We start from the raw sequence: 461373 nt of genomic DNA, 5'->3' as shown, positions 1-461373 counted from the left end.
GTAATTTAGTTTCATATATTACTATTTTATAAAAACCTTATAATTTATTTTAATCTTGACCATATGAGTCTTTATTAAAACCCCTATGATATTAGCATTAAATATTCACCTAAGAAGTAGCATATTGCTACTTACATTTTAAAGTGAATAATTCAAAACATTCATTTTTGATTCTCTGGTGGTGCATCTTCAAAAAAAATCAGACACAAAAAAACCCAATACATCAAAACCACTAATCCACACATCGTTGTCAAAATGTGATAAATTAGGTAAAATCAATTAGTTGGGTGCTCAAATATAAAGCGATTATTACATCTGCTGATTACGTTTTCAAACTATTAGTTATGCTACTTATTATCATCGACAAACTACACAATATATAACATTTTAAACAAAATGTCTTAACGAAAGTAGCCAAATAACTGAGTGCTTCAAAAAAGAGTCCGCTTTCGCGAAAGCGTACAATTCCAACCTAAATATTAGTAAAATAGCTATCTAAATAGCTTTAAAATACACCCCACTTTCTTTAACACTATATAGTATCTTTACATTCTAAAATATTGAGTGAATTCTATGAGTTTTAAAAAAGAAATAGCCCGTCGCCGAACGTTTGGAATTGTATCTCACCCAGATGCAGGAAAGACAACACTTACTGAAAAACTACTCCTCTTTGGTGGAGCGATTCAAGAAGCTGGGGCTGTAAAATCTAATAAAATTAAAAAAGGAGCTACGAGTGACTTTATGGAAATTGAACGCCAGCGTGGTATTTCTGTAGCCACTTCTGTGCTTGCTTTTGAATATAATGGCATTAAAATAAACATCCTTGATACTCCTGGTCACAAGGATTTTGCCGAAGATACTTTTAGAACACTAACTGCTGTAGATAGTGTTATCGTGGTAGTGGATGTTGCAAAAGGTGTAGAGCCACAGACAGAAAAACTGGTGGAGGTATGTAGAATGCGCAACATCCCAATGATTGTTTTTGTAAACAAACTGGATCGTGAGGGTAAAGACGCCTTTGAATTACTAGATGAAATAGAAGAAAAATTACACCTCTCTGTCACTCCATTAAGCTTCCCTATTGGAATGGGATATGACTTTAAGGGAATTTACAACCTTTGGGAGAAAAATGTTAATCTCTTTAGTGGAGACAGCAGAAAAAACATAGAAGAAACAATCGAAGTTTCAAAGCTACAAGATGAAATACTTGATAAGCTCGTAGGTCCCGAAGCTGCCGATAATCTTAGAGAAGAGATAGAGCTAGTACAAGGAGTTTATCCAGACTTTAATCAGCAGGATTATCTTGATGGTACACAGCAACCTGTGTTTTTTGGTTCTGCTTTGAATAACTTTGGAGTAAGAGAACTGCTTGATTGTTTTGTGAAAATCGCACCACCACCACGACCAAAAAAGAGTGAAGAACGTCTCGTGCACCCAGACGAAAAAGACTTCTCTGGTTTTGTATTTAAGATTCACGCAAACATGGATCCTAAGCACAGAGACAGACTTGCTTTTATAAAAATAGTTTCTGGTGTTTTTGAACGCAACAAGCCATATCTACACGTTAGGAACAAGAAAAAATTAAAATTCTCAAGTCCTAATGCATTTTTTGCAGAGCGCAAGGAGATTGTAGACATCTCATACCCAGGGGATATTGTAGGACTGCATGATACTGGTAACTTTAAAATAGGTGATACACTTACTTCTGGTGAGGAGCTTCATTATAAAGGTATACCTGCGTTCTCTCCTGAGCACTTTAGATATATCAATAATGCGGACCCAATGAAGTCTAAACAGCTTGCTAAGGGTATTGACCAACTTATGGATGAGGGTGTTGCACAATTATTTACGCTAGAGCTTAACGGTCGTAAAGTAATAGGTACTGTGGGAGCATTACAATATGAAGTAATCCAATACCGCCTAGAGCATGAATATGGGGCTAAGTGTACCTACGAACCTTTAAGTGTATCAAAAGCTTGCTGGGTTGACCCAGAAGATCCAAAAAGTGAAGAGTTCAAAGAGTTTTTACGAGTAAAACAACGTTTTATGGCAAAAGACAAAAGAGGCCAACTCGTATTTCTAGCAGATTCTCCTTTTACATTACAGATGACACAACAGAAGTATCCATCTGTAAAAATGCACTATGTAAGTGAATTTAAAGACTAAGGATTTTAAAACTAGATTTTTTTACTCAAAATTCAATTTAAAGGCGCTTAAGAGCATTTTGCAGCAAAAGACAACTGGTTGTGAGACAAAAATCTAATCGTCGCTTAAAATAGGCTTATTTTAATCCGATATTAATTAGTTAAACTTATTGAAATTAAATTTTCTATAGAAATTACGAATACCTATAATCTCTAGCAGAGTATAGTTATTTTAAAAAAGGTGTGTTCATTTTAATAAGCACACCTTTTTAGGTTTCTTAAACGAAATTTAAATTTTAATGCTTAATTAAATAATTACCTACAGCACATGACAGGCATTTATTGAGATCACAGTAGTTAGCTTTTAATTCTAATAAGGCTTGGGTTTCTTGAGCATTTTGTGCGCGATCTCTTAAGGTGTTATACTTCTTGATAATACTGTTACTTTCTGGCTTGATAGCGTGCATCATAGACAGCAGCACCTCACTCTCATCTTTCCCTAGGTATTGATTATAAGAAAACCGTAATGGTATAATTGCATTTATGATGATGATATCTATAAATGACGACGAAAGTTTCTTAGCACGTTTTTTCTGGTCTTTCCCAAAAGAATAGTGTGTATCCCAATACTGAGAAGCCTTAATATCAAATAGAGCATATAACTCAGCGATAGTTGATGCAGACATTAGTTTTTGGAACAAATTCAGGTGTTTATGGTAGAGCTGCGCCACTTGTGACAGTCGTATTGTAGGAAAGTTATCTGGCCTCAACTTATAGAATTGTACGGGTAGCACTCCATCGCTCGCAATCTGAAATTTATGAGAAACAAACTCAAACTCACCTTGTAACTGCATCGGGTATGAGTCTATGGTGTTTTCTGGTAACAATCCGCCTATACCTAATAATAATGCTTCTAGTCTAAAGGGTTCTTGAGCGCATTTACGAATGGTAGAAAAGTCAAGTTTTTCAGCGATGGACTGAAAGGCGTTTGCGTTTACTTTGGTGCCAAAACTGCGCATGAGCAACACAAAAAGTGCCGCTTCCCAGTCACCATTTACCTTGTTAAGCATAGGTGTGATGTGCTCCGTTTTTCGCGTTAAGCGTTCAAAATAGAGACGTTCCAGCCAGTTGCTTTGTATCATCTCTGGAATTTCCCGTATGCTGTTCTCACAATTAATCCATTGTTGTGCTTTGTTATTAAAAAGCTCCTTGTAGCTTCTCAAAGCAGCTTCGGCAACTAGATTTTTGAGGACTAAGGTGGGGATGGCAGTGTTGTCTTTTCTGTAAATCTCTACGTCATGCTCCCACACTACGTGTAAAATTACATTGTCATAAGCAGCATCTACCTCATGATTATGCGCATACCAATCTGAAGATTTTAAGTGTATTTCTACGTTTCCAGCCCACTTTTGATCACCTATTACAAGTGTGGTATTAAAAAAGTCTGGCCCGGCTAGATGATTATGTTGTCCTACGTTGATTAATGTAATGGGCAAGCCTGAGGTTGTTTCTGCTTTCGCGAAAGCGTACTTCTTAAATTTCCATAAGTAATGTAAAAAGTCTTCTTGCATAGGAGCTTATTTCTCAAAGCTAAAATACATCTTTCTGATTACTAACAAAATACGTAATTCACAAATGAAAATAACATCACAATAGCGCACAAAAAAACGCGGGACAATGTCCCGCGTTTTTTTCTAAAAATTGCTATTTAATTACATCGCATTAATAATATCATGCTTTGTAATGATATGATGTTTCCCATCTCCCAGATCTACTAAGACTGCATTGTTCTCTTTTGAGATAAGCTTTGAAACTTCTGCTACTGTAGCATTTTTCTGTACAATAGGATATGCTGCTCCCATTACATCTTTGATAGGTAAGTCTGCCACCTCGTTGTTCTCCATATATGCTCTAAAAAGATCTCCCTCATCTACAGAACCTACAATACCTGTCACATCTTCTACAGGGATTTGTGAGATTTTATAATCACGCATGCGCTCTATCGCGTGTGATACAAGCTCCTCTGTCTTTACAGTCACAAGTGGTTTATCTATATGATTCTGGATCAAATCGCTTGCTACCTTATATTCTTGGTCTAAGAAACCGCGCTCACGCATCCAGTCGTCATTAAACATCTTTCCTACGTAACGGCTTCCATGATCGTGGAAGAGTACTACGACAACATCATCTGGACCAAATTTTCCTTCCTCATTGAGTTGTAACAACCCCTTAATTGCAGATCCAGCCGAATTCCCTAAGAACATCCCTTCCTCTTTGGCAAGGCGTCTTGTGTATACAGCAGCATCCTTATCTGTTACCTTTGTAAATCCATCGATGATGCTGAAGTTTACATTAAGCGGTAATATATCTTCCCCTATTCCCTCTGTGATGTATGGGTAAATCTCATTTTCGTCAAAAATACCTGTCTCCTTATATTTTTTAAATACAGATCCATACGTATCAATTCCCCATACTTTTACATTTGGGTTTTTCATTTTAAGATAGCTTCCTACCCCAGAGATGGTACCTCCTGTTCCTACACCTACCACAAAGTGCGTTACCTTTCCATCTGTTTGATCCCAGATTTCTGGTCCTGTACTATTAAAGTGTGCCTTACAGTTAGAAGGATTATCATACTGGTTTACGTACCAGCTATTTGGTGTTTCTTCGGCAAGTCTTTTTGATGTAGAGTAGTATGATCTTGGATCATCTGGCTCTACATTAGTAGGACACACTACCACCTCACTACCTACGGCACGCAAGATATCCATCTTCTCTTTAGACTGCTTGTCTGATATTACACAGATCATTTTATAGCCTTTAATAATAGCAGCAAGGGCAAGACCCATTCCCGTATTACCAGAAGTACCTTCTATAATAGTCCCGCCAGGTTTAAGAACACCTGCTGCCTCTGCATCTTCTACCATCTGTAACGCCATACGGTCTTTTACAGAGTTTCCAGGATTAAAAGTTTCATATTTTGCTAGCACAAGACAAGGAAGGTCTTTTACAAGTGCGTTCATTTTTACCATAGGAGTGTCTCCTATCGTTCCTAATATATTTTCAGCGTATTTCATAATCTTCTTTTGTGGGTGCAAAGATACTTTTTACAAGACAGATGCGAGAATGCCTTTACAGATTATTGGCAATGTGGTTTTTTACGCTTTCGCGAAAGCTGTCTCCCATTTACTTTGAGAAACATAACTGCATTATTATTTATCTACTATTAAAACATGGGAGATTAGAGAACTACAGCGCATTAAATCAACGAAATTATAATCTACCATATTTTATAAAAATTGTTCATTTTTTTCATCGCCAAAAAAACGTGTGTATTCCTCTCAATCGTACCTCACTCGTCGGATACAAGAAAAAGCTAGGCTTAATCAAACTTTACTAAAAATTTCCCTCGCTTAAGCACAAATTAAAAGCATCATCTTATTAAATAAATATTTTCTTTATCGATATGAACTTATAGTTTAAACCATACACTCAGCTGTAGCTAATTTGCTTGACCTTAAGCTCACATCATTTTTCACGTAAAACTTGCTTAGGCCAATTAAAATGATGAATTGAATTTTAAAAAAATAATTTTATTAGACACATAGCTATAGCGTAGGGTTAACAAATTCACTAATAATTATTCCACGCTGTACTACTTCAATACTGCAATTCACACTACAGCTGCGTCTTGGTTTATATCTAGTCTATATTTTAAATTATTCCTTACTTTTGGATAATCGCATACAAACACACATGGAAACCAATAGCTCACCTTTTACTAGAGAAATGTTGCTTCCTCAAGAGGAATGTCTTGAGGTCGAAAAGAAACGAGGAGAGCTCTTTATTGGGATTCCGCGTGAGACACACTTTCAAGAACGCAGGGTATGCTTAACCCCTGATGCTGTGGGAGCGCTTACTGCAAATGGACATCGCGTGATGGTAGAGTCTAAAGCTGGAAAAGGAGCTCGCTACACAGATAAGGACTACTCAGAAAACGGAGCCGAAATCACCCAAGACACTGCCAAAGTGTTTTCTTGCCCTATGATTCTTAAGGTAGAACCGCCTTCCCTAGAAGAAATAGAGATGATGAACCCGCAAACGGTGCTCATCTCTGCCTTACAAATCAAAACCCAGAAGAAACAATATTTTGAAAAACTTGCTAGCAAGCGCATCACTGCACTCGCTTTTGAGTTTATAAAAGATGAGGACGGCACCTACCCTGCCGTGCGCACACTTTCTGAAATTGCCGGTACCGCAGCCGTACAAATGGCGGCAGAGATTATGTCTAGCCCAGAAACAGGCACCGGTATGCTGCTAGGTAACATAAGCGGCGTGCCACCAGCAGAGATTGTGATTATAGGAGCAGGTACCGTAGGCGAGTTTGCCGCCAGATCTGCTATCGGACTAGGAGCAAATGTGAAGATTTTTGATAACTCAATCACAAAGCTACGCTGCATACAGACTAATGTAGGCAGGCCATTATACACCTCTACCCTACAACCTAAGAATCTTGTAAAAGCCCTCAAACGTTGTGACGTTGTGATAGGTGCTGTGCGAGGTGCAAACCGCGCACCGGTCATAGTGAGCGAGCGCATGGTAGAAGGGATGAAAAATGGCGCCGTCATTATAGATGTAAGTATCGATATGGGAGGTTGTTTTGAAACCTCAGAAGTTACTACGCATGATAAACCTACTTATAAGAAACACGGCATAACCCACTATTGCGTGCCTAATATTCCTGCAAGATTTGCCCGTACAGCATCTCTGTCTCTCAGTAATATTTTTACCCCTTACCTACTTGACATTGCAGAGGAAGGCGGTATAGAAAATAAGCTACGCTACGACCGCGGATTAAAAAATGGATTGTATTTTTACCACGGTATTTTAACCAAAAAATCGGTAGCAGATTGGTTTGACCTTTCTTACCGAGACATCAACCTTTTGATCTTCTAGTTAAGCAATGCATACTCTTAAACGTATAGGATATTACCTCGGTGGCTTTTCCATTGGGCTTGTTTTACTTGCTTTCTTTTTTAGCGGTAAAAAAACCAGCTGTGCTTACTTTCCACAAGAGCGTGTGCTTAAAAACTTGCGCATTAAACCGTATAATCTCACCCCAGAAGCAACACAGTCACTGGCTGCCATGCAACTAGATACGGTCACTATAAACCGTTTATTAAAACTAGGAGATGTAGATTTTGGAGAGAGCGTACCTCGCCGCGAGCCATGTGGTCATTATGTAATCATAGGACAAGACGAAGCAGGAAACAATCTCAAGATGGAGCTAGATAACTGTAAAGAAGCAGTGAGCATCAAGTCCCTTACCAAAATGACCAACTAGCCTCTTTAGTACGCTTTCGCAAAAATGTGATATCATAATACCAAGTCTATTGATAGATTCTTGCGACTTGTAACAAGTATTCAAATAGTCGTTTGCAAACGTGTACAATTGAAAACATGCGTTTATACGCTGAAAATCGAGATTGCTAGGATTAAGTAAAAACATTCGTTTATACACCTGGTATGGGTATGATATATGACTAATATGTAATAACTTGCGTTTATATAAACGTGGACGGCTGATTGCCAAAGGACATGTTTTTCATCTCAAGATAAGCCACATCCAAGGCAGTTGCATACTTGCAAATTCCCGCCATCGTATGGCTCCACTTCAAAATCAGAACACCTATAAAGTCGTTGAAATATCGAAGAGTTGGGTATAGATCGAGTGCGAGTAAATCCGCTAGGATTTTAAAGCTCCCACCCTACCAATCAGCCGTCCACAGGCCACTACTCAAAAATGCCAAGGGCATACATCTCAATTATAGAAAGCTCACACGTAGTTGCAACCAGCCACAACTATTACATAACGCGAATACGACATTTTTGAAAGCTCTACGCGCGGCGCACAACTCCAAAATTCATTGTATATTTAGATCAAACAAACAAGACCGCAAATCAAAGCAAATCAGCAAAATGCCGCACTCGCTTTATGCAGTGGCCTGTTAGCACCAATTAAAAAAACACAACTATGAAAAAATATTTTCTACTATTATTTCTTATTTCTTTTACAGTTTATTCGTTTGGACAAATTAAAGAAAGTCAAGAGATAGATAGCATTTTTACGGAATGGAATAAGACAGATGTTCCAGGATGTGCCTTAGGTATAATAAAAGAAGGAAAACTAATTTATGCCAAGGGATACGGAATGGCAAATATGGAATATGATATTCCAAACTCTGCTACTTCTGTGTTTAGAATAGGTTCAACTTCCAAACAATTTACGGCTGCATCTATTGTTCTGCTTGCAGAAAAAGGCAAACTAAGTCTCGATGATAATTTGAAAAGCTTATTTCCTGATTTTCCTGAGTACGCAGAAAAGATAACAATTAGACATTTATTAAATCATACGAGCGGTATTAGAGATTACTTGCAAATTAGTTACTTAAAAGGATTGGGAGATGATGATTATTATACAGATGACAATATTATGAAATGGCTAATAAATCAAACTGATTTAAACTTTGCACCTGGTGAAGAATATTTATATAGTAATTCTGGATATTGGCTTCTTGGTCAAATCGTAAAAAAAGTATCTGGAATGAATATGGCTGAATTTGCTGTGAAAGAAATATTTGAACCTCTTGAAATGAGTAATACACATTTTCATAATGACCATACGCAAATAGTAAAAAACAGAGCGTCTGGATATGTTCCTGATAATAATGAGAACTATAAAATCAGTATGACTACATTAGATATGATTGGTGATGGTGGAATCTTTACTACAATAAATGATATAAAGAAATGGGATGACGCATATTATGAGTCAGCTGTTTTAAGTAGAGAGTTTTGGAATGTGATGACGCAACAAGGTATATTAAATAATGGAGAAGTTATTGACTATGCCTCTGGTTTAATGATAAGTAAATACAAAGGATTAAAAAGTGTTAGACACGGAGGAGCTTTTGTTGGTTTTAGAGCGGAACTATTGCGCTTTCCGGAACAAAAATTATCCATTGCAATATTTGCCAACAGAGGTGATGCCAATCCGTCAAGAATGGCTAATCAAGTAGCAGATGTATTATTGAAAGATAAACTAATTGAAAAGGTTGTTAAGAAAGATAAAAAAGTAAAGATTGATGTTACAGAAGATGAATTTCAACTAAGCCAAATTGTTGGTAATTATGAAATACAACCAGGTGTTGTTGCTCAATTATCTATAAAAAATGATTCATTAAATGTCCTTCAAACTTGGAATAAATCAACCTATAACATTTTAAAAGTAAGTGGGAATACTTTCCAAATACCCGGAAATGAAAATATAAGTTTTTCATTCTCTAATTTAAAAGATGGTTTTACACAAACACTTAAAGTTTTACAAGATGATAGTGAGACAATCGCAGCAAGAAAAAAAGAAATTGATACTTCAGGAATCGACCTAAAAGATTACACAGGAAGTTATTATAGTAAAGAACTAGATGTGAATTATAGTTTTGAAATAGAAAACGAAATTTTAATTGTTAAAATTGAAAATACACAATCAATTAGTGAATGCACAATTAGTGACTTAGACCAATTTTCAACGGAACTAGGATTAGTACGATTTCAACGAAAGAATGGATTAATTTTAGGTTTCGAATTAGATTCAGGAAGAGTTAAAAATTTGAAGTTTAAAAAATAACTGGTGCTATCACCGTGTATAATTCATTGCTAGTTATAGCCTACTTACGAAAGCCCTCACGGACTTTCTATCTGTGATTTATTTGCTAAATTAGTTGCTGAAACACGCAACGAAATCATACACTAGACCGTGGACGGCTGATTGCCAAAGGACATGTTTTTCATCTCAAGATAAGCCACATCCAAGGCAGTAGCATACTTGAAAATTCCCGCCGTCGTATGGCTCCTCTTCAAAATCAGAACATCTCAAAAGTCGTTGAAATATCGAAGAGTTGGGTGTAGATCGAGTGCGAGTAAATCCGCTAGGATTTTAAAGCTTCCACCCTACCAATCAGCCGTCCACAGGCCACTACTCAAAAATGCCTAGGGCATACATCTCAATTATAGAAAGCTCACACGTAGTTGCAACCAGCCACAACTATTACATAAAGCGAATACGACATTTTTGAAAGCTCTACGCGCGGCGCACAACTCCAAAATTCATTGTATATTTAGATCAAACAAACAAGACCATAAATTAAAGCAAATCAGCAAAATGCCGCACTCGCTTTATGCAGTGGCCTGTTGTGGCACATTAAAATGAACATCCGAATAGACATTAAAAATCTTCTAATTTTCTCGCTTGCTTTCATTCTGTTTACTGCAATCGGAACAGTCAGCCACGAATACGGACATATAATTGTAGCCAAAAGTTTAGGTTATGAAACCACTCTGCATTACGGAAGTATGAACTATGATAGTGGCGAATTAAATGATAATTTAATACAAATTTATAATCAGTACGAAAATGAAATTACAAATAATCTTGATTTTGAAAAGCGGACTGAATACGAAACTGGCATTGAAAAATTAAAATCAAACAGACTTCTAATAACGATTGGAGGTCCTTTACAAACAATACTTACGGGAATTATAGGCTTGATAATATTACTTCGGCGCAAAAAACAAATCCAGCAAAATGGATTGAAAATAATTGATTGGTTAGCTGTTTTCTTGTCTTTGTTTTGGTTAAGAGAAGTTTTTAATCTTTTTATGTCATTCGGTCGGGAAATTTTATCGCCAAATAGAACTTGGTTTGGTGGCGACGAAAAAAATATCTCTCAAGGATTTGAATTATGGTCAGGCACTTTTCCAATTTTATTGGGATTACTTGGATTACTAATATCGCTATTTGTTATCTTTAAAATCATTCCGAATAAAATTAGATTGACATTTATATTAAGCGGATTTACAGGTGGAATAATCGGGTTTATTTTGTGGATGAATATAATCGGGCCGAAACTAATACTGTAGAAATAACGTGCCACAACAACGTATACACCTCACAGCTAGTTACTTGCTTGAATGAAGTTAAGACATATTTGCTAGTCCGCCAAATTTATTAATTTGGCTTATTGAGAAAAAAAATAATAAGAAAAATTAAAAAATTCGGCTCGTGCTTCATCCTAAAATAATTTTATAATTTGCACGCTACGAGCCATATACAGAGACGTGGCGGCTGATTGCCCAAGGGCTCGCAGTTCACGACAAAATAAGCTTCACAAAAGACAGTTGCATACTTGGTTATTACCGCAATCGTATGGCTACGCTTCAAAATCGGTTTAAGAGCGATTGTAAGGGCTATAATCAAGAACCTAGCACAGATAGATTATAGAGCAAATCTGCTAAGATTTTAAAGCTCCCACCCTACCAATCAGCCGTCCACAGGCCACTGCTCAAAAACGTCTAGGGCGTTCATCTAAAGCATAGAAAGCTCGAGACGTGGTTGCAACCTGTGCATTCCTCTCGCTCGTTCCTCACTCGTCGGATGCAAGAACTACAGCATAAAGCGAATGAGACATTTTTGAAAGCTCTACGCGCGGCGCACAACTCCATAAGTCATTGTATATTTAGTCCAAACAAACCAGACCGCAAACTAAAGCAAATCAGCAAAATGCCGCACTCGCTTTATGCAGTGGCCTGTTGCCCACAATTATGAGAAAAATCCGAATATATATCATATTTCTGACTTTTTTGACAATGTTTCTCAATGGATATTCTCAAAATATGTTTGACTATGAGCAGGAAATAAACAATAAAGAAAATTATAACTTTCAAGAATTAGATTTCCAAAATACAGAAGAAAATATCAAACTTTCTGGAACTTTATTAACACCTAAAACTAATTATGATAAAATAGTAATTATAGTTCCTGGAAGTGGACGAGATACAAGATATGCCCATTTTATTTTAGCAGAAGAATTTTTAAAAAATGGAATCGCAGTTTACCGATTTGACGAACGTGGAATTGGAAAATCCGAAGGTCAATTTAATACTTCCGCAACTTCATTAACGGACGACTTGACATTTGCACTCTGGGAATTAAGAAAATTTGATTTCACTAAATCTCATAAAATTGGTGTTTTAGGTCATAGTTTGGGCGGAATCGCCTCAATTGGAGCATACAAAAATAATCAAAATATTGATTTTCTTATTCAAATGGGTGCGCCTGTTGAGAAATATGGTGTGTTTTTCAAATATCAAACAATAAATAATATTAGTGAATTTTATCAAATTAAAGGAAAAACCCAAGATCAAGTTGTGGAATTATTAAACCTAATTTATCCGATAATAGTTAGTAATGATGACTTTAAAACAATAAGAGTTAAAGCAAAGAAAATTGCAAAGGAAAATGGATTTAAAAAAGACTTTTATAAATTTATTAGTCCATCACATATCGACCATGTAAAACAAAATCACGAAGAAACTTATAAAAATATAAACATTCCTGTCTTATATATTATTGGAGGGAATGACAAGTTTGTAAATCCAAAATCTGAAACTGAAATACTAAAATCTTTCAGCAACACGAACATCCAAATAAAAATAATGGATGGACTTAATCATTGGCTAACCGAAAAAAATGCCGATGCAGGAACATCTCTTTACCAAATGGATACAAGTGCATTAAAGGAAATAATAAACTGGACATTGAACAAATAACTGTGGGCAACAACGTGTATAATTAATCGCTTGGTTCTAGCCTACTTACGAAAATTCCGCTGGAATTTTCTATTTGTGATTAGTTTGCTAACTTAGTTGTTTAACCACGCAACTAACCATACACATCAACGTGGACGGCTGATTGCCAAAGGACATGTTTTTCATCTCAAGATAAGCCATATCCAAGGCAGTAGCATACTTGCAAATTACCGCCGTCGTATGGCTCCGCTTCAAAATCAGAACACCTCAAAAGTCGTTGAAATATCGAAGAGTTAGGTATAGATCGAGTTAGCGTAAATGAGCAAGGATTTTAAAGCTCTTTGTGTATTTCTATTGATTATCGGTTATGGCATTACTATGCCGTTCTTTGATGCCTTCCTCTCGCTATGCTCGTCGGAAGCAAGGCTAAAAAATGTCTAAAGAATACATCTAAAGCACAGAAAACTCGAGACGTGGTTACAACCTGTGCATTCCTCTCGCTCGTACCTCACTCGTCGGATGCAAGAACTACAGCATAAAGCGAATGTTGTGCCTTATTGTGAATCTCATCTTGCATCAAGCTCCTTCGTCGATGATGAGAGAGGCAAGTTTGAAAGCTCTACGCGCGGCGCACAACTCCAAAATTCATTGTATATTTAGTCCAAACAAACAAGACCGCAAATTAAAGCAAATCAGCAATCCCGATAGCTATCGGGAGCTGCACTCGCTTTATGCAGTGGCCTGTTACCACACATTAGAAAAAAACAATCGTAATATATGCAAGGATATGAATCTTATAACAAATTCAAGAATAATTTAAAAGATTCAAAACAACTATATGATATAACTTATCATTTATATATTTCTGAGAGACAAAGGCTAAAAAAATTACTTAAATCAAACAAAAAAATCAACCCTACGCTACTGACATCGATAGGTTCAATCGAACATAGCCCTACTTCTTTATACCAAAGATTGGAATCTCTTTATCCATTTAAGTTGCGACAACTTATATTGATTTCTACAATTACAGCTCTTGAAGTTTATTTGACAGATGTAATTTTGGAAATTTTTGAAAGAGATATTTCACCATTTAAAAAAGACGAACCAGCGACATTCCAAAAAAATTATCTTCTAAATTTAAGCTCAATCCAAAAGCTACAAAAAGATATAATAAGTAAAGATTTTAGAAATTTAACGAGTGGTGGTCTTACACAAATAGAGAAGTATTATAAGAAGATGTTTGATATAGATTTAAAGAACTTAGGTGTCAGCTTTAAAGAAATCGAAGAAATACATATTAGACGACATCTGTTTGTTCATCGAAATGGTGTCACTGATAATGAATATGTGCGAAAATTTCCACAATTTGGTTTTCGTGTTGCGGAACAAATACATCTTGAACACGATTACTTAATAGAATCATTAAACAAAATATCTGATTTTGCGGGCAAAGTCAATAATCAAATTATTGCTAAATTTCCAGACAAGACTCGCCAAACTAAATATCATATTGGCACAAAAGGATTCGATACTCAATTAAAGAATTTTATGATTGAAATGAGTATTTTAGAATCGAATTTCGACCACGTAGATTATTTAAATAATATTTCCGTCCGTGGAGTAAATATGTCAGAATATATAGTTCAAATTGCAACTATCGAAAAGACTTGTTTGCTATTTATTTGCGGAAAACAATCAGAATTATCGTCTTTCTTTTATGCAATTAAGGGAAATGAGAAATTATCTATTTTAAAGACCATCGAGCTGAAGAAATAACGTGTGGTAACAATGTATATAAAAAATAGCGCGAGCAGTTGCAAACACAAAGGTTCGGGCATTTTTTCGAGGTCGCCAAATTTTTAAATTTGGCTATTTGGGAAAAGAAAGATAAATAGAAAAATTTAAAAATTCGGCTTGAGTTTAACCGAATCGATAGCGCACTTTTTCAGCGCTACTTTTCATATACTCGACCGTGGACGGCTGATTGCAAAAGGACATGTTTTTCATCTCAAGATAAGCCATATCCAAGGCAGTAGCATACTTGCAAATTACCGCAGTCGTATGGCTCCTCCTCAAAATCAGAACATCTCAAAAGTCGTTGAAATATCGAAGAGTTGGGTGTAGATCGAGTGCGAGTAAATCCGCTAGGATTTTAAAGCTCTTGTATCTCTCTATTGATTATCGGTTATGGCATGACTAAGCGGTTCTTTGATGCCTTCCTCTCGCTATGCTCGTCGGAGGCAGGACTCAAAAATGCCTAGGGCTTGCATCTAAATTATAGAAAGCTCGAGACGTGGTTGCGCCTGTGCATTCCTCTCGCTCGTACCTCCCTCGTCGGATGCAAGAACTACAGCATAAAGCGAATATTATGCCTTCCTCTCGCTGCGCTCGTCGGAGGCAAGTTTGAAAGCTCTACGCGCGGCGCACAACTCCAAAATTCATTGTATATTTAGATCAAATAAACAAGACCGCAAATTAAAGCAAATCAGCAAAATGCCGCACTCGCTTTATGCAGTGGCCTGTTATCTGCAAGCTCAAAAAACAGAATGAAACGACTTTTCACACCATTTTTTATAATCGCAATTGCAGCAATATTATTCTGCGTCTATTTGCTATTTATGGACGAAACTGGTTGGGGAACATTTGCAACTATCTACATCGGGATTTTGGCAATTGTAACATTCTTAATAGACCTTTTACTAAAAAAAGCCAAAATAGGTTTAGGAAAAATATTTTTAGTACAACTCGCAATTATCAACGTAGTTGGATTTATATATTTTTACGGAGAAAGAACTCAAATCTTGGAAATCTCTGATGACTTTGACCAAGACTATGTTTCAATAGTTTATGGAGTTGAAAATGAAAAAGGACTTTCCATAAATCCATATACTTGGACTAAAACTATCGAAATACCTGAAAATGGAATTTTGCTAACGTCATCTGATTTTAATACTAACCTACCTGAAACGGAAATGAAATTTAGTCCAGGAATTTTATTGGGTTCTGAGCAAACGGAGAAACATTTAGTCGGAATTGGCGACTATCAATTGGAACTAAATAATAAAACGTATAAATATCGTAGTTGGAAAATTCAAGAAGGATTTTGCTGTTCACATTCCTCTAACGAAGTTAAAGAACGTGCGGTGGAATTATTAGCTGAACTAAACAGAACGGAAAAAGCCAGCAGATAACAAAACCTATAAACAATACTGGTTTCGAGCTTAATCGCAGGGTTTACGTATTTTTATGAAGACCGCAAAATCTTTGGGATTTTGCTTTGGACAAAAAAAAGAAAAAACAAAACAAAAAGATTTCGCTATGTGCGTGGCGGAAAGCAAACGCTTGTTTGCCCCCGTACTGTTCATAGCTAAACCGTGGACGGCTGATTGCCAAAGGACATGTTTTTCATCTCAAGATAAGCCACATCCAAGGCAGTAGCATACTTGCAAATTCCCGCCGTCGTATGGCTCCACTTCAAAATCAGAATACATCTAAAGTCGTTGAAATATCGAAGAGTTGGGTATAGATCAAGTTAGAGCAAATCCGCTAAGATTTTAAAGCTCCCACCCTACCAATCAGCCGTCCACAGACCACTACTCAAAAATGCCTAGGGCTTGCATCTAAATTATAGAAAGCTCGAGACGTGGTTGCGCCTGTGCATTCCTCTCGCTCGTACCTCCCTCGTCGGATGCAAGAACTACAGCATAAAGCGAATGTTGTGCCTTCCTCTCGCTGCGCTCGTCGGAGGCAAGTTTGAAAGCTCTACGCGCGGCGCACAACTCCAAAATTCATTGTATATTTAGATCAAACAAACAAGACCGCAAATTAAAGCAAACCAGCAATCCCGATAGCTATCGGGAGCCCAACTCGCTTTATGCAGTGGCCTGTTGTACAACATTTAACGAAATCCAAGAATGGGATTAGATTCAGTAGAATTAGTAATGTCTGTAGAGAATAAGTTTGGAATTAGGATTCCTGACGCTGAATGTGAACAAATTTATACAGTTCAAGACTTCGCTGATTCCGTTTATAAACGAATTTCAATTAATCCAACTGAAAAATGTTTAACGCAGATTATTTTTTATCGTTTTCGAAAAGCATTTGAAAAATTAGGTTTTGAAAAAATAGCACTAAAACCTGATACTAAAATTTCAGAATTGTTTACTCAATCGGAATTGAAAATGAATTGGGAAAAATTAGAAACTGGAACCGGACTAAAATTACCTGAATTAGTTGCTCTTGATTTTAATCCGAATTTAGATTCTCACGTCAAATTTATGGGAATTAAAACCATAAAACGGACTTTACCAATATCCAAGGGAACAATTAAACAATTAATCGATTGGACTATATCGTTGAATTTTGACACAGTAATTGATATTGAAAGTATTACTGACAAATATGAAATCGAAAGAATCGTATCGGGAATAATAAGTGAAAATATGGGAATTCCGATAAGCGAAATTCAATTAAAACACTCTATTACAAACGATTTAGGAATAGACTGAGGAAAAGACGTTTTACAACAAAACCTATAAACAATACGGGTTTAGGACTTAAACGCCAAAGTCTGTCTATATTTATGAGGTTGCGAAATCTTTGGGATTTCGCTTTGACACAAAAAAAGAAAAAACAAAACCAAAAGATTGCGCTATGTGCGTGGCGGAAAGCAAACGCTAATTTACTCCCGTACTGTTCATAGCCAAGACGTTAGCGGTAATTTGACCGACGAACTAAATGAGACAAGAAATTTCAGTTAATAAAGCAATAATTAGAGGACACTTAATCGTGAATATTCCTGTCTTTATATGTATTATAGGAATTCCTGCAATATCTCTTTATTTATCAAATCAAAATTTAATTCCTAAATGGGGAATTGGAATTGGATTTATTTTAGGTTTTGTTATTGCTTGGTCAGTTTGGAGTTTTATGATTACAAAATGGCGAATTTGGGCATTTAAAAATGTTAGAAACGTTCACGAATTAAAGAAAAGAGCGATTCAAGAAAAACTGATTTGGAATGACGGAAATATATTTGAGAAAACTGAAATTAGGACTCTTGAAGACAAAGAAGAACTAAAGAAACTTGAAAAAAAATTCGATAAAGAAGATATTTATAGAGAAGATTATTCTCTTCCACCAAGAACTATAATTAAGTATTCTAAATCGTTAGGATTGTTTGAATTAATTATTTCAATTTTAATAATTGGTCTTGGAATATATTTTATTATAAAAGGAACGAATAAAAGTTACATATTGGGAGGAATAATGGGTTTAATTGGAATTTATAGTTCTATAAAAGAATTGCGAAAATTCCTTAACAATAAACCTCAAATAATTATCGATAATAAAGGAATAGAAACAATAACAACTGAATTTAAAAATTGGTCGAATATCGAAGATGAGCAAGTTATTCAGGAAGGATATGGAAAATCCGCAAAATCCTATCTGACTTATTGGTATGACGAAGAAATATTTGAAAAAGTCGAAATTGACCAATTAAATATTACTCAACAACAATTAGAAAATATAATCCGAACATATAGAATACGAAACAATAAAAACTACCGCTAACACCGTGTATAATTCATTGCTAGTTATAGCCTACTTACGAAAGTCCTCGCGGACTTTCTATCTGTGATTTATTTGCTAACTTTAGTGCTTAAACACGCAACGAAATCATACACAAAACCGTGGACGGCTGATTGCCAAAGGACATGTTTTTCATCTCAAGATAAGCCACATCCAAGGCAGTAGCATACTTGTAAATTCCCGCCATCGTATGGCTCCGCTTCAAAATCAGAACAATTCAAAAGTCGTTGAAATATCGAAGAGTTGGGTATAGATCAAGTTAGAGCAAATCCGCTAAGATTTTAAAGCTCCCACCCTACCAATCAGCCGTCCACAGGCCACTACTCAAAAATGCCTAGGGCATACATCTCAATTATAGAAAGCTCAAACGTTGTTGCAACCAGCCACAACTACAGCATAAAGCAAATGAGACATTTTTGAAAGCTCTACGCGCGGCGCACAACTCCAAAATTCATTGTATATTTAGATCAAACAAACAAGACCACAAATCAAAGCAAATCAGCAAAATGCCGCACTCGCTTTATGCAGTGGCCTGTTGTACAACAATATTACAAAAATTTGATTTTGGTTCGATTTTGGTGTAAATTAGCATCAAAACATATTTCTTATGGCTAGACAAAGTATATCTTTCACGCAACCCAATGACGAGTGGTTAAAGACACAAGTAGACAATCAGGAATACTCAAGTAAAAGCGAGCTTGTGAATGATTTAATTAGACAAGCAAGATGCCAGCAAGTCCAAATTGATTGGATTAAATCTAAGCTAGATAAAGCAGAAAATAGTGGGTTTACAAGTGATACCAAATCCGAAATACTAAAGCAGTCTAAAGCCACTCTTAATGGCTAAATATAGATTAAGCAATTCCGCAAAAGAAGACCTTATAAGAATTCATCATTACGGAGTTAAAAAGTTCGGGATGAGTCAAGCCGACAAATATTTTGATTCATTTTTTAAATATTTTGACATAATTGCTCAAAGACCTTATTCGTTTGAATCGGTAGATTTCATAAAAAGCGGATATCGAAGATGTGTTTGTGGGTCGGACAGTATTTACTATCGAATAAATGATGATAGTGCTGAAATAATGGCGATTGTTGGAAAACAGGACTTGAAAAATATACTATAAACTATTCGCAAAAAATACTGTTGCCAACAAAACCTATAAACAATGCGGGCTTCGGGCTTAAACGAATGGTTTGTGTATTTTTATAAAGTTGGCAAAATCTTTAGGATTTTGCTTTAAACAAGAAAAAGAAAAAACAAAACAAAAGATTTTGCTATGTGCGTGGCGGAAAGTAAACGCTAGTTTGCTCCCGTACTGTTCATAGCTCAACGGTGGACGGCTGATTGCCAAAGGACATGTTTTTCATCTCAAGATAAGCCACATACAAGGCAATAGCATACTTGGAAATTCCCGCAATCGTATGGCTCCGCTTCAAAATCAGAACACTTCAAAAGGCGTTGAAATATCGAAGGGTTGGGTATAGATCGAGTTAGAGCAAATCCGCTAGGATTTTAAAGCTCCCACCCTACCAATCAGCCGTCCACAGGCCACTACTCAAAAATGCCTAGGGCTTGCATCTAAATTATAGAAAGCTCGAGACGTGGTTGCAACCAGCCACAACTATTACATAACGCGAATACGACATTTTTGAAAGCTGTACGCGCGGCGCACAACTCCAAAATTCATTGTATATTTAGATCAAACAAACAAGACCGCAAATTAAAGCAAACCAACAAAGCTTGTACTGAGCCTGTCGAAGTATGCCGCACTCGCTTTATGCAGTGGCCTGTTGTAGTACATTTAAGAAAACCCAGAATATGAGAATAAACATTTTTACAATTTTGACATTAATCCTATTTGTTTCTTGTAAAACTGACCCAAATAAACAAGTCGATGAAGGAACGGTTAATGAAAATAAATATCATAGCAATGAAATTGGTTGGACAATCGAGATACCAAAAGGTTGGAATGTTACTCAACGAGGAGAATCACAACAAAGAGAAGATAAAGGACTAAAAGCGATAAATGAGGCGAACGGAATTGACTACGATGCAAGCGGTCTAAAACAACTTATAAGCTTTCAAAAAGATAGACGACATATTTTTGCAGCAACCTCGGAAAAATTTATACTTGAATATGATGGAGAATATGAAGAGCAAAAAGAAATTGTTAAGGAAATACTTTACAATACTTATGCAGAGAACGGAATTAAAGTAGATACGACTTCTTCCAAAGAAATAATTGACAATTTGGAATTTGATTTGTTCAAAATAACAGTTTATGGACCAAAAGGTGAAATTATGCTTTATCAAGATTTATATTGCAGATATATCAATGGACTTGATTTCGGAGTGAACTTAAATTATATAAATGATAAAGAAAAGAATGAATTAATAAATGTGTGGAAGAACTCAACTTTCCAATAAAAACGTGCTACAACAAGGTATATAGCTCATAGCTAATCAGTTGCTTAAACGAAGTTAAGGCATATTTGGAAAGTCGCCAAATTTTTAAATTTGACGACTTTCAATAAAAAAGATAAATAGTAAAACATAAAAATCTGACTTGTGCTTAATCCGAAAATAATTTTCTAATTTGAACGCTACGAGCCATATACAAGACCGTGGACGGCTGATTGCCAAAGGACATGTTTTTCATCTCAAGATAAGCCACATCCAAGGCAGTTGCATACTTGCAAATTCCCGCCTTCGTATGGCTCCGCTTCAAAATCAGAACACCTCAAAAGTAGTTGAAATATCGAAGGGTTGAGTATGAATCGAATCAGGAGGAAATCCGCTAGGATTTTAAAGCTCTTGGTGTCTTTCTAATGATTATCGGTTCTGGGATAACTAAGCCGTTCTTTAATGCCTTCCTCTCGCTATGCTCGTCGGAGGCAGGGATCAAAAATGTCTAAAGAATACATCTAAATCATAGAAAGCGCGAAACGTGGTTGCGCCTGTGCATTCCTTTCGCTCGTACCTCACTCGTCGTATTCAAGAACTAAAGCATAAAGCGTCCCGAAGTACATCGGGATTTCAAAGCTCTATGCGCGGCGACAGAACCACAAATAACTGTATATTTAGACAATCAATTAATAAACAAATAAATACAGGCTATCCAGCAATCCCGATAACTATCGGGAGCCGCACTCGCTTTATGCAATGGCCTGTTGTAAAACATTTAAGAGAAACATTGAGAATTCAAGTTATCATACTGATTTTAATCACAAATTTTACTTTCGGACAAGAAAAAGTTACGATTGAAAAAAATATTGAAAAGTATGAAATCAAAGATGAATTTAACCGATTTGATGATATTGGAAATCCAAAAAATAATTTTGAAAGCCTAAAGATAAACCTCAAATCAAATTCGGAAATAGAAATTCAGAATAGTTATAGTTCTGGATTTACTGGAAATGACATCAAGTTCATTATAGATAAACAACTGAACATCAAAAAAGCGACATATAATTATTGGATTGATGTTGTTGATTTAAATAATTTAATTACTTATAAAGTAAAAAAGGTAAATCTGACATTAAATGAAAATCCTTTTGACAAGACAAATGGACTGCGTGGAAAGTATATTCTTGTAATTGACCATTTCCGAAATGACTCTTTGGTAAAAACTGAACATTTCAAAGGGAAGTTCAAAACTTTCAAAGGAATTGATAAAGAATCTTCTGATTACAAATGGACTCTTAAACAAAATGAGATTTGGTATGGAATCACCAACGAGAATGGTGTTTATCTAAATCCCGACAAAGTGCCAAGTATAAAATCTGATTATAAGATATTAATAAAGGAAATCAAAAAATTAAAAGGTTATAAGCCAAGTAAAATAAAAGCCTTTGTTGTGATTAATGAAAATGGAAAAATTGAAAAGGAACCAATTAGATTTTTAGGGCAATTAGATAAAGAATTGGAAAAGCAAATTACAAAATTACTGATTGAATTAACTGATTGGTATCCTGCTTGTGTAAATGAAAAAGAAGTTAAATCACAAATTCCGATAATAATTGGAATTGAATAAAAAACGTTTTACAACAAAGAACTGAGTTGAAAATAAGTCTACTTCTACAGAGCTCAGCATAAGATTTTAAGGTAATTTCAATCTATAATTCTCATCGCAATGTCTTCTTGATTTTAAGCTTTCGCGAAAGCGTCATCTTTCTTAAAACTTGTATATTTAGACAATTAATAAATAAACAAATACAGGCTATCCAGCACAGCTTGTACTGACCTTGTCGAAGTATGCCGCACTCGCTTTATGCAGTGGCCTGTTGTCATTAATATGAATAAAGTCCTGATTTTCATTTTTATTCTTTCCTCAACCATAGGGTTTTCTCAAGATTCGCTGATTCCTAAAATTGAATGGAATGGAACATCTGAAAACGAAAACCAATATGTGGCTTTACTGAGATTAAGGGACAGAAATTCCTTAATTGTGAAAGTAGCTTACACTGGCTACTGGCTAAAAGGAATCAGCGGGAAATACATTGTTTTTCAAAATGATGGGAAAATAAAACGGTACAATGTTTTCCAGCCAACTGATTCGGATTCAAAAACCAAAATAAAACGAAAAAGAGTTAGGAAAAAGGACTTTGAATATTATAGAGCTCATTTAAGAAATTGCGTTTACGAAAACAAACTCAGTATAATTAAATCAAAGCTAAATATCACAGAAAAACCCGGGGCGAAAAAAGGAACAATGATAACCAAAGTGATTTCAGATGGCGCAAATTATCATTTCGGCATTTATCAAGGAAAAAACTACATCGCATACGGGAGTTACGAGCCAGAGTCGTTTATTGAAGATGAATTTCCTGGATATCAGGAAAGGAAAAAACTTGTGGATTTAATGAGTGGATTTGAAAGCCTGATGGAGAAATACTAATGACAACACAACCTATAAACAATACGGGCTTCGGGCTTAATCGAAAGGTTTGCGTATTTATATGAAGACCGCAAAATCTTATGGATTTTGCTCTGAACAAGAAAAAATAAATCAAAACCCGCCCGTACCGAAAAGGCACGTTCGGGCGGGCAATAAGATTTTGCTATGTACGTGGCGGAAAGTAAACGCCAATTTGCTCGCGTACTGTTCATAGCTAAACCGTGGACGGCTGATTGCCAAAGGACATGTTTTTCATCTCAAGATAAGCCACATCCAAGGCAGTAGCATACTTGTAAATTCCCGCCGTCGTATGGCTCCGCTTCAAAATCAGAATATCTCAAAAGTCGTTGAAATACCGAAGAGTTAGGTATAGATCAAGTTAGAGTAAATCCGCTAGGATTTTAAAGCTCTTGATGTCTTTCTATTGATTATCGGTTATAGGTTGGCTAGGCCGTTTTTTGATACCTTCCTCTCGCTATGCTCGTCGGAGGCAGGGCTCAAAAACGTCTTTATTTGTACATCATACTTACAGAAAGCGCGAAACGTTGTTGCGCCTATGCATTCCTCTCGTTCGTTCCTCACTCGTCGGATGCGAGAACTACAGCATAAAGCGTCCCGAAGTACATCGAGATTTGAAAGCTCTACGCGCGGCGACAGAGCCACAAATAACTGTATATTTAGACAATCAATTAATAAAAAATAAATACAGGCTATCCAGCAAAGCTTGTGCTGAGCTTGTCGAAGTATGCCGCACTCGCTTTATGCAGTGGCCTGCTGTGTGCAATTTGAGAAAATTTAGCTTTTATACCAATTTTTGGTATATTTGAGAAAATTAGTATTCAAATGAACAAAAACACATCAATATCACTAGGAAATTATTTTGACCAATTCGTTCAAAGCAGAATAAGTGAAGGAAGGTTTAAAAACGTTAGCGAAGTCATTCGTGCTGGATTAAGGCTTTTAGAGGAAGAAGAAAGTAAAGTAATAGCTTTGAAAACTGCAATACAAGAAGGAATTGACAGCGGAATAGCTCACGACTTCGACCCAAAACAACATCTTGAATCGCTAAAAGCGAAAAAGCATTCGAATGGCTCAATATAAGTTAACAAACAAAGCTGTAGAGGATTTATCAAAAATTTGGGATTATACGTTTGAGGTTTGGTCTGAACAACAAGCTGACAAATATTACGATGGACTAATTTCTAATTGTCAAGAAATTGCAGAAAATCCTGATTTTGGAAAAAACTACGAAGGAATATCAAAGCAACTTCTGGGAGTTAAGGCAAATCGACATATAATATTTTACAGAACTCTGAATGAAAATTATGTTGAGATAACAAGAATATTGCACGAAAGAATGGACTTAAAGAAAAGAATAACTGAATAAAAAACTGCACACAACAATGGCTATAAGTAATTGCTTGTTCTCGCCTACTTCTAAAAATCCTCGCGGATTTGCAGTTTGGTGTGTACTTGCAAAGTTTAATACAAACCCACGCAACTACTCATAGCTGAGACCGTGGACGGCTAATTGCCAAAGGACATGTTTTTCATCTCAAGATAAGCCACATCCAAGGCAGTAGCATACTTGGAAATTCCCGCCATCGTATGGCTCCGCTTCAAAATCAGAACACCTCAAAAGTCGTTGAAATATCGAAGAGTTGGGCATAGATCGATTGCGAGTAAATCCGCTAGGATTTTAAAGCTCTTGATGCCTTTCTATTGATTATCGGTTATAGGTTGGCTAGGCCGTTCTTTGATGCCTTCCTCTCGCTATGCTCGTCGGAGGCATGGCTCAAAAGTGTCTAAAGAATACATCTAAATCATAGAAAGCGTGAAACGTAGTTGCGCCTGTGCATTCCTTTCGATCGTACCTCACTCGTCGGATGCAAGAACTACAGCGTAAAGCGTCCCGAAGTAAATCGGGATTTCAAAGCTCTACACGCGGCGCACAACTCCAAAATTCATTGTATATTTAGATCAAACAAAAAAGACCGCAAACTAAAGCAAATCAGCAATCCCGATAGCTATCGGGAGCCGCACTCGCTTTATGCAGTGGCTTGTTTTAAGTAATGCAAAAGAACACGTAAATGAAAAATAAAGTAGTCATATCATTGATAGCTATATTAACTTTAATAGCCTGTAAAGCACCTTCATTGACAGTAAGGTATTCAAAAGAAATAAGTCTTAAAAACATAGATTTCGGTCAAAAAGAAGTTTTCTTTATTCCAATGACACATATCGGAGAAGATTCATATTATTCAGATATTTCAAAACAAATTGATTCAATGAAATCACAGGGATTTAAGGTATATTACGAGTCTATTGCTAATCCTATTGATTTAGATTCAACTTCAAATGATCTTAGTTTTCGTAAGTTGAGAAAAATTAACGGTTGGAATATTTTCAATAGATACAACTCTAAAACTGGTGTTTTTCAGAATGGAGTTCAATTAAAAAATGAAAAAGGTTTAAAACTTCAGCGAAATAAGGAATTAGGTATTGATGAATTTGACAGGAAAGTCGATATACCAAATTATAAATTGATTTCGTTATTTGAGCATAAATATGGCGAAATTGAACTTTCGAAATGCGATTACAGGACAAACTTAAATTCATCTGAATATAAATGTAAAAAAATACAGAAAGAGCTTACTAAAAAGTTTAGCAATGAATTTATTTTAAATTTAAGGAATGAAAATTTAATTAATGAAATCGAGACATCTAATGACAAAAAGATATTGGTTTTGTATGGCGCTGGACATTTCAAAGGTCTCAAAGAATTAATTGAGAAATAAAAGTAAAAGGACTACTTACAACAAAGAACTGAATTAAAAAAATATGCCTCAGCCACGCCCAGCATAAGCTATTAAACTAATTTTAATCCATAGTTTTCACCGTAGGGCACTCCTGCCTGACATTGTGATGACAAAGGCTTGTTTTAAGAGCTTATTTTCTACTGCGATGAGCGCTAGTTTTTACTCTTTACTCATACTCAATATGCTTTCGCGAAAGCGTGCTTCCTACAGTCAACTTTGAAAGCTCCACGCGCGGCGACATAATCACAAATAACTGTATATTTAGACAATCAATTAATAAACAAATAAATACAGGCTATCCAGCAATGCCGATAGCTATCGGGAGCCGCACTCGCTTTATGCAGTGGCCTGTTGCCCACATTATAACAATACTACTCAATGAGAAATTATTTATTGATTTTATCGGTTCTTCTATTTCTTTCTACTAAAGCTCAAAATACATCTGTATTTACATATGAAAATTTTGAGCAACAAGTTTTAGAACATAATCCGAAAAATCATTCTAACATCTCAAAAAAAGACTTTAACCTTGTTAATAGAATTTTTGATGAAACAAAATCTGAAACAAAAAATAATTATAAAAATTTCAATGTTGGAGACTATTTTAATATCCTGGAAGCTTTCATTCTACTTAAAGAAAACAAAGCTAATATGAAAATTGCATTTGAAAAATTTTTAAATGCCGAAGGTAGTTGTGAATACGTAATTGACTATGAAAATACTATACGAACCAAATCAAAGTATAATAGTATAAAAAAAAGGTTTTTAAAAAGATATGAGAAATGCAATAACTCATCTTCAAACAAAAATGTATTTGATATAAGAAAATACTGTAAAATCAATAAACTAGATTTTGAATTGGTAAAAAAAATTAATCAGATAAACGTTACTGATTTAAAATACAGAAAGAATAAGGGCTTAAATGCACAACAACAAAATTTAGATAAAAAAAATCAAAAACTTATTGATTCTCTCTATGGTAAATATAACAGCTATATTGGTAAAAGTTTAGTTGGCGATAAATTTCAAACTGTTATGTGGCAAGTTATTCAGCATTCAAATATCGAGATGATGTCTGAATATCTGCCAATCATTCAAACAGCAACTAGAGAAAAAGAAATAGGTATTGTTCCACTTAAAATGCTAATTGATAGATTTTATGGGTTGAAATACGGATATCAAATTTTTGGTACTCAAACCGGATTTGGATTTGAATTAGTAGATGATAATAAAAGAAGAGAAATTAAATTAAAATATGGAATAGAATAAACACTGTGCCTAATAAGAACTGAGTTAAAAAATAAACCTACTTCGACCACGCTCAGCACAAGCTTTTAATGCATAATTTTCATCGTTGTGTCTTCCTAATTTTATGATGGCAAAGGCTTGTTTTAAGAGCTTATTTGCTAGTGCGATGAGGCTAGTTTTTTCCTTACTCGTACTTGTTACGCTTTCGCGAAAGCGTACTTCTTACTGTCAAGTTTGAAAGCTCCACGCGCGGCGCACAATTCCAAAGTACATTGTATATTTAGATCAAACAAACAAGACCATAAATTAAAGCAAATCAGCAAAGCTTGTACTGAGCTTGTCGAAGTATGCCGCACTCGCTATATGCAGTGGCCTGTCAGCTACAAGTTAACAGCACGTGTTTAAATATAAATATTTACACGTATTCAATAGCTATTTTGTAACTTTGTGAACAGTAACTCATAAACTGATCATTATGAACACAAAGTTGACATTAACAATAGAAAAAGAAATAATTGAAAGAGCTAAAAACTATGCGAAAGAAAAAAATCGCAGTTTATCAGATATTATCGAAAACTATTTAAAAACACTCACCAAAGAAGAACGGAAAAACAAAAGCAAAAAGCTTAATCCTGCGGTAGAATCTCTAAGAGGTTCTTTCAAGATGCCTAAAGATATGGATTATAAAAAAGAGCTTAAAAATCGATTAGAAAAAAAATATATTTAAATGGATAAAGTTCTAATTGATACTGATGTTTTACTCGATTTCTTTTTTGATAGAAAACCATTTGCCGAATATTCAGCAGGAATTTTAAATCTTTGCGCTGAAAAAGAAATAAAAGGATATACAACACCAGTTATAATTTCTAATGTTTATTATTTACTTAGAAAAACTGCAAAGCATGATATTATAGTTGAAAAGATTAAACAACTTCTGAACATAATTGATATTATTAAAATGGATAAAAATGCTGTCTTGGATGCATTAAACTCTCAATTTAAAGATTTTGAAGATGCATTGCAAAACTTTTCCGCCATACAAAATGGTCAAATAAAGATTGTTTTAACAAGAAACTTAAAAGATTTTAAAAAGAGTGATTTAGCTATTTTGAGCCCAGAAACTTATCTAAAAGGAAAATCTAGTGACTAACAAAAAACTGAGTTAAAAAAAGCCTACTTCGGCTACGCTCGGCACAAGCTTTTAAGCTAGTTTTGATCTATAATTTTCATCGTAGGTTTTTCTGATTTTATGATGACTAAGGCTTGCTTTAAGTCCTTGCTTCCTACTATTATAAATGCTCTTCACTTATTATACTTGGTTTCGCTTTCGCGAAAGCGTAATAGCCAACTTTGAAAGTGCTACGTACAGCAGCATCTACAAAATTCATTGTATATTTAGATCAGATAAATCAAGACCGTAAATTAAAGCAAACTAGCAATCTCGATAGCTATTGGGAGCCGCAATCGCTTTAAGAGTTATCTTGTGGCATTTACTCTAAAGATTGTACATTGTTCAAATAGTAACCAATTAGAAATATCACAATGAAAAAAATATTGAAGTTTTTGGTGTTTATCCTAGTAGCATTTATTTATTCGTGTGAACCAGGAGACTCTCCAGAAGAACTTGAGGAAATAATAGAAATAGAAGAAGAAGTTTTAGAAATTTCTGATCCTAATTTCAAATACGCTCTTTTAAATACAAATTGTGTTGATACAAATATTAACCAAATTGGAGATATTGATTTGGATTTAAACAATGATGGAAAATTTCAAATAAGCGAGGTAGAATCTGTAGAAAGTTTAATACTTAAAATGGACTTTTATAAAATCGTTAGGTCTATTGATTTGAGAGAAATTAAATATTTCAAAAATCTTAAGTATTTAGAGTTATCGTACACCACATCAGACGGTTTTGTTGAGAATACTAGTTCAGAACGAATAGTATATGATTTTTCAGATTTAAGAAAATTAGAGACTTTGAAAGTTAATTATCTATACACAGATTTTTGTTCTTCTATCAATTTAGAGGGTCTAGAAAACTTAACCAATTTAGACCTTTCCTATAACAGACCTAGTTTTCTAGTCTCCCCTGATGACTGGGAATATCCAATTCATTTTACAGAGATAAACATGAATAACTGTCCTAATCTTTCTGATCTTAGCATAGTAAATAGCTTCCTAATTACTGATTTTTGCGAGATTCCTTCCCTAAAAAAATTAGACATGCAATATTTAGAAGGCGGCGAACCAAATATTTTTGACTTTCACTGTCTAACTCAATTAGAGTATCTTAACATCTCAGAAAATTATATTGAAAATTTAATATTAAAAAACGGATCGGTTCTTAATACCCTTTTAGTAAATGACATAGGTGCTGTAGGGAATTCTAATTATCCTTTTATTGATTATCTCTGCATAGATGACAGTCAAGAAGAATATGAGCAAATTATAAACATCATTGATGATAACACACTAATCAACTATAATTGCACCTTTTAGTTTCAAATACCCATGGCGACTCAACATTAACAAAGAACTCAGGTAAAAAACGAGCCTACTTCGGCTGCGGTCAGCACAAGATTTTAAGCTAGTTTTAATCTATAATTTTCATCTTAGGTTTTCTTGATTTTATGATGGATAAGGATTGTTTTAAGGACTTATTTACCAGTACGATAATAGCTATTTTTTCTCTTCCCTCATACTTATTACGCTTTCGCGAAAGCGTACTTCTTACAGTCAACTTTGAAAGCTCTACGCGCGGCGCACAACTCCTAAATTCATTGTATATTTAGATCAAACAAATAAGACTACAAACTAAAGCGAACTAGCAATCCCGATAGTTATGGGGAGTGGTAATCGCTTTATTTAGTGGCCTGTTAGGAACAACCCTAAAAAAACATTCAGCTAAAATATGAAAGTCATAAAACAAACATTTTACTTTTTAGTTCTAATAATCTTAATACCAATAGCTGTTAAAAGTCAGAATAAATACAATTTAGACTTTAACGACTTTAAATCACAAAAAGAAAAAATGCCCACAGGATGGTTTAAGTGGGGGAATTTTGAAAATTTAACGGGAGAAATTATCAGTGAGGGCAATTCTGCTGGGAAAATTATTTCCGATAAAGATGGGAAATTTGGTTGTATTACTTATAGAATACCAGCAAATTACGTTGGAGACACCATTGTACTTTCTGGTCGAATTAAATACGAAAATGTAAAAGGATTTGTTGGGCTTTTAATGCGGATTGATGGAGATTCAAAAAAACGAAATTTGGCATTTAAATCAATGCAAAATCAAAAAATAAGAGGAACCAGTGATTGGAAAGAATATTCTATAAAACTTCCCTATCCATCTAATGCAAAAGCTATCTATGTAGGCGGTATTTTAGGTAAAAAAGGTGTTGCTTGGTTCGATGACTTTAAAGTGAGTATTGACGGCAAAGATATTCAGGAATTAAAAGAAACAAAAAAGTTAACTTTAGAAAACTACAATTCTAACGAACTTGAGTCGGCTTTATCAAAAGCCTCTAAAAAACTAGACTTTTCTAGCGAAGAAATTCTGCGCAATAGTTTAGACCCTTTGATAGAAAAAATCGGCAACAAAAAAATAGTTGCAATAGGCGAAAGCACACACGGAACCTCTGAATTTTATCGAATTAGAGAAATCATAACAAAAAGACTAATTAAAGAAAAAGGGTTTAGTGTCGTTGTATTGGAAAATCCCTACGATGATATTGAATTCTTGAACAAAGATTTGGATAAAAGGCCATTAGATAGCTTAATGCGTAAACACCTATTTTCAATTTATCAAACCCAAGAAATGAAATCTTTCCTACAATGGTATAAGGATAATAAAACCCAATATAACATTAAGTTTAAAGGTTGTGACGATTCTTATTGGGTTTTCTATGAACTATTAAAAGACAATATTAATCCAAAAAATGATAAAATATTGAATAAGCTTTTGCAGGAATTAGAATCCAATATTGCAAAAAGTTCCACTGATAATTTAAAAAAAGAATACAAGATCAATAATTCTATTTACAATAACATCTTAGAAATTGAAAATTATTTAGAATCGACAAAAAAAATAACTAAATCAATCAGAGAAATTCTATTCAATGGGAAAAACACATATATCAACTATGTAAACATTAAAAACCAAAAACCATTTCAAAGTCGAGATGAAATAATGGCAGACAGAATATCATTTTTGGCTAAAAATTCGGACAAAAAGATTATTGTTTGGGCTCACAATGCACATATTTCAAACGAAATTATCACAGATAATGAAATAGGGATTATGGGCAGAGATTTAAAAAAAGGTTTCAATCAAGAGTATTATACAATTGGACTTACGACCTTAAAAGGCAATTATTCGTATATGGATGAAAAATTTATAAACGGAGACCACAGTTATAAGGAGAAACTCAAAACCAAATCATTAAAAGCTATCGACAGCTTGTTTTGGGAAAATAGACTATCTAAAAATAATAACTCGTTTATTATAGATTTGACGGACTTAAAAAATGAACTAAAAACAGATGAAATAATCGCCCCTACAAGGTTAATCGGTTATGCAAAAGAATCGGAAGAGGATATTTATTATCTTCCATTAATCAAGAATTTTGACGCGTTGATTTTCATAAAAGAAACTAATTCAACTAGACCAATATTCGAGTGAAAAGGGCAGTTGCTAACAAAGAACTGAATTAGAATTTAAGCCTACTTCGGCTTCGCTCAGCACAAGCTTTTAAGCTAATTTTGACCTATAATTTTCATCGTAGGGTTTTCCTGATTTTATGATAACAAAGGCTTGTTTTAAGAGCTTATTTACCAGTGCGATAATAGCTATTTTTTCTCTTCCCTCATACTTATTACGCTTTCGCGAAAGCGTACTTCTTACAGTCAACTTTGAAAGCTCTACGCGCGGCGCACAACTCCTAAATTCATTGTATATTTAGATCAAACAAATAAGACTATAAACTAAAGCGAACTAGCAATCCCGATAGCTATCGGGAGCCGAACTCGCGTTATGCAGTGGCTTGTTATAACCAATTATGACCTTATGAAAAGAGAATTAATATTATTAATGATTTCTATAGTACTTTTAAGTTGTAACAGACGCGAACCGAATGAAACCGAAATAAATATTGTAGATAACATTAAAAAAGCTGTAAATGAGAAGAATTACGATTTAATAAAACCACATTTATCTCAAGAGTTTCATTTTAAAGGCAGTGATATCAATACATCTTTTACTTCCTTATATTCTTACTTAAACTTTAAATCATCTGCGATAATTACGAAAATAGAAATCGATTTCGTGAAGAAAATTAATGACTCAATATTTTCAATTAAAGGAACTAAATTTTATGAAAACTACAAATCAGACAAACTAGAACTCACATACAAACTGACTGACACCGGAGCTAAAATTCAAGTAATTAATAGGCTAGAACCACATAAATTTCCTTTAACCACAAGAGCTTCATACATAAATGAGGAAATATTTGGTGATGACCCTGTCAATAATATCACCAACTTAAATGTTTTAGATAAATCTTCAGCCGATTCAATAAGTAAATTTGGTTACACAATATATTATGATGAAGGGTTAAAAAAAGAAAGTGAAATATCTTTAAAACTGCTTGGTCATTTAGATAGCTTGTTAGTAAATAAATTTCTAGTTCATGAAATTGAGAAAGAAAATCTTTTTTTGACCACAACAAATTCAAACAATACCATAACCATAGGAAAAAGCCGAAATATTCCTTGGACAATACCATTATATGAATTAGACAGTTTGAATATAGTTAAGTTGACTAACAAAATAGGGAACACATTTTCGCATGAAATAATTGAAGGAACTTTACTTCAAAAATATAATCTTAAAGGTTATGAATACAGATGGTTTAGAGATGGCTTATCTGAATACCTTGCTTATGAATTCTGTAAAAAAATCGCACCGCAAGAAGCTGAAAGATATTTCATAGATGATAGACTATCAGCAGCAAATAAGTTCTCTGGAGAAGGAAATCTATTAGATTGGAGAGCAAATGGACCAATTGAAAGTGTGGATAAAGGAAAAATGTATGGCTCAAAATTCATTTATTTTAACGAGGTAGGTCAATACGGAAGATCTTTTAAGTTTTTTAAAGATTTATTTGAAAATGATAAAGATCAGTTAATTGAAATTTTAAAGAAAATCAAAGCGCATAACAATTTAACAGTTGACGATCTTTTGGATATAATGTCGGAGACTACAGGCAATAATATTTCGGAATTAATAAGTAAATATTAAACTAGCTACAACAAAGAACTGAGTTAAAAAAAAGCCTACTTCGGCTGCGGTCAGCACAAGATTTTAAGCTAGTTTTTAATCTATAATTTTCATCTTAGGTTTTCCTGATTTTATGATGGATAAGGATTGTTTTAAGGATTTATTTACCAGTGCGATAATAGCTATTTTTTCTCTTCCCTCATACTTATTACGCTTTCGCGAAAGCATACTTCTTACAGTCAACTTAGGAGCCGCTCAGTGCGGCGCACAACTTCAAAATTCATTGTATATTTAGAGCAAACAAACAAGACCATAATTTAAAGCAAATCAGCAATCCCGATAGTTATGGGGAGTGGTAATCGCTTTATGTAGTGAGCTGTTAGCATGAATTAGAATGAAATACTACCATTTAATAATCATATTACTGATTTTCCAAAGCTGTAATACAGCTACGCTTTCTGAAAAAGAGGCTAATAACATTTCAAATCTACAGGTTGAAATAATTATTGAAGACGGTACAAATCAAAATTCGTTGAATAAGATTAATGCCTTTTTAACTAATGGTGAGAAAAGTATTATTAACGATAACATTCAAATTCGATTAAATGGAAAACCATTAGAGCTATTTGTAAGAACAGGAAATTACTATGATAAATATCCTGTATATAGAACTGATGAATTAGAGCGAAGAGAGTCTTATTATTTTGAAATAATATTACCGGATAGCACCAAATATCCAATAGCTTTTATAAAACCTAGTAAAATAACGTCTAAATTTAATTTCCCTACAAATTTCTCACTGGACAAAGACTATACATTTGACTGGAAAAATAATAACCTAACGGGTGATATGGAAATATGGAAAGGTGTGCATAAAAAAGATAATCCGAATGCACATTCTGGAGGAAGATATGCCGAATCCACAATTCATCATACTATAAAAAATGATAGCGGAAATTATAGTGTACAAAAATCATTTTATAAAGATTCTTTGACTGTTGCCGATTATTTGAAAATACGAATTAATAGTATTGAGAATGGATTGATAAACCCTGAATTAATGATTAATAGTAAAATTACATTTGATTATGTAATGGATAAGACAATATGGGTAGAAAAATAACAAATGCTACCACAGAACTGAGTTAAAAAAGCTTGTGAGACTACACTCAGCACATGCTTTTAAGCTAGTTTTGATCTATCATTTTCACTGTAGAGTCTTCCTGATTTTATTATTGCTAAGACTTGTTTTAAGTCCTTGTTTGCTACTCTAACAAATGCTCTTCACTTCCCATATTTGGGTACCGCTTTCGCGAAAGCGTAATAGCCAACTTTGAAAGTGCTACATACAACAGCAACTTCAAAATTCATTGTATATTTAGAGCAAACAAATAAGACCGTAAATTAAATCAGTAATTCCCCACTCGTTTTATGCACTTGCTTGTTGTACAAAATTTTAGATATTCTTGAATTAACCAATGAAAAAAAACTTCTTATTTTCTTTAGCCTAATTACATGCTTTCTAATTATTGGATGTTCTTCCAATAGAAAAATGAATACGCTAATTTCTAAATTAGATTGTAATAAAACTGTCCATTTTGTTTGGGATGAATCAAGTAATTTTACAAGAATACAATCGCAAGGAACATTTAAGAATGATTATTTTTCTTTATCAAATGGAAAAAAACTCAATTACAGAAGTATTTTTGCAGAGTCGTTAAAAGAACTAGGCAAAAAAACTAAAGCTAAACTTATTCTAAAAAATAGCCATACTTTTCCATCTGATTCAATAATTCAAGTAACTGTGAAGATTGAAAATATTGTTTGGCATAAAGGTTTTTCTAAAGCTATAATGGATACCCATTTAGTGTATAATATATCTAATCAAGTAGTGCCCGTTCTTGGCAAAAGTAAAGCTCAATCTAATGCGAGGGCTGGCAAAAGCATATTTCAAAGCTTTGAACATGGTAATTTGTTGTTCTTGCTTGCATATTGTGACAGATAGCGGCCTGTTACCCACAATTTATGAAAATCGTCAATTATATAATAATTCTGCTTTTAATTGGAACTTCTTGCAAGGGAAAATCCGAAGAAAATAATCGGACTGAAAAACCAAAATCTCAAATTATAAAGACGAACGAATTTGAATTAATCAAAGCCGAAAATCAAAAAGGATTATTGATTTTATTTCCTTGTTTCCCGTGTGATGCAGAAAACACATTATCCGAATTTAATATTTCTGAAATAAGTGTAATAAACGACTTTTCAGTTTTAGCAATGAACTTAAATCAACGTTTATATTTAAGCCAAAAAGAAAAACAAGAATTGGCAGAACAATTGACGAAAATAGTTAAAGGGCAAAACTTATCAGAAGAAAATATTTTCATTGGTGGATTTTCAAGTGGTGGAAATATAAGTCTATTAATTAGTGATTATCTCGTAAAGAATAAAAGTCAAATTCAACCGAAAGGCGTTTTTATAGTAGACTCGCCAATTGACCTTTTAGCACTCTATAATACTGCCAAAAAGAATATGGCATTGAACTTTTCCGAGCCATCTATTCAAGAAGCAAAGTGGATTAAAGACTTTTTTGACAATGAGTTTGGAAATCCAAAAAATGGTATAGCCAATTATGAAAATAACTCACCTTCCACTTACGAAACACAAAATATCCATAATTTAAGAGGTCTACAAAATCTAAAAATCAGATTCTATACAGAACCTGACTTGATATGGTGGAAAGAAAACAGAAAAAACGATTTTGAGGATTTAAATGCCTTTTACATTGAAAAACTATCAGACAAATTAAAAACTGAATTTGGAAAAAAAATATCGAATTAATAAAAACAGAGAACAAAGGCTATAGAGCAAATGGAGAAAGAAATCCACATTCTTGGGCTATTGTAAACGAAAAAGATTTGATAAAATGGATGACGGAATAAAAAATTACACACAACAAAGAACTGAGTTAAAAAAAGCCTACTTCGGCTACACTCAGTACATTCTTTTAAGCTAATTTTGATCTATAATTCTCACCGTAGGGTCTTCCTGATTTAATAATGACAAAGGCAGTCTACAATAACTTATTTGATACTATAATTATTTATTTTTTGCTCTTTCTTTCAGCTCTTTACATTTTCGCGAAAGCGTACTTCTAAAAACAAACTCATGAAAATTGCAATCACACTTCTTTTATTGATTTCTATTGGTTGCAAGAATGAGGCTCCTACTCGAAAGGTTACGGCCTCACTGCAAGAAGAACAAACGCAGGAGCATATAGACAGCAGTGTTTCGGCTATGTGGCGAGATTTTAAACAGGCGCATTCAGAATATGCAAACGAGCCACAACCCAATGCTGACTTTTTTCACGATAATAAGGAAGATGCAAATCGGCTCGCAGGGCTTACGGTGCTAGGTAAAAAGCAAGCTTCATCTAGTTTATATTTCTTGTACAAGAAATATGGCGTAGATCTACCACAGGCGGAAGATTTACAAATAATTACAAACTTTGAAGGAAAAGCGCAGGCAATTATAAAAACTAAAACCGTTGATACGGTGGCTTATAATGATATTTCAAAAGCCTATGCTATCCTAGATATGGGAACAGCATTCAATGCTCTTGGACAATGGGAAAAAGCACATCAAGCGTTTTTTGAGAGTTACACCAAGGAAAGCGGAGTGAAGACCATAGATAGTATGCTCATTGTGTGTGAAACTTTTGAGACTATCTGGACAAAAGACAATCAGTAATCATCTCACTTACTAATTGATTTGAATAGTTTACTTTTAAGTATCCACACTTAAAAATATCGCTATGACCTTCGGCAGAATTACTTTGATTGTATTTTATATAGTGCTACTGCTTAGCATTTCTTGTAAAGAAGCTATACAAACCCCTGTTGTAGATGAAGCTCCCCATTTCGCCTTGAGCGATACCACCTCAGCTACTAAAACAATCATGGGCCCTGGTGCAATTGATCTGGCTCCTCCTCCATTAAGCCAATTTATACGCAGGATCTTTCAAGATTCGCAAGGTAGCTTATGGATGGGAACTAATGGTGATGGCGTGATAAGATATAATGGAACGAGCGTAGACTACTTTTCTATAGACGACGGTTTTAATGGCGAGGCAGTGCGAGCAATTCTGGAGGATAAGAATGGTACCATCTGGTTTGGGACCAATCGAGGTCTGGTAAGCTATGATTTGAATACCACTTCAACTACCGACACACCTTCTTTTAAAAACTACGCAGAAGCGCAGGGACTCACAGGAAATAATATCTGGAGTATGTTACTAGATTCAAAAGGAATCTTATGGATAGGCGCTGTGAGTGGCATAAACACCTATGACGGAACAACTTTTACTCCTTTCCCGCTACCAGAAACCAGCGTAGATAATTCTCGTGGTGTCTCAAGTACGACCATTGTGCATAGCATAATGGAGGATACAAAAGGACAGCTTTGGTTTGCCTCAAATGGTGGTGCTTTTATATGGGATGGCAATACGCTAGATACCTTAAGCTCCAAAGATGGTCTCGCAGGTAATAATGTGAATGATATGCTAGAAGACCGCACAGGCAATATCTGGTTTGCAACACACCATAAAGGCGTGAGCCGTTATGATGGAACTAAGTTTACAAACTTTACTACAGATGGAGCAATTACAGGAGAAGAAGTGTGGAGTATTTTTGAAGACTCAAAAGGAAACATCTGGTTTCCTGCCGAAAATGCTGGGGTATACATATACGATGGAAATAGCTTTACCAACTATAATGAAGACGATGGCTTGCAAAGCAATGCTATCCAGACTATATATGAGGATGCTACAGGTACCATCTGGCTAGGTGGATATCAAGGGCTTTCTAGATTAAAAGGTGATAGGATCATACCCGTTACAGAAAGTGGCCCGTGGAAGGATTGAGCAGGTCAAGATTACTCAAAAACAAAAAAGGCGACCATACGGTCGCCTTTTTAAATAATTATTATCTCGTAATATTACATATTACGTCTGTACTGCCCTCCTACTTCAAAGAGCGCACTTGTGATTTGTCCTAGTGAGCAAACCTTAGTTGCTTCCATAAGTTCTTCAAAAATGTTGCGGTTATTAATCGCTGCATCTTGAATTTTTGCAAGCTCTGCTTCTATCTTATCTGCTTTTTCCTTGTGGAGGTTTTCTAGCATTTCGATTTGATATTGCTTCTCCTCTTCGGTTGCTCTAATTACTTCTGCTGGGCGTACTGTTGGACTTCCTTTTGAACTCAAGAAGGTGTTTACTCCGATAATAGGGAACTCACCGTTATGCTTAAGCGTTTCATAATACAAGCTTTCTTCTTGTATTTTAGAACGCTGGTACATTGTCTCCATCGCTCCTAGTACACCACCACGTTCTGTGATTCTGTCAAATTCTAGTAAGACTGCTTCTTCTACAAGCTCTGTAAGTTCTTCTATAATAAATGATCCCTGTATTGGGTTTTCATTTTTAGTAAGTCCTAGCTCTTTATTGATAATAAGCTGTATTGCCATCGCACGACGTACACTCTCTTCTGTAGGCGTTGTGATAGCCTCATCATAAGCATTTGTGTGTAGCGAGTTACAGTTATCATAAATCGCATACAAGGCTTGCAAGGTTGTACGTATGTCGTTAAAATCAATCTCTTGTGCGTGTAAACTACGCCCAGATGTCTGGATGTGATACTTAAGCATTTGTGCACGTGAGTTTGCTTTATACTTCTCCTTCATTGCTTTTGCCCAAATCTTACGAGCAACACGACCTATGACCGCATATTCTGGATCGATTCCGTTTGAGAAAAAGAACGATAAGTTAGGACCAAATTTATTGATATCCATCCCACGGCTTAGGTAGTACTCTACATACGTAAATCCGTTAGATAATGTAAGTGCAAGTTGCGTGATAGGGTTTGCTCCTGCCTCTGCAATGTGATATCCAGAGATAGACACACTATAGAAGTTACGCACTTTTTGCTCGATAAAGTACTCTTGTACATCACCCATTAAGCGCAGTGCAAACTCTGTAGAGAAGATACACGTATTCTGCGCTTGATCTTCTTTAAGAATATCTGCTTGTACTGTACCACGCACTTGTGTAAGTGTCTCTACTTTTATGCGGTTATACACGTCTGCTGGGAGTACTTGGTCACCTGTTACGCCTAGTAACATTAACCCTAGACCATCATTTCCTTCTGGAAGATCGCCTTGGTATGCTGGACGTGTTTTTCCTTTATAGATAGCTGCAATCTTTGCTTCTACCTCTGCTTCTAGTCCGTTTTCTTTTATGTACTTCTCACAGTTTTGATCTATAGCGGCATTCATAAAGAAACCTAGCAACATAGGTGCAGGTCCGTTTATGGTCATACTTACAGAGGTCATTGCGTGACTTAAGTCAAAACCAGAGTACAATTTCTTTGCATCATCAAGACAACAAATACTCACTCCCGCGTTACCTATCTTACCATAAATATCTGGACGGTGACCTGGATCGTTACCATATAAAGTTACCGAGTCAAAAGCGGTACTTAATCGCTTAGCTGGCATTCCTAAACTCACGTAGTGAAAACGCTTGTTTGTGCGCTCTGGTCCTCCTTCTCCTGCAAACATACGTGTAGGATCTTCTCCCGTACGTTTAAAAGGATAGAGTCCCGCAGTGTATGGGAATTCTCCCGGTACATTTTCTTGTAAACACCAGATTAAGATATCTCCCCAAGCTTGATACTTTGGCAAGGCTACCTTAGGTATTTCTGTATGTGACAATGAGGCACTGTGCGTAGGGATTTTAATCTCCTTGTCTCTTACCTTAAAGGTATACACAGGCGCTTTGTATCTATTTACTTTCTCGTCCCAACCGGTAATAATCTCCCAGTTGTACGGATCGAGATCCATTTTTTTACGGTCAAACTGTGCCAGCAACAACTTGACAAGATCTTTATCTTCTTCGGTAGTTTCGGCGGCAAAGTCTGTGATTTGTAAACCTGCTTTGTCAAGTGCTGGAGTAACTCCTGCTATGGTCTCGATGGTTTTAAATATTCCGTAGAGACGTTGTGCTGTTTCTTGTTGCGCTTTCGCGAAAGCGTCATACCCTCTATTACTCTCTGCAATCTCGCTCAGGTAACGTGTACGCGCTGGAGGTATTACAAAGATCTTCTCACTCATCTCCTGGCTTATCTCAAAAGTACTCGTAAGATCTGCCTCGTTTACCGTGTTTACCTTTTCCATTATACGCTTGTAAAGCGTGTTCATCCCTGGGTCGTTAAACTGGCTTGCAATGGTTCCAAAAACTGGCAACTCATCTTGCGGTGTATCCCACAAGTTATTGTTGCGCATATATTGTTTCTTAACATCACGTAGCGCATCTAGCGATCCACGCTTGTCAAATTTGTTTATCGCAACGAGATCTGCAAAGTCTAGCATATCTATTTTCTCGAGCTGCGTAGCTGCACCAAATTCTGGTGTCATCACATAAAGCGACACATCGCTATGCTCTAGTATCTCTGTATCTGACTGCCCAATACCTGATGTCTCAAGGATGATTAAATCATACTCTGCTGCTTTAAGAACTTCTATGGCTTCGCCTACATACTTAGATAGTGCGAGGTTACTCTGTCTCGTAGCCAGCGAGCGCATATACACACGCTCATTGTTAATCGCATTCATACGGATACGGTCACCTAGTAAGGCTCCGCCCGTTTTACGCTTAGAAGGATCTACAGAAATAAGACCAATGGTCTTCTCTGGAAAATCGATAAGAAATCTACGCACCAGCTCATCTACTAGTGAAGATTTACCTGCGCCTCCAGTACCAGTAATACCAAGTACGGGTGTAAGTGAAGATGCATTCTTTTTATGAATTGCATCAAGCGTATCTTTTGCAACCTCTGGAAAGTTTTCGGCAGCAGAGATTACTCTAGCTATAGCCGTAGGTACTTTATCACTAAGTTGAGACGCTTGATTATCTAGCTTATCTCCTATGGCATAATCAGACTGCTGTACAAGGTCATTAATCATTCCTTGTAATCCCATCGCACGGCCATCATCTGGAGAGTAGATACGGGTAATCCCGTAATCCATAAGCTCCTTAATCTCTTCTGGAAGTATCACACCACCTCCACCACCGAAGATTTTAATATGCCCCGCACCTTTCTCTTTAAGAAGGTCGTACATATATTTAAAATACTCATTGTGCCCTCCTTGATAAGAGGTCATTGCAATGGCATTTGCATCTTCTTGTATGGCAGTATTTACTACTTCTTCTACACTGCGGTCGTGACCTAAATGTATTACCTCTACACCGGTACTTTGTATAATACGGCGCATAATATTTATCGCGGCATCGTGTCCGTCAAAAAGGGAAGCAGCAGTTACTATTCTAACTTTATGCTTAGGAGTATAAGGAGTGGCTTGTTCCATTTGTAATTTTAAGTATGTATAACGATGTAAATTTACGTAATATTCAATAATAAAGCGAGTTGAATATGAATTACACAAAAAAGAAAGTTTATATGTGATTTGCGTTATAATATGTGCAATTTAGAGGTAAGAAAATCAAGCTTATGGCACATCTTACCTTACTTATACACTGCAAAGACCAAAAGGGAATTATCGCCTCGGTGACTAATTTCATTTTAGAAAATGAAGGAAACACCACCTATATAGATCAGCACGTAGATGCGGTGGCAAATGTATTTTTTATGCGCCTTGAGTGTGTTTTTACAAATCCATCTTTTAGCACTGCACAGTTTAAAACAGCTTTTAAAGAAAAGCTGGCAACTCCCTTTGAGATGCAATGGCAACTTTATCCTGCTACACAAAAACTCAAAATGGCCATTTTTGTGTCAAAATATGATCACTGCCTCTATGATATACTAGGCCGCTACAACGCTGGAGAGCTTAACGTAGACATCCCTTTTATCATAAGCAACCATAGTGATCTCGCTCATATTGCGGCAAATTTTGACATCCCATTTTATCACATCCCAGTGACAAAAGACACAAAAGCTGCTGCAGAGCAAGAACAGCTTAAACTACTCAAAGCACATCAAGTAGACTTTATTGTACTAGCTCGCTATATGCAAATCGTAACGCCTACGGTAATAAATGAATTTCCGCATCGCATTATAAACATACACCACTCTTTCTTACCTGCCTTTGTAGGTGCAAAACCTTATCACGCGGCCTTTGCTCGCGGTGTAAAAATTATAGGCACCACCAGCCACTACGTCACAGAAGAACTAGATGCAGGTCCCATCATCGAGCAAGACACCATACGTGTAACCCACAGCCACACCATTCCAGACCTCATTGCAAAAGGTAGGGACCTGGAGAAAATCGTACTCTCAAGAGCTATAAAATTACACGCACAGCATAAATGCTTTGTGTATGGCAATAAGACGATAATTTTTACATAAAATAAATGAATAAGCTGGGTTACGCTTTCGCGAAAGCGTAATTATCAATTATATTTACCACAATACTTAAATGACATTATTATGAAAAAGATCATCGCTGTACTCGTTTTATTTTCACTCATTTCTTGCGCCGAATTACAAGGCGTTATAGATAGTTTACCTACAGAATCTGGAACTTCTGGAATAAGCAACCAGATGATAGGTAGTGGTCTTAAGCAGGCATTAGATTTTGGGATTGATAAGCAAGTAACAAAGCTTACCTCTACAGATGGTTTTTATAAAAATGAGTTGGTAAAAATCTTATTACCAGAAGAGTTACAAAAAGTAGATAAAACACTAAGAGCAATAGGCTTAGGAAGTCTTGCAGATGAAGGTATAAAAGCCCTAAACCGCGCTGCCGAAGATGCGGTAAGTGAGGCTACACCTATCTTTGTAGACGCGGTGAAGCAAATTACCTTTAACGATGTACGCACCATTTTACTGGGAACAGATAATGCGGCAACTCAATATCTAGAAGGAAAAACAAACACGGCATTATATAATAAATTCAACCCTGTAATTAAAAATAGCTTTGCCAAAGTAGGCGCAGATCAAATCTGGACTAACCTCATCACAAAGTATAATGACTTACCTCTTACAAATAATGTAAATCCAGACCTTACAGATTATGTAACGCAACAAGCGCTACAAGGTGTCTACACAATGATCGCTGTTGAGGAAAAAGAAATAAGAACAAAAACACAAAGTAGAACTACAGATTTGCTTAAGCGCGTGTTTGCATTACAAGATTAACAAGATTAATCCTACATTAATTACTTGATTTTTATGCAGTTACAATAGTTTGGTTCGGTTTTTTTTTAATACATTTATTAATAGAAAATAAGTTTAACCCCAAATTAACTAATTGTACTATGAATTCTCAATATAAGCACCAGCGCATTAAGACCTATATGGAGCGCAAACACAAAAAACTTGTTGAAGAAGCTTACAATCTAAAGTACACAGATCATGAACAGAGCGATGTACTTACCTTTGAAGCCCTACAACTAGATTCTAAACTAAAGTTCTTGCAATTCTAGTTGAGATCGTAAATCTCTAAAGTATGCGTATGCATTAAGAAGCCTACTCCCATACCAAGAGAAATACTCACCGTCTACTAATACCACTCTAGCAGTGGTATTTTTTTTGAATAATGCGATATGTTCTTCCTTAAATGGAAAAGGCTCTGATGATAAGAAGATGTAATCAAGGTCAACTAGCTGTTTTGCTTGGACCTCTGGGTATCTACCCTCTACAGAAGTAAAAGCATTTGTAAAACCAGCTTCTTCTAATAGTGTGTTTATAAAAGTATCTCCACCAGCAACCATCATTGGTTCTTTCCAGATAAAGTAGCCTACACTATTTTGAGTAGATTTCTTCATTTCCTTCAAAAAATCAGTACGCTCTTTTGTAATAGCTGTAGCTAGTTGTTGCGCTTCTTTCTCTTTTTTAAAAATTACTCCGTACTGAAGTATAAGCTCAAGAGATTCTTGAACGGTTATAATGTCTGATGTATGTACAGAAGTAATTGCTTGAAGACGCTCTACAATCTCTTTGGTGTTTTCTTCTTTATTACAAAGAATAATATCTGGCTGCAGAGCAGTTATTTTTGCAAAATCTACTTGCTTCGTACCGCCTACTACTTCTTTCTCCCCACGCAAGTGCAGCGGATGAACACAAAACTTTGTTACACCTACAATGTGATCTTCTAACCCTAGGTTAACTAAGAGTTCTGTCTGACTAGGTACTAATGATACAATACGTTGTGGTGTACGATCAAAAGCTAGACGAGTGCCTATTTGATCAGTGATATGCATACTAAATATGTTCCAAAATGAGCTCACTCATCTCTTCTTGCATTTGCTGTGCAACATTGCGCGCAGCAATTGCGAAGTCTTCTCCTTGAGAATTATAGATAATACCTCGAGAAGAGTTAACTAGAAGACCTATATCTTCAGTCATTCCATATTTACATACTTCACGTAAGCTACCTCCTTGGGCTCCTACTCCTGGTACTAGTAAGAAAGCTTCTGGAATGATTGCACGTATATCTGTGAGATACGCTGCTTTTGTCGCTCCTACTACATACATAAGCTGCTCACTATTTGTATATGACTTTGACGTTTCAAGTACGTGCTTGTAAACTTCTTTACCATCGATTTCCTTAGTTTGAAAATCGAATGCTCCTTTATTTGAAGTAAGAGCAAGCAATATCGTGTGCTTATCATCAAAAGCTAAAAAAGGCTCTACAGAGTCTTTACCCATGTATGGAGCAACAGTAACAGAGTCAAAATTGAGATCTTCAAAAAATGCCTTAGCATATCTTGTAGAAGTGTTCCCTATATCTCCACGTTTTGCATCTGCAATAGTGAATTGCTCAGGGTATTTCTCGTTGATATAATTAATGGTTTTCTCTAGCGCCTGCCATCCTTTGATACCGTAAGCCTCATAAAAGGCAGTGTTAGGTTTGTACCCCACACATAAATCTTGAGTGGCATCTATAATTGCTTTATTAAAAGCAAAGATGGGATCTTCCTCTTTTAATAAGTGCTCAGGTATTTTATCAAGATCTGTATCGAGACCAACTATTAAAAAAGATTGCTTCTTTTTAATCTGAGTAATTAAATCAGCTGTTTTCATTTTTGCTTGTTTCTGGTCTAGATAATAATCAGCTCCGTTATGCTATAATTCTCCTTCTGTAAATTTGAGTTTCTCTGTGTTTTCTACAAGTCTCAATTCCTCAAGAATTTTTTGAATATCACCATTTACAATATTTTGTAAATCATATAGTGTTAAACCTATTCTGTGATCAGTCACACGTCCTTGAGGATAGTTATACGTACGAATCTTAGCACTACGGTCACCACTACTTACTTGAGAGTTACGCTTTGCAGCATCTTCTTCTTGCTTTTTTGCAAGTTCAAGATCATACAGGCGTGAGCGTAGTACCTTAAAGGCTTTCTCTTTGTTTTTGTGTTGTGATTTTTGATCTTGACACTGTGCTACAAGACCTGTAGGAATGTGCGTTAATCGTACTGCTGAGTAGGTTGTGTTTACAGACTGCCCTCCTGGTCCTGATGAACAGAAAAAGTCTACACGTACATCTTTAGGTTCTATTTGTACATCAAACTCTTCGGCTTCTGGAAGTACCATTACTGTAGCTGCACTAGTGTGTACACGCCCTTGAGTTTCTGTCTGAGGCACACGTTGTACACGGTGTACTCCTGCCTCAAACTTCATTGTACCATACACATCTTGCCCTGTAATTTCAAACTGGATTTCTTTAAATCCTCCAGAAGTACCTTCTGAGTAGTCTACCGTACTGTGTTTCCAGCCAGGCACGCTATCTACATATTTAGTGTACATTCTATACAAATCTCCTGCAAAGATACTTGCCTCGTCTCCACCAGTACCCGCACGTATTTCTACTACGACGTTTTTGGCATCTTCTGGATCTTTTGGGATAAGCATCATTCTGATTTTTTCCTCAAGTTCAGGAATACCAGTTTTTGCTTCTTCATATTGCATTTTGGCCATATCGACCATTTCGGCATCGCTGCCATCTGCTATGATTTCTTCGGCTTCTTTAAGATTATCTGTAAGCTCTATATATTCATCGCGCACTTCCATCAGTGCCTTAAGATCACTATACTCCTTGTTGAGCTGCACGTAGCGCTTTTGATCTGTTATAATATCTGGCTGTATGATTAGGTCACTTACCTCATCAAAACGCTGTTTTACTATCTGTAATTTTTCTAACATCTACTTTCTCTAATAAGTAGCGAATTTACGATAATTTAAACAAGGAATAAAAGGTTAATGGAGGTCTATATACGCTTTCGCGAAAGCAAAAAAAGTTAGAACAATTAATAGGATTGAGTAAGTTCATTGTTTTCATCTTCATTATTTACAACATCTAAAACTGTATATGTAAAAAATGCCAAGCCTAATGCGGCAGAGACAAAATCAATATAGTAGAAAAAATTAATTCCATAATAATAGCCCAAAAGAGAGGCGACATCAGAAAAAATAAAGCAAAAAACAAAGAATAGGAATGCTAATGATCTATCACTATTAACAACTTGATTATATAAAACTGCTATTGCTCCCAGCAAACTTATAATAACTCCAAAAAGAAAAACAAGACCAGACTGGAAAGATCCTTCATAACTCGCTTTTACCTGAGAGATTAGTTCATTAAGAATAAATAGGTTAAGACCAATAAAGACTAAAGTAAGTATTATGGCTACCCTGTCTTTTAAAAATGTCTGGAACATATCTAGCCGTTTAATAATGATAAGGCTATACGTCACACAACCCAAAAGAATGTAGGCTATCTGCCCAAAATTTTTATAGTAGTAGAAAACCGAAAATTCTCGCATCGATAGCATTACAAGAATTGCAATCACGATAAACCTAACACGAGGTGCTTTGATTATGTAGTAAATGAGAAAGACTAATACTGTAAAAAGTGGCATATACCTTAAGAGATAAACATACTGCCCTGAATAAACAGACAGAATATTTAGAAGTATAAGACCTACGGTGATTAATGGTAAATAATTATCTGCTTTGCGTAATGAAAATTGCATTAGTCAATTGTTAGTTGGGGGGATACTAAAAGCATTTTACTTGTTAATAAAAGTAAGCAAAAGTAAAATTATAACCACCGTAAATAATTGATTTTAACAAAAAACAGTAAACCTAAGTATCTTAAATCAAGATATTTACTAATTGCAACTATACAATTACAACTGCTGTCAGGGATTTTTTATTAAAGGTACTACGGTTAAATTTGAGGTATTTAATTAAAAAACGAACAGGTAGATATTGTATTACCTAAGATAACATATCATATTGCTCTGCCTCTTCAATCTGACTGCTAGTTGCTGTGATGGTATAAGAAAATAGACCTAAGCCTACGGCATAAGCTACACGATCTACATAAAGAAGCATCTCATACCCAAAATAATACGCAAATAAAGAGGTGACATCACTGGTAAGAAAACTTATCATAAATAAAATGTAAGCTAGTGATCTGTTACTGTTATAGACTTGATTATATATTATCGCTGTTGCACCAAAAACAATCATAAATACACCATAAACATAAAAGAGATATGGCTCGAAGGGACCTTGAAATCCAATACTCACTAGTTTTGTTATTTCATTAAGAGCAAATGTATTAAGCACAATAAATACTAAAGTAAAAATCAAAGCGCTTTTATCTCTGCTTATAACTTTGAGTATATCTCCCCGCTCTAAACAAATAGTTGCATAAGCGATTACACCAAGTATAAGGTACATTTTATGCCCCAGATTAGTTTCATAAAACATAACGGCTATATCCCTTGCCATTAAACTTAATAGTATTGCAATCACAATAAAACTCTTTTGGGATGCGCGTAAAAAATAGTAAGCGATATATATTCCTATAGTGATCAAGCGCACCACCCTCATTATTTCTAAATCTGAGGTGATAACGGCAATCACATTAATCAATATTGCAAAACCAATAATTAATGGCAATCTCCTAAACTTTATTGCTGATGTAATTTTCTCCATACGGATAGCTCTTTGACTTATTAGGGGTAGCTAATTAAACATTTGACTTGGGATGAAAAATATACGAAAAAACTATGGCCAACGGATTACTTTAATCATAAAAAAAACCTAAAAACAATAGCTAACTTTCCCAATTACAAATTATTATACTGTGCTAAATAAAGGTTAACGCTTTCTTTTCTAGAATTAAAAAAAGCCTATAAAAAATACAGACCTCTTTTTGCGATTAAAATCATCTTCTTTTCAGAGCGCGATATAAAGTATATCTTAATAAGTAAAAGTTCCTTTATCGCTATGTATTGTAAGTCTCTTTCCACTTGTAGAAGCTTCTACCTTACCTACTATTTGCGCATCAACATTATAAGAAGTTGAGATCTTCATAATATCTTCGGCCACCTCTTGAGGGCAGTAAATCTCCATGCGATGTCCCATATTAAACACTTGATACATCTCTTTCCAGTCTGTACCGCTTTCCTCTTGTATAAGCTTAAAGAGTGGTGGAGTTTCAAATAGATTATCTTTTATAATATGCAAGTCCTCAACAAAGTGTAATATTTTTGTTTGAGCACCTCCACTACAGTGCACCATACCGTGTATACTGTCTGAGTTATATTTAGATAAAATATCTTTAATTATCGGCGCATAAGTTCTTGTAGGAGAAAGCACGAGTTTACCTGCATCTAGCGGGCTACTAGGCACTGCGTCTGTAAGCTTTTTTGAACCACTATACACAAGATCTTCTGGCACTGCTGCATCAAAACTTTCTGGATATTTCTGGGCTAAGTACTTGTCAAACACATCATGACGTGCAGAAGTAAGTCCATTACTTCCCATACCTCCATTGTATTCTTTTTCATAGGTCGCTTGACCGCTAGATGAAAGACCTACAATAACATCTCCGGGACATATGTTTGCATTATCAATAACATCGCTACGCTTCATACGAGCGGTAACCGTTGAATCTACAATAATTGTGCGTACAAGATCACCTACATCTGCCGTTTCTCCGCCTGTAGAGTGAATGGTCACACCGTAAGATTTCAACTCTGCCAAAAGTTCTTCTGACCCATTAATTATGGCCGAAATAACCTCACCAGGAATCACATTCTTATTACGTCCTATTGTTGATGATAACATGATATGGTCTGTCGCACCCACACATAACAAATCATCTATATTCATAATAAGAGCATCTTGAGCGATACCTTTCCACACTGAGATATCACCCGTTTCTTTCCAGTACATATATGCTAGAGCAGACTTTGTCCCAGCACCATCTGCATGCATTACAAGACAGTAATCATCATCACCCGTAAGTGCATCTGGCACAATCTTGCAAAATGCTTTAGGAAATAACCCCTTATCTACATTTTTTATAGCGTTATGTACATCTTCCTTACCTGCAGAGACACCGCGTTGTGCGTATCGTTTAGAAATTTCTTGGCTCATCTATAAATTTTACTCCGCAAAAATAGGGATTATATAATGGGCTTTAAAATTGATTTACAAACAGTTTGATCAAGCTTATAAAATAATTACTTATGTGTTTAATTTTATAATTACGCTTTCGCGAAAGCGTGATAAAAACCATTAAAAATCAGTTATTTCTTACAAACATTTCACCTCAAAACCTCTTTAATCCAGTTATTTACAACTTAATCTAATTGAATTTTTTCTTATCCTTTTTATGGGTATTTTAGTTACTTATTGACCATTTTAAATAACTAACATCTAAGCCTTTGGAGACTACACGCTTTTTCCGAAAGGAATATTTTATGCTCCCCCTATTCCTATTAATTTTAAATAACCCCATATTATGCCAGCAAAAACAATTACCTAACCTTATAGGTCAAGGTTTTGACATACGGTATGTTGACGCTCTAGACTGGCTGTCATCATCAAAGGGCAAACAACTAATTAGGGGAAACACACGGCGCACTTCTATAAACGCTAGACCTACAGAAAGTTTTCATTTTATAACGTCTCCATATGATTTTGAAAAACAAATTTTAAATGCAGATGCGCTGTCAAAACCTTATCAAGCGCTAAATAGTAAAGCACACTATAAAGGTTTTAATAACGATAAAGGAAACAAAACCCTATTAGTTTACACTAAAAAACAGGTGCCTTTATCAAAAAACACACTCGTCACTGCAGGTTCTACCATACTAGATAGTGCCATGGTTGAAGATTTTAAAAGATTAGGCCGTGATATTACTCCTGAGGGATTTATAGATCGATACGGTACACATTATGCACATGAAGTTACTTTAGGAGGTACTTTTTTGAAAAGAAATTTAATTACAAATGATGACTTTATATACTCGCCTTATGACCAGAATCAATTTAAAGAAAAAGTAATTGAAGAGATTAAAACGTCTCATCAATCCCAAAAAAATAGAAATCCATACATCACGACTGGCTCTGGAAGTTTATTTACTCGGGGCGGTGATACCAGCAAACAATGGTTTACAGACTGGCAAACTACCTTAGAAAATAATGTCACCGCAATTGATGTCTCATTAGAACCTTGGACAATAGCGCTCAAAAAAGTTGACTTTCAAGACCTTCAGGATAAGGAAAAGAGAATACAACTACTAGATAGTGTTATTGAACTAGCGATTAACGGCTCAAAAAAACAATTACACGCCCCGCAATCTTCTCAATATTTTACGAAGTACTCATTGCGATTTAAACAGTCTATAGATAAATTAATAAAAAAAAGTGCTGGCGCTACATCAAGTGACGAGCATGCTTACACTGGTGATTTATTCTTTGGAGGGTTTTCAAAAGATGAGGCTATGTTACGTACAGCCCCACTTATAGATCGCGGAGGTATACGACTGGAAACTCTAATTACTGACGAGGAAATAAAACTCAATAAGCAGGTACTTATTACAGTAAAACCTGAGGATTTAGAAAGAGGATATGTTAGTGTATGGGATGACACAAAAAAACTAGTAAAAAGCAAAGAACGTAAGCGTTTGAGAGTTTCTGGACCCGAAAAAGCAAAGACTTTTTACAAAGAAGCACTAACTAAGGATATTTACAAAGATGTAGAGATAACTACTATAGATGGAGATATTTACGAAGTTACTTACGTACTATCTCTTGAGAAAGAGAAAAAATTATTAGAAAATAGCGGACAGCATTACAATACCGCATTACAAACAGAAATAGTAAGAGCTGCAAGTATAGGTGACCTAGCACGCATGAAAATTTTATTAACTCATAATGCAACTAGAAGGATTCCAGGTTTAATCGCCGCTATCATTACCTCAAAACAGTCTTCAGAAATATTAAATTATGTGTTAGACAAAGGATTGATACCAAGTAGCGAAGACCTAGAATTACTATTTCTTAAAGAATACTTTGATGAACAGAAGATATTAATCCTTTTGGAAAGAGGTGCTCCTTTTAAGAATAATATGATTTACAAAGCGGTTGCTTATCAAAGTGACCCTATCATTTATGCACTATTGAGGGAAGGTGCTACCCCAGTTAATAATGATTTATCATTTGCTTTAGAAACCTATCACTACCCATCTGTAAAAGCTTTAATGAGCGTTGATTTTGACGCGTTTGAAGCGGGCAAAAAAGAACTGGCTCTAGCCGTAAAGAACAATGATGCTGATCTCGCTGAAAAATTTACGACACTAGGCGCAACTGCAGATGCATCACTTCTAGATAGCGCTTTAAGAAATGGCAATAACGAGCTTAAAAACATAATCATACCTGTAACTGAAGCAAATGAAAACACCCTCAAAGTCTCATCAATGCTAGACAACACAGAGTTATTCAAATACTTTATCAATAAGAATGCAAGTATAACCAGTAATAAAATCCCCAATACAGCAACAGACAACAATAATTTTGAAATTCTAGACATCTCACTTAAAAATGGAGGGAATGCCTCTGAACTTTTAGAGTATGCTATTAAAAAGGAGAATAAAAAAGCTATCCAAGTAGCACTTAACAATAAGGCACAGCCCGATAGCGCACTATTTTATGCTGCTCAAAAAGATGATGCTGAATTATTTAATGATGTACTTAACCTATATGAAGGAAACCCAGATGTAGCTATGACAGCAGCAATTAAGGAAAATAACCTTCCATTTGCAGAGTCTGTGATTGCTATAAAAAAAGAAGATATGAATGTTGATAATTTATTGCCGCTCGCCGTAGCTGGTGAAAATGTTGACATGGTAAAACTCTTGGTTTCTAATAATAGTAATCCTAGTAAAGGAATCAATAAAGCAATAACTATAGAAAACAAAACAATCAGTCAGTATTTAATCTCTATGGGAGCAGATACCACAGACCCACTTCTTATTGAGTCGGCAATTACAAATGAAAACCTAGGTCTTGTTGAGTTACTTGTGAATCAAGGTGGCATTAACCTTGACAACGCCTTACTTAACGCAACAGAAACTCAAAATATTGAAATAGTAAATTCCTTATTAGACAGCGGTGCAAAAGCAAATGAAGCACTAGCAAATGCAATGGAAACTAAAAACGAACCTCTCATTTTATTATTGATGGATCATGTTTCTAGTTTGGAAGGCGATGAATTCATTCGCAGCGCAGCCCGCAAAGGAAACTTAACCGTGCTAAAAAGATTATTATCTAATGGAGCAAACCCAACCCTTGCTATTGAAGATGCAATCCGCTATAAAATGATAGGTTCGCTTAAAATATTATTACAAAGTGGGGCGAAATGTGATCAAGAACATTTGAGAATAGCTATAGATTATTACTTTACCGAAGGGGTATTAATGCTTTTAAACCGTCCAGAGGTTGATTTGAATATTGCATTTACTAATGGTAGTTACCCTATACACACTGTAAGTAGATCATTAAATGTAGACAGTAAATTAATCATGAAAAACCTCATTGAGCTGGGCGCGCAAGTTAACATTGAAGATCACGCGGGGGATAATGCTTTACACATTCTAGCTAGTCAAAACGAATATGCACTTGATATAATTGAACTTTTACTGGAAAATGGAGCTGATCCCAATCACCGAAACGAAAAAGATAAAAAGCCTATTGACTACGCATTAAATAAAATTACAAGAAGCGCTTTTAAGAAAGCAATGCGAGCGAAATAGATAGAAAGAATATTAAGTAAATAAGAAGAGCGCATTTATATAAATGCGCTCTTTCGTATAAAATTCCTGTGAGTTTATTTATAAACTACATTAATTAATGACCTGTTATTGCTATTCTTTTCTACTCCCAATCTGGCATAAGAGAATTTGTAAACAACTCAGTATCGCCTTCTGTTCCTACATCTGTAACATATATCGACGGTATGGCTCCAGAATTATTATTTACCCTTGTAAAAATAATTTGACCTTCACTAGGAGAGTATGATGGGAATAAATCATTTTGGCCTGCCGCTACGTCTGTAATAATTTGCTGCGTAGCACCAGTGGTAACATTATATTCAAAAATTCGACTATTAAAAACTCTATAGTTTGGATTTTCAGATTGATCGATGTCTCTAGAGTAGATAATTTTTGTACCGTTTGCATCAATGTCTAGTCCAGAAAATCCTCCACCAAATCCAGAAGCAACTTCAAAAAGTTCTGCGCCCGTAGTAAGTGAAATAGCAAAAATTCTTACGGAATAACCATTTACATCGTTTGTTTTAAGTATTGCCATATTACTATTAAAAACAGGTATTGCTACTTCAGATATAATCGCATTATCCGATGCTGAGTAAATTACTACATTCCCACCTCCATCATTATCAATAGTGAGTAATTTATTGAAATTAGTGTACAATAATCGTTCTCCATTGTTAACCCAAGTATATTGCAGATTTTCTTGTCGAAAACCAGCAACAGGAATAAGACTAGTGACTTGAGTTTGATTTACACCAGAAATATCCATGGTAAAAATGTGTGTATCACCACCTACATTACGTAAAAATGCAATTTTATTGACATCATTATTACGTTTTGGCGTAAAGCTGTTAGTACTGCTATTTGTTAAAGGTAAAACGTTAACATCTGTCTCGTCTGTATCGTCTCTAGCTCCAGAATAAATAACATTATTACCATCTATTCTCTTTACAAACAAAAATTCATTGTCCTCTGCATCAAAAGTTGAAAAAGCACTAATAGGAGATATTACTTCTTCATTAAATTCATCTTTTGCAGAAACCTGCCAAAAATAAATGGTTGATAAATTCAAATTACTGACTGTCGCTGTAGTGTCATTTGTAATATCAACTTCTTCCACTTCATTAGTTGTACCATTTCTCAGCTGTAATGTGTAAAAAATATCATCCTCTTCTGTATCATCAGAATTCCAAGCAAAAGTGATTTCAAGAGGTAAATCTTCATCTCCATCACTTGGAAATATTAATTCTGGCACTGAGGGTGCATCATTTTCATCTCCAGCAAGCCTTAAATCAAATGCTACAGAAGATGTTTGACTCTCTAACACCTCTACTGCCTCAAACGCAGTAGTGTACAAATCTAAATCAGCCTGCACAGAGTAATTACCAACAGATACATTTTCTAATAAAAATGTACCGTCAACATCTGTAAAAGTGGTATTACTTGCAGGATTAGTAGTAATCTTTACATTATCAAGAGGTTCGTTATTTTCTTCGCTTATAACTGTACCACTTACGCTTCCTCTTTTTTCTGCCTCAATAGTATCTTCAGAACAGGATGCCATTGCTGTTATAAAAACAAAAAGTAATATGCTTGTATGTAAATTTCTCATTGTTATTGATTTTTAAATTCCTCAGTAATCTCAATATTATCATCCTTTTTAGCTCCCCTAAAATTAAAACCGTAGCTAATTCCAAAACCAAAATTGAAGTAAAAATCATCTCTTCTACCTTGGCTAATATTATCTAACTTATCCGTGAGCATGATGTTATGTTCGGCGAAAACGTCAAAAGTTAACCTTGGTGATAATTTATAATGAATACCTCCTCCGTATTGTAATTTCCCAAAAATGCTACCAAAACTTTTACCATCTGTAGATGAGTCTACTAGGTCGACAACTAAGCCGGGTCCTCCAAAAACATAGGGAGCGAGATCATCGTTTGGTAATAGTTGAATTTCTGTATTAAGTTCAATACTTCCCATAATGTTAGAGAAAGCATCTCCATTATTAAGCTCAAAAATACTTCCCGTAAGTCCTAAACCGAATTTCTCCGTTATTGCTCTTTCATAATTCGCTTTAACTAAAAAACCTAACTTTTTAGGTTGTAAATCCCCATCTATAAGATTTACCCCTGCCGATATGCCTATTTTATTTTTGTACTCATTATCCACAAATAGTCTATCATATAATCCAGTCCCTTCTTCAATACTCTTTTCTTCTAGATATTGATCTACTATTCTCTTATTAGTTTCTCTACCTTCTTTTGAACTCCAGTACTCGTCTATAATTCCTTCAAGAATTAAATCGTGTACAGCTTTCTCTATAGCATCCTTTACTGCAATTTGTACAGGTTCGTTTTGGGTAATTCCCGTTTCTGCCTCTAGCAAACGTTGAAACTTAACAAACCTAAAAAAGTTGGCATCTAGTGCTTGAGAAAGTATTGTTTTTGATACATAGATTGTTTTTAGTATTTCTCCATTACTAGTAGACACTGCTCTAAGATATACTGTGATCCTATCTTGTCGATATTTAGCTGATGCTCCTACTCCAAAATAACGAACACCCAATCCTCCAGTAACGATATTTGTGTCATAAGAAATAATACCTCCCTCAAGTAAAAGGCCTGCATATAATAATGCTGGTAAAGGTGGTTCATTAGGATTAAGATTTTTTATGTACTCCTTTTTAGTATTCCTAATAATATTTCGTTCTGTATAGAGATTACTAAGATTTTCTCTCTCTATGGGTTTAAACCATCCAGAATCTTCTAATGCCTTAATTAAAATGGATGTTGATCCTTGAGTAACTGCCGTGCTAAAGGTACTCCCATTTTCAACAGCTTTGTATTGACCAGTTTGGTCACTAAAGTTATACACCGCAACCTCAACAGGTTGAGCTGCCTCTGGCAAATCTAAGAGTTTGCTTGTAGATTTTGAGTATTCACCAACCCTAGCAGGTTGTTGATCAAATTTTTGATTAAAGTAAGCACCGCAAGAATTGAAAATCAGGAAACTAACAACTATTGCAAGTCTTGAAACATTTTTCATAAAGAATTAATTTGGAACAATAATTTGGGTTTCTTCACCATTAGTTGTGTCTAGTATATTGATAACTAATCCATCAAATGTTTCAAAAACTTCTACATTTAAGTTTCCAAAAGTGAAAGTACCCTCTTCTGTTATATTCAAGTTATCTAGCCGTTGCTGAGCAAGCTGACTATTAATTGTATTTAACAAATCTTGACTTAATTGTTTTCCAAATTGTTCTAATTCTGACTGCTCCTTAACTTCTTCAAGTGGAGCTGTCAAGCTATTTTGTGCTGTTGCAGACGTTATAAGCTGTTGATAGTTAAAAGTATCACCACCAAAAAATGGATTGATAGGTTTATAACTAAATTGTTGAGCATATGAAAAGCTACTTGCTGCAACTAAAACTAGAAAACAAAAAATTCTCATTATTAATTATCTTTTAATTGTTCCGCAGCACTTTGTAAGTTCTGCAATTGTCTTATAACCCTTTCTAGAGCCGCTAATGCCATTTCTTTCAAAAACGCATTATTTGGTCTAGTGAAAAATTGTAATACTAATGTATTCTCCACTTTTACAGTTATCAATGTCGATCTCTGTCTTCCTGGCACTGGGCCTTCTGTGAAATAAATATTTTTATCAGTCTTTATATTTTTTAAGAGATAATTATTATAAAACTCTCTATAAAAATCTTTACCTGATTTTGTGATAAATTTCTTTATCAATAATCCCTCTAGTATAAAACCATCTTGTGGCTTTGCTTCTTCTTGTGCAGATGAAATTAAATTGATTTCTTGTATGTCAATATCAGACTGACTCCCGTTTAATAATTCAACTCTATCCTTTCCAATAGGTTTACCATCTTTATCATAAATAAAGAGTGTAAGCACTACCTTATTAGTTACTGAATTAGACAAATTCAATGTCTGTAATAATTTTTTTTCTTTACCACGAGTTACGTAGCGCTGTCTATCACTATTTCTAGATATAGTTCCATCACTATTGGTTTCATAAATACTAAACTCATATTCTAATGCTAGTTCTAAATCTGTTAGATTCTCGCTTAAGGCGACAAATTGAATAAATTCGCTATTCTTATTTATTCTTATGGACGCTGCTATATCTTTATTATAATATTGCGCGGTTGCATAAGAACAATTCAAATACAGCAAAATAAACCCCAACTTTCTTAGCATAAATCTTTTATCTGCTTTAAGAAACAAACCTTAATTACCTGTACTTTTTACAATTATAGACGGTGATGCCGATGTTTGATTAAATTGAAGAGATTCAATAACGGAATTAGTACCTTCTCTCTGAAAAAATAAATTATCACCAGTTTGTGTCAACTCTAAAGAGACATTTGCAGTAGGATCATTCACAAAGTCAAATGCTATATTTCTAAATCCTTCTTGGCTTATATCTACAATAGCGGTTTTAACATTATACCCTAATGTCACATTATTTTCAGCTCCATTTTGATTAATGTTTAATTCACTCGCATTGGATGTAATAAAGATATCTGCGCTATTTAGTGCACCTACTTGCTGTAAAAAAATTGTGTTCCCTTGAAGTGAATTACTTCTATTATTCTTTTGATTGCTTATTCCAAAACTTTGCAGAGCAGCTGACGTTGTTATCGTATTATTTTTTACTAAATCTGCATTCACAAGAGTTTCAGAATCATCAGAATAAGTCTGTGCTGTTATTGAATATGCCAAGCTCAATAAAAGAATAAAAAATCCATTTCTAATTTTATTTTTCATAGCTAAATAGTTTAATAATTAAAGAAAACAATGGACATACTATAGAGTATGTCCATTGCTTCAAGAATATTGAGATAGTTATAAAACTTCTCAATAAATATCTCTTCTATCAAAGACAGACTATTATAGTCCAGATCCTGATCTTGGTGCAGCAAGTCCAGTAAAGCCAGCTCTACCAACAGACTGTGCTGTTTGTGCGGCAGTACCTAGTGCCCCAGTAGGACCTGTTTGGATAACATCTAGAGAGTTTCCTCCATTAGGAAGTCCACCAGGAACATCCTGATCTGCATGCCAGCTGTGTCCACCATTCTGTGTGATAACCATAGAGTTACCTAATCCTCTTTGAGAAGCCTCTATCGCGTTATGATCACCATTTTGACGTAAATCCATTACATGGTCTCTACCTCTTTGAGTTCCAATAGCACTGTTATCACTTCCCATTTGAGAAACCACTACATCGTTGTTACGACCATTTTGACCCGTAGCTACGTAGTTATCATCTCCCTGCTGAAAAGTATCTGCGCTATTACCTCTACCTGTAGCAGTTCCATAAGCATTTTGAAAAGCATAAGCTTCGTTATCTTCTCCGTCTTGAACTTGCATAGTATAATCTCCATTGATTGCAGATGTTCCTGCTCCAAACTGGTGAGATTCAGCAACGTTATCATGACCTTTCTGATCTTGAATCGCTTGGCTGTAAGAAGATGCTTGGTTTGCACCACCATTCATTACGTTATCGATAGCAACAATGTTTGCATACTCTGCAGAGTTAAAAAGCGAGCCACCTATAGATGCATCTACACCTTGATTTACAAGCGCAGTGTTTCCTCTAGTATTACTATTTGTAGTTTGTGTTTGCTCAGACTGGTTATTGTCTCCAAAACTAAATACACGTGCATAGTTACGACCTTTCATACCATCAGCATTTTGATTAACAAGTGCGCTGTTGTCATTACCAAATTGCTCAACTAAAGCTTCATGACCTTGGCTATTTTCTGGGTCTGCACGTTGGTTTATTTCAACCGCATTACGCTCTCCACTTTGAATTACAAATGCATCACTGTTATCAAATGTTTGAAGTACTTTAGCTTCGTTATCATCCCCAAATTGATCTACAGCAGCAAAATTCTTTTCAGCTTGATCTGCTGTCCCTTGTTGAATGTCTGCACGGTTACCTAAAGTACCTGCAAATGCAGTGTTATCCTGTACCAAGATAGCTTGATTGAAATCACCTTGTTGCTCAAGGCGTCCATCATTTCCAACACCTATTTGCTCTGAGTAAATTTTGTTAGCCTCTCCACTATCTGCAGCGTTACCGTTTACATTACCAGTTTGACGCATAGAAACTAAGTTAGAAGCCCCTGTTTGAAAACCTACGATAGAGTTCTTCTCACCTTCCTGACGTGCTTTCATAGAGTTTCCTGCTGCCGGAATAGTAGCATTCTGTACAGAGTGACCCGTGTTTGAATTTCCAGGAGCAGATCCAGTACCTACTACATCAGCATTTTCAATAGTTGCCGTATTGATAATTGGTGATGTTAAGGGTGTTCCTTGAAAATCTGCTTCGGATGACACAGATGTAGTCTGCCCCAAAGCAACCGCTCCGATCATGAGTGCCGCGGCACTAAAAATTACTTTTTTCATAATAATTGAGTTTAAATTAATATTATATAAATGGTTAATAAATACTTATTTATAAGACACAACAAACCATCGTCATTGTCATCACAAGTGCGTCTTTTAATCTATTATTACGGGGGAGTACATATTACAAAGGGGGGAGGTAATTGCTGTAATACGAGTACTAAATTAGGAAAATCTACCTCTCTTCCAAGAAGTTACCTACTGTTTTCGATGAAACGTTATGGTATTTTTAACATTTTTCGGTGAGCACTAGTGTTTACAGTAGCTAAGCACGCAGGGGTAAACACCCCTTTATATAGGCGGGTATATAAGAATCAGATTTTTCTTACGAGTACACTGACTATAAGAAACTTACAGTCATCTTTTACTTGTACATTATAAAGTCTTGCGTCTTTAATTAGTAAAAACAGCTTAATTTACGAAGAGTAATTCTCTATATTTTGGCAGTGGCCACAGTTCATCCTCTACTAGAAGCTCCAGTTTATCACAATCTCTCCTAATAGCCTTAAAAAATGGCTTCACCTCCTCAGCATAATTAGTTGCCTTGTTTTTAATATCAAGATCGTTTGCTTCTTTGCGAGCATTAATCATTTCTGTTATGAGACTATTAATACTAGCTGTATGATCTGAGATTGATTTAATAATGGATGTTTGCGCTTTCGCGAAAGCGGCAAAATCTTCACCATATATTTCTTTCAAGCCTCTTACATTGTCTATCAATACATTTTGATATCTCAGGGCCGTAGGGATTATATGATTGCGAGCTACATCGCCTAGCACTCGGCTCTCTATCTGTATGCGCTTTACGTACTCTTCTAACTCAATCTCGTAACGTGCTTGAATCTCAACATTATTCATAATGCTTAAAGACTCAAATAATGCTACCGTTTTCTTACTCACTCGAGCTTCAAGAGCAGATACTGTAGTCTTATTATTGCTAAGCTTGCGCTTTTTTGCTTCTTTTTCCCAAGGGGCACCATATCCATCTCCTTCGAATCTAATTTTCTTACTGTCCTTTATATATTCCCTAAGGATATTAAAGATTGCATCATCCTTTTTCATGTCCTTATTGTCTATAAGAGCATCTACCTCCTTTTTAAAAGCTATAAGTTGTTGAGCAACAATAGCATTAAGCACAGTCATAGGGTTTGCACAATTTGCAGTAGCACCTACAGCTCTAAACTCAAACTTATTACCTGTAAACGCAAAAGGTGAGGTACGGTTACGATCTGTATTATCAAGCAAAATCTCAGGGATCTTACCTATTACATTAAGTTTAAGATCTGTTTTTTCTTGTGGGGATAGTTTTCCATCTGTTACTTTCTCGAGCTCATCAAGCACTTGTGTGAGTTGAGATCCTATAAATACTGATATAATTGCTGGCGGCGCTTCATTTGCACCTAGACGATAATCATTACCCGCACTAGCAATAGAAGCTCTAAGCAAAGCTTCATGCTCATGAACCGCTTTAATAGTATTTACAAAGAAGGTGAGGAATTGTAAATTTTTCATTGGAGTGGTACCTGGACTCAAAAGATTCACTCCTGTATCTGTAGCTAGTGACCAGTTATTATGTTTACCACTACCATTTATATTTTCAAACGGCTTCTCATGAAAGAGAACCTTAAAATGATGACGTTGCGCTACTTTTTGCATTACATCCATGAGTAATGCATTATGATCTACTGCTAGGTTTGCTTCTTCAAAAATAGGAGCCATCTCAAATTGATTAGGCGCTACTTCATTGTGCCTTGTCTTTAAAGGGATACCTAATAACAAGCATTCTTGCTCCAGCTCCTTTAAATATGCCAGCACCCTGATAGGAATAGATCCAAAGTAATGATCATCGAGTTGCTGTCCTTTTGCGGCAGCATGACCTAAAAGTGTTCTCCCCGTAAGCATCAAGTCTGGTCTCGCAGCTGCTAGTGATGCATCTATAAGAAAAAACTCTTGCTCCCATCCTAGAGTCGCTGTTACTTTATTTACATTTTTATTAAAATATTGAGCTACTGCTGTAGCAGCTTGATCAATCGTGTTTAGAGCTTTTAATAAAGGCGTCTTATAATCAAGTGCCTCTCCCGTATATGCCACAAAAACCGTTGGAATACACAAGGTGTTGTCATATATAAATGCTGGTGATGTAGGATCCCATGCGGTATAACCCCTTGCCTCAAAAGTGTTACGTATGCCTCCATTAGGAAAGCTTGAGGCATCTGGCTCTTGTTGTGCAAGCTGCCCACCGTCAAATTTATCTATAACGTGACCGTCTGATGTGATTTCAAAAAATGCATCATGCTTTTCTGCCGTGGCACCCGTTAACGGTTGAAACCAATGAGTGTAATGTGTAGCTCCTTTTTCAAGCGCCCAAGATTTCATTCCTGTAGCAATGGCATCTGCAGTTATGCGATCTATGTTATCGCCTTTCCTTATAGCTGTCTGTACACTGTCTATAGTAGATTTAGACAAAAATTGGCGCATGGCCTGCTCTCCAAACACATTAGACTTAAATAATGAAGATGGTCTTCCTAAAGTATCAAAAGTGATGGCTGGTCTATGCTGCACATCATGCAAGGCTTTAAAACGGATTTTTGACATAATTAGTCTAACATTATTAAGGCTACAGTATTTTCAATGAAATGGGAGAGAAACCACTATAACACAATGATTATAAATATTTTATAAGATGTTTAGAAAAAGTTCTTACCAAAAAGCCAATAACACCCCTAAACAAGGGCACAAATATAAGGGAAATATAAAAAATATAGCCAAAAATTACAGACCCCCTAAATTTTAAGGGGTTGTTCACAAAAATTAATATTTTTTAATAACTAAGCCCTAAAATACCAATTGCCTTTTAAAATTATTTTATATTTGCCCTCGTTAACTAAAACATTAAATGCTATTATGAGTAAGTCAAAACTAGAATACATTTGGTTAGACGGGTACACACCCACACAAAATATGAGAAGCAAGACTAAAGTTGTAAACGACTTTAGCGGAAAATTAGAAGACTGTCCTATATGGTCTTTCGATGGGTCTTCTACTAAGCAAGCATCTGGAGGAGCTTCAGACTGTCTTCTAAAGCCAGTAGCTATCTACCCAGATCCACAACGTACTGATGGATTCTTAGTAATGACAGAAGTGCTAAGTGCAGATGGTACGCCACATGCATCAAACCACAGAGCAAAAATAGATGACGATGATAATGATTTCTGGTTCGGTTTTGAGCAAGAATATTTTATCATGGATAGAGAAACTCAACTACCTTTAGGTTTCCCAATAGGTGGATACCCTGGACCACAAGGAATGTACTACTGTTCTGTAGGAGGTCGCCATACACACGGTCGTGATTTTGTAGAAGAGCACGCAGATCTTTGTATCGAGGCTGGTCTTAACTTTGAAGGAATTAACCAAGAGGTTGCTTCTGGACAGTGGGAATACCAATTATTTGCAAAAGGAGCAAAAAAAGCAGGAGATGAAATATGGGTATCTCGCTACCTTCTAGACCGTCTTACTGAACAGTATGGATGGTACATTGAGTATCACCCTAAACCAGTAAAAGGAGATTGGAATGGATCTGGTATGCATGCAAACTTCTCAAATACAACCTTGAGAACTTGTGGATCTGAGGAAACTTACAACACTATCTGTGAGGCTTTCCGCCCAGTAACTAAAGAACACATAAAAGCATACGGAGCTCACAATGAAGAGCGCCTTACAGGTGATCACGAGACCGCTTCTATTACAGATTTCTCTTATGGAGTATCAGATCGTGGAGCATCATTACGTATTCCTATTATTACTGTAGAGCAAGGATGGAAAGGATGGCTAGAAGATCGTCGTCCAGCTTCAAACGCAGATCCATACCGTGTAGCAGGTCGTATTATCGAGACTGTAAAAACTGCAAAAGTTTAATTCTGATTTATATAAATGTGAAAAATGCTCAACTTAGGTTGAGCATTTTTTTTGTGTTACGCTTTCGCGAAAGCGTACTTAAATTTTTAAAGAGATCTATAACAAGAGTAGTAAATATCTAATGCCATTTACCACTGCTCAACATTTAAAAAACGTATTGATTATCCCGCAAATGCAAGCGCTATAAATAATATATAAGCTCCTACAAGGACTAATCCTTTTATTCTACCTATTTGTAGCTTGGCAGGAATAAAAGCAAGTGGCAATAAAATGGCTGCAAAACCTATCATCCAGTAAATATTAGTTCCTAAAATAGCATCATCTACTACGTTTATGTCCTTGATAAGGGATGTAAAGCCTAACACTGACGCAATATTAAAAATATTAGAACCTATAAGATTCCCTAGTGATATAGCTTTCTCCTTCTTTAAAGCAGCAATAACAGATGCCGCAAGTTCTGGAACACTAGTACCTATTGCGATAACAGTAACAGAAATAGCATACTCACTAATACCCACAGCCGTAGCAAGATCTTTGGCTCCAGAAACGAGCCACTCAGAACCAAAATATAACGCTGCACCACCTATAATAAGCCATAGTATTATTTTGAAATAAGACGCCTGTCCCAATCCCTCATCTACCCCATCGCCTTCTTCAAGCACAGCACTTTTTCTTGCTCTACGTAATAAGAAATATAAATATACAGCAAGTGCAACAAGCAAGCCTCCACCTTCGGCAGCGGTGAGCTTTCCATCATTTGAAAGTAAAAAAAACAAGGCGAGAGAAAAGAACATCATCACAGGCCAATTAAAACGATAAAAATCACGGTCTATCGCAAGTGCCGAAATAACCGCAGTGATACCTAGAACGAGACCTATATTTGCAATATTAGATCCAATTACATTACCTAGCGCAATATCAGAACTACCGTCTAGCGCTGCTTGAACACTTACTAATAACTCTGGCGCAGAGGTTGCAAAGGAAACAACCGTAAGGCCTATCACCATTTTAGAAAGATTGAGTTTAAACGACAACCCCACAGATGCTCTTACTAAAAACTCCCCTCCTACCACTAGTAATACTAAACCTACTAGAATATAAAATATGCTCATATATTGTAATTTTACAGGCGAAGATAAGAATTAACAGTCATGTGCACTTAGAATTAATAAGAGAGGAAAGTGGTAATGTTAGTACGCTTTCGCGAAAGCGTTATCTAAAATTTCAACCCCATTTACCTTAATAAGACATCGTTATATAAATCATCTCAAGATGTTGTTATTATATATTGTTCATTTATGAGAAAATGGTACATTTAAGATATCATATGGAATTAACGACAGAATTTATAGAGGCAGAGAATAAGGAGCTGACAAGACAGTATAAAAAACTGCTGCGCATAAGCTATCAAACCTTATCAGAGGATGATAAAAAAATGATTCGCAAAGCATTTGACGTAGCTGTAGATGCTCACAAATCACAACGTCGAAAATCTGGCGAAGCTTACATCTTTCATCCAGTTGCCGTAGCACAAATTGTAGCTAGCGAGATAGGTCTCGATGCTACATCTATAGCTAGTGCATTATTGCATGATGTTGTAGAAGACACGGAGTATACCTTACCTGATCTTGAGCAAATGTTTGGGGAGACTGTTGCTCGCATAGTAGATGGGCTTACTAAAATATCTAGCTTAAAAAAGGATAGAGACGTCTCTTTACAAGCAGAAAATTTTAGAAAAATGTTGCTTACTATTAATGATGACCCACGGGTGATTATTATTAAAATAGCAGACCGTCTCCACAATATGCAAACCATGGATTCCATGCGTCCAGATAAGCAATCAAAAATTGCAAGTGAGACGCTATATATCTATGCGCCCCTAGCACATAGAATGGGACTGTACAATATAAAAACAGAGCTTGAAGACTTAAGCTTAAAATATACCGAACCAGAAGTATATAAAGATCTTTCTGGCAAAATTACAGAGAGCAAAGCACAGCAAGACGACTATATAAAGGAGTTTAAAAAGGTTATAGAAGACTCCCTAGATGAAGAAGGACTTAATTATGAAATTAAAGGACGTCCAAAGTCTATATACAGCATAAGACGGAAGATCCTCGCACAAGGAGTAACTTTTGAAGAAGTGTATGATAAGTTTGCGATACGTATCATCTATAAGAGTGATAAGGCAAACGAAAAATTCTTAGCCTGGAAGATCTACTCTATAGTTACAGACCACTTTAGACCTAACCCTACTCGCCTTAGAGACTGGATTTCTTCTCCTAAAACCACGGGATACGAGGCACTACACATTACTGTAATGGGACTCAAAGGACGATGGGTAGAAGTACAGATTCGTTCTGAACGAATGAACGAAATCGCCGAAAAGGGATATGCAGCTCACTTCAAGTATAAACAAGGAAACGACGGAGATTCTACACTGGACGACTGGATCAATAAACTACAGGAAGCACTAGAAAACCCTGATCAAAATGCGGTAGATTTTGTCGAAAATTTCAAACTCAATCTATACAATAAGGAAATCTTTGTATTTACACCGCAAGGAGAACTCAAATCTCTCCCTAAAGGTGCAACTCCGCTAGATTTTGCTTTTAGTGTACATACAGAAATAGGGCTTCACACTCGCGGGTCAAGAGTAAATGGTAGACTAGTACCACTTAGTCACGAACTTAAAAGTGGTGATCAGGTAGAAATCATCACATCAGAATCTGCGCACCCTACAAACAATTGGCTTGACTATGCTACAACAGCAAGAGCACGCGCAAAGATAAAATCATCTCTTAAAGATGAAAAGAAAGAACTTGCAGATGATGGTAAGGCTATCTTAAATCGTAAACTTAAATCTCAAAAGATACCTCTTAATGAGAAAACTATAAACGAACTAGTTTCTTACTTTAAGTTGAACACAAGTCTTGATTTATTTTATCGTGTAGGTAACGGAACAATAGACAATAAAATGATTAAAGAGTTTGCAGCACAGCGCAGCAACGCTTTAATGTCATTTATAAAAAGTAAAATACGCAAGCCTAATAGTCCGCCAGACGTCAACAAAGATGAGATCACTAACAATTATGACTCATTAGTTTTTGGTCCAGAAGATCAAAAACTCGATTATTCATTTGCAAAGTGTTGCAGCCCTATACCTGGGGATCCTGTATTTGGGTTTACCACAATAAACGACGGGATAAAGGTGCACAAAAACAATTGCCCTAACGCAATATCGATGAGGAGTAACTATGCCTATAGAATTATTAAGGCAAAGTGGGTAGACTCATCAGACACTGGTTATCAAACTGACATTATACTTACTGGTATTGATAATTTAGGGCTCGTAAATACCGTAACCGCAGAGATTTCAAAACACCAGCATGTAGAAATAAAGGGTATAAACTTCACCACGCAAGGAGGTGTTTTCAAGGGAAAAATAACAGTACTAGTGAGAAACAATGAATTGTTGAAAACCTTGATAGAAAATCTTAAAAAAATAGACGGTATCGACCAAGTGACTCGAGTATAAATCCGTAAATTCGTCCTTTACTAAAAACGATGCCACTAAAAGCTACTATTAATAAGGATCAAGACGTTGTAAAAGGCGTTTTTACAGCCTATCTAGAAGAAAAAGGTCACCGCAAAACACCTGAACGTTTTGCAATCTTGCAAGAGATATACAGTAATGAAGAGCACTTTGATATCGAGACGCTCTACATTAGTATGAAAAACAAGAACTACAGGGTGAGCCGTGCTACATTATATAATACCATAGAACTTTTACTAGAATGTGGGCTGGTACGTAAACACCAGTTTGGTAATAATCAAGCGCAGTATGAGAAGTCATACTTTGATAAGCAACACGATCACGTTATACTTACAGATACAGGAGAAGTAATAGAATTTTGCGATCCTCGTATACAGTCTATTAAAAAAACCATAGAAGAGGTTTTTGATATTACCATAGACAAGCATTCACTCTATTTTTACGGAAAGAAAAACACGACTAATTAACATAACAATGGCTGTAGATTTACTACTGGGCCTCCAATGGGGCGACGAAGGAAAAGGAAAAATTGTAGACGTTCTCACGAAGGACTACGATATTATTGCACGTTTTCAAGGAGGACCTAATGCAGGTCATACTCTTGAGTTTGACGGGATAAAGCACGTATTACATACGATTCCTTCTGGAATTTTTCATGACAACGCAATGAACGTCATAGGTAATGGCGTTGTAATTGACCCTGTGATTTTTAAGAAAGAACTTCAAAATCTTGATAAGTTTGAAGGACTAGATTATAAAGCAAAAATGGTGATCTCTCGTAAAGCACACCTTATACTTCCTACACACCGCTTACTAGATGCAGCTTCTGAAGCTTCAAAAGGAAAGGCAAAAATAGGTTCTACTCTTAAGGGAATAGGTCCTACTTACATGGATAAAACTGGTCGTAACGGTATACGAGTAGGAGATCTAGAACTTGCAGACTGGAAAGAGCGTTATGCTACATTGAGAGACAAACATATCTCAATGATTGACTTTTATAATGCAAAGATTGATTACGATCTAGACGAACTAGAAACAGAATTCTTTGCTGCTATAAAAACACTTAAGACACTTAAGTTTATAGACTCAGAAGAGTATTTATACCAAGCACAAAAATCTGGTAAGTCTATACTTGCAGAGGGTGCTCAAGGATCACTACTTGATATTGACTTTGGTACTTATCCTTATGTGACTTCTTCAAACACGACAGCAGCAGGAGCTTGTACAGGTCTTGGTGTTGCTCCTAACCAAATAGGCGAAGTATTTGGAATCTTTAAGGCTTACACCACTCGTGTAGGTTCTGGACCATTCCCTACAGAGCTTTTTGACGAAGATGGTGAGACTATGGGACGCGTAGGTAATGAATTTGGCGCTACTACTGGCCGTGCACGTCGTTGTGGATGGTTAGATCTTGTAGCTCTTAAATATGCCGTGCGTGTAAACGGAGTTACTCAACTTATGATGATGAAAGGTGATGTACTTTCTGGTTTTAAAACCTTGAAAGTATGTACTGCATATAAATATAAAGGAGAGACTATCGAGCACCTTCCTTATAATATTGAACCAGAAAACGTTGAAGTAGTCTATAAAGAAATGGCTGGATGGTCTGAAGATCTTACAGGCATGACTACTGCAGACCAGCTTCCGCAGGCACTTAATGAATATATAGATTATCTTGAGAAAGAACTTGAGACTCCTATTAAGATTGTATCTGTAGGACCAGATCGTACTCAAACGATACTTAGATAAGCTTACAAAAATTCAAATTATAAAAAAGCCTTCAGATTCATATCTGGAGGCTTTTTATATACACTTATCTCAAATAAAATACGTTAAAAGAATACCCTAATGTAGATACAAAGCGGTATCACCTCCTTTTTGATAAAGTGTTATCGATTTCGGGAGGCAATTTGATTATTTTTGACACTGATGAAAAATTACTTTTACATTTTACTTACTGGGATGTTTTTATGTTCTGCTTTCGCGAAAGCGCAACAAAACCAACCTAAAGAAATCCTCATAGAATCTGACATTGAACGCATCAATGAAGAAGAATTTCCTGGCGCAATTATTTTTCAGAAATCAAATAAGCAAGTGTACATACAACACGAAGGTGCCGAAATGTGGTGCGATCTTGCTTTTTATTATAAAGACGAGAACTTCGTAAAAGCATATAGAAATGTACGCTTAAAACAGGGCGACTCAATCTCTATGCGTGGGAGATATATAGAATATAATGGTGATACGAAGTTTGCTTATGCAGCAGGAGATGTCTTCTTAAAGAAGGACACCACTACGGTGACTACAGACACCATGTACTTTAATCGTATAAGCCAGCAAGCGTATTATCGCACAGGAGGAGTTGTAACATCACCTAATAGCAAAATAACTAGCCGCGTAGGTCGCTACTATATAGAGCAGGATAAAATCTCTTTTATTAATGATGTTGTAGTGACAAATACTGAGTACGTAATTAATAGTGAGCAACTAGATTTTTACAGCGTCCCAGAACATGCTTATTTATATGGTCCTACCACAATAACAAGCCCGTCATCTAAGGTTTATTGCGAGCGCGGTTTTTATGACACAGCAAATGACTACGGTTATTTTGTAAAAAACTCGAGAATAGATTACGACAATAGGCAAGTGTATGGAGATAGTCTCTATTTTGACAGAAATAGAAACTTTGCGAGTGCTACTAACAATATTAAAGTTCTTGACACCTTAAATAGAAGCCTTGTAAAGGGACATTATGCTGAAGTGTATAGAGCAAAAGATTCTGTTTTGATCACACAACGAGCTGTTGCTATTACTGTAGAAGACAATGATTCTGTTTATGTACATGGCGATAGACTCTTACTTACCGGCAAGCCAGAGAATCGGATTATTAGAGCGTTTAAAAACGTAAAACTCTACAAGAGTAATATGAGCGGTAAAAGTGACTCCCTACACAGTAACCAGCGCACAGGACTAACGCAAATGATAGGAAAACCTATATTATGGAGTGAGAAAAGTCAAATTACTGGAGATAGCATTCACCTTCTCAATAATCTAGAAACAGAGAAAATTGACTCGCTTAAGGTCTTTGATAATGCTTTTATCGCTCAGAAAGACACGATTTCTGGATTTAATCAAGTCAAAGGACAGAAACTATATGGCTTTTTTGATGATAAAAATCAGCTTAAACAAGTAGACATTATAAACAACGCAGAGACAATAATGTATATGCGTGAAGAAAACGGTGACCTTACAGGCATAGACAGAGGCACCTCTGCTCGTATAGAAATTACTTTTTTTGAAAATACGATAGACGAGATTAATAAACTCAAAAGTCCGGGAGGAACCATTTTCCCCGAATCACAATTTAAAAATGAACCACAAACCTTTGAAGGTTTTAACTGGAGAGGTGATGAGGAGTTGTTGAGCAAGGAGGATATATTTAAAGGAGAAGCACCATTTGTGCTTACTAAGATTCAAGGTATTCCTCTTCCCGAAATAGATGAGGGTTTCTTTTCAACTAATGATGACCCTACAATCAAACCATTATCTGAAAGTTCAGATATTAAAGAAGGAACACTAGAAAACAGAGAAGAAAACAAGCCAAAATATGGTCAAGAAAATCTCGATACAAAAGGTAAACTTGAAAAAGAAGCGTTGTTAGAGCGCAACCAGAATACCTCCACACAACGCCTACAAAATTTACCGCTCAAAAAACAACGAAGACTGTTGAAGCCCACTAAAAAGGATGGGGATTAATAGCTAATATGTAAAGTAAAATACTCTTAAGGATATGCAATTCAAATATGATATTCTCACTAAATAGACTAAATACCAGATCTTTACGCAACAAAAAAAGGTGAAAAATCGCAAAATATTGCGTTTTAACCCAATTTATAAGTCAGTTGGCGAAAATATTTTTCAAGACCTCCCCTCCATCCTATCTTTATAGTCCCAAATCATTAGACTATGAGAAAATTTTTACTTTTACTCGTATTTACAACAGCTTCTAGCCTTACAGCACAAAACTCTCAGATGTTTTTTTCTGAAGCGCTAGACGCTCACCTTCCTTCTTATTTATTACAAGCCGAAGAAGCGATTAGAAATCTTGAACAAGACAAAGTCAAAGTCCTTTTTGACAATCTTGTAGAAGACAAACTTGTAGGATCTTTAATGAATAACTTTAAGGTTAAAAACACTTCAAAAAAAAATAAAGCTCTTGAAGACTATGAAAAGCCTGTAATGCTTCTCACATACTCTAGCTGGAGAATAAGCAGTAAAGGAGAAAAAGCCGCACTAAATGAACTCGCTAATCAATATAGTGATGACGTAGCAGTAGTTCTCTTGTTTTGGGGAGATGTAAAGCAAGTAAAAAAACTAAGCAAAGGATATGATCGTAATATTGATATACTCTACGTTGATGACTCAGAAAATAATTATTCTTTAATCATCAAGAATCTTAAGCATTCATTAGGGCTACCACTTGCTTATACCATTACTTCAGAAAAGGAAATTATTGATATTAAGAGACGTCTACCTAACAAGCTGTCTCAAGATGAAGCAATATCTACTGCCAATAATTTTGAATTGTACAAAGGTATGCTTACAGAGTTATTGTATAACCAGCAGCGATTGAGTGATGAACCAATAGTAATTAACAAATAGTTACTTACCCCACAGCATTTTGATAGAAAGAATAAGGAGTATTGCTCCAAAAATTCTTTTGAGCGTTTTTTGATCAAGATTAACGGCTAGTTTTGATCCTAGAAAGCCCCCTACCACAAAAAAGACAGCGATAACCGCTGCATATTTCCAGTTTACATAACCCTCATTATAGTAGTTGTAAGCTGCAAGAAATGTTACAGGTACAGCAAGTACTGCAAGACTAGTACCCTGAGCTTGATGCTGATTAAAATGTAGTAACATAATCATAAGCGGAATCATAATTACGCCTCCACCTACTCCCATAATCCCACTCAGCACTCCAGCGATAAGACCAATGGCTATGAGCGCTATAATAACTGATGCATTCATTGTATCAAATTTTGATTTATTAAAAATACCATATTACACAGTCTTATAAATAAAAATAGGCATCTCATTTACTAAAATGAGATGCCTATTTTTTTAATTTATTCTGTCGTTATTATCTACCAAGATTGTAAACTCCCTTTTCTGGTATTTCTATGTAATATTTTTTTCTTGAACTATTATTGAGTTTAGTCTCACGCAACCAAGGGTTGTGGAGCTTGAGAAGCTTGTAATTGATACCAAAGCGTTCTGCAAATTTTACAAAGTCTGTCACTGCCGTATCTACTTCTACCTTGTATGTAGGTACTTCTGCATACAAGTCTTCTGCTCTAAAGTTGAAACCATACTTCTTTGGATTACTTAAAATCTCTTTAAGAGCAATAATTCTAAATACATAACGACCGGTTTCCTCTCCCAAAAGCAAATCATAATAGTCTTGCACATTCTGCTCTTTAAATCGGCGAGAAACTCCATAATTACCAGCGTTATAAGCTGCTGCTGCAGCTGTCCAGCTCCCAAATTTCTCTTTAGACTGTTTTAAATATTTACAAGCAGCGCGTGTAGACTTTTCTACATGATATCTTTCATCTACGTTATCATTTACTTCTAGACCATATTCTCTACCAGTTTCTTTTAAAATTTGCCAGAAACCCGTTGCTCTAGCAGGAGAAACTGCTTGTGTAAGTCCGCTTTCTATTACTGCCAGGTATTTCAGATCATCTGGTACACCCTCTTCTGCTAGTATTTTTTCTATGGTTGGAAAGTATTTATTTGCTCTTTTAAAAATAAGCAGCGCATTAGACTGCCAGTAAGTATTCACAAGAAGCTCGCGATCCATACGCTCTTTAATGTCTGGATTTTCTACAGGAACCGCTTCGCCAGCAAAGTTTAACCCATCTGGCATAGGTATAGCATAGACATTATAGTCATTAAGCAATCTATTTGACGTCATTTTTTCATCCTGCACTTCTACTTCGTCTTGCAGTATTTCTTCCTCCTGCGGTGCTTGTGCAGAGTTTATAACCAGGCCTGCGATAGCCACTACCGCTATACCTGCAACTACTTTCTTTATCATTATCATCATCTTTTCTATTTTAAATCAATGTAATCATTTTCAATCAGTTCGATTAAGTTTTTATTAAACCATTTTGCTCGAGTTATCACCATAATGTGAGTTCCTCCTTCAATATTTATACAGGTATCAATATACTTTAACGGAAACACTTTATCTGCGCTTCCATGTATGTGAATTATTCCTTGCGGCGCAGTTTCTTGATCCCAACAGACCATTTCTTTCACTGCCCAACTCAAGTATTTTCTGTCATTCATAGATAGATACTTTTTATAAAGAGCTACTCTGTTTTTTATGGTCTCACCAAAAGCATATTTTGCGAGTGTATCTATATCTTCTACCAATCGCATAGGCAGTAGCTTGTATAACTTTAGCTTTCGCGAAAGCTTCATTCTGCGTGGCAATTCATACTTAGTCTTAACACTACTTACAATGATAAGTTTTGCCACCTTGATGTGCTTAGCCATTTCCTGCACCAAGACTCCACCAAAGCTTACGCCTAATAAAACAATATTATCATGTGCGATGTGAGTGGTCATTCTCAAAGCATAATCTTGTAGTGACTCATCTGGCACTGGCAAAAACCATTCTAGTAAATGTATTTGATAAGAATCATTAGGCAAACTTAAATTCTCAAAAATAGAAGGATTGGCCGCCATACCCGGCATTAAATACACATGCGTCATGTAACTTATAAGTAAGGGTTTAACATAAGCGAAGCGCTCTATTTCGGGAATTTTTTATACATTTGCAAGACTTTCTCAAAAAGAAATTATTAAGATTTGATTATCTTTTAATTTCTACCTCTCAGGGGTTCAAAATTAAGGAGAGATTTCTAATAACCCCGTTAATAATTTTACAAATACTTTAAATATTTTTCAAAATTTATGGAAGCGACGACAGCAGTTGAATTGACAGATAATGAGTTCCAAAGACAGTTTGAAGCAACATTTGCAGGCAAAATGGCAAAAATTGAATACTCATTACAAGAGCGTAAAATCTTCCTGACTAAAATTTTCATGCCAGAAGGCACAGAAGACCACATGAATGAATTTATTATAGCAGTATTTAATGAAGTTGCAGAGAGAGAAATAAACCTCGTACCAACGAGTCCTGAAATTGCAAAATTCATGCGTTCTAACAGACGTAAATACAAAAGATTATTACCTGTAGGTATTAACATATAGGTAATCGTATTCTATAAAAAACCACTCATTGAGTGGTTTTTTTTATGCATTATTGTGAAATTAAACTACCCTAAAGATAAAGCTCACAACATTTAAAACTAGTTATGACAGAAAAACAAATCTCCTACACGCATATAAATACATACTCCACTCTTAATGAGCTATCAGAAAAAACTAAGAATATTTGGTTTGTTGTACACGGCATGGGTTACCTGTCAAGATATTTTATAAATTACTTTAAAGAACTACCCCCAGAAGAAAATTACATTATAGCTCCTCAAGCACCTAGTAAGTATTACCAAGACAAACGTTTTAAGTATGTAGGCGCTAGCTGGCTCACTAAAGAAAACACAGAAACAGAAAAGCACAATGTTTTTAACTATCTTGATGAGTTATGGGCTACGGAACTAGCGCCTATAGATAAAAGTGCCGTAAACGTGATTATGATGGGGTATTCTCAAGGTGTATCTATCGTTACAAGATGGATTGCTTCTAGAAAAATAGACTGCACTTATCTTTTACTACATTCTGGCGCAATACCAGCCGAGTTAAATCCACCAGATTTTGAGCACCTTTCCACCGCTACCCCTGTCACTTATCTCTATGGAGACAAGGATGAGTATGTTACAGAAGCTCGTGTCACAGAACAACAGCTTAAAGGGTCTGCTCTTTTTGGCAATCGTCTTGAGGTAGTAGTATTTTCTGGTATTCATGAGGTTCACAAATCATTCTTCCCAAAAATATTAACTGCCCTAAAAGAGTAAATTAATGGTGTAGATAACGCTTTCGCGAAAGCGTAAAACAAAAAAAAATCGGCAACTCATTGAATTGCCGATTTTGTTATTTAACGAAATGCTTATTAATAGCCAGTGATTTCAAATTCACTACGCCTGTTAAGCTGATGGTCATCTTCTGTACATTTACCTATAGGACAATTAATCACTGGCTGTGTATCGCCATATCCTTGGTATTGTATTCTTGAGGCATCAATTCCTTTACTAACTAGATAATCAAAGGTGCTTTTTCCTCTTTTTTCTGATAGCGGCATATTATATGCTGCTGGACCACGACTATCTGTGTGTGAGCTTATTTTTATTTTGATACGTTTGTATTTAACAAGCTTAGCTGCTAGTCTATCAAGTACAATTCTTGAATCTTCTCGTACTTCATAAAGATCAAAATCAAAATAAATAGGAGCTACAGCCATGTACAGCTTACCTTCTTTCTCCACTACTTGTGGTGCATTTACATCTGTAAGCAATTCAAAACGACTTGGATCTTTCTCTTTAAGGTCCTTAGAAAGATTCTTTTCCTTCATAAGAGCGAGCTCAGTATCTGTAAATATTCTCTTTACTTTGATTACATAAGGTGTTGTCTGTACTCCTCTTATTTGAATATCCATGCGTCCTTCTTCATGATTATCTCCAGAAGCTATAAACGTATAATCATCTACAGTAAGTGGTACCTGGAAAGGTGCAGCATCACTTTTACGGTTTGCATAAACTTCCTTGCCTTGATATCCTAAGATTTGTATTGCTGCATCTGAGATAAGTTCATCTGTATCTGCGTCACGAACCTCAAACTGAGTTTGAAACTCACGAGTTATGATTTCTCCAGTTTGTACAAAACTATAGATATCATCATCTGTTCCATTACGATTAGTGGCGTATAATCCGTTATTATCAGAATAGTAGCTTAAACTAAAATCATCATATTTAGAATTAATAGGTGCTCCTAGATTAATAGGCTCAGTAAATCCTTTTACCGTAAGTGGTGCTACAAAAATATCAAGCAGACCTAAACCTAAACGTCCATCTGTAGCAAAATATAAATCTCCTGTGTTTGAAACAAACGGAAACTGCTCCCTATGAATAGTATTAATTGTAGGTCCCAAATTTACGGGAGTACTATAAGTACCATCTAGTCGTACAGTTACATAGTAGATATCAAACCCTCCAAGGCCTCCTTCCATATCTGAGGCAAAGTACAATCGTTTTCCATCTCTGGTAAGTGTAGGATGCATATAAGAGTAGTTCTCATTTACAAATGATAGGCGCTCAGCCTCTCTCCATATGCCATCTATGCGAACACTTTTGTAAAGATGCACTCTATTAGTTCCTTCCTCATCAAAAATCTTCCCACTATCACCATTTTCATATGCACTACGAGACAAGTACATCTCATCTCCTGCCGTGTTAAAACACAAGTTACCATCATGCAATGGGGAGTTTACTCCTTGCTCAAGCCTAACTGCCTGACCAGCGAGTTCGTTCTTATCATTTACTCTCACCCCATAAATATCTAAAAATGGTCTTTGCGTTGTTTTAAAACGCTTTGCAAATAAAGTTCTAAGCACGTCGTCATTTAATCTATCTGACGTAAAGAAAACACTATCCCCTACTCTTACAGGTCCAAAATCATCTGCTTCTGAGCTTATATTACTCTTAGTTGCGTCAAATTTTGGATTCCTTTTTCTCAACTCTTTGATAAGATCAAGAGCCGTTACTTTATCAAAATCCTCACCTCTATTTTTATAATAAAGATCAAGGTAATCTACCACCTTGTCCGAACTCACCGTAGCATTAAGAACATGGTACATTTTAAAATTGAACTCATTATCATACGTTCTATCTGCATCATTAAATCGCTGTCCAACTAGCTGATTAAGATATATAGATGCGTTTCTATAATCTTGATCTAAATAATAAGCGTCTATAAGCTTTCCTAATATTTCTTTAGAGTTATTTTTTCTTAAAGCTACTTCATAATACTTTGCAGCACCCGCGTAGTCTCCTTTATTAAAAAAACGATCTCCCTTTTGTACTTGCCCAAATGCACTTGCACTTACACAAAGTATAATAAGTAATGTGTATATATTTTTCATCTTAGTAAAATCTTGGTGAGATGTAACGTTTTTGTAAGCCTAGCAAATCAAATGTATATAATAGAACTACCTCGTGACTTCCATTGTTAAAACGATTAAGATCGCTCACATTGAAGTCATAACTGTATCCTATTTTTAAATCATTTGTAATATTAAATCCTGCTAATGCTGCGATAGCATCTTGATGTCTATATGATACTCCTAGTTCAAATTTTTCATCATATAAGGCGTTTAGAGAGAGATCATAAGTTAATGGTGCACCACTTATCCATTTTGCAACTGCAGAAGGCTTAATTTTAAGTACGTCACTAACATCATAAACATAACCTGCCATTAAATAAGCAGTAGGATCTTTCTTATATAGAATAGAGGAATCTCCATTGCCTAAATTATTCTCAATTTTATACGGTATAACACTTGGCGAACTCAACCCAACGTAGTAATTATCTTTAAATAAGAAAGCACCAACTCCAACATCTAGTGAGGTAGTTTGTCCATTTTGAAAAGCCAAATCTCCTCCTACGTTTTGATCTGTAAAATCGAGACTCTGATTATCTACCCCTAACTTTAATCCAAAAGATAAGTTTGTAGTTTCTGCTACATTAATTCTGTAAGCAAAATTTACATTAAAATTGTTTGTAGTAAGTACGTCCCCTATTTGATCATTTACATAGTTTACACCGATTTCTACTCGCTCGTTAAGAGGAATATTTGCAAATACATTTGCAGTTTTCGGAGCACCATCCAGACCTACCCATTGAGAGCGGTACAAACTACCTACTCTTATAAGTCCTGGTTCATTAATCATATAGGCTGGATTTACCACACCTTGGTTGTACATGTACTGAGTGTACTGTGGTTCTTGTTGAGCAAACGTAGATAAACTACAAAATGCCGCTAGTATGAATATTTTAAATTTCATCTTGAGGTTGTTTTTTTATCTACTTAAGTAAAAAGATCCGTCTATTGGTGCTGAGTTTGAATCATTAGGATAGAAGATATAGAAATATACTCCAGTAGGTAATTGATCACCTAACCCAGATCCAGTATTAGAACTTCCATCAAAGAGTGGCGTATTTCTATTACCTCTGTAAACTATAGTTCCGTATCTATTAAAAATTTGAATATCAAAATTTGGAAAGATATCTGGTAAAGTACCTAATTCTAAAAAGTCATTCTGACCATCATCATTATCTGATACTCCATCAGAGATTTCAATCTGACATCTTCCGTCGCTTAGTGGTAAAACGTCTGCTAGATATGGTACTCGCAGAGATTCACATCCATTTTCATTTACGGCACTTACATAATACGTAGTATCATCTACTAGTAATGTAGATAATGGTAATGGATCTCCACCTTCCGCGGAAGCGTACCAAACAAAATCTTCTACACTTACCTCTAGATTCCCTAGAGTAACCCCATCATTAATACAGATAAACTGCTCATTTAACACAACTGTTGGTGCCATGACAGGTGTAATGGTAAAAGTGACAGTTGCATCATCTTGACCACAAGCGTCTGTAAAAACTATATATAGATATGAGAAAGTACCTTCACCTAAGGCTCCTACATCTATTAATCCATCTACTATAGTTTCAGATGTGTCAATATTTATAAATTCTCCAGTAAGCTGGGCATCATCAGATAATAATCCAAATAAAGAAGTGGTGTAATCTCCAGCACATACAAAAGTATCTATATCGCTTCCTGCATTAGAAACCGGCACGATAGTTACTGATATGGTTGCACTCACCGCATCACACGCACCGTTTGCTGCAATGGTATATACATAATCACCACTCACCGCAGTTGTAGGATTAATAGAGCCAACATTACTTGTGGTAGTATATCCTTCTGGACCTGACCAAGTACCGTTACTATCAGGACTTCCTCCTAAAATTGTAAATAAATCTACAGCAGCTCCATCCTCACAAACCTGAAAAGTAGCTCCCGTTCCAGCATCACTACTCTCGAAAACAGTAAACGACAATGTTGCTGCATCTCCACAACCATCATCTGTAGTTGTTGTGTAGGTAAAACTAAATACTTGCTGCTCATCTATCGCAGGAACTGTAAATGGATTAGTAACTACATCGCCAGTGGCAGTGTCTGTCCATACACCCTGAGTTCCTTCATATATTGTATCTGTCCCGTTAGTATCTAATAATGTGATGAGATCTATAGGATTTGTAAAACTCTCGTCACAAAGCTCTACTCCTGTAGTATCTTCTCCTGCATAATTAGTAGCAAAAAATGAAACCGTCACTGTTGCTGTAACCGCTTCACATGCTCCGTTTGCGGCCAAAGTATAAACATAAGCTCCAGCGGCATTTACAGATGGGTCAAAGTTTGCTTCATTATCTGTAGTTGTAAATCCGCTAGGACCAGACCAAGTACCATTAGTATCTGGTGTCCCTCCTAATAATGTAAAGAGATTTATAGTGGTTCCATCTTGACAAGTTTCATAAGCTGCATCTAGTCCTGCATCACCTTGTTCAAAAACCGTAAGAGATAATGTCGCTGCATCTTCACAACCCCCACCACCTGTGGTGTAGATAAATTCAAAAGTTTGAGAATTTGTAATTGTCGGTATTGTAAATGGATTTACTATAACTGCTCCAGAGCCATCAGTCCACTCACCACTAGTATCAATAGTATCTGTACCATTATCTTCTAGCAGAGTAATTAAATCTACAGTGAGCGTTGTATTACATAACTCAACGCCTGTAGTATCTTCACCAGCATAGAGTGCATCTCCTAAAGTTACATCTACCGTTGCAGAAGCCTCTGCACAAGTTCCATTTACTGGCACAGAATAAATATATTCACCCTCCACACTTGCTCCTGGTGTAAATAGGGCAACATTATCTGTTGTTGCAAAACCATCAGGGCCAGACCAAGTACCGTTTGTGTCTGGAGTTCCGCCTAAAAGAGTAAAGAGATCAACCTCAGCTGCATCACTACAAACTGCAAGAGGTCCACTTTCTCCTGGATCGTATTGCTGGTATACAGTAAAGCTTAAGGTAGCACTGTCTTCACATCCATTGTCGGTTATCGTAGTATATTCAAAGTTGAATAATTGAGAGTCTGTAATAGTTGGTATTTCAAAGTTATTATCAACTACGTCTCCATTTGCTGTATTAGTCCATACTCCGTCTTCACCTACATAAATAGGAGCTTCAGTATCATTTACCTCTAATAAGTCTGTAAGTACTAATGGACTCTCTGTTTCACAAATCTCTAGATCTGCAGTATCTTCTCCTGCATAGTTAATTGGGTTAACTATTAAAGTAACTTGTGTAGATTGAGATTCACATGGTTGGTCTCCAGACACGACTACTTCGCAGCCATCTGGACCTATATATGTTTGCGTGATACCTGGACCACAATGATAACTTTCATTTACAATGAATTCAAAAACATAAGTTCCTGCAGAGGTATTGTCGGTCAATGTAGATACATCAATTGTACCAGCACTGGTATAGTCGACATCTCCTACAAGTGAACATATTTCATCCAAGTTAGAGACAAGCCCTAGATTTGATGGTCCAGAGACCAATCTCCAGTTTGTACAACTATTATTTGGGTAATCAAATAATGTAGTACCTTCTTGTGCAAAATCAATATAGTCATATAAATTCAAGGTAGTTAGAGTTTCATCTCCTACACATAATTCTGGAACGTCATTTTGTTCAAAAGGTCTTATATACTCATAGAATGTAAATCTGATTGTACTTTGTTGATCAGAACAAATGGATGATCTACTTTCTACAAAATAGGTGAAGTCATATGTCATACATCCAAATTCTGGAGTAGTAGCTACAAGGTCGTCATAAATTTCTCTAAGATTGATTATAGAATCACCAGGTCCAGATATTTGCCCTGTAGGATCCGTTAACCAAATACCTTCAATATTTTCATTGACCAAATATCCATCGTCACGTAAATTGATATCCATATCAAAATTACCCGCTAATAACTCTGTCTCACAAATCGCAAAAGAATTTGCAAATCCAGCAAATGGCTCTTTGGTCACTGATACTAAGACAGACGTAATTTCTTCTGTTGAGCAAGGAGTAATTCCAGGCACTCGATATTCTAGCTCAAAGGTCTCTTCGTCAACTAGTGGAGGCCCTGCTTGATATGGTATATTAACATTAAGAAACCTATTTCCTGAAATCCCAACATAATTAGGACTTGAACCTACGTAGAACCACTCACCATTACCATGCGGACTTGGATTAGATAACATGGTTTGAAATAAATCAATATTTGTGGTGCTATCACATTCAAACGGTGGTGCACCTTGACACACCTGAAGGTTGATTCCTCCGGCAGTAGTACTTGCTGCTGTTCCTGAGTAAGGACCTAACACCACATTGAATAAAAATTGCACATCATCGGGACAACCTGTTGCTCCGTTAAGGAATTCAAACTGGTAGTCTGTGATATTTTCAGATGAGTTATCGAGATCCCATAAAAATAGATCTCCTGTTACAACATCAAGTGCAAAGTTAAAATTAGGGTCAAACCACATACCATCTGCAGGAGTGATTGTTGTACCAGAAATTGCAGAAAACTCTTCATAAAGATTTATGATTCCATCTGGAATGGAATCACCATTACCATCTACAACAGTCATGTCGCATACAGTAAAAGTCTCTACCTCGGCACACTGGCTAAATGCCGTGACCGTAGAGCATAACAATAAAGTAAGAAAAAGGTATAATTTCCCCATAGTTAAGTTGAATTAAGGTGCAACGAAGATAAATCAGACCGCTTATACAAACCTAATATTATGTTAATTAATATCGATGAAATACACATACCTCTCGTTATAATACCTTGTCGCATCTGATTATCAATCGATTACAAAAGCAAAAAATCTTTGTTACACTTTATAAATATAGAATAAACTGACATTAATGCGCTGAAAATATGACCTTTATGACAGAAAATCATACAAAACGAAACTCATTTTTGATCAAAGCATCCTAAACGGTTATTACTCAACCGTAAATTCATTCATAAAAAAAGCCTCACGACATATGTCGTGAGGCTTCTCTTAATTATAAATTGAAGACTATATGAGATATTACCTTATACGTCTCAAATAACTTCGCTTTCGCGAAATGATTACTTAACTTCTTTGAAGTCTATGCTTCGACTTCGCTCAGCACAGGCTATTTAACTTCTTCGAAGTCTACGTCTTCTACATCGCTAGCGGTATCTGCGCCTGCATCTCCTCCAGCTTGTGCATCAGGTCCTGGTTGTCCAGCTCCTTCGGCTTGTGCTTTGTACATTTCTTCAGAGGCTACTTTCCATGCTTCATTGATTTTATCAAGTGCTGGAGTAATAGCATCTACAGACTTAGTTTCGTAAGCTGCTTTAAGCTCTGCAAGTGCATCTTCAATTGGCTTTTTCTTATCATCAGATAATTTATCACCAAATTCAGTTAATTGCTTTTCCGTTTGGAAAATCATTCCATCTGCTTCATTGATCTTGTCTGCAGTTTCTTTTGCTTTTGCATCAGACTCAGCATTTGCTTCTGCTTCTGCTTTCATCTTTGCAATTTCTTCTTCAGATAGTCCAGAAGATGCCTCGATACGAATATCTTGAGATTTTCCAGTAGCCTTATCTATTGCAGAAACTTTGATGATTCCGTTTGCATCAATATCAAAAACAACTTCAATTTGAGGTACTCCACGTTGTGCTGGTGGAATATCTGTTAGTTGGAAACGTCCTATGGTATTGTTATCTGCGGCCATTGGTCGCTCTCCTTGTAATACGTGGATATCAACACTTGGCTGATTATCTGCCGCAGTGGAGAATACTTGTGACTTCTTAGTAGGGATTGTTGTATTTGCTTCGATAAGCTTAGTAAATACATTACCCATTGTCTCAATACCTAATGAAAGTGGAGTTACATCAAGAAGTAAAACATCTTTTACATCTCCTGTAAGTACACCTCCTTGGATAGCAGCTCCTACAGCCACAACCTCATCAGGGTTTACTCCTTTTGATGGTGCTTTACCAAAGAATTTTTCTACCGCTGCCTGTACTGCAGGAATACGAGTAGATCCTCCTACTAATATAATCTCATCTATATCACCAGTGCTTAATCCAGCCGATTTAAGTGCTGTTTGACATGGCTCAATTGTTCTTTTTACTAGGTCATCTATAAGTGCCTCAAACTTTGCACGGCTCAATGTACGTACTAAGTGCTTTGGCCCAGAAGCCGTTGCTGTTACATACGGTAAGTTTATCTCAGTAGATGTAGATGATGAAAGCTCGATTTTTGCTTTCTCTGCTGCTTCTTTAAGTCTCTGGAGTGCCATAGGATCTTTACGAAGATCCATATCTTCCTCTGTCTTAAACTCTTCTGCAAGCCAGTTAATTATCTTTTGATCTACGTCATCTCCACCTAGGTGAGTATCACCATCGGTAGATAATACTTCAAATACTCCGTCACCTAACTCAAGGATAGAAACATCATGCGTTCCTCCTCCAAAGTCAAATACAACGATTTTTTGATCTGTATCTTTCTTATCAAGTCCATATGCAAGTGCTGCTGCAGTAGGCTCGTTAATGATACGCTCTACTTTAAGACCTGCAATTTCTCCTGCCTCTTTAGTAGCTTGACGCTGGCTATCATTAAAATATGCTGGTACTGTAATTACTGCGCGAGTTACGTCTTGTCCTAAGTAATCTTCGGCAGTTTTCTTCATTTTTTGAAGAACCATTGCACTAAGCTCTTGTGGCGTGTATAAACGTCCATCAATATCTACACGTGGCGTGTCATTATCACCTTTTACTACATTGTAAGCGCTACGTTCTGCTTCTTTAGCGCTACCGCTAAATTTGTTACCCATGAAACGTTTGATAGAAGCAACCGTCTTAGTTGGGTTTGTAACTGCTTGTCTTTTTGCAGGGTCTCCTACCTTAATCTCACCGCCTTCTACAAAAGCGATTACAGATGGTGTAGTTCTCTTACCTTCTGCATTAGGGATTACCGTTGGCTCGTTACCTTCCATTACAGCAACGCACGAGTTGGTAGTACCCAAGTCAATTCCTATTATTTTACTCATTATATATGTATTTAAGTGTTATTAATTTTCAACAAACACAAATAGACAAGGAGTATGCCACTAGACAAAGTATGACAAGGTGTCACAAGCCTTTTTATTTGCACCAGTCATTCACTTCCTTATCTACTAGAAAAAGTACGCTTTCGCGAAAGCGTATAGTAAAACAAAAAACTCCCTCTACATAAGAGCAATCTTCTACGAGAAGCAACTACGTTTCATATAATTTGAAATAATTTTAACTTAACTTTTGTTTAATCAAATCGACATAACGATAAACATAATGTATCTTTACAGCAAACAACAAGTATTATGGCAACTACAAAGACACCGACTAAAAAAACAACTGCCAAAAAGAAAGCAGTAACTTCTTCAACGATTATATCTGCATATATGGATTATGTGTTAGAACACGGAGAGGAGCCGAAAACTATATATAAATTTTGCAAAGACCTAAAGATAGATGAATCCGAATTTTATCAATTCTTTGGATCTTTTGATAACTTAAAAGCGGGCATTTGGAATGCATTTCATACAAATACCTTAGCTGTCTTAAATATGGATAGTGATTATGAAACTTATCCTAACAAAGAGAAAATGCTTTCTTACTTCTTTACGATGTTTGAATTGCTTACCGCAAATAGAAGCTACGTTCTTTACGCCTTAGACAAGCATAAAAATATGCTCAAAAATATGAGCCAACTAAAAGAATTGAGAGGTCATCTTACTTCTTATGCATCTAATCTTATTGAAGCTGGAAATGACGAAAAGAATTATAAGATAACTAAAAACCCTGTTCGTTTATTTAGTGAAGGTGCGTGGGTACAATTCTTATTCTTATTGAAGTATTGGATGAGTGACAACTCTCCAGGATTTGAAAAAACAGATGTTGCTATTGAAAAATCTGTAAATGCAATATTTGACATTTTTGAAACTACACCACTAGAAAGTATTATCGATTTTGGAAAATTTCTTTTCAAAGAAAATTTTGGATCAAAATCATAAAGATTTTATTTTCAAGTAATAAACACAAACACACATCCCTCACGGGACCTTATATATGAAAACTATAGACCACATACCTACTAATAAGCTGCAGCGAGCCTCTAGGCTTGTTACAACTGGTGTAAAGGTAGGAGCAAATTATGCCAAATACTATGGTAAAAAAGTGGTTAATCCTTCATTAACAAAGGATCAACTCAATGAAGACAATGCTGAGGATATTTATGATGGCTTAAAAAGCTTGAAAGGAAGTGCACTTAAAGTAGCACAGATGCTCAGTATGGAAAAAAATATCATGCCTAAGGCATATGTAGAAAAATTTTCCCTATCACAATTTTCAGTTCCCCCACTTTCTGCACCTTTAGTGCGTAAGACATTTAAAAAGTATTTAGGTAAATACCCAGAAGATCTATTTGATACGTTTGCGGCTCAAAGTGTGAATGCGGCTAGTATAGGCCAGGTTCACCAAGCGACATTAAATGGGAAAAAACTTGCTGTGAAAATCCAATATCCAGGAGTCGCAGACAGTATCAGTAGTGATCTTGCATTAGTAAAGCCTATTGCCAAAAAGATGTTTAATCTTCAAGGCGAAGGAAAAGAAAAATTCTTTAAAGAAATAGAAGATAAGCTTCTTGAGGAAACAGATTATAATCTTGAGCTTGCACAAAGTATTGCAATGACAAAAGACTGTGCAGCAATACCTAATCTTACATTTCCTGCTTATTATGAGGATCTCTCTAGTGAACGTATCCTTACAATGGACTGGATGGACGGCGAGCATCTAAGCGAGTTTGTAGCACATAACACAAATCAAGAAGCTGCAAATAAGTTAGGACAGGCTTTATGGGATTTTTATATGTATCAAATGCACGTGCTCAAACGCATACATGCAGATCCTCATCCTGGTAATTTTATGGTAGATAAGGATCATAACCTTATTGCAATAGACTTTGGATGCATAAAACATGTACCTGAAGATTTTTATGTGCCATATTTTGAACTAGCTGAACCTGCAAACATTAACAATCCTGAGATATTTGAGCAAAAGCTTTATCAACTTGAAATACTTAGAGAGGACGATGATGCAGAGACGGTAACTTTCTTTTCGGCACTTTTCCACGAGATGTTGAGTTTGTTTACGCAACCTATGCAGCAAGAGGAATTCGACTTTAGAAATAGTGAGTTTTTTGATCAAATAGCAGTGCTAAGTGAGAAATATAGCAAGGATACAGAAATACGTAAAATGAATGGCAATAGAGGAAGTAAGCACTTCTTGTATATAAACAGAACATTCTTCGGACTTTATAATTTGATGCATGACCTAAAGGCACAGATTAAAGTCAATAATTTTAAAAATTATATAGCTGCAGACTCTGTGGCATAGACGGTAATAAGTGTACCGTAATCTTTTATGGTACTTTATTGGTTAGGTTGTTTTTTAAAAGAGCGCTTTTAGTCGGGCGCTCTTTTTTATGTTTATCTCTCGCTATCTTATGCATGCATAATAAATGATTCATTTACGCTTTATCTCCGCCATGTAAAAAAGTATCTTTACAGCCGATAAATTGACAAGTACGCTTTCGCGAAAGCGTATCTAGTCACAAAACACTCTTTCAAACACACATCACACACTATGTATAATTCTAAAATTACCGGTCTTGGTAAGTACGTTCCCGAAAACGTGGTAACAAACGATGATCTATCAAAACTGATGGATACAAATGATGAATGGATTCAAGAACGCACAGGTATAAAAGAAAGAAGACATATAAAAAAGGGTGATGGCAACTCTACTGCCAAAATGGGCGTAAAAGCTGCCGAAATCGCAATAGAGCGCGCAGGCTTGACAAACAAGGATATCGACATGATTGTTTTTGCGACGCTTAGTCCAGATTATTACTTCCCTGGATGTGGTGTGCAAGTACAACACTTAATGGGTATGGAGACGGTTCCTGCACTAGATGTGCGTAATCAGTGTTCTGGATTCATCTATGCACTGGCTACAGCAGATCAGTTTATTAAATCTGGTATGTATAAAAATGTACTTGTAATAGGATCAGAAAATCATAGTGGAGGTCTTGACTTTACTACTCGTGGGCGCAGTGTTTCTGTCATATTTGGTGACGGTGCAGGTGCAGCGGTACTTTCTCGTGAAGAGGATACTAATAAAGGTATTCTTTCTTCTCACTTACATAGTGAAGGTGAGCATGCACTAGAGCTTTCTCTTAAAGGACCAAGCACAGAGCAATGGGTTCCTGAGCTTATTGAAACTAATCCGCAAGAGGACATACCTTACTATCCTTATATGAACGGCCAGTTTGTATTTAAAAATGCCGTAGTACGCTTCTCTGAAGTAATTATGGAAGGTTTACAAAAGAATAACCTAGAGGTGTCAGATATTGACATGCTTATCCCACATCAAGCCAACTTACGTATCTCGCAGTTTGTGCAGAAAAAGTTTAAGTTGAGCGATGATAAGGTATATAACAATATCCAGAAATACGGTAACACAACCGCAGCTTCTATCCCAATTGCCCTTACCGAAGCCTGGGAAAATGGAAAAATAAAAGAAGGTGACACAGTGGTTCTAGCAGCTTTCGGAAGTGGGTTCACTTGGGCTAGCTCCATTATAAAATGGTAATTAGTTGTAAGTAGTACATTGCTGTCAAATAAAAGTCCCACATAGTTCACTATGTGGGACTTTTTTATGCGTTGTGTGTATTGCTACCAATTACTTCTTTTCATTAAGTTTTCTATATGCGCATAGTGATGACTACTATGCCATGCGTAGTGCCCTAGGTTTTCTTTTAAGGTTACTACCTTATTTCCGTCGGGATGTGTGAAGGTTCTATTGTACTGTTCTTCTGTCATTACCTTAAGTAATTGCACCAGTTTATGATGGATCACCTCAAGATGTCGCAGTGACCACTCTATAGGTGCCCCTTCTAGATCAGGCAGCATTGTCCATGCCTTCTCGTCATACGCCTTGATAATAGGATTATCTTCTGTAAGTGCCCATTTAAAACGTATGTAACTATTGTGATGACTATCTGCTAGATGATGCACGACTTGGCGCACTGTCCATCCTTCAGGTCTATATGGAGTATCTAGCTGCTGGTCACTTAAATCCTTTGTAAGTGCTCGTAGTCTAGCAGGTAATTGGTCTAAAGTTTCAATCCACGCTGTGAGATGTTCTTGAGTAATCTGCACAGGTGCTTGAAATTTTCCTATAGGATATTGTAGTGCTTCCATATCATCAAAAATAGCAAAGCTTTGCGATACAAAACATAATTGACACAATTCCATAAAAAAAGGTCTGACGCAAGTCAGACCTTTTAAAATATGTATCAGAAACTAATTACTTTACAGCAACAAGCTCTACGTCAAATACTAATGTTGCATTAGGAGGAATTACTCCACCTGCACCAGCGCTTCCGTATCCTAAATCTGAAGGAATTACTAAACGTGCTTTATCTCCTACATTTAATAAAGAAATCCCCTCATCCCATCCTGGAATTACTTGTCCTACTCCTAATTGAAAATCAATAGGTTGATTTCTTTTAAATGAGCTATCAAACACAGTTCCATCAGGAAGTGCTCCTTTGTAATGTACAGAAACGGTTTTACCTTTTTCTGCTTTTGCTCCACTACCTTTTTGTATAATCTGGTAGCGCAAACCGCTAGCTGTAGTTTCAAAACCTGTTGCTAGTGCTTCAATCTCTGCTGCCTGAGCTGCTCTTTCTTCTTCAATGCGCTTTGCTCTTGAACCTTCAAAAGTTCTAAAAGCTTCAACAGCGTTCCATGCTTCTGCCTCTGCTCCTACTCTAATGATATCGATTTTTGTCATCTCATCACCTTGAGCCACTGCATTTACAACTTCTTGTCCTTCAACAACGTTACCAAAAACAGTGTGCTTACCGTCTAACCAATCTGTAGGGATGTGTGTAATAAAAAACTGAGTACCGTTTGTTCCTGGACCTGCATTTGCCATAGAAAGTTTTCCTGGAGCATCATGCTTTAAGTCTGGGTGAATCTCATCATCAAATTTGTATCCTCCATCACCAGTTCCCGTTCCTAGTGGGCAACCACCTTGGATCATAAAATCAGGAATTACACGGTGAAATTTTAAACCGTCATAATATGGAGTTCCTTGAGGCTTTTGTGAGTTCTCAAGGTTACCTTCTGCTAGTGCTACAAAGTTTCCTACCGTTCCTGGCGTCTTCTCGTGCTCTAATTTTAAAGTAATTTCGCCTTTTGGCGTATGTATCTTTGCGTAAATTCCGTCTTGCATTATCCTTATTTTTAATGAGCTGCAAAGATACTATTTACTAGTGGGAAGGCAAATATGCTTGCGCGAAAATGTTACAATCCTACAAAATGTAAGCTTCAAGTATTACAATCCTCAATTCAGAAGCCTTCCATATTGAAAATCAACACCTAAGAACCTCAACTATCGCTCCACTTCAATCACCTCAAGATTCTCAATCTTGCCTGCATGAACTGTAAATCTGAGCATAGTGCGCACTTTGTGAAAGCCATGTTTACCTATCGCTCCTGGATTCATATGTAGTAGTCCTCTTTTTTTATCTGGCATCACCTTTAAGATGTGGCTATGCCCGCATATAAAAAGCTTAGGTGGGTTGCTATAAATCTCCTCGCGTATGGCTGGAGAGTATCTTCCTGGATAACCTCCTATGTGAGTAATCAAAACATCTACCCCTTCACACACAAACCTGTTATTAAGAGGAAATTCTTGTCGTGCTTCTGTATCATCTATATTTCCAAAAACAGCTCGAAGCGGTTTTCTTTTTGCTATTGCATCTGTCACTTTTAAGTCACCTATGTCGCCAGCATGCCAGACCTCGTCTGCCCAGTCTACGTGACCCAAGATATGATCATCTATATAACTATGTGTATCGCTTAGTAGGAGTATCTTTTTCATTTGAGTGCGCTTTCGCGAAAGCGTATATTTGCCACAAAAATACAACACAGTGCGTTACTTTATCGAGCTTTCTTACTTTGGAAAACACTACCACGGCTGGCAGCGACAACCTGACGCTGTGACGGTACAAGAAACGATAGAAAAATCACTCTCTACAATCTTGCGAAAACCCGTCCAAATTATGGGAGCAGGACGCACCGACGCCGGTGTACATGCTACACAAATGTATGCGCACTTTGACTGGAATGATGACCAGTTTTCTACTCAGGAAGGCATAGATCATCTTACCCATAAGTTCAACCGATTTTTACCAAAAGATATCGCATTTAAACGCATTTTTAAAGTGGCAGATAAAGCACATACTCGCTTTGATGCCACGAGTAGATCTTATGTGTATCGCATAGGGAAACATAAAAACCCTTTTACGGCAGATTATGCACCTACGCTACGCTATGACGTAGATCTTGACGCCATGAACAATGCTGCGGCAATACTGCTGGACTATAAGGATTTTGAGTGCTTTTCTAAATCAAATACTGACGTTAACACCTATCTTTGTGATATTACTCGTGCAGAGTGGATAGAGAAAGAGGATGAATATCATTTTCATATCACTGCAAATAGATTTTTACGCAATATGGTACGAGCCATTGTAGGAACATTATTAGAGATAGGAGAAGGAAAAAGAGACGTTGCATGGATGCACGAGGTAATCACTGGCAAAAGTAGATCACAAGCAGGAAAATCTGTTCCTGGACGTGGTTTATATTTGACTGAGATTTTATACCCAGAAACAATTTATAAAGATCATGGCAGAGACTAAAGGAAAAGCTTTTGATACGCAATTATTTAAACGTTTACTTGCTTTTACAACACCGTATCGCAGTAGATTATATGTAGCTGCCGTAGCCGCCATTGTACTTTCTCTCTGTGCCGCGCTGCGCCCTTATTTTCTTAAAAACGCCATAGATTTAGGGATATCACAACGATCTAGTGATGACTTATTCTTTTATATAAGGCTTATGGCCGCTGTACTTTTTGGCGAAGTTCTTTTTCAATTGCTATTTATTTATTTTTCTAACTGGATAGGACAACAAGTAATCAAGGATATAAGAGTAAAACTTTTTGATCACATGCTTGCGTTCAAGATGCAATATTTTGACAAGTCGGCAGTGGGGAGATTAGTAACTAGAGCTGTAGGTGATATCGAGACCATCTCAAGTATCTTCTCTCAAGGTCTGTTTATGATTATAGCAGATTTATTAAAGATGAGTGTCGTGCTTGCATTTATGTTTTATGAGAGCTGGAGACTTACACTCATTGTTCTTGCTGTTTTCCCGGTGATTTTATATGCAACTCGTGTATTTCAAAAAGCGATGAAAGTAGCTTTTGAAGAAGTACGCACGCAAGTAGCAAACCTCAACACCTTTGTACAAGAACGTGTGACTGGGATGAAAATCGTCCAGATCTTTAACCGTGAAGCCATCGAGCATAAAAAATTCCAAGCGATTAATAAAAAGCACATGGACGCGTGGAACAAGACGGTGTGGTACAACTCCATCTTCTTCCCTATCGCAGAGATATGTACTTCTGTTACCATAGGTCTCATCGTGTGGTACGGAGGTCTTAAAGCTGCGCAAAGTGATATTATCACCATAGGACTAATCACTGCGTTTATAAGCTACATACAAATGCTTTTTACACCACTTAGACAGATAGCAGATAAGTTCAACACCTTACAAATGGGAATGGTTGCTGCAAATCGTGTTTTTGGCATCTTAGACACCCAATCATCTATTAAAGACGTAGGGACTTTAGAACTAGACAACGTACAGGGTAAAATAGATTTTGAGGACGTTAGATTTTCTTACATAGAAAATGAGGAGGTGCTCAAGGGAATATCACTTACTGCAACACCTGGACAAACCATTGCCATTGTAGGATCTACAGGTGCAGGAAAATCAACTATCATTAACTTGCTTAGTAGGTTTTATGAGATAGATAGCGGTAAGATATTACTAGACGGGACAGACATTAAAAACATAAAACTGAACAATCTAAGAAATGAGATTGCTGTTGTATTACAAGACGTATTCCTATTTGCCGACACTATTTTAAACAATATCACGCTTAACAATCCGGACATTTCTGAGGAAACGGTGATAGAAAGCGCAAAGACTATAGGCGTTCATAAATTTATTTCTAGTCTTCCTGATGGATATCACTATAATGTAAAAGAGCGAGGCTCAATGCTTTCTAGCGGCCAGCGCCAGCTCATAGCATTTTTAAGAGCTTATGTAAGCAATCCATCTATCCTCGTACTAGATGAAGCTACCTCATCTGTAGATTCACACAGTGAGCAGTTAATTCAAAAAGCGATTAATAAAATCACTAAGGGAAGAACCTCTATTGTCATTGCTCACCGCCTTGCTACTATTAAAAAAGCAGATCAGATTATTGTGATGGAAAAAGGTAAAATCATTGAGCAAGGAACCCATAAAGAACTTCTCGCTAAGGAAGATGGACATTACCGTAATCTGTATGAAGTACAGTTTACACAAGCAGAAGCTAGCTAGTTCTCAATGCTAGTCTGTTGAGCACATTTTCGCGAAAGCGCAATCATGCTTAGATCTTAATTCACATTCCCCTGCTCAAAAGTCACTAGCGACACTTCTTCTTTTTTACCTTTAAGAAGCTCATCTCCTACGGGAACGACTCGTGTAGTGCCTGGTAACTTAGGTAAAATGTTTGCAAAAGCTTTGGACGCAAGAATATCTACACCCTTCTCATTACACATGCTCTGTATACGAGCCGTTGTATTAAGTACATCTCCAGAAAAGGCAATATCACGCTTTATTTTGCCCAGTTCCCCTACCGTCACTTGGCCATAATGAAAGCCAACTTTAAAATCGGGTAAGGCGTTATAGCGCTTATAATATTTTATAGATTTCTTGTAAATCGTATTTTTCATACGATAATAGCAGCGCAAGGCATTTGCATTTTTTACGCCGTTCTTCATCTTCCAAGTGATTACAACCTCGTCACCTACGTATTGATATACCTCGCCCTTAGTTTGCATAATAGCTGGAGCGATATCATTAAAAAAGTCTTTTAAGAAATTGAAGTACTCTTGTTCGCCCAGTTTTTCGGCAATTCTGGTGGCGTCTCTAATATCTGCAAACATAAAAATGCGCGTTTCTGTTTTAGGGTGGAAATAACGCCCCATCAAATAATCTGGAAAAACGCCCGGACCATACTTATCATTAATCATCAAAATGATAAGCGTGAACAGGACTATGAATAGCCAAATAACAAAATTCTTTATAAAAATATGCTCTGTATAAAATGAGGAAACACGGTTAAAAAGTGCGTCGCTAGTTAATTGCAATCCTAAATAATCTGCATAATAGTAATAAGCTCCTACGGTGCCCACAATAAATGCAATAACTATGTAGAGTAATGTGATGTAAATAAGCGCTCTCCAGAATGCATATTTACGCAACCACAACTCCATAATATTAACGGTAAAAATACCTCCTATCAAGCCAGCCATGATGGACACTAGCAAGTTTGCCTTAAAAGAAACTTCAAAATCAAAATCTGACGTAAGTGCATCTGCAGATGATAGCGTTGCATAGTCATAAAGAAAAATAATATTTGCCACCAGCATCCACGCAAAGAGTATCCACAAGGCACGCCTTACGTAGAATAGGATCTCATTATTGGTAAATTCTTTTTTAAATAGTTTCATATATTACTTTATGCTGGGTCTAGTAAAGTACCAAATAAAGGCTCACAATCACCACTCGTTTAAGAGATTTTTATGAGAACAATATTGTTGTTACGCTTTCGCGAAAGCGAATACCTACTGAGGTCTATTTTTAATCATATCTGGAGTGATCTCTAGCTCATACTCTAAACGTTTGAGGCTGTCTTTTTTTATGGAGTCTTTGATTTTCTTTTGGCGTTCTTGTTCTTGGGCCATTTTCATAAATTTCCCTATAAAATTGCTGTCGTCTATTTCTTTTTCACCGTTTTGATTCACCTCAATTGCAGACATAAAACCCAGGGCAACTATTGGTAAGCTTAACACACAGGAAAAAACGGTAAATATTAAAAAGAAAAAAAGCGTCTTTACAAGCACACTAGCCATAGTGAGTTTAAACAATCTTTTAAGCACGTAAATAGTATAAATAAGCATTAATAAAAATACTATTACACTTAGAATATTAAGTGCAGTAGGACTCCATATAAATGCAATTTGCATTACAACACTTATCATAGAAAAGTGACTATAGACATATAAATAGATTACAAAATGCTCTACGAGATTATATTTTTTATAATTCCAAAAGATTATTTTGGACATCACCGCAAAAAATGGAATTATCAAAAACATATATAGTGATTGATTTTCCATAAAAAGGGTGGCAATACTTTCTTGAAGCTCTAGCTGCGCTTGCGGCACAGACTCATCATAAACAAGTTTTTGTGCAGTCATATAATTATCCCAAAACCAGCTTTTAAGTAAATAATAATAAACACTCGTAAAAGTAATCGCAATCGCAAAGTAGCTAAAGGCAGGAAGGTATTTCTTGCGCATTCCATTTATGTAACCACCTATCACATCTTCTGGCTGGCGAAACATTGCAACAAACGTTTTGATAAAGGAATTTTCTAGATTAAAAAATCGATCTACAAAGTCTTCTAGTAGATTACGCCACGTGAGTTTATTGTAAATACGCTTACCTCCACAGTGTGAGCAAAACCTTTGATCTAGCGCTATAAATTGCTCGCAGTTTACACAGGTATCCTTTACTTCTAGTTGGTTCTGTTTCTTTTTTAAAGCTTTTTTCTCAGCGCGAGATAACTTAGACATAGGTTGGTTTTAATATTCAAGAGATTAATTGAGCGTATCTTTTACGATTTGCACAGCTGCTTTGATACTATCTACACGTATAGAGTCCTTTGCTTTTACAGCGGCTTCTCGAGCTGCTCTGGTTAACTCTGATTGCTGTTTTACATTTGCTACAAACTCGTCAAGCATACCAGTAGCATACATAATCCCGCCCACAGCACTCATAAAAAGGCATGATAGTGGTAATAGTATGGCTAGAAATAGTATAGTTTTAAGTATAGCCTTTTCTATTGTTAAGTCAAATATTCTATAGAGTACATAAATCGTATAAATTACAGGAAATACAGTAGTCACTACTCCTAAAATCACCTGCGCCATATCTGACCAGATGAAGAGCATACCAAGCACAGACATTAAAATCTGAACCTGAGAATAGGTGTATAAATAGATGACAATATGCTCTATAAAATTATACTGCTTATAGTTCCAAAAAACCAGTTTTGAAATCACAGCATACAGCGGAATACATAGAAAACTAAAGAGACTTTGATAATCAAACACAAAGTCCATGTAATCATTCAATATTGTAGTATCAGGCGATTTGAATCCGCTAGCAAATCCATTTGAAAACTCAGAGAAACTCTCAGAATCAATAAACCAATTTCTAAAGAAAAAAGTATAGATACTCGTGATGGTAAGTGCTACAGCAAAATACCCAAATGCAGACATATACCTTTTTCTAAGACCTTCTACATAGCCATGGATTACATCTTCTGGTGCGGTAAATAATACAATAAACGTTTTTAAGAAGACATTCTCAATATTGAGAAAACGCTCTGTGAAGTCCTCTAGAAGATTACGGGTATTGAGTCTGTTATACATGCGCTTTGCTCCACAATGAGAACAGAATCGCTGGTCTAGTTGTACTGGGGTTCCGCAGTTTTTACAGTGATCAGAAACTACGAGGACATCTCTCCTTTGTTTAGCAGGCTTACTACTCTTTTTATCTATTTTGCTATTATCTGATGGTTTCTTAGACATAGCGCTACATCAATTCTTCTTCTAGTAAAATACGCAACTCATCTATGGTATCAAAGAGTACAAACTCACCATCCTTTATATAGTTAATAGCACCACTCTCTTCACTTACCACTAGGGCAAGTGCGTCTGTCTTTTCTGTAATTCCTACTGCAGCACGATGCCTAAGTCCAAAGCGTAATGGAATATTGCGTTCCTGAGTTACAGGCAAAATAACACGTGTTGCTGTTATCTTATTATCCTCAATAATCATTGCACCATCGTGTAACGTAGAGTTCTTATAAAAAACACTTTCTATAATAGGTCTGTTTACCTCAATCTCCATACGGTCTCCCGTATCTTTTACAAATTCTAGACTTGTTGCTCTCCTTATTATGATAAGTGCACCTGTCTTGGTGTTACTCATATTCTCACAAGCTCCTAGAATTGCATGAATATCTAAATTAAGAACACCTTCTTTTTTTGAAAAATTAAAATTCTTAAAGAGTCCGCCCTTCGTGAGGTTTGTGCTTCCTATGAGTAATAAAAACTTTCTAATTTCTTGTTGGAATACTACAATGAGCGCAAACATACCTACGCCTATAAACTGCCCTAGTATAGTACTAAGCATTTCCATTTTGAGAAGTACTGTGAGCTGCCAAATAAGGTAAATCACCACAATACCTATAAAGATATTTATAGCAACTGTTCCCTTAACGAGCCTGTATAAGTAAAACATCAAAGTAGCAACGAGCAAAATGTCGATACCGTCTAAGATGCGCAGATTTTCTAAAATTTCCAATAGTCTAGGATTTACGTAAAAATAGCAGAAAAAGGGAGAGCAAAAAATCTAGCACCTAAAAACTTAATTTTAAGTGGCACTACTTTGATTTTGCGGTCTTTACTTTCGGCTTACTTCTAGACTGCGACTCTAACGCTTACTGATATTTAAGAATTTTAAAAGATAAATTTATTGAATCACGCTTTCGCGAAAGCGTACTCATCCCACTACACTATTTATGATTTCCACTTGATGTTACAACCCATGCTTGGCTTTTGGAGTGTAGACTGTGGCTTGCTATTAAAAATGTTATCTAGCGCCTCTCTAAGGTCACGTCCATTTACAGGAATTCCATTACCCGGACGACTATTATCTAGCTGACCGCGATACACCAACTTATCATTAGGCCCAAAAACAAAGAAATCTGGCGTGCAGGCGGCGTCATAATTTTTTGCCACTTCTTGAGTCTCATCAAGTAGATAAGGAAAAGTAAAGCTGTTTTTACGAGCATTTTGCCACATCATCTCTGGCCCGTCTTGAGGATATGCAACTATATCATTGCTGCTTATCGCCACAAAACCAAAACCAAGCACTCGGTAATCGTTTGCTATACGCACAATCTCATCAATTACGTGCACTACAAAAGGACAGTGATTGCATATGAACATTACCACAGTACCACGTTCTCCCTTAATATCATGATAACTACACAGCTGATTTGTAACTGTATCTACAAGTTGGAATTCTGGGGCTTTTGTGCCCAGCTCGAGCATATTAGAAGGAGTAAGTGACATAATCTTTATTGTTTATTAATTGTAGTTGTTTGCACAGTAGCGAGCGAAGTTATTACCCTACTATCTCATAAGACGGTAAGCTACTTAAAAAGTTACGCTTTTATAAAATCAAAAAGCCACTTTCCATAAATGAAAAGTGGCTTTTATAAAATTTACTTCTTATTATATATAAATAATATCGAGTAAAATTATTTAATCATCTCGTAAGAACGCTTGATAAAGCTAGTAAGCTCCTCTCCTTTAAGGAGGTTTTGAGAAAGCTTTGCTAGATCAAATGATTGTGTGATTAAACGCTTTTTAGCCTCATCTGTATCTGCATTGAGTATCTCTGTAACCAGTTTGTGGTTACCATTTACTACTAGGTTGTACATCTCTGGCATATTACCAAACATATTCATACCTCCGCCACCACCGGCTTGTTGCATCTCCTTCATACGGCGCATAAACTCTGGCTGTGTGATGATAAATGGTGCAGCATTACTATCCATTGCTTCTACTTGCACCGTGTAAGACGTGTTTGCAATAGCATCTGTAATAGCTGTTTTTACAGTCTCCTTCTCATCGTCAGAGAGTTTTGAGATTTGCTCTTCGTCCTTTTTGATAAGGTTATCTATATGATCACCATCTACACGTACAAAAGTTACGTTTTCTTTGCTAGTCTCTAGCTTCTGGATTAAGTGAGATACAATAGGAGAATTTAGTAATAATACTTCATATCCTTTGTCTTTTGCGCTCTGTATGTATGAGTGCTGTGCATCTGTATCACTTGCATAAAGTACAACAGTCTTCCCGTCTTTATCTACTTGGTTTTCTTTGATTTTTGCTTCAAGCTCTTCCCAAGTAAAGAATGTATTATCTACTGTAGGGTATAGTGCAAACTTATCTGCCTTCTCAAAGAACTTATCTTCAGATAACATCCCGTACTCTATAACGAGTTTGATATCATTCCATTTTTTCTCAAAGTCTTCTCTGTCGTTATTAAAGAGTGACTTAAGCTTATCTGCCACCTTACGAGAGATGTAACCAGATATTTTCTTTACTGCTCCATCTGCCTGTAAGTAACTACGAGATACGTTAAGTGGGATGTCTGGAGAATCTATCACTCCACGTAGCATTGTTAAAAATTCTGGTACGATACCCTCTACGTTATCTGTAACAAAAACTTGGTTTTGATATAACTGTATGCGATCCTTTTGCATATTCATATCCTGCCCTAGCTTTGGGAAGTATAAGATACCTGTAAGGTTAAAAGGATAATCTACATTAAGGTGTATATTAAATAACGGCTCGTCAAAGTTTGAAGGATACAGTTCCTGGTAGAAGTTTTTATAATCTTCCTCTTCAAGGTCTGCTGGTTGCTTTGTCCAGGCTGGGTTAGGGTTGTTTATAATATTATCAACCTCTTGTGTAGGAGCTGGATCTTCTTCCTTTGCATCTTCTGGCTTAGGAAGCGTCTCTGTTTTCATACCAAACTTAATTGGCACTGGCATAAACTTGTTGTACTTAGAAAGTAGTCCCGCGATGCGTCCTTCTTCAAGAAACTCTGTACTATCTTCTGCGATGTGCAAGATAATCTCTGTACCGCGCTCTGTCTTATCTGCCGCTTCAAGTGTAAAGTTAGGACTACCATCACACGTCCAGTGTGCTGCTGGCTCATCTTTATGTGACTTTGTAATAATCTCTACCTTCTCTGCCACCATAAATGCAGAGTAAAAACCAAGACCAAAGTGCCCTATGATTCCTGTATCTTTTGCACCATCTTCATACTTGTTTAAAAACTCCTCTGCTCCAGAAAATGCAAGTTGGTTAATATACTTCTCAACCTCTTCTTGCGTCATCCCTAGACCTTGATCTATAATATGAAGCTTCTTCCCTTCCTTGTCTATTTTTACTTCTATCTGAGGATTTCCATACTCAGCTGTAGACTCACCTATAGAGGTAAGGTGTTTTAACTTAAGGGTTGCATCTGTTGCGTTTGAGATAAGCTCACGTAAGAAAATCTCGTGATCACTATATAAGAACTTCTTAATAAGCGGAAAGATATTCTCTACCGATACATTAATTTTTCCTGTTGACATGTTATATGTGTTTTGATTTGTAATAATTGTTCTTCGCTTAAAGCGAAAAAAGTACCACAACGACATAAGTGACAAACTGACATTTTGCAATCTTCTAAAGGTAGCAGCATACTTTAAATATCAGCTTACTCATCGAGAGTGACAGACTTACTGGTGTGGGTAATTACGCTTTCGCGAAAGCGCATAAAAAAACATCCAGCATCTATACGATACTGGATGTCTTATATTATTATCTAAGCTATACCTTTTAAAGACTAGCTGTTGATTTATTAATGGACGGGTATTTTACTGCTTTTACATTAGACACATCATAACCAGAAAATCGCTTCATATAGCTACGTATGTTAGTACCAAAGGCATCTGCAAAACCAATTTCTCCACCAGATCTTAAAAACTTCTTTACACTGCCAGGTCCAGCAAGGTGAGCTGCGGCAAGTATTCCAGACTCCGTCACTCGTACTCCTGCAATCCAGCGTCCTTCAAAACGCTTAATATCACGTCTAAGAACCCATTTATTACGGGAAGCATTCAATAAAAAGGCCTGTTCTTGAAGTAGCGGATCTGCTAAAAATTCTGATCCATCTGTAATACCTAGAAGATCAAGCGTAGATGCACCAAACTGGTATTTACCCAAATAACCAAAACTGTTTATCGTTAAGTAATCACCTCTCGATTCTTTAAAAGCAAGTGCTTCTTTAAAACCTGTATAATTTTTTCCGGTAAGTGGTGTGGGGTTAAAAACAAATGGAACTTCTTCAGTTTCATCAGGAAGGGCAACACTATAATCTAGAGATGTTCCATCTGTAGCGTAGTGAGTAAAATCATATGTTTCTTCAGATGCTGGGGAAAACATCAGAATACCTAACATAAAAGGTAATACAGTAACTTTAGTCAAGTTTCTTAACATAGGGTCGCTTTTCGATCGCCAAAAGGTTATAATTAAAACCTTTCTTAAGATGCTCTCTATTTCGGCGCGCAAAAATACAACTATCTTGAGTAATGAACAAGCCTCAGCGGCAAATCACCCAAAAGCACTCTTCCGTGCTCATTTACTTGTATTTACGAGGTTATTAACACCTCTCACAACACCTAATAGACTTAAAAACGCTCTCCTCTCTACAATCAATCCCACTCCAAAACGTCAATTTACACCAATAGACGATACAATAACGGTGCAAAAGTAGACCAGAAAACTTCCTCCATAACAAGACATAACACTATTTTAACATAAGGCATTCCACTATAAAGACTCTTAAATAAAGAGCAATAAAAAACCCAGACCTATTAGTGTCTGGGTTTTTAGTAATTATAAAGTAGCTTTTGCCGACGCATTAGCGGGGATAATTGATGTATCAAAGTTGCCAAAACGACTTAGATAAGATGTGAGAGGTACATTATTTGCATCTGCAAATACATCCTCACCACCAGAGTCAAGAAATTTCTTAACGTTTCCAGCTCCGCATAAATGTGCCGCAGCTATGAGACCGCTTTCGGTAACTTTATGACCTCCTATTGTTTTACCATCAAAGGCAGTGATATACTCACGTAAAACATATTTATTCTTTGCAACAAGCGCATCAAATGCACTTTCTTGCATGGCTGGAGAATTCATAAAATCTCTTGCACTGTCTACACCTACCCACTTAAGAGTAGATTGACCAAACTGGTATCTGCCTTTATAACCAAGTCTGTTTACTGCAAAATAATTACCACTGGACTCACTAAAAGCTAAAGCTTCTTTAAAGCCTATATACGATGTTCCCAAAACAGGACTATTAAATCCTCCTGGAAAATCGGGTACAAATGATTCAAGCGTAGGAGTTACAAAAGTATCTGCCTGGTTTTTGAACCACATTGCGGCTATCGCATTGCCATTATCATCTTTTACAATGAAGCCTGTAGATATTATAAATAACACAGGTAGCAATACTACTAATAGTAAATAACGTCTCTTCATATAATGAATCGAATTAAAGTTTACAATTACCGACCACTTAGTGTGATCTAATCTTTAGTAATTCTCATAAGAGCTTGCAAGCGCGGCTTGCCATTATTCTATTGTAATTAAAAGAACATATTCCTGTAACAGGAATTTTCTGTTAACCGCGCTTCTATGAGAATCACGGTAACAACTTCAATATAAGGAGGTTTAGTGTGTTAGAGATATCATTTAATACCTGTTAACATGAAAGTTAACAAGGACTTAACGATTGATGCCTTTATTGTTGATCCAGCGTCTATATGCAGCGCTATTTGCATTGTGCTGTGATAGCGTCTTAGCAAACTTGTGATATCCAAAGTTCTTCACATCTGCTACAAAATAGTAGTAGTCATGCTTTTCTGGATTGAGCACAGCTTGAATAGCTGTAACATCTGGCATAAATATTGGTCCTGGAGGAATACCTCTATTTCTATAAGTGTTATATGGAGAGTCTACTTCTAGATCTTTATAAAGTACACGCTTTATGACCATATCCCAATCATTCTTTTCCTTTTTTACAGCATAGATAACCGTAGGGTCTGCATCTAGCTTAATGCCTTTTTTAAGTCTATTAAGGTAAACTCCTGCCACTCTTGGTCTCTCGTCAGTTTTGGCAGTTTCCTTTTGCACAATGGCTGCTATCGAGTATACTTCTTGCGGAGTTAGATTAAGCGCTTCGGCTTTGGCTAATCTCGTGGCGTTCCAGAATTTTTTATACTCACTGAGCATTCTTGCTCTAAAATCCTCTGCACTTGTGTTCCAGAAAAACTCGTAGCTATTAGGGATATACATAGTGAGTGCAGTGTCATTATTAAAGTCATGTTCTCTCAAGAAGTTTGTATCTAGCATTGCCGTAATAAGCGATGTACTGTCTGCTTCTATTTGGGTTGCTACCCTACCGGCCATATCTTGTAAACGTTCTTGATTATTAAAAGCCACTTTTACAGGTGTGTTTTTAATACGTATGGTATTGATGATCTCATTATTACTCATCCCTTTCTTTATAATGTAATGACCAGGCCTCACGTTATCATTATATCCTTTCTTTTCGGCTACAGTAATAAAGGAATCCTCGTCTTTTAAAAGCGGCGAGAGATCTGCAACCACATCATTAAAAGCAGATCCTGTTGCAATGTATAAATGCGCGCGATCATTATTAAACGCAGTGTTGTCAGAAAAAATAGAAGTGTATACTGTGTAAGCAAATACGCCTCCTATAACAATGCCTATGGCAACTATAAGTAGTAAAATCTTTTTAATGTACATCTAGAATATGTGTTGGTATAGTAATTCGTTTATATATGATTCTTTTCCTGTAGTGAGACTGCGTTTACGTCTCCACTGTTTTTTAATACCTATTAACTCAAAACCTGCTTTTTCAAATAGTGAGATACTTGCCTTATTATCCTCTTCTATATTAGCATACAGTTGGTGTAAATTAAGATGTGTATTGCAGTAATTTTTGAGAAGACTTATACTCTCTGTGGCATAGCCTTTTCTTTTGTGTTCTTCACCAGCAATTACAATACCTATGCCTGCTCTTAAATTATGTGGATCAAAATCAAATACATCAATAAGACCTACAAAACCATGCGAAGTACTATCACATATTACTAAACGCAGTTGACGTACGTCAAAGATATCACGGTGACTATTTGCTAAGTATTCCTTAAGCACATATTTTGAAAATGGAACAAGTGTCTCCCCCACACTCCATAAACCTTCATCATTTTCCACACGATACACGTGATCAATATCTTCTGGTTCTAGTGCTCTTAAATAGCAGTGGGTTCCTTGCAATGTCTTCATTGCCATTCTCCTTTAAAAACAAATGTTGCAGGACCTATTAAATAGATATTAGAATACCCATCATTAGTTTTCTCAAACTGTACAGACAGTTTCCCACCTTGTACATCTAGCGCTACTTTATTGCTAGTGGTTAAGCCATTTGTATGTGCTGCGATTGCAACAGCTGTCACTCCTGTCCCACAGCTCAACGTTTCATCCTCTACTCCACGCTCATAGGTGCGCACTGCAAAATGAGCATTATCTAATTGCTGTACAAAGTTTATATTACTTCCCGCTTCACCATATAAACTACCGTAACGCACTGCTGCTCCTTCTACTTTTACGTTTACTTTTTCTACATCATCTACCATTGCAATATGATGTGGAGAGCCTGTGTCTAAAAATGTGTAAGCAGCATCTTTCTTAATTTCGGATACATCCTGCATTTTCAGCTGCACAGTATCACCTTCTATGCTTGCCTCGTGTAAACCATCTATCGCTTCAAAGGTTGCCTTGTTTTCTATGATAGATAACGCTTTCGCGAAAGCTACCAAGCAGCGTCCACCATTACCACACATGCTACTTTCATTACCATCTGCATTATAGTACACCATTCTAAAATCTGCCGAAGGATGATTTTCTAACAGCATTAATCCATCTGCTCCTATGCCAAACTTTCTGTCACAGAGCTTTGAGATGAGTTTGGTATCATCTTTGGGAAAGTATTGAGTACGGTTATCTATGATTACAAAATCATTACCAGTACCTTGATATTTTGAAAATGGGATTGTCATTTTTAATGCTTTATTACGACAAAAATAGCAAATCTCGATTTCGTTTCTCGTGTTAAATGGCAGTTAAATAGAAACCGTAGAAATACTAAATTTTTAATTTTAACGATTATTGATTAAATGCAACGGACTATGAAAAAAATCGCAGGAACACTTTTAATCGCCGTACTAGCAGGCGCAATAACGCTAGGATCATATAAACTTTTTATTGAGGAGCCAGTACAAGTAGCTTCTTACCCTACCCAGATAGATAATACACCTACCTATAAACCGGTCAATTATGAAGCACTCACTGCTGCTGCAAGTGGTGTAGACTTTACAGAAGCTGCCGAAAGAACGGTAAACGGAGTTGTACACGTTAAAAACGTACAAGAATATAGACAGCCTCGTAATATGATGGAATATCTGAGAGGAGGCGGCCAGGCAAACAAAGGCATTGTAGGTGCAGGTAGTGGAGTTATCATCTCTGGCGACGGCTTTATTATCACAAACAACCACGTGATAGATGGCGCTACAGAGGTTGAGGTAACTTTAAATAATAACAAAACCTTTATGGCAGAAGTGGTAGGTAAAGACGCCAAGGCAGATATTGCTATCTTAAAAATAGACGCGGGTGAAGAACTGCCATATATTCCCTTTGGCGATAGTGATGGCACAAAAGTAGGAGAATGGGTACTTGCCGTAGGAAATCCATTTAATTTAACCTCAACAGTAACTGCAGGGATTGTGTCTGCAAAAGCTCGTGATATAGATGAACGCGATGCAAACTACCAGTCTTTTATACAAACAGATGCAGCTATTAATCCTGGTAACAGCGGTGGAGCTTTGGTTAATATCTTTGGTGAGTTGATTGGTATCAACACTGCGATCACCTCACAAACGGGATCTTACGTAGGATACGCATTTGCCGTACCTTCAAACAACGCTCGTAAGATTATGGAAGACATCATGCAATTTGGTTCTGTACAAAAAGGAATCTTAGGAGTAAGTGGTGGTACACTCACTGCAGAAATTGCCGAAGCAGAAAACCTAAAAACTGCCGAAGGTTTTTATGTAGCTGGTGTAGAGTTTGAAAGTGGCGCAGAAAAAGCAGGATTAAAGACTGGAGATATTATTAAGAAATTAGACAATATTAATATTACAAAATTTTCTGATCTTACTGGATATATCAATTCAAAGAGACCTGATGATGTTGTTCAGGTTGAAATATTAAGAGACGATACTAAAATGACATTACCTGTCAAATTAATAAAGTCAATCACTTTTGATATCGAACGACTAGGCATACAAGTTAAAAATGCTTCACCAAAAGATCTTGCAAAGTATAAAGCCAAAAATGGCGTAGTAATAAGCCAGACGCTCACAGAAGCTATGAAACGTTATAGAATTGAAGGTCTCGTAATCTCAGAGATAGATGACGTGATGGTAAACTCTATTGATGATGTAAAAAACATTTTTAAGAACAAAAGTGTAAATGAGCCTGTAAGTATCGTTTTTGTAGATCGAAAAGGAGAACGCAACCGTTTTATCTTCGATTAATCAATACACACTTAAAAGTGAATGACCCTTCCATACTGGAGGGGTTATTTTTTTACATTAAATTCAATCACGAAATCGTTTGCGTACCCACTTAAAATATATACTTTTGCCGAAAATTTAAGTGAATTTACATTTTCGTAAAACCAAAACAAACCTTTTAACTACATCGTAATGAGTCAATCAGAAACGTACGAAAAAGAACTATCCTTTCAAGCAGATCGCCGTAGAGCAACTGTAGAGTTTATTAAAATTGCTAGTGATTTATGGTACGACAACGCCATAGAACTTGTAGTATTTAGAAATCAAGTAATGGATCGCAACGTGAGTCAGATTCTAGATTTACACGAGTATGCAGGTGCCTTTGTAGGGAAGCCTATCTCCATTTTTGATAGTGTTGAAATTGCAGAAGCAATCAAGCAACTTAACCTTCCTCCATCTAAGTTAGATATAGGTAAACTTACTTATGAGTATCACCTAGAGGATAATGCAAATGCAACTAGTTTTGTAGCGCAGCGCTTAAAGCCTGCCGAAAATGTAACTCCTATCGAGCCTAAGGATGTTGTTCTTTACGGTTTTGGACGCATAGGTCGTCTTGTTGCAAGAGAGTTAATGACTCGCACTGGTAAAGGTAGTCAGCTACGTCTTAGAGCTGTAGTTACCCGTGGTGTTGTAGATCAAACTGTACTTGAAAAAAGAGCAAGTCTTCTTAAAAGTGATTCTGTACATGGTGACTTTACTGGAACTGTGTCTATAGATGTAGAAAACAAAGCACTTATTATTAATGGTACTACGGTAAACTTCATTAGTGCAAATGCACCAGAAGATATCGACTATACTGCCTATGGGATAAACGATGCGCTGGTTATTGATAATACTGGAGCCTTCCGTGATAAAGAACAGTTAAGTAGACATTTAGTAAGCAAAGGAGCTGCTAAAGTACTTCTTACTGCTCCTGGAAAAGGGATTCCTAACATTGTACACGGTGTAAACCACCTAGAGAATAACCCAGATGAAATCAATATTTTCTCTGCGGCTTCTTGTACTACAAATGCTATCACTCCTATTCTTAAAGCGATTGATGACACATTAGGTGTACAAACTGGACACCTAGAGACAATACACGCATATACTAACGATCAGAATCTAGTTGATAACATGCACAGCAAGTACCGTAGAGGTCGTGCTGCTGCACTTAACATGGTTATTACAGAAACTGGTGCTGGAGCTGCAGTAAGTAAAGCGCTTCCACATTTTGAAGGGAAACTTACCTCAAATGCGATACGCGTTCCTGTGCCTAACGGTTCACTTGCGATACTTAATCTAGAACTCAATAAGAAAACAAGCATAAAGGGAATCAACACGCTTCTTAAAAAATATGCGCTTGAAGGAGCTCTTGTAGAGCAAATCAAGTATTCTATTGATAACGAACTCGTATCTAGCGACATCATAGGATCATCTGCTCCTAGTATTTATGATAGTAACGCTACAATAGTACGTAAGGACGGTAAAAACGTTGTGCTTTACGTTTGGTATGATAACGAGTATGGGTATAGCCATCAAGTTATACGCCTTGCTAAGTACATTGCAAAGGTGCGCAGATTTACATATTACTAGGATTATACTTGTAGGTGTTACGCTTTCGCGAAAGCGTGATGTAAAAACAAGATAGTTTACTAGTAAGTAATCTTGAGAACACACATAAAGCCACCTCCCGAGGTGGCTTTATCATTAAAATAACTAACGTCAAAATGCCTTGCAAAAAGTTAAAGTGATTAAGATGATTCTTAATTTTTAATAAAAAAGTCCAAAAGCTATATTTTGACGTATTTTTGTAAACCGAGGCAAGCATTAAAGCTATATTTTAGCCGCAATTATATTTAAACAACAACCTATATGAGATTTTTTACCAAAGCACTTGCTTTTATATTCCTCCTGTCATTTTCTGTGTCACAGGCTCAAGATGCTACCAAAACAATAGACGAACAATTTACCGAAGTCATTGAAGGTTCAAATAACTACCAGCAATTTAAAGTTATTGAAAAGGTAAAAATGAATCGCTTGCAACAAAATGCAAAGGCACGTATTGATGTATTACAAACAGAAATAGAAAATCTAAAGTCTGAAATGAATAAGCAGCAAACAGCTGCCTCAAAAGTAAGCGCCGACTTAGAAAAAATACAGCTCACGCTTGCAGAAACAGAAGAAGAAAAAGATTCTATAAACTTCTTTGGGATCCAAATGAGTAAAGGAAGTTACCAGACTATGATGTGGAGCATTATTGGTCTTTTATTACTTGGACTTGTATTTTTTATATACAAGTTTAGAAGTAGTAACGTTCTTACTAAAGAAGCACAACATAAGCTTGATGAAACAGAGGTTGAGTTTGATGAGTACCGTCGTAAGGCACTAGAAAAAGAACAAAAATTAGGACGCCAGCTTCAAGACGAGCGCAACAAAGCACTTAAGTCTGCAAAAGGATAGTCTGCTTATTTTTAAGAAAATCAAAAAATCTGTACTTTGTAGTACAGATTTTTTTTATGCATATACGCAAAGCAACTTTACAAGATTTAGATATCATAACGCCACTGTTTGACGGGTATAGGCAATTCTATAGGCAAGCTTCAAACCTGGAAGGAGCAAGCGTATTTTTGAAAGAAAGGCTTACAAATAAAGAGAGCACTATTTTCATAGCCTTTTATGACAGAGAAGAAACGGAAGCCGTAGGATTTACTCAACTTTATCCGCTTTTCTCATCAGTGAGTATGGAGCAAATGATGCTGCTTAATGATTTATATATATCTCCTGCGCACCGTGGAAAAGGTATAGGTACATTACTCATAAACAGTGCAAAAGAACTATGCTTATCATTAAAGCAAAAAGGCATCGTTTTACAAACAGAGACTACAAACCCTGCTCAACAACTTTATGAGCGCCTAGGATTTAATAAAGACCCCGATTTACATTACTTTTGGGCTCGCTAGTATAATACCCCAATTACAATAGCTCAACCTTATTAAGATTATGAGAATAGATATCATTACCGTTGTACCAGATTTACTTAAAAGCCCTTTTGAAGCTTCTATCATGCAGCGCTCAATTGCAAAAGGATTAGTAGATGTGCAGTTTCATAATCTACGTGATTACACAGATACAAATTATAAGCAAGTAGACGACTACCAGTTTGGTGGTGGTGCAGGAATGGTGATGCAGATTGAGCCTATAGATAAATGTATCTCTAAGCTCAAATCTGAGCGTGATTATGATGAGGTGATCTATATGACTCCAGATGGTGAGACACTAGACCAAGGGATGGCAAATACCATCTCTCTCAAAGGAAATATCATCATTTTGTGCGGTCATTATAAAGGAGTAGACCAGCGTGTGAGAGATCATTTTATTACCAAGGAAATCTCTATAGGAGACTACGTACTAAGCGGTGGAGAGCTAGGTGCACTTATACTCTGTGATGCGGTGATACGTTTAATTCCTGGGGTGCTAGGTAATGAGACTTCGGCGCTTACAGATAGTTTTCAAGATGGATTACTCGCTCCACCTATTTACACACGCCCAGCAGATTATAATGGCTGGAAAGTTCCTGAGATTTTAACGAGTGGTAACACTCCTAAAATTGAAGAATGGCGAGAAGAACAAGCATATATAAGAACAAAAGAAAGAAGACCAGACTTACTAGATGAGTAATGAGTACGCTTTCGCGAAAGCGTAAAAACCCACATTCTCAACACCTAGAAGTTTATAGCATTTTAAATTACATACCCAGCAAGGGAAGCATATGATTACAACAGACCACATAAAATCACTCCAAGAGCGCGTAGACGGCTTAAGGAGATATCTTTGACGTAGATCGCAAACGCATCGAGATACAAAACGAAGAAGAAAAAACCTTTGACCCTAATTTCTGGAACGACCCAAAAGAGGCTGAAGCCTTTATGAAAACCTTACGTTCTAAAAAGAAATGGGTAACAGATTATGAGGAGGCTCAAACCTTTGTAGAAGACCTAGAGGTGCTCTATGAATTTGCAAAAGAAGGCGAAGCTCCAGAAGAAAATGTACAAGCACGCTATGAGAAAGCGGCTAGTTTTATAGAAGATATCGAGTTTAGAAATATGCTCTCAGAAGAGGGTGATGAGCTAAGCTGTGTCTTACAGATTACCGCTGGTGCGGGTGGCACAGAGAGTTGCGACTGGGCATCTATGCTTATGCGTATGTACTTAATGTATGCAGAAAAACAAGGCTGGAAGGTAAAAGAGCTTAACTTTCAAGAAGGTGATGTAGCGGGTATAAAAACGGTATCGCTAGAGATAGAAGGTGAGTTTGCCTTTGGCTGGCTTAAAGGTGAAAACGGTGTACACAGACTGGTGCGCATCTCCCCTTTTGACAGTAATGCGAAGCGTCATACCTCATTTGCCTCGGTATATGTGTATCCACTTGTAGATGATAGTATTGAGATAGAACTCAATCCAGCAGACTATGATATTGTGACGGCAAGATCTTCTGGTGCTGGAGGGCAAAATGTAAATAAGGTGGAGACTAAGGTCCAACTTACCCACCACCCTACGGGTATACAAATCTCTTGTTCTGACTCGAGATCGCAACACGATAACCGTGCAAAAGCGTTACAGATGCTACGTTCTCAATTATACGAGCTAGAACTACGCAAGCAAATGGAAGCCCGTAACGCGATAGAAGCAGATAAGAAAGCCATTGAGTGGGGATCACAAATACGCAATTACGTATTACATCCTTACAAACTTGTAAAAGACGTACGCACCGCTGTAGAGACGGGTAACACTGATGCTGTACTAGATGGTAACATAGACCTCTTCTTAAAAGGTTACCTAATGATGATGGGACAAGAAGAAGCGAGTGATGAGCTCTAAAGAATATGAAGTATAATTAAAAAAGCCAATCTTTCGATTGGCTTTTTTTCTAATATATAGACTTATGACTTCTATATTTTTTCTTTTTTAAATAAAACTAAGGTTAATAAGAACCCTACAATTACAAGAATACCTCCTACCCAAGGCGTTGCTGCGACACCTGGATCAGATTCCACTACCATTCCGCCTACATAAGCACCAATGGCTATACCAACATTAAATGCTGCGATGTTTAATGCTGAGGCTACATCTTCGGTTCCTGGCAAGTATTTTTCGGCCATTTTTACCACATATAATTGCAATGCAGGTACGTTTGAAAAAGCAAGTATTCCCATAAAAAATAAGGTTACTATGGCAAAAGTCTGACTTGAAGCCGTGAAGTACAATACAAACAACACAATGGCTTGTAATGCAAACATCACCAATAATGCTTTGCCTGGTTTATTGTTTGAAACTTTACCGCCTACAATGTTTCCTATAGCTATTGCAATCCCATAGATTAAAAGAAATATACTAGTCATATCTGAAGAGAAGCCGGTCACTTTTTCTAACAATGGTGTTAAGTAAGTAAATGTGACAAACGTACCTCCATAACCAAATGCAGTAATGGCAAGCACCAATAAAATAGACGGATTTTTAATCACTTTTAATTGGTCTACTAATCTTAATGGAGCCGATTGTTTGATGTTTTTAGGAACCAAAACTAGACTTGCTATTGCTCCTATTAATCCTAATACTGCGACACCAATAAATGTTGCCCTCCATCCAAAATTCTGACCGATGTAAGTACCCAAAGGCACACCAGTTACAATTGCCACAGTAAGACCTGCAAACATTATAGAAATGGCAGTTGCTCTTTTGTCTTTTGGCACCAAACTAGCGGCAATGGTAGACCCAATTGAAAAGAATACACCGTGTGCAAAACCTGTCACGACTCTTGATAAGAGTAACAATTCAAAACTAGGTGAAATTGCTGCTAAACCATTACCAATGATGAAAAGCAACATAATGCCCAACAATAATTGTTTCCTTGGAATTTTACCAGTTAAAGCAGTCAATATGGGTGCACCTATGGCTACCCCAATAGCATAAAGGCTTACTAATAATCCTGCTGATGTTAATGATGTACCTAGGTCATTTGCAACTGTAGACAGCAGCCCTACAATTACAAATTCTGTTGTACCTATCGCAAAGGCACTTATAGTCAATGCCCATAGAGCAGCTGGTAGACTCTTCTTTTTAGTGACCGTTGTATGACTATCTATCGTTGTTGTTTTCATAATAATTTGTTTTTAATTGTTGGATACAAAATTCTATGAAAACAAAGGGGTGTACGAGGACATACCTCACAGTTTTAATGTGAGGTAGATCAATATAAAAATGTGATTTAGATCACTTTTAGCTATTAAAACGACTTAAAGTCTCTCTGGAAACGCCTAAATAGGAAGCTATTAATTTTTTAGGCACGCGCTGTATTAAAGCAGGTAGTTTAGTAATTAGGTATTGATACCTATCTTCTGCAGTCATAGTCAGTAATGACAACACTCTTTTTTGCAGGTTTATATAACCGTGATTTGATTTAACTCTAAAGAAATTAGCAACAGCCGGTACTGCAAGACAAATCTTCTCCCTATCTTCTAATGACAAGCAGAAAAATTCAGAATCTTCTAGACAATCTACAAATATAGTTCCTGGTTCTTGATGCTGAAAAGCACAGTGATCACTCACCCAGTATTTCTCCATTGCAAACTGGAGAATGTGTTCTTTGCCTTTATCGTCTATGTGATAGGCTTTCACAAGGCCATTAATAATCCAGTATTCAAAATCGACAGCCTGCCCTGCTTGAATTAAAAATTGATGCTTTTTTAATGTTTTAAAATGAAAGTGTGGCTCAATAAAATTCCATTCTTCATCTGTCAACGAGTATAACTCTTCAAAATGTTGTCTTAGTGAATGAAACTTGTTTTCCATAGTTCAAAATTACACTATTTACTAGAATCTTAATTAAAGATAAATGCTCATTTCCCATAGATTAACACGCCTCCATCCCTGGGAAGGCAAGCATCTGCCCCATCCCTACTGTAAATAACCAGTTACCGTATAAAGCATGCTCTATAGAAACCAGTGTGGTAGATCTTGTTTTCTTAAAGGTATAAGCAAATAATAACCCGCCTAAAAAAGTAAGCACAATCACTAAAGTGTTACGTAAAAACAAGTGCGCCATTGCAAACACAATAGCGTTTACCACAATAAGTAATCGCTTGTCTTTAAAGAAACTGCCATAACGATTAAAGAAAAAGGTTCTATAAATCACTTCTTGTGGCCATACAGATAAGAAGGTGTACACTAGCAATATCATCACCCATAATTTTGGGTTGCTCTGTGGTACACAAAACAAGCTAGAAGGCTGTAATATATACACGTAAATGGTAGTAACAATAGCTATAACAACAAGCTTCACAGCTGTCTCCTTAAAAAAAGACAGCCAGTTTATTGACCGCTCAACCTTAAACTTTACTGCCTTACTTCTATAAAGCATCACCAGTAAATATGTAAAACCTATTAAAACCGAAGCTACCTTGACCTTAAAGTCATAGGGTAATAATAGACTTAATGGTAGTATTATGAATAATATAAAAAACTCTGTGAGTACATAATACTTACCATTCATCATACCGTGATTGTTGTAGTGTTTTTCACCTCGCTTATAGTAAACGAGCTCTGTGTACTCCCTATATACTTAAGCGTAGTAAGCTTGGTTACCATAAAATTACGAAAATGCTCCATATCTCTTACCAGCACTTTGAGTAAATAATCATAGTCACCACTTACGTGAAAACACTCTAGCACCTCATCTAGCGCGGTCACCTCTTTTTCAAAAGAGTCTATTGCATTTTGAGCGTGCTTCTCTAGCTTTACGTGGCAAAACACCTGAAAACCTAGCCCTACGATATCCTTATTAACAAGTGTAATATACTGTGCAATCACTCCAGAGCGCTCCATCTTTTTTACACGCTCATAAATAGCAGTTACAGAGAGATTAAGCTTTGCAGAAAGCTCTTTATTTGTGATTTTGGCGTCCTGTTGTAGGAAACGCAATATCTTTTTGTCTATCTCGTCTAGTTTCATATTAGAAAAATTATCAGTGAGGGTTATTATTTTACGCTTTCGCGAAAGCTAAATTCTAATTTTAATCAAAAATACAGTTTTAAAATCTATAATCAACCTCTTCTGTTGACTATAAATCTACAATCACATACATTTACTAAACATAATTACAAGCTCCCCAGCTTAATAATTAAATGATAATTACATTGATCCTATAATTCTAACAACCAATGTGCTTGAACACCGAAACAGGTTTCAATTACAAAAACCGATATCAACCATGAAATTTAAACCCGCAAACGAGATTCAAGATTTACAGTATTTTGGAGAATTTGGAGGAGTAAATCCTTCTATTTCAGATAGCTCAACCTACACTTTTTTATCGGCAAAAACAATGTTTGACACCTTTGAAGGTAATGCAGATGGATGTTATTTATACTCGAGACACAGCACTCCATCAAACTTATATCTGGGTGCAGCTCTTGCCGCAATGGAAGGAACAGAAACGGCAAACGTTGCCGCCAGTGGTATGGGAGCCATTACCCCTGTATTACTACAACTCTGTGAAGCTGGAGATCACATCGTCTCTAGCCGTACTATCTACGGTGGAACGTATGCATTCTTAAAGAATTTTGCACCAAGGTTAGGTATCACTACTAGTTTTGTAGACATCACAAACCTTGAGGTAGTGGAGGCTGCTATTACAAAAGACACAAAAGTTTTATACTGTGAGTCTGTTAGTAATCCGCTTTTAGAAATTGCAGATATTGCAGCACTTTCAGCAATTGCCAAAAGGCATAACTTGAAACTTGTGGTAGATAATACGTTCTCTCCACTTTCTATTTCTCCCGTGCAACACGGAGCAGATGTGGTGATACACAGTCTTACTAAATTTATAAACGGTTCTTCTGACACCGTAGGTGGTGTAGTGTGCGGTACACAAGAATTTATAGATGCGTTACGCAATGTAAATGACGGAGCAAGTATGTTACTAGGGCCAACAATGGATAGTTTACGCGCTGCTTCTGTTCTTAAAAATTTACGCACTCTGCACATACGTATGATGCAACACAGTCACAATGCAATGTATCTCGCAGAGCGTTTTGAAAAGTTAGGATTAAGAACGGTTTATCCAGGGCTTCCTTCTCACCCAAGCCATGAAGTGTTTAATAGACACATGAACGAAAAATATGGTTACGGCGGTATGCTTACAGTAGATGTAGGATCACTAGATAAGGCAAATGCACTTATGGAGTTAATGCAAGAAAAGAACCTAGGTTACCTAGCCGTGAGTTTAGGATTTTATAAAACACTTTTTAGCGCACCAGGAACTTCTACTTCATCAGAAATTCCAGAAGACGAGCAAGCAGCTATGGGACTTACAGATGGTCTCATAAGGTTCTCAATAGGCCTTGATGCAGATATAGAACGTACTTATGAGATGATGAAATCTTGCATGGAAGAGATAGGAGTTTTACAATCTGTAGTGGCATAACTTTTTTCAATTTTGTTGATATGCGAGGGTAAAGAACTACAGCTTTATCCTCGCTTTTTTTTAAGAGACTTATTCTAAACACATTAGAACCAAGTAATTTGTGATAACTCAATAAGATAGCACTTTGAGTTATATTTATTTTTAAATCATATAAGATCTCACATCGCTGGTTTTTGCGCATACACCTTGCAGAATACCACCTATTATTGTAACATTACGGGTAGAAATCGCACACTCTCATGAACAAAGAACTGGAAGACCAAAAAAACCACCATATTGTTAACAATCGTGAATTAAATTTATGGGAGTCACTTATTCCAGTGGTAATACTCATGGGGCTTTTGGCTTATAACATTTTCTTTAAAGATGGTGAGTGGCTTGGTGAGTATTCTAATCAATACATCCTTCTTATGGGTGGAGCTGCTGCTGCAGTGGTAGGCTTTCTTAATAAATCTACCTTAAGAATTATGCTTGCCGAAGTTTGGGAAAATCTCAAAAGTGTCTTTGTACCCATCATGATTTTGTTTCTCGTAGGAGCTCTAGCTGGTAGTTGGCTTGTGAGTGGTATCATACCAGCTATGGTATATTATGGCCTTCAGGTTTTAAATCCTACTATCTTTTTACCAGCCTCAGTCATTATTGCTGCCATTATCTCCATTGCAACAGGAAGTTCTTGGACTACCTCTGCCACCGTAGGTATTGCATTAATTGGAATAGGTCAAGCATTGGGTATAGATGCAGGTATGATAGCCGGAGCGGTGATTTCTGGTGCATACTTTGGTGATAAAATGTCACCACTAAGTGATACGACTAACCTAGCCCCAGCAATGGCAGGTACAGACTTATTTACACACATAAAGTACATGACACTTACAACGGTACCTACAATTGTAATTACACTTATTGTTTTTATCATCATAAGTTTAAGTATAGACACTACTGGTACTGCAGATATCACTGCACTCCTAAGTGTTATTGATGACACCTTTAATATCACTCCACTCCTATTTATTGTTCCAGGAGTTGTGATTGCACTCATTGTAACAAAAACAAAACCATTAATTGCCTTAGGAGTAGGGGTTATTCTTGCAGCAGTGTTTGCTTACATTTTTCAGCCAGACATTTTAAACATACTATCTACTTCAAAAACAGATGCTATTCTCACTGCTATCTGGACAGATACCGCTATCGAAACGCCTAACGAAACACTGAACGAGCTTTTTAGTTCAGGAGGAATACTTGGTATGCTATGGACAATATTACTTATTTGTTGCGCCATGGTTTTTGGAGGAATTATGGATGGTATAGGAGCATTAGCTCGTATTACCAAAGCATTATTAAGTGTGGCAGATACCGTTTTTGGACTTTTTGCTAGTACAGTGATTTCTTGTCTTGGTCTCAATGCTATTGCTTCAGACCAATATCTTGCGCTTGTCATCCCTGGTAAAATGTTTAAGAAAGCCTATGAAGACAAAGGTCTTGCTCCAGAAAACCTATCTCGCACACTAGAAGATTCGGGAACTGTTACCTCCGTACTGATACCTTGGAATACTTGCGGTGCTTATCAAAGTACCGTTTTAGGTGTAGGCGTAGCGGAGTACATTACATTTGCCATTTTTAATTGGCTCTCACCTTTTATGACACTTCTCTTTGCCGGGTTTAATATTAAAATCAGGCAAATAAAGAATGCTCGTTCGGCGGCTTAATGTTAGAATTATTTTTAACATTGTTAGTGGATTTTGGGCTTATTTCTGCAGACTATAAGCATAAGAAATCTATAGAAATTGAAGAGAAAGAAGAAGGTAAACGTAAGCCATTTAAAAAGTTCTTTGGTCAACCTACGTTCATAGTAATCTTTATTTCAATATTTCTTCCCGCAACGATTTCCATAATCTACTTTAGTTATAAAGATCGAGTTTTAAATGTTCGGGATACCGAACATGAAATGGCTCAAATCCTCACTCGTATCCATTCATACGAATCTAAAAACCTGCAAACCCCATCTATAGACACTTTAATTAATGGTAGACCGCTACTTAAAACTTGGAAGACGGACTCTTGGGGAACAGCATATCGTTTAGTAAGAAGCAATGGTTTTTCTGTACATTCGGCAGGTAGAGATAGAAGGTTTGGAACAAGTGATGACCTCGTTTCAAAATAGGTTTTTACGCTTTCGCGAAAGCGTAACCACATCACAATACGCACTTAAAACTTAATCATAAGCAAAACCAATACTACTATAAAATTATCCCATTTTACAGTATAATATGACGTTACTTTTCTAAGTACTTTTGCACTCGAATAAAAAAACCTAAAACAATGACTTTAGTTGGTAAAAAATTCCCAAACCTTGCGGTAGATGCAATGGACGAAATGGGAGATACTTTTAAGATTAACATCTTAGAAAAAGCAAAAGAAGAAGGAAAGAAAATCATTCTTTTCTGGTACCCAAAAGATTTTACATTTGTTTGTCCTACAGAGCTTCACGCTTTTGAAGCTGCAAAACAAGCATTTGCAGATCGTAATACGCTAGTAATAGGAGCTTCATGTGATACTCCAGAAGTACACTTTGCATGGTTAAACACTGCAAAAGATAATGGAGGTATAGAAGGAGTAACATACCCTATTCTTGCAGATACTAACCGTAACCTTGCTAACCAACTTGGAATTCTTGACGTGACAAACGAGCGTTTTGATGAAGAGACTGGAACTGTAATGGTAGATGGTGATAATGTTACTTATAGAGCGACTTACCTTATTGATGAGGAAGGTACTGTTTTTCACGAAGGTGTAAACCATATGCCTTTAGGTCGTAATGTAGCAGAGTTCTTGAGACTTGTAGATGCTTACACACACGTACAAGAAAAAGGAGAAGTTTGCCCTGCAAACTGGGAAGATGGTAAAGAAGCGATGAACGCAAACCGTGATGGTGTAGCTAGCTACCTTGCTGCTCACGCAAACTAAAAAAAAATAGAAGCTATGATTCAAGAATTAGATCAAGATAATCTTAATCAGATTGTTGCCGAAAACGAGACCGTTGTCGTACAATACAGTGCTACATGGTGTGGTAACTGTCGTATTATGAAGCCTAAGTTCAAGAAACTAGCTTCAGAAAATGAAAACGTAAAGTTTGTTATTGTAGATGCAGAGAAGAATCCTGAGTCACGTAAAATGGCTACGGTAGATAACCTTCCTACTTTTGCAACATTTACAAAGGGATCATTTACTAATCAAGTACAGACTAATAAATTTGATGTACTTAAAGACCTTGTAAATGAAGTTACCAGTAATTAAGCACCTCGTAGGTTTTATAGAAGAAAATGACCAAGATTTTCTTATTGAAACAGTAGAGACACTTGAGCACCTTACAGAGGTTCCTTCTCTTAAAGATGAAGAGCTAGACGTTATAGGTGAACTTATCTCAAATATGTATGGAGCGCTAGAAGTGCATAAAGATATGCGTAGCGGTACTGCAAAAAAAGAGGCTCTTAACGGCTTTATGAAACGTGTAATGGGGTCTATAGATAATTAAGATCTCCTACACATCATCTTATTAAAAGTACAACCGCCACTGGCAGTTGTACTTTTTTTTATTCTCAATGTAAGTATACCAGAGCAACTTGATAAACTAATGTTAAGCGAGTGGTAAATGATAGTTTTTGTTTTACTTTTACGAGACAACAAAAAAATTAATATGGCAAATATAACTTTAGGCGGAAACGCTGCAACAACAATAGGAGAACTTCCAAAAGTAGGAACAACAGCTCCAGATTTTTCACTTTCAAAAAATGACATGTCTACTGCAAGTCTTGCAGACTTTAAAGGGAAGCGTGTAGTATTAAATATATTCCCATCGGTAGATACTGGTGTTTGTGCTCAATCTGTACGCACATTTAATGAGAAAATTTCTGGTGCAGAAAACACAGAGGTACTTTGTATTTCTCGTGATTTACCTTTTGCACAGGCTCGTTTTTGTGCTGCTGAAGGTCTAGAAAATGTACATACACTCTCTGACTTTAAATCTGGTAACTTCGGAAAAAACTATGGGGTAACTATTGCAGGAGGAGCCTTTGAAGGTCTTCACTCAAGAGCTGTAGTCGTACTCGATGAAACTGGAAAAGTAATTTATACAGAGCAAGTACCAGAAGTAGGTCAAGAACCTAACTATGAAGGTGCAATGAGCGCTCTTAAATAATATACATACCTTTAATGCTGAGTATATCACAAACTGCTATACTCAGCATTTTTTTAACTATACACCTCCACTCCATTGCCTATTAAATTTATTACTGGAAGACTTAAGGGAATGAAATACTCGCTACAAGGAGGTATACAACTTATACGCTCTGAGGCTAGTATTCAAGTACAGTTTGGCGTTGCCATACTAATTACTATTGCTGGATTATACTATAACATCTCACGCACAGAGTGGATTGCCCAAATATTATGCATAGGCCTTGTAATGACTGCCGAAGGTCTCAATACCGCCATAGAAGGCATTGCAGATTTTATACATCCAGACTTTCATGAGAAGATAGGTCGCATTAAAGATATTGCTGCAGGTGCAGTAGGTATCGCAGCACTAGCGTCTGTGATTGTGGCTGGGATTATCTATGTTCCTCGTATTTTTTAGGCTCAATTTTCTATTACTATATTTCTAGATCTTTTATGGTTTAGCCAACTTTATAAGGTTTTTGTGCAACTAAAAAAGCAGCCTCACTTTATTAAAATCCAACCCATTATCAGAGAATTGTTTTCAAAGGTTAAACTCTATTAATTGCGACTATCAAATGACATTTGCAAGTAAATACTATTAACCTCTAGGAGAGGTAGTTATTGTTATCGATATTTACAACTACCTACATATAAAAACATTAAATTCTGCACTATATGAAAATCATTTTCCTACTATTAATTTTATTTTCATCAAATATTCTAGCACAAAAAAAATATGCCTTTGATCGGATAAGTACATACAGTAGAGAAATAGTAAAACCTGGTGAGCGTAAAAAGGACAAAAATGATAGTATTACAAAGCTGCAGGTAATCTATTTAACCCAAGAAAATGACAATAGCTACTTCGCGCTGCTTACTAAAAAGGACTCCCTTAATTTCACTTTCAAGTTGACAGACCGTAATGGAGTTAAAATTACAATGGACATTTCAAGAATTCAATTTGAACAGCTAGAAACACTCGAAGCTCCTTGTAAAAATATCTCTGAGTACGTGAATCCATATAAATATCAAGTTAAAAATTACGATTTTACAGAAATTAAAGATACTATAATAGAAGGTGTATCATATAGCTCATATAAGCTTACTTCTAATAATTCAAAAAGAGCCAAAAGAAAGAAACTAGGAACTAATCTATATATTATTGATAAAAGTACTACTGAGCACTTACCCTTTCTAACATTTGCAACGGCCTATGAAGAGTGGAAAACTGTACGAAACATTCCAAATGGATTATTTATCGAAAAACACATGTTATTTTATTCTGGAAAAACGTTTATGAAAGAAAAAATAATAAGCACTCATAAAATACAAAAGCAAATAATTATAGCGTCTCCTTGCCTTTAATATGATTACTTTTAAATTTCTATACCTCTTATATTAATGGAGATTATTCATCTACCATTTTCAAGTATCTATAATTTACAGACTATTCATGATTGCCAATAAATACGAATCATAAACCAAGAAAACTTCCGTTTCAATATTGTACTTTTATCTCCCACCAAAAAACAACCTTGAACGCTTCTATGGCAAAAAAGAAATCCACGGCTAAAAAAACAAATACTAAGACTCCTAGAAAATCTATCTCCTTTAAATTGACGCGCCAGCAGCAAATCATTTTAGGATGCTTTTTATTCTTACTCGGTCTTGGCTTGCTGTTCTCTTTTATCTCATACTTATTTACCTGGAAGGTAGATCAAAGTCTTATTGCTACAGGAACGAGAGAAGACGAAGCCTCAAACTGGCTATCACTGGTGGGTGCACGCATAAGCCATTTCTTTATCTATAAAGGTTTTGGTGTTCCTGCGCTCGCACTTTGCATCCTTACTTCGCTCACTGGAGTACATTACATTTTTGATTATGCAAAGACTTCATTAAAAAGATTTTGGTTTTGGGGAATACTGCTTATGCTTTGGCTAGCTGTATTTCTTGGATTCTTCCATAAAAAGAATGATATCCTTGGCGGTACCGTTGGTTACGAAATCAATGACTTCCTACAAGATTATTTAGGTCTAACCGGAGCAATCATTGTGATGGCTTTTCTAGCTATTGTCTACCTAGTTGTACGTTTAAAACTTACACCAGAGCGCATATCTACGTTTATCAATAAACAACGTAGCGACCTCGCTGGTGAGTTTTCAGATGATGAAAAGGATCCTGTTATTGTAGATAACTCCTCTACTTACGAAGCCGAAGAGTTTTTAAAAGGAACTAAGGTTGAGGATGAGACCGCTTTCGCGAAAGCGGAAACCGTAACACCTCCTAAGCCATCTGCTTTTGAACAAAACGTTCAAGATTTGCAACCTACACTCACCAAAAAAGAACCTGAACCTACCAGCACTTTCCAAGTAACCGAAGCTCCAGAAGAAGAAGTTATTGAAGTAGAAGAAGTAGCTGTAGAGGTTGAAAAACCTATTGAAGAGGAAGAACTCACAGATAACTTAAGCTCAAAACTAGTTGCAGATTTTGGCGAATTTGACCCTACGCTAGAACTTGGCAAATTTAAATTCCCTCCTATTGATCTATTAAAAGATTATACAAACGGACAAGGAATCACGATTAATCAAGAAGAGCTTGAAGAAAATAAAAATCGTATTGTTGAGACTCTTAACAATTATAAAATAGGAATCTCAAACATAAAAGCTACCGTAGGTCCTACGGTGACATTATACGAGATTGTACCTGAGGCTGGGGTTCGTATTTCAAAAATTAAAAACTTAGAAGACGATATTGCATTATCACTTAGCGCACTAGGTATACGTATTATTGCTCCTATTCCTGGGCGCGGTACGATAGGTATTGAGGTACCTAACAAGAATCCTCGTATTGTGAGTATGCGCTCTGCAGTGGCTAGTAAGAAATTCCAAGAAGCAGAGATGGAGTTACCGCTTACACTAGGTAAAACCATATCAAATGAAACATTTGTGGTAGACCTTGCCAAGATGCCCCACCTCCTTATGGCAGGTGCTACGGGACAAGGTAAATCTGTTGGTCTTAACGCAATTCTAACTTCGCTACTTTACAAAAAACATCCAGCCGAAGTCAAGTTTGTATTAGTAGATCCTAAGAAAGTGGAGCTTACTTTATTTAATAAAATAGAGCGTCACTACCTAGCAAAACTGCCTGATACAGATGAGGCGATTATCACAGATAATTCTAAGGTGATCAATACGCTTAACTCTATGTGTATAGAGATGGATGCTAGATATGACCTTCTTAAAGATGCAATGTGCCGTAATATTAAAGAGTACAATGCAAAGTTTAAAGCTCGCAAGCTTAATCCAGAAAATGGTCACAAATTCTTACCATACATTGTACTCGTGGTAGACGAGTTTGCAGATCTTATCATGACTTCTGGAAAGGAAGTAGAGACTCCTATTGCAAGGCTTGCACAGCTCGCACGTGCGATAGGTATACACTTAATCATTGCAACACAGCGTCCATCTGTAAATGTGATTACTGGTATTATTAAAGCTAACTTCCCAGCTCGTATTGCCTTTAGAGTAACTTCAAAAATAGATAGCCGCACCATACTTGACACCTCTGGAGCAGACCAGCTTATAGGTCGTGGTGACATGTTGTACACACAAGGTAACGACGTGGTACGTATACAGTGTGCCTTTGTTGACACCCCAGAAGTAGAGCGTATTGTAGAATATATAGGTAATCAAAAAGCATATCCAGACGCTCATTTATTGCCAGAATACGTAGGTGAAGAGAGTGGCACAAGTCTTGATATAGATGCTTCAGATAGGGATGCTCTCTTTCGCGATGCTGCCGAAGTTTTGGTAATAGCTCAGCAAGGAAGTGCTTCTCTATTACAACGTAAACTTAAACTAGGATATAATAGAGCTGGAAGAATCATAGATCAACTAGAAGCTGCAGGTGTGGTAGGTCCTTTTGAAGGAAGTAAAGCACGTCAAGTTCTAGTTCAAGATATGGCTGGACTAGATCAACTCCTAAATAATGAATAAATAAAAATGAAAAAGAAACTTATTTTTTGGCTGGCACCTATCCTTTTTAAAAAAGTATTAGTTCCTGTCGCAGTAAAAGGTTACCGCAAATTTGCAAAACGTGCAATGCCAGTGGTATTGTTGTTATTTATGACCGCTTTCGCGAAAGCGCAAACCGCACAATCACTTCTTAAAGAGGTTGACACTAAGGTAAAGAGCTATGACAACATCGCTATTGATTTTAAATATGCCTTAAGCAATGAAGCCGAAGGTGTAAATCAAGAGACTAAAGGAAATGTAGTTATGGCTGGCAATAACTACAAGCTGTCTCTTATGGGGACAACGCAATTATTTGATGGAAATAACGTTTATACCATTGTTCCTGAAGATGAGGAAATCACCATTAGTGCAATGAGTGATCAAGATGAAAATGCAATCACACCTTCAAAAATGTTATCCTTCTTTAATGAAGGTTATACACAGAAGATGGACATTGTACAGAAAGTAAATGGTAGACAAATACAGTTTGTAAAACTTACACCTATGGATTCTAATAGTGACGTAAAATATACGTTACTTGGTGTAGACGCGCAGACTAAGCATATTCACAAGCTGATTATCACACAAAAAAATGGTACTAAAGTGACGATTACTGTAAATTCATTTAAGCCTAATCAACCGCTTGCCAAAAATGTATTTGTATTTGACAAAACAAAATACGCAGATTATTACATCAATAAATTATAATAGTATAATACTAGTAGCAAGGGCGCAGACTTCTTATTTTTGTTTGCGCCCTCAGCTTTTTACATGAAAATACTAGACCGATATATTCTTTTTACGTTCGTAAGAACCTTTCTGAGCATCTTCACTATTTTGATGTTCATTTTTGTTTTACAAAGTGTCTGGTTATATATACAAGAACTGGCAGGTAGAGATCTTGACTTTGACGTTATTGTCAAGTTTTTACTTTTTGCGATGCCTAGTCTTGTGACGCTCGTACTACCCCTATCTGTACTTCTCACAAGTATCATGACCTTCGGAAACTTTGCCGAAAATTATGAATTTGCGGCGATGAAATCCACGGGTATCTCATTGCAACGCGCGATGAAGAGCGTCATTTTCTTTGTGATTCTTCTTGCGATAGGTTCTTTCTTATTTGCAAATCATATAATCCCTGCCTCTCAAATTGAGTTTAGAAATTTACGCAGAAACATAGGTAAACTTAAACCAGCCATGCTCATACGTAGCGGACAGTTTAATGAGATTACTGAAGATTTTAACATGCGTGTGGCTGAGAAATATGGTGATAGAGATCAATACCTTAAAGACATTGTAATTCATCAAGCCGAAAAAGGAAGACTAGGTAACTATACTGTTATTATCGCTTCTGAAGGTGAACTCATAAGCTCCATAGACTCCCCTACACTTTCCTTAAAACTTACAGACGGTAATTACTATACCGAAGTTCAAAAAAAGGATTATAATGAGCGAAAAAGAGAGCCATTTGCAAAGAGCTATTTTGACACCTACACACTTAATATTGACCTGAGTGAACTAGATGCAGTCGATCTTGACGATAAGGATATCAATAATAGCTACCAGATGATGAATATTGTCTTACTAGACTCTAGCATCACAGAGTTATCAAAGCGATATGTGGACGATAGAACTACCTTTAGTGATAAGTATATACACAAGGCAAACTTGACATCACTAGACTCTCTATACTCTGGAGTTGCTGCCCCAGATAAAGTAGCTAAAGACACGCTTTTAGATAATTATGAAGTAAAAGATCGTGTACGTATACTAGAAATTGCAAAATCCAATTTGAATAATACCGTCGCAGATCTTGAGAATCGAAAGAATAAACTCAAAGTAGATGTAAAGCGTCTCAGTAAATTTGAAATATCCCTGCATGAAAAATACGTGTTAGGGTTTAGCTGTATTTTACTCTTCTTTGTAGGTGCTCCTCTAGGCGCAATCATTCGTAAAGGTGGATTAGGGCTTCCTATCGTTATAGGGGTTGTACTATTCCTCACCTTTCACTTTATAGGGATTTTTGCAAAAAATAGCGCCGAAGATAATTCTATAACTCCATTCGTTGCTAGTTGGCTCAGTACTTTTATCCTTTTACCGCTAGGTATTTATCTAACGTATAGAGCAACTACAGATCAAGGTATTTTTGATGTAGATATCGTTCCTGCTCCTATTAAGAGATTATTTGCCAAAAAGAAAGAAAAAACCATTATCGCTCCTACGGTTGATAAATCATACGTTCTTACCGAAGATGAGAAAGAATTATTAGACTCATTTTCTTCTAATCAACTTAAGGATGTTGTAAAGAATTACAAAAATCTTGGATATGCGAGCAACATGCGTTTAGCCGCCATAGACAGACTTGATCAATTAGGCATTACAATAGAACATCTAAGAGTTCAGGGATATTATCAAGACAGCAAATAACTTTTTGCGCTTAAAATTTACACACAAAACAAAGGTGTTCCCGTATCTTTGTACAAAATATTACCTATGCAAAAGACAGCATCTACAAGCGTCCAGCTACATACTATTGAAGAAGCCATTGAAGATATTAAAAATGGTAAAGTAATCATTGTAGTAGATGATGAGGATCGTGAGAATGAAGGAGATTTTCTAGCTGCTGCAGAAGCAGTAACACCAGAAATGATCAACTTTATGGCCACTCATGGCCGTGGTCTTATATGCACGCCCATTACAGAAGACCGTTGTGAAGAGTTACAACTTAACATGATGGTAACAAGTAATACAGATCCTATGGAGACCGCTTTTACTGTTTCTGTAGATCTTAAGGGCAATGGGGTTACAACTGGAATATCTGCCTCAGATAGATCAAAGACAGTACAAGCACTAATAAACCCAAATACAAAACCTTACGATTTAAGTAGACCAGGACATATCTTCCCGCTTAAAGCGAAAGAAGGAGGTGTACTACGTCGTACGGGACATACAGAGGCTGCGATAGATTTTGCAAGGCTCGCAGGTTTTAAACCTGCAGGAGTTATTGTAGAAATCATGAATGCAGACGGGACGATGGCTAGATTGCCACAACTCCTAGAAGTTGCAAAAACTTTTGACCTTAAGATAGTTTCTATTGAAGACCTCGTTGCTTATCGTATGAATCACGATAGCCTTATTGACAAAAAAGAAGACTTTGAGATCAAGACACGTTTTGGAGATTTTAGACTTCGTGCGTATGAGCAAACTACTAATGACACCGTTCACATAGCACTTACTAAAGGTGGCTGGGAAGATGATGAGCCAGTACTTGTACGTGTAAACTCTACTCAAATTAATAATGACCTTTTAGGCACACTTACAAACAATCCAGACGCAAAACTAGACGACATGTTTCGTGCGGTAAATGAAGCTGGAAAAGGTGCAATTGTCTTTATAAATCAAGAGAATGCAAGTGCAAATCTTCTAGGAAGATTAAGCGAACTAAAAACACTACAAAAAGAAGGAGAGATGAAAGCTCCTAACGTAGTTATGGATTCAAAAGACTTCGGCATAGGAGCGCAAATATTACATGACCTGCGTATATCAAAAGTAAAACTAATGACTAATAGTGAAGGGCTTAAGCGCATAGGTATCGTAGGCTACGGTCTTGAGATTGTAGAGCGTGTAGGCTATTAAGCACTCGTACATTATAAATTAAAAAGCCATCTCATTGTGAGATGGCTTTTTTTTTAGAAAAGTAATTACGCTTTCGCGAAAGCGTAAAAAACAAAATCCCAAATTTCAATACCTTATGAAATTTGGGATTCTTTATATATAGTGTCAAATTGCTTGACTTGTGCGCACAAAAAATGGCAAGCTACCTACATCACACCGCTACGACCATCTACCCTTGCTGCGTTCCCACCCTGGGGGATTCGACAGGAGCTGGTTGTGTAGGACTTGCCGCTGCAAAGATATAGCTTCTTTGAGAAGTCGCAAGGTTTTTTTGCCCGATTTTTTGTTTTAAATTGCCTTAAAATTCAACATCACATGACTGCATACGCTAAGCACCTCATTCTATTACTTTTACCACTTCTCATCATAGGCTGTGGTGATAAAGGATCACTAGATGGAAACTTCACAATCGAGACTAGTGCCATTAAAAATTCTATAAAAAATGGTGGAGAGATTGCTATTTCGCTTAAAGCGAAAAAAAATATAGCTATCGATTCTGTCGTTTATGATCTAGATGGACAGCGCTTAGGTAGTAATAAAGACACTGGTAAATACACCACTACGCTTACTTCGCCAAAATTAGGTGGCAGAACCTTAACCGCAACCATCTCTACTCCAGATGGAACGACAACTGCTACTCAAAAAATAAATATACTGCACACTAAAGCTCCTAAAGTATATGGTTATAAAATCATAAATAGATACCCACACCAAACAGATGCATACACTCAAGGACTAGAATTTGTAGGAGACACACTTTATGAAAGTAATGGAAGCTACGGTGAATCTACACTGCGAAAACTAGACTACAAGACTGGCGCAGTTCTCAAAGAAATAAAGCTAGACGACTCTTATTTTGCAGAAGGTATGACGATTATGGGAGACAATATCTACCAACTCACATGGCAAAAAAATACAGGTTTCATTTACAATAAAGATACTTTTGAAAAAACGGGAACATTTACTTACAATAAAAGTAAAGAAGGCTGGGGACTTACAAATGATGGTACCGTAATTTACAAGTCTGACGGAACGAGTAAAATCTGGACACTAGACCCTTCTAACCTTTCTGAGCAATCATATATAGAACCTACACACAATAATGGTATCATGTCTCAATTAAACGAGCTTGAATTTATTGATGGGAAGATATATGCAAACACTTACCAGCGAGAATCAATAGCCATTATTGATCCAAAAACTGGCGCGTTAGAGGCTCTTATAAACCTGAAAGGACTTAATAAAGAGGTTCAATCTGGTTTAGACCCAGATAATGAAGTACTTAATGGTATCGCCTATAAAGCAAATGAAGGTCGTCTTTTTGTTACTGGAAAGCACTGGAACACCTTATTTGAAATAGAGGTTGTAGAAAAATAGTCTGTTCCCTCATTCACAAAGGCGGTTCACTCATTATTACTATTGGCAAGATGCTTGATTAACTAGATTTACATCAGTTAATCTAATCATTATGAAAAAGCCTATCGCCATTACAATTCCAAAGCCATGTCATGAAGACTGGACTGCAATGACTCCTACAGAGCAAGGAAAACACTGTGCTGTATGTAGTAAAGAGGTCGTTGACTTCACATCGCAAACTACAACACAACTACGGGACCGTATAGTAAGTGGAGATTCGATTTGTGGTCGTTTTAGAAAAGATCAGCTGGATACTCCCATCTATGCAACGCGTGATAAAGGCAGGAGCTTTACTCAAGCGGCAGCGGCACTACTAGTCCCTATGGCAATGCTTTCGGTTGCTGAGACATCTGGACAGACCACAACTGAGACAATAATTATGGGTGATATTGCACCCGTTGAATTACCTATTAATGCGTATGATAGTTTAGGAATTGGTTCGCTTTCGCGAAAGCATAAAACTCCGAAAAAATTAATAACAATAACAGGTAAAGTGACCGACATGACTGGCCCATTACCTGGAGTGAACATAACCGTTCATGGAAATTCAAGAGCTTACCAAACTGATTTTGAAGGAAATTATAGTCTCAAAGTGTATCCTGGAGAAACGATTAAGTATAGCTTCTTAGGTTACGAACCGCGTACAATACTCATAGACTCACAACTTGAAATAAACGTGAATTTTAAGGATGAGGATCAAAACATGCTTTTAGGAGAAGTTATCCTACTTGATTACAAACAAATTAAGAAAGAAGAGAGAAGAGAAAAAAGGCGTCTCAAGAAAGAAAAAGGACACTAAAAACACTACACTTAATGCGTTATATTTGTTACAAACTACAACTACATGCGCAGTATATATCTACTCATCATTCTTGCTGGAATTACAACCTTTAGCTCTTGTCGTAATGATTTTGAAACGACAGCAAGCACGGGGAATCTTGAGTTTTCTAGAGATACTATTTTTCTAGATACTGTTTTTACAAACATAGGTTCTAGCACTTATAACCTTAAAGTATATAATCGCAATGATGAGGATGTTTCAATTCCTAGTGTGCGATTAGGACGTGGTGAGTCGTCAAATTATAGACTTAATGTAGATGGAGTGCCAGGGAGAACTTTTGAGAACGTAGAGATTCTTGCAAATGATAGCATCTTTGTTTTTGTAGAAACCACACTTGATATCAATAACATAGGCGATGGCTCTAATGATTTTTTATATACGGATGTTATAGAGTTTAATAGCACAGGTACAACACAACAAGTGGATCTAGTAACCTTGGTTAAAGATGCTATATTTCTTTTTCCAGAGCGTGATGGGGCTACTGGAATCGTAGAAACTCTTACCGTAAATAATGTAGAAACTTCACTTGAAGGACGCTATCTCATGGATGATGAACTTACATTTACAAATGATAAGCCGTATGTAATTTATGGATATATGACTGTAGGAGATCCTAATGGAATTGATGCTAAAACGCTCAATATAGAAGCTGGCGCACGCATACACTTTCACGCAGATAGCGGCTTACTCATTGCAGACAACGCGTCGTTACAAGTAAATGGATTATTAAGTACAGATACCGAGCTTCTTGAAAATGAAGTCATTTTTGAAAGCGATAGACTAGAACCCGTTTTTTCTAATGTTCCAGGACAGTGGGGAACTATCTTACTTACGGATGGTAGTGTAAACAACAGTATCAATTATGCGACTATTAAAAATGCCACCGTAGGGATTCTCAATGAGTCTAGCGCAAACAACTCAGCGACTCCTAGCCTTACTCTTAGCAACACTCAGATTTACAATGCATCTGCTGTGGGGTTACTCAATAGATTTTCGGCTGTGGAGGCTTCTAATACTGTGATTAACAATTGTGGTCAGTTTGCGATGCTTATACAACTAGGCGGTAGCTACAACTTCACACATAGCACCTTTGCAAATTACTGGACGCAAAGCTTCAGAAATACGCCCGCAGTATTTATAGACAATACGCTTCTCAGTGGTGATACCTTTTTAGTAGGCGAACTTGCTCAAGCAAATTTTACAAATTGCATCATATATGGTAATCAGAATGAGGAGTTAGGCTTTAATAAAGATGATAGCGCTCCGTTTAATTTTAAGTTTACCAATACTCAGATTCGTTTTGATGATGATTTTGGAGATTTTGATGAAAATCCGTTATTTGATTTTTCAAACGTAAGTTTCTATCAAGACATTATAAGAGGTGGAGATCCAGACTTCTTTGAGCCAACAGAAAACATGCTTCAAGTAGGAGAAAACACTGCAAGCAACGGCCTCGGACTTCAAAGTGCTTCAAACCAATTCCCGATAGATATTATAGGCACAAGCCGTACGAGTAATTCAGACTTTGGAGCGTATGAAAGTGTTGTGTTTCCTGAGTAACTTTTTACAAACTCAACCCTATCAAAAACGCACCATCATTACCACCTCTTGCTCCTTGACCATACACGTAGTCAAAACGCAATAACCTATATATACCCCACCCTACATTACCTATTCCTACGTTGAATTCTCTATAAAACGAGTTTTCATTAGTACTTAAAACGTGTGCACCTGCAATAAGATTAAAGTTCAGTTTATTTACGAGCGGGATTTTGCCTAGTATCCATCCCTTAAAATTGTGCTCAATGTGCCCTTCTACATACCCTTGATTTGTACTACGTTCATAGTAAGGTAAAACACCAAATCTATTGAGTCTCGATGGTTCTAGAAGTATCGAGCGATTACCATTAAAATGCTGTCTATCTATAAAACTAACGTCTTTTGCAGTTCCTAAAAAGGTGCCAGCGCGTAAGTCATAAGACATTCTTCCTTTATTACTTATATTAAATTCTTGTTCAACAATAAGGCGGAATTGATCAAAATTATAATCTGAAACGGAAGCTCCGAAGCCCTTTTCATATACCAACGTAAGCGATGGATACTTTTCTGAGGTTACATTAAATTTTCCGTTAGGATAACTGTAGTACTTCTGACCAAAATTTGTCGTAGCACTTAGGAGTAACTTTCCTAAGGAGTGCGCTTTAAAAACTCCATTCTCAGTATCCAATGGATTAAGCGGATTGTTACTTGTATACTCACGATCATCGTTCGGGAAGAATGTTTGATCTGTAGTATTAAAAACAGGATTACGCTGTTCGTAAGCAATAATTCCGTTTAGCTGTAAGCCATTGACTATCTCTTGTCCATAGTAGAGTTGCGCAAATTCCTTTTCGTAGTACTTGGCAAAATTTTCTTCCCTAAGGAGTGAGTATGCTGTATTTAAAATGGGAGATATTGGATTTGCATTATTTACTTGTAAAATATCAACTCCTCCCGTGACGCTTAAAGTAGCTCTATTGGTACGATTGAAACGTCTAGTAAATCCTAATGTATAACGCAAACGATCTTCTGAGAATCCATAGTTCGCTTTCGCGAAAGCGGAAAGAGATTTACTATAATCTTCATCACTCCAACTAGAATAAGTCGCTTGCATGGTTCCATTCCAACCTTGAACGGTATTAAACTGAATATTATTAATAGGTGGCGTGATTCCAAATCGCCATTTATTATAAGTATCTGTATAAGAATATCCAAAAATGGGCGAAGTAATCTTAAATCGATTGCCTCGGTCATCTATAGAATCTAGGTACTTCTTTGATTTTCTTATAACCTGTATGCTATCTTTCTTGATATAATCATTTATTTCAAGTGACGTTAAAGGCACGGGACGACTGCGCTCCCAGAATACACTATCTTTTTTATTTGCCTGGTCTGCAAAGGACAAAATCTCTGCCGAAAAAGAATCCTTCGTAAACTGAGGTGCAAACTCATAATCAGAATAAGCTGCTGTAAATCTACCATCACCTTTAAGTCCTAGAAAGCCAAAGCTAAAATCTATGACTTGTGAGATTTTCACCCACTGGCTAAGAGATTCCTCATATTTGAAATTCTGCTTAAAGTTCAGATTTTCTATAAATGGAAATTGAATCGCATTTCCATCTGTTTGCAAGTCGACCCCATAAAGTTGCCATGAGTCTTCTACAATGTATATGGTTCCAGAAAAAACACGATCATTTTCTCTGCGTGGCGTTACCGTTATTTTATTGATGAGTTGGTTTTTTTCATAAAATGTTCCTTCAAGATTATATTTGTAATAAGAAAATGCATTAGTGGCGATAGGCGAAATTATCTGCGCGTTGAGATCTAAGGTGTTTTCATAAAAAGAAAAATTTGCTTCACTCGCAGTATTAAAGCTAAAGCCGTTATCATCACCACTTACTTTACTTGCTACAATCACCTCGCTAAAATTATCCGGGCGTTGATATTTGATGTTCGATATGGTCTCACTTAAATAAAAAACTCCCGTACGAGTAGAATCTAGTCCGCCTCCCAAATCTCCTACCTCTTGCCCTAAAATTTTATCTGGTGCATCTTTTACCTTCCACAATCCTCTGGAGTAAAAGGAGGCTGTATAAGCCCCTATGTTTTGTAAATTCTTTTCTCGTAAAGATATTGCTCCCTGTATAATGCGATCTGCTGGATTTACACCAGCTTGCACGATTACCTCATCAAGGGATGTAGAAGATTCTTCCATTACAACAGAAACTGTCATTTCTGCAGAATTTACTCTTACTTGTTTTACAACAGTAGCGTACCCAAGAAATTGAAAGGTTACATTTAATGTTTCTCCTTGATCTATTGCCAATAATTCCAGAGCGTATTGCCCATCGCCATTAGTCGTGGTACCACGATTAGTATCTTCTATAAACACATTTACGAAAGGAAGTGCCTCACTTTCTTTGTTTACTACGGTGCCTGTAATCTGGGCAGTGGTTGCAAAAGAAAAAAGCAGTATTATAACTAAGGAAAAATATGTGCGCATTTGATTGTCTTAGAAAGTATAATTATGAATTACTAAAGATAATATACTGAGCACAAAGCCATATACGAATCTGGTCTTCATTATCTTTCTTGAGTATTGATGTTATGTCTGGGTGATCTACTAGCTCGTTAAAAAATCGCTCAACCTCTGTATCATCTATCTCAAAACGATTCTTTATAAAATAGGCATGATATTCATATAGACTTTCATACACGGCGATTTGTTTATCTATCTCCACATAACGTTTGAGCCTTTTAGTACGGCCAGTGATGGCATTAATTATAGGATCTACTTGAAGACTCCCGCCTAATAAACCAAGTAGATGAATAGGCTTAAAGTCTCCAGCTGTGTGTAACCTACGTTCATTTGCAGTTGGAATTTTTTGTTCTCCCTGAACAATTCCTACGCTTTGTACTGAAATATCCGGCTGATCTTTTACAACTACCTCATCTAGCTCATTCCTTTTAACTTCTAGCCTTATAGTAAGCAATGGCTCAAGGGCGAGTTTCTCAGAAATAATAGCATACTTATCTGCTGTAGATATGTGTGATACAAGTAATACGTCACCCACATCTACCTGTATCCAGAATATTCCGTTTTTATCTGTAGTGGTACTCCTTTGCGACTTGAGATTAGTCACGTGAGCAGACTCTAGAACATTATCTTCAAGAGTTACCTGTCCTTGCATAGACATAGGGAACTGTGCAACAACTTGGAAGGTGATAAATAATAAAAGTAGAAGTAATCTTAAACGCATAGAGTGTAGTACTCTATAAAAGACGTTATAAAATTATAAATAGTTGCCTAACAAAATGTTAAACTGACAAAATGAATTTTAATTATTAAAAGACTTCTTGATGCGATCTAAGTTTTTCTTGTTATCGCGATCTTTTATAGTCTCTCGTTTGTCGTATGTTTTCTTTCCTTTGGCAAGTGCAATTTCAAGCTTTGCAAATCCCTTCTCGTTTGTAAATAAACGCAGTGGCACTATAGTAAGACCAGATTTATTAACCTCACGTTCCCATTTTTTGAGTTCGCGTTTATTGAGTAATAATTTACGTTGATTCTTAGGTTGATGATTAAAATAAGTAGCATGGGAGTATTCTTGCACTGTCATATTAATCACAAACATTTCTCCGTGATCATTAAACTCACAAAAACTCTCTGCTATGGAGGCTTTTCCTTCTCGTATTGCTTTAATCTCTGTACCCGCAAGTACGATTCCAGCAACGAGCTTATCGAGTAATTCATACTCAAAGCGCGCCTTTCTATTCTTTATGTTAACCGTATTTGACATGATATCAAAGGTACAAAGTTGAAAAGAAATCTGAACTGAAAATAATCTTGAAATCAAAAAATTCACCTCTTGAGTCCTGTTCTTATTTTTAACAACAAAGAGATTGTATTTTTGCAGCCGTAATGCAAGATGTTGTAAGAAGTAATTATTTATAACGACCATACCATTCACAAAAAAACCTATATGTTTCGATCGCTTTCGGCTATTATCATAGTACTATTTATTACGAGCTGCTCTCAAAAAACACCTACTGCACAAGAGATTGTAGATAAGGCTATAGCAGCTTCTGGAGGTGCTCAAATTGAACATGCTAGTATTCATTTCAAATTTAGAGATTTCTACTACAGAGCCACTCGCAATAAAGGTTTACGCACCTTAGAGCGTTGTACGGATGCCGAATGCCAAGTACAACAAGACGTTATAAAAGATGATGGGGAATTTGTACGCTTTCGCGAAAGCGCACCTATCCCAGTAGCAGATAGCATGAAAAATCGTTATGCAAATAGTGTAAACTCTGTTCATTATTTCTCTGTGCTTCCATACGGATTAAATGATCCAGCTGTAAGAAAAAAACTAGTGGATGAAGTCACTGTGAAAGGGGAATCTTACTACCGCATTATGGTCACATTTGCACAAGAAGGTGGTGGTGATGATTTTCAAGATGAATACATGTACTGGATTAACAAAGAAAATTACCATGTAAATTACCTCGCTTATAATTATCAAACTTCTGACGGTGGCACGCGTTTTAGAGAAGCTTACAATGAACGTATTATAGAAGGAATACGCTTTGTAGATTATCGCAATTACAAACCAGAAGAGCAATTTCCTGCGCTTACCACGCTTGATAATCTCTTTGAAAACAACAAACTCAATCTTTTAAGTAAGATTGAGCTTGAGAATATCACTGTAACTATCTGTCCTGATAACTGCTAGTCTACAACAACTGCATTATACTTTTTATCAATCACCTCTCCCGTTTCATCATTAACAACTAGTTGTACATGATAGAGGTGAAAGTATTCAGACTCATCAATATCTTTAAAAGATTTGTCACCTAACGCAGCATTTGCAAAATTAGGAGTGGTATTACTATGCCCTACTACTACAATGTTTTTACCTGCAGTATCAAGTCTAAAATCTTCCGAAAATAAATCTTCCGGATTGTATGTTTGTATCGCAACTTCATTATCTATTGCTGTAGGTTGTGCAGTGCGCATGGTGCGTTTATAATCTGTCGAATAAACAGCATCAATATCTTTACCTGAAAAATAAGCTTTCCATCGCTCTGCTCTTTCTTCTCCTTGAGTTGTTAAGTCTGGATTACGATCACTAGCATCTGTTAAAACTTTTTCTGCGTGACGTATAAAGTAATAATTGGTGGTAATCGTGTTAGCAGGTGATTCCTTCTTTTTCTGACCATCACAGCTTATGGTTGTTGCAGTAACAACAAAGAGAAATAATAGAATGCGCATCATAATAATTTATTTTAAACTCAAAGATACATTTTTGTAAGGTCTCTTATAACCAACCGACATATATAGTGTCTTTCTACTTAGTTTAAGTAGCATAGATAAAATCTGCTATGAAAAAGCAAAATCCGCTTCCATAATTGGGAGCGGATTTTGTGGTTTATAGGTATTGCAAGACGTTGAGTTATGCGCAAAAAAAAACACAACCTAAGTTGTGTTTTTTTATTATTTCTACATAGAGAAATATTGTACTAGCGTGTAGGAAGCAATTAAAAATGAGGAGAATATTACATATACTCCTAAAATTAAGTTTCTTCCTTGTCTCGGATTTTGTGACGATGTTCTTTGTACTTGAGTTTTCATAATGTCGATTTTAATGATTGATTGATACTATAAAGACGACACTATACTCAAAATGTTACAGTTATGACTCTGATGTATCCTCAGTTTCTTCTGTATCGGTCGTTTCTTCCTCCTCTACTTTCTGACTTTCTGTGATTGCTTCTCTCAGTTTACGCAACTTAGATTTCCATAGGTTTAAATCTTCCTTATGACGTGCAATGTTCTTATGAACTTCTGCTACCATAGGGTTATCATCTGCTACATGCTGGAAGAAGCCTAGATTATTTTCTAGTTGGTTAATCTCTGCTTTTACCTCATCTATCTTCTTACGAATAAAGAAACGTTCTCTTTCAATAGCTCTTTCATCATCACTATCAACCATAATACTCATACGGTTCTCGTACTTGATAAGCTCTGCTTCTTTTTTATCTATATCAAGTTGCTTGAAAAGACCATCAAGTACTTTATTAAAGTCCTGATCGATATTTTTCTTAGCATAAGGAACACGGCCTATAGCTTTCCAGTCTTCTATAAAAGCCTTGATTGCTGTGAGATCTGCATCGCGCTCACCAGTCATCTTAGCTTCTTTTACAGTTTTCATTAAAGCTTGCTTCTTCTCTAGATTTTCTTGCTCCCCTGCATTTGCTTGCTTTTTAGAATCTTTCATGCGATCAAAGAAGTGATTACACGCATCTTTAAACTCCTTCCAGATTTTATCGCTATCCTTACGAGGTACGTGACCTACTTTTTTCCAGTCTGCTTGTATGCGTTTCATCACATCTAGCGTTCCTGGAATATCATCACTGTCCTTATGCTCTTGTGCTATTTTTACAAGGGCCTGCTTTTTTGCAAGATTATCGTATTGTTCTTTCTTTTGAGATTTATAAAAATCATTCTTCTTGTGGTTAAATAATTTTGTAGCCTCTTTAAAAGAAGCCCATGTCTCTTCGTTATTTTCTTTAGGTACTTTACCAGCCTTAAAGAACTCATCACGTAAAGCTTCTACTTTCTTGATTTTTGCTTGTACTGTTTTGTGAGCCTTAATATCGTCTTGAGCTACCTCTTTTATCTGGGCGATAATCTCATTTTTCTGTTCAAGATTTTTTACCCACAAAGCTTCTACTTCCTTCTGCTTCTCATCGCGTGCATCATGTATTTTCTTTGTAGCTGCACTAAACTTGTCCCAGATTTCATCACTATATTCACGTGCTACAGGACCTATTTCCTCTTTCCACATGCGGTGAAGCAATTGTAATTCCTTAAAAGCTTTATTAATATTAGGCTCTGCTCCTAGCTCCTCTGCTCTTTCTATAAGAAGTAACTTCTTATCAAGATTTTCTTTGAAGTGCTTATCGCGAAAATCACGATTTAAGTGCAGTAACTCATAAAATGCATCAATATGGAAGTAATAATCATTCCACACCAGATTGTAACGGTCTCTTGGGATGTTACCTGCATTGTTCCAGCGTTCTTGAATATCCTTAAATTTATTGAAGGTAGTGTTTACACTTTCTGCTCCTCCTAGTTCATCTCGTAACGCTTTTACTTCTTCTATTAAAGCTTGACGCTCTCTAAGGTTTGCGTTTTGATCCTTGCGCTTACGCTCATAAAATTCTTGACGTTTATTACGGTATTCGTAATACACTTCATTGAACGCTTTTTTAAGCGGAGAGAAGAATCTAAAATCAATAATATTTCCACCCTCGGCAAGAAATGCTTGTTTAGCCTCCTCTTGCTCTGCGTCAAACTGAGCATTGATTAAGGTGTTAATTTCTTCTACGTGATCTTTTATATCTGTAACTCTTTCATTTTTAATAAGCAATTGCAACTCTGCAATTAACTCCTCTTTTGAAAGAACGGTATAATCTTTTTTTGGCACTTCCTTTTTTTCGACAGGAGCTTCTTTAGTACCCTCTGTTGTTTCTGTAGCCGTGGCATCTGTTGTGGTAGCAGTGGCTTCACTTACTTCCTCTTTAGATAATTCAGTATCATTTGCCTCGGCAGCGAGCGCTTCTATTTCTGCATTCATCGTGCGATCTGCGGCAGGAGCCGTTTCTTCTAGATGCTCTTCAATACTTGGATCTTGGGGTTTCTTCTCTTCAGACATTTCTTTCAATGTTAGGGTTCTATTTGAATATAGGTAAATATACTATTTAGTGCGCACATATGGGCAATATGCAGCTTTCTAGCTGTTCCATATTGACCATGAGGCTTCTGCTTGCAATTCTAGCATGCGCAAACCATTAATTATTGTCGCTCCTTGCTCTCTTGCATATCTTAAAAAAGCAGACTCTGCTGGGTTATAAATCAAGTCAAACGCCACGTGAGTTTCATTTAAATACAGATATGGAATATCTGGAGACTCCTCTACATCTGGATACGTCCCTAGCGGAGTGGTATTCACTATAAATGTCTGACTCTCGATAAGTTCTCTATCTAAATCTTCGTAAGTTATTGTTGATTCTTTACGCTTTCGCGAAACAAAAACACATTGCACACCAAGCTGTTTCATTGCATAGTGTACCGCCTTTGATGCACCACCAGTTCCTAGAATAAGGCATTTTAAGTCTCTACTTACATAATCTGCAGTGCCAAATCCTACAAAAAGAGAATCTACGAAATGTTCTAATAATGTATCTCTAAAACCGATAAAGTCAGTATTGTATCCTGTTAAGCTTCCATCGCTTTCAACTTTTATGGTATTTACAGCGCCAATGGCTTCGGCATCTGTATTTAGATTATCTACTAGTGGTATTACATCTTGTTTGTATGGGATGGTTACATTATATCCTTTCGCGTAAGCGGGAGAAAAAAGATCTTTTAAGGCCTCTTTTTCTGGGACATCAAAATTCACATATGTTGCAGCTATCTCGAGCTTCTCAAATTTGTTTTTAAAATACCCTCTAGAAAATGAGTATCCTATATCTTTTCCTATGAGTCCGTATTTATCCACGAGCTTTTGTTCTTGTTCCATATTTACCTAATGCCACGACCATAAAAATACCCGTAAGGATAAAAAATACCGCGAGCACATTTTCCATATTAATTTCTGTAGGCAAGTAACGATCATAGTTATCTAGTATGGGACTGCCGTTTCTATCTATCGCTATCTCCCCTAAAGAATCCCTTTTAAAAACTTCTAACTTCCAAGGCCACACAACGCCAAGCGAGCCTATAATAAAGCCCAAAATCGCAGCATTAGTCGCCCATCTAAACTTTTTGAGTAAATAACTTAAAAAATGAGATAATGTCACAAGACCTGTAAGTGAACCAAGCGAAAAAACGATAAGAACGGTAAGTAAACGCATATGCTCAGGATCATCTACAAAGCTAAAATCACCTCCGAAAACACTCGTCATTGTGACAAACAGTGCATTTACAGCATCTACAAGAAGTAGTACATAATTACCTAGAAGTATAAGAATAAATGAACCTGAGAGTCCCGGCAAGGTCATCCCAGAAACACCTATAATACCACATAGGAATACAAAAATGAGGTTGTCATTTTCTTGAGCTGGTTCCATAAGACTTATAGCCACACCAAATATAATCCCAGATATGAGCATCACAATATTGCGCCTCGTCCACTCTTCAAAATCCTTTGCTATATAATAAATAGAACCTATAATCATCCCAAAAAAAGCACTCCAAACGAGTAAAGGATAATTGCGAATAGCGATATCTAGCAGTAGTGAAACGCTGAAATAACTAATAAGCATACCTAGAATAAGTAGCCCTAGAAATTTGCCATTTATATATCTCCAGAAACTTTTGAGACGACCTCCAAAAAGCAACTTTAAAGCTTTACCGTTAACTTTTTGAAGCGAGTAAATAAACTCTTCATAAAAACCTGCTACATATGCGACTACTCCTCCAGAAACTCCAGGCACCTTATTTGCAGCACCCATTGCTAGCCCTTTGAGTACTAGCCAGACTTTATCAGAAAGTGATCTAGTCTCAGTCTGCATAAACTGTTTTTTTAACCGCAGCTCTTTCTAATAGTAAAATAAGTGCAAATCCAATTACGGCAAATACCACCGCATACAACACCTGAGGATCACCATCAAAAGAAGATGGTAAAATACTCTCAGCCTCTACAGGAACTTCCTCTCCGTGTCTATCTATTCTAGTAGACAACACTTCTTTCCATGGCCAAATTTTATTGAGCGAACCAATCATAAAACCAGTAAGCACGGCTAATGTGATTTGCTTTTTATGTTCAAACATCCATTTAAGAACTTTTGAAAACAATTTGAGTCCAACAACACATCCTGTTCCAAAAAGTATAATCTTGAATATCGCAGTACGGAGTAGTGCCCAATCTCTAGCTAGCAAAGCATCTTGAGCATCTGTAATTGTACCTAGTACCATACCGTATGACCCTAAGAGTACTAGAATAAATGAACCAGAAACACCGGGAAGTATCATTGCTATAATAGCTATACAGCCAGAAAGAAAATAAAACCACCACACATTAGGCGCCTCTGAAGGTGCTGCAATGGTTATAAAATAGGCTACGGCTACGCCAAGTAACATGGCTATAATTACTGTAGGATTCCACTTAGTGATTTGTTTTCCTATGTATAAAATACTCGCGAGTACTAAGCCAAAAAAGAAGGACCATACCATTATAGGGTACACTTCTAACAAGTATTTAAAAACGCGTGCAAGAGATAATATACTTATGGCAACTCCAAGAAAAAGACTTCCTAAGAATTTGAGGTTGTATTGTTGTATAGCTGCTTTTACACCCTCTTTTTTCCATACTTTAAGCACACCAAAATCTAACTTATCAATTGTTTCAATAAGTTCTTGATAGATTCCAGATATAAAGGCGATAGTTCCTCCAGATACTCCCGGAACAACATCTGCTGCTCCCATGGCCATACCTTTTAAAATGACAAGTAGATAGGAAGCTGATGGTTTAGGCATAGGTATTTATTTTTTCGCGTCAAGCTAAAATACTAGCTTTCATAATAAGCACCTACATTTCTACAAGATTTTAGAATAGTATTAACCTAAGTATTGCTTTACTAGTTCGAGTACTTCCTTTTTACTCGCCGCATATGGGAATAATTCTCCTAGAATAATAGAGAATTCTGGCTCGATTTTCAATCCATTTATGAGGAAATAACGTCCCTGAACATCATTACCGTTACTATAGTTAAGACCAGCAAGTCTAAAGGCAATTTCTGCGCTTTCTGGATAAAACTCCATTGCTTGAGTAAGGTTTGTAATAGACGCATTGGGCTCACCTAGCTGCACGAGAATGTCGCTTCTATATAACCAGGTTTCAAGCTCATAGTTTCCTAATTCTAGGGTACGACGGTAACCCTCCTCTGCCGCTTCAAGAAATTTAAGTTTATGATTTATAGTAGCATATCGTTTCCAATAGAGGACATTATCACTATCAATATTTATTGCTTTATTTATATAAAATAGGGCTTTTTGATAATCTAACCTTTGCTGATAAAAATCTGTGATTGCCATCCAGCCATTATCTAACAATGGATCTTCATGCACACAACGTTCAAAATGCTTAATAGCAAGCTCATCGCTTCCTAGCTTATCATAGCATTTACCCATACGTAATAATGCAAATGATGTAGGATCTTCCAGCTCTAAGGTAATTTGATAATTTTCAAGCGCTTCATTGTATCTCCCTAGCTTTTCTAGCACTTTTGCCTTTTCAAGATAAGCCCCTACAAACCTATCATCACTTATAATTGCAAACTCATAAGATGATAGTGCCTTCTCATAGTTTTTAAGTCCAAAGTATTGTTTCCCTATTTGATGCCAAGCAACTTCACAATACGGATTATTATCTAAAAACATATTTAGATAGTCTATCGCTCCGTCGTGCTCTTCTAAGAAATCAAAACAGTAAATTACATTATACAGCGCGCTATAATCTTGGTCATCTACCTCTAGGCATTTCATGAAGTTAAGCTTTGCATTTTGAAAATCTTCTAGAAATAGGTACTCCATTCCTATGAGAGAATACACATCTGCCGGGTCATCAGTTAGGTCTACAGCTTGCTCAAGCAAATGGATTGCCTTCTCGTGATCATCCTGCTTACTATATATATTTGCTTTTTGAATATAAACTTCTTCGTTATGAGGATCTAACGAGTGTAGCTCCGTGAGAATAGCATCTGCTTTGTCAAATTTATTTTCAAAAATAAATAGTTCGGCTTTAAAGAGTCTTAAATTTGAAGACGTGGGATGCTGGTCTAGACCTAGCTTTACAGCTTTTCGCGCAAGCGCAATCTTACCACTTTCAATGTAATGATTTGCAATATTCTCAAATTCCTCAGCATCAAAGAAAACTACATCATTAGTCTTAAGCATAGACTCAAAGCGCATAAGCGATATACTATTTCCTTCTTGTCCAAAATCCATAAACGACATTTTTGAATTACCATTTAGATAAATGTAATAATACTTATGAGTACTGTTATAAAACTAAAACTTAGTTGTCAACATATTAATGAACAGCCAAAAATCGAGCCAAGTTGAATCAATAACAAAATATTGTCACCATGCTTAAAATCAAGTAATAACAATAAATATAAGGATTAGAAAATTATAGATACAATCTATAATTTAAAATCCGTAATTTCCATTAACACAAATAACGAGCATAATCAATTATGAGTAAAACACATTATAAAGAGACGCAGCCTTTTTATTTGATTGGGATAATATGCGTAATCTCAATTGCTTTTATGACCTATTTCATTATCGAGCAGTGGATAGATAATGATACCGCTGCCTATACGCTAATTGCTTGCTGCCTTCTTTTTGTTATAATTCTCATATTATTTTACAAGCTAGATATTATTATCACTAGTGAGTATGCTATTGCTAGTTTTGGGATAGGGCTACTTTATAAAAAGATCGCTATAAATGACCTAGATATAACCACAGCGAGAGGTGTAAAGATACCTTGGTACTGGGGCATAGGTATAAGGTTCACTCCTGAGGGAACTTTATATAACACTCATACTGGAGGCAATCTCCACTTAAAAACTAAAAATAAAATGAATGAGTTTTTTGTAAGCACTAGCAATGCCCCATCTATAATTGCCTCAATAAAAGAAGTTCAAGTCCCTAATAATACTTAGACTTTCCTAGGTAGGCTTTTATAATGTCATTCCACTCTTTACTTATGCGAGCTGCGGTTGTGTATGGAATTTTATACAACGCCTCATAATCTGTATATCCAGTTTTAAGAAGCTCTTCTAGATAAAACAGTGTAGCATTTACATCCCCTTCCCTTGCACTCAATGATATAGATTGAATAAATGCATCCTGATTATTAGGGTTTACTAGTGACCTCAATACGTTTGCAAATAGCAATTGCTCAATCTTAGTATCCTTACGCTTTAATATTTTATACTGTAATTCAACCTCAGATTGTACAAATCTCTTTAAACGCATAGCCGACTTGCGTTTTATCATTGAATTGTCTGTACTGTCTATTTGTATATCAAGTTCGTCCATCTGGTAACTCCACCACCCTAGATTATTAAAGTAGCTATTACTCATATCCTCTCGGATATTATATTGAAACTCCTCTGCCATAAGGTCTTCACCGTAACTAAACATAGCATATATATCGCGATCTGATCTATAATTCTTAAGTCGCTTGATGTTATCTAAAAGCTCTTTCTGCTCGTCGATGTCAAGGCGCTTTTTATACTTGTCTTTAAGTGTTGATACAAAATCAAAAGCATTAAGACCATCTTGCTTTCGGTACATTGTTTTCCCAAAGGCTACATCACTATTATAATAAGATTGGAGCTTCTGCTCACTCGTAGTTTCATCTATCAAAATAGCCGTAAGAGCCTCTGCTATATATCCTGCGCTAGGCCAGTCTACACCATCATAGGTGTGATAACTGACCAGATTTTTTCTCAGACCATAATTACGACTGTAAGATCTTAACTTGTAATACTGACTGCCCTCATCTGGAGAAAGCAAGGCTATTTTAAGATTCTCATTACTACGAAGACTTTTTTTATCTAAAAATGCATTTCCTATTGCTATGACTCCATAAATAGATGTATCTGCCTGTGCTTGTGATGTTACAATGACACCATCTTTTCCATATCCCGAGAGGATAATTTTATCTTTATCAATTGCGTACGCTTGAGATAGCTTTTCTATAAATTCTTTACTCTGGTTTATAGCTATCGAAAGGGTATCACTTAGTCTGTAATTTGGGCTAGCTATTATACTCTCTGTTAATCCTGCACCTATAGAAAACTGCTGTACCGCACTTGACCCGCGACCTAGCTCATCATAAATTACCACAACCGGATAGTTAACGGCTTCCTTATAATCTGCTGGTAGATATAAAGAATAGTTATCTGTCGAATTATCAAAGGTTACTTGTGGAATAACTACCCCTTTTACAGGTGTTGATTGTGCAACTGCAAGTGATGAAATAAACAAGAAAATGTAAAAGTACCGCATAGCGTTTTTTTGATGAATCTAGCAGGTATCAAAAACCGTGCACAAATAAAGGTAGTACAAAAAACAATATTTTTCAGGCACTGATTGTGCAAAATTTATTTCTGTATTTTTAAAGAACAAAACCAATCCAAATGAAATATAGAATTCTAGTTGTAAGTTTTTTAGTACTCGCTTTCGCGAAAGCGTTATCACCTCAACTACACGCACAAGAGTACTTTACAGGAAAGTACGCACCTTTTGACGCTGCAATCCCTTCTCCAGCACAATTTCTAGGTTATAAGATTGGTGAACAACATACACGCCACGATCAAATAGTATCCTATTTTCAAAAACTAGCCGAATTATCACCTAGAGCAACCTTAAGTGAATATGGAAGAACTCACGAAAACCGCAAACTCGTTATGCTTACCGTATCGAGCATTAACAATCAAGAGATATTACCTACGCTTAAAAGCCAACACCTCGCCTTTGTAGATACCCAGCAACGCGCGACCAATTATGATGATATTCCCGTTTTTATACAGCTAGGTTATAATGTGCATGGTAATGAGCCATCCAGCTCTGAAGCGGCGTTACTTACCGCATACACGCTCGTGGCATCACAACATCCAGAAATCGAAAAATATAGAGAAAACAGTATCATATTTATAGACCCTACCATAAATCCAGATGGCCGTGACCGCCACACACAGTGGGCAAATAGTTATAAAGGCTCACCACTAGTTTCTGATAATATAGATGCAGAGCATACAGAAATGTGGCCACGCGGACGTACTAACCACTACTGGTTTGACTTAAACCGTGATTGGCTACTTGCCGTAAATCCAGAAAGCCGCGGAAAATTAGATTGGTATCACGAGTGGTACCCTAATGTAGTTACAGATTTTCACGAGATGGGTACAAACAGTAGTCACTTTTTCGAACCTATGCTCCCCATTGGCAGTATGGATCCTATTATGCCTAAAGAAAACTACGAAGACCTCAACAATCTTTTTGCTCCTTACTTTTCAAGTGCGCTTGATGAGATAGGTAGTTTTTATTTTACAAAGGAATCTTTTGACGGCACCTATCCCGGTTATGGATCGTCATATCCGGATCTTCAGGGAGCACTAGCACTACTTTTTGAACAAGCAAGTAGTCGCGGGCATCTTCAGGATACAGATTTCGGAACTATAAGTTTCCCATTTACGATTAGAAATCAGTACACTTCTGGAATGGCAACTGTAAAGGCTGCAGTAGAAAATAAAGGTACTTTACGTAAGTACCAGCAAGATTTTTTTAAGTCCGCTTTCGCGAAAGCAAAAACAGATCAAGCAGCCGCTTATGAATTTGGAGATCCTTATGACGCAAACAGAACAAAAGCTTTTATAGACAAACTTCTCAAACATCGCATTAAGTTATATGACAAAGGAGATGGTCGTTATGTAGTCCCTACGCAACAAGCGCAAAAAAGAATGGTGCAGTCCTTCTTTGAAACCTATAAGAAATACAGAGACAGTGTTTACTATGATGCAAGCGCTTGGTCTGTGGGTAATTTTTACAACATGCGTCACAAAGGATTGTCTAGCACACCGAACTTGGGTAACGAAGTTACGTCTACAGATGAGCTCACTAAGGTTCAAATGGTAACAAAAACAGATTATGCATATCTCATCGATTATGATGATTATAATGCGCCTGCTTTGCTTGCTTATTTACAGCGTGAAGGTCTGACGGTGGCGACGGCGTTCAAACCTTTTACTGCAAAAACAACGAGTGGTAATCGTGACTTCAACTACGGAACACTAATGCTGCCTGTAAGTCGTCAAGAAAAAACTCCAGAAGAAGTGTATCGTATTATTACATCTGGACAACAGAAATTCCAAGTGCCAATCTATGCGGCAAATACCGGTTTTAGCATCAAAGGAATTGACTTAGGAAGTCAGAATTTCCGAAAAGTGGATACTCCAAAAGCGCTTATGATTATAGGAGATGGGACAAGCTCGTACGAAGCTGGCGAGATATGGCATTTACTTGATACGCGTGTACATATGCCTATTACAAAAGTGATGAGCAACAACCTTAACAGGGTAGATTTAAGTAAATACAACACTGTAGTAATGGTTTCTGGAAGCTATGGAAATTTATCTAAGCGATTTCAAGAAAATCTCACTTCATGGGTTTCACAAGGAAACACCTTAATTACTTCTGGAACTGCAAGTAGCTGGGCTATCAAATCAAAAATAGCCTCTGGAACGCTCACAAAAGAAAACAAGAAAGACTCTACAAAAACTATGGAGCGCGAGCCTTATGTGAATCAAAGACCTAATCGAGGAAAAGAGCGCCTAGGTGGGGCTATTTTTGAAGTAGACTTAGATCTTACCCACCCACTAGCTTTTGGATACAGGTATGACAAGCTGCCTGTATATAAAAATAATAATGTCTGGTTGCAGCCTAGTAAAAATGAGTATAACACTGTTGCTCAATATTCGGCGATGCCACATATAGATGGTTATATTTCTGAGAAGAATCTCAACACCTTTATGAAAAAGAGTGCATCTCTTGTGGTCTCTCGTAAAGGACGAGGACGCGTCGTGATGTTTGCAGATAACCCTAACTTTAGAGGAAGTTGGTATGGAACTAACAAACTATTTTTAAACGCAATCTTTTTCGGAAGTTTAATTAATTAAAAGCTAGCGCATCTCTTATTATGAAATGGGTTTGTTGTGCTTTCGCGCAAGCGGAATGTTAAAAATCACAATATGTTGCTGTAAGAAACGTTAAGTTAAGATAACTCTTACAAAAAATTAATATTCTCACACGCAACCTTTTACATAGATTTGCATCTATAGATTATAACTAACATTATCCCAAGATGCAAGTAGAAATAAAAAACAAACCTATTCTCATTGTTTCAATAATCGTTCTCTCATTATGTGCGTTGTTTTTCTTCTTTCTTTAAGAACTTGAAATAACTACCTAATTAAAATAAAAAAGCCCAATACTCTTTCGAGTATTGGGCTTTTTTGTTGCTAGCTGTGAGTACTTATGATCTCACTAGTTTTTTATACTTAATACGCTTAGGCATTAGATCTCCACCTAACCTCTTCTTCTTATTCTCTTCATACTCAGAGAATCCTCCTTCAAAGAAATATACTTGGCTATCTCCCTCAAACGCAAGAATATGTGTACAGATACGATCTAAGAACCAACGGTCGTGACTAATTACTACGGCACATCCTGCAAAGTTCTCTAGTCCTTCTTCTAGCGCTCTTAATGTGTTTACATCAAGGTCGTTTGTAGGCTCATCCAGTAACAGTACATTTCCTTCTTCTCTTAGTGTCATAGCAAGGTGCAAACGGTTGCGCTCACCACCAGATAGTGTTGCCACTTTCTTATTTTGCTCACTTCCTGAGAAGTTAAATCTACTTAAATATGCTCTAGAATTTACTTCCTTCCCTCCCATCATGACAAGCTCTTGCTCGTCTGAGAAGTTCTGCCAGATGGTTTTGTCTGGATCTATATTACTGTGACTCTGATCTACATATGCGATTTGAGCAGTATCTCCTACGGTAAAGCTTCCTTTATCTGGAGCTTCCTCACCCATAATCATCTTAAAGATAGTAGTCTTACCAGCTCCGTTAGGTCCTATCACTCCTACAATACCTGCTTGTGGTAAGTTAAAGTTTAAATCTTCATACAGTAATTTATCACCAAAAGCCTTACTTACTCCTGATGCCTCAATAACGTTAGTACCAAGACGTGGCCCGTTAGGTATATAGATTTCTACCTTCTCATCTACTTGCTTCTGGTCTTGACTCATCATCTTGTCATAGTTCTGTAGACGAGCTTTTTGTTTAGTCTGGCGACCTTTTGCCCCTTGACGTACCCACTCCAGCTCGCGCTCTAATGTTTTTTGACGTTTTGAAGCTGTTTTATGCTCTTGCGCCATGCGCTTAGATTTTTGATCTAACCAAGAAGAGTAGTTTCCTTTCCAAGGAATTCCCTCACCTCTATCTAGCTCAAGAATCCATCCTGCTACATTATCAAGGAAATAACGGTCGTGCGTTACGGCAATCACCGTTCCTTTGTATTGCGCTAGGTGGTGCTCTAACCAGTGCACAGACTCTGCATCAAGGTGGTTAGTAGGTTCATCTAGTAATAACACGTCTGGCTCTTGTAATAACAATCTACATAATGCCACACGACGCTTTTCTCCACCAGAGAGCACACCTACTTTTTGATCTGCCGGTGGGGTGCGTAGTGCATCCATCGCGATCTCTAGTTTTGTATCTAGCTCCCATGCTCCACGTGCATCTATCTCATCTTGTAAGACAGCCTGGCGAGCCATAAGCTTATCCATCTTATCTGCATCTGAGTATACCTCTTCTAGACCAAATGAATCATTAATCTTATTGTATTCATCAAGAATAGCAACCGTTTCTGCAGCTCCTTCTTTTACAATCTCAATTACGGTTTTTTCTGGATCTAGCTTAGGCTCTTGCTCAAGATACCCTACAGAAAATTCTTTATCTGAAGTTACATCACCTTGAAAGTTTGTATCTAATCCTGCGATGATTTTCATCAAAGTAGATTTACCAGAACCATTAAGACCTAAGATTCCTATTTTTGCTCCGTAAAAGAAGCTTAGGTATATCTTTTTAAGTACAGGTGTCTGTGCTCCAGGAAACGTTTTTGAAACGCCCTGCATTGAAAAAATGATCTTTTTATCGTCGCTCATAATTTGGCTTTTGGCTCTAAGCTGTATGCTTTAAGCTAGTTGTTTTATTGTTAGTACGCTTTCGCGAAAGCGCACTAGGTATCATATCCTTTGTTGTAAAATAGGATTTTACGATGCAAAGGTAATTAGTTACTCAATCATCCCTTAGTATTAATTGGAATATTATGCTGTGTTAATTGTGTGAGCATTTCTGGGATATCTGCAGGCTCTAAGAATAAGTTCTTTATTTTCTTATTCTTCAACCTTAAAATGAGAGATCTATGTCCTGTAAAGGCTGTTTTATCTTGAACGTAAGCAATTTCTGAAAGGCTAATCTCTTTCTGCCATGAAACGCGAAAAATACTTAAAACACTCAATATTAAAAGTACGCCACCTAAAGACCCTGTTATAATAGTAAGTATATCAACATCAGTATTCTTGAAACGTTTGTAAGCATATATTAAAAGAAACAACGAAGTAGATAAAGTACTAAAGAGCAATAATTCATCCATGCGCTTATCATTAATTGATATGCTTTCCTCTGTGAGCTTTATATTTTCTAATGTATTTGCCATAAGTAGTTTAAAGCACTAATTTACAAATCTCCTTCTAAAACTGCACGCATCGCTTTTGCTTTAAGCAAGCATTCTTCATACTCATTATCTGGGTCTGAGCCAGCAGTGATGGCTCCACCTACGGAGTATGAGATATATTCATTTTCTGCATTGTATAGAATACTACGAATTACGACATTAAAATCAAAATCGCCATCTGGCGTAAAGTAACCTACAGCGCCGCTATACAAGCCACGTTTTGACTCCTCTAGTGACTCAATAATTTGCATTGCTCGTAACTTTGGAGCGCCGGTCATACTTCCCATTGGGAAGGTACTACGTATCACGTCTACCGGTGAGATGCCCACACCTAGTTCTGAAGTTACGGTAGAGATCATTTGGTGCACCTGCTTAAATGGGTATACCTCACACAACTCCTCTACTACAACAGACCCTCTGAGGGCGGTACGGGACAAGTCATTGCGCACCAGGTCTACAATCATTATGTTTTCTGAGCGTTCCTTTGAGTTTTGTTGTAACGCTTTCGCGAAAGCGGCATCCTCCTTTTCATCTACCCCGCGTTTTGCTGTTCCTTTTATGGGCTGCGTGACAATCTTACTCCCTATTTTCTTAATATATCTCTCCGGAGATGCAGAAAGTAAGAACTGATCCTCAAGCTTGAGATAGGTGCCAAAAGGTGGCGAACTAATAGCATTAAGGCGTTTATAGATTTCTAATGGGTTTATAGTTCCTAGCGCATAAAACTCTTGGCACAGATTTGCTTCATAAATATCTCCCCGATAAATATGTTCTAACATGCTGCACACTTTTTCCTTGTACGCTTCTTTATGGATCTTAAGTTGTATGGATAATGGCTGTGCTTGGGATTGAGTTTCGGCAGGTCTGGTAGCTATTATTTCGTTATAATCATCCTCCATCTCATCATCTACCATCCCTAGATATAACATCTCCAGTGTGTCTCCTTTGAGTAAGAACAATTTTTTAGGTTGGAAAAAATGTAGGTCGGCAAAGTCTAGCTTGTCGCTATGTCTTGAAGTAAGACGCTCTGTATCATTCTTAAGATCATAGCTTAAATAACCAAAAATCCAATCCTTAATTGAACTTTGATATTCCTCCAACTGGTCAAAAGCACCTTGATAATCTGTCTTTAAACTAGTAAAAGCATCTACTGCTAAGATGGCTTCATACTCAGGATAATTCTGACGTTCATAGCTATTACTATCAAGCCAGACAACCTCTTCATGTTGTTGAGACCACGATAATAACTGCTCTTTGAGCGTTGTTATATCACTAATAGAAATAATTTTTGAAGTACGATTCATCACTGTAAAAATACATAAGAATCTGTCGCAATTAAATTGATGTTAAAAAACAATTATTAAGTAATTTGCGCATAATCCTACCGACCAAGTAGACTTATAAAAATCTAACCACTAACACACTGATATTATGGTGTCAAAAACATTACAGACCACTTATAGAGAACGCCTTTTTAGACATCTGGATGGTATAGTAACAGCGCCATCTGCGTTTACACTCTATAAAAATGGAGTAACCGACTTTATTTTGCAAGAAAAGGAAGTGAGTCTAACTACTTTAAGCAACACTTTTACTGTAAACGAGGGCTACTTGAACGTAGCATTGCGTGTACTAGCATCTCAGGGATGGATTGAGCAAACTGTGAATAATGAGGATAATGAAGTGGTTTATAAGGTAAACGAATTATCGCCTATTGCATTTGCACTGTTTCCTCTGTATGAAGATGTGACAGCACTGCAAAAGCTTTCTGAGAATTATCATTTTAGAAAATTTGAGGCAGCTCCATTTAAAAAACTCCAAGATATTTTTGAGAAATACAAAGAAGCCTATGGTCTCACCTTATCTTCAACTACCAAGGAGCGCGAAGTGCAAGAGCAAATACTTGCACATATAGAAGGAACTATCTTAGGCCCAACGCTTGTGCACTTATCAATGAATGGTGCCTTTCATAAATATTTTATGCAAGCCAGCTTTAAGCCTGAGGAGTTTCATGCAGATGGAGAAAACTTTAAAAAGCTGCTAGATATGCTCTCCTATTTTGAACTTTTTAATAAGAAAGGACAGACCTACCAGTTTACAGACAAAGGACTATTTTTTGCAAAAAGAGCGAGCTCTTACGGAGTAACCGTATCTTACATACCTACCCTACGTAAACTTGATGATCTTATTTTTGGTGATGCATTGAGTGCAAAACACCATGGCGATGGAAATCAGGAAGGCCATGTAGATAGAGCTATGAATGTCTGGGGAAGTGGTGGTGCTCATGCCACTTATTTTAAAGTGGTAGATACTATTATACTTGATATTTTCAATAAACCTCTAGACGAGCAACCTAAAGGGATATTAGATATGGGCTGTGGTAATGGTGCATTTTTAATTCACCTTTATAACCTCATCGAGCGTCACACTTTACGTGGTAAGCATCTAGATGAATACCCACTCATCCTTGTAGGAGCAGATTACAACCAAGCCGCCATCGACATTACTAAGCAAAACGTAATACAATCTGAAATCTGGGCAAAAGTAATGTGGGGAGATATAGGTGATCCAGAAAGACTAGCGACAGATTTAAAAGAAGAGTATGATATAACACTAGGAGATCTTCTCAATGTACGTTCTTTCTTAGATCACAATCGTGTTTGGAAAGCACCAGAGAAAAAGCTTGAGCATGCAAGTAGATCAACCGGCGCATTTTCATATGAAGGAAAACGACTATCTAACAATGATGTGGAGGCGTCTCTTGCGGCTCACTTTAGTAAGTGGTCACCTTATGTAGGAAAACATGGATTACTGCTTATAGAATTACACAGTATTCCACCAGCGGTTGCCGCTCGTAATATAGGGCGTACTGCAGTTACAGCTTATGACGCTACCCACGGATATTCTGATCAATATATTGTAGAAGTGCCAGTCTTTCATGACACTCTTGCCGCTATTGGAATGAAAAGAGATGAAACCTTGAGTGCTAAGTTTCCAAATACAGAAGCAGCTACGGTAACGGTAAATCTTTTTAGACAATAGTTTCTTTTATCTTTGCAGCCTATGGAAGAGAAAAAAGCCCAACCTAACAATCCGCTGCACGGTGTGAAGCTTGCAGATATACTTGAATTTCTAGTTGAAAAATATGGCTGGAAGGAAATGAGCTTACAGGTAGATATCAATTGCTTTAAAAAAGATCCTTCCATAAAATCTAGCTTAAAGTTTTTAAGAAGAACTCCATGGGCAAGGGAGAAAGTGGAGTATTTATACCTACAGTCTATATAAAGAAATAGCGCACTACTTTATATAGTGCGCTATTAATCATCCACAAAAAAAACACTACTCTTAAACAGTAGTTTGCACACCTGCATACTGCTCTATTAATCGTACCATTAAATCATTAAGTTTTTCTACTTTAAAACTTTCTGTAGTGGCTTCTATGTGATCATTTCCTATACCACTATCATCAGTTAAGAACACATATGTTCCATTAGTTGACACACTAAAAGACCTCATTAAAAACTCTACTTCTTTATTTGCTCCACTGGCAACTACTGGAATAATTTTTATACCCTGCTCTTTTGCTTTTGCAATTTGACTTTTAATCATGGCAACGTTTTCTTGATTAAAATGAGGCGGAGCATCTAGCATCAAAAAGAGTATCCTAGCTTTTGCTTTCTCGTTCCATGACTGTGACAATGATACCTTAAGCGCCTCCTCTACTGCTTCTTCATAATCTCCACCTCCAGCTGCATGCTGCGACGAAAGGAAGTCTTTTACTTCATTTACATCGCTGCTAAAATCTATTGCACGAGTTACATAATCATCACCATGGTCTCTGTACACCGTAAGCGCTACTCTCTTTTGCTCAACACTCGTATCAATCCTATTCATTATATTTTTGAGTTCTGACTTGAGATATGCAATCTCATCACCCATGGAACCTGTAGCATCAACTGCAAATAATATATCGATAGCATTACTAGCTTGATGTTCATGAATTGTAAAAGAGACTTGTTTCTGATTTCTAGAGATTTTCTTTCCTTCTATCTCACCACTGTAATACAGTTGCACTAGATAAGTATCAGTTGGACTATATTTTCCTTTAAACAGCATACTCATTCCTGATGTATCTGTCATTCCTTTCATCAAGAGGTTATTATTTTTATAAAGAGCAACACCTACGTTTGCTACTGGCAGTCCGCTGTTATCCGTTACTTGTATATCAGTTCTACCATCATGATTAAATCCCCACTTCTTTGCAATTTCCTTTGCTTCTCCAGAGTTGTAAATCTTTACAAATTCTGCATATTTCTCTACGTCATTTATTTCACCCGCTGTTAGTTGGCCATACGCAGGATCATTCTGAGAAATTCCAGATAAAGGTTTGCCATCCGTAATATGTATACCAGCAACTTTTCCTTCAAGTTTTGAAGAAACGGTAGAAACAGCATATCCTAATGCTTTCTTCTCTCTTTTTACACCCATGGCTGTAACTACTACTTCATCTAGCTCACCACTGTATTCTAAAATTACATTTATAGTAGTCTGAGAATTAACAGAAATCTCTTTTGAATTATAGCCAACGTAGGTAAAGACTAATGTATCTGTAGCAGCAGCTTTAATCTCGTAGTTCCCATTAAAGTCGGACACAGCGCCTATCTCACTGTTTTTTACGAGAACATTAGCTCCTGGAAGAGGTTCGCCATCATTTGATACGTTTCCTGAAATAATTATTTCTTGTGCTTGTACTCCTAGTATAAAAAGGAGCAGCATTATGAATGTGCTAAGTGTTTTCATATCCTTTGGTTTTTAATTATGAGGTGAAATTAGAGTAGACACCACCTTTTAAAAACCTAGATTGAGGGAACAGGATGTTTGAGTGAGGGAAGTAGACCTCAAGTTGAAGTTGAAGTTGAAGTTGAAGTTGAAGTTGAAGTTGAAGTTGAAGTTGAAGTTGAAGTTGAAGTTGAAGTTGAAGTTGAAGTTGAATATTAATTAAAATTCCTTCCGGAAACATAATACACCAAACTCAAAAAGAAATGTAAACACATTGCTATAAACCAATTACAACTTCTTAGCCTCCTCCCAAAAAGCGTCCATTTCGGCAAGCGTCATGTCTGAAAGGTCTTTATTAAGTTCTTTGGCCTTACCTTCTAAGTACTGAAAGCGTTTTATAAATTTCTTATTGGTGCGCTCTAGTGCGCTTTCTGGATCTACTTTTAAGAAGCGGGCGTAGTTAATCATTGAAAAGAGCACATCACCAAACTCGGCTTCAATCTTCTCTTGATTGTTTTCATTTACTTCGTGCTGTAGCTCCTCAAGTTCTTCTTGTACCTTTTCAAATACTTGTTGTGGTTCTTCCCAGTCAAAACCTACACCTGCTACTTTATCTTGAATTCGGCTGGCTTTTACTAGTGCGGGTAATCCCTTTGGCACACCTTCTAGTACAGACTTCTTACCTTCTTTAAGCTTAAGTTTTTCCCAGTTGCGCTCCACCTCTTTTGCATCTGCAACATCTATATCTCCATAAATATGAGGATGGCGAGAAATAAGTTTATCTGAAATACTGTTTGCAACATCTGCGATATCAAAGTCCTTGGTCTCGCTTCCTATTTTGGCATAGAATACAATATGTAATAAAAGATCACCAAGCTCCTTTTTAACCTCTTCTAGATCATTATCAAGAATAGCATCACCTAGCTCATAGGTTTCCTCAATAGTGAGGTGACGCAAGCTTTCCATGGTTTGCTTTTTATCCCAAGGACAACCCACACGTAGCTCATCCATTATGGTAAGTAATCTATCAAAGGCTTTTAATTGCGTTTCTCTTGTATTCATCGTCCCTTGTGTAAGTGTAGCGGCAACTATTTGCTGTTGTCACCTCTATTTAGTGTTATTTACAGTATTCTGGTTTGGCACATTTTCGCGAAAGCGTAACCACCATTAAAACTAAAAAAGCCTTTACACATAAACTGTAAAGGCTTTTTAATATTATTAAAAGTTATGCACTATTCCTCTTCTTCGCTAGCTGCTGCAGGAGCTGCTGGCGCTTCAAAATTGAGCATATCTTTTGCTTGTAAGATGTTGTACCACTGTACTACCTTTTTGATGTCACTAGCATACACACGATCCTCATCATAATCTGGAACTACGTTAAAGAAAAACTCTTCAAGTTCATCTTTTGACACTTTATGATTAATAGTAGGTGCTCCGTTTTCTTTATCCTTTATAGCTTGTAATACCTCTCTCAGTGGCTTTTCTTCACTTAGGGTATAGATAGCAATTTCTGAAAGTACACTTACATTATGACGAATACCTACAGTAATTCTCTTACCATCTACAAGAGATTCTGCCACAAAACCACTACGTGTTTGCTTCTTTAACTCATATATTCCAGGCTTTCCAGCGATTGCAATTACTTTATCTAAACTCATATGTTATTAAAATTGGGTGGCAAAGATGCACTTTGCGATACTTATTTACAAATTTTGTTTGCAAGGATTTGTTAATCTTCACAGAAGACTTTGAGAATACTAGCGTTTTTTTGATGCAGCCGGAAAACGCATACGATATTCTGCACTGCACTTCCCTTTTGAGATATTTGCGAGCTTCCCTTTTATCAAGCGTTTTTTAAGACTAGAGAGTTTATCTGTAAAAAGTATACCATCTATGTGATCATACTCGTGCTGTATCACACGTGCTATAAGACCATCATAAGTCTCTGTATGCTCTTTAAAGTTTTCGTCTTGATACTTGATGGTTACCGTAGGCTTTCTAAAAACATCTTCGTTTATACCAGGTATGCTAAGGCACCCTTCAGAAAAAGCCCACTCCTCGCCTTCTTCTTCTAGAATCTCTGCATTTATGAAGGTCTTCTTAAAGCTAGATAGCTGCTTTTGCTCCTCTGCTGTAAAGCTCTCATCATCTGCAAATGGGGTTGTATCTACAAGAAAGATGCGTATAGGTAATCCCACTTGTGGTGCTGCAAGGCCGACGCCGTGCGCTCCATACATTGTCTCATACATATTCTCAAGGAGCTCACTAAGATTAGGATACTCTGGAGTAATGTCTTTTGCCTTTTTCTTAAGCACGGGACTTCCGTATGCTACTATAGGTAATATCATATCTATTTATTATACAGGTAATCCTGCAGTATAATGGTTGCACTTATTTGATCTACAAGTGCTTTGTTTTGTCTTTTCTTTTTACCGATGCCGCTATCTAGCATAGTCTGGAAAGCCATCTTTGAGGTAAAACGTTCATCTTGCCTAATGATTTCAAGCTCGGGATGTTTTTTTTCTACGCTTTCGCGAAAGCGTACAATATCTACCTCTACATCACTCGCCTCATTATTCATGCGCTTAGGCTCACCTATCACCATAGCCTCCACTTTCTCTTCTGAAAGATATTTCTTTAAAAATGTAAAGATATCCTTAGTATCAACAGTTGTAAGACCAGAAGCGATCATTTGCAACTCATCTGTCACTGCAATACCAGTGCGCTTTGTTCCATAATCTATTGCAATGATGCGTGCCATCTATAAAATTTGGTGCAAAAATAAGGAAAAACGAGCTATAAGATTGCTCGTCGTAGCGGCTTTCGTTGTTACTTCACATTATCAATATAAAAAATCCACACTCAATGAACTTATATTTGAAGAAGTAAGTGAGCTTCTCTAGCAGGCTAAGGTTTATACCGTTGTTTTATATATAACAACAAACTGCAAACTTGTTTCCTTTTTGACACCTTGGGAATTGTTAAAAAAGCAATTGAAACTTTATCTTTGAACTCCATTAATGACTACTGAGAGACTTATTAATATCTCTCTCGGTGTTTAAAAATTATCAAATGACACAACTTAGAAATATCATCGAAGAGGCGTGGGAAGATCGCTCACACCTTACAAATCCAGTTACTATTAATGCAATACGAGAAGTAGTAGACATGCTAGACCGCGGTACACTACGCGTAGCAGAACCTACTGAAGACGGATGGCAAGTAAATGAATGGGTGAAAAAAGCCGTTGTACTTTATTTTCCTATCCAAAAAATGGAAACACTTGAGGCTGGTATTTTTGAGTATCATGACAAAATTCCATTAAAAAAGGACTTTGCAAATCGTGGTATTCGCGTAGTGCCTAATGCAGTGGCACGTCACGGAGCTTATATCTCTAAAGGCGTAATTCTTATGCCAAGTTATGTAAACATAGGAGCTTATGTAGATGAGGGAACTATGGTGGATACATGGGCAACCGTAGGAAGTTGTGCGCAAATAGGTAAAAACGTACACCTAAGTGGTGGTGTAGGTATAGGTGGTGTTTTAGAACCACTACAAGCATCTCCAGTCATCATAGAAGATGGTGCTTTTATAGGATCTAGATGTATCGTAGTAGAAGGTGTACACGTTGAGAAAGAAGCTGTTTTAGGAGCAAACGTAGTACTTACTATGAGCACAAAGATTATAGATGTAACAGGTGATGAGCCTGTAGAAATGAAAGGACGTGTACCTGCAAGATCTGTAGTAATACCTGGAAGTTACACTAAGAAATTTGCTGCAGGAGAGTACCAAGTCCCTTGTGCATTAATCATAGGGAAACGTAAAGAAAGTACTAACAAAAAGACATCACTTAACGATGCCTTAAGAGAGTATGACGTAGCGGTATAATATGACAACGGAGCAGACTAATGATATTCAAATAGATGCAGTTATTACATGGGTTAATGGTGATGACTTAACATGGCAGCACAAAATCAACACCTATCTTGCTACTAAGATTGATTTCTCTAAAAAAGCAGAAAGCACTCGCTATAATGCGATAGGCGAAGTGCAGATTGCAATAGCATCGATTATCAAGTTTGCTCCGTTTATAAAAAACATATACCTAGTTACCGACAACCAAGTACCACAAGGCTTTGACAGACTATGTACAAAGGCCCAAGAACATGGAGTTAACCTAGAAATTATAGATCATACGGTAATTTTTAGAGGCTACGAGGAGTCTTTACCGAGCTTTAACTCTATCTCTATAGAAGTTATGCTCTATAGAATCCCAAACCTATCTGAGCACTTTATAGTTTTTAATGATGATTTTTTCCTAATGAGAGCTACCGCTCCCGAAGATTTTTTTATCAATGGAATGCCCGTATTGCGCGGCTCATGGGAAAAATTTAATGAAGACAGAACACTTAGAGTTTACTTTCAGAAGCTACTCAAGCTTATAGGGAAAGCACCAGACCCTAATAGAACAAGCTTTAAAAGACTACAGCAACAAAGCGCTATGCTAGCTGGCACAAAGAAGTATGTGAGAAGATATCACACCCCTATGAGTGTAAGAAAATCTACGCTAGTTGATTATTTTAACGAACATGAGGACTTGCTCAAAAAGAATATTTCATTTAGGTTCCGCGATAAGAGTCAGTTTTTACTGTCTTCCCTATCTGAGCATCTCGAAATTAAAAAGGGAACCTTTCACTACTCAAAAGACACGCGACTAACTTATTTCAGATCTTACAAGAAACCTTCAAGTGTAAAAAAGAAGTTGGCTCAATTTCTAGAAGATCCATCTAAAATATTTGTAACCTTCCAGAGCTTAGAAAGAGCAGATCCTGCTTTACTTGCACATATTAAAAACTGGATATCTAGTAGACTAGATCAAGATCTCAGCTAGAAAATTATTTTTTGATAGATAAATGCAACTTTCCATGCAAAGTCATGGAGAGACAAATCCATGATACACAAAAAGATTCCTACTTTTCTTTTAAGTCTATATTAAAATGTAACGCTAGGTTTTCCCACTGTACTCTATTGCGGTCCTCATTAACGTTTGTTTTTTTAAGGGCTACCTTTTGGCTACCTACAAGTGGTATAGGGTCTTCCACAGTATATGGTGCAAATCGAGATAATGTCCCATTTAAAAGCGCCATTGTTTTAAACCACAGATCATCACTTTTGGGAGATAATTCTTGAAAAAGATCTACATTTAAAACTTGTTTATTAAGAGACCCTACAGGATATAAAACTCCACATACTCCCACAGGCATCATTGTCATATCTTCTATGGAAGAAGAGGTTACATGTTTCCATTGCTTATAAGGAAGGACTTCTCCTTGTTCATTGTATGATATACTCCTTACTCTATTTGCAATAATATCCTTTGGATATTGTAGGTGAGACTTGTACAATTGCCCTAATAAATTAGGATGGTACATCACATCATCATCAACGGTCACGATTATTCTATCAGGAAAAAGCTCTAAAGAATGGATAAGCTTACGGTGAGAAAAAGTATAGGGCGAGTATCTTATCTCAAACACATCACCTTCTAACGCTTTGAGTCCTGCTGGCACAGCACTTTCTAAGTATTCGTTAAGCCAAAGAATAACTTTATCTGGCTGAGGATTTGCACAAAGAAGACTCCTCACTGTATATTGAACAAGCTTAAGACGAGAAGGAATTGTAGTAAGTGACACAATCAATGGCACCGTATTCTTGTTTCTTGACTTAACCTTACTAACAGATTTGTTTTTTAACGCAAAACTTCTAAGTATGGATGGAAAATATTCTTTTAACTTCATAATTCAATAAAAATAGCGGCTATCTAAATAGTAACATCATGATTTTTATTGATACCATGAATTGCGTAAGTCACTTTATTGTCACGAGTATTTTTTCTAATAGCGGCATTTTTGTCAAGAGTTTCTTGTGTCTTGTATCCTCTTGCGTGATCTAAATGAACACAAATTGCAGTATAACGTATCTGAATAGATTTTATACCAGAATTCATCAAGCGCTCGCCAAGCTCCCTATCTTGTCCTCCGTACTGCATGCGCTCATCAAAACCATTTACCTTCACAATATCTTCTTTCCAACCGCTAGCGTTGTGACCATTCCAACTAGCATTTGTAGGAGTAAGAAAATTTAGGGCTCTTGAAGTAAATTTGCCAGCCGTAAGCTTTTTGTTTTTAAATGAAGATTTTAAACCACGCTCTTTTAACCAGTTTACATCAAAACAGTTTTGATTCTGGATATCTGCATAATTTATTGAATTTGATATATCTAAAGGAAGTTTGAAATAACCTCCCGAAAGAAAATAACCTTTCCTTCTATGTTTTATATGCTCTTCAACAAAGTTATTTTTTGGTATACAATCACCATCACTCATTAATATGTAATCCGAGTTACAGGCAACTATGGCTTTATTGAGAATACGTGATTTTTGAAAACCTTCATCTTCCTGCCATACATGTACAATAGGAACTGGAAAATCTTTTGAAAAGTCTTCTAAAAGCTTTTTTGTCTGTGGTCCAGATCCATCATCTGCTATAACAATTTCAAAATCGAAGGTCGTTTGAAATTGATATCCCCAAAGTGTTTTTTCTAACCAATCAACAGCATTATACGTGCTTAATATTACGGAAACTGATGGCTTAAGTGATTTCATAGGCAGGAGACAAAACTAGCTAATTATTCATAAAATAGCTAGCATATTTAGTACAATAGAACAACGTACACCATAATACAAAGCATTCACTCTATTGCTAAGTGATGATCCTATTTTAATCAATATATTATTCATAGGAAAGCAAAAAAAAGCCTCTCAGTTTCCTGAGAGGCTTTTAGTATAAGAACTAGATGGTGAGAATTACTCTCCTCCTTCCATTTTCTTTTTAAGAGCTGCAAGAGCATCGTTTGCATCACCTAAAGTAGGTTTAGACTCATCAGATTGAGTTTTAGCTTTCTTAGCTTGTTGCTTAACGATCTTAGCTTCTTCTTCTTTATGGATAACCATATGTGAAGCAACTACACGCTTGAAGTCTTTGTTGAATTCAATAATTTGGAATTCTGCCTCTTCTCCTTTTCCTAATTTAGTACCATCTTCTTTTTCAAGGTGACGAGTAGGAACAAATGCAGTAATATCCTCGTTAAAATCGATAGTAGCTCCTTTGTCTACAATCTCTGTGATTGCAGCTTTGTGAGTAGTACCCATTTTGAACTCATCCTCGTACTTATCCCAAGGATTTGCTTCGATTTGTTTGTGACCTAAAGATAATTTACGTCCATCTACGTCAAGCTCAAGAACCACTACTTCTAGTTTATCTCCTACCTCACAGAATTCTGATGGGTGCTTCACTTTCTTAGTCCAAGAAAGATCTGAGATGTAAATTAATCCATCAATACCTTCTTCTAGTTCTAAGAACACACCGAAGTTTGTAAAGTTACGTACGATACCTTCGTGACGTGAACCTACAGGGTATTTTGAAGTAATATCTGTCCATGGATCTTGCGTTAATTGCTTGATACCAAGGCTCATCTTACGATCTTCACGATCTAAAGTAAGAATTTGAGCATCTACTACGTCTCCTACTTTTACAAAGTCTTGAGCGCTACGTAAGTGCGTAGACCATGACATTTCTGATACGTGGATAAGACCTTCTACTCCTTCTTCTACTTCGATAAATGCACCGTAATCTGCGATTACAACTACTTTACCTTTTACGTTATCACCTACTTTAAGCTCTTCTCCTAAAGCTTCCCATGGGTGCTTAGAAAGTTGCTTAAGACCTAACTGGATACGTGTTTTATCCTCATCAAAGTCAAGGATTACAACATTCAGTTTCTGATCAAGCTCAACGATTTCGTTCGGGTGGTTGATACGTGACCAAGAAAGGTCTGTAATGTGTACCAGTCCATCAACACCTCCAAGATCAACAAATACACCGTAAGAAGTAATGTTTTTAACAACACCTTCAAGTACTTGTCCTTTTTCAAGCTGCCCGATGATCTCCTTCTTCTGCTCTTCGATATCTGCTTCGATAAGCGCTTTGTGAGATACGACAACGTTTTTAAACTCGTGGTTGATTTTTACAACCTTGAATTCCATTGTTTTGTTTACATACTGATCGTAATCACGTATAGGCTTCACATCAATTTGTGATCCTGGTAAGAATGCTTCGATACCGAAAACATCTACGATCATACCTCCTTTAGTACGAGCTTTTACAAATCCGTTTACGATAGTTCCCTCATCGTGTGCAGCGTTAACGCGATCCCAAGCCTTGATAACACGTGCCTTACGGTGTGATAATATCAATTGCCCAGTTGCATCCTCACGTACGTCGATAAGTACTTCTACTTTATCACCTACTTTAAGGTCTGGATTGTAACGGAACTCGTTAAGAGAGATTACTCCTTCAGACTTAGCGTTAATGTCAATGATTGCATCACGATCAGTAAGTGTAATTACTGTTCCTTCTACAACATCGTCATCAAGTGTATCTACAAAGTTACTTGCTACAAGCGCTTCAAATTCTTCAAGTTGCTTGTCATCTACAGTATCGATTCCTTCTTCGTACTTCTCCCAGTTAAAGTCTTTAAGAAATTGTTCTGGGTTTTCTTGAGCTGGAGTTAGCTCAACTTTTGGTGCTGCTACTGCAGCTTCTTCCTGAACTTCAGGATTTTTTGTTTCTTCAGCCATTTGCTAAAATTTACATCTACCTAAAAACAAGCGTTTTATAGACAGATGGGTTTTGTATTTTACGTTTCTGCGAAAGCTTCATAAACCTAGAAACCGTAAAAGGGTTTGTTTTATTTTTTAAATACCTCAATGGCAGCTTTCTAAAGGTGGCCAAAAAGGAGTGCAAAAATACACCCTTTATCTTTATTTACAAAGGGGTTGTGAGATAAAAAAGCGTCTCCATAATTATCCTCCATTCCTAGAAGAACAAACTTACTCTTCTAAGGCTATTAAACCCACTAATTACAAAGATTAAAGCCATATGCCTAAGCTTATTACACACAAGATCTTGTCGTAAATTTTACAAAAAAATAACAAGCCTAAAGGAAAACCGTAAACAAGTGTGAAAATCTATTTGTAGATTCGCTAAGTCCATTTTCACTTAAACACTAAAAAGTATTGATTCTTAGAATTTTAACGCTTTCGCGAAAGCCCATTTCTATAATAATCTACCCATATATTTAGAAAGCCATCGAAATATTAACCAAGTGAGAAATTGCAACAAGATGATAATCTAGGACAGCACTTTAAATAAACTCAATAAAAAATGAAAAACTTTCACATAATCAAATCTATTGTGTGTTTATTATTACTTTCAAACATAAGTTGTGCGGATAATGAGAAACAATCACAAAAAGACTTACAAAATCTCTTCTATAAATATCATTTAAAGAACTCAACTATTGAAAAGTCTAAAAATGAAATTGAAATCATAAGTTCAAAGGAAATTCATTCATACTATAACGGAGTGTTTTACAAGATAAAAGGCACAAATGAACTATATTTTGGAATCACCGATAAAAATAAAATCCTCTCCATTAACCATCTGCAAGGAAAGGAAAAATCTTCATTATTTAATAAAAGTAACTGCATTGTACGTTCCAATAATAAAGGAAATACAAAATCTCAAGATATAGATGATTGCTTTACATTTTTTGCCGGAGAGTTTCCTTATCAAGGTTACACTCAGTTAGAGTTTAAATGGGATTGTTCAAATAAAGATGTAGCTTCAGAGAATCTTCTTGAAGGAAAATATTTCTTCTTTTTAAAAGAAGGTGAAAACCATGAAATTTGTAATCTAAGAGCTAAAAAGGAAGATGGGCAATTTGTCAATATTACTTACAATATAAATGATAAATTATTCAAAAAAACAACCAATATTCTAACCGTAAGTCGTTAATCTTTATTCATAATATTTATTAGTATTACCTAGTTGATAAAAAACATAACTATGAAACTTTTTCTAAACCTCCTTTTAGCTTCTACACTCTTACTTACCTCTTGTGATAGTTATGACGACACCACAAATACAGATAGCCTTTCTACACTTACAGACTTGAATGGTGAAACTGGCTTATCATATGATGAAAGTTTAAGCAAGTGGACAGACTTAAAAAATGATAATGGGAAATCTTACATCTATCAAACAGACATTATCTCCTTTACAGGTGATGGAAGCACTACAGAAATCAAAGTGATAAATAACAGTGTGGTCTCTAGAGTATATCAAGCCTTTACTGTAAACAGTGAGACCGGAGAAAGAACAATTACAGACACCTACTCTGAAAACGAAGCTGCATTAGGAACAAACCCAGAAGGCGCTTCACCACTCACAATAGACGAGTTATATAATTCTTGCGCAAGCGAATACCTCGTAGTAGATCAAGAGAACAATACGATATCCTTACAAACTGAAGTAAATGGCTTACTTACATTATGCGGTTTTACACCTAATGATTGTGCAGATGATTGTTTTACCGGTATTTCCATAAAAGCATTTGACTGGATTAACTAGTCCTATTTAACGCACAGCATGTTTTCGTGAGGTCCATAACTGTCGTTAAGATTCTTTTCCCTTAAGCAATCCTATCGTCCTACTTATAGATTGTATATTTATGCTATAGAACAATGGTAAGATCAGCCGCTACAATCCATTTATTTGTATCAAATCTTATTTGAAAATCCCTATAGCAATAATGAAAACATTAAAAGAACAAACAGACGCCAAAATTGAAGCTGGAAGACAGGCAAAACCTGACTTTATGAAAGGCGTAGATAAAGTTATCGAGGAGGCTAAAGCTTTTTTAACTGGAAAGGATGCGCTCAAACCGATCTCTTAACTTAGGTCTATCAATAACATAAACTGCACAGATACGCTTTCGCAAAACCAAGTCAACAATGCAACTGATTAACTCAACAATTAATATTAAATAATCCAGCAATCTTAAGTGCATATATTTATAGCCCGCCAAAAACAATGATTAGTATTAGAAGAGTATGGATTGGAGCACCTTTGAGATAGACAATAAACCATTTAAATGGGGACAAACATTTAATGACGTCTTTGAAATCTTTGGGCGTGAAAACCTCAACAAGAGCACTAGTTCCAGGAAGCTACACAAAGTACCTTCAAACGGGTTTTTAGGCTTAGATGGTGTTTCATGTGAATTCTATGGACCTTCTTATGACAGACCTATTTCCTCCATTTCATTTGGATTAAAACCTATCAAAAAGGGATGGTTTCAACAGCACCACGCGCCTTATATGAAGCAGCTCATATCTATTCTAGGCGAACCTCATAACATTAATAAGAATCCGCTGCCGGATGGTAAAAAGTATAACGAGGGATATAGCAGCGGCAGTGTTATTTATGCTGCGCACTGGTGGTTTGGCGATATAAGGATTGGCCTCTCTGTCTATGGAGGTATTAGAAATGAGTCATTAGGAAAAACAGCGGCACTCATCTATATAGGTTGGTATAATGAGATAGCAATGGCTCAGCCGTACATCAATGAGTATTATGATAGAGAAACTCGTATAAGCGAGCAGCTCACCCCAATAGAAACCTTTACACTCAGCTATGGCCAGTTAAAAACACTCCGTAGATCTTATGAGCTACCTAGTGATTTACTAGCAGTTAAGGAAGATGAAATTCACGCAGCACAACTCGCTTTGTATCACGCTAAGGTTTATAGAACCCCAAGGGAGCTAGCACAACAAATACAACCGAACCAGCTACGGCTTTTATCTCTAGACACTACCCAGCATTACGCACTAGCCACTATGTACGACTTCACGGTATTTGACTATGATAGCGAGTTCGTCTTTACTAATGTAATACCAGCAAAAGGAGCCGGAGCTACAGAGATTACTGTAAACAACATAACGTATAGAGACAGTCCTAATAGTGTCCCGTTATCTGAACTCAAAACCAAACTTAAAAAACTAGGATTTACTATTAAAACCAATGAATTTTACGATGCTTGATGATTGCAAAAGGTGTTCATAACAGCTTTTGCAAACTATCAGCTTACAGCATATTGTGATTAAAATGAGTGGTGCTACGCTTTCGCGAAAATATGCTCACAATCACTATTTCTAGTAACAATGTAGACTGCGCTAGAATCATAAATAAGTGTATATTTATGCAATCAATTAAAAAACAAGCAATTACAATCATCCAGAAAAGCTATTTAATGTACGCTGGAAAGTAATTTTAAAACTAGTTATCATATCATGTTGAAATTTATAGGAAAATTATGTCTTTTATTAACAGTCTCATTTATTGTGTTTTCTTGTGAAACTGACAATGTGGATGGGGAAAATAATAGTTATTCAAAAAAGATTATTGGAAAATGGCAGCAGGTTAGATCATTTAATTTAGAGGATGATTCTGTGACTCCTGCAGTTTATGTTTGGGAGGAAGTTGACAATGGATTTACATTACAATTAAATGATGACAAATCTTTTATTTATACAAAATTTGAAGACTGCTCTACGGGAACCTATTTTTACAATGATGACCTTTCTAGCATAACATTTGATTTTAACTGTGAGATTAATTTTCACGGAAATTTAGTTAGAAGCTTGACCGAAAGCTTCGCAGAGCATTTGACTAAAAACGATCTTTTATTTTTAATGCACAAAGAAAATCCAGATGGCTGTGTAGAGGGTTGTAATAGTATTCTTGAAAGGATTGAATAATCATAATTAATTGCAACAAATCGCAAAGATGAGTTTATCAATCGTGAACACTTAAATACTCTCACATTCACTATTCCTAGTAGAAATACACACTGCGCTAGATTTACAAATAAGTGTATATTTAGACAATCAATCAAAAAACAATCAACTGCAGGCTGTCTAGCAATCGCAATACTTATCAAGAAGCGTTGCTTTCTTTATGCTGCGCCAGTGGGAATCAATACGAAATATGATAAACTATAAATGGACTAAAGGATTTTTCTCATCAACATCTGAATTATATTCGAGTGAGAAAAAAATAGGAGAGCTCAAAAAAGAAGCATTTAGTACCACTTTCTATGGAATGGTAAACGAATCTCATTATAAATTCATAAAGAAGGGACTGTTTGACTCTGGAATGGATATTATAGATTTAAAATCCAAAAATATAATCGGTAGGATAACATTTAATTCTTGGAATGCTAAGACACAAATATCGTTGGACAATGAAAAGTTTGAATGGAAGTCAGATAGTTTTTGGAATAACAAATGGAGTATACTAGAGGACAATAAGAAATTGATGGAGTTCAAAAAATCAGGCTTAAGCGATGGATATATAAAGTCAAGTATTACAAACGACTTACTTTTAATTACAGGTTTATTATCGATCAATTACTATCAAAAAATAGCAGCTTTTATCATCATAATGACTTCTATAATAATTAATTCTTAGCCTCTATAGTCAAGCTTATTATGTCATAGGGATTGCCTAGTTTTAGGATAAAAATATTTGATGTACGCTTTCGCGAAAAGATTCTCACAATCACTATTTCTAGTAGAGATACACACTGCGCTAGATTTACAAATAAGTGTATATTTAGACAATCAATTAAAAAACAAGCAATTACACATACTATAAGTAATATCAAATTTTCAATGAGACTTCTATGATTTGATCTCTGTTTGCTTGATAAGATTGTTTTTATCCGCTCACAAATGAAAAATTTTTACACAATACTTTTACTTCTTTCGATACTTAGTTGTACCGAAAAAAAGATAAATACTATTATCGAGCCTCTAGTTACCAATAAGGTAACAACTAAAAAGAGAAACGAGGTATTTATAAAAGTAAATGACACTATAGATTCTTTTTTTACCAATTTAACGCTGGATGAGATGCAGGCTATGCCTGACATGTTATACCTAGGTAAACAGGAGAATAAGTCATCTATAACAATCCCTACAGACACTACAGTTTATATAATAGGTGGAGACCCTTTCATTTCAATGTTTTACAAACTTGAAATTGAGAAAGGCGACAGCATTTTAATTAATGTCGAAAACATAAGAATTAATTCTTCTAAGCAAATTAAATATCCAGTCTTTACACACTTAAATAGTGATAAATCATGGAGCGAAACTAACTTTGATTACCTTCTGTTTAAGCAAAATCTAAATAGTGAGGCAATCGTAATCGACGAAGATAAATTTCAAAACAATAAGTTCTCTATAAAACAAATACATGAAAACTCAAACTTGCTATTGGATAGTCTAAAAGCTATTAATAGTATCTCAGATGAGTTCTACAGAAGTACAAAGCTTGACCAGCAACTTAAGTACGCAACATCGAAAGTAAGAGAAGCTAGAAAGCAGCATTTACAATTGGATATTGATAGTTTAGATATAAAAATAAATAGTGAAGAATTATTTGAACGCAATGAATACGTAAGTTTTTTAAAAGCTTTGGTGTTATATAAATATTTTCAAAACGATAAAAGAGTTTCAAACACTGTACAATTTGATGTTGTTACTAAAGAAACAAAGCTATTTAATCAGTCAACAAAGGAAATGTTACTAAGTGCTTATCTTAAAAGCATCTATTTTTTGGAGAAATCAAAATTTCAGAATTACTTAGCAAAATTTCACACTATAAACACTAGTAATAAGTTTAAAAACAAATGGCAGATAATCGTTCAAAACCAACAAGAAAATGCTAAGAAATTAGACATAAACAACCGTACTATTGGAATTTTATCCAATTTGGTTAATGACAACCAATTGACATTTGAAGAAATTCTCTTAAAAGAAAAAGGAAAAATAGTGCTAGTTGATTTTTGGGCAAGTTGGTGTGTACCTTGTAGAAAAGAAATGCCATTTCTAGAAGATTTAAAAGCAACTTTTGATAAAACAGAATTTGAAATTATTCAAATTTCAATTGACAAGGAATACTCAGCTTGGGTTCGTGCAAGTAAATTAGAAAACCTATCAACTCAAGAAAATAATTATATAATTGCAAATTGGAAGAAGTCAAAACTTTATACTAATTACAACATCAAGACAATTCCAAGGTATCTCCTTTTTGACAAATTTGGAAAAATCATTGATGATAATGTACCAAGACCAAGTGATAAAGAGCTTGCATCCTTGATTAAAGCTAACTTATAAGAAATACCATTAATATTTATTGACTCCCGCAGTTGCACGGCGCCACTTCATAATCATGATTATGGTACAGTATTCAACCTAACAACATAAAGATTAATATGATAAAAAGGAATTGAAACTATAAATCAAGATTACTTCTACTTTATTTCCACAAATTAAACCCTCAATTTGATTCACTAAAGCATCAAATCACTTCACATTTTCGCGAAAGCGTACTTATTGTTTTTACCAAGCATCATAGCGCACAAAAATCTCACAACAATAAAAAGGCAGCAATATAGTATTGCTGCCTTTCCTTCTTTGGAGCCCCCTAAACTCCATTCTAGCTCTGCTTTCGCGAAAGCGTAGAAATCTTCAAACCGTTGTTAGTCTACTCCTTGTGCGTCGCTTATGACACGGTCTATAAAGTCTGTATTGATATGTAGCAATCTTGCTAGGTTGTATAGCACGATAATCTCGCTGTCATCTATCTCGCCATCTGCATAGGAGATTATAGATAGGTCACGTAGTAAATTGAGTTTTTGCATGACGGAGAGCACTATGTGTAAATCACGTGTGAGCTCTTGCACCTCGCTTATCATCTCGTCTTCTGTGAGTCCTTTTATGGTCATCATACAGTTTGCAAATACCTTAGGCACTACAATACTGTTCAACGCTTGGATCTCTGAGTCGTCTACCACGCCATCTGCATTAGAAATGAGGTAACCTCCTAAGAACATTAAACGCTGTATTTTTTCTGAATGCTCGCTTTCGTCCTCTAGGTTTTCTGGCTCCATTAATGACATAATGCGCTTGATTTCTAGCTCCATGGCTTCTTCTGTAATCTCACCCTTGATGGTATCGTTAAAGGCTGCATAGGTCTCACTCTTATTAAAAAGCTCGAGTGCCTTAATCCTAAGCGGACTAAAAGGATGTGTGCTATACCAGTCTGAAGGGTCGTGATTTGAGTCGTTTAGTACTTCCTCAAGATCACTAAACTGCTCTATGTATGCATTAAGCTGAAAGTCTAGAGAATCTGTAGTTACTCCAGAAGAAAGCTTAAAGAAAGTGCGTCCTACGGCTTCAAAATCTTGACAACACAGCAGCCCTGCTCTATCTGCGCTTATCTCTGCATTTCTGTTCCACGCAAATAATTTCATCGCGTGTATAGGTGCGAGATCATTCTCCCCGTGATCAAGAATCTGTCTCACTGGGTAGTCAAAGTGTTCAAATAGCACATGCCCTATCTCATGCCCTACTACAAAGGTGAGCTCATCTTTTGAGAAACGCTCTAGTATTCCTGATGATAGAATGATGTATAACTTATTATCATCAGGTGGATAGCATGAGGCATTAAACATATCACTTTGATATACAAAAAACTCAATATCTGCCTTAAGTTTCAAGGTTTGCTTGCAGTGCTCTCCTATCTCATGGAGCATAGGCGCAAGTGTTTTTGTAAGTCTTAAACTAGATTTTAATAGGTGTTTTCTAGACTTAAACTTGCTATTACCTTTATTTACTTTTTCTAGCGTCTTTTGAATCAGCTCGTCTTTTTGAAAAGCGATTACATAGTCTCTATCTCCATCATATACAAGTAGGTTTAAATCTACATCTGCTCTTTTATTTGCATAAATTTCTGGTTCTTGCTCTACAGTGGCTTTGTGATTGAGTGCATTTATTTCTTCTATACGTTTTGCATATGCAGTCGCTAGCTCAGAGGTTACATTTTGAAAATCTACACTTGCTTCTTGCAGTTTTGCATGATCTCCAGATGCTTGCGCATCGCTTAACTCGCTTATCATTTTATCTTGTGCAGTAGCTAGCGCTGTTTGATGTTCTTTTTCAAGTGCTGAAAGTGTTTCTGATGTGTATGACATATTGTTAAGCTTGAACGGTTATTTTTGAATTAGATAGTTTCATGAGTCTTCCCTTGAGGTCGAAGATTCCAAGAATTTGATCTTCGCCCTTTTGAGCAATAATGTTATTACCTGGCAACTCTACCTCATAGCCTTTTTTTTTAAGGTAGAAATACAGACTGTATTTATGTGGGAAGGAATAGTTTGCTGCAATAAATGTGAAGTGAGAGCATAACAAAGCCGGTGCAGTTCTCACCTTACTCTCTACTTCTTCTGAAGTAATAGTCACATATACTGTTATGCCTTTAAAAGGTAACGCGAGGTAACAGCTCTCATTTGCCATTACTGAGGCTATGGTCGCAAAATAAATACCGGGATCTGAGTCAATCTCAAATTTTGGCGCTATAAAATCCTCAATATTACACGCCTTTCCTAATGCTTGTACTGCCTGTGATGTTTGTAAAAACTTTTCTGGTATACCGCTTTGATTATTTGCCCATGCCCACAACCAGCTTTTCTCGTTTTCTGAATAGGTTCCTAATACTTGAATGTCAAAGACCTTATCATCACCAAAGGTTACCTTACCCTCGAGCATATCAAAACTCCATCCTAAATCTTTAACCAGCTCATCAAATATTTCTTGCTTCTCTAGTGAGAGTGCAATAGACTGGTTATACATTTCTTGTATAGTCACTGTAGACTCGCCAGCATCTTTTTGCTCATCTCCGGCAGCTGTGTCTGATGTACTTGCTGTGGCAGCTTCTGTAGTTTCCTCTGCAAACTCTTCTAGTTTTTCTTCAAGAAGTGACGTAATGCGTTCAGCTCTTTCTTCTACTTTGTCTGCGTTAACCACTGGTCCGTGATTTATTTTCAAAATGCCTTCTTCAAAGGTGATAGCGCGTTCTAGATTATGCTCGTCATTTTCATTTACAATCACTACACTTTTTAAGCCTCCCTTTAACAGCTCTACCCCCATAGCGTCCTCGCAAATCACTTTAAAAGCTTCTATTAACGGTAAAAAGTAAATTTTAGGAAATGTATCATTATACAGGTGAGAGAAACGATCTTCCATTAACGTGTTCCACTCTATTTGTAAAGGCACTGTATAACCGGCAGCTCTGTTGATTTCTGTTTCTAATTTTGGAAATACTTCTTTTTGAAATGCTTGAATGATTCTTTTTTCTTTAAGTCCCATAATGTTGTGTTTTTATAATTGATAAAATTGTTTTTATAATAATTGAAGTAATTTTTCTTCTAGTAGTGAAGAAAGGTTTTGAGGCAAGGCTTTGTGTATTGCAATTGATATAGTTAGTGTGCTTGCCTCAATAGTAAGTTGTAGTTTTTCTGCTTGTTGTATGACGATGTTGTCAACACCTAGCCAAGCTTCTTTTCCTAAGCTGTCTTTTGTAATTGACTCTATACAGTTTTTAAATGCTACAAATAGGTCTTGAACATTAAGTCTATTGTTTTCCTCTTTGAGATCTAGTGCTTCTACATTGATATGTTTAATCTGACTTCCTAACTGTGCTTTTTCATTTTTTAACCAGATTTTGAGTTGTAGTACTGTCAACTCATTTGAAGTGGATGATAATGGTCTACTTATCGCTCCTTGTGACAGCTCCACGACCATTTTTTTAGGTTGTTTTACTGTAACCATCGTGATGCTATGCATGTGTACAAAGGATATTTCCTCGTTTTGAGTGCGTAAACAGATAGCTGTAGTGTGATTATCATCTTTTTTAAGATCAATGAGTAACCCCTCTAGGTAGACTCCGTTAGTCAGTGAAATCGCTATTAAAACGTCTTCTTCTTTTTTAAAAATAGACTGTAGGACTCCCTCTAACGTCTGGGCTACAAACGCTTTATAGTATGGTGATGTATTCATAATGTAAGGTGTTTTAAGAATCCTCTATGAGGTATTTGTAGTCATCTGGCAGTTGCTCCATGAGATCAAGAAATATGTTGTCTCGGGAGATGGTTTTATAATCGTAGTATGACATGATTTTTAAATCCAGATCATCATAATCCATTTTTACTAAGAACATCCCAGCACCCTCGGTCAAGTTATTAGGATTTTGAGCTCCTTCACGAGGCTTGTGCTTCTCGATAGCCAAGTACATCGAACTTAAATCTGATTGATGTACCCATATTCGATTCAGATAAACTGGAGCATTAGGTTTTGAAAACTCTTGTTGCACTAGATGATCAATAGTATCGGCTTTTTTTGATCCGTAATTATTGATAATTATGGAGTTAGGATGATATCTATACGACTCCCTACTATCATCATAATTATTAGGTTTTACGATTAGTTCATAAAAACCTTTTCGCTCGGCTTTGAGCCTGAAATCAACACGCGCCTCTCTCGTCCAGGTATTGGGATATTTATCTAATATACTGCAAATTTTATTTGAGAAGAATTGAAAATCATCAAAGGAAGGATCCTTATCTAGTGTGATGTTAATTTCATGATTAAAGACATTTACCTCCATGGCTACTACATCATTATCTAAGGCTTGATGCATCTCTTCCCTCAATACAATTTCTTGCTTTTGATATTGTGTTAAGGCTTCAATACTTCTATCGTCTTCATAAAAATCTGGAACATATACATCCTTGTTTTGCGCATCCCATCTAAAATTAATGACAATCTCTGGGTTTTCTTTAAGGCTTAATTCTACCCAATACAAATTAGGATTCATGGTAGCCGCATTAAAGTTCCTTTTAAAAGTTAAGATATCATATTTGTTATGATGATGCGTGTTCAAATACGTATCAAATCCTTTTTTTGCGTTAGCGCTAGAAACTCCGCAACTTCCTAAGATCAGTAATACTGCTATAAAAATTAATGAAACAATAAATCTATACATACCAATACCTCTTAATAGTTCTACTTAAATGACACCTATGATTACAAATTGTTTTCTAATACGTTAGTAAGCACTTTAACTCTGCTCTCTACGTCATCTGCGTTCAATATTGGGCTGTGATCCAAGATTAACACACCATTAGAAAATGTAAATCCGTTTGTAGGATTATGGTGATCTTTAGTATTAGTAATATGTATTTCTTTTAAGCTCTCGGCTAGCGCTTCCTTACCCATCTCATCTGCTGTGATAGCTTTAAATGCCTCGATGATTGGTAAGAAATAAATTTTTGGATAAGAATCGCTATAAAGATGTAAGAAGCGATCTTCAAATAATGTGTCCCATGCTATGTTAAAAGTAACATCAAAACCTGCTGCTTCAATGATTGCTTTTTGTAGTTCTGGAAACTGCTCTTCTTGAAATGTTTTAGTAAATCTTTTTTCTTTTAATCCCATGATATTTTGTTTTTAAAGTTGTTATCTACTTCAAAACTAAGACAGGGATAAGGGTATTCCAGCAAGCGTTTTACATTCGCTATTTTTGGTTTTATAAGTGCATTTAGAGTGTATCTAGCACTTGTTTTAAGTACGATTTTTTGCGTGTAGCTACTGGTATTTCCTCACCGTTTGTAAGATGTACTGTATTATTAGCATTAATAGTCTTAATGTACTTTATGTTTACTAAGTGTGACTGATGCACGCGTACAAAGGTGTGCTCGCTTAGTATATTTTCATAGTACTTAAGATTACGAGCGCTCATTATAGTTCTATCTACTGTATGAAATACCGTATACGCTCCATCAGACTGGCATCGTACGATATCTTTAGTTTGTAAAAAATATTGTGCTTCTGCTGTTTTAATTAATAGGGTTTTCTCAATCTCTTTTTGATTGATCTCTGAGACTTTATCTACCGCATTTTTATAGACTTGCTCTTTTTTATAAGCAACTCTAAATCTATCTATACATTCTGAAAGCTCATCAGAATCAATAGGCTTCAATAAATAATCTATGGTGTCAAATTTTATAGCTTTTATCGCAAATTCATCATAAGCCGTTGTAAAGATTATTTTAAAATCAATACTATCAAGTGCTTCTAGTATTTGAAAAGCATTTCCTCCTATTAACTCTATATCTAGAAAAACAAGATCAAGACTTTCTGCTTTTAAAAATGAAATTGCTTCTGGGACATTATCAATTTTGGCTATCACATCAATGTCCTTTTGCGTGTACCGTATGAGTTTGTCTAATGTATTTAAGGCATTAAACTCATCTTCTATAATAACTGCTTTAATCATTACTGCTTCAATTTAAATGAGACCTTCGTTCCTGCGGGGTTCTTCTGTTCATCAAAGAGATCTTCAATTATAAATGATTTCTCCTCCCCCATTTTTCTCATTTTTAAACGTTCTTTAAAAATAGCGGTTGCGTGTAACTCTTCGGTCACTTTCTCTTGCTTTGCTTTTGCAGATCTTCCTACTCCATTGTCTACAATAACAAATAATAGCTGCTTTGCCTCTTTTTCTATCTTAATCTCTAGCGCTCCTCCTTCTTTTCTTTCTTTAAGACCGTATTCGATAGCATTTTCAACAAAAGGTTGCAACATCATAGGTGGTACTTTAACCTCTTTAGGATTGATGCCTGGATCATGATGAATTACATAGGTAAATGCATTATTAAAACGCAGTTGCTGGGTTTCTATATAATTAGAAATCATGGCTATCTCTTTATCTAAAGTGATAGACTCCTTCCTTACGTAATCAAAGTTTTGCCTGATGAGCTTTGAGAATTTTGCAATATAATTAGATGACTTTATAGCATTCCCCTCTAGTGTAATATTTTGAATTGCTGCCAGCGTATTAAAAATAAAATGCGGATTCATCTGTGCTCTCAGTAAGCTTTGCTCTAGTGTTGTAGCTTTATTTGCTGCTCTTAACTTTGCGCTATAAACGTAAAAACCAATTGCCACAAGGAGTGCAAGAAATAACAATACGATACTTATTAATAGCCATTTATTTCGAGTATTAATCTCCTGTTGATGTTCAATTTCTGTTTCTTTCTTCTTTATTTCATAATTGACATTTGCAAACTCTAAAAGATTGTCCTGCTCTAACCTACTTACATCTAGCTGCAGGCTATCTCTAATTATTTGATTATTTAAAGCTTGTGCATAATCACCATAAAAAAGCGAAACCGCCACCAGCCTGTCTCTCACATTTATCTCTTCCTTCGCATCCTTATTGGATTGATAAATGCGAAGCGCCTTATCATAATTAACGCGAGCAGAATCAATTTCTGAGGTCAATAAAAATAAATTACCCAGCCCTTTATATGGTGCTGCATTTACGACATTAATATTCTTATTTAACCTGATTGCCCCTCTTAAAAATTGTTCTGCATTCTCATATTTTCCAGCCTCTATATATGTGTATCCTATATTATTGAGCACACTTACTAATATCTTGGGATCACCCTTAGACTGACTCAGATTCATAGCCTCAGAATAGCTATTTAATGCCTTGTTATATTCTTTTAACTCTAGATATATACTCGCTTTATTATTCTTTATCGCTATAATAGAAAGCGTGTCTGCTTGTTTGGTATATAAACTATCTGTAGCTTCTATATAAGACAACGCCTTCTCATAATCTTTTAACTGGTAATGCAGTTTAAATAATTGATTATAAGCCTTCCCTTCTATACGAGTATTATCAATAAGTTTAGATAAATGCAACGCCTTTAGTGCATATGCTTGAGAACTTTCTACGTTACCCATATGTAACGAAGCGCCACTTAACGTGATTAAGGCGCGACCTTCATTATAACTATCATTTAAGTTTACAAAAAGCTTATAGCTTTCCAGCTGAGTATTAAATGCTTCCTCATAATGATAACTTACATATTGAGCTTCTCCTTTTTGAAACAAAAGTAATGCTCGTTCTCGCACACTAAGATCTTCGTGGTCGTTCAGCACGCTATCTAGTATCACAATAGATTGCTCTGGTTGTAATTGTACCAGACTATCCATATTAGCAAGCTTATTTTCAATACTTGGACGAATTGAATTTTCCTTTGTACAAGCAGAAAAAAGAAGTAATAAGCAAATACTAAAACTCCATCTTTTCAGCGTTTTAATTGTTGTCATCATAAATAAAAATCTGGATATTGATTTCGTGTAGTAGTGCAAAGAAGTAATTGTTTTGAATAAATAAGATTGCTATAATTTTCAGAAACAATCATGAGCTTAACAAATATAGCCTTATGATGTAATCTATTAAAGATTATTAGAATGTCATCTGATAAATTATAGCCTTCAAATATGGATGCTGCCATTGTTACGCTTTCGCGAAAGCGTGACTCAAAACTAAAATAGACAGACCTGTCTGTTTTTGAATATTTTGTGCTACATTTGCTCAATGAAACACGCCGAAGTAAAAAGTAGAATTATAGAAACCGCCTCAAACTTATTTTATAAGAACGGTTATAATGCTACTGGTATCAATCAGATTATTGCTGAAGCTGGTATTGCAAAGGCGACCCTCTACAATCATTTTAAATCTAAGGAAGAGATTTGCTTAGCATATCTCAAACATAAAAACGTAAGCTTTCTTGAAAATTTTGAAGCATTTACAACTTCAAAAACACAAGGAAAAGAACAACTCCTTGCTATTTTTGACTTCTTAACGTTATTCTTTAAACAGAAGGATTTTAATGGATGCTGGTGTATAAAAACAGTAGCAGAAATACCAAAAGACAATAAGCTCATAAGAGATGAGATCCAATTACAGAAAAACACCTTCATTGATCTTATCACAAAACTAGTAGCGACCAACTTAGATGAAAAAGATGAGGCACAAACAGCCTCTCTTGCTAGACAAATCTATTTACTTTATGAGAGCGCTGTAGGAGAAAGTCACCTGCACCAACAAGACTGGCCTATCTTAGAGTCAAAAAATATTTGTGAAAGACTGATTGCCTAAAAAAATTTGAATACTAAAAGACAGACTTGTCTGTCTATATTTAATAATTAAATAATTGAACTATGAAAGAATTTCAAAACAAAGTAGCCTTAGTAATAGGTGGAACAAGCGGTATCGGTAATGCGACTACAAACACTTTACTAGAAGGTGGTGCAACGGTACACGTGGTAGGTAGAAACACAGATAAAATAAGTGATGCTCCTAACCTTATCAAACACACCGTGAATATCTCAAACACACAAGAAGTAGATGGTTTAGTTGCTAAAATCAGCGAGCTAGAAAACTTAGATTATCTTGTAAATGCTTCTGGAATCTTTGGCCCTAAGCCATTTTTAGATCACACGATGGAAGATTATAACTCTTACCAAGATCTTAATAGAGGTTTCTTTTTTATCACGCAGAGTGCTGCAAAGAAAATGAAAGCTACTCAAGGTGGTTCTATTGTAAATGTAGGATCTATGTGGGCTAAGCAAGCAGTAAAGGCAACTCCATCTTCTGCATATTCTATGCAAAAAGCAGGATTACACTCCCTCACGCAACACCTAGCAATGGAACTTGCAGATGATAACATACGTGTAAATGCAGTATCGCCTGCGCTAGTAAATACCCCTGTTTATAATAATGTTTTTGGCGGTGAAGAAGAAGCTCAAAAAGCGCTCGTTGGTTTTAACGCTTTTCACCCAATAGGACGTTTTGGTGAGGCTCAAGACATCGCAAATAGTATTACATTTTTACTCTCTGACAAAGCAGCCTGGGTAACAGGTGCAATATGGGATACAGATGGCGGTGTAATGGCTGGAAGAAATTAAAAAGCACACATATTCACTCAAAGCCATAGCTCGTATTGTACGAGCTATGGCTTTTATTGTTTATGAGCACTATGTGTTTTTAAATGAATATTTCTCTTTTTCCACCTCTTTGCGGAAATCCGTAGCGAGATTTTAAAAAGAGTTTGTAGTTTCGTTTTGAGAAGCTATTATACGTACATTGAAAAATTTTACGCCTTTGCTGTTTTACGCTTGCGCGAAAGCTTACTCTCTTTCTATAATTTATTCATCAGCACACTTATATAACTGTATCCTTTCGCTCTTGTTATAGCATCATTTAAAGTTAAAATCGAGCAAGATTATTACACTGAACATAAATTAACAAATTAGTGTATATTTATACAATCATCTATAATAGAACACAGTACACTTACAAATGTGTAAAATACAATAGCTCTACATAGAAGTTTAATATTAACACCTCTTATTCTAATGTGAATTACACACACAATCTCCATGCTTAACAAACTGATTGATTTTAATGTAAGTCCTATAAAAAAGCATGAATTTTATATACTCCTTAAAGATGTATACATAGATGAAATAAACTGGGAAATAACAAAATCAAACCCCTCTAACTTACGAATAGAAAATGGTCAACTTATAGATGACTTTTATGATGATGCTAGTTATTTTGGATTCTGTTTAGATGGAAAACCAGTTTTTGGTTTTAGATTAATTATGAATTCTAAAGAAATCATCAGGTACTCTACAAATCATAACCTACTTGCTATTCAAAAAGAATCTGTAGAAGTTAACAGACTTGTTATACATCCTGATTTAAGAAGAATGGGAAGTGATCTTGTAAAATTAACATCGCGTTTATCTGAAGACTTTATTCATAAAATGAATATGCCGTACTGTGTTACCGCTACTGATCACAAAGCTCTCAAGAAAAGATACCAAACCTATCCTAATGTGAAAGTTCTAGAAAAAGCTATTCAATACCCAGAGGGTTCAAGTGATGCATATATTTTTCCTCCTGGCGGCACTGACTCTAAGTGGAATCTTATTAAAGGAAGTAACCATAATCTTCTTAAGACTGCTTATGACGAAATTGTAACAAATAGCGGATATTTCTGACATCGCTTAAAATGAATATCATAGATAATATGAACGGTCTTAACTAAAACTGAAATAATTATTATTTAGAGTATTTACTTAGCTTAGATTATGTGGGCGTATCCTATTTTCGCGAAAGCATAACTAATTATTATAAAAATAAATCACTTCATCACATTAATGAAACATTCCCTAAAAGCAGCATTTCTACTAATAGCCTTATTTGTATTTCACTCTGCGGTTGCACAAGAAAATTTTAAAAAAACAACACTAGTCAAGAACATCTTCTCTGCATTGAAAAACCAAGATGACACAAAGATCATAGAAAGTCTGGCTAATGAAGAGGAGATCTTATACCTCATTCCTATTATACAAGCAAATTCTAGCGAAAACATTCCTGAAGTAGCAACTATAATAGCCAACTTTAAAACAGAAGCTGCCAAGGATTTTCAAGAAGTACTAAGAAAGGGAACCGCATTTAACGTGCAATGGGAAGACATTAAGTTACAGATGGTACGTTATGAACCTCAACCAGACGATAAGATTGCTATTGAGAAGGGACATATCATTCTAGTATGCAGTAGCAATGACGTTGACTTTGAAGTGATTTTAACAAAATCTGTCAAAATAAAAGACAACTGGCGATTAATGGATAGAATGAAGTTTAGGTTACTATAATTGTATGAATGCATTAACAAAGATTTAATCGTAATAACATTTTCGCGAAAGCGTAATTATCTATCTTTATCTAGCACTTTAAAAACAAGCATATGAAACTTACAGACGATCAAATCAAGAATAGACTAGAAGATTTTCCAGACTGGGAGTATGACGATAACGCGATACACACCACGATAGAGTTTGAGAACTTCCGCGAGGTGTTTGCAACCATGACGCGCATTGCCTTTGAGTGTGAGAAAATGGACCATCACCCTACCTGGACAAATACATATAATGAGCTAGAAATCTCTCTTAACACACACGATGCAGATGGTGTTACAGAAAAGGATTTTGACCTTGCAGCGGCTATAGATGATATTTTAGGCGCATAAAAGACTATAAATTTTAAAGAAATCAACCGATTTCATATTTTTACCGCGGTCAATACTATTTGTATTGATCGCGTTTTTAATTATACGATTACTAAAAAAGAGATTTTTGCTTACGCGAAAATATCTATTACTATATATACATGGGAAGAGCATTTGAGTTTAGAAAAGCACGTAAAATGAAGCGCTGGAGCGCAATGTCTAAAGCATTTACACGCATAGGTAAGGATATTGTAATGGCCGTTAAAGAAGGTGGTCCAGATCCAGACTCAAACTCAAGACTGCGTGCGGTAATACAGAATGCTAAGGCGGTAAACATGCCTAAGGATAATGTAGAACGCGCTATTAAAAGAGCCTCAGATAAGAGTCAAGGCGATTATAAAGAAGTAATCTTTGAAGGGTATGCACAACACGGTATCGCCATACTTGTAGAAACTGCTACAGATAACAATACACGTACGGTAGCAAACGTGAGAGCAGCTTTTAATAAATGTGACGGTAACCTAGGTACTTCTGGGTCTGTAGTATTTATGTTTGATCACACTTGTACTTTCCGCGTAAATGCAGAAGGGCAGGATGTAGAAGAGATAGAACTTGAGTTTATAGATTTTGGTGCCGAAGAAGTTTTTGAAGACGAAGACGGGATACATATCTACGCCCCTTTTGAGAGCTATGGAGCGATACAAAGCGCCCTTGAAGAAAAAGGAATCGAAATCTTAGAATCTGGTTTTGACCGTATACCTCAAGTGACTAAACAACTTACTCCAGAACAAGAGGCAGATGTAAACAAGCTTATCGACAAGCTGGATGAAGATGATGATGTGCAGAATGTGTTTTCAACTATGCAAGCAAGCACAGAGGAAGAAGAGTAAAAGATATAACACATAAAAAAATCCCTCAAGATTTCTCTTGAGGGATTTTTTTATGGATTTATGAGACTACTACTCCTGGTATAAATACAAAGATGAAGCGCCTTCTAATTCGTTGTTTACAGTTGGAGTAAGATCTCCTCCAGCTTCTACATTTGCAAATGCAAGTACTCTACCACCTGCGTTTGCTCTCTCAGCAATATATACAACGTCGTTTGCTGCATCATACTCTGCTGCTACTGGATTACCTAAAAAGGTAGCTGCTCCTGCTACACGTACTTGGTTTCCTGCTACTGCAAGAGTTTCTCCGTTTGCTACGGCAGCAAATTTAGATTCAAAGTTTGAAATCACGTGAAAACCACCATCTGTATCTGATGCTGCATCTCCTACATCTGTAAGAATCATTGTACCATTGCTCTCTGCAATACCGTGTGTTCTTACGATACCTTCTATAGTAATTCTCTTAGTAGGTGTGATTGCCGCATCTGCTGTATTTGTAGCTGTAAAGTTTGCAAATACTGCTACGTCAGATGTTTTATCTACTACAGCATAGAGGTTATCTCCTACAAACTCAATTCCCCATAAGGCAAAATCAGTAGTTACTGTGTTTCTTAGAGTAAATTCGCCATTTGTTTTCTGGAAAATAAATATTCTACCGTCTGCAGTGTCTGGGTTTCCATCTACGTCTGCGTTATCTGCAACAACATAAAGATTACCATTAACAGCAAGATCACGTGGACTTACTAAAACTGCATTACTACTTAAAGTGGCAGTAAGATTAATACCCGCAGTTGAAAGAAGCACGTTTCCATAAGCATTTAATTGTAATCCTGATCTAGATGCTTGAGTTACCTCATCACTAGAACCGTCATAATAAATACCCTCTGCATCTGTAGAAACAGTTCCAAAGCTAGCAGCTGTAATATTTGATGTGTCTCTCACATCATACACTGTTACATCACCATCACTATTACTTGATGCATAAAGTTCTGCACGTGAATCTGCAGTTACGACAGTTGATCCTCCTTCATCATCAGATGAACAGCTAGCAGCTACTAATGCTGCTCCTAATAGTAATCCACAAATTTTTAATGATTTCATAAACGTAATTTTAAGTTAAATTGATTATTGTTTGGGATATGTACGCTGAAAAGGGTTTGAAAGGTTTTCTAAAAAGATAAGATTAACACAGTTTAACGATTAACACCCCTGCTGTGATATTTCTTGAAAGACTATAATTTCTTCATCTAAGGAGTTTTTCACGGCAGTGGATAGCTCATAATCACAAAATTACACGTCATTTTTGTTTGTCAAAAAGTACACACCAAACTTTTAAAGGTTAAATATTTGTTAATTACTTGACAAGCTATTTCACCAATTGAAATTTGAGTTTATGTTTGCTGCGCAAAATAAGTTTGATCAATCAAGCTTATTGCCTACTCTTAATGAAAAACAATTTCATATTCGGGCTTAGGATGATTACAAGATTTAATCCAACAGCTGCTCAAAGATTTGAGAACCGAGTATTCTGGCCGTCTTGTACCATCAATATCGCTCTAAAGCGTCTAGAGGAATTTGCATTCTCTCCATTTACCGTTTTTATTTTCCGTATCTGAGGTTCATAGACTTAACCATTTCTTAAAGGAGATACCTTTCCTATTTCTATACCTTTTTTACCTTTCATTTTTAAAATAAACCAATGAAGACCAAGTACATTGATCTCATCGAGCAAACGTATTATTTCCCACAAGAGGAATTTAATCTCAACAAAAACCATCTTGAGTTTCACGGCATTGACCTAATGAAACTTGTAGAGCAATATGGTGCACCACTTAAGTTTACTTATTTACCTAAAATCTCTGATAACATACAGCGAGCAAAAAAATGGTTTGCAGATGCTATCGAGGCAAATGGTTATGAAGGAAGCTATAACTACTGCTACTGTACAAAAAGCTCACACTTTAAGCATGTACTCAATGAGGCGTTGTCTAATAATATCCACATCGAGACTTCGTCTGCATTTGACATAGATATCGTAGAGAGCTTAAAGGCTGCTGGAAAAATCACAGACGACACCTATGTAATAAGTAATGGTTTTAAACGTGATAGATACGTAGAAAACATCGCTCGCCTAATTAACAATGGTCATAAAAATGCAATTCCAGTAATTGACAATTATGAGGAGATAGAACTACTAAGCAACCAGATCAATGGTAAATTTAAAGTAGGTATTCGTATCGCATCTGAGGAGGAGCCTAAGTTTGAATTCTACACCTCAAGACTTGGAATAGGATATAAAAACATTGTTCCATTCTTTAATAACCAGATCAAAAATAACGAGAAAGTTGAGCTTAAGATGCTTCACTTCTTTATAAATACAGGTATACGCGACACCGCATATTACTGGAACGAGCTCATGAAGTGTATTAAAGTGTACATTAATCTTAAAAAGATTTGTCCGTCACTTGATAGCTTAAACATAGGTGGAGGTTTCCCTATAAAGAACTCACTTGCTTTTGAGTATGATTATGCATACATGATTAATGAGATCATTGCACAAATCAAACAGGCTTGTGATGATGCAGATGTAAAAGTGCCACATATTTTTACTGAGTTTGGCAGCTTTACTGTTGGTGAAAGCGGTGGAGCTATTTATGAAGTACTTTACCAAAAGCAACAAAACGACCGCGAGAAGTGGAACATGATTAACTCTTCATTTATCACAACATTACCAGACACCTGGGCTATAAATAAACGTTTTATCATGCTAGCGGTAAATCGCTGGAATGAGGAATACGAGCGTGTATTATTAGGAGGTCTTACCTGTGATAGTGATGACTATTACAACAGTGAGCAGCATATGAACGCGATTTATATGCCTAAGTACAAAAAGGACAAACCACTTTACATAGGTTTCTTTAATACAGGAGCATATCAAGAGTCTATAGGAGGTTTTGGCGGACTGCAACACTGCCTTGTTCCTTCTCCTAAGCACATCCTCATTGACCGCAATGAAGATGGAGAGATTACCACAGAAATATTTGCAGAGCAGCAGACTAGTGATCAATTGCTAGGCATTTTAGGGTATTAAACACGCTTTCGCGAAAGCAAAACAAAAAATATTAAATAAATTATATAACCACTAACAGTAACAACACCGAGAAAACAACATTCTCACTTTACATCTAACATCTAGTATCACCATGAAAACGTACGCAGGCATACCACAAGAATATGCAGGAGCTGAAAAAGCTAAAATTGTTTTACTCCCTGTCCCTTACGACGGAACTAGTACTTGGGGCAAAGGAGCCGACAAGGGTCCTGAAGCATTTTTACATGCTTCTGAAAATATGGAGCTTTACGACATAGAAACTGAAAGCGAAGTTTACAAACAAGGGATACACCTTGCAGATCCTATCACAGAAAATGCATCACCAGAAGCAATGGTGGAAGCTGTGCACAAGATGGTAAAGAAAAACATTAAACGTAACAAGTTTGTTACCATGTTTGGTGGAGAGCATTCTGTATCCATAGGTGCGATACGCGCATTTAATGAGACTTTTGATAACCTCACAGTATTACAACTAGACGCACATGCAGATTTACGTGAGTCTTATGAAGGCTCTACTTGCAATCACGCATGCGCTGTGTATGAAGCAAACCAAACTACAAATCTTGTACAAGTAGGAATACGTAGTATGGATGCCATAGAAAAAACAGTGATGAATGAAGACAATGTCTTCTTTGCTCACGAGATGGCAACAGATGATTACTGGATGGACAATGCGATTGAGGCAATGACAGAAAATGTATATGTAACATTTGATCTAGATGCCTTTGACCCATCTGTACTTCCTGCTACAGGAACTCCAGAACCTGGAGGATTATTCTGGTATGAAACGCTAGACTTCTTACGTCGCGTGTTTGCAGAGAAGAATGTTGTAGGCTTTGATATTGTAGAACTTTGTCCTAATGGAAATAGTAAACCATCTGAGTTTGCAGCAGCAAAATTATACTACAAAATGCTTAGCTATAAGTTTGAGCAAGAAAATGCTGAAGAAGAATATGAAGTAAGCGGATTACAAGAAAAGAGTAAAAAAATTAATCAAGAAGACGACGACTATAATGACTAATAAAGGAGCAATATCACAATTTATTGAGAAGTACTATCTACACTTTAACTCTGCTGCGCTAGTAGATGCTGCCAAAGGGTATGAAGCTCAACTAGAAAAGGGATCAAAAATGCTTGTTTCCCTTGCTGGAGCAATGAGTACTGCAGAGATAGGAAAAATCTTTGCAGAGATGATACGCCAGAAAAAAGTGCATATTATCTCATGTACAGGTGCAAACTTAGAAGAAGACATCATGAACCTAGTGGCTCACAGCCACTACAAGCGTGTACCTAACTATAGAGATCTTACTCCTCAAGATGAGTGGGATTTACTAGAAAAAGGACTTAATCGTGTTACAGATACGTGTATTCCAGAAGAAGAAGCTTTCCGTCGTATTCAAGAACATATTGTAAAGATATGGCAAGAAGCAGAGGCTGCTGGTGAGCGTTATTTACCGCATGAGTACATGTATAAATTATTACTTTCTGGAGTATTAGAGCAATACTACGAGATAGACATTAAGGATAGCTGGATGTATGCAGCTGCAGAGGCAAACTTGCCTATTATCTGTCCAGGTTGGGAAGATAGCACTATGGGTAACATCTTTGCGAGCTATGTGATGAAAGGCGAACTTAAAGCCACAACTATGAAGTCGGGCATTGAGTACATGACATTCCTCGCAGACTGGTATACAGCAAACTCAGAAAAAGGAATAGGTTTCTTCCAGATAGGTGGAGGTATTGCTGGTGATTTTCCTATTTGTGTAGTGCCTATGCTTTACCAAGATATGGAGCGCACAGAAACTCCTTTCTGGAGCTATTTCTGCCAGATAAGTGACTCAACTACAAGTTATGGATCTTATTCTGGAGCTGTACCTAATGAAAAAATCACTTGGGGAAAACTAGATATGGATACTCCTAAATTTATCATCGAGAGTGATGCGACTATTGTAGCGCCATTAATTTTTGCTTACCTGTTAGATATGTAATTAAGGTGTCTCAACACATCTTTAATAAGAAACGCACAATGAGAAAACCAAGCAACCTAAGACGCGTCATTGTAGACTATACAAAGCTCAATGACGATATATTAAACTTACTAGTAGCAAAGTATCCAGATGGATATGAGTCTCATCATATTATCTCTTTTAAAAATGCTCAAGGTGAGATGGTAGATTGTGTAGAAGTAACTACAGAAGACACCTTATACCTTGTTAAAGTAAGTAAGCGCCTTGTTGTGGCGATGGAGGACTTTGACCAAGATGAATATGATGATGATGACAATCTAGATCTCGATATAGAAGATGAAGATCAAGAAGAACGAGAGGACTAAAAATAATTGCAATTATTTAAAAAAATTGCAACTCCTTTTGTAACATTCTTATCTCCCACTACGTATAAGCTATAGGGTAAAATCCTAGATTGGGAAATCTATTCAATAGTGGTCGCACACGCGGCACTTTTAAATTAACAACAATTTTTAATTTACACTATTATGAAAACAATTTTTATTGCCCTTTTTACAGCGGTAACACTTGCACTTAACCTACAAACAGATAATGTAACAGCTACATTTACAGGGTATGCAGATGGCTCTTATTATTTTGAAGATGCAGATGAGCTTACACATTCTTTTGATGCAATAAGCGAGACTGCAGCAACGCAGTACGACCTTACTACAGACGCGTACAAGGGAAAAACTTTCAAAGTATCTTTTACTTCAACGACAGAGGTAAATGAAGATGACGAGGAGTATGAAGTACTTTCTATTACTGCTCTTGAGTTAATCAAATAAGCTCAATAACCTTATAACCATAGGGCAGTTGGTCATACCTTCTGCCCTATTTTTATGGATTTGATGTACGCTTTCGCGAAAGCGGTATTCCCTCCACACCAAGTAGTACTCCACAAGTTTAAGTTTTAAAATTATGAATCTTAAAGACGGTGTAAAATCATCAGATAATAAAGTATCCTCAGAAGCGATGGCACTTAGTCTGTTTGTAAAAGACACCACAAAATCACTTACAGACCGTTTAGAATCTTACGAAGACATTATCAACTTAGAAGTAGGTGATACAGGTCTAACAAGAGCAAAATCTCTTGAACGTGAGTTTGACATTAGACAGTTATACATCAAATACGAAGGTGATAACCCTACGGGAACACAAAAAGATAGAATTGCCTTTGCACAAGTATATGATGCCCTGCGTAGAGATTTTCATACCATGTCACTCGCCACTTGCGGTAACTACGGTGTCGCAGTTGCACTTGCTGCAAAGTTAAGCGGAATTGCTTGTAACATATACATTCCAGAATCTTATCACACAGATCGTGTTGTAGAGATGGAACGTCTGGGAGCTACGATTTTTAGACTACAAGGTAGTTATGAGGATGTAGTAACTGCTAGTAGTAAACTAGCACAAGAACATGAATGGTATGATGCAAACCCTGGAGGTGCAAATACACCGCTACAGATATCTGCATACTCACAAATTGCTGTAGAGATTGTAGATGAGCTGGGTGATGCGCCACAGTATTGTGCTGCTCCAGTATCTAATGGGACATTATTTGCTGGGATTTATAGAGGCTTTGTGAGTTTATACAAACGAGGTAAAACCTCTCGCATTCCTAAAATGATTGCAGCTTCTTCTACAGGTAAGAATCCTATTATTCAATCTCATAAAGAAGGACTAGACCACTGTCGTGATCTTGATCCAGATAAGATTAAAGAAACTAAGTACAATGAGCCACTTATAAACTGGCACAGCTTTGATGGAGAGGAAGCTCTGTATGCTATCCAGCAATCTGATGGTAAAGCATTTAACATTAGTGATAAAAAAATGCGAGAGATGAGTACGCTCCTACTCAAAAAAGAGGGATTACGCATTCTTCCTGCATCAACTGCTGGGCTTATCGCTCTCTTAGAAATTGATGAAAAAGAAAACCTCGCTCCAGATCGTTTTGTAGCAGTACTTACCGCAAAAAATTAACTACTACCAGCAGTCGCTGGATATAACTTTAATACATACCTGTTTAGTCAGGACACATATATGAAAAAATCAATAGATGGAAATGCTCTTGTATACTGTCAAGGCGCTTTTAACACTCCAAACGGAAAAACTGCTCACGGCTTAGTGCGCTTTACAGAACGTTATAATGTCGTGGGAATTATAGATAGTACGTATACTGGCAAAGATGCTGGCGAAGTGCTGGACGGGAAACCTAATGGAATACTAATTTTTGAAAACATCGAGACTGCTATTTCATCATTACAAGGCGAAAAAGAGTTTCCTAAATCACTTGTGATCGGTCTTGCGCCTGATGGTGGGCGTCTTCCTAAGGAAGCAAGAGCAACTATTGCAACAGCGATTAAACAAGGCTGGAATATCGATAGTGGTCTGCATGATTTCCTTACTAATGATGAGCATCTTGTAGCGCTTAGCAAAGAGTACAATATCCAAATACGTGACGTGCGTAAAACTCCAGATCGCGACACCCTTCATTTTTTCTCTGGCGAAATAGAAAAAGTAAACTGCCTTAAGATTGCTGTTTTAGGTACAGATAGCGCTATTGGTAAACGCACAACCTCATGGTTAATCGTACACGGACTGCGCAACGGCGGAAAAAAAGCGGAGATGATTGGTACCGGTCAAACTGCGTGGATGCAAGGAGCAAAATACAGCATGGTAATGGATAGCTGCATTAACGACTTTGTGTCTGGAGAGATAGAACACGCAGTAGTGAGTGCATACAATAATGAGCAACCTGATGTAATCGTGATAGAAGGCCAAGGAAGTCTTATGAACCCAGCATACCCTGGAGGTTTTGAAATCCTTGCGGCTGGAAGACCAGATTATGTAATCTTACAACACGCTCCTACACGTCTGGAATATGATGGATTCCCTGGCTATAAATTGCACTCATTACAAGAGCAGATTAATGCCATCGAGGTAATCTCTGGCAAGAAGGTCATTGCGGTGACAGTAAACCACGAGAATATGACACCAGAACAAATTGAACCAGCTTGTAAAGCAATTACAGACGAGATAGGCCTTCCCGCTTTTGATGTACTTGCTCATGGCGTAGAAGGCTTAATAAAGGTTCTTGAAAAACACATTAAATAATCCATGAAAATCACAAACGTTAGTTATGAGCGTCTAGAACTTACACTCACTGCACCTTATACGATTGCTTATGAGACTGTATCGCAGGCAACTAATTTTATTCTCAAAATAGAGACAGACAGCAACATCATAGGTTTAGGTTGCGCTGCTCCAGATCTTGAGGTAACTAAGGAAACTGGTGATGATGTGGCTAGAGCGCTAGACCTTGTGATCATTCCATATCTTAAAGGTAAAAATGCACTCAACTATGCGCGCATTTTAGATGAGTTAAAACCACTGCTCAGCGTTATCTCCTCTGCGCTGGCGATGGTGGACATGGCGTTGCTAGACATTGCTTCAAAAAAGATGAATGTGCCGCTTTATCAATTTTTAGGCGGTTATCGTGATAGTATTGCAACGAGTATTACAATAGGTATTTTAAGTGTAGAAGAGACTTTGAAGCAAGCTCAAGAATATGTAGACCAAGGATTTACAATAATTAAGCTGAAAGGAGGATTATCGCTAGAGGAGGATGTAGAAAAAATACACCGCTTGCGCGAAAATCATCCACACCTCACCCTACGTTTTGATGGAAACCAAGGCTACACCGTAGCGCAGGCTGTGACATTTGTTGAAAAAACAAGAGCGTCTCGCATAGAGATACTCGAACAACCTACCCTAGTCGCAGACGAAGAAAAACTAGGAGAAGTAACGAGAAAAGTTCACATCCCAGTTATGGCAGATGAGAGTTTAAAATCACTGAAAGATGCTTTTAGACTTGCTCAAAACAGCCGTATGAATATGGTAAATATCAAGATTCAAAAAGTAGGTGGCATTATGGAAGCAATGCATATCAACTCTGTAGCGAGAGCTGCTGGACTAGAAGCAATGATAGGCTGTATTGACGAGTGTAGACTTGGCATTTCCTCAGGATTGCACTTTGCATTATCTCGTCCTAATACAGTGTATGCAGATCTTGATGGACATCTAGATTTTGAGAATGATCCTTTTAAAGGATTGTTTAGCCTAGAGAAAGGAATCTTAAGACCTAATGGAAAAGCTGGCTTGGGATTGAGTGATTTTTAGGGAATAAATCTAACTGTAAAAATAAGCGTCTATTGTGATTCATACTTATCACGGTAGACGTTTTTCTTATATTGAGATTTACAAATAAGCAGCAACTTATCAATCACTTAAAGATTGATCGTATTGATTATTCGGATTATGTCATAATTGTCAAGTATCAATTGGTAAATATCATTCTTCAATATCATAAAACCTAAGATTCCATAAACCCCACCACATCATGACAGCTTCGGCTATCATTCCTGCGCCGTATTGTGGTGACCATCCGTCTAGTATGGTGCTGACTAACCTACCTCCTGCGAGACCACCCATAAATAGTACATTTACTATGGTTGCAGATTTCCAGTGGTTTTTATTAATAATACCATATATCCAATAACCACCAAAGGCAATGTAGATTCCCATGATTGCTCTAAAAATATTCTTGAGCTCTAAGTCTTGAACTTCAAAACCAAAAATGTAAGGGAGTATAACACTGGGATGCGCTCCATAAACAAATGACATGGCTATCACAATACATGCAGATAGCGCTAGTTGTAAATTTTTAGGGAGCCTAGACATTATGGATTAAACAAGACGCTTTGCTATACGATCTTTTGCCAGTTGTAAGATAGTATGAAACTGATCTTCAATATTAGTTTCTGTATTGTCTATCTCAATAGCATCGGCTGCTTTTACGAGTGGAGAATCTTCCCGAGTAGTATCTATGTGATCTCGCTCTACTACGTTAGAAAGTACTGCCTCATAACTCACTTTATCACCTCTTTCTACAAGTTCATTGTAACGACGTTTTGCACGCTCCTCTGCACTAGCAGTCATAAAAATTTTAAGCTCGGCTTGAGGAAATACTACGGTACCTATATCACGACCATCCATCACGATTCCTTTTTCTTCTCCCATGCGTTGCTGTTGCTCTACAAGTTTAGCACGCACTTCAGATATAGTAGCTATAGGGCTCACAAAGGAAGAAACCTCGAGGGTTCTGATGTACTTCTCGACACTCTTGCCATTAAGACAAACCTCTGCTTTTCCAGAAGCGGTATCTCTTGTAAATGAAATCTCGATATCATCAAGTCGCTTTACTAAAGATTCTTTGTCAAAAAAACCATCAGAGATAAGGCTGTTTTCCATTGCATATAGGGTCACTGCGCGATACATCGCACCCGTATCTACATAAATGTATTCTAGCCACTCCGCAAGTTGTTTGGCTACTGTACTTTTTCCTGTGGATGAATATCCGTCTATGGCAATGGTAATTTTCAAGAGTATGTATTTTACACAAAAATAGGAAAACGTATGCTAGTGCTTACCATATAGATTTAAAGATTATTTCTACTAGTATAGATGAGCATACTCGCTTCTTTAAATAGAAGAAAGCGACACCATGACTCGCTAGCCCCGATTGCAATGAAAATCCCGCAGTGTAGCGATAGCGCAACGAGGAATTGTAATGAAAAGCGGGAAACCACCTTGCAAATATGCTCAAAATGGACTGCTCCTAAAGTTGAAAAGAATTATTGTAAATCGATGCCTAGACCAAAGAAACTACTAGCAGCGGCACTGTTATAACGAGCATATGCATAATTGAAACGCATCTTGTTAATCTTGATCCCAAAGCCTGCACTGATACCCGCAAAACTACGCTGATTGACAATACGCAACTCCTCACTCCTACGGAAGTTGTAGCCCAGTCGTACGTTAAAACCTCCTTTAGGAAACAACTCTACGCCCACGATCGCGTGACGTATTACGTTATCAAGAAGTCCTATCTTTTCTGTGGTGGTATTGCCGTCAAGATCTGTGGTACCTCTAGCTTCATTCTCAAAAGCGATGTTCCATAATTGCAGGTTTTCTAGCGTCACGTGCCAGCGTATAGGCACGTTAGGTAATATCTGAGAAATACCAGCATCAATCTCTAGCGGAAGCTTCTCAAAAGTATCTACATAAGGTGTAAACTGAGTTCCTATATTGCGTACTACCACGGCCGCATTAAGATCCCAATCTTCATAATTATAGGTAAGTCCAAGATCTACCGCTCCTCCCGCCGAAGAATACTCGGCTAGTGTGGAGGTGATTAATTTTACATTTGCACCTACATAAAAATCTGAGTACGGAATATTAATCGCATAACCCAATGAAAGCGATGCCTCACTACCACCAAAATCTCCTGTAGCATTCCCATTCTCATCCCTACCATCAAAGGTTCCATAATTTACGTAAGTGATTCCCGCATGCAAGACTTGCGTGCGTCTATCCCATAAATAGGCATAAGAGGCGGTACCGTAATTGATATCTGCCAGATAGTTTACATAGTTTACAGAAAGCTGATTATCCATCCTGTAATTAATGTTGGCTGGATTATAGAGCGCAGAGTCTGGGTCGTAATCGTAGTTTGTAATGATTTTCCCTCCTAAAGCAGCTTGTCTAGGTGATGACATCAAGTTGAGAAACTGATAGGTAGCACGTCCCCCTAACTGGCTATATGCCGTTAGTGAACACGTAAACAACAATAAAAAGAAGCTCTTTTTCATTAATCAGTACTGCATCATGATACTTAACGATTGCAATGATAGTATATTTTGAGAGGGATGGGAAATAATTAGAACTATAGGATAAATAAAAAGGGAAACTCGTGATGAGTTTCCCTTTTTATGGTTTAACGCTTTCTCGAAAATTTGATAAACTATCCTTAAGCTAGTTTTTTTGCATTTTTTACTTTTTGCTTAGTAAGTGCTAGTTCTAACACCTCGCTCATGTCACTTACGTAGTGAAATGTTAAGCCCTTTAAGTAGTCTTGTTTGATCTCTTCTATATCGCGACGGTTCTGCTCACATAAGAGTATCTCCTTAATTTTAGCACGCTTTGCTGCAAGAATCTTTTCTTTGATTCCTCCTACTGGTAGTACTTTACCTCTTAAGGTAATCTCACCCGTCATCGCTAGATTTTTCTTCACTTTACGTTGTGTGAATAAAGAAACTAAAGACGTAAGCATAGTAATACCTGCACTAGGTCCATCTTTAGGAGTGGCTCCTTCTGGTACGTGAATGTGTACATTATACTTATCAAAGATGGTAGGCTCTAACCCTAGAATCTCGGCATTTGCTTTAATGTACTCCATCGCTATGGTAGCACTTTCTTTCATCACTTTACCTAAGTTTCCTGTGATAGATAGTGTCCCCTTACCTTTTGATAAAGCAGATTCTATAAATAAGATATCGCCTCCTACTCTCGTCCATGCAAGACCAGTAACTACTCCGGCAACTTCGTTATTCTCATACTTGTTACGTTCCATTTTTGGAGAGCCTAGTATCTCGATAACATCTTCATTAGATATTTTCACATTGTACTCTTCTTCCATCGCGAGATTTTTTGCCCCGTAACGCACCATTTTTGCAACTTGCTTTTCTAGGCCACGTACTCCAGATTCTCTTGTATATCCTTCTACAATTTTTTCTAGTTGTGGCTTAGCTATTTTAAGTTGGTCATCTGTCATACCATGCTCTTTAAGCTGCTTAGGTAGTAAGTGACGTTTTGCAATCTCTGTCTTCTCTTCAATCGTATATCCAGTAACGTTTATAATCTCCATACGATCTAGCAAAGCTGGTTGTATGGTATTTAAACTATTTGAAGTAGCGATAAACATCACTTTAGAAAGGTCATACCCCATCTCAAGGAAGTTATCGTGAAACTCACTATTCTGCTCTGGATCTAGTACCTCAAGTAATGCAGATGATGGGTCTCCCTGGTTTCCTGCGCTTAATTTATCTATCTCATCAAGTACAAAAACTGGGTTGCTAGTTCCTGCCTTACGCAAGCTCTGGATAATACGTCCAGGCATTGCTCCTATATATGTCTTTCTGTGACCGCGTATTTCAGACTCATCACGCATTCCACCTAGACTTACTCTTACGTACTCACGCCCTAATGCTTCTGCAACAGATTTTCCTAGCGAGGTTTTACCTACACCTGGAGGTCCGTATAAACATAAAATAGGCGACTTCATATCATTACGTAATTTTAGTACCGCTAGGTATTCTATAATACGTTTCTTCACATCATCAAGACCATAATGATCACGGTCTAGAATCTTCATCGCGCGTTTTAAATCAAATTTATCTTTAGAGAACTCATTCCAAGGAAGGTCTAAAAATAAATCAAGATAATTGCGCTGTATGCTATACTCAGCTACCTGAGGATTCATGCGTTGCATTTTTGAAAGCTCCTTATTAAAGTGCTTCTCAACTTTTGCATCCCACTTCTTTTTCTTTGCACGTACACGCATTTCTTCTAGATCATCCTCAGAGCTTGCCCCTCCCAGTTCTTCTTGGATAGTCTTCATTTGCTGGTGCAAGAAATACTCACGCTGCTGCTGGCTCATGTCATTTTGAACCTTGCTCTGGATATCATTTTTGAGCTCTAGCTTCTGGCGCTCCATATCCATAAACTTAAGCGTCTCAAGTGCTCGCATATGCAAGTCGTCTATGTTAAGAAGCTCTTGCTTCTCTGCAACAGAGAGGTTCATGTTTGAACTCACAAAGTTGATTAAGAAAGAATCACTCTGGATATTCTTAATTGCAAAGGAAGCCTCTGAAGGTATATTTGGAGAGTCCTGGATAATCTTAAGCGACAATTCTTTTATAGAATCGATAACTGCTTTAAAACCTTGATCTCCTGCTTCTGGGCGTACTTCTACATATTCCTTAATAGTAGCCTTCATATAAGGCTCTACCTGCGTTACTTGATCTACCTCAAAGCGTTTTTTACCTTGTATGATAACTGTAACATTACCGTCAGGCATTTTAAGCACACGTAAAATACGTGCTACTACACCTACTTTATGAATATCATCTGCAGTTGGATTTTCTACTTCTTCATCCTTTTGCGCCACTACTCCTACTACTTTCCCTCCCTTATTTGCTTCATCAATAAGCTTTATAGAAGTATCTCTTCCTGCCGAAATAGGAATAACTACTCCAGGAAAAAGCACCGTATTACGTAAAGGTAAAATAGGCAAGCTTTCTGGAAGCTCCTCGTTATTAATTGCCTCCTCATCTTCTGGAGTCATTAACGGGATTAATTCTGCATCTCCATCTATCTCTTGCAGTGACAATCTGTCTAATGTTGTAAATTTTGGTTTTGCCATATATAATGTGTGCCACAATGTCGCATATTCCTATGCGCCCTGTGGATGTATAACTATTAGTATTCTCTTTAAATATAGCGAGTTTAGCCTATTATAAGATAATGGATACCCTCACTGTAGGCTTTAATTCAATTGTTGTGCCAAGCGAGTACTTTGCTTTCGCGAAAATTTGAAGAAACAACACAAATGCGCGTTCTTTATCTATAATGTAATTATCTACTTGTATTAGAGCGATTCAAGATAATGTTATAAAATTTTCACAAAAGTGTAACAAAGAAATAAAACACGCATCTTTACTATAGAATGAACCAAAAGTGAATTTTACCAACCATCAAATAACCGAATTAATAACACTGTGCCAGCAAGGTAATCAGGGTGCTCAAATGGAGGTGTATAACCGCTACTATAAAGCGATGTACAATACTTCGCTACGCATTGTGAAACACGAAGCAGAGGCAGAAGATATTATGCAAGAGTCCTTCTTGAGTGCTTTTACAAAGCTGGATAGTTATAAAGGTGAGGCATCCTTTGGGAGTTGGTTAAAACGTATTGTGGTAAACAACAGCCTCAATGCTTATAACAAAGGAAAGAAGCTCGATGAGACACCGCTAGAAGATCATTTATATAAAATAGAAGATGATGCAGAAGGTGTGAGTGAGGTAGACCTCACAAGTGTGAGAGCACAAGAAGTCGTTCATGCTATGAGTATGCTTAAAGATAATTATAGACAATCACTGTCTTTACATCTTATAGAAGGTTATGACTACGAGGAAATGAGTGAGATTATGAATGTAAGCTATGCAAACTGTAGAACCATGGTGTCAAGAGCAAAAGACAGCTTACGAAAACTATTAAACAATAATGAAAAAGGAACCTATAGATCAAGTATTTAAACGTCTGGAAGGACGCCTGGATACCGCTGCACCTAGTGCAGATCACAAAGCTAATTTTCTAGCAAAATTACAGGCGCAAGCTACAGAAGATATTCCTGCAAAGGACACAAAAACGATACAATGGATGCGACCGCTGTTTATTGCAGCGAGTGTGATTCTTCTTGCAGGATTAATGTTTACACAGTTTAACGCTACACCTAAAGCTAAGGAACTCGCAGATGTTTCTCCAGAAATGGAAAACACGCAAGATTTCTTTACAAAAACAATAGAACGTGAGCTCTTTGAGATTAAGGAGAACATGAATCCAGAAAACCAAGCCATGGTTATGGATGCCATAAAACAACTTGAAATCTTAGAGAAAAACTATGATGATTTAAAGAAAGACCTTTCTGAAAGTGGAGAAGACAAGCGTGTGATTTACGCAATGATAGATAACTTCCAGAATAGAATTGACCTCCTACAGCATGTAGTAGAACAAATGGATGCCATCAAAGAATTAAATGCTATTGAAAAAGCCGTAACGCTATAGTTACTCAAATTATAAACTTATGAAAACGAAAATAATACAACTCTTACTTATAGTGCTCATGATCCCTTCTATCATGATGGCCGCAAGTGTAGATCCTCAGGGGAAATACACTAAGGAAAAGAGAATCAAAAAGGAATATACTGTAAACCCAGATGTAAAACTAGTGATTGACAATAGCTACGGAAATGTCAATATGGTGAGCTGGAACGAAGATAGAATCGTCATTGAAGTTCTAGTAAGGACTAATGGTAATGACGAGGATCGTGTAAAAGAAAAACTAGACGAGATTGATGTCAATTTTGAAGGATCAAGTAGCTATGTGAGCGCAAAAACAAATTTTGAAAAAAGCAGTAGTAGATCATGGTGGAACAGCTGGAAGAACAGCAATGTAAACATGGAAATCAACTATACCATTAAACTTCCAGCAACTAGTGTGGTAGATGTAAGCAATGATTATGGAGGTATAAACATAGACCGCCTAGAGGGTAATGCAAAAATAAATTGTGACTATGGGAAAATCACGATAGGCGAACTGCTAGCAGAAAATAACTACCTCAACTTTGATTATACTAAGAACAGCACCATAGGTTACATGAAAAGTGGACGCATTAATGCAGACTACTCAAGCTTCTTCTTAGAAAGAGGTGGAGATATTGAACTTAATGCAGATTATAGTAAATCTGAATTTGGACGTATTGAAAACTTAAACTACAACTGTGACTATGGCTCTGTAATTACTGGAGACACTAAAGATATTATAGGTCGAGGAGATTACATCTCTGCAAAAATTGGAGTGGTTCACGGAGATTTAAATATCAATGCAGATTATGGAAGTATACGTATAGAGGAGCTGGCAAGTGATGCTGGAGACATCGCTATACAAAGTGACTACACCGGTATTAAAGTGGGTTATAATCCTCAATACAGCTTTACGTTTGCTATTAAACTCGAGTATGCTGGATTAAGCGGTAAGGAAGATCTAACTTTTAATAAGGAGCGTATAGAATCTTCAGACAAGTATTATGAAGGATATAGAGGGAACTCTAATACTAATAATCACGTAAACATCAACTCAGAATATGGTGGTGTTACTTTATTCAAAAACTAATAATCAATCATCAAAACAACAATTATGAAAAAATTAATCGCACTCAGTTTTATTCTTTTAGCAAGTACACAAATCCATGCGCAATGGTGGGGAAAGGGAGTAAAAGGTAATGGTCAAGTAGAAACCGAAACACGCAACGTAGGTGAATATGACGAGATAAGCATTGCAGGTTTCTTTGACGTGACACTCGTTGCAGGTAATGAAGGAGAAATCACATTACAAGGAGAAAGTAACTTACTAGATTATGTTGAAACAGAAGTAAACGGCGATAGACTTACTATCAAAGTTCAAAACAAGCAAAATCTAAAGACGAGCTACGGAAAGGATATTAAAATTAAAATTCCTTTTAGAGATTTAGATCGTGTATCATTATCAGGATCTGGGGAGATTATGAGTGATGATGTAATCAAAGCAAATACTTTTGAGGTTTCTGTCTCAGGTTCTGGAGATGTTGCTCTTATTGTGGAGGCAAATCGCACAGAGAGTCGCGTTACAGGATCTGGTGATCTTATTCTCAAAGGCTACACAAAAGACCATACTGTAAAAGTTACTGGATCTGGTGATATAGAAGCAGGACGTTTTAAAGCAGAAATGGTAGATGCTCAGGTAACTGGATCTGGTGACATACGCGTAGCTTGTGAAAAAAGTATCAAAGCCCGTGTAACTGGGTCTGGAGATATTGAGTATCTGGGCAATCCCACAAAGCAAGACACTAAGGTTTCTGGATCTGGAGATATTACAAGAGGATAGATTTTAAACTCTTCTTTATAACAAAAAAATGCCCTCTTATTAGGGCATTTTTTATTGACTTATGGAATACAACTATTCCTCTTTCTTTAAGATTTTTGAAGTTCCTGTAAAACGTTCTATCGTTAATTTAGGTTCACCATATACTTGAAGTTGTGCTTTATCTGCAAGATCTACAACAATCTCTTGATCTGCAGTTACAATTGTTGTTGTGCTTCCTGCGCCTATTACATTAATCACATCTGTATTAAAAGTTTGGGCTCTACACTCTGCATTATCTTTTAAATCAAGCGTTACCGTTTGAGCATTTCCCATTAACTCTAGGTCTGTTCTTTCAGATGCTGAGAGCGTGAATTTTTTAGTGTTGATATCTGCTTTCGCGAAAGCGTTATCTGTAACACTCACAGTCAGATCATCTCCCATATAATCCATCTCTATTTTTGAATTTGAATTTGCCGTTATGGTAGCTTGGGTTGCTTTTATCTCCCCTTGAAACTGGCTATCATCTAGAAAGTTTCCTGTAAAAGAATCTGCTTTAAGAATGGATTGCGCCTTCACTTTACTCTTAGCATCTAGACTTACAGAATTGAGCGTAACAAAACGCACGGTAATATTAAGACGTTTTGCACTTCTGATATCTTTTCTAGCCGAAACTAACAATAGACTATCACGCACATCAAAGCTTATGAGTTCTATAAGGTTATCATCCATCTCAAGATCATAGCCTGGTTGAGAATCTGCTATAAGTGTTACTTCTAGACCATCTGTTACTTTAATATCTGTAAATGGGCGTAATACTTCAGATACATCTTTCACATTTCTACTTCCTTTTACTCGCTCCCTTTGAGCGCTTACAGTCGCAGTCACAAACATGAGCATAGCAATAGCTATACCTTTCATATATAATTTTTTCATAGAATTAAATGTACAATAAATGAGCCATCATTAATAACAACACATAAAAAAAGCATCTGATTACAGATGCTCTTTAAAATAATGTCGTTTATAGATATTAATAGACAATGTTAATCACTCCGTCTACTGTGAGTACTTCTTCGTCATCTGAATTTGTAAAGGCTCCAGAAAAAGTTCCTACGATTGTAGTACCATCGTTTGCAGTGATATTATTTACAAATGGAGTCGTCGCTTCTATAGATGGTGTGTGCACAACACCTCCTACTGTTAGAATCGTATTTTGCATCACATTATCTCCTGTTTGTTCTAGCACGATATCAAATTTAAAGGTATCTCCCCTATCCATGTCTGTGCTCACTACGCTTAGTAAAGAACCATTTATGGAAACATTCGTTGTATTAAAGTTTATAAACTCGCCTCCTACGGTTCCTTGTACAAAGCCATCTCGCGCTGGTGACGAGCAATCTCCTAAGTCTTCTAGAATAGCTGTAAGACTTCCATCTTCGTCTCCACATGCAGCTATTTCTTCTTCTAATGCTGCCGTATAGATTTGGCATGCAGCTATCAATGCATCTTCATCCTCTGTATCTACCGCATTAAATTCTTCTTGCGCTACTAATGTAGCTTCTTGTGCAGCGGCACAATCACCTCCGCAATTTAGAGAATCAATAGTCAATTGGATATTACCATCTGCATCACCGCAAGCAGCTATCTGAGCAGATAAGGCGTTGCTATATGCAACACAAAGTTGCTCTTCATTATCACTACTAGCATTACTAAAAGCTGCCAAAGCAACGTTTGTGGCTACTCTAGCTTGTAAACACGGGTCTGCTGTTGAGCAGTCGCCTAGACTTGTAAGCATTGATTGTAGTTCTCCAGAGGAGTCTCCACAAACTGCTATAGTTGCCTGCAAGGCAATCGAGTATGCTTCACAAGCCTGAGCATAATTTGAAGCAGTTGCTCCAGAAAATGTAGCCTGCGTTACAGCCAGAACATCAAACGCTGTCTGACATTCTTCACTATCGGGATCTATCGCATCAGGATCAGAGCCATCACCTGTAACGCTAAAAACCCCTTCTAGAGGTTCGTCATCACAAGAGGTCACCGTCACGGCAATCATCATTATAAATAAAAATAAAACGTGTAGTTTTTTCATCGTAGTAGGAATTTCTAAATCTGAAACACAAACATAATCAAATTATTGGACTGTTTTGTGCTTAGGTTATGAGCCATTGCGAGCCTTTAGCAACTTATTTTGCTCTTGCATAAGATGTTCAATATTTGAAAGGAGCTCAATATTTTTAGGAGTTTTTTCTTCTGTATTTTTAGGATCTTCTGCTTTATCCTTAAATCTATTTATTCCTTTAATCACTACAAAAATGGTAATTGCGATTACCAAAAAATCTATGGACACCTCTATAAGCTCTCCATAACCTATTGCTATCTCTGTCACTTCCCCTTCGGCTGCACGTAAAAGGTATTTTCTATCAGATAGGTTTATACCATCTGTTAGTAACGAAAGTGGTGGCATCACTACTTTTTTTACAATAGTATTTACCACATTATTAAAAGCAGTACCTATAATAATACCTACTGCCATGTCAATCATGTTACCCTTAATCGCAAAATTTTTGAATTCTTGAATAAATCCAGCCATAACTATCTCTTATATGCCGTAGCAACTTAAATATTGAATAATAAACTTTAAAGAAACCCAACTACTTCTAAGAATGGGATTTTTCTACGCTTTCGCGAAAGCGTAACCTATGTAATTACCGTTCTGTCTTTAGGCACTCGAAGTAATAGCAAGACACCTGCTGCAAAAAATAAAATTAAAAACACAATCGAATAGCGCATGCTTCCAGTAAGTTCCTCTATGAAACCATATAGAAACATACCGATGATGATCCCTATTTTCTCAGCAACATCATAAAAGCTGAAGTATGAGGTGGTGTCCTCTGTTTCTGGTAAAAACTTAGCATAGGTAGATCGTGATAGTGATTGTATACCTCCCATTACTAAACCTACAAACCCAGCAGTAATGTAAAATTGGAACGGCGTATATACAAAGTATGCCCAGCCACAAATTACAATCCAGATAATATTAATAATTACCAATGCCTTTATATTACCCACACGCGCCGAAAGTCTTGAAGTAAGTATCGCTCCCAGCACTGCTACAAGTTGTATTAAAAGTATACTTACAATTAATCCGGTCGTGCGCTCGCTGTCACTACCCCACTCTAGTTCTTGCTCTCCAAAATATGCTGCAGCAAGCATCACTGTCTGTACGGCCATACTGTATACAAAGAAGGCGATAAGATACTTTTTAAGACGTAGTTGGTCTTGCATAGACGACCAAATAGCTCTTAACTCCTTAAATCCATTAAAGAACACATCTTTGGTAAGCTTTCCTTGTGCTTGATTTCCTTGAGGCAAATAGGCGTAGGTATACTGACTAAAACCTATCCACCAGACTCCAGTAAGAACAAATGATAAACGTGTGGGGAAACCTTCGTCTTCAAAACCAAATGTTTCATACCCAAGTATCATTGCTAGACAAACTACAAGTAGCAGCACGCTACCTATGTACCCTAGGGAATATCCCTTTGCACTTATCTTATCATGCTGCTCCGGATGCGCAATATCTGGCAAGTATGAATTGTAAAAAACTAGACTTCCCCAGAAACCTATAAGTCCCAATGCGTATAACGTAAGACTCAAGTATATATGCTCAAGGCTAAACCAGTATAAACCTATTGTAGAGAAAGCTCCTAGATAGCAAAAGAGTTTTAAAAAGAATTTCTTATTGCCCAGATAATCTGCCACTCCAGAGAGAATAGGAGAAATAATAGCTACTATTAAAAAGGCAACCGCTGTGGTATAAAATATAAGCGGGCTACGACGCAGCATCATCCCAAAAACTTCAATCTCTTCTATACCGGCTCCTCTAAAAAGAGCTCCATAAAATAATGGAAATATAGCAGATGCAATGACAAGACTGTAGGTGGAGTTTGCCCAGTCATAAAATGCCCAAGCATTTAATAATTTCTTGTCACCTTTTTTGAGTTGTTCTTTCATAGTACTAAAATAAAAAAGCTGTGCGAGTGCACAGCTTTTTAAACTATATATTATTGTAATTTCTTATTTGAAGCTCGTCACGCCAAATTTTGCAGCTTCTGCTCTGGCCATTGGCGCTTTGGCAGTAAGATTTGCAATACGACTATCTGAAGATGGGTGCGTACTTAAAATTTGTGGTGGCGCTTGACCTCCACTTGCAGCCTTCATACGTTTCCATAACTCTGCAGCCTCATCTGGGTTGTAACCTGCTATAGCAGCGATTACAATACCTATCTCGTCTGCTTGTGTTTCATGGCTACGTGAGAAAGGAAGCATCCCTCCTACTTGTGAACCTATACCATAAAGTTGCATGATTTGCTGCTGCTTTGCTTGATCTTGACCTCCTACAGCAATAGCAGTGGCAACACCTCCATATTGTTGTAATTGTGCAGCACTCATACGTTGAGCACCGTGATCTGCAAGTGCGTGAGCAAGCTCATGTCCCATTACCATGGCAAGTCCAGTTTCAGATTGAGTAATTGGTAAAATCCCAGTGTACACTACAATCTTTCCTCCTGGCATACACCAAGCGTTTACTGCTTCATCTTTTACTAGATTATATTCCCAGCGGTAATCTTGTAAATATCCAGGCTCTCCTAATGCCGTAAGGTAACGCTCTGCTGCTACGGCTATTTTTTCACCTACACGCTTTACCATATTAGCATCTGCTGTTCCAGTAATCACATTATTTTCAGATAGAAATGCGTCATACTGCTGGAATGCCATTGGAAATAACTGATCGTTACTCACAAAGTTAAGGGTCTTCTTGCCTGTAAACGGGCTTGTCTTACATGCACATACTAGAAGTACGGTCATGATAAGAACAAATGTATTTTTAAGTTTCATAATGATGGTTTTAAATCAGAATATAAAAATACGCAAATGTTAAATACCGCTTAGGTGTAGCTCTGTGAAATCTTTCTTAATGATTAAAGCACAAGCTTTCGGGTCAAAATGCACATCTTCCATAGAAATCTCTTCATTATCTAACTCTATAGTAGTGATTTCAAAAGGTAAACCTATTAAGTGTATTCTAAAAGTGTCATATGTAGTGATAAAGTCCCCACGTTTGTGCTGCTGTATAATCCAGTCTTTCTCTCTACCTACCATTTTGAAGGTGCGGTAACTGTAACGATCTTTTTTATAATCGTATCCATCTTGAGCATCTTCATATAATTTTGAAGCATTTTTACCAAGACCGTAGTACACCTCAAGTTCTACTTGCTCTATCTCAAGCTCTCCTACATATTGCTGTATAGGATACTTAGGTAAGATGGTTCCTTCTTTTACAAACAATGGCATCTCGTCAATATCTGCATCCACCCATTGCTCTTTACCTCCTTGTACAATTTGCTTCGTCCAGTAGTTATACCATTGTCCTCTAGGAACGTACATACGACGTCCTTTAGCATTTGGCTCTAGTATCGGACAAACTAGAATATGATGTCCAAAGATGAACTCGTCTGTACGATAATGCGTTTGCGCATCATCTTGATCAAAATATACAAGCGGCTTTAATAATGGCGTGCCTTTCTTGATATACTCATAAAACATAGTATATAAATAAGGTAATAATCTATAACGCAAGTTGATAAACTTACGAGCGATATCTGTAACACCTTCGTCAAAGGTCCACGGCTCTTGGTCTCCATGATGCCCAGAGGAGTGTGTACGGCAGAAAGGATGAAAAACTCCTAGCTGTATCCATCTTGCATAAAGCTCTCCTGTAGGTTGCTCTGCAAATCCTCCTATATCTGTACCTGTAAAACTCATCCCTGAGATACACATACGTTGTACTTGGATATTTGCTACCCATAAATGCTCCCAGCTAGCCACGTTATCACCCGTCCAAGAACTTGTGTAACGTTGCGCTCCTGAGTATGCAGACCTTGTAATAACAAAAGGTCGTTTAGGATACGCAAATTTCTTCACTCCTTCATAAGTAGCGCGAGCCATTTGAGTACCGTAAATATTATGTGCTTTTAAGTGGCTACAAGGGTGCCCGTCGTAATTATGACGCACATCTGGAGGAAATGTTTTTCCTGGAACCTCCATCACTGCGGGCTCATTCATATCATTCCACACTCCTTTTACGCCTACATCTTGAATAAGCTCTTTGAATAAACCAGCCCACCAATCGCGTACCTCAGGGTTTGTATAATCAGGAAAATTACACTCTCCCGGCCATACTTTACCTTTCATAGCTGGGCCATCTGCGCGCTTACAGAAGTAGTCATTTTCTACACCTTCATTATAAACCCAATAATCTTTATCTATTTTAATCCCTGGATCTATGATCACAATGGTTTTAAAACCATCATCTGCTAGTTCTTTTACCATTCTCTTAGGGTCAGGAAAATGATCTTTATTCCATGTAAAACATCTCCAGCCATCCATATAATCAATGTCTAGATAAATCCCATCACAAGGAATTTTGAGTTCGCGAAATTTACTTGCAATCTCCTTTACATTGCTTTCTGGAAAATAACTCCACTTGCACTGGTGATACCCCAGTGCCCATAATGGTGGCAACTCAGGAACACCTGTAAGGTTTGTATAACTCGCTACCACATCTGGCATTTCAGGACCATAGATGAAGTAATAATTCATCTCACCTCCTTGAGCCCAAAAGCTTGTAACTCCCATACGCTCATGAGCAAAATCAAAATAAGTTTTAAAGGTGTTGTCAAAAAACACACCATAGGCCTTCTTTTGATGTAGCCCTATGTAAAAAGGGACGGCTTTATATATTGGATCTTGATCCTTTGCAAATGCATATTGATCTGTTGCCCAGTTATGTACTCGTTTTCCTCGTAAGTTAGAATGCATAGGCTTATCACCTAGCCCGTAATAGGACTCAGCATGCTGCGCCTTCTTACTCATCTTAACTATATTACCTCCATACTGGAAGCTCTCCTCATAGTGAAAACCTAATTCGTCTTCGTTTATGAGATTACCTTCTGTATCATAAATACTGGTCTGTAGGCTCTCTTTTTCAATACGTATATGAAGCTTTGCGGTGTTTACATGATAATAGTTATCATCATCTGTAAGCTCTAGATGATTGTAGCCACGAGGAGCATCTTCATCTATCGCATAAGAAAAGTCTGGCTCAAAAACGCCACCTGTTGCAAAGCGAAAACGTATCACACTATCTCGCAGCACAGTAAGTTCTAAAATCACCTCATTTGAGGTAGTAAAATATAAGATATCTGTCTCTTGTTTGACATCTACCACCTTTTTAGGAAATTGATTCCCTTTTTGCTCTAATTCGGTATTTACAATCATGGTAATTGTTATTTTACTCTCAAATAAACACTATATCGTGTAAAAATGAAGTTAATTCGTAATTAGTTATTAACGCTAACGTTTTCGTAAGCTCAGAAATGGTATTTATATGACTTTTAGAGGATTTAGAACACACAATCATTGCTCTTTTGCTAGATCTTCATCCCGCTTTACATTACAATTCCTCATCGCGACTTGGGTCAGCTCTTGCGGGATTTTCATTACAATCGGGGTTATAGAGTCCCGCAAGTGTGCATTTATATAAGCCTCATTATTTTCTCTGTTTACCAAATTGAAATGTAGTCACTAACTACTTCTTCAATTCAAAAATCACTCCCGCCAAAGGCCCTATTTTCACCACCGCCGAATAATCTTTTCCATTCCAAGAGGTTTCGGTAACATCTAGTCTTTTGTTATGATAATCACCCGTACCAGCATACTTACTTGCGTCGCTGTTATATATTTCGCGTAAGCTTCCTTTAAAAGGTAACCCTATACGATACTGAGGTTGCGGTGTAGGTGTCATATTAAACACACACACAACTACACTATTCTCATCATTACCCTTTCTAATATAACTTAGTACGGCATTTGTATTATCGTCATGTGAAATCCATTCAAAACCTTCTGGTTCAAATTGCTTCTCGTACAATGCTGGTGTACTTGTATACAGACCATTAATATCTTTAAAAGCGCTTAGTGCTGCTTTGTGAATATCATATTCAAGTACGTACCAATCTAGTTGTTCTTGAAAATTCCACTCTGTACCTTGACCAAATTCGCTTCCCATAAATAGCAATTTCCCACCCGGATGCGTATACATATAGGTATACAGAAGACGAAGATTTGCAAAGCGTTGCCACTCATCACCAGGCATTCTACCTATCATAGAATTTTTACCATAGACCACCTCATCATGAGATAAGGGTAGCATAAAGTTTTCTGTAAAACCATAGGTCATTGAGAAGCTAATCTCATTGTGGTGATGATTTCTATAGATGGTATCCCTCTTGAAATAAGCAAGCGTATCATGCATCCATCCCATCATCCACTTCATCCCAAAACCTAAACCTCCTGAAAATACTGGCCTACTCACTGCTGGAAAATTAGTAGACTCCTCTGCTATGGTTTGGACATCTGGAAAACTAGCATACACCTCTGCATTAAGTTCCTTTAGAAACGAAATCACAGCAAGGTTTTCTCTTCCACCTTGATCGTTAGGCTCCCACTCGCCTTCTTCCCTACTATAATCGAGGTAAAGCATAGAAGCTACAGCATCGACTCTCAAGCCATCTACGTGATATTGCTCTAACCAGTAAAGCGCATTACTAATCAAGAAGCTTCTCACTTCATTACGTTCGTAATTGAATATAAGTGACTTCCAGTCGGGATGCCATCCTTTCTTTCTATCTGGGTTCTCGTAACAGGCTGTCCCATCAAAGTTACCAAGACCATGCGCATCTTCTGGAAAGTGAGAAGGTACCCAGTCTAAAATCACCCCAATATCATTTTGGTGCAACGCATCTATCAAAGTCATTAACTCTTCAGGATATCCAAATCGAGAGGTAGGCGCAAAATATCCTGTAATTTGATAACCCCAGCTAGGATCATAGGGATGCTCCATCACCGGCATAAACTCTACATGTGTAAAGTTTAATTCTTTTACATAAGCCACGAGTTCGCTGGCTAGTTCGGTATAACTAAGGCTGCGGTTTCTTTCTTCCTGCTTTCTTCTCCAACTCCCTAGGTGCATCTCATACACCGAGTAAGGTGCACTAAGACTATTATGCTTGTGGCGTTTTTTCATCCACGCACCATCCTTCCAGTTATGATTTGTTTTATAAACTACAGAAGCGGTTTGAGGTGGGTGCTCTGCTCGTCTCGCGTATGGATCTGCCTTTTCTGTGACAACACCATTGTGGTTGGAGTGAATTTTGTATTTGTATACTTCACCATGAGATACTTTTGGAATAAAACCTTCCCAAATCCCACTTTCATCCCATCGCACATTGAGATTATGCTCGTCCTCGTTCCAGTAATTAAAATCACCAATAACAGACACGCGTTTTGCACTAGGTGCCCATACTGAGAAATAAGTTCCATCTACACCCTCTACGGTTATAGGATGACTACCCATTTTATCATGAAGACGGTAGTGCTTTCCCGATTTAAAGAGATCAATGTCAAATGCTGTAAATAAGCTATGTGCTATTACTTCTGCCATTAAATTATAGTTCCTGACACTATAGTAGCTCCATTCTTTACAACCACGATGCCATCCCGCACTACATAAGTATCTGTTTCTACATCGTCTAGATGCTTTCCTCCAGTAATACGAACATCGTCACCTATTTTTGCATTTTTATCAATAATACAATTAGTTATAAAACAGCGATCTCCTATACCTACGTGTGGGATTCCTTTATCACGAGCCGAGTTAATCTCTTCAAGATCTAAGAAGCGATTACTTCCCATCACGTAACAATTTTCTATAACTGTACCTTTACCTATACGTGATCGTATTCCTATGACAGAATTTGCAATACGACTACCATGTACGATACTACCCTCCGCTACTATAGATTTTTCAAGCGTTGTTCCAGAGATTTTTGTGGGTGGTAATACACGTGGTCTCGTTAAGATACTTTGTCCTTTATTAAATAAATTAAACTTAGGTATATCTGACGTTAGATCTATGTTTGCCTCAAAAAAGGAATCGATATTCCCTATATCTGTCCAATACCCTTCATAGGCATAACTAAGTACCTTATGGTTTTCTATAGATTGCGGAATAATCTCTTTTCCAAAATCCATAGTATCCGTCCCCTCTAGCAGATTAATCAATAAATCTTTATTAAAAATATAAATCCCCATAGATGCGAGATAGTGTTTACCCTCGCTCTTCATTGCTGGTGAAACTTCAGATTCCCATTCTGGAAGAAGTTCGGCAGCTGGTTTTTCTATGAAAGAGTCAATCATATTGTCATCTTTAGTTTTGAGAATACCAAACGATGTCGCGTCTTTTGCATTTACCGGCAGTGATGCAATACTTATCTCTGCTCCAGAAGCCTTATGAGCATCTAGCATTTCATTAAAATCCATCTGATATAATTGATCTCCAGAGAGTATCATAATATAATCAGACTCATAACCTTTAAAGTGGTGTAAACACTGTCTTACAGCATCTGCAGTGCCTTGAAACCAACCTTTATTTTCTGGGGTTTGCTCTGCAGCAAGAATATCTACAAAAGCGTCAGAAAAATAAGAAAATTGGTAGGTATGCTTAATATGCTTATTAAGGGAAGCCGAGTTAAACTGAGTTAACACAAACATCCTTTTAATATTGGAATTCAAACAATTTGAAATAGGAATATCTACTAGACGATATTTTCCTGCTATGGGAACTGCGGGTTTTGATCTTTGTGCTGTGAGTGGATATAATCTTGAGCCTTGACCACCCCCTAATATTATTGCTAGTACTTCCTTATTCATATTTGTGTTGCTTTTAGAGTTTGGTATTTTTATTTATTTATGTTGACTTCCTTAGGTATCATTTCTTTATATAATGAGACATAGGTTTCTGCTGCGTTTTCCCAGCTATGGTCTATCTCCATCATTTGTTTTTGATTTGCACTAAAGGCTTTCTTATCCTTATAAAAAAGAGAAGCGCGCTCTATGCTGTATACAACATCCCATACAGAAGTTTGATCATGACAAATACCATGACCGCCATCCCCTATATCTATAACTGTATCTTTTAACCCTCCAGTGCGTCGCACAATAGGCATGCAACCATATCTCAAGCTATATAACTGATTTAAACCGCAAGGCTCAACCCTACTAGGCATTAAAAGAAAATCTGCTCCAGCATATACTTGATGTGACATCCTTTCTTCATAACCTATATGAGCATTATATCTTCCTTTATACTTGATCTTAAGTTCCTCTAGCTGTCGTTCTACTTCTTGCGATCCGCTCCCTAATAAAATGATATTAATATCAAGCTGTTTTAAAGCAGTATCAATAATCTCAGGTAATAAATCTGCTCCTTTCTCCCAGACCAGCCTACCTATAAACCCGAAAAGTGGTTTTGAGGCGTCTAGTCCAAACTCATCACAAATAGCCTTTTTATTAGCCTCACGGCCTTTAGCTCTCGTTCTTATTGTATAATTTTTAATAAGGTAATCATCTGTAGCAGGGTTCCATGTTTCGGCATCAATACCGTTTAGAATCCCCACGCACTTTGATTTTTCGTCTCTAAGCAAGCCTTCTAGTCCATTTGCTTTTTCTTGTAATTCCACCATATATGATGGAGATACAGTATTCACTCGCCATGCACATTTAATAGCAGCAGCAAGTGGGTTTATATCACCGTACCAATCTAGGAGTCCTTTATCGCTTTCGCGAAAGCGTGGTAACATTCCAACCATATCGTGTGAGAAGTTACCTTGATACTGTGCATTATGTATAGAAAGTAAGGTAGGTACTTTCATAAGGCTATCAAACTCTGGGCAACGTTGCATCATAAAAGGTATAAAGCCTGTATGATGATCATGGCAATGTATGATATCTAGTTTTTTCTTTAAACTTAACACCCATTGCAGCACTACTCTTTGAAAAGCAACAAAACGCAATGGATCATCTTCATATCCATATACCTTCCTTCTATCTGTAAGCTCTGTGATTCTGACTAAAAACAATGGAAAACCCAGCTCATTATCTACATCTATAACTTCGCCAAAATACGTTGTACCCTCTATGACTATGTTGTGAAAAAAGACTATAGAACCTGTCGCCCGTTCCACCCAGCTCGTTTTATAATACGGCATTATCACCGCAGCAGTATGACCTATGCGATTTTGATATTTTGGGAGAGCACCAACCACATCTGCTAGCCCGCCTACTTTTGCAACAGGATAACACTCGGCACTTACATGAAGAATATTCATAGTTTCAGGTAATTAGGTAATATCTTAAATGTAACTATTATTAAGAGTACAACTCTTTATGAGCTATTAAATATAGGTTAAATCATAAATAACTAAGCATGAATTATTCACATTTATAAGGTACAAAATCAAGGGATATCATAATTTATTTATAATATCATTACAATACATGACCAGCATATGTGTATTTTATGTCGTTATATACAAGTTTAAAATTGAGAATACCATGTCATTTTCACAATGCTTTAACGACCAAGTCTACAGTAATGAATTAACTTTACTTAAAAAGAAAATTGATATGAAAAGAATAATAGGAGTATTTGCTTTATTAAGCATTTTTACTAGTTGCACAGGCTCTGCTCAAGAGAGCAAAAAAGAAAGCTTTGAGGTTACAAAAACAGATGCGGAATGGAAAGCACAGCTAACCGAAGAACAATATTATGTATTGCGTTTAGAAGGTACAGAGCGACCTAACTCTAGCCCGCTCAATAATGTAAAAGAAGCGGGAACTTTTCACTGTGCTGCTTGTGACACACCACTTTTTAAAACAAAAAATAAATTTGATAGTGGAACTGGCTGGCCTAGTTTTGACAGAGGTATAGAAGGAAATATAGCATATAGCTCTGATCGTAAACTTGGTTATACAAGAACCGAAGAGCATTGTGCTACATGTGGAGGACATCTAGGACACGTTTTTAACGACGGACCTAAGGAAACTACAGGAAAAAGACATTGTATTAATGGAGATGCACTCGTATTTGTGCCAGAATCAAAATAATATGAGTTACCCAATACAAAAAACGGAGGCAGAATGGCTCGAGGAGCTAGGCCCAGAACGTTATCGCATACTGAGAGAAAAAGGAACAGAACGCCCATTTACTGGAACTTATAATCTACACAACGAAGAAGGCGCTTACCATTGCGGTGCCTGTGACCAAAAGCTTTTTGAAAGCGCATCAAAATTTGACAGTGGGTGTGGATGGCCTAGTTTTGACGAGTCCATCCCAGGAACTGTAGAGTATGTACGTGACAAATCACTGGGAATGATAAGAACGGAAATTCTATGTTCTAATTGCGGTTCTCACCTAGGACACGTTTTTGACGATGGCCCTACTGCAAGCGGACAACGATACTGTGTAAATTCACTAAGTATAGATTTTGAAAAATAAGAATTACGCTTTCGCGAAAGCGTAAAAACAACAATTAAAACCGAAGCAAACACTTCGGTTTTTGTGTTTTATATATGACGGGATAATCCGTATTTTTGAACTACAATAATTAGACTTAAATAAATCTAGATATGAGCAAATATGATGTAATCGTTTTAGGAAGTGGTCCAGGCGGATATGTAACAGCAATACGCGCAAGCCAGTTAGGCTTAAAAACTGCGGTTATTGAAAAAGAAAGCCTAGGAGGCGTTTGTTTAAACTGGGGTTGTATCCCTACAAAAGCCCTTCTTAAAAGTGCTCAGGTATTTGAATACTTAAATCACGCAGAAGACTATGGTCTTAAAGCAACAGGAGTAGAAAAAGACTTTACTGCAGTTGTAAAACGTAGCCGTGGAGTTGCAGAAGGAATGAGCAAAGGTGTTCAATTCTTAATGAAGAAAAATAAAATAGATGTTATAAACGGTTTCGGAAAGATCAAGCCTGGTAAAAAGGTAGATGTAGACGGTAAAGAATATAGCGCAAACCATATTATAATCGCAACGGGCGCTCGCTCACGTGAGTTACCTAATCTTAAGCAAGATGGTGAGACGGTAATAGGTTACCGTAAAGCGATGACACTTGAGAAGCAACCTAAATCTATGATCGTAGTAGGATCCGGAGCTATAGGTGTTGAGTTTGCTAGTTTTTATAACACAATGGGTACAGAGGTTACTATTGTGGAGTACTTACCAAACGTTGTTCCTGTAGAGGATGAAGATGTATCAAAACAATTTGAGCGTTCTATGAAGAAAGCTGGAATTAAAGTGATGACAAACTCTTCTGTAGAGAAAGTTGAAAAAACAAAGACTGGTGTAAAAGCTACGGTAAAGACTAAAAAAGGAGAAGAAATCCTTGAGGCAGATATCGTATTAAGTGCTGTAGGAATCAAAACTAATATTGAAAACATAGGCTTAGAGGATGTAGGTATCGTAACAGATAAAGACAAAATTATCGTTAATGATTTTTACCAAACTAACATGCCGGGTTACTATGCAATAGGAGATGTAACTCCTGGTCCTGCTCTTGCTCACGTAGCATCTGCAGAAGGAATTACTTGTGTAGAAAAAATTGCAGGTATGAACGTAGAAAAAATAGACTACGGCAACATACCAGGATGTACGTATGCAACTCCAGAAATCGCATCTGTAGGACTGACAGAAAAGCAAGCAAAAGAAGCTGGATACGAACTGAAAGTAGGTAAATTCCCTTTTTCTGCGTCTGGTAAAGCAAGTGCTTCTGGTGCAAAAGATGGATTTGTAAAAGTAATCTTTGATGCAAAATATGGTGAGTGGCTAGGATGTCACATGATAGGTGCAGGAGTTACAGATATGATTGCAGAAGCTGTCTTAGGACGTAAGCTTGAAACTACAGGTCACGAAGTATTAAAAACCATCCACCCACACCCTACAATGAGTGAGGCTGTGATGGAAGCAGTAGCAGATGCTTATGATGAAGTGATTCACCTATAAGAGCTACACTTTATTCCTATAAAGTTTTTAGAAAATCCTGCCTAAGGCAGGATTTTCTGTTTTATAACCTCTCAAAATAGTTAGCTTTACTACCGGCACTTAACAGTTGTATTATGAAACATTCCGCTCTCTATAAGTCATTATTCCTTTTAGTAATTTTCTTAGCGCTGGCATCGTGTGGATCCACTTCAAACGTGAATAACTTTTCACCACTTACTACGGTAAATACTGCGGAGTCCTTAAAGAAACCATATGTTATATTAATATCCTTAGATGGTTTTAGACATGATTATGTAAATACTTATAATCCTCCTTATCTAAGTTCATTTATAGAAGAAGGATCTCAAGCCGCTTCCTTGATACCATCTTTTCCCACAAAAACATTTCCTAATCACTACACGATTGCAACAGGAATGTATCCTGACAACCACGGCCTGCTTGCAAACTCATATTATAATTATGAAAAGAAAAAAACATACAGCATAGGTAATCGAGAGACCGTTGTAGATGGGTCTTTTTATAAAGGAACTCCATTATGGGTAAACGCAAATAGTGAAGGTATGGTAACAGCTAGTTACTTTTTTGTTGGCACAGAAGCAGATATTCAAGGTGTACACCCTACTTACTATTATAATTATGATGGGAAAGTAACCAATCAAGAACGCGTAGATCAGGCAATAAAGTGGTTAGAAATGCCCGAACAAACAAGACCACATCTTATCACTCTATACTTCTCTGATATGGATGATACTGGACATCGTTACGGCCCAAACAGTAAAGAGAAACTTAAAGAAGCGCTTTTTAAACTAGATAGTACACTAGGAAATTTATTCAGTCGCGTTGATAACACGGGATTACCAGTAAATATTGTTATTACCTCAGACCATGGTATGGCAGAGCAATCTATTGAAAAACTCATTAGTACGGAGCCACTAATTAACGATGCGCTTTACAACATGATTGACAACGGTGTCATTCTCAATATACACCCTCATACTAGTGCGGAGACTGATAAAATTTTCAATAAATTAAAGAAACTAGAAAACAAATTCACGGTTTATAAAACCAAAGACACACCACATTTTGAGTATGTCCCAAAGAATAAAAACTGGGGACCCATACAAATAATTCCTGATGATGGGTATTACTTTAGTTCAAGTAAAAGTATCGAAAGAAGAAAAGCTGGAAACCAAGAAGTCTTTGGTGTACATGGGTTCACTCCTGCTTTAAAAGATATGCACGGCATTCTTTATGCAAAAGGTCCAGCGATAAACGCGGGAGGAAGATTACCTTCTGTAAAAAACATTCACGTATACCCTATGATATGTAAAATTCTAGGACTTTCTGTACCTAGTAATGTAGATGGCAAATTATCTCACTTAAAAGACATGCTTAGAGAATAACTGCTTTGCATAGCGGTTTAAAATCTCTTTTAATCCTTCATCAAAAAGTTCTCAATGGCGAGATCATAACTTCTAAGACCAAAACCTACAATTACCCCTTTTGCGTATTTTGACAAGTAAGAATGATGCCTAAACTCTTCTCTAGCAAATGTGTTTGAAATGTGAACTTCTATAACAGGCGTACTTATAGATGCTACAGCATCCCCTAGTCCCACAGAGGTATGCGTATAAGCTGCTCCATTTAAAATCACTCCATCAAACGTATCATTTGCTTCGTGCAATTTTGAAATGAGCTCTCCTTCTATATTGCTTTGAAAATAGCTAAGCTCTGTATCCTTATATGCAAATTGAAGTTTTGTAAAATAGTCTTCAAATGTTTGAGTCCCATAAATTTCTGGTTCACGCTTACCGAGCATATTTAAATTTGGGCCATTAATTATAAGTAATTTCATAGGATATAGTTGTTGAGTACGCTTTCGCGAAAGCATAAAAATACAGATTTACAAGGCGTAAAAAAAGCGCCTACAGTGAGGCGCTTTTCACAATTCTTACTAATTCATTTCTAGAATGCAAATCCAGCTCCTAACATAAATACTCTATTACGAGCATCAAGGTCAAAATCTCCTAAATCTTCACTACTAAAAACGTCAGAAAGTCCTAGATTATAACGTGCGTTAAAAAATAAACCATTGTTAAGTTTATATCCTAAGCCACCTACAACAGCAAAGTCTACCGTGTTTATGGCATCGTTATTAAAGCTAATATCTCCAGAATCACCATCAGGATTAGAATCGATCTCGCTATTTACATTAAATCCTATTTGTGGTCCTACTTCCCCATAAAACCCATCTACAAAGTAGTACTTTGCAAGTACTGGCACATTAATATAATCTAGCTGAAACTCAACATCGTCTCCGTTATCAACACTTTGGATATCATACCCTTGACCCGAATAATAAACCTCCGGCTGTATTGAGAATTTCTCTGAGATAGGCACTTCTACAAATCCTCCAAAATGGAAACTTGTTCTTGCATCTGGATCATCAAAATCATCTCCTCCTACGGTTGCAAAGTTAACTCCTCCCTTTGCCCCAAAAGACACCTCGTCTTGTGCTTGAACTGCTACAGTTCCAAATAAGGCTGCGATTGCGACTACTACTATTTTTTTCATGTTTGTGTTTGTTTTTAAATGTTATTCAAAGCTATCCATCATCCTGTTAAATGCGTGTTAGGCACTTTCTAAACTCTTGTTAATTGAGAATCCTTTAATAATTGTATTTTCACTTTCGTGAAATGGGAAACAGGCATATCAAACTATAAAAGCTACTTACGCATAGAACGTGGTCTCTCTGAGAACACTATAGACAACTATGCTCGAGACTTAAAAAAACTAACGCGCCATCTTGAGCAATTAGACAGTGCCCCAGACCCTATTACTATAGGTAAGGATGACATTCAAGATTTTATATATACCATAGCAAAGGAAGTACAAGCTAGATCACAGGCTCGTATTATCTCTGGGCTTAAAGGCTTTTTCAATTATCTGATATTTGAAGATTATAGAAAAGACAATCCATTAGATCTTATAGAATCTCCTCGCCTGGGAAGAAAACTACCAGACACACTCGCCGAAGAGGAAATAGACGCTCTTATATCCGCCATTAATCTTTCTACGCCTCAGGGAGAACGTAATCGCGCAATGCTAGAGACGCTTTATTCCTGCGGTCTGCGTGTCACAGAATTAATAAGCTTAAAACTTTCTGACTTATATTTTGAAGAGGGATTTATAAATGTGATAGGTAAAGGAGACAAACAGCGCTTTGTCCCTATAAGTGAGCATACTCAGAAATACATTGACATATACCGTAATGAAATACGAACGCATATAGACGTCAAGCCGGAGCATGTAGATATTCTATTTTTAAATAGAAGAGGTCGCCAGCTCACACGTGCCATGATTTTTACAATCATAAAAGATCTCGCTGTAAAAGCTGGAATTAAGAAAAGTATTAGTCCGCATACGTTTCGTCACAGCTTTGCTACCCACCTTTTACAAAATGGCGCCGATTTGAGAAGTATTCAGCAAATGTTAGGTCACGAGAGCATCACAACTACCGAAATCTATATGCATGTAGACCGAAGTGATCTCGCTCGTGTGATGGAGCAATATCACCCTAGAAAGGACTCTTAGGATTTTGTTTCAATTTTTCGCAAAAGCGTAATTATATTACTTAACAATAAGTATTTCTTCCTGCCTTCCTGAAACATACCTAAAGCCATCTTCACCCCAGAATCCTGCTTCCTCAAGCATAATTCTAATGTCTTTATTCCACTCCGGAATGGTTACTGTTGTATTAAGTTCTATAGCATATGCCGTGTTCTCGTAGAGTTTGTAATCTCCTGTACCTGGCACCCCTCCTTGAGAATCCCACATCCCGATCGTAGGGCCAGCGGCATGACCGTATAGTCCAAGTGGATGGGTATAGATAGAAGGAACAAGACCTTCTGCCTTAGTTTCTTTTAATGATTTTAAAAGTATCTCATTACCTGTTTTACCTGTTATAAAATTTGAGGCAAGCACATCTTGCACACGATTACCATCTGCAAAAGCCTTACTCAAGAATGCTGGCACTTCTTTCTCGTCATCCTTTAAAACGTATGCGTGCTGCTGGCAATCTGTATTGAGACGTAGGTAGGTAATTCCAAAATCACAATGAAGTAAATCTCCCTTCTGGATTACTTTTCCTTCTGGTCTATTAGAAAATGACACAATATGACTTTCTAACTTCTCTTCAGAACGCTGGATATCAACTGTAGGGTGAAACCATGTTTCTAATCCCATATCTGTAACTCGCTGGCGTAAGTACCACACCACATCATCTGTAGTTGTAACACCTGGGACAATCACTTTATAGCTAAAGGCATCCTTAATAATATCATGCGTCACATCTACTAGCTGTTCAAAATATTTCATTTCAAGTGCCGTGCGTGTTTCTAGCCATCCTACAGCTAGATTCTGTGCAGAGACTACTTTTGCTTGTTGAGCAGATGATAGTTTTGATATAAATGCCTCATAATCTGTCTTTACAATTCCATCTGCAAGACCAAAATCATCAGAATAATTAAGACCAATTTTTGAAGGGTTTCTCTCTTCGATAATCTCTAAGAGACGTGCCCATTGATCTGGTTGTTTTTCTTTATCCCACGCAGAGATGATATTCTTCCCTACGTTATATCTAGCTACTGCTAGCTTTTCGATTGTGTTTTTTTCTTTATTTCTATAAAAAACTAATATGGTTCTTCTTCTCGCATTGAGCCAAGTAGAGGGAAGCATCGTTTTTATAACCGGATCTTCATTATATTCTCTAGAAATCACAACCCACATATCGATATCTGCGCGATCCATTAAAGTAGGTAACAAATTATCAAATCTATCTGCCAAGACCTCATCGATTACGTCTGCTCTATCTCGTTCTGTTAAAATCTGACCGTACATGCATGTAAATGGAAGTAGTAAAAGTAATAGTAATGCTTTCATAGTTAAGTTGCTAGTCCTTAAAAATACTAAAAACAAAAAAGAGTATTCAAATGAATACTCTTTTCTTCTGTAAATTAAAGAATGTCTCTGTTATTCATTCCCTTTATTTTTGCGCCTCTTTTTGCGTTCTTTCTTCTTTTCCTTAGCAACCTTTTTACCGGTTCTTCCAGACTCTTCCTCCGCTATAATTTTTACTACTTGTTCTTCTGTAAGAATATCTCGTAACTGAGATTCAAACTTCTTTTTTTCTAGCTCCGCTTTTTTACGCTTTGCATCGATAGCCATATTCTTATCATCTTGAATAGCTAGTAAAACAGTATAATAATCCTTTAAGTAACTTCTAAGAACCTCCTTCCCAAAAACGTCTAGCTCAAACATCTCTTGGTAAATATTAGAACGGTCTAAACTCAATAAATTAGGATCTGGCTTTTCTGGGGCTGCTTGACTTCCTTGAGGAGGTGCTGGCACTGTGCTTCTTCTTCTTCCTGAATTCCCATAAGGATTACCGTATCCTTGAGCCTCTACACTCGCTAAACATAGCATCATTACTGCTACTATAAAATATCTCATCATCTCGACTATCAGTTTTTGCAAATATGCATAATTATTTTGTGATTACTCATATCCAATAATGATGCCTAAAATCATCAATCCTTAATTACATCAAGGATTTCTAGCAACATCGTTAATGTATTCAAAGTAATGGCACTGCCCAAATTATTTATGCTATTTTCTTTTTTGCCCTCTGTTATTAAAATGAAAAACTTCTGATTTAGGTTTATAGATAAAGGCCCCTTATCAAAAATTAAGATAAGCTAGTGTAGGTATTTACGCTTTCGCGAAAGCGTAGCCTCAAACCTATAAACTATTTAAATACTCTTTTAAGGTTTGACCCCGTTGAATTTTACCTGTTGTTGTGCGCTTAAAGGAAGTTAAAGAAACTGCTATTTTAGGAAGTTCAAAAGGACCAAAATCTTTTATATCAGTAATATGCTCTTTAATAAAAAGAGGTTCTTCTTGCTCTACAAATAACGTTAATTGCTCTCCCAGCTGTTGATCTGGGACTCCAGCGACAAAGTATGGAACGTGTATATATGGCGCCAACTTAGCTTCTATCTGTTCTGGAAACAATTTTACTCCACCACTATTTATCACATTATCAATACGACCTAGCCAGATAAACTTTTTATAGGTTATGAGCTTTACAAGGTCATTTGTAATCACCGGATCTGAGCTCACTTTAGGAGCTTTTATAACAAGGCAGTCTCTGCTATCTGTCTCTACGGTGACTTTATCTAGCACTTTAAAAGGAATAATTCCTTCTTTATTTTTTTTAGGATTAACTCTCCTCGCTGCAATATGAGTAACGGTTTCGGTCATTCCATAGGTTTCATAAACCTTAGTTTTAAGTCCTTGCAGCCTTAAAGAAAGTGCTGGTGATATTGTTCCTCCACCTACAATGAGCTTAGAAAGTAAGTGTAATCTTGATAGTGAATTATCAAGCTGAAAAGGCGTCATCGCACAAAAATCATACGTTCTATACACAGCATCCAGCGGATTGGATTTTGGTTGCGCCATATCTATACGCCATCCCAATGTCATCGCCCTCACAAGCATCATTTTACCAGCGATGTAATGCGCAGGAAGACACAGCAATGCCGTTGTCTTTTCAAAAACATTAAAATGTTTTGCTGTTGCCTTTGCACTATTAATCATGTGCTTCTTGTTTATTTTAATAGGCTTAGGTGTTCCTGTAGATCCAGATGTATGTACTGTCACATACTTCTTAGCATCTAGCCATTCTAAGATAAACTCACCTACAGATTCTTCATAAGGCTCACCTTCTTTAATAAAGGTGTGCGCTTGCTCCTTTAATGAAGCAATAGTAAATGAAGCGCCGTTAAGCTTAAATTTAGGATGTAAGCGCGTATATTTTTCAACAAGCTCCGTCATATTATTTAAATATACGGGTTCCGTGTAAGATTAATATTAAGCAAACGTAAAATGTATGCCTAGGCAACTACTTAGTCAGTAATAGGAGGTTTTACACTTCCTGTGAGTTTCTCTTTCCAGTTGGACCATTTGTATTTTCGCGCAAAAACGAACATAAGAATAGGCAGTATTATAAAGATTGGAACTATTTGGCCTATAGCTGAAGGCTCTGCAACATCCAAGAAAATAGAGTTGGTTTGCAATGCACTCCAATCTGAAGTAACTAGAAGTGCAATAAACATATTATTTGCCGCATGAAACCCTAATGCGAGCTCCATTCCATCATCCATGAGCGTTATAATTCCTAAAAAGAAACCTAGACCTATGTACACAGATAAAATACTATATCCAAGCTTTTCAATTTCCGGATTAAGTGCATGCATGAGTCCAAAAATGAGTGATGTGATAATAAGAGGTACAAACTTATTACCTGCAGCGACTCCTATTCCCTGCATTAAGTACCCTCTAAAAAGAAACTCTTCAAAAGAAGTTTGTAAGGGCAACAATATTAAGGTGATTGCTAGAAGCCCAAGAAAAGGCATGAGATTAAAATTCCACACAAGATCTTCTGGGGCAAAATAGTAGGCCACTACTGTGGATACCACAGAAAATATACCCCAAATGGTAAATGCAAAGAAAAAACGGGACCAATCTATGTTTTTTCTAGCGGTTACTAGCTTTGTAAATCGCTGTTTATGAATATACTTTACCACAACAACGAGTCCAAGTAACCCTCCTAAAAAGGTGCAAAGTGCAAGTATTAAGTAGAGATTACTTTCTCCCTCAAAAAGTGGAAAGAAGTTCTCTTCACCTGCTTCCATAAAGGTATCTATATCGCCAGCTTTCATCCATGACCCTACCGTTATAGGGATTACTCCTAAAAATTGCCATCCTACAAAGAATATTATTAAGAAACCTACTATGTATCTCCACCCCTCGTGTAAACTCTTATACGCCTGCTCTATATACATATATTATATTTTAAAATCCCAAGACTGCTCGGGGTTAATTTTTAAAGTTCCATCCACTACTTCTAGTGGTGAAGGTATATTGTTTGTAAAAAGACTACCTGTACCCAGTCCTTGAGGTCCTTTTGCTCCTATTTTATGCGTCCATTGTGCGATTGCATTAAGCCCAATATTACTTTCTAATGCAGAGGTAATCCACCATTCGATTCCTAATGAATCTGCCACATCAATCCACTCTTGACTTCCTTTAAAACCTCCTACAAAACTAGGTTTTAAAATAATATATTGCGGTTTTATAGTTTCTAGTAGCTCACGTTTTGAAGCGAGATCTGTCACTCCTATAAGTTCTTCATCTAGCGCTATTGGTGTAGGTGTACTGGCACATAATTCTGTCATTTCCTTCCACTGTTTTGTAGCAATAGGTTGTTCTATCGAGTGAATATCTAGCTCGGCTAGTTGGGCTAGAACTTTTTTAGCTTTCGCGAAAGCAAAACCACCATTTGCATCAACCCGCAAGGTAAGCTGCTCTTTACTATAATCCTTTCTTATAGAGGAAAGAATCGCCATTTCGTCTTCAAAATCAATAGCACCTATTTTCATTTTAATGCAATCAAAACCTTGCTCAAGCTTTTCGGCTACTTGGGTTCTCATAAAATCCTCATCTCCCATCCACACAAGTCCATTAATATCTATAGCCGATGTTCCTTTTGTAAAAGAAGATGGAAATAGAACGAACGGATCGCTAGACGCGAGTGATAAGAACGCCATCTCGACACCTGCCTGTATACTTGGATATTCCATTAGCTCATCCCAAAGCGCCAGAGGCCCATTTGAAATATGATTACACACCCATTGTAATTTTTGTTCATAATCTGGCACGTCATCATAACTAAGACCCCTGAGGATACCACACTCACCTACACCAGTTTTACCAGCATCTTGAATAATTATATACCACGTCTCTTTAGTACGTAATATACCTCGCGAAGTACCGCTAGGTCTTTTAAACTCTAAAATATGTTTTTTATACTGTGCTTTCAATAGAATTATATTGGTCTAGTAAAAATACTTAATCATAGGCATACATTACTCATAGAATAGTATTCTCAAGAATTTAAAAAATTACTCTTTTAGTGTACAAGTAAGCGGTTCATCCTCTATTTATTGCCTTACGTCTATGTTTTTTTTCAATAAACATAAAACAACAAAATCATAAATACCTCTAAAACAATTATTTAACTCAAATTTTTACAAGTTAAAAATATTCGAAATATATTTTTTGTAATAAAAAAAATAAGTAGTTTTATATAAATAAACGTCACTATTATGATTGCATATCCTACAAAGGGACATTTATTAGTAGCCGAACCATCAATACTGGGTGATACTTCATTCACTAGGTCTGTTATTCTTCTTGCAGATCATAATGATAAAGGCTCTGTAGGGTTTATTCTTAACAAACCACTGGATGTCAAACTATCAGATTTAATAGAAGGTATAGAAGATTGTGAGATGCCCATATACAATGGTGGTCCCGTAGAGCAAGAGAACTTATATTTCATACATACTGCGCCAGATCTTATAGAAGGTAGTCTAGAGATAGCATCAGGCATTTACTGGGGAGGAAATTTTGAAAGAGCTCTAGAGCTTATCATAAATGAAGAGATATGCTGTGAGAAAATTAAATTTTTTCTTGGATATAGTGGGTGGGACAGTAACCAACTTAATCAAGAGATTATCCAGAACAGTTGGGTAATTCTTGAAAATGAACAGCAAGACGAGCTACTTAAAGATAACCACACAGCACTGTGGAGAGATAAAATTATTGAGATAGGCGGCGATTATGCGTTATGGTCTAATGCGCCTGAGAATCCACAATATAATTAACCCAACCTTACTTTTACATTAAGCTTTTTAAGAAGTGCTGAGGCTGTATCTATCTTGAACTGCTTCTTTCTATACTTTGTAATGGGCTGTATTCCCATAATTGTGTTTGTAATAAAAAGCTCATCTGCCTTTTGTAATTCAAACGGTGATATAGATGCCTCTTCAAAAGTATATTCATCCATCAATCCTATTATACTGATGAGTTGTTTCCTTATAACCCCACGCAAGCAACCATCAGAGAGTGGCGGCGTTTTAATATGAGTTCCTTTTACTAAGAATAAATTTCCTTGAAGTGCTTCGGCTATATTTTTCTCATTATTTACTAGAAGACAGTTATCATATCCATTTTCTTGAGCATAGATGCTCCCTGTAACGTGTACAATCTTATTTGTAGTCTTGAGCGTAGATATTAAATCTGCATTTATGTAATGATCTTTATACAACTCAACTTCATACGGCTCTTCGTTGAGAAGATAAAATGGATTAGCGTGCGCTTTCGCGAAAGCGTAATAGCCCACACCACGCTCCTCCGGAAGATATTTACCACCACCAGATCTATACACCGTAATGCGTATACGAGCAGTTTGATCAATTAAACTTGATGCTTCAAGTGTTTTTAAGAGTTCTTGTTCGAGAAATTCTGGCGTGAATTCCATAGGGATTTCCATGCGGAGAATACGCATAGAAGCCATGAGTCTAAAATAGTGGTCTTCCCAGAAAAGAAGCTTCCCGTTTACTGCCTTGATTGTTTCAAAAAGTCCATCGCCATAAAGTAAACCTCTATTAAATGGATTAAGTTGCGCGTCTTCTGGTGAGAATAAAGTTCCGTTGTGATTGATCATAAAAAAACCGCCTTTTTGGGAGGCGGTGCAAAGATATTAATTAGGCTTTAGTTATGATGAGCCTATTACTTGTTTCAACTCTGAAATTTGATTTTCCCAAAACATTTTACCTTCATCTACTTCATCTTCCTCTGCAAAGTCTGTTACCATAAGTGATACATCCTTTGTAATCTCATCTACTTGTAGGCGTAATTCAAAATAATACTCCTCACCTTCGTCTGCTGCCCACTGAAATTTTATACGATCACCATTCTTTTTAGTAAGAAGCTTTGCTTTTTCTTCACTTCCATCCCAAATAAAAGTATAGTGGTCGCCTCTTAAATTTACATTATCTGCAAACCACTCGCTCATCCCTGATGGAGTAGCTATGTATTGGTATAACAAAGAAGGAGAAGCCCTTACAACAAACTCAATCTCATATTTAATTTTATCGCTCATAGAAATTTCTTAATGGTATGACAATATATTGAAAGTAATTAGGAGAACAAAGTAATTAAATTGATTTTATTTAAGAAAGAGGTTTGCACAACCACTAATATATTTTATATTTGCACCCGCTTAGGAACATTGCTTAAGCAACAACGTAAATTGCTTTCTCTTTAAAACTGCAATTTATAATTATGGCGAGGTAGCTCAGTTGGTTAGAGCGTCGGATTCATAACCCGGAGGTCGGGGGATCGTGCCCCCCTCTCGCTACAACAATAAAAAGGCTTCACAGAAATGTGAAGCCTTTTTTATTATATCAAATTTTGGTTAAAACATAAACTATCCGTATTCAGCAACTCCTCAGCTTTTTATAGAGTTAATTACTCTAGATACTATCAATACAAATAAGCATGACAAAGGTTGTAACTTCACAATTATCTTACTGTATGCAACCTAGGTATGAAATAACGTAGTACGTAACATTATAATCTTCTTTAGACCTTAGTAATTTTTGACACTTAAATTTGTGCAAAATGGTAATTATAAGGCATGAAACAATCAGATATTACTTAATAATAATATTTTTCACCAACACCTCTGTGGTAGGCGCATCTGCTATTCCCTCAAATCCATGTTGCTTTCCACCTACCTCAACAATTATATCTTGTGGCTCAAAAACTTTCTGGCCATCATCATTTATTCGTGCATAGGTCTCAGGAGCAACCTCAAATGAAACCGTTTTAGACGATCCTGCTGCTAATGAAATACGCTTAAATGCAACAAGACTACGATTAGGATTCATTCCCTCTACTCCTTTGTGTTTTACATAAACCTGAACAACTTCATCTCCATCCAAATCTCCTGTATTATGAACATCTACCGAAAATTTGAGTGGTGCTTTTACTCCTATTTGTTCGTTTAGAGTAAGATTGTCATATTTGAAAGTTGTGTAGCTCAGTCCGTGACCAAAAGGGAAAAGTGGCTCTCCTTTGAAATATTTATAGGTTCTACCTTCCATGTCATAAGATTTAAAATCAGGCAGATCATTAACACTCTTATAAAAAGTAACAGGTAATTTCCCTCCAGGATTATAATCTCCAAATAACACATCTGCTATTGCTTGACCACCAAACTCACCTGGATACCAAGCTTCAAGTATAGCGGGCACTTTGTCTGCAGCCCAATTAACTGCAAGAGCACTTCCATTCATCAAAACAACAACGGTTGGTTTACCAAGTGCTTGAACTTTTTTCATAAGTTCTATTTGAGTTTTAGGGAGTGTAATTTCTGAACGGTCACCCTTATCGAATCCTTCTAGTAATACCGGCATCTCTTCTCCCTCAATATCTGGTGAGAGACCCAAACAAAGAATAACAACTTCAGACTTTCTTGCTGCCTCTAGGGCTGGAGTAATTAAATCCTGATTCATTTTTGCCCAGACAAAATGAGCTTGCGGATCTGCATGGTAATTATAATAGTCAATGCGTACTTTACTTACTTCTCCTTTATCAAGTGCTACATCAAAATATTTAGTCTTAGGCTCGTGGTCATCCATAAACTCAAACTGTAAAGAATCATTTACATATAATTTAGCAGCGCTACTCGCTTTCACCCCAATTCTGTAGGTACCACTCTCTGGGGCTGTAAGCTCTCCAGACCAACGTACCGAGAAGGTATCAGTACCTAAACTATCAATTGGCTTTTCTGGCATCCAAATGAAATTTACATTTTCATCTACTCTAGTAAATGCAGGTTTACCTTTCCATGAACGATTAGCAAAATATTCTGCTTTTAAACCAGGCTTACCAGAATGTGATAATGCAGAAGCTGGAACAACATCAAGAATAGGCCAACCTTCAGCAACATCACTTCCTAAAGCGTAATGTACTTGAGCATTTGGAAGTTTTTCTCGTATGGATTTTAGCGGTGTATAATAGTTTGCAGGTGTACCGTGATAATTCCCTAGTAATGCTTGCTTTGAATTTGCATTAGGACCTATAACAGCAATAGATTTTATATCCTTATTCAATGGCAAGAGGTTATTCTCATTTTTGAGTAACACCATTGATTCTCTCGCAACCTTTTTAGACAATTCATAATGCTCTTCACTTGCAACCACATCATAAGAAATATCTGCCCACTTAACATTATCATCAAACATTCCTAATTTAAAACGCGCAGAAAACAGTCTTGTTAGCGCAATATCTAATTTGGACTCATCTATCAGCTTTTTGAGAACAGCTTCCGTAAGAGAAGGATCATAAACGCTTCCACAATTTAAATCTGTACCTCTATCAACTGCTAATGCTCCTGCGGCTGCTGGAGTTTCTGCCAATCCATGTTTTCCAGGTTCCCAGAAATCATTGATTGCCCAACAATCTGAAACAACATATCCTTTAAATCCCCAATCATCTCGTAAAATCCTATTAAGTAATAGATTACTACCACAACAAGCTTCATCTCGATACCTATTATAAGCGCACATTACCGAGTGTACATTTGCTTCTTTGACTGCTGCCTCAAAGGCAGGTAAATAAGTTTCGTATAAATCCTTATCTGTAGTATGATAATTATCCTCATGCCTAGATTTCTCTGGACCACTATGTACCGCAAAATGCTTTGCAGTGGCAACCACCTTTAAGTAATCTGGATCATCACCTTGTAGTCCCGTAATATAGTTTACACCCATACGACTAGTTAAATAAGGATCTTCTCCATATGTTTCTTGCCCACGGCCCCATCTAGGATCTCTAAATATATTAATGTTAGGAGTCCAGAACGTTAAACCCTGATAAATACCTCTTTTACCTTCATTTACAAACTTATGGTGTTTTGCTCGAGCTTCATCAGAAACAGCTACACCCATATCGTGAATTAAGTCCGAATCCCAAGTAGCACCCATTCCAATTCCTTGTGGAAATACTGTTGCTAGTCCAGCTCTCGCCACACCGTGCAAGCATTCATTCCACCAGTTATATTCAGGCACCCCTAATCTCTCGATAGCCGGAGCATCATAACGCATTTGAGAAACTTTCTCTTCTAAAGTCATTTGACTAATCAAATCTTTAACACGATCTTCTCGTGGAAGTTTCTGGTTTTGAAATGCAAACTCATAAGAGATTGCCTTTTCTTCACAACTCGAGAGCAATGCAATACATATTGCTAAAATTGATATAGTAAGTATTCTATTCATTCGGCTACTGTAAAAATTAAACTATTTATAAATGCAAGAATTTTATTCTCAACACTCCCAAATTTAATCTCTTTATCAACATACTGGTTAGAAGACATTAAGCAGTACATACCATTTATGTTGCGATTAAGTGCTTATATGCCCCAAATGCAACATTTGAACTATATCGTGCTTCATTTCTCTTACATGACCGAAACTAGCCAATTGCTAAGGGAGAAATGTATCTAGCGAAGAGATTTGATTGTAAGTGATGTTTTAAAAAATGCTATTATAATGTATTTCTTAAAGGAAATAGAAGATTATATATTAATCAATCTCTAGGCTGAGCCTCCGTAGGTAGAATTCCAAAATGCGCTTTAAAACACTTCGTAAAGTATGAAGGTGAGGAGAAGCCAACTTTATAACAGACTTCACTTACGTTTGCATTTTCAGTTTGCAATATCTGTTTAGCTCGCTCTAATCTAAGCTTACGCACAAATTCATTAACTGTTTGCCCCGTGAGTGATTTAACCTTGCGATAGAGTTGACTCCTGCTAAGGCTAAGTTCTGATGCTAATGACTCGACACTTAAATTAGAATCACTCATATTATTATTTACATAAGTTAGTACCTTCTGTATAAATACTTTATCAATAGAGGTTGCACTAGCATTCTCATCTGATCCACTTATGGCTCCAAAGTATTTATCAAATATCAACTGTCTACTCTTAATGAGCTGCTCCAAACGTAATTTGAGTAGTCTAAAATCAAAGGGCTTTACCATATAGGCATCTGCGCCATACCCTATTCCCTCTATACGATCGTCTATGAGCGCTTTGGCTGTGAGCATTAATAAGGGAATGTGGCTTGTGCGTATGTCATTTTTAATTTGCTTACAGAATTCAAAACCATCCATTTCAGGCATTATCACATCAGTAATAATAATATCTGGATTCGATTCTTTAGCAACATTAAGTCCTTCAACCCCGTTAGCCGCCTGTAAAATTTTATACGTCCCTTTAAGTTCGCTACGCAAGTATTTTCTAAGTTCCGCGTTGTCCTCCACTATCAATAGGGTGTGCGATCTATGTGTAGGTAGAACATCAATTTCTTCTGGGATATTTGTTATGAATGTTTGTGGTGTTTTTTCTTTCTGTATCTCGAGATCTGTTTCTTTTGATATTAATTCTTTCTTTTTAAAATGCTTTTTACCAGAGGGCAATAATATTCTAAATGTTGTTCCTTCCCCATACTTACTATCTACCTTGATTTCACCTCGATGAAGCTGTACCAAGTCCTTTACAACCTCTAAACCTATACCTGTCCCACCATAATAAGTTTTATTGAGATTTTCTACTTGGTAAAAACGATTAAATATACGTTTGAGTTGTTTCTTTTTAAGTCCTGGTCCAGTGTCGCTAATGATGATTTCGACTACTGCAATTTTTTTATCGGGATTAATTAACGGCATTATCTCGCCAGCCTCGTTTAATTTTACCTCTACATTTATTGCTCCGCCGTCTGGGGTTACTTTTATAGCATTTGACATGATGTTGAAAATAACTTTTTCAAGCATGCCTTCATCTGCATATAACTTCACATCTGGGATTGCGGCGTCTACAGAAAGATATATATTACGATTAAATGTTTCCTCTTTAAAATATGAGATAATGTCTTGGGTAAAACTAAGTGCATTAATCTTCTTTGCTCGTATTCGTAATTTGTTCAATTCGAGCTTACGTAGGTCCATCAATTCATTAATGAGCCTAAATAATCGATCGGTATTTTTATAAATGATATGATGCTTTTCCTTTATACGTTGTGGTAAATTGAGTGTTGTGTCATTGAGAATATCCTTCAGCGGACTAATCATTAAAGTAAGTGGAGTTCTAAACTCATGTGAGATGTTTGTAAAAAACTGTAGCTTTTTCTCGTGTAATATGTCTTCTTGTTCACGTTGAGCACGCTCGTTTGAGATTGCCTCTTTTTCGCGTAAGCGTTGCTTTGAAATCTTACTTATAGCGTAAAGGCCTAGTACAAATAACAAGATATAACATACAATCGCTAGATTAGTCTTCCACCAAGGAGGAAGAATTTTAATTTTTAATTCTAGAACATCTTCATTCCAAACACCATCATTGTTAGCAACCTTTACTTTAAAAGTATAATCGCCATTATCTAGATTTGTATAAGTAGCACTTCTTGCATTTCCTACATAATTCCAAGTTGTTTCTAGCCCCTCAAGATAGTAGGCATATTGATTTTTTTCAGGACGTGTAAAACTTACTCCAGCATACTCAATAGTAAATACAGATTGCTTGTGATTAAATATAATTTCACTAGTCTCAGCGATTGATTTTTTAATAGGAGCATCCTCTTGTGAAGGATCTACCTCTTCATTATAGATTTTTAAACCTGTAAAATATAAAGAAGGAACGTTGTTGTTTATTACAATCTCGGCTGGGTTAAAAAAGTCAACTCCCCTATAATTACCAAAATATAATGTACCATCACCATCCTTTAAGACTGCATTAAAATTAAAATCGTTAGAGAGTAAACCATCACTACTGGTGTATTCTGTAAACGTGTTTTTTAATACATCATATTTAGTAATTCCAGAATTACCTGCAAACCACATATTGCCGTCGTTACCCTCAATAATACTTACTACGTTATCATTGCTCAATCCGCTGTTAGTGTTTAGCCAACTGAAGGAATCATCACGTATGCTATAATGACACACCCCAGCACCTCTAGTTCCTATCCACATATCACCATTTGAGCTTTGATATAAGGATAATATATGGCGCGCACTCTTTCTATTTTCGCCTGGCTTTTCCATTCGGTCTACTAATGAAATCGCCCGCCACTCTTTATTTGCAAATTGGTCAATTTTAAAGAGTCCATCTGTAGAACCCAACCATATCGCAGAATCACGGTCTACGAGCACCTTACGCACATCACTAGTCTCAATGCCCAAACTTTTAAAAGCTTCGCCATCTTGATGTACAATTGTCTTAGTGACTGGATCAAGAGTATGCAACCCTCCATAAAAAGTACCTATAATGATTGTTCCATTTTCATCTTCGTCAAAACTCAAAATAGCATCAGAGATAAGGGCTCCATCCGTATTTAGTCTATTAAAATTCTTAAATACCCTAGAACCTTTCTTTAAGAAGTAGATACCATTATCCCAGCTCCCTATCCACACATTCTCTTTGCTATCTATAAAAATTGTTTGAAGATAGTCACTATCTAGACCTTGGTACAAACCATAACCTTCTCCGTTTACGTGTGTTATCTTACCTGAAATGGGACTATAAATATCCAGACCACCACCGTCCATCACTATCCAGATATCACCACTGGCATCTTGTGACATACCAGTAACAGAATCTTCTTTAAGTGAGTTTTCATTATTAGATAAGCTCTCAATATTATCAAACTTATCATATAAGCTATCACTTACAGCTACGCCATTATTGTAATACCCCATCCATACTCTATCATTATCATCCAGAAAAAGTGACCAGATAGAGTTTGATAAAATACTATTATCATCCGTACGATCAGATAGATAATGTTTAATGAGCGTTCCGTTACTTCTCAAATGAAATAAACCATCGTTCTCACTACCGAACAATAAAGAATTATCTGATAAAGTGATTGCAGAAAGTATACGCTTTCGCGAAAGCGGGAAATGCTTCACCTTACTTACTGTGGTCCCATTTTTTAAGGTGAGCTTATAAATACCTTCAGAAATAGTACCTAGCCATAAGTTATCTTCTTTGTCAAAAACAAGCGTCTGAATTTGACTTTGAAAAACCTGAGTGTTTTCTAATTCACTAGAAGGCAATAACACTTGGTTAGTATGTTCATTATAAACACGTAATCCATTTAAGGTTCCTAAAAATGTTTGATGTGATTCACTTTCTAGTTTAAGACTAGATTGTATAATAGTATTTCTGCCATCATAATCATTTATATATTTGCTTTCTAAAGTTTTTGTTTTGAGTACTATCAGCCCCGCCTCTGTTCCTAACAATAGCTCATTGTCTTTAGAGTTTCCTATACTCAATATTGATATATTGGCTAGCACTTCACTACCTAAAAAGACTTTCTCAAATCTATCTAAAGATTTATTATAACGATTAAGACCATCTTCTGTACCTACCCATAGTGTGTTTTCTGTATCTAGATACATACTATAAATAAGATTACTAGATAAAGAAGCAGGGGCATTCACTTCATATCTATATGAAGTATATGTTACACCATCAAATTTGTATAATCCGCTACCGTTGGTACCTATCCAGATAAAACCGTAATCATCTTGTATAATAGACGAAATCCCTACTTTAGATATTCCATCCTTTATGCTTACAAAATTTAAGGATTTTGTAGCATTCTGTGCTTGAGTCAAAAATGACTGAAGACAAAACAATATCGTAATCAGTAAAGGTAATTTTCTGAAAATCATGAAGAAAAAAGTTATTGAAATCTAAAGGTACTGTCTTTCACAAAAACAAACTGACCTCAAGTGCTTCTGCTACCTCATAGTAATAGTTACGATAGTGCTTTTCAGTTTTACCATCTCTTTAATAGATAAGTTCAAGTACACTCTTCTAGAAATTCTGTGCGTTTTGAAGTATAATAATACTTTATATCTTAATTAAAATAGCCTCTCAACAGTTTGAAATACTATAATTGTCACGAATAGTCGCAAAATATTAAATGTATTTGATTTACGCTTTCACGAAAGCGTATTCTACCTCAATTATTTCTTGATCCAAACGTCCTCCATCTCTTCCAGAGTTTTTCCTTTGGTCTCTGGTATAAATTTCCACACAAAAAGCATCGCTAGTACACTCATACCTCCGTAAACCCAGTATGCAAAACCATGATTAAACTGCTCGGTTAGATAGGTATTATCATCCATCATAGGAAAAGTGAGTGATACTAGATAGTTTGCTATCCATTGTGCCGCAACGGCTATAGACATTGCACGACCTCTAATTTTATTAGGAAAAATTTCTGAGAGTAACACCCACGTAACAGGACCCCAACTCACAGCAAAACTTGCCACATAAACCATCATACATGCTAGTGCGAGATATCCAGTAGCACCGGTAAAAAAGACAAATCCTAATGAGAACATTGCAATAGCCATTCCTAACGCACCTATCATCATTAAAGGTTTACGTCCATATTTATCTACCGTTTTTATAGCAACGATAGTAAATAAGAAGTTTACAACACCGACAATTATGGTGAGTAACAGCGCACCGTCCGTATTAGGATCAATCTTCTTGAAGATTTCAGGAGCATAATATAAAACCACATTAATACCTACAAATTGCTGGAGTATAGAAAGTAAGACCCCCACGATAATCACTAGCCATCCAAAGGATAGTAATTTACCAGAGTGCTGTGTGAGCGACTCTTTGATCTGATCTAAAATATGCTGCCCAGCCACTTTTCCGTTCACTTTTTCAAGTACGTTAAGTGCCTCTTGGGGATTGTTACGTAGCATTAATGAGCGTGGTGTATCTGGTACTCCTAATAAAAATATGAAAAAGAGCCCTGCAGGTATAATTTCACTAGCAAACATATAACGCCATCCTAAAGTATTAAGCCACTCGTCAGACCCTCCAGTTTTTGAGATAAAGTAGTTTACAAAATAAACTACCATAAATCCAGCAACGATAGCCAGCTGATTGTAAGAAACAAGCTTCCCTCTAATATTTGCAGGCGCAATCTCTGCAATGTATAATGGTGACATCATAGACGCAAGTCCAACTCCCATACCACCAATAATTCTGTAAACGATAAAAACAGTACTAAATGTATGATCACCTTGTCCTATACTCTCAAAAAACAACTCTGGCATCGCCGAGCCTATGGCAGATATCAAAAAAAGTATAGCCGCAAGAATTAATCCATTCCTTCTTCCTAGCCAGCGACTTACAAAACCACTCAAGGCTCCACCTATAATACAGCCTATAAGGGCACTGGACACTATAAAGCCTTTGAAAGCATTTGCTGCTGTCTCACTAAGCCCTTTAGGTATTACAAAGAAGCTATCCAGAGAACCTACGGTTCCAGAAATAACACCTGTATCATACCCAAAAAGGAGCCCTCCTAGCGTTGCAACTACAGTAAGTTTGAGTAAATAGCCTGATTTTTTATCGTTTGACATCTAATTAAGATTATATGTATTGATTAATGATGTTCTCAAAAAGCTCTTGCTTTCCACTAATTAATGGTAACTCTCCGTTTTCTTGAGCTATTTTGTATAAATCAGTAAGGTCTAGTTTTCCGTTTTCAAAATCCTTTCCATTACCTCCATCAAATGAGCTATACCTATCTGTCACCATCTTTTTATAAGGTGAAGATGTAAGAATTTTATCTGCTGTGATTAAAGCACGTGCAAACGTATCTGCACCGCCTATGTGTGCAAGAAAAACATCTTCCATATCTGTGGAGTTTCTACGCACTTTTGCATCAAAGTTTACACCACCGCCTTGCAGTCCGCCAGCTTGTAAGAATACAAGCATCGCTTCTGTTGTTTCTTGAATATTATTAGGGAACTGGTCTGTATCCCATCCATTTTGATAATCACCACGATTTGCATCGATACTACCTAGCATTCCCGCTTTTGCAGATACTGCAAGCTCGTGCTGGAAAGTGTGTTGCGCAAGTGTAGCATGATTTACCTCTATATTCATTTTAAAATCTTTCTCAAGACCGTATTCATGTAAAAAGCCTATTGCAGTAGCAGCATCAAAGTCATACTGATGCTTCATAGGTTCCATAGGCTTTGGCTCGATAAAGAAATTCCCTTTAAAACCCTGGCTACGTGCATAATCTCTAGCCATTCCAAAGAAACGACCTAGATGGTCTTGCTCACGTTTTAAATCTGTGTTGAGTAAAGACATATATCCTTCACGACCACCCCAGAACACATAGTTCTCTCCATCTAATTTCATGGTAGCATCTAGTGCCAGTTTTATCTGTCCGCCTGCTCTTGCAAGGACATTAAAATCTGGATTACTCACAGCACCATTCATATATCTAGGGTTAGAAAAGCAGTTTGCCGTTCCCCATAATAATTTGATACTAGTATCTGTTTGCTTTTGTTTGATATAGTCTGTAATACCGTGAATTCTTTTTTCACTTTCGGCAAAGGTTGCTCCCTCTTCTACAAGATCAAAATCATGAAAACAGAAGTAGTCAAATCCCATTTTTGTGATAAATTCAAATGCTGCATCTGCTTTCGCGAAAGCGGCATCCATGGGATCTTTTGGTGCATCCCAAGGAAAGTTTTGTGTTCCTGGACCAAATGGATCTGAACCTTGGCCACAGAAGGTATGCCAGTAAGCAATTGCAAATCTAAAATGCTCACGCATAGTTTTACCTGCCACTACTTGGTCTGGGTTGTAATATTTGAACGCAAGCGGATTATCTGAATCTTTGCCTTCAAATTTGATTTTTTCTATGTTGTTGAAATAAGTTTTTGTTGCCATTAGTTATGTTTTTGTACTATGAATTCTAATTCTGTTTTCCAGTCATTATATGCCGCTTCGTAGGGCTCTTTATTTTTAATAGGGATATAGGTCATCACGTGGTCGTTCTTTGTAATACTTTCTCCAAAACGATCAAAATCACCATCTGCAAGTCCGGCAGCTCTTGCTGCACCTACGGCACCCGTAGTATTATAAATCTCTATTTCTTGACCTATGAGGGTTGCTACTGTATTTGCAAATATTTCAGAACGGAATAGGTTATCATTTCCTGCTCTTATAACGTTGATTTCGGTTTGATCATTCTTAAGTATATCCATCCCATAGACAAATGAAAAAGCAATACCCTCCAGTGCAGCCCTATATAAATGAGCGTTGCTATGCTGGTTGAGATTGAGATTACAAAAGTGCGTACCCACATTTTTATTATCCAGCATACGTTCTGCACCGTTACCAAAAGGGATTACAAGAACTCCATCTGATCCTATAGGTAACTTTGAAGCTTTACGATTCATGTTCTCGTATGAATTCTCTACACTATTATTGCGTAACCAGCGATACTGGATCCCCGCACCATTAATATTGAGTAATCTCCCTACAGTGGGATGCTCTTTTGTATAATTTACGTGAGCAAAATGATTTACTTTACGTATTTCTTTAAATTCACTTTGATCTGTTACTGCATAAATCACCCCTGAAGTTCCGCCGGTGGCGGCAACTTCTCCAGGTCTAAAAATGTTGAGTGACAGTGCATTGTTAGGTTGGTCACCAGATCTGTAGGTCACAGAGATTCCCTTTGGCAAACCTGTAGCCTTAGCTGCAGCAGTGTGCACTTTACCTTGATCTTTGAAGTTATCTACAACATCAGGGGTAAGACTGTGATCAATACCATAATAATCTAGAAGCTCTGTAGCGACTTTATTTGTTTTATAATTCCATAAAGTACCTTCGGCTAGACCATTTTTTGTGGTTACTAGTTCTCCTGTAAGTTTATAGGATATGTAGTCTCCTGGTAACATATATTTATGAATCTGTTCATAAATATGTGGCTGGTTATCTTTAACCCATTTTAACTTAGATGCAGTGAAGTTTCCTGGTGCGTTAAGTAACTCTGTGGCACAAAACTCATGACCTAAATCTTGATATGCCTTGTCTCCTATTGCTACAGCTCTACTATCACACCATATGATAGAATTGCGAAGGCTATTACCCTCTTTATCTACTAGTACTAAACCGTGCATCTGGTATGAAATACCGATGGCAGTAATTTTAGTGGCATCTATATTTGCTTCCTGAAGAATGCGTTTTGTCGCTTTACAAATGTAATCCCACCATTGTTCTGGATCTTGTTCTGCCCAATCTCTTTGTATGGCGATAATCTCCATTTCGCCTGGTGGCTCATGCAATGAAGCCAGTTTTTTGCCCGTCGCAGCCTCAACTATGGCAACTTTTACCGACGAACTCCCGATGTCATATCCTATAGTATACAATATATGTTATTTTAAATTTTAATAAGTTTTATCTGTTTCCTATCATTAATAAGGATATCATACACACGATTTTTATGAATGCATACTCAAACTCACCAGTTACCTCATCACATTAAAGAAGAGTTGCTGCTACTTTTTATGTACTCTAGAATGCTAAATGTGGTCATACTCAATTGCATTTTTGCTACAATAAGAAATGCGTGGATAATGTATGTTTAACAAGAAGCTAAAAATAGTCTTAGACCTAAATTGAGCTTAGAACAAATCGAGCATCTTATAGAACAAATGATGCGAATAGCAGTAAAAACAACAATTTACAGCTCTATATTCACACCTCAATTAAGATATTTTATTTCTAGTGACCGATTATCATATTCTAATGAACTAGCACTTTTTGGCCATCAAAATAGTGGCAACAATCGATGATTTAGATAAACTATGAGCAAATTTCTTGTTGAAAAGTAAACCTCAAATTATGTATATAATTCTTTTGAAACTGCTTTAAAAAAAACGTATCCTATTACAAATGTTGTATCTGTGTATTTATGTCCACAATAGACCGCAGGATTTCTTATGTTTATTAAAATTTTAAAGACTACTATGCAGTTATTTCCAGCTACAAATTTTCAAGAATCTTTTGGGTCAAAAAAATCAAGCTTATTTACGATACAGAACTCCAACGGGATGACCGCCCAGATTACAAATTATGGAGCAACACTCGTTAGTTTGTGGGTAAAGAATGCTTTGGGTAAAGAAAACGATGTGGTTTTAGGGTATGAACGATTATCTGATTATCGCAAAATGACTAATCCGTATTTTGGAAGAACTATTGGCCGTTATGGAAATCGCATCTCAAGTAGTCAATTTACCATTGACAATAAGGTTTTTACATTAGAAAAAAATGATGGCCATCATAATCTACATGCTGGAAGTGATGCATTTCACACAGTGATTTGGGATCTTGTTGAACATACTGCAAACACACTAACGCTATCATACTTATCACCACATCTTGAAGGTGGATTTCCAGGAAATCTAGCTGTTTCTGTTATATTTAAAATCACAGAGGAGAATGCTTTAGATATATCTTATAAGGCAACAACAGATGCTACAACCCATGTTAACCTCACTCATCACTCTTACTTTAATCTCAACTTAGATAAAACTGAGCCTATATGCAATCACTTGCTCCAAATACACGGAAGGTCATACCTCCCGATAGATAAAGAATGTATCCCTACAGACCATATAGAAGCGGTTTCTAATACTCCGTTCGACTTTAGAAATTTTAAAAAAATAGGACAAGACATTAATGCTACACATCAACAAGTGGTACTCGCAGGTGGCTATGATCACAATTTTATTCTTGATGGGAAAGATATGAGAGATGTCGCACAAGTGAGTAGTCCATCCTCAGGAATTACGATGACTGTTACTACAGATGAGCCTGGATTGCAGTTTTATAGTGGTAATCACATATCCTCTACTCCTGTTGGAAAATATAATGAAACCTACATTGACAGAGGTGGTTTTTGTCTTGAGACGCAGCACTTTCCAGATAGCCCCAATAGAGCTGATTTTCCATCTACTCTTTTAGAGGCTGGATCCGTTTACACTTCAAAGTGCACATTTACTTTTAGCATAACTAAATAAATATAAGCGCTTTATAGCAGTGCTTTCTGTCTTAACGACATATTCTAAAAATAAATTTAGAACGTAACATTATAATCTTCTTTAGACTTTACTAATTTTTGATACTTAAATTTGTGCAGAATGGTAATTATAAAGCATGAAGCAAAAACTAGCATCACTTATTTATTGGATTAAAAGTTTACTAGTCAAGGTATTTAAAAAATATGATGGTAGATGGGCTTATATTATCACCACAACCATAGCCTTAGCACTCTTTATAGGCGGTATAAAATTATTTATATCCCTTACAGAAACTTTAAAAAGCACCTATCTAGCTGAGTCTGATACGGCAATCTCTAATTATGTAGCTAGTTTCAGAACACCTTACCTCACTAGTTATTTTGTTTTTGTCACAGATCTAGGTGATGCATTAGGTTATGTAATCACATTTATATTATGTACAATTATATTTTACTTTACGTTTAAAAAATGGAGATACGTTGCCCAGCTTGCATTTGTAATGGTACTTGCACTTAGTTCTAATCTTCTCTTAAAACAACTTATCAATAGAGCCCGACCAGATGTAGAACACCTCGTTACGGTAGAAACTCTAAGTTACCCAAGTGGGCACGCTATGATGGCGATGGCTTTTTACGGGACCTTATTGTTTTTAATAAGTAAGTTTCCTATTAAGAGATTCTACAAAGTCCTATTTATCACTTTGTGCTTAATCCTGATTTTAAGTATCGGTATAAGTCGTATTTATTTAGGAGTACACTATCCCTCAGATATTGCAGGTGGATTTATTGCAGGCTTTGTTTGGGTAGTATTTTGTGTGATTGTTTTTGATTTAATTCAGATTTTTAAACGTGACCCAGCTACCTAATATAGGTTTTAAGCTTTCGCGGAAGCAAGAAAAAACACTCACAGTATCTTTAAAAAGAAATCTAATGAACTATAGAAAATATATACCACACCTATTTATTGTCACTCTCGCTATCATTCTTACTATAAGTTGTGCAAATAGCTACAACGGCCAGAGCGATGAAAAAGACAAAACAACGATTAAGAAAAAATCTAAAAAAGATTATACGATTCTAAACACCTGGGAGATGCCGAAGGTTTTAAATGAAGTAAGTGGCATCTCGTGGATTTCAAATAACACCATTGCTTGTGTAGAAGATGAGGACGGCATTATTTTTATATATGATCTGAAAAAAGAAAAAGTCATTCAAGAGATAACATTTGCTGGTAGTGGAGACTATGAGGGTATCGTGATTAATGACAAGGATGCTTATGTGATGCGTAGTGATGGTTTGATTTATGAGGTATCACGCTTTCGCGAAAGCGAACCTATAACAACTACTTTCCAAACAGCATTTACCGCTCGTAATAATATAGAAACACTCACGCTAGATGCCGAAAAAAATAGCTTAGTAGTAACACCTAAAGATCGCGATCAATCTGATGATTTCAAGGGCATATATTACATCCCACTAGATTCAAAAAAGATGGACGCCCAGCCTTTCATACAAATTAATATGAAAGATAAAGCGCTTAAAGATTATAAAAAGAAGAAAGCGTATCGCACCTTTAGTCCGTCTGACGTAGCAATACATCCAGTGACTGGCGATTACTATGTGCTCGAAGGTAAAAACCCAAAGCTCGCGATACTAGATAGCGATGGTACAATTAAAAAAGTATACAAGCTTGATAAAGACGACTTTGCCCAGCCAGAGGGAATTACTTTTAGTCCTGACGGAAAGCTTTTTATCTCTAACGAAGCCAGAAAGGACGAAGCAACTATTGTAGAGGTGGTTTTTAAATAAAAAAAATCTCTTGTCAATTAAAACAATACACTCTTAAAAGAAGTATGATATACTCACCATAAATTTATAGGCATAGCATTTATGTCATTACATGATACTGCCTTTACAGTTTATGGCATCAAATCAAAGGAGATTTTTACTCCTTCTATAATCATCCCCGTACCTATAATACCTATTATTAAACCCATAATTTTACCTATTACAGAGATTACGTTATTTCCTAAAAACCTAACAATAAGATTACTAGCACTAAATGTCATATACATGAGCATACACATAATAGCAAAGATGAAAATCACTACCGCTATCTCTATGTAAGTTGCGTCTGATACTGAGTTCATTGCGGTTACAATCGTACCTGGACCTGCGATAATCGGGATAGCTAAGGGTGAGATTGCTATATTTTCATCTATATCTACTTCTTTAAGATGCTTGACATTGACCTTTTTAGACTGTAGCATATCAAAACCAATAAGAAATACTAGAATACCTCCAAATATCTTAAAAGCCGGTATTGTTATTTGGAATAACTCAAAGATAAACTTGCCTAACAACACAAAACCAGCAACAATAATAAACGCAACTATGTTTGCTCTTTTATTGATGTTTTGCTTTGTCTTTTTATCTGCTCCCTCTGTGAGTGACAAAAAGATAGTCATGTTTGAGATAGGATTAGTTATAGCAAAAAAGCCCGTAAATACGGTAATTGCAAACGTAATTAAGTTATCCATAAATAGTGGGGTTATGTCTGGTTCTACTATATATTACAATTCTCCATAATAATTCATCATAACACTGATGTATATTTAAAAATTGTTTCTAAGACATGATGAATATATGACTTTTTGTTGAAAGAGAATGTGATGAGTATATAACTCAAGAACATTACTATTCTATGTGTCTGCAATTATATTTCAACAAACAGATAATCACTCTTCAACGAGTTATTACAAGATTTAAATAAATCACAAAAAAACAAAGGGTATCTCTCGATACCCTTTGAATACAAACTAAATGTAAATAAACAAACTAATTCAAATAATTGTGAGCCTTATGACGCTCTTATTTACCTCTTATAACTTTTACTAAGTCGATAGCTAATGCTGTCTTTTCTTCTATTTTCTTATAATCCCATGCGCCATTATCATCTACTGCTATGAGTTTTGAGCCTAGGCCTACACAGGTTACTCCTGCTTTAAACCATTCTTCTAAGCTTTCTTTGGTAGGAGAAACACCACCTGTAGGCATCACCGAAGTCCAAGGACATGGTCCTTTTATAGCTTTTACAAACTGGGCTCCATAAATACCTCCTGGAAATAGTTTTACAATCTCACAGCCTAGCTCTTCGGCGCGAGCAATTTCTGTTAGCGATCCGCAGCCTGGTGACCATAGCACTTTTCTTCTATTACACACCATGGCGATATCTTCACGCAGTACGGGAGTCACTACAAAGTTTGCTCCTAGTTGCAGGTATAAAGAAGCTGCTGCTGCGTCTGTGACACTACCTACACCAAGTATTAACTCAGGTAATTCCGCTTTCGCGAAAGCGCACAACTCATCAAACACTTTATGTGCATTATCACCGCGGCTAGTAAACTCTATTACTCGAGCACCACCGTTATAACAAGCCTGTAATATATGCTTTCCTACCTCAACAGATTCATTATAAAACAAAGGAACAATTCCCGTGTCTTTCATTACTTGTGCTACTTCTAATCTTGTAAATCTTGCCATAATTATCTTGAAACTTTTCCTGATTGATCTCCATCCATAAATCGTTCTATATCTTGTAAAGAGACCAAGTTGTAATCACCATAAATGGTATGTTTTAAACAACAAGACGCTACAGCAATATCTACTGCACGCTGCTTGTTCATAGGGTCATCTATGAGACCAAAGGCTAGACCACCCATAAATGCATCTCCACTACCTACGCGGTCTACCACGGGAGTTACTTCTTGTATGTGTGCTCTATACACTTGCTCACCATCATATAATAATCCTCCTATGCGCTGGTGAGATGCACTCACAGAGTATCTTAATGTGGTCGCCACCTGCTTGAGGTTAGGGCATAGTTTAAAAAGCTTATCATACAAAACAGGAAGTGATTTTTCATCCTGATAGTTAGGACCTACTTTGTCCTCACCTAGCATAAAAAAAGCAGTGTCTATATCTCCTAATATTAAATTACTATAATTAAGAAGTTCTGGCATTACATCCTTAGGCTCCTTGCCCCATTTCCAAAGCTTTGAACGGTAATTCAAGTCTGTAGAGATGGTGAGCCCCATCTTACTAGCTACTTTTACAGCCTCTAGACACTCTAGCGCTGCTGCTTCTGATATTGCTGGGGTGATACCACTCCAGTGAAACCAAGTGGCACCTTCAAAAATAGCTTCCCAGTCAAAACATCCTTTTGTGATAGTAGCCATAGAGCTACCAGCGCGGTCATATACCACGTTGCTAGCTCTTGTTCCAGCTCCTGTTTCTAGAAAGTAAATCCCTAGTCTATCTCCACCTCTTTTTATATACTTATCGCCTACTCCAATTTTTTTAATTTCTTGAAGTGCTGTATCGCCTATTTCATTATTAGGAAGCCTAGTAACAAAATCTGCAGAGACACCTAGATTATTAAGTGAGACTGCTACATTAAATTCTCCTCCACCATAGGTTACCCCAAAGGTTTTGGCTTGAGAAAATCTCAAGAATCGCTCTGTAGAGAGCCGTAACATAATCTCACCAAAAGTGACTACTTTACTCATATTCTAAGAATATATATTTTTTTAAATACCTAATGCTTGACCACCACCTACTTGAATTGTTTCGGCAGTTAAGAAGGCTGCATCTTTACTCGCAAGGAATGATACTACACCTGCTACATCATCTGGCTGACCAAGACGACCTAACATGATATTATTTGCCCATGAAGCAAATACTTCTGGCTTAGTCTCCTTAATTTGCTTGTGGAAAGGTGTATCAATAGTTCCTGGTGATACTGCATTCACACGGATACCATATTCTGCAAGATCCTTTGCTAGTGCTCTCGTGATTGTATGCACTCCAGCTTTTGAAGTACCATAAATACCTGCTCCTGGTCCACCTGCATTCCACCCAGCGTTAGAAGTATAATTAATAATTGTAGGGTGATCTCCTTTTTTAAGGAATGGTATTGCTGCTCTAGAAGCAAAGAATACGGAGTCTAAGTTAAGCGCCATTACAAATCTGTAAAACTCTGTAGTCATCTCTTCAAATCTTGAACGACCACCTAGTCCACCAGCGTTGTTTACTAGCACATCAATCTTACCGTACTTCTCCCCTATTTTTTTAATGTTTTCTGTTACCGCTTCATCATTAGTTACGTCAAAGCCATAATACTCGGCAGTAATACCTTCTGCCTTAAGCTCCTCAAGTCTTTTTGCACCTTCTTCATCTTGAATTCCGTTTATTATAACGGTATATCCATCGTTACCTAATCGTTTTGCTACCGCAAATCCTATTCCTCCTGTGGCACCAGTTATAATAGCTACTTTTCCTTTATTACTCATAATATTACTTTTTACTTTTTATTATTATCTATTTGATTTAAGAAGTTCAATTTTTGGGATTAATATCCACACACTCGCAATTACAATAAATGCTAATGCCGCCCCTATTGCAAATGCTGGTGTATAATTACCACCTTCAGTTAATACTGGTACTAATGCTACGAGTCCTGCTCCTGTAAGTTTTGCTGCTGTTCCAGCAAAGCCTGATAGCGTACCTACTGTCTTTTTACCATACAAATCACTTGGTAATGTTTGTACATTTCCTATCGCCGTTTGGAACCCAAATAGCACTACTGCCATTATTAAAACAGCTGCTATAGGTGATCCTGGATTTGATAAAGCAAGAAGCGCAGGTAGCATAATGACACATCCTAGTGTTATTACCATCTTACGAGTCTTGTTAATATTCCATCCTGATTTTAATCTATTTTGTGCTAATAGGCCACCAAACCATGCTCCAAACATAGCTCCTACGTAAGGAACCCATCCGTAGATACCAATGGCTTTTACATCCATACCATACACTTCTGAAAGGTATATAGGGATCCAAAAAACAAACAGCCACCATATTGGATCTATCGCTGCAGAGGCTATAATTACACCCCAGCTTTGCTTTTTAGAAAGCAACTCTCCTACCCCAGGGTTATACTCCGTTAGTTTTTCATCTTCCTCTGTTTCTTCTTTTATTTTTTGCCCCTTTAGAATATGTTGCTTTTCTAATTCTGTTAGCCACGGGTGACTTTTAGGTGGTGCTTTTACTAAAATTAACCAAGGAACTAACCATAACAATCCTATAAGACCTATGATTACAAATATCATTTGCCAGCTAAAATAAACAGTCAAAAAAGCAATGGTTGGAATTGCAACGATACCACCTATAGCTGCGCCAGAATTAAACAATCCTTGTGCAAATGCTCTCTCTGTGGCTGGAAACCACTCTGCATTTCCTTTGGCCGCTCCTGGCCAGTTACCTGCTTCAGAAATCCCTAAGATTGATCTAAAGATTGAGAAACTCAATACTCCATTTGCTAGCGCATGTAGTGCTGTAGCGATAGACCAAAACCCTATTGATAATACAAATCCAAACCTAGTCCCTACCTTATCGAAAATTTTACCAAAGATGGATTGTCCAAAAGCATATGAAAACATAAAAACCACCGATATTAAAGCGTAGATCTCCTTTCTTTCGGTAGTGGTCTTATCTGGATATAAATCTTCTGCTATACTAGGCCATAAAACAACGAGAGCTTGACGGTCTATATAATTAATAACAGTTGCCAGCGCTATAAGTCCTACAACCCACCATCTTAGTCCTTTAAGTTTCATAAACTATAATTTTATATCTAATTAATTACTTTAAATAAGGCAAATAATTACCCTAGCCATGCGTGCATGACTTTTAAATATTTTCAACTTTTCTTTGAGTTTTACGCTTTCGCGAAAGCGTACTTTATACCTTAAATATTATAGCAATATTGATACAAAGCTTTAAAGTGTTTTTTCATCATTGCTTTTGCTTCTTGAGGTTTTTGCTGCTCTATTGCGAGGTATATTTTCTCGTGCTCTTCTATAGCTGATTGTGACATTCCAGAGTCACAAACATGATACTTTTCAAAATTTGTGATTATTTCTGGAGTTATAATGAGCATGAAATTATTCATGGTACTATTACCTGACGCTTTTGCGATGGCTAGGTGAAAGAGTAAATCTTCTTGCACCGCATCTTTACCATTGATTACTTTTTCTGTGTAAGCATCTAGCGCTTGTCGCATTTTTTTGAGATCACTATCTGTGCGTCTCAATGCAGCGAGTCTAGCAGTTTTAAGCTCTAAGAGAATACGTGTTTCAACCAGTGATTTAAAATCTGGATCTTCTAGCTTAAGGATATCATCTATCATCCCATTAAGAGCAATAACCCCAATGTTTGCCACAAAAGTTCCACTTTGTGGTATAGACTTTAGAATTCCATAAAACTCTAATTTTTGAATAGCCTCTCTCACACTACTGCGAGTCACTTCAAAACGCTCAGATAACATACGCTCTGAAGGTAGCTTATCACCTGGCTCCAAATTTTTGAGATTAATAATATCCCTAATTTGACTTATGATTGCCCTTCCCGCATCTTTATTTTCAATTGTCTTTGTACGTGTCTCCAGTTTCATATCGTAACAATTTAATTCCTTAATAGCTCTACTCAACTTTTTCAAATATTAGTTGAGAAGTTATAGAAAGTTATTGATTTATAATAGATAACAATGTGATTTACCATTTTAATTAATGCCTAACTTCTATATCGTAAACTCTAATATCTGCAAAAGCATTCTCATCTCTTGTTTGAAGATAATTACCCACTTTAAAGTAGTTTTCAAAAACTCCCCATCGTTGCATGTGTATACCTTCATAAGTTTTATACTCTTGACCATTGAGAGAGATTACCATTTTACCTTCTTCTACTTCTACCTCAATAGTAAATTTTTTAAAACCTACATTTTGTTCAAAATTAAATCCTTCATCGTCAACCCATGCTTCTTTTTTTAGAATTCCTACAGGTCCAATATTAGGTGTTCTCAACTTTTTTGTCTTTACTCTTATTTTACCATTCTGCCAATAAATCTTTAAAATAGGAGGCGCATTATTATCTTTCTGTCCAATCTCATCACGCTGCTCATTAGTAAGCCTACCGTGTATTTGCGTAATTATTGTTTTGTGATACTTGCCATTCTTATCACGAGAGATTTTATCCATGGCCATTTTCACTTTAAGTTTACCACCCTGCGCAAAAGTCCAGTTTACAGAATTATTACCTGATACTATTTGCTCTCTAAGCTCTGACCTAGAATATTTTGTATTTGTAGTGGTCTGTGCAGGTACCGCATGAAAAACAAGAGCTCCTTTTGTAGAGTCATTGTACATGTAGGGTTTTAAAACTTCATTTGTGGCATAATCCAAAATCTCTGGAGGATCTACTTCAATAATCTTAGGCTCACCTACTGGAATGGTTACTTTCCAATGAGATAGATCTACCTTTGGTAACTTATATTTTTTACGTTTTTTCTTTCTTTTAGATATTTTACTAGCACTAACTTCATCTTTTTCAAGAGATGAGTTACCACTATTTTCTGAAGTTTGCCCAAAGGACAAACTTACAGAAAGTAATAGTGTGCTTAATAATATGAAAGTTCTAAACATAATTGTTCTATTGTACTGCTGCTGTAAAATTATCTACTCTTGCTTCTACATTTGCATTATAGATAAGAATACTCACTGTGCTGCTTACCCCAGAGTTAAAATCAAGTGTCGTAAGAGTGTAATCTTCTGCAGATCCAGTGAACTCAGCAATTGCAGCGTCTTTTGCTACAGTGAGATCTGTGTAACCTCCACCTGGTAAAATAGCAACCGTAGCTTCTCCTCCTGACCCTTCTAGTCTATAAGAATAGGTGATTCTATAATCTGTATTAGGAGTCAGCTCAATTTCTTGGTAAGCAATTCTGCTTCCATCACTTGGAAATTTTGCAGCTTGCCCTCCATCAGGAACAGAAGAACTTGTATTGATCTGGATAACTCCTCCTAAATCAGAGTTTCTCCAAGAGTCGCGTCCATCTCCAGTACCATCAGGTAAAGAATTGTCTTCAAAACTAGCTTCAAGTATTACTGGAATAATAGCATCTGGCTCTTCTGGTTCAATCACCTCTATATCTGACGAAAATGTACTAGTCACACCTAAAGCATCTGAAGCCGTTAATGTAATCGTATATACTCCTTCTGCTGCATATTGATTTTGACCATCAATCGTCGTTGCCGTATTACCGTCTCCGTAATCCCAAGCATATGTTGTTGCGCTTGTTGAAAGGTTTGAAAATGTATAAATATCAAAATTATTTACATCTCTCGTAGCAGAAAAGTTTGCTTCTGGAGGCATTGTATCTGCGCGACTTCCCGCCTCTGGAAGATCTAATTCATTTTCACAAGAAACTGAAATAACCATACCTATTAAAAGAAAAACAAATTTTCTTGTTGTTATAAAATATCTCATCGTATTAATTTTATTGTTAGTAGCCAGGGTTTTGTATTAATAGACCATTACTCAAGTTAACCTCAAACTGAGGAAGTGGTAATAAGAGATCTGTAGCACTAAAGCTATGTCCGTTGGCATTAGAAAAATCAGTTAGTACTTGTTGTGCTGCTCCAAATCTTTTCAAATCATGGATTCTATGATTTTCAAAAGCTAATTCAACACGACGTTCTATTAGTAATTGCTCTGATGTAACTTCTTCTACAATATCAGTTAAGCCTGCTCTGTTTCTTACTTCTTGAAAAGATTCTAAGGCGTTTGATGATTGAGTTACTGCACCTCCAGCTAAAATAGCCTCGACATGCATAAGTAATACATCAGAATATCTAAGAATAATCCAATCATTACCTGCACTTGTAGGATCTGAGCTTGTAGGCTCAATTCCTAAACTCGCATCACCATTAGGTAAATACTTTACCACTTGTGTTTGTGTAGGCTGTCCTGCATCTACTCTCTTTGAATATTGTGCTCTATCTCCTCCAAACTCATCTAATGCGGCAATAGCCTCATCTGTCACATAATTTACACCACTCGTACGACCAACACCGTTAAGCATCTCTGCCGAAAAGTTTTGACTATCAAGTGAAGAACTCGCTACATAACCTACAGTAAAAATATTCTCACCATTTGCTTCATTATAAAACACATCTCTAAAATCAGATTCAAGAGCATATTCTTGACTTGCTATAATTTCCTCTAGTAAACTCTGAGCTTCTCCATAGTTGCTTCTTTGCGTTAAATAAACTTTGGCTAAGATTCCTTGGGCAGCAGCTTTTGAAGCTCTATTTGCAGTTGTTGTACTTCCTAACTTAGAAGCAGCAGATTGTAAATCTGCAACAATGAAGCTGTATATTTCGCTAGTAGGAACACGTGTAAATTGTGTCTCTACATCTTCTATTGAGACTGGGCCATCTATTAATGGTACATCTCCAAAAGAACGCACAAGATTAAAATAAGCTAGTGCTCTCATAAAACGAGCTTCTCCCTCTATACGATCACCATCTGTAACTGCTAGGTCAATATTTTCAAGAACTAGATTTGCTCTTGTAATGACGCTGTACATACTACGGTAGTAATCAAATACAAAACCGTTTGTAGTTTGTACAGTGAAGCTATCAAATTGTCCTGCTTCTCCTTCTCCACTTTTTGATCTTGTGTTATCACTTAACATTTCTGTTACGTAAAACTCTATTTGCTGTCCATGATTAAGATTGTTATCTGTAATTTCAAGACTATTCACTCCTTGTAGCGCATCGTAAACTCCAGTAAGAACAGATTCTAGATCAGTCTCATTTGTTGGAAAAGTATCTCCTACCGACACAGCTGTTGGTACAGGCTCTAAAAAATCGTCACCGCAAGATGTAAAGCTCACAACAACTAATAACATGGTTAAAATTTTATATGTTTTCATAGTTCTGTCTTTTAAATTTAAAATTCTAAGTTTAACCCTAATGAAATAGTACGAGCTATAGGATTTCCTCCACGCTGGTACCCTACATTAAGCGCACCTTCATTTTGATATGATTCTGGATTCCATCCTGTGTAACCATCTGCTGTGAAGTATAAAAGGTTTTGTCCTGAAACATACACCCTAGCCTTACTAAGACCTACTTGACTTATGAGGTCTGCGTCTAATGTGTAACCTAGATTTAATGTACGTAGCGCTACGTATGATGCATCTGATATGATAGCATCTGTAAAGATCTTTTGTTGTAAGAAATTCTGATCTGTAGCTACATTAAGGTTAGTTCCCTCACGACTGCTAAAGTGGTTAAATATGTATTGATCTGCTATGTTACGTACTTCTGCTCCGTAGCTACCTTGAAAGGTGAAGCTAAAATCAACATCGCCAATCTGAAAATCATTTGCTATACTCCAAACGAGATCTGGAAAAGGATTTCCTATGATTGTTTTATCATCATCATCAATTAAACCATCTCCATTCAAATCTCTCACGTAAACATCCTGAGCTTCTCCTCCTACTACTGCGTATGGATCTGTTACAAACTCTACAGGCACTTCTCTATCTACCACAAAACCGTAAAAAGAAGATATAGGCTGTCCCTCTAGTGTAATCCACTCTGCAGCTCGTTTATCATCTACGTTAGTGATAAGTCCGCTTGCCCCAGCAAAGTCAGTCAATTCATTATCATTAGTAGATGCAAGTATTGTAGTTCTCCATGTGAATTTTTCATTAGTGATATTTCGAGTTCTCAATTCTACCTCGATACCCTTATTAACAACCTCTCCACGATTTGCAAGTACTTCCCTAAAACCTGATACTGTAGAGTTAGGCACATTTAACAATAGCTGGTCAGAAACTTTATTATATGCATCTATCGACCCAGAGATCCTACCATTAAAGAAACCAAAATCTAAAGCTACGTTTGCTTCACTAGAACGTTCCCATTGCAAACCTTGATTTGCAATATTTATTGGTGCTAATCCATTAGAAACTTCGTTTCCAAAAACTGCAGAAAGAGGTCCATACAATTGTAAAGAAGGATATAACTCAATATTATCCCCAGTTACACCGCTTCCAAAATTGAGATCTTTATTCCCTGTAAATCCGTAACTTCCTCTTAGCTTTAAATCGCTTATCACATCACTCTCGCTTAAGAAATCTTCTCTAGCAAGGTTCCAACCAAGAGAAACAGCTGGAAAATAACCATACTTATTATTTACACCAAAAGATGAATGACCATCTGTTCTCAAACTAGCAGAAGCCAGATACTTGTCTTCATATGAATAGTTAACACGTCCAAAGAAAGAGACTAGACGTTCTTCTGTGTCATAAGAAACATTTTCAATTACAGAAGTACCTCCACCCAGAGTCTGTATTAAATCATTAGAATATCCATTGACTCCAATTGCGCTATACTCGCGGTCCCACTTCTCTGCAGAGGCTCCAAGAATTGCACTTATATTATGTGATCCAAAAGAGGTATCATAAGATAATAACCCTTCTGTTAAAATGTGAATTTGCTCAAATGTATCAAGATCTAACTGTGCCGCAGAAGCTCCGTTACGACTAGCCTCTACACCTTGCCAGCGTCTTTGTTTTCTGCTTTGATAATCTCCACCTAGAGTGGCTTTAAAACTAAGACCTTTAGCTAGCTTATATTTTCCATAGAAGTTACCGTACATTCTAAATTGCTTATCTGTGCGATGTCTTTCTAATACTTTTGCTGCAGGGTTTTGATTACTTGTAGTACTTATATCAACTAGCTCACTTCCATCTCCAAAAAGATCATAGTTATCAAAGTGACGCTCTCTAGCATAATCACCTATTTGCACATCAGGATATACATTGCGATCTACATATTGTATAGAATTTGCATCATGAAAAATAGGTAACCAAGGTTGTTGTCTCAAAATATCGTGAGTAGACCCGTCAAAACGCCTTCTATTGGTATAAGAAGGAGCTAGATTTGCACCAAAAGAAAATTTGTCATTTACTTCTGTGTCAACTTTTAATCTAAAATTATATTTCTTAAAATCATCTGTAAGAAGAACGCCTTCATCGTGAAGGTAAGAAAGTGAAGTATTGAACTTTGTCTTCTCACTACCTCCTCTAGCGCTTAAGGAATGACTCTCAATAATACCACCATCAAAAATGCGGTCTTGCCAAGACTCATCTATACCTAAAAGCTCTCTATACTGAGAACGTAAAGAAAGTTCGCCAGTTTGTGCAAGCTCTTCTGCATGTGACTTTGCTACACTTATATCATAATCATCGCTTTGTCTAGCTTCTTTAAAACCAGTAAAAGTATTGTAGCTAAAACGTGTTTTACCTTCTTTACCCTGCTTAGTAGAGATAATAATAACCCCTCCAGAAGCTCGTGAACCATAGATTGCTGCCGAAGCCGCATCTTTAAGAACCTCTACAGACTCAATATCATTTACATCTACCGTGTTTAAAAATTCGGCATCTAGTACAACACCATCTACTACAAGAAGAGGCCCACTAGCTCCTGCTATTGACCCAATACCTCTAATGTTGATAGTTGAATTTGATCCTGCTTCTCCTTCTGTAGCTTGTATGTTAAGACCTGCTACTTGACCTACCAAGGCTTCATTTGCGGTTCCTACAGCTATTTGATCAAGATCTTCGTTTTTTACTTTTCCTACAGCACCTGTGATTTTTGTTCTAGATTGAGACCCATACCCAATTACCACAACCTCATCTAATGTCCCGGCATCAATTTTTAAGACTATATCTGCTCTAGTCTGTCCAGTTATCGTTACTACTTGTGGCGTAAAACCTACATAAGTAAACTGTACTATATCGTTTGCGGTAACAGAAATCTCATAGTTACCATCAAAATCAGTAGAAACTCCCGTTTGAGAATTAAGCACCGATACATTCACTCCAGGAATAGGAGAATTGTCTTCCTCAGAAACAACAGTACCCTTTAATAAGTAACTTTCCTGTCCATACAGTAAAACACCGCACAAAAGAAAAAGGACTAAGGAAAACTTAGTTTTTACATTCATAATTAATGATTTAGATTAAATTAATTTGTTTTATTAAATAATCCTCAGAAACCTATTAACTGCTCTCTATTCTGTATGCTATTTCATACATTTACAATAGATAAGCTTACTGAGCTTATTTATACTTCGTACCAGAAGTAATAATAAAGAGGACGGTGTCGAAGCTGTCCTTTTTTTTGGTTTACCAAACTGGTCAACCAAATTGGTTTACCAAATATGAGTATAATATTCTGTTAATACAAAAATTATAGTGTTAAAATATTAACTATTCCATAAAATCTTCTCTTATTGGCGAGAATACGTCAATTAACACCCCTGCTTCAGTACAAATTGCTCCATGTAATTCATGTGGTGGTATGTAAAAAGAATCACCTCCTTTTAATGTTTTTGTCTTACCATTGATAGTTACATCAAAAGACCCACTTTCTACATATGTTACTTGTGAGTGATAATGCTCATGCATAGGTCCTATTCCGCCCTTCTCAAAGTGTACTTTCACAAGCATGATTTTGTCATCATAGCCCATTATTTTACGTTTTACTCCTTCACCTACAACTTCCCACTCAATGTCGTTTCCTTCTATAAATTCTTTACTTGCTCCAAATGATTTCATATTCTTAGTTTTTAATTTGTTTTAATGTATAACTACCCTTCCAGGTGTATGTTTGATTTGATATAGTAATGGAGTGTTGCGCTTTCGCGAAAGCGTTATCTACTAACACCACAAGTTGCTCCTCTCCAGATTGCATAGTGATTTTTAAAGCCACATATCCTTCTGGTGCTTTTTCTTGAGTTATAAATGCCACAGATGCATATGCATCCTGTGCTTTTTCTGTAACCGCATTATATGTACCATGAGACTCTATTACTTGAGCGTACACTGCATTTTTTACTCCCGTTTTACGATGTATAAACATAGGATCTCTACGTAGGTTAAACGATGGGTCATTTGCTCCTACACTTCCAAGAATAAAAGTATCCTTACTATCTGAAAGTGTGGTGACGCTATAAAACTTGTTGTTGTTAAGCCATGTAAACTGGCTACTGACTTCCTTAGGATTACCAGTCGCTTCCTTCCATATATGTTGATAGCCATTTCTAGTTCCCAGCGGTCGTAATTCTCCCGATGCTTCTACATCAAAACCAGTATAAATCACCTGCCCATGATAGTAAAATGGCAAGTCTATTTGATGGGCTTGGTCACTCTTTATTAGGTTAATATCTATGATGTATGGCTTGCTACTACCTTCTGGTGTTAACATCATCATAGTACGTGTAATCTTCGTTCCAGGATAAGCGTTATTTTCTGTAGCGCTTACTACTTGTAGGTTTTTATCATTTGTATCAAAAATGATAATCTCAGGATGATGCTTTGAGCTTTCCTTAAAACTACCTTTAAAATGTGATGTCTCATCAATCACTACCGTATTATGAGCAATCGTCTGTTTTGCCCATGTCGTATTTTCTTTTAGATAACCGCCACCATTCTTTTGTTCGACATTTACAAAACGTGCCAGACCGTAATCCTGTAATATCTCCTCCCCATCCTCGTAAAGAGAATAAGAGAGTTTATCAAAATGCCCATGACTAAGCCCGTGACTCGCGTTCTTCATTACGAGTGCTGTAGTGCCAGACTCATAGTTTGCTCTTAAAATGGCAACACCACCTTGATTGCCTTTTGGACCGTCATGTAGTAAAACAGACTCCTTTGTGAATGGGATTGCTTTACCCGCCTCAATTGCCTGTGCTACTGCAAGACCGGTAATATCAAGCTCTACTTGTCCTTGCTGTTGCGCTACCGAAAGTAAACGTGCGTCTTGATTTCCATAGTAATAAGCAATATCCACTGCAGATACTAAGGAAGAAGTGTTGTAAGACATTCCTTTTTGACCATCATTAAGAGGGAAAAATTCACCATCTTCATCGGTGAGGTTGAGTAATGCATCTACTGCTTTTATTAAGACTCCACCGTTATATTCAAATATTTTAAGCGCTGGTTTTTTGGTTTCTAACGCTTTCGCGAAAGCTAAAAAAGGATACATCGCATATCGCTGATAGTACGGTCCTTCTGTATAATAGCCATCTGGTGAAAAAGGTTCGTCTAGATTTGCAAGAAAACCTGTTTTTTGACCTTCCGCCTTTATGAGGCCGCCATCATTATCCATTGCGGTTGACGAAATACTATCGTTTTTAATGCCGTACAATGCGCGGTCTACAAGCTCCTCATCATCCATCACTAAACCTATCATACCTACAGCGACGGTACCCCAAGTGCTATGATTATGAATACGGTTAAAAAATTGTGGCGTTTCTACAGACAGAAAATCTGCAAAAGGACGAAATAGCTCTGTATCAAGTGTCTCGCGATCTTCTTCTGGTATCCAACTACGTATGGCGTCATACGCCTGGCTCATATGCACTAGCCAGTTTGCATCATTGAGACATTGCCAGAATATCTTCCCACGTGAATAAGAGCGCTCTTGAGGGTGTCGCGGTAAGGAAGGATACATCTCTGCATATTTCATTAATACATCTCTCGTATACTGTGCATATTTCTCTTCTCCCGTGAGCTGAAAAATCACCCCTGCCTTATGAAGTATGGTATAATTTAATTTATGCTGTGTGTGGGTATAACCTCCAGCCATGTCCTTTGGGATAGGCACTTGTATCCCTTTTTCCATTGCTGCATCTACTTCTTGTTTTGCTACAGCTAGCGAATTATCAAACAACGGAACACTTCCCAACTTAGCTCTAATATCATCAACCTCAGTTGCGGTAAGTACTACATTTGGGTTTGCGCCACTTGTAGTAGCGACCGGATTGTCTTGGCTAGTTCCCTGCTCATCACAAGAAACGAATAAAGTCGAAAGTGTGATACCAACTACAAGAGCCGTATTTCTGCTAATTAATTTCATAAAGTCTTACTTAATTTTATATTCTAGCAGAGCTGCGGGAGCTAGCGGCTGAGATATGTTTTGTTTTCCTTGGGTAATCGTAACAGTGCTAGGCTTATCACTTAATAGTGTAATGTATAAACGGTCGTTTTCTACTTGCGTCATAACATCTGCCTCTTGTGAAAAATCAATAATCACATCACCTATTGTTAATTGTGAAGTAGCAAATGATATGTTAGTATCATCCTTAGATAAGGTGATACTATTGTTTTGAGTATCACTAGTAGTGCTAATTGACCAACCGGCAAATACACTACCCATGCTATCTTCATCTATTCTCTTATCGTAGGTATCAAATGGATAAAGCACCGTCACAAAACTGAAATTATTTGTAGCTGCTTTTTGCACAACAGACCATTCTTTACCACGTTTACCGTCTGTAACTACAGTATCTACCGCTTGTAGTTGCAAAATATCTAAGCCGCTTCCATTATCAAAAGTAGCTCTAAGTAGCGCTGGGCTATGCTCACTACTATAATGACCCTGCCATACTTGCTTGTAAGTATGTGGAGCCTCTGATTGAAAATTATCTTTAACAATCCAGAATTCATTCTCAACATTTATGACTTGTCTAGTATAGCTGACTCCTACATTTTCAAATCCGTTGTGAGAACCTACAAAAACATCTGCTGTAGCATTTGCGCTCCATCCTAAGACCTTAGGTGTAGGAAGTTCTTTAAATTTCCCAAAACCGCTTCCTCCTTTATTTGAAGTGTATTGCTTGCCTTGTAACTCTTGATCTACAAGTGCCACATTCTTTACCATGCTATTTTTAAAGAGTTCAAGATCTTCTAGCGAGTAACGTACTTGATAGTTAGGTAATACTACCATTCCATTTGCCATTGCTTGAATACCCAGCATATCCCCATGCTGATGGTCAGGCTTATCTGCATCAAGTCCAGCAGCTATAACAAGCATATTATCTTGGTCATCCCAGCCTTCTCTCATGATATAATATCCCGTATCTTCAAAAGCATAAGAGCCTACTTGAGGTGTCGTAGCTTTAATATCTTTTAAGGCACCTAGTTGTACTTTACTTAAATTCCATAAATACTTAGGTTTTACCGCGCTCTTTGCAAAGTATCCCATCTCAGAATCATCAAACAAAAGATACCCCAAAGTAAGTGTTCCAGAAATATCGTTTTTCTCTGCCCAAGGTGCATCTGTATCATCAGATAATACTGGTGCAGATCCATCTGGAAATGCGATTTTAGTAAGTGTAGTAAAAAGAGATTTTAAACGTTCTTCCCAGATGGCGCTTACTTTCTTATTGCTTTTTTGAGCGAGTTGATAGATATAAAAGTAGTTATCAATATCGCTTTGATGATAGTGAATGGTACGTTCAAACTGGAAACCATCTTCATTGATCTCGCGCTGCAAGTGCTGCTCGAGAATACTCATCGCTCTTTCATACCATAAATCTGCATCTTGAAAATCATTGAATATAATAGCAAGCATAGCCAGCGCACTCAACCCTCTCGTTTGATGATTACCAGATTTAAACTCGGCATTATTCTCATATAGGTGTGAAGCGTGTTGTAATAAGGTGGCGATGGTGGTAAGCTGCTCCTCATCTGAATATGCTTTCTCTCCAAGAAATCCATTATGAATTTGTAGCCAATTGAGAACTCTGTAACCAGACCTAAAGGCTTCGTAAACTCCGTTTCCATCGGGAATGGCTTCATATTCACCTGCGATTAAAGCGTCATTGAGTGACTGCAGCTGTCCTGTGAAGTAATCAATGTATTGTGCATCTTTATCCTTGTAGCGATAAAGAAAGGAAATATCCACCATTTTATGCTGTCTCGCTAGGTGCCTGAGACCGTATGCATTGATAGGAGTATTATTTTTATAATTAAAAGGTAACTTCCAGTGCGTACTGGCGTCAAATTTATCTAAGTGATCTTGAGCACGAGCAGTATGAGAAACTTCCATCGCAGGATACAAGGATTTATACTCCTCAAAACGAGTATCATTCTCTGTCCAGTCGTAAAAGTAACGTTCTTGAAAAACAGTTCTAAAATGAGCAGCAAGCTTCTCTACTGTGTCATCACCAAGCTCATCTTTCACCTCTTTTTTTAGATAAACAGCAAGGTCTTCTACAGCTACCACCTTATCTGATGGTAATTTCTGAGAACAAAGCGTAAGTGAAAATAAACAAAAACACCACTTCAATAAAGGGAACTGTTGTGGCTTATACATTAGTAAACCAGTTTAAGTTTCAGATTTTGAACTACTTTTATTTCACCAGAGTTAGACACTGTATTGTCTACTGGCTCTTGACCTTTTTCTCCCCAAAGAACCGCGACATACTTCACACGATTATTTGTAAATGTGTTATTTGCTAGGGTAACATTTACAATACCTCTTGTTTGTAGTAAGATATTAGCGCTATCACTAGCACCACATTTTGTAAACGTATTTCCCGTAACTACAAGGCTTCCACCTATGGTAGACTCATCATAACCACCTCGATAGTAATCTAACACATCACTGGCTACATTTTCAAACTGAGAATCTTCTATAAATACAAAAGCTGCATTATAATCTCCTTTATCATTTACTTCTTTATTGAGTTGGATGCCACGTTGTGTGTTTTCAATCACACTATTTTTAATCATGATGGTATCTGCAAAAGATGCCTTACTGGTTTCTAACACACTTTTAAATCCGTCTATTTCTACATTATCAAGCCACAGTTCATAAGACTGCCCCATGTTTTTGTCAAGGGTTGCAAAAGCATCAGTAGTTGACGTTCCTTTAAGTGAAATGTTTTTGAGCTTGAGTTTTGCTCTTGGTTGTAGCTCAAAACCTTTGGCAGTGTTACTAAATGTAAGTACTGGTTTTTCTGAAGATGAGGATTGAAGAGTTACCGCTTTCGCGAAAGCGTACTTTTCATTAATCTCATAATTACCAGCGCTAAGCTCTATAGTATCTCCATCATTACTTGTCGCAACAGCCTCTGTAAGCTCTGCTATAGTTGACACTTTTATCGTTTTTCCTGCTTGCTTTTCTGGATGTGGGTTGAACCATGACGTCCCATAATTAGTTATGTCGAGTAAAGCCGATGCACCTGTAGTGGCTCCTAAGATGGCACCTACACTATTGCCAGACGCCCTTTTGTTTCCAAAAATATCTTCATTAATCTTATCAAAACCAAAGCCGTTGTACATCTCAGTCTCTAGTGACTCTGGCGACTGAAAGATTTCTGTAGGTGATGATAATGTTACTTCTTTGGTTAACAAACCATCCGTTTGATAAGCACTTTTATTTTCTACATTAAGGATGTTATTCTTAAAAGTAACCCCAGTGATGCTATCGTAATTTTTGATGATTTCTGTAGTTTCAATATCTCCGTACACTAAGTTATTTGCAACAATCATACGTTCTGCGCGGGCAGAGCGTATTTCTGAAGCCGGAAGGACTTCTGCCTGACTTAGGTTTGCTCCTACTCCAAAATGCCAAGGCGTCTTTGTGTTTATAAATGAATTGTGAGCGACTACCACATCTGTAACCTGATTATAACGATTGAGTGGTGACTTAGGAATACCATTCATTACTGCCAGAGGAGCACGAAATTCATTTCCTTTTAAGTTATAGAAGTAGTTATTTACAATAAGATGACCCGTATTTATAACACGTATACCTCCTATAAACTCAGATGCGTCATTACCTATAAATACATTACCATCTATGGTCGCATAATTACCGTGACGAAGCACTAGCGAACCTTCTGACTCAAAAAAGACATTATTTTTAAAGGTATTATAATTAGACTTACTTGAGATAATCTCTACTTCTCCATTACACTTTTCAAAATAATTGTGTTCTACATTTACATAACCCGGTGTCATAGACGTATAGCTGTCTCCTAGCTGCATAGTCTCTGCACGAGGCCCACCTTTTCTAGGACGTGGTCCGAAATGGTTATCCTTAATCTGGTGATAGGTATTTACATTTTCATTACCCTTTAAAAACACGCGAAGCGTAGGCCCTTGATTTGTTTTACCAGTAATATAATTATGATCAAATGTATTGTGCTGTCCCCATAATTCTATCCAGTGGTTTTTACTATCGCGATCTGGATTTGTAAAATCTTCTATTACACAATCTGTTACTTGCGAGTGATATGCAATCCTCTCATCATCTATTTTAAAACGTATAATGGCATTCTCTGTGGTATAACCATTTTTAAAATAAAGTCCCTCTACTACAAGGTGCTTCCCTCCTAGTTTAAGTGAAGAGTTACCTTCTAAGATTACTTTCCCAGCATTTTCTGCCTTAAGAGTAATTGGATTATCCTCCGTACCTTCTCCGTAAAATTTGATAGCTAGATCTTTCCACACCCCATCTTTAAGACTAATTACATCTCCTGGCTTTGCTTCTTTAATTGCCTCTTTTAATTCCTCTGGGGTAGTGACTGTCTGTGACACTAAAGTAATAGGCTCCTTACAAGAAGTAAAGACAATAAGGCTACAAAGAAGAATAAAGAGATATCGAGTCATAAATATGTTGTGAGTACTAAGAGTACGCTTTCGCGAAAGCAAAAAAAGCAATACACTTACATTATAATTATCTAAAATCAATCACTCGCCACATTGCTATTTAGGAGTGTAATAATTTTAAAATTGAGCTTTAAATAAATTGGTTATCCAAACTGGTTGACCAATTTATAATCTCAAATATATAGATAATTACGATACTCACAATTATTTACACAATTATTTATTGAATTCCCACAAAAATGAAGGCAAACTAAGCGAATATTAAATCACTGTTGTCGTTATGACTCTCAGCATATAAGCTAGATTTCATATTTACCTGTACTAGTACACGAAGATTATCTAATTGCTTAGTTAAAAAGAGTATGATGTGGTTATGAGCGCAACAGCTTTTTACCTGTAGTCACAAAAGAAATTCCTTGCTGGCCGTAGGTACTTATCATAATCGCCTCGATGATAGGTTCATTAGTATCAGGCTGTATTTTCCAGTCAAAGATGAAATTTGCACCCGTGCCTCCTTCTTTATCCACGCCGTCTATAACAATCTGAACGGTCTCCATAGGATTGATAAAAATGGTTTTGTCAAAATACACACGTATTGGCTTGCCGTAGGTGTTATAGTACACTGCCTTGTCCACATACACCTGCGCTTCTCGATTAGGATTATGCAAACTTATGGTCGCCGTTAAGTCTGCCTGATCATTTTCTGTGCGTAGGTAAATTTGAGAGTAAATAGATAAAAAAGTACTCCCCGACTCGAGCGAATCATTTATGGCCCCTTTCACTGTTCGCTTCTCCCAGTTCACTGGGTCTACAGAACTAAGTGGCTTTGGCTCCTCACAAGAAAGAAGTAATAGATATACTAAGACAAAAGGAAGTAAATATTTCATAATAGGGTCGAGATATATTTATGGTGTAGGTACTATAATAGATGCGTACTACAAGATATCAAATTTCTGGGTTTAAATTGGTGTGTGGTGTTTGTATCTCGTGGTTTTGAAAAAAACTTCCGCAAATCTTCTTCTTGATCTTTTACTAAGTAAATTTATGGTAGCACCTCACTATCTCAAGAAGATCACAGTAATTTATCTTTATATCACGCTTTCGCGAAAGCGTAACAACTATTCACTAAGGTTATATGAATTTATAGCATCAGATACTTCATAACCTAGACGTAATCCTTCTGTGCAGTCCATTCTCACATGTACTCCTAGTGGAAGTCTTGAAAAAGCATTTTCTTGAGCCATTTCTGAAAGGGAATTATACTGTCTAGGCGCTCCTCTAAATTCGGTGCTACCTTCGTGTGTTTTGTCTGTAAAATTGATAGTGTTTCCAAACTCATTGATAAATATCCCAGCTGCCGCCGAAGAAAATGCAGAATGGCCCGAGGGATACCCTGGGAATGACGGGTTAGGCCAATTAATAAATCTATATAAATTGGTTTGATAAGTTGGGTCAATATGCGCTTGGATATATACACTAGGGCGCATTACCATATACTCATACTTATCTGCCCAAGTGGAAACAGCAGCATCGTTTAATGAAAAGCCTAACTTTAAAAGTATCATAAGTGATTGCTCATAACTCACATCCATTTGATCTATCAATTGATTTGCAATAGAAATTTGGCGACCAGGAGGACTCATCATAAGACCTTCTACATCGTCAGACCAGAACTCTGCTACCCACAAATCATCATTATCTTCTTCTCTAGCTGCGTTGTTGATGGTATACACTTCCATCATTTCATTATAAAAATCGCTATCTACATTAGTGCTATAATTAATTGCTGGCGGCACACTTGATGTCTCTTCTGAAGATATTACAAATGTTCTTACACTGGCCCAATAAGGAAACCAAGCTCTCTCCTCATCTGCACTGTAGGTCCAGTAGCCTTCACCTGCAGGAGGTTCATAAGCATAGGGTTGTGGTTCTATTATTTGAGATTCAGCTGCGGTATCAGTTTGACTGTATGCAATTACTTCTTCTGCAACGTAGGTTCCCCAGGCTATAGAATTTGCAATTACTTCTGCACTCAAACCTTCTTGAAGTCTAGTTTCTTGGGCATTTTTATGTTGGCCAATTTTCAAATCTACATCTCCTTGCACATTATACATGAAATGATCAAAAACGATTGCATAGCAAGTGTTTAATGCCGTTTTGATGTCTACGCTATCTGGACGCTCACTAAAATCAATGGTTAATCCATCAAGATTATTCACATTAGATTGATAGCCCTCTATATCTGCAACCGCTACTTCATATGCCGCGAGATGTATGTAAGCTAAGGATCTAGCAGTAGCAACTGGTCTCATCCCGTATGCATATTGATCTACATCTAACCAGAGTGTATTCCAGTCTGTGATGAGTTGTGTTGTTTGGTCTGTAACAGCTATTGAAGTATCAATAATATCAGATACTTCTAGATTTTGATTAAGAAGTACATCATCAAGATCATCTTGACACGATTGAAATAATACGAAAACAAAAAGTCCTAAAAGTAACGAATATCTACGTGGGGTTCTCATAATGAATTATTTAAAGAGTATAACAGGCCATAAAAGAGGGCAAATCTCTATGAAATGTACAGATTACAAATAATTTAATATTCCTTTAAATGATAGTTTTATTTCTAAATAATACTAAAAATTTAAGCAAGATATAAAAACACCTTAAAAATCTAACAATCAATAAATTAAACTAACAAATAATTATACTAGTACGAAAATCTAAAATGAGCAAAAATATCGACGAAATGCATTAATAATCTACAAAATACACAATTTAACATTTTTATTAACATTTATCGTAGGTTTTTTTCTAGTTTAGCAGCTTTAAAAATAAACCCCTAATGAATTAAGGTATCCCAAATTCCTTAATTGACTTAAACCTACTATTGTTATGAAGCAAACCTACTTAAAGGTTGTTATCCTCGTTTTTGTGTTTGTATTTGGTGTTATGACTACCTCGCAAGGGCAGGTTAACTTATCACAAGCTGTAAACCACAATCACACTACCTTGAATTCTGATGGTACTGTAAAGCGAGTTATCATTAAGACAAAAAATCCAGAGACATTAAAACTATTATACACGAAAGGCTTTGACTTTACTTGTGGTAGTAAAGGCGTTTCTACAGGTGTACAATTGGATTTAAATGAAAATGAAATTAATATTCTAAAAGAGCTGAATATTCCTCATCAAATTACTATTGATAATTTGACAAAGTACATCAGCGAAAGAAATAATCGTAATCTACCTCAAGCTAAAACTGAATTAAAGAGACTTAAAAGTATTAGCCAAGGAAAGTCTCCTAGCCCTCTTGCTAATTTAGGTCAAACTACAAGATCTTTTAGTCAAAGTTCTGAAAGCATTCCAAGCGCTATTCAATATGACGAATGCAGTGAGGTAGACTGGACTCCTCAAAATTTTACGCTAGGTTCTATGGGAGGGGCTTATAATTACCAAGAAATCTTAGATCAATTGACTCTCATGCAGCAAATGTATCCTAACATTATTTCAGTTGCTAAAGACGCTTCGCCTACTAACCAGAAAACACATGGTTATACTGGAACAAACCCAGATATAGCTCCCCAAACTATGTGGTATGTAAAAATATCTGACAATCCAGATACAGATGAAGCTGGTGAACCTCAGTCGTTAATTACGGGAGCAGCTCACGCAAGAGAGGTAAGTAGTGTGATGAATATCATCTACTACATGTGGTATATTTTAGAAAACTATAATGTGGATCCACTTATCACAAATATGATTGATAATCAAGAGCTTTACTTTATACCTGTTATTAATCCTGATGGGTATATTTATAATGGTATTCAAGCTCCTAATGGTGGAGGAAACCAAAGAAAGAACCTTAGACCAGGCACTGGTAATGGACAATACACTCAAGGGGTTGACCTTAATAGAAACTCTCCATACTATTGGGGAATAGATGATGCAGGATCTTCGCCTAGCGTTATATCTGGAACTTATAGAGGTCCATCTCCAGCATCTGAACCAGAAACACAAATCATAGCTGATTTTGTACAGTCCAAAGATTTAAAAGTAGCGATCAATCACCACTCAGGCTTAAATTCAATTGTAACATCATCATATAATGGAAGTACCTCTGCAGCACCTTCTGGTCGTGAAGATGAGTTCCAAGAGCTTATGCAAAATGTAACCCATTACAACCGTTACATCCATGGCTCCGCTCCAAATACATTATATCCAGCTAATGGAGATTTTAATGACTGGATGCTTGGTGGCCCTCCAGTAACCACCAATCCATCAGGAGGAGGTTCTTACACTAATTCGGGCTCTGGAAAGAATATTATTGCTTTTACTCCAGAAAATGGCGACGAGTTTGCTCCAGACCCTACACATATTGTACCTGTGGCAAAAAGAGCTTTACGAATGAATTTGATTACCAGTCTATCTGCTGGTAGTTATGCTCAGTTACACGACCTTACAAATACAGATATAAATGGATTAAATTCTACACTAGACTTCGCAGTTGAATATATAGGTCAGACACTTGATGATTTGACGCTTACAGTTAATCCAGTAAGCTCAAATATCAATAGCATAACAGCACTACCTCTCAATTCATTGAGTAACATGAGTAAGCTAGAACAAAGAGAAGTAAGCTTACCTATAACTCTACATGGCAGTATTCAACCTAATGAACTTATAGAATATGAAGTTACTTTAAGTAACAGCAATTATGATATATACAAAGCTGTATTTCGAAAATATTACAACCCTACAATTCTAATAGATGCAGATGGTATCTCAAACTGGACTGGTAATTGGGTAAACTATACTAATGGATATAATGGAAGTACTAATGCAATATCTATAGTCTCTAGCGGGTCATATGGGGATAACCAAGTACGAACCACTACCTTAAATACACCACAAAATTTTGACTCTTCAGAGGGTTACGTAATACAATTTAATGCCTTCTGGGATATAGAGCGTAATTTTGATTTAGTACAGCTGGAAGCATCGACAGATGGAACTAACTGGACAGCAATATGTGGTAAGTACAATAAACCTGCTGCACCTACATCTGTTAATAATCATTTTAATAGTACTAAAGGAGGTCCAAATAACCCTAGTAATCATCAAGAATCAAATGGAACCTATGTGTATGATGGTGATCAGATTGTAAATGGCGTTAACAAGTGGATACGAGAAGAAATATTTATCGACTTTGAAAACAACACGACATTATTAGGACAGACTGGAGTGCAACTCCGCTTTAGGTTTGATAGTGATGGAAGCAATATACGCGATGGATATAACACGGATTTTACTGGTTTTATTTTTGATGATTTTAAAATTTTAGCCTTAGATGCTTATACTCCTGAGTTATGTACAGAAACAGCTATCTCAAGTTTCCCTTATAATGAAAGTTTTGAATCCGGACTAGGCGTATGGTCACAAGATCAAGGTGATGATGGAGAGTGGTCAAGAAATTCTAGAGGCACTCCCTCTGGAAGTACAGGTCCAAACGGAGCAAATGATGGAACTTTCTATTTATACACAGAAGCTACAGAAGATCCTGACGCTCCAGGGGAAAACTTAGGTAATAATGCTACAGCAATATTAACAAGTCCTTGTTTTGATTTATCTAATGCCTCTAGTGCGACTTTCAACTTTGACTACCATATGTTTGGAAACAATATGGGTAATTTAATTGTAGAAGTGCTTGATGATGAAAACTTCACATGGACGCCTCTATTTACACAAAATGGAAATACTGGAGCTACACAAAACCAATGGAGTTCGGAAAGTGCAGCATTAACACCATATTTAAATAAAACTATTAAAATAAGATTTGTAGGAACCACTGGAAATGGCTTCAGTAGTGACATGGCTATCGATAATATAGAACTGTTAGCCACTATAGAAGATCCGGATACTGTGCCTCCTACAGCTGTATGTCGAAATATTACTGCTTCATTAGGAGCAGACGGTACGGTAACTATTCTCGCTACACAAATTGACAATGGATCTACAGACGATGGTACAATCGCAAGCTTAACACTAGATGTTGATACTTTTGACTGTTCAAACGTTGGTGTAAATACTGTCACCCTTACCGTGACAGATACTGGAAATAATTCAGATACTTGTACAGCAACAGTTACAATTGAGCCATATACCACAGCTCCAGATGGATTAGTAGCCTCAACTGTAGGATCTACAAGCGCTACTCTTTCATGGAATGAAACAGCAAGTAGCATGTATACTATACGCTTTCGCGAAAGCGGTACTACAGACTACACTACTATTAACACAACAATCAACAGTATTGACTTAACAACATTAGAAGTTGATAAAACATACGAAGCCCAAGTAAAAGCTACTTGTGCAACTGGTGGAGACTCTCCATATAGCGCAAATATTACTTTTACCACACAATTGATATATTGTACATCAGAGGGAAGTACAGAGTTTGCAAATGGAATAACGCGTGTTATTCTCGAAGGTATAGATAATCCATCTGGACCCGAACCTGCATACTCTGACTTTACAATAGCAACAGCAACGCTCGCTAGAGGTTCTTCTCATAATCTCCTAGTTCACCTTAATACTTTAGGGGGTAATAGTCACATCACTACTGTCTGGATAGACTGGAATAGAAATGGAGACCTAACAGATGCTGGTGAATCTTATAACCTAGGTACAGATATAAATAAAAATGATCAACCTAGCGAAAACTCTCCACTTGTAATTGTAGTACCTATTGATGCAACACTAGGGAATGCTAGAATGAGAGTAAGTAATAAATTTAACGGAGTATCAACCCCTTGTGAGGTTGGCTTTTATGGAGAAGTAGAAGATTACACTATTACTATTGAACCTGCAGATTATATATACGACGCAGGAGCTTGGACACCACAAGATCCCAGTGGTATCGCTTCAAGTAATGATAATATCGAAGTACGTTCTGGAGCTCCTACCCTATCTGCAAATACAGTAGTAAATAATGTAACAATACTTGCTGGTGCAACATTAGATCTAGCAGCTACTACTCTGGATGTAAATGGTGACCTTACTAATGCGGGTGACATCTCAGGAGCAAGTGGTACACTTTTAATGACGGGAAGCTCTCCTCAAGAAATTGCGGGTAATGCTCTTGAAATCGCCAACTTAGTTATTGATAATAGTGATACCATTCAAGGTGTTACCTTAAGCACGGCACTTTCAATCAATAAATTATTGACATTAACAGATGGAACTCTTAATACTGGAGATACACTCACCTTATTGAGTAATGCTACAAGAACTGCAATGATCGATGTTATCACTGGAGGTACTATCTCTGGTAATGTAACTACAGAAAGATACATTCCAGCAAGGAGGGCTTTTAGATTACTTTCTAGTCCAGTAACCACAGTGACAAGTATCAATGCAAACTGGCAAGAAGGTGTTCATAATACAGGCACATCTTTTCCTACCGATAACATGAATCCTAACCCAGGTTATGGTACTCATATCTCAGGTTCCGTAACGGGTGAGAGTGGCTTTGATGCTACAGCTTCTGGAAATGGATCTATTTTTAAATTAGACAATGCTTTGCAGTCTTGGCAAGATGTTACCAATACAGATGTAACTACCTTGACTGCTGGTGAACCTATTAGACTTCTAGTAAGAGGTGATCGTAGTGTTAACATTACAAGTAACGCTGCAACTCCTACTGCCACAACGTTAAGAGCGACTGGAACTATCGCTACCTCACCTGTCAGTTTCAGTGGTAGCACACTTAACCATAATGCTGGAGCTTTTAACTTTATAGGAAATCCATACCAAGCTTCCATAAATATCAATACGACACTAGCCTCTTCTACAAATGTGAGAACTGGTGAAGTTTGGGTATGGGATGCTACACTAGGCGCTAGAGGGCAATATGTAACTGTTCTTTTAGACGGAAGTGGTTCTAGTAATGGAGCAAATTCTAAAAACTACCATTACATACAACCAGGACAAGCTATATTTACAGCAACAGACGCTACTGTAACAGATAGCAGTACTCAAATTGTGTTCAACGAGATAGATAAAGTCACAGGTAATGAAGTGCCTCTTTACAGCAACTCATCAAATGCGATTGCAACATCACCACACCTCATAGGTAGATTATACAGAAGTGAACACTATGGTGAAGACGCAGGTCTACAAGACAACTTTGTAATTCTGTATAATGATCGTTATAGTAATGACGTAACTCCAGAAGATGTTTCAAAGTTCTTCAATATCGATGAGAACATGGGCGTTTTAAGAGATGGAGGCTTACTAAGCGTGGATAAAGTAGCTATGCCTACAGAAGACGACCAGATACAACTTTACAATGCTTTATATCGTGCAAGCGATTACACCTTAGACCTTGAGCTTTATGGACTCACAGACATAGAAACATATCTTAAGGATAATCATACAGGTGTTACTACCTTACTAGAAGAAGGATTAAACACTATCTCCTTTAGCGTTGACAGTAATATGGAGACAAGTGTAGATACAAAGCGCTTTGAAATTATATATCAGCGCGAGGTGTTATCAACCACAGCTGAGGAAGCCGTTGATTTTGCAATGTATCCTAATCCTATCACAAATGGAAGATTAACAATCACCTCTACTGCATTTTCCGGAAGCAAGGTAGATGTGGTAATCACAAATTTATTAGGACAAACGATAATGACCAAGGAGGCATCATTCAATGGTAATAAGACTGTAATTGATAATCTTAACCAACTAAGTAGCGGTATGTACATACTATCTATAGAGAATAAAGAAATCAAGATTTCTCATAAAATTGTTATTCAATAAATTAAAAATTTTCATATGACTACATATAAAAAATATATCCTAACTACACTCTTTTTTTTATTCATAAGTGCGGGAGTTCAAGCTCAAATAGTCTTTGCAAATGATGTAAACGACGAAGCTCCAGCTGCACCCATAGATGGATTTATAGCAATTGGTATCGCTGCAGGTGCATATATTGGATTAAAGAAGAGGGCGCAGTCAGAAAAATAATTATTTAGTGTTAATTCAAGGCGAAAGGAGCATTCTTTATAGAATGCTCTTTTTGTTTTTGAGAATTACGCTTTCGCGAAAACTTGAAATTTATCACCCTATCCAATCAAGTTGAAGTTTATCATGAAACCATAATTACCTCAATACTAAAAACCTAATAGCAAGCAAATTACACTCAGCAAAGTAAACAAAATCATCGACGAAATACACATGTACCTCAAAAAACTACAAGTACAACCTGCTTGTTTTTAAGTAAAAACATCGATGAAATACACAATTATCAGCTCAATTACACATTTTTAGTTGTTTTCCTATTATAAATCTAGTTTTTTTCATAATTTAGCCGTCCCAACTCACTACAACACCCACCCCAACGGTTTTGTAGCGACAAATCTGACAAAATGAAAAACCCCTCAATTAGTCGAGTATTACTTCTCGCCTCCGTAATTTTGGTTATTGCACAAGCTGTATCAACCGTTAGCGCGCAAACTGTTTTATTTAATGCAGACTTCTCAAATACCACTGGTGATAATGCCTGGACACAAAGCATAAATACTAATGGATCTTTTACTATAGGGGGTAGTGCTTTTAACAATCAATATCCTGCTTATGCGAATAATGCCCTGTTTGCGCTAGAAAGTCCTGTAATAGATTTAACGGGTTATGGAAATCTAACCCTTGATTTAGATCATTTTTACAAAACTCAACCTGGGAGAGATGGAATTCAACTTCAGTATCGCATAAATGGAGGTCCATGGTCTGTTCTTGGAACAGCAGCTAGTGGCTTCTATAATGATACAGATGTAGATGGCATAGCAAATAATACCGATGGATGGTCTGGCGATAACACACCTACAGGTGGTGATGCCTTCACTAATGCTCCTACGCTAAATCTTAGCGCATTTGACACTAATTTTAATAACGCAGCAAATATTCAAATTCGAGTAGTTTTTGGAAGTGATAATATTGGTGATATTTTGACCGATAATAATGGGGCTGCTATTGACAATGTAATCATCAGGGGATTACCTGCAACTAATTGCATTGATGCAACGTTATATACGGAAAGTTTTGAAACTGGTTTTGGTAGATGGTCACAAACTACCGCAGATAATTTTGACTGGTCTATAGGTTCTGGGAATACTCCAACGAATAATACCGGTCCATCTACCGCATCAGACGGCAATCAATATGCTTATATAGAAGCTAGTAATTCAAGTACAGGTTCAGTAGCCCGATTAATTTCAGATTGTATTGACCTTACTAATTACACCTCTGCTCTTTTTGAATTTGACTATCATATGCATGGTAATAATGGATCACTTAATTTAGATATAAGTACAAATGGAGGAGGTTCTTGGTCGAATTTATTTTCTAGAAATGGAGAACAGCAGGCGGATGAAACATCTCCTTGGTTAACAGAAACAATAAGCCTTAATGCCTACTTGGGCTCCGTTGTTTACTTTCGCTTCTCTGCTACCGACGGTACCGGAAGTAACAACAGATCAGACACGGCGATAGATGCAATATCAATCACTGGGATTAACGGTCCTACACCAGATATTAGTCTATCGGGTAATTCAGTAATTATATCAGATGGTGATGCTATTCCAACACTGGCAGACAACACAAATTTCGGAACAACAACTGTAGGAGCACCTATCTCTAAAATATTTAGAATTTCAAACACAGGAGTTGCAGATTTAATTTTAGCGGGAACACCAACAATAATCGCTGCTGGTACTCCTGGATTTAATTACTTTACTATAACACAGTCACCTGCAACAACAATAATTCCAGGAGGTAATACTACTTTTGAAATCACCTATAATCCGCTACTTACAGGAATACATAATGCAGAAGTATTAATTGCTTCTAATGATCCGGACGAGAACCCTTTTAATTTTGTTATATCTGGCACTACTTTGGATGTAGAACCTGAGATTGTTCTGTCGGGTGATGGAATAGAAATAAGTAATAATGATCTTACACCATCATTAACTGACAACACTAATTTCGGAAGTGTTGAGCTTGGTTATTCTGTAACAAAAACATTTGTAATTGAAAATGAAGGAATTAACGATTTACTACTCACTGGAGGCAGCCCATACATAGATATTGTAGGAGCTGGTGCTTCTAGGTTTCAGGTATCTCTTATTCCAAACAATACGATAGCTGGTGGAAATTTTGTCACATTTCAAATTAAATACACTCCAGATGCTCTAATTACACACCCCGCAACTGTTAGGATTCAAAACAATGACACAGATGAAGGGCTATATTTATTCAATATTCAAGGAGCTGGTATAGTAAATAATAATCTTGATTACACCATCTACTATGAAAATTTTGATACAGATGATGGCAATTGGACGGCTAGTTCAACTTCAGGATCAATCTGGAGATACGGATCAAACAGTGTAGAATTAGGTGCCGAAGGTGACTACTGGTATACAGATAATTATGATAACTACGCAAACAATACAAGGACCTACGTAACAAGTCCTCCTATATCACTGAGTGGTTATTCAAATGTTCGTTTTCTATTAGATATGAGAATTAATACTAATGCAGACCCTGATGACGGTATGCAAGTACAATATCGTCTTAACGGAGCAGGTGTATGGAGTCCGCTAGGTGATAATACGGATACATCAAACTGGTATAACGAAGCCGAGGTTCGTGCCATAGGAATAAATGAAAATGGCTGGTCAGGTGATAATGAATCAGATCTTAATGTTCCCGGAAGATCAGATTTCACGCAACAATTTGTAGATCTACCTAGTAACACAATTGGACAATCCATTGAGTTTCGTATCTACTTCGCATCAGACGGCGGAACAACAGATGATGGGGCAAATTTTGATAATGTATTTTTAATAGGCACCCAAGATAATCCAGATCCAGATCCAGTAATTGCACCAGGAGCTGTTACTCCTAATATGAGTTTATGGCTTAAAGCAAACGACATCGACGCTGTGTCAAGTGGTGATTTACTTAATATATGGCAAGACAGAGCTCGTGATAATGATGCATTTACTGCAGAGCTCGCACCACCAACCTATCATAACAGTGCAGCAATCAATGCTAATTACAACCCTCTAGTTGAATTTGACACATCTGCCAACCAAGTTCTTAAGGGAAAAGGTGGATTTGACACATCAGATTATTGGGTGGTGTTACGAACGCCCCAACTTAATGAATCTGGTGTAATAGAGGGCGTACTATCTGGGCGTGTAGAAAGAGGTGCATTTGCAAATGATGGAACTGGCTTATGGGTTAATCCAGGTTCTGAAAGATTCAACAATCAAGATAACCTCGTAAGTCATATGATAGGAGCAACTCCTCAAAATACATCTGCCGCAGATGGTAGTAATTATGGAAGAGCTTATGTAAGTACTGCAGATGAAATGAATAGCGAACTTATCATACTAAATGTGAAAGCAAGTAGTGATGGACTTACCAGTGAAATTTACAAAAACGGTGTTCGTATTGACAATTATACTGGAACATATTCTGTAAGTGGTAACGACATGCCATACTCAGAAGTAACAAATAGCCAGTTCAATTTAGGAGTAGGAAGAATTACGCTAGTAGGTCATGCTTTCCAATCATTTTTTGAAGGGCAAATCACAGAATTTATTAGTTATAGATTACCAAATTCGCTATTCGACCAAAAGCGAATCCAATCATACTTAGCTATTAAAAATGGTATTACATTACACTCTGTTACAAGTGACCCTACAAACGATGATGCAAATCCCGGAGATGAAAATTACGTTGACAGTGCTGGAAATATTATCTGGAATGCTGTTAATAATAGTGGGTTTACACATGACATTGCAGGAATAGGTAGGGATGATGCGAGTGGTTTAAATCAAAAACAATCTATCTCGAGTCATATTGATGGAGCGATTACAATGGGAATCGAAACTATTTACGATACAAATAGCGATCACATTAATTCTGCTTCAGCGACTATTGATGACAAAAACTTTTTAATGTGGGGTAACAATAATGCATCACTATCTGCGGCCTCGCCTATCGCTGTAGATATGAGTTTAAACATTCCTGGATTATCCACAAATGTGAATTTTATCTCTATAAATCGTACTTGGAAAGTCGTTGAAACTGGTGATTTAAGTGCTGTAAAAGTATCTTTAGAAGAATCCCTATTATCAGCAACTATTACCCCTCCAGGAAATTTCTTTATGTTTATTTCAGACTCTCCTACGTTTGACCCGACGTCAGACTATCGCATAATGACATCTAACGGTTCTAAACTAGAAACTACGTACGATTTTACAGGTGAAAAATACATCACATTCGGTTATGCTCCAGAATATATCTATGAGCGATCAATTACATTTGATGGTACAAGAGATTATATGGATGCAGACGATGTTGCAGATCTTACTGGGCCTTTCACTATATCGACCTGGGTAAAACGAGGAGCAAATGCAAATAATAGCGATATTATTTCAAAAAGAAATATTGGTCCATATACAGAAGGGTATGCACTTCTACTTAACAACGCTAGAAGACCCCGAATTGTATGGAAAAATGCAGCAGGCACTACTGAAGCTTTAAACTCTTCTATTGTACTTCCTCAGGATGAATGGCACCACGTTGCTGTAATATATGATGGAAATAGAGTTACATTTTACATTGACGGTATAGAAGATACCTCTGCTGTGCGCAATGCTCCGGCAAGTTCAAATCAACACTTTCTAGTAGCTGCTGCAAACTACCAGAGCCCTACAAGATTCTTTGATGGAACTATAGATGAGGTAAGAGTATGGAATCAAGCATTATCGCAAGAGCAACTACAATTCATCATGAATCAGGAAATAGAGAAATTTACCGATGACTCTGTTAATGGTAAAATCATACCTCAAAACATCTCTAAAAACGAAGTAGCTAGCATTCCTTGGGCAGACCTAGAGATGTATTTACCTATGAATAAATACACTTTCACAAACGTAAAAGATGAATCTGATAATAATTACGTAGCAGCTATTAAAAATCTTCAAACGGTAGATTTCCAAACGGCTCCACTACCTTATGTTTCGACAGCAGATGGGGTATGGGCAAACACTAACACATGGACTAACGGGGATACACAAGCATTACCAGGAGCGCCTTCAATAGTTGATGGAACGCAAACCATTGACTGGAATATTGTTCAAACAGCTCACAATGTTTCAACGGCTTCTAATAACACTGTTCTAGCACTTGATGTAAATACAGCCGAGTTAACCATTGGGAATGATAGTAAGATAGAAGTATCTCACTATTTAAGATTAGACGGCATAATGGATCTTGTAGGAGAGTCACAATTAGTGCAAACAGAAAATAGTGACTTAGCAGCTACAAGTTCAGGAAGATTAGAAAGAGATCAGCAGGGTACATCAGATACCTATTCTTATAACATCTGGTCATCTCCAGTAGGTCCAATAAATATAACAGACATCAATGAAGCACACACTGTCGCTTCTATTATGAATGATGGTACAGATGAAAACAACCCTCAGTCATTAAACTTTAGTACTGGCTATAACGGGGCTAATTCTACACCAAAGACCGTAAGTGCATACTGGTTATACACATACAGAAATGATCCTGCAGATACGTATAGCGCATGGGAACAGATAGGACCTTATGGAACCCTTGAAACTGGTGATGGTTTTACTATGAAAGGTCCTGGCAGCGGCGCAGTAACAGACCCTCAGAACTACGTGTTTATCGGTAAGCCTAATAATGGAACAGACGCAACATCTATTGATAAAACAATAAATGCCGGTAATGACTACCTTATGGGTAACCCTTTCCCTTCTGCTCTTGATGCAAATAAATTTATTAATGATAATCCGCACTTAACGGGTACACTCTCATTCTGGGAGCACTGGGGTGGAGGTAATCACTTCTTAGCAGACTATGAAGCTGGATATGCACTCTATACTTTAAGTGGGGGTACTCCTGCAGTAAGTCATCCTGCTCAAAATACGAGCGGCGCAAGTACCAATACTCCTACGCAATTTATAGCCGTAGGTCAAGGATTCTTTGTAAGAGGAGCTACTACTGGGACTACTAGTTTTAATAATACACAACGCGTGTTTGCTAAAGAAGCATCTTCTGGTTCGTTTTTCTTTAATGGACAAAACCAACAAACAGAAAGTACTCTTAACGCAGAAGATGAAATTGTACAACACGAAGATCTGAGAGAGAAATTTAGAATAGGTTTTGATTCCCCTAGTGCTTATCACAGACAGCTTTTAATGACTATTGATGAGAATACGACTTTTGGGTACGATAGAGCTTATGATGCAGTGATAGACAATCACCCACAAGAGGATATGATGTGGATGCTAGATGATGAGAAAGCAATAATTCTTGGAGTTCCTAGTATTGAAAATGACAGAAAATTTCCTCTACGTATAGGATTACCTATGGATGGTGAAATCTCTATTGGTGTAGATGCTCTTGAAAATGTAAATACAGATAATACCACTGTATATTTATTTGATGCACTTCAAGACACCTACACAGATATCACTATAGATCAGAAATTCACTCTTACGCTAGAAGCTGGAACTTACTTAGACAGATTCTATATCGTTCTTGAAAAAACTGCAGAGGCAGAAGAAGAGACGGAGGATACTGCAGAAGAAACAGATGAACAAGAAGAAGAGGATCAAGATATCGAGGTGGTAGACACGGAGACTATTGATGATGCTGAGCAAGCAGATAATTTAAGTGTTTACTTCAACAGCCAGTCGCATAACATTATAATAAATAAAAGGGTAGATTATGATGTACAGTCTGTACAGTTATTTACCATGTTAGGACAACTTATTAAAGAATGGACACCAGAAAGCGAAACTACAAGAGTAGAATTACCAGTACAAGATGTAAGTACGGGTGCTTATATCATTAAAGTGCAGAAATTACAAACTACACACACTCAAAAATTAATTATTCACTAACATTGCCCCAAATCGCAACGTTGACAAAACCTCCTTTTTAAAGGAGGTTTTTGTTTTTTGTACGCTTTCGCGAAAGCGTAACCCACTCTATAAAAACTTTAAGAAAATCCTAACATACTTCGCTGTAAGTTTAACCAGTTTTGTGTGACTCTAGATATTTAATAATCTAACCATAATTATGAGATATACATTTCTTACTATAGCAGCTAGCGCACTGCTTACAATTACATCTTGCAAACAAGAAAACACTACTACTCCTACACCAGAAGTAGCTACTGTAAATGAAAACCTTGCAAGAGTTCAAACTTCATGGATTACCGAGCGTGTAGCCAAAACCGAAAAAAGATTAAACAGTACTGAAGCCGGAAAGATTGTATGGCAATCTATGGAAGCTCATGGCGGACTGCAACGATTTTTTGAAAATGGACCACTTTCTTTCCGTTTTGATTATGTCCCTTTAGATGGAAGTACTCGTCGCTATACAGATGAAACACTAGACACGTGGAATAATAAAGCGGTACACTGGAAACCAGAAGACACTACACAACGTTTTGGATGGGATGGAGAAAAAGCTTGGAAGCAAGTAACAGACTCAACAGCATTTCCTTTTGATATGCGCTTCTGGGCACTTACACCCTACTACCTTGCAGGCTCACCTTTTATCTTAGACGGCGAAGGTGTAAATCTTGAAAAACTAGAAGATAAGACGTTTAAAGACAAAAACTATGACGTGGTGAAAATTACCTTTAGTGAAGGTACTGGAGACGCTCCAGATGATTATTATATTATCTATGTAGGTAAGGAAGACCATAAAGTTGACGTTGTGCGTTACATCGTCTCATACCCTAAATACTTTCCTAATGGCGGCGCTGCTCCAGAAAAACTTATGGAAGTTCAAGGAACAACCGTCGTAAACGGCATTGAGCTACCTACAGGTTTCCACACACACTGGTTAACAAAAGACGAAGAAGCTGGAGAGCATATTACTAATATTACAATAGACAACATCCGCTTTAATCCGGAGGTTGAAAAAAGTTTCTTTGACATTCCTGAAGGCGCAGATATTATTGAATAAATAAGCACGCTTTCGCGAAAGCGAACTAATAAACTAAAGCCAACTCGTTACTGCGAGTTGGCTTTTTTATTTAACATAAAAACCACCAAAATATGTTAAGAAACCTAACTTCATGTTAAAAGCAACACCCGCTGAAATCCAAACGATCTCTCTGTCCGTAAAACTATCTCAACTTGATATAGAAACTTGATTCAAAACATATGGACACTACAAACAACCATCCAGAAGAAATAGCATCAACTGCTACCAAGAACCATTCAATTGCAAAAAAAATAGCCGTAAACCCTTGGGGAACCACTGTCCTCATTACAACATTCTTACTGCTAGTGATATCTGCATATATAGCATACATGCTGCGATATGACTTTTCACAACTTGATTTTGAACGTAAAAGCACTGTGTTTGGTTATGCATTTATGACGGTAGCCTCCGTCTTTCTAGCCTACAAAAGTGCTTTCTTTTTATATACTCTTTATAATTATTTCCGTTACAAACCAGTCGCTTCTGTTACAGATGAACAGTTGCCTACCGTTACAGTAATTGTTCCCGCTTATAACGAGGGAAAGCAAGTATATGCAACACTACAAAGTCTTGCAGATAGTGATTATCCCGTAGAAAAAATCCAACTATTATCTATAGATGATGGTAGTCAAGATGACACATGGCACTGGATGCAGGTAGCCAAAAAAGAATTAGGAAACCGTGTTTCCATATGCCAACAGCCTAAAAATATGGGTAAACGTCATGCATTATATCGTGGTTTTCACGAAGGAAATGGTGAAGTTTTCATCACCGTAGACAGTGATTCTATTGTTACTCCAGACACGCTTCGTAATCTGGTAAGTCCCTTTGTTAACAATGAAGACTGTGGTGCCGTAGCAGGTAACATAAGAGTATTAAATAATGAGAAAGCACTACTACCTAAAATGCTTGATGTAAGTTTTGTACTTAGTTTTGAATTTGTGAGATCGGCAGAGAGTAACCTCAATTCTGTATTATGCACTCCTGGTGCACTGGCAGCTTATAGAAGGGATGCTGTTTTTGCTTGTCTAGAAGAATGGATTGATCAAACCTTCATGGGAAAACCATCAGACATAGGTGAGGATCGTGCGATGACTAATATGATTCTTAGCCAAGGTAAGCACGTACTATTCCAAAAAAATGCTTACGCATATACTAATGTACCGGAAAACTATAAAGGACTTTATAAAATGTTCATTAGATGGGGACGAAGCAACGTGCGTGAGAATATTGCAATGGCAAAATATGTGTTTACAGACTTTAGAAAAGGTTCTAAAGCAGGCACAAGATTGCTCTTTCTGAGTCAGTCATTGCAAATTATCATGACATATCCCTTCCTAGCTTTTATGTTATTTTTTATAGCGACTCACCCAGTACTATTCTTAACTTCAACACTTGTAAGCATCCTTGTACTATCTACATTCCCTGCCCTATTTTACGGTAAAAAATATAATATCGGCGAGTCTTTTTATGCATACTCATACAGTTTATTCTATACGTTTGGCCTATTCTGGATCACTCCTTACGCCATTGCAACAGCAGGTAAAAGTGGCTGGTTAACACGTAGCTTACCACAAGCAGCATAATTGACTATAATACATAAGAAAGGCTCAAATTCATATGATGAATTTGAGCCTTTTTGTTGTTATACGGTTTGATACGCTTTCGCGAAAATCTGATTACACTCAAACAAGCAATTGAAACAACGCTGGTTTATCATTAAGATACTCACCATAAAATTTACGCGCACGCATTCTATCGAGAAGCGGCTGTAAATCTTCTGAAGATTTAATTTCTAGACCTACGATTGCTGGTCCCTGCTCCCTACTTGTCTTTTTTGAATATTCAAAATAAGTAATATCATCTGTGGGTCCGAGAACCTCAGCCACAAACTCTTTCAAAGCTCCCGCTCGCTGCGGAAACTTCACAATAAAATAATGTTTTAATCCTTGATGTAACAATGCACGCTCCTTGATTTCGGCGGTACGGGTAATATCGTTATTGCTTCCGCTTACGATACAAGCGATATTTTTACCTTTAATTTCTTCAGCAAATTGATCTAGTACGGCGAGCGTCATTGCGCCAGCGGGTTCTGCTACTATAGCATCTCTATTATATAAATCAAGAATAGTCTGGCATATCTTACCTTCAGACACGGTAACCACCCTATCCACAAACTGCTGAGCAATTGCAAAGTTGCGATCGCCTACTCGTTGCACTGCCGCACCATCAACAAATTTATCAATCTCATCTAGCGTAGTATTTTCCTTTTTTGAGAGCGAAGTCAGCATCGCTGGAGCCCCCGCTGGCTCTACTCCTATAATCTTTGTTTTAGGTGATAGATGATGAAAAACACTAGACAATCCAGCTATCAATCCTCCTCCACCTACTGGAACAAAAACATAATCCAAAGCCTGCTCAGATTGCGTTAAAATCTCTAAGCCTACAGTTGCCTGGCCTTCTATTATTTTTTCATCATCAAAGGGATGTACAAATGTTTTTCCTTCTGTGGTACAAATATGACTAGCTCTAGCAAATGCGTCATCAAAAGTATCACCTTCTAACACGACAGTAATCCAATCTCCACCAAACATTTCTACTTGCTCCACCTTTTGATTAGGTGTAGTAGAAGGCATAAAGATAGTGCCATGAATACCTAAACGTGAGCATGACAAAGCTACGCCCTGCGCATGATTACCAGCACTAGCACATACGATGCCTACTTCTTTTTGCTTGTCTGTAAGCGTGCTTATCTTATTATAAGCGCCTCGTATTTTATAACTGCGTACTTGCTGTAAGTCTTCACGCTTTAAAAAAACTTCTGCATCAAACTTTGTTGAGTAGGTAAAGCTGCGCATAAATGGTGTCTTTATGGCAACCTTCTTTACCCTATTTGCTGCATCAGTAATTGACTTTAACGTGGGAATAAATATTGTTGTTGCTACTGTCATTTACACATAGTATCCATACTTGATATTTTGAACTTTATTACACCCTAATCTTTTACAGATTAACAATGCAGCTCTTTTGTTTAGGCTGTTTTTACTTTCTTCATTGCAACCATAGCTCTTCGTAGTGTAGCTCCTATTTCCTCAACAGGATGATTGCGTATTGCATCGTTTACAGCAATTAATTCTTGATTATCTACATCATTTTCTTTCGCGAAAGCGGAACCTATAATATTAGTATCCACCTTCTTCATAAAGTCGGTCAATAAAGGCTTACAGGCATGATCAAAAAGATAGCAACCATACTCTGCTGTGTCAGATATAATACGATTCATCTCAAAAAGCTTCTTTCTAGCAATCGTATTTGCGATAAGTGGCGTTTCATGTAGCGACTCATAATACGCACTTTCTTCTATAATTCCTGCAGCAGTCATGGTCTCAAAAGCAAGCTCTACTCCTGCTTTCACCATCGCTACCATGAGAACTCCGTGATCAAAATATTCTTGCTCCGTAATCTCTTCTGTAGTGATTTCTTGTTTTTCAAAAGCAGTTTCTCCAGTGGCAGCTCTCCATTTGTGAAGATTCTTATCATCTGCAGCCCAGTCTTCCATCATTGTTTTTGAGAAATGACCAGAAATAATATCATCCATATGTTTTTCAAATAGCGGACGCATAATTTCTTTTAATTCCTCGGCTAGTTGGAAAGCTTTAATCTTAGACGGATTATTAAGACGATCCATCATGGTTGTGATTCCGCCGTGTTTTAAGGCTTCTGTGATGGTTTCCCAACCATACTGGATTAATTTTCCAGCATATGCAGGGTCAATCCCTTTTTCTACCATTTTATCAAAACAAAGGATTGATCCCGTTTGTAGCACTCCACAAAGTATGGTTTGCTCGCCCATAAGATCAGACTTTACTTCTGCCACAAAAGAAGACTCTAGAACACCTGCTCTGTGTCCTCCTGTCGCTGCTGCATAGGCTTTTGCTTGTGCTAGCCCCTTTCCTTCTGGATCATTATTAGGGTGTACTGCAATTAAGGTAGGTACTCCAAAACCTCTTTTATATTCCTCTCTTACCTCAGACCCAGGGCATTTAGGTGCCACCATGATTACCGTTAGATCCTCACGAATTTTCATTCCTTCTTCTACAATATTAAAACCGTGAGAATAAGCAAGTGTTGCTCCCTTTTTCATTAAAGGCATTACAGCTTTTACTACCGAGGTATGCTGCTTATCTGGTGTAAGATTCAACACTAAATCTGCAGTAGGAATAAGTTCTTCATACGTCCCTACTGTAAATCCATTATCTGTTGCATTCTTAAAAGACTGACGCTTATCTGTAATCGCTCCCTCACGTAATGCGTATAAGATATCACAACCGCTATCACGCATATTAAGACCTTGATTAAGACCTTGCGCACCGCAACCTACAATCACAATCTTCTTGCCTTCTATAGCCGCAATTCCATCTTGAAATTCGCTAGCATCCATAAAACGGCATTTCCCTAGTTGTGCCAGTTGATCTCTAAGTGGCAATGTGTTGAAGTAGTTCATTCTAATTAATTTTCGGTAAAGACGGTGGTTAGAAATACGTCTTTATAATGATTAGTTATTGTTTTTTAGACTCTGTATTTGAGGTATTACGCTTTCGCGAAAGCGGTCTCCTGCTCATTTCTTATTTGTTGTAACAATGAAGAGATAGGCATCTCTGTCTTAGTAACTGCAATTCTACCCGAACGAGTAAACTGCATGATACCAAAAGGTTTTAACTCACGGTGTACCAAATCAATTTCAGACCTGCGGCCTGACTTCTCTAGCACAAAGAAATCTTTATTTACTGTGACTATGCGAGCATGACTATCTTTAATGATATTCTGAATTTGAGGCTCTTCAAAAAGCAACTCAGATTTGATTTTAAAAAGTGCACTTTCTGTAAAAATGGTCTCCTCATCAGTATGATAAAAGGCCTTGATTACCTCGACCTGGCGCTCTATCTGACCTTTAATTTTTTCCATTTGATGTTCTGTAACATTTACCACTAGTGTAAACTTAAAAACATCATCTATCTCACTCTCTGAAGCAGAGAGACTCTCAATATTAATCTTACGACGTTGAAATATAGCAGAGATGCGATTGAGTAACCCAATGTTATTCTCACTGTATATGGTAACTGTATATGTTGTTATTTGCTCACTCATACCTATTGAGTTTAAGTACTTATTATTTTTATTGCAGCTAGATTATTTAAGGAATTTCGGCGTAATGTTCTTAATAGAAAAATCCTAAGCTAGGCGTATATCAGATACCGATGCTCCTGTAGGAATCATAGGGAATACATTGTCCTCTTTTTCTACCATCACTTCTAGAAAGAAACTATTTTCTGAAGCAATCATACGAGCAATAGCATCTTCTAGGCCGTTTCTATCACTCACTTTTTGAGCTTCAATATCATAAGCCTCTGCTATCTTACAGAAGTTAGGGTTCTTCATCTCTGTGCTGGCATAACGCTTGTCAAAAAACAGTTGCTGCCACTGGCGCACCATTCCTAAAAACTCATTATTGAGCACTACAATCTTTACTGCAGCACCGGTTTGAAAAATAGTGCCCAGCTCTTGTATAGTCATCTGGTAACCACCATCTCCTATGATAGCTACTACTTCACGATCTGGCGCTCCCATCTTTGCTCCTATTGCTGCTGGAAGGGCAAAGCCCATCGTCCCTAGACCTCCAGAAGTAATGTTACTCTTAGATTTTTTAAAGTTTGCATAGCGTATACCTACCATCTGATGCTGTCCCACATCTGTTACTATAATGGCTTCGCCATTTGTTTTAGTATTGATAAGCTCTATGACCTCCCCCATGGTTAGACCTTCCTTTGTGGGGTGAATGTCGTTCTTTATTACTTTATCAAACTCTATATTATAATGGTCTTTAAATTTTTGATGCCAAGCGGTATGTTCTTTATTTTCTATCAGCGGTAAAATTCTTTCTAGGGTTTCTTTAGAGTTGCCTAATACCGGTATATCTGCTTTTACGTTTTTATTTACCTCAGCTGGGTCTATTTCAAAATGAATCACCTTAGCTTGCTGTGCATAACTTTCAAGATTGCCTGTCACACGGTCATCAAAGCGCATCCCAATTGCTATTAACACATCACATTGGTTAGTAAGTACATTAGGTCCATAATTACCATGCATCCCCACCATACCCACATTAAGCGGATGATCTGTAGGAATTGCAGATACTCCAAGGATTGTCCACGCAGCTGGGATTCCAGATTTTTCCACAAAGGCTTTAAAGGCCTCTTCTGCTTCACCAAGAATAACACCTTGCCCCCATACAATCATGGGTTGTTTTGCACTATTTATAGCTTGTGCAGCTGCTTGTAATTGTTCTTCCTTTACTTCTGGTACAGGCACATAACTACGTATGTGTTCGCATTTTTCATAAGAAAATTCAAACTCTTCAAACTGGGCATCCTTTGTTATATCAATTAATACAGGGCCTGGTCTTCCAGAACGCGCTATATAAAAAGCTTTTGCCAGTACTTCTGGTATTTCCTTAGCACTTGTAATTTGATGATTCCACTTTGTAACAGGCGTAGAAATCCCTATAATATCGGTCTCTTGAAATGCATCACTTCCCAATAAATGCGAGCCTACTTGCCCAGTAATACAAACCATAGGTGTACTGTCTATTTGAGCATCTGCAATACCTGTAATTAGGTTTGTGGCTCCTGGCCCTGAAGTCGCAATAGCAACACCTACTTTTCCTGTTGCTCTAGCAAACCCTTGTGCCGCATGCGTCGCACCTTGCTCATGACGCGTAAGTACATGACGTATTTTATCTTGATGTATGTGCAACTGATCATAAAATGGCATGATCGCCCCACCGGGATATCCATAAATTAAATCTGCTCCCTCTGCCAGCAAGCAGTGTATTAATGCCTCGCTACCGCTCATTGTGATAGTTGTCTTTGCTGGATTTTGTATGGTTGTTGTCTCCATATACAGGTATTTATGTGGCATTATTTTTAAATGTGCCCTTGTTTATTATCTTCTTAAACCTTCAAACCTCTAATATTAAACAGAAGAGAAAAACTTGAAGGTAACTCCTTGTCACTCCACTTTTCTAAAACTCATCTGTAACACAGCCCTCACTTGCAGAGGAAACCATTCTCGCATATTTGTAGAGCGATCCTTTTTGAACTTTAAGAGGCGGTGCAATCCAGTTTGCTTGACGGCTTGCAAGTTCTTCCTCGCTTATCTCCATATTTATGGTATTATTTTCTGCATCAATTACAATGATATCGCCATCTTCTATGAGTGCAATACCACCACCATCTTGTGCTTCTGGAGTGATATGCCCCACCACAAAACCATGTGTCCCACCAGAAAAACGTCCATCTGTAATAAGTGCAACGTCTTTACCAAGTCCTGCGCCCATGATTGCTGCTGTAGGTTTAAGCATTTCTGGCATTCCTGGACCACCTTGCGGCCCTTCATATCGTATTACCACAACATCGCCTTTCTTTACCTTACCAGCACCTATGCCAGCATTTGCTTCATACTCACCATTAAATACACGTGCGCTTCCGCGAAAGTGTAATCCTTCCTTCCCAGTGATCTTTGCAACCGAACCTTCGCTTGCTATATTTCCATACAGTATACGGATGTGCCCTGTAGCCTTTATAGGATTCTCTACGGTATGAATTACATCTTGATGTGCTTTCAGATGATCAACCTCAGCTAGATTTTCTGCAATGGTTTTGCCGGTTACGGTCATACAGTCTCCGTGAAGCATCCCTTGATCAAGCATATATTTTAATACGCCAGGAACACCTCCCACTTTGTGCAGGTCTTCCATTAAGTATTTTCCAGAAGGTTTCAAATCTGCTAGAAAAGGAGTCGTATCACTTATTTTCTGAAAATCTTCAAGTTTAAAATCGATTTGTGCAGCTTTTGCGATTGCAAGAAAATGCAAAACTGCATTTGTAGAACCTCCCAATACAGTGACTAGCTTTACTGCGTTTTCTAGTGACTTACGTGTCACGATATCTGAAGGCTTAATATCATTTTCAATTAAGTTTCTCAAAGCAGCACCTACTCTAGCGCATTCTGCTGTTTTATCTGGAGAAACTGCAGGATTAGAACTCGTATATGGCAAGCTCATTCCTAATGCTTCTATGGCAGAAGCCATTGTATTTGCAGTGTACATACCGCCGCATGCACCAGCTCCTGGACATGCTTTTTTTACTACGGTTTTAAACTCTTTTTCTGTAATGCTGCCCGCCACTTTCTCTCCCCATGCTTCAAAAGCAGAAACAACATCGAGCTTCTTATCTTCATGACATCCAGGTGCTATAGTTCCTCCATAAACAAGTATAGAAGGTCTATCTAAACGTAATTGCGCCATCAAAGCTCCAGGCATATTCTTGTCACATCCCACAACGGTAATAAGCGCGTCATAAGACATCGCTTGCACCACCGTTTCCATTGAGTCTGCAATGATATCACGTGAAGGTAAAGAGTATCGCATACCAGGAGTTCCCATTGATATACCATCACTAACCCCTATGGTATTGTAAATCAAACCTACCAGATCGGATGTTTGTACGCCCTGCTTGATATCTACCGCCAGCTTATTTAAATGCATATTGCACGGGTTACCTTCATAACCTGTACTAGCAATACCCACAAGTGGCTTTTTAAAATCTGCATCTGTAAGACCTATGGCATGTAACATTGCCTGTGCTGCTGGCTGTGTAGGGTCTTGAGTGACCGCTTTGCTGTATTTATTAAGTTCCTTCAAGAGTATAATGTGTTTGGAATGGTTAAAATTATTATTCTAATATCAACTGCACAGTTTATAATAATAAAGCTACCGACAACCAAACCAACTCATTTAGACTTAAAAATCTGAATATCAATTAATTAATACAGAACAAAACATACTTCTACAAGAATCTATCGTCTTATTTAATAGAAAAACAGCGTTATATAATTCATACTTAGTCAATTAAAAAAACTCGATTCTTCACCTTTTAAGTTAATAGCAATATCCTTATGCAATACTTTATATTAAATCTTTCAGAAAATCACCACGGCTCCCTTAATAAGTCCCTATTTTTGGTAAAAACATACCGCCGTGACTATTCCTCAACTACTAGATACACAACGAGATTATTTTGCAACTGGACAAACTAAGGATATTGCCTTCAGGAAAGATTGCTTGGTACGCTTTCGCGAAAGCATAAAAAACCACGAGCAAGAGATTATCAAAGCACTAGCAGATGATTTTAAAAAACCAGCTTTTGAAAGTGTTGCTACAGAAGTGAGTATTGTCATGATGGAACTTAATAAGGCCATTAAAGAAATCTGGAAATGGCAGATGCCAAAAAAGGTTTCTTCTTCGCTTTTAAATTTTCCTTCTAGTGATAAAATCATGTATGAGCCATATGGCACAACGCTGGTGATCTTACCGTGGAATTATCCTTTCCAGCTTGCCGTAGGACCAATAGTAGGCGCAATTGCTGCTGGTAATACGGTTGTATTAAAACCTAGCGAACTCACTGCTAAAACATCAGAACTACTTGCAAAGATAATTTCTGAAGTGTTTGATAATGGACATGTAGCAGTTGTTCAGGGTGATAAAGAGGTAGCACAAGAATTGCTAGCACAACGATGGGATTACATTTTCTTTACAGGAAGTGTTCCCGTGGGAAAAATAGTTTACAAAGCAGCTGCAGAACATCTTACACCAGTAACTCTTGAGCTAGGCGGAAAAAGCCCTTGTATCGTTGAGCAATCTGCCAAAATACAACTAGCCGCAAAGCGAATTGTTTGGGGGAAATTTGTTAATGCTGGACAGACCTGTATCGCTCCAGATTATATCCTAGTGCATACTTCTGTAAAAGATAAGTTGCTCACCGCACTAGATGTGGAAATCACAAATGCTTATGGTGCAGATCCTGCTATATCTCCAGATTTTGCAAGAATCATCAGTGACAAAAACTTTGATAGACTTTCAAGCATGCTTGAAAATGCAACAGTATTTAAAGGCGGAAATACTAATATGGATGAACTTTACATTGCCCCTACGGTGCTTGATAAAGTAACTGTAAAAGACAAAGTAATGCAGGATGAAATTTTTGGCCCGATTCTCCCTGTACTTACTTATGAAAACAAAGAGGACATTGCGAGAATTATAAATGCTATGGAGAAACCACTAAGTGCCTATGTGTTTTCAGAAAAGCGATCTTTTAAAAAATGGTTTAATAATAGCTTTTCATTTGGTGGAGGAGCAATGAATGATACACTTGTTCATTTTGTAAATGACAAGCTGCCATTTGGCGGCGTGGGTCACTCAGGAATAGGAAGCTATCATGGTAAAAAATCATTTTACACCTTTAGTCATGCAAAGGCAATTGTAAGTCGTGGCACATGGATGGATGTGCCCATGCGTTATGCTCCTTACAAAGGAAAAATAGGTATACTCAAGAAGTTTATGAACTGGCTTTAATAACATTACTACATAAAAAAATAGGGCATTTACCCCTACTAAAACAATTGCATCCCTAGTACTTTTACGTATGTTCAATTTTCCCCCCACAATAATATACTTATGGGAAGACCAACTAAAACCGAACGTTTAAAAGAAGCCAGACCAATTATTATGCAATCAACCCTAATTTTTTGCAAACTGAATTTACAAAAAATCTATGCCCGCAGCCGTCGCCTTGAACTTACTCACTGGAACGAGGATCAAGACTACGCGGATTATATCAACAACCTCTGGACAACAATGAAGAAGCACGACGCTATTAGAAAAGATGCTTTAAAACTTGATGAAATGCTAGGTACGGGTGATGCTGTTCAATTATTAAGTGACATCGTCATGGAGCATAGACAATCAAAGAATGGCTAATCTAAACTGACTATCTTGTTGCATTTGTGCTAGCTTATTAAGATCGCTGGCAACTACTTGTAGCACTCGAGGATAACCTCCTGTAGTCTGACAGTCATTCATTAAAATAATAAATTTTCCAGCGGGTGTGAGCTGCACTGTTCCTGGTATAACAGGACTTGTGTATATACTTTTTAGAGCGTTTGGCAATGTCTCAACAAGTTGTATTGCCATCCTGTTCCATAGGTCTGAAACCGTAAAAACACGGTTATTTAATTCTTGCTGCTCTGTGTAGCTGAGTTTTGAAAACTCAGGCCCTTTGTTAGCGTTGATAGTAGCTATAGATGAATATGACACCCCAGATTGTGATTGCATCTTGAGATGTGCATTTTTTGACGCGCCATATCTTGAGACACCTAGCGATAGCTCCATCCCTGCAGTGAGCTTTCCTTGTGGTGTGAGTGGGTAATACCAGCTCGTACTACCTAATATGACTTGAGAATCTAGTCCTCCTGCAAATGCAAGATAGCATCTAGATCCTCCGCTTATTTTAGACATTTTTAATACTTGTTTGGCTTTCGCCAAAACAGGAACGCCTTCCATTACCTGAGCCCCATCTAGCGTAGCTCCTGCATTGCTACCTGTAATTACAAAGTTGACATCATGATTGAATACTATAGTAGGTCCCAGTAAAGTACACTCTAGCATTGCTGAATGAGGTAAATTATTGAGAATAGCATTTGCAATCATAAAAGCATGTTTATCCATAGCACCACTTTGTGGAACTCCTAGATGTGCGTAGCCTGCTCTACCATTATCTTGGACGGTTGTATAAAATCCTGGATGCAATATGGAAATAGAAGGTTTCATAAATTATTAGACGTTACCATCTTCTCATACTCACGCTCGTTTATGGCATAAAATGTAATTGTATCGCCTGCATTAAATAGACTAGGCTTTGCTTTTGTTGCGTCAAATAACGAAATAGGAGTTCTCCCTATTACGTGCCAGCCACCAGGACTATCTTGAGGATAAATACCTGTTTGTGTTCCTCCAATGGCAACACTTCCCCTTGCTATTGAACGTGATGGAACAGATTTTCTATCAAGATGTAATCGAGCATCCAGATTTTCTAAATATGGGAAACCCGGAAGAAATCCTAAAAAGTAGATAGGATACTCTCTATTTGTATGGATTTTTATAATTTCAGGTATTGTGCGTTTTACTTGCAATGCATATTCTTCTAAATCTGGAGCATAGAGACTGCTATAGCAAACAGGAATCTGGTGTACGACGCCATTACAATCATTATTAGATACTGGAACATTGAGTAAAGCTGAGACTTGATTAATTAAAGAATCTATGTTTGTGGTTATAGAAATACAATCTTTAAGAAGCAACTCATTATATGTATGTACTACCTCAGCATTGAAAAGTTTTGACAAATCATCTTTTTTGGTGAGCAGCCAATTCAAAAGATCCTTAGATGGAGTACTAGCTATTTGAATTAACAATGAATAGTCTCCTAACCTACTAATATGAAAATCACACTGGTACATCATTTTATCAAAATATTCTCTTGAGTAAATGCTTTGTGAATTTCTTTTACAATCTGTAATGCATTTTCTGTGTCGCCGTGAACGCAAAGTGTATTTACGTCAAAAGGAAGTGTAAGATTGTTTACTGTTTTGAGTTGGCGCTGCTTTACCATTCGTAATACGTGAGGTAAGATTGTACTATGAGACGTTAATACCGCATCTGGCAGACTGCGAGATACTAGTGAGTAATCATCATTATAATTTCTATCTGCAAAGCCTTCTATGCTTATAGCTAGTTTTGAAACAGCTAGCGATGCAATTACAGAATTATGAGGTACGTAGAGCACAAGACGGTCATCTATCTCAAGTATGGTATCTATAATAAGATGAGCTATTTCTTCATTTTTGGCAGCTTCGTTATATAACGCACCATGTGGTTTTACGTGATATACTTGCTGTCCAGATTGTGCAGCGAGACTAATAAGAAGTTTAATTTGAGAAGTTATCGACTCTTTTAAGAGTGCGTTAGAAATAGCCATAGCCTCACGACCAAAGTTCCTACGATCTGGGTAACTGGGGTAAGCACCAACTTTTACATTAGATATTTTCGCGAAAGCGAGGACCTCCAGCATCGTTGCTGTATCTCCTGCGTGACCACCACAAGCAATATTACAAGAGCTTAAGTACGGCATTAACTGAGCCTCGTTCCCCACACCTTCACCTACATCGCTATTGAGATCTATATGGATCATAGTAGACCAAATACTTTTAAGATAGTGCGCGCACCTAGTACAAAAACGATTAACCAAATAACGATTGAAATTCCATTTTGAAGTGATGTGTTTACATACTTCCCTAATACTTCGCGTTTGTTTACTATCCAGATTAAATAACCAGCAATTATAGGTAATAATACTCCATTTGCTACTTGCGCAAACTGGATAATCTCTACAGGGCTGTACCCAATGGATGAAAAAATGATACCAAGTATAAGTATAGTAAGCCAGACTGATCTAAACTTAACTGATTTGAGATCTCGTTCCCAACCTAAACAACCTTGTACAACATATGCTGCTGCAAGAGGAGCTGTAATGGCAGATGTTAAGCCTGCCGCTCCTAACCCTAACCCAATAAAATACCGTGCATAATCTCCAAAAAGTGGCTCTAGACTTTGAGCAAGGTCGGCTGCATTTTTTATCTCGCTTCCCTGTATGGCCGCAGCACAAATAATAATGGCCATGCTTACCAAACCTCCTAAAACCACAGCAACGATTGTATCGCGTCGCGCAGCTGGTAAATCTGATGTATTATCCCACTTCTCACTGACTAATGATGCATGTAAAAACAAATTATAAGGAACTACTGTTGTACCTACTAGTGCAACAATAGTGAGTAAGCTACCATCTGGAAAAGAAGGAATAAAACTACCTCTTAAAACAGCTATTATATCCGGCTTGGTTACAAATGCCGTTGTAACAAAAGCCATACTCATGATAATAACAAGTGTGACAAGTATACGTTCTAGCACTTTATAATTTCCAATAAATAGGATAATGCTAGCGAGGATTCCTAGCACTAAAGACCAACTATTAATATCCAAAGTACCTAAACTTAATGAGCTCGAAAACCCGAGTGCTTCTATACCTAAAACGCCTCCGCTTATATTACCTGCCTCATATGCCGCATTGCCTATTGCTATAGCGCAAAGCATTAAGATAACTGCAAAAGTTCGTGTAATTTTATTTGATATGGAATCTCTTATAACGCCGGCTAGCCCTTTACCAGAGACAAGACCTATACGAGCTGCCATTTCTTGTAATACTATGGTAGCAATTATAGATAAAACCATAGCCCATAGTAGTGTAAATCCATATGCAGCTCCTGTAATTGTACATACTGTAACAGTGCCCGGACCTATAAAGGCGGCAGCTACTAGTACACCAGGACCTGATAATTTGAATTTATTATCCATCTATTGCGCTCAACATATTTAAATTATATATGATAAGCACAAAGTACGGAGAACACTTGATATATTAACCTACGGTAATTTATTTTTAAAAAGTACGCTAAAGATAGAGCCTTCCCCCTTTACACTAGATACACTTATCTCATCCCCCATGTCTTCTATTTGGTTTTTGGTCATAAATAAACCTAAACCTTTTGCATCTTCATTGCGGTGAAATGTTTTATATAATCCGAATAGTTTCCCTCCATTGGCATTAAGGTCAAGTCCTAATCCATTATCTTCAACAGAGAGTAATAAATCATTGATAGATGTCATCTCTGCATTAATTTTTACAATAGACTGCCTACTACTATCGCTATACTTAACTGCATTTGAGATTAGATTAAATAAAATACTCTCTAAATATGCAGCATTATAAGTAATCTGTATATCGTTAGGAATATCACATAAGATAATAACATCCTTCTCGCTTATTTGAGCTTTTAGTGTATTTATTGTCTTATCTATATATTCTCTCAAGAGAATAAGTTTTGGCTTGTCTGATAAGTTTCTATTTGAAGAAGCTATGTCATTAAGGTTACTAATAGTACCACTAAGACCATCTGAAATATCATAAAGATAGCGTGCTAGTTCTTTCTTCTCTTCTGGACTCTGCGCATCATCTATGAGCTGGAGAATTGTTTTTAAATTACCTGCATGTGTTCTCAAATTATGAGAAACAATGAGTGCAAAGTTCTTGAGACGTCCATTATGACTCTCTATGAGCTTATTTTTATTAAGAATATCTTCTTCATACTCCTTCATTGCAGTGATATCAACGTGAGTTCCTATCATACGAGATGGCTTTCCATTCTCATCCCACTCTACAGCTTTACCTCTATCTTGAATCCACTTATAGGCACCACTTGAAGAAAACACTCGATGCTGTCCAGAATAGTACTTAGTGCGCCCCTCAAAGTAAGCATTCATATCATCAAAATACATTTGCTTATCATCCGGATGAACTTTATCTGTCCATGTACTATCACTTAGTAATAAACTATCCCTGGGAATTTCTAAAAACTCTAATGATTTATCTGAGTAATAAACTTCATCATTCTCAATATCCCAATCCCACACTCCTATTTCTGACCCTTCAAGAGCAAACTCAAATCGATCTTTGACACTGAGTAGTTCTAGCTGAATATTTTTCATCTCAGTGATATCTGTAGCATACCCATGCCAGCTTGTTACATTCTCAGAAAGCTTTTCTGGAGTAGCTTGTATTTTTACCCAGCCATGAGCACCAGATGGTAATAGGAATCTAAATTGTTGAATCCACGGAGTCGAAGTTTTCATAGATTTATAAATAGCATCTAATACTGGCTTTCTATCATCTACGTGTACTAAATCTGAAATAACATGCGCATTATCTTGAAGATACTCTAGCGTAAGTCCGTAGAGTGCCTCTGCATTCTCTGTAATGAAAGGAAAAGAATAACTTTTAGAACGTTTGTCAAACTGAATTCTAAAGAAAAAACCCTCTACCTGATCTAAGAATTTTCTTAAACTATCAAGGCTAACCGCTTCTTTAGAAGTATGATCTGGAGATTTTTTTTTTGATATCATAGTAAGGGGGTTCTATCACGTCAAACAAAGATATTATTAAAAAAAAACGAACAGTCTTACTGTTATCACAAATTAAACATTGTTACAATATTATCGATGAAATACACTTATCGACGATAAAGTGTTCTATTTTATTGTGTAAAATATAGTTTGTTAAGAAAATATTAACCTAACCAACCATCTCGATCTAAACTTCTATACTGTATTGCCTCAGATATATGAGTGCCTGTCACAATAGCAGCACCTTCGAGATCTGCAATAGTTCTTGACACTTTTAAAATACGATCATAAGCACGGGCAGAAAGATTTAAACGTTCCATTGCAGTTTTCAATAATTCTTTAGATGCCTCATCAAGTGCACAATACTTTCTTATTTGCTTCACATTCATCTGAGCGTTATAGTTAGTTTTTACGCTTTCGCGAAAGCGTTCTACCTGCAATTCTCTCGCTGCTGTAACACGTTTACGTATATCAACACTTGACTCTGCCTTAGTCTCATCACTAAGCTTTTCAAAAGGCACAGGAGTCACTTCAATATGAATATCAATGCGATCTAAAAGTGGCCCTGAAATTTTACTCAAATAGCGCTGCATCTCTGCAGGGCTACTCGTAACAGGAGCATTAGGATCATTAAAATAGCCTCCAGGACTAGGATTCATACTCGCGACAAGCATAAAACTAGAAGGATAAGTAACCGTAAACCGCGCTCTGGATATAGTAACTTCTCTATCTTCGAGTGGCTGTCTCATCACTTCTAATACAGAACGCTTAAACTCTGGCAGTTCATCCAGAAATAAAACACCATTATGAGATAAAGATATCTCACCAGGTTGAGGATAAGCACCACCCCCAACTAACGCTACATCTGATATAGTATGATGCGGACTTCTAAAAGGTCGCTCAGACATGAGGCCTTGGTGTTCCTTTACACGCCCCACCACAGAATGAATCTTAGTAGTTTCCAGCGCTTCTCGCAATGACATGGGAGGTAAAATACTAGGTAATCTTTTACTAAGCATGGTTTTACCAGATCCTGGTGGCCCTATGAGTATAATATTATGACCTCCTGCTGCCGCAATTTCCATGCAGCGCTTAATGGATTCTTGACCTTTTACATCTGCAAAGTCAAACTCTGGATGCTCAAGACTTTTGTAGAACTCCGCTCTAGTATCTATAACAGTAGGCTCAAGAGGTGTTCCTTGATCAAAAAAAGCAATTACTTCACTTATATTTTCTACACCATATACATCAAGTCCATCTACAATTGCTGCTTCTTTTGCATTTTGAGCCGGTAAAATAAATCCTTTATATCCTTCTTCTCTAGCTTTGATTGCAATAGGTAAAGCTCCCTTTATGGGTTGTAAACCTCCATCAAGAGAAAGTTCTCCCATAAGGATATACTTCTCTACCTCTTCTCCTTTAATCTGTTCGGTGGCAATAAGTATGCCTGTAGCAAGAGGTAAATCATATGCAGACCCTTCCTTGCGTAAGTCTGCGGGAGACATATTAAGAATAAGTTTCTTCCCTGGTATTTTATAACCATTATTTTGTAATGCTGCTGCAATACGATAGCTGCTTTCCTTGATTGCATTATCTGGTAGCCCTACTAGGTGGTAGCCTACTCCCTTATCTACATTTACCTCTATCGTAATTGTAGTAGCATCTACCCCAAAAACAGCACTTCCATAAACCTTAGTTAGCATCTAATCAATTGTTTGCATAAATATAGTTAATACTCTGGTAATCAACCCCTGCAATTTCAATAAGCTGTTTTAGGGGCAAACACCCCTACAGCTTTTTGTAAAATCACCCTACTTTTACAATAGATTAAAAGAATTTTTATCCATTATAAAACCACTCACCGCAAGTCATATTGAGAATATCATAATAGAATAGACATTATTTAGGGGTGAAAGGCATCTCTGCACTCGCAGAGGTGCTTTTCTTTTTAAATCATTAAAAATTAACTTTTTACCATAAAAAGTTGTCGCTAACTAGAAAATGTACTTTATATTTGGCGCACCTAAGAGATTAGGGGACTGTGAGCTATTTATTTAGCTATCATGAATTTAGGGGTGAAAGGCATCCCTGCTTTGCAGGGGTGTTTTTCTTTTTACAACTATACTTATACAAAAAAGCCTGAGAAATGAATTTCTCAGGCTTTTTTGATTATTGTGATTAGTACTCTTACTTGGTAAGAATATTAAATTCAATTTTTGAAGAGTGGAATACACTATGTGTTTGTTTAGTGAAATCTTCTTCTTTTGCTTCAAAAATATTATCCACATACGTTTGCGGATTTAAATCTATAAGAGGAAACCAAGTGCTTTGTATTTGTACTTGCAATTTGTGTCCCTTTTTAAATGTATGAAGCACGTCTTGTAGCTTAACAAAAACCTCATCTTTCTCTCCTGCAACAAATGGCTGAGGGCGTTCAAAACTCTTTCTAAAACGACCGCGCATTACCTCACTGCGTACCATCTGGTGGTAACCAGCCATCTCTACACCTTCTTCTGTTTCTTGAGTGTTAGGGACATCATCTGGATATACATCTATGATTTTTACAATCCAATCTGCAGATGTTCCGGTGGTTGCTACATTAAGCTTTGCCATTATATCACCTACAAGAGTAAGATCATCTTCTAGCACAGGCGTTTCATAAACAAGTACATCCTCACGAGCCGCAGCAAATCTCTGATCGTCAGACATATATTTACGTGGTGTAAATACCATCTTTTTACCCTCTGCATATGGTACAGGGTTTGCTGGATCACTTACAAACTTTTCTGCATCATATTTTGTAGAAGGACTTCCCGTAAGAGCATTATCTTTCCCTAAAAAGAAAGAAGCTTTCATTGATTTTTTAGGTGGCCATTGCTCAAAGGAGTTCCACTCTTTACTTCCTGAGTCAAAAACGTGTGCTTCTGGTAATCCTGTTGCTCCACCTTTATCACCTCCTTTTAAGAAGTGATTAAAGAATTTTGTCTCAATATCTCTTTGAAAATAGTCTGAAATATTATCGCCAAAATAAACATTACCTACAGCCTGCCTCTTTTTGTTACGTGCCCAGTCTCCGTGACTCCAAGGTCCAAAAACAACCGTATTGTAATTATTACTGCGTTTCTCAATGTTTTTGTACGTCTCCCAAGGTCCGTATAAATCTTCGGCATCATAAAGTCCTCCCACAACCATTACGGCTGGCTCTATATTTTCTAGGTGCTGTATAAGCCCTCTAGATTGCCAGAACTCATCATAGTTAGGGTGTTCTTTTAATTGCGTCCAGAACTCATTAGTCTCATCATAATATTTATCCAAGTTTGATAAAGGACCTGTTTTCAAGAAAAAGTCAAACTGGTCATCACTATCTAAATCTGGAAAATCATACCAAGACTCTGTAGTAGGCCCCTCTTTTTGATAACCAAAAACCGCCGTAGCTCTCCAGTAACTTAACAAGTAAGCTCCGTTATGGTGAAAGTCATCAAAAAAGAAATCACCTATACACGCTTGTGGTGACGCTGCTTTAAGCGCAGGGTGTCCACTCAAGAGTGAGTATGTTGCATAAAAACCTGGGTAAGAAATTCCCCAAGTACCTACATTACCATTATTATTTTCTACATTATTAACAAGCCATTCTATAGTATCATAAGTATCACTTGCCTCATCTACCTGAGTACCTGTTTTATTAGGTATAAATGCGCGCATATTATCATACTTACCCTCACTCATCCAGCGACCACGTACATCTTGATATACAATAATATTACCCTCTTGCATTAAATAAGCATTAGGTGCTATCGCTATGCGCATCTTTCCTTCTCCATAAGGTTTAGAGCTATATGGCGTGCGCTGCATTAAAATAGGATACGTTTTTGAGGTATCCTTTGGCGAGTAAATAGTAGTATGAAGATGCACGCCATCTCTCATTTTGATGCGTACTTCTTGTTTATTATAATGCTCAGAAACTTGATAAGTAGTGTCTAAAATAGTTTCTCGTGATTGTGCAGATGACGCTTTTGCGAAAGCAAAAAAGCATACTACACAAAGTAGTTTGAAGATGTTATTCATTTATTGATTGTTAAAAGTTATGATGGCTTTTTCTAGCCACTTTTCATATTTTTTTGCATTAGGTGTGTACCCAACAGGTTTATTTAGGAGTGTTTCGTCGTGATCTAGCATTACGTAATAAGGCGCCGCAACAATGTTATAACGCTCTATCTGGAAGTTGCTCCACTTATTACCTACCGTTTTAATACGACGGCCAGAAGCACTTACGCCTTGCTCCTCTTTTGGTAACTCCTCTTGTGAGTCTCCATAGAGAGAGATAAGCACAACATCGTTCTTTAGCAGGTTAAGCACCTCAGGCTTAGACCACACAAGCTCCTCCATACGACGACAATTTACACACGCCTTACCTGTAAAGTCAAGTAAAACAGGTTTATTTTCTTGACGCGCATAGGCCATACCTGCTTCATAATCTACAAAAGATAAAAGACCGTGAGGACCTATCTCTGCATTATCTGGAAACTCCTCAGACGAGTTAGACAGTGTGTTTTGTCCTCCTATACCGTAAGGTGACTCGCTATAATTCATAGGTGGCGGGAAGCCGCTTATAAGTTTAAGTGGCGCACCCCAGACACCTGGTATGAGATAAAGAATAAATGCCGTCGTGAGTATACCTAGTAGCAAGCGACCTACCGAGATATGTTTTACTTCTGTATCGTGTGCTAGTTTAATTTTTCCAAATAAGTACAAGGCAAGGCCTATCATTATCGCAATTAAGAGTACTAAAAATACTTCTCTAGGCAAGTAATTACCATCTACTACAAGATCTGCATTTGATAAGAATTTGAGTGCTAGCCCTAGTTCTAAAAATCCTAGAACTACCTTTACTGTATTGAGCCATCCGCCAGATTTTGGCAAACTATTTAACCACCCTGGAAACATTGCAAATAGTGCAAATGGCAAGGCAATCGCACTAGAGAAACCTAACATACTTATGATAGGTGTGATACCACCCTCTGTTATAGACTGCACTAAAGCGACACCTACTATAGGTCCCGTACAGCTAAAAGAAACAATAGCAAGTGCAAGTGCCATAAAAAAGATACCTAGGTAACCACCTCTATCTGCTTTACGATCTATCTTATTTGCCCATTTTTGAGGAAGCATAATCTCAAATGCTCCAAAAAATGAAATAGCAAATACTACTAGTAATACAAAGAATACTAAATTAAAAGTGACACTTGTAGATACCTCAACAATTGCAGTCGCGCCAAAAATTGCCGTGACCGTAAGACCTATTACCACATATATAATAATGATAGAGATACCGTAAATAATCGCGTTACGTATACCAGCGGCTCTAGACTTACTTTGTTTTGTAAAGTAACTCACCGTCATAGGGATCATAGGGAATACACAAGGTGTAAATAATGCTGCAAGACCTCCTAAAAATGATAAGAAAAAGACTGTCCACAACCCTTTGTTGCTTGTGCTTTCATCTTCTTCATAATCATCATCGCTATCGCCTTTATCCTTTTGTGCTGGAGTAGCACCATATTTTTCAAACTCATTATAATCTGTAAAGACCTTTGCCTTTCCAGTTTTTAAGTTGTGAGCAATGTAAAAGTCTTGAGGAATACACACCTCTTTACAGACCTGATAGTTTATGACCGACTTGACAATGGTTATACTCTTATCTGTAAGTGTAATAGGCATTGAGAGCACAGGGTTCTGCCCTACATACTTTATGACATCTTCTTCAAAAATCTCATCAAAGGCAGTCTTTGTCTCACTCTCTTGTGCAAACTTCTCGCGAGTAACTCCTACATCCTTTTGTAAAAACTCAAAATTAAACGGAATACCAGCTGGCGATTTTTGAGCATAAATATACCATCCCTCTTCTATGGTGGCCTCGTAGTTTAAAATATATTCTGTATCAGATTTTTTCTCTACGCTACCTGCCCACTGTACTGGATCTACAGTAACTTCAGAAATCCCAAAACTAAAATCTTGTGCACTTACAGCAGTCGCCATAAGTACTATAAGCGAACTTAATATTATGAATGCTTTACGCGTCATATAGTTGTAAATTTTATCATTTTTTGTGTGTCATCAGCCACCTTAAAACGGTCATCTGCTCTGTGATCTATTACCCACACAATATCTTTACCATTACAAAGCAGCCACACGTGCTCCTTTGCTATCAAAGATACCTTTTCATCTTTTAAATACTTACTCAACTTCTTTTTTCCTCTCATCCCAAAAGGATAGAAAAAATCACCTTCTTCCCACTTCCTTATCGTGAGCGGAAATGTCAACTTTGTCGCATCTACCACTATCTCCTTTCTTGAGGTGCTCTCAAATGTATCACTTGTCTCAAGCCTTAATGTACCAAAGTCACCTTCTATCTTACTCACACCAGATTCCCAGGTATAAGTTGTAGGTTGTGCAACGGCATTTTCTGTAAGTAATAGCACGTCTCTATCTTTTACTAAACGATGCGTTTCAGAAAATATTTGCTTACCAGATTGTGCATCAAGCAACTCATAAACATCGCTCCACGCTGTAAAATCATAAGGCTGTAGTAACTGGTATAAAACCGCCTGTGGCTCCTCGTGTTTCTTGAGCGCTTGTACGTTTATTACTTGTAGTCCATCTTGTGTTGTCACATACGCCTTCCTTAAAGACGCTGTGTAGATTGCTAGTAACTTATCTGTTTGACGTAAATGTTGCTGCGTGGTCTGTAAACCCTGCAAAGTAGCTGGTTGCGCTGCCACCATACTCGGTATAGCGTGATGCCTCAAGTGGTTGCGCACGTAGTTATCTGTTGCATTACTGCTATCCTCACGCCACGCTAGTTTTTCTTGTAATGCATATTCTTTTATACGCTTTCGCGAAAAAGGCAACAGTGGTCTCACAACCCGTCCGTTTATTTCTGGGATGCCAGTAAGACCTTTAACGCCCGTACCGCGACCTAAGTTTATGAGAAAAGTTTCTAACTCATCATTGAGATGATGGGCAGTTAAGATATAGCCCAAACCTTCGGTAGCCGAAAGTTCTTTAAACCACTGATAACGCAGCTCTCTTGCGGCGATCTGGGTTGATGTTTTTTTAATTTTCGCGTAAGCGGAAGTATCAAAACTCTTTATGTAAATAGGAATGTTATGGAGCTTGCAATAGCTTTCCACAAAAGCTTGATCACCATCACTCTCTACTCCTCTTAAATTAAAATTACAGTGTGCTACACGTATCGTAAGGCCTGCCTGACGACACAACAACAATAAGAGCATACTATCAAGCCCACCACTTACTGTGACGAGTATCTTACTATCAAGAAGAAATGGTAAATCTTTTGCGATATGGTGCTTAAAATCCTCAAGCATCCTCACACATTATACACGACCCTTAAGGGCATTAAATACCCAAGCAATGGCAAAGAATCCAACACCTACAGAGGCAAAGCCCCATCCGGCAACATCGGTATATTTAAAAACGCCTAGAGCAATAAGTCCTAAACCTACTAAAATCATTATAAAAGTGGCCCACGCCAAAACGGTATTTTTATTCATACCCATAGTTTTATTTTTAGGGAAAATCTTATGTAATAAGACAAGCTACAAATATCGGTTATTTATTGGAATTTGGGTAGTCGGTAATTTTTACAATTCTCATTTCAAGCTTGTGCTACAATACTTACCTTTATAGACAGAAAAACATTCAAGCACACACACATTTTATGGATTTAAAATTCAATAAAAACGAAGATCATAATAAGCTACTCTTATCAGAGATGAGAAACCGCCTTGCCGAAGTAAAACTAGGTGGTGGGCAAAAACGTATAGATAAACATAAAGCTAAGGGTAAAATGACTGCCCGAGAGCGCATAGATTACCTAGTAGACAACCCAAAAAAGTGTATTGAGATTGCCGCTTTTGCAGGAGAAGGGATGTATGAAGAACACGGCGGATGCCCTTCTGGTGGTGTGGTTGTAAAAATAGGATACGTATCTGGCAAGCAATGTCTCATCGTTGCAAATGATGCTACTGTTAAGGCCGGAGCCTGGTTCCCTATCACAGGAAAGAAAAACCTAAGAGCGCAAGAAATCGCTATGGAAAATAAACTACCTATCATCTACCTAGTAGATAGCGCAGGTGTTTATCTCCCTATGCAAGATGAGATTTTTCCAGATAAGGAGCACTTTGGACGCATCTTCCGTAACAATGCGGTGATGAGTAGTATGGGTATTACACAGATTTCTGCAGTAATGGGAAGTTGTGTTGCTGGTGGTGCATACTTACCTATTATGAGTGATGAAGCGCTTATAGTAGATAAAACGGGAAGTATTTTCCTTGCGGGAAGCTACCTCGTAAAAGCAGCAATAGGTGAATCTATAGATAATGAGACACTAGGAGGAGCCACTACACACTGTGAGATTTCTGGTGTGACAGATTATAAATCTAAAGATGACAAGGACGCTCTTAATACCATTAAAAAGTTAATGGGAAAAATAGGCGATTATACAAAAGCAGGTTACAACCGTATTGAACCTGCTAAGCCTGCAAAAGATCCAGAAGAACTTTTTGGCATCCTTCCTGCCTCTCGTGCAGATCAATATGATATGCGAGACATTATAGACAGACTGGTAGATAACTCTGAGTTTGACGAATACAAGGAAGGTTACGGGCAATCTATACTTACAGGTTATGCTCGCATTAATGGATGGGCAGTAGGTATTGTTGCAAACCAGCGCAAGCTTGTAAAAACTAAAAAAGGCGAAATGCAGTTTGGCGGAGTGATTTACTCCGACAGTGCAGATAAGGCGACGCGCTTTATTGCCAACTGTAACCAGAAAAAAATACCGCTTGTATTCTTACAAGATGTAACTGGCTTTATGGTGGGTAGTAAAAGTGAGCACGGAGGTATTATAAAAGACGGAGCAAAAATGGTAAACGCTGTTTCAAACTCGGTGGTGCCTAAGTTTACTATTGTTATAGGAAACTCTTACGGAGCAGGAAACTATGCAATGTGTGGTAAAGCTTACGACCCAAGACTCATAGTAGCTTGGCCTAGTGCAGAGCTTGCCGTGATGTCTGGTAATAGTGCTGCAAAAGTATTACTACAGATAGAAACTGCCTCGCTCAAAAAGCAAGGGAAAGAAATTACACCAGAGGTAGAAAAAGAACTTTTTGACCGTATTAAGTCACGTTATGATGATCAAGTATCACCATACTACGCAGCGTCAAGAATCTGGACAGATGGTATTATAGACCCACGAGATACGCGTAAGTGGATCTCAATGGGTATCGAAGCCGCAGACCACGCTCCTATCGAGAAGCCCTTTAATCTTGGGGTGATTCAAGTGTAGATTTTTGATTATTTATTTTAGTTAAGACCTTTTTTAATAGAATACTATCATTAGTTGAAGGCAGATTATTGTATAAAACTAGTCCCTCGTTATCAATTATCATATAACGAGGGATTTTTGCATATTTGGGTGGTAAAGTCATTTTGAAAAATGTAGTAATCATACTTTTATGAGGTGGAGCTACGGACCTGAATTGTTCTCTTGGATTCAAATACGCCTGAAATGATCTTACATCTTTTTCCCATCTATCCTCATCGTGATCTAAGGATATAGAAATTCTATCAAGTTTATCAATATCCTCATTTACTGAGAGCTTTTCAAATCCTTCTAAACACGGAACACACTGTTCTCCTGTATAGGATCTCCCCCAAATATTGATAAAATTTGATTTATTTTCTTTATCGAGAATCTCTCCAAACGTAAGAGTGTCACCCTCTAAGGATATCAATTTTTCAGAAAGCACACTTTCAGGTAATTTAATTAATCGATATGCTAAATCTGCTTTAAGCTCACTAACTACAGCTTTATAATCTTCTCTAGCGTCAGTCTTTTCAATTTGTTGAATTTCTCTCAAAAGTATTTCTTGAGATATTTTATCGTTGCCAAAACCTTTGTTATAGTAGTCAGATAAAATCTTAACTCTTGCAAAATTTGCTATTTCCCCTGTGAAATTTTCATTTACAAATTTTAATTCTGCATCTAGATTTTCTTCATTATAATCCAGATACTCGTGATTTACAAAATACTGTCTTATATAAGAGATTAAGCTCCTTTTAAAATAGTCATTATTAACAAAGTCTGGCCTTTTAAAGTCTTCCACACTAATGTCCCCATAATAACTACTAAGGTCGACTACACCGTCACTGCGAAACGCTGGTGTCTTCTTTAATGTTTCTGTCAGTCCATTGACACTATTATAATTCGGTTTTCCTGGTTTACTTTTTTCTCTTGGATTTGATAAGTTGTAGAGATATTCAGATTTTAATTCATTAGAAACATAATTTACAAATTCTCTCGAAACATTATGTTCTACCTGATATTCTTCAAAAATCTTTTTACTGTTCACATATACTTGATCTACCTGATTTTTATAAAGTTCTAAGTCTCCATTGTAGCTGAGCTTACTATAATTATTTCTCTGTGGATCTGCTTTTAAATAAAAATTATAATGAGCCGCGTTCTTTCCCAAAAACTCAAATTTTCCGTTGTTTACTTCTAAATGAATACTGTCGCCAGGAGTTACAAAAACAAGTGTATTATAAAAATCATCTTCACCCCACATCATAAGTTCCATAATTTGGGGTTTTTTAATCTTATATAATTTAGGGAGTGAATCTTTGTGCACTAAATGAATAACATTCTTCTTTGGTCTGGCATTATCTAAAGTCGAATAGTCTATTAGATCGAAATTTTCAAATCCATTATTTTCATCGGTTTTACCAGACAAGTACATCGGTAGAACTTCATTCTCAATTTCTGGTTCTTTTTGGTTGTCTATTGCAGGAATTTTTGAAGTTTTAGTATCATTTGCACAACTAACTAAAAGAAACAGATTTATAATTATTAAAGTGAAATTTAGTTTCATTATTTTAAGTTTTTTTAATTAACCCAACTCCTTAAAGTACCTCCTCGCTTCCTTCATCACTCTTGGTGCGAGGTACAAGGTTGCAATCATCGTTGGTATTGCCATTATGGCAAAAAATCCGTCTATCAAATTAATCATCATACTAAGTGATGTGGTTGCTCCTATCAAGATACTTGCGATGTAAGCGATGTTATAATACTTCTTGTTTTGTGCTCCAAAAAGGAAGCTTAAGCACTTAGTCCCATAGTAACTATATGAGAAAAGCGATGAGATACTAAACACGGCGATGCACAATAGTAATATGTATTTCCCTGCGGGTGATAACGCTTTCGCGAAAGCGGAAGCCGTAAGCGTAACTCCATTTGCATCTGTAGTTTGCCACACGTCTGTTACCAAAATTGCAAGCGCAGTAAGTGTACACACCACAATAGTATCTATTGCAGGGCCCAGCATTGCCACCAGTCCTTCACGTATGGGTTGTGCAGTTTTTGCAGCGCCGTGCGCCATAGGTGCCGTACCTACACCAGCCTCGTTTGAAAAAGCACCACGTTTTATACCTAATAAAATCAATCCACCTACCACGCCACCCAGCAGTTTATCTCCCGTATAAAAATCGGCAGAGAAGGCATCTGTAAATATGAGACCCAGATATTTAGGAACTACATCTATGTTTACAAAGAGTATAGCCATTACTGCTACAAAGTAAATAAAGACCATCGCCGGCACCAGTCTTGATGCAGTTTTAGAAATACGATCGAGTCCGCCTAGTATGACAACTGATGTGATAGCAACAAGCACAAGCCCGATAATCAAGTTAGAGGTAAAACCCACCTCAACACCCTGAGGTACGAGCAATATATCATTTACCGCCTGCGTGAGTTGGTTTACATTAAAAACCGGCAATGCTCCCACGAGTCCCGCAATACTAAAGATTACGGCAAGCGGTTTCCAAGCTTTACCCATTCCTTCTGTGATAAAATACATAGGTCCTCCCTGTGTTTTGCCCTCACTATCTTTACCTCTATACATTATGGCAAGTGAGCCTGTAAAAAACTTTGTTGCCATACCCACAATGGCGCTCATCCACATCCAGAAAACAGCACCTGGACCTCCTATAGCAATTGCTACTGCCACACCTGCGATGTTACCCATACCTACGGTTGCACTAAGCGCTGTAGTGAGCGCCTGAAAGTGTGTGATCTCTCCTTCATCATTTTCTCCATCATACTTCCCTCGCAAGACTGCAACAGCGTGACCTAGATATCTAAATGGCAAAAATCTCGAATAGATGAGCAAAAAAAGACCGCCACCTATAAGTAAGCACACGAGCGGGATTCCCCACATAGCGCTAGAAAAATCTGCTATAAGTTCATTAGCCTGATCGTAAAATGATGGTTGTGCTTGCATACAAGATCTATTTATATGGTGAAGTAACAAAAATTAAGAGCAGTTTACCAAAACGTTCACATATATTTTTGAACAGGCATTTGTTTTCGTCATTAAATTTACTGTTATGACACTCACCGCCAGCCAAATCGAGAATATACTCAGAAACCCAGAGGAAACTGCAGCCGCAGCAAATCTCATTTACGTCTCTGATGCAGACCTCAACATAAGAAGGAAAAAGAAGAAGAAAAACTTTCACTATTACTTTAATGATAAGCCTCTTAAGGACAAAAAAGAATTAGAGCGCATCAATAATCTTGTGATACCGCCTAACTGGGAGAAAGTGCGCATTGCATATCCTCCTAACGGACATTTACAAGTGGTAGGCCGCGATGCTAAAAACAGAAAAGTATACCGCTATCACGACCTATGGTCAAAAATTAGAAACCAAACTAAGTTTTATAAACTAGCCAATTTTGGAAACGCACTGCCTAGCATACGCGAGCGCATAGATGAGGATCTTGACGCTCCAGAGATGTCAAAACGCAAGGTGCTTGCACTTGTCCTCAGGCTTATGGAAGAAACCCACATACGTATAGGTAACGACTACTACGCAAAGCGCAATAAAACCTACGGCCTCTCTACTTTACGCACCAGACACGTAACAACTACCAAGGAAAAAATCCGCTTTGAGTTTGTGGGTAAAAAAGGCAAAAAGCACAACATCACCCTACGAAATAAGAAACTGGCAAAACTTGTAAACCGTTGTGAGGAAATACCTGGCTGGGAGTTATTTCAATTTTATGATGCAAATGGCGAAAAGCACCGCGTAGATAGCACGATGGTAAACGATTACATACACGAGCTAAGTGGCGACTTATTTTCGGCGAAAGATTTTAGAACTTGGGGAGCTACAAAAACTTTTTTTGAAACCGTGCACGACCTAGGCTACACAGAAGACGAAAAAGAAAACAAAGCAAACATACTCACCGCCTTTGATGCCGCTGCAGAGGCTCTAGGCAATACACGCAATGTGTGTCGCAAGTACTATGTGCATCCTCAAATAGTAGATGCCTATGAGTCTGGATCTATCGTCGCTGAGTTTAAAAAGGTAGATGCTCATCAAGGAGCAAGGCCATTCTTTACAGAAACTGAGGAGGTATTACTGCAAATGATTTCAAAGTTTGAATTAGATTTTAGCAAGTGATATAAGTACGCTTTCGCGAAAGCGTAACACAAAAAAAGCCCCTTCGTAACGAAAGGGCTTATTAATTTTTAAGATGCTATGCTGTTATTTTGCAAGGTATGTGAGCACGTTTTTCTCGATACGCTCTTGAATGTTTGAAGTATCCGCTTTCGCGAAAGCGTCACCCGTAATATTCTCGTACAATTCAATATATCTTTCTGATACAGTCTCTATGTACTCATCTGTCATCTCAGGCACCGTTTGCCCCTCTAGACCTTGAAAGTCATTTGAGATAAGCCACTGTCTCACAAACTCTTTAGATAGTTGTTTTTGAGCTTCGCCAGCTGCTTGACGCTCCTCATAACCTTCGGCATAGAAGTAACGAGAAGAGTCTGGAGTATGTATCTCATCTATGAGAACAATCTCACCATCTGCTGTTTTTCCAAATTCATACTTAGTATCTACCAATATAAGTCCTCTAGATGCTGCTATCTCACTTCCTCTTTGAAAAAGCTTGCGTGTGTAATCTTCAAGCACCAAGTAATCCTCTTCTGAAACGATGTTCTTTTTAATAATATCCTCTCTTGAGATATCCTCATCGTGGTCACCCATCTCTGCCTTAGTAGCTGGCGTGATGATAGGTTCTGGAAAGGCATCATTTTCTTTCATTCCTTCTGGCATTGCAACACCACAAAGTATTCTCCTACCTGCTTTATACTCTCTAGCCGCGTGCCCAGACATATAGCCACGTATTACCATCTCCACTTTAAAAGGCTCACATCGCTTCCCTATTGCCACATTAGGATCTGGAGTAGCCACGAGCCAGTTAGGCACTAGGTCCTCTGTATCCTTCATCATTTTAGTAGCAATCTGATTTAAGATTTGTCCTTTGAAAGGAATTCCCTTAGGCATTACAACATCAAAGGCGCTTAGCCTATCTGTTGCAACCATAAGTAATAAATCATCTTCGAGTGTGTAGACTTCTCTCACTTTACCCTTATAGATAGATTTCTGACCAGGGAAGTTAAAATTAGTGTCTGTAATAGTGTTCACTATAGGTTGGTTTGAACGGTTGTATTAATCCTTTTGAGGTATTAAAACAACACGATTAGTTATTCTTCAAAAGTAAAATTCTGAATGATATATTACGAATTAAAAGTATAGAAATATGTTAGTCGTTTCTATTTTCTATCTCGCGATAAGCCGCAATCATTTTCTTTACTAGAGGATGGCGCACCACATCTTTATCATCAAGATAAATCATCCCTACTCCTTTTACGGTTTTGAGGATAAGTAACGCTTCCTTAAGACCACTGGTGACACGTCTAGGTAAATCTATCTGCCCTGGATCTCCAGTAATCATAAACTTTGCATTACGCCCCATACGAGTAAGGAACATCTTCATCTGGGCGTGTGTTGTGTTTTGAGCTTCATCAAGTATCACAAAAGCATTATCAAGTGTACGACCACGCATAAAAGCCATAGGTGCAATTTGTATCACTCCTTTCTCAATAAAGGTCTCTAGCTTTTCACTAGGTATCATATCCCTAAGGGCATCATAAAGTGGCTGCATATAAGGGTCGAGCTTCTCCTTCATATCACCAGGTAGAAAACCTAAATTTTCTCCAGCCTCTACAGCAGGTCTCGTGAGTATAATACGTTTTACTCGCTTCTCTTTAAGCGCTTTTACGGCTAGTGCAACGCCTACATATGTTTTACCGGTACCAGCAGGACCTATCGCAAAGGTTAGGTCGTTCTTTTTTGAAAGCTCTACCAGCTTACGCTGGTTTGCCGTTTGTGGTTTTATGAGTTTACCACTCACCCCGTGTACAAGTACATCACCACTCTCTACAGGCGTCTCATAATCTTCTTTACTCACGCTTGTGAGTACACGCTCTATTGAGTTTTCATCTATCTTATTGTACTTCCCAAAGTGATCCATAAGCATCGTCATACGCCTATCAAACTCTTCTAGAAGATCTTCATCTCCGTAAGCTTTGATTTTATTACCTCTAGCTACTATCTTGAGTTTAGGAAAATACTGCTTGAGGAGTTCTATATTAGCATTGCGCTGTCCAAAAAATTCGCGCGGATTGATTTCTGAGAGTTCTAAGATTAATTCGTTCAAAAGGCAGAAGGATTTAGTGAGTTACGTCCGTAAAATATTTTAGCTTTGTTTACTACTAAAATACGTCTTTTTTAACCATGAATTACTAGGTATATACCTCTCTAAGTTAAGAAATAATGAACATTTTTAGTTTATAACTATTGTAGATTTATATGCTTTTTGGCAAGCATACACTTATAACTCAATGAAAATAATCACTCTTACTACAGATTTTGGAGAGAAAGATCCTTTTGCAGGTGCTGTTAAGGGAGCCATTTATTCAGAGTTAGAAGAAGTGCGCATTGTAGACATCTCACATTCTGTATCTCCTTTCCACCTAATGGAAGCCGCTTATATTATTCAAAATGCGTATCAAAATTTTCCAAAAGGAACTATACACGTTATAGGAGTAGACAGCGAGCTAACCCCAGAGACAAACCATATTGCCGTCAAGCTAGATGGACATTATTTTATATGTGCAAATAATGGCATTATCTCCCTTCTAACTAAGGACATTGTACCTGAAGAAAAAGTAGAAATAAACATTCACGATCGCACACAAACTAACTTTACAGTTCTAGATGTATTTGTAAAAACGGCATGCCATATCGCACGTGGCGGCACCCTAGGCGTGATAGGAAAAAATATAGACACTATACGACAGCTTACTGGAATCTCACCAGTAATAAATAACTCACGAAATCAAATTTCTGGTAATGTAATTTACATAGACAACTATGGAAATGTGATCAGTAATATCACAAAAAAACTATTTGAAGAAGTAGGCAAAGGACGTGATTATAGACTTCAAGCAAGAGGTGCCGATATCTCGAAAATACATAATCAGTATAGTGATGCAATAAACTTCAGTATTGATAAATTAAAACGTGAAGAAGAAGGTAAAAAACTAGCTGTATTCAATTCTGGTGGATATGTAGAACTTGCTATTTATAAAAGCAATCCTAGTACGGTAGGAAGTGCTGCTAGCCTCTTTGGCCTCAACTATAGAGATACTGTAATGATTAATTTTATAGACAAATGATTGTAAGACTGGTAAAATTACGCTTTCGCGAAAGCGAGATACCCTCGTTTTTAAACAATTTTGACAAAGTAAAAGAAAAAATTAGAGCGTCTAACGGGTGTATGTACCTAGAGCTACTACGTGGGGAAGATGACCCTTGTATTTTCTTTACTCACAGTCACTGGACTTCAGACGAAGCATTACAGAATTATCGAAACTCAGAACTTTTTAAAGGAATCTGGGCAGAAACTAAAACAAAATTTAGTGCAAAGCCTGAGGCTTGGACAACATCATCATTAGAAAAACTACTTTAGATTTCTGGATTTCGTCGCAGAGAAGAAGGGCTAATACCATATTTCTCTTTAAATATTTTTGAAAAGTAGCTCCTACTGGATAGTCCAAGTGCATATACTACCTCAGACACGTTTTTATCTTCTGAGGTGAGCATTGTTAAGGCACGTTTTAATCGATACTCTTTTATATAGTCATTTACGGTCATCCCGTAATTACGTTTAAACCCATCTTGTAACCTGTAAGTTTCGATACCGACCACTTCGGCAATTTCTGGGATAGTGACAAGTTCAGATATGTGGTTTTCGATATACTGAACAGCAGCTGCAATGTTGTCTAAATCTGCCAATCGGAGTGTAGGATGCTTTTTCCCTTCGAGGGAATCTTCTTTAAATAACTTAAGCATCAATGATGTACATTCTAATGCCTTTGCACCAAGATAATTTGTTCTCACCAAGCCTTCATCATCATTTGTCAATATATCGTCAATAATATCTGAAATCTGTAAACTGTAGTATCCTTTATAACACACTTGAGTAAGCGCATTAACATCTGCAAATAGCGGATAATACACTTCATCCACCTTAGACAAATCGTAAGAAAGCTGCTCTTGAAACTTTGCCTTGTTGATTTCCAAATAACAAATAATCGCCGGCTTTTCTTTTTTAATTATATAGACCTGATCTTCGTTATATCTAGGTGCTGCAATAAGATGCTCTGCTCTTCTAATGGCCATTTCTTCAGAATCTCTAGAAAATTTATGACCTACCTCACCTTTCATGCAATAGATGAAACGAAGGGAATTCATTCCATTATTCTCAAAATAAAGCTCTGTATCATCTACCATGTCACCATTAATGATATGAAGGCCGATACCATTAGGAAAATTGATGCCTTTTATGAAACCTTTACCTAAGTGTGTAGGGATTTGCATCGCAAATTCTCCAAAGTTGTTTGTGTAATTGACCCCGAAAGCATCTGCGATTTCTGGCACAAAGTCATCTACCTGCTCTATTTTAAGTTTGTATGATTTCATATTTCCTTATGTGAATCATGAAGGTCTGAAATATATTGCTATAAAAAATAAAGCGTACTGTATTTAACCCAGCTTTAACCAGAAAGCATAATTATATGTGAACGCTAGATGAGCTCTTTCTTATAGGCTTTTTTAAAGAGTTTAAAGGTAGCTTTTGCACTTTTTACTGCGGTTTTGATTTCTTCATAGCTAAAGTTTAAAGAATCAACAGCTTCTTTAAATTCATTCCATCTAGATAAACCTTCATTTACATTTCCATTAAAAAAATGGTGATTCTCTACATGAGAAAGATTACTGCAAGATTCAAGCTTTTTACTCATCATCATACCACCTATCATAGATCCTTCTATAACGTATAGCTTACCTACTAAGGTTGCCTCATCCCTAGCTCCAGTTATGCGCATAGGCTCAGGCAAGGGCAAGCTTGAGAAAGAAGTTATGTCTTTTGCAAGGGCATTTGTCTTTTGATAACCTGCAAACGATTTCAATCCAAGTGGTAACATTTCGTAGCGACCATTTATAAAATCTTCGACAGCTTTATATACTTTGAAGTTTTGACGTAATAATGTTTCATATTGATTTTGATCAATTGAACCATCCATGATAAAATTAGTTAAGTTATTTTTTTCTATTTCATCATGAATTGATGCTGTTCCATTCTTAAGTGCTTCTAAAATCATAGGGATGTTTTTATAAGTAAACTATACATATGTTAAATTTAATCTTGCTTATCAACTAGTTAATAGAGAATCAACTAGCTCATCATAAACTATACCAATTAAATACAATTAAGCTTGACCCGTAGGTCCAAAATTTAGGGGAACAGGTTGTTTCTCATAATCCTTTATAACACCATGTGCATTTTCAAAACGTTTAACGTTTTCTGCGAGTGCTTTTGCAAGCCTTTTAGCATGTTGAGGTGTTAATATGATGCGGCTTTTCACCTTACTTTTAGGCGTGCCAGGCATAATATTTACAAAGTCTACTACAAATTCTGAAACAGAATGATTTATTATCGCCAGGTTTGAGTACGTGCCTTGAGCAATAGCCTCATCTAGTTCTATATTTATTTGTTTTTGGTTGTTTTGTGTCTTTTTATCTTCAGCCATGTGGGCGTTTATTGTAATGAGAGTAGAACTCTCAATTCGATTGATTTAGTTTTTAAGTTTCCTTTCTAAGGAAGTCTGGAAAGGTAAGAATTGCCTTGCATTTGCGAAAGCGGAAATCCTCATTACAGTGTTAGATATTCGTTAATTAAAACTTAATATTTCTATAAAAAATTGAATTCCAAGGATTAAAAAACCCGTTCAGTACAACTGAACGGGTGTTAAACAAAATTACATATGTTGTTTAGACAATCATTTTGTAATTCATACTATGTAATGATTTAAATTTTTCTCTTGTTTTAATTCATATTTTTTGAGCACATTATTATTTTTAAGCAAGGTATGCTCTTCATTTTATAATGAATTTTTGATTTTATCAAGATGCTCTCTTATTTTGGCTATCCGATCTTGGTGGGAGATATTTTCTCTATTAATATCTTCCATATACTCCTTTATATCATTTACGAGATCTGTGCTTTGCTTAATACGATTTCTCGTGTTTTGTACAATAACAGGTCTGTTTTTGATTTTATCAATATGTGGTGCAAGTTTTGAAGCAAGCACACTAATATGTCTCTTTAAAATAAAGCCATCTGCACCGTTTAAAATAGTTTCTGCTGCTAGTTCCTCATCTTGAAGTGTGCCTGTAACAAATAAAAAAGTGGCAGTAGGAGTCTTACTTCTAGCCACCTCTAGTACCTCCATACCTGAACAAGTAGGCAAATTATAATCTGAGATTATTAGTTGTGGGTTAAAAGTCTTGATAGCCACTTCTAAGTCTGCAAGATTATCAACAACTTGCACTTTATACGTCTTATCTAACTTGTGAATTTGTCTTGTAATAAGAGCAGCATCTGAGTCTGTATCTTCTACAAGTAGTATATGTACTTCTGTTGACATAGTTATTTATTTAACGTTAACCAATATTTGGCTATAACAGGAATTTGCTCCTTTAATTCGGCATAGTTCTTAGGCTTCTCTAGATAACTATTAGCTCCATAAATATAAGCCTTATCCTTATCAGTTTTTTGATCTGAGGAACTCATCATAACAATAGGTGCATATTTAAAGACCTCTATTTTTCTTATTTCTTTCAATAAGTCTAAACCACTTAGTTTAGGCATTTTTATGTCTAATAATATGAGATTCGGTGTAACCCCAACATCATCATATGCTTTAAACCAAGCTAAAGCCTTCAATGAATCATCAATAAAACAAACATCAACCAAGGGCATTTCTTTTTCAAAAATACGACCCATTAATGCACGGTCTGTAGCATTATCCTCTACAGAAATCACTAATCCTTTCATTATCTAGCGGGTAATTGAAAATAAAATGCAGCACCGTTATCTACCTGACCCTCTGCCCAAATACGACCTTGATGCTTCTCTAATACTCGTTGAGAGATAGCAAGACCTATACCCGAACCTTCAAACTCGTCCTTTACAAGTCTATTAAACACTCCAAAAATTTTCTCATTATACTTATTATCAAAACCTATCCCATTATCCTTCACGTAATAAACTACAGGAGAGAGACTGTTATCACAACCTATTTCTATAATAGGTTTTTCTATAGTGTGAGAATACTTAAGAGCATTGCCTACAAGATTATTGAGCAATTGAAAAATCATAGCTCGATCTCCGTAAGCATCAGGTAATTTTGGGTCAATGATAAATTGAGCACTTTTATACTTTAGATCAACTTGTAAAAATGTAATTACTTCTTCTACGACCTCTTTCATAGAAAAAACTCCCATGGATATCTGATTTTTTCCTATCCCAGAAAAAGCCAAAATATCATCTATAAGCATGTTCATTTTACTTGTAGAGTCTATTATAGTTTGGATAGCTTTTTTACCATACTCATCAAGTGTTTCAAAGTAATCCTCTTTAATTATTTGTGCAAACCCATCTATACCACGTAAAGGAGATCTTAAATCATGAGAAACGCTATAACTAAAAGATTCTAACTCCTTGTAAGCTTCTTTAAGTTTATCGTTAAGAAGTTTCACCTCTTGATATCTACTTATGATTATGTTAGAAATACTTGTTTTAAGCGCTTGCGCAGAAGCGATCTCATAGTCTTTCCAAGGTAGGGAGGTATTTACCTGTTCCTGATTCCATTTTTCAAAAGATTTCCTTGGACTTAGCCTTTTCCCCTTTTCTTCTACTGCCTTTTCTGGATTTCCTCCCCAAGATATAAGTTGTTTGAGTTCTGGTTTAAACCACAGCAAGCAGTCCTTTTCTCCCTTTGCTATAAAGACACAAAGTAATCCCGAGCCTATTTTGACGAAAGCCGACCCCTTTTCATACTCTTCTGCAATATTTTGAGTGGTATATATATCACCCATCTGGGTGTCATATATCCAGTCTATAAGCGCTATAATTTCTTGTTTACTGGGAGTTTCTCCTACAGTTGACACATTATTTTCTAAAAATACGGCTCCACCTGATGCTTCGGTTATTGTGAGCATTGAGGTAGGCTTCTGGGTTAAGCCATTTGCCACATCCCATCCATCACTCATTTGCTCTACGAGCGTAGCTCTTATTGCAGTAGTAGCGTTAATACGAGTAAGCACCTCATTTGAAGCCCTTAATGTGAGCTGCGTAGAAAATACTTGAGTTAAAAACTTAACTGTTTGTCTTTTATAATAGTTTACAAACTTTGGACTATAATGATGACATGCTATCAAACCCCATAATTCTCCATCACTCACTATTGCCGCAGTGAGAGTCGCCCCTACCTTCATATTCTGTAAATACTCTATGTGTATGGGAGACGAAGCCCGAGACTCGCAAAGACCTAAATCTAATGGCTCGTCTTGCAAAGTGAGCTTTGCATAAACGGGAACCGTTTGTGATGCAACATCTGCTATGATACGTACACCTTGTTTTAAAAAAAGTTTACGCGCTTGCTGTGGTATATCTGTCGCAGGATAATGCATACCTATCCAGCTATCAAGTTGTTCTTCACGAGCCTCAGATACAATCTTACCGTTCCAATTTTCATCAAATTTATAGATCATTACACGATCATAACCTGCAAACTGCTTGATAAGCTGAGCCGTTTTATCACACATAGCCGAGACAGATACAGCTTCACTTAAGTCTGAAATAATCTCCGATAACTGGCGCTGCATGAATTGAGCATTTTCTTGCTGCTCTATAGGCTCTAATTCTACATATACTAGTTGATTGTTGTGGTGAGTGACTACCACATAACGATTATCGTTAATAGTAACTTCAAGCGAGTTATTATCTCCGCTCTTGATATATGTTTCTATAAGCGTCCCATTTTCTCCTAGCACATCCTTAAGACGCTTAGAAAAAAAGTCTTCACGCTTTCGCGAAAGCGTAGAAATCACATTTTCAGATATATGTGATATCTCAAAAGATGGATTATCTATCACAAAAAGCATCGCATGAGACTGTATGCGCCCTATGAGATGTATTGGTTCCTTATCACAATTAGTTAGATCTATCTTTTTTGGGTATAAAGCAGATGGACTCCCCATGGTTTACTTACTTTTTAATTTTAAAATAAAACGTACTTCCTACATTAACTTGAGAATCTACCCAAATTGATCCATCGTGAAGTTTTACAATTTTTTCACAATGGGCAAGGCCCACGCCCGTACCTTCATATTTATGCTGAGTTGATGCTCGCCCAAAGATTTTAAATACTTGATCAAGATCTTCTTCGGCTATTCCTATACCGTTGTCATTAATCACAAAAGTCCAATATCCATCATCTTCAAAGGATGAAATACGTACTACAGGACTCACATCTGGCTTTGAATATTTAAGAGAGTTCCCTATTAAGTTCTGGAACAACAATCTTAACTCTGTATTATATGCTTGGATAGTAGGCATTTTACTAAGATGTATTTTACCGCCACACTCTCTTAATCTTTTACCAAGATCATATTTTACGATTTCTAGTAATTCTTGCACGTTTACTTCTGTACGCTCTAGCTCTTGCCCTATGCGACTATGTTCAAGAAGTCCTTTGATTTGGTTTGCCATTCTACCTGCTGCACCATAAATGTACCCTAAGTATTCGGTGGCCTTAGGGTCTAGATCATCTCCAAATTTCTTAAGAATAACATCACTACTAAAGCGTATCGTTCCTAAAGGTTCTTGTAAATCATGCGAGCATATAGATACAAACTGTTCTAAATCTGTATTAATGCGCTGTAGCTCTTCATTCTTATCATACATTAACTGCTGTGCATGCTGTAAGTCTGAGATATTAACTAAGGTAGAACGTGAGTACGAGTGACCTTCTTCTGGAATTACAAGCTCTGAGTTAAGGATAATAGGTATCTCGTTACCTTCTGTATCTACAAGGGTCATTTGCTCACCTTCTATCACTCCTGTTTTTTGAATTTCATCTAGAAGTCCAAGCCCTTTAGCCTTAGAATCATCTGTATAAAAATCAAATATACGCCTGCCTACAACCTCACTTCGAGAATTTAAGCCTATTGTATCAATGAAAATTTTATTACACTCTACGATACGTCCCGTAGAAGGATCAACACTTACGTGCATCACAGGATCATTCTCATAAAAGTCTTTAAACTTCTGCTGGCTTTCTTTTAATTTCTTTTGTGAATCGACCGTTTTTGTAATGTCTACAAAGGTGATTACAGAACCCTCTATCTTATTTGATCCTGTATAAAATGGAGAAATACGCCTTATATACGAGCGCCCACCTTTTTTATTAATTTGTGTTTCATTTACCTCTCCTGTGCTCATCACTGTTTCAATCTTACTTCTAAGTGATGATTTTTTACCAGTACCTAACTGGATCAAGAAGTGATCTATAGGTCTCCCTATATCTTGCTTCATTAACTTAAAATGTTCTTGTATAGAAGGTGTAAATTTTCTAATCGTAAGTTGTCTATCTAGAAAGATTGTTGCTATCTGAGTACTGTTAAGAATATTATCCATATCCGCATTAAGTAATGCTAGATCATCCATTTTTTCAATGTGCTCTACATTCACTGTGTGCAGCTCTTCATTTACACTCTGTAGCTCCTCATTTGTACTTTGCAACTCCTCATTTGATGCTAGCAACTCCTCATTGAGCGTTTGTAATTCTTCATTACTAGTCTCTGCATCTTCCAGTGCTTTTTTAAGTTCCCCCCTTGTTTCCTCTATCTCGTCTATAAGATCTTTGATGCGTTCATCTGGAGCTACTGCAAGATTCATTGTACCACGAGCTATGGCTGCATCAGGATTTAATTCCTTTTCAATAAACGTAATTACGTAATTACAATCATCAGCGTTATTTTGAAAAATGGGTTTTACTAGCACATTTACAACAGTATCTGCTCCTGCTTTTGTAGTAATAACATCATTGTAAATGAAGTCTTTTTTGGAACGTTTTGCTTTTCTTGCCGCCGAGTTTACAGCTGTTTTTAAATTATCAGGAAGCATCTTTAGTAAGTCTAAAGAAAAACCGCTTTCAGGTAATTGTGCATATTTTGAAAAAGAACCCAATGCATCTAGTACTTTAAAATCTGCATCAACATATACACTTGCAGTATCAAATTGAGACAAAAGCGCATTGCTGATACTCATTTTAACGTCACTAGTAAATGTTTCTTTCTTTTGAATCACTGTCTTTTTCTGCTTTCGCGAAAGCATAACATTACTCTTATCTGCATTTGAGGTAAGTAACTCACTATGCATTCTTTCTGATGGATGGATGTTCTTAAAAATTTTAAGCTTAGCATTTATTGTCTCAAAGGAGTTACGCAAGGCAGTTATAGACTCACTTGATCCTAGAAATAAAAATCCATTAAGTTTTAGTGCATAATGTAATGTATGCAATACCGCAGTTTGCACCTCTGGCTTTAAATAAATTAAAAGATTACGGCATGACACCATATCCATATTTTTAAATGGAGGATCTTTTAAAATATCATGATTTGAAAAAATTATTTTCTTTCTAAGGTCTTTATCTATTTTAAACTCCTCTCCATCTTTAATAAAGAACTTCTCTAATTTACTGGGAGAAACACTCTGAACAATAGTATTATTAAAGACTCCTTGAGATGCTAGTGCAATATGCTCTTCAGAAATATCTGTTGCAAATATTTTGAGTTTGATATCCTTCTCTTGACGATCTATTTCTTCTTGAAAGAGGATTGCTAGTGAGTATGCCTCTTCTCCGGTGGAGCAAGCCACATCCCACACTTTTATTGTATCTCCATCTCTTTTATTTCTTACAATACTAGGTATAGTCTCAGCCTCCAATAAATTCCAAGCGTTTGTATCTCTAAAAAATTTTGTAACTCCAATTAAAAACTCCTTGTACAACACAGAAACCTCTTCTGGATGAATTTTTAAATATGCTATGTACTGATCAAAATTCCCCATTTTGAGGTTTTGCATACGTCTTTCTGTACGTCTCAGAATTGTAGGGCGCTTATAATAATTGAAATTTATATTGGTATTAGTATGCAGGATATTTAAAATAGCACGTAAACGTTCATTATCTTCTACAGAGATATCGTCCTTAAAATTAAATACGTCTTCATTATTAAAGTAACGATGTATTTCATCTATCATTTCTCCAGCGGGTACAATATAGTCTACGTCACCACTATTAATTGCGCTTGTAGGCATCCCATCAAAGCTCGCCTCATCTGGCTGCTGTACAAGTACCACTCCTCCATGTTCTTTAATCGCTTGCACGCCTTTTGTGCCATCACTACCCGTACCACTTAATATAACGCCTACCGCTTGCTTCCCGTAAGCCTCTGCAAGAGAACTCATGAATAAGTCTATAGGAAGATTAAGTGTTTTAGCCACTGGTTTATCTAATAATATAAGGTGTCCATTTTCAATAATAAGATTCATTGAAGGAGGTATCACATAGATATGACTACGTTTTATTTCTGAGTCATTAGTAACCGCAACTATAGGAACATTTGTTTTTTTAGACAGCAATTCGGCCATAAGGCTTTTGTGGTCTGGAGATAGGTGCTGTATAATTATATAACTGTAATCGTAATTTTCGACTACATTATTAAAAAAGGCATTAAGTGCCTCTAGGCCGCCAGCACTGGCTCCTACAGCAACAATAACATGCTTTTTATTATCTGTATCTTTCAAAAAAGTAGGGGTTAAAACTGTAATTTTTACTAAAAAAAATAACTGAAGATATGTTTAAAACTTCAAATTAAGTTTTGTTTAAGAAATTTACGATTAAATATTAACATTTTGTTTATGTTCATAGAAAATCAAAAGAAATAATCATTTTTTTAGTCAAAAGCGTTCATAGTCTCACTCAATAAAGCACATTCTACTCATTTTAATAATTACATTATTTCCAGACTATAAGCGCTAGATCTGTTTTTTTGACTTAGAGAGTAAGTAATTTCACAACCTCTTCACTTGCCTAATTGCACTCAACTTTATGAGAATATTTTCTACACATTATTTAATTAATGTTTGACACACTCGTTCATTATACGAGAAATAGTTTCACTTAAAAAAATTATAACAGTCTCAACAACTTTTAGGTGTATGAATAATTCCCATTATTAAATTAAGATGATTAGTTATGAAAATTAGTACGCTTTCGCGAAAGCATAAATCAACACTTATAGTATGAATTGATCATAAAAAGGTTGAAGCCCAACTAAGAAATAAATTCGCTTTTGTCAAATAAAAAACCCGCCCAGCATCGCTGAACGGGTTTTAGATATTTTTCAAATTCTTTTTTCTTAATGAATCAAGAACTTAAATTATATACTAGTTGTAATTTACTTCTTGCTTTTCAGCCATCATATTCTCAAGATCTTCTTTGCTTCCCACGAGTATATTATCGTAACGACGCATTCCCGTTCCTGCTGGAATTTTGTGACCTACAATTACATTTTCCTTAAGACCTTCTAAGTAATCAATCTTACCGCTTACAGCAGCTTCGTTTAATACTTTAGTTGTCTCTTGGAATGATGCTGCAGAGATGAATGACTTAGTCTGTAACGATGCTCTTGTAATACCCTGAAGGATAGGAGAAGCTGTAGCTGGACTTACATCACGAGCTGTAACTTGATTCTTATCTTCTCTTCTAAGTAAAGAGTTCTCATCGCGAAGTTCACGAGGTGAAACTAATTGACCTGGTTTAAGTCTCTCAGATTCTCCTGCATCTTCTACGACTTTCATACCGTACATCGCATCATTTTCTTCAATGAAATCTGCTTTGTGTACCAGTTGATTCTCTAGGAAGATAGTATCCCCTGGATCTTGTATACGTACTTTACGCATCATCTGGCGCACAACAACTTCAAAGTGCTTATCATTAATCTTCACCCCTTGTAAACGATATACTTCTTGTACTTCGTTAACTAGGTACTGCTGTACTGCAGACGGCCCTTTGATATTAAGAATATCATTAGGTGTCACAGATCCATCAGAAAGTGGCATACCTGCGCGTACATAATCATTTTCTTGAACAAGAATCTGATTAGATAACTTCACTAAGTACTTTTTGATTTCTCCAAGCTTAGACTCTACGATTATCTCACGGTTACCACGTTTGATTTTTCCGAATGAAACTACACCGTCTATTTCAGATACTACTGCTGGGTTAGATGGGTTACGTGCTTCAAACAATTCAGTTACACGTGGAAGACCCCCTGTAATATCGCCAGCCTTTGCAGACCTACGAGGTATTTTTACAAGAATCTTACCTTCTTTAATCTTATCTCCATCATCAATCATAAGGTGAGCTCCTACTGGTAAGTTGTAAGAACGTAGCGCGTTTCCTTTGCTATCCTCAATGATTAATGTTGGTATTTTTTTCTTATCTCTAGATTCAGAAATTACTTTCTCTTGGAAACCTGTTTGCTCATCTGTTTCAACACGGTAAGTGATACCTTGCTCAATAGACTCAAACTTAATTTTTCCTGCAAATTCTGAAATAACTACACCGTTAAATGGATCCCACTTACAGATTACATCTCCTTCTTTCACTTTATCACCAGAGCTGGCAAATATTTGTGAACCATAAGGAATTGTATTTGTACTTAAGGTAATACCAGTTTTAGGATCAGATACTTTTGCCTCAGATGTACGAGAGATTACAATTTGAACATCGTTTCCTTCGCTATCTTGACCAGTTACAGTTTTAAGATCTTCGATCTCAAGTAGTCCAGGGAATTTAGCTGTTACACTAGAATCCTCAGACACACCTCCTGCTACCCCTCCTACGTGGAACGTACGAAGTGTAAGTTGTGTACCTGGTTCTCCAATAGACTGTGCTGCTACTACTCCTACAGCCTCACCCATTTGCACCGTTTTATTGGTTGCTAGGTTACGACCATAACATTTTACACAAATACCTTTCTTAGCCTCACAAGTAAGCGCAGAACGTACTTCTACAGTTTCTATTGGTGCAGCACCTATAAGTTCTGCTATATCCTCATCTATCTCTGCTCCTGCTTCAACGATCACTTCGTTTGTAAGTGGGTTGATAACATCATTAAGAGAAGTACGACCTATAATACGCGCACTTAGAGATTCAATAACCTCTTCATTTTTCTTAAGAGCTGCTACCTCTACTCCTCTTAACGTACCACAATCTGTACTGTTAATAATAACATCTTGTGATACATCTACTAGACGACGTGTTAAGTAACCTGCATCTGCCGTTTTAAGGGCGGTATCTGCAAGACCTTTACGTGCACCGTGCGTTGAGATAAAGTACTCAAGAATTGAAAGACCTTCCTTAAAGTTAGAAAGAATAGGGTTTTCAATAATAGCACCACCTCCATCGTTAGATTTTTTAGGTTTTGCCATAAGACCACGCATACCAGTAAGCTGACGTATCTGCTCCTTAGATCCACGTGCTCCTGAGTCAAGCATCATATATACCGAGTTGAACCCTTGTTGATCCTCACGGATACGCTTCATAGAAAGCTCTGTAAGAGTAGCGTTTGTTGATGTCCAAACATCAATAACTTGGTTATAACGCTCTGTATTAGTAATAAGACCCATATTATAAGATCCTGTAATACCCTCTACCTGCTCATTTGCTTCGTCTATCATACCATGCTTCTCATCTGGGATAATAATATCACCAAGTGAGAATGATAATCCTCCACGGAATGCAAATCCATATCCCATAGTTTTAATACGGTCAAGGAAGTCTGCAGTTACAGGTACACTTGTTACTTTAAGAATACCACCAATGATATCACGAAGCGACTTTTTAGTCAATACTTCGTTAATATATCCAGCTTCTTCTGGCACTGCTTCGTTAAATAATACACGACCTACAGTAGTCTCGATTACTTTATAAACAAGCTCTTTGTTTTCATTAAAATCCTTAGCACGTATTTTAATGATAGCATTAATATCTACACGCTTTTCATTGTAGGCAATATTTACCTCTTCTGCAGAGTAGAAAGTAATTCCTTCTCCTTTTACATGAAACTCCGGAGTAGATTTTCTGGCCTTTGTCATATAGTAAAGACCTAATACCATATCCTGAGAAGGTACTGCTACTGGAGCACCATTTGCAGGGTTTAAGATATTGTGAGAAGCAAGCATTAATAACTGCGCCTCAAGTATCGCCTCTGGCCCAAGTGGTAAGTGTACTGCCATCTGGTCACCATCAAAATCGGCGTTAAATGCTGTACATACTAATGGGTGTAACTGTATTGCCTTACCTTCAATAAGCTTAGGCTGGAATGCCTGTATACCTAGACGGTGAAGCGTAGGAGCACGGTTAAGGAGGATAGGATGTCCTTTAAGAACATTCTCTAAAATATCCCAAACCACTGGCTCTTTCTTATCTATTATTTTCTTTGCAGATTTTACTGTCTTTACAATCCCACGCTCAATAAGCTTACGGATTACAAATGGCTTATAAAGCTCTGCAGCCATTCCTTTAGGAATACCACATTCAAACAATTTAAGCTCAGGTCCAACAACAATTACAGAACGTGCTGAATAATCCACACGCTTACCAAGTAAGTTCTGACGGAAACGCCCTTGCTTACCTTTTAAAGAATCAGATAGAGACTTTAATGGTCTGTTAGAATCTGTTTTTACTGCAGATGACTTACGCGTGTTATCAAAAAGTGAATCTACAGACTCCTGTAGCATACGCTTTTCATTACGTAAGATAACCTCTGGAGCTTTGATTTCCATCAATCTCTTAAGACGGTTGTTACGTATAATTACACGACGATAAAGGTCATTTAAATCCGATGTTGCAAAGCGACCTCCATCTAGTGGCACTAATGGGCGTAATTCTGGTGGAATTACTGGAACAACTTTCATAATCATCCACTCTGGATGATTCTCACGGTTTTTATTTGAATCACGAAGAGCTTCTACAACTTGAAGACGTTTAAGCGCTTCCGTTTTACGTTGTTTAGACGTTTCGTTATTAGCTTTATGACGTAACTCGTAAGATAGTTCATCAAGATCTATCCTTTTAAGAAGATCGATCAAACACTCAGCACCCATTTTGGCGATAAACTTGTTTGGATCCTCGTCATCAAGGTATAGGTTTTCTTGTGGTAAACTGTCAAGTATGTTTAAGTACTCCTCTTCAGTTAAGAAATCCATCTTGTTAAGCTCCTCACCTTCTTCACTCTTTGCAATACCTGGTTGTATAACCACATAACGCTCATAGTAAATGATCATATCTAATTTCTTAGAAGGAAGACCAAGTAAGTAACCTATTTTGTTAGGTAACGATCTAAAGTACCATATGTGTGCAACTGGAACCACAAGATTAATGTGCCCCACGCGATCACGACGTACTTTCTTTTCTGTTACTTCAACACCACAACGATCACATACGATTCCCTTGTAGCGTATTCTTTTATATTTACCACAAGCACACTCATAGTCCTTTACAGGACCAAAAATACGCTCACAGAACAGCCCGTCACGCTCTGGCTTGTGCGTACGGTAGTTTATTGTTTCCGGCTTTAAAACTTCTCCTCTTGATGCTCCTAGAATAGATTCTGGAGACGCAAGACCAATCGAGATAGCATTAAACTTCGGCTGTTGTACATTGTCATTATTTCTTGCCATAATTCTGTATATGTCGAATTAATTATTGTTGTGAATGGTTGTTGTTACGCTTTCGCGAAAGCGAACCCTTGAAAGAATCCGCTTTCCAAAAACCATTTACTTTTCTTCTAGACGAATGTCTAGTCCCAGTCCTTTAAGTTCATGCATCAATACGTTGAAAGATTCTGGAAGACCTGGCTCAGGCATAGGTTCTCCTTTTACAATACTTTCATACGTCTTAGCACGACCAATCACGTCATCAGATTTTACAGTTAAGATCTCACGCAATGTTGCCGAAGCTCCATATGCCTCAAGAGCCCAAACTTCCATCTCACCAAAACGCTGACCTCCAAACTGCGCCTTACCTCCAAGAGGTTGCTGCGTAATAAGAGAGTATGGTCCGATAGAACGCGCGTGCATCTTATCATCTACCATGTGCCCTAGTTTTAACATGTAGATAACTCCTACTGTTGCTGGTTGATCAAAACGATCTCCTGTACCTCCATCATATAAGTATGTATGTCCAAAACGTGGAATACCTGCCTCATCAGTAAGTGCATTAATTTGATCTAATGTAGCTCCATCAAAAATAGGCGTCGCATAGGTTCTTCCTAATTTTTGACCAGCCCATCCCAGTACCGTTTCATAAATCTGCCCAATGTTCATACGAGATGGTACACCAAGTGGGTTAAGAACGATATCTACTGGAGTTCCATCCTCAAGGAAAGGCATATCTTCTTGACGAACGATACGTGCAACAATACCTTTGTTACCGTGACGTCCTGCCATCTTATCTCCTACTTTAAGCTTACGTTTTTTAGCAATATAAACCTTAGCAAGTTTGATGATACCAGCTGGTAACTCATCTCCTACTGAGATTGTAAATTTCTCACGACGTAAGTTTCCTTGTAAATCGTTTTCTTTAATCTTATAGTTGTGTAATAAGTCTGCTATAAGTGCATTAGTCTTATCATCTGTAGTCCAGGTTCCTTGTGTAAGGTGCGTGTAATCTTCTACAGAGTTAAGCATCTTAAGTGTGAATTTCTTTCCTTTAGGAAGAACTTCTTCACCTAAGTCATTCATAACACCTTGAGCAGTTTTACCATTTACTAGCTTAAATAATTTTTCAATTACTACCGCCTGTAAATCATCAAACTTATCATCATATTGATTTTCAAGAACAGCGATGTCCTCCTTATCTTTTGCACGCTTACGCTTATCTTTTATTGCTCTTGCAAACAATTTCTTATTGATAACCACACCGTGTAAAGATGGAGAAGCTTTAAGTGAAGCATCTTTTACATCTCCTGCTTTGTCTCCAAAAATGGCACGTAAAAGTTTTTCTTCTGGAGTAGGATCAGACTCTCCTTTTGGAGTAATCTTACCTATTAGTATATCTCCAGGTTTTACCTCTGCTCCTATACGGATCATTCCGTGCTCATCAAGATCCTTAGTAGCTTCCTCAGAAACGTTAGGGATATCATTAGTAAGCTCTTCATTACCTAACTTAGTATCACGCACATCAAGAGAATACTCATCAATGTGAATAGAAGTGAAGATATCATCACGTACTACCTTTTCAGATATTACAATTGCATCCTCAAAGTTATATCCTTTCCAAGGCATGAAGGCAACCTTCATATTACGTCCTAGTGCAAGCTCCCCTTTCTCGGTAGCATACCCTTGACATAGTACTTGGCCTTTTTCTACTCTATCACCTACTTTTACAATAGGCTTCAAGTTGATATTTGTTCCTTGGTTCGTTTTACGGAACTTTATAAGGTTATATGATTTAGAATCTTCGTCAAAACTAACTAGACGCTCATCTTCCGTACGATCATATTTGATAGTAATCATGTTTGCATCTACATACTCAACAGTACCCGCACCTTCTGCGTTAATAAGTACTCTAGAATCTGTAGCTACTTGACGTTCCAGACCTGTTCCCACTATAGGCGCATCTGCCATAATAAGTGGTACTGCCTGGCGCATCATGTTTGATCCCATCAATGCACGGTTTGCATCATCATGTTCCAAGAATGGAATAAGAGATGCAGATATAGATGCAATCTGGTTAGGAGAGACATCTGCATAGTGTACCGTATCTGGGTCTACTACAGGAAAATCACCTTCCATTCGAGCAATTACTTTTTCTTCAGTAATTGATCCGCTGTCATCCATCGGGTTGTTTGCTTGTGCAATTAACATCCCTTCTTCCTCCTCTGCACTTAAATAAAGTGGTTCAGATTTTAAATCGATTTTACCGTTTTCTACCTTCCTATATGGAGTCTCAATGAATCCCATATTATTCACCTTTGCATAAACTGCAAGAGATGATATAAGACCAATGTTTGGCCCCTCTGGGGTTTCAATAGGACATAATCTTCCGTAGTGAGTATAGTGAACATCACGTACCTCAAATCCAGCACGCTCACGAGATAGACCTCCAGGTCCAAGAGCAGAAAGACGACGCTTGTGCGTTATCTCTGCAAGAGGATTGGTTTGATCCATAAATTGTGATAACTGGTTTGTTCCAAAGAATGAATTAATAACAGAAGACAATGTCTTAGCATTAATCAAGTCAATAGGAGTAAAAACTTCATTATCACGAACGTTCATACGCTCACGAATAGTACGAGCCATACGTGCAAGACCTACACCAAACTGTGCAGATAATTGCTCACCAACGGTACGCACACGACGGTTTGATAAGTGATCAATATCGTCAATCTCTGCTTTTGCATTAATTAACTCAATTAAATACTTAATAATAGTAATAATATCAAGCTTAGTAAGCACCTGCTTATCCATCTCAATATCAAGACCTAATTTCTTGTTCATTCTATAACGACCTACCTCACCTAAGTTGTAACGTTGATCTGAGAAGAATAATTTATCAATAATACCACGTGCTGTTTCCTCATCTGGCGGTTCAGCATTACGTAGTTGTCTATAAATGTGTTCAACAGCCTCTTTTTCAGAGTTTGTTGGATCTTTTTGTAATGTATTATGGATAATCGCATAATCTGCCTGCTGATTATCTTCTTTGTGAAGTAATACAGTCTTAGCTCCAGCTTCAAGAATTTCTTCTACATGCTCTTTTTCTAATACAGTATCACGATCAAGCACAATCTCGTTACGCTCGATAGAAACAACTTCACCAGTATCTTCATCTACGAAGTCTTCATGCCACGTATTAAGAACACGTGCAGCAAGCTTACGACCTAAATATTTTTTTAATCCTGTTTTAGAAACTTTTACTTCTTCTGCAAGGTCAAAGATTTCAAGAATGTCTTTATCTCTTTCAAAACCGATTGCACGGAAAAGTGTAGTAACAGGTAATTTCTTTTTACGATCGATATATGCGTACATAACGCTATTAATATCTGTCGCAAATTCTATCCAAGATCCTTTAAAAGGTATTACTCGGGCAGAATATAATTTTGTTCCATTTGCGTGGAACGATTGTCCAAAGAAAACTCCAGGTGAACGGTGTAGTTGAGAAACAACAACACGCTCTGCGCCATTGATCACAAATGTTCCGCTAGGAGTCATGTATGGAATTGTACCTAGATATACATCTTGTACAATAGTTTCAAAATCCTCGTGCTCTTCGTCAGTACAGTATAATTTCAGACGTGCTTTTAAAGGCACACTATATGTAAGACCTCGCTCAATACACTCTTGTATAGAGTATCTTGGTGGGTCAACGAAATAATCTAAAAACTCGAGTACAAAGTTGTTACGAGTATCTGTAATTGGGAAGTTCTCGAGAAAAGTATTATAAAGACCCTCATCACCTCTCTCATCAGACTTTGTTTCCAGCTGGAAAAAATCTTGGAAAGACTTTACTTGAATATCCAAAAAGTCTGGATAATCAGGTCTATTCTTTACCGATGAGAAACTGATTCTTTCTCCTTGTTTTGCATCTTGCATCATCAACGAACGGAATTTGATTAGAACTAAACTTGCCCCTTAGCAAGTTTAAAAATGATTTATTTTGTACGATTAAAACCAAGTAAATATCGAGTCACAAAAAAAGGTAACCACTTTATACGACAAATGGTTTAGGTATAATCATACTCCTTTCGGAGTACAATTAACCTAAACCTTTATCCTGCTATTATGGTAAGCTTACTTAAGCTCAACCTCTGCTCCAGCTTCTTCTAATTGAGCTTTAAGTGCTTCAGCTTCGTCTTTAGAAACACCTTCCTTGATAGGAGATGGTGCATTATCTACAAGCTCTTTTGCGTCTTTAAGTCCAGCTCCAGTTAATTCTTTTACAAGTTTAACTACAGCAAGTTTAGAACCACCAGCAGCTTTAAGGATTACGTCAAATTCTGACTTTTCCTCAGCAGCTTCAGCTCCAGCTCCAGCTGGTCCAGCTACTACTGCAGCAGCAGCAGGCTCGATACCGTATTCATCTTTTAAAATAGTAGCTAACTCGTTTACTTCTTTTACTGTAAGGTTAACTAATTGTTCTGCGAAATCTTTTAAATCTGCCATTTTCTATCGTTTTTGAAAATTGTAATTGTTATATAATAAATAATAGTGCGTACTGCTTAACCTTCCTTTTCAGAAAGGGTTTTGATAATACCAGCAAGTTTCCCTCCACTTGACTTAAGAGCGCTAACAACGTTCTTAGCAGGCGACTGAAGCAATCCAACGATGTCTCCAATAAGTTCTTCTCTAGATTTGATATTTACCAGACTCTCTAGTTGATCATCACCAACATAGACAGCTTCTTCAATAAATGCTCCTTTTAAAACAGGCTTTTCAGATTTCTTACGAAATTCTTTAATTACCTTAGCAGGTGCATTACCCGTCTCAGCAAACATGATTGCAGTGTTCCCCTTTAATACATTAGGAAGTTCTGCAAAATCCTTGTCTGATGCTTCCATTGCTTTTGCAAGCAATGTATTCTTAACTACTGCAAGACTTACTCCAGCTTTAAAACATGCACGACGTAAATTAGAAGTCGTACCTGCATCTAAACCAGATATATCTGCAAGATAAATATTTACATTATCCCCTAACTGCGCAGTTAAATCTTTAATTACTATTGATTTTTCTTCTCTTGTCATAATTTAAAATTTGAACTAGTCAGTAGCGAATCGCTTAGCATCTACCTCTACAGATGGACTCATTGTACTAGACATAAAAATACTCTTTATGTAAACACCTTTTGCCGTAGTAGGTTTAAGCTTTACTAATGTTGTTATTAATTCTCTTGCGTTTCCTGCAATCTTATCAGCATCAAAAGATGCCTTACCTACAGAAGCGTGGATGATACCAGTTTTATCAACTTTAAAGTCAATTTTACCAGCCTTCACATCAGATACTGCCTTTGCAATATCCATAGTCACTGTACCAGTCTTAGGGTTAGGCATTAAACCACGTGGTCCTAAGACACGTCCTAAAGGTCCTAATTTACCCATTACACTAGGCATTGTGATTATAACGTCTACATCTGTCCAACCACCTTTAATTTTCTCAAGGTACTCATCAAGTCCAACGTAATCTGCACCAGCCTCTTGAGCCTCTGCAGCCTTGTCTGGAGTAACAAGTGCAAGCACCTTTACATCCTTACCAGTACCGTGAGGTAATGTCACCACTCCACGAACCATTTGGTTTGCTTTACGAGGATCAACATTAAGACGTACAGCAATATCTACAGAAGGATCAAAGTTTACGTTACTTACTTCTTTAATTAAAGCAGAAGCATCAGCAAGACTGTAGGTTTGACCCGCTTCAATCTTCGTCTGATTTTCTTTTTGCTTTTTTGTTAATTTTGCCATTTTAATTTTGTTTTAAGCTATTAAGCTGGAGCATCTCCACCTTTAACCGTTATTCCCATTGAACGAGCTGTACCAGCCACCATCTTCATTGCACTATCAACTGTAAATGCATTTAAGTCAGGCATCTTGTCCTCTGCAATTGCACGTACTTGATCCCAAGTAACTTTTGCAACCTTCTTACGGTTAGGCTCACCAGAACCACTTTTAACTTTAGCTGCTTCCAATAATTGAACTGCCGCTGGAGGAGTCTTGATTACAAAATCAAAAGACTTATCCTTATAAACAGTAATTGCAACAGGAAGTACCTTACCAGCTTTATCTTGAGTCCTAGCATTAAACTGCTTACAGAACTCCATGATATTTACACCGGCTGCACCTAAAGCAGGTCCTACTGGTGGAGAAGGATTTGCAGCCCCTCCACGTACTTGTAACTTAACAACCTTACTTACTTCTTTTGCCATTTCTAAAAATTTAAACAGATTTGCTCATAATGTGGAAGCATAGAACAAAATCTAAAATATATTAATGTAACAATTAATTTCTTATACTTTTTCCACTTGCATATAGCTAAGCTCTAACGGAGTCTTCCTTCCAAAAATCTTCACCATCACCTCAAGCTTACGCTTTTCTTCGTTAACCTTCTCTACAGTACCATTAAACCCATTAAATGGACCATCAATCACCTTGATTGTCTCACCTATAGTAAATGGTATAGATATACTATCCTGCTTAACAGCAAGCTCATCTACCTTACCTAACATGCGATTAACCTCCGACTTACGCAAAGGAACAGGATCACCTCCTTTAACCTCACCAAGAAAACCAATTACACCATTAATTGACTTAATGATGTGAGGAATCTCCCCACCAAGGTTAGCTTTTACCATTATATACCCAGGAAAATAAACACGCTCTTTATTAACCTTTTTTCCATTACGGATTTGGATAACTTTTTCAGTAGGCACTAACACCTCCTCTATACTATCCTCAAGATTTAAACGAGATATTTCTTGCTCGATATACGCTTTAACCTTATTCTCTTGACCACTAACGGCCCTTACCACATACCACTGCTTTGTGCTGCTTGTCTTAGCCATCTTGCCTGAATTAATTTGTTCCAACTACTTTATCAAAATACAACTTAATCACATTACTAAAAACGGTATCAACACCCCAAATAGCCAATGAAAAAATTATTGAAAACACAGCAACCACAACCATAAGACGTTGCGCTTCTGGAAGCGGCGTCCACGTTACGTGGTTTCTAAGCTCATTATATGATTCTTGAACGTAATTAATTAATCCAGCCATAATAGTTATTTCTTTCTAAACAAACACTAAGCAAGCGCATCAGTGTTTTAATGTTTTCAAAATATAAATTAGCTCTAAAAATAAATCCTAAAGCTAATTTAAGTTGCACGGGATGAGAGACTCGAACTCACGACACCTGGTTTTGGAGACCAGTGCTCTACCAACTGAGCTAATCCCGTATACTTTAAGTTTTGAATCTCAAATTTCAAAAGTGAAATAATCGTTATTATTCAAAAACTTAGGATTTCAAAAGCAACGCTTTCGCGAAAACTAAACAGAACCCCTCTTAACAAAAGTCAAGGCGTCTTGCAAAACAAGACACCTTTCCTTTTTATCTATAGACTAGAAATTAATCTAATATTTCAGTTACCTGACCAGCACCTACAGTTCTACCACCTTCACGTACTGCAAAACGTAGTCCGATACTTAAAGCGATAGGCTGGATAAGCTCAACAGTAATTGTTAAGTTATCTCCAGGCATCACCATCTCAACTCCATCAGGAAGAGCGATGTTACCAGTTACATCAGTTGTACGTACGTAAAACTGTGGACGGTAGTTATTGTGGAATGGAGTGTGACGTCCACCTTCTTCTTTCTTAAGGATATAAACCTCAGCTTTAAACTTAGCGTGTGGTGTTACTGATCCTGGCTTAACAATTACCATTCCTCTAGAAATCATTGATTTCTCAATACCTCTTAAAAGGATACCAGCGTTATCTCCAGCCTCACCTCTATCAAGGATCTGACGGAACATTTCAATACCAGTAATAGTAGATGTAAGTTTCTCTGCACCCATACCAATGATCTCAACAGGATCTCCAGTGTTTGCAATACCAGTTTCGATACGACCTGTAGCAACTGTTCCACGACCTGTAATAGAGAATACATCTTCTATTGGCATAAGGAAAGGCTTTTCAGTCTCACGTAATGGCTCTTCGATCCAAGCATCAACAGCAGCCATAAGCTCTAATACTGTATCAACCCATTTTTGCTCACCGTTTAATGCCCCAAGAGCAGAACCAGCAATTACAGGACCGTTATCTCCATCATACTCGTAGAAAGAAAGAAGATCTCTGATCTCCATCTCTACAAGCTCAAGTAATTCTTCATCATCAACCATATCCACTTTATTCATGAATACAACGATACGAGGAATACCTACCTGACGACCAAGAAGGATGTGCTCACGTGTTTGTGGCATTGGACCATCTGTAGCAGCAACAACAAGTATAGCACCGTCCATTTGAGCAGCACCAGTTACCATATTCTTTACATAATCGGCGTGACCTGGACAATCAACGTGTGCGTAGTGACGGTTTTCCGTAGCATACTCAACGTGTGAAGAGTTTATTGTTATACCTCTTTCTTTTTCCTCAGGAGCATTATCAATTTGATCAAAAGCAGAAGCTTCTGAATAACCCGCATCTGCCAATACTTTTGTAATCGCAGCTGTTAAAGTTGTTTTACCGTGATCTACGTGTCCGATAGTTCCAACATTTAAATGGGGTTTCGAACGATCGTATGTTTCCTTTGCCATAATGTAATTATTTAATCTTAGTTATTATTAGTGTACTAGTTTACTATTGATCGAGTACCTTCTCATTTAAACACGAAAAGTGAGTGCGACCAGCACTCATTGTTATTAATTCTTTTTGAGCCAACGACGGGAATTGAACCCGTGACCTCTTCCTTACCAAGGAAACGCTCTACCCCTGAGCTACGTCGGCGGATTTTTTTTACGCTTTCGCGAAAGCTCAACACCTCAAAGGTATTTAGAGCGGGAGACCAGGTTCGAACTGGCGACATTCAGCTTGGAAGGCTGACGCTCTACCAACTGAGCTACTCCCGCGTTTATAAACTCACCTTATATATGAATACAAAGTGAGATTAAAGGTGTGGGGAGAGCAGGATTCGAACCTGCGAAGTTAAAAACAACTGAGTTACAGTCAGTCCTCGTTGGCCGCTTGAGTATCTCCCCATTGTATTATCAAAATTCAGTGCGCAAAACTACGTATTAATTTTGAATAATAAAACAATATTTTAAAGAACTTTTTAACCTTTTTATTTTGGTTAAAAAAGAGCCGATGGAGGGACTCGAACCCACGACCTGCTGATTACAAATCAGCTGCTCTAGCCAGCTGAGCTACATCGGCTTTTTACTTACATACGACTCCCTAAAGAGACATAAAAAAGTCCGCTATTTCTAACGGACTGCGAAGATAACTAATTTTTATACTTATCCAATTTTTTTTCAAAAAAAAATTAAAAAAATTAAGATCTAATTTTCTCTTTCCTTTTCAAAAGCATCCTTTCCATAGACTGCACACATGTATCTGTGGCCTCTTCAAAAGATTTGGCCATTTTCTTTACAATAAACTCATCCCCTGGAACACTGATCAATAGCTCAACAATTTTATTATCCGGCTTCACATTAGGCTCTAATTTCAAGAACACATCTGCGTGAATTATCTTATCATAAAAATGCTCAAGCTTTCCCACTTTTTTTTCAATAAATTCAATGAGTTTTACATCTGCATCAAATTTTGGAGCTTCTACAGTTACTTTCATAAGATTATATATTTTAGGTTTATAATTCAAACACCTAATAAATAGTGTTTGCTTCTAGTACGCCAAGAATCATTTTTTATTACGCGGGTGTGCTTTAGAGTAAACATCTTTGAGCGCTTGGACGCTATTGTGAGTATATACTTGCGTAGATGCAAGACTCGCGTGACCCAACAACTCTTTTACAATATTCAAGTCTGCACCCTGATTAAGCAAATGTGTCGCAAAAGAGTGCCTTAATATATGAGGACTCGTCTTTAACTTATCTGACGTCTCACTAAAATAACGATTAATTATCCTGTACACAAGGGTGCTATAGATTTTAGCACCTTTATTAGTAACCAAAAGAGCATCTACTCCATCATTAACCACAGAAGATCTAATAGCAGTGTACCTATTATAGGTATCAACAACACTAGAAAGTAATGGAACAACGCGCTCCTTATTACGCTTACCTATAACTTTTATGGTTTTTTGAGTTACATCAACACTACCCATCGTCAATCCAACAAGCTCTGCACGTCTCATTCCCGTCGCATACAACAGCTCAATAATCAACAAGTCCCTTAGCGTAACAAAATTATCAGCTTCTTTTAGTCGTTCAAAAACAGTACCCACCTCTAGCTCAGAGAATGGAATTTGCAACCTTTTGGGTGTTTTTAGAGACTTATGTTTAGCCAGCGGTAAAGCTTCAATGTCACCTATTTTAAGTAAAAACTTATAATATGCCTTTAAGGAGGATATTTTTCTATTGACCGTTCTATTGGAAACTCCATTATCCACAAGAGTCACAATCCAAGATCGGATTTGAACATAATGAATGTCTGCTAAATTACTTTGATCAAAAGTTATTTTGGCGAAAGCCAAAAACTCAACAACATCTTTCTCATATGCTACAACAGTATGCTGACTATAATTTTTCTCAAGGCTGAGATATTCTAGAAAGGATATCAATGACATAAGTGGTGGCTTATAAAATTTTAATGCAAATTTCTTTTATAAAATATACATAAAATAAAAAACCGTTGCACTGTAAAGATAAACTTTACAACACAACGGTTTTATATGATTCAGAGAGGTTTAATCTCCCTGTTAATCCAGATCATGCTGAGCATGACAACGGATTAATAAATGCTAGATATTCTCTGCATCTCTCATCCCTTGGATGTACGATGCTTTTTGAATCTCACGTCTTCTTACTACAGAAGGCTTTGTAAACTGCTTGCGCTCTCTAAGATTACGCATAGTCTTTGTGCGATCAAATTTACGCTTAAAACGTTTAAGCGCTCTATCTATATTTTCTCCGTCTTTTACTGGTATAATTAACATAGTGGGACCTCCTTTCTTTAAATTCTTATTCGGTTTTCAGGCTGCAAATATACGCTTTAAAAGTAACCCTACAACCCTATCCTTTAATTTTTTGAAATTTCTTCAGACTTAGGCTTATAAGTCTTCTTATCGATAACCATTTTTGCAATGATTTCGCGTAATATCTCTGAAGTACCTCCACCTATAGGACCTAGTCTACTATCACGTAACATACGAGCAAGTGGATATTCTTCCATATAACCATAACCTCCTAGCATTTGTAAACAGTCATAAATTACTTCGTCTGCAATTTTTGTCGCAGTAAGTTTTGACATGGTTGCCTCTTTCACCACATATTCACCTTTATTAAGACGGTATGCTACAGTATAATTAAAAGCTTTTGACATCTCCACCTCTGCCTGACGCTCTGCAAGTTTATGACGCAATGCTTGAAACTTATCAATAGTAACTCCAAAGGCCATTCTCTCTTTCATGTAATCTAAGGCATACTCGATAGCATACTCTGCTCTCGCGTGAGCATTAATACCCATAATAAGACGCTCTGATGCAAAATGCTGCATAATGTAACCAAAACCTGCATTTTCTTCACCCATAAGGTTTGCTGCTGGCACCTTCACATTATCAAATGCGATCTCTCCAGTATCTGATGCTCTCCACCCTAGCTTATCAAGTTTTGTAGCACTTATACCAGGCATATCTCTATCTAAAAGAAAGATACTCATGCCCTTTCCTCCTAGCTCAGGAGCGGTTTTTGCCGCAACAATTAAATAATCTGAATATACACCGTTTGTGATAAAGGTTTTAGACCCATTAATCACGTAGTGATCCCCATCCTTTACAGCAGTGGTTCTCATTCCAGCCACATCACTTCCCCCAAAAGGTTCTGTAATACATAAACATCCTATTTTATCTCCAGCAATACTGGCCGTAAGATATTCAGACTTTATTCTTTCATCTCCCTCTACATTAAGGTGTGTCATTGCAAGGTAAGCGTGTGCCCATATTGCCGCTGCAAATCCTCCACTATTAATGCGCTGTAATTCTTCTAATAAAATTACAGTATAGAAAAAATCTAAGTTCATTCCTCCATATGCCTCAGGATAACTAATCCCAAAGAATCCCATATCTCCAAACTTCTTCCAGATAAAACGTTCTATCTGTCCTGTTTTTTCCCACTTATCAATGTGTGGCACTACTTCTTTCTTAAGGAAATCTCTCAAGCTTGCGCGAAAGAGGTTATGCTCTTCCGTAAAATACATGTCTGTCATATTTAAAGTTCTTTTTCAATCCAACCGTAAAACTTTTTCAGCTCCACATTGTTGGAAATTTCATCCTAATGAGTAATTCTCTAAAAAAAGAATAATTACTAAGAATGTGATGTTTATTTATAGCAATTTCAATCAATATGTAAATATAAACTTATTATATCATATTTAAAGTCTGTCATACCATCCAAATTTTTCAATTCTTCTATTGATTTGACACCTTCTCTGAGAATTCGATAATCTACTATCTCTTTGGCTAAGTCAAAATTAAGCAGAGGAACCGTAGATAAGTCTGATGCGGTCGCAGTATTAACATTTACTGGTACAATAGCAGGTTTTTCTTTTACCGTATATTCATCAAGGACTGCGCGCTTTATACTTTTGTCAACACCAAAAACACTGTAAATCTGAAAATCCACCTGATAACCACCGGTTTTGCCGAGATGCCGAAGTACTTTGCTGGCTGCATTGTCATCTACTCCTTTAATAGCAAGTAATTTTTCAAAAGTTACACTATTAAGATCACCTTTTTCTTCGGCAGTTTTCCATTTTCTTTTAGAGTTAAACTTCTTTTTTGGGGTATGTTTTTGCTCTTCAATCCATTTCGGCCATTTAAAGTAGGGCTCTAGAACACCTAGTAAAGAATCTGAAACACCTGATACTTTTTGAAACTGAATGGCGGAGTCAAACCATTTTCCGCTTTCGCGAAAGCGTAACACTCTATCTATCTCCTCTGTGGTCATACCAAGTTTATAACCGTTGAAGTCCGTCAGTAATGTAGGATTGAAAGGAAAAATTTTAGGCTTACGTTTTTCAATCTCTACCAGCTTAAGAGAGTCTATTTCCTCCTGAAATGCCAAAATCTCTAGAACTTCTTCTTGAGATATTTGCACATCTGCTTCTGAGGGATAAAAAATTACCGTAGCAGTACAAGCAATGATTATTGCTATAAAAAAGAAAATCCCATTTCTTTTACGCCTATCGTAAATGAAATGGGATTTTAAAGTTTTCATACTATTTACTATTACTCTATAGCCTGCTCCTTAAGCTTTATAGCGTTAAGGTATCTAGTTAATTGCTTTTTAACAACAGGGAATAGGAAGAATAGTCCTACCATGTTAGGGAAAACCATTGCAAAAATCATTGCATCAGAGAATGCCCATATGGAGTTCATACTTGCAGATGCTCCTACAACTACAAACGTTAAGAATAACAATTTGTAAACTAGATCTGCAACCTTACCGCGTCCAAAAAGGAATTTCCAAGATTGTAGTCCGTAATAAGACCATGATATCATAGTTGACACCGCAAAGAGAACTACTGCGATTGTCAAGAATACGTCAGAATAAGGAATATATTCCGCAAAAGCCTTGGCAGTAATACCAGCCCCTTCAAAAGATTCTCCATCTATCATTACAGCTCCTAGTCCATCACCACCGTATTGGAATGCTCCGCTAAAGTTGAAAATAATAATTACAAGTGCCGTCATCGTACAGATAAGTACTGTATCAATAAATGGCTCTAGTAACGCTACTAGACCTTCACTTGCTGAGTACTTAGTACGTACTGCAGAGTGAGCAATAGATGCAGATCCCGCTCCAGCTTCATTAGAAAAAGCCGCTCTTTTAAAACCTACAAGTAATACTCCTATGAATCCTCCCACACCAATAGCCGTAGGATTAAATGCTTCTTTTACAATAAGTCCGATAGCATCATCAATAAGGCTAAAGTTACTTAGTATAATATATAGACATGCAACCACATACATAATTGCCATAAAAGGAACTACTTTTTCTGTAACCTGAGCAATACGCTTTATACCACCTATGATGATAATACCTACAATCACGGCTAGTACAATACCAACAATAAATCCTGAGGCAGCACTTGTCATATTGAACATTTCTTTAAGAACAATAGTTGCTTGGTTAGATTGAGCTGCGTTACCGCCTCCAAAAGAACCACCTATACAGAAAATAGCAAATATTACAGCTGCAATCTTTCCTATAGTAGCAAATCCTCTTGCTTTTAAACCTTTAGTTAGGTAGTACATAGGCCCTCCGTATACTGTCCCATCTTCACCTACATCTCTAAATTGAACACCTAGCGTACATTCTACGAATTTTGTAGACATTCCAAGAAGACCACAAACAATCATCCAGAAAGTAGCTCCCGGACCACCTAATGCGATAGCAAGTGCAACACCAGCAATGTTACCATTACCTACTGTACCAGATACTGCAGTAGCTAGTGCTTGGAAGTGAGAAACTTCACCAGCAGAGCTTTCATCTCTAATAGTGTCTACGATATCTCCATCTATTGCTAGATTATCATCTACCTCTAGATTTTCTATATGCTCCTCTATATCAACTTTTGATAAGTCTTGGCCTTGAGCAATACCATCTTCACCATAAAGCTCTGCAGCTCCATGCTTTTCAATATCTTCATATTTACCACGTACCGTTTGGATTGCTCTCCAGAAGAAACGGATGTTTGGGAATCCAAAATAAATCGTAAAAAAAGCGGCACTCGCCACTAATAAAATAAGAACAAAAGGTGTTCCTGCAACTTCAAAAAATACAATCGCCGAAAAGAAATCTGAAATTGGTTGAAATGCTTGGTCAATTTTCTGGTCAATTCCTATTTCTTGAGTTTCTTGCGCAAAAGAAAGAAGGGGAATAAAAACAGAAAGAATGAATAAAAGGTATTTCTTCATTAGTATAGATATATTAAGTTATTGTAAATTCAGCTAGCAATATCCAAAAAAATGCCCCTTATTCAAAGGAAACTATCTTAAAATCCTTAACAATATTTAAATACCAAAAGTCTCATGCAATCTTTTGATTTGCTCAGGACGCCCTATCACTATTAATTTTGACTCCTTCTCAAGTCGCATATCTGCTTCTGGATTAACAATATACTTCCCAGATGGAGATCTATATCCTATGATGGTACAACCAGTTTTATAGCGCAAATCAATTTCTTTAATACTAGCCTCTTTACCATCTGCACAGATTTGGTCAAAGCTTATTTCTTCAACATTGATGCTATCTTCCTCACCTACGACTGATAAATTATCTAAAAATTCGATAAGATCAGGTACAACTACAAGTGATGCCATATGATCACCACCTATTTTATCAGGCATGATTACATTATCTGCACCCGCAAGTTTGAGTTTCTTCTGTGACGTCTCGGCAGTTGCACGACTTATAATCTTGAGTTTACTGTTGAGCTGGCGAGCACTGAGTACAATAAAAAGGTTATCTGCATCCTCAGGTAAAGCACATAAAAGCGCAGAAGCTCTTGAGATCCCTGCTTTTTCTAGAATTTCATCTTCATTTGCATTACCATAAACAAAATGAATATTCTTATCCATCTCATAACGCTCTATAACATCTAGATCCATCTCTATAACCACAAACTGCTTATTATAAGCCATGAGTTTTTGCACGGCTTCTTGCCCATTACGGCCATAACCACAAACAATAATGTGATCTGTCATTTTATCGATTTCTTGCTGCACCTTTTTATGTATTAAATCTTTATAAGAACTCTTACTTATTATATACTCTGAGATAACCGTCAAAGCATAACCCACAATCACCACACTTAATAGAATAAGTATCACTGTAAAGATTTTTGCTTCGGGCGTGAGCGGAATCACTTCGCCAAAACCTACAGTCGTAATTGTAATCACTGTCATATATACAGCATCTACCCAATTATAGTCTGCTATAAAACGATAGCCAACAACTCCTAAAAGTAACGTAGTTACTAGAAGTACAATGGCTAGATAAATTTTATTCTTAAAAAAGGAAAACAAATTCATAGGTCAAAAACAGAAGTGCGCTTTGTATATATAAGATCTTTTAACTTAAGCCAAAACGCTACTGTAAGGTATAATGCAAAACCTACTCCTAAAGTTGCAAATGAAACATATATAAAAAATAGTCTCACATTTTTTGCGCGCATTCCTAAACGGTCTGCGAGTCTAGAAGAAACATAAAATCCATGTTTCTCAAAATAATGCCGTATATCGTATACAAATTTCAACATATTGTGAAGGTAATAAATACTAGATGTATAATACTATCAAAGACTAATCTTCAAGAATAATAAAGGTAGAAATCAGGGTAATTACGCTTTCGCGAAAGCGTACTCAAAACCAAACACTCCTTCTATAATTACAATTTAATTTGCCACCTCACTCATAAATTTAATCCTATATAAACGCAGCTCCTCATCTTCATAATCGCCATCAAACTCTTCCATGGCTACTTCGATTTTATCTGTCTCTGCTTCCATAAAGTAATCATGAAGCTCCTCTTGTTGATCCTCGTCAAGTATATCATTAATCCAGTAATCTATATTAAGACGTGTACCACTAAAAACTATTGCTTCCATCGCTTTAATAAAATCTGGCATATCCTTACCTTTTGCAGAAGCGAGATCATCAAGTGGTAATTTGCGATCGATGTTTTGAATAATGTATAGTTTCAATCCGCTATTTGCCCCAGTGCTCTTTACGACAAGATCATCTGGTCTCAAAATATCATTTTCAGAAACATACCTATCAATGAGCGCTACAAATTCTTTACCGTACTTTTTTGCCTTACCATCCCCTACTCCATGCACATTACCTAGTTCCTCAACGTTTACAGGATATTTAATAGACATATCTTCTAGTGAAGGGTCTTGAAAAACGACAAATGGTGGCACATCAAGTTTCTTTGCCACTTTTTTACGTAAATCTTTCAGCATTTCTAGAAGCTTCTTATCGGCTCCTGCCCCAGCTTTTTGAGCAGATACGATGGCATTATCGCTGTTTGCATCAAACACATGATCATCTGTCATCATAAAAGAAACAGGATTCTCTATATAGTCTAGGCCTTTTGGTGTCATCTTTACTACACCATACGTTTCAATATCCTTTTTTATATATCCTGCAACAAGAGCCTGGCGTATAAGGGCAAACCAGTATTCTTTTTTCTGATCATGACCTATACCAAAAAATGGCTGCTCATGGGTTTTATGCGAACTTATAATAGCGTTCTCCTTTCCTCTTAGAGTAAGAACAATCTCTTTACTTTTATAAATCTCATTTGTATCTCTTACTACAGATAATACTTTTACAAGTTCCTCTTTTGCTTCATGTTGCTTTTTAGGATTACGCATGTTATCATCAAGCATCCCTCCTTCTCCGGTGGCGTTATCAAACTCTTCTCCAAAATAATGGAGAATAAATTTACGTCTAGACATACTTGTCTCTGCAAAAGCTACTACTTCTTGAAGCAACGCATGACCAATTTCTTGCTCGGCCACAGGCTTACCGCTCATAAATTTTTCAAGCTTTTCTATATCCTTATATGCATAAAAAGCAAGACAATGACCTTCACCTCCATCTCTTCCTGCTCTACCCGTTTCTTGGTAATAACTTTCTATACTTTTAGGAATGTCATGATGTATAACAAATCTCACGTCTGGCTTATCGATTCCCATCCCAAAAGCGATGGTAGCAACCACCACATCTACATCTTCCATCAAGAACATATCTTGATGTCTCACGCGTGTTTTTGCATCGAGTCCTGCATGATACGGTACTGCTTTTAAGCCATTAACTTGTAATGTCTGTGCTAGCTCCTCTACACGCTTGCGAGCGAGGCAATATATAATACCACTCTTACCTTCGTTTTGTTTTACAAATCGAATAATATCGGCATCTACTTGTGCCGTTTTAGGTCGTACTTCGTAATAAAGATTAGGTCTATTAAATGAAGCCTTAAAAGTGTTTGCATCTGTAATCCCTAAGTTTTTAAGAATATCCTCTTGCACTTTTGGAGTAGCAGTAGCGGTAACTGCTATAATAGGAATATTATCACCTATTCTACCTATGATCTTACGTAGGTTACGATATTCTGGTCTAAAATCATGTCCCCACTCTGATATACAGTGTGCTTCATCTATAGCTAGAAAAGAAACAGTAACTCCTCTTAAAAACTCAACGTTTTCTTCTTTAGTAAGTGACTCGGGAGCCACATATAAGAGTTTTGTTACTCCTCTAGTAATATCTTCTTTTACTTTTTTTATCTCTCCTTTAGTGAGCGAGCTATTAAGTACATGAGCTATTCCTTCTTCTTGAGATATACCTCTAAGCGCATCAACTTGGTTTTTCATTAAAGCTATAAGTGGCGATACCACAATAGCAGTTCCCTCTGCAATGAGTGCGGGTAACTGATAACATAATGATTTTCCACCTCCTGTGGGCATAATCACAAAACTGTGATTACCACCTACGATGCTTCTTATGACTTCTTCTTGCAGACCCTTGAACTGACTAAAGCCAAAATATCTTTTAAGTTCTTCGTGTAAGTCTATTTGCCTTGTCCCCATATGTATTCAAATACATTTTTACATACCTTTGTGTTTTCTAAAGATAGTAATTTCCGCACGTTAAACAAATCTTAACAAAACCCAGTTTTGAACAACTTCCAGCAAATCATTGCTAGCGCACAGAAAACCATTCATATTGAGCAAACTGCGATTGCAAATCTCAGTTCATTAATAGACGAAGAATTTGCACAAGCAGTACAAGCCATCTATAATTCTAAGGGCAGAGTAGTCATAACTGGCATAGGCAAGAGCGCAATTATTGCTCAAAAAATCGTAGCAACCTTAAATAGTACAGGAACTCCTGCACTATTTATGCATGCAGCAGATGCCATTCATGGTGATTTAGGAAGCATATTAATAGATGACATTGTTATCTGTATATCAAAAAGTGGAAATACTCCAGAAATCAAAGTTCTAGTACCTCTTATTAAAAAGACAGAAAACACGCTCATTGCAATTACGGCAAATAGAGATTCGTTTTTAGGTAAAGAAGCAGACTACATATTACATGCTAATACAGAAGAAGAGGCATGCCCTAACAACCTCGCCCCTACCACAAGCACAACAGTACAGCTTGTTCTAGGCGATGCAGTAGCAGTTGCCCTGCTAGACCTAAGAGGTTTTACAGAAAGTGATTTTGCACGATATCATCCTGGTGGTGCTCTAGGCAAAAGATTATACCTTACTGTTAATGATATTTGCTCTACTCATGAAAATCCTCAAGTAACACCAGATGCAAGTATAAAAGAGGTAATTATTGAGATTACTAATAAGATGCTTGGTGTTACAGCAGTAGTTCTTAACGGAGCTATCCAAGGAATTATAACTGACGGCGACTTGCGACGTATGCTATCAAAAAATGATTCTCTTGATGGTCTTACTGCCGCTGCAATCATGAGCACCACACCAAAAACAGTACGCCATGATGCTATGGCAATTGATGCAAAAGAAATTTTAGAAACACACAATATCACCCAGCTGTTAGTTGAAAAAGAAGGAAACTACGCTGGAGTGGTACACATACATGATCTCATAAAAGAAGGAATCGCATAATGGCAAAAAAAGTAAAAAAACACCCAGATGAGATGTCTTTTCTTGACCATTTGGAAGAATTAAGGTGGCACTTAATTAGAGCTACGCTCGCTGTAGTCATTATAGGTACCGTTGCCTTTATATTTAAAGGCACCCTTTTTGAAATTATTTTTGGCCCTCAAAATCCCGACTTTGTCTCTTATGATATTTTATGTAAGATTTCTCAATTTTTTGGGGCAGAAAAAGGATGCATTGCAGATGGAGACATGGATTTTATCATCCAAAGTAGAAAAGTAGCTGGCCAATTTAGTGCGGCTATATGGACCTCTATCATGGCAGGTGTCGTCATAGGTTTTCCTTATATTCTTTATGAATTTTGGAGATTTATTTCTCCAGGACTGTATGAAAATGAACGTAAATCAAGTAAAGGCTTTATTGTAGTTGCCTCTTTACTTTTCTTTTTGGGAGCAGCATTTGGATACTTTGTAGTAGCACCATTATCTATCAACTTCTTAGCAACTTTTAAAATATCTGACGCAGTTCAAAATGAATTTGACATCGATTCTTTTATAGGCCTCGTGCGAGCATCAGTACTAGCTTCTGGATTTATATTTGAATTACCTATCATCATGTATTTCCTTACAAAAATAGGTCTTGTGACTCCTGAATTCCTTAAAAAGAATCGTAAGTACGCATTAGTTATTGTATTAATTTTGGCAGCAATTATAACGCCTCCAGATATTTCAACCCAAGTAATCGTTGCTGTGCCTATCATTATCCTGTACGAAGTAAGTATTTTTATTTCTAGAGGTGTTATCAGAAGAGAAAAACGCCGACTTAAGAAACAAGGACTTGCATAACATTACTTAACTAATATTTAATTTTTTTACGCTTTCGCGAAAACGTAAAACCACTATCCCCACAACTATGAGCAATAATATAATAGACGATTTTAATAGCTACCGTTCTACAATGAACGATAAAATACTTGCCGACAACAACAAGATCGTCAAGCGTATTTTTAATCTAGACACTAATGCCTTTACAGAAGGTGCATTAGATAAAAAGACAAAAGAACTTTTAGGTCTTGTTGCCTCTACAGTGCTACGTTGTGATGACTGTGTAAAATATCACCTCGAGAGCTGTCATGATGAAGGTGTAACTAAGGAAGAAGTAATGGAAACATTAAGTATAGGTACTCTTGTAGGAGGAACTATTGTGATACCTCACTTGCGCCGTGCATATGAATACTGGGAAGCACTAGACGAGAGAAAAGCAGGTAAATAATAACACTGCGCACAATGATGAGATTTTGTAAATTTTTTATATCCTTCTTAGTTGTGCACAGCATTATACTCACCGCTTTTCGATATTTAAGCAATTACAAAATAAGCTGGTTTGGAATTTTATTTCAAGGTTTATTTTTTGGTCTCATAATGGCTTTCACTTTTACACGTTATAATACGGTCAAGACAAAGGATTAAACAATTTGTATATTTACTTACTATGAAACTACGTGCTGAAAATTTAATGAAATCCTATAAGGGCCGACAGGTGGTTAAGGGAATTTCTGTAGAGGTAAATCAAGGAGAAATAGTAGGTTTACTAGGGCCTAACGGAGCTGGAAAAACCACCTCTTTTTATATGATAGTAGGTCTTGTGAAGCCTAATGGTGGTAATATCTATCTAGAACAACAAGATATTACAAAATACCCTATGTACAAACGCGCCCAAAACGGGATAGGCTATCTAGCTCAAGAGGCATCTGTTTTTAGAAAACTAAGTATTGAAGATAACATCTTGAGTGTGCTACAGCTCACAAAATTATCAAAGAAAGAGCAACTTCATAAAATGGAGGAACTCATAGAAGAGTTTAGCTTAGGTCATATACGTAAAAGTCGTGGTGATTTACTTTCTGGAGGTGAACGTCGTCGTACAGAGATTGCACGAGCACTAGCTACCTCTCCATCTTTTATATTACTTGATGAGCCTTTTGCTGGTGTTGACCCCGTAGCTGTAGAAGATATACAACGTATCGTGGCACAACTCAAAGACAAAAATATAGGAATACTTATAACCGATCACAATGTCCAAGAAACACTTGCCATTACAGATCGCACTTACTTAATGTTTGAGGGTAGTATTCTTAAACATGGTGAGCCAGAAGAACTCGCAGCAGATGAGATGGTACGTAAAGTCTATCTAGGTCAAAACTTTGAACTGCGTAAGAAAAAACTATTTACCTAGCCTACCATTAAACAAATCTCTAGGTGGGTTTTCTTGTACATCTCACTTATTAAACAATTGCCCTTTTGAAAACAACATTTACAATCATACTCGTCTGTTTCCTTTCTGTTTTTTGCAAGGCACAAACCCCTATCCCTACACAGACTCAAGACACCTTAAGTGTTATAAAACTAGCAATGTACGATACTAAGGTCATGCTTAAAGGCATAGGTCACGCTTATACCGGGCCACTGCGATGGAAAAAAGATGACTGGATTGTAGCTGGTACCATTGCTGGGGGAACGGCACTACTTTACTTTGTAGATGATGACGTAAATAATTTTTTCTCAAAAAGAAGTGACGATTTACCTACAGTATTAGACGAGGTTGGAGAACGTGGCGGAAGTCCGCAGGTAATTTATGGCCTAACGGCTGGAACTTATTTATTTGGGTTATTTACTAAGAACCAAAAAGTACGTAGAGCGGGAGCCTTAATGACATCATCGGCAGTGACGGCTGGACTTTTACAAACCATTCTCAAGGCCTCCACAGGTAGAAGTAGACCAGAAAACGGTAAGGGAAAATTTGAATTTAACCCCTACAGTGGAATGGCAGGCTTTAGATCATTCCCTTCTGGACACACGATACTATCTGTAACCATGGCACACGCAGTTGCAAAACAATTTGATAACGCCTGGGTTAAGGTTGGAATATATGCCTTAGGATCTATTGCACCTTTACAAAGAATCTGGGGTGGAGCCCACTGGCTTACAGACGTGGCCCTTAGTGCTGCACTTAGTATTGTGATTGTAGATTCTATAGATAACTATATGAACAAGGCAAATGTATATCCCGACGGCTCTAAGAAAAACAATAGCATTTCTTGGAAATTTAATGTAGGCTTAGGTCGCGCCGGGCTTACTGGTACTTTCTAGATTAACTTACTGGTAAATTTTCTTGCTTCTGTGCTTTTATAGTAAGCACAAGCATTGCTACCCTGCTTATCACAAAGCATAGCAAACCAAAAACGGTACATAGCAAGGCCACCTTGAGCCCTCCTGCCATCATAGGCTGTGAGATATTTCCATTTCCCTCTATAGCATCAAAAGCTGTAATAAGACCTATAGTAGACCCGAGAAGTCCCCACATAAGTGCAAAAAGACTGAGATGACCTATGAGCTCTAGTGTATTTCTTACACGCTTTTTACCTACAAGTGCTAGAATAAATAAGACTAGTACTGCAAGTAAAACAATTAAAATAGGCACCATAAATAACGGCCCTCCTTCATTAATACGATCGATAATTTGTGACATAACTTTAGTTTTTAAGATTAATGTGATGTAAATCTAGAGAGATAAAACACTTCTTAATATTATTTGCGACGAGTACCAGTTTATACTTCCAATATAGCAATTTAAAATCCGTCAACGAATAACCACCAGCCTGTTAGGTAATAGACAGCATATAAAGCGTTATTCATCTCAAAATAAATTAGGGCTATCATTTTTTTGTCATCTTTGTGAGATGCTAGCATCTTTGCTTAAAAAAACCATTTACTTCCCTATACATATTATACTGTGGGTATTAGTATGGTTATTTTACATTTATTTCTTTAGCTATGCGGCAGATAATGATCAGTTTGTCATACACTTTGCAACTAGCCTCTTACCTATTACTATCGTAGTAACCTACATTATTGCATACTATCTAATACCACGTTTCCTTCTCAAAAAGAGATATATTGTTTTTACTGCATACCTATTATACACTGTAGTAGGATCACTGTTTTTAATAATCATCATCACCTTCATAAACTTTATCTTCTTATCTAATTATGATATGAAGCAAATGCCCTTGCTCACGCGTAACTTTGTTTTTGTTTTTATACTTGTGTACCTCGTGGCTGGATTAGTCTCACTTGCACAACTGCTCAAACACAACTACAAGGCAATACATCGCAATAGTGTATTAGAAAATAAAATACTAGAAGGGCAATTACTACTTAAAGAAAAGGAACTCCATTACCTTAAAGAGCAAATACACCCACATTTTTTATTTAACACACTTAATACGATTTATGGAGCGGCCCTGAAAGAATCTAAGCACACTCCTGACCTGATTCTCAAATTATCTAACTTACTCGATTACTCACTTAATCAAATAAAGAAAAAGACCGTTGCCATATCTGAAGAGACTGGATATATAGATTCTTATATAGGTCTTGAGCAAGTGCGTTTTAGGGAGTCTCTAAGTGTCACCTTTACAAAAAACATACAGAGAGATATTCAAGTCCCGCCTATGTTATTTATCGCCTTTGTAGAAAATGCTTTTAAACACGGAGGGCCTATTGATGAGTTCCTTATTATAAACATACATCTTGAGGTGGTAGATAAGCGATTACATTTTACAATAAAAAATACAGTGAAAGCTGCTCAAAACAACACGCTTAATCATGGTCTTGGGCTTAAAAACAGTAAAAAAAGACTTGATGTGCTTTACCCAAAGAAATACACACTCACAAGTGAGCTAAAAGACAACTGGTTTTACCTAGATGTAAACATTACATTAGATCAATGAGAACGTACAATGCAATCATAATAGACGACGAGCCCATGGCACGTGAAATTTTAGAAAGTCACCTTTCAAAAATTGAACAAATAAGCGTGGTAGCCTCTTGTAAAAATGCCGCACAGGGTTTTAGCGCTCTAAGTGCTCACGATGTAGACCTTGTATTTTTAGACATAAATATGCCAGAGGTTACAGGTCTTATGTTTGCCAGAGCAATACAAGGTAATACTAAGATTATTTTTACCACCGCTTACCGTGAGTATGCCATAGATGGTTTTGATCTTCAAGCAGTAGACTACCTACTTAAACCTATCTCATTAGAAAGATTAATGAAGGCCCTACAAAAATTTTATAACGAAGTAGATAAGCCAGCGCAAAAAACAATTACAGATACCTTTACATTTTTTAGATCTGACCGTAAAATGGTTAAGGTAGACTTTGACAGTATTCTTTATATAGAAAGTCTAGGTGACTATCTAAAAATTCACACGAACAATGAAATTATTGTTACCCGAGAGACACTATCATCTGCTATAGAAAAATTGCCCACAAAAAAATTCTTAAGAACCCATCGCTCATACATAGTTGCTGTGCAAAAAATAAATAGCTACACAAATGAGCACATCACTATAGATAAAACCGTTATCCCTATAAGTAGAAGCTATCGAGATACAACGCTTCAGTCATTAAGTTCTATAAAATAACGCAGTTTATTGCGTACCTTTGCAAGCCTTTAAAAGTCTTAACGACTGAGGTAAAAATAATGTGTTGATTACGCTTTCGCGAAAGCGTAAAAGACCCCATTAAAAGGAGTACCGCATACTATGAAAACAGAATTAGAAAGACAATTAGACCAAATTGAAGCAATAGGTGATGACCACATAGGGACCAGCGCGGTTACCCCATTGCGTGCAGATGCTTTTGAAATGAGCAATGCAGATAAACTTGCAAGCATCCAGAAGGACGTCGCTCACATTATGGAAACCCTAGGGCTAGATATGACAGACGACAGCCTTAAAGGAACACCAAAACGTGTGGCAAAGATGTTTGTAAACGAGATATTTTCTGGTTTACATCCTGATAATAAGCCTAATGTTTCAGTATTTGATAATAATTACAAATACGGAGAGATGCTAGTTGAAAAAAACATCACAGTATACTCTACCTGTGAGCATCACTTACTACCTATAGTAGGTCGTGCACACGTAGCATACATCTCAAACGGAACAGTAGTAGGGCTTAGTAAAATGAACCGCATTGTAGACTACTATGCAAAGCGTCCTCAAGTACAAGAACGACTCACTATGCAAATCGTGCAAGAATTACAACGTGCTATGGGCACAGAAGATGTAGCCTGCGTTATAGATGCAAAGCACCTTTGTGTAAACAGCCGTGGTATACGTGATATAGAAAGTAGCACGGTAACTAGCGAGTTTGGCGGGAAGTTTAAAGAAGAAGCTACACGTAGAGAATTTTTAGACTACATCAAGCTAGACACAGATTTTTAAGAAGCTATAGCTTGCTTATACATACCTATAAAAAAGCGGTTTCTTTTTAGTGACCGCTTTTTGAGTTTTACAATTAAGATATTTACCTTCGTTACACACATAAATAGCACATAAAATGCCTTTATACCAAGATCAAGAACTCACAGTTTACAATTCGCTTTCTGGAAAGAAAGAAATCTTCACACCCCTACTTGAGGGTTATGTAGGTATGTATGTGTGCGGTCCTACGGTATATAGTAATGTACATTTAGGTAATGTGCGCACCTTTATGAGTTTTGATATGATATTTAGATATCTCAAACACTTAGGCTATAAAGTGCGCTATGTGCGTAATATTACAGATGCTGGTCACCTCACAGATGATGCAGATCAAGGAGAAGATAAGATTGCAAAAAAAGCAAGACTAGAGCAAATTGAGCCTATGGAAGTTGTACAGAAGTACACGCTAGACTTTCACGACATTCTCAATAAATTTAATTTCTTACCTCCTAGTATAGAACCTACAGCTACAGGTCACATCATAGAGCAAATAGAAATAATCAAAAAGATTATAGACAACGGGTATGCTTATGAGAAAAATGGCTCTGTATACTTTGATGTAATAAAATTTAATGAAGACCACGAGTATGGTAAACTTTCTGGCCGGAAGCTAGAAGATATGATTACAAACACTCGTGCCCTTAGTGCGCAAGATGAGAAGAATAATCCTCAAGATTTTGCACTTTGGAAAAAAGCCGAACCTGAGCACATAATGCGCTGGCCTAGCCCGTGGGGTGATGGCTTCCCAGGGTGGCACCTAGAGTGTACTGCAATGAGTACAAAATATCTAGGAGAACAGTTTGATATACACGGTGGTGGTATGGATCTTAAGTTCCCTCATCACGAGTGTGAGATTGCTCAAAATGAAGCTGCAATAGGTACAGAGCCTGTAAAGTACTGGCTACACGCAAATATGCTCACTCTTAACGGCCAGAAAATGGCAAAGAGTACTGGTAACAGTATCAACCCAGGTGAGATTTTTACAGGAGACAGTCCACACTTAACAAAAGGATTTGCTCCTAGCGTTGCACGGTTTTTCATCTTACAGAGTAGCTACCGTAGCATTATGGACTTCTCAAACGATGCATTACTAGCGAGTGAAAAAGGTTTTAACAGACTAATGGAAGCGCTTAAGATTGCAAAAAATCTAGACACATCTAAAGAAAGTAGCTTTAATGTAAACGACTGGAAGGCGTCTTGCTACGCCGCGATGAATGACGATTTTAACACTCCGATACTCATTGCACATCTTTTTGATGCAGTAAAGCGAATACACCTTATTAAAGACGGAAAAGTAACCATAACTGCAAGTGATCTTAAGTTATTACTTGAGACGATTAATGCTTTCGTTTTTGACGTACTTGGACTTGAAGACAATAACGCTTTCGCGAAAGCGGACGATTCAAAATTAAGTGGCACGGTAGAGTTACTTATAAAACTTCGTAAAGAAGCACGTGAAAACAAAGATTTTGCACTAAGCGACAAAATACGAGATGAACTTTTAGAGCTAGGAATTCAACTGAAAGATGGTCGTGAGGGTACTACCTTTACTGTAAACTAATGGCTTCTGCAAAGAAAATAGCAATTGCTCCCTTTTTAGGAATCATCTGGTTTTACCAAAAATTTATCTCCTCGTGGACACCTAGCACCTGTCGCTACTCACCCACTTGCTCTCATTACACCAAGACGGCTTTACAAAGGCACGGACTTTTAACAGGTGGAAAGCTGGCATTAAAACGTATTTTATCTTGCCATCCTTGGGGTGGCCAAGGATATGACCCAGTTCCCGAAAAAGAAGAAGTAAATAATATGTAATCCCTTTTAAAATCTGCTATTAAGGTTTTAAATTGCTTACTTAAATAAACAACACTTACTCAGTCATAATTGGAGTAATTAACAAATATTCTGAGTAGCCAATAATCCCAACATATGCTCGCATTAAAATTTACGTGGAATCCAGTATCAGGACTAGATCTAGGCTTTATTACCATCCATTTTTATAGCTTAATGTTTGTAGTTGCATTCTCATTGGGTTTCTATTTAATGAAAAAAATGTTTCAGCGTGAGGATGTTGCTATTGAGAAACTAGACAGTTTATTTATTTATGCTGTAGTCTCTATTCTTTTAGGAGCACGACTAGGTCACGTTTTCTTTTATCAAACAGAATTACTTTGGGAAGACCCGCTTTCTGTGTTGTTACCATTTAGGTTTGTCCCAGAATTTGAGTTTACCGGTTTTAGAGGTCTTGCCAGTCATGGAGCCGCAATGGCCACCATTTTCGGGCTATACTTATATAACAAAAAAGTGTTGCACAAATCAGTTTTATGGATCTTAGATCGTGTAGTAATCACTTGTGCTTCTGGAGCTGTGTTTGTGCGCATAGGGAACTTTTTAAACTCAGAGATGGTGGGGAAGGTTACAGATGGTCCACTAGGCATACAGTTTGTGCAAGATGAGATTTCTGAGCGACGAGCAGTATCACTCACTAATATTCCTAATCCAGCACAAGCATATCAAGCGCTAACTAGCGACCCTCAATTTGCAGATATCATAAGCACTATACCGTTTAGATATCCTGGACAGCTCATGGAGGCTTTTGGGTATGTGTTTGTATTCCTTATCTTATTTATTCTATACTGGAAGACAGACGCCCGCAAGAAATCAGGATTTTTATTCGGTTTATTCTTATTACTACTCATGGGCGTGCGTTTTATAGTAGAAAACTTTAAACGTGAGCAGGTGGAGAATCGGGAAGATTGGATATTTAATTTGAACACAGGTCAGGTATTAAGTATTCCTTTTATACTAATAGGCCTATATTTTGTAATCACATCATTTACTAAAAAAACATCTTATGAAGCTTCGTAACGCTGCTTACATTTCGCTTTTCTCAATTCTTCTTACTGGAGTAAGTTGCAAAAATAATAACAACCCAGATAGCATAATCTCTGTTGAGAAACCGTCTTTTAAAAAAGAAGGAGAGCTTACACTTATAAAAGCTTCTGGACAAGTAATACGTACGATAGATATAGAAGTAGCAGACACTGCATACGAGCAAGAAGTAGATCTTAAAAATAGAGATAGACTTCTACCACATCAAGGAGTCCTTTTTCTATATCCACAAGAAGAATTAAGAGGATATTATATGACTGACATTAGATTCCCTCTAGATCTTATACACATAAACGCAGAGAATGTGATTGTGAGTTTTTCTGAAAACACTACACCGCTAGATGATAAGACATTCTTACCTTCACAAGTACCTTCGCAGCTAGTTTTAAAGATTAACGGTGGCCTATCTGAAGAGTGGGTTATTGAGGTAGGAGATCGGGTAGAATGGAAGCTTCTTTAATACACTGCAAACTATCTTAATTTAATATAAAGCCCTCTAAACAGAGGGCTTTTCTTTTACAGAGTATTACTGAGTAGATCTAGATACTAGAAGCATAGACAACGCCGCTTTACTACAAAAAAGTAATCATGCTTTCCTATTAAGTAGCGGTAGCAGCCTTGTATTATTAACTAAGAATATATCTTATCAAACATTCTGAACAACAAAAAACCCGCTTCTATTGAGAAGCGGGTTTTTATATATTGTAAAGTATAACTTATTTCTTAGCTAAGAAATCGCTTACTTGGTCTGGAGCCATTACTGCTTCCACAAATGTATAAGCTCCAGATTTTGGAGACTTTACCATTTTTATCGCTTTAGTTAAACGCTTTGATCCTGTCTGTAAAGATGCTACTGATTTCTTTGCCATAACTTATTTGATTTCTTTATGAACAGTCATCTTCTTCAATACGTTGTTGAATTTCTTCAACTCCATACGATCCGGTGTGTTCTTTTTGTTTTTAGTCGTGATATATCTTGACGTTCCTGGTTGACCAGTCGCTTTGTGCTCAGTGCACTCTAAGATTACCTGTACTCTATTCCCTTTCTTTGCCATCTCGGTGTTTCTTTATGGGATTATTTAGTTAAGAATCCGTTTGCGCGTGCCTCTTTAACAACCGCATCGATTCCTTTCTTATTGATATTTTTTAACGCAGACGTTGATACTTTCAACGTGATCCACTTATCTTCTGCTGGAAGGTAAAAACGTTTTTTCATAAGATTCACGTTAAATTTACGCTTCGTCTTATTCATCGCGTGGGAAACATTGTTTCCTACCATTGCTTTTTTACCTGTAAGCTCACAAACTCTAGACATTCCTAAAACTTTAAATAGTTATTTCAAAACAGGCTGCAAAAATACGTAATTTTATATCTCACTACAAAACTTATTTGTACTTTTTTTTCTGTTTCTTCAAGTGATTTTCACTTTTCTTTACTTCTACTCTTTTTTATGCACTACGCAAGTACTAGAATGGCACTTTTTCGCGAAAGCATACTTTTAATATAATTTTTACTTAGAAAGTAACTCTTCCTTAAGTAACTCTAAGGCTTTATTTACAGCCTTACCTATTACTCGTTCTCTATGATTACCCATCATAAAATGATGCGCTGTCACGCCCTTCTCTGTAGCTATACCTATATAAACTGTCCCTACCTCTGCATCACTGTCGCCTTTTAATGGCCCTGCATTACCCGTGGTAGAAATACCTATATCAGACTTGTAAAGTTTTCTGGCATTTACGGCCATTTGCTCTGCTACCTGTGCGCTTACAACAGAATGTTTTTTGATAACTTCTGGATCTACACCCAAAATATCAACTTTAGACTGTGTAGCATATGTCACCAGACTTCCTTTTAGGTATCCTGAAGCACCACTGTGTGCTGTAAATCGCTCTACCATCTGCCCTCCTGTACAACTCTCTGCTATTGCGAGTGTTTTACCTTTTTCGACAAATAATCCCGCTACAACCTGCTCAAATTCACCATCACTTTCATATCCAACAAAAATATCGTCTATATACGGTAACAACTTATCTGCTTGTTCTTGCATAGCGGCCTCAACCACTTCCTTATATAAACCTGAGGTTGATAGGCGTAAACGTACTCTACCTAATGAAGGGAGGTAAGCTAGTTTAATTTCATCTGGCAGTTCATTCTCAAAACGCTCTATCCTTTCGGCGATGGCACTTTCACCCATTCCGTAAGTTAAAAACGTTTTATGAAGTATGTAAGGGAGTTTAAACTGCTTTTGTAAACGTGGTAGCACTTCATTTTCCATAAGCCCCTTCATTTCATAAGGAACACCGGGCATAGAGACAAATATTGTATTATCATTCTCAATCCACATTCCCGGAGCAGTACCAAATTCATTTACTAACACCTCAGCCTTACTAGGCACCATAGCTTGTGTTTTATTTGCATCAAGCATTGGCTTTTTAATATATTCTTTAAAAAGATGCGCTACATGATCTAGCACTCCTTGATTAAGCACTAACTCATCATTAAAGTACTTACAAATAGTATGCTTTGTAATATCATCCTTAGTAGGACCTAGGCCGCCTGTAACAATTACAAGATCTGCTCTAGATTGGGCTGCGGCAAATGCCTCTAGTATATGACTCTCATCATCTTGGATAGAAGTAATCTGATAGATAGAAACTCCTATTTTATTAAGAGCCGAAGATATAAAAGCACTATTTGTATCTACAATCTGGCCTATGAGAATCTCATCGCCTATGGTTATAATTTCTGCGTTCATCTAGAAGTCTTCTTGAAGCTCTGCAATTACGGTTCCTAAGGTAGAAGTTATATCATCCAGCTTAGACTGTATTGCAGATGTAGGCTTGTTGCTATCGCTCCACTTCTCCATTGCTTTGATTTGATCCAGTAAATCAATCCCAAACATATCGAGATTAGGTTTCATTTTATGTGCAAATTGATATGCCATCTTATGATTATTATTTTCGATAGCACTTTGCATAGACTCTAAATCTGGCGGAATTTCTTGTAAGAATGTCGCCACGATAACGCCTACAAAATCCTCATCACCACCAGCAATCTCTCTTACTTTTTCTAGATTATAATGTCTCAACATGTCTTATTTTACGTTTATAGAGAACATCTCTGTTTCTCCTATATACCCTTTTAATTTATCGTTTTCTTGTACTCGCGCAACTCCAGCCGGAGTACCCGTAAATATAACATCTCCTATCTTAAGTGTAAAATACTGAGACACATAACTTATTAATTCATCTATTTTCCATAGCATTTCACTAGTAGCACCTTCTTGCACTACATGACCGTTATTCTCTAAACGAAACGAAATATCATCTACAGAGTTAAAGTCTGACACAGGCAACCACTTAGGACTTATCACAGCAGCACCGTCAAAACCTTTTGCCTTTTCCCATGGCAATCCTTTTTCTTTGAGCTGTGCTTGCAAATCACGAGCCGTAAAGTCAATACCTAACCCTATCTCATCATAATAGCTACTAGCATATTTCTTATCTATATACTTCCCTATCTTCTTGATTTTTACAAGAATTTCCACCTCATGATGCACATCATTAGAAAATGGTGGTATCACAAAAGGATGTTTACTTAATAATATAGAAGAATCTGGTTTTAAAAAAACCACAGGATGTTCTGGGCGTTCATTCTCAAGCTCTGCTATATGCTTTGCATAATTACGACCTATACATATAAGTTTCATAAACTATCCTTTAGTATTAAGTTTGCGCAGTTTTATTGCCGTCAGCACTTTCTTAGTGTAAAGGGGAAAATCTGCATTTTGAATCCAGCCAAAATATCCAGGTTCATTATCTAGCACCTCTTCTACTTTTTTTCCTTTGTGTTTTCCAAAGGTAAAGATCTCTATACCATCCTTATCATACCCTATAAATCCAGCAAAATCTGCTTGCTTTTTACGCGTACTAAAATCGCCTAAGAATTTCATATCATTCTCCAGCTCATCATATCTATCCAGCTGTGATTTTAACACTTCATAGGTAGCCCAAGTATCTGCAGAGGCGCTGTGCGCATTAGTAAGGTCCTTACCACAATAAAACTTATAAGCCGCCACAAGTGTGCGTTGCTCCATCTTGTGAAAAATATTCTGCACATCAATGGCATTTCGATTTTTCATATCAAAATCAATACCTGATCGCAGTAACTCTTCTACTAGTAATGGGATGTCAAATCTATTTGAATTAAATCCCGCGAGATCTGAATCTTTTATAATATCATGAACATCCTTTGCACGAGCCGCAAACGTAGGCTTATCTGCCACATCTGCATCACTTATTCCATGCACCGCAGTTGTTGCCGCAGGAATAGGCACAGTAGGATTTATACGTTCTGTAAACTCCTCTTCCCTCCCATCTGGAAAAACTTTAAGTATAGATATCTCAACAATTCTGTCTTTGGCTACATTAATTCCAGTAGTCTCAAGGTCAAAAAAGCAAATCGGTCTTGTAATTTTTAATTGCATAGCACAAAAATACTTGTTTCAAACTACAAAATTAACTCCCTCTTTCATTAAAAATTGGAGATTCTCTATCTTGGTACATCTTTTGATTTTAAGATAATTATGAAAAATAAACTTTTACTGTTAGCCTTTTTAATTTTCGCTTTCGCGAAAATGGGAACCGCACAAAACTCCCCTTTCACCACAGATGATGTCTCTGGTGTTTATAGTAAGGGGGTTGACACCACCTCAGAGAACGCTAAATTTGATACAAGTACAAAATTCACAAAATCACTTACCTTAGCACCCAACGGCAGATTTGAGTATCACAATTTTAGACAACATAAAGGTCAAGAAGAAGAGCACTGGTGGGCACGCGGTAACTGGAAACTTGAGGGTAAAGTTGTTGTTTTTACAACTACCGAAGATGATATAAACGATCAATTTACAATTGATTTAAACAATACAAAAGCGCGCTTCTTTAAGAAGTCTCCTCGCAATAAATCGCCTAAAATTCAGCCTACATATATTCAGTTTTTCGAATCTGACTACTCACTCACTAAGAATTTAAAACTTCCTAAAACAGATGAATAGATTACAACTATTATTTTTTATAGCCTTGGTGTCAGGGTTTCAATTTTTCGCGAAAGCGCAACAAAACAACACACCTCCTGTCGAATTGATAGAAGATAAACAAGCAAAAAGATGGTTACTCTATGCTCAAAACAACACAGATGAAGAGCAAGAGGCTTTCCTAATCGTGCAGGGAGAAGGCTTTAGAAGAAGCGCAGATAGGCCTGTGATAAAAAAACTCCCACCCAACTCAAAAGTTCTCATGATTACACTTATCCCTCTCAAAGGAGTGGAGCCTACCTACACTAAGATTTTTACTTATGAGAACGAATTACAAGACATCTCTACCAGAAAAGGAGCAGACAAAGAGGAGTTTGTAAACATAAGACCCCTAAAGGATGATGAACTCACCGTATTTACAGAGCCAGATTGCGAGAAATGTAAGTTGCTCACAGATTTTTTAAATAAAAATCATTACAAATACCGTGTGCTGGATGTAAGTACTAACAACAAGGTGAATGACTTTATGTTTGATCATCTCAAAACCTCTAGTTATAAAGGTGGGATTATAGACTTGCCCGTTGTAATGTTTGAAGGCAGAAAGCACTGGAGTATTGTAGATATTAAAAACTTTATACGCGAGTATGACTGGAAAGGATTAAAAAAGAACTAATCTATATAGCTCAGCTATTATTAAGTTTATAAAACAAGAAAGGCGCAACTCACGTTGCGCCTTTGGCTTATATAGTTTTGATCGCTTTACTTATACTTCGCGATTTACATCAAATCCTTCTAGATACTCAGCAACACGTTTTACAAACTGCCCGCCCAGTGCTCCATTTACCACACGGTGGTCATAAGAGTGTGAAAGGTACATTTTCATACGTATCCCGATAAAATCTCCATCTGGAGTTTCTATTACCGCAGGTACTTTACGTATTGCTCCTAGCGCAAGAATTGCAACTTGCGGCTGATTGATAATAGGAGTTCCCATGATAGACCCAAAGGTTCCTACATTTGTTACCGTATAAGTTCCTCCAGCAGTATCATCTGGTTTTAATTTTCCATCCCTAGCACGTCCCGCAAGATCATTAACAGACTTTGCCATCCCTACGAGATTAAGTTGGTCTGCATTTTTTATTACAGGTACTATAAGATTACCATCTGGTAAAGCGGCTGCCATACCTAGGTTTATATTTTTACGTTTTATGATTTTATCACCATCTACGGCAATATTAATCATAGGGAAATCACGTATAGCTTTTGCTACAGCCTCCATAAATATAGGAGTAAAGGTTAAATTCTGACCTTCTTTTGCCTTAAAGCTATCCTTGTGTTTCTTTCTCCAGTTCCAGATGTTTGTTACATCTGCTTCAATAAAAGATTGAACGTGTGCACTTGTTTGTACAGATGCGACCATGTGATGCGATATGAGTTTACCCATACGTGTCATCTCTATAATCTCATCTTCACCATTTACACTTACTGGTGTTGCTTTTACTGCTGGAGCAGCCTTAGCAGCAGGTGCTTGTTTTTGTGCAGCTGGTTTAGCCGGAGCTGTACCACGAGTAGAAAGATATGTCAACATATCATCCTTAGTCACTCTACCATCTTTACCTGTCCCTGCAATGGCATCTAGCTCTGCTTGATCAATACCTTCTTCCTTAGCCATGTTACGCACCAGTGGTGAGTAAAAACGGTCTCCAGAACTTACAGGTGCAGCTACTGCGTCTTTTGCTGCAGTTACAGTTTGAGCGACTGCAGCAACTGCAACCTCTTCTTTTTTAGTTTCTTTTTGAGCAGGCGCTGGTGTAGCGTCACCGCTTCCTTCTCCTTCGGTTTCTATAATAGCAATAGTCTGCCCTACCTCAACAACATCATCTACTTCAAACAGTTTTTCTATTAAAACACCGTCTACTTCACTAGGAACTTCACTATCTACCTTATCTGTAGCGATCTCTAATACAGGCTCATCTGCCTCTATAGTATCTCCTACTTCTTTTAACCAAGTTGTAAGCGTTGCCTCTGCAACACTCTCTCCCATTTTTGGTAGCTTTAATTCAAATCTTGCCATATTCGTAAAATGTAGCTGTTTTTAATACTCGTTTTTGCAAAAATAGTAATTAAATCAATCCAATAGTGATTATAAAGTACTAATCTCTATTAAACACAATCACGTCACCCTTCCCTACACTACTATTACTGCCTATTGCAAAAGTACCATTTTTAGGAATGATTTTATAGGTAGCACCACTACCCTCATGTGTTATAATTTCCTTAATTATGTCGCTATAGCCTATATATGTAGCATCAAACACTAGCTCTTGTCCTTCTTTTGGAACACACATAGCGCTTATCATAGACACTGGTTTTGTTACCGCTTTCGCGAAAGCGTCACTTAAAAACTTATTATCCGTAAGCAACAAATACTCCTGCACATAACACTCACCACCAGCAAGATTAGATTGTAAATACTTTTTATAAAACCCAGCCTTAAACTTTGCTAAGCTCACACCAACATTCACAAGAAAACCTTTGAACACATTATCGCCAAAGTGCTTTTCATAAAACAATTGCATCGCTCCATAAAAACACTTTCTATAATGCTCATCCCTTACTGTGCTCTCTCCTTTAAAATGTAGTATCGCCTCATCGCCTACGTAGTAATTGCCATAACCAGCCTTTGTAATGGTGTAAGACAAGTCTATATCTTCACCGAACATAAAATAGCGTTCATCAAAGCCCCCTACTTCTTTGTAGAGTTTGCGAGACATAAACATAAATGCTCCCACTAGAATAGAAACCTCCCCCCTAGCATCACTAGCTATATGAGTGGCATAATAAGAAGATCCGTAACCCATCATCTTACTTAAAGCAACTTTGAGAGTGGGAACATTGCGTTTACTTTCTGGCAGATAAGCTCCTCTTCCATTTACAAGACGGACTCCTTGTGCTCCTTTATATTGATCTGAAGCTATTTCTAACAAACATGTAAACACACTTGAAGGCACCACCGTATCAGGGTTAAGAATACATATATGAGTTCCTTGCGCTATGTCAACCCCTTGATTATTTGCAGATGAAAAGCCAACATTATTGTCATTAGCAATAATCTTTACCTCAGGAAACTTCTCCTTGACCATTTGCACACTTCCATCTACAGAGGCATTATCAACTACTATAATCTCTGCATCAATTAAAGCTACAGCTTCCTGTACACTGTCCAGGCATAGCTCTAGATAGTGCATGACATTATAACTTACAATGATTATGGATAGTTGCAAAAAGCTTAAAGGAATTTAATAAGTTTTACTGTGTACAATCGATAGCGACATGGTTGAAAATTTACCAATTGACAATATATTAATTTAATTCTTTAAAGAATTTTCAAAAGGAATGCGATGTAAGATACTTCTTCCTAGGGTAACCTCATCTGCATACTCAAGCTCATCACCTACAGAAATACCGCGGGCAATGGTAGAGGTCTTAATATCATAAGCCTCAAGCTGTCTATAAATATAGAAGTTTGTAGTGTCCCCCTCCATTGTAGAGCTCAATGCAAAAATCACCTCCTTTAACTCTCCGCTTTTTGCTCTATCTATGAGTGAAAAGATATTTAAATCCTGAGGCCCTATACCATCCAGCGGACTGATTTTACCTCCTAGCACGTGGTATAACCCACGATACTGACTGGTATTCTCTATCGCCATTACATCCCTTACGTCTTCTACCACACAAACTATGCTTTCATCCCTATTAGGATTTGAGCATATCTCGCATAATACCACATCTGAGATATTGTGACACTTTTTACAGAACTTAATAGTATCGCGCATTGTATTTAACGCTTCTGTAAGGTGGTGAGTTTGTGTTTCTGGCTGTCGTAATAAGTGTAATACTAATCGTAATGCAGTACGCTTACCTACTCCTGGGAGTTGAGACATTTCATAGACTGCATTTTCAAGAAGTTTTGAAGAGAATTCCATAGTTGTAAAGATAACTCTTTAGTGACGTTATGTAAAAATCTCTTAGATTATAGACGCTCTAATTCTTATCCTCCAGTAGCGGTACAAATCTAAATTCTCCGTATTCCTTTTTCTCAAAAGAAGTGGCAGAAGTTCGTACGTAGCGTTGCATAATTTGAGGATCATCACCTACAGGTATGATAAGTCTACCCCCTATCTTGAGTTGAGCGAGTAGGGGTTTTGGAACAAACGGAGCTCCAGCCGTCACTATAATACTATCAAAAGGTGCATAAGACGGTAATCCCTTGTACCCATCACCAAAACTTAAAAAACGAGGTCTATATCCTAGCTTAGTCAGAAACAACTTTGTTTTCTTATACAACTCTTGCTGGCGTTCTATGGAATATACTTTGGCTCCTAGTTCACAAAGCACAGCAGTTTGGTAACCACTTCCAGTCCCTATCTCAAGAACTTGGTCTCCTTTTTTAATTTCCATTAACTCACTTTGAAAAGCGACTGTATATGGTTGTGAGATGGTTTGATCTGCAGCGATAGGAAACGCTTTGTCTTGATATGCGTGATGCTCAAAACTACTATCCATAAAAAAATGACGCGGAATCTTCCCAATCGCTTTAAGAACAAGATCATTGGTGATTCCCTTATCTCTCAATATTTGAACAAGTTGACGGCGTTTTCCTTGGTGGCGAGTAGTATCTTTCATGAATTACTAAATTAGAAGAAAAGTTGGAAATTTAACATATCTCTAGCTAAGATTTTACACCCATTTTAAAAAAATATTCTTTGAAGAAATGTGTATGCTCTCAAAAAGTATCTAAAACCTTATTTTTGTATAAAAATCAAACACTATGCTTAAAGCTGGCGTACTAGGTGCTGGACACTTAGGAAAAATACACTTAAAACTTCTTAAACTTTCTGAACACTACGATCTTGTAGGGTTTTATGACACCTCAAAAGAGGTTAGAGATGCCATCTCTCAAGAATTTGGCTACACTGCTTTTGAGACCGAAGAAGATTTAATCAACGCCTGTGATATGGTAGATGTAGTGACCCCTACTACCTTCCACTATGCAAGTGCCGAAAAAGTAATCAAAGCTGGAAAGCACCTCTTTATTGAAAAACCAATAACAACTACCGTTGATGAGGCAGAAAAACTACTCACACTTGCAGAAGAACACAACGTTCTAGGGCAAGTAGGTCATGTAGAGCGCTTCAATCCGGCATTTATGTCTGTGAGTCACTCCATTAAGAGCCCTATGTTTATCGAGGCACATAGACTTGCAGAATTTAATCCAAGAGGAACAGATGTCCCCGTGGTTTTAGACCTTATGATACATGACATTGATGCAATACTAAGTGTTGTAAATAGTCCTGTAAAAAGTGTCAATGCGAGTGGTGTATCTGTTATATCAGAAACTCCAGATATTGCAAATGCCCGTATTGAGTTTGAAAACGGATGTGTTGCAAACCTAACCGCGAGCCGCATCTCTATGAAAAACATGCGTAAAGCACGTTTCTTTCAGAAAGACGCATATATTTCGGTAGATTTTCTTGAGAAAAAAGTAGAGGTTGTAAAAATGAAAGACGCTCCAGAATCTCCAGATGATTTTGCAATGATTCTTCAGAATGCAGAAGGAATCAAGAAGCAAATTTATTTTGACAATCCAGATGTACCTAGCAATAACGCAATACTTGATGAGCTAGACGCTTTCGCGAAAGCAATAAAAGAAAACACCACCCCAATCGTATCATTGAAGGCTGGAACAGAAGCTTTACGAGTAGCAAAAATGATTATTGCAGATTTTTAAATAAAAACAATCATCTACCAATTAAAACACTCAATTAGGTCTAACATGAAAACAAACTACTTGACACTTCTGCTAATTGCGGCGCTATTCATAACAGCCTGCTCTTCAGATGATGAAACTGTTTCAACAGAAGAAAACAACAACGCCTTACAATACACTAAAACTACGATAACAATTGACGAGGTTACAAGTGATTTTCAGCTATATGAATACCAAAATTCTGGAAGACTTTTTAAAATCACTCAATATGCCGACCTAGGATACTCAACCAGCGAAGCATTTTTTGAAGGTGATAATAGATTCCCATATAGGATAGTAAGATCTGAATATAATCAAAATCAAGAAAGCATTATCAGAAGCGACTATTTTATAGAGTTAGCAGATAACAAACTAGTTTTGACGGATTCTCAAAGTCCTGTAGTAATGGAGATACTCTTTACAGGAAAATATATAGACAGCGAACTTTTTTCTGTTACTGAGACAGGTTTTGAACGCGAAACCATTTTCACACGAAACTCTGATAATAACCTCATAAATCAAACTGAAGGAAATGAATTAGACATCACATACTCTGATTTTGACACAAACCATTTTAAAGATCCATTAGGTGGTGCTGTTTCAGAAACAAATCATATTTTGTATGCACTTCTTGATTTAGAAGAGAGTAAAAATACACCACTTACATCAGAAGCTTTTGGTGTATCACAAACTACTGAGCTCATTTATGACGGAGATTATGTTGTAGGATATATCGAATATGATGGAAGTACAGAGATACTTCTTGAGCATACTTATGAGTAAAATCCTTTAAGTAGAAGGAACTTTTTTAATTATGAAAATTAACTTATTAGTTTGAATTCTGTAAAGAATACGACACCATTCAAAATTTTATATAAAATGAAAAACATAGCAGTTATAGGAGCAGGAACAATGGGCAATGGTATTGCTCACACTTTTGCTCAAAGTGGTTACCAAGTTCAACTAGTAGATATCTCTCAAGATTCTCTAGACCGTGGGATTACTACTATCTCAAAAAACCTAGATAGAATGGTTGCCAAAGAGCGTATTACCGCTATAGAAAAGCAGCAAACTCTTGACAACATAACTACATATACAAACCTTGCAGAAGGCGTTAAGAATGCGGAGCTTGTAGTTGAAGCCGCTACCGAAAACGTAGATTTAAAATTAAAGATTTTTGAATCTCTAGATGAAGCCACAAGTGACTCATGCATACTTGCTACAAACACATCTTCTATTTCAATTACTCAGATTGCGGCTGTTACAGAACGTCCAGACCAAGTAATAGGAATGCACTTTATGAATCCTGTGCCTATCATGAAACTTGTAGAAATCATAAGAGGTTATAATACGAGTGACCTTACTACAAAGACCATCATGGAACTTTCTGAAAAGCTAGGTAAAGTACCAGTGGAGGTTAACGATTACCCAGGATTTGTAGCAAATCGCATCCTTATGCCTATGATTAATGAGGCTATAGAAACGCTATACAACGGTGTGGCTGGTGTTTATGAAATAGACACAGTTATGAAACTAGGGATGGCACACCCTATGGGACCATTACAACTTGCAGATTTTATAGGTCTAGATGTTTGTCTATCAATCCTAGAGGTAATGCACGACGGCTTTAAAAATCCAAAATATGCACCTTGCCCGCTCTTAGTAAACATGGTGAGAGCTGGAAAATTAGGAGTGAAGTCTGGTGAAGGTTTTTACGACTATAAAGAAAGTCGCAAGGCAGAGAAAGTCGCAGCGATGTTTGCTTCATAATCTCAAAAAGACTCATAACTTGATAAAGGCGCATTGTTTTGCGCCTTAAGTACATATAACATGGCAAAAATTCTCCCATTCCGTGCGGTAAGACCTACTAGAGACAAAGTAGGGCTGGTTGCTACACGCGCCTACCAATTTTATGATCAAGTAGGACGCGACCACAGAATGGCACAAAATCCGTTCTCATTCTTACATATTATCAACCCAGGATATAAATTTCAAAAAGAAATCACCGGGAAAAAACGTTTTGAACTTGTGCGCAATCGCTATCAAGAATTTAAAGATGATGGTGTCTTTGTTAAGGAAGAGCAACCTGCATTTTATGTATATAGAATTGTAGATAGAGAAAAGAATACCTTTTGTGGTATTGTAGCTAGCGCTTCTGTAGAAGACTATGAGAAGGATATTATAAAAAAACACGAAGACACGCTAGAAGACCGCGAGACTCTTTTTACAGAATACCTAGACACTGTAGGCTTTAATGCAGAAGCTGTATTGCTCACTTATAAAAACTCTGATGAGATTGAGAGCATTCTCAACAATGTAATGAGCGATCGCGCCGAGTATGAATTTACAACCACTTATCGCGACACACATTACTTATGGCCAGTAACAGACACGGCGACTATAGAAAAGCTGCAACATGCTTTTGCTAGCATGGATAGTCTCTACATTGCAGATGGTCATCATAGATCTTCTTCCTCTGCCTTACTTTCTAAAAAACACATTAAAGATCAAGAAAGCTACCATTCATTTATGAGCTTCCTCATACCTGAATCAGAGTTACTCATTTATGAATTCAATAGACTTATAAAGGACCTTAACGGTCTGAGTAAAGAAGCTTTTTTAATAGCACTAGACAGCAAGTTTAGAATTGAGAATCGAGGAACCACTCCTTATAAACCATCAAAGAAACATCACTTTAACATGTATCTGGATGGTGAGTATTACAGCCTCTACTTAAGACATAGCTTGCGCACTTTTGACACTCCGCTAGATAGACTAGACACTCACATATTATACGAAACGGTACTTAAACCTATTTTAGGAATCATAGATTTGAGAAATGATGACCGCATAGTATATGTAGATGGAAGGCGTGATATCTCTAGCTTAACAGATCGTATAGATAGTAAGGAATATGCAGTGAGCTTTGGTATGCTTCCAGTAACTATCAATGAGCTAAAAGAAATAGCAGACGCTGGATTAAAAATGCCACCAAAAAGTACGTATATTGAACCTAAACTACGCAGCGGCGTAACCATTTACGAATTTTAATGAGTATAGCAGAAAATATCTTACGCTTTCGCGGAAACATTCCTTCACATGTTACTCTTGTAGCTGTTTCAAAAACAAAACCTGTTTCAGACCTTATGGAGGCGTATGAAACTGGCCAACGCATTTTTGGAGAGAATAAAATTCAAGAAATGACAGACAAGTGGGAAGAAATGCCCAAAGATATACAGTGGCACATGATAGGTCACGTTCAAACCAATAAAGTAAAATTTATGGCTCCATACGTGAGCCTTATACATGCTGTAGATCGTTTAAAACTTATTAAAGAAGTAAACAAACAAGCAGCAGCAAATAACCGAGTAATTGATATACTTATTCAGATTAAGATTGCTCGTGAAGATTCAAAATTTGGTATGGCAGTGCAGGATGCGGTCAAGCTTTTTGAAGAAAACACATTAGATAATTATCCACATGTAAATGTTGTTGGACTGATGGGAATGGCAACTTTTACAGATAACCAAGATCAAATTGCGGCAGAGTTTGAGTTGCTAGAAGGATTATTTTTACGCTTTCGCGAAAGCGCAAATCTTACCATACTATCCTCAGGAATGAGTGGTGATTATAAACTCGCAATTGACAAAGGGAGCACTATGATTAGAGTAGGAAGCAGTATTTTTGGTGCTAGATAACTTTAATTACTCTGACTTATATTTAAAATAACGTGATTCCCTAAAAACTGGAATTTTAAAAAATAGCATATTTACGCAATACTAGACATAGAAACCACTGGCGGTAAGTACAACGAAGAAGGTATAACAGAAATCGCCATTTATAAATTTGACGGACATCAAGTTGTAGACCAATTTATCACTCTCGTAAATCCAGAACGCCCCATACAAGCATTTGTAGTAGGACTTACTGGCATTAACAACGGGATGTTAAAAGATGCTCCAAAGTTTCATGAAATAGCAAAGCGTATTATTGAAATTACTGAGGGATGTATTATTGTGGCTCATAATGCCCAGTTTGACTATCGCATTTTAAGTCTAGAGTTTGACAGACTCGGATATCCGTTTGAAAGAACAACGCTATGCTCTGTAGAGCTCTCACAAGAGTTGCTCCCAGGTCATGATAGCTATAGCCTAGGCAAGTTAACGAAGGCACTAGGAATCGCGATGTCTAACAGACATAGAGCAGATGGAGATGCTATTGCCACAGTAAAGCTTTTTAAGCTACTCCTAGAAAAAGATCCAGAAAAGACAATTATAACCAAGGCCATACGCTCTTTCCCAAAAAAGCATATGGATACCAAACTCAAGGACCTCATAAGAAGCGTTCCTTCTGAGACTGGTGTATACTTTATGCATAATGTAAATGGAACCATCATTTACATAGGCAAAAGTAAAAACATGAAAAAACGCCTTACGCAACATTTTACTAATGATAATCGTAAGAGTAAGCAAATACAAGATCAGGTAGAAACGGTTACTTACCAGATTACAGGTACTGAGCTCATTGCACTTCTAAAGGAAAATGAAGAAATAAAACGCAAAAAGCCAAAGTTTAATAGAGCCTTACGTAGAACTAAATTTAAGGTACAGCTCACTCACTATACAGACAGTGAAGGCTATATACACCTTAAGACTGAAAGAGCAGATGCACGTAAGGAATCTATCACTACCTACAGCAACACCATGAGTGCCAAAGCTAATCTAGAGCGCATTATAGACTCGTATGATTTATGCCAAAATAAGACGCTGTACAATGAGAAGAATGGTAACTGCTTTAATTACACTATTAAAAAATGTAATGGCGCTTGTATAGGTGAAGAATCACCAGAATCTTATAATAAAAGGGTTCAGGCTTTTTTAGATAAGCACAGCTATACAAATAAGAGTATGGTGATTGTTGAGCGTGGTCGCACTTCAAATGAACGCTCTGTAGTACTTATAGAAGATGGGGTTTTTAAAGGGATAGGTTATTTTAAACCTGACTTCCAACTTAACAATCTAGAAACACTCAAAGCTATTATAACTCCCATGGAGGATAACAGAGATGCTAGACATATTATCCAAAGTTATTGTCGTAGTAGAAAACGACTTAAGATTATCCTGCTAGACCAGATCACTAACTAGCACAGAAAACACTATTTTTAAGCCACTGTATAAAAATTAGATATTTTGACAAAAGAGGGTACATCATTCTGGCGCAGGAAACTACATGATATTATTTACGAAGCAGATACACCTGCTGGAAAATTATTTGATGTAGTACTACTTGTTCTCATACTAGCAAGTATTGCATTAGTCATGCTGGAGAGTGTAAAGAGTTTAGATGCAAAATACCATGATGTTTTTGAGATAGGAGAATGGATTATCACCATCTTCTTCACGCTAGAATACTTTGCGAGAATTATAACGATAAAGAAACCTACAAAATATATTTTTAGCTTTTACGGGCTTATCGATTTCTTCTCAACGATACCACAATATCTTGCATTTTTCTTTATTGGTTCAAACGCCTTACTCACTGTAAGAGCACTGCGTCTCTTACGAGTATTTAGGATTTTAAAAATCACGAGATACGTAGGTGAGTCTAATAAGTTATCAAAGGCGCTACGAGATAGTAGAGCTAAGATTAGCATTTTCTTATTTGCCGTACTCATTCTGTGTATAATCGCTGGTACTATTATGTATATGGTAGAAGGAGAAGAAAGTGGTTTTTCAAGCATACCTGTAAGTGTTTACTGGTGTATTGTAACACTCACAACGGTAGGTTTTGGTGATATTGCACCCGTTACTCCACTTGGACAACTTATTGCTGCTGTCATCATGATTCTAGGATATGGTATTATTGCAGTACCTACAGGTATTGTAAGTGCAGAATATGCAAAAGACATGAGCTCAGAAAAAATCACGATAGATGGTGAAGATTATGTGCATATGAACACGCAAGCATGCGTAAACTGTAATGCAAAGAAACATCGTGATGACGCAGAGTTTTGTCATAAATGCGGACACACGCTTAATGTCTCACATGAGTAAATATCTCATCCCCATCGTAGGACCTACTGCAATAGGTAAAACTGCACTTTCTATTAAAGTTGCACAATATCTTAAGACAGAAATTCTATCTGCAGACTCTAGACAGTTTTTTAAAGAGATGTACATAGGTACCGCTGTTCCAGAACCTGAGGAACTCAACGCAGCTCCACATCACTTTATACAGCACCTTTCGGTAGATCAAGATTACAGTGTAGGTCATTTTGAAAAAGATGCTATCCAGAAAATTACGGCACTACATAAAAAATATGACACACTCGTTATGGTAGGTGGCTCAGGCATGTACGTGGATGCTGTCATTAATGGCTTAGATGAGTTTCCACCTGTAAAGGATGGTGTACGGGCAAAGCTCAAAGATTTACACGAGAGCGAAGGCATTGAAGCACTACAGGAACTTCTATTAGAAAAAGACCCAACATATTACGAGCAAGTTGATATACAGAACACACAGCGTGTCATTAGAGCTTTAGAGGTATGTCTTTCGGCAGATGAGCCATTTTCATTTTACAGAAATAGACCTAAACCTAAGCGCAATTTTGAAACCATCAAAATAGGATTACAAGCAGACCGTAAAATCATGTATGATCGTATTAATTTACGCGTAGATCTTATGATTAAAAATGGTCTGGTTGAAGAGGTGGAAAGTTTGCTTTCGCGAAAGCATAACAACGCCCTTATAACTGTAGGCTACAGAGAACTTTTTGAATATTTTGAAGGCACAGTTACTCTAGAGAGGGCTATTGAAAATATAAAAACAAATACCCGTCGTTTTGCAAAGCGACAAATGACCTGGTATCGTCGTGATGAGACTATCAATTGGTTTGACTACAAGACACCTTTTGAAGAAATAGCGTCTTTTATAAATAAAAAAACGCACCACTCATAGAGTGGTACGTTTTTATAGGTACACTAATATCGTTTATACCGATATTGGCTATTAGTCGTCTTTCTTCACAACCAGACGGAATCCCTCTCCGTGTATGTTTAAGATCTCTACAAGGTCATCCTTTTTAAGGTACTTACGTAGTTTTGCAATATATACATCCATACTTCTAGATGTAAAGTAATTATCATCTCTCCAGATTTTTGTAAGGGCTAGTTCACGTGGCATTAAATCATTTTCATGAAGTGCAAGCATGCGTAATAACTCATTTTCCTTAGGAGATAATTTTATAGGCTCTTCTTCTTTATACGTTAAGAAACGTAGCTTTGAATTTAAGTGGAAGTTACCAATATTGAATTCAAACTGCTTAGAATCTGCAACAGAATCAACAGATTTACGCTGTATGATTGCCTTAATTTTCATAAGAAGGACTTCACTATCAAATGGCTTGTTTAAGTAGTCATCTGCTCCTACTTTATATCCTTTAAGGACATCTTCTTTTAGCGCCTTAGCTGTCAAAAAGATGATAGGAATATCTTCATTCTTCTCTCTTATCTCTTTGGCTAGTGTAAATCCGTCTTTATAAGGCATCATTACATCGAGGATACAAAGATCGTAATCGTCTTTTTTGAATTTTTCAAATCCTTCCATACCGTTCTTTGCATGAGTGACATTGTAGTCATTCATCATAAGGTAATCTTTAAGAACTGTTCCGAAGTTCGGATCGTCCTCTACTAGTAAAATCTTTTTGTTTTCAGTTTCCATATTAATATGATATTAGTGGTATTTTGATTATGAATGTACTTCCCATTCCTTTTTCACTTTCAACGGAGATTTCTCCTTGGTGGTCATCTACGATTCTTTTTGCGTAGGCAAGTCCCAATCCGTGGCCTTTTACATTATGTATGTCTCCTGTGTGCTCACGATAAAATTTGTCAAATACTTTTTTCTGTACTGCCTTGGTCATACCATCACCTTTGTCTTTAATCTTGATGATAATTGAGTCCTTTGTGTTTTCTGTATAGACGTCAACCTCTGGCGCTCTATCTTCTGGAGTATACTTTACAGCATTATCCATAATATTTACTAAAACATTAGTAAAGTGTGACTCATTTGCTAGTACTGGTGTACGCTCTGCATCTAGATGAAGATCTATATAACCGCCGCGATCTTCTACTATTAATAGGACGTGATTGCTAGCGTCTTCTACTAGTTCATGCATATCTAAACGTTCCTTTTGAATATCTAGTTCATTCTTTTCAAGTTTTGAAATACGTAAAACGTTTTCTACTTGACCATGCATTCTTTTATTTTCTTCTCTTATAAGTCCTTGATAATAACTAACCTTTTCGGGATTAGCACTTATTTTTGAGTTTTTAAGGGCATCTAATGCAAGGTTTATAGTTGCTATAGGCGTTTTAAACTCATGCGTCATATTATTTATAAAATCTGTTTTTATTTGAGAGATTTGACGCTGCTTATTAAGTTGATGTAATGCGCTTGAATATGCTATAACGATAATGAGTGTAAATATTATAGACAGGCCAGCCATTCCTAAAATAGAAGAAATTACAAACTTCTTTTCCCCTGGAAACTGTACATATAATGAGTAGTCACTTAAGTCTTGATTATATAGAAATATTGGCTCGCTATATCCTGGAGCAGATTTTCTAAATTTAAAATTTTCTGATCTTACCTTAGTAAGTAAATCATTACTATACACTCCAAAATCAAAATCTGTTTCTAGATTTCTCTCTGCAAGCTCTATCGTTAACAGTCTTTCTATTTCTTCTGCAGTTAGTCTTTTATGAATAGGAATCTTAGTCGCTATCTCACTCACTATATCAGAAAATCTAAACTTCTCATAGTCAATAAGACGTGAAAACTCTTGTATTCTATTTGAGGTGGTTTCTTCTCCTCCTTCTACGTTATTCTTTCTTATAATTTGAGTAGACTTTCTGTTTGCATAACGTTTAAAGGCAATACTATCACCTTTTTCACCTATAAAACCAGGTGCTGTTATTTTAAAATCTTCTTGAAGAATACCGCTTGTATAAAGAATAAGTTCATTATTTACTAGATCCTCATTTAGATAAAAATACTCATCAAATGTAAGATCATCCGGCACACCAATACTATCTACCATATTCTGCACAGGGTAATAGTAATCTTCCAATTCTCTGTTTTCAATTTTATCTACAACGGCAGATAAAGCTTGTCTAGCATTAAAGCTAAATTGCTCTCGCTTTGTCTCAACACTACTTGTTATCCAATAACCTTGAACAAAGATGATTCCTATGAGTGAAAGACTCATAAGAATGATTAATAAGTAAAACAGTTTTTTATTCACTATCCAAAAGTAAGATTTTAACATTTGAAGCCGATTCGGTTTAACCAAATGTTAACAAGCAGCTATTTTACTACTTCCATCCCCTACTAATGCGCATCATAATGTGAGTGTGAATGCGACCTACAGCGTCTTTGGACAAGTCTAAAAACTCATTTTCTATGAGTACATCTGCCATAGCGGTCTTACGATTATCTGTCCATTGTGAATTCATGCGTTTAATTACGTCATTTTCTGACGCTTGATCCCTCTTCATAACACGTGCAATTCGATCGCTTTTTGGAGCAGTAACTAAAATAGTATAATCACAATCTAGGTGACCGCCATTTTCAAAAAGTATAGCTACTTCTTTAATAACGTAAGGAGCGTTTTGTTCTGAAGCCCATTTTAAAAAATGTTTTTTTACTGCCGGATGCACTATGCTATTAAGCCTTTTTAATAGTTTAGGACTACTAAACACCTCATTTGCGATATAAGCTCTATTTAGCTTACCGTCTATATAAGACTGATCGCCTAGTAAAAATGTAATTTGCTTTATTAAGACCTCATCTGTGTTCATGAGTTTCTTAGCCTCCACGTCTGCAATATAAATGGGCACTCCTAGCTCGTTAAAAAACGAACCTATTGTTGTTTTACCACTTCCTATTCCTCCTGTGAGACCTACAATAATCATACTCTTAGTTTACTACAATAAATTTAACTTGCTTATTAATAAGTCGTACAGACTTAACTCCTTTAGGTTCTCTAGCAATTTTGAGCGTTAAATATGCGTCTGCATTACTTGCTGTAGCATAATCACAAGTCACTAAAAAGTCTGATGGTGTTATACTTTCAAAATTCTCAAGTTCTACCAGGTAAATAATTTCGGCCGTTTTTGGTAAGATTTTTACACGCTTCTCCGGATCATTTAATACAGTTATAGGTACCGTAATTTTACCTTCTGTAAATTTTGCAATTTCTTGATGTAGTGTTATCGACTTATGAGATATCTTAAGTTCATCTGGCAGGGCATCAAGTGATAGCTGCACTTTTTCTGAAAGATCTGTGTTGATATTTAAAATTTCCTTTTGTTCTGTGGGAATGAAACGTATGTTTGATAACAACGAACTAGGACCAACAACGGTAACACTGTCTGGTACTATAGCCATTTTATTACGTCCTCCATAACCACTTTTATAGTCAAGGGTCGCCTTGGATATCACCGGGACCTGTTTTGATGCAACAGAATCTATTGTTATAGTAATTTGAGAAGGTGTCATCGATAGTATAGACAGATCACCATTCATAACACTTTTGATCACTTGCTGGTTTCCATTTGTATTAAACACAAAGTCCCTTTTAGACACTTGATCTAATTGATCATAAGGTATTGCCGCCACTGGAGCATCTAATGCATTTGCAAGTAAAGAGAATCCAGATCCCTCTGTTTGTATTTTAATAAGCTCCGGCGCTATGGTTTGTATCGTTCTATCCAGTGGAACATCTGTGACGCTTAGTGCTACTTCGTATTGTGTATTGTATGTTTTTGAAAGCTTTATAAGAGCAGCGACAATGGTAGTAAGCAAGAGGAAGAAAAAGAATTCTCGCGCAGTTACACTATTAATCTTAATTCCCTTAGACATAAATTACAAATCGTTTTACCCCTCTAATGTACTAAAAAAAAGGTGTGGATACCGCTTGCGGGGCTCCTTGCCTAACCATTTAATTTGCATTGTAGAAGCCAGAAAGCCTGTACCATAACCATAAAACTGTATAAATGTGGCCATTACACTAAGTAATCCAATAGCTATACTTTTATTAATAATAGAGGCATGTAAAAATATGAGAGCAGTGTATAGTGCATAAAAACTTATTGCAAGATAATATCCCGCTAAAAGAAGCACTAAGCCCACAACAAGTCCTAACATAAAGAGTGTAGGAAACCAGTACGTTATTTTGGCCGTAGTGGGATGCCATTTATTTAAGATAGGCCGCACAAGTCCAAATTTATTTACTTGTATATAAAATTTCTTCCAAGAAATGCGGCGTTTGTGATATACAAAAGCTTGTGGAATAAGTGCTGTTTTAAAATTAAGTTTCCATAACCTCAATACTAAATCTGGATCTTCACCTGGGTGGATATTCCCAAAACCTCCACTTGCCTCAAATGCTTTTTTAGAGAGACCCATATTAAAACTTCTAGGCTGGAATTTGCCTGTATCTTCTCCTCCACCTCTTATTCCGCCAGTGGTGAACAGAGAGGTCATACTATAACTTATTGCCTTTTGTAAATTAGAAAAATCAGGGTGCGCAGCGTCTGGACCTCCAAAACAGTCTACATAATTTTTCTGTAATTGTTCATCCATAACACCCACATATGATGGAGGCAGTATGCAATCAGAATCTAAAATTATAAAGTAATTACCACGAGCTCGTTGCATTCCATAGTTACGAGAGCTTCCTGGTCCAGAATTCGGTTTTGGTAAATATGTTATATCTAGATGGGGAAATGCAGCAATTTCATCCTCGCAAGAGATTGTAGATCCGTCTTCAATGATTACTATCTCGTAAGGTATTGTAGATTCTTGCGCGTCAAAACTTGCTAGTAATTCGGCGATTTCATCTGGGCGATTAAAAACGGGTACAATAAAAGAATAAGATAATTGCATATTAAGACAAAGCTAACGGTTACACCATAGGGAAGCAATAAAAAACCATCGAGGATGTGTCGATGGTTTTAATGTGATATTAGTACGCTTTCGCGAAAGCGTAAAAAATAAAAATCTATTCGTGCCCTTCTGCTTTCATAAAAGATTCCATCACCTCATTACTCACACCAGTGTTGCTAAAACCTCCATCATTATAAAGGTTTTGCATAGTCACACGCTTTGTAAGATCTGAAAATAATGAAATAGTATAATCTGCACAATCTTGAGCTGTAGCATTACCTAACGGGCTCATTTTTTCTGCATAAGCTATAAACCCATCAAATCCTTTTACCCCTTGTCCAGCCGTAGTAGGCGTAGGAGATTGAGAGATCGTATTTACACGTACGTTTTTCTCTTTACCGTAAAAGTAACCGAAGCTACGCGCGATAGACTCTAAGTATGCCTTATTATCTGCCATGTCATTATAATCTGGAAAAACACGCTGTGCTGCCATATAGGTAAGAGCAACGATACTTCCCCACTCATTCATTGCATCTTGCTTATAAAGCGTTTGCATCACTTTATGGAAAGACATTGCAGAGACGTCTGTTCCCTTTTGTGTCCAGTCATACTTTTGGTCTGTGTAAGCACGACCTTTACGTACGTTTATAGACATTCCAATAGAGTGTAAAACGAAGTCTAATTTACCACCTAAAATTTCTTGAGCCTTAGTTACAAGATTTTCAAGATCTTCTAGAGAGGTTGCGTCTGCAGGTATAATTTCTGAACCTGTCTTTTCGGCAAGGTCATTAATTTGTCCCATACGCATAGCGATAGGTGCGTTTGTAAGAACAAAAGTCCCTCCTTCTTCGTGCACACGCTCTGCGGTTTTCCAAGCGATTGAATTAGGATCCAATGCTCCAAAAATAATTCCGCGTTTTCCTTTAAGTAAATTATAACTCATAATATTATTAATGGTTTGATGTGTTTTGTTATGCTCTCTAGCTTGTTGTTGCTAAAAGAGTGTAAATATCGTAGTTTCTGTGCAAACAACCCTAATTAAGTAAATTTTTTGCGTGATCTATTGCGGCTTGACTTTGCTGGCTACCACCTAGCATTGCCGCTATCTCCACTATACGACCATCTTCATCTAGCTGCTCGATAAATGTCTGAGTGCGCTCATCTGTGTCTTTCTTATACACTTTAAAATGAGAAGCACCTTGTCCGGCTATTTGTGGTAAGTGAGTTATACTTATGAGCTGCATGGTGCGACCCATTTTTTTAAGTATACCACCCATCTTCACAGCAATATCTCCGCTTACTCCAGTATCTATTTCATCAAAAATGAGTGTAGGCAACTGTTTGTGTTTACTTAGTACAGACTTCAGAGCGAGCATAACTCTTGAGAGTTCTCCTCCAGAAGCACCTTTTCCTAAGGGCTTGAGATCACTTCCCTTATTTGCCGAAAATAAAAATTCTAACGTATCATTACCTGCGGCGTGAAGATCTTCTTGGGTAGCTAATGATACTTGAAATTGCGCATTAGGCATCCCTAGTTCTACTAACAATTTCTCTACAAGAGATTTTAAATGGGGTGCTGCCGTCGCACGCTCTTTATGAAGTTTTGTTGCTAACTTAATAGCTTTGTTATATTGTGTTTTGATTTTATTTTCTAGCGTTTCAATCTTATCATCAACTCCTGCAATATCCTGCAAATCGTTATCAAGATTGTTTCTAATATCAATAAGTTCTTTTACTGTGGCTACTTGATGCTTTTTAAGTAGCGAGTGCAGTAATTGCATTCTATTATTAAGTCGCTCTAATGCAAGAGGATCTGCATCTACCGCATCAGACATCTCACTTAAAGTTGCTCCTATATCTTCGAGTTCTAAAAGAGCACTATTAAGCTGCTCATAAATTGCAGTATACTGATTACCATAACTGCTTAATCGAGATAATGATGCTCTAGCCGCCGTGAGCTGATCTATTGCTCCACTTTCATCTAGGGAGATATTTTGAACAGCAGTAGCAAGCTGTTGCATAATCTCATCTGCATTACTTAGCGTATTAAGTTCTTCTTCTAAAGACTCATACTCACCTTCTTTTAAAGAGGCTTCATCTAGCTCATTAAAAAGGAAAGATTGATAGTCATATTCTAGCTGGGCTTGCTTTTTCTTTTCTAACAATTCCTTTAGCTCGCTCTGTAGTGCTTTCCAAGCTTTAAAAGACTCTTTGTATTGTCCCAGTAATTTGAGGTTGTCAGAAAATGTATCAATCATCTCAAATTGAAAATCATTTTCAACTACTTGTAATGTTTTATTCTGGCTATGTATATCAACTAACCTTGATCCTAAAATTGTAAGCTGCGCTAGCGTTACAGGAGTGTCATTTATAAATGCTCTACTTTTTCCAGATGGTAAAATCTCCCTCCTTACTATTGTCGCACTTTCGTAATCAAGATCGTGTTCTTTAAAAAAAGGATTAAGTTGATATCCCTCTATATGAAAAACACCTTCTACAATACATTTTTGTGTAGCATCTCCAGCACTTGACATATCTGCACGCTTACCAGTAATAAGTCCCAGTGCGCCCAGTAGTATAGATTTACCTGCACCAGTCTCACCAGTAATTACAGTAAAACCCTTGTCAAATCTGAGTTGAACGGACTGGATAAGTGCATAATTTTTTATAGATAATGATGTAAGCAATGGCTATAAATATTTAATTAATCTTAATGCTATTTACGTTTACAAATGTCGATTAAAGCTAATGAAAAATTCCCGCAAGACGGGAATTTTAAACATTGATTATTTTAGAATAACTGATTTTAAAATTTAATCTGCCTCCAAAAATTAGATTTAGTAGGCGCTACTTGATTAAGTACTTCTACAAGTGATGTTATATTAACCGATGGCCCTGAAGAAAATATAGATGCGATTTCCTCCGCTTTTGTATCGAAGAACACACGTGTTAAAAAGTTATTAGGCCTTTTTTTATATAAAGATTGAAACTGAGATAAAGTAGTCGATATTGTTTGTTTACTACGCTTCTTATCATCAACCATAAAATCTAAACCTGTACGGTGATAGCTATACATAATCCCAGCAAACTCTCTAAAGTTAGGAGACAATAAATCTTCGTTTAAACGATATCTCGATTGCGCGCCATCTTGAGGATTCCAACCAGTCTGGCTATTAGGTTGAGCTGTAGTTACAATTTGCTTTGCTTCTTGAAAATACTTATCCCCATCATTAAGCTTAAACGTATTTGCATCCATACCTATAATTGTATAAGCATAAAAAGCCATAACCGAAACTAAGTTAGAGTCAAAAGTATTAGGGTTATAAATAAGAGGCTGAAACTCTGTGTATTCAAAATCAAACTGCTTGTCATTAAAGTTAAAAGTAGCTGTATCGTAATTAGATCCATATACAGGTCTTGATGCTCCTACTTGCACAGTAGCTCTAAAATTATTTCCATCTTGCTGGGTGATGATAATATTAAAAGAACAATCTATGCGCTCTTGCTGTTTGAATCTACGATCTGTCCACTTTGTATTATTAACAAACTCCGTAAGTGATCTTTCTAGAGTTTTAAACACCTGAAGATCTGCCTTGTTAGTTTGCTCTGCGTTAATAACAACAACAGCGTTAAGCTCTTGAGCTATAGAATTTAAAGAAAACAATAAGACTATTAATAATGTAAAGGTTCTCATAGTACTTGTGATGCTATTTTATCAAATATATCAATAGATACTGCAGCCTTAGACTTTAACTCATATGGTGTTGCGGTACCTTCTTTATCAATAAACGTAATTTTATTGGTTTTGGTCTGAAAACCAGCACCTTTATCATTAAGCGAATTTAAAACAATCCCGTCAAGATTCTTTTTCTTTAATTTTTTTCGTGCATTTTCAATCTCATTTTGAGTTTCTAATGCAAAGCCAAGAAGGTATTGATGTTTTTTAATCTCACCTAAAGAAGCTAGAATATCCTTAGTTTTCACTAATTCAATACTCATTGAGCTATCATTCTTTTTTATTTTTTCTGTGGCAACAGTAGCTGGTTTATAATCTGCGACAGCGGCAGATGCTATTGCCACATCAACATCATTAAAGATCGCATGTGCCGCATCATACATTTGCTGCCCAGAGACTACATTATGCACAGTAATTGCACTGTTTGACACTTTAATTGCACTAGGTCCAAGTATTAAATCTACTTGAGCACCTAGACTTGCCGCTCTAAGAGCTAGCTCTACTCCCATTCTACCGCTACTATGATTTCCTATAAAACGCACAGGATCTATAGCTTCATAAGTAGGTCCAGCCGTAATCATCACACGTTTCCCTTTAAATGGTAGTTTATTAAGAATGTCTTTCTCTATAAATGAGACGATATCCTCTGGCTCTGCCATTCTTCCTTTTCCCACAAGACCAGAAGCTAGCTCACCACTAGTGGCTTCTATCATCACATTCCCGTAGGATTGTAATTTCTGAAAAGAATTTTCGGATGAAGGGTGGATGTACATATCTAGATCCATTGCTGGAGCAAAATACACTGGACATTTTGCACTCAGATATGTTGCAAGCAGCAAATTATCTGAGGCGCCATTTGCCATTTTTGAGAGTGTGTTTGCCGTAGCAGGAGCTATTACCATAAGATCTGCCCATAAGCCTAACTCTACATGATTAGTCCATACCGCATTCTCATCTCCTTCAATTGTAAATGAAGAGTGTACTGGATTACGAGAGAGTGTACTCAATGTAAGTGGAGTTACAAATTCCTTTGCTGCCTCTGTCATTACTACTTGCACAGAAGCGCCAGCCTTTATGAATGCTCTCACAAGACTGGCGCTTTTGTATGCTGCAATGCCAGCGGTAACTCCTAAAAGTATTTTTTTACCGCTTAAAACTGACATCTATCTACTCGTTACTTTTTCCTTCTTCAGTAGCGGTTGTGTCTCTATGGTAGATACGATCTTCTAACCACTCTTGCACTGCAAGTGCATGTGCTTTAGGAAGGCGCTCGTAAAACTTAGAAACTTCTATTTGTTCTTTATTCTCAAAGATCTCTTCAAGACTATCATTAAATGTTGCAAATTCATCCAACTTTTCTGACAATTCCTTCTTGATTTCAGTGTTGATTTGTGTAGCACGTTTTGAGATGATTGATATCGCCTCATAGATATTATTTGTAGGTGCATCTACAAGATTTTTATCAATAGTCGTGGTACTCAATGGTGCATCAATGTCCTTGATATTCATAGTATTCATCTTTAATTTAATAGATCATTTGCTTGCAGCGCTTCATTAATCTCTGCAAGTTCCTTTGCTGCCTCATCAGCATATTTTCCTTGAGGATAATATTTTTCTAGTGCATTGTAAGCTGCTTTTGCAGCTTTTAAACGTTCTACTTGACGACGTTTTACACTCCCCATAGCAAGCTGGTATGCAGAGTTAAACTTCCAGTATAAAGCATCTTCTCTGTAAATAGAGCCTGGGTAATCAAGCAAGAAATTATCAAATGCACTTATCGCATTTGGAAAAGTAAGCCTACTAGCCCCAATTTTATTGTACCCTTTTGCTATCTCATACGCTTTGCGCTCAAGCTTAGTTCTTAACTCTTGCACCTTTGCATTAGCCTCATCTAATTGCTCAGAATCTGGATACTCATTGATAAATCCTTGTAGCTTCTCTAGTGCTATATACGTATCCCCTTGATCTAAATTAAATCTAGGCGATCTTCTATAGTAACTCTCTGCACTCTTAAATGCAGCTTCCTCTCTTTTTGTACTCTGAGGAAATGACTTCACAAAACGTTCAAACTGATAACCAGCATCATAGTAGTCTCCTAGTTCATAAAAAGTATTTGCATATAAAAAAGTAACACGTTCTGCTTGAGGTCTCCCTCTATATAAAGGAACAATCTGATCCCAAAGCCTTAATGCTTTCTTGTATTTCCCTTGACTATACAAGGAATCTGCAAATTCATATTTTGCTTTAATATCATCGTTCTTGAGAACATCTTGATATGTTGAACAAGAGCTCAATAACACTACGGAAACTAATAGGAAAAATATATTCTTCATAAGGGTCTGAAACAGCAGGCAAAACTACGTAAAATCAATTACATAACATAACTTAATTAATAGTGCTCAAAAATAAACGCTTTGACCCTGCTAATTATTTTGTTATGATACGTTTAACTTTTTTGAATAACAGAGAGTGCGTCACCTATTTTTTCATGTAATACATCACTTGCTGCCATTAATGGCAATCGCACATAAGGCTCGCAAATTCCTTGATGAGATAATAACGATTTGATTCCAGCGGGGTTTCCTTCTTCAAAGATTAAATCTATCATTGATAGGAGCGGTAAGTGTTTTTGGTACGCTTTCGCGAAAGCGTTATTCAAACCATCATTCATAATCTGAGAAAAATAAGAAGGTAATCCTTGACCTATTACAGAAATAACACCACTACCACCTGCCGATACTAACGATAACGCAAGTGCATCATCTCCAGAAAGCACCACAAAATCTTCTGGCACCTTGTGTATCAAGTATAATACTTGAGCCATATCATTTACAGCTTCCTTTATAGCCACGATGTTCTCAAAATCACTAGCTAGTCTTGCCGAAGTCACTGGCAACATATTACTAGAAGTTCTACCTGGCACATTGTACAAAATGATAGGCAAAGGACTTGCCGCTGAAATAGCTGCAAAGTGCTGATATATTCCTTCTTGAGTAGGCTTATTATATGCGGGCGATACTGAGAGAATCGCTGTAATCCCATCAAGATCTGTCGTGCTAAGCTCCTCTACTACTGCAGCTGTATTATTACCACCTACACCTAACACTATAGGCAAACGTTTATTTGTAACTTTTACTATATGAGCAACAATCTGTTTCTTTTCTTGAATGGTAAGTGTTGCTGTTTCGGCAGTAGTACCTAGTGCTACTAGATAATTAATACCTCCAGCAATACAATGCTCTATAAGACGTGTAAGCCCGTCAAAATCTACAGATAAATCTTTGTGAAATGGCGTTACAAGGGCAACACCCGTTCCTCTCAACTCTTTCATTAATGTATAACTTTTAAAATCTTTAAATACTTTTCAAACTCTTTTATAAAAACTGACTCTTGTCCATCATCTACATGAATGGTAAGATCATTTACAGATTCCATTTCTGGAGATACTCCTATTTTTAAAACTGCATTAGACATTGCCGTCATTGCCCTAAGAGCAAGTGCATCTGTGTGATAGTAACTTATAAGAATATCAAAACGCTGTTTTTTAAAATCCTCAAGAGGTGCTGTTTTAAATACACCTTTCCACCCTATTTGTTTTTCTGAGAAAAGTGACGGAAGTTCTTTCTGCTCCTTAGTCAACGCTTTCCCGTACTCAAGCGTCACCAGATCTTTTTCTGAAAGATTTAAAATCTTAAGAATCTTTTTGAGAGATGCAGGATCAAAAGGCTTTGTACCGTCTTGTAATAATCCTACAACAACCGGTTTTGTCCCAGTAGGCTTATAATCGCGTTTGCGTAGTTGCTTGTCTATTTGCTTATGAATAGATTTTGCTTTTAATCCGTTTAAAAACATGTAACTTTACTTTCATACAAATGTAGCCAAAATATACTGCTACTTATGACACAAAAATGAAGAGAACAACGCTTATAACTATCATTAGTTCTATTGTTATATATACAACAGTAGTCTCATGCAAAAAAGAAGTTCACTACGCACCAGAAAGAATAAAAAGCGAACTCATAACTGTAAATAATAATACAGAAGGAAATGCTGAAATTGTATCGCTTATAAATCCTTACAAAAATGCCATACAAGCAGAAATGGACAGTGTGCTTGCTGTAGCACCTGCGTCTTACACAAAAAAAGATGGCAAGTTCAATACAGCAGTAGGAAACATGATGGCAGATGCAGTTTTTGAAATGACAAATCCAGTTTTTGAAAAAAGAGCAGGATATCCTTTTAATGCTGTTCTCTTAAATTATGGAGGGATACGCTCTGCTCTTAACCAAGGATCAATCACAACGAGAACGGCCTATGAATTAATGCCTTTTGAAAACGAAGTAGTGGTTGTTGAGTTAAGTGGCAAGCAAATGAAGGCCATGTTTCAATACTTAAAAAATGGAACTGCACACCCTATTTCTGGAATGGAAATTCAACTGTCAAACGACAGCGAAATAAAAAAAGCACTTATCCAAGGAGAAGATGTTACTGACAATAACACTTACTTTATCGCCACAAATGACTACCTGATGAATGGTGGAGATAACATGACCTTTTTTGAAAACCCTATAAGTGTACTTCGTTTAGATTATAAAATTAGAAATGTACTTATAGATTACTTTAAGAAATACGACACCATAGCACCAGTGAGAGATAATAGATTTACAAGAGATAGCAAATGATACGTAGAAAATTTTTAAAACAAACTGCAGCTGCTAGTAGCCTCATAGGGTTAGGAGGGTTAACTATGGGAATGAATAGCAATTCACTCTTAGAGCCAAACAAAAAGCACATCACCATACTTCACACTAATGATGTTCATAGTCATGTAGAACCCTTTCCTTCTAATGATCCTAAATATGCAAATCTAGGTGGTGCAGCGCGTAGGATGAACATTATTCAAAATGTGCGCAAAGAAAATCCAAACACACTTCTTCTAGACGCGGGAGATATCTTTCAAGGCACTCCATACTTTAACTTTTATGGTGGAGAACTAGAGTTTAAGCTTATGTCTATGATGGGATATGATGCGGCAACGATAGGTAATCATGACTTTGATAATGGAATAGGCGGTCTTGCTGCTCAGATGCCTAATGCGTCATTTGAACTACTTTCGTCTAACTATGACTTCTCAAACACCATTATGGATGGTCTAACAAAGCCCTATAAAGTTTTTGTAAAAGATGGAGTACGCATAGGCGTTTTTGGAGTAGGAATACAACTCAGCGGACTTGTAAATAAAACAATGTTTAAAGAGACTTCCTACCTCGATCCGATAGAGCTAACCACAGACACTGTAGATGCACTAAGAAACAAAGAACAATGTGATATAGTAATTTGTTTGTCGCATCTAGGGTATTCTTATAAGAATGATAGCAAAATCTCTGACTTAACGCTTGCTGCAAAAACCTCTGGAATTGATTTAATAATAGGCGGACACACCCACACATTCTTAGAAAAACCAACAATCGTTCAGAACAAAAATGAAAAGTTTGTACTAGTTAATCAAGTAGGCTGGGGAGGCATCAACCTAGGCAGAATAGATTTCTATCTTGATGAATCAAAAAACCTTGAATCATCAAGTCTGGTGCTAGACATATAAATCTTATAGCATCATCATTCTTTTTTAAATATTAAAATGAAAAATAATTCTGGGGTATTATATATACTCCTTATCTATTTTCTTAGTGTTTTCTAGTCGCGTTAGAAACATAGCAAACATAACTTTGGCTATCCCAGCACAAAAAAGGGTAACTAAAAGAAAAAAATGAATATCAAGAATATAGGTGTAAATAAATGCAAAAGCAGACTCTACCAGCACTGCAGTAGCAACAAAGGTCAATAAAAGGTTTGACGGATGCTTATTAAACAATGGAATTGCATACAGCAATGTAATAAAAACAAGCAACCCAGCAAATGAGATCAAAAAGACGGTTAAATGAACTATTTCCGGAAGTATCTCATAAGCTAAATAACCAATAAAAGTAGTCACCGAAAAAACTCCCAATAACACCTCAAGGTATAAGTGTTTAGGAAAGTTCTCAACTCGAAAGCGCATAACTTCCCTTAGTGCATAGAGCATTGATAAAAAGCAAAAAACCATTGCTATAGATACGATGTAGATGTACCTATTAAAATCGATTAAAAAGAATATCTCTGCAGTAATTCCTGAAATAAGCGTAATCAAGAAAGGAAAGTGAAATTGTCCAATTGCCTTGTAGACATATATAAACAATAAGATTCCAAATATTGGATAAAGATAAAAGGAAGCCTCAAGACTTAAAACCATCGCTACAATCACAATTAAAATCGTAGTTGAAATTGCCGCTAGTCTATAGTTACGTCCGTGTATGTAATATGCTCTATCGATTTATCAAAGCTAATTAATTCAAATCAATTAACTTACACATTACCTGCGTTTTACACAAACATTTAATTACGAGAACGTTTTCATAAAGTATAATAATGAAAGTAATAAACAACTTAACACGACCCTTTTTCTACTAGCAATATGAAATCACAATAAAGATGCTCCGTTAAGTAGATTCTTATACTCGAGTCCCACTACCATCATAATCTGCAATAGTGTCAATTTTAGTCAAGAAAGTAGCCAGCACTACTTTTAAATAAATAGTCATAATTGCGCCCACTAGAAGAAAACCAATTTCAGTGTAAATGTATTTATAAATAAAAGCAAAAACCATTTCTCCCATATATGCCCCGCCAATACCGAAGAGAGAAATATTACCAGTATGTTTATTATAACTAGGAGTTAAAAAGTACGCCCCAATGGTGATAATAAATATAATTACAGAAATAATAAAAATACTTAAATCTGGTACTAGAGGAGCTACAGAGTAGATAAGATAACCCAGCACAAATCCAAAACCTAAAAACCCTATTATGAGCTCCAACACATAATGCCTTGAGAAAACTTTTGACCTTCTTTTAAGCACAGGCCTTAGCAAAAGAAGCAAACAAATGGATGAGACACCAGAAAAAATAGAAGCTATGGTAACATAAGTTTGAAAATCAAACAAAAACAAGATTTCAGTAATATTAGTGCTTATCAAAAACACAAAAAACAAAACATTGAATTTATTGTTAGCTTTATATTCATATAAAAACAAACACAGAGAAAAGATAGGATATAGATAAAAAGATAAAGTTATATCCCAAAATCCCATCACAAGCATAATCATCAGACCAGTTATCAAACCAGCTGTTCTATATGCTCTTCCTTTTTCTATTTTAGTATTATTCAATAACTAAATTTAAGAATTCTTCCTCAGAAATAATAGGAACGCTCAGGCTTTCTGCCTTCTGTAACTTGCTTGGTCCCATCTTATCTCCGGCTACAACGTAGGTCGTTTTACTAGAGATAGAACTCGAGACTTTACCGCCATTATCTTCTATAAGTTTTTTAAGATCATTACGTGGCATCTCAAACACACCAGAGACCACAAACGTCTTACCTGCAAGCACATCTGACTGGCTTGCAAGCTTCTCTGCAGAAATTTCTAGCTGTACTCCGTAAGATTTTAAACGCTGTATGAGTGCTATATGTTCCGCTTTTGCGAAAAATGCAACTACACTCTCAGCAATCTTACTTCCTATTTCATCTACAGCAACCAGCTCTTCCTCTGTTGCCGAAATAATCGCATCAATAGATTTGTAATGCTTTGCTAGTTTCTTTGCAACAGTCTCTCCTACATATCGTATACCTAAACCAAACAACACCTTCTCAAAAGGAATCTTAACAGAGGCCTGCACACCATTTACTAAGTTTTCGGCACTTTTTTGAGCCATTCTTTCTAACGGAAGCAACTGTGCTACTGTAAGCTCATATAGATCTGCATAATTTAATATAAGTCCCTCATTTACAAGTAAAGCTACCGTCTCACCTCCTAACCCATCTATATCCATTGCTTTTCTAGATATATAGTGCTGTATGCGTCCTATAATTTGTGGTGGACAACCCATATCGTTAGGACAGTAATGCTGTGCTTCTCCCTCTTTACGCACAAGCGAAGTATCACATTCTGGACACTGAGTTATATAATCGGTAGGCTCAGAATCTACTGGACGTTTTGTAAGATCTACTGCAATGATTTTTGGGATGATTTCCCCTCCTTTTTCTACAAACACCTCATCACCTTCTCGTATGTCTAGTCGTTCTATCTGATCTGCATTATGAAGGCTGGCTCTTTTAACGGTTGTACCAGCAAGCTCTACAGGTTCTAGGTTTGCCACTGGTGTGATGGCTCCAGTACGACCTACCTGGTATGTTATTTCGCGTAAGCGGGTAGACACCTGTTCTGCTTTAAACTTATAAGCCATAGCCCATCGCGGAGCTTTTGCCGTATACCCCAACTCCTCTTGCTGCTGGAGTCCATTTACTTTTACTACAACACCATCTGTCTCGTACGGTAAGTCGTGACGAGCTTTATCCCAGTGATTAATAAAATCTAGCACCTCATCAATACTCTTTGCTAGTACTGCCGCATCTGGCACCATAAAACCCCAGTCTCTAGCTTTTCGCAAACTTTCCATTTGGGTAGTTATCCCTAGATTATTACCGGTGATATTATAAAGTAAGCACTGCAATGGTCGCTTTGCAACCTCTGCACTATCTTGAAGTTTTAGAGAACCACTTGCGGTATTACGCGGGTTACGATATAGCTCAAACCCTAGTTCCTCACGCTCTGCATTCATCGCGTGAAAACCGTCCCAAGGAAGCACAATCTCACCACGTATGTCAAACTTAGGAGGATAATCTCCTTTTAACTTTAAAGGAACAGACTTTATGGTTTTAATATTAGTAGTTACATCATCTCCCTGTAATCCATCTCCACGGGTTACAGCTCTGAGCAACTCTCCATTTTCATAGGTAAGACTTATTGAAGCACCATCATACTTAAGCTCGCAGGTATAATACACTTCACCATCTACCATTTTCTTTACGCGGGCTTCCCAGTCCTCAAGATCTTCCTTTGAGTAGGAGTTATCTAGGGAGTACATTCTATGCTCGTGTACAATAGTCTCAAAATTTTTAGTCACTGCACCACCTACGCGATGTGTAGGCGAGTTAGGATCGTCAAATTCTGGATGAGCTGCCTCTAGCGCTTCTAGCTGCTTTAATTTTTGATCAAAATCAAAATCTGATATCGTTGGTGTATCTAGCACATAATAGCTATGATTATGTGTTTGTAATTCGTTGCGTAAAGCGAGGATTTGCTCTTCTATTGTCATAGTAACAAAATTAAAAAATTAAACCCGCGATACTCAGAGAATACCGCAGGTTTAATTAACCATTTTACAAACAGTTTTTATTAAAAACTAAAACGCCGTAAAGCATACCGTTTTGCGCACAACCCACAAGAGCGTTATTACTTTTTTGCCTCTAGTGATGATTTTAACCACTTAGGCATTGCCATAGGCTCAAAGTTCTCCATCTGATCTAGAAGACCATCAATGGTAGTGTCTACAAGAAGGATGTCATAATTTTCTTGTTTAAGAAAACCTTTGTCTACCATATTTTTAAGCGCACTTAGAAGATCATCATAAAAGCCATTTACATTGAGCATCCCCACAGGCTTTTTATGCAAAGCTAGCTGGCTCCAAGTAAGCACCTCAAAAAGCTCTTCCATCGTTCCAAAACCACCAGGAAGTGTTATAAAACCGTCAGACAGTTCTTGGAGCTTCATCTTGCGCTCGTGCATTGTCTCATTTACTATAAGCTCTGTAAGGCCTGTATGCACCACTTCTTTAATTTGTAAAAATGCCGGAATCACCCCAATCACTTTACCATTTGCATCAAGAGCGCCCTGAGCAACGGCTCCCATAACCCCTATTTTGGCAGCACCGTATACGAGTGTCTTATCCTTTTTTGCCAGTGTGGCTCCTAGCAAGCGCGCTTGGTTTATAATCTCTGGATCAGTTCCTGCACTGCTACCACAGTACACACAAATAGATGCTAACTTCATACGATTTCTTTTTTTCTAACAATTGTTTTGATATTTAAACGCACTTAGGTTTAAGCCATACACGCCTTTATCATCCTATCTTTACCAAACATATCTTTTCTAAGCACAACGTCTGTAAAGCCTATATTTTTTAATAACGCTACAGTCTCTCTACCCAGATATTCATTAATCTCAAAATATAGAGCTCCCGCAGGTGCTAAGCTTTTACTCGCCAGCTCACCAATCTTTCTATAAAAAATAAGAGGATCTTGATCTGAAACAAATAGTGCACTATCTGGCTCATTGCTCAGCACGTTTTCTCTCATCATTGCCTTTTCTTGCTCACGCACATACGGCGGGTTACTCACGATAACATTATAAACTTCATCGAGGGCTTGCGTCTCGAGGATGTTCTGATTATAAAAGTCTACTTTCACGCCATTTGCCTTAGCATTTTGATATGCTGTGGCAAGTGCATTCTGGGAGATATCTACCGCTTCTACTGTTGCTTTATTGATATTTTTTGCAAGTGTAATTGCTATACAACCAGAACCTGTACCTATGTCTAAAAGACGTAGCGTATCTTTGGCTTCCTCTTTTATTAGACCTTGTGCCACATCATCAATAATCCAGGCAACGAGTTCTTCGGTTTCTGGCCTAGGTATTAACGTAGCAGGATTTACCTGAAAGTCAAGCCCGTAAAATGACGAGCTACCTGTAATATATTGTATAGGCTCACTCTTAGACAGTCTAGCTGTTATTTCTTCAAGCTCTTTACGTTGTGATGGGTGTATGTTTTGCTTTCGCGAAAGCGAGATCTCAACCCTATTCATTTTTAATACGTGCTCAAGTGTTAAGAAACATAGGTTCTCGACCTCTTCTGGCTCATAAAGTGCGGCCAGTTGCTTCCTGAAATCTGCGCGAAAATCGTCTATACTCATAGTTTTATAAGCATATGAACGGGACACGAAAAGTGACCTGTATTACCCATAGGCCCATCTATATAGTCAAAGCCGGTGCGCTTGTATAATTTTTGTGCTGCCTCCATATAGGGCATCGTCTCCAGATAGCATTGCTCAAATCCAAAATCACGAGCCGTATCTAGGCACTTCTTCATCATAGCCGACCCTAAACCCTTGCCTCGTGCTTCTTCTAAGAAGTACATCTTTTGCAACTCGCACACATTACCATCATAATTATCAAGTTGTGCGATGCCCGCACAGCCTATTACCGTACCATTATCTTCTACCACAAAATAGGCAGCTTTAGGCCTATCGTAATGCTCATACATCGTATGTAACGCCGCATCTGCATAAGCAGTTCCTTCCTTTGGAGCGCCCATATCTAAAATTACCTTACGCACTAAGGCTGCTACCTGTGCATTATCTTCCTTTTGAATAGGTCTAATGATTGGTTTGTTCATCACAATTAAACGTTTACTTTTGCGATGTGAAGATACACAACACCTATATAAAAAGATGTATTGCCCTTGCAAAAAATGGGCTTCCGGCAGCAATGCCTAACCCCTCGGTAGGAGCCGTACTTGTGCACAATAACACGATTATTGCAGAAGGCTATACAAGTGCATATGGCGGTCCTCACGCAGAGGTAAATTGTATTGCTTTCGCGAAAGCGAATACCCCAGAACTCATTGCCAAATCTACCTTATACGTATCTCTAGAACCTTGCTCACACTGGGGAAAAACCCCTCCTTGTGCAGATCTCGTTATAGACTCAGGAATTAAACGGGTAGTGATAGGCACCATAGACCCTTTTGCCAAAGTAGCCGGCGCTGGCATAAAAAAACTTATGCAAGCTGGAGTTGATGTTACCGTAGGCGTGCTTGAAAAAGAATGTCAAGAGGTAAATAAACGTTTCTTTACCTATCACAATGAGAGGCGACCATTTATAATTTTAAAATGGGCCGAAACCGCAAATGGTTTTATAGCTCCTGCTAGCAGAGATAAGCAAGAACCGGTGTGGATTACAAATTCCCACTCTAGACAACTAGTGCACAAACTACGTAGCGAGGAGATGGGCATTTTAGTGGGCGGCAAGACCGTTATAAAAGATAATCCTACACTTACCACACGTGACTGGCACGGCAGCAATCCGACCAGAATTGTGATTGACACACAAGGCAACCTACCTGAGGAGTTACACATATTTAATAATGAAGCACCTACAATAGTGCTTAATAACAGTGACCCAAAAAGCATCTGTAAAGAACTTTTTGAGCATAACATACAATCTGTTATTGTAGAGGGTGGCGCTGCTACCCTACAACGTTTTATAGACGCGGCTTTATGGGATGAGGCTAGCGTATTTACTGGCCTTACAAACTTTAATGCCGGCACGGAGGCTCCCAAGAAAACAAGCCAATTTACACTACAATCTAGTCAACACATACAAGGTGACAGGTTAGATACTTACACACGCAACGACTCTTGATTTACTTATTACTAAGCATAGCGGCTTCCAGTCTCATATTTGTAATCTTCAAGTTATTTTCAAAATTTGAAGTAAATACGCTACAAGCTATTATCGTAAACTATGTGGTGGCCTTTACTTGTGGCATCTTGTTTTATGAGGGCGATACGACACTAGCACAAGTCCCAGAGCAAGAGTGGTTTTATGCATCTGCTGGGCTAGGTGTGCTCTTTATTATCGTATTTAACTTAATGGCATACACTACACAAAAGAGTGGACTCTCTGTGGTATCGGTTGCGACCAAGATGAGTGTAGGGATTCCCATACTTTTTGGCGTTTTCTATTACAACGAGTCGCTAGGGCTCTACAAAAGCATTGGGATTATACTTGCTTTAATAGCCGTTTATCTTGCCTCTGTAAAAGCAAAAGATGGGATTGCTATAAAGAAAGAAAACCTGATCTTCCCAATTCTTGTGTTCTTAGGTAGTGGCGCGATAGATACTAGTCTTAAATTTATAGAGGGTGCTTATGTAAGTAATGGAGATGTACCCATTTTTAGCGCAACTATCTTTGGCGCCGCTGCTTGTATTGGCTTTTTAATTATAGGGTATCAAATCATCACTAAGACATTTACATTTAAGCTCAAAAATATTGTGGCAGGTGTCTGCCTGGGTATACCTAACTATTTTTCTATCTATATGCTTGTACAGGCTTTGCGAGATCCAAGATTTGATAGCTCTACACTTTTTACCATAAACAATGTTGCCATTGTGATGGTAAGTACCTTTATAGGAATCTTGTTTTTTAAGGAAAAACTTCTCCTCAAAAACTGGATAGGTATTGCACTTGCCGTGGTGAGTATTTTGCTAGTAAGTTTATTTAATTAGAAAATAATTATACTTTTTTTTTACGCTTTCGCGAAAGCGTACTCAACCATCCTCGCCCTATAATTCTACTAGCCCTATTTATTTAATCATCACGCTAAAACCTCGTTAACAAAGGGATTACAACATACAAGCTATGTAACATTTTATAAATTACCTCAACATATCTATGTAACCAAAATGAAAATGATATGGGATTCGGTGGAGCAGCTCTTGCAGCAAATCAAGTAATAAAAAACAATAGAAACCTTCTTAAGCAAAAGCGTAAGAGAGGTGATCTATCTTTTGTATCTACTGTAAACGAAAAGTGGGTAGATCCTAAAAAAGCCTCTTTTGATCAACTTATGGAAATACGTAAACGTATACGTAGAGATAACAAACGCTATAGACGTAAGGTCCTAATTGTGACAATTATTGCCTTTATACTATTGGTGCTTGCGATAGCTGTAATACCTTGGGATCTAATTTTTACAAATAGTTTTAATCCGCACAAGTATTAATACCAAATCACAGATTACTCTCTACGGTACTGCTTTGTCTCTTCAAAAACGTGATCAAGTATAGCGATGTCTTGTTCTGTAAGTTCTATATCACGACGCGCCATTGCTATTTTTGCCGTCTCGTAGGCCTTATTTGTTTTGTGCGTTACAAAGCCACTAGCACCTCCCCAAGAAAATGAAGGAACAAAATTACGTGGAAAACCACTCCCAAAAATATTAGAAGCCACGCCCACTACGGTACCGGTATTAAACATTGTATTAATACCACACTTAGAGTGGTCACCCATCATAAGACCACAAAACTGTAGCCCTGTATTTGCAAAGCGACCCGTCTCATAATCCCATAACTTTACGGGAGCATAATTATTTTTAAGGTTTGAGTTGTTTGAATCTGCACCTACGTTACACCATTCTCCTAGCACACTATTGCCTAAAAAGCCATCGTGACCTTTACTTGAATACCCCATAAGCACGGCGTTATTTACCTCTCCTCCTACTTTACAATGAGGACCTAAGGTTGTGCCGCTATAAATTTTGGCGCCCATTTTTACAGCTCCGTGATCACATACTGCAAAAGGTCCTCTTACGAGTGCACCTTCCATAATCTGCGCATCTTTACCTATATAAATAGGGCCATCTATCGCATTAAGATGTGAGTAGTGAACTGTTGCTCCTTCCTCAATAAATATTTGTTCTTTATTTATTGCTATTACGTGCTCCGGAATGTCTTGAGACTCTCTATCCTCGGTAAGCATCTCATAATCTCTAGTGATTGCTTCACCGTTTTTGGCAAAAATATCCCAAGTATGCTCGATTCTTAAAACATCTGATGCTGTATAATCTATGCTCTCATAAGTATCAAAGTCTACTTCTTGTCCTTCTTGTACTGAAAATGCGATTATTTCCTCTCCATCAAGCAACACCTGCTTTGATGACAAATTTTTAATAATCTCAGCTAAATTGTCTGAAGGAAGATATGATGCATTAATCATCACGTTTTCTTCAAGCTCTATCATAGGCCACTTATCTGAAAGATACTCTTCTGTTACAGTTGATGTTGTTGAGCCAAGCACAAACTCCCACTTTTCTCGTATAGTCATTATACCCACTCGCAAGTCAGCGACTGGTTTTGTATACGTAAATGGTAAAAGCTGATTGCGTACGTTTCCGTCAAAAAGGATAAAGTTCATGGGTTAGATTTTAGTCTCTATACAAAGTATGCGAGACAGATAGACTTAAAGATAAAACTTATTGAAAACGAAGTTACTTATTATTTACGAGGCTTCTTTACTAAAAGTGTCCACTCAAAGTTAAACTCAGAAACCTGCACACCGTCTTTATTTGTCCCTACAGCCTTCATCCAGCAGGTTTGTCCTTCTCCAGTAGCTACAGCATTTGCTATAGCTTCTTTAATAGCTTGACCATCATCACACACAAAGTGTATTCTCCCAGTTGCTTTTTTTGTAAAGCTTGCATTATTGTTTGCAACAAGCATTGATATTTTCTGACCGCTTTCTTGTATGTGTGCAATAACAAGTGCACCTGTGGCAAGTTCTGCAGCCATACCTTGTACTGCCCAAAACATACTATTAAAAGGGTTTTGGTTAATCCATCTGTGTTTTACAGAAGTAGTACAAGAGCTAGGAGAGAGTTTTTTTACACGTACTCCCGTAAGCCACGCAGATGGCAGCTTAAACATTGTGAACGTATTGAATTTACCAGGTAAGGGGAATGACATAATCTATTGTTTTGCGGTAAAAATAGGGAATAAAAAAGGTTCCCAAATGAGAACCTTTTAAGAAAAGATGTATAAATTTTAATTGTTGAGAAGTTCTATTTTAAGGTAACTACCTATACCAGTACCACTATTTCCTACGGGATTAGCTAGTAACACAAAATTTCCTGAAGCAAATCCAAAATTGTAAGATCCTCCAGCCGTAAGCTCTGCAATACCTGTATATGTTTTTGCACTCCCTACAGCACCTGTTCCGTTCACCTCCTCTCTAGGCATTGAAAAACGCATTACCCATTTTCCATCAGCATCCATTAACCCAGCAACATAGTTACTACTTGTTGTGGATATCCCAGATACTGTCAACGTGATTGTCACTTCATAAACACCATCTAGCGGAGCTACAAATGTACTTGTAGCATCGTTAAAGTCACTACCAGAATCAATAAGCTCTGTAATAGTATTAATCTTATAAATACCATTATCATTTGCAATATTACCGGCAAGTCTAGAATCATAATCAGAAATTAAGCGACCTCTAAAGTTACCTACAAGACTATTAAGTTGCCTCTTTACATTACCATGGCTATCAATTACTAGAGGTACATCATCTGTAGATGTACTAGCTGCTGCATTACGCACTCGCAAATCACCATTTACATCTAGCATTGTGGTGGGATGAGCAGTATTAACTCCGACCTGAGACCACACTATCTGAGATAATAATAGGACTATTATACATAAGGGGGTTTTAAAAATATGTCTTACTTGCATTACTATTTAATTATAAAAAACCTGAATTGGTTTCAGTAGGACAAATTTAAGGCGGGCCTATAAATGTTAAATTTTAAAAAGTCGCAAACTATAATTTTCAGACAAAAGAACATTTTCACAAGCTGTAATACGCAACACAACTGTATTTACAAGACATTAGTTATTTATTCTACTTAAAACATATAAGTTTTAATTCCTTAAATAAATGTTAATATTTAGTACTATGCGTAACAAAGTACCTTTTTTTAGACATATATTTGCATAAGACATTAATAGACTATGGAAACTAGCATACCCACACATCACAAAAATGTAGGAACCTTAATACATCTTTCTACCTTCTGTAAATACCTTTTTCCTTTTGGAAATTTTATTGCGCCGCTCATTTTATGGAGCGCTCAAAAGCGCAACTCGTTATTTATAGACAAGCACGGTAGAGATGCCATAAACTTTCAGCTCAGTATACTTTTATATTTTATTGCGCTGGCGGTAATAAGCATTCCGTTCTTTATTTACTTTATAGTAAGTGCTGGTGAAGGAAGCGCTAGCTTGCTTAACAATGGATACATAAATGACCCTAGTGACTTTGCAGATCTAGGTGGTTTTCTCATCACTGCCATTGTGGTAGGTGTGCTGGCTATAGGATTATTTCTTATAGAGATTATCACAGTAATTTCGGCAGCAGTGCAGGCATCACAAGGAGGCATTTATAAGTTTCCGCTTCTTATAAATTTTATTAAAGCTTCTGCCGTTGCAGAAACCCCAGATACTCAAGAGGACTCATCAACTCAAGAGCAACCTACTATGTAATGTAGTGGTATGACTATGTACGCTTTCGCGAAAGCGCAACAACAATTAATCAATCACCTGACCCAAATCAGGACCAAAACGAACAGTTTAATGTATTTAAAAATGGAAATCTATGAAGATTGAAAACACCAAAGCGCAAATGCGAAAAGGCGTGCTAGAATACTGTATCCTCTCTGTATTAAAAGACGAAGATGCATATGTAGCAGAGATCTTAGGCACGCTTAAAGACGCCAAGTTGCTGGTGGTAGAGGGTACAATTTACCCGCTTCTCACTAGACTTAAAAACGCTGGTTTACTCAACTATCGCTGGGAAGAATCTACCAGTGGTCCACCACGTAAATATTATGGACTTACCGAAACGGGTAAGATATTTTTAAAAGAACTCTCAACCACTTGGGATGAGTTACAGACAGCAGTAGCCGTAGTTACATCCACTAAAACCACAAAAAAATGAACAAGACAGTTAATATAAATTTAGCAGGAGTATTTTTTCATATAGATGAGGATGCTTACGGTAAATTACAGAGATATCTCGCTGCCATCAAACGTTCTTTTGAAGGTATGCAAGGTGAAGATGAAATTATAGCAGATATAGAAGCTCGTATCTCTGAGCTATTTTCTGAGCGTATTAAAGACGAGCGCCAGGTAATAGGCTCACAAGAGCTGGACGAGGTAATTGCTGTAATGGGACAACCAGAAGACTATATGGTAGATGACGATATTTTTGAAGATGAGCCTGCAGCTAGCAGCAACTCCTCAAAAAAATCAAAACAAGCACCACGTATCGCACAACGCCGTTTTTACAGAGATACAGATAATGCTTATATAGGCGGTGTATCTAGCGGTATGGGACACTATCTAGGTATAGATCCTTTATGGGTACGTATAGGCTGGGTATTACTTATAGCGCTTACTTGGTTTACACTAGGAGGTACAGCACTTATCTATCTTGCTCTATGGGTTTTTGTACCAGAAGCACAAACCACGGCAGATAAACTCGCAATGCGGGGAAAGGCAGTTAACATTGACAATATCACAGAAAAAGTAAAAGAAGGATTTGAAAATGTGGCTGATACCGTAAAGAGTGTTGATTATGATAAGTATGGTAATAAAGTAAAAACAGGAGCTCAAGGTTTTTTCGGGACCATTGGTAAGATTATTATGTTTTTCTTTAAAGTTCTTGCAAAGATTATAGGGGTACTCCTTATTATAACGGGAGCTACCGTAGTTATCTCTTTACTTATCACCTTCTTGACAGGTGGTGTAGTAGATATTTTCACCCCTAATCTAGCCGATTTACCGTGGGTAAATAATGAGACAGGACTGCCTATCTGGCTTGTACTTCTTCTCACCTTATTTGCAGTTGGGATACCTTTCTTCTTCCTGTTTTATTTAGGACTTAAGATTGTTTCTTCTAACCTAAAATCTATGCCGGTGAGTGCAAAGCTTAGCCTCTTTGGCCTATGGCTCGTATCTGCGATAGTGATAGGCGTATTTTCTGTAAAAGAAGCTATTAAGTATTCTAAAACAGAAACTGGTAAAGTAGTAGAGCGCACAGAACTTGCGATAACAGCAAGTGACACGCTGCGCATACAGATGCGAGAGAGTGATCGTTATGATATTCCCCTAACAAGATCTGGAAACAGAAAAATCTCAAATATTGATGGTCAAAATATGTTGATAGAACGAGACCTAAGGCTTATTGTGAGGAGTACAAAAGATAGTACTGCTTATGTACAATTAGAAAAACGAGCAGATCATTTTACTTTTGATGAGGCTCGGGATATTGCTAGAGGTATAAATTATGCATTTGGTCTTGAAAATAAAACGCTATTCTTAGACAGCTATTTCACTTCTATATCATCTGAAATATCATTAAGTAATTGGAATGATCGTGAGGTACAAGTGATTGTATACCTTCCAGAAGGAACTACCCTCATTGCAGATGAAAATACGTACTCATACCACCGCAATAATAGTAGGTACCGTGACATACTAGATAATGGAACAGAAGAGCAATACCTTACCGTAGGTAATGGCAAGCTTCTGTGTGCCGGCTGTCCAGAAGATCGCAGTTATGATTACAATGATGATGATAACTCTTGGGAGCAATCTGGTAATGATTCTTGGGAAGAACGCAGTTATGAAGAAGGAGAAAATGCTCCAGAATTTACAGAAATTACAGAAATCAAGGGCTTAAATATAAGTGAGAATGTAGTCTACTTCAGGATCACTGAAAAGACTACGAGAAAACAATTAGCTAGTGCTCGAAAGCAACTTAAAGATGCAAAAAATATTGATATAGACTTCTCTCAATCATCTTTTTATCAAAATGGAGTAATCAAAAGTTTAACGCTATCGGTAGAATGTAATGATGGCTATAACGGTAAGCTTACCAAATGGACATCTAATCTTAAAAATTACAAAACTGGGTTTGTAAGAGATTATCGTAAAACTACAAGTAAACCGTTTGTTATTGGCAAAATATAGTAGATTTTCTTCACTATGAAAAACCCAACCAATCTTCTTTGGATCCTGTTGCTGCTCCCCTTGATCGGAGTGGCGCAGGTGTCTGAGGATAGCAAACTTTATAAGGAGATTCTAGCTACAGATACTGCGCTTTTTGACTCGTATAATAATTGTGACCTCGCAACTCACGAAGCTCTCATCTCAGAAGATCTTGAGTTTTATCACGACAAGGGTGGACTTTCTACTAGCAAAACAGAGTATATGAAGGCTCTCAAGGAGAATATTTGTAATAAAGTACAGAGAACGCTTACTCCGGGCACCTTCGAGGTGCACGAGATAGGAGGTTTTGGCGCTGTATCATTAGGAAAACATAGTTTTCACAACCTATTAGAAGACAGCCACTCAGAACCATCTAAGTTTATTACCATATTAAAAGACACCCCAAAAGGCTGGAAAATCACACGGGTGATAAGCTTGCACTAGCAATCTATACAATTCAGTCATAAATTATTACAGTTGGGTAGGTTACGCTTTCGCGAAAGCGGACTTATCTACATCTTTACATCATCAATCAAAAACAATCAATCAATCAATCAAAAACAATCAATCAAACAAAAACGAACCAATCACCAAAAAACCAATCATTATGACAACGCTCATCAAAACAATTTTAGGAATCCTTACTGCTTTACTCGTCACCTCTTGTCAGTTTGACATTAATCTAGGGCAAATAAGCGGAAACGGAAATGTAGTTACAGAAGATCTGAACATCACAGAAGACTTTGACGAAGTAGTCGCTGGAAATGGCTGGGAAGTATTTTTAGAAAAAGGAAACACAAACGCCGTAATACTTGAAGCAGACCAAAACCTAGTAGACGCTGCCGAAATTTATGTAAAAGACGGGAAGCTTAAAATATACTGCGAAGACAATATCAAAAGTGCTACCTCAAAAAAGGTGTTTGTAACCTACTCAGAAAACCTTACTGATGTGAGCGTAAATAGTGGTGCAAGTCTCACTACAAAGGAAACACTTACTGGAGATGATATTGAATTTGACGCATCTTCTGGAGGGACAATGCGCGTACAAGTTTCTGCAAAAAATGTAGAGACAGATGTAAGTAGCGGTGGCGTGGCTCGTATCTCTGGTAGTGCAGAGCGACTAGATGCTTCGGTTTCTAGTGGAGGTGTAGCGAGAATAAGCCAACTCAAATCTGTGAGTGCAAAGGCAGATGCTTCATCTGGAGGCGTGATGGACGTTTATGCTTCTCAAGATCTTAAGGCAGAGGCCTCTTCTGGAGGAATCATAAATTACTACGGTAGTCCAAGAAATGTAGATAAGCCTAAAAAAAGCTACTCTGGTGGGGTTATAAGAAGCAAAGAATAATTACAACAAATAACATCAATCAATCAACACAAAAAATGCTCGATACTATCGAGCATTTTTTTATGTGTATAATTGTCAAGAGTTACAATCCAGCCTTTATTTTCATAAACTGGGCTTCTAGCAGTGCCATCTTTTCTTCTAGTCCATCTGCCAGTTCTGGCACTCTGTGATAGAAGACGTAGCGTATGCGCCAGAGTTCTTTAATTTCTTTTATAGGAAACTCTAGGTCGTCTATATTTTTATGATCTGCTCTTAGGGTAATAGTATTTCCAGAGAGATAGCAACGTCTTAATACTAGTCTATCATTAAAAACGGCTAGAATGAGATGTCCATTATTGAGCTTTTTATAAACGTTTTTTGGGATGTGCTCACCTATTACTATATCTTTTGGGAAGAGTCCTTTGTCATTACTACTCATCTCCAAGTTGTCTACCGTAAAGGCTCTGAAATCTTTTTCTGGGTTTACGGGTAGTTGTAAGACAGGCATATCTGCTACAAAAGCTTCCCTGTCATTATATAGTAGATAGTCATTTGTGTTTTTTGGGGTGATGCAAGGTATTGTAGCAAAGGTTTCTTTTGTAATCTGCTCGTGATCTGTAGTAAGGTCTGCTTTAAATTTGAGCAAACTATTTACGGTAAGCTCTTTTGTGAGCAAGTCATCTATAGGAATGCTAAAATAATTAGCAATTTTAATTACCGTATCTATTTTAGGTTCACTCCTGCCCTCCTCATAAGCCCCTAACGTCCCTCTTTTCAGGTCAAAGAGCTCTGCAAACGACTGCTGACTAAGCGTCTTTACGGTTCTTATTTTTCGAATGTTTTTACCAAAGAATGACATATTTTGCTAATTTTATTTGCAAATGATAAAATTGTTTGTATATTTACCTAACAATTTTAGCAAAAAGAATTCACTTATGCTAATTTATTTAGCTTTTTCGCGAAAGCGTAATAGCATCATCAAACATTCATCAATCAAAAATCAAACATTATGACCACTTTAATTATTTACATCCTGAGCCACTTATAAACAATTGGGTATTTACAGAGACAAGTTTTCGTATTATTAACCTTCCAATGTATTGGAACACAACATTAACACTCTTTATGAAGAACCACTTTACAATTACTCGAGATTTTTTATTAGAACTCAACTTTAATATCACTACAGAAAATACGGCAGATGGTATTATGGTTGTACAAAAGGAAAACTCAGGTATCAAAAACCTGATTCTGGGCATTGCTCCTCCTATTCTAATTATCGAGCAATTTATTTTTACCATCAATAACCAGTCAGAAAAGATTTTTAAAAGTCTGCTGCAAAAAAACCGAGATATCATACACGGCGCTTTTGTACTAGATGATACTGGTAAAAAGGTCATCTTTAGAGATACCCTTCAGATAGAAAATCTTGACCTCAACGAGCTAGAGGGTAGCTTGAACTCCCTGAGTTTACTTATGAGTGAGTACTCAGAACAGATTATAGAATTTTCAAAATATTAAAAAACGACATTATGAACATATTTAAACGACTTTTTAAAATAGGACAAGCAGAGGCAAATGCATCTATAGATAATATGGAAGATCCTATCAAGATGACAGAGCAAGGAATACGAGATATGAAAGAAGACCTTGCCAAAAGTGTAGAAGCAATGGCACAAGTAAAAGCAATGGCCATACGCGCAAAAAACGAGCGTGACGAGCACGATGCAAAAGCAAAAGACTACGAGAGCAAAGCCATCGCTATTCTTAAAAAAGCTCACGCAGGATCTATGGATGCGACAGATGCAGACAGACTAGCTAAAGAAGCCCTGGCCAAAAAAGAAGAAGCACAGTCACACGCTACACGCGCTGGTGAGGATACCTCAAAATTTGAAGGTAATGTAGCACAACTACAAGGCACTATCCAGACTATTAAAGATAACATAAGCAACTGGGAGAACGAGCTTAAAACGCTCAAGGCACGTGTAAAAGTGAGCGATGCTACTAAGAATGTAAACAAGCAAATGGCTGCACTAGATAACACTGGTACCGTGAGTATGCTAGAACGAATGAAAGAAAAAGTAGCGCAAGAAGAAGCACTTGCAGAGGCTTATGGAGACATCGCAGATACTAATAAAAGTATAGATGATGAGATAAACGCCGCTGCAGATACTAGCGAGGAGAAAGTAGATGACGAGCTTGCAAAACTTAAAGAACAATTAGGGCTAGGTAAAGACAACGCCTAGCCATCATAAACCTTAAAACCACCAACCATTGGACAACTTTATAAATCTCATATTTTCAGAAGTTAATATCATCTTGAGCGTCTTATTGATACTCTTGATCATTTACTGGGTGCTTACCTCGGTGAGCGGTATTGATTTTGACTACGATATGGACATCGACATAGATCTCGATGTAGATGTAGATGCAGATTTTGACATCAACACCGTAGACTCTGGTAGTATGGATTTTGAAGATGTCTCAAGTGCAGAGGTAGACAGGTCACACGTTGTAAATAAAAGACGTAAACCGCTTAAGTGGTGGCAAGTATTTTTAATTTACTTCAACTTTGTAGGTCTTCCATTTATGTTTACCTTTACGGTATGGGTATTTTTATGGTGGCTTTGCACCCTAGTAACCACAAGTATTACCGGTAGCTATGCAACTAGTTTTGGTTACATACTTATGTTGAGCTGTATGATCCCTGCTTTGTTCCTTACTAAGATATTTACCACTCCATTTAAGTCGTTTTTTAAAAACTTGAATAAAGATGGCGATAAAGCTACAGACTTTTTAGGTCGTAACGCAGTGTTGCTATCTACCATTTCTGGAGATAAGATGGGTAATGCAGAGGTACTAGCAGATGGCAACCCTATGAGTATTTATGTAAAATCACTAGATGGGTCAGAAATACGCTTTCGCGAAAGCGTACTCATCATCAAACAGTCACCAGATAAAAATTACTTTTTAGTCAGCAAATATTAATTAAGCGTGTAAACGCACATTCATAATCAACCAAAAACAAAAATCATCAATTTTATGGAAAACCTACCATCTATCGCCATCGCCCTTGTTGTGGGTATTGTGGCACTCATTGTTATTTACTTCCTCATCATCGCGATGTTCTACAAAAAGGTACATCAAGGTCAAGCCTTGGTTCGTACAGGTTTTGGCGGGACAAAAGTAGCGACAGATAAAGGGCTCTATGTGGTTCCTGTCTTTCACCGAGTAGAAGTAATGGATATTTCTGTAAAGAAAATCCAGATTGAGCGTCTTGCATCAGAGGGTCTTATTTGTAAAGACAATATGCGTGCAGATATCAAGGTAGCCTTCTTTGTACGTGTAAATAATGAAGTTGAGTACATTAAGAAAGTAGCTCAAACCATAGGTGTGCAACGTGCATCACGTCAAGAAACGCTAGAAGAGCTTTTTGAGGCAAAATTTTCTGAAGCGCTTAAAACCGTGGGTAAAAAGTTTGACTTTATACAGCTTTATGAGGCTCGTCGTGAGTTTCGTGATGAGATTGTAGACATTATAGGTACAGATCTTAATGGATATACTCTTGAAGATTGTGCGATAGATTACCTAGAGCAAACTGCAGTCACACATCTTAAAGCAGATAACATACTTGATGCAGAAGGTATTAAGAAAATCACAGATCTTACAGCTGCACAAAACATCAAGGCAAACCTTATTAAACGTGATGAGGAGAAAGTAATACGCAAGCAAGATGTAGAGGCACGCGAGGCGATACTAGAACTAGATAAGCAACTCGCCGAAAAAGAAGAACAGCAAAAACGTGAAATCTCAAACATAAAATCTCGTGAAGAGGCAGAGATTCTTAAAGTTGCCGAAGAAGAGCGTCTCAAGTCTGAAACAGCTCGCATTGCTACCGAAGAAAAAGTAAAAGTAGCCGAAGAAAATATGCAACGCCAGATCATCGTAGCTGAGAAAAACAAGCAACGTACAGACAAGGTGGAGACAGAGCGTGTGGAGAAAGACCGTATGCTAGAACTTACCGAGAGAGAGCGCGTAGTGACACTGGCTCAAATCGAAAAGGAAAAAGTTGTTGAAGTTGAGAAAAAGAACATTCAAGATGTGATACGCGACCGCGTGATGCTAGAGAAAGGTGTGGTAGAGGAGCAAGAAAATATGAAAGATATTGAGGCTTTCAAAACTGCAGACCGTTCTAAGCAAGTAGCAATTACAAATGCAGAGGCAGCAGCTCAAGAAGATCTTATTAAGACCATAAAAGCAGCCGAAGCATCAAAAGAAGCTGCAAAACAAAAAGCCGAAGAAATTAATATCGAAGCACTAGCGCATAAAGAAGCAAGTGAGAAAGAGGCAGATGCACGTAAAATTCTTGCCGAAGCACAAGCTAAGGAAGAAGCAACCGTGGGTATGTCTGAGGCACAAGTAATGCACGCTAAGGCAGATGCAAACGAGCGTCAAGGTATTGTTGAGGCAACCGTTATCGAGAAAAAGGCACTTGCAGAAGCTGCCGGAATTGAAGCAAAAGCAGAGGCAAAACGTAAAGATGGTCTTGCAGAGGCAGATGTAATTAAAGAGAAAGCCCTTGCAGATGCCGCAGGTATCGAAGAGAAAGCAAATGCTATGAAGAAACTTGACGGTGTAGGTAAAGAACACGAAGAGTTTAAACTACGTCTTGATAAAGAACTTCAAGTAGATCTTGCAGAAATTAATATCCAGAAAGATATTGCAGATGCGCAAGCACAAGTTATAGGCGATGCTCTTAAAGCTGCAAATATTGATATTGTAGGTGGTGAGACTATGTTCTTTGACCAGATTATAGGGCAAATTACAAAGGCCAAAGGTTATGACAGACTCGTACACCACTCAGAAACGGTGACAGAGGTAAAAGATGCCATTTTAGGTAGTGATGATGTAAAAGGAAACTTGCTTGAAAAAGTAAAAGAATTTGCAGATAAGTACGGCATCTCTTCTGAGGATCTTAAAAATGTGACCATTGCAAACTTACTGATGGATTTAAAATCTAAATCTTCAGACAGCGATGAGCAAACCTTATTCAGCAACCTATTTAACCTTGCAAAAGGATTAGGATTATCTGATAAGAAACTGAAATAAAACTCAGTAAACAACGGCAGCTTGCACCCAGTGAGATGGCAAGCTGCTGGTTGTTTTTACGCTTTCGCGAAAATTAAACAAAACTTAATCCTATAACTATTGGAGAATATTAAAGCACTTTTTGACCTATCGAAATTACCTACAAAGTTTTTTTTATTGTTTTCGCTAGTGACATCATTTTTGTTATTTGCTGATGAGACAGTTTTAAAAAACATACATCTTGATAAAATAAATAATGATTATGGTCAATGGATTGGATTGATATTCCTACTATCCACAGGATTATTTATTATAAATATTATCATTTGGATTTTTAAATATTTAAACCTCTCGCTTAGGAATATAAGATTAAAAAGAAAGTTTGAAAAAAGTTTGAAAAAACTTGATCTGAAAGAGCAAGCTGTTCTCAGGGAATTTCTATTAAATCAACAAACCGCCCTAAACGTCCCAATTGATGACGCAGTAATAAGTGGGCTTCTCCAAAAGGAAATTCTTACTATAAATAACCAGTTTAATGGTAGTTTCATCATAGACGGAACTAGAGCATCACTTTCTATCAACTCCATTGCGGAAAAGACTTTGAATATGGAAGATGTTGGTTTCAGCGAAAAGCCAACAGAAGAAGAGATTAGGAAAGCTTATGAACGTAGGCCCGCTTGGGCTAAAAATTCCTATAATTAATTATAAGGAGCCTAACATTATTTTGATTGACATCCAAAACTTTTAAAAGCCCAACGGCACCTATGGCAAACGAAACTCCAGATATACAACCTAAAGCAACGCAAACTCTTGACGGCGGCACCTATGAGATTATACAAGGTAGACTGCAAAAACAAAAAACCGACTTACAAAAGCGGTTACAAGAACTTAACGAGGAGCGTAAAAATGTTTTTGGTTCACTAGAAACAAAGCTCATTGCAAATGACCGTATCAATACAGAAAATAACTGTATTGCTCGTGATATTGTATCGCTTAAAAACTTGTGTTTGTTTGGTTACAATGTGCATTTTGGACTACGCACAGACATACACCTAGGAGATGTTTTTAGTGCCTATGAGTTTAAAGACAATCGTTTTGAACCTCGTGATCTTTCACTTTTACAAGACGACACTTTTCTACTAGACTTTGCAAACCTGTACAAGTATTACCGTAATACCATCTTTTCAAAGTTTGCGATTATAGGTAACTACCTGTATATGGTATTTCAGCTTAGTGATAGTGTTACAGATATTAAAACATTTAAGTGGCTCATAAAAGAAGATACGCTACAGTATGTAGATAACCGTAGTGAGCACGAGTATCGCTTCCCACAGCAACACGATTTTAAGTGGCAAGAAGCTACGCGTGATATGCACCGTTATGGTGAGCACGCTCACGTATCTATTTTAGATAAGGTGTTTGTAGAGACTATAGGTGGTGATCTTACCATAAAAATAGAAGATAATACAGACCAAGGTAAAGGAATACTAGATGAGCCGGTAGAGCTTATAGACCAGACACTAGATGATGGTCAGTATCGCTATGCAGATCTGGGTAACCTACTTGCGCTGGAAATTAAACCCTTTCAAGAAGAGCCTCGCTATTTTGTATTTAACAACAAACTAAAGGAAGTTCAAAAAATACAGAGTGTAAAGGACACTTGTGTCTTACTTCCAGATGATCAAGGTATCATTTTCCCAACAGGCTACTATCTTCAAACAGGAGAATACAACATTTTTGATAATGCCATCCCTAATGTAAAATTTCAGCAGAAGGTGAGTTCGCCTAACGGGGAGGACTTTTTATATGTCTTTTACTCGCCAGAAGAGGCGCTGTACAACTTGATGTCATATAATGTGATTACTCAAGAGATAAAAACTCCTATTATCTGTAATGGTTTTACCGTATTGCAAGATGGGCAGCTATGCTATTTTAGAACCGAAAATGAGCAGACTAAGCATCACGTGATACAGATCTGGCAAACCCCATTTTTAAAGGGTGACTATATGCCTTCTCAGCACGAAGACACGTTGCTTTATAAAATAGGAAACAAAGATATTGTAAAAGCGATGGCAGAGGTTAATAGCCTCATCACACTGCTCAACAAAGAAGATAATTACGACGGACTGTATAGCGATATTGCTAAGTTCTCAAAAGATATACTTGATGCTTACTACTGGCTTCCAGAAGCCGAAACCAAGCAACTCAACGTACCACTTGCAGAAATAAATGGAGCTGCAAATGCTGCTATAGATGAGTTTCAAAAAGTAGTACAGCTCAAGCGCAACGCTGCCAAACAAACTAAAGAAGTTGAGACCAAAGCCTCTGAGATTTTTGGCAAAATAAAAAGCACCTCTTTTAAGTCTATTAATGATTTTGTGGCGCTGCTCACGCAGTTGCGATCATTACGTGGAGAGACCATCTCGCTTAATGACATACGCTATGTAGATCCCACTTTCGTGAAAACGCTAGAGGAAGAAATTGCTGTGCAAACACAAAAAATTTCTGAGAAGTGTGTACAGTTCTTACTAGATGACAAAGCGTTAAAACCATATCACGATGCCGTAGCCGAAAAGAAACAGGTGATGGATGGCATCAAGAAAGTCATTGAAGCCAAAAAACTCGAAGAAGAAGTAAACCAGATTGCAACAGATCTTGAGTTACTTATCGACATTGTTTCAAATCTTGATATAGAAGACACCTCCCACTCTACTAAGATAATTGATGATATCTCGCTCATTTTTGCAACTATCAATCAGTTAAAGGCTGGGATTAAGAATAAGAAAAAATCACTGGGAAGTGCAGAGGCACAAGCCGACTTTGCTGCCCAACTTAAGTTAATTGATCAAAGTATCATAAACTACCTAGATATTGCCACCACGCCAGAAAAGTGTGATGAGTTCCAAACTAAAATCTCTATCCAGCTAGAAGAGCTAGAAGGAAAGTTTGCAGACTGGGATGAGTTTATCACACTCATTATTGAAAAGCGCGAGGAAGTGTACGGAGCTTTTGAAGCACGTAAAAATGCACTTATAGAGAAGCGCAATAAAAAGGCAATGGCATTAAAAAATGCCTCAGAACGTATCTTGAAAGGCGTACGTAAAAAAGCCGAAAGCTTTAAAACAGCTTCGGAAATAAACGGATATTTTGCCGCAGACCTTATGATTAATAAGGTGCGTGATATCATACAGCAACTTAAAGAGCAAGAAGATACCGGAAAGGCAGAAGAGATTGAGACTGGACTTAAAACAGCCCGTGAAGATGCGCTGCGCAAGCTCAAAGACAAACTAGATCTCTATGAAGATGGAGATACGGTAATACGACTTGGTAAGCATAAATTTGGTGTAAACAAGCAACCGCTTGACCTCACTATCGTGCTTAAAGATGGGGCACTTAACTATCACCTCACAGGCACCGATTTCTACCAAGAACTCTCAAACGAGACCCTTCTCGCCTCTCGCCACATCTGGGATCAAGAATTTGTATCAGAAACTAGCGAGGTATACCGCAGTGCCTACCTAGCTTATAAATTATTTAATAAACTAGACAAGCACATCCTACTAGAAGCTGGTGATGACACGCTACTTGGGATAGTGCAAGAAGAAAGCCGCAATGATTATGCAGAGGGCTATGTAAAAGGGGTACACGATGTAGACGCGACTAAAATTTTAAAGGTACTCGTACACAAACACAACGAGCTGGGACTGCTCACGTACGCCCCAGAAATTAGAGCATATGCACAGTATTTCTGGAACAGCATTGACCCAAGTACCCAAAAAACGCTTAATCAGTCTATAAAGGCTTCGGGAGAGGTGTTGCAGTTTTTTCCAGATGCAAAGGAGTACCAATTTATCGTTGAGACTTTAAGTGAGGAGATACACGCTTTCGCGAAAGCGGAATCCCTTTTCTTACCCGAGTTAAGTCAAACCATTGCGACCTACATCTTTGATGAGCTTCAAGGCGACACAGAGTTTGTGCGTAGTAGTGTTGCGGTGCGTTTAAAAGACGCTTTCGCGAAAGCGTTAAAACAACAACAGGCAGACCTTAAGTTTAAGAAAAGTTATGAGTCACTCCCTAGCTTAAAAGGGAAAGTGCAGCTCGTAAAACAGTGGGTGACGGCATTTGTACGCACCAAAGAAAGCATAACCGATGTGCGCTACGTAGATGAAGTGGTGTGTTTACTACTCTTTGAAGATGAGTCGGTTTTAAAAACAAAAGCGGCTTCTCCAAATGAGAAAATCACTGGCTTAAGCGGTGATCACAGCACGATAACCGAAGGTGTTTTCAACTTTAACTACCACGACTTTACAGCTAGGCTCAACTTATTTGTAACAGAGCAAGTACCCGCATTTGAAACTTTTAAGAAAGCAAAACACACGGTTACTGAAGAGTTAAAAGAAGCTTTAAAACTGGACGAATTTAAACCAAGGGTGCTTACATCCTTTGTGCGTAACAAGCTGATTGACCAAGTGTATTTTCCATTGTTTGGTGATAACCTTGCAAAGCAATTAGGAACCGTGGGCGATAACAAACGTACCGACCGTATGGGTATGTTGCTCCTCATCTCTCCACCAGGATACGGAAAAACCACCCTGATGGAATATATCGCAAACCGTCTAGGGCTCGTTTTTGTGAAAATTAACGGCCCAGCGATAGGTCACGAAGTTACGTCTGTAGATCCAGAAAGTGCTACAAATAGCGCTGCTCGTGAAGAGCTCAAAAAACTCAACGTCGCTTTTGAGATGGGGAATAATGTGATGCTATATCTAGACGATATACAGCACTGTAATCCTGAGTTTTTACAGAAATTCATCTCCTTATCTGACGGTACACGTAAGATAGAGGGTGTGTACAACGGGAAGTCAAAAACCTATGACCTACGTAGCAAGAAATTCTGTGTGATAATGGCGGGTAACCCATATACAGAGAGTGGAGAGAAATTCCGTATACCAGATATGCTTGCAAACAGGGCAGATATTTATAACCTGGGAGATATTATAGGAGATACGGAACATCTATTTAAATTGAGTCTTATTGAGAATTCGCTCACTGCAAATCCGCTACTGCAACAGTTAAGTAGTAGTCATTTTGAAGATGTGTATACCTTAATAGACCGCATAGAAAATGGGACGCAGGACAGTCAGCTCAAAGGAAATCACACCGCGCAAGAGGTAGCAGATTATACAAAAGTACTAGAAAAGGTAATCACCATACGTAACACAGTACTCAAGGTAAATGCAGAATACATACGCAGTGCCGCGCAAGAAGATGCTTATCGTACAGAGCCGTCATTTAAACTTCAAGGGTCATACCGTGATATGAACAAACTAGTAGCCAAAGTAGTTCCCATTATGAACGACACTGAGCTGGCTACTTTACTCTTATCACATTATGAAAGTGAGTCACAAACACTCACTTCAAGCGCAGAGGCAAACCTCTTAAAGTACCGCGAACTCATAAATGCGCTAGATGAAACGCAGCAACAGCGCTGGAACACGATGAAAGAAACCTTTGTGAAAAATAATAAACTCAAAGGTTTTGGTGACAAGAACGAGATGGCACAAGTACTCTCTCAAATGATGGAGTTTACCGAGAATCTAGAAGGGATTAAGAAAGCGCTTGAGAAGGGGTTGGAGAAATGATTTTAAAAACATCTCCCCTAGCCCCTCTTCAAAGAGGGGAATATTCATTAGAATTTTCATTTTGCTTCACAAAATAATCGCAACAGCGTCCCTCTTTGAAGAGGGAGTCAGGGAGATGTCCGCAAGGATAATTAACAGATTCGTTCTCTCGTTTATTATTATTTTGAGAAGTATAAACCTAGAAGGAAACCGACGGTTATATAGAAAAACATACCTAAAAGTGATATCATATTATAGCTCCTAATTTTCTTAATATATCCGAGCTGAGAGAAACGTTTATAGTTATCATCTTCATTTGAAAGAAAATTTACAATACCAAATGGAAAAAACAGATAGAATAACTTCAATGATAATTCTAGGGGTTCATTCATTCTTCTCTGTGCAAATGATAGTTTTTGAATGAGTGTTTCATCATCAATTGTATGAGCATTAGAGAAGCTCAAACGCATTTTTAATTCATCAACCGTCATTTTCTTCTTGACTAAGTAATCAATGATTTGCTCAACGCTTTTATCATTGAAATATGAGGTGTGTAAAGAATCCATTTGAATTGATTTGATTTGATTTGATTTGATTTGATAAGTTTCAAAAATAAGATTTTTGAAGTCGTAAGTAATTCATGATAATATTACTCTTTGAATTTCACTTCGACGAATTAAGTAAGTGATAAAAAACATCTCCCCTAACCCCTCTTCGAAGAGGGGAACATTCACAATACTTTTTATTTTACAAAGCAAAACTAAAAGTATAAACTCACAACAGTGTCCCTCTTTGAAGAGGGAGTCAGGGAGATGTCCGCAAAGAAGAGATATTCAATAAAATCTCTTTGGGGATTAGTATTGTGAGAAACTTATATCTAAAAAAAGGGTACGCAAAAAACATCTTCCCTAGCCCCTCTTCGAAGAAGGGAATATTCACAATACTTTTTATTTTGCTTTGCAAAATTAAAAAGTATCAAACCACAACAGTGTCCCTCTTTGAAGAGGGAGTCAGGGAGATGTCGGCAAAAAGGAGATAAAGTCGCAAGAAGGGAGATATCCACGAAAAAAAGCAAACAAAAAAAAAACGACAGCTCTCGCTGTCGTTTTTAAATTCTATATAAGGTATGTCCTTTACTGACGTGCAGCTGGAACCTCATCCACATAAGTAGAGCCTACTCCTGGCTCGTCTTGTGGAAGTTCATCTTTTGACGCTAGGTAGCGCTCTGCGTCTAGTGCAGCCATACATCCTGTTCCGGCAGCGGTAATTGCTTGACGGTACACGTGATCTGCTGCATCTCCAGATACAAATACTCCTGGTACGTTTGTTTTAGAAGTTCCTGGTGTATTGATGATATATCCAGTCTCGTCTAAATCTAAGTAGTCCTTAAAGATATCTGTGTTAGGCTTATGTCCTATCGCTACAAAAAATCCAGTTGCTGGGATATCGTGCTCCTCACCGGTTACATTATTTTTTACTCTTGCTCCAGTCACACCTACATCGTCACCTAGCACCTCAACAGTTTCTGTGTTGAAAAGGATCTCAATGTTTTCTGTTTTCTGTACACGAGCAGCCATAATTTTTGATGCTCTAAACTCGTCACGACGTACGAGCATTGTTACTTTCTTACATAATTTAGAAAGATAATGTGCCTCCTCACAAGCGCTATCTCCAGCACCTACAATTATGGTTTCTTGTCCACGGTAAAAGAATCCGTCGCAAACTGCACAGGCAGATACACCTCCACCCATTTTTAAATACTTCTGCTCAGAAGGTAATCCTAAATATTTTGCACTCGCTCCTGTAGATATAATCACAGACTCTGCGTGTATTTCCTTTTCTCCGTTGATCCACGCTTTGTGCACATCTCCAGAAAAATCTACTTTAGTCACCCATCCGTCACGTACATCTGTATCAAAACGCTGTGCTTGTTTCATTAACTGCACCATCATTTCTGGTCCAGTTACACCATCTACATAACCAGGGAAGTTCTCCACCTCGTTAGTCGTGGTAAGCTGTCCGCCTGGCTGCTGCCCTTGGTAAAGAACTGGTGCCATATTTGCACGTGCTGCATAAATTGCTGCGGTATATCCCGCTGGTCCTGAACCTATGATAAGGCATTTTACTTTTTCTACTGACATACTGTATTATTTTTAAGCTTTCGCGAAAGCGTAATAAACACTTTTACAATCGCACAATTCTTATTTATATCTTCCTTACAAAAGTAGGTTTTACAAGCCAAACCTTACAATCAAGTTATCAAGAAAACGAATGGCTTTATCACCAAAAGTGATATAACTGACCACGAGCTTACTCTTGCATAGATTAAAGATAAGATTCTAACCTCTAACACGTGTTTTCAAATTGTTAATACATCATAGAGTGTGGTGATAATTCTGTAATTTGCCGTTAAAATCTGATACTATGAAAAGTCGTTTTACTTATATCTTATTATTACTTGTTGCAAGTGTGGCTTGCGCGCAAGAAACTAGAGAAAATGATGTCACACTAACCTCAAACCTAGATTATACTTATGAGGTAATTGTTCCAGAACTTACTAACCCTTGGGGACTAGCTGTATTGCCAGATGAGTCTATGCTCATCACTGAAAAAAGTGGAGAACTCATACACTTTAAGGATGGTAAAAAAACAATGATTACTGGAGCTCCTGAGGTGGTGACGCGTAATCAAGGTGGTTTACTTGACATACGCTTGCATCCAGATTATGCGAGTAATGGCTGGATATACATCACGTACTCATCACCAGAAGGCGAAGAAGATGGGGCGATGACAGCACTTATGAGAGCAAAATTAAAAGACGGTGCGCTTACCGAAAAGAAGGTATTATATAAAGGAAGTCCAAATACGAGAAAGGGACATCACTTTGGCAGCCGCGTGCGTTTTGACAAAGATGGTTATGTATATTTTTCTATAGGAGATCGTGGTGCGAGAGATGAGAATCCGCAGGATGTTACTCGTGATGGAGGAAAGATTTATAGACTTAATGCAGATGGAAGCATCCCTGCAGATAATCCTTTTGTAGGCAAAGACGGAGCAAAAGAAGCTATCTTCTCTTACGGACATCGTAATCCGCAAGGAATGACTGTGCATCCTGAGACAGGTAAGATATGGATACACGAGCACGGACCTCGTGGTGGGGATGAGATTAATATCCCTGAGGCTGGTAAAAACTTTGGGTGGCCAGTAATCTCATACGGTATTAATTACAGCGGAACTACATTTACAGAAATTACAGAAAAAGAGGGAATGGAGCAGCCAGTGTATTACTGGGTTCCTTCTATCGCCCCTTCTGGGATGGCTTTTGCAAACAATACTGGTGATGCAAAACTTGATGGCAACTTATTAATAGGTTCGCTTAAATTTGAATACCTAGAACTTGCCATTTTAGAAAATGACAAGGTGGTTGCTCGTGAAAAGTTACTAGAAGATGTAGGTCGTGTGCGCAATGTGATTAATCACAATGGCACTATCTATGTAGGTGTAGAGGGAAAAGGAATCCTTAAACTAGTTAAGAAATAATGAAACTACTTATAAGTTTATGTACGGCAGGTGTTAGTGTGTTTTTATTTTTCGCGAAAGCGGAAAAAGAAGTTTACACCTCTCAAGACCCACTTGCAGAATCTATAGAACGTGGTGCAGAGGTATACCAAGACTTTTGTATACAGTGTCACCTAGGTAAAGGTGAAGGTGTGGCAGGAACTTTCCCGCCGCTTGCTGGATCAGACTGGCTCACAGAAGATCGCTATAAAGAAGCCATAAAAGCTGTAAAATATGGCCAGCAAGGTCCTATAACTGTAAATGGTGTTGCATTTAATGGCGTGATGGCAAACCTTGAGCTTTATGAAGATGAGGTGGCAGATGTAATGAACTACATTATGAACAGCTGGGGCAATAAACAGACAGAAATGGTTACCGAAGAAGAGGTGAAAGCTATCTCAAAATAAAACCAAGAGTTTTTATTTAATAATTATTGGAAATAGTTGTCTTGATTTTACTGGTGTAATCCACTACTTTTTAAAATATCGATGAGCCGAGAATATTCTTCTCGGCTTTTTCATTTCTAATCCATTTCAATTACCCATTTTAAATTGTATTTTTACCTCCTAATCGTCCTCAAATTTATGGGTAAAATAATTGCTATTGCAAACCAAAAAGGTGGTGTAGGCAAGACCACTACTTCTGTTAATCTCGCAGCCTCTCTAGGTGTGCTAGAGAAAAAAGTACTCCTCATTGATGCAGACCCTCAGGCTAATGCAACCTCAGGTTTAGGTATTGATGTAGAAAGTGTAGAGGTGGGTACGTACCAACTTCTGGAGCATACTAATAACGCAGAAGAGGCAATCATAAAAACGTCTTCTCCTAACCTTGACCTTATACCAGCACATATTGATCTTGTTGCTATCGAGATTGAACTTGTTGATAAAGAGTCACGAGAGTACATGATGAAAAAAGCGATAGGTCACCTTAGAGATAAGTATGACTATATCTTGATAGACTGTGCACCATCATTAGGACTGCTTACTCTTAATGCCCTCACATCTGCAGACGCTGTGATTATCCCAATACAGTGTGAGTATTTTGCACTAGAAGGATTGGGAAAACTATTAAATACCATAAAAAGTGTTCAAAAAATTCACAATCCAGATTTAGATATCGAAGGATTGCTACTCACAATGTTTGACTCTAGACTACGATTATCTAATCAAGTGGTAGAAGAGGTTCAAAAACATTTTAGTGAGATGGTTTTTGAAACAATCATACAGCGTAATGTGCGTTTAAGTGAGGCACCTAGTTACGGAGAAAGCATTATTAATTATGATGCCGCAAGTAAAGGAGCAACCAATTACTTGAGCCTAGCTCAAGAACTTATTACAAAAAATAATAGCTAGAATGGCTAAAGCAACAAAAAAACAAGCGCTAGGTCGCGGACTTTCGGCATTACTGAAAGATCCAGAAAATGATATAAAAAGCGCCGAAGATAAAAATGCAGACAAGGTTGTAGGTAATATCATTGAGCTTGATCTAGATGATATAGATGTAAACCCTTTCCAACCTCGTACAAGCTTTAATGAAGAAACTCTAAGGGAGCTCGCCTCATCTATTAAGGAACTAGGCGTTATACAGCCTATTACGGTTCGTAAGATGAGTTTTGGAAAATACCAACTGGTTTCTGGAGAGCGTCGTTATAGAGCGTCTAAGCTTATAGGTAACAAAACAGTACCTGCATACATACGTATCGCAAATGATAATGAGAGTCTCACAATGGCTCTTGTTGAAAACATACAACGTCAAGATCTTGACCCAATAGAAATCGCACTTTCATACCAGAGATTAATAGACGAGATCAACCTCACGCAGGAGCAAATGAGTGATCGCGTGGGTAAAAATCGATCTACAATAACAAATTATCTGCGTTTATTAAAGCTTGATCCTATTGTACAGACTGGTATGCGAGATGGCTTCTTGTCTATGGGACACGGGCGTGCACTTATCAATGTAGATGATACTGGTGACCAACTGGATATTTATGAAAAAATCTTACAAGAAAAGCTTTCTGTAAGACAGACGGAGGCATTGGTAAAAAATTATCATGCTACCTCTAACATTGAAACACCTAAAGAGCAAAAAGAAGAAACTCCTAAATTCATAAAAAAAGGAACTAAAGAGTTTGCCGAGTATTTTGGAGCAAAGGTGGATATCAAAGTAGCAAAAAATGGCCGCGGAAAGATTTCTATTCCGTTCTCTTCAGAAGAGGACTTTAATCGATTACAGAAATTAATCAAAGGTGCAAAGTAACAAATACCTCTTACTGGTTTTTTTATTGTGTTTCTACGCTTTCGCGAAAGCGCAACAAGACTCCCCTGCAGAAACTATTATTGATGCAGATGAGGTAGAGGGCATATCTAGTAAAGAACCTTATGACCCTCTAAGACCAGCAAAAGCTGCCTTTTACGGCGCTGTACTCCCTGGATTAGGTCAAATTTATAATAAAGATTACTGGAAACTTCCACTAGTGTACGGAGCTTTAGGCTCTACAATTTACGGTGTATCATATAATAGCAAACAGTCTGAGCGTTTTAGAACTGCCTTTAAAGATAGACTGGCTGGTCGTATAGACGAGTTTACCACAGTTAATGAAGATGGCACAACCACAGAAATCTTTTCTGATGATGCTCTTATTAATGGTCAAGATCAATTTAGAAGAAGAAGAGATCTGTTTATCTTAGTATCTGCTGGAGTCTATGTTCTCCAGATTATAGAGGCAAATGTAGATGCTCACTTATCACAATATGATGTAGATGATGACTTAAGCTTTGGACCTGCACTTTATTATGATGACTTAGGGCAGACCATGAATTATGGACTCTCTTTTAATTACAAGTTTTAGTATATGAAAATAGCACTCCTAGGCTATGGAAAAATGGGTAAAACCATTGAAAAAATTGCCGCAGATAGAGGCCACGAGATTGTTGCAAGAGTAAACTCTCCTGAGAGCTTTACACTAGCAGATGCAGATGTTGCCATTGATTTTAGTATTCCAGATAGTGCTGTAAATCATCTAACAAAATGTTTTGAAGCAGGAGTACCGGTGGTTTCTGGAACGACAGGCTGGCTACACAACTATCAAGATATGGTTACCCTCTGTAATACTAATAATGGAGGATTCATTTATGCTTCAAACTTTAGTGTAGGCGTTAATTTATTTTTTGAGTTTAACAGAAAACTTGCAGCTATCATGGCACCTCATAAAGACTATAAAGTTGATATGACAGAGATTCACCATACTCAAAAACTAGACGCACCTAGCGGCACAGCCATCACACTCGCCGAAGGCGTTATGGAAGCATCAGACTACACAGGCTGGGATCTTAATGAGGGACAGCCTATACAAGAAAACCACCTCCCAATCACTGCCGAGAGAGAAGGAACTGTACCCGGCACACATATTATCAATTACAAAAGTGAGATAGATACTATTACTCTAAGCCACGAAGCCCACTCTAGACAAGGATTTGCTCTGGGAGCCGTAGTTGCAGCAGAATGGTTACAAGGAAAACAAGGGGTTTTCAACATGAGAGACGTTTTAGGACTTTAACTTGTAACATTATCTAATAACGTAAGACCAACTTACAGATTCAAAATATTACAGATGACACTTATACAATGGTTTATATTTTTTCTAATTGTTCAGGCAGTACACTTTGCTGGAACTTGGAAACTCTATGTACGCGCGGGACGTAAAGCATGGGAAGCAGCAGTACCAGTTTACAATGCAGTAGTACTCATGGGTATTATAAATCGTCCTAAGTGGTGGACCATTTTACTATTTATCCCTATCGTAAATCTTATCATGATACCTGTAGTATGGGTAGAAACTGCGAGATCATTTGGCTTTAACACGTTTAAAGATACAGCACTTACGATTTTTACAGGAGGATTATATTTATACTACATCAATTATGCGACAGATGCTCCGTATAAACACGATAGAGATATTAATCCAAAATCGTCTAGCGGTGAGTGGACTAGTTCTTTACTGTTTGCCATAGTTGCAGCAACGTTAGTGCATACATATTTTATGCAACCCTTTGTAATACCGACTTCGTCGTTAGAAAAAACCCTCTTGGTAGGCGATTGGTTATTCGTGAGTAAATTTCATTACGGAGCACGAACTCCCCTTACTACTGTAGCTACACCTATGCTACACGATACTATTCCTGTTATAAAAGAAAAAAGTTACTTATCAAAACCACAACTACCATATTTTAGACTTCCTGGTTTTCAAAAAATAAAAAGAAATGACATCGTCGTTTTTAACTGGCCAGTTGATACACTTGTAGATATTACCCCTGGAAGCATGCGCGGTAGTGTGCGTAAACCTATTGACAAAAAATCTAACTATGTCAAGAGAGCTGTAGGAATAGCTGGAGATTCTCTTGAAGTACGCGATGGCTATGTGTATATCAATGGAGAGCAAAACGATCTTCCAGATCGTGCTCGTATTCAGTTTACTTATAACATTGTATCGAAAGTTCCTTTAGTTAAAAACGCAACTAATGCAAGTGGATATTACACCTTCCCAACGGATCTTATTAATGGAAGATATGAGATATCAGACATTGTTTTAACAGGAAATAGTGGAGGTAACGGGCCTTATTCTCATAGCGCCCAAGTAAGTGAAGCTGCTGTTGAAAAACTTAAGAATAACTCAAATATCATAAGTATTGAGCGAGCACATTATGATGCTAAAGAAAATAACACAGGGATCTTTGGAGCTATGCCAGGTAGAGCTTCTAGTGTAGATAACTTTGGACCTATTTATATTCCTGAAGAAGGAACGACAGTAGCTATAAATACTGAGAGTCTGCCTTACTACAAACGTATTATCGAAGTGTACGAAGGTTATGAAATGGGTAGAGAGCGTGAAATCACAGTAAACGGTAACCAGATATTAATGAATGGCGAGCCGCTTACTGAGTATACTTTTGAGCAAAATTACTACTGGTTGATGGGTGATAACCGTCATAACTCGCAAGATGCAAGAGCTTGGGGTTACGTTCCTTTTAATCACGTAGTAGGAAAGCCTGTGTTTGTATGGTTTAGTAAAGACGCAAACGTTCCTGGTTTTAACGGAATACGATGGAATCGTGTATTTACAACCGTAGGTGGCGATGGACCTTTAGTGAGTTACCGCTACTGGTTTTTAGGAGCCTTATTATTATACATAGGATGGTCTTTCTTTAGAAAGAAAAAACAGGCTAAGAAGTAATCTATGAAACCAGCTCTTATTACCGTAGGCTACTGTGCTCCTATTATACAGTACGCAGTAATTTATCAAACCGAACAACTTCACATTGAAGCTAAGGGGAATTTCCAAAAGCAATCGTACCGCACGCGTATGAAGATTGCTACATCTACTGGTGAGTTAACACTCATAGTCCCTATTCTTCACCGAAAGGATAAAACAGAGCGCCAGCAGTATTATGATGTGAAGATTGAAAATAAATTTCACTGGCAGCGCGACCACTGGCGGTCTCTTAAAATCGCATATCAAACCTCTCCTTACTTTGAATATTATGAGGATGAATTTGAGCATCTATACCATACTACCTATGACAGTCTTATAGGCTTCAACAACGCTTGCCATACCGTTATTATGGAGTGTTTACAGTTAGAAATTACACCCATTCTTACTGAAGAGTATTTTAAAAATCCTGAACAATTAGATTATAGACATCTAGTACAAGCCAAAAAAGAACCTAACTATCCATTACCAGAGTATCACCAACTCTTTAATGAAAATCACGGCTATTTATCCAACCTAACTATTTTAGACCTGCTATTCAATCTCGGCCCTAGTGCACAAGATTATCTTGCTAAGGTTGATCTTTCTAACGAGCTAACATAAAAGTCGCCATAGAAGGCTTGTGATCGCTTAAATCTACATCGTAGGTTTCAAAGTTTGTAACCGGTAAAGACTCGTCTACTAAGATAAAGTCTATACGTAAAGGTATGATATCAAACCAGAAGGTTGCTCCAGTTCCTGATCCCGCTTTCGCGAAAGCGTCAACCTTATTCCCCTTTACCTTGCGATACATATAAGAAGTAGCGCTATTATTAAAATCGCCAGTTACGATAACCGGATAGGGAGATGTAGCTTCGTTATTTAAAAACTTAGCAACCTGAGTTTCTTGCTTTTCAAAAGCTTGACCCAATCTACCCAGTAATTTTTTTGAGTTCTCCTTTTGCAAGTTTGCTAGATTAGGAGATAAACTGAAAGATTGAAAATGCATATTATACACTCTTACTGTATCAGTAGCAGTCGCTATATCTGCGTAAATTCCATTATTACCAGTATTTTCAAAATCCAATGAACCACTATTGATAATTGGATATTTTGAAAAAATCACCTGACCAAAAGATTTACTAGGGGATTTCATCACTTTATACTCATAAGGATAAACCCTCTCATCAGGTTTAAATCCTGGGTAATATTCTTGAAAAGAAATGACATCAGGATTTTTATCTGAGATTAGCTGTATGGCACGTTCACCTACTTTCACCTCATCAGACCAACCATGAATATTAAACTGTCGCACATTATAGGTAAGCACTTTTAATGTGGTTCCATCATCTATATCTTCACCTCCACCTAAACGTACAAGAGAGAAAATATGTGTAATCCCTAAGGCTAGAATAATAGCTGATAATAACAATTGCTTCCTTCCTCTGAAAAGCCAATACATCAGGAACAAGAAGTTGATGATAAGCAATACAGGAAGTACAAGGCTAAGCACAGAAAGTGCAGGAAAAATATGTGGAGGTATAAATGGTAATAAATAACTAGCTAGTAGGAGTACGGCAAATATGCTATTTACAAAGAAGATAATCTTACCGAAGAATTCGAGCTTTTTCATCTCTTATTCCTTACCAGCTTTAAATAAAAAGTCCTTCTCAGCCTTAGACAGACTGTCGTAACCACTTTTACTTATCTTATCAAGAATAGCATCTATGCGTTGCTGCTGTTCAGATTTTGATCCAGTCGCAGGTCTTCTCGATTTTGAGGTCGTATTATTTGCCGTTTTATGTACGGTACGAAGTGGGGATTTCTTTTCTTTTTTAGGAGTTTTAGTAAACCAACTTGTTACTGAATCCATGATTTTTTCAAACCACAATCCTATATCATTTCCTTTAAGTAATTGCTTTGCATACACAAATCCAAAAGCAGCACCACCTAAGTGTGATATTAGTCCGCCAGCGTTTCCAGAATCTAGCATTAATAGATCTCTAAGCACTACAAAAACAGCAATCCACCAGAGCTTGATATTAAATGTAAATATCCTTATCTCTGCATTAGGTGTGTATGTCCCTATGAAAACCACAATTGCATTTACAGCTGCACTTGCACCTAGCAAAACGCCTGTCCCTCTAAAGGCTGGAAGTACGTTGTATAACAAAGCAAAAAGTGTTCCTCCGGCAATTGCTCCCAGGAGGTAAATAGCAAGAAATTTCTTTTCAGAAAAAATGTTTAGTACAAACCTTGAGAAGACATAAAGCCAGACCATATTCCAAAACAAATGCCCAAAACCAGCATGCAAAAAAGCATATGTAAGTATACCCCACGGCTGCTGTAAGAATCTCACAAAGTCTGATGGCAATACAAAGTATCTACTAAAGAAATCTGATCCTAAACCAGAAATCCATGGAACGATATTAAAAAGCAAGTACACGGCTACGTTAATTACAATCAGTTTGATTGCAACATTTGCGGTACTATATTTATATGCTAGTGATGTATTTGCCATATGTAACTATCAATATTGACCTAATCCTTTTTTCTTCCAGTAAAACATCATTACAAACCCAAATAGCGCACCTCCAAAGTGAGCCCAGTGTGCGATGTTTGCTCCAAAAATTGAGAAACCTGTTACCCCAGAAAATAAATCTATTCCTACAATGATAGGAATAAAGTATTTAGCCTTAATAGGCACCGGGATAAACAACAATCCCAAAGAAGCATTAGGAAATAACATCCCGAACGCTACAAGTAACCCCATTATTGCCCCAGAGGCACCTACTGCAGGCACAGCAAAAGATTCATATAATTCTTGAGCCGTTTCTCTTGGTATAATTTCACTAAACTGCCCTGTACTTAGAATAGCTTTTATATCCTCAGTATTGAAGCCTAACGCCATGATTGCATCACTCGCGCTATTAAAATGATAATAGTTAACAAGTGTATGTATCAAAGCTGCTCCAAGACCTGCTGAAAAATAAAAGAAGATAAATCGTTTCTGTCCAAGTGCATTTTCTATAGGACTCCCAAACATCCACAAGGCATACATATTAAAAAGTATGTGCATAGGGCTCCCCATATCATGCATAAACATATGCGTAAGTGGCTGCCATACTTGCCAGCTTGGATTTTCAACAAACCACAATGCAAATAATTGCATTGCTGGATCTGGCTTTATAATAAACAGAGATCCTAGATAGAAAATCACATTAACTATCAGTAGTATTTTTACTGTTTCAGTTATTCTCCCCATACCTACTTAAATTTTCTTTCTAAGTCTTCACTCGTCATTGTCACAAAGGTCTTGCGATTAGTAGGTGAAATACTTGGTTCTTTACAAGCAAAAAGACTATTAACCAGATGTTCTCGCGAGGCACTGTCTAGTGCAACACCACCTTTTACAGCTAGACTTTTTGCCATACTCTTAGCTAGAGTATCTGTCTGGCTAAAGCCACTATCTGGCACCTCATTCTCAAGATCACTTAATAATTGATCAATCACCACTGGCACTTGGCTCTCTGTGATAGAAGTAGGAGTTCCGTTTATTTCAAGAATGTCACCGCTTATGGCGCCAAAAATAAAACCTGTGTTTTCTAAACCAGCTTTGAGTTCTTTAATAAGCTCCAATTCTGTAGTACTATAAGCCAATGTTAATGGAAATAACAATTGCTGACTTACAGATTCCTTTACCGTGATGTTACGCAAGAACTCTTCATAAAGCACACGCTGATGCGCTCTATGCTGATCTATAATCACCATTCCGCTTTTTATGGTACTAACGATGTATTTATTATTGAGTTGATAGGTAGATGATTCATTTTGAGAAGATGAAGTCGTAGTACTACTCTTAGTAGCATTAAGTCCACTCTCAAACATATCTGGTGTGCTTACCTCCTTTTCAAAAGTCATCGTACTTGCAGCCGTTGCCTGAGATTCCATGCCTTCGTACATGCTTTCCCATCCAGCAGCACTAGGCTTCTCAAATTCTGGACGTTGCGCTCCACGTTTTGGTGGTGCAACATTTTCAAATGGATTGAAAGTACGGTCTACCTCAATTTTAGGTGTTACAATACCCTTATTTTTATACTCATATGGCGTATCAAGCTCACTATCACGATTAAAATCAAGTACAGGCGCAATACTAAATTGCCCTAAACTATGCTTGATGGTACTGCGCAACATTGCGTACAAGGCATGCTCATCATCAAACTTTATTTCTGTCTTGGTAGGATGTATATTGATATCAATCGTACTTGGATCTACCTTGAGATATAAAAAGTAGCTCGCTCTAGCTCTATCTGGCAAGAGGCCATCAAAGGCTGCCGTTACAGCATGATTGAGATAAGCGCTTTTTATAAAACGGTCGTTTACAAAGAAAAACTGCTCTCCTCGTGTCTTCTTAGAAAACTCAGGTTTTACCACAAATCCATTTATGGTAAGAATATCTGTCTCCTCTTGTACGGGAACTAACTTCTCATTAGTCTTACCGCCAAAAATAGCCACAATGCGCTGCTTAAGATTGCCAGTAGGGAGTTGAAATAGTTCCCCCTCGTTATGGTACATTGTAAATGCAATATCTGGGTGTGCCAGTGAAACGCGTTGAAACTCGTCAATCACATGACGTAACTCAACACTATTAGATTTTAAGAAATTACGCCTTGCAGGTATATTAAAAAATAGATTTTTTACAGATAGTGACGTTCCTTTTGGAGTTGCACAAACTTCTTGCACATTAATCTTACTACCTTCTATCTCTATGCGTGTTCCTACCTCTGCTCCTTCTGGTCGCGTCTTAAGCTCTACGTGAGCAACTGCCGCAATAGAGGCAAGTGCTTCCCCACGAAATCCTTTTGTATTTAAATTGAATAAATCATCGGCTGCTGTGATCTTAGAAGTGGCGTGGCGTTCAAAACTCATACGAGCATCTGTATCACTCATTCCTTTTCCGTCATCTATAATCTGGATCAGGGTTTTACCAGCATCTTTTACTATAAGTTTAATGGTAGATGCTCCTGCATCTATAGCATTCTCAAGTAATTCCTTTACCACAGAAGCTGGGCGCTGCACAACTTCTCCCGCAGCGATCTGGTTTGCTACGTGATCGGGTAAGAGTTTAATAATGTCTGCCATTAGGACTTACGGTTATAGCGGATTTGTAAATATGGATAAGTCGAAGTCTATAATCCAAAGAAATAATAATACCATGAGAATAAATATAATGGCGATTGTACGGTTATATCCACCTTTACGACTTTCTTGAAGCTCGTCCCACGCAGTAGTAATTTTTTTCTTAAGCCCGCCGTTGTAGTCGAGCGTTTTACGATGCTCATCAAAGCGTCCTTCTATCTTAAAAGGACTCCCTTCCTTATCGCTATTATAATAGCGCGGCTCGTAACTATACTTCTTATTTGTGCGTTTTATAATTCCCATAATACTATTGTTTCAAAGATACAATTTCGTATCCAAAAAGCGTACCGTTCCATTCATTCTCCCTACAGAATTAAGAACAATCATATTAAAAAGAAGCACAAATAGCACGACAGCTACTGTGAGATATAGTAGATAGTTATTTTCTTATTACGCTTTCGCGAAAGCGTAACCCTACACAATTTAAAACTTTGCGTCTTTTCTTAATTGCGCCATTTTTATAGCTGCAATCGCTGCTTCCGTCCCCTTATTGCCATGTATGCCACCACTACGAGCTCTTGATTGCTCAATATTGTTATCTGTAAGCACACAGAAAATCACGGGAATATCTTGTTGTAAGTTCAAGTCTTTAATCCCTTGAGTCACTCCTTCACATACAAAATCAAAATGCTTAGTCTCACCTTGAATCACGGTACCTATGACGATAATAGCATCTAGCATATCATATGCTTGCGTCATTTTTTTAGCTCCATAGATGAGCTCAAATGCTCCTGGAACATTCCAGCGCACAATATTGTCGTTAATCGCTCCACAATCCTTTAATGCGTCAAATGCACCTTGAAAAAGTCCCTCTGTGATCTCATCGTTCCACTCAGAAACAACAATCCCAAACTTGAAGTCTTTCGAGTTTGGGATGGTTGTTTTATCATAGGCCGAGAGGTTGTTACCTACTGTTGCCATAATAATAATTTATGTTACAATGTAAAGCGCACTTGCGCTAGACACTATGTTATTGTGCTGCTTGCGCGCGACCTAAGTATAAGTCTACTTGACTTGCATACTCAGATGTTGCATACTCTTCCTTAATACGAGTAAGATGCTTTACTGCTGCGTCCATCTTTCCAAGATCGATTGCTGCTACACCTGCTTTAAATAAGAAACGTGGTGTTGTAAAGTCATTTGCATTCATCCCTGCTGCTTTCTCATAATAATCAAGAGCCTCATCTGCTTGACCTAGTTGCATGAATGCGTCACCTATTGCTCCTTTTGCAAGTGGTCCTAGCATTTTATCATCACTAGAAAAATCTTGCAAGTGAGTAATTGCGTTTTGATAATCTTTAATCTCAAGGTAAGACATTCCAGCATAATAGTGAGCAAGGTTCCCAGAAGGAGTTCCTCCATAGTTATCTGCTACGTCTAAAAGACCGTACTTACCGTTCTTTCCATTAAGTGCCACCATGTATAGTGAGTCTTTAACAGAAGTATTTGTTGCTTCTAGTGCTGTTGTAAAGCTCTCTTGAGCTACTACAAGCTCATTTGCAGCTTCTGCTCTTGCAGGTTCTGCAATAAATTTGTTGTATGCTAGATACAATAAAGCAATAACTAGGATAGCGATGATAACTCCTATTACAGGTTTTTGGTTTTTCTCAAACCACTCCTCTGCTCTATTGGCTCCTTCATCTAGTGATCCAAAGACCTCTGCAGTTGTGCTTTCGCTATCATCTATAAACTCTTCAACTTCTTCCTTTACAGGCTTCGTTTTCGGTTTATATCCTCTTTTATTATATGTTGCCATATTTCGTCGTTTATTAGTCGGGCAAAAATATAATATTTATTGAATTATGAAAGGGAAATTAATGCTTAATTTTGAAGACTAATAAAGCACTATTACTAGATGTACTAAGCTTTTGCAAAAGCGTTGCACACCTACACCACCCTATGATTCTAAAATCTCTCTCCCTTATTAACTACAAGAATTTTGAGTCCAAGGACTTTATCTTTGATGCAAAAATAAATTGTTTCGTTGGAAATAACGGCGTGGGGAAGACTAATATACTCGATGCGATTTACCACTTATCCTTTGGTAAAAGCTACTTTAATCCCGTTACAAGTCAAAACATAAATCACAATGCAGACTTCTTTGTGGTTAATGGTGTTTATGACAAAGATGACCGTGAAGAGAAAGTTGTTGTTAGTGCAAAAAAAGGCAGCAAGAAAGTTATAAAACGCAATGCTAAGGTGTATGAGCGCTTTGCAGATCACATAGGTTTTTTACCGCTTGTTATTATTTCTCCCGCAGATAGAGATCTAATTACCGAAGGAAGTGACACCCGCCGTAAATTTATAGACGGCGTGATCTCACAAAGTGACAAAAGCTACTTATCTAACCTTTTAGGTTACTCAAAAATACTATCACAACGCAACGCACTCCTTAAATACTTTGCTGCAAATAACACTTTTAATGCAGATACACTGGCCGTGTACAATGAGCAACTAGAGGGTTTTGGAACTCCTATCTTTGAAAAGCGCAAACAATTTTTAGAACGTTTTGCACCAATATTTAATGAGCGCTACAAAGCAATAAGTGGCGGCACAGAACATGTTACTCTCACCTACAGCAGTACCTTAAGCGACATGCCTCTCAAGCACTCGCTTACTAATGCACTGGCAAAAGATCGCTCCTTACAATACACAAGTGTAGGTATTCATAAAGACGACCTCCAATTTGAAATCAATGGACACCCTGTAAAGAAGTTTGGGAGTCAAGGACAGCAAAAATCATATCTCATTGCCTTAAAACTAGCGCAGTTTGATTTTATAAAACAAGAAAGTGGCACCACGCCGCTACTGCTACTTGATGATATTTTTGACAAGCTGGATGAGAGCCGAGTGCAACATATCATTGAACTGGTAAACACCAATGATTTTGGCCAACTATTCATAAGTGACACCCATCCGGAACGCACGGAAAGTGTGGTTAAAAATATTCATCAGAGTTATGAGCTTTTTCATCTGGAACGCGCTCAATAAGACATTCTTTTTATCGTATTTTGCATTTCAACTTTTAGTACACTTTCGTGAAAAATTTATACCTACTACTCATTCTAGCCATCACTCTAGGCTGCACACAGTCTAATGAGGAAAAACTAAGCCACATAAGCGGTTATTGGGAAATTGCTTCTATTGAAAATCCTAACGGACAAGTAAAAGAGTTCAGTATGAGTCAGAATATTGACTTCTTTGAAGTAAATGCAGACGGAAAGGGTGTTCGTAAAAAAGTACAACCTAACATAGTAGGAGAATTTACAACGTCGCAATCTAGCGAAAACATCAATGTAGTTTACAAGGGTGATTTATTACTGCTAGAATATGCTACAGCTATGGACACCTGGCAAGAAACCGTAAAGAAAGCAACTACAGATGAGCTAGTCTTAATTAACGAAGACGGACTCATTTATACCTACAGAAAATACACACCCCTAGCACTCGATTAATGGCAAAAAGAAACACAGACCCTATATCTATAAGTCAAGCCTTGGGAGAATTTGTTGAAAAGAACAAACTCAACAAAGGAATAGACAAAGTAGACGTCACAGGCGCATGGTTTGCACTCAATCCAGCGTTTGAGACCTACACTACTTCCATACGTTTTGAGAGGGAAACACTATTTGTGAATCTAAGCTCTTCTGTCTTTAGAGAAGAACTCTCTTATGGCAAGGAAAAAATTCTTAAAATGATCAATGAAGAATTAGGCAGAGAGGTTGTGAAGAAGATTGTGTTGCGGTGAAAACTTGATTGAAGGGTTCAGGTTTAAAGTTGAAAACTACTTTATCTATCTGCCGTGATACTCCATATTAGGTAATGGAGCATCGTTTTTTAGATATTTATCAAACCAATTAATAACGTCTTTGCTAACTTCTGTTCTGAATTCTCTAATTCCGTGATCTCCTCCTTCAAAAATTTTCAGTCGATAAGGGATTCTATATTTCTCAAATTCAAGTGCTAGCTTAAGCGATTTTTCAGCCTTTACTCTCCAATCTGAATTCCCGTGAAGCATTAATATTGGAACATCTTTAGGAAATTTGTTAGCCCAATAAATTGCTGAACGGCTTTCTAATTCTTTCTTTTTATTTATCTCATAATTGGGGATTAACTCAGCAAATACATTAGTTTCCATTTCTGGTCTATCTATTTGTGTTAAATCACTCTCTGCCCCTCCCACAACTGCAGCTTTAATGTTATCTGATTTTTTTAAAGCAATATAAGTCATCATTCCTCCTCTACTCCAACCATACATTCCAATTTTTTCAGTATTGGCACTCTCTACTTCTTTCAGGACGTCCGTTAAAATTAATACATCATTAATATCTTTACCGCCAAATTCTTCTTTGCCTTCACCACCTGCGTTACCCCTATATTGACTAGCTATTACAACGTAGCCTTCTTTTGCCATTTCTCCCAAAGTTGTAACGGCTCTACCAACATTCAATGCACCAAAATCTCTATTACCGCCTCTATTATAAATAATACACGGATAATTCCCTTCTTTTTTTGGCTTCACCATTAATCCTTCGACTTTCAAGCCATCACTTAGGTAAGTAATACCATAAATATCAATGCTATCTAAATACTTAAAGTGATCTTTATATTGAACGACCCCATCCTTATACTCTATAAGATTGGGATATACTGGATCTTCTGATAGCTCTATAATTCGAGAATCAATAATTAATTTCTCAGATTGAGCTTGACAACTAAGAAATGTCAAGAAAATTAAAGCCAAATAAGACATTCTCATATGTAATCATTTTTGTGATAGCTAAAAAAGACACAACCCTAAACTTAGGAAAGTTACATACGCTCTGGAACGTCAATCCCAAGTAAGCTAAAGGCACTGTCTATGACCTGCCCTACTTCTTTACTTAGCGCTACACGGAAACTTTGATCCTCTATATTATCTGTACCTAGAATCTGTACTTGCTGGAAGAATGAGTTATATTCTTTTACTAAATCATAGGTATAGTTGGCTATGATTGCAGGGCTCTTCTGTGCTGCAGCCAGCTGTATGGTTGCTGGATATTCTTGTATGATTTTAAGTAATTCTTTTTCTTTAGGATGCAATGTTCTCTCTTGAGCAACATCCACAGGAACACCCATCTCCTTTGCTTTGCGCAAGATTGCTTGGATACGTACGTAAGTATATTGAATAAATGGACCTGTATTCCCTTGAAAGTCTACAGACTCCTTAGGATCAAATAAAATACGCTTCTTAGGATCTACTTTTAATATGTAATACTTAAGAGCTCCAAGACCTATCGTCTTATAAAGTGCTTTCTTCTCTTCTTCAGAATAGCCTTCTAGTTTACCTAATTCTTCAGAGATTTCGCCTGCTGTTTGTGCAACTTCGTTAATAAGATCATCTGCATCTACTACAGTTCCTTCACGAGATTTCATTTTTCCAGATGGAAGATCTACCATTCCATAACTTAGGTGAAATAGGTTCTCTGCCCAGTCGTATCCTAACTTTTTAAGTATCAAGAATAATACTTGGAAGTGATAATCTTGCTCATTACCTACTGTGTAAATCATACCGCCTACATCTGGATGGTCTTTTACACGTTGTATTGCAGTACCTATATCTTGCGTCATATATACCGCAGTACCATCTGCACGCAAAACAATTTTTCTATCTAGACCATCCTCTGTAAGGTCGCACCATACAGAACCATCTGGATCTTTCTCAAAAACTCCCTTTACAAGACCTTCTTCTATATTATCTTTTCCTAGAAGGTAAGTATTACTCTCATAGTAATAACTATCAAAATCTACTCCTATATTTTTATAGGTAACCTCAAATCCGTCATAAACCCATTGGTTCATCTTCTTCCACAAAGCAACAACCTCAGCATCTCCTGCCTCCCACTTGCGTAGCATTTCTTGAGCTTCAAGAATGAGCGGAGCTTCTTTCTTTGCTTCTTCTTCTGTTTTTCCAGCAGCAATTAAATCTGCTATTTGCTTTTTATATTCTTGATCAAACTTCACATAATAATTTCCGACCAACTTATCTCCTTTAAGACCTGTAGATTCTGGTGTCTCCCCATTACCAAAACGCTCCCAAGCGAGCATAGATTTACAAATATGAATTCCGCGATCATTAATAATCTGCGTTTTATACACTTTTGATCCTGCAGCTTTAATAATTTCAGACACAGAGTATCCTAGTAATACATTACGCACGTGACCTAAGTGAAGTGGCTTATTTGTGTTAGGTGATGAGTACTCCACCATTACTGCCTTTCCAAACTCTGGTGTTCTTCCAAAATTTTCGGCTGCTTGTATATCTGCAAATGAAGACATGTAAAAGCTATCTGCAATCACAAGATTCAAGAAACCTTTAACCACATTAAATGCAGTGATCTCTGCCACATTCTCCACAAGGTATTCCCCTATTTGTGTGCCTATTTGCACAGGGTTCCCTTTTACCACTCTAAGCATCGGGAAGACTACCACCGTAATATCTCCTTCAAATTCTTTCCGCGTTGCTTGAAATTCCACTTCAGGAAGCGTTGCGTTGAATAGTTGGCTTACTGCCGTTTTTACGTGAGTTTCAATGGTAGATTGTAAAGACATAGATTCTTAATGATTGGTACTGGTTGGGTTTGTTACGCTTTCGCGAAAGCGTAATAGAAACATTTATAATACGTAAAAATCCCCTATTTACGGGTATTACGTGAAGCACAAAGATATGTGAAAATTGAAAGTTAGCGCACAGAATCCATAGCGAAACTCGTATCTTTAAAAGAAAAAATGCTATTAAATGTATCTTACAACAACCCAGATGTAAAACGCAAAATAGACGCCGAGGTGGGTGAAGCCTTTGGACTACGCGAGCGCATCAAACAAGGCGGCATAGGAATAGGCCACCTAGTGATCACAGAATCAAGTGTACAGATTCAAAATTTTCTTGCACTAGATAAATATCGCAACAAATGCAACATAGAGTTGCGACCACGAGGAATTATCGTAGGCTTTAGAGCATTGCTAGACAGTTATGCGCTCATAATTCCGTACTGGAAATTAAACCTCTACAAAGGACGCGCTGAGGAATACAGTATCTATCGTGACAACTATTTTATTAAGATAGAGGCAAAATCAAAGGATAAAAAAGTACACAACTTTATCAAACGCATTCTTCAAGAAAAAGCTGCACAAGCTCCTACTAACATAGACGATCTTTAAACCTTATGAAAATCTTACTCACAGGAGCAAATGGCTATATCGGGATGCGCCTACTCTCCATGTTACTAGAAGCAAAACACGAGGTTATTTGCGCGGTGCGTAATGAAGCCAGACTTTCTGTATCAAAAAAAATAAGAGAGCAAATCACCGTTGTAGAAATTGACTTTCTAGATGAACCAGATATTTCAAAAATACCTGTAGATATAGATGCGGCTTATTACTTGCTCCACTCTATGAGCTCAAGTACATCAGATTTTGACGAGAAAGAAGAACTTTCGGCAATAAATTTTAATAAGTACATCGCTCCCACAAATTGCAAGCAAGTCATTTATCTAGGCGGTATCGCAAATGACAAAACACTAAGTAAGCACTTAAAATCGAGACAAAATGTAGAGACTACATTACGCAAAGGTAAAGCTGCGCTTACCGTATTAAGAGCAGGAATTATAGTAGGTTCTGGAAGCTCATCTTTTGAAATCATAAGAGATTTATGTGAGAAGTTACCGGTGATGATTACCCCAAAATGGGTGCAAACCAAATGCCAACCTATAGCCATACGTAATGTGATGCAATACCTCACAGGCGTACTAGGTAACGAGCAAACGTATAATGACCAGTTTGACATAGGAGGTCCAGATGTGCTCACGTATCGCGACATGATGCAGCGATATGCAAAAGTGCGCGGCTTGAAATTATATATACTGACCGTACCAGTCATGAGTCCAAAAATATCCTCTTACTGGTTATATTTTATAACCTCTACATCTTATAAACTCGCGCTCAATCTTGTAGATAGCATGAAAATAGAAGTAGTCTCAAAAGATACTAGGCTGCAAGATTTACTACAAATAACACCTATTTCTTATGAGGAGGCTATTAATTTGGCTTTCGCCAAAATTGAACAAAACCAAGTAGCCAGCTCGTGGAAAGATAGCCTCGTAAGTGGCCGACTCAAAACGAATCTAGAAGAATACATACAGGTACCCACATATGGATGCCTTAAAGACAGGCAGACTATACGGCTCAAAGACAGAGAACTCGCTCTGGAAAATATCTGGGCAATAGGTGGTGATAGAGGCTGGTATTATGCAGACTGGCTCTGGAAAATACGAGGGTATATAGACAAACTTGCAGGTGGAGTAGGCTTGCGCCGTGGAAGAACACATAGCAATAAAATTTACACAGGTGACGTACTTGACTTCTGGAGAGTACTACTCGCAAGTAGAGAAGAACCTAGACTGCTACTCTTTGCCGAAATGAGAGTGCCTGGCGAAGCCTGGCTAGAGTTTACTATAGATGAAAACGACGTATTGCATCAAACAGCAACCTTTAGACCTAAAGGGTTGTTTGGCCGGCTATACTGGTATAGCATGCTGCCTTTTCACTACTTTATTTTTGGAGGTATGATTAGAAATATAGCTACTAAAAGATTTAAGTAGCATATAAAAAAGGCGTACTAGAAAAAGTATAATTGAAAGATTATATGGTTCCTTTTTAAATCCTACTAAAAAAAATTACCTGTACTGCTTGCGCAGTTAAATTATAAAAATGAAAACTACAAACATTTTTAAAATTGCTACTTTCAAAACTTATATCCAGAACGCCTATATGATAAATATAACGTCTTATTTTTTAAAAACCAATGATTCATCAATGCTTTAGATGAACGACACAATGTTCATTCATAAAATAAGATAAACCATAGATTTTACAACTAGCCGCCTTCATGAAGCAGCTATGAGATATTACTATTTCTTAGGTAGAAAAACTTCTGCCATCATGCAACGGGCACTACCACCTCCACAAGTCTCAATAGTACCCAAGTCACTACTTAATATTTTACTGTGTCTTTCTATCTTCTTTACCTGATCTGAAGTAAGGCTTTGATGTGCATCTGCACTCATCACAAGATACTTGTTATCATCTGCCCCTAATACTTGAAGCATGTTCCCAGCAAAGTGATGCATTTGATCTTCTGTGATTGCTATAATCTCTTTGTTAGTTGCTTTTAAATGCTTCAGCACATTTTTACGCTCCTTCTTATCATCTATAGTATCAAGACAAATCACACAAAACTCTTCTGCAAGACACATCATCACATTAGTGTGATAGATAGGAAGACGCTCTCCGTTTACAGTTTGATTTGCCGTAAAAACAATAGGAGTATATTCAAAATCCTCACAGAATTCTATAAAAAGTTGCTCATCTGCTCTTGCAGATAGTGCGCAATATGCGCGCTCATTCTGGCGATCCATTAAAATACTTCCAGTACCTTCTAAGAAAAAATCTTCCTCTTCTGCCTCTGTGTAGTCTATGACATTGTTAATTTGAAAACCTTCTTTCTCAAGACGCACAAGTACTTCTTCTCTGCGCTCTCTTCTTCTATTTTCGGCAAACATTGGGTATAATGCAACATCACCATTCTCATGAAAAGAAACCCAGTTATTAGGGAATACAGAATCTGGAGTATTACCCTCCTTATCATCATTTTCAACAATAACATTTACTCCTACAAATCTTAGTTTAGCTACAAAATCATCAAACTCTTGTTGTGCTTTTGCATTAATCTCATCATTTTTAATACTAAGATCCTCTTGAAAATAATTATTTACTGCTGTTTCCTCATTCATTCTAAACTGGATGGGGCGAATCATTAAGATAGTATTGGTTATTTGTCGTAATGCCATGAGTGTATAATCTTTAGGTTAAAAGTAGCGCATGAGTCGCTTAGAAATTAAAAATTCTATATCGATTGCGAAGTTAATTTGAAACTTGATTAAGTAGCGTGATTTGGTTTACTTTTTTTTCAAAAAGCTTAAGAAAGGAATAACAGCAAAAGTAGCTCTAAAGCTTAGTTGCTAAATGCTCCATAATCATCTCTGCATGTACTCGAGTATTTTCAATAAAAAATCTACTGGTCTTGAGACCTCCAGCAGCTACACCGGCAATAAAGACATTTTTAAGAGGGGTCTCTAAGGTTTCTTCATTATAAATAGGAGTCTTATACTCATCACTCCCTATTGGTAGATTTAATTTCTGAAAGAGCTTGTAGTTAGGTTTGTAACCTATCATTGCAAGCACAAAATCGTTCTCTATAGCAACTAAGCCTTCTGGAGTCTTAATCGTGACTTCTCTCTCAGTGATATCAACAACCTCTGAGTTAAAGTGCGCGTTTATTGAACCTTCCTTAATTCGGTTCTCGATATTAGGTTTGATCCAATATTTTGTTCGGCTATTTATTTCTGATCCACGTACCACCATGGTAACCTTGGCTCCTTTATAATAGGTTTCTAGTGCTACGTCGCAAGCGGAGTTTGCTGCACCTATCACAACCACATGCTGATCTACATATGGGTGCGGACTGTCATAAAAATACTTGACTTTAGGCAGCTCTGCACCCGGCACATTGAGCTCTCTAGGTATATCATAAAAGCCAGTTGAAACAACGACTGTCTTGGTAAAAACATCACCCTTGCCCGTTACGATTTCATAACCACCGTCTTTTGGAGTCATTTTTTCTACAGCAGTATATAAGCTCACATTGAGCTTATACGTTTCTAATACTCTACGGTAGTACTCTAGTGATTCTTTCCGAGTTGGCTTATCACGATCTGACACAAAAGGCACCTCTCCTATTTCTAGAAGTTCTGAGGTGCTAAAAAAAGTCATGTTTTCAGGAAAATTATATAAAGAATTTACCAGCACTCCTTTTTCAACTATGATATAATTGAGTCCTTTTTTTTGCGCAGCGATTCCACAAGCAAGACCTATGGGACCAGCTCCTATGATGACGAGATCGTATGATGATTTATCTAACATTATCTATTTCTCCAGAAAAATGGGGTTAATAAAATAAGTACTGTAAATAACTCTAAACGCCCTATGAGCATTAAAAATGCCATCCACCATTTTCCTCCTAGTGGTAGCCATCCATAATTATCTACTGGACCTAGACCTCCAAAGGCAGGACCTACGTTTCCTAGCGCAGAGGCTGCGCCTCCTAATGCGGTTCTAAAATCTAGTCCCATTGATGCTAGCACGCTAGCTCCTATAATCCACGATAGCATGTAGAGTATAAAGAAGGCAAGTATATTAAAAATGATAGACCTATCTACAGATTTTGTATTGTAACGTACAGGTAATATTGCGTTAGGATGCAACGTTCTTTTAAACTCTACAAGCGCATTACGTATGGTAAGTAAATGCCTCACCACCTTAATCCCTCCAGAAGTAGAACCTGCAGAACCTCCCAGAAACATTAACCCAAAAAAGATTACAGTAAGAAATGGGGTCCACATGGTATAATCTGCAGTGATAAAACCTGTAGTTGTAATCACTGCAAGCACTTGAAATAAAGCGTGACGCACAGATGCTTCTGCTTTACCCCATACCATGGGATGATCTATACTAGATAGCCCTAGGTCTACATTAAAGTAAATCACCAAAGAAGCAATAATTCCAAATCCAAATACAAATGCCATATAAAGACGAAACTCCTCATCTCTAAATATTTTCTGAATTCTGCCTTTAAAAGCAAAGTAACTAAGTACAAAGTTAGTACCCGCAAGAAGCATAAAAAAGATTATTATGTATTGGATAAGCGGCTTGTCATTCCAGTATGCAACACTTGCGTTTTTAGTAGAGAAACCACCTGTAGACAAGGTACTTAACGCATGATTAATTGCGTCAAAAAATGACATCCCCGCAAGTTTTAGTAAGATAGTTTCAATCACTGTAAAACTCACATAAATCAACCAGAGACGCTTTGCAGTATCAGTGATTCTTGGGTGAAGTTTATCTGCGCTAGGCCCTGGAGCTTCGGCAGCAAATAATTGCATTCCACCTATTCCTAGTAGTGGCAATATTGCTATTGCAAGAACTATAATTCCCATTCCCCCTATCCAGTGTGTCATAGAACGCCAGAACAAAATACTCTTGGGCAATGTTTCTATCTCATTTAAAATAGTCGCTCCCGTAGTCGTATAACCACTTATAGTTTCAAAAAAAGCATTTGTAATACCCGGTATAGCACCTGAAAAAAGGTAAGGCAGCATACCGCTTAGTGACATAAATAACCATCCAAAGGTCACAATAATATATCCTTCACGCTTCTTAACTTCTTTCTCATGCCCTCTAGTAATGAACATGAGCAACATACCCACAAACGAAGTAATCAAAGCCGCAGCAGATACTTCTAGCATTACACCATCTTTGGTTATAAAACTCACAAGCGCTGCTATAAGCATAAAGCCACCATTAAATAACAGTAGCACACCCATTAAATGAAATATAATCTTGTAATTAAGTTTAGGCATGGGGCTAGATAAACATTTCTTCTACTTTCTTAATAGATCGTGGTAAACAGCATACCACCACGCGATCTCCTACTTCTATTCTAAAATCCCCAAGTGCTATAAGGCCTTGATCATTACGCACAACTCCTGCAATGGTTGCAGAGCGAGGAAAATCTATATCTCTAATGCGCTTACCTTGTACCGCAGAAGAACCTTTTACAATAAACTCCAGCAGCTCAGCATTCATATTATTGAGCTTTGTCATTGCAACCACCTCTCCTTTACGGATGTATCTAAATATATTATTTGCTGCAAGTAGCTTTTTATTAATCAAAGTATCGATACCTATACTCTGTGAGAGCTGGAAGTAATCCATATTTTCTACCAGTGCAATCGTTTTTTGAACACCTTTAGACTTAGCAACTAGACATGACATAATATTAGTCTCACTATCACCTGTAACAGAGATAAAGGCATCCATGTCGTGTATATTTTCTTCATCTAGCAGTTCTACATTACGTCCATCACCATTAATGATTAATGCTTTAGGATGCAAATCTGCAAGATCTATTGCTTTGTCACGGTTTTTTTCAACTAGCTTGACATTAAACTTATCACTACAAAGATATCTAGCAGTTTTAGATCCTATCTGACTGCCTCCTAAAATCATTACATTTTTGATTTTCTGGCGCACCTTACCCGTTAGCTTGTAAATTTCTTCAACGCCTCCTTTTACAGTTACAAAATAGATATGATCACCTTCTTTAAAGATAGTATCTCCCCTAGGTATGAGTGTATACTGAGTTCCTACGCGTTGAATCGCAATAGGCATAAAGTGTAGTTTTGGAAAAATCTTTGCAGCTTCTTTAACGCTTTTACCCACAAAAGAGGCCGTGCGTGATAAAGTAGTACCTACCATTGTAAGAGCACCATTATCAAACTCAAAACTATCTGAAAAACCACTTTGATTGAGTAATAATTCAATCTCACTCGCGGCTAGACTCTCTGGCGATATCAACTCATCGATACCAAACTTTTGAAAACCAGCAAGATCTTTGTGCTTTATAAACTCTGTATTAGAGATACGAGCAATAGTTCGCTTTGCGCCTAGCTGCTTTGCAAGTACACAGACAGTAATATTAGTCGTTTCACTAGCAGTTACCGCAATAAGTAGATCTACACCATCTACGCGAGAGTCTTGCAATATCGCTATGGAGGTTGCATCACCCTTGATTGTCCTAATATCCAGATGTGTATCTGCATAAGAAAGACTTTCTCTATCGGTATCAATTAAGGTAATATCTTGAGATTCGTAAGAGAGTAATTTAGCTAAGTGAAAGCCTACTTCCCCTGCTCCTGCAATGATTATTTTCATAAATGGGTGTGCTCAAAAATGCCTACAAAGATAATACTTTGATAACCGATTAAAAAAATGCAGCCGTTAATCCTTTGACCGACTCCTATTTATTGGTGCGCTTTCGCGAAAATTTGAACACATTTCTTTAAAAAGCACATCATGGACACTATAAAAGGTCACAATTATAGTTTAATATGCATCATCAAAATGACCTTAGGTGAGGTTAATCACATTTTGGCGAAAGCCTTATCTTTGTAAAAAAAAGGCAATGTCTAAGAAAGTAACACCCTATAAGTCTTCTGAGCAATCAAAAAAAGATCAGGTCGAGCAAATGTTTGACAATATCTCTGGAGAATATGATGGGCTTAACCGTGTCATCTCTTTTGGTATCGATGTAAAGTGGCGTAAAAAAGTAGTACAACTAGTTGCAGATACAAACCCAACTTCTATTCTTGATATTGCAACAGGAACTGGAGACCTCATCATTAATATGGCTAGTACAAATGCTAGCAAGCTAGTAGGCCTTGATATTTCTGAAGGAATGCTCTCTGTAGGTAGAAAAAAGATAGCTTCAAAAAAACTAGATAGCCGCATCGAGATGATGCAGGCAGATAGTGAGAATATGCCCTTTGAAGACAGCAGCTTTGACGCAATCACGGTCGCCTTTGGGGTGCGCAACTTTGAAACACTAGAAAAAGGCCTTGCCGAAATTTTACGTGTACTTAAACCAGGTGGCATCTTTGTGATATTAGAAACCTCTGTACCTACAAAAACACCTTTTAAACAAGGGTATAATTTTCACTCTAAAGTAATCTTACCTACCGTGGGTAAATTGTTTTCTAAAGATAAGAACGCTTACGGTTATCTAAGCGAAAGTGCAAATGCATTTCCTTTTGGCGAGAAACTAAACAATATTTTACGTAAAATTGGGTTTAAAGACGTGCAACATAAACCCCAAACCTTTGGAGTTGCAACAATTTATACTGCTACAAAATAATTTTATGCGTACATACATTGCTGTAATAGCACTTGTTTTAAGTTTCTCAACGGCCCAAGGTCAATGGCTCTCTAGAGCACGAGTTCAGAACGATCAAAATTTTGACAAAAAACCAATCTCTTGGGGATACTACTTTGGAATAAACTCCATGGATTATAATTTTGACTACCAGACAGATCAAGAAGATATTCAAGTAGAGCGTTCTGTAGGATTCAATGTAGGTATCGTGGGTGATCTTAGACTTTCTGAGTTTATAAGTTTACGCACAGAACCTGGACTCGTTTACACACAACGTAACTTAATGTATGCTCCAGATGCTCGTTTTGACAATGAAAGCGATTTACTAAGAGAAGTACCATCTACCTACATCTATCTCCCGCTTGCTCTTAAATTTAATACGAGAAGACTTAATAATGTGCGTCCTTACGTTCAGTTTGGGGTCGCTGCGGTTACTAACTTATCTAGTAACGAGCAAAACCCAGATGACAACTTTGCAGGACAGTTCCGTACTACTTCAAATCCTTTCTTTTATGAGATGGCTATAGGCGTAGAGCTCTACCTCTACTACTTTAAGTTTATCCCAAGCATAAAAGGAGTATTTGCAACCTCTGACGAGCTTGTAAGAGACAACAGCCCAAACAGCCCGTGGACAGGTAATATCAACAAAATGCAAACACGAGGAGTATTTTTAAACTTTACTTTCCAGTAAGGTTTACCCTCGCTTAAATTCGCTCAGGCAGATTGCAGTTGCAGTTGCTACATTGAGACTTTCGGTCGCTTGCACTTCTCCAAATCTTGGTATGGCAATACGATTAGATACAAGATCTTCTATCTCTCTAGAAATCCCATTTGCCTCGTTACCCATGATGATAATCCCTTCTTGCGGCAAACTTGTCGCATAAATATTTGTACCATCCATAAAAGTCCCAAAGACTTTTCTGCTATCACTTTCAAGATATTCCTCTAGATGTGTATACACGACATTTACTCTTGTTAATGAGCCCATAGTAGCCTGCACCACTTTAGGATTATAACAATCTACGGTTCCTATAGAACACACCAGTTGCTTGATCCCAAACCAATCACACAAACGTATAATCGTTCCTAGATTACCTGGATCTCGCACATCATCTAGCAACAAGGTAAGCCCAGATCTATCTAACTCTGCAGCCTCTGGCATTCTAAAAGTTGCCATTGCTTTTTGGGCAGTTTTTAAGAACGTGATTTTCTTTAAATCTGCCGCGCTTACTTCCTGTACTATCGCCTGATTTTTGTTTTGTAACGCTTTCGCGAAAGCGGAAACATCTTCTGCATATAGTTCTACAAGTTCTAAGTCCGAATGGAGCAGCTCATGTACCACCTTAATTCCCTCAGCCACAAAGACACGCTCACGCTGTCTGTACTTTTTTTGACCTAAACTCGTTATTCGTTTGATTGTATTTTTGCTTACCACGATTAAGATGTACTTTTGAGATGATGAAAACGCCCTTTTGAAAAAGACTTTTACAAAAATATCACTAATTCTGCTAGTGGCGGTGTTTCTATTAGGTTGTGACGCAACAAAGCGCGTACCAGACGATGGACATCTACTCACAGAAAACACCATTTATGATGGTGATAAGAAAGTAAGTGAGAGCCGCCTTTATAATTTTCTTTACCAGAAACCCAATACTACGCTACCAGGCTTAGGAATTCCGCTGCGACTTTATATTTACAATCTTGCGAGACCTAACATAGATTCTGTACTCGATGCACAAAGAGCAGCGAGCAAAGATAAATTTACCTTCTGGGAACGCGTACTTTCTCGCAAGCAAGTAGAAGCTGCCCGTAACTTTAAAAAGAGCATCAACACAGGGATTAAAAAAACCGGTGAAGCTCCTGCTATTGTCACAGATGCAATCACTCAAAAATCTGCACAACGTCTCAATTCTTACTACGTAAACAATGGCTACTTTAATGCTACTGTGGATTATGAAATTAAAAAAGACAGCAACCAGCGCGCCAGTGTAGATTATAAGGTAAGTAAGCGTAAACCTTATTATTTAGATAGCATAAAACCTATTATAGCCTCCCCAGTAGCAGACTCTATATACCAAGCACACAAAAAAGCTTCACTTTTAAAACCTGGCGCACGCTATGCAACGAGTAATATTAATGCCGAAACACAACGTCTTACAGAACTCTTTAGAAACAATGGCTTGTATCATTTTGAGTCAGAATATATACGCCTCGTAGGAGATACCGTAAACACAAATCATAAAGCCAACTTAGAGTACATTATAGATAACCCTACAGAAAACATCAACGACTCGATTTATGAAGTACCGTTTAAAGTTCACAATGTTTCTGAAGTAAATATTATTACAGATTACAGTTATGCCAATAGAGACAAACCATTTAATGACTCCTTAGTAAAAGATGGTTTTAAGATCTATGCTTATGATAAAATAAATTACAGACCTAAGGCCCTCACAGATATTATCCCTCTTAAACCAGGCGATATTTATAAAGATAGAGATCGCATCCAGAGTTTAAGCAGACTAAGTAGACTTGGCACTTTTAAATACCCAAGTATTCAATACATGGAAGACCCTGCAGATAGCACAAGGTCTGATCTTATTGCAAGCATAAGACTCTCCCCTCTTGAAAAATATAAATTGAGAGCAGACTTTGACGTCTCTACTTCAAACATTCAAGATTTTGGGATTGCGGGATTTGGATCTTTATTGATACGTAATATCTTTAGAGGTGCCGAAACCTTAGAAATTTCTGCTCGTGGAAGCCTTGGAGCATCAGACGATGCTGCAAATCCTGATGATAGTTTTTTCAATATTTCAGAAATAGGTGCAGATGTAAGACTCACATTCCCTCGTATTTTTTTCCCAGTGAGTACAAGCGCTCTCATTCCAGCCGAATGGCAACCTAACACTCGCTTTAATCTTGGTATAGGAGTACAACAAAACATAGGTCTTGATAAACAAACGGTAACCGCGGGACTTACCTACAACTGGAGTCCATCGTGGAAACGCAGCTTTAGTGTAGACCTCATCAATGCTCAATATGTGCGCAACCTAAACCCTAATAATTATTTTAATATCTATAGAAATAGTTATGAAGATCTCAATACCATCGCACGCAATAATGAAGCAAATATCAACCCCGGATATTTTATAACCGATGAAAATGGCGATAGAAATCTTTCTATACCCACAGGAGCAGAGCAGTTTATAAATGACGTAAACCGTAGCCAAGTAGACAATCTAGTACAAGACGATATAGATGATATACGTGCTATAGGAGAACGCCAAGAGCGACTTACAGAAGATAATCTTATTGTATCCTTAAATATATCACACACTTATGACAATAGGGAAAATCTGTTTGATGAAACCTTTAGCCGCCTCAGAACTCGTGTGGAACTTGCTGGTAATGCGCTAGCACTTGCCGGAGGAATTGCAAACACAGAGAAAAACGAAGATGGAAACAAAAGCCTTTTTGGTGTTGTGTATTCTCAGTACGTAAAAACAGAAATAGAATACTCACGTCACTGGGATCTGGGAGGAAATAACATCATTGCAGCAAGAGCCTTTGGCGGTATTGCAATTCCTTACGGTAACTCTACGAGCATCCCTTTTATACGTAGTTTTTTTGGTGGAGGCTCTAACGACAACAGAGCATGGAGAGCTTATGATCTAGGCCCTGGAAGCAGTGGCAGCCCAAATGAATTTAATGAAGCAAACATGAAACTTGCCTTCAATCTTGAGTACCGTTTTGATTTAATAGGTCCTATTGAAGGAGCGCTATTTACAGACGCCGGAAATATCTGGAATGTTTTTGATAATGTAGAAGACCCTAGATCGCGCTTTAATAATATCGCTAGTTTAAAAGATCTTGCGGTAGGCTCAGGTTTTGGACTCAGGTGGGATTTTGACTTTTTTGCCCTTCGCTTTGATGTCGGCTTTAAATCTTACAACCCAGCACTCCCAGAAGGTGATCGCTGGTTTAAGGAATACAACTTCTCAAATGCAGTTTACAACGTGGGGATTAATTATCCTTTCTAGTAACCCCTCCATCTTCTTATTATTTACTCTAGAATATTATGGAGAGTTTCTATTGCTTTTTTTCGCTTTCGCGAAAATGTGAAAGAAAGAATAGGAGTTCAACAATGAAATTATAGCTTTGTTAAAGCTTTCATAGCTAGTGCTTAGTAAGGAAAAATCATGCTAATTTATATTCACTTACTAATTGGCAACTCTATTCTTTCATTAAAAACTAATTCAATTTTGTTTTGTAACTCAGCTACTTTTAATGTCAATTTAGTATTTTCTTGGACATTTTCTATTGAAATAAATTTAAGATTTTTATTCTCCTGAAATATTTTAGGTGCATTATCAGAACCAAATACTAATCTAAATGATTTTTCATAGGAATTAAAAGATAAACTAGAATCTGTGTATGGGAAGAAAAAAAATGTATCAGATGTAATTGCTAAGTGTGTTCTATTAAATCCAAAACTGATACGTTCTTTATCAAAATTCTCTAATAATTTTAGAAAGCTTGGTCTGCCCCCACTTATTTCACACTTCAATTCTGGATAAAAAGTCACAATACTTTCCTCAATGACTTTATAATGTTTACTCCATCTTTTTTGAATTTTGAAATTAATATAATCCATTATAAAAAATCCAAAGAACGAACCAATGCTTCCTAAAATTCCAATAGAATTTTTTCGACTTTTGAATTCGGATTTAAGAAACCCAGGTAATGTTTTATTTACAAAAAATTGATTTTCCATAATTACAAAATAGACTTACACGTAAAATGATTATCGCACTTTAATTTAAAGGATATTTGTTTTCTTTCTACTCACTACTCTAAATATACACTTATTTACGAACCACCCTCTAAAAAGGCTAAGGTCTTAAACTCATCTCAATATTACTAGCTACAAAATTATCTTGCCTGAATCATCTACTGCTATACTATAATTCACCCTAGGCTCTGATACTTTCTAAGAGCACTATAGCTAACGACCACGCTTTCGCGAAAGCGTAACCTAGCTAAAACGTTGTCGTAGTAACCTCCATATGCCGGCTACTTTCCGAGTAATATTTGTTATTTTTACTGCACTAATCTTAAACAACAACAATGTCGCATTCTATAAAACCAGGTGTAGCCACGGGCCACGAAGTACAAGCAATTTTTAACTATGCAAAAGAGAAAGGTTTTGCCCTTCCTGCGGTTAATGTAATTGGGTCTAACAGTATCAACACGGTTCTAGAGACTGCAGCAGCGCTTAATGCTCCTGTAATTATCCAGTTTTCAAATGGTGGAGCTCAGTTTAATGCTGGAAAAGGATTAAACAATGACAACCAAAAAGCAGCCGTACTAGGAGCTGTAGCTGGAGCAAAGCACGTACACGAACTTGCAAAAGCATACGGAGCAACCGTAATTTTACACACAGATCACTGTGCAAAAAAATTACTTCCTTGGATGGACGGGATGCTTGATGCAAATGAGGCTTACTATAAAGAACATGGTCACTCACTCTTTAGCTCTCACATGATTGACTTAAGTGAAGAACCACTTGAGGAGAATATTGAGATTTGCAAAGGATATCTTGAGCGCATGGCTAAGATGGAAATGACACTTGAGATAGAATTAGGTATCACTGGTGGTGAAGAAGATGGTGTAGATAACAGTGATGTAGATGATTCAAAATTATACACACAACCAGAAGAAGTTGCTTATGCTTATGAGGAACTAAGTAAAGTAAGTGATCAATTTACGATTGCTGCAGCTTTTGGGAATGTACACGGAGTTTACAAGCCAGGTAACGTAAAGCTTACCCCGAAGATTCTTAAAAATTCTCAAGAGCATATCTCTGAGAAGTATGGTAAAGAGCACAACCACATTGATTTCGTATTTCACGGAGGAAGTGGATCTACCGTAGAGGAAATACGTGAGGGAATCTCTTACGGAGTTATCAAAATGAACATTGATACAGATTTACAATGGTCTACTGCAGAAGGTATCCGTGATTATTTTGGAGAAAATGCTGAGTATCTTAAAACTCAAATAGGAAACCCTACTGGTGATGATTCTCCAAACAAGAAGTTTTATGATCCTCGTGTATGGCTACGCAAGGCAGAAGGAACAATGGGAGCACGTCTTAAAAAGGCATTTGAAGATTTAAATAATATCGATACACTATAGTATCAACACATTATAAAATTTGTAAAAACGGATTACATCAAAATTGATTTGATGTAATCCGTTTTCCGTATTTTTACAGCTTGCATTAGTAATTAATGAGTCCTAAAATTGCTAGGACTTACTTTCTGATACAGGAAAGAATTTATTTATAGTTATAACATTTTCGCGAAAGCGGAATAAATACCATTAACCAAATTCAAACATAATATGGCTTGGTTCAAACGTAAAGAAAAAGGAATACACACTGCAACAGAGGACAAAAAAGATACTCCTAAAGGGCTGTGGTACAAATCACCTACTGGAAAAATAGTAGATACAGAAGAGCTAGAAAAGAACTTCTACATCTCACCTGAGGATGGATACCACGTACGAATAGGTAGTAATGAATATTTTGAAATCCTCTTTGATGATAATAAATTTAAAGAGCTAGATACCAAACTTACTTCTAAGGACCCTCTTAAGTTTGAGGATAAGAAGAAGTATGTAGACCGTCTCGCTGCTGCTCAAGAAAAAACAGGTCTTAAAGACGCTATTAGAACTGCCGTTGGTAAGTCTAAAGGTGCAGATATTGTAATAGCTTGTATGGACTTCAGCTTCATAGGTGGGTCTATGGGAAGTGTTGTAGGTGAAAAAATTGCACGTGCTGCAGACTATTCTCTTAAGAATAACATTCCATTTATGATTATCTCTAAATCTGGAGGTGCTCGTATGATGGAAGCGGCATTATCACTCATGCAACTTGCAAAAACAAGTGCTAAGCTTGCTCAACTTGCAGATGCAGGGATTCCTTATGTATCGCTTTGTACAGATCCTACTACCGGAGGTACTACAGCATCATTTGCCATGCTTGGGGACATTAACATCTCTGAACCTGGTGCACTTATAGGCTTTGCAGGACCACGTATTGTACGTGATACTACTGGAAAGGAATTACCAGAAGGCTTCCAAACAGCAGAGTTCTTGCAAGAACACGGTTTCTTAGATTTTATCACTCCGCGTCAGGAATTAAAAAACAAAGTAAATCTTTACTTAGATTTAATCATGAATCGAGCGGTTAGAGCTTAATCATTATAAAATATAAAAAGAGGCTAAACGTAATGTTTAGCCTCTTTTTTTTGAGTACAACTTTTAATTTACTTCTCCCTATCAATCACATAATTTACCATAAGCTCAAGAGAGTCACGGTACACAGACTTAGGATACGTCATTAAGATTTTTAGCGCTTCTTGCTGTAATCCCTTCATCTTCGTAATAGCATATTCCAGACCACCATTGTCTCGTACAAAGGCAATTACTTCATTTACACGCTTCTTATCTGTATTCTTATTTTTAATACTATTGATGAGCCAATTTTTATCTTTTTTAGAAACGGTGTTCAGTACATAAATGAGCGGTAAGGTCATCTTTTGCTCTTTGATATCAATACCTGTTGGTTTCCCAATTTTGGCAGTACCATAATCAAACAAGTCATCTTTAATTTGGAAAGCCATACCTATAAGCTCTCCAAATTTATGCATGCGCTTCACCTCTTCATCTTTAGCATGAACAGCACAAGCTCCCATAGCACAACAAGCCGCAATGAGCGTTGCTGTTTTTTGCCTAATAATTTCGTAATATAAGTCTTCTGTAATATCAAGCTTGCGGGCTTTTTCTATTTGGAGTAATTCGCCTTCTGAGATTTCTCTCACCGCAACAGAAATAATTTGCAACAGATCTGTATCGCCATTATCTATAGAAAGTAATAGTCCCTTTGAAAACAAAAAATCACCAACAAGTACTGCAATCTTATTTTTCCACAATGCATTAAGTGAGAAAAAACCTCTGCGTATGTTACTATCATCTACTACATCATCATGTACAAGGCTAGCAGTATGAATTAACTCTATAACCGATGCCCCGCGATAGGTGCGGTCGTTTACCTCACCATTGTTCATCATCTTTGCGGTAAGAAAGACAAACATAGGGCGCATTTGCTTACCCTTACGGTTTACAATATAATGCGTGATACGATTGAGAAGAGCCACCTTAGAGCGCATAGAAAGAGAAAACTTTTCTTCAAAAAGCTCCATTTCATAAGCGATGGGTTCTTTAATCTGTGCTACTATTTTCATTATAGTAAAGATAAGTAACAGCTACTTTGCATCCTATTGCTTATTAGCTAGTTGTCCGCAGGCTGCATCGATATCTTTACCTCTTGATCTACGCACGGTTACTGTCACACCATTTGCTTCAAGCACTGACACATAACGGTCTAAAGCTTCAGGATTTGCTTGCTGGAACTGACCATCATCAATGGGGTTATATTCAATGATATTTACTTTGCTAGGTACTGCTTTACAAAAGTCCAACAAGGCCATAATATCTATCTGACGATCATTAATACCATCCCATACCACGTATTCATAGGTTATACGTTTTCCTGTTTTTTGATACCAGTAAATAAGCGCCTCTTTAAGATCTGCAAGTGGCATTTGCTCATTAAAAGGCATAATCTCTGTACGCACATCATCAAGCGCAGAGTGTAATGAAACAGCAAGGTTAAACTTCACCTCATCATCTGCCATTTTCTTAATAATCTTAGGCACTCCAGAGGTAGAAACCGTAATGCGCTTAGGAGACATCCCTAATCCTTCAGGATCTGTAATCTTATCAATCGCTTTAATGACATTATTATAATTCATTAAAGGCTCTCCCATTCCCATAAAGACAATATTAGACAGCGGCTTATCGTGATATAGCCTGCTTTGTCTATCTATCACGACCACTTGATCTACAATCTCATCTGGATTGAGATTACGCATGCGTTTTAAACGTGCGGTAGCACAAAACTTACAGTTAAGGCTACAGCCTACTTGTGACGAAACACAAGCAGTTGTTCTATTTTTTGTAGGAATCAATACAGACTCCACCATGAGACCATCATGTAACTCTACTCCATTTTTTATAGTACCGTCACTACTGCGCTGCATCTGGTCTACACGGATGTGATTAATCACGAAGTTTTCATCTAAAAGTATACGAGTATCCTTAGACAGGTTTGTCATATCAATAAAGTCGTGTGCACCTTTTTGCCACAGCCATTCATATACCTGATTTCCTCGGAAGGCTTTATCGCCTTGAGCTACAAAAAAATCTCTAAGCTCTTCCTTACTTAATTTACGTATGTCTCTCTTATCTGTTTTCACAATGCAAAGGTACGTAGTTGTTTGTTGGTTTTCACATTTGAATACAAGCTCGCTATTAAAAGCTCTTCAATACTATCAAAACAATGACACACAAACCTATTTCAAATAAAAACGCCAGACTTCTTAGGGAGAAACTAGCGTTATAAAGTCATAAAATAATTGCACTTTTAATCCAGACTATCTTGAAAAACTTTCAAACCTATGCCAGATTCAAAAGAATAATTTAAAGCAGATAGGGAGCGTTCTAATGCACCTATCACACAAAGCAAATCATTTGCCGATACGGAGCCCATGTGTCCTACCCTAAAGTAATTGGCTTTGATTTCTGAGAGTAAGCCTCCGGCCACAATCACATCATCTTGCGTCATATTTGCTCTCAAAGCAGCCCCATCAAGACCCTCTGGATAGTATACTGCAGTAAGCGTACTCGCAGCAATCTCTTCTGTTTTTGGTAATATATCTAAATTCAAAGAACGGATTGCAGCCCTAAAAGCACTAGCAAGACGCTCATGCCTATGTACTCTTGCGACCATTCCTTCACTACAAATTAATTGCAGACTTTTTTCAAGTGCAAGAATTAAGTTAACAGGTGGCGTGCCAAAATAAGATGGACGTCTTTCCTCATATGCTGTCATGATGGGCAACCAGTTATTCCATGATGCATAATAATTTTGAACAGGTGTTTTTCGGTTTTTCCACACTTCTATTGCTTTTTGCGATGCTACTAGCAATGCTAATCCTGGCGGCACACCTATTGCCTTTTGAGATCCTGTAAGGACCACATCTACACCCCAGGCATCTTGCAAGATTTCTTGACCAGCCACAGAGCATACTCCATCAAGTATAGTAAGAGCATTATATTTCTTTGCAAGTTTACACAGAGGCTCTGGCGCCACCATGACACCTGTAGATGTATCTACATGCGTGAAGGTAACTACCTTATATTTTTTTGTTTTAAAAGCCGCTTCTATCTCCGTTAAAGACACAACCTCGCCTATAGGCGCAGTTAATATGGTCGTATCTGCACCATAGGTTTCCAGTATATCTTTAAAACGTTCTCCAAAATAACCAGAAGAAACAACTAGCGCAGCATCTCCTTTTTCTATTAGATTTGCAGCTGCCATATCCATCGCAAGCGTACCACTCCCTGCCACTACAAAAGGCTGTCCACTCGGAGCATTCCACACTTCACGCATCATATCTAGACTATTCCCAAAAACCTCTATAAAATTTGGCGCAACATGACTCGCAGTAGGCACTGCCATCGCTTGCAACACATCTGGCTCAAATTCTATAGGACCAGGGATCATCAGTAATTTTCTACTTTTCATATTTTTCCTAAGATTTTTAATGATATTTTTTTGCCTTCCTTTTCATATTTCCTTGTAAAATGTTTGTTTTAATAACGCTTTCGCGAAAGCGCAACTCAATAAACATCATCCACTATAAGTATATATCAAAAAAGCAATCTAATAAAATGTTAGGATAAAGAAAACCCTAACTTAGACACTATTATCACAGAAATTATTATTGCTGAACAAAAAAGGCGGCATACACGACACCGCCTTCCCAACAATTAACAATTTGTTTGAGGCTACGCTGTCAAAACAGGATTATTATTTAATACCGTTTTCTTCTCTTGAAATTGATTACTAGTATTATTTGCTCCTCCAGCCTTTAGAGCCTTATCTCCTGCATAAAATGTTTTGTGATCATCTCCTAGGTCAGAACCAGCCATTCTCTGGTGTTTTACACAAGAAACTCCTTTACGTATCTCTTGCCTTTGCACATCTTTCACATAAGCCAGCATACCTTGATCTCCAAAATAACCTTCGGTAAGATCATTCATATGCAGTGCAGTAGTGTGATAAGTAGGCAACGTAATGAGGTGGTGGAATATTCCCGCTTCAAGGGCTCCGTCTCTTTGGAATGTTTTAATTTTTTCATCTGCTCTATGAGACAATTCCGTCTGATCATAAGCTGCATCCATTAGATTATTACGATCGTATGCAGTCATATTTTCACCTTCTTCTACCATCTCATCATACGCTTGATTTCTAAAGTTAAGTGTCCAGTTAAAAGAAGGAGAGTTATTATAAACTAGTTTTGCACTAGGCTCTACTGCCCTTACTCTATTTACCATATGAGCGATTTGCTTCACATTAGGCGTAGGCGTTTCAATCCATAAAAGGTCTGCTCCGTTTTGCAAACTCGTAATACAATCTAGCACCACTCTATCTATGTTTGAACCGCTCTTAAACTTGTAAAGACCATTAGGCAATCTTACTGGTCGCACGAGTTTTCCATCTCTTTTAAGAAGCACATCATCTTCATTTGCACTATTTATATCTACTTCTTCTGCCTCTACAAAAGCGAGATATTGAGAAGCGAGATCTCCTGGCTCTTGGCTTACAGGTAATTTCTGGGTAAGACCTGCACCCTCAGAATCTGTTCTTGCCACAATAACACCCTCATCTACTCCTAGCTCTAAAAAGGCATAACGTAGTGCGTTAAGTTTTGCTATAAAATCCTCATGAGGAACGGTCACTTTACCATCCTGGTGACCGCACTGCTTTGCATCAGAAACTTGGTTTTCTATCTGCAGTGCGCATGCTCCAGCTTCTATCATTTTCTTTGCCAGTAAATAAGTAGCCTCTTCATTTCCAAAACCTGCGTCTATATCTGCGATAATTGGAACTATATGCGTTTCATAATTATCAATTTGATCTTGCACATCTTCACCTGCATCAAGACGACGAAACAAATCATTGAGTTCTACAGCATCTGCTTGTCTTAAGAATGTATAAATTTCTTCAATTAATTTTGGCACAGCAGTCTTTTCATGCATAGATTGATCTGGCAAAGGACCTAACTCTGAGCGTAAAGCGGCAACCATCCATCCAGAGAGGTATAAGTATTTTTTATTAGTAGTACCATGATGTTTCTTAACAGCAATCATTTTTTGCTGCGCTACAAACCCGTGCCAGCAACCTAGCGACTGAGTATAACTCATAGGATTTGCATCGTACTCTTCCATATCCTTGCGCATTATACTCGCAGTATATCTTGCAATGTCGAGGCCTGTTTTAAATCTATTTTGAACAGCCATACGAGCTGTATTTTCTGGACTTATGGCACTCCAAGAGTTTCCATGCTTTGCTTTAAGTGATCTAACAACTTCAAGAGCCGAATTGTAGTTTGACATAATACTAAGTTTTAAAAATTTATTTAATGTGTGCCTATAAAGGCGGTAATAGTTTTGTTATGATTATTTGAAAAATAGCCTATGGATATTTACCTAAAGAAATTTATAAGCTGGCGTGGTTAAGAACTCTTCAAAGTCTTCTGCTAGAACCAACTCTTTAAAGAGATTAAATGCATTCTCAAACTGAGTTTCTTTTATTTTATGAGAACCCACTTCAGTAATGATTTTTTCAACTTCTTCATCAAAAAGCTCATTGAAGTATTCTTTTGTAAATGCTTTTCCATCTTCCAGCACTGCTTTGTTTTTTATCCAGTGCCAGATTTGTGTTCTAGAGATTTCGGCAGTAGCAGCGTCCTCCATTAAGTGATAGAGAGCTACCGCACCTTGACCACTTAACCATGCGTTGAGATAGAGTATTCCTACATTAATATTTTTACGCACTCCAGCTTCTGTGACCGTGCCCGCAGGAATTGCAACTAGGTCATCTGCTGTTACCACAACATCATCTCTTGTAATGTTCAGCTGGTTTGCTGTAGGCATATGTTTATCAAACTCATCCATCGCAATTTGAACAAGCGCTGGATGAGCAACCCATGTACCATCGTGTCCATTTATAACCTCGCGTTCTTTGTCTTTTCTTACTTTTTCTAAAGCTGCTTGGTTTGCCGAAGGATCATTTTTAATAGGCACTTGCGCTGCCATACCTCCTATTGCGAGGATTCCGCGTTTGTGACACCTTTGTATTACCAACTTAGAATATGCGTCCATAAAAGGCGCCGTCATTCCTACTTGATCCCTGTTAGGAACTAAGAAATCAGGATCATTTCTAAACTTCTTGATATACGAGAATATATAATCCCAGCGACCGCAATTAAGACCAACGATATAATCCTTTAACTCATAAATAATTTCATCCAACTGATGGCTTGCCGTGATTGTCTCGATTAGTACCGTACATTTAATCGTTCCCTCAGGAATATTTAAGTAATCTTGAGAAAATTTAAAAACCTCATTCCATAGTCTCGCTTCCTTGTAATGCTCAAGCTTTGCTAGGTAGAAATAGGGTCCTGTACCATTTTCTAGTAACTGACGTACGTTTGTAAAGAAGTACAATCCAAAATCTAACAAAGACCCAGACACTTCTACGCCGTCTACAAGAACATGTTTTTCATTAAGGTGCCACCCTCTTGGCCTTACCAGTAATGTAGCAACAGCATCATTGAGTGTATACTTTTTATCCTTAGTAGGATGATGATATGATATCGTTTTATTTACAGCATCTCGCAAGTTAATCTGACCTTCCATCACATTTCTCCATGTAGGCGCAGTACTATCTTCTAGGTCTGCCATAAATGTTTTTGCACCAGAGTTAAGTGCGTTAATAATCATCTTACGATCTGTAGGTCCTGTGATCTCCACCCTTCTATCTTGCAAATCTTGAGGAATCTCTCCCGCAGTCCACTCACCCTCTCTTATTTCTTGTGTTTCTAAAGGAAAGACAGGCTTCTGCCCTTGATCAAATAGTAACTGTTGTTGCTCTCTAGAACGTAATAATTCTAAACGTGCGGGATTAAACTTATCATGAAGCGCCTTAATGAAGTCTAATGCCTCATCAGTGAGTATTTCTGAATAATAGCTTTTTACTTGGTTGCTAAAGCTTAGTGCATGTTGGTTTATTTCAGGAGCCATAATTATCTTTTTAAAAATTCTATGGCACAATGTTAAAAAAAATACTTTGATTAAAAAAGCGAACGTTCGCTAAATATACATTTTCACTAAAAATAGCTATTCGCAAAAAGTGGTATATTTGTATATATGGAAGAAGAAGATATCAAACTTATATTTGGCTTAAAACTACGCCAGATAAGGACTGACAAGAATTTATCACTTTTTGGACTATCAAAACTTACAGGGCTTTCAAAATCATATTTAAATGAAATTGAAAATGGAAAAAAATACCCTAAACCCGATAAGATTGTCACACTTTCTGAAAAATTAGACATTCCATATGATCAAATGGTCTCTTTAAAACTTGATAAAAATCTTGCTCCTATAGGAGAGATTTTAAAATCAAAGATTCTCAAAGAGATACCTCTTGAGCTTTTTGGGATTAAGGAAAGTGACTTAATAGATATTGTATCTAATGCTCCAGCTAAGGTCAATGCTTTTATAAGCACAATTATAGAGATAGCGCAACACTACAACTTTAGCAGAGAAAGCTTCTTTCTAGCCTCTGTGCGATCATTTCAAGAGGCAAACAATAACTACTTTGACAACATAGAGCAAAAAGTGCTCGACTTTGTTAAGTCTTATCAAATAAATCAAGGACAAGGTATCTCATCAAATGAACTAGAGGAAATTCTCATAGAAGAGTACAACTACACCATAAAAAATGATGAACTAGACAAGCACGAGGATTTAGATAACCTCCGATCTGTTTTTATTCCAAAATCACGATCGCTACTAGTCGCGGGTGATATAGATGAGTCACAACGCACGTTTATCTACGCAAAGGAAATAGCCTATAATTATCTAAACATTACAGAGAGGCTATACACGTTCCCGTGGATACTTTTTGAAACTTTTGACCAAGTGCTCAATAATTTTTATGCCTCTTACTTTGCTGGAGCATTGATCATTCCAAGAAAAAATCTCACAACTAAAATCAAAGATATTTTTAAGGAGCGTACTTTTCAAAAAGATACTTTTGAGCACATTACAAATGAATTTAACGCATCACCCGAGTCTTTCTATCAGCGACTTACAAATATCCTACCTAAAGAATTCAACATTAAAAACTTGTTTTTCTTGCGGTTTACGCACAAACTTAACGACACAAAATTTCACCTCACAAAGGAGCTACACCTAGCACACCAGCACGCACCAAGAGCTAATGAGAGTGATGAACACTATTGCAGAAGATGGGTGTCACTACAAGTGCTTAAAGATCTATCTAAGAGTAGCGAGAATAGTAAGTTTGACTTGCAAATTTCTAATTATGAAAATGAAGGTGTACGGTACTTAGTTTTATCTACCGCTACAAAGGACCCCTTTAAAGAAGACAAGTTTAGAAGTATAAGCATAGGTCTCCTCATCAACAAACAACTAGAGCGCAAAATAAAATTCCTTAAGGATCCAAATATCCCCACCCGTAATGTAGGAGTAACTTGCGAGCGTTGCGCCATTAAAGATTGTGAAGTGCGACAAGCTCCACCTAAGGTTCTAGACCGAACTTCAAAAAACAAAAACATTGCAGCCATTGTGAAGCAGCTTAATGATGAGCATTAAGAATACTAGCGTACACAAGTGGGCTTAACTCCCTAGCCCCGATTGTAATGAAAATCCCACAGCTGCCTGGCGAAGCCGGCGCGAGGAATTGCAATGAAAGCGGGAAACTAGATACCACAAATACTATAAGGTGATGCTCCTAAAACAAAAAACCCAAACATTGCTGTTTGGGTTTCTATAGTTATATATGTTGAAATTAGATAATCAACATTGCATCTCCGTAAGAGTAGAATTTATATTTCTCTTTTACCGCTTCTTCATAAGCTTTCTTCATAAAGTCATGACCTGCAAATGCAGAAACCATCATTAATAAAGTAGACTTAGGCGTGTGAAAGTTTGTAATCATACAATTTGCAATACTAAAATCGTATGGAGGGAAGATAAATTTATTAGTCCATCCACCAAACTCGTTAAGTGTATTATTGCTAGAAACAGCACTTTCCATAACTCTCATCGAGGTTGTACCTACGGCACAAATACGACGTTTTTCCTTTAGCGCTTTATTGATAATCTCTGTTGCTGGCTTATGTATATATGCCTCTTCACTATCCATTTTATGCTTAGATAGATCTTCTACCTCTACTGCGCTGAAAGTTCCTAAACCTACGTGTAAAGTAACCTCAGCAAAGTCTACTCCTTTAATTTCAAGACGCTTCAATAAGTGCTTTGAGAAGTGTAATCCTGCAGTAGGTGCTGCTACAGCTCCTTCTTCTGTTGCATAAATGGTCTGGTAGCGATCTTCATCTTCTGGCTCTACCTCTCTATTAATATATTTAGGTAATGGCGTTTCTCCTAATGAAGTTAGCTTTTTTCTAAACTCCTCATAAGATCCATCATATAAGAAACGAAGTGTACGTCCTCTTGATGTTGTATTATCAATTACCTCTGCTACTAGACTCTCATCGTCACCAAAGTAAAGCTTGTTACCTATACGTATTTTACGTGCTGGATCTACAAGAACATCCCATAGACGTGTTTCTGAGTTAAGCTCTCTAAGTAAGAATACCTCGATACGTGCTCCAGTTTTTTCTTTATTACCGTATAAACGAGCTGGAAAAACCTTAGTATTATTAAGCACCATCACATCTTCCGGCTCAAAATAATCAATAATGTCTTTAAACATTTTGTGCTCGATAGTCTGCTCTTTGCGGTTAAGTACCATAAGGCGTGACTCGTCACGATTTTCGGCTGGGCGATCTGCTAGTAATTCATCTGGCAAATCAAAGTTAAAATGTGATAACTTCATAAAGGGTTTTTATTTTAGTTTTTGTGCTCACAAAAGCAGTATGAACCGCTCATTTGCAAGATCGCAAAGATACAATCTTGAGATAGGCGTTGTCAAGTGTTTAGCCAATTATCTCTTGACCAAACCCTAAAGTTTCTAAATCTTTCCAAAAATCTGGATATGACTTAGACACCACCCCTGCATCATCTATTAATAATGGAACCGATAGCGCTAGTGGCGCAAAAGCCATTGCCATACGATGATCATGATATGTCGCAATTGTAATACTCTCGTTAAGCGCTGCTTCTTGTGGCAGTAACGTAAGGTCTGTATCTGTTACCATAATCCCTCCACCTAGCTTTGTAATCTCCTCACGCAGCGCTTCTAGCCTGTCTGTTTCTTTTATTTTGAGCGTATGCAATCCCGTGAGATGACATCCTACTCCAAGTCCTAAACAGGTAACTGCTATGGTCTGTGCAATATCTGGCGCATTTGCAAGATCTAATGTGATTGTTTCTGGAAGTTCAAAATCTTTGGCTAATGACAAGGTAAGTGTATCCCCATTAAATTCAGAAATTACACCTAACTGCTTATAAATATCTTGTAATACTGCATCACCCTGCAAGCTATCCTCCTTATAACTGCTTATGGTTATAGAAGTGTCTAAAGTACGCTTTCGCGAAAGCGCAACAATACTATAAAAGTAAGATGCACTACTCCAATCTGACTCTACTGTAATTTCCCTATGCTCGCTACTTTTTCTTCCTGGTTTGATAGTTATAATCTGACCTACAAAAGTGGCCGCAATATCTAGCTGATGTAATAATGCTAGCGTCATGTTTATATAAGGCACCGAAGTGATTTTACCATCGAGATGAATGGTAAGTCCATTTTCTAGCGCTGCTCCCATCATCATAAGTGCAGAGATATACTGGCTGCTCACATTTGCCTTGAGCGTAACCTCACTTTTTGTGAGTTTGCTTCCTTTAATATGAAGCGGCGGATACCCATCATTTTTTACATAAGAAACTTGAGCACCTAACTGCTGCAATGCTTCTACAAGTATTGCCATAGGGCGCTGCTGCATGCGCTCGCTCCCCGTGAGCAATGTCTCTCTACCTTCTTGTATAGAAAAATAAGCGGTAAGAAAACGCATTGCCGTACCTGCATGGTAAATATCTACCTCACTTTCTGTAGACGCTAGTGCCTTTTGCATCACCGCAGCATCATCACTATTTGAAATATTCTTTACCACAATACCATCAAAGAGCGCTTGTAAAATAAGCAGTCTATTAGTCTCACTTTTTGACCCTGTGATTTGTATCTCACCACTGGTACTGGCTGCAGTATGTTGTACTTTTAAGAGCATAGGCTATTACTTCAATTTCTCATTATTGTGATGACGATCATGATCACGCTTAGTCTTTATATCAAGCTTTTTATCAAAGGCTTCTTGAAGATTAACTCCCGTCTGATTTGCTAGGCATAATACTACAAACATCACATCTGCAAGCTCCTCGCCTAGATCTTTGCCTTTATCACTTTCTTTCTCACTCTGCTCCCCATAGCGACGTGCAATAATGCGCGCCACCTCTCCAACTTCTTCAG

Annotated in this window: 399 protein-coding genes, 6 tRNA genes, 1 other RNA gene and 2 pseudogenes (2 of these 408 cut by a window edge); 179 read left to right on the top strand and 229 right to left on the bottom strand. The window is 37.1% G+C overall.

Annotated features, from left to right (window positions below; translation table 11 throughout):
* A protein-coding gene (locus tag SJY23_RS10295) for an Ig-like domain-containing protein (protein ID WP_396596272.1) crosses the window boundary here: on the bottom strand, positions 1 to 15 show its beginning. Its footprint begins 10029 nt before the window's first position; only the first 15 of its 10044 coding nucleotides appear in the window; it begins with the start codon at positions 13 to 15; its stop codon lies beyond the left edge, outside the window.
* Positions 16 to 573: 558 nt separating this feature from the next.
* On the opposite strand from SJY23_RS10295, the gene SJY23_RS10290 reads away from it, so the two are divergent.
* A complete protein-coding gene (locus SJY23_RS10290; RefSeq protein ID WP_396596271.1) occupies positions 574 to 2166 on the top strand; it encodes a peptide chain release factor 3 in 1593 nt (530 codons plus the stop codon).
* A gap of 274 nt (positions 2167 to 2440) precedes the next feature.
* Here SJY23_RS10290 and SJY23_RS10285 read toward each other — a convergent pair whose 3' ends face one another.
* The gene (locus tag SJY23_RS10285; protein ID WP_396596270.1) at positions 2441 to 3715 is read right to left on the bottom strand and encodes a DUF2851 family protein; all 1275 of its coding nucleotides are present in this window, start codon (positions 3713 to 3715) and stop codon (positions 2441 to 2443) included.
* 141 nt (positions 3716 to 3856) lie between these two features.
* A complete protein-coding gene (locus SJY23_RS10280; protein ID WP_035333956.1) occupies positions 3857 to 5221 on the bottom strand; it encodes a pyridoxal-phosphate dependent enzyme in 1365 nt (454 codons plus the stop codon).
* A gap of 679 nt (positions 5222 to 5900) precedes the next feature.
* Between SJY23_RS10280 and SJY23_RS10275 the strand changes: the two genes are divergently transcribed.
* The 21 genes from SJY23_RS10275 (at position 5901) to SJY23_RS10175 (ending at position 29853) form a co-directional block, all read left to right on the top strand.
* A complete protein-coding gene (locus tag SJY23_RS10275) occupies positions 5901 to 7100 on the top strand; it encodes an alanine dehydrogenase (protein WP_035333957.1) in 1200 nt (399 codons plus the stop codon).
* A gap of 7 nt (positions 7101 to 7107) precedes the next feature.
* Positions 7108 to 7488 carry a hypothetical protein gene (locus tag SJY23_RS10270; RefSeq protein ID WP_396596269.1) on the top strand — a complete coding sequence of 127 codons (381 nt, stop codon included), beginning with the start codon at positions 7108 to 7110 and terminating at the stop codon, positions 7486 to 7488.
* Between the two features lie 690 nt (positions 7489 to 8178).
* A complete protein-coding gene (locus SJY23_RS10265) occupies positions 8179 to 9831 on the top strand; it encodes a serine hydrolase domain-containing protein (RefSeq protein ID WP_396596268.1) in 1653 nt (550 codons plus the stop codon).
* A gap of 578 nt (positions 9832 to 10409) precedes the next feature.
* A complete protein-coding gene (locus SJY23_RS10260) occupies positions 10410 to 11123 on the top strand; it encodes a hypothetical protein (protein WP_396596267.1) in 714 nt (237 codons plus the stop codon).
* A 753-nt stretch (positions 11124 to 11876) separates the two neighbouring features.
* Entirely contained in the window at positions 11877 to 12812 is a 936-nt protein-coding gene (locus tag SJY23_RS10255) for an alpha/beta hydrolase (RefSeq protein ID WP_396596266.1), read from the top strand.
* A 756-nt stretch (positions 12813 to 13568) separates the two neighbouring features.
* The gene (locus SJY23_RS10250) at positions 13569 to 14570 is read left to right on the top strand and encodes a hypothetical protein (protein WP_396596265.1); all 1002 of its coding nucleotides are present in this window, start codon (positions 13569 to 13571) and stop codon (positions 14568 to 14570) included.
* A gap of 770 nt (positions 14571 to 15340) precedes the next feature.
* Positions 15341 to 15985, top strand: a complete 645-nt coding sequence (locus SJY23_RS10245; RefSeq protein ID WP_396596264.1) for a hypothetical protein — start codon at positions 15341 to 15343, stop codon at positions 15983 to 15985.
* Between the two features lie 723 nt (positions 15986 to 16708).
* Positions 16709 to 17302, top strand: a complete 594-nt coding sequence (locus tag SJY23_RS10240) for a phosphopantetheine-binding protein (RefSeq protein ID WP_396596263.1) — start codon at positions 16709 to 16711, stop codon at positions 17300 to 17302.
* Positions 17303 to 17531: 229 nt separating this feature from the next.
* The gene (locus SJY23_RS10235; protein ID WP_396596262.1) at positions 17532 to 18368 is read left to right on the top strand and encodes a hypothetical protein; all 837 of its coding nucleotides are present in this window, start codon (positions 17532 to 17534) and stop codon (positions 18366 to 18368) included.
* A 625-nt stretch (positions 18369 to 18993) separates the two neighbouring features.
* Positions 18994 to 19233: a type II toxin-antitoxin system ParD family antitoxin gene (locus SJY23_RS10230; RefSeq protein WP_396596261.1), complete on the top strand. Its 240-nt coding sequence runs from the start codon at positions 18994 to 18996 to the stop codon at positions 19231 to 19233.
* Positions 19226 to 19513 carry a type II toxin-antitoxin system RelE/ParE family toxin gene (locus SJY23_RS10225; RefSeq protein ID WP_396596260.1) on the top strand — a complete coding sequence of 96 codons (288 nt, stop codon included), beginning with the start codon at positions 19226 to 19228 and terminating at the stop codon, positions 19511 to 19513. Before SJY23_RS10230 ends, SJY23_RS10225 begins: the two co-directional genes overlap by 8 nt.
* Positions 19514 to 20208: 695 nt before the next feature.
* Complete coding sequence (locus SJY23_RS10220) at positions 20209 to 20817, top strand: hypothetical protein (RefSeq protein WP_396596259.1); 609 nt, start codon at positions 20209 to 20211, stop codon at positions 20815 to 20817.
* A 730-nt stretch (positions 20818 to 21547) separates the two neighbouring features.
* A complete protein-coding gene (locus SJY23_RS10215) occupies positions 21548 to 22423 on the top strand; it encodes a hypothetical protein (RefSeq protein WP_396596258.1) in 876 nt (291 codons plus the stop codon).
* Between the two features lie 237 nt (positions 22424 to 22660).
* On the top strand, positions 22661 to 23287 hold the full coding sequence (locus SJY23_RS10210; RefSeq protein ID WP_396596257.1) for a hypothetical protein: 627 nt from the start codon (positions 22661 to 22663) through the stop codon (positions 23285 to 23287).
* An 843-nt stretch (positions 23288 to 24130) separates the two neighbouring features.
* Positions 24131 to 24388, top strand: a complete 258-nt coding sequence (locus SJY23_RS10205) for a type II toxin-antitoxin system ParD family antitoxin (RefSeq protein ID WP_208155460.1) — start codon at positions 24131 to 24133, stop codon at positions 24386 to 24388.
* A complete protein-coding gene (locus tag SJY23_RS10200; RefSeq protein ID WP_396596256.1) occupies positions 24375 to 24674 on the top strand; it encodes a type II toxin-antitoxin system RelE/ParE family toxin in 300 nt (99 codons plus the stop codon). The genes SJY23_RS10205 and SJY23_RS10200 overlap by 14 nt, the downstream gene beginning before the upstream one ends.
* Before the next feature lie 703 nt (positions 24675 to 25377).
* Positions 25378 to 26085: a hypothetical protein gene (locus tag SJY23_RS10195; protein ID WP_396596255.1), complete on the top strand. Its 708-nt coding sequence runs from the start codon at positions 25378 to 25380 to the stop codon at positions 26083 to 26085.
* A 399-nt stretch (positions 26086 to 26484) separates the two neighbouring features.
* Complete coding sequence (locus SJY23_RS10190; protein ID WP_396596254.1) at positions 26485 to 27375, top strand: hypothetical protein; 891 nt, start codon at positions 26485 to 26487, stop codon at positions 27373 to 27375.
* Between the two features lie 454 nt (positions 27376 to 27829).
* On the top strand, positions 27830 to 28081 hold the full coding sequence (locus tag SJY23_RS10185) for a DUF6364 family protein (protein ID WP_396596253.1): 252 nt from the start codon (positions 27830 to 27832) through the stop codon (positions 28079 to 28081).
* A complete protein-coding gene (locus SJY23_RS10180) occupies positions 28082 to 28504 on the top strand; it encodes a type II toxin-antitoxin system VapC family toxin (protein ID WP_396596252.1) in 423 nt (140 codons plus the stop codon).
* A gap of 392 nt (positions 28505 to 28896) precedes the next feature.
* On the top strand, positions 28897 to 29853 hold the full coding sequence (locus SJY23_RS10175) for a hypothetical protein (RefSeq protein ID WP_396596251.1): 957 nt from the start codon (positions 28897 to 28899) through the stop codon (positions 29851 to 29853).
* A 94-nt stretch (positions 29854 to 29947) separates the two neighbouring features.
* On the opposite strand, the gene SJY23_RS10170 is transcribed toward SJY23_RS10175, so the two are convergent.
* Complete coding sequence (locus tag SJY23_RS10170; protein WP_396596250.1) at positions 29948 to 30094, bottom strand: hypothetical protein; 147 nt, start codon at positions 30092 to 30094, stop codon at positions 29948 to 29950.
* A gap of 171 nt (positions 30095 to 30265) precedes the next feature.
* Here SJY23_RS10170 and SJY23_RS10165 point away from each other — a divergent pair, with 171 nt between their 5' ends.
* A complete protein-coding gene (locus tag SJY23_RS10165; protein ID WP_396596249.1) occupies positions 30266 to 32041 on the top strand; it encodes an erythromycin esterase family protein in 1776 nt (591 codons plus the stop codon).
* Positions 32042 to 32110: 69 nt separating this feature from the next.
* On the opposite strand, the pseudogene SJY23_RS10160 reads toward SJY23_RS10165, so the two are convergent.
* Positions 32111 to 32218, bottom strand: a pseudogene (locus SJY23_RS10160) (IS110 family transposase); the annotation flags it as partial.
* Between the two features lie 207 nt (positions 32219 to 32425).
* On the opposite strand from SJY23_RS10160, the gene SJY23_RS10155 reads away from it, so the two are divergent.
* The gene (locus tag SJY23_RS10155) at positions 32426 to 33661 is read left to right on the top strand and encodes a hypothetical protein (RefSeq protein WP_396596248.1); all 1236 of its coding nucleotides are present in this window, start codon (positions 32426 to 32428) and stop codon (positions 33659 to 33661) included.
* 75 nt (positions 33662 to 33736) lie between these two features.
* Here SJY23_RS10155 and SJY23_RS10150 read toward each other — a convergent pair whose 3' ends face one another.
* The gene (locus tag SJY23_RS10150) at positions 33737 to 33883 is read right to left on the bottom strand and encodes a hypothetical protein (RefSeq protein ID WP_396596247.1); all 147 of its coding nucleotides are present in this window, start codon (positions 33881 to 33883) and stop codon (positions 33737 to 33739) included.
* Between the two features lie 151 nt (positions 33884 to 34034).
* On the opposite strand from SJY23_RS10150, the gene SJY23_RS10145 reads away from it, so the two are divergent.
* The 5 genes from SJY23_RS10145 (at position 34035) to SJY23_RS10125 (ending at position 38561) form a co-directional block, all read left to right on the top strand.
* Positions 34035 to 34763, top strand: a complete 729-nt coding sequence (locus tag SJY23_RS10145; protein WP_396596246.1) for a hypothetical protein — start codon at positions 34035 to 34037, stop codon at positions 34761 to 34763.
* Positions 34764 to 35192: 429 nt separating this feature from the next.
* On the top strand, positions 35193 to 35645 hold the full coding sequence (locus tag SJY23_RS10140; protein WP_396596245.1) for a hypothetical protein: 453 nt from the start codon (positions 35193 to 35195) through the stop codon (positions 35643 to 35645).
* A gap of 20 nt (positions 35646 to 35665) precedes the next feature.
* The gene (locus SJY23_RS10135; RefSeq protein WP_396596244.1) at positions 35666 to 36481 is read left to right on the top strand and encodes a hypothetical protein; all 816 of its coding nucleotides are present in this window, start codon (positions 35666 to 35668) and stop codon (positions 36479 to 36481) included.
* Between the two features lie 327 nt (positions 36482 to 36808).
* On the top strand, positions 36809 to 37390 hold the full coding sequence (locus SJY23_RS10130; protein ID WP_396596243.1) for an ASCH domain-containing protein: 582 nt from the start codon (positions 36809 to 36811) through the stop codon (positions 37388 to 37390).
* Positions 37391 to 37454: 64 nt separating this feature from the next.
* Entirely contained in the window at positions 37455 to 38561 is a 1107-nt protein-coding gene (locus tag SJY23_RS10125; RefSeq protein ID WP_396596242.1) for a two-component regulator propeller domain-containing protein, read from the top strand.
* A gap of 74 nt (positions 38562 to 38635) precedes the next feature.
* Here the strand turns inward: SJY23_RS10125 and SJY23_RS10120 are convergent, their stop codons facing one another.
* Positions 38636 to 42061 carry a methylmalonyl-CoA mutase family protein gene (locus tag SJY23_RS10120; protein ID WP_396596241.1) on the bottom strand — a complete coding sequence of 1142 codons (3426 nt, stop codon included), beginning with the start codon at positions 42059 to 42061 and terminating at the stop codon, positions 38636 to 38638.
* A 143-nt stretch (positions 42062 to 42204) separates the two neighbouring features.
* Here SJY23_RS10120 and purU point away from each other — a divergent pair, with 143 nt between their 5' ends.
* From purU to SJY23_RS10105, 3 genes are all read left to right on the top strand, one after another.
* Positions 42205 to 43059, top strand: a complete 855-nt coding sequence (gene purU, locus SJY23_RS10115) for a formyltetrahydrofolate deformylase (protein WP_396596240.1) — start codon at positions 42205 to 42207, stop codon at positions 43057 to 43059.
* An 81-nt stretch (positions 43060 to 43140) separates the two neighbouring features.
* Positions 43141 to 43851 (top strand): DUF4197 domain-containing protein, encoded by a 711-nt coding sequence (locus SJY23_RS10110; RefSeq protein ID WP_396596239.1) that lies wholly within the window; start codon positions 43141 to 43143, stop codon positions 43849 to 43851.
* A gap of 119 nt (positions 43852 to 43970) precedes the next feature.
* Positions 43971 to 44138 (top strand): Lacal_2735 family protein, encoded by a 168-nt coding sequence (locus tag SJY23_RS10105; RefSeq protein WP_013749631.1) that lies wholly within the window; start codon positions 43971 to 43973, stop codon positions 44136 to 44138.
* Here the strand turns inward: SJY23_RS10105 and SJY23_RS10100 are convergent.
* The 6 genes from SJY23_RS10100 to SJY23_RS10075 all read right to left on the bottom strand — a co-directional run bounded on the left by SJY23_RS10100 (position 44118) and on the right by SJY23_RS10075 (position 50112).
* A complete protein-coding gene (locus SJY23_RS10100; protein ID WP_396596238.1) occupies positions 44118 to 44915 on the bottom strand; it encodes an ABC transporter substrate-binding protein in 798 nt (265 codons plus the stop codon). The genes SJY23_RS10105 and SJY23_RS10100 overlap by 21 nt on opposite strands.
* 1 nt (position 44916) lies before the next feature.
* Positions 44917 to 45738: an orotidine-5'-phosphate decarboxylase gene (pyrF, locus tag SJY23_RS10095; protein WP_396596237.1), complete on the bottom strand. Its 822-nt coding sequence runs from the start codon at positions 45736 to 45738 to the stop codon at positions 44917 to 44919.
* A 42-nt stretch (positions 45739 to 45780) separates the two neighbouring features.
* Positions 45781 to 46860 (bottom strand): peptide chain release factor 1, encoded by a 1080-nt coding sequence (gene prfA, locus SJY23_RS10090; protein WP_396596236.1) that lies wholly within the window; start codon positions 46858 to 46860, stop codon positions 45781 to 45783.
* 104 nt (positions 46861 to 46964) lie between these two features.
* On the bottom strand, positions 46965 to 47690 hold the full coding sequence (locus SJY23_RS10085) for a hypothetical protein (protein WP_396596235.1): 726 nt from the start codon (positions 47688 to 47690) through the stop codon (positions 46965 to 46967).
* Positions 47691 to 47937: 247 nt separating this feature from the next.
* A complete protein-coding gene (locus SJY23_RS10080; RefSeq protein WP_396596234.1) occupies positions 47938 to 48663 on the bottom strand; it encodes a hypothetical protein in 726 nt (241 codons plus the stop codon).
* Positions 48664 to 48930: 267 nt separating this feature from the next.
* Positions 48931 to 50112, bottom strand: coding sequence for an AIR synthase related protein (locus SJY23_RS10075; RefSeq protein ID WP_396596233.1), 1182 nt, complete (start codon positions 50110 to 50112; stop codon positions 48931 to 48933).
* A 326-nt stretch (positions 50113 to 50438) separates the two neighbouring features.
* Between SJY23_RS10075 and SJY23_RS10070 the strand changes: the two genes are divergently transcribed.
* The gene (locus SJY23_RS10070; protein WP_396596232.1) at positions 50439 to 53774 is read left to right on the top strand and encodes an ankyrin repeat domain-containing protein; all 3336 of its coding nucleotides are present in this window, start codon (positions 50439 to 50441) and stop codon (positions 53772 to 53774) included.
* A gap of 121 nt (positions 53775 to 53895) precedes the next feature.
* Here the strand turns inward: SJY23_RS10070 and SJY23_RS10065 are convergent, their stop codons facing one another.
* The 7 genes from SJY23_RS10065 to SJY23_RS10035 form a co-directional block, all read right to left on the bottom strand.
* A complete protein-coding gene (locus SJY23_RS10065; protein ID WP_396596231.1) occupies positions 53896 to 55404 on the bottom strand; it encodes a carboxypeptidase regulatory-like domain-containing protein in 1509 nt (502 codons plus the stop codon).
* 2 nt (positions 55405 to 55406) lie between these two features.
* A complete protein-coding gene (locus SJY23_RS10060) occupies positions 55407 to 56840 on the bottom strand; it encodes a CsgG/HfaB family protein (RefSeq protein WP_396596230.1) in 1434 nt (477 codons plus the stop codon).
* A 6-nt stretch (positions 56841 to 56846) separates the two neighbouring features.
* Entirely contained in the window at positions 56847 to 57248 is a 402-nt protein-coding gene (locus SJY23_RS10055; protein WP_396596229.1) for a curli assembly protein CsgF, read from the bottom strand.
* A 2-nt stretch (positions 57249 to 57250) separates the two neighbouring features.
* A complete protein-coding gene (locus SJY23_RS10050; RefSeq protein WP_396596228.1) occupies positions 57251 to 58042 on the bottom strand; it encodes a CsgE family curli-type amyloid fiber assembly protein in 792 nt (263 codons plus the stop codon).
* Between the two features lie 3 nt (positions 58043 to 58045).
* Positions 58046 to 58585, bottom strand: coding sequence for a hypothetical protein (locus SJY23_RS10045; protein WP_396596227.1), 540 nt, complete (start codon positions 58583 to 58585; stop codon positions 58046 to 58048).
* A 123-nt stretch (positions 58586 to 58708) separates the two neighbouring features.
* Positions 58709 to 60229 (bottom strand): hypothetical protein, encoded by a 1521-nt coding sequence (locus SJY23_RS10040; protein WP_396596226.1) that lies wholly within the window; start codon positions 60227 to 60229, stop codon positions 58709 to 58711.
* 411 nt (positions 60230 to 60640) lie between these two features.
* Positions 60641 to 62824, bottom strand: coding sequence for a glutamine synthetase III (locus SJY23_RS10035; protein ID WP_396596225.1), 2184 nt, complete (start codon positions 62822 to 62824; stop codon positions 60641 to 60643).
* A gap of 309 nt (positions 62825 to 63133) precedes the next feature.
* Between SJY23_RS10035 and SJY23_RS10030 the strand changes: the two genes are divergently transcribed.
* A complete protein-coding gene (locus SJY23_RS10030) occupies positions 63134 to 64144 on the top strand; it encodes a glutamine synthetase beta-grasp domain-containing protein (protein WP_013749646.1) in 1011 nt (336 codons plus the stop codon).
* 161 nt (positions 64145 to 64305) lie between these two features.
* On the opposite strand, the gene SJY23_RS10025 is transcribed toward SJY23_RS10030, so the two are convergent.
* A complete protein-coding gene (locus tag SJY23_RS10025; RefSeq protein ID WP_396596224.1) occupies positions 64306 to 65256 on the bottom strand; it encodes a calcium/sodium antiporter in 951 nt (316 codons plus the stop codon).
* A gap of 215 nt (positions 65257 to 65471) precedes the next feature.
* On the opposite strand from SJY23_RS10025, the gene SJY23_RS10020 reads away from it, so the two are divergent.
* The 5 genes from SJY23_RS10020 to SJY23_RS10000 all read left to right on the top strand — a co-directional run bounded on the left by SJY23_RS10020 (position 65472) and on the right by SJY23_RS10000 (position 72362).
* Positions 65472 to 67682 (top strand): RelA/SpoT family protein, encoded by a 2211-nt coding sequence (locus SJY23_RS10020; protein WP_396596223.1) that lies wholly within the window; start codon positions 65472 to 65474, stop codon positions 67680 to 67682.
* Between the two features lie 29 nt (positions 67683 to 67711).
* Positions 67712 to 68167, top strand: coding sequence for a Fur family transcriptional regulator (locus SJY23_RS10015; protein ID WP_035333992.1), 456 nt, complete (start codon positions 67712 to 67714; stop codon positions 68165 to 68167).
* A 7-nt stretch (positions 68168 to 68174) separates the two neighbouring features.
* Positions 68175 to 69449, top strand: a complete 1275-nt coding sequence (locus SJY23_RS10010; protein ID WP_396596222.1) for an adenylosuccinate synthase — start codon at positions 68175 to 68177, stop codon at positions 69447 to 69449.
* A gap of 180 nt (positions 69450 to 69629) precedes the next feature.
* The gene (locus SJY23_RS10005; protein WP_396596221.1) at positions 69630 to 71456 is read left to right on the top strand and encodes an OstA-like protein; all 1827 of its coding nucleotides are present in this window, start codon (positions 69630 to 69632) and stop codon (positions 71454 to 71456) included.
* A gap of 210 nt (positions 71457 to 71666) precedes the next feature.
* Positions 71667 to 72362: a redoxin domain-containing protein gene (locus SJY23_RS10000; RefSeq protein ID WP_051583748.1), complete on the top strand. Its 696-nt coding sequence runs from the start codon at positions 71667 to 71669 to the stop codon at positions 72360 to 72362.
* Here the strand turns inward: SJY23_RS10000 and SJY23_RS09995 are convergent, their stop codons facing one another.
* The 3 genes from SJY23_RS09995 to SJY23_RS09985 form a co-directional block, all read right to left on the bottom strand.
* Positions 72363 to 72731 carry a sulfite exporter TauE/SafE family protein gene (locus SJY23_RS09995; protein WP_035333995.1) on the bottom strand — a complete coding sequence of 123 codons (369 nt, stop codon included), beginning with the start codon at positions 72729 to 72731 and terminating at the stop codon, positions 72363 to 72365. It lies immediately after the preceding gene.
* A gap of 112 nt (positions 72732 to 72843) precedes the next feature.
* Positions 72844 to 73803, bottom strand: a complete 960-nt coding sequence (locus SJY23_RS09990) for a lytic transglycosylase domain-containing protein (protein WP_396598115.1) — start codon at positions 73801 to 73803, stop codon at positions 72844 to 72846.
* Positions 73804 to 73817: 14 nt separating this feature from the next.
* Positions 73818 to 74486: an alpha/beta fold hydrolase gene (locus SJY23_RS09985; RefSeq protein WP_035333996.1), complete on the bottom strand. Its 669-nt coding sequence runs from the start codon at positions 74484 to 74486 to the stop codon at positions 73818 to 73820.
* Positions 74487 to 74687: 201 nt separating this feature from the next.
* Here SJY23_RS09985 and SJY23_RS09980 point away from each other — a divergent pair, with 201 nt between their 5' ends.
* Both SJY23_RS09980 and SJY23_RS09975 read left to right on the top strand, forming a co-directional pair.
* Positions 74688 to 74987: a hypothetical protein gene (locus SJY23_RS09980; protein ID WP_035333998.1), complete on the top strand. Its 300-nt coding sequence runs from the start codon at positions 74688 to 74690 to the stop codon at positions 74985 to 74987.
* A 104-nt stretch (positions 74988 to 75091) separates the two neighbouring features.
* Positions 75092 to 75751, top strand: coding sequence for an alpha/beta hydrolase (locus SJY23_RS09975; RefSeq protein ID WP_396596220.1), 660 nt, complete (start codon positions 75092 to 75094; stop codon positions 75749 to 75751).
* 95 nt (positions 75752 to 75846) lie between these two features.
* Here SJY23_RS09975 and SJY23_RS09970 read toward each other — a convergent pair whose 3' ends face one another.
* The 4 genes and pseudogenes from SJY23_RS09970 to dnaK all read right to left on the bottom strand — a co-directional run bounded on the left by SJY23_RS09970 (position 75847) and on the right by dnaK (position 84962).
* Positions 75847 to 77871 (bottom strand): OmpA family protein, encoded by a 2025-nt coding sequence (locus tag SJY23_RS09970; RefSeq protein ID WP_396596219.1) that lies wholly within the window; start codon positions 77869 to 77871, stop codon positions 75847 to 75849.
* Between the two features lie 61 nt (positions 77872 to 77932).
* Positions 77933 to 78793, bottom strand: a pseudogene (locus SJY23_RS09965) (type IX secretion system membrane protein PorP/SprF); the annotation flags it as partial.
* A 15-nt stretch (positions 78794 to 78808) separates the two neighbouring features.
* Complete coding sequence (locus SJY23_RS09960) at positions 78809 to 82612, bottom strand: gliding motility-associated C-terminal domain-containing protein (protein ID WP_396596218.1); 3804 nt, start codon at positions 82610 to 82612, stop codon at positions 78809 to 78811.
* Between the two features lie 445 nt (positions 82613 to 83057).
* Entirely contained in the window at positions 83058 to 84962 is a 1905-nt protein-coding gene (gene dnaK / locus SJY23_RS09955; RefSeq protein ID WP_035334012.1) for a molecular chaperone DnaK, read from the bottom strand.
* Between the two features lie 309 nt (positions 84963 to 85271).
* On the opposite strand from dnaK, the gene SJY23_RS09950 reads away from it, so the two are divergent.
* The 3 genes from SJY23_RS09950 (at position 85272) to SJY23_RS09940 (ending at position 88602) form a co-directional block, all read left to right on the top strand.
* The gene (locus tag SJY23_RS09950; protein WP_396596217.1) at positions 85272 to 85964 is read left to right on the top strand and encodes a TetR family transcriptional regulator C-terminal domain-containing protein; all 693 of its coding nucleotides are present in this window, start codon (positions 85272 to 85274) and stop codon (positions 85962 to 85964) included.
* A gap of 55 nt (positions 85965 to 86019) precedes the next feature.
* A complete protein-coding gene (locus SJY23_RS09945; RefSeq protein WP_035334014.1) occupies positions 86020 to 87345 on the top strand; it encodes an AarF/ABC1/UbiB kinase family protein in 1326 nt (441 codons plus the stop codon).
* Positions 87346 to 87594: 249 nt separating this feature from the next.
* On the top strand, positions 87595 to 88602 hold the full coding sequence (locus tag SJY23_RS09940; RefSeq protein ID WP_035334015.1) for a 3-oxoacyl-ACP synthase III family protein: 1008 nt from the start codon (positions 87595 to 87597) through the stop codon (positions 88600 to 88602).
* An 83-nt stretch (positions 88603 to 88685) separates the two neighbouring features.
* Here SJY23_RS09940 and SJY23_RS09935 read toward each other — a convergent pair whose 3' ends face one another.
* The 3 genes from SJY23_RS09935 to SJY23_RS09925 form a co-directional block, all read right to left on the bottom strand.
* On the bottom strand, positions 88686 to 89213 hold the full coding sequence (locus SJY23_RS09935) for a YfiT family bacillithiol transferase (protein ID WP_396596216.1): 528 nt from the start codon (positions 89211 to 89213) through the stop codon (positions 88686 to 88688).
* A gap of 106 nt (positions 89214 to 89319) precedes the next feature.
* The gene (locus tag SJY23_RS09930; RefSeq protein ID WP_396596215.1) at positions 89320 to 90252 is read right to left on the bottom strand and encodes a peptidylprolyl isomerase; all 933 of its coding nucleotides are present in this window, start codon (positions 90250 to 90252) and stop codon (positions 89320 to 89322) included.
* A 159-nt stretch (positions 90253 to 90411) separates the two neighbouring features.
* Positions 90412 to 90903 (bottom strand): metallophosphoesterase, encoded by a 492-nt coding sequence (locus SJY23_RS09925; RefSeq protein WP_035334018.1) that lies wholly within the window; start codon positions 90901 to 90903, stop codon positions 90412 to 90414.
* A 49-nt stretch (positions 90904 to 90952) separates the two neighbouring features.
* Between SJY23_RS09925 and truA the strand changes: the two genes are divergently transcribed.
* The gene (gene truA, locus SJY23_RS09920; protein ID WP_396596214.1) at positions 90953 to 91726 is read left to right on the top strand and encodes a tRNA pseudouridine(38-40) synthase TruA; all 774 of its coding nucleotides are present in this window, start codon (positions 90953 to 90955) and stop codon (positions 91724 to 91726) included.
* Positions 91713 to 93479, top strand: a complete 1767-nt coding sequence (locus SJY23_RS09915; protein ID WP_396596213.1) for an ABC transporter ATP-binding protein — start codon at positions 91713 to 91715, stop codon at positions 93477 to 93479. Before truA ends, SJY23_RS09915 begins: the two co-directional genes overlap by 14 nt.
* Before the next feature lie 56 nt (positions 93480 to 93535).
* On the opposite strand, the gene SJY23_RS09910 is transcribed toward SJY23_RS09915, so the two are convergent.
* The 11 genes from SJY23_RS09910 to dapF form a co-directional block, all read right to left on the bottom strand.
* Positions 93536 to 94654 carry an adenylate/guanylate cyclase domain-containing protein gene (locus SJY23_RS09910; protein ID WP_396596212.1) on the bottom strand — a complete coding sequence of 373 codons (1119 nt, stop codon included), beginning with the start codon at positions 94652 to 94654 and terminating at the stop codon, positions 93536 to 93538.
* Positions 94655 to 94768: 114 nt separating this feature from the next.
* Positions 94769 to 95782 carry a DUF3667 domain-containing protein gene (locus tag SJY23_RS09905; RefSeq protein WP_396596211.1) on the bottom strand — a complete coding sequence of 338 codons (1014 nt, stop codon included), beginning with the start codon at positions 95780 to 95782 and terminating at the stop codon, positions 94769 to 94771.
* A 24-nt stretch (positions 95783 to 95806) separates the two neighbouring features.
* A complete protein-coding gene (locus SJY23_RS09900; RefSeq protein WP_396596210.1) occupies positions 95807 to 96802 on the bottom strand; it encodes a DUF3667 domain-containing protein in 996 nt (331 codons plus the stop codon).
* Between the two features lie 4 nt (positions 96803 to 96806).
* Complete coding sequence (locus SJY23_RS09895) at positions 96807 to 97580, bottom strand: diadenylate cyclase (RefSeq protein ID WP_035334025.1); 774 nt, start codon at positions 97578 to 97580, stop codon at positions 96807 to 96809.
* 215 nt (positions 97581 to 97795) lie between these two features.
* On the bottom strand, positions 97796 to 98353 hold the full coding sequence (locus SJY23_RS09890) for a thioredoxin family protein (protein WP_035334026.1): 558 nt from the start codon (positions 98351 to 98353) through the stop codon (positions 97796 to 97798).
* 188 nt (positions 98354 to 98541) lie between these two features.
* Positions 98542 to 100431, bottom strand: a complete 1890-nt coding sequence (htpG, locus tag SJY23_RS09885) for a molecular chaperone HtpG (RefSeq protein ID WP_396596209.1) — start codon at positions 100429 to 100431, stop codon at positions 98542 to 98544.
* Between the two features lie 247 nt (positions 100432 to 100678).
* Positions 100679 to 101338, bottom strand: coding sequence for a peptidoglycan-binding protein LysM (locus tag SJY23_RS09880; RefSeq protein WP_396596208.1), 660 nt, complete (start codon positions 101336 to 101338; stop codon positions 100679 to 100681).
* A 399-nt stretch (positions 101339 to 101737) separates the two neighbouring features.
* Entirely contained in the window at positions 101738 to 102388 is a 651-nt protein-coding gene (locus tag SJY23_RS09875) for a peptidoglycan-binding protein LysM (RefSeq protein WP_396596207.1), read from the bottom strand.
* A 246-nt stretch (positions 102389 to 102634) separates the two neighbouring features.
* Positions 102635 to 103678: an endolytic transglycosylase MltG gene (gene mltG, locus SJY23_RS09870; protein WP_035334032.1), complete on the bottom strand. Its 1044-nt coding sequence runs from the start codon at positions 103676 to 103678 to the stop codon at positions 102635 to 102637.
* Positions 103679 to 104221 (bottom strand): GNAT family N-acetyltransferase, encoded by a 543-nt coding sequence (locus tag SJY23_RS09865; protein ID WP_396596206.1) that lies wholly within the window; start codon positions 104219 to 104221, stop codon positions 103679 to 103681.
* Positions 104218 to 104994 (bottom strand): diaminopimelate epimerase, encoded by a 777-nt coding sequence (gene dapF / locus SJY23_RS09860; RefSeq protein WP_396596205.1) that lies wholly within the window; start codon positions 104992 to 104994, stop codon positions 104218 to 104220. The genes SJY23_RS09865 and dapF overlap by 4 nt, the downstream gene beginning before the upstream one ends.
* A 129-nt stretch (positions 104995 to 105123) precedes the next feature.
* Between dapF and SJY23_RS09855 the strand changes: the two genes are divergently transcribed.
* The 6 genes from SJY23_RS09855 to prfB all read left to right on the top strand — a co-directional run bounded on the left by SJY23_RS09855 (position 105124) and on the right by prfB (position 111428).
* Positions 105124 to 106530 carry a trypsin-like peptidase domain-containing protein gene (locus SJY23_RS09855; protein ID WP_035334035.1) on the top strand — a complete coding sequence of 469 codons (1407 nt, stop codon included), beginning with the start codon at positions 105124 to 105126 and terminating at the stop codon, positions 106528 to 106530.
* 171 nt (positions 106531 to 106701) lie between these two features.
* A complete protein-coding gene (locus SJY23_RS09850) occupies positions 106702 to 108144 on the top strand; it encodes a glyceraldehyde-3-phosphate dehydrogenase (RefSeq protein ID WP_396596204.1) in 1443 nt (480 codons plus the stop codon).
* A 279-nt stretch (positions 108145 to 108423) separates the two neighbouring features.
* The gene (locus SJY23_RS09845; RefSeq protein WP_396596203.1) at positions 108424 to 109011 is read left to right on the top strand and encodes a hypothetical protein; all 588 of its coding nucleotides are present in this window, start codon (positions 108424 to 108426) and stop codon (positions 109009 to 109011) included.
* Positions 109012 to 109067: 56 nt separating this feature from the next.
* Complete coding sequence (locus tag SJY23_RS09840) at positions 109068 to 109511, top strand: GNAT family N-acetyltransferase (RefSeq protein WP_396596202.1); 444 nt, start codon at positions 109068 to 109070, stop codon at positions 109509 to 109511.
* Between the two features lie 40 nt (positions 109512 to 109551).
* Complete coding sequence (trmD, locus tag SJY23_RS09835; protein ID WP_396596201.1) at positions 109552 to 110229, top strand: tRNA (guanosine(37)-N1)-methyltransferase TrmD; 678 nt, start codon at positions 109552 to 109554, stop codon at positions 110227 to 110229.
* Positions 110230 to 110320: 91 nt separating this feature from the next.
* A protein-coding gene (gene prfB / locus SJY23_RS09830; protein ID WP_148305630.1) for a peptide chain release factor 2 occupies positions 110321 to 111428 on the top strand; the annotation gives its coding sequence in 2 pieces (ribosomal slippage) (positions 110321 to 110383 and positions 110385 to 111428; 1107 coding nt in all).
* Between the two features lie 71 nt (positions 111429 to 111499).
* Here prfB and SJY23_RS09825 read toward each other — a convergent pair.
* The 4 genes from SJY23_RS09825 to SJY23_RS09810 all read right to left on the bottom strand — a co-directional run bounded on the left by SJY23_RS09825 (position 111500) and on the right by SJY23_RS09810 (position 114557).
* A complete protein-coding gene (locus tag SJY23_RS09825) occupies positions 111500 to 112708 on the bottom strand; it encodes an MFS transporter (RefSeq protein ID WP_396596200.1) in 1209 nt (402 codons plus the stop codon).
* A 118-nt stretch (positions 112709 to 112826) separates the two neighbouring features.
* Positions 112827 to 113399: a Crp/Fnr family transcriptional regulator gene (locus tag SJY23_RS09820; protein ID WP_299148397.1), complete on the bottom strand. Its 573-nt coding sequence runs from the start codon at positions 113397 to 113399 to the stop codon at positions 112827 to 112829.
* Positions 113400 to 113460: 61 nt separating this feature from the next.
* On the bottom strand, positions 113461 to 114102 hold the full coding sequence (locus SJY23_RS09815) for a CPBP family intramembrane glutamic endopeptidase (RefSeq protein ID WP_396596199.1): 642 nt from the start codon (positions 114100 to 114102) through the stop codon (positions 113461 to 113463).
* Positions 114099 to 114557 (bottom strand): Lrp/AsnC family transcriptional regulator, encoded by a 459-nt coding sequence (locus tag SJY23_RS09810; protein WP_035334043.1) that lies wholly within the window; start codon positions 114555 to 114557, stop codon positions 114099 to 114101. Before SJY23_RS09810 ends, SJY23_RS09815 begins: the two co-directional genes overlap by 4 nt.
* Positions 114558 to 114816: 259 nt before the next feature.
* Here SJY23_RS09810 and SJY23_RS09805 point away from each other — a divergent pair, with 259 nt between their 5' ends.
* From SJY23_RS09805 to ribB, 13 genes are all read left to right on the top strand, one after another.
* Positions 114817 to 116031 carry an aminotransferase class I/II-fold pyridoxal phosphate-dependent enzyme gene (locus SJY23_RS09805; protein ID WP_396596198.1) on the top strand — a complete coding sequence of 405 codons (1215 nt, stop codon included), beginning with the start codon at positions 114817 to 114819 and terminating at the stop codon, positions 116029 to 116031.
* Between the two features lie 239 nt (positions 116032 to 116270).
* Positions 116271 to 117737 (top strand): Na+/H+ antiporter NhaC family protein, encoded by a 1467-nt coding sequence (locus SJY23_RS09800; RefSeq protein ID WP_396596197.1) that lies wholly within the window; start codon positions 116271 to 116273, stop codon positions 117735 to 117737.
* A 26-nt stretch (positions 117738 to 117763) separates the two neighbouring features.
* Positions 117764 to 118192, top strand: coding sequence for a hypothetical protein (locus tag SJY23_RS09795; RefSeq protein WP_396596196.1), 429 nt, complete (start codon positions 117764 to 117766; stop codon positions 118190 to 118192).
* Positions 118193 to 118350: 158 nt separating this feature from the next.
* Entirely contained in the window at positions 118351 to 118995 is a 645-nt protein-coding gene (locus SJY23_RS09790) for a peroxiredoxin (protein ID WP_035334048.1), read from the top strand.
* Positions 118996 to 119010: 15 nt separating this feature from the next.
* Complete coding sequence (locus SJY23_RS09785) at positions 119011 to 119325, top strand: co-chaperone YbbN (RefSeq protein ID WP_035325090.1); 315 nt, start codon at positions 119011 to 119013, stop codon at positions 119323 to 119325.
* Positions 119306 to 119563, top strand: coding sequence for a DUF6952 family protein (locus tag SJY23_RS09780; protein WP_021778616.1), 258 nt, complete (start codon positions 119306 to 119308; stop codon positions 119561 to 119563). The genes SJY23_RS09785 and SJY23_RS09780 overlap by 20 nt, the downstream gene beginning before the upstream one ends.
* Positions 119564 to 119725: 162 nt before the next feature.
* Positions 119726 to 120226 carry a thiol peroxidase gene (gene tpx / locus SJY23_RS09775; protein WP_396596195.1) on the top strand — a complete coding sequence of 167 codons (501 nt, stop codon included), beginning with the start codon at positions 119726 to 119728 and terminating at the stop codon, positions 120224 to 120226.
* A gap of 75 nt (positions 120227 to 120301) precedes the next feature.
* The gene (locus SJY23_RS09770) at positions 120302 to 120664 is read left to right on the top strand and encodes a diacylglycerol kinase (protein WP_396596194.1); all 363 of its coding nucleotides are present in this window, start codon (positions 120302 to 120304) and stop codon (positions 120662 to 120664) included.
* A 257-nt stretch (positions 120665 to 120921) separates the two neighbouring features.
* Positions 120922 to 121611, top strand: a complete 690-nt coding sequence (locus SJY23_RS09765; protein ID WP_396596193.1) for a hypothetical protein — start codon at positions 120922 to 120924, stop codon at positions 121609 to 121611.
* Between the two features lie 182 nt (positions 121612 to 121793).
* Positions 121794 to 124241, top strand: coding sequence for a DNA translocase FtsK 4TM domain-containing protein (locus tag SJY23_RS09760; RefSeq protein WP_396596192.1), 2448 nt, complete (start codon positions 121794 to 121796; stop codon positions 124239 to 124241).
* A gap of 6 nt (positions 124242 to 124247) precedes the next feature.
* Positions 124248 to 124967 (top strand): outer membrane lipoprotein carrier protein LolA, encoded by a 720-nt coding sequence (locus SJY23_RS09755; RefSeq protein WP_396596191.1) that lies wholly within the window; start codon positions 124248 to 124250, stop codon positions 124965 to 124967.
* A gap of 63 nt (positions 124968 to 125030) precedes the next feature.
* Entirely contained in the window at positions 125031 to 126686 is a 1656-nt protein-coding gene (locus tag SJY23_RS09750; RefSeq protein WP_396596190.1) for an LptF/LptG family permease, read from the top strand.
* Between the two features lie 66 nt (positions 126687 to 126752).
* A complete protein-coding gene (gene ribB, locus SJY23_RS09745; protein WP_035334054.1) occupies positions 126753 to 127895 on the top strand; it encodes a 3,4-dihydroxy-2-butanone-4-phosphate synthase in 1143 nt (380 codons plus the stop codon).
* 171 nt (positions 127896 to 128066) lie between these two features.
* Here the strand turns inward: ribB and ffs are convergent.
* An RNA gene (ffs, locus tag SJY23_RS09740) (signal recognition particle sRNA small type) lies at positions 128067 to 128165 on the bottom strand.
* Between the two features lie 84 nt (positions 128166 to 128249).
* On the opposite strand from ffs, the gene SJY23_RS09735 reads away from it, so the two are divergent.
* The 3 genes from SJY23_RS09735 to SJY23_RS09725 all read left to right on the top strand — a co-directional run bounded on the left by SJY23_RS09735 (position 128250) and on the right by SJY23_RS09725 (position 131751).
* On the top strand, positions 128250 to 129311 hold the full coding sequence (locus SJY23_RS09735) for a glutaminyl-peptide cyclotransferase (protein ID WP_396596189.1): 1062 nt from the start codon (positions 128250 to 128252) through the stop codon (positions 129309 to 129311).
* 91 nt (positions 129312 to 129402) lie between these two features.
* Positions 129403 to 130149, top strand: a complete 747-nt coding sequence (locus SJY23_RS09730; RefSeq protein ID WP_396596188.1) for a carboxypeptidase-like regulatory domain-containing protein — start codon at positions 129403 to 129405, stop codon at positions 130147 to 130149.
* Between the two features lie 45 nt (positions 130150 to 130194).
* Positions 130195 to 131751, top strand: coding sequence for a hypothetical protein (locus SJY23_RS09725; protein ID WP_396596187.1), 1557 nt, complete (start codon positions 130195 to 130197; stop codon positions 131749 to 131751).
* A 4-nt stretch (positions 131752 to 131755) separates the two neighbouring features.
* Here the strand turns inward: SJY23_RS09725 and SJY23_RS09720 are convergent, their stop codons facing one another.
* The 3 genes from SJY23_RS09720 to smpB form a co-directional block, all read right to left on the bottom strand.
* Positions 131756 to 134233: a DUF5686 and carboxypeptidase regulatory-like domain-containing protein gene (locus SJY23_RS09720; RefSeq protein ID WP_396596186.1), complete on the bottom strand. Its 2478-nt coding sequence runs from the start codon at positions 134231 to 134233 to the stop codon at positions 131756 to 131758.
* Between the two features lie 22 nt (positions 134234 to 134255).
* Complete coding sequence (locus tag SJY23_RS09715; protein ID WP_396596185.1) at positions 134256 to 134990, bottom strand: hypothetical protein; 735 nt, start codon at positions 134988 to 134990, stop codon at positions 134256 to 134258.
* Positions 134991 to 135068: 78 nt separating this feature from the next.
* Positions 135069 to 135530, bottom strand: a complete 462-nt coding sequence (smpB, locus tag SJY23_RS09710) for an SsrA-binding protein SmpB (protein ID WP_035334061.1) — start codon at positions 135528 to 135530, stop codon at positions 135069 to 135071.
* Positions 135531 to 135713: 183 nt separating this feature from the next.
* Between smpB and SJY23_RS09705 the strand changes: the two genes are divergently transcribed.
* Complete coding sequence (locus tag SJY23_RS09705; RefSeq protein ID WP_396596184.1) at positions 135714 to 136466, top strand: DUF6503 family protein; 753 nt, start codon at positions 135714 to 135716, stop codon at positions 136464 to 136466.
* Here SJY23_RS09705 and SJY23_RS09700 read toward each other — a convergent pair.
* The 7 genes from SJY23_RS09700 to SJY23_RS09670 all read right to left on the bottom strand — a co-directional run bounded on the left by SJY23_RS09700 (position 136463) and on the right by SJY23_RS09670 (position 143746).
* Positions 136463 to 137008, bottom strand: a complete 546-nt coding sequence (locus SJY23_RS09700) for a SixA phosphatase family protein (protein WP_396596183.1) — start codon at positions 137006 to 137008, stop codon at positions 136463 to 136465. The genes SJY23_RS09705 and SJY23_RS09700 overlap by 4 nt on opposite strands.
* A gap of 225 nt (positions 137009 to 137233) precedes the next feature.
* Positions 137234 to 137365, bottom strand: a complete 132-nt coding sequence (locus tag SJY23_RS09695; RefSeq protein ID WP_396596182.1) for a hypothetical protein — start codon at positions 137363 to 137365, stop codon at positions 137234 to 137236.
* Between the two features lie 61 nt (positions 137366 to 137426).
* Positions 137427 to 139451 carry a DUF349 domain-containing protein gene (locus SJY23_RS09690; protein WP_396596181.1) on the bottom strand — a complete coding sequence of 675 codons (2025 nt, stop codon included), beginning with the start codon at positions 139449 to 139451 and terminating at the stop codon, positions 137427 to 137429.
* Between the two features lie 78 nt (positions 139452 to 139529).
* A complete protein-coding gene (locus tag SJY23_RS09685; protein ID WP_396596180.1) occupies positions 139530 to 140318 on the bottom strand; it encodes a shikimate dehydrogenase family protein in 789 nt (262 codons plus the stop codon).
* Positions 140290 to 141312: a DUF368 domain-containing protein gene (locus tag SJY23_RS09680; protein ID WP_396596179.1), complete on the bottom strand. Its 1023-nt coding sequence runs from the start codon at positions 141310 to 141312 to the stop codon at positions 140290 to 140292. Before SJY23_RS09680 ends, SJY23_RS09685 begins: the two co-directional genes overlap by 29 nt.
* The gene (locus SJY23_RS09675) at positions 141302 to 142276 is read right to left on the bottom strand and encodes a DUF368 domain-containing protein (RefSeq protein WP_396596178.1); all 975 of its coding nucleotides are present in this window, start codon (positions 142274 to 142276) and stop codon (positions 141302 to 141304) included. Before SJY23_RS09675 ends, SJY23_RS09680 begins: the two co-directional genes overlap by 11 nt.
* A gap of 81 nt (positions 142277 to 142357) precedes the next feature.
* Positions 142358 to 143746, bottom strand: a complete 1389-nt coding sequence (locus SJY23_RS09670) for a tetratricopeptide repeat protein (RefSeq protein WP_396596177.1) — start codon at positions 143744 to 143746, stop codon at positions 142358 to 142360.
* Between the two features lie 326 nt (positions 143747 to 144072).
* Between SJY23_RS09670 and SJY23_RS09665 the strand changes: the two genes are divergently transcribed.
* On the top strand, positions 144073 to 144471 hold the full coding sequence (locus tag SJY23_RS09665; RefSeq protein WP_396596176.1) for a hypothetical protein: 399 nt from the start codon (positions 144073 to 144075) through the stop codon (positions 144469 to 144471).
* On the opposite strand, the gene SJY23_RS09660 is transcribed toward SJY23_RS09665, so the two are convergent.
* Positions 144458 to 145825, bottom strand: a complete 1368-nt coding sequence (locus SJY23_RS09660; RefSeq protein ID WP_396596175.1) for a hypothetical protein — start codon at positions 145823 to 145825, stop codon at positions 144458 to 144460. The genes SJY23_RS09665 and SJY23_RS09660 overlap by 14 nt on opposite strands.
* 131 nt (positions 145826 to 145956) lie before the next feature.
* On the opposite strand from SJY23_RS09660, the gene SJY23_RS09655 reads away from it, so the two are divergent.
* Entirely contained in the window at positions 145957 to 148494 is a 2538-nt protein-coding gene (locus tag SJY23_RS09655) for a M14 family zinc carboxypeptidase (protein WP_396596174.1), read from the top strand.
* 356 nt (positions 148495 to 148850) lie between these two features.
* On the opposite strand, the gene ettA is transcribed toward SJY23_RS09655, so the two are convergent.
* The 3 genes from ettA to pabB form a co-directional block, all read right to left on the bottom strand.
* Positions 148851 to 150545: an energy-dependent translational throttle protein EttA gene (gene ettA / locus SJY23_RS09650; protein ID WP_396596173.1), complete on the bottom strand. Its 1695-nt coding sequence runs from the start codon at positions 150543 to 150545 to the stop codon at positions 148851 to 148853.
* A gap of 137 nt (positions 150546 to 150682) precedes the next feature.
* Positions 150683 to 151099: a hypothetical protein gene (locus SJY23_RS09645; protein WP_396596172.1), complete on the bottom strand. Its 417-nt coding sequence runs from the start codon at positions 151097 to 151099 to the stop codon at positions 150683 to 150685.
* Positions 151100 to 151119: 20 nt separating this feature from the next.
* On the bottom strand, positions 151120 to 152421 hold the full coding sequence (gene pabB, locus SJY23_RS09640) for an aminodeoxychorismate synthase component I (RefSeq protein WP_396596171.1): 1302 nt from the start codon (positions 152419 to 152421) through the stop codon (positions 151120 to 151122).
* 127 nt (positions 152422 to 152548) lie between these two features.
* On the opposite strand from pabB, the gene SJY23_RS09635 reads away from it, so the two are divergent.
* Both SJY23_RS09635 and SJY23_RS09630 read left to right on the top strand, forming a co-directional pair.
* Positions 152549 to 154159 carry a class I SAM-dependent methyltransferase gene (locus SJY23_RS09635; RefSeq protein WP_396596170.1) on the top strand — a complete coding sequence of 537 codons (1611 nt, stop codon included), beginning with the start codon at positions 152549 to 152551 and terminating at the stop codon, positions 154157 to 154159.
* A 21-nt stretch (positions 154160 to 154180) separates the two neighbouring features.
* Positions 154181 to 154402, top strand: coding sequence for a VF530 family DNA-binding protein (locus tag SJY23_RS09630; protein WP_035334080.1), 222 nt, complete (start codon positions 154181 to 154183; stop codon positions 154400 to 154402).
* Positions 154403 to 154462: 60 nt separating this feature from the next.
* On the opposite strand, the gene SJY23_RS09625 is transcribed toward SJY23_RS09630, so the two are convergent.
* The 5 genes from SJY23_RS09625 to ruvX form a co-directional block, all read right to left on the bottom strand.
* Positions 154463 to 155917 carry a carboxypeptidase-like regulatory domain-containing protein gene (locus SJY23_RS09625; protein WP_396596169.1) on the bottom strand — a complete coding sequence of 485 codons (1455 nt, stop codon included), beginning with the start codon at positions 155915 to 155917 and terminating at the stop codon, positions 154463 to 154465.
* A 267-nt stretch (positions 155918 to 156184) separates the two neighbouring features.
* Positions 156185 to 156958 (bottom strand): nucleoside triphosphate pyrophosphohydrolase, encoded by a 774-nt coding sequence (mazG, locus tag SJY23_RS09620; RefSeq protein WP_396596168.1) that lies wholly within the window; start codon positions 156956 to 156958, stop codon positions 156185 to 156187.
* 170 nt (positions 156959 to 157128) lie between these two features.
* Positions 157129 to 157554, bottom strand: a complete 426-nt coding sequence (locus SJY23_RS09615; RefSeq protein WP_035334085.1) for a DUF5606 domain-containing protein — start codon at positions 157552 to 157554, stop codon at positions 157129 to 157131.
* A 99-nt stretch (positions 157555 to 157653) separates the two neighbouring features.
* Positions 157654 to 158244, bottom strand: coding sequence for a peptide deformylase (gene def, locus SJY23_RS09610; RefSeq protein ID WP_035334086.1), 591 nt, complete (start codon positions 158242 to 158244; stop codon positions 157654 to 157656).
* Positions 158245 to 158246: 2 nt separating this feature from the next.
* Entirely contained in the window at positions 158247 to 158657 is a 411-nt protein-coding gene (gene ruvX, locus SJY23_RS09605) for a Holliday junction resolvase RuvX (RefSeq protein WP_035334087.1), read from the bottom strand.
* Between the two features lie 311 nt (positions 158658 to 158968).
* Here ruvX and SJY23_RS09600 point away from each other — a divergent pair, with 311 nt between their 5' ends.
* Both SJY23_RS09600 and SJY23_RS09595 read left to right on the top strand, forming a co-directional pair.
* Positions 158969 to 159784, top strand: a complete 816-nt coding sequence (locus tag SJY23_RS09600; protein WP_396596167.1) for a 2,3,4,5-tetrahydropyridine-2,6-dicarboxylate N-succinyltransferase — start codon at positions 158969 to 158971, stop codon at positions 159782 to 159784.
* A gap of 1 nt (position 159785) precedes the next feature.
* Entirely contained in the window at positions 159786 to 160787 is a 1002-nt protein-coding gene (locus SJY23_RS09595; RefSeq protein ID WP_396596166.1) for a Stealth CR1 domain-containing protein, read from the top strand.
* Between the two features lie 79 nt (positions 160788 to 160866).
* On the opposite strand, the gene SJY23_RS09590 is transcribed toward SJY23_RS09595, so the two are convergent.
* The 3 genes from SJY23_RS09590 to rpsA all read right to left on the bottom strand — a co-directional run bounded on the left by SJY23_RS09590 (position 160867) and on the right by rpsA (position 164594).
* Positions 160867 to 161694 (bottom strand): glycosyl transferase, encoded by an 828-nt coding sequence (locus SJY23_RS09590; protein ID WP_396596165.1) that lies wholly within the window; start codon positions 161692 to 161694, stop codon positions 160867 to 160869.
* Between the two features lie 23 nt (positions 161695 to 161717).
* On the bottom strand, positions 161718 to 162560 hold the full coding sequence (locus SJY23_RS09585) for a glycosyltransferase family 2 protein (protein WP_396596164.1): 843 nt from the start codon (positions 162558 to 162560) through the stop codon (positions 161718 to 161720).
* A 201-nt stretch (positions 162561 to 162761) separates the two neighbouring features.
* The gene (rpsA, locus tag SJY23_RS09580) at positions 162762 to 164594 is read right to left on the bottom strand and encodes a 30S ribosomal protein S1 (protein WP_396596163.1); all 1833 of its coding nucleotides are present in this window, start codon (positions 164592 to 164594) and stop codon (positions 162762 to 162764) included.
* 586 nt (positions 164595 to 165180) lie between these two features.
* Here rpsA and SJY23_RS09575 point away from each other — a divergent pair.
* The 7 genes from SJY23_RS09575 to SJY23_RS09545 all read left to right on the top strand — a co-directional run bounded on the left by SJY23_RS09575 (position 165181) and on the right by SJY23_RS09545 (position 171041).
* Complete coding sequence (locus SJY23_RS09575) at positions 165181 to 165813, top strand: hypothetical protein (RefSeq protein ID WP_035334095.1); 633 nt, start codon at positions 165181 to 165183, stop codon at positions 165811 to 165813.
* A 51-nt stretch (positions 165814 to 165864) separates the two neighbouring features.
* Positions 165865 to 166428: a hypothetical protein gene (locus SJY23_RS09570; protein ID WP_396596162.1), complete on the top strand. Its 564-nt coding sequence runs from the start codon at positions 165865 to 165867 to the stop codon at positions 166426 to 166428.
* 181 nt (positions 166429 to 166609) lie between these two features.
* The gene (locus SJY23_RS09565; protein ID WP_396596161.1) at positions 166610 to 166753 is read left to right on the top strand and encodes a hypothetical protein; all 144 of its coding nucleotides are present in this window, start codon (positions 166610 to 166612) and stop codon (positions 166751 to 166753) included.
* Between the two features lie 157 nt (positions 166754 to 166910).
* Positions 166911 to 167900: a hypothetical protein gene (locus SJY23_RS09560; RefSeq protein ID WP_396596160.1), complete on the top strand. Its 990-nt coding sequence runs from the start codon at positions 166911 to 166913 to the stop codon at positions 167898 to 167900.
* 249 nt (positions 167901 to 168149) lie between these two features.
* Positions 168150 to 168617, top strand: coding sequence for a hypothetical protein (locus tag SJY23_RS09555; RefSeq protein ID WP_396596159.1), 468 nt, complete (start codon positions 168150 to 168152; stop codon positions 168615 to 168617).
* Between the two features lie 229 nt (positions 168618 to 168846).
* Positions 168847 to 169329 (top strand): hypothetical protein, encoded by a 483-nt coding sequence (locus SJY23_RS09550; protein ID WP_396596158.1) that lies wholly within the window; start codon positions 168847 to 168849, stop codon positions 169327 to 169329.
* 263 nt (positions 169330 to 169592) lie between these two features.
* Positions 169593 to 171041, top strand: a complete 1449-nt coding sequence (locus SJY23_RS09545) for a TlpA family protein disulfide reductase (protein WP_396596157.1) — start codon at positions 169593 to 169595, stop codon at positions 171039 to 171041.
* A 365-nt stretch (positions 171042 to 171406) separates the two neighbouring features.
* On the opposite strand, the gene SJY23_RS09540 is transcribed toward SJY23_RS09545, so the two are convergent.
* The 7 genes from SJY23_RS09540 to SJY23_RS09510 form a co-directional block, all read right to left on the bottom strand.
* Positions 171407 to 172900, bottom strand: a complete 1494-nt coding sequence (locus SJY23_RS09540) for a M48 family metalloprotease (protein WP_396596156.1) — start codon at positions 172898 to 172900, stop codon at positions 171407 to 171409.
* A gap of 4 nt (positions 172901 to 172904) precedes the next feature.
* A complete protein-coding gene (locus tag SJY23_RS09535) occupies positions 172905 to 174074 on the bottom strand; it encodes a DUF6882 domain-containing protein (RefSeq protein WP_396596155.1) in 1170 nt (389 codons plus the stop codon).
* Positions 174075 to 174107: 33 nt separating this feature from the next.
* Positions 174108 to 174764 (bottom strand): hypothetical protein, encoded by a 657-nt coding sequence (locus SJY23_RS09530; protein WP_396596154.1) that lies wholly within the window; start codon positions 174762 to 174764, stop codon positions 174108 to 174110.
* Between the two features lie 13 nt (positions 174765 to 174777).
* The gene (locus tag SJY23_RS09525) at positions 174778 to 175749 is read right to left on the bottom strand and encodes a hypothetical protein (RefSeq protein ID WP_396596153.1); all 972 of its coding nucleotides are present in this window, start codon (positions 175747 to 175749) and stop codon (positions 174778 to 174780) included.
* Positions 175750 to 175790: 41 nt separating this feature from the next.
* Positions 175791 to 176201 (bottom strand): hypothetical protein, encoded by a 411-nt coding sequence (locus SJY23_RS09520; RefSeq protein WP_396596152.1) that lies wholly within the window; start codon positions 176199 to 176201, stop codon positions 175791 to 175793.
* Between the two features lie 103 nt (positions 176202 to 176304).
* Complete coding sequence (locus SJY23_RS09515; RefSeq protein WP_396596151.1) at positions 176305 to 177042, bottom strand: LytR/AlgR family response regulator transcription factor; 738 nt, start codon at positions 177040 to 177042, stop codon at positions 176305 to 176307.
* Positions 177042 to 178772 carry a histidine kinase gene (locus SJY23_RS09510; protein ID WP_396596150.1) on the bottom strand — a complete coding sequence of 577 codons (1731 nt, stop codon included), beginning with the start codon at positions 178770 to 178772 and terminating at the stop codon, positions 177042 to 177044. Before SJY23_RS09510 ends, SJY23_RS09515 begins: the two co-directional genes overlap by 1 nt.
* Before the next feature lie 388 nt (positions 178773 to 179160).
* On the opposite strand from SJY23_RS09510, the gene SJY23_RS09505 reads away from it, so the two are divergent.
* The 6 genes from SJY23_RS09505 (at position 179161) to SJY23_RS09480 (ending at position 183534) form a co-directional block, all read left to right on the top strand.
* Positions 179161 to 179724 (top strand): TetR/AcrR family transcriptional regulator, encoded by a 564-nt coding sequence (locus SJY23_RS09505; RefSeq protein ID WP_396596149.1) that lies wholly within the window; start codon positions 179161 to 179163, stop codon positions 179722 to 179724.
* Between the two features lie 62 nt (positions 179725 to 179786).
* The gene (locus SJY23_RS09500; protein WP_035334111.1) at positions 179787 to 180533 is read left to right on the top strand and encodes an SDR family NAD(P)-dependent oxidoreductase; all 747 of its coding nucleotides are present in this window, start codon (positions 179787 to 179789) and stop codon (positions 180531 to 180533) included.
* A 474-nt stretch (positions 180534 to 181007) separates the two neighbouring features.
* Positions 181008 to 181634, top strand: coding sequence for a hypothetical protein (locus SJY23_RS09495; protein ID WP_396596148.1), 627 nt, complete (start codon positions 181008 to 181010; stop codon positions 181632 to 181634).
* 159 nt (positions 181635 to 181793) lie between these two features.
* Positions 181794 to 182291 (top strand): hypothetical protein, encoded by a 498-nt coding sequence (locus tag SJY23_RS09490; protein WP_396596147.1) that lies wholly within the window; start codon positions 181794 to 181796, stop codon positions 182289 to 182291.
* A 92-nt stretch (positions 182292 to 182383) separates the two neighbouring features.
* On the top strand, positions 182384 to 182665 hold the full coding sequence (locus SJY23_RS09485; protein WP_396596146.1) for a 4a-hydroxytetrahydrobiopterin dehydratase: 282 nt from the start codon (positions 182384 to 182386) through the stop codon (positions 182663 to 182665).
* 140 nt (positions 182666 to 182805) lie between these two features.
* Positions 182806 to 183534 (top strand): YebC/PmpR family DNA-binding transcriptional regulator, encoded by a 729-nt coding sequence (locus SJY23_RS09480; protein WP_396596145.1) that lies wholly within the window; start codon positions 182806 to 182808, stop codon positions 183532 to 183534.
* A 69-nt stretch (positions 183535 to 183603) separates the two neighbouring features.
* On the opposite strand, the gene SJY23_RS09475 is transcribed toward SJY23_RS09480, so the two are convergent.
* Positions 183604 to 184632, bottom strand: a complete 1029-nt coding sequence (locus tag SJY23_RS09475; RefSeq protein ID WP_396596144.1) for a hypothetical protein — start codon at positions 184630 to 184632, stop codon at positions 183604 to 183606.
* Between the two features lie 344 nt (positions 184633 to 184976).
* Here SJY23_RS09475 and SJY23_RS09470 point away from each other — a divergent pair, with 344 nt between their 5' ends.
* The 9 genes from SJY23_RS09470 (at position 184977) to SJY23_RS09430 (ending at position 192831) form a co-directional block, all read left to right on the top strand.
* Complete coding sequence (locus SJY23_RS09470) at positions 184977 to 185147, top strand: hypothetical protein (RefSeq protein ID WP_160164946.1); 171 nt, start codon at positions 184977 to 184979, stop codon at positions 185145 to 185147.
* A gap of 83 nt (positions 185148 to 185230) precedes the next feature.
* Positions 185231 to 186622: an arginine decarboxylase gene (locus tag SJY23_RS09465; protein ID WP_396596143.1), complete on the top strand. Its 1392-nt coding sequence runs from the start codon at positions 185231 to 185233 to the stop codon at positions 186620 to 186622.
* A gap of 112 nt (positions 186623 to 186734) precedes the next feature.
* Positions 186735 to 187664, top strand: a complete 930-nt coding sequence (gene speB, locus SJY23_RS09460; RefSeq protein ID WP_396596142.1) for an agmatinase — start codon at positions 186735 to 186737, stop codon at positions 187662 to 187664.
* Positions 187657 to 188631: a deoxyhypusine synthase family protein gene (locus SJY23_RS09455; RefSeq protein WP_396596141.1), complete on the top strand. Its 975-nt coding sequence runs from the start codon at positions 187657 to 187659 to the stop codon at positions 188629 to 188631. The genes speB and SJY23_RS09455 overlap by 8 nt, the downstream gene beginning before the upstream one ends.
* A gap of 38 nt (positions 188632 to 188669) precedes the next feature.
* Positions 188670 to 188975 carry a hypothetical protein gene (locus tag SJY23_RS09450; protein WP_396596140.1) on the top strand — a complete coding sequence of 102 codons (306 nt, stop codon included), beginning with the start codon at positions 188670 to 188672 and terminating at the stop codon, positions 188973 to 188975.
* Positions 188976 to 189137: 162 nt separating this feature from the next.
* A complete protein-coding gene (locus SJY23_RS09445; protein ID WP_035334124.1) occupies positions 189138 to 189437 on the top strand; it encodes a hypothetical protein in 300 nt (99 codons plus the stop codon).
* Between the two features lie 133 nt (positions 189438 to 189570).
* Positions 189571 to 190632: a pyridoxal-phosphate dependent enzyme gene (locus SJY23_RS09440; RefSeq protein ID WP_396596139.1), complete on the top strand. Its 1062-nt coding sequence runs from the start codon at positions 189571 to 189573 to the stop codon at positions 190630 to 190632.
* A 60-nt stretch (positions 190633 to 190692) separates the two neighbouring features.
* The gene (locus SJY23_RS09435) at positions 190693 to 191766 is read left to right on the top strand and encodes a DUF1611 domain-containing protein (RefSeq protein WP_396596138.1); all 1074 of its coding nucleotides are present in this window, start codon (positions 190693 to 190695) and stop codon (positions 191764 to 191766) included.
* Between the two features lie 3 nt (positions 191767 to 191769).
* Positions 191770 to 192831: a mandelate racemase/muconate lactonizing enzyme family protein gene (locus SJY23_RS09430; protein ID WP_396596137.1), complete on the top strand. Its 1062-nt coding sequence runs from the start codon at positions 191770 to 191772 to the stop codon at positions 192829 to 192831.
* A gap of 171 nt (positions 192832 to 193002) precedes the next feature.
* Here the strand turns inward: SJY23_RS09430 and SJY23_RS09425 are convergent, their stop codons facing one another.
* From SJY23_RS09425 to lon, 4 genes are all read right to left on the bottom strand, one after another.
* Positions 193003 to 193392: a DUF4345 domain-containing protein gene (locus SJY23_RS09425; protein ID WP_396596136.1), complete on the bottom strand. Its 390-nt coding sequence runs from the start codon at positions 193390 to 193392 to the stop codon at positions 193003 to 193005.
* A gap of 6 nt (positions 193393 to 193398) precedes the next feature.
* Positions 193399 to 194094 (bottom strand): (d)CMP kinase, encoded by a 696-nt coding sequence (gene cmk / locus SJY23_RS09420; protein ID WP_396596135.1) that lies wholly within the window; start codon positions 194092 to 194094, stop codon positions 193399 to 193401.
* A gap of 251 nt (positions 194095 to 194345) precedes the next feature.
* Positions 194346 to 195362, bottom strand: coding sequence for a type IX secretion system protein PorQ (porQ, locus tag SJY23_RS09415; RefSeq protein WP_396596134.1), 1017 nt, complete (start codon positions 195360 to 195362; stop codon positions 194346 to 194348).
* A 158-nt stretch (positions 195363 to 195520) separates the two neighbouring features.
* The gene (lon, locus tag SJY23_RS09410; RefSeq protein ID WP_396596133.1) at positions 195521 to 197974 is read right to left on the bottom strand and encodes an endopeptidase La; all 2454 of its coding nucleotides are present in this window, start codon (positions 197972 to 197974) and stop codon (positions 195521 to 195523) included.
* A gap of 383 nt (positions 197975 to 198357) precedes the next feature.
* Here lon and SJY23_RS09405 point away from each other — a divergent pair, with 383 nt between their 5' ends.
* From SJY23_RS09405 to SJY23_RS09390, 4 genes are read left to right on the top strand one after another with little or no spacing between them, the layout of a single operon-like run.
* Positions 198358 to 198867, top strand: coding sequence for an RNA polymerase sigma factor (locus SJY23_RS09405; protein ID WP_081804612.1), 510 nt, complete (start codon positions 198358 to 198360; stop codon positions 198865 to 198867).
* Positions 198836 to 199396 (top strand): hypothetical protein, encoded by a 561-nt coding sequence (locus SJY23_RS09400; protein WP_396596132.1) that lies wholly within the window; start codon positions 198836 to 198838, stop codon positions 199394 to 199396. The genes SJY23_RS09405 and SJY23_RS09400 overlap by 32 nt, the downstream gene beginning before the upstream one ends.
* Before the next feature lie 19 nt (positions 199397 to 199415).
* Positions 199416 to 200504 (top strand): hypothetical protein, encoded by a 1089-nt coding sequence (locus SJY23_RS09395; protein ID WP_396596131.1) that lies wholly within the window; start codon positions 199416 to 199418, stop codon positions 200502 to 200504.
* Positions 200505 to 200528: 24 nt separating this feature from the next.
* A complete protein-coding gene (locus tag SJY23_RS09390; protein ID WP_396596130.1) occupies positions 200529 to 201254 on the top strand; it encodes a head GIN domain-containing protein in 726 nt (241 codons plus the stop codon).
* Between the two features lie 72 nt (positions 201255 to 201326).
* Here SJY23_RS09390 and SJY23_RS09385 read toward each other — a convergent pair whose 3' ends face one another.
* The 9 genes from SJY23_RS09385 to SJY23_RS09345 form a co-directional block, all read right to left on the bottom strand.
* Positions 201327 to 202166, bottom strand: a complete 840-nt coding sequence (locus SJY23_RS09385) for a GIN domain-containing protein (protein ID WP_396596129.1) — start codon at positions 202164 to 202166, stop codon at positions 201327 to 201329.
* 97 nt (positions 202167 to 202263) lie between these two features.
* Entirely contained in the window at positions 202264 to 203322 is a 1059-nt protein-coding gene (locus SJY23_RS09380; RefSeq protein WP_396596128.1) for a hypothetical protein, read from the bottom strand.
* A gap of 66 nt (positions 203323 to 203388) precedes the next feature.
* Positions 203389 to 203823: a large-conductance mechanosensitive channel protein MscL gene (gene mscL / locus SJY23_RS09375; RefSeq protein ID WP_035334148.1), complete on the bottom strand. Its 435-nt coding sequence runs from the start codon at positions 203821 to 203823 to the stop codon at positions 203389 to 203391.
* Positions 203824 to 203930: 107 nt separating this feature from the next.
* Positions 203931 to 205247, bottom strand: coding sequence for an MFS transporter (locus SJY23_RS09370; protein ID WP_396596127.1), 1317 nt, complete (start codon positions 205245 to 205247; stop codon positions 203931 to 203933).
* A gap of 63 nt (positions 205248 to 205310) precedes the next feature.
* The gene (locus tag SJY23_RS09365) at positions 205311 to 206132 is read right to left on the bottom strand and encodes a M48 family metallopeptidase (RefSeq protein WP_396596126.1); all 822 of its coding nucleotides are present in this window, start codon (positions 206130 to 206132) and stop codon (positions 205311 to 205313) included.
* 39 nt (positions 206133 to 206171) lie between these two features.
* On the bottom strand, positions 206172 to 208574 hold the full coding sequence (locus tag SJY23_RS09360; RefSeq protein WP_035334151.1) for a glycoside hydrolase family 31 protein: 2403 nt from the start codon (positions 208572 to 208574) through the stop codon (positions 206172 to 206174).
* Positions 208575 to 208884: 310 nt separating this feature from the next.
* Positions 208885 to 210798, bottom strand: coding sequence for a 1,4-alpha-glucan branching protein GlgB (glgB, locus tag SJY23_RS09355; RefSeq protein WP_396596125.1), 1914 nt, complete (start codon positions 210796 to 210798; stop codon positions 208885 to 208887).
* Positions 210798 to 212066 (bottom strand): glucose-1-phosphate adenylyltransferase, encoded by a 1269-nt coding sequence (locus tag SJY23_RS09350; protein ID WP_396596124.1) that lies wholly within the window; start codon positions 212064 to 212066, stop codon positions 210798 to 210800. Before SJY23_RS09350 ends, glgB begins: the two co-directional genes overlap by 1 nt.
* Before the next feature lie 29 nt (positions 212067 to 212095).
* Entirely contained in the window at positions 212096 to 213523 is a 1428-nt protein-coding gene (locus SJY23_RS09345; RefSeq protein ID WP_396596123.1) for a glycogen synthase, read from the bottom strand.
* A gap of 298 nt (positions 213524 to 213821) precedes the next feature.
* Between SJY23_RS09345 and msrB (SJY23_RS09340) the strand changes: the two genes are divergently transcribed.
* The 4 genes from msrB (SJY23_RS09340) to SJY23_RS09325 all read left to right on the top strand — a co-directional run bounded on the left by msrB (SJY23_RS09340) (position 213822) and on the right by SJY23_RS09325 (position 217603).
* Entirely contained in the window at positions 213822 to 214301 is a 480-nt protein-coding gene (msrB, locus tag SJY23_RS09340; protein WP_035334157.1) for a peptide-methionine (R)-S-oxide reductase MsrB, read from the top strand.
* Position 214302: 1 nt separating this feature from the next.
* Positions 214303 to 214692, top strand: coding sequence for a peptide-methionine (R)-S-oxide reductase MsrB (msrB, locus tag SJY23_RS09335; RefSeq protein ID WP_035334159.1), 390 nt, complete (start codon positions 214303 to 214305; stop codon positions 214690 to 214692).
* Between the two features lie 131 nt (positions 214693 to 214823).
* A complete protein-coding gene (gene lpdA / locus SJY23_RS09330) occupies positions 214824 to 216200 on the top strand; it encodes a dihydrolipoyl dehydrogenase (RefSeq protein WP_035334160.1) in 1377 nt (458 codons plus the stop codon).
* Positions 216201 to 216313: 113 nt separating this feature from the next.
* On the top strand, positions 216314 to 217603 hold the full coding sequence (locus SJY23_RS09325; RefSeq protein ID WP_396596122.1) for an ectonucleotide pyrophosphatase/phosphodiesterase: 1290 nt from the start codon (positions 216314 to 216316) through the stop codon (positions 217601 to 217603).
* 29 nt (positions 217604 to 217632) lie between these two features.
* On the opposite strand, the gene aroQ is transcribed toward SJY23_RS09325, so the two are convergent.
* Positions 217633 to 218055 (bottom strand): type II 3-dehydroquinate dehydratase, encoded by a 423-nt coding sequence (gene aroQ, locus SJY23_RS09320; RefSeq protein ID WP_396596121.1) that lies wholly within the window; start codon positions 218053 to 218055, stop codon positions 217633 to 217635.
* 110 nt (positions 218056 to 218165) lie between these two features.
* Positions 218166 to 218774, bottom strand: coding sequence for a porin family protein (locus SJY23_RS09315; RefSeq protein ID WP_396596120.1), 609 nt, complete (start codon positions 218772 to 218774; stop codon positions 218166 to 218168).
* Between the two features lie 117 nt (positions 218775 to 218891).
* Here SJY23_RS09315 and xerD point away from each other — a divergent pair, with 117 nt between their 5' ends.
* Positions 218892 to 219794: a site-specific tyrosine recombinase XerD gene (gene xerD / locus SJY23_RS09310; protein ID WP_396596119.1), complete on the top strand. Its 903-nt coding sequence runs from the start codon at positions 218892 to 218894 to the stop codon at positions 219792 to 219794.
* Positions 219795 to 219830: 36 nt separating this feature from the next.
* On the opposite strand, the gene SJY23_RS09305 is transcribed toward xerD, so the two are convergent.
* The 5 genes from SJY23_RS09305 to menC all read right to left on the bottom strand — a co-directional run bounded on the left by SJY23_RS09305 (position 219831) and on the right by menC (position 225142).
* Positions 219831 to 221141: a M24 family metallopeptidase gene (locus SJY23_RS09305; protein WP_396596118.1), complete on the bottom strand. Its 1311-nt coding sequence runs from the start codon at positions 221139 to 221141 to the stop codon at positions 219831 to 219833.
* A gap of 90 nt (positions 221142 to 221231) precedes the next feature.
* Positions 221232 to 221714, bottom strand: a complete 483-nt coding sequence (locus SJY23_RS09300) for a hypothetical protein (protein ID WP_396596117.1) — start codon at positions 221712 to 221714, stop codon at positions 221232 to 221234.
* Between the two features lie 285 nt (positions 221715 to 221999).
* Positions 222000 to 223094 (bottom strand): AMP-binding protein, encoded by a 1095-nt coding sequence (locus SJY23_RS09295; protein ID WP_396596116.1) that lies wholly within the window; start codon positions 223092 to 223094, stop codon positions 222000 to 222002.
* 71 nt (positions 223095 to 223165) lie between these two features.
* Positions 223166 to 224104 carry a lysostaphin resistance A-like protein gene (locus tag SJY23_RS09290; protein ID WP_396596115.1) on the bottom strand — a complete coding sequence of 313 codons (939 nt, stop codon included), beginning with the start codon at positions 224102 to 224104 and terminating at the stop codon, positions 223166 to 223168.
* Positions 224105 to 224107: 3 nt separating this feature from the next.
* On the bottom strand, positions 224108 to 225142 hold the full coding sequence (gene menC, locus SJY23_RS09285; protein WP_396596114.1) for an o-succinylbenzoate synthase: 1035 nt from the start codon (positions 225140 to 225142) through the stop codon (positions 224108 to 224110).
* Positions 225143 to 225427: 285 nt separating this feature from the next.
* Here menC and SJY23_RS09280 point away from each other — a divergent pair, with 285 nt between their 5' ends.
* On the top strand, positions 225428 to 225988 hold the full coding sequence (locus tag SJY23_RS09280) for a YqgE/AlgH family protein (protein WP_035334178.1): 561 nt from the start codon (positions 225428 to 225430) through the stop codon (positions 225986 to 225988).
* On the opposite strand, the gene SJY23_RS09275 is transcribed toward SJY23_RS09280, so the two are convergent.
* Both SJY23_RS09275 and SJY23_RS09270 read right to left on the bottom strand, forming a co-directional pair.
* Positions 225985 to 226830: an aminotransferase class IV gene (locus SJY23_RS09275; RefSeq protein WP_396596113.1), complete on the bottom strand. Its 846-nt coding sequence runs from the start codon at positions 226828 to 226830 to the stop codon at positions 225985 to 225987. The two genes, SJY23_RS09280 and SJY23_RS09275, sit on opposite strands and share 4 nt — an antisense overlap.
* A gap of 51 nt (positions 226831 to 226881) precedes the next feature.
* Entirely contained in the window at positions 226882 to 227268 is a 387-nt protein-coding gene (locus tag SJY23_RS09270; protein ID WP_035334182.1) for an START-like domain-containing protein, read from the bottom strand.
* Positions 227269 to 227452: 184 nt separating this feature from the next.
* Between SJY23_RS09270 and SJY23_RS09265 the strand changes: the two genes are divergently transcribed.
* Positions 227453 to 227526 (top strand) — tRNA-Met (locus SJY23_RS09265).
* Positions 227527 to 227821: 295 nt separating this feature from the next.
* On the opposite strand, the gene SJY23_RS09260 is transcribed toward SJY23_RS09265, so the two are convergent.
* The 5 genes from SJY23_RS09260 to SJY23_RS09240 all read right to left on the bottom strand — a co-directional run bounded on the left by SJY23_RS09260 (position 227822) and on the right by SJY23_RS09240 (position 239441).
* Positions 227822 to 230449 (bottom strand): glycoside hydrolase family 3 C-terminal domain-containing protein, encoded by a 2628-nt coding sequence (locus SJY23_RS09260; RefSeq protein ID WP_396596112.1) that lies wholly within the window; start codon positions 230447 to 230449, stop codon positions 227822 to 227824.
* A 310-nt stretch (positions 230450 to 230759) separates the two neighbouring features.
* Positions 230760 to 234908: a two-component regulator propeller domain-containing protein gene (locus SJY23_RS09255; RefSeq protein WP_396596111.1), complete on the bottom strand. Its 4149-nt coding sequence runs from the start codon at positions 234906 to 234908 to the stop codon at positions 230760 to 230762.
* Between the two features lie 297 nt (positions 234909 to 235205).
* Positions 235206 to 236627, bottom strand: coding sequence for a D-xylose transporter XylE (gene xylE, locus SJY23_RS09250; protein WP_396596110.1), 1422 nt, complete (start codon positions 236625 to 236627; stop codon positions 235206 to 235208).
* A gap of 10 nt (positions 236628 to 236637) precedes the next feature.
* Complete coding sequence (gene xylA, locus SJY23_RS09245) at positions 236638 to 237954, bottom strand: xylose isomerase (RefSeq protein WP_396596109.1); 1317 nt, start codon at positions 237952 to 237954, stop codon at positions 236638 to 236640.
* Positions 237954 to 239441 carry a xylulokinase gene (locus SJY23_RS09240; protein WP_396596108.1) on the bottom strand — a complete coding sequence of 496 codons (1488 nt, stop codon included), beginning with the start codon at positions 239439 to 239441 and terminating at the stop codon, positions 237954 to 237956. Before SJY23_RS09240 ends, xylA begins: the two co-directional genes overlap by 1 nt.
* A 600-nt stretch (positions 239442 to 240041) precedes the next feature.
* Here SJY23_RS09240 and SJY23_RS09235 point away from each other — a divergent pair.
* The 3 genes from SJY23_RS09235 to SJY23_RS09225 all read left to right on the top strand — a co-directional run bounded on the left by SJY23_RS09235 (position 240042) and on the right by SJY23_RS09225 (position 242902).
* Positions 240042 to 241094 (top strand): aldose epimerase family protein, encoded by a 1053-nt coding sequence (locus SJY23_RS09235; protein ID WP_396596107.1) that lies wholly within the window; start codon positions 240042 to 240044, stop codon positions 241092 to 241094.
* 136 nt (positions 241095 to 241230) lie between these two features.
* On the top strand, positions 241231 to 241959 hold the full coding sequence (locus SJY23_RS09230) for a phosphatase PAP2 family protein (RefSeq protein WP_396596106.1): 729 nt from the start codon (positions 241231 to 241233) through the stop codon (positions 241957 to 241959).
* A 64-nt stretch (positions 241960 to 242023) separates the two neighbouring features.
* Positions 242024 to 242902 carry an SdiA-regulated domain-containing protein gene (locus SJY23_RS09225; RefSeq protein ID WP_396596105.1) on the top strand — a complete coding sequence of 293 codons (879 nt, stop codon included), beginning with the start codon at positions 242024 to 242026 and terminating at the stop codon, positions 242900 to 242902.
* A 110-nt stretch (positions 242903 to 243012) separates the two neighbouring features.
* Here the strand turns inward: SJY23_RS09225 and SJY23_RS09220 are convergent, their stop codons facing one another.
* The 16 genes from SJY23_RS09220 to SJY23_RS09145 all read right to left on the bottom strand — a co-directional run bounded on the left by SJY23_RS09220 (position 243013) and on the right by SJY23_RS09145 (position 264997).
* Positions 243013 to 243633: a MarC family protein gene (locus tag SJY23_RS09220; protein ID WP_396596104.1), complete on the bottom strand. Its 621-nt coding sequence runs from the start codon at positions 243631 to 243633 to the stop codon at positions 243013 to 243015.
* A gap of 331 nt (positions 243634 to 243964) precedes the next feature.
* Entirely contained in the window at positions 243965 to 244636 is a 672-nt protein-coding gene (locus tag SJY23_RS09215; protein WP_396596103.1) for a bifunctional 4-hydroxy-2-oxoglutarate aldolase/2-dehydro-3-deoxy-phosphogluconate aldolase, read from the bottom strand.
* A 2-nt stretch (positions 244637 to 244638) separates the two neighbouring features.
* Entirely contained in the window at positions 244639 to 245661 is a 1023-nt protein-coding gene (locus SJY23_RS09210; RefSeq protein ID WP_035334193.1) for a sugar kinase, read from the bottom strand.
* A 21-nt stretch (positions 245662 to 245682) separates the two neighbouring features.
* Positions 245683 to 246444: an SDR family NAD(P)-dependent oxidoreductase gene (locus SJY23_RS09205; RefSeq protein ID WP_035334194.1), complete on the bottom strand. Its 762-nt coding sequence runs from the start codon at positions 246442 to 246444 to the stop codon at positions 245683 to 245685.
* Between the two features lie 24 nt (positions 246445 to 246468).
* Positions 246469 to 247770, bottom strand: coding sequence for an MFS transporter (locus tag SJY23_RS09200; protein ID WP_035334195.1), 1302 nt, complete (start codon positions 247768 to 247770; stop codon positions 246469 to 246471).
* A 131-nt stretch (positions 247771 to 247901) separates the two neighbouring features.
* Positions 247902 to 248606, bottom strand: a complete 705-nt coding sequence (locus tag SJY23_RS09195) for a FadR/GntR family transcriptional regulator (RefSeq protein WP_396596102.1) — start codon at positions 248604 to 248606, stop codon at positions 247902 to 247904.
* A gap of 112 nt (positions 248607 to 248718) precedes the next feature.
* Positions 248719 to 249633 carry a polysaccharide lyase family 7 protein gene (locus SJY23_RS09190; protein ID WP_396596101.1) on the bottom strand — a complete coding sequence of 305 codons (915 nt, stop codon included), beginning with the start codon at positions 249631 to 249633 and terminating at the stop codon, positions 248719 to 248721.
* Positions 249634 to 249640: 7 nt separating this feature from the next.
* Positions 249641 to 250477 carry a PKD domain-containing protein gene (locus SJY23_RS09185; protein WP_396596100.1) on the bottom strand — a complete coding sequence of 279 codons (837 nt, stop codon included), beginning with the start codon at positions 250475 to 250477 and terminating at the stop codon, positions 249641 to 249643.
* Positions 250478 to 250493: 16 nt separating this feature from the next.
* Entirely contained in the window at positions 250494 to 251927 is a 1434-nt protein-coding gene (locus SJY23_RS09180) for a RagB/SusD family nutrient uptake outer membrane protein (RefSeq protein ID WP_396596099.1), read from the bottom strand.
* A 17-nt stretch (positions 251928 to 251944) separates the two neighbouring features.
* Positions 251945 to 255013 (bottom strand): SusC/RagA family TonB-linked outer membrane protein, encoded by a 3069-nt coding sequence (locus tag SJY23_RS09175; protein ID WP_396596098.1) that lies wholly within the window; start codon positions 255011 to 255013, stop codon positions 251945 to 251947.
* 265 nt (positions 255014 to 255278) lie between these two features.
* Positions 255279 to 255626: a cupin domain-containing protein gene (locus SJY23_RS09170; RefSeq protein WP_013749808.1), complete on the bottom strand. Its 348-nt coding sequence runs from the start codon at positions 255624 to 255626 to the stop codon at positions 255279 to 255281.
* Positions 255627 to 255630: 4 nt separating this feature from the next.
* Entirely contained in the window at positions 255631 to 257928 is a 2298-nt protein-coding gene (locus SJY23_RS09165; RefSeq protein WP_396596097.1) for an alginate lyase family protein, read from the bottom strand.
* 6 nt (positions 257929 to 257934) lie between these two features.
* The gene (locus SJY23_RS09160; protein WP_396596096.1) at positions 257935 to 260169 is read right to left on the bottom strand and encodes a heparinase II/III family protein; all 2235 of its coding nucleotides are present in this window, start codon (positions 260167 to 260169) and stop codon (positions 257935 to 257937) included.
* Positions 260169 to 262472: a chondroitinase-B domain-containing protein gene (locus SJY23_RS09155; protein WP_396596095.1), complete on the bottom strand. Its 2304-nt coding sequence runs from the start codon at positions 262470 to 262472 to the stop codon at positions 260169 to 260171. The genes SJY23_RS09160 and SJY23_RS09155 overlap by 1 nt, the downstream gene beginning before the upstream one ends.
* Positions 262473 to 262843: 371 nt before the next feature.
* A complete protein-coding gene (locus SJY23_RS09150; protein WP_035334201.1) occupies positions 262844 to 263359 on the bottom strand; it encodes a DUF3124 domain-containing protein in 516 nt (171 codons plus the stop codon).
* 231 nt (positions 263360 to 263590) lie between these two features.
* Positions 263591 to 264997, bottom strand: coding sequence for a vanadium-dependent haloperoxidase (locus SJY23_RS09145; RefSeq protein ID WP_396596094.1), 1407 nt, complete (start codon positions 264995 to 264997; stop codon positions 263591 to 263593).
* A gap of 373 nt (positions 264998 to 265370) precedes the next feature.
* Between SJY23_RS09145 and SJY23_RS09140 the strand changes: the two genes are divergently transcribed.
* From SJY23_RS09140 to SJY23_RS09120, 5 genes are all read left to right on the top strand, one after another.
* Positions 265371 to 271301: a M14 family zinc carboxypeptidase gene (locus SJY23_RS09140; RefSeq protein ID WP_396596093.1), complete on the top strand. Its 5931-nt coding sequence runs from the start codon at positions 265371 to 265373 to the stop codon at positions 271299 to 271301.
* A gap of 15 nt (positions 271302 to 271316) precedes the next feature.
* Positions 271317 to 271511 carry a hypothetical protein gene (locus tag SJY23_RS09135; protein ID WP_396596092.1) on the top strand — a complete coding sequence of 65 codons (195 nt, stop codon included), beginning with the start codon at positions 271317 to 271319 and terminating at the stop codon, positions 271509 to 271511.
* Between the two features lie 401 nt (positions 271512 to 271912).
* Positions 271913 to 278497: a choice-of-anchor D domain-containing protein gene (locus SJY23_RS09130; protein ID WP_396596091.1), complete on the top strand. Its 6585-nt coding sequence runs from the start codon at positions 271913 to 271915 to the stop codon at positions 278495 to 278497.
* A 178-nt stretch (positions 278498 to 278675) separates the two neighbouring features.
* Entirely contained in the window at positions 278676 to 279572 is an 897-nt protein-coding gene (locus tag SJY23_RS09125) for a DUF6503 family protein (RefSeq protein ID WP_396596090.1), read from the top strand.
* Positions 279573 to 279772: 200 nt separating this feature from the next.
* On the top strand, positions 279773 to 281179 hold the full coding sequence (locus tag SJY23_RS09120; protein ID WP_396596089.1) for a glycosyltransferase: 1407 nt from the start codon (positions 279773 to 279775) through the stop codon (positions 281177 to 281179).
* Positions 281180 to 281278: 99 nt separating this feature from the next.
* On the opposite strand, the gene ilvA is transcribed toward SJY23_RS09120, so the two are convergent.
* From ilvA to ilvD, 5 genes are all read right to left on the bottom strand, one after another.
* Positions 281279 to 282544 (bottom strand): threonine ammonia-lyase, encoded by a 1266-nt coding sequence (gene ilvA, locus SJY23_RS09115; RefSeq protein WP_396596088.1) that lies wholly within the window; start codon positions 282542 to 282544, stop codon positions 281279 to 281281.
* A gap of 80 nt (positions 282545 to 282624) precedes the next feature.
* Positions 282625 to 284097, bottom strand: coding sequence for a ketol-acid reductoisomerase (gene ilvC / locus SJY23_RS09110; protein WP_396596087.1), 1473 nt, complete (start codon positions 284095 to 284097; stop codon positions 282625 to 282627).
* Positions 284098 to 284183: 86 nt separating this feature from the next.
* Positions 284184 to 284741, bottom strand: a complete 558-nt coding sequence (gene ilvN, locus SJY23_RS09105) for an acetolactate synthase small subunit (protein WP_035334217.1) — start codon at positions 284739 to 284741, stop codon at positions 284184 to 284186.
* An 84-nt stretch (positions 284742 to 284825) separates the two neighbouring features.
* Complete coding sequence (ilvB, locus tag SJY23_RS09100) at positions 284826 to 286550, bottom strand: biosynthetic-type acetolactate synthase large subunit (protein WP_396596086.1); 1725 nt, start codon at positions 286548 to 286550, stop codon at positions 284826 to 284828.
* A gap of 124 nt (positions 286551 to 286674) precedes the next feature.
* Positions 286675 to 288354: a dihydroxy-acid dehydratase gene (gene ilvD, locus SJY23_RS09095; protein ID WP_396596085.1), complete on the bottom strand. Its 1680-nt coding sequence runs from the start codon at positions 288352 to 288354 to the stop codon at positions 286675 to 286677.
* Positions 288355 to 288690: 336 nt separating this feature from the next.
* Here ilvD and SJY23_RS09090 point away from each other — a divergent pair, with 336 nt between their 5' ends.
* On the top strand, positions 288691 to 290064 hold the full coding sequence (locus SJY23_RS09090) for an aldehyde dehydrogenase (RefSeq protein WP_396596084.1): 1374 nt from the start codon (positions 288691 to 288693) through the stop codon (positions 290062 to 290064).
* Between the two features lie 102 nt (positions 290065 to 290166).
* Positions 290167 to 290469 carry a hypothetical protein gene (locus tag SJY23_RS09085; protein ID WP_396596083.1) on the top strand — a complete coding sequence of 101 codons (303 nt, stop codon included), beginning with the start codon at positions 290167 to 290169 and terminating at the stop codon, positions 290467 to 290469.
* Here SJY23_RS09085 and SJY23_RS09080 read toward each other — a convergent pair.
* The 10 genes from SJY23_RS09080 to SJY23_RS09035 all read right to left on the bottom strand — a co-directional run bounded on the left by SJY23_RS09080 (position 290455) and on the right by SJY23_RS09035 (position 303140).
* Positions 290455 to 291318, bottom strand: a complete 864-nt coding sequence (locus SJY23_RS09080) for a biotin-dependent carboxyltransferase family protein (RefSeq protein ID WP_396596082.1) — start codon at positions 291316 to 291318, stop codon at positions 290455 to 290457. The genes SJY23_RS09085 and SJY23_RS09080 overlap by 15 nt on opposite strands.
* On the bottom strand, positions 291315 to 292007 hold the full coding sequence (gene pxpB, locus SJY23_RS09075; RefSeq protein WP_396598114.1) for a 5-oxoprolinase subunit PxpB: 693 nt from the start codon (positions 292005 to 292007) through the stop codon (positions 291315 to 291317). The genes SJY23_RS09080 and pxpB overlap by 4 nt, the downstream gene beginning before the upstream one ends.
* On the bottom strand, positions 292007 to 292738 hold the full coding sequence (gene pxpA, locus SJY23_RS09070; RefSeq protein ID WP_396596081.1) for a 5-oxoprolinase subunit PxpA: 732 nt from the start codon (positions 292736 to 292738) through the stop codon (positions 292007 to 292009). Before pxpA ends, pxpB begins: the two co-directional genes overlap by 1 nt.
* Positions 292735 to 293958: an Nramp family divalent metal transporter gene (locus SJY23_RS09065; RefSeq protein ID WP_396596080.1), complete on the bottom strand. Its 1224-nt coding sequence runs from the start codon at positions 293956 to 293958 to the stop codon at positions 292735 to 292737. Before SJY23_RS09065 ends, pxpA begins: the two co-directional genes overlap by 4 nt.
* Before the next feature lie 69 nt (positions 293959 to 294027).
* Positions 294028 to 295563 carry a PAS domain-containing protein gene (locus SJY23_RS09060; protein ID WP_396596079.1) on the bottom strand — a complete coding sequence of 512 codons (1536 nt, stop codon included), beginning with the start codon at positions 295561 to 295563 and terminating at the stop codon, positions 294028 to 294030.
* Between the two features lie 164 nt (positions 295564 to 295727).
* Positions 295728 to 297266, bottom strand: coding sequence for a YifB family Mg chelatase-like AAA ATPase (locus tag SJY23_RS09055; protein WP_396596078.1), 1539 nt, complete (start codon positions 297264 to 297266; stop codon positions 295728 to 295730).
* A 484-nt stretch (positions 297267 to 297750) separates the two neighbouring features.
* Complete coding sequence (locus SJY23_RS09050; RefSeq protein WP_396596077.1) at positions 297751 to 299628, bottom strand: CocE/NonD family hydrolase; 1878 nt, start codon at positions 299626 to 299628, stop codon at positions 297751 to 297753.
* Positions 299629 to 301644, bottom strand: coding sequence for a cytochrome c biogenesis protein CcdA (locus SJY23_RS09045; RefSeq protein WP_396596076.1), 2016 nt, complete (start codon positions 301642 to 301644; stop codon positions 299629 to 299631).
* The gene (tilS, locus tag SJY23_RS09040; protein ID WP_396596075.1) at positions 301641 to 302948 is read right to left on the bottom strand and encodes a tRNA lysidine(34) synthetase TilS; all 1308 of its coding nucleotides are present in this window, start codon (positions 302946 to 302948) and stop codon (positions 301641 to 301643) included. The genes SJY23_RS09045 and tilS overlap by 4 nt, the downstream gene beginning before the upstream one ends.
* A 9-nt stretch (positions 302949 to 302957) precedes the next feature.
* A complete protein-coding gene (locus SJY23_RS09035; protein WP_035334232.1) occupies positions 302958 to 303140 on the bottom strand; it encodes a CAL67264 family membrane protein in 183 nt (60 codons plus the stop codon).
* Positions 303141 to 303301: 161 nt separating this feature from the next.
* On the opposite strand from SJY23_RS09035, the gene SJY23_RS09030 reads away from it, so the two are divergent.
* Entirely contained in the window at positions 303302 to 304930 is a 1629-nt protein-coding gene (locus SJY23_RS09030) for an acyl-CoA carboxylase subunit beta (RefSeq protein ID WP_021778490.1), read from the top strand.
* On the opposite strand, the gene SJY23_RS09025 is transcribed toward SJY23_RS09030, so the two are convergent.
* Positions 304905 to 306515, bottom strand: coding sequence for a hypothetical protein (locus SJY23_RS09025; protein ID WP_396596074.1), 1611 nt, complete (start codon positions 306513 to 306515; stop codon positions 304905 to 304907). The genes SJY23_RS09030 and SJY23_RS09025 overlap by 26 nt on opposite strands.
* A gap of 18 nt (positions 306516 to 306533) precedes the next feature.
* On the bottom strand, positions 306534 to 307922 hold the full coding sequence (locus SJY23_RS09020; RefSeq protein WP_396596073.1) for an alanine/glycine:cation symporter family protein: 1389 nt from the start codon (positions 307920 to 307922) through the stop codon (positions 306534 to 306536).
* A gap of 106 nt (positions 307923 to 308028) precedes the next feature.
* Here SJY23_RS09020 and SJY23_RS09015 point away from each other — a divergent pair, with 106 nt between their 5' ends.
* Complete coding sequence (locus tag SJY23_RS09015; protein WP_298347910.1) at positions 308029 to 309108, top strand: DNA topoisomerase IB; 1080 nt, start codon at positions 308029 to 308031, stop codon at positions 309106 to 309108.
* An 84-nt stretch (positions 309109 to 309192) separates the two neighbouring features.
* On the opposite strand, the gene SJY23_RS09010 is transcribed toward SJY23_RS09015, so the two are convergent.
* Together SJY23_RS09010 and SJY23_RS09005 are read right to left on the bottom strand one after the other, a co-directional pair.
* Complete coding sequence (locus SJY23_RS09010; RefSeq protein ID WP_299150747.1) at positions 309193 to 310143, bottom strand: phosphoribosylaminoimidazolesuccinocarboxamide synthase; 951 nt, start codon at positions 310141 to 310143, stop codon at positions 309193 to 309195.
* Positions 310144 to 310258: 115 nt separating this feature from the next.
* A complete protein-coding gene (locus tag SJY23_RS09005) occupies positions 310259 to 311215 on the bottom strand; it encodes a PhoH family protein (protein ID WP_035325186.1) in 957 nt (318 codons plus the stop codon).
* A 184-nt stretch (positions 311216 to 311399) separates the two neighbouring features.
* Between SJY23_RS09005 and SJY23_RS09000 the strand changes: the two genes are divergently transcribed.
* Together SJY23_RS09000 and SJY23_RS08995 are read left to right on the top strand one after the other, a co-directional pair.
* Positions 311400 to 312236 (top strand): S-adenosyl-l-methionine hydroxide adenosyltransferase family protein, encoded by an 837-nt coding sequence (locus SJY23_RS09000; protein ID WP_035334237.1) that lies wholly within the window; start codon positions 311400 to 311402, stop codon positions 312234 to 312236.
* Positions 312233 to 312529 (top strand): putative quinol monooxygenase, encoded by a 297-nt coding sequence (locus tag SJY23_RS08995; RefSeq protein WP_396596072.1) that lies wholly within the window; start codon positions 312233 to 312235, stop codon positions 312527 to 312529. The genes SJY23_RS09000 and SJY23_RS08995 overlap by 4 nt, the downstream gene beginning before the upstream one ends.
* Here SJY23_RS08995 and SJY23_RS08990 read toward each other — a convergent pair.
* The 30 genes from SJY23_RS08990 to SJY23_RS08845 form a co-directional block, all read right to left on the bottom strand.
* Positions 312526 to 313542 (bottom strand): AraC family transcriptional regulator, encoded by a 1017-nt coding sequence (locus SJY23_RS08990; protein ID WP_035334239.1) that lies wholly within the window; start codon positions 313540 to 313542, stop codon positions 312526 to 312528. The two genes, SJY23_RS08995 and SJY23_RS08990, sit on opposite strands and share 4 nt — an antisense overlap.
* A 104-nt stretch (positions 313543 to 313646) precedes the next feature.
* On the bottom strand, positions 313647 to 314222 hold the full coding sequence (locus SJY23_RS08985) for a biliverdin-producing heme oxygenase (RefSeq protein ID WP_035334240.1): 576 nt from the start codon (positions 314220 to 314222) through the stop codon (positions 313647 to 313649).
* 108 nt (positions 314223 to 314330) lie between these two features.
* Positions 314331 to 314651 carry a DUF3467 domain-containing protein gene (locus tag SJY23_RS08980; protein ID WP_035334241.1) on the bottom strand — a complete coding sequence of 107 codons (321 nt, stop codon included), beginning with the start codon at positions 314649 to 314651 and terminating at the stop codon, positions 314331 to 314333.
* Between the two features lie 351 nt (positions 314652 to 315002).
* Positions 315003 to 315548 carry a response regulator gene (locus SJY23_RS08975; RefSeq protein ID WP_396596071.1) on the bottom strand — a complete coding sequence of 182 codons (546 nt, stop codon included), beginning with the start codon at positions 315546 to 315548 and terminating at the stop codon, positions 315003 to 315005.
* Positions 315549 to 315550: 2 nt separating this feature from the next.
* A complete protein-coding gene (locus SJY23_RS08970; protein ID WP_396596070.1) occupies positions 315551 to 315958 on the bottom strand; it encodes a response regulator in 408 nt (135 codons plus the stop codon).
* The gene (locus SJY23_RS08965) at positions 315958 to 318165 is read right to left on the bottom strand and encodes an ATP-binding protein (RefSeq protein WP_396596069.1); all 2208 of its coding nucleotides are present in this window, start codon (positions 318163 to 318165) and stop codon (positions 315958 to 315960) included. The genes SJY23_RS08970 and SJY23_RS08965 overlap by 1 nt, the downstream gene beginning before the upstream one ends.
* A gap of 7 nt (positions 318166 to 318172) precedes the next feature.
* Positions 318173 to 321775 carry a CheR family methyltransferase gene (locus SJY23_RS08960; protein ID WP_396596068.1) on the bottom strand — a complete coding sequence of 1201 codons (3603 nt, stop codon included), beginning with the start codon at positions 321773 to 321775 and terminating at the stop codon, positions 318173 to 318175.
* 642 nt (positions 321776 to 322417) lie between these two features.
* Entirely contained in the window at positions 322418 to 326719 is a 4302-nt protein-coding gene (gene rpoC / locus SJY23_RS08955; RefSeq protein WP_035334246.1) for a DNA-directed RNA polymerase subunit beta', read from the bottom strand.
* Between the two features lie 96 nt (positions 326720 to 326815).
* Positions 326816 to 330637 carry a DNA-directed RNA polymerase subunit beta gene (gene rpoB / locus SJY23_RS08950; protein ID WP_192816522.1) on the bottom strand — a complete coding sequence of 1274 codons (3822 nt, stop codon included), beginning with the start codon at positions 330635 to 330637 and terminating at the stop codon, positions 326816 to 326818.
* A 195-nt stretch (positions 330638 to 330832) separates the two neighbouring features.
* Positions 330833 to 331204 carry a 50S ribosomal protein L7/L12 gene (rplL, locus tag SJY23_RS08945; protein WP_035334247.1) on the bottom strand — a complete coding sequence of 124 codons (372 nt, stop codon included), beginning with the start codon at positions 331202 to 331204 and terminating at the stop codon, positions 330833 to 330835.
* Between the two features lie 56 nt (positions 331205 to 331260).
* Positions 331261 to 331782, bottom strand: a complete 522-nt coding sequence (rplJ, locus tag SJY23_RS08940) for a 50S ribosomal protein L10 (RefSeq protein WP_396596067.1) — start codon at positions 331780 to 331782, stop codon at positions 331261 to 331263.
* A 15-nt stretch (positions 331783 to 331797) separates the two neighbouring features.
* Positions 331798 to 332496 (bottom strand): 50S ribosomal protein L1, encoded by a 699-nt coding sequence (rplA, locus tag SJY23_RS08935; RefSeq protein WP_396596066.1) that lies wholly within the window; start codon positions 332494 to 332496, stop codon positions 331798 to 331800.
* A gap of 20 nt (positions 332497 to 332516) precedes the next feature.
* Positions 332517 to 332957, bottom strand: coding sequence for a 50S ribosomal protein L11 (gene rplK, locus SJY23_RS08930; protein ID WP_035334250.1), 441 nt, complete (start codon positions 332955 to 332957; stop codon positions 332517 to 332519).
* Positions 332958 to 333038: 81 nt separating this feature from the next.
* A complete protein-coding gene (gene nusG / locus SJY23_RS08925; RefSeq protein WP_035337793.1) occupies positions 333039 to 333593 on the bottom strand; it encodes a transcription termination/antitermination protein NusG in 555 nt (184 codons plus the stop codon).
* 10 nt (positions 333594 to 333603) lie between these two features.
* A complete protein-coding gene (gene secE / locus SJY23_RS08920; protein WP_013749864.1) occupies positions 333604 to 333807 on the bottom strand; it encodes a preprotein translocase subunit SecE in 204 nt (67 codons plus the stop codon).
* A gap of 106 nt (positions 333808 to 333913) precedes the next feature.
* Positions 333914 to 333986, bottom strand: a tRNA-Trp gene (locus SJY23_RS08915).
* 170 nt (positions 333987 to 334156) lie between these two features.
* Positions 334157 to 335344: an elongation factor Tu gene (gene tuf, locus SJY23_RS08910; protein ID WP_396596065.1), complete on the bottom strand. Its 1188-nt coding sequence runs from the start codon at positions 335342 to 335344 to the stop codon at positions 334157 to 334159.
* A gap of 118 nt (positions 335345 to 335462) precedes the next feature.
* Positions 335463 to 335534, bottom strand: a tRNA-Thr gene (locus SJY23_RS08905).
* Between the two features lie 49 nt (positions 335535 to 335583).
* Positions 335584 to 335656, bottom strand: a tRNA-Gly gene (locus SJY23_RS08900).
* A gap of 47 nt (positions 335657 to 335703) precedes the next feature.
* A tRNA-Tyr gene (locus SJY23_RS08895) sits at positions 335704 to 335785 on the bottom strand.
* Positions 335786 to 335886: 101 nt separating this feature from the next.
* Positions 335887 to 335960, bottom strand: a tRNA-Thr gene (locus tag SJY23_RS08890).
* A gap of 118 nt (positions 335961 to 336078) precedes the next feature.
* On the bottom strand, positions 336079 to 336375 hold the full coding sequence (locus SJY23_RS08885; protein ID WP_035334252.1) for an HPF/RaiA family ribosome-associated protein: 297 nt from the start codon (positions 336373 to 336375) through the stop codon (positions 336079 to 336081).
* A 69-nt stretch (positions 336376 to 336444) separates the two neighbouring features.
* Positions 336445 to 337332 (bottom strand): tyrosine-type recombinase/integrase, encoded by an 888-nt coding sequence (locus SJY23_RS08880; RefSeq protein WP_396596064.1) that lies wholly within the window; start codon positions 337330 to 337332, stop codon positions 336445 to 336447.
* Between the two features lie 174 nt (positions 337333 to 337506).
* Positions 337507 to 337701: a 30S ribosomal protein S21 gene (gene rpsU, locus SJY23_RS08875; protein WP_013749868.1), complete on the bottom strand. Its 195-nt coding sequence runs from the start codon at positions 337699 to 337701 to the stop codon at positions 337507 to 337509.
* Positions 337702 to 337784: 83 nt separating this feature from the next.
* On the bottom strand, positions 337785 to 338969 hold the full coding sequence (locus tag SJY23_RS08870; protein WP_035334254.1) for an acyl-CoA dehydrogenase family protein: 1185 nt from the start codon (positions 338967 to 338969) through the stop codon (positions 337785 to 337787).
* A 128-nt stretch (positions 338970 to 339097) separates the two neighbouring features.
* The gene (locus tag SJY23_RS08865) at positions 339098 to 339979 is read right to left on the bottom strand and encodes a ComEA family DNA-binding protein (protein WP_396596063.1); all 882 of its coding nucleotides are present in this window, start codon (positions 339977 to 339979) and stop codon (positions 339098 to 339100) included.
* 11 nt (positions 339980 to 339990) lie between these two features.
* The gene (locus SJY23_RS08860; RefSeq protein ID WP_035334256.1) at positions 339991 to 341682 is read right to left on the bottom strand and encodes a sodium:alanine symporter family protein; all 1692 of its coding nucleotides are present in this window, start codon (positions 341680 to 341682) and stop codon (positions 339991 to 339993) included.
* A gap of 96 nt (positions 341683 to 341778) precedes the next feature.
* Positions 341779 to 342798, bottom strand: a complete 1020-nt coding sequence (locus tag SJY23_RS08855) for a potassium channel family protein (RefSeq protein ID WP_396596062.1) — start codon at positions 342796 to 342798, stop codon at positions 341779 to 341781.
* Positions 342795 to 343025 (bottom strand): hypothetical protein, encoded by a 231-nt coding sequence (locus SJY23_RS08850; RefSeq protein WP_035334258.1) that lies wholly within the window; start codon positions 343023 to 343025, stop codon positions 342795 to 342797. Before SJY23_RS08850 ends, SJY23_RS08855 begins: the two co-directional genes overlap by 4 nt.
* Before the next feature lie 135 nt (positions 343026 to 343160).
* The gene (locus SJY23_RS08845) at positions 343161 to 345359 is read right to left on the bottom strand and encodes a RecQ family ATP-dependent DNA helicase (protein WP_396596061.1); all 2199 of its coding nucleotides are present in this window, start codon (positions 345357 to 345359) and stop codon (positions 343161 to 343163) included.
* An 87-nt stretch (positions 345360 to 345446) separates the two neighbouring features.
* Here SJY23_RS08845 and SJY23_RS08840 point away from each other — a divergent pair, with 87 nt between their 5' ends.
* The 5 genes from SJY23_RS08840 to SJY23_RS08820 all read left to right on the top strand — a co-directional run bounded on the left by SJY23_RS08840 (position 345447) and on the right by SJY23_RS08820 (position 349552).
* Entirely contained in the window at positions 345447 to 346412 is a 966-nt protein-coding gene (locus tag SJY23_RS08840; RefSeq protein ID WP_396596060.1) for an SIS domain-containing protein, read from the top strand.
* On the top strand, positions 346412 to 347251 hold the full coding sequence (tatC, locus tag SJY23_RS08835) for a twin-arginine translocase subunit TatC (protein WP_035334261.1): 840 nt from the start codon (positions 346412 to 346414) through the stop codon (positions 347249 to 347251). Before SJY23_RS08840 ends, tatC begins: the two co-directional genes overlap by 1 nt.
* A 67-nt stretch (positions 347252 to 347318) precedes the next feature.
* On the top strand, positions 347319 to 347678 hold the full coding sequence (locus SJY23_RS08830; RefSeq protein ID WP_035334262.1) for a carboxymuconolactone decarboxylase family protein: 360 nt from the start codon (positions 347319 to 347321) through the stop codon (positions 347676 to 347678).
* Between the two features lie 219 nt (positions 347679 to 347897).
* Positions 347898 to 348638 (top strand): LPS export ABC transporter ATP-binding protein, encoded by a 741-nt coding sequence (gene lptB, locus SJY23_RS08825; RefSeq protein ID WP_035334263.1) that lies wholly within the window; start codon positions 347898 to 347900, stop codon positions 348636 to 348638.
* 65 nt (positions 348639 to 348703) lie between these two features.
* Positions 348704 to 349552 (top strand): phosphatase PAP2 family protein, encoded by an 849-nt coding sequence (locus SJY23_RS08820; RefSeq protein WP_396596059.1) that lies wholly within the window; start codon positions 348704 to 348706, stop codon positions 349550 to 349552.
* 1 nt (position 349553) lies between these two features.
* Here SJY23_RS08820 and SJY23_RS08815 read toward each other — a convergent pair whose 3' ends face one another.
* Entirely contained in the window at positions 349554 to 349931 is a 378-nt protein-coding gene (locus tag SJY23_RS08815) for a MotA/TolQ/ExbB proton channel family protein (RefSeq protein ID WP_396596058.1), read from the bottom strand.
* A 211-nt stretch (positions 349932 to 350142) separates the two neighbouring features.
* Between SJY23_RS08815 and SJY23_RS08810 the strand changes: the two genes are divergently transcribed.
* From SJY23_RS08810 to SJY23_RS08780, 7 genes are all read left to right on the top strand, one after another.
* Positions 350143 to 351195, top strand: a complete 1053-nt coding sequence (locus SJY23_RS08810; RefSeq protein ID WP_396596057.1) for a sensor histidine kinase — start codon at positions 350143 to 350145, stop codon at positions 351193 to 351195.
* A complete protein-coding gene (locus tag SJY23_RS08805) occupies positions 351192 to 351890 on the top strand; it encodes a LytR/AlgR family response regulator transcription factor (RefSeq protein WP_396596056.1) in 699 nt (232 codons plus the stop codon). The genes SJY23_RS08810 and SJY23_RS08805 overlap by 4 nt, the downstream gene beginning before the upstream one ends.
* Positions 351891 to 352010: 120 nt before the next feature.
* Positions 352011 to 352694, top strand: a complete 684-nt coding sequence (folE, locus tag SJY23_RS08800) for a GTP cyclohydrolase I FolE (protein ID WP_051583766.1) — start codon at positions 352011 to 352013, stop codon at positions 352692 to 352694.
* Positions 352695 to 352809: 115 nt separating this feature from the next.
* Positions 352810 to 354294, top strand: a complete 1485-nt coding sequence (gene cysS, locus SJY23_RS08795) for a cysteine--tRNA ligase (RefSeq protein ID WP_396596055.1) — start codon at positions 352810 to 352812, stop codon at positions 354292 to 354294.
* Positions 354294 to 354548, top strand: coding sequence for a membrane protein insertion efficiency factor YidD (gene yidD, locus SJY23_RS08790; protein WP_396596054.1), 255 nt, complete (start codon positions 354294 to 354296; stop codon positions 354546 to 354548). The genes cysS and yidD overlap by 1 nt, the downstream gene beginning before the upstream one ends.
* Before the next feature lie 114 nt (positions 354549 to 354662).
* The gene (gene lgt / locus SJY23_RS08785; protein ID WP_035334270.1) at positions 354663 to 355601 is read left to right on the top strand and encodes a prolipoprotein diacylglyceryl transferase; all 939 of its coding nucleotides are present in this window, start codon (positions 354663 to 354665) and stop codon (positions 355599 to 355601) included.
* Positions 355588 to 356085 carry a DUF192 domain-containing protein gene (locus tag SJY23_RS08780; RefSeq protein WP_035334271.1) on the top strand — a complete coding sequence of 166 codons (498 nt, stop codon included), beginning with the start codon at positions 355588 to 355590 and terminating at the stop codon, positions 356083 to 356085. The genes lgt and SJY23_RS08780 overlap by 14 nt, the downstream gene beginning before the upstream one ends.
* Before the next feature lie 256 nt (positions 356086 to 356341).
* Here the strand turns inward: SJY23_RS08780 and SJY23_RS08775 are convergent, their stop codons facing one another.
* The 7 genes from SJY23_RS08775 to SJY23_RS08745 all read right to left on the bottom strand — a co-directional run bounded on the left by SJY23_RS08775 (position 356342) and on the right by SJY23_RS08745 (position 360114).
* Positions 356342 to 356494: a DUF4295 domain-containing protein gene (locus SJY23_RS08775; RefSeq protein ID WP_013749889.1), complete on the bottom strand. Its 153-nt coding sequence runs from the start codon at positions 356492 to 356494 to the stop codon at positions 356342 to 356344.
* A gap of 3 nt (positions 356495 to 356497) precedes the next feature.
* Positions 356498 to 356680 carry a 50S ribosomal protein L33 gene (gene rpmG, locus SJY23_RS08770; RefSeq protein WP_013749890.1) on the bottom strand — a complete coding sequence of 61 codons (183 nt, stop codon included), beginning with the start codon at positions 356678 to 356680 and terminating at the stop codon, positions 356498 to 356500.
* A 20-nt stretch (positions 356681 to 356700) separates the two neighbouring features.
* Positions 356701 to 356940, bottom strand: coding sequence for a 50S ribosomal protein L28 (gene rpmB / locus SJY23_RS08765; protein ID WP_013749891.1), 240 nt, complete (start codon positions 356938 to 356940; stop codon positions 356701 to 356703).
* Between the two features lie 195 nt (positions 356941 to 357135).
* Positions 357136 to 358383, bottom strand: a complete 1248-nt coding sequence (locus SJY23_RS08760; protein ID WP_396596053.1) for a competence/damage-inducible protein A — start codon at positions 358381 to 358383, stop codon at positions 357136 to 357138.
* Positions 358384 to 358719: an Hpt domain-containing protein gene (locus tag SJY23_RS08755; protein ID WP_035334274.1), complete on the bottom strand. Its 336-nt coding sequence runs from the start codon at positions 358717 to 358719 to the stop codon at positions 358384 to 358386.
* 3 nt (positions 358720 to 358722) lie between these two features.
* Positions 358723 to 359337 carry a fumarylacetoacetate hydrolase family protein gene (locus tag SJY23_RS08750; protein WP_396596052.1) on the bottom strand — a complete coding sequence of 205 codons (615 nt, stop codon included), beginning with the start codon at positions 359335 to 359337 and terminating at the stop codon, positions 358723 to 358725.
* Positions 359338 to 359340: 3 nt separating this feature from the next.
* The gene (locus SJY23_RS08745; RefSeq protein ID WP_396596051.1) at positions 359341 to 360114 is read right to left on the bottom strand and encodes an exonuclease domain-containing protein; all 774 of its coding nucleotides are present in this window, start codon (positions 360112 to 360114) and stop codon (positions 359341 to 359343) included.
* Between the two features lie 99 nt (positions 360115 to 360213).
* On the opposite strand from SJY23_RS08745, the gene SJY23_RS08740 reads away from it, so the two are divergent.
* Both SJY23_RS08740 and SJY23_RS08735 read left to right on the top strand, forming a co-directional pair.
* Positions 360214 to 360684: a hypothetical protein gene (locus tag SJY23_RS08740; RefSeq protein WP_396596050.1), complete on the top strand. Its 471-nt coding sequence runs from the start codon at positions 360214 to 360216 to the stop codon at positions 360682 to 360684.
* Positions 360677 to 361336 (top strand): hypothetical protein, encoded by a 660-nt coding sequence (locus SJY23_RS08735; protein WP_396596049.1) that lies wholly within the window; start codon positions 360677 to 360679, stop codon positions 361334 to 361336. Before SJY23_RS08740 ends, SJY23_RS08735 begins: the two co-directional genes overlap by 8 nt.
* Positions 361337 to 361426: 90 nt before the next feature.
* Here the strand turns inward: SJY23_RS08735 and SJY23_RS08730 are convergent, their stop codons facing one another.
* The 4 genes from SJY23_RS08730 to SJY23_RS08715 all read right to left on the bottom strand — a co-directional run bounded on the left by SJY23_RS08730 (position 361427) and on the right by SJY23_RS08715 (position 365349).
* Positions 361427 to 362737 carry a dihydrolipoamide acetyltransferase family protein gene (locus SJY23_RS08730; RefSeq protein WP_035334278.1) on the bottom strand — a complete coding sequence of 437 codons (1311 nt, stop codon included), beginning with the start codon at positions 362735 to 362737 and terminating at the stop codon, positions 361427 to 361429.
* 79 nt (positions 362738 to 362816) lie between these two features.
* Positions 362817 to 363947, bottom strand: coding sequence for a glycosyltransferase family 2 protein (locus SJY23_RS08725; protein ID WP_396596048.1), 1131 nt, complete (start codon positions 363945 to 363947; stop codon positions 362817 to 362819).
* Positions 363948 to 364031: 84 nt separating this feature from the next.
* Entirely contained in the window at positions 364032 to 364649 is a 618-nt protein-coding gene (recR, locus tag SJY23_RS08720; RefSeq protein ID WP_396596047.1) for a recombination mediator RecR, read from the bottom strand.
* A gap of 58 nt (positions 364650 to 364707) precedes the next feature.
* Positions 364708 to 365349 (bottom strand): protein-L-isoaspartate(D-aspartate) O-methyltransferase, encoded by a 642-nt coding sequence (locus SJY23_RS08715; protein WP_035334281.1) that lies wholly within the window; start codon positions 365347 to 365349, stop codon positions 364708 to 364710.
* Positions 365350 to 365494: 145 nt separating this feature from the next.
* Here SJY23_RS08715 and SJY23_RS08710 point away from each other — a divergent pair, with 145 nt between their 5' ends.
* The 8 genes from SJY23_RS08710 to miaA all read left to right on the top strand — a co-directional run bounded on the left by SJY23_RS08710 (position 365495) and on the right by miaA (position 373429).
* Positions 365495 to 366454, top strand: a complete 960-nt coding sequence (locus SJY23_RS08710) for a Gfo/Idh/MocA family oxidoreductase (RefSeq protein ID WP_396596046.1) — start codon at positions 365495 to 365497, stop codon at positions 366452 to 366454.
* A 60-nt stretch (positions 366455 to 366514) separates the two neighbouring features.
* Positions 366515 to 367255 (top strand): hypothetical protein, encoded by a 741-nt coding sequence (locus SJY23_RS08705; RefSeq protein WP_396596045.1) that lies wholly within the window; start codon positions 366515 to 366517, stop codon positions 367253 to 367255.
* A gap of 96 nt (positions 367256 to 367351) precedes the next feature.
* Positions 367352 to 368242 carry a 3-hydroxyacyl-CoA dehydrogenase family protein gene (locus SJY23_RS08700; protein ID WP_396596044.1) on the top strand — a complete coding sequence of 297 codons (891 nt, stop codon included), beginning with the start codon at positions 367352 to 367354 and terminating at the stop codon, positions 368240 to 368242.
* Positions 368243 to 368302: 60 nt separating this feature from the next.
* Complete coding sequence (locus tag SJY23_RS08695) at positions 368303 to 369523, top strand: DUF1015 domain-containing protein (RefSeq protein ID WP_396596043.1); 1221 nt, start codon at positions 368303 to 368305, stop codon at positions 369521 to 369523.
* On the top strand, positions 369523 to 370170 hold the full coding sequence (locus SJY23_RS08690) for a YggS family pyridoxal phosphate-dependent enzyme (RefSeq protein ID WP_396596042.1): 648 nt from the start codon (positions 369523 to 369525) through the stop codon (positions 370168 to 370170). The genes SJY23_RS08695 and SJY23_RS08690 overlap by 1 nt, the downstream gene beginning before the upstream one ends.
* Positions 370171 to 370239: 69 nt before the next feature.
* Entirely contained in the window at positions 370240 to 371616 is a 1377-nt protein-coding gene (locus tag SJY23_RS08685) for an exonuclease domain-containing protein (protein WP_396598113.1), read from the top strand.
* Positions 371617 to 371661: 45 nt separating this feature from the next.
* On the top strand, positions 371662 to 372525 hold the full coding sequence (locus SJY23_RS08680) for an ion transporter (protein WP_396596041.1): 864 nt from the start codon (positions 371662 to 371664) through the stop codon (positions 372523 to 372525).
* Entirely contained in the window at positions 372518 to 373429 is a 912-nt protein-coding gene (gene miaA / locus SJY23_RS08675) for a tRNA (adenosine(37)-N6)-dimethylallyltransferase MiaA (RefSeq protein WP_396596040.1), read from the top strand. The genes SJY23_RS08680 and miaA overlap by 8 nt, the downstream gene beginning before the upstream one ends.
* A gap of 51 nt (positions 373430 to 373480) precedes the next feature.
* On the opposite strand, the gene SJY23_RS08670 is transcribed toward miaA, so the two are convergent.
* The 13 genes from SJY23_RS08670 to SJY23_RS08610 all read right to left on the bottom strand — a co-directional run bounded on the left by SJY23_RS08670 (position 373481) and on the right by SJY23_RS08610 (position 386009).
* Positions 373481 to 374191, bottom strand: coding sequence for a response regulator transcription factor (locus SJY23_RS08670; RefSeq protein ID WP_396596039.1), 711 nt, complete (start codon positions 374189 to 374191; stop codon positions 373481 to 373483).
* A gap of 1 nt (position 374192) precedes the next feature.
* Positions 374193 to 375740, bottom strand: a complete 1548-nt coding sequence (locus SJY23_RS08665; protein WP_396596038.1) for a sensor histidine kinase — start codon at positions 375738 to 375740, stop codon at positions 374193 to 374195.
* Positions 375741 to 375846: 106 nt separating this feature from the next.
* Positions 375847 to 376446 carry a dephospho-CoA kinase gene (gene coaE, locus SJY23_RS08660; protein ID WP_035334290.1) on the bottom strand — a complete coding sequence of 200 codons (600 nt, stop codon included), beginning with the start codon at positions 376444 to 376446 and terminating at the stop codon, positions 375847 to 375849.
* A 4-nt stretch (positions 376447 to 376450) separates the two neighbouring features.
* Positions 376451 to 377395, bottom strand: coding sequence for a hypothetical protein (locus tag SJY23_RS08655; RefSeq protein WP_396596037.1), 945 nt, complete (start codon positions 377393 to 377395; stop codon positions 376451 to 376453).
* A 15-nt stretch (positions 377396 to 377410) separates the two neighbouring features.
* Complete coding sequence (locus SJY23_RS08650; RefSeq protein ID WP_396596036.1) at positions 377411 to 378421, bottom strand: glycosyltransferase; 1011 nt, start codon at positions 378419 to 378421, stop codon at positions 377411 to 377413.
* A gap of 115 nt (positions 378422 to 378536) precedes the next feature.
* Positions 378537 to 379364 (bottom strand): enoyl-ACP reductase, encoded by an 828-nt coding sequence (locus tag SJY23_RS08645; protein WP_396596035.1) that lies wholly within the window; start codon positions 379362 to 379364, stop codon positions 378537 to 378539.
* A gap of 91 nt (positions 379365 to 379455) precedes the next feature.
* A complete protein-coding gene (gene recN / locus SJY23_RS08640) occupies positions 379456 to 381108 on the bottom strand; it encodes a DNA repair protein RecN (RefSeq protein WP_396596034.1) in 1653 nt (550 codons plus the stop codon).
* A 119-nt stretch (positions 381109 to 381227) separates the two neighbouring features.
* A complete protein-coding gene (locus SJY23_RS08635) occupies positions 381228 to 382115 on the bottom strand; it encodes a DUF4835 family protein (RefSeq protein WP_396596033.1) in 888 nt (295 codons plus the stop codon).
* Entirely contained in the window at positions 382112 to 383320 is a 1209-nt protein-coding gene (gene coaBC / locus SJY23_RS08630; RefSeq protein ID WP_396596032.1) for a bifunctional phosphopantothenoylcysteine decarboxylase/phosphopantothenate--cysteine ligase CoaBC, read from the bottom strand. Before coaBC ends, SJY23_RS08635 begins: the two co-directional genes overlap by 4 nt.
* A 4-nt stretch (positions 383321 to 383324) precedes the next feature.
* On the bottom strand, positions 383325 to 383666 hold the full coding sequence (locus SJY23_RS08625) for a DNA-directed RNA polymerase subunit omega (protein ID WP_396596031.1): 342 nt from the start codon (positions 383664 to 383666) through the stop codon (positions 383325 to 383327).
* Between the two features lie 11 nt (positions 383667 to 383677).
* Positions 383678 to 384490, bottom strand: coding sequence for an outer membrane protein assembly factor BamD (locus SJY23_RS08620; RefSeq protein ID WP_396596030.1), 813 nt, complete (start codon positions 384488 to 384490; stop codon positions 383678 to 383680).
* Between the two features lie 113 nt (positions 384491 to 384603).
* Positions 384604 to 385488: a 4-hydroxy-tetrahydrodipicolinate synthase gene (gene dapA / locus SJY23_RS08615; protein WP_396596029.1), complete on the bottom strand. Its 885-nt coding sequence runs from the start codon at positions 385486 to 385488 to the stop codon at positions 384604 to 384606.
* A complete protein-coding gene (locus SJY23_RS08610; RefSeq protein WP_396596028.1) occupies positions 385488 to 386009 on the bottom strand; it encodes a DUF6913 domain-containing protein in 522 nt (173 codons plus the stop codon). Before SJY23_RS08610 ends, dapA begins: the two co-directional genes overlap by 1 nt.
* A gap of 56 nt (positions 386010 to 386065) precedes the next feature.
* Between SJY23_RS08610 and SJY23_RS08605 the strand changes: the two genes are divergently transcribed.
* Positions 386066 to 386839, top strand: coding sequence for a 5'-nucleotidase C-terminal domain-containing protein (locus SJY23_RS08605; protein ID WP_396596027.1), 774 nt, complete (start codon positions 386066 to 386068; stop codon positions 386837 to 386839).
* Positions 386836 to 387759 (top strand): bifunctional metallophosphatase/5'-nucleotidase, encoded by a 924-nt coding sequence (locus SJY23_RS08600; RefSeq protein ID WP_396596026.1) that lies wholly within the window; start codon positions 386836 to 386838, stop codon positions 387757 to 387759. The genes SJY23_RS08605 and SJY23_RS08600 overlap by 4 nt, the downstream gene beginning before the upstream one ends.
* Before the next feature lie 57 nt (positions 387760 to 387816).
* Here SJY23_RS08600 and SJY23_RS08595 read toward each other — a convergent pair whose 3' ends face one another.
* The 6 genes from SJY23_RS08595 to SJY23_RS08570 form a co-directional block, all read right to left on the bottom strand.
* On the bottom strand, positions 387817 to 388458 hold the full coding sequence (locus SJY23_RS08595) for a hypothetical protein (protein WP_396596025.1): 642 nt from the start codon (positions 388456 to 388458) through the stop codon (positions 387817 to 387819).
* Between the two features lie 247 nt (positions 388459 to 388705).
* A complete protein-coding gene (locus SJY23_RS08590; protein ID WP_396596024.1) occupies positions 388706 to 389422 on the bottom strand; it encodes a hypothetical protein in 717 nt (238 codons plus the stop codon).
* A complete protein-coding gene (gene ligA / locus SJY23_RS08585; protein ID WP_396596023.1) occupies positions 389415 to 391409 on the bottom strand; it encodes an NAD-dependent DNA ligase LigA in 1995 nt (664 codons plus the stop codon). The genes SJY23_RS08590 and ligA overlap by 8 nt, the downstream gene beginning before the upstream one ends.
* A 137-nt stretch (positions 391410 to 391546) precedes the next feature.
* On the bottom strand, positions 391547 to 392143 hold the full coding sequence (locus SJY23_RS08580) for a TIGR00730 family Rossman fold protein (protein WP_396596022.1): 597 nt from the start codon (positions 392141 to 392143) through the stop codon (positions 391547 to 391549).
* 50 nt (positions 392144 to 392193) lie between these two features.
* Entirely contained in the window at positions 392194 to 393063 is an 870-nt protein-coding gene (gene prmC / locus SJY23_RS08575) for a peptide chain release factor N(5)-glutamine methyltransferase (RefSeq protein ID WP_396596021.1), read from the bottom strand.
* Positions 393060 to 393545 (bottom strand): GNAT family N-acetyltransferase, encoded by a 486-nt coding sequence (locus tag SJY23_RS08570; protein ID WP_298348781.1) that lies wholly within the window; start codon positions 393543 to 393545, stop codon positions 393060 to 393062. The genes prmC and SJY23_RS08570 overlap by 4 nt, the downstream gene beginning before the upstream one ends.
* Before the next feature lie 26 nt (positions 393546 to 393571).
* Here SJY23_RS08570 and ribD point away from each other — a divergent pair, with 26 nt between their 5' ends.
* From ribD to SJY23_RS08555, 3 genes are all read left to right on the top strand, one after another.
* A complete protein-coding gene (ribD, locus tag SJY23_RS08565) occupies positions 393572 to 394573 on the top strand; it encodes a bifunctional diaminohydroxyphosphoribosylaminopyrimidine deaminase/5-amino-6-(5-phosphoribosylamino)uracil reductase RibD (RefSeq protein WP_396596020.1) in 1002 nt (333 codons plus the stop codon).
* Complete coding sequence (locus tag SJY23_RS08560) at positions 394570 to 395439, top strand: EamA family transporter (protein WP_396596019.1); 870 nt, start codon at positions 394570 to 394572, stop codon at positions 395437 to 395439. The genes ribD and SJY23_RS08560 overlap by 4 nt, the downstream gene beginning before the upstream one ends.
* Before the next feature lie 188 nt (positions 395440 to 395627).
* A complete protein-coding gene (locus SJY23_RS08555) occupies positions 395628 to 395936 on the top strand; it encodes a hypothetical protein (RefSeq protein ID WP_396596018.1) in 309 nt (102 codons plus the stop codon).
* Positions 395937 to 395950: 14 nt separating this feature from the next.
* Here the strand turns inward: SJY23_RS08555 and SJY23_RS08550 are convergent, their stop codons facing one another.
* The 3 genes from SJY23_RS08550 to SJY23_RS08540 all read right to left on the bottom strand — a co-directional run bounded on the left by SJY23_RS08550 (position 395951) and on the right by SJY23_RS08540 (position 398379).
* Complete coding sequence (locus SJY23_RS08550) at positions 395951 to 397126, bottom strand: GlmU family protein (RefSeq protein WP_396596017.1); 1176 nt, start codon at positions 397124 to 397126, stop codon at positions 395951 to 395953.
* Positions 397127 to 397206: 80 nt separating this feature from the next.
* The gene (locus tag SJY23_RS08545) at positions 397207 to 397674 is read right to left on the bottom strand and encodes a DUF4442 domain-containing protein (protein WP_035334313.1); all 468 of its coding nucleotides are present in this window, start codon (positions 397672 to 397674) and stop codon (positions 397207 to 397209) included.
* A 78-nt stretch (positions 397675 to 397752) separates the two neighbouring features.
* Entirely contained in the window at positions 397753 to 398379 is a 627-nt protein-coding gene (locus tag SJY23_RS08540) for a hypothetical protein (protein ID WP_152023843.1), read from the bottom strand.
* A 342-nt stretch (positions 398380 to 398721) separates the two neighbouring features.
* On the opposite strand from SJY23_RS08540, the gene SJY23_RS08535 reads away from it, so the two are divergent.
* The 5 genes from SJY23_RS08535 to SJY23_RS08515 all read left to right on the top strand — a co-directional run bounded on the left by SJY23_RS08535 (position 398722) and on the right by SJY23_RS08515 (position 403105).
* Entirely contained in the window at positions 398722 to 399252 is a 531-nt protein-coding gene (locus tag SJY23_RS08535; protein WP_021778400.1) for a DUF4870 domain-containing protein, read from the top strand.
* A gap of 112 nt (positions 399253 to 399364) precedes the next feature.
* Entirely contained in the window at positions 399365 to 399706 is a 342-nt protein-coding gene (locus SJY23_RS08530; protein ID WP_021778399.1) for a PadR family transcriptional regulator, read from the top strand.
* A complete protein-coding gene (locus SJY23_RS08525) occupies positions 399703 to 401742 on the top strand; it encodes a PspC domain-containing protein (RefSeq protein ID WP_396596016.1) in 2040 nt (679 codons plus the stop codon). Before SJY23_RS08530 ends, SJY23_RS08525 begins: the two co-directional genes overlap by 4 nt.
* 15 nt (positions 401743 to 401757) lie before the next feature.
* A complete protein-coding gene (locus SJY23_RS08520; RefSeq protein WP_396596015.1) occupies positions 401758 to 402204 on the top strand; it encodes a nuclear transport factor 2 family protein in 447 nt (148 codons plus the stop codon).
* A 163-nt stretch (positions 402205 to 402367) separates the two neighbouring features.
* Positions 402368 to 403105: a head GIN domain-containing protein gene (locus SJY23_RS08515; RefSeq protein WP_299150981.1), complete on the top strand. Its 738-nt coding sequence runs from the start codon at positions 402368 to 402370 to the stop codon at positions 403103 to 403105.
* Between the two features lie 82 nt (positions 403106 to 403187).
* Here the strand turns inward: SJY23_RS08515 and SJY23_RS08510 are convergent, their stop codons facing one another.
* Entirely contained in the window at positions 403188 to 403943 is a 756-nt protein-coding gene (locus tag SJY23_RS08510; RefSeq protein WP_299150982.1) for a helix-turn-helix domain-containing protein, read from the bottom strand.
* Between the two features lie 266 nt (positions 403944 to 404209).
* Between SJY23_RS08510 and SJY23_RS08505 the strand changes: the two genes are divergently transcribed.
* The 6 genes from SJY23_RS08505 to SJY23_RS08480 all read left to right on the top strand — a co-directional run bounded on the left by SJY23_RS08505 (position 404210) and on the right by SJY23_RS08480 (position 413814).
* Complete coding sequence (locus tag SJY23_RS08505) at positions 404210 to 404605, top strand: hypothetical protein (RefSeq protein WP_035334318.1); 396 nt, start codon at positions 404210 to 404212, stop codon at positions 404603 to 404605.
* A gap of 11 nt (positions 404606 to 404616) precedes the next feature.
* Positions 404617 to 405330, top strand: coding sequence for a PspA/IM30 family protein (locus tag SJY23_RS08500; RefSeq protein WP_298347842.1), 714 nt, complete (start codon positions 404617 to 404619; stop codon positions 405328 to 405330).
* 28 nt (positions 405331 to 405358) lie between these two features.
* Positions 405359 to 406072, top strand: coding sequence for a hypothetical protein (locus tag SJY23_RS08495; protein ID WP_396596014.1), 714 nt, complete (start codon positions 405359 to 405361; stop codon positions 406070 to 406072).
* A 54-nt stretch (positions 406073 to 406126) separates the two neighbouring features.
* Positions 406127 to 408193, top strand: a complete 2067-nt coding sequence (locus SJY23_RS08490; protein WP_021778391.1) for a flotillin family protein — start codon at positions 406127 to 406129, stop codon at positions 408191 to 408193.
* A gap of 99 nt (positions 408194 to 408292) precedes the next feature.
* On the top strand, positions 408293 to 408874 hold the full coding sequence (locus tag SJY23_RS08485; RefSeq protein ID WP_396596013.1) for a super-infection exclusion protein B: 582 nt from the start codon (positions 408293 to 408295) through the stop codon (positions 408872 to 408874).
* Positions 408875 to 408936: 62 nt separating this feature from the next.
* Positions 408937 to 413814 (top strand): DNA repair ATPase, encoded by a 4878-nt coding sequence (locus SJY23_RS08480; RefSeq protein WP_396596012.1) that lies wholly within the window; start codon positions 408937 to 408939, stop codon positions 413812 to 413814.
* 158 nt (positions 413815 to 413972) lie between these two features.
* On the opposite strand, the gene SJY23_RS08475 is transcribed toward SJY23_RS08480, so the two are convergent.
* A complete protein-coding gene (locus SJY23_RS08475) occupies positions 413973 to 414359 on the bottom strand; it encodes a hypothetical protein (protein WP_396596011.1) in 387 nt (128 codons plus the stop codon).
* A 567-nt stretch (positions 414360 to 414926) separates the two neighbouring features.
* Positions 414927 to 415934 (bottom strand): thioredoxin-disulfide reductase, encoded by a 1008-nt coding sequence (gene trxB, locus SJY23_RS08470; protein WP_021778389.1) that lies wholly within the window; start codon positions 415932 to 415934, stop codon positions 414927 to 414929.
* A 283-nt stretch (positions 415935 to 416217) separates the two neighbouring features.
* Between trxB and SJY23_RS08465 the strand changes: the two genes are divergently transcribed.
* From SJY23_RS08465 to SJY23_RS08430, 8 genes are all read left to right on the top strand, one after another.
* Positions 416218 to 417333 (top strand): PQQ-dependent sugar dehydrogenase, encoded by a 1116-nt coding sequence (locus tag SJY23_RS08465; protein ID WP_396596010.1) that lies wholly within the window; start codon positions 416218 to 416220, stop codon positions 417331 to 417333.
* Positions 417333 to 417758, top strand: coding sequence for a c-type cytochrome (locus SJY23_RS08460; protein ID WP_396596009.1), 426 nt, complete (start codon positions 417333 to 417335; stop codon positions 417756 to 417758). Before SJY23_RS08465 ends, SJY23_RS08460 begins: the two co-directional genes overlap by 1 nt.
* Positions 417759 to 417935: 177 nt before the next feature.
* Positions 417936 to 418703: a ParA family protein gene (locus SJY23_RS08455; RefSeq protein WP_035334329.1), complete on the top strand. Its 768-nt coding sequence runs from the start codon at positions 417936 to 417938 to the stop codon at positions 418701 to 418703.
* A 1-nt stretch (position 418704) separates the two neighbouring features.
* Positions 418705 to 419610 (top strand): ParB/RepB/Spo0J family partition protein, encoded by a 906-nt coding sequence (locus tag SJY23_RS08450; RefSeq protein ID WP_035334331.1) that lies wholly within the window; start codon positions 418705 to 418707, stop codon positions 419608 to 419610.
* Positions 419600 to 420202 (top strand): DUF5683 domain-containing protein, encoded by a 603-nt coding sequence (locus SJY23_RS08445; protein ID WP_035334333.1) that lies wholly within the window; start codon positions 419600 to 419602, stop codon positions 420200 to 420202. The genes SJY23_RS08450 and SJY23_RS08445 overlap by 11 nt, the downstream gene beginning before the upstream one ends.
* Positions 420203 to 420205: 3 nt before the next feature.
* A complete protein-coding gene (dapB, locus tag SJY23_RS08440; protein WP_396596008.1) occupies positions 420206 to 420910 on the top strand; it encodes a 4-hydroxy-tetrahydrodipicolinate reductase in 705 nt (234 codons plus the stop codon).
* Positions 420911 to 420964: 54 nt separating this feature from the next.
* Positions 420965 to 422584, top strand: coding sequence for a signal peptidase I (lepB, locus tag SJY23_RS08435; RefSeq protein ID WP_396596007.1), 1620 nt, complete (start codon positions 420965 to 420967; stop codon positions 422582 to 422584).
* 3 nt (positions 422585 to 422587) lie between these two features.
* Positions 422588 to 423223 carry a WbqC family protein gene (locus tag SJY23_RS08430; RefSeq protein WP_396596006.1) on the top strand — a complete coding sequence of 212 codons (636 nt, stop codon included), beginning with the start codon at positions 422588 to 422590 and terminating at the stop codon, positions 423221 to 423223.
* Here the strand turns inward: SJY23_RS08430 and SJY23_RS08425 are convergent.
* The 7 genes from SJY23_RS08425 to SJY23_RS08395 all read right to left on the bottom strand — a co-directional run bounded on the left by SJY23_RS08425 (position 423207) and on the right by SJY23_RS08395 (position 429554).
* The gene (locus SJY23_RS08425) at positions 423207 to 424232 is read right to left on the bottom strand and encodes an endonuclease/exonuclease/phosphatase family protein (protein ID WP_396596005.1); all 1026 of its coding nucleotides are present in this window, start codon (positions 424230 to 424232) and stop codon (positions 423207 to 423209) included. The genes SJY23_RS08430 and SJY23_RS08425 overlap by 17 nt on opposite strands.
* A 3-nt stretch (positions 424233 to 424235) precedes the next feature.
* Positions 424236 to 425120, bottom strand: a complete 885-nt coding sequence (locus tag SJY23_RS08420; RefSeq protein ID WP_396596004.1) for a rhomboid family intramembrane serine protease — start codon at positions 425118 to 425120, stop codon at positions 424236 to 424238.
* Between the two features lie 9 nt (positions 425121 to 425129).
* Positions 425130 to 425864: a rhomboid family intramembrane serine protease gene (locus SJY23_RS08415; RefSeq protein WP_035334341.1), complete on the bottom strand. Its 735-nt coding sequence runs from the start codon at positions 425862 to 425864 to the stop codon at positions 425130 to 425132.
* 2 nt (positions 425865 to 425866) lie between these two features.
* The gene (mutL, locus tag SJY23_RS08410) at positions 425867 to 427741 is read right to left on the bottom strand and encodes a DNA mismatch repair endonuclease MutL (protein WP_396596003.1); all 1875 of its coding nucleotides are present in this window, start codon (positions 427739 to 427741) and stop codon (positions 425867 to 425869) included.
* A 12-nt stretch (positions 427742 to 427753) separates the two neighbouring features.
* Complete coding sequence (locus SJY23_RS08405; protein WP_035334344.1) at positions 427754 to 428041, bottom strand: hypothetical protein; 288 nt, start codon at positions 428039 to 428041, stop codon at positions 427754 to 427756.
* Positions 428042 to 428221: 180 nt separating this feature from the next.
* Complete coding sequence (gene ribH, locus SJY23_RS08400) at positions 428222 to 428719, bottom strand: 6,7-dimethyl-8-ribityllumazine synthase (protein WP_396596002.1); 498 nt, start codon at positions 428717 to 428719, stop codon at positions 428222 to 428224.
* Positions 428720 to 428768: 49 nt separating this feature from the next.
* Positions 428769 to 429554 (bottom strand): tol-pal system YbgF family protein, encoded by a 786-nt coding sequence (locus tag SJY23_RS08395; protein WP_396596001.1) that lies wholly within the window; start codon positions 429552 to 429554, stop codon positions 428769 to 428771.
* Between the two features lie 143 nt (positions 429555 to 429697).
* Between SJY23_RS08395 and recF the strand changes: the two genes are divergently transcribed.
* From recF to SJY23_RS08380, 3 genes are read left to right on the top strand one after another with little or no spacing between them, the layout of a single operon-like run.
* The gene (gene recF / locus SJY23_RS08390; protein ID WP_396598112.1) at positions 429698 to 430789 is read left to right on the top strand and encodes a DNA replication/repair protein RecF; all 1092 of its coding nucleotides are present in this window, start codon (positions 429698 to 429700) and stop codon (positions 430787 to 430789) included.
* Between the two features lie 47 nt (positions 430790 to 430836).
* On the top strand, positions 430837 to 431253 hold the full coding sequence (locus SJY23_RS08385; RefSeq protein WP_396596000.1) for a hypothetical protein: 417 nt from the start codon (positions 430837 to 430839) through the stop codon (positions 431251 to 431253).
* Positions 431253 to 431546, top strand: coding sequence for a DUF721 domain-containing protein (locus SJY23_RS08380; RefSeq protein ID WP_035334352.1), 294 nt, complete (start codon positions 431253 to 431255; stop codon positions 431544 to 431546). The genes SJY23_RS08385 and SJY23_RS08380 overlap by 1 nt, the downstream gene beginning before the upstream one ends.
* Before the next feature lie 45 nt (positions 431547 to 431591).
* Here the strand turns inward: SJY23_RS08380 and SJY23_RS08375 are convergent, their stop codons facing one another.
* On the bottom strand, positions 431592 to 432557 hold the full coding sequence (locus SJY23_RS08375; protein ID WP_396595999.1) for an alpha/beta hydrolase family protein: 966 nt from the start codon (positions 432555 to 432557) through the stop codon (positions 431592 to 431594).
* A gap of 53 nt (positions 432558 to 432610) precedes the next feature.
* Complete coding sequence (gene argS, locus SJY23_RS08370) at positions 432611 to 434389, bottom strand: arginine--tRNA ligase (protein ID WP_396595998.1); 1779 nt, start codon at positions 434387 to 434389, stop codon at positions 432611 to 432613.
* Between the two features lie 177 nt (positions 434390 to 434566).
* Here argS and SJY23_RS08365 point away from each other — a divergent pair, with 177 nt between their 5' ends.
* Together SJY23_RS08365 and SJY23_RS08360 are read left to right on the top strand one after the other, a co-directional pair.
* Positions 434567 to 434998 carry a hypothetical protein gene (locus tag SJY23_RS08365; RefSeq protein ID WP_396595997.1) on the top strand — a complete coding sequence of 144 codons (432 nt, stop codon included), beginning with the start codon at positions 434567 to 434569 and terminating at the stop codon, positions 434996 to 434998.
* A 5-nt stretch (positions 434999 to 435003) separates the two neighbouring features.
* On the top strand, positions 435004 to 436437 hold the full coding sequence (locus tag SJY23_RS08360) for an SDR family oxidoreductase (protein ID WP_396595996.1): 1434 nt from the start codon (positions 435004 to 435006) through the stop codon (positions 436435 to 436437).
* 309 nt (positions 436438 to 436746) lie between these two features.
* Here the strand turns inward: SJY23_RS08360 and ctlX are convergent, their stop codons facing one another.
* From ctlX to trkA, 4 genes are all read right to left on the bottom strand, one after another.
* Positions 436747 to 437685 (bottom strand): citrulline utilization hydrolase CtlX, encoded by a 939-nt coding sequence (gene ctlX, locus SJY23_RS08355; protein WP_396595995.1) that lies wholly within the window; start codon positions 437683 to 437685, stop codon positions 436747 to 436749.
* 157 nt (positions 437686 to 437842) lie between these two features.
* Positions 437843 to 438817 carry a YpdA family putative bacillithiol disulfide reductase gene (locus SJY23_RS08350; RefSeq protein ID WP_396595994.1) on the bottom strand — a complete coding sequence of 325 codons (975 nt, stop codon included), beginning with the start codon at positions 438815 to 438817 and terminating at the stop codon, positions 437843 to 437845.
* Entirely contained in the window at positions 438817 to 440313 is a 1497-nt protein-coding gene (locus tag SJY23_RS08345) for a TrkH family potassium uptake protein (RefSeq protein ID WP_035334363.1), read from the bottom strand. The genes SJY23_RS08350 and SJY23_RS08345 overlap by 1 nt, the downstream gene beginning before the upstream one ends.
* Positions 440314 to 440317: 4 nt before the next feature.
* Positions 440318 to 441667, bottom strand: coding sequence for a Trk system potassium transporter TrkA (gene trkA / locus SJY23_RS08340; RefSeq protein WP_035334365.1), 1350 nt, complete (start codon positions 441665 to 441667; stop codon positions 440318 to 440320).
* A gap of 250 nt (positions 441668 to 441917) precedes the next feature.
* On the opposite strand from trkA, the gene ubiE reads away from it, so the two are divergent.
* Entirely contained in the window at positions 441918 to 442646 is a 729-nt protein-coding gene (gene ubiE / locus SJY23_RS08335; protein WP_035334367.1) for a bifunctional demethylmenaquinone methyltransferase/2-methoxy-6-polyprenyl-1,4-benzoquinol methylase UbiE, read from the top strand.
* A 4-nt stretch (positions 442647 to 442650) separates the two neighbouring features.
* Entirely contained in the window at positions 442651 to 443355 is a 705-nt protein-coding gene (locus SJY23_RS08330; RefSeq protein WP_035337822.1) for a porin family protein, read from the top strand.
* 3 nt (positions 443356 to 443358) lie between these two features.
* On the opposite strand, the gene SJY23_RS08325 is transcribed toward SJY23_RS08330, so the two are convergent.
* Positions 443359 to 444099, bottom strand: coding sequence for a TrmH family RNA methyltransferase (locus SJY23_RS08325; protein ID WP_396595993.1), 741 nt, complete (start codon positions 444097 to 444099; stop codon positions 443359 to 443361).
* 37 nt (positions 444100 to 444136) lie between these two features.
* On the opposite strand from SJY23_RS08325, the gene SJY23_RS08320 reads away from it, so the two are divergent.
* Complete coding sequence (locus SJY23_RS08320) at positions 444137 to 446707, top strand: BamA/TamA family outer membrane protein (protein WP_396595992.1); 2571 nt, start codon at positions 444137 to 444139, stop codon at positions 446705 to 446707.
* 173 nt (positions 446708 to 446880) lie between these two features.
* Here SJY23_RS08320 and SJY23_RS08315 read toward each other — a convergent pair whose 3' ends face one another.
* Positions 446881 to 447441, bottom strand: coding sequence for a hypothetical protein (locus SJY23_RS08315; RefSeq protein ID WP_396595991.1), 561 nt, complete (start codon positions 447439 to 447441; stop codon positions 446881 to 446883).
* A 353-nt stretch (positions 447442 to 447794) separates the two neighbouring features.
* Between SJY23_RS08315 and fbaA the strand changes: the two genes are divergently transcribed.
* Both fbaA and accD read left to right on the top strand, forming a co-directional pair.
* Positions 447795 to 448862, top strand: a complete 1068-nt coding sequence (gene fbaA / locus SJY23_RS08310; RefSeq protein WP_035334372.1) for a class II fructose-bisphosphate aldolase — start codon at positions 447795 to 447797, stop codon at positions 448860 to 448862.
* 207 nt (positions 448863 to 449069) lie between these two features.
* Positions 449070 to 449927 carry an acetyl-CoA carboxylase, carboxyltransferase subunit beta gene (gene accD, locus SJY23_RS08305; RefSeq protein ID WP_035334374.1) on the top strand — a complete coding sequence of 286 codons (858 nt, stop codon included), beginning with the start codon at positions 449070 to 449072 and terminating at the stop codon, positions 449925 to 449927.
* 68 nt (positions 449928 to 449995) lie between these two features.
* On the opposite strand, the gene SJY23_RS08300 is transcribed toward accD, so the two are convergent.
* The 5 genes from SJY23_RS08300 to aceB all read right to left on the bottom strand — a co-directional run bounded on the left by SJY23_RS08300 (position 449996) and on the right by aceB (position 456941).
* Complete coding sequence (locus SJY23_RS08300; protein WP_396595990.1) at positions 449996 to 450973, bottom strand: polyprenyl synthetase family protein; 978 nt, start codon at positions 450971 to 450973, stop codon at positions 449996 to 449998.
* A gap of 33 nt (positions 450974 to 451006) precedes the next feature.
* Positions 451007 to 452047 (bottom strand): 23S rRNA (adenine(2503)-C(2))-methyltransferase RlmN, encoded by a 1041-nt coding sequence (gene rlmN / locus SJY23_RS08295; RefSeq protein WP_035334380.1) that lies wholly within the window; start codon positions 452045 to 452047, stop codon positions 451007 to 451009.
* A gap of 167 nt (positions 452048 to 452214) precedes the next feature.
* On the bottom strand, positions 452215 to 453378 hold the full coding sequence (locus SJY23_RS08290) for a pyridoxal-phosphate-dependent aminotransferase family protein (protein WP_396595989.1): 1164 nt from the start codon (positions 453376 to 453378) through the stop codon (positions 452215 to 452217).
* A 263-nt stretch (positions 453379 to 453641) separates the two neighbouring features.
* Positions 453642 to 455252: an isocitrate lyase gene (locus SJY23_RS08285; protein WP_035334384.1), complete on the bottom strand. Its 1611-nt coding sequence runs from the start codon at positions 455250 to 455252 to the stop codon at positions 453642 to 453644.
* Between the two features lie 93 nt (positions 455253 to 455345).
* Positions 455346 to 456941: a malate synthase A gene (gene aceB / locus SJY23_RS08280; protein ID WP_396595988.1), complete on the bottom strand. Its 1596-nt coding sequence runs from the start codon at positions 456939 to 456941 to the stop codon at positions 455346 to 455348.
* Between the two features lie 126 nt (positions 456942 to 457067).
* Between aceB and SJY23_RS08275 the strand changes: the two genes are divergently transcribed.
* Positions 457068 to 458540: a helix-turn-helix domain-containing protein gene (locus SJY23_RS08275; protein WP_396595987.1), complete on the top strand. Its 1473-nt coding sequence runs from the start codon at positions 457068 to 457070 to the stop codon at positions 458538 to 458540.
* A gap of 196 nt (positions 458541 to 458736) precedes the next feature.
* Here SJY23_RS08275 and queA read toward each other — a convergent pair whose 3' ends face one another.
* The 3 genes from queA to SJY23_RS08260 all read right to left on the bottom strand — a co-directional run.
* Positions 458737 to 459786 carry a tRNA preQ1(34) S-adenosylmethionine ribosyltransferase-isomerase QueA gene (queA, locus tag SJY23_RS08270; RefSeq protein WP_035334390.1) on the bottom strand — a complete coding sequence of 350 codons (1050 nt, stop codon included), beginning with the start codon at positions 459784 to 459786 and terminating at the stop codon, positions 458737 to 458739.
* A 100-nt stretch (positions 459787 to 459886) separates the two neighbouring features.
* Positions 459887 to 461134 (bottom strand): 3-phosphoshikimate 1-carboxyvinyltransferase, encoded by a 1248-nt coding sequence (locus SJY23_RS08265; protein ID WP_396595986.1) that lies wholly within the window; start codon positions 461132 to 461134, stop codon positions 459887 to 459889.
* Positions 461135 to 461140: 6 nt separating this feature from the next.
* Positions 461141 to 461373 carry the 3' portion of a nucleotide pyrophosphohydrolase gene (locus SJY23_RS08260; RefSeq protein WP_013749990.1) on the bottom strand. Its footprint extends 94 nt past the window's final position, so the window shows 233 of its 327 coding nt (coding positions 95-327); its start codon lies beyond the right edge, outside the window; it ends in the stop codon at positions 461141 to 461143.

The sequence above is a fragment of the Dokdonia sp. R86516 genome (assembly GCF_044596715.1).
Classification (GTDB): domain Bacteria; phylum Bacteroidota; class Bacteroidia; order Flavobacteriales; family Flavobacteriaceae; genus Dokdonia.
Note: the sequence above shows the minus strand (reverse complement) of the source record. Positions and strands in the feature narration are given on the sequence as shown.

Excerpts from the sequence above, each read along its gene's own strand:
- SJY23_RS10290 (WP_396596271.1), top strand. The coding sequence starts at position 574 with ATGAGTTTTAAAAAAGAAATAGCCCGTCGCCGAACGTTTGGAATTGTA.
- SJY23_RS10285 (WP_396596270.1), bottom strand. The coding sequence starts at position 3,715 with ATGCAAGAAGACTTTTTACATTACTTATGGAAATTTAAGAAGTACGCT.
- SJY23_RS10280 (WP_035333956.1), bottom strand. The coding sequence starts at position 5,221 with ATGAAATACGCTGAAAATATATTAGGAACGATAGGAGACACTCCTATG.
- SJY23_RS10275 (WP_035333957.1), top strand. The coding sequence starts at position 5,901 with ATGGAAACCAATAGCTCACCTTTTACTAGAGAAATGTTGCTTCCTCAA.
- SJY23_RS10270 (WP_396596269.1), top strand. The coding sequence starts at position 7,108 with ATGCATACTCTTAAACGTATAGGATATTACCTCGGTGGCTTTTCCATT.
- SJY23_RS10265 (WP_396596268.1), top strand. The coding sequence starts at position 8,179 with ATGAAAAAATATTTTCTACTATTATTTCTTATTTCTTTTACAGTTTAT.
- SJY23_RS10260 (WP_396596267.1), top strand. The coding sequence starts at position 10,410 with ATGAACATCCGAATAGACATTAAAAATCTTCTAATTTTCTCGCTTGCT.
- SJY23_RS10255 (WP_396596266.1), top strand. The coding sequence starts at position 11,877 with ATGTTTGACTATGAGCAGGAAATAAACAATAAAGAAAATTATAACTTT.
- SJY23_RS10250 (WP_396596265.1), top strand. The coding sequence starts at position 13,569 with ATGCAAGGATATGAATCTTATAACAAATTCAAGAATAATTTAAAAGAT.
- SJY23_RS10245 (WP_396596264.1), top strand. The coding sequence starts at position 15,341 with ATGAAACGACTTTTCACACCATTTTTTATAATCGCAATTGCAGCAATA.
- SJY23_RS10240 (WP_396596263.1), top strand. The coding sequence starts at position 16,709 with ATGGGATTAGATTCAGTAGAATTAGTAATGTCTGTAGAGAATAAGTTT.
- SJY23_RS10235 (WP_396596262.1), top strand. The coding sequence starts at position 17,532 with ATGAGACAAGAAATTTCAGTTAATAAAGCAATAATTAGAGGACACTTA.
- SJY23_RS10230 (WP_396596261.1), top strand. The coding sequence starts at position 18,994 with ATGGCTAGACAAAGTATATCTTTCACGCAACCCAATGACGAGTGGTTA.
- SJY23_RS10225 (WP_396596260.1), top strand. The coding sequence starts at position 19,226 with ATGGCTAAATATAGATTAAGCAATTCCGCAAAAGAAGACCTTATAAGA.
- SJY23_RS10220 (WP_396596259.1), top strand. The coding sequence starts at position 20,209 with ATGAGAATAAACATTTTTACAATTTTGACATTAATCCTATTTGTTTCT.
- SJY23_RS10215 (WP_396596258.1), top strand. The coding sequence starts at position 21,548 with ATGCAATGGCCTGTTGTAAAACATTTAAGAGAAACATTGAGAATTCAA.
- SJY23_RS10210 (WP_396596257.1), top strand. The coding sequence starts at position 22,661 with ATGCAGTGGCCTGTTGTCATTAATATGAATAAAGTCCTGATTTTCATT.
- SJY23_RS10205 (WP_208155460.1), top strand. The coding sequence starts at position 24,131 with ATGAACAAAAACACATCAATATCACTAGGAAATTATTTTGACCAATTC.
- SJY23_RS10200 (WP_396596256.1), top strand. The coding sequence starts at position 24,375 with ATGGCTCAATATAAGTTAACAAACAAAGCTGTAGAGGATTTATCAAAA.
- SJY23_RS10195 (WP_396596255.1), top strand. The coding sequence starts at position 25,378 with ATGAAAAATAAAGTAGTCATATCATTGATAGCTATATTAACTTTAATA.
- SJY23_RS10190 (WP_396596254.1), top strand. The coding sequence starts at position 26,485 with ATGAGAAATTATTTATTGATTTTATCGGTTCTTCTATTTCTTTCTACT.
- SJY23_RS10185 (WP_396596253.1), top strand. The coding sequence starts at position 27,830 with ATGAACACAAAGTTGACATTAACAATAGAAAAAGAAATAATTGAAAGA.
- SJY23_RS10180 (WP_396596252.1), top strand. The coding sequence starts at position 28,082 with ATGGATAAAGTTCTAATTGATACTGATGTTTTACTCGATTTCTTTTTT.
- SJY23_RS10175 (WP_396596251.1), top strand. The coding sequence starts at position 28,897 with ATGAAAAAAATATTGAAGTTTTTGGTGTTTATCCTAGTAGCATTTATT.
- SJY23_RS10165 (WP_396596249.1), top strand. The coding sequence starts at position 30,266 with ATGAAAGTCATAAAACAAACATTTTACTTTTTAGTTCTAATAATCTTA.
- SJY23_RS10155 (WP_396596248.1), top strand. The coding sequence starts at position 32,426 with ATGAAAAGAGAATTAATATTATTAATGATTTCTATAGTACTTTTAAGT.
- SJY23_RS10145 (WP_396596246.1), top strand. The coding sequence starts at position 34,035 with ATGAAATACTACCATTTAATAATCATATTACTGATTTTCCAAAGCTGT.
- SJY23_RS10140 (WP_396596245.1), top strand. The coding sequence starts at position 35,193 with ATGAATACGCTAATTTCTAAATTAGATTGTAATAAAACTGTCCATTTT.
- SJY23_RS10135 (WP_396596244.1), top strand. The coding sequence starts at position 35,666 with ATGAAAATCGTCAATTATATAATAATTCTGCTTTTAATTGGAACTTCT.
- SJY23_RS10130 (WP_396596243.1), top strand. The coding sequence starts at position 36,809 with ATGAAAATTGCAATCACACTTCTTTTATTGATTTCTATTGGTTGCAAG.
- SJY23_RS10125 (WP_396596242.1), top strand. The coding sequence starts at position 37,455 with ATGACCTTCGGCAGAATTACTTTGATTGTATTTTATATAGTGCTACTG.
- SJY23_RS10120 (WP_396596241.1), bottom strand. The coding sequence starts at position 42,061 with ATGGAACAAGCCACTCCTTATACTCCTAAGCATAAAGTTAGAATAGTA.
- purU (WP_396596240.1), top strand. The coding sequence starts at position 42,205 with ATGGCACATCTTACCTTACTTATACACTGCAAAGACCAAAAGGGAATT.
- SJY23_RS10110 (WP_396596239.1), top strand. The coding sequence starts at position 43,141 with ATGAAAAAGATCATCGCTGTACTCGTTTTATTTTCACTCATTTCTTGC.
- SJY23_RS10105 (WP_013749631.1), top strand. The coding sequence starts at position 43,971 with ATGAATTCTCAATATAAGCACCAGCGCATTAAGACCTATATGGAGCGC.
- SJY23_RS10100 (WP_396596238.1), bottom strand. The coding sequence starts at position 44,915 with ATGCATATCACTGATCAAATAGGCACTCGTCTAGCTTTTGATCGTACA.
- pyrF (WP_396596237.1), bottom strand. The coding sequence starts at position 45,738 with ATGAAAACAGCTGATTTAATTACTCAGATTAAAAAGAAGCAATCTTTT.
- prfA (WP_396596236.1), bottom strand. The coding sequence starts at position 46,860 with ATGTTAGAAAAATTACAGATAGTAAAACAGCGTTTTGATGAGGTAAGT.
- SJY23_RS10085 (WP_396596235.1), bottom strand. The coding sequence starts at position 47,690 with ATGCAATTTTCATTACGCAAAGCAGATAATTATTTACCATTAATCACC.
- SJY23_RS10080 (WP_396596234.1), bottom strand. The coding sequence starts at position 48,663 with ATGGAGAAAATTACATCAGCAATAAAGTTTAGGAGATTGCCATTAATT.
- SJY23_RS10075 (WP_396596233.1), bottom strand. The coding sequence starts at position 50,112 with ATGAGCCAAGAAATTTCTAAACGATACGCACAACGCGGTGTCTCTGCA.
- SJY23_RS10070 (WP_396596232.1), top strand. The coding sequence starts at position 50,439 with ATGCTCCCCCTATTCCTATTAATTTTAAATAACCCCATATTATGCCAG.
- SJY23_RS10065 (WP_396596231.1), bottom strand. The coding sequence starts at position 55,404 with ATGAGAAATTTACATACAAGCATATTACTTTTTGTTTTTATAACAGCA.
- SJY23_RS10060 (WP_396596230.1), bottom strand. The coding sequence starts at position 56,840 with ATGAAAAATGTTTCAAGACTTGCAATAGTTGTTAGTTTCCTGATTTTC.
- SJY23_RS10055 (WP_396596229.1), bottom strand. The coding sequence starts at position 57,248 with ATGAGAATTTTTTGTTTTCTAGTTTTAGTTGCAGCAAGTAGCTTTTCA.
- SJY23_RS10045 (WP_396596227.1), bottom strand. The coding sequence starts at position 58,585 with ATGAAAAATAAAATTAGAAATGGATTTTTTATTCTTTTATTGAGCTTG.
- SJY23_RS10040 (WP_396596226.1), bottom strand. The coding sequence starts at position 60,229 with ATGAAAAAAGTAATTTTTAGTGCCGCGGCACTCATGATCGGAGCGGTT.
- SJY23_RS10035 (WP_396596225.1), bottom strand. The coding sequence starts at position 62,824 with ATGTCAAAAATCCGTTTTAAAGCCTTGCATGATGTGCAGCATAGACCA.
- SJY23_RS10030 (WP_013749646.1), top strand. The coding sequence starts at position 63,134 with ATGAGTAAGTCAAAACTAGAATACATTTGGTTAGACGGGTACACACCC.
- SJY23_RS10025 (WP_396596224.1), bottom strand. The coding sequence starts at position 65,256 with ATGAGCATATTTTATATTCTAGTAGGTTTAGTATTACTAGTGGTAGGA.
- SJY23_RS10020 (WP_396596223.1), top strand. The coding sequence starts at position 65,472 with ATGGAATTAACGACAGAATTTATAGAGGCAGAGAATAAGGAGCTGACA.
- SJY23_RS10015 (WP_035333992.1), top strand. The coding sequence starts at position 67,712 with ATGCCACTAAAAGCTACTATTAATAAGGATCAAGACGTTGTAAAAGGC.
- SJY23_RS10010 (WP_396596222.1), top strand. The coding sequence starts at position 68,175 with ATGGCTGTAGATTTACTACTGGGCCTCCAATGGGGCGACGAAGGAAAA.
- SJY23_RS10005 (WP_396596221.1), top strand. The coding sequence starts at position 69,630 with ATGAAAAATTACTTTTACATTTTACTTACTGGGATGTTTTTATGTTCT.
- SJY23_RS10000 (WP_051583748.1), top strand. The coding sequence starts at position 71,667 with ATGAGAAAATTTTTACTTTTACTCGTATTTACAACAGCTTCTAGCCTT.
- SJY23_RS09995 (WP_035333995.1), bottom strand. The coding sequence starts at position 72,731 with ATGAATGCATCAGTTATTATAGCGCTCATAGCCATTGGTCTTATCGCT.
- SJY23_RS09990 (WP_396598115.1), bottom strand. The coding sequence starts at position 73,803 with ATGATAAAGAAAGTAGTTGCAGGTATAGCGGTAGTGGCTATCGCAGGC.
- SJY23_RS09985 (WP_035333996.1), bottom strand. The coding sequence starts at position 74,486 with ATGACGCATGTGTATTTAATGCCGGGTATGGCGGCCAATCCTTCTATT.
- SJY23_RS09980 (WP_035333998.1), top strand. The coding sequence starts at position 74,688 with ATGGAAGCGACGACAGCAGTTGAATTGACAGATAATGAGTTCCAAAGA.
- SJY23_RS09975 (WP_396596220.1), top strand. The coding sequence starts at position 75,092 with ATGACAGAAAAACAAATCTCCTACACGCATATAAATACATACTCCACT.
- SJY23_RS09970 (WP_396596219.1), bottom strand. The coding sequence starts at position 77,871 with ATGAAAAATATATACACATTACTTATTATACTTTGTGTAAGTGCAAGT.
- SJY23_RS09960 (WP_396596218.1), bottom strand. The coding sequence starts at position 82,612 with ATGGGGAAATTATACCTTTTTCTTACTTTATTGTTATGCTCTACGGTC.
- dnaK (WP_035334012.1), bottom strand. The coding sequence starts at position 84,962 with ATGAGTAAAATAATAGGAATTGACTTGGGTACTACCAACTCGTGCGTT.
- SJY23_RS09950 (WP_396596217.1), top strand. The coding sequence starts at position 85,272 with ATGGCAACTACAAAGACACCGACTAAAAAAACAACTGCCAAAAAGAAA.
- SJY23_RS09945 (WP_035334014.1), top strand. The coding sequence starts at position 86,020 with ATGAAAACTATAGACCACATACCTACTAATAAGCTGCAGCGAGCCTCT.
- SJY23_RS09940 (WP_035334015.1), top strand. The coding sequence starts at position 87,595 with ATGTATAATTCTAAAATTACCGGTCTTGGTAAGTACGTTCCCGAAAAC.
- SJY23_RS09935 (WP_396596216.1), bottom strand. The coding sequence starts at position 89,213 with ATGGAAGCACTACAATATCCTATAGGAAAATTTCAAGCACCTGTGCAG.
- SJY23_RS09930 (WP_396596215.1), bottom strand. The coding sequence starts at position 90,252 with ATGCAAGACGGAATTTACGCAAAGATACATACGCCAAAAGGCGAAATT.
- SJY23_RS09925 (WP_035334018.1), bottom strand. The coding sequence starts at position 90,903 with ATGAAAAAGATACTCCTACTAAGCGATACACATAGTTATATAGATGAT.
- SJY23_RS09915 (WP_396596213.1), top strand. The coding sequence starts at position 91,713 with ATGGCAGAGACTAAAGGAAAAGCTTTTGATACGCAATTATTTAAACGT.
- SJY23_RS09910 (WP_396596212.1), bottom strand. The coding sequence starts at position 94,654 with ATGAAACTATTTAAAAAAGAATTTACCAATAATGAGATCCTATTCTAC.
- SJY23_RS09905 (WP_396596211.1), bottom strand. The coding sequence starts at position 95,782 with ATGTCTAAGTTATCTCGCGCTGAGAAAAAAGCTTTAAAAAAGAAACAG.
- SJY23_RS09900 (WP_396596210.1), bottom strand. The coding sequence starts at position 96,802 with ATGTCTAAGAAACCATCAGATAATAGCAAAATAGATAAAAAGAGTAGT.
- SJY23_RS09890 (WP_035334026.1), bottom strand. The coding sequence starts at position 98,353 with ATGTCACTTACTCCTTCTAATATGCTCGAGCTGGGCACAAAAGCCCCA.
- htpG (WP_396596209.1), bottom strand. The coding sequence starts at position 100,431 with ATGTCAACAGGAAAAATTAATGTATCGGTAGAGAATATCTTTCCGCTT.
- SJY23_RS09880 (WP_396596208.1), bottom strand. The coding sequence starts at position 101,338 with ATGTTAAGAAACTTGACTAAAGTTACTGTATTACCTTTTATGTTAGGT.
- SJY23_RS09875 (WP_396596207.1), bottom strand. The coding sequence starts at position 102,388 with ATGAAGAGACGTTATTTACTATTAGTAGTATTGCTACCTGTGTTATTT.
- mltG (WP_035334032.1), bottom strand. The coding sequence starts at position 103,678 with ATGTACATTAAAAAGATTTTACTACTTATAGTTGCCATAGGCATTGTT.
- SJY23_RS09865 (WP_396596206.1), bottom strand. The coding sequence starts at position 104,221 with ATGAAGACATTGCAAGGAACCCACTGCTATTTAAGAGCACTAGAACCA.
- dapF (WP_396596205.1), bottom strand. The coding sequence starts at position 104,994 with ATGACAATCCCATTTTCAAAATATCAAGGTACTGGTAATGATTTTGTA.
- SJY23_RS09855 (WP_035334035.1), top strand. The coding sequence starts at position 105,124 with ATGAAAAAAATCGCAGGAACACTTTTAATCGCCGTACTAGCAGGCGCA.
- SJY23_RS09850 (WP_396596204.1), top strand. The coding sequence starts at position 106,702 with ATGAGTCAATCAGAAACGTACGAAAAAGAACTATCCTTTCAAGCAGAT.
- SJY23_RS09845 (WP_396596203.1), top strand. The coding sequence starts at position 108,424 with ATGAGATTTTTTACCAAAGCACTTGCTTTTATATTCCTCCTGTCATTT.
- SJY23_RS09840 (WP_396596202.1), top strand. The coding sequence starts at position 109,068 with ATGCATATACGCAAAGCAACTTTACAAGATTTAGATATCATAACGCCA.
- trmD (WP_396596201.1), top strand. The coding sequence starts at position 109,552 with ATGAGAATAGATATCATTACCGTTGTACCAGATTTACTTAAAAGCCCT.
- SJY23_RS09825 (WP_396596200.1), bottom strand. The coding sequence starts at position 112,708 with ATGAAAACAACAACGATAGATAGTCATACAACGGTCACTAAAAAGAAG.
- SJY23_RS09820 (WP_299148397.1), bottom strand. The coding sequence starts at position 113,399 with ATGGAAAACAAGTTTCATTCACTAAGACAACATTTTGAAGAGTTATAC.
- SJY23_RS09815 (WP_396596199.1), bottom strand. The coding sequence starts at position 114,102 with ATGATGAATGGTAAGTATTATGTACTCACAGAGTTTTTTATATTATTC.
- SJY23_RS09810 (WP_035334043.1), bottom strand. The coding sequence starts at position 114,557 with ATGAAACTAGACGAGATAGACAAAAAGATATTGCGTTTCCTACAACAG.
- SJY23_RS09805 (WP_396596198.1), top strand. The coding sequence starts at position 114,817 with ATGAAATTTAAACCCGCAAACGAGATTCAAGATTTACAGTATTTTGGA.
- SJY23_RS09800 (WP_396596197.1), top strand. The coding sequence starts at position 116,271 with ATGAACAAAGAACTGGAAGACCAAAAAAACCACCATATTGTTAACAAT.
- SJY23_RS09790 (WP_035334048.1), top strand. The coding sequence starts at position 118,351 with ATGACTTTAGTTGGTAAAAAATTCCCAAACCTTGCGGTAGATGCAATG.
- SJY23_RS09785 (WP_035325090.1), top strand. The coding sequence starts at position 119,011 with ATGATTCAAGAATTAGATCAAGATAATCTTAATCAGATTGTTGCCGAA.
- SJY23_RS09780 (WP_021778616.1), top strand. The coding sequence starts at position 119,306 with ATGAAGTTACCAGTAATTAAGCACCTCGTAGGTTTTATAGAAGAAAAT.
- tpx (WP_396596195.1), top strand. The coding sequence starts at position 119,726 with ATGGCAAATATAACTTTAGGCGGAAACGCTGCAACAACAATAGGAGAA.
- SJY23_RS09765 (WP_396596193.1), top strand. The coding sequence starts at position 120,922 with ATGAAAATCATTTTCCTACTATTAATTTTATTTTCATCAAATATTCTA.
- SJY23_RS09760 (WP_396596192.1), top strand. The coding sequence starts at position 121,794 with ATGGCAAAAAAGAAATCCACGGCTAAAAAAACAAATACTAAGACTCCT.
- SJY23_RS09755 (WP_396596191.1), top strand. The coding sequence starts at position 124,248 with ATGAAAAAGAAACTTATTTTTTGGCTGGCACCTATCCTTTTTAAAAAA.
- SJY23_RS09750 (WP_396596190.1), top strand. The coding sequence starts at position 125,031 with ATGAAAATACTAGACCGATATATTCTTTTTACGTTCGTAAGAACCTTT.
- ribB (WP_035334054.1), top strand. The coding sequence starts at position 126,753 with ATGCAAAAGACAGCATCTACAAGCGTCCAGCTACATACTATTGAAGAA.
- SJY23_RS09735 (WP_396596189.1), top strand. The coding sequence starts at position 128,250 with ATGACTGCATACGCTAAGCACCTCATTCTATTACTTTTACCACTTCTC.
- SJY23_RS09730 (WP_396596188.1), top strand. The coding sequence starts at position 129,403 with ATGAAAAAGCCTATCGCCATTACAATTCCAAAGCCATGTCATGAAGAC.
- SJY23_RS09725 (WP_396596187.1), top strand. The coding sequence starts at position 130,195 with ATGCGCAGTATATATCTACTCATCATTCTTGCTGGAATTACAACCTTT.
- SJY23_RS09720 (WP_396596186.1), bottom strand. The coding sequence starts at position 134,233 with ATGCGCACATATTTTTCCTTAGTTATAATACTGCTTTTTTCTTTTGCA.
- SJY23_RS09715 (WP_396596185.1), bottom strand. The coding sequence starts at position 134,990 with ATGCGTTTAAGATTACTTCTACTTTTATTATTTATCACCTTCCAAGTT.
- smpB (WP_035334061.1), bottom strand. The coding sequence starts at position 135,530 with ATGTCAAATACGGTTAACATAAAGAATAGAAAGGCGCGCTTTGAGTAT.
- SJY23_RS09705 (WP_396596184.1), top strand. The coding sequence starts at position 135,714 with ATGTTTCGATCGCTTTCGGCTATTATCATAGTACTATTTATTACGAGC.
- SJY23_RS09700 (WP_396596183.1), bottom strand. The coding sequence starts at position 137,008 with ATGATGCGCATTCTATTATTTCTCTTTGTTGTTACTGCAACAACCATA.
- SJY23_RS09695 (WP_396596182.1), bottom strand. The coding sequence starts at position 137,365 with ATGAAAACTCAAGTACAAAGAACATCGTCACAAAATCCGAGACAAGGA.
- SJY23_RS09690 (WP_396596181.1), bottom strand. The coding sequence starts at position 139,451 with ATGTCTGAAGAGAAGAAACCCCAAGATCCAAGTATTGAAGAGCATCTA.
- SJY23_RS09685 (WP_396596180.1), bottom strand. The coding sequence starts at position 140,318 with ATGGAACAAGAACAAAAGCTCGTGGATAAATACGGACTCATAGGAAAA.
- SJY23_RS09680 (WP_396596179.1), bottom strand. The coding sequence starts at position 141,312 with ATGCAGACTGAGACTAGATCACTTTCTGATAAAGTCTGGCTAGTACTC.
- SJY23_RS09675 (WP_396596178.1), bottom strand. The coding sequence starts at position 142,276 with ATGCCTAAACCATCAGCTTCCTATCTACTTGTCATTTTAAAAGGTATG.
- SJY23_RS09670 (WP_396596177.1), bottom strand. The coding sequence starts at position 143,746 with ATGGATTTTGGACAAGAAGGAAATAGTATATCGCTTATGCGCTTTGAG.
- SJY23_RS09665 (WP_396596176.1), top strand. The coding sequence starts at position 144,073 with ATGACCTATTTCATTATCGAGCAGTGGATAGATAATGATACCGCTGCC.
- SJY23_RS09660 (WP_396596175.1), bottom strand. The coding sequence starts at position 145,825 with ATGCGGTACTTTTACATTTTCTTGTTTATTTCATCACTTGCAGTTGCA.
- SJY23_RS09655 (WP_396596174.1), top strand. The coding sequence starts at position 145,957 with ATGAAATATAGAATTCTAGTTGTAAGTTTTTTAGTACTCGCTTTCGCG.
- ettA (WP_396596173.1), bottom strand. The coding sequence starts at position 150,545 with ATGAGCGACGATAAAAAGATCATTTTTTCAATGCAGGGCGTTTCAAAA.
- SJY23_RS09645 (WP_396596172.1), bottom strand. The coding sequence starts at position 151,099 with ATGGCAAATACATTAGAAAATATAAAGCTCACAGAGGAAAGCATATCA.
- pabB (WP_396596171.1), bottom strand. The coding sequence starts at position 152,421 with ATGAATCGTACTTCAAAAATTATTTCTATTAGTGATATAACAACGCTC.
- SJY23_RS09635 (WP_396596170.1), top strand. The coding sequence starts at position 152,549 with ATGGTGTCAAAAACATTACAGACCACTTATAGAGAACGCCTTTTTAGA.
- SJY23_RS09630 (WP_035334080.1), top strand. The coding sequence starts at position 154,181 with ATGGAAGAGAAAAAAGCCCAACCTAACAATCCGCTGCACGGTGTGAAG.
- SJY23_RS09625 (WP_396596169.1), bottom strand. The coding sequence starts at position 155,917 with ATGAAAACACTTAGCACATTCATAATGCTGCTCCTTTTTATACTAGGA.
- mazG (WP_396596168.1), bottom strand. The coding sequence starts at position 156,958 with ATGAATACAAGAGAAACGCAATTAAAAGCCTTTGATAGATTACTTACC.
- SJY23_RS09615 (WP_035334085.1), bottom strand. The coding sequence starts at position 157,554 with ATGAGTTTAGATAAAGTAATTGCAATCGCTGGAAAGCCTGGAATATAT.
- def (WP_035334086.1), bottom strand. The coding sequence starts at position 158,244 with ATGATATTACCTATAGTAGCATACGGAAGTCCCGTGCTTAAGAAAAAG.
- ruvX (WP_035334087.1), bottom strand. The coding sequence starts at position 158,657 with ATGGCACGCATCATTGCAATAGATTATGGAACAAAGCGCACTGGTATT.
- SJY23_RS09600 (WP_396596167.1), top strand. The coding sequence starts at position 158,969 with ATGACACAACTTAGAAATATCATCGAAGAGGCGTGGGAAGATCGCTCA.
- SJY23_RS09595 (WP_396596166.1), top strand. The coding sequence starts at position 159,786 with ATGACAACGGAGCAGACTAATGATATTCAAATAGATGCAGTTATTACA.
- SJY23_RS09590 (WP_396596165.1), bottom strand. The coding sequence starts at position 161,694 with ATGAAGTTAAAAGAATATTTTCCATCCATACTTAGAAGTTTTGCGTTA.
- SJY23_RS09585 (WP_396596164.1), bottom strand. The coding sequence starts at position 162,560 with ATGAAATCACTTAAGCCATCAGTTTCCGTAATATTAAGCACGTATAAT.
- rpsA (WP_396596163.1), bottom strand. The coding sequence starts at position 164,594 with ATGGCTGAAGAAACAAAAAATCCTGAAGTTCAGGAAGAAGCTGCAGTA.
- SJY23_RS09575 (WP_035334095.1), top strand. The coding sequence starts at position 165,181 with ATGAAAAACTTTCACATAATCAAATCTATTGTGTGTTTATTATTACTT.
- SJY23_RS09570 (WP_396596162.1), top strand. The coding sequence starts at position 165,865 with ATGAAACTTTTTCTAAACCTCCTTTTAGCTTCTACACTCTTACTTACC.
- SJY23_RS09565 (WP_396596161.1), top strand. The coding sequence starts at position 166,610 with ATGAAAACATTAAAAGAACAAACAGACGCCAAAATTGAAGCTGGAAGA.
- SJY23_RS09560 (WP_396596160.1), top strand. The coding sequence starts at position 166,911 with ATGGATTGGAGCACCTTTGAGATAGACAATAAACCATTTAAATGGGGA.
- SJY23_RS09555 (WP_396596159.1), top strand. The coding sequence starts at position 168,150 with ATGTTGAAATTTATAGGAAAATTATGTCTTTTATTAACAGTCTCATTT.
- SJY23_RS09550 (WP_396596158.1), top strand. The coding sequence starts at position 168,847 with ATGATAAACTATAAATGGACTAAAGGATTTTTCTCATCAACATCTGAA.
- SJY23_RS09545 (WP_396596157.1), top strand. The coding sequence starts at position 169,593 with ATGAAAAATTTTTACACAATACTTTTACTTCTTTCGATACTTAGTTGT.
- SJY23_RS09540 (WP_396596156.1), bottom strand. The coding sequence starts at position 172,900 with ATGTCATACACATCAGAAACACTTTCAGCACTTGAAAAAGAACATCAA.
- SJY23_RS09535 (WP_396596155.1), bottom strand. The coding sequence starts at position 174,074 with ATGGGACTTAAAGAAAAAAGAATCATTCAAGCATTTCAAAAAGAAGTA.
- SJY23_RS09530 (WP_396596154.1), bottom strand. The coding sequence starts at position 174,764 with ATGAATACATCACCATACTATAAAGCGTTTGTAGCCCAGACGTTAGAG.
- SJY23_RS09525 (WP_396596153.1), bottom strand. The coding sequence starts at position 175,749 with ATGTATAGATTTATTGTTTCATTAATTTTTATAGCAGTATTACTGATC.
- SJY23_RS09520 (WP_396596152.1), bottom strand. The coding sequence starts at position 176,201 with ATGGGATTAAAAGAAAAAAGATTTACTAAAACATTTCAAGAAGAGCAG.
- SJY23_RS09515 (WP_396596151.1), bottom strand. The coding sequence starts at position 177,042 with ATGATTAAAGCAGTTATTATAGAAGATGAGTTTAATGCCTTAAATACA.
- SJY23_RS09510 (WP_396596150.1), bottom strand. The coding sequence starts at position 178,772 with ATGGATAGTCTGGTACAATTACAACCAGAGCAATCTATTGTGATACTA.
- SJY23_RS09505 (WP_396596149.1), top strand. The coding sequence starts at position 179,161 with ATGAAACACGCCGAAGTAAAAAGTAGAATTATAGAAACCGCCTCAAAC.
- SJY23_RS09500 (WP_035334111.1), top strand. The coding sequence starts at position 179,787 with ATGAAAGAATTTCAAAACAAAGTAGCCTTAGTAATAGGTGGAACAAGC.
- SJY23_RS09495 (WP_396596148.1), top strand. The coding sequence starts at position 181,008 with ATGCTTAACAAACTGATTGATTTTAATGTAAGTCCTATAAAAAAGCAT.
- SJY23_RS09490 (WP_396596147.1), top strand. The coding sequence starts at position 181,794 with ATGAAACATTCCCTAAAAGCAGCATTTCTACTAATAGCCTTATTTGTA.
- SJY23_RS09485 (WP_396596146.1), top strand. The coding sequence starts at position 182,384 with ATGAAACTTACAGACGATCAAATCAAGAATAGACTAGAAGATTTTCCA.
- SJY23_RS09480 (WP_396596145.1), top strand. The coding sequence starts at position 182,806 with ATGGGAAGAGCATTTGAGTTTAGAAAAGCACGTAAAATGAAGCGCTGG.
- SJY23_RS09475 (WP_396596144.1), bottom strand. The coding sequence starts at position 184,632 with ATGAAATCATTAAAAATTTGTGGATTACTATTAGGAGCAGCATTAGTA.
- SJY23_RS09470 (WP_160164946.1), top strand. The coding sequence starts at position 184,977 with ATGAAAAACAATTTCATATTCGGGCTTAGGATGATTACAAGATTTAAT.
- SJY23_RS09465 (WP_396596143.1), top strand. The coding sequence starts at position 185,231 with ATGAAGACCAAGTACATTGATCTCATCGAGCAAACGTATTATTTCCCA.
- speB (WP_396596142.1), top strand. The coding sequence starts at position 186,735 with ATGAAAACGTACGCAGGCATACCACAAGAATATGCAGGAGCTGAAAAA.
- SJY23_RS09455 (WP_396596141.1), top strand. The coding sequence starts at position 187,657 with ATGACTAATAAAGGAGCAATATCACAATTTATTGAGAAGTACTATCTA.
- SJY23_RS09450 (WP_396596140.1), top strand. The coding sequence starts at position 188,670 with ATGAGAAAACCAAGCAACCTAAGACGCGTCATTGTAGACTATACAAAG.
- SJY23_RS09445 (WP_035334124.1), top strand. The coding sequence starts at position 189,138 with ATGAAAACAATTTTTATTGCCCTTTTTACAGCGGTAACACTTGCACTT.
- SJY23_RS09440 (WP_396596139.1), top strand. The coding sequence starts at position 189,571 with ATGAATCTTAAAGACGGTGTAAAATCATCAGATAATAAAGTATCCTCA.
- SJY23_RS09435 (WP_396596138.1), top strand. The coding sequence starts at position 190,693 with ATGAAAAAATCAATAGATGGAAATGCTCTTGTATACTGTCAAGGCGCT.
- SJY23_RS09430 (WP_396596137.1), top strand. The coding sequence starts at position 191,770 with ATGAAAATCACAAACGTTAGTTATGAGCGTCTAGAACTTACACTCACT.
- SJY23_RS09425 (WP_396596136.1), bottom strand. The coding sequence starts at position 193,392 with ATGTCTAGGCTCCCTAAAAATTTACAACTAGCGCTATCTGCATGTATT.
- porQ (WP_396596134.1), bottom strand. The coding sequence starts at position 195,362 with ATGAAAAAGAGCTTCTTTTTATTGTTGTTTACGTGTTCACTAACGGCA.
- lon (WP_396596133.1), bottom strand. The coding sequence starts at position 197,974 with ATGGCAAAACCAAAATTTACAACATTAGACAGATTGTCACTGCAAGAG.
- SJY23_RS09405 (WP_081804612.1), top strand. The coding sequence starts at position 198,358 with ATGGAGGTGTATAACCGCTACTATAAAGCGATGTACAATACTTCGCTA.
- SJY23_RS09400 (WP_396596132.1), top strand. The coding sequence starts at position 198,836 with ATGAAAAAGGAACCTATAGATCAAGTATTTAAACGTCTGGAAGGACGC.
- SJY23_RS09395 (WP_396596131.1), top strand. The coding sequence starts at position 199,416 with ATGAAAACGAAAATAATACAACTCTTACTTATAGTGCTCATGATCCCT.
- SJY23_RS09390 (WP_396596130.1), top strand. The coding sequence starts at position 200,529 with ATGAAAAAATTAATCGCACTCAGTTTTATTCTTTTAGCAAGTACACAA.
- SJY23_RS09385 (WP_396596129.1), bottom strand. The coding sequence starts at position 202,166 with ATGAAAAAATTATATATGAAAGGTATAGCTATTGCTATGCTCATGTTT.
- SJY23_RS09380 (WP_396596128.1), bottom strand. The coding sequence starts at position 203,322 with ATGAAAAAACTACACGTTTTATTTTTATTTATAATGATGATTGCCGTG.
- mscL (WP_035334148.1), bottom strand. The coding sequence starts at position 203,823 with ATGGCTGGATTTATTCAAGAATTCAAAAATTTTGCGATTAAGGGTAAC.
- SJY23_RS09370 (WP_396596127.1), bottom strand. The coding sequence starts at position 205,247 with ATGAAAGAACAACTCAAAAAAGGTGACAAGAAATTATTAAATGCTTGG.
- SJY23_RS09365 (WP_396596126.1), bottom strand. The coding sequence starts at position 206,132 with ATGAAACTTAAAAATACATTTGTTCTTATCATGACCGTACTTCTAGTA.
- SJY23_RS09360 (WP_035334151.1), bottom strand. The coding sequence starts at position 208,574 with ATGATTGTAAATACCGAATTAGAGCAAAAAGGGAATCAATTTCCTAAA.
- glgB (WP_396596125.1), bottom strand. The coding sequence starts at position 210,798 with ATGGCAGAAGTAATAGCACATAGCTTATTTACAGCATTTGACATTGAT.
- SJY23_RS09350 (WP_396596124.1), bottom strand. The coding sequence starts at position 212,066 with ATGAATAAGGAAGTACTAGCAATAATATTAGGGGGTGGTCAAGGCTCA.
- SJY23_RS09345 (WP_396596123.1), bottom strand. The coding sequence starts at position 213,523 with ATGAATATTCTTCATGTAAGTGCCGAGTGTTATCCTGTTGCAAAAGTA.
- msrB (WP_035334157.1), top strand. The coding sequence starts at position 213,822 with ATGAAAAGAATAATAGGAGTATTTGCTTTATTAAGCATTTTTACTAGT.
- msrB (WP_035334159.1), top strand. The coding sequence starts at position 214,303 with ATGAGTTACCCAATACAAAAAACGGAGGCAGAATGGCTCGAGGAGCTA.
- lpdA (WP_035334160.1), top strand. The coding sequence starts at position 214,824 with ATGAGCAAATATGATGTAATCGTTTTAGGAAGTGGTCCAGGCGGATAT.
- SJY23_RS09325 (WP_396596122.1), top strand. The coding sequence starts at position 216,314 with ATGAAACATTCCGCTCTCTATAAGTCATTATTCCTTTTAGTAATTTTC.
- aroQ (WP_396596121.1), bottom strand. The coding sequence starts at position 218,055 with ATGAAATTACTTATAATTAATGGCCCAAATTTAAATATGCTCGGTAAG.
- SJY23_RS09315 (WP_396596120.1), bottom strand. The coding sequence starts at position 218,774 with ATGAAAAAAATAGTAGTAGTCGCAATCGCAGCCTTATTTGGAACTGTA.
- SJY23_RS09305 (WP_396596118.1), bottom strand. The coding sequence starts at position 221,141 with ATGAAAGCATTACTATTACTTTTACTACTTCCATTTACATGCATGTAC.
- SJY23_RS09300 (WP_396596117.1), bottom strand. The coding sequence starts at position 221,714 with ATGATGAGATATTTTATAGTAGCAGTAATGATGCTATGTTTAGCGAGT.
- SJY23_RS09295 (WP_396596116.1), bottom strand. The coding sequence starts at position 223,094 with ATGACGGAGCTTGTTGAAAAATATACGCGCTTACATCCTAAATTTAAG.
- SJY23_RS09290 (WP_396596115.1), bottom strand. The coding sequence starts at position 224,104 with ATGTATATAGAGCAGGCGTATAAGAGTTTACACGAGGGGTGGAGATAC.
- SJY23_RS09280 (WP_035334178.1), top strand. The coding sequence starts at position 225,428 with ATGATTGCATATCCTACAAAGGGACATTTATTAGTAGCCGAACCATCA.
- SJY23_RS09275 (WP_396596113.1), bottom strand. The coding sequence starts at position 226,830 with ATGATCAATCACAACGGAACTTTATTCTCACCAGAAGACGCGCAACTT.
- SJY23_RS09270 (WP_035334182.1), bottom strand. The coding sequence starts at position 227,268 with ATGAGCGATAAAATTAAATATGAGATTGAGTTTGTTGTAAGGGCTTCT.
- SJY23_RS09260 (WP_396596112.1), bottom strand. The coding sequence starts at position 230,449 with ATGAATAGAATACTTACTATATCAATTTTAGCAATATGTATTGCATTG.
- SJY23_RS09255 (WP_396596111.1), bottom strand. The coding sequence starts at position 234,908 with ATGATTTTCAGAAAATTACCTTTACTGATTACGATATTGTTTTGTCTT.
- xylE (WP_396596110.1), bottom strand. The coding sequence starts at position 236,627 with ATGTCAAACGATAAAAAATCAGGCTATTTACTCAAACTTACTGTAGTT.
- xylA (WP_396596109.1), bottom strand. The coding sequence starts at position 237,954 with ATGGCAACAAAAACTTATTTCAACAACATAGAAAAAATCAAATTTGAA.
- SJY23_RS09235 (WP_396596107.1), top strand. The coding sequence starts at position 240,042 with ATGCAGTTATTTCCAGCTACAAATTTTCAAGAATCTTTTGGGTCAAAA.
- SJY23_RS09230 (WP_396596106.1), top strand. The coding sequence starts at position 241,231 with ATGAAGCAAAAACTAGCATCACTTATTTATTGGATTAAAAGTTTACTA.
- SJY23_RS09225 (WP_396596105.1), top strand. The coding sequence starts at position 242,024 with ATGAACTATAGAAAATATATACCACACCTATTTATTGTCACTCTCGCT.
- SJY23_RS09220 (WP_396596104.1), bottom strand. The coding sequence starts at position 243,633 with ATGGATAACTTAATTACGTTTGCAATTACCGTATTTACGGGCTTTTTT.
- SJY23_RS09215 (WP_396596103.1), bottom strand. The coding sequence starts at position 244,636 with ATGGCAAGATTTACAAGATTAGAAGTAGCACAAGTAATGAAAGACACG.
- SJY23_RS09210 (WP_035334193.1), bottom strand. The coding sequence starts at position 245,661 with ATGAGTAAAGTAGTCACTTTTGGTGAGATTATGTTACGGCTCTCTACA.
- SJY23_RS09205 (WP_035334194.1), bottom strand. The coding sequence starts at position 246,444 with ATGAGTAATAAAGGAAAAGTAGCTATTATAACTGGTGCCACAGGAGGA.
- SJY23_RS09200 (WP_035334195.1), bottom strand. The coding sequence starts at position 247,770 with ATGAAACTTAAAGGACTAAGATGGTGGGTTGTAGGACTTATAGCGCTG.
- SJY23_RS09195 (WP_396596102.1), bottom strand. The coding sequence starts at position 248,606 with ATGAAACTGGAGACACGTACAAAGACAATTGAAAATAAAGATGCGGGA.
- SJY23_RS09190 (WP_396596101.1), bottom strand. The coding sequence starts at position 249,633 with ATGTTTAGAACTTTCATATTATTAAGCACACTATTACTTTCTGTAAGT.
- SJY23_RS09185 (WP_396596100.1), bottom strand. The coding sequence starts at position 250,477 with ATGAGATATTTTATAACAACAAGAAAATTTGTTTTTCTTTTAATAGGT.
- SJY23_RS09180 (WP_396596099.1), bottom strand. The coding sequence starts at position 251,927 with ATGAAAACATATAAAATTTTAACCATGTTATTAGTTGTTGTGAGCTTT.
- SJY23_RS09175 (WP_396596098.1), bottom strand. The coding sequence starts at position 255,013 with ATGAATGTAAAAACTAAGTTTTCCTTAGTCCTTTTTCTTTTGTGCGGT.
- SJY23_RS09170 (WP_013749808.1), bottom strand. The coding sequence starts at position 255,626 with ATGAAATCATTTGGAGCAAGTAAAGAATTTATAGAAGGAAACGACATT.
- SJY23_RS09165 (WP_396596097.1), bottom strand. The coding sequence starts at position 257,928 with ATGAAATTAATTAGCAGAAATACGGCTCTTGTAGTTGGTATCACACTT.
- SJY23_RS09160 (WP_396596096.1), bottom strand. The coding sequence starts at position 260,169 with ATGTATAAGCCACAACAGTTCCCTTTATTGAAGTGGTGTTTTTGTTTA.
- SJY23_RS09155 (WP_396596095.1), bottom strand. The coding sequence starts at position 262,472 with ATGACTCGATATCTCTTTATTCTTCTTTGTAGCCTTATTGTCTTTACT.
- SJY23_RS09150 (WP_035334201.1), bottom strand. The coding sequence starts at position 263,359 with ATGAAATATTTACTTCCTTTTGTCTTAGTATATCTATTACTTCTTTCT.
- SJY23_RS09145 (WP_396596094.1), bottom strand. The coding sequence starts at position 264,997 with ATGAGAACCCCACGTAGATATTCGTTACTTTTAGGACTTTTTGTTTTC.
- SJY23_RS09140 (WP_396596093.1), top strand. The coding sequence starts at position 265,371 with ATGAAGCAAACCTACTTAAAGGTTGTTATCCTCGTTTTTGTGTTTGTA.
- SJY23_RS09135 (WP_396596092.1), top strand. The coding sequence starts at position 271,317 with ATGACTACATATAAAAAATATATCCTAACTACACTCTTTTTTTTATTC.
- SJY23_RS09130 (WP_396596091.1), top strand. The coding sequence starts at position 271,913 with ATGAAAAACCCCTCAATTAGTCGAGTATTACTTCTCGCCTCCGTAATT.
- SJY23_RS09125 (WP_396596090.1), top strand. The coding sequence starts at position 278,676 with ATGAGATATACATTTCTTACTATAGCAGCTAGCGCACTGCTTACAATT.
- SJY23_RS09120 (WP_396596089.1), top strand. The coding sequence starts at position 279,773 with ATGGACACTACAAACAACCATCCAGAAGAAATAGCATCAACTGCTACC.
- ilvA (WP_396596088.1), bottom strand. The coding sequence starts at position 282,544 with ATGACAGTAGCAACAACAATATTTATTCCCACGTTAAAGTCAATTACT.
- ilvC (WP_396596087.1), bottom strand. The coding sequence starts at position 284,097 with ATGAACTACTTCAACACATTGCCACTTAGAGATCAACTGGCACAACTA.
- ilvN (WP_035334217.1), bottom strand. The coding sequence starts at position 284,741 with ATGAGTGAGCAAATAACAACATATACAGTTACCATATACAGTGAGAAT.
- ilvB (WP_396596086.1), bottom strand. The coding sequence starts at position 286,550 with ATGGAGACAACAACCATACAAAATCCAGCAAAGACAACTATCACAATG.
- SJY23_RS09085 (WP_396596083.1), top strand. The coding sequence starts at position 290,167 with ATGGGAAGACCAACTAAAACCGAACGTTTAAAAGAAGCCAGACCAATT.
- SJY23_RS09080 (WP_396596082.1), bottom strand. The coding sequence starts at position 291,318 with ATGAAACCTTCTATTTCCATATTGCATCCAGGATTTTATACAACCGTC.
- pxpB (WP_396598114.1), bottom strand. The coding sequence starts at position 292,007 with ATGTACCAGTGTGATTTTCATATTAGTAGGTTAGGAGACTATTCATTG.
- pxpA (WP_396596081.1), bottom strand. The coding sequence starts at position 292,738 with ATGATCCATATAGATCTCAATAGCGATGTAGGTGAAGGTGTGGGGAAC.
- SJY23_RS09065 (WP_396596080.1), bottom strand. The coding sequence starts at position 293,958 with ATGGATAATAAATTCAAATTATCAGGTCCTGGTGTACTAGTAGCTGCC.
- SJY23_RS09060 (WP_396596079.1), bottom strand. The coding sequence starts at position 295,563 with ATGATATCAAAAAAAAAATCTCCAGATCATACTTCTAAAGAAGCGGTT.
- SJY23_RS09055 (WP_396596078.1), bottom strand. The coding sequence starts at position 297,266 with ATGCTAACTAAGGTTTATGGAAGTGCTGTTTTTGGGGTAGATGCTACT.
- SJY23_RS09050 (WP_396596077.1), bottom strand. The coding sequence starts at position 299,628 with ATGAATAACATCTTCAAACTACTTTGTGTAGTATGCTTTTTTGCTTTC.
- SJY23_RS09045 (WP_396596076.1), bottom strand. The coding sequence starts at position 301,644 with ATGACGCGTAAAGCATTCATAATATTAAGTTCGCTTATAGTACTTATG.
- tilS (WP_396596075.1), bottom strand. The coding sequence starts at position 302,948 with ATGCTTGAGGATTTTAAGCACCATATCGCAAAAGATTTACCATTTCTT.
- SJY23_RS09035 (WP_035334232.1), bottom strand. The coding sequence starts at position 303,140 with ATGGGTATGAATAAAAATACCGTTTTGGCGTGGGCCACTTTTATAATG.
- SJY23_RS09030 (WP_021778490.1), top strand. The coding sequence starts at position 303,302 with ATGGATTTAAAATTCAATAAAAACGAAGATCATAATAAGCTACTCTTA.
- SJY23_RS09025 (WP_396596074.1), bottom strand. The coding sequence starts at position 306,515 with ATGAAACTAAATTTCACTTTAATAATTATAAATCTGTTTCTTTTAGTT.
- SJY23_RS09020 (WP_396596073.1), bottom strand. The coding sequence starts at position 307,922 with ATGCAAGCACAACCATCATTTTACGATCAGGCTAATGAACTTATAGCA.
- SJY23_RS09015 (WP_298347910.1), top strand. The coding sequence starts at position 308,029 with ATGACACTCACCGCCAGCCAAATCGAGAATATACTCAGAAACCCAGAG.
- SJY23_RS09000 (WP_035334237.1), top strand. The coding sequence starts at position 311,400 with ATGAAAATAATCACTCTTACTACAGATTTTGGAGAGAAAGATCCTTTT.
- SJY23_RS08995 (WP_396596072.1), top strand. The coding sequence starts at position 312,233 with ATGATTGTAAGACTGGTAAAATTACGCTTTCGCGAAAGCGAGATACCC.
- SJY23_RS08990 (WP_035334239.1), bottom strand. The coding sequence starts at position 313,542 with ATGAAATCATACAAACTTAAAATAGAGCAGGTAGATGACTTTGTGCCA.
- SJY23_RS08985 (WP_035334240.1), bottom strand. The coding sequence starts at position 314,222 with ATGATTTTAGAAGCACTTAAGAATGGAACAGCATCAATTCATGATGAA.
- SJY23_RS08980 (WP_035334241.1), bottom strand. The coding sequence starts at position 314,651 with ATGGCTGAAGATAAAAAGACACAAAACAACCAAAAACAAATAAATATA.
- SJY23_RS08975 (WP_396596071.1), bottom strand. The coding sequence starts at position 315,548 with ATGTCAACAGAAGTACATATACTACTTGTAGAAGATACAGACTCAGAT.
- SJY23_RS08970 (WP_396596070.1), bottom strand. The coding sequence starts at position 315,958 with ATGAAAGGATTAGTGATTTCTGTAGAGGATAATGCTACAGACCGTGCA.
- SJY23_RS08965 (WP_396596069.1), bottom strand. The coding sequence starts at position 318,165 with ATGGGGAGTCCATCTGCTTTATACCCAAAAAAGATAGATCTAACTAAT.
- rpoC (WP_035334246.1), bottom strand. The coding sequence starts at position 326,719 with ATGGCAAGAAATAATGACAATGTACAACAGCCGAAGTTTAATGCTATC.
- rpoB (WP_192816522.1), bottom strand. The coding sequence starts at position 330,637 with ATGATGCAAGATGCAAAACAAGGAGAAAGAATCAGTTTCTCATCGGTA.
- rplL (WP_035334247.1), bottom strand. The coding sequence starts at position 331,204 with ATGGCAGATTTAAAAGATTTCGCAGAACAATTAGTTAACCTTACAGTA.
- rplJ (WP_396596067.1), bottom strand. The coding sequence starts at position 331,782 with ATGACAAGAGAAGAAAAATCAATAGTAATTAAAGATTTAACTGCGCAG.
- rplA (WP_396596066.1), bottom strand. The coding sequence starts at position 332,496 with ATGGCAAAATTAACAAAAAAGCAAAAAGAAAATCAGACGAAGATTGAA.
- rplK (WP_035334250.1), bottom strand. The coding sequence starts at position 332,957 with ATGGCAAAAGAAGTAAGTAAGGTTGTTAAGTTACAAGTACGTGGAGGG.
- nusG (WP_035337793.1), bottom strand. The coding sequence starts at position 333,593 with ATGGCTAAGACAAGCAGCACAAAGCAGTGGTATGTGGTAAGGGCCGTT.
- secE (WP_013749864.1), bottom strand. The coding sequence starts at position 333,807 with ATGGCTGGATTAATTAATTACGTTCAAGAATCATATAATGAGCTTAGA.
- tuf (WP_396596065.1), bottom strand. The coding sequence starts at position 335,344 with ATGGCAAAGGAAACATACGATCGTTCGAAACCCCATTTAAATGTTGGA.
- SJY23_RS08885 (WP_035334252.1), bottom strand. The coding sequence starts at position 336,375 with ATGAAAGTAACTGTAGAAGCTCCAAAATTTGATGCAGATGTAAAACTC.
- SJY23_RS08880 (WP_396596064.1), bottom strand. The coding sequence starts at position 337,332 with ATGTCATTGATATCCTTTCTAGAATATCTCAGCCTTGAGAAAAATTAT.
- rpsU (WP_013749868.1), bottom strand. The coding sequence starts at position 337,701 with ATGTTAATTATACCAGTAAAAGACGGAGAAAATATAGATAGAGCGCTT.
- SJY23_RS08870 (WP_035334254.1), bottom strand. The coding sequence starts at position 338,969 with ATGACAGACATGTATTTTACGGAAGAGCATAACCTCTTTCGCGCAAGC.
- SJY23_RS08865 (WP_396596063.1), bottom strand. The coding sequence starts at position 339,979 with ATGAAAACTTTAAAATCCCATTTCATTTACGATAGGCGTAAAAGAAAT.
- SJY23_RS08860 (WP_035334256.1), bottom strand. The coding sequence starts at position 341,682 with ATGAAGAAATACCTTTTATTCATTCTTTCTGTTTTTATTCCCCTTCTT.
- SJY23_RS08855 (WP_396596062.1), bottom strand. The coding sequence starts at position 342,798 with ATGAATTTGTTTTCCTTTTTTAAGAATAAAATTTATCTAGCCATTGTA.
- SJY23_RS08850 (WP_035334258.1), bottom strand. The coding sequence starts at position 343,025 with ATGTTGAAATTTGTATACGATATACGGCATTATTTTGAGAAACATGGA.
- SJY23_RS08845 (WP_396596061.1), bottom strand. The coding sequence starts at position 345,359 with ATGGGGACAAGGCAAATAGACTTACACGAAGAACTTAAAAGATATTTT.
- tatC (WP_035334261.1), top strand. The coding sequence starts at position 346,412 with ATGGCAAAAAAAGTAAAAAAACACCCAGATGAGATGTCTTTTCTTGAC.
- SJY23_RS08830 (WP_035334262.1), top strand. The coding sequence starts at position 347,319 with ATGAGCAATAATATAATAGACGATTTTAATAGCTACCGTTCTACAATG.
- lptB (WP_035334263.1), top strand. The coding sequence starts at position 347,898 with ATGAAACTACGTGCTGAAAATTTAATGAAATCCTATAAGGGCCGACAG.
- SJY23_RS08815 (WP_396596058.1), bottom strand. The coding sequence starts at position 349,931 with ATGTCACAAATTATCGATCGTATTAATGAAGGAGGGCCGTTATTTATG.
- SJY23_RS08810 (WP_396596057.1), top strand. The coding sequence starts at position 350,143 with ATGCTAGCATCTTTGCTTAAAAAAACCATTTACTTCCCTATACATATT.
- SJY23_RS08805 (WP_396596056.1), top strand. The coding sequence starts at position 351,192 with ATGAGAACGTACAATGCAATCATAATAGACGACGAGCCCATGGCACGT.
- folE (WP_051583766.1), top strand. The coding sequence starts at position 352,011 with ATGAAAACAGAATTAGAAAGACAATTAGACCAAATTGAAGCAATAGGT.
- cysS (WP_396596055.1), top strand. The coding sequence starts at position 352,810 with ATGCCTTTATACCAAGATCAAGAACTCACAGTTTACAATTCGCTTTCT.
- yidD (WP_396596054.1), top strand. The coding sequence starts at position 354,294 with ATGGCTTCTGCAAAGAAAATAGCAATTGCTCCCTTTTTAGGAATCATC.
- lgt (WP_035334270.1), top strand. The coding sequence starts at position 354,663 with ATGCTCGCATTAAAATTTACGTGGAATCCAGTATCAGGACTAGATCTA.
- SJY23_RS08780 (WP_035334271.1), top strand. The coding sequence starts at position 355,588 with ATGAAGCTTCGTAACGCTGCTTACATTTCGCTTTTCTCAATTCTTCTT.
- SJY23_RS08775 (WP_013749889.1), bottom strand. The coding sequence starts at position 356,494 with ATGGCAAAGAAATCAGTAGCATCTTTACAGACAGGATCAAAGCGTTTA.
- rpmG (WP_013749890.1), bottom strand. The coding sequence starts at position 356,680 with ATGGCAAAGAAAGGGAATAGAGTACAGGTAATCTTAGAGTGCACTGAG.
- rpmB (WP_013749891.1), bottom strand. The coding sequence starts at position 356,940 with ATGTCTAGAGTTTGTGAGCTTACAGGTAAAAAAGCAATGGTAGGAAAC.
- SJY23_RS08760 (WP_396596053.1), bottom strand. The coding sequence starts at position 358,383 with ATGAACGCAGAAATTATAACCATAGGCGATGAGATTCTCATAGGCCAG.
- SJY23_RS08755 (WP_035334274.1), bottom strand. The coding sequence starts at position 358,719 with ATGTTGAGACATTATAATCTAGAAAAAGTAAGAGAGATTGCTGGTGGT.
- SJY23_RS08750 (WP_396596052.1), bottom strand. The coding sequence starts at position 359,337 with ATGAAACTTATATGTATAGGTCGTAATTATGCAAAGCATATAGCAGAG.
- SJY23_RS08745 (WP_396596051.1), bottom strand. The coding sequence starts at position 360,114 with ATGCAATTAAAAATTACAAGACCGATTTGCTTTTTTGACCTTGAGACT.
- SJY23_RS08740 (WP_396596050.1), top strand. The coding sequence starts at position 360,214 with ATGAAAAATAAACTTTTACTGTTAGCCTTTTTAATTTTCGCTTTCGCG.
- SJY23_RS08735 (WP_396596049.1), top strand. The coding sequence starts at position 360,677 with ATGAATAGATTACAACTATTATTTTTTATAGCCTTGGTGTCAGGGTTT.
- SJY23_RS08730 (WP_035334278.1), bottom strand. The coding sequence starts at position 362,737 with ATGGCAAGATTTGAATTAAAGCTACCAAAAATGGGAGAGAGTGTTGCA.
- recR (WP_396596047.1), bottom strand. The coding sequence starts at position 364,649 with ATGGAATTCTCTTCAAAACTTCTTGAAAATGCAGTCTATGAAATGTCT.
- SJY23_RS08715 (WP_035334281.1), bottom strand. The coding sequence starts at position 365,349 with ATGAAAGATACTACTCGCCACCAAGGAAAACGCCGTCAACTTGTTCAA.
- SJY23_RS08710 (WP_396596046.1), top strand. The coding sequence starts at position 365,495 with ATGCTTAAAGCTGGCGTACTAGGTGCTGGACACTTAGGAAAAATACAC.
- SJY23_RS08700 (WP_396596044.1), top strand. The coding sequence starts at position 367,352 with ATGAAAAACATAGCAGTTATAGGAGCAGGAACAATGGGCAATGGTATT.
- SJY23_RS08695 (WP_396596043.1), top strand. The coding sequence starts at position 368,303 with ATGGCAAAAATTCTCCCATTCCGTGCGGTAAGACCTACTAGAGACAAA.
- SJY23_RS08690 (WP_396596042.1), top strand. The coding sequence starts at position 369,523 with ATGAGTATAGCAGAAAATATCTTACGCTTTCGCGGAAACATTCCTTCA.
- miaA (WP_396596040.1), top strand. The coding sequence starts at position 372,518 with ATGAGTAAATATCTCATCCCCATCGTAGGACCTACTGCAATAGGTAAA.
- SJY23_RS08670 (WP_396596039.1), bottom strand. The coding sequence starts at position 374,191 with ATGGAAACTGAAAACAAAAAGATTTTACTAGTAGAGGACGATCCGAAC.
- SJY23_RS08665 (WP_396596038.1), bottom strand. The coding sequence starts at position 375,740 with ATGAGTCTTTCACTCATAGGAATCATCTTTGTTCAAGGTTATTGGATA.
- coaE (WP_035334290.1), bottom strand. The coding sequence starts at position 376,446 with ATGATTATTGTAGGTCTCACAGGAGGAATAGGAAGTGGTAAAACAACA.
- SJY23_RS08655 (WP_396596037.1), bottom strand. The coding sequence starts at position 377,395 with ATGTCTAAGGGAATTAAGATTAATAGTGTAACTGCGCGAGAATTCTTT.
- SJY23_RS08650 (WP_396596036.1), bottom strand. The coding sequence starts at position 378,421 with ATGCAATTATCTTATTCTTTTATTGTACCCGTTTTTAATCGCCCAGAT.
- SJY23_RS08645 (WP_396596035.1), bottom strand. The coding sequence starts at position 379,364 with ATGAGTTATAATTTACTTAAAGGAAAACGCGGAATTATTTTTGGAGCA.
- SJY23_RS08635 (WP_396596033.1), bottom strand. The coding sequence starts at position 382,115 with ATGAGAACCTTTACATTATTAATAGTCTTATTGTTTTCTTTAAATTCT.
- coaBC (WP_396596032.1), bottom strand. The coding sequence starts at position 383,320 with ATGTCAGTTTTAAGCGGTAAAAAAATACTTTTAGGAGTTACCGCTGGC.
- SJY23_RS08625 (WP_396596031.1), bottom strand. The coding sequence starts at position 383,666 with ATGAATATCAAGGACATTGATGCACCATTGAGTACCACGACTATTGAT.
- SJY23_RS08620 (WP_396596030.1), bottom strand. The coding sequence starts at position 384,490 with ATGAAGAATATATTTTTCCTATTAGTTTCCGTAGTGTTATTGAGCTCT.
- dapA (WP_396596029.1), bottom strand. The coding sequence starts at position 385,488 with ATGAAAGAGTTGAGAGGAACGGGTGTTGCCCTTGTAACGCCATTTCAC.
- SJY23_RS08610 (WP_396596028.1), bottom strand. The coding sequence starts at position 386,009 with ATGTTTTTAAACGGATTAAAAGCAAAATCTATTCATAAGCAAATAGAC.
- SJY23_RS08605 (WP_396596027.1), top strand. The coding sequence starts at position 386,066 with ATGAAGAGAACAACGCTTATAACTATCATTAGTTCTATTGTTATATAT.
- SJY23_RS08600 (WP_396596026.1), top strand. The coding sequence starts at position 386,836 with ATGATACGTAGAAAATTTTTAAAACAAACTGCAGCTGCTAGTAGCCTC.
- ligA (WP_396596023.1), bottom strand. The coding sequence starts at position 391,409 with ATGACAATAGAAGAGCAAATCCTCGCTTTACGCAACGAATTACAAACA.
- SJY23_RS08580 (WP_396596022.1), bottom strand. The coding sequence starts at position 392,143 with ATGAAGTTAGCATCTATTTGTGTGTACTGTGGTAGCAGTGCAGGAACT.
- prmC (WP_396596021.1), bottom strand. The coding sequence starts at position 393,063 with ATGAGTATAGACGATTTTCGCGCAGATTTCAGGAAGCAACTGGCCGCA.
- SJY23_RS08570 (WP_298348781.1), bottom strand. The coding sequence starts at position 393,545 with ATGAACAAACCAATCATTAGACCTATTCAAAAGGAAGATAATGCACAG.
- SJY23_RS08555 (WP_396596018.1), top strand. The coding sequence starts at position 395,628 with ATGGGATTCGGTGGAGCAGCTCTTGCAGCAAATCAAGTAATAAAAAAC.
- SJY23_RS08550 (WP_396596017.1), bottom strand. The coding sequence starts at position 397,126 with ATGAACTTTATCCTTTTTGACGGAAACGTACGCAATCAGCTTTTACCA.
- SJY23_RS08545 (WP_035334313.1), bottom strand. The coding sequence starts at position 397,674 with ATGTCATTCCCCTTACCTGGTAAATTCAATACGTTCACAATGTTTAAG.
- SJY23_RS08535 (WP_021778400.1), top strand. The coding sequence starts at position 398,722 with ATGGAAACTAGCATACCCACACATCACAAAAATGTAGGAACCTTAATA.
- SJY23_RS08530 (WP_021778399.1), top strand. The coding sequence starts at position 399,365 with ATGAAGATTGAAAACACCAAAGCGCAAATGCGAAAAGGCGTGCTAGAA.
- SJY23_RS08525 (WP_396596016.1), top strand. The coding sequence starts at position 399,703 with ATGAACAAGACAGTTAATATAAATTTAGCAGGAGTATTTTTTCATATA.
- SJY23_RS08520 (WP_396596015.1), top strand. The coding sequence starts at position 401,758 with ATGAAAAACCCAACCAATCTTCTTTGGATCCTGTTGCTGCTCCCCTTG.
- SJY23_RS08515 (WP_299150981.1), top strand. The coding sequence starts at position 402,368 with ATGACAACGCTCATCAAAACAATTTTAGGAATCCTTACTGCTTTACTC.
- SJY23_RS08510 (WP_299150982.1), bottom strand. The coding sequence starts at position 403,943 with ATGTCATTCTTTGGTAAAAACATTCGAAAAATAAGAACCGTAAAGACG.
- SJY23_RS08505 (WP_035334318.1), top strand. The coding sequence starts at position 404,210 with ATGAAGAACCACTTTACAATTACTCGAGATTTTTTATTAGAACTCAAC.
- SJY23_RS08500 (WP_298347842.1), top strand. The coding sequence starts at position 404,617 with ATGAACATATTTAAACGACTTTTTAAAATAGGACAAGCAGAGGCAAAT.
- SJY23_RS08490 (WP_021778391.1), top strand. The coding sequence starts at position 406,127 with ATGGAAAACCTACCATCTATCGCCATCGCCCTTGTTGTGGGTATTGTG.
- SJY23_RS08480 (WP_396596012.1), top strand. The coding sequence starts at position 408,937 with ATGGCAAACGAAACTCCAGATATACAACCTAAAGCAACGCAAACTCTT.
- SJY23_RS08475 (WP_396596011.1), bottom strand. The coding sequence starts at position 414,359 with ATGGATTCTTTACACACCTCATATTTCAATGATAAAAGCGTTGAGCAA.
- trxB (WP_021778389.1), bottom strand. The coding sequence starts at position 415,934 with ATGTCAGTAGAAAAAGTAAAATGCCTTATCATAGGTTCAGGACCAGCG.
- SJY23_RS08465 (WP_396596010.1), top strand. The coding sequence starts at position 416,218 with ATGAAAAGTCGTTTTACTTATATCTTATTATTACTTGTTGCAAGTGTG.
- SJY23_RS08460 (WP_396596009.1), top strand. The coding sequence starts at position 417,333 with ATGAAACTACTTATAAGTTTATGTACGGCAGGTGTTAGTGTGTTTTTA.
- SJY23_RS08455 (WP_035334329.1), top strand. The coding sequence starts at position 417,936 with ATGGGTAAAATAATTGCTATTGCAAACCAAAAAGGTGGTGTAGGCAAG.
- SJY23_RS08450 (WP_035334331.1), top strand. The coding sequence starts at position 418,705 with ATGGCTAAAGCAACAAAAAAACAAGCGCTAGGTCGCGGACTTTCGGCA.
- dapB (WP_396596008.1), top strand. The coding sequence starts at position 420,206 with ATGAAAATAGCACTCCTAGGCTATGGAAAAATGGGTAAAACCATTGAA.
- lepB (WP_396596007.1), top strand. The coding sequence starts at position 420,965 with ATGACACTTATACAATGGTTTATATTTTTTCTAATTGTTCAGGCAGTA.
- SJY23_RS08430 (WP_396596006.1), top strand. The coding sequence starts at position 422,588 with ATGAAACCAGCTCTTATTACCGTAGGCTACTGTGCTCCTATTATACAG.
- SJY23_RS08425 (WP_396596005.1), bottom strand. The coding sequence starts at position 424,232 with ATGAAAAAGCTCGAATTCTTCGGTAAGATTATCTTCTTTGTAAATAGC.
- SJY23_RS08420 (WP_396596004.1), bottom strand. The coding sequence starts at position 425,120 with ATGGCAAATACATCACTAGCATATAAATATAGTACCGCAAATGTTGCA.
- SJY23_RS08415 (WP_035334341.1), bottom strand. The coding sequence starts at position 425,864 with ATGGGGAGAATAACTGAAACAGTAAAAATACTACTGATAGTTAATGTG.
- mutL (WP_396596003.1), bottom strand. The coding sequence starts at position 427,741 with ATGGCAGACATTATTAAACTCTTACCCGATCACGTAGCAAACCAGATC.
- SJY23_RS08405 (WP_035334344.1), bottom strand. The coding sequence starts at position 428,041 with ATGGGAATTATAAAACGCACAAATAAGAAGTATAGTTACGAGCCGCGC.
- ribH (WP_396596002.1), bottom strand. The coding sequence starts at position 428,719 with ATGGCAACAGTAGGTAACAACCTCTCGGCCTATGATAAAACAACCATC.
- SJY23_RS08395 (WP_396596001.1), bottom strand. The coding sequence starts at position 429,554 with ATGGCAACATATAATAAAAGAGGATATAAACCGAAAACGAAGCCTGTA.
- recF (WP_396598112.1), top strand. The coding sequence starts at position 429,698 with ATGATTCTAAAATCTCTCTCCCTTATTAACTACAAGAATTTTGAGTCC.
- SJY23_RS08380 (WP_035334352.1), top strand. The coding sequence starts at position 431,253 with ATGGCAAAAAGAAACACAGACCCTATATCTATAAGTCAAGCCTTGGGA.
- SJY23_RS08375 (WP_396595999.1), bottom strand. The coding sequence starts at position 432,557 with ATGAGAATGTCTTATTTGGCTTTAATTTTCTTGACATTTCTTAGTTGT.
- argS (WP_396595998.1), bottom strand. The coding sequence starts at position 434,389 with ATGTCTTTACAATCTACCATTGAAACTCACGTAAAAACGGCAGTAAGC.
- SJY23_RS08365 (WP_396595997.1), top strand. The coding sequence starts at position 434,567 with ATGCTATTAAATGTATCTTACAACAACCCAGATGTAAAACGCAAAATA.
- SJY23_RS08360 (WP_396595996.1), top strand. The coding sequence starts at position 435,004 with ATGAAAATCTTACTCACAGGAGCAAATGGCTATATCGGGATGCGCCTA.
- ctlX (WP_396595995.1), bottom strand. The coding sequence starts at position 437,685 with ATGGCATTACGACAAATAACCAATACTATCTTAATGATTCGCCCCATC.
- SJY23_RS08350 (WP_396595994.1), bottom strand. The coding sequence starts at position 438,817 with ATGTTAGATAAATCATCATACGATCTCGTCATCATAGGAGCTGGTCCC.
- SJY23_RS08345 (WP_035334363.1), bottom strand. The coding sequence starts at position 440,313 with ATGCCTAAACTTAATTACAAGATTATATTTCATTTAATGGGTGTGCTA.
- trkA (WP_035334365.1), bottom strand. The coding sequence starts at position 441,667 with ATGAAAATAATCATTGCAGGAGCAGGGGAAGTAGGCTTTCACTTAGCT.
- ubiE (WP_035334367.1), top strand. The coding sequence starts at position 441,918 with ATGTCTAAGAAAGTAACACCCTATAAGTCTTCTGAGCAATCAAAAAAA.
- SJY23_RS08330 (WP_035337822.1), top strand. The coding sequence starts at position 442,651 with ATGCGTACATACATTGCTGTAATAGCACTTGTTTTAAGTTTCTCAACG.
- SJY23_RS08315 (WP_396595991.1), bottom strand. The coding sequence starts at position 447,441 with ATGGAAAATCAATTTTTTGTAAATAAAACATTACCTGGGTTTCTTAAA.
- fbaA (WP_035334372.1), top strand. The coding sequence starts at position 447,795 with ATGTCGCATTCTATAAAACCAGGTGTAGCCACGGGCCACGAAGTACAA.
- accD (WP_035334374.1), top strand. The coding sequence starts at position 449,070 with ATGGCTTGGTTCAAACGTAAAGAAAAAGGAATACACACTGCAACAGAG.
- SJY23_RS08300 (WP_396595990.1), bottom strand. The coding sequence starts at position 450,973 with ATGAAAATAGTAGCACAGATTAAAGAACCCATCGCTTATGAAATGGAG.
- SJY23_RS08290 (WP_396595989.1), bottom strand. The coding sequence starts at position 453,378 with ATGAAAAGTAGAAAATTACTGATGATCCCTGGTCCTATAGAATTTGAG.
- SJY23_RS08285 (WP_035334384.1), bottom strand. The coding sequence starts at position 455,252 with ATGTCAAACTACAATTCGGCTCTTGAAGTTGTTAGATCACTTAAAGCA.
- aceB (WP_396595988.1), bottom strand. The coding sequence starts at position 456,941 with ATGGCTCCTGAAATAAACCAACATGCACTAAGCTTTAGCAACCAAGTA.
- SJY23_RS08275 (WP_396595987.1), top strand. The coding sequence starts at position 457,068 with ATGGAAGAAGAAGATATCAAACTTATATTTGGCTTAAAACTACGCCAG.
- queA (WP_035334390.1), bottom strand. The coding sequence starts at position 459,786 with ATGAAGTTATCACATTTTAACTTTGATTTGCCAGATGAATTACTAGCA.
- SJY23_RS08265 (WP_396595986.1), bottom strand. The coding sequence starts at position 461,134 with ATGCTCTTAAAAGTACAACATACTGCAGCCAGTACCAGTGGTGAGATA.